Here is a 393244-nt window from a genome sequence, read left to right as displayed (position 1 = left end):
GCATTTATGCACGCGGTAGCGGAGCGTTCTGTGATATAGAACGCTGCCTCTTCTATTCTTCGGGATAGCGGAGGCAATGTTCTGACTGTGAAGCCGGGCTGTAAGGCATCCGGTGGAGTGATCAGAAGCGAGAATGTTGACATGAGTAGCGACAAACAGGGTGAGAGACCCTGTCGCCGAAAGTCCAAGGGTTCCTGCTTAAAGCTAATCTGAGCAGGGTAAGCCGGCCCCTAAGGCGAGGCCGAAAGGCGTAGTCGATGGGAACCAGGTTAATATTCCTGGGCCAGGAGATGGTGACGGATCGCAGGTGTAGTTCCTCCTTATCGGATTGGAGGGGCTGCTGAGCGGTTCCTGGAAATAGCCCTCCACAAGACCGTACCCTAAACCGACACAGGTGGACTGGTAGAGAATACCAAGGCGCTTGAGAGAACCACATTTAAGGAACTCGGCAAAATACCTCCGTAAGTTCGCGAGAAGGAGGCCCGGTTGTCGCGCAAGCGGTGGCCGGGGGCACAAACCAGGGGGTGGCGACTGTTTACTAAAAACACAGGGCTCTGCGAAGCCGTAAGGCGACGTATAGGGTCTGACGCCTGCCCGGTGCCGGAAGGTTAAAAGGAGATGTGCAAGCATTGAATTGAAGCCCCGGTAAACGGCGGCCGTAACTATAACGGTCCTAAGGTAGCGAAATTCCTTGTCGGGTAAGTTCCGACCTGCACGAATGGCGTAACGACTTCCCCGCTGTCTCAAATGTGGACTCAGCGAAATTGAATTGTCTGTGAAGATGCAGACTTCCCGCGGTTAGACGGAAAGACCCCATGCACCTTTACTATAGCTTCGCACTGGCATCAGGATTGCGATGTGCAGGATAGGTGGTAGGCATTGAAACCGGGACGCCAGTTCCGGTGGAGCCATCCTTGAGATACCACCCTTCGCACTCTTGATGTCTAACCGCGGCCCGTTATCCGGGTCCGGGACCCTGCGTGGTGGGTAGTTTGACTGGGGCGGTCGCCTCCCAAAGAGTAACGGAGGCGCGCGAAGGTTGGCTCAGAGCGGTCGGAAATCGCTCGTTGAGTGCAATGGCAGAAGCCAGCCTGACTGCAAGACTGACAAGTCGAGCAGAGACGAAAGTCGGCCATAGTGATCCGGTGGTCCCGAGTGGAAGGGCCATCGCTCAACGGATAAAAGGTACGCTGGGGATAACAGGCTGATGATGCCCAAGAGTCCATATCGACGGCATCGTTTGGCACCTCGATGTCGGCTCATCTCATCCTGGGGCTGGAGCAGGTCCCAAGGGTACGGCTGTTCGCCGTTTAAAGAGGTACGTGAGCTGGGTTTAGAACGTCGTGAGACAGTTCGGTCCCTATCTGCCGTGGGTGTAGGATACTTGAGAGGAGTTGCCCCTAGTACGAGAGGACCGGGGTGAACGTTCCACTGGTGGACCAGTTGTCGTGCCAACGGCAGTGCTGGGTAGCTATGAACGGACAGGATAAACGCTGAAGGCATCTAAGCGTGAAGCCCCCCTCAAAACAAGGTATCCCTTGAGAGCCGTGGAAGACCACCACGTCGATAGGCCGGAGATGTAAGCGCAGCAATGCGTTCAGTTGACCGGTACTAATGGCTCGATTGGCTTGATTTGATCCGGAAGAAGACAGACCTTTGTTTGCCCAGGCAAGCAAGGCGTATCGCCTTCCTCCAAAAGCATCCTTGGACAAAATCATCCTTCGGGATAACGCCGATCTCGCTCCTTTTCCGGTCTGGTGGCCAAAGCACGAGCAAAACACCCGATCCCATCCCGAACTCGGCCGTTAAGTGCCGTCGCGCCAATGGTACTGCGTCTCAAGACGTGGGAGAGTAGGTCACCGCCAGACCTGAAAAGAAGCGAGACATCTCTCAAGACGACCAAAAGCAACGCAAAAGCGATGCAATCGGCGCGGGGTAGAGCAGCCCGGTAGCTCGTCAGGCTCATAACCTGAAGGCCGCAGGTTCAAATCCTGCCCCCGCAACCAAGAAATTCCATTACATTACAATCGCTTAAGCCTCCTCCGGGAGGCTTTCTGCATTCGTGCTCCAGCCGCACCGGAATCACACCGGAAGCAATCGGGAGCGAACAACAGCGAAGAATCGGCGAGGTCACAAATGCGTGTATGCAGCGTCGGCCTCTCCAACGCGGGGGGCGAGACGCCCAAAATCTCGTCTTTCTGGCGGCAACGAGGCCGTCCGAGATGCTTGCAGCGGCGCGGGACGAGGGGGAGTTCGATCTGACCGACGCTTCCGTGGCTGCCGGGCAGTTCCTGTCCCTGCTGCGTGGCTCGATCCGCATGGAACTGCTCAGTGGGCTGCGCAACCCCTTGTCGGTTCGAGAACGGCCGGCCCATGTCCGGGCTTCGGTTGCGCTCTTCCTTGACGGATATCGCCCGCGGCGGCAGCCTCGAGATCCCGGCGGGGATCCGGTCAGCGCCCGCAATCGGAGGAGGACAGCCTACATGCAGATCCTGAAATGGCTTTTTCTGGCAGTTCTGGTCGCAGGGGCGGCGATCCTGATCCTGCGGCTGGTCTTTCCGCTGCCGGATGTTTCTGCCCGCCCGCATGAGGTCGCGCTGCCGCCGGATGCGCAGGGCGGATCGGCCGCGCTTTCGCGGAGCAGATCGCGGCCCATCCCGGCCAGACCGGCGTGGTCGCGCTTGGCAACGGCCATGATGCGCTGGCCAGCCGTCTGACCCTGGCCGATCTGGTCGAGACCTCGATCGACGCGCAATATTACATCTGGCACGACGACACCTCGGGCCTGCTGCTTCTGGACGCGTTGCACCGGGCGGCACAGCGCGGTGTGCGGGTGCGGCTGCTGCTGGACGACAACGGCATCCCGGGGCTGGACCCTCTGCTGGCCACGCTGAACGCGCAGGAGAACTTCCAGGTCCGGCTGTTCAACCCCTCGACGGTGCGCAGCCCGAAATACCTGGGCTATGCCATCGACTTCTTCCGTATGAACCGCCGGATGCACAACAAGAGCATGATCGCAGACGGCAGTGCCGCGATCATCGGCGGGCGCAATATCGGCGACGAATATTTCTAGATCGGCAATGCCTTCTATCTCGACATGGACGCGGTTGCCGTGGGCCAGGTCGTGCCGAAGTGTCAATCGGCATTCAAACGGGCCCCCTGATCGGCGTCCAAAAGTGACCCCTTTGGCGCGCGGGTGAGCAGGCCCGTGGCGGCGTAGCTTTCCAGCTGGCGCAGCCGACGCGGGCCTGCGTTTTGGAGGGTGTTCAGGCTCGGGTTTTGATGCGCCAGCTGTCGTTGCCGGTCTCGACGATGTCGCAGTGGTGGGTGAGCCGGTCGAGCAGCGCGGTGGTCATCTTTGCGTCTCCGAAGACGGTCGGCCACTCCCCGAATGCGAGGTTGGTGGTGACGATGACGGAAGTCTGCTCATAGAGCTTGCTGATCAGATGGAACAGCAGCTGGCCGCCGGACTGCGCGAATGGCAGGTATCCGAGTTCATCGAGGATGACGAAGTCGAGCCGCATCAGATGTTCTGCAAGCCGGCCTGCCCGTCCGGCACGGGCCTCGGCCTCCAGCCTGTTCACCAGATCGACGACATTGAAGAACCTGCCCCGGGCACCATTGCGGATGACCGCGCGCGCTATGGCCACAGAGATATGGGTCTTGCCGGTCCCGGTGCCGCCAACCAGCACGACATTGCGCTGTTGGCTGAGGAACTCCCCGCTGGCCAGATCTCGCACCAGGGTCTCGTTGATTGGGGTGTCATCGAAGGTGAACTCCTCGATCTCCCGGGCATAGGGCAGCTTGGCGGTGGTGATCTGGTATTTGACCGACCGCGCTTTCTTCTCGTTGATCTCGGCGGCCAGAAGATCTCCAACGATCTGGCGGGGTTCGTGCTGGCGGCGCACAGCCACCGCCATGAGTTCGTCATAAGCGGCGCGCATCCCGTAGAGCTTCAACTCGCCCATTGCAGCCATGATGTCAGCACGATCCATCAGCAGGCCCTCCGCAGCAGATCATAACGGGCGCAGTCCGCCACAGGCTCATGGGTCAACTGCAAGGCCGGAGAGGTCAGCAGAAGCGGTGGTGGTTCCGGATCTCGCCTGCGGGATAGAATATTGAGGATTACATCGGCAGAATGGACGCCTTGCGAGAGAGCTTCGGCACATGCCTTTTGAACCACAGGCATCCCTTCCGTCAGCACAGCGCCGAGGACCTTCACCATCTGGCGGTCGCCATCTGAGGAGCCCTGCAGCTTGCGGCGGATCTGTTCAAGAGCTCCGGGAAGAACCCAGTCCTTGAACGGTGCGCCGTTACGCAGCGCCCCGGGTTTGCGAAGCAGAACAGGCACATAATGCCAGGGATTGTAAACCGTTCGGTCCCGGCCGAAGTGACGCGGGTGGTCTCCGACCAGTCGGCCCTCCTGCCGGATCTCGATCCGCTCAGCATAGGCCCTGATCTCGACCTGCCGCCCGACAGCCGTTGCCGCGACGGAGTATTTGTTGTTGTCGAAGCGCACGAGACAGGTCTTTGACACCGCCGCAGGCAGTGAATGGAATCCGTCGAAGCGCCCGGCATAGGGGACAAGGTGCGGGCGCTCTTCCTGGAAGACCTGCCAGACGGTTTTGTCCGTCAGCTCCGGATGCTTGCTGGTTCTGGCCGAGGCGATGCACTTGTCCAGCAGCCAGGCATTCAGTTCCTCGTAGCTCTTGACCCTGACGCGGGGCGCGAAAAACCGCTGACGGACAGTGCCGACCTGGCTCTCCACCTGGCCTTTCTCCCAACCCGCAGCAGGGGTGCAGGCAACGGGTTCGACCAGATAATGGCTGGCCATCTGCAGGAACCGACGATTGTAGAGGCGTTCCTTGCCGGTGAAGATGGTCTCCACCGCCGTCTTCATGTTGTCGTAGATCCCGCGGGTGCAGGTGCCCTTGAAGAAGGCGAAAGCCCTGTCGTGGGCATCGAACACCATCTCCTGCGTCTCGCGCGGATAGGCCCGCACAAAGAACATCCGGCTGTGGCACAGGCGAACATGGGCCACTTTGATGGTGGTGGTCGCCCCATCGATCACCACAACCTCGTGGCTCCAGTCGAACTGATAGGCTTCACCGGGCGCAAAGCTCAGGGGCACGAAGGCGGCAGAAGCGCCTGAACTCTGAGTGCGTGCCCAGTTCGAGGCGTAGCGGCGCACCGCGTCATACCCACCTTCATAACCGAGACCGCTCAGTTCTTCGTAGATCTGTATCAGAGACTGACGTTCCCGGCTGGACCGCGCGGCGTTGACCTCCAGCAGCCGGTTGAGTTCCCCCAGCCAGGCACCCAGCTTCGGGCGCGGCTGCACCGTCCGGGTATAGGTGAACTCGGTAATCCCGGTGCGGATCACCTTCCGCACCACCTTCTTCGACAGCTTCAGGTCACGGCAGATCGTCTTGATCCCCTTGCCCTCGGTGAAATGTAGCCGCCTGATTTTTGCGATTGTCTCCACGATCAGCATCCCGTGCTCGGCCTCCGATAATCATCGAAGGCACAATGGACCCAACCCCCGGTCGGTGGGGTCCATTTTGGACGCCGATCACCCCAGAAGCGGGGTCCTTATTGCAAGCCGTTCAACAAGCAGGACATCTGTCCCCCGGCCTGGCCTTGCTGCGCGGCACCGCCGCCTCATGTCCACGGCCAAGGCACGCTGCTTCCTTTGGATGACCGGGCGGCAGGCGCCGCCCGAAGACAAGGAGGAGCCAGACATGACACAATCCGACGGAACCCTTCTCAACGACCTCGCCGCCCGCGTCCTCGGCGATCTGGGCGGCGCGGTCAGTGTGCCGTTGGTGCGGATCGGAGACGCGCTCGGCCTTTACCGAGCCCTAGCCGAGATCGGGCTGGCGAATGCCGACGCGCTGGCCGAAGCCGCCGGATGCGCACCGCGCTATGTGCGCGAGTGGCTAGCGGCGCAGGCGGCCTCGGGATATGCTCACCATGAGGGCGGACGGTTCTCGTTGACGCCCGAGCAGCCGCTGGTTTTTGTCGAGCCCGATAGTCCGGTCAACCTAATCGGCGCTTTCGATACCGCCGCCGCCATGGTCGAGAACCAGCCCAAGGTGCAGGTGGCCTTCAAGACCGGCAGCGGCGTGGCCTGGGGCGATCAGCCCGGCTGCATGTTCTGCGCCGTGGCACGGCTTTCCGGCCGGGCTATGTGAACGCCCTGGTGCAGGACTGGCTGCCGGCGGCGGACGGCGCGCTGGAGAAGCTGAAGGCGGGCGCGACGGTGGCTGACGTGGGCTGCGGCCACTGGCTCTCGACGATCCTGATGGCGCAGGCGTTTCGGCCTCGCGCTTCACCGGCTATGATTTCCACCCGGCCTCCATCACCGCCGCGACCGCACATGCCCGGGCGCACGGGGGCGCAAACGTCCGCTTCGAGGTCGGCCGGGCGCAGGACTTCGACGGAGATGGCTGCGACCTGATCACCTGTCTTTCGATTGCCTGCAAGACCTGGGCGACCCCCGGGCCGCGGCGGCCCATATCAAGCGGGCCCTGAAGGACGGCGGCACCTGGATGGTGGTCGAGCCGATGGCGGGGGATACGCTTAAGGACAATCTCAACCCGGTGGGGCGCCTTTAGTCACCGACCTGGCCGGCTGTCATGAGTTCGAGGGACAAGGCCATGATCCGAGGGATCATGTCCCCCGAGAACGCGGATCGGGTGGCCTTCGGCATCGGACACGGCATGCAACCTGGTGTTCATGCCGCCCGTCCTCGGGAAAACAGTCCCCCGGACTGTTTCTGGCCCTCGGACTGCGACCGATCAGACGGACTCTGTGGTCGCCGGGTCCCCCTTTTGCGACCGCAGGCTGGTCGCCGTGCGGTGCACCTGCGAGGAGGTTGCATCGATCATCGCCGTCTTCGGAACGGCCGCCTCGGACGCCAGACCGGCCATCATTCGGGCGAAGACACCTTTGGGCTGCGCAATAACGACATGCCAGGCAGCGGCGTGGGGCGATGCATCCGAAATTCTTTTTGCAACCATGCTCTGCCATGCCATAACCAGGGCATCCGGCTTGAAAAGAAGGTCATCTTGCAATTTTCCTTGAAAAAATACGGTGTTTTTGCCGGCGGTGCGGCCCTGGGCGCCCTGGTCGATTATGTGGTGACCTTGGGGGCGGTGCGGCTGGGCGGTCTGTCCCCCTCGCTCGCATTGGGACTGGCCATGCTCATCAGTGCCAGCGCGGTATTCCTCTGGCATGATCACGTGACCTTCGCGGCGGCCAATCAGCCTGGGCGGATTCAGCGCTATCTGGCCTTCATGGGGTGGAGCTTGGCGGTTTTCTTGCTGCGCGCAGGCTTGCTTGAGCTTTTCGGCCATTTCGGCATGGCTTTGCCCCTGGCGCTGGCGGCTGCCATCCTGATCGCCTCGGTGATCAATTACGTGATTTCGGCAGCGCTGATCTTTCCGGGCAATCGGCCATGACCGGCGCTGATCTTTCAGGACTTCCGGACGGAATCTGTCCGCTCAAGAGCCGTTGGTGCTTGTTGCCCGATACCCAATATCGGTGAGGCCGGGGAGCCGGGCGGCAGGCCATAGAGAAAGGCTGCCCGACTGTCCGGACGCCGTGCCGCGCCCTCTTGCGACCAGGTGATGCTGTCGATCAGGAACAGCGGTCGGCGCTTCGTCTCGTTGAATACCCGCCCCAGGTATTCGCCAATCACCCCCAGCGCGATCAACTGCGTCCCGCCCAACAGAAGGATAGTCAGGATCAGAGTGGGGAAGCCCTGAACCGGATCGCCGTAGAACATGGTTCTGATGAGCAGGAAGACGCCCCAGAGAAAGGCAATCACGGCGACCAGGAAGCCCAAATAGGTCGTCAACCGCAGAGGAGCCGTGGTGAAGGAGGTAATTCCCTCGATGGAGAGGTTGAGCAATTGCCTGTATTTCCATTTGCTCGAGCCAGCGAAACGAGGTTCGCGCACATAATCTACTGCAACCGAGCGGAAGCCCACCCAAGCAAACAGCCCCTTCATAAAGCGATGCGTTTCGGGCAGTTGCAGCAGGGCATCAACCGAGCGGCGGCTCATCAGGCGGAAATCGCCGACATTCTCTGGCAAGGGTACCGGACCCAATCGGCGCATCATTCGGTAAAAGCCGCGCGCGGTGGCCTTTTTCAACCAGCTGTCGCCCTGCCGTTCGGTGCGACGGCCGTAGACCACATCGTAGCCTTCCCGGTAGCGCTGGATGAAGACGGGGATCAGCTCGGGCGGGTCCTGCAGGTCTGCGTCTATGGCAATGACCGCGTCGCCGGTCGCATGGCAAAGGCCCGCCGTCAGAGCGATCTCCTTGCCGAAGTTGCGCGACAGATCGACGATGGTGATATTGCCTTCGGCCGCCGCCAGCGCCTTCATCTCCCGCAAGGTGCCGTCCCGGCTGCCATCGTTGACGAAGACGATCTCGTAGTTCTGACCGGTCGGGCGCAGCACCCGGCCAATGCGGGTGACGAACTCGCCCAACCCCCCTTCCTCATTGAAGCAGGGGCAGACGATCGAGACCAGCAACGGCGCAGGAAGGAGTTCTGACATCGGGTTCACTTCGGAAAAAAGGGGCTGCAGGTAGCGGTTTAGCAAGTTGTAAGCGATTTTGGTGCAGTGTTACATGGTGGCGTTTGGGTTTGCACAGGGATACCGGATTCTCATGGAAGAAAAACATAAGATTTTCCTCGCCCTGACGATCGTTTTCGGCGTTCTGTTGCGACTGTGGAACATTCATGCCGATCCCACCCTGTGGCTGGATGAGGTGTTTTCCGCGCAGATGGCGGAAAGCCCGCTGCGCGATCTGTTGCTGGCGGTGCCGCGCTTCGATACGCACCCGCCACTGTACTACTTGCAGCTGCATTTCTGGAGTTTGCTGGGGGACGGCGACCTTTGGATGTTGCTGAACTCGGTTCTGCTGGATCTGCTGGTCATCCTGTCGTTGTTCCATATCGCCGGACGGCACTGGGGCCGAAATGCGGGACTCTGGGTCGCGGCCGTCTATGCCGTCATGCCGTTGAACGTGTTCTTTGCGCAGAACCTGCGCATGTATGCGCAGTTCTTTCTGGAGGTGGTCTGGCTGTGGCACATGCTAGAGCTGCGGGTGCGGGCCGGGACCGCCTCAAAAGGGGCGCGGGCCGGGACGCTGCTGCTTGGCCTGGCCACGACGCTGACGCATGGAATGGGGTTCTTTGTCGTCTTTTTCGTCTACCTTCAGGCGCTGATCCGCATCTGGCGCATCCATCACGCAACGCTTGGGCTGCGTCTGGCAGCGATGCTGGTTCTGGATTACGTTCCGGTTGCCCTGGCCGCCGGATACTCGCTGGGGATAGGCGCGTTCCGCCGCACCGAAGGCATCACCAGCCTGGACCTTGCCGGGCTGGGAACGCATCTGACGATCACCCTATTCGGCATGGAATTCCCTGCCCCTGCCGTTTCGGGGTATCTCGGCGTCCTGCTGTTGCTCTTGCCCACGCTGTGGAAAGCGCGGACGCGTGAGATCATGCTGTGGATGGTGCTGTTGCCGGCAGCCACGCTGATCCTGCTCACGCTGACCGTCAAAAGTGTCTTCATGTTTCGCACTCTGGGGTTGTTCACCCCCTTCATGGCCATGGCAATGGGTGTTTTCTATGCCGGCCTGTGGCGTGACCAAGGCGGTGCGATCTGGGGCCGGGCGCTGCCTTTGCTGTCGATCGTCGTTCTGGCCATGGCTTCGCTGAACTCTTCGCTGGCCTTTCGCAAAGAGGGCTACCGGGACATGGCTGTCCTGTGGGATCGAGAAGCCTCGCCGGATGCCGTTTTGTTCGTGGACGGCTCGGTCAATTTGTGGGGGGTCGCGCGTTACCTGCCCGATGCGCCGCGTATCTCGGCACTGGAGGTGCAACCACCGGTGCGCGATGGCATGCTTGCGCTGAAGCGTAAGCTGGAGGGAGGCTATTTCGACCGAGCCGGCCTGTTTGGCCGCAGCGACCACCTGCAAGCGGGCCAACGCCAGATCTGGCCTTATATGGTCCCGGAACGGCTGGACGGCATGGTTTCCTACTGGGTCATGAGCCAGGGAAAGATTCCCTGTCCGCGCCCCGGAGATCATTTGCTACGGGAGTTCGCGACTCCTGGGAAGTGGCTGGGAGAATGCGAGGCGTCGGGAGGCTGACGGAAGTCGGCGGGGCAGAGCGATGCGCCCTTTCTTCACCTTGGTTGCTTCTTCTTCCGGAAGGACCTCCTCCTACTCACCGAGGCCGGGCGACATCCGTTTCCAGCAGCATCCGCACATAGCGGGTGTAGGGGATCCCGCTGGCCTTGGCCTTCACAGCGTCCAGCAACGAGGCGGGCAGCCGCATGTTCAGAGACGCCGCTTTCGGCTCGACCTCGAACCGCATGGGTTTGAACCCCGACAAGTCGCATTTGGCCGCCGTATCGGCACTGTTGCACAAATCCTGTCATGGATTCATCTGATAAAACCCGTACGGTAGCTGGTCTGCATGAGCCGACCCGCATCCCCGACATACAGAACCCGGAACTGGCCAGCCTACAATGAAGCGCTCAAGCGCCGGGGTTCGCTGACGATCTGGTTCGACCCCGAGATGAGCTGGGATGCCGCGCCGACAGGCAGGCGTGGCCGCCAGCAGACCTACAGCGATGCCGCCATTCAGACGTGTCTTTCGATGAAGGTGCTCTTCGGCATGGCGCTCAGGCAGACGACTGGTTTCGTCGAGAGCCTGCTGCAGTTGGTTGGTCTCGACTGGACGGTGCCTGACTTCAGCACCCTGTCCCGTCGCCAGAAGACCCTGGCTGTGAACATACCGTATCGCGGGTCCAAGGGGCCGCTGCACCTGCTGATCGACAGCACTGGCATCAAGGTCGAGGGCGAAGGCGAGTGGCACGCCCGCAAGCATGGCGGCCCGAAACGGCGCGTCTGGCGCAAGATCCATCTGGGGATTGATGAGGAAACGCTGGAGGTTCGGGCGGTGGAGATCACAGGGAGCCACATCGGCGATGCGCCGGTGTTACCCGACCTGCTCAAACAGATCCCGGCGCACGAGCAGATCGGCCGCGTCACAGCAGACGGCGCCTACGACACCCGCAAATGCCACGATGCCATCGCTGACCGCGGCGCCGACGCTGTCATTCCGCCCCGCAAGAACGCCAAACCCTGGAAGACAGTCGCCGCCGGCGCGGGCGCACGAAACGAGGCTCTGCGGGCATCGAAATACCTCGGTCGTGCCCTCTGGCGACGATGGAGTGGATACCACCCCCGAAGCCGCGTCGAGACGAAGATGCACTGTGTGAAACTGCTGGGTCAGCGCCTCATGGCACGGGACTTTGACCGACAGGTCGCCGAGCTTCAGGTCCGTATCGCTATTCTGAACCGTTACACCGCGCTTGGCACCCCCGTCACAGAGGCCGTGGGATAGATCTGTCCGGGGAAAGGGGAAATCCGGCCATCAACTCTTTGGTGCAACAGAGTCGATCTGCCGCAGGCGTGTTATTGCCGAGAGCACCTGCCTGTATTCGAATAGGACGAAGCTTCGTATGGTTGCCCAGAACGCCACTGTCCAATAACTTCGACCCAATCCAACGGATCTCTTGCGGGCCATTGTCTTTTGTGACAACAATATCTCCTGCCCTCAGAGCTTCGATTGCTACTAGGTCCTCCACCGTTTCAATCATTGTGCCGCGCGAGAAGCAAAGAAAAGCGTTTGCACCAATCATCAGGGCTGAATCGTAACCGCCGTCACCAAAGTCGGCAATAACGATCTTCAGATCATAAGTCTCGCCAGCAACCACATCGAGTGTAATCGTGCCCGTTTTGATGGCATTGAAATCGGTCGGGTAGGTCAACTCCGCGCCAGTGTTGCCATTATTCAGAAAGGCGCCGTTCTCCATGGAGTCGATATTGAAATATCCGCCGCTCTGGCCCAAAATGGGGACAAGCGTTCCGTTCAGGTAAACTGCAGCCGAATCTGAGTAGCCACCTTGATAGTATTCCGGATATTCCTCCGTGAGGAATGTTAAAGGCACGGTAATGGTGCCTGTCTGTGAGGCCGTAAAGTTGATGATGAGGCCCGCAGCATCTTGCGAACCGCTTGCGCCGACCGTCGCCTCAAGCTGGGTATCTCCGGGTCCGCCAATCGTGCCGCTCAGCTGATCATTCGTGGTGTTGTTATTGTTGAAACTACTGGTGGTGCCAGTCGAAATCAACAGCCCGGTATTTGCGGGGGCAACACCAGCGGCGTCCGACGTTCCGTTGCCGAACATGGAAATTTGTGACGAATTTCCGATCTGCGATGCCGAATTTACGGTCGCACCAGCCCCGAAAATAGACTGGGCATATTCTAGAGCGGAGCCCGAAGTGTAGGTCAACGGCATAGAAGATTCCTCCCTGTGTTGCGAGATCAGGGGCGGATTTATGCCGTATTGGCACGATTCGTTACCCGTCAACTCATAAAAGGCTATTGGCGCAGGAGCTATAACAACCTTTGGTTGAAGTCCATAATAATATTGCGCTGCTTATTTGTCTTATATGTTCAATTTAATACAGGTGGAAACAAGCAAACTGTTGACTATCCGATCGCCTCGCGCTCGTGGGGCATGCCGTCAGTTGTCAAGGATATGCAACTGACAATAAATAATAAATTACGCTGACCGAAGTGATTTTTCGTGATCTCCACGACCTGGCCAACCCATCTCGCGAGTTCGCCGATCTTGATCTTAAGCTCGTCGTTGACGATGATCGGTTCCTCGTCGGTCGATTGAAGCTCCTCGTTCGCCGCCCTGCCATGTGGATCCTCGCAGACCCCTCCTGGCACACAGATGACGGAGGGCGTCCCATCAAGCAACGCTTCTTCTTGGAGGCGCGACCGGGATGTGGATGTCGACGATTTCCTTGGGCTACTCTCGGGCAGTCCCGACGAAATGGCGTCGTCGTGGCGCCGAAGGACCTGGTCGAGGATTGAGCGTGCGCCGCAAAAACCATGGGCTTTGATTGCCCATAAAGGTGGACATAACATGATTTTCGCCCAAGGCTGGTCGTAAGCGATGGAAACGGAGGGGTGATGATCATGGCGCAACCAGAGGACATGGGTTTGCGGGCCGGCCCATCGGGGTTCAATCGAGTCTTCGTCATCTCGCTGATCCTGGTGACCGCTATCGGCACCTGGGGGCTGATCGACCCCGAAGGTATGACCAGGACCGCGCTTGGGTTCACCAACTACCTGCTGCAAAGCGTAAGCTGGTACTGGCTGCTGCTCGGCACCGGCTTCGTGGTGCTGAGCGGCTATATGGCCTTCGGCCCCTACGGCAGCATCAGGCTGGGCCGCGACGACGAGGAGCCGGAATTCTCGACCGGGTCCTGGCTGGCAATGCTGTTCATCGGCGGCATGGGGGCGGGCCTGCTGTTCTGGGGCGCCGCCGAGCCGCTCTATCACTTCAAGGACCCGCCCGTCGGTGCCGGCGGCACGCCCGATGCGGCACGCCATGCGCTCGTCATCACCAACCTGCACTGGGGTCTGCACGCCTGGTCCATCTACGGGGTATGCGGGCTGGTGATCGCTTATTTCACCTTCCGGCGCGGCGGCAGCTCGATGATCTCGACACCGATCCGCGTGCTGTTCAGCGAGCGCGCCGGCAAGCCGATCGGCGATCTGGCCGACATCCTGGGCGTGCTGGCGGTGGTCTTTGGCCTTGCCGGCTCGCTGGCCATGGGCACGCTGCAGGTACGCTCGGGCCTGGGCGAGGTATTCGGCACCGCGCAGACCCATACCGTCTCGATGCTGATCGTGGCCGCGCTTTTCGTGTGCTACATGATCTCGGCGACGACCGGCGTCGACAAGGGCATCAAGATCCTGTCCAACGTCAACGTGGCGCTGGCCTTCATGATCATGGTCGTGGTCATCGTGGCGGGGCCGACGCAGTTCATCTTCGAGACCTTCACCGATTCGCTCGGCCAGTATTTCGCCGCGCTGCCGGCGATGGCCTTCCACATGCTGCCCTTTGAAGGGCTGCAGGGCTGGACCTCTGCCTGGACGCTGACCTATCTGATCTGGTGGCTGGCCTGGGGGCCGTTCGTCGGCATCTTCATCGCCCGTATCAGCCGCGGCCGCACCATCCGCGAATATTGCATCGGCGTCATCCTGGTGCCGACCGTCTTTTCGGTGTTCTGGTTCGCGACCTTTGGCGGCGCCGGCATCTATATCGAGCTGTTCGGCGGGGCGGGCTGGCCGAGCTGGTGTTCGAGGACGTGACCAAGGCGCTCTTCGTGTTCCTGAACCACTTTCCCGGCGGCGCCTATCTGGGCAGCCTCGCCGCGCTGCTGATCTTCATCTTCCTGGTGACCTCGGCCGACAGCGGCGCCTTCGTGCTGGCCATGATGACCACGAACGGCAGCCTCAACCCGCCGGCGCTGCACAAGCTGATCTGGGGCTCGCTGGTCGCGATCGTGGCGATCGGGACGCTTGTCTCGGAATCGGTCACCGTGGCCAAGGCGCTTGCGATCACCGGGGCGCTGCCCTTCTCGGTCATCCTGCTTTTGCAGATCGTCGGCTTCCTGCGCGAGATCCGCAAGGAGCGGCGGCATCGTCCGGCCCCCCTCGAGGTGCGCGGCAAGGTCACGCGCCCGGCGTCGAACTGAGGGGAGGGGAGATCATGTCTTTGGGAAGAATCCTGTCCATCCTGCTTTTCGTCGGCATCCTCGTGGGCTGCGCACAGCGCGACACGCTCAGGATCGGCGGCAAGGACTTCGGCGAAAACCAGATCCTGTCCGAGATGATAGCGGCGCTTGCCGAAGCCGAGGGCATCCCGGTTACCCGCCGCATCGGGCTGGGCCCAACGCGCATGAATCTCGAGGCGCTCAAGCGCGGCGACATCGACCTTTACGCCGAATACAACGGCACCGGCCTGGTCATGCTCGGCCAGCCCGCGCTGACCGACGGCGACGCCGCGCAGGAAAGGGTCGAGGCGCTTTACAAGCCGCTGGGCCTTGTCTGGGGGCCTCGCTTCGGCTTCGGCAACACCTACGGGCTGCTCATGCGCGCCGATACCGCCGCCGCGCTGGGGGTGACGCGCGTCTCCGACCTGGTCGAGCGGGCCGGCGATCTGTCCATCGGCATCGAGAGCGATTTTCAGAGCCGCCCGCTTGACGGCTTCGGCCCCCTGACCAGCCGCTACGGCATGAGTTTCGCCCTGATCCGGGCGGTCGAGCTGGAACAGCGGGCGCAGCTTTACGACCTTCTGCTGGACGGTTCGCTGGAGGTGATCGAGGGCTTCACCACGGACGGCCAGATCGCCGATTACGGGCTGGTGCTGCTGGAGGACGACCTTGGTTTCTTCCGCGCCTACGAGGCCGCGCCTTTTGCGCGCGCCGATGCGCTTGAACGCTTCCCGGCCCTGAGCGGGGTCTTTGCCAGCCTTGCCGGTCGGATCGACGACGCTCTGATGCAGGAGTTGAACCGGCGCGTCGATATCGACGGCTACCCGCCGCGCGCGGTGGCGCGGGCCGCCCTGGTCGAAATGGGGCTGCTGGCGGATGCGGGCACGGTGGACGCGAACGAGCCGCTGGTGCTTGCCGCCTCGGATATCGCAGCGGGCGGCCGCGACGTGAACGCGGCATTGCGTGCCGTGCGCGCGGCCTTTCCCGGGCGCCCGGTCCAGCTTGTCGAAACCGCCAGCCCGCTGGGCCTGATCGCCGAGGGGCGCGCGCGTCTGGCCCTCGCCGGGGCCGAGGAGTTCTTTGCCCTCGATGCCTCTGGCGCCCCGGCGCCAAGCGGCGTGTTCGAGGCGGTGGGGGTCGTCGGCGACGCGGTCCTGCACATCCTTGCCCTCGATCCAGGCGTGACCGACATCCGCCAGGCGGACATGGTCGCGACCGCTGCCGAAGGCTCGGGCTCGGCCGCGGCGGCCGACACGCTGATGCGCGGCTTCGGCCTGGATGCGCCGGTCGCGCATCTGGGGGCGGAGACGCCCGAGGGTCTTGCCGCGGCGATCCTGGCTAGCGGCGCCGACGCGGCGGTGCTGATGGCGCCGCTGGGCAACCCCGTGGTCGAGCGGCTCGTGGCCGCGGGCAATGCGCGGCTGCTGCCGCTGCATGGCTGGGAAGACGGGCCCAACCTGGTGCGTTATCCCTATCTGCGCCAGATGCGGATCGCCGCCCGGACCTACCAGGGTCAGGGCCAGCCGGTCGAGACCCTTGCATCGCAGCTCGTCCTTGCCGGCACCGGCCCGGTCGAGCGCGACGCCATCGGCGATCAGGGGCCGGGCACGGTGACCCTGGCGCAGTCGCTGCCGCTGGCCGCCGACACGGTGCAGTCGATCAATGCCGCGCTGCCCAACCGCATCGACGTGGACCCGTCGCTGCCGCAGGCGCCCGTGCTGGCGCCGCAGATGCCCGATGCGCCGGCGCCGATGAACCCCGCACCGGGCGTGTCGTTGCTTTCGGTCCTCCTTTTGCTCATGCTTCTCTGGATGCTCTGGCTCTATGGCCGGCCCGAACGGCGTTGACGACAAGGAGAACACGATGTCTGGCGAGAACAAGATACTGGTTCCGATCGACCTGGCCCATGAAAGCAGCTGGCGCAAGACCCTCCCCGAAGCCTTCGACCGCGCATCGCGGCAGGGTGGGACCGTGACGGTCATGACCGTCGTTCCCGACATCATGGCCGGCCTCGACTGGCGCTATGCAATCCGCGGCGAAACGGGCGGCTCGGAGGATCTGGACAGGCGCAAGCTGGTGGCCGATGCCGACGAGCGGCTGCGTCAGGTCGTGGCCGAATATCTGCCGCCGGGAATGGAGGCGGACACGATCGCCCGGCATGGTGCCGTCTACGAAGAAATCCTGAACGTGGCCGAAGAGATCGGCACCGACTTCATCATCATGGCGGCCAATCGTCCCTCGCTGTCCGACTACCTGCTCGGTCCCAATACGGCCCGTGTCGTCCGTCATGCCCGCTGCTCGGTCAGCGTCATTCGCTGATCGTTGACGCTGGGCTTTGTCGCGCTATTGGGGATGAGATCGGATTCGTGTCTTTCCCGTGTATCGAGCGCCCGAGCAATGAGAGGCGATTCATGAGTGTGAAGCGGATCTGGAGCCGGCATCCTGCCTGCCAAAACCTCTGGCCATGATATGTTCTCCCAGCAGTGTGACGCATCTCATCTTGGCCTCGGGCCCGCTTCGGCGGCAATGTCCTGATCATTTCTGCCAGTTTGCACGGCCGAAGCGCTTGCTGATGCGAGGTGCTTCGATGCGCGCCCACAGGCCGGGATCATGTCGCGTTGGCGGAATGATGGCATCAGCACCTCGGGTTGCAATGGCAGCGTGGCAACGTTTGGCGTCATAGATGTCATCGGCGGTGACAGCGCCGATCCGCTCAGTCAAAAGAGTATCATCATCACCGGTTTGATCTGCTGCCGAAGATATTGGACGACAATGATGCGCCAGCCAGGCGGCTGTCGCTACCCGACAGCCGCCTGGCCGATGAACCAGAGGCCTTCCTCCCCTGTCCGATCCGCTGGCGAACTGCCCCCCGATTCCTGCGTACCCCGGAAGCCGCCCGCTTCCTCGGCATTTCGCTGCGCACCCGTGACAAACACTGCACCTGCGGTGCCGGCCTCCTCTACCGCAAGATCGGCGGCGGCGTCTTGTAAGCCGCCGATCCGCCGGCCGGGCTATCTCCGACGGATCGTGGCTGACCAGCGCGTGGTGGTGCCGTAGTCGGGCTGCAACCGCAGCCATTCATCCTGGAATTGCTGGCGTAAGCCGGGGTCCAGTACCGAGACGGGCTCGTGTAGCATCAGCGCCGGCGGCTTTGCGCCGGTGCCCGGATCAATGCCAGCCGCTGCTTCTGCCCACCCGAAAGCGTCGTCGGGTAGGAGCTGAAAGCCTCTCCAGGCCAACCGGCGCCAACAGTCGACCGGTCTCGTCGCGGACATGGCGATCTAGCGCTTGGTCTAGGCTGCCCCGCACCGTCATGTTTAGGAACAGCGCGTAGTCTTGCAAGACTACGCGGCCCCACCTTCCCTAATGAGAAGGCGCAGGCCTCTGCCGCCCCTTGGTCGAACTGGCGCATCCATCCGTCCGCGAACGATGGTATCGTCTTTCTGGCCCGCCTTGGCTTAAATAGTCCGCCCGATGTTGCCCTACTCATCGCCGGGGATCGTTTCGCAAGCTTGCGGTGAGCAGCTGCGAACGCGGCCACGGTAGAGGGGCCTCGGCATGAGGCCCGTCAAATTTCAACAGCAGCGAAATCCCCGCGTCGAGCCCTCGCCATAGCGCGCGGACTGTCGTTCGCGGAAGAATTCGGCATAGGTCATTACCGGCTGGCCCGGATGGGCTTCGCGCATATGGGCGACGTAGGTGTCGTAATCGGGGACGCCGATCATCAGCCGGGCGCCCTCGCGCAGGCGCTTGCGGCAGACAGTCAGCGTATCCTTTAGTCTGGTTGCCATGGTCCTTACTCCGCAGGGGTGGCCGCGGGGCCGTTCAGTTCTTCGGGCAGTTCGCGCGCGGTCCAGCCGCGGGCACGATAGGCCTGAAGGCAGGCGCGGGTGCTGAAGTAGATCATGCTGACCACCAGCGCGACGAAGATGAAGGCCATCGTCGCATCGACCATGTCGTTGAAGACGATCTGCCCCATCTGGTTCAGGTCCTTGGCCGGGGCCAGAACCTCGCCATTCGCCGCCGCCTCGCGGTAGCGCCGGGCATGGGCGAGGAAGCCGACCGAAGGGGTGCCGGAAAACACCTTCTGCAAGCCCGCCGTCAGCGTCACCACCACCAGTAGCACCGAAGGGATCAGCGTGACGAAGGCATAGCGTTCGCGCTTCATCTTGAAGAGAACGACGGTGCACAGCATCAGCGCGATGGCGGCAAGCATCTGGTTTGCGATCCCGAACAGCGGCCATAGCGTGTTGACCCCGCCAAGGGGATCGGTAACGCCTTGATAAAGGAAGAACCCCCAGGCGGCGACGCAAAGGCCCGTGGCGATGATGTTGCCGCCAAGGGACGAGGTGTTGCGCATTCGGGGCGCGAACACCCCCAGCAGATCCTGCAGCATGAATCGCCCCGCGCGGGTGCCCGCATCGACGGCGGTCAGGATGAATAGCGCCTCGAACAGAATGGCGAAGTGATACCAGAACGCCATCATCGCCTTGCCGCCGATCACGTTCGAGAAGATATGCGCCATGCCGACCGCCAGCGTGGGCGCGCCGCCCGCGCGCGAGATGATCGTCGTCTCGCCCACATCCGCCGCGGTTTCGTGAATCAGCTCGGGCGTGATCGGGAAGCCCCAGGCGGTGACCTGCGCGGCCGCGCTTTCCGCCGTGGTGCCGATCACGGCCGCCGGGCTGTTCATGGTGAAATAGACGCCGGGATCGATGATCGAGGCCGCGACCAGCGCCATCATCGCGACGAAGCTTTCCATCAGCATTCCGCCGAAACCGATGAAGCGGGCGTGCTCCTCATTGTCGATCAGCTTCGGCGTGGTCCCCGAGGAGATCAGGGCGTGAAAGCCCGACACCGCCCCGCAGGCGATGGTGATGAACAGGAACGGGAACATGTTCCCCGACCAGACCGGGCCCGTGCCGTCGATGAAGCGCGTGACCGCGGGCATCTTCAGGTCCGGCGCGACCACCACGATCCCGATGGCCAGCGCGGCGATGGCGCCGACCTTGAGGAAGGTGGACAGGTAGTCGCGCGGCGCAAGGATCAGCCAGACCGGCAGCGTCGCGGCGATGAAGCCGTAACCGATCAGCAGCCAGCACAGCTGAGTGGGGGTGAAGGTGAAGACGGCCGCCCAGGTCGGGCTGGCCGCGACATTCGCGCCGAAAATGATCGCCGCCATCAGCGCGATGAAGCCCGCGATCGAGGCCTCACCCACGGCGCCGGGGCGGATGTAGCGCATATAGACCCCCATCGCGACCGCGATCGGGATGGTCATCGAGACGGTGAACATCCCCCAGGGGCTGTCCGCCAACGCCTTGACCACGATCAGCGCCAGCACCGCCAGGATGATGATCATGATCAGGAAGGTGCCGACCAGCGCGATCATCCCCGGCACCGGTCCCAACTCGGAGCGGACCAGATCGCCCAGCGACCGCCCGTCGCGGCGCATCGAGACGAAAAGCACCATGAAATCCTGCACCGCGCCCGCAAGGACGACGCCGGCAAGGATCCACAGCATCCCGGGCAGATAGCCCATCTGCGCCGCAAGCACCGGCCCGACCAGCGGACCCGCCCCGGCGATGGCCGCGAAATGGTGGCCGAAAAGCACATACTTATTGGTCGGGACGTAATCGAGCCCGTCGTTGAAGCGATGCGCCGGGGTCGGTCTCGCCGGATCCAGCCGCATCACCCGGCGGGCGATGAACAGGCTGTAGTAGCGATAGGCGATCAGGTAGATCGAGACCGAGGCCACGACCATCCACAACGCGTTCACATGCTCGCCCCGCAGGATGGACACCTGCGCGAGCCCATATGCGGCCAGTATCGCGAGTATTGCCCAAACGAGCCAGTGGTCCCAAGGCTTGCGCCGTGGCGCCTGCATTTCCGCCATATCCGTCCCCCCTGAATATCGGCTGTCTCGAGCCGACCTTGTCCTAAATCGTCGGGCGCAGACCCGCGCTTGAAACGGGTGAGTCGAGCGTGGTCAAGGACCTGATTTACCTGGATCTTTATCTTGGTGGCTTTGCCTTGAACTGCTCTTTCTCAATTTGGGGAGTATGATCAGCGTCTTGCGCGCGCACAAGCGCGTTCCTAGGCTCCAAGCTCATTGAATTTGACCGCCAGAAACGAACGATTGCGGCAAGCATGATCGCGGAGAAGAAAGTCTCAGGGCGTCGGTCGTCTCGTGTGGCCGCACGCCGCCAGTCCTTGAGGCGCCCGAACATGATCTCGATGCGGTTGCGCCGGTTGTCGTATTTCACCGTCTTCTTGCGAGACTTCCGGCTGGGATGCAAACCTTTATCCCTCTGTCTTTCAAAGCATGCCTGAACCGGTCGGCGTCATATCCCCGATCTGCCGGCAACCAGCCCGCCTTCGGCAGGCTGCCCAGAAGGACCGCTGCGCCGGTGGTACCGCTCAGTTGACCAGCGGACAGGAAGAACCCGGTCGGCCGCCTTTTGGCGTCGGCTCCGGCGTGCGGCTTGGTGTTCATGCCTCCTTTGGTTCGCCCGATCTGGCCCGCGCCCCCGTCCGTCGGGAAAGCAGTCCACTGAACTGCTTTCTGATCCTCCGAACTCACCCGCAGGCTCGACGCCGTGCGGCGTGCCTTGAGGTACTTGGCAGGCTCACTCGGACGCATGGCGTTTGCCTGCGCATCGACCATGATCGTCTTGTGCTCGGCGCGCTCCGTGGCCAGGGGTGCCGACATGGCGCGATCGAAACCCAGCGCCGGATCATAGGTCAAAGCCAGCCCTGACATGGTGCCGTATCGTTTCTTCCTCCCAACGTAGCGGCGGCACATGGTCGAAGCCGGGATTGGCCGCCGGCATCCGGTCGGCGGCCTCTTCCAACGTGGCGACCGAGGACGCAGGCCGATAGAGGTGCCGATCCGCATCAGCCCTTCCGTTGCAGGACCGGTCCGACATCGTTGACGCAAATGCCCGCCACGCGTCCCGGCGCCATCGCCGCCATGGCCATGGCCAGCAGCCCGCCGCGCGACGAGCCGATGACCGCAGCCCGCGCGATCTGCAGGTGATCGAGCAGCGCCAGGGCGTCCCGCGCCTCTTGGCGCCGCCGAATATGTCTGGGATCGGTCCAGTCCGAGCCGCCTTGGCCGCGGCTGTCCAGCCGGAACAGCCGCACGTCATGCAGGTGCCGCGCCAGATAGCCGAAATCACGCCCGTCGCGGGTCAGGCCCGCCAGCGCCAGCAGGATCTTGGCCCGGCCTTCGTCGCGATAAGCAAGGCGCGTGCCGTCTGTGGCGGAAAAGCTTGCCTTGACCACCATGCATGCGCCCCCGTCAGGCCGGATATTCCTCGAACCCCTTGCCGGCCTTGCGGCCCAGCCAGCCTGCATGGACCATCTGCTTCAAGAGCGGGCTGGGCCGGTATTTCGGATCGCCGAAACCCTCGTACAGGGTCTCCATGATGTTGAGCACCACGTCCGTTCCGATCAGGTCGCCAAGCGCCAGCGGCTCCATCGGGTGGTTCGCGCCCCACTTCGTCATGCTGTTGATGTCCTCGGGCGTGGCCAGCCCGTCATGCACGCAGTTCACCGCCTCGTTGATCAGCGGCGCCAGCAGCCGGTTCACGATGAAGCCATAGCTGTCCTTGCCGACCCGAGGCGTCTTGCCGATGGCGCGCGTGACTTCGGTGATCGCGTCGGCCACGTCGTCGCCGGCCTGCAGGGTGCGGATGATCTCGACCAGTTGCATGACCGCGACGGGGTTGAAGAAATCCATGCCGATGACGCGCCGGGATGGGCCGAGGCCGCCGCGAGCTGGGTCAGCGAAATCGAGGAGGTGTTCGAGGCCCGTACCGCATCCTCTAGGCAGATGGCGTCCAGCTGGCGGATGACGCCGATCTTGACCTCCAGCCGCTCGACGATGACCTCGACCACCAGGTCGCGGTCGGCCATCGCGGGCAATTCGGTGGTGGTGGCGATCCGCGCCCGCGCGGCATCGGCGGCCAGTTGGTCCAGCCCGCCCTTCCTGACCTGGCGGGAAAAGCTGGTCACCGTCATGGCCTGGGTCCGGTCCAGCGCCTCGGCGGACAGATCCTTCAACATCACCGGGAACCCGGCATTGGCCAAGCATTGGGCGATTCCGTTGCTCATGGTTTCGGTGCCGATCACGCCGATCTTTTCGATCTTCATGGTCATTCCCTTCAACTCAATGCGTGGTCCAGCCGCCATCGACCGGAACCGCCGTGCCGGTGATCTCCGACGCGGCGGGGCTGCACAGGAATGCGTTCAGCGCGCCGATCTGGCCCGGCTGGACGAAGCGCCGCGTCGGCTGTGCCGCCAGCAGGACGTCTCGGATCCGCCTCGCGCAGGGTGCTGGCATCGGCCAGCTCCGACTGCCTGCCCGAGGTCGAGATCATCTGCCGCATGGCCCCGACGGCGCTGCGCAGCAGCACGCCATCGCAGGAATACATCGACGATTACAGCGCGATCCGCGATCGGATCGCCGACGTCTATCCGGCGATCTATGCGGATTTCAACAGCCGCATCAAGGCGCCGCCCGGCTTTCATCTTGAGGTGCCGCCGCGCCGGCGCATCTGGGCGACGCCGGACGGCAAGGCGGATTTCCTGCCACTGCCGGGGCTGGAGGTCAACGACCCCGTAGATGATCCGCAGATGCTGCCGCTGTCGGCGATCCGGTGCACGACCAGTTCGACACCACGATCTACAGCTAAAACGACCTCTATCGCGGCATCTACAACGACCGCATGGTGCTGTTCATGAACGCGGGCGACATCGCCGCGCGCGGCCTTGCCGATGGCCAGGCGGTGGCGCTGGACACGATCAGCCGCGGCGGGTCGCGGGGCTGACGCCGTCGCCTATCCGATGGCGCTCGGTTCTGTCGCGAGATATTATCCGGAACTGAATCCGCTTCTGCCGCTTGACTACTACGACCGGATCAGCGGCACGCCCGCCGCGAAATCCATTCCCGTTCGCATCGCCACCTGATCCCCCGGAGGGGCAGCCATGCTTGAACATCTGGATGCCGTCGTCCTGGCCCGTGTGCAATTCGCCTTCACGGTCTCGTTCCACTTCGTCTTCCCGGCCTTCTCGATCGGGCTGGCGAGCTATCTGATGGTGCTCGAGGCGCTGTGGCTGCGCACGGGCAAGGGCGTCTATGCCAACCTGTTTCGCTATTGGCTGATGATCTTTTCGGTGGTGTTCGGCATGGGCGTCGTGTCGGGCGTGGTGATGTCCTATCAGTTCGGGACCAACTGGTCGGTCTTTTCGGAAAAGGCCGGGCCGGTGATCGGCCCGCTGATGGCCTATGAGGTGATGACGGCGTTCTTCCTCGAGGCCGGGTTCCTGGGCGTGATGCTGTTCGGGATGAACAAGGTCGGCAAGGGGCTGCATTTCCTGGCCACCTGCATGGTCGCGCTGGGGACGCTGATCTCGGCCACCTGGATCCTGGCGGCGAACAGCTGGATGCAGACCCCGGCGGGGCATCTGGTCACCGAACAGGGGCAGTTCGTGCCGGGACCGTCCTGGTGGGCCATCGTCTTCACCGCGAGCTTCCCCTACCGGCTGGTGCACACGGTCATCGCCGCCTATCTGACCACGGCGCTGGCGGTGGGCGGGGTCGGCGCCTGGCACCTGCTGCGCGACCGCGCCAATCACGGCGCGCGCAAGATGTTCTCGATGGCGATGTGGATGGCGGCCATCGTCGCGCCGATCCAGATCTTCGTCGGCGACGCGCACGGACTGAACACGCTGGAGCACCAGCCCGCCAAGATCCTGGCCATCGAGGGCCATTACGAGCCCAGCCCCGAGGGCGCCTCGCTGATCCTGTTCGGCATGCCCGACAGCAAGGCCGCACGCGTCGATTACGCCGTCGAGGTGCCGAAACTCGGCTCGCTGATCCTGAAGCACGATCCGAACGCCGCCCTGCCGGGGCTGAACGATTTCCCGCGCGAGGACTGGCCGCCCGTGGCCATCGTCTTCTGGTCCTTCCGCATCATGGTCGGCCTGGGCTTCGCCATGTTGGGGCTGGGGCTCTGGAGCCTGCTCGCACGCTGGCGCGGCGGGCTCTACGACTGGCGCTGGCTGCACCGGGCGGCGCTGGGCATGGGGCCTGCGGGCTTCGTCGCCGTCATCGCGGGCTGGATCACCACCGAGGTCGGCCGCCAGCCGTTCACCGTCTATGGCCTGCTGCGCACAGCGGAATCCCATTCGCCGCTGGCCGCGCCCGCCGTCGCGACCTCGCTGATCGCCTTCGTCGTGGTCTATTTCTTCGCTTTCGGGGCGGGGATCTATTATCTGCTTCGGCTGATGGCCAAGGCGCCGCAACCGGGCGAGCCCGAGCCGCCCAGCCAGCCGCAGCGCGCTGCCGGGATCACGCCCGCGCCCGCCGCCGCCAGCATGGAGCGTTGACATGGAAAGCATCGACCTGACCGTCGTCTGGGCGCTGATCATCGGCTTTGCCGTCTTCGCCTATGTGGTCATGGACGGGTTCGACCTGGGCATCGGCATCCTGTTCCCGACGCTGAAGGTCGGCGAAGAGCGCGACCAGGCGATGAATTCCATCGCACCGGTCTGGGACGGCAACGAGACCTGGCTGGTGTTGGGCGGCGGCGGGCTGATGGCGGCCTTTCCGCTGGCCTATGCCATCATCCTGCCCGCCACCTATCCGCTGATGATTGCCATGCTGCTGGGCCTGATCTTTCGCGGCGTCGCCTTCGAGTTCCGCTGGCGCGATCCCCGCCACCGCGCCTTCTGGGACCTGGCCTTCACGGCCGGCTCGGTGGCGGCGGCACTGTCGCAGGGCATCGCGCTCGGCGCCATCCTGCAGGGCATCCGGGTCCGGGAGGGCGCCTATGCCGGGGGCTGGCTGGACTGGCTCAGCCCGTTCAGCCTGCTGACCGGGGTGGCGCTGCTGACGGGCTATGCGGCGCTCGGCGCGGCCTGGCTCAACTGGAAGACCGAGGGCGGCGCCCAAAACCATGCCCGCCGCATGGTGCATCTGCTTGTCCCGGCCATGATCGCCATGCTGATCGCGGTCAGCGCCGCGACGCCGTTCCTGAATTACGACTACTGGCGGCGCTGGTTCGACTTCCCGGGCGTGCTGCTGACGGCGCAGGTGCCGCTGCTGGTTGCGATCTGCGCCTTCGTGCTGCTGCGCAGCCTAGCCGCCGGTGCCGAGCGGCTGCCCTTTCTAATGCTCTTGGTCCTGTTCCTTCTGTGCTTCGTCGGGCTGGGCATCAGCATCTTTCCCTATGCGGTGCCGCGCTCGGTGACGATCTGGGCCGCGGCCGCGCCGCCGCGCAGCCAGTCCTTCATGCTGGCTGGCGCCATGTTCATCATCCCGATCATCCTGGCTTACACCGGATGGGCCTATTGGGTGTTCCGCGGCAAGGTCGGAACGCACGGCTACCATTGATGGCGGGCGAGGGCCCGTTGTGGAAGCGGCTGGCCTGGATGGCCGCGATCTGGACCGCCAGCGTTCTGGCCCTCGGCTTTGTGGCCCTGGCCATCCGATGGGTGCTCGCACCATGAGCCCCCGCACCTGACGAGATGAGGACCGAAAAGTGCCAGATCTCCGGGATCCGCCCCGCAACCTATCATGTGACCGTCATGCAGGACGGCGAACGCAAGAAGATGGACATCTGCGAATACGACGATGCCCGGCTGACCCGGCAGCAGCGGCGGGCCTCGCCACTGGAATCGCTGTTCGGCGGCGGCGACCCGTTCAAAGGCTTCTTCGACCGGGCGCGCGGCATGATGGGCGACGCGATGCCCCGGCCGGACCGCCATGACCGATGCGGCCAGAGAGAGGCGATATGTGGACAGCTTCAGCGAGCAGACCAAGGCCATGCTGCAGAAGGCGGCCGCGCGCACGCAGGACAGCGGCCGTCGCGACATCGACACCGAACAGCTGCTCCGTGTCCTGCCCGACAGCGAGGCGGTGCAGGCGGCCCGCCTCGTGACCCTTCGGCGACGAACCGGCAACAGGAAGATCATGGCCTGCGAATCGCCGCATCCTCAGAGGTTCTGCGCGGTGACGTGCACGGCCATGAGCCCTGCTGGGTATCCCCGCCGCTGTGCGAGGAACCGGCCTCGGGGCCATGGTCCCGCCGGGAAAATGCCAGTGCTTTCGCAACCCGCCCGAATGGGCTTTTCTGGACTCGTGCCACCAATTAGTCCGGCCTGAATAACCCTTACGGCGTTGATTTCGCATTCTGAAGCTTCGGTTTGTTCGCTTTGGATTGCAGGGTTTCCCATGCTTTGGCCAGAAACCATGCAATTTTCCGGTCATCCATGAAGCCCCATTCCCGCGCCCCGAACGGGATGACCTGCTCCGCGCACGACTGGTCGATATGATGATCGATGCGCGCCACGAGTTGGTGAAGCTTGCGGCACTGATCGACTGGACGTTTTTCGAACGGGAAGGGGCAACCTTCTTCCCTTCGCATCAAGGTCGACACGCGACATCGCCACGCCTGATCGCCGGGCTGATGTATCTCCAACATGCCTTCAAGCTGTCAGACGAGGCGGTCGTGGCCCGGTGGGTCGAGAACCCGTATTACCAGCACTTCACCGGCGAGACGTTCTTTCAGCACCACCCGCCGATCGATCCGTCATTTCGCAGCGCGGAGGCGGGCCTCAGCTGCGTGCTGGGCCTGGGGTCCGGGCTTTGGGATCGGCTGGGCATGGGCCTGGCGCCCGCCGGCCTGCACCCGTTCCGCGAAGTCGCCGGCGTCCATCGCGCCCCCGCGACCCCGGGCGACATCCTGTTCCACATCCGCGCCGAGCGCCCGGACTACTGCTTCGAGCTCGCCAGCCAGATCATGCGCCGGCTGGGCGCAATCGCCACCGTCGAGGACGAGACCCAGGGCTTCAAGTTCTTCGACAACCGCGACCTGCTGGGCTTCGTCGACGGCACCGAGAACCCGCAGGGCGTGGACCGGGCCGCGGCGGTGGCCATCGGCGACGAGGATCCGGCCTTTGCCGGCGGCAGCTACGTCATCGTGCAGAAATACCTGCACGACCTGGCGAAATGGGAGGCGATGCCGGTGGAAAGCCAGGAACGGGTGATCGGGCTGGCTGGAATGCGGCTCGGCGGTGGGCCCATCGGCATCAGACCACCGCAATCCCGAGAACACGAGACATGCGGCAGGAAGATCGCGGCGGCGTTTCGGATCATCAACCGCCGTGAATCCTGCCGGCACGACGCATGGCTTCGGCATGGAGATCGGCACGAAGACCGGCGTTGCTCCGGGATGTTTGGCCGTTTGCCTGCGCGAGCAACGATCAAAAAGCCCTCCCCCGTCGCTGCGCCGGGGGAGGGCCGGCTTCGTCAGTGAAACAGCGCGGCGGTCTTCTGCGCCGTCATCCACACGCCCCAGGCCAGCGGGATGCCGACCGCCGCCCAGGCCAGCAGCGCCGGCAGGTCGAAGCGACCGCGGTCGATGCCAAACGAGCCGCTCTTGACCTCGGCCGTCTTGTGCTCGCGCGCCTGCAGGGCCGCCAACTCGTCGGGCTTCATGAACCATTTTTCGTCCAGGGGCCGCACCAGCAGGTTGCAGATCAGCCCCAGCGCCAGGAAACCCGCGAGAATGTACATCGTATAGTCATAGACCTGCGCCCGCGGCACGCCGGCGGCGATCTGCGCCTCGCGCAGGTAGTTCACCACCACCGGCCCGACGATCCCCGCCGTGGCCCAGGCGGTCAGCAGCCGGCCGTGGATGGCGCCGACGAACTGGGTGCCGAACACGTCCGCCAGATAGGCCGGCACCGTCGAGAAGCCGCCGCCATACATCGAGATGATGACGCAGATCATGGCCACGAACAGCACCTGGTTGCCGGAATGCGCCACGCTGGGCGCCAGGGTATAAAGCGCGATGCCCAGGATGAAGAAGATGAAATAGGTGTTCTTGCGCCCGAACCTGTCCGAGGCCGAGGCCCAGCCCAGCCGCCCGCCGATGTTGAACAGCGACAGCAGCCCCGCGAAGCCGGCGGCGATGGCGGCGATGGCGGCCTTCTGCCCGGTGTCGAGCTGGGTGAAGTCCAGGTCGGGCCGCCCGATCAGATGGCCGGCAAAGATCTCCTGCAGCATGGGCGAGGCCATACCGATGACCCCGATCCCGGCCGAGACGTTCAGGCACAGCACCAGCCAGATCAGCCAGAACTGCCGGGTCTTGTGGGCGTCGCGCAGATGCACGTGATGCTGGGTGATCATCGCAGCCTTCTTGGCCGAGACCTTGGGCTGCCAGCCTTCGGGTTTCCAGCCGGCCGGCGGCACGCGATAGGAGAAGGCGCCGGCCAGCATGAAGACCAGATAGATCGCCGCCATGGCGAAGAAGGTCTGCCAGACGCCGACGCTTTCCGCAGACTGGAAATGGTTCATCAGCCGGTCGGCCAAGGGCGCTCCGATCATGGCGCCGCCGCCGAAGCCCATGATCGCCATGCCGGTCGCCAGCCCGCGCCGGTCGGGGAACCATTTGATCAGCGTCGAGACCGGCGAGATATAACCGAGACCCAGCCCGATGCCGCCGATGACGCCCGAGCCGAGCCACATCAGCCAAAGCTGGTGCGTCATCACCCCGATGCCCGAGACGACCATGCCGCCGCACCAGCACAGCGCCGCGACCACACCGGCCTTGCGCGGCCCCGCGGTCTCGAGCCAGCCGCCCCAGATCGCGGCCGAGGATCCCAGCAGCACGAAGAACAGCGTATAGATCCAGCCCAGATCGGCGATGCGCCAGTCGCAGCTGGTGGTGAACAGCGCCGAGACCAGGCTCATGCCCTCGCAGGTCACCGGGTCGCTGACGCCGATGGCGCGCGACAGCGGCAGCCAGAACACCGAGAAGCCATAGGCCATGCCGATGCACAGGTGGATCGCCAGCGCGGCGGGCGGCACCAGCCAGCGGTTGAAGCCGGGCTTCGCGATCGTGCGGTCTCGGGACAGCAGACCGGCGGAAGCGCCGATCTCTGTCCAGCTTTCCTGAAGATCCGTCATGTGTTGTTTTCCTCCCTGGGCATGCGACCTGGGGCGCGATGCCGCCGGCTCCTCTTCCGGGCGTGCGGTCGCAGTCGCGGATGCGTCCTGACAAGGGAGGAGGCCAGATCAGGATATTGATATCAATTGACAATATGTCTGCTGTGCCGGGACAGTCTGTCCCGCCTGCGGCGCCCGGGCGCGTCAGGCGGACAGCCTGTCCACCGCCTCTGGACGGCCTGTCCGTTGACCTGCGCCCCGCCCGAGGTCATCCGGCAAGCGCCGGACACTTGCCAAGCCGGGCGGGGGGATGCGACTGTGCTTTTCGGGGGAAGGGGGGTGTGATGCAGGCAGAAACCGACCCAAGGCCTGGCACGCAAGCCGCGTTCGGCGAGGCGATTGCCCAGGCCGCGATTCTGGTCGTCGAGGACGAGCCGGGCATGCGGAATTTCCTCGAACGGATCCTGGCCCCGAAATGCCGCACCATACGGCTGGCCGCCAACACCGCCGAGGCCAGCGCCCTGATCGCCGAGACCGACTTCGACCTGGTCATCCTGGACAACCTGATGGAGGGCCAGCGCGGCATCGACTGGCTTTCGGAGCAGCGGCGGCTGGGCTTCTTTCCGCCGGCGATCCTGATGACCGCCTATGCCGACATGGAAACCGCCATCCAGGCCCTTCAGGCCGGGGCCTCGGATTTCCTGCTGAAACCCTTTCGTACCAACCAGCTGCTGAACGGCATCACCCGCTGCCTGGAAGGCGAGCGGCTGCGGCGGGAAAACCTGGTGCTGCGCCAGGAGCTGCGCAACAGCGTCGACCAGGATCGGCTGCGCAGCGAGCTGGTCGGCGGTTCCCCGGCCATCGAGGCCGTACGGCAGGTGATCGCCCGCGTCGCCGCCACGCCCTCGTCGGTGCTGATCACCGGCGCTTCGGGCACCGGCAAGGAGGTGGCGGCGCGGATGATCCATGCGCTGTCGGATCGCGCCGACCATGCCTTCGTGCCGGTCAATTGCGCCGCCATCCCGCAGGACATGCTGGAGACCGAGCTTTTCGGCCATATCCGCGGCGCCTTCCCCGGCGCCCAGCAGAACCGCGAGGGGCTGTTCATGTCCGCGCGCGGCGGCACGCTGTTCCTGGACGAGATCGCCGAGCTTTCCGTCGGGCTGCAGGCGAAGCTCTTGCGCGTCATCGAGGATCGTCGCATCCGGCCGCTGGGATCCGAGCGCGAGACCCCGGTGGACGTGCGGCTGATCTTTGCCGCCAATACCGATCTTGACAAGGCGGTGGCCGAGGGGCGGTTGCGGGCCGACCTGCTCTATCGCATCAACGTGCTGCATATCGCCATGCCGACGCTGGTCGAACGCGGCCCGGACCTGTTCGACCTGGCGCATCTGTTCATGGACATCCTGTCGCGGCAGCTTGGGATGCGGCCCGTCCCGATCACCGCCGAGGTGCGGGCGAACCTCGCCACCTATGACTGGCCCGGCAACGTGCGCGAACTGCGCAATGCGGTCGAGCGCGCGCTGATCCTGGGCCGCTTCCCGCCGCTGGCCGCCCAGCTGGGCCGCCGCGACAGCCAGACCCTGGCCGAGATCGAGCGGCGGGCGATCATGGGCACGCTGGCGGCGCTGGACGGCGACCGCGAGGCGGCGGCGTCGCGGCTGGGCATCTCGCGCAAGACCATCGACCGGCGCCTGGCGGATTGGAATGGCTGAGGCGCCCCGCCGCTGGCGTCATTCGGTGCGCTACCGCCTGCTTGCCATCGCGCTTTTGCCGGTGCTGGTGATCCTGCCGGTGTTTCTGGGCATCACCATGTACCAATGGTCGAACAAGTTCGACCGGCTGCTGACCGCCAAGGTCAACAGCGACCTGACCGTCGCCCAGCAATATCTGCAGAACATCCTGCAAACCGCCGGCGAGCGGATCGAGATGCTGGCGCGTTCCGAGGAATTCGCCCATAGCGCGGACCTGCCCGGCTTGCTGGACGTCTATCGGGTGCGGCTGGGGCTCGACTATCTTTACCTCGCCAGCCCGGCCGGTGACATGGTCGCCGCCAGCCCGCGGGGTGCGCACCCGCTGCATGTGCCGGGCTCGGCCCCGGCGCGGGGCGCGCGCAATCTGATCGAGGTCCTCGACCAGGCCGAGCTTCGCGCCATCTCGCCCGGGCTTGCCGCGCGGGCCGAGATCGTCATGGTCGATGCCACCGGCCAGAAGCCGCAGCAGACCGAGACCCGCGGCATGGTCGTCCAATCGGTCGTCGCGGCCAACCGGCCGGATACCGGCGCGCCGGCGATCATGGTCGGCGGCATCCTGCTGAACCGCAACCTGTCCATCATCGACCGCATCAACGAGCTGATCTATCGCCCCGACACCCTGCCGCCCGGTGCCCATGCCACGGTCTCGCTGTTTCTGGGCGACATGCGGATTTCGACCAATGTCACGGTGGCGGGCGGGGTGCGGGCACTGGGGACCCGGGCCTCGGCCATCGTGCGCGACCGGGTGATCGGCCAGGGCCAGGTCTGGCTGGCCCGGGCGCAGGTGCTGCAGGACCGCTATATCTCGGCCTATGCCCCGGTCGAGGACAGCGCGCGCCAGCGCGTTGGCATGATCTATGTCGGCATCCTGGAGCGTCCCTTTGTCGAGGCCAAGCGCCGCACGGTGCTGCTGGTCGTCGCTGCCTTCCTGCTGGTCGCGCTGGTCACGGTGCCGGTTTTCCTGCGATGGGCGGGCAGCATCTTCCGCCCGCTCGAGAAGATCGCCGAAACCTTTGCCCGGCTGGGCAGGGGCGACCTTTCCGCCCGGACCGGCGTCACCCGCGGCGCGGACGAGATCACCGGGCTTGCCATGCTGCTGGATACCTTACTGGCGCAGTTGCAGGACCGCGACCGGCAGCTGCGTGCCTGGAACGACGCGCTGAACCAGCGGGTCGAGGAACGCACGGTCGCCCTGCGCCAGGCCGTGCACGAATTGCAGGTGGCGACCCATCAGCTGGTGCAATCCGAAAAGCTGGCCGCCCTGGGCGAGATCTCGGCCGGGATCGCGCATGAGATCAACAACCCGCTGGCGGTGATCCAGGGCAACCTGGACGTGCTGCGCGAGATCCTCGGCCCGGCGACCCGACCGGCCGAGACCGAGCTGCGGCTGATCGACGAACAGATCCACCGCATTTCGCAGATCGTGACGCGGCTCCTGGACTTCGCCCGGACGGACGAGCCCGGGGATGTCGATCCCGCGACCGATCCGGTGCAGGCGGTCGCGGAATGCGAGCCGCTGGTGCGGCACATGCTGGCGCGCGGCGCCGTCACCCTGCACCACGACCTGCGCTCGACGCAGGTGGTCCGGATCGGCCGGGTCGCGTTGCAGCAGGTGCTGGTGAACCTGATCGTCAATGCCGTCCATGCCATGCCCGAGGGCGGCGAGATCCGCATCGCCAGCCGCGACGAATCCTTCGACGGTGCGCCGGGTGTATCGCTGGCGCTTTCCGACACCGGCACCGGTATCCCGCCCGAGATCCTGGGGCAGATCTTCGAGCCCTTCGTCACCAGCCGCGGCCGCAAGGGCGGCACCGGGCTGGGCCTGTCGATCTGCCGGCGGCTGATCGAGCGCCAGGGCGGCAGCATCACGGTCGAGAGCGACGCGACCGGCAGCCGCTTCCGGATCTGGCTGCCCGCGGCGTGATCGCGCCGCGCGCCGCTCACAACCCCCAGCTCGCGCATTTCCGCTCGATGGTCTTGCGGGACACGCCCAGCCAGTCCGCGGCGCGCGAGCGGTTGCCGCCGGCCAGTTCCAGCGCCTGCAGGATGTGGCGGCGCTGCACCGCATCCAGCGGCTCGATGTCCTGGGGCGTGGCCGGCCCCAAGGTCTCCAGCGGAAAGCGGCCGAAGATCAGCGACCGTTCGATGAAGTTGCGAAGCTCGCGGATATTGCCGGGCCAGGGGTGGCGCAACAGCGCCGCGCGCACCTGGGAATCGATCGGCAAGGGCTCCAGCCCCAGTTCCGCGGCCAGCCCGGCCATGAAGAAGGCCGCCAGGTCGATGGTGTCCGTGCCGCGCAGCTTCAAGGGCGGCATCTCGATCTGCAGGACGTTGACCCGGAAGAACAGATCCTCGCGGAACCGGCCGGCCTCGACCTCGGCGGCGAGCGCCTTTCCGGTGGCAAAGACGAAGCGCAGGTCCAGCGCGATCTCGCGCTCCGAGCCGACCGGGCGGATGGTCTGCTTGTCGACCACCCGCAGCAGCGCCGCCTGCGCCGGCCTGGGCAGTTCGGCGATCTCGTCGAAGAAGACGGTGCCGCCCTCGGCGGACACGAACAGGCCCGTTCGTCCCTGGTCGGTGCCATGCGGCGCATGGCCGAACAGCTCCGCTTCCAGCATGTCGACGGGGATGGTCGCGCAATTGATCGCGACGAAGGGCCGCTCGGCGCGGCCCGAAAGCGCATGCAGGAACCGCGCCGCCTCTTCCTTGCCGGTGCCCGAGCCGCCCGAGATCAGCACCGGCGTCGGCAGCCCGGCCACGCGGCGCAGCCTTTCGCGCACCTCCTCGATGGCGGGCGAGCTGCCCAGAAGCTGGCTGCGCTGGCTCAGCCGGGCCCGGTCCAGCTCATGGCGCAGCAGCTGGTTCTCGCGCCGCAGCGACGCCAGTTCCATGCTGCGCCGCACCGCGTTCAGCACCTGGTTGGCGCGGCATGGCTTGAACAGGAAATCCGCCGCCCCCGCCCGCATCGCCTCGACGGCGGTATCCAGGTCGGGAAAGGCGGTGATCATGATGGCCTCGAACCGCCAGCCCTGCCTGCGCTGCTGCACCAGCCAGTCGATGCCGCGTAGCCCGGGCATCCGGTTGTCCAGCAGCACGATGTCGAAGCGCTGCTGTTTCAGCAGGGCGCTGGCGCTCTCGACATCCGCCGCCTCAAGCACCGCGCGGCAATGGGGCTGCAGCGTCTTGACCAGGAAATTGCGCATCCCCGGTTCGTCGTCGACGACCAGCACGCTGGCTTGGCGCATCAACGGGTCGGATCTGTCGGCGGCGGGCGCCGTCGCCTGGGCTTCCATGCAACCTCCCGTTCCGTCCGTTCCCTGCGGACGCTTGCCTTTCGTGATACAGCAAGACGACCCCGGAAACGAGCGGGACTCGCGGACACGCAATCGGGGCGGCACGGGAAGCGCCGCCCCAGGAGGGATGGAAGCCGCCGGATCAAGGCAGGCTCCGCCCTTCACTCGATCATTGGCAACAGCTGATCGAGGGACTTCTTGGCATCGCCGTAGAACATGCGGGTGTTGTCCTTGTAGAACAGCGGGTTCTCGATGCCGGAATAGCCGGTGCCCTGGCCGCGCTTCGACACGAACACCTGCTTCGCCTTCCAGACCTCCAGCACCGGCATCCCGGCGATCGGCGAGTTCGGGTCCTCCTGCGCCGCCGGGTTCACGATGTCGTTCGAGCCGATCACGATCACCACGTCGGTCGAGGGGAAGTCCTCTTTGATCTCGTCCATCTCCAGCACGATGTCATAGGGCACCTTGGCCTCGGCCAGCAGCACGTTCATGTGCCCTGGCAGCCGGCCCGCCACCGGGTGGATGGCGAAGCGCACGTTCTTGCCGCGCGCGCGCAGCTTGCGGGTCAGCTCCGACACCGATTGCTGCGCCTGCGCCACCGCCATGCCGTAGCCCGGCACGATGATGATCTCGTCGGCGTCGTTCAGCGCCGCCGCGACGCTTTCCGCGTCGATGGCGACCTGCTCGCCCACGATCTCCATCGCCGGGCCCGCCTCGCCGCCGAAGCCGCCCAGGATCACCGAAACGAAGCTGCGGTTCATCGCCTTGCACATGATGTAGCTCAGGATCGCACCGGACGAGCCGACCAGCGCGCCGACGACGATCAACAGGTCGTTCGACAGCGAGAAGCCGATCGCCGCCGCCGCCCAGCCGGAATAGCTGTTCAGCATCGACACCACCACCGGCATGTCGGCGCCGCCGATGCCCATGATCAGGTGATAGCCGATGAAGAGCGCCGCCAGCGTCATCACGATCAGCGCCAGCGTCGAGCCATTGGCGAGATAGACCAGCAGGAGCACCAGCGACAGCGCCGCGGCACCGGCGTTCAGCACATGGCCGCCGGGCAGCTTCCTGGCCTTGCCGTCGACCTTGCCCGCGAGCTTGCCGAAGGCGATGACCGAGCCGGTGAAGGTCACGGCGCCGATGAAGACCCCGAGGAAGGTCTCCACCCGAAGGATCGACTGCTCGACAGGGGATTTGTTCCCTGGCCTCGGCCAGCATGGCTGGTGCGGCCTTGCCGACGGCGATCAGGGTGCTGTGGCCCGCCACCCCGGGATCGGGGTGGCGCTCGAAATGCCGACGCACGGCCAGGGCCGGGTCGGCGGCGGTGACGGCGGCGGCGTAAAGCCGCCCCGCCAGCGCCCGCATCTCGGCAAGGCCGACGCTCACGCCGCGATCTGCCGGGCTTTGGCGACCAGCACCTCGGCCTGGCGGATCGAGGCATAGTCGATCAGCCGGCCGTCCAGCGACACCGCGCCCTTGCCCTCGGCCTCGGCCTTGGCCATGGCGTCGAGGATGCGCTGTGCGCGCTCGACCTCGGCGGCCGAGGGGCTCATCACCTCGTTCGCCAGCGCGATCTGGCTGGGGTGGATCGCCCATTTGCCCTCGCAGCCCAGCACCGCGGCGCGATAGGCGGCCGCCTTGTAGCCATCGGGATCCGAGAAGTCGCCGAAGGGGCCGTCCACCGGCCGCAGCCCGTTGGCGCGGGCCGCCACCACCATGCGCGACAGCGCGTAATGCCACATGTCGCCCCAATGGACCTGGCGCGAGCCGTCGGCCAGCTTGTCGGTCAGCACCGAGTAATGCTCGTTCACGCCGCCGATCACCGTGGTGCGGGCGCGGGTCGAGGCGGCGTAATCGGCGACGCCGAAATGCAGGCTCTCGTTGCGTTTCGAGGCCGCGGCGATCTCGTTGATGTTCTGCATCCCCAGCGCGGTCTCGATGATATGCTCGAAGCCGATGCGCTTTTTATAGCCCTTGGCGTCCTCGATCTGGGTCACCAGCATGTCGACGGCATAGACGTCGGCGGCGGTGCCGACCTTCGGGATCATGATCAGGTCCAGCCGCTCGCCGGCCTGTTCGACCACGTCGACGACGTCGCGATACATGTAATGGGTGTCGAGCCCGTTGATTCGCAGCGACATGGTCTTCTTGCCCCAGTCGAGCTCGTTCAGGGCCTTGATGATGTTCTTGCGCGCCTGCGGCTTTTCGTCCGGCGCCACCGCGTCCTCGAGGTCGAGGAACACGACGTCTGCATCGGATTGTGCAGCCTTTTCAAACATGTTCGGCTGGCTGCCGGGAACCGCCAACTCGCTGCGGTTCAGACGAGCCGGGGCGGGGTCAGTAACGTGAAAACTCATCGCGGATTCCTTCTTCCTTCGGTTCCAGTTCGCCGCCCGTCACGAGGTCAGCCCGTCCGGTTCGGCCAGGCCATGCGCCCGCGAACAGGCGGTGACGGTATTGGCCAGCAGGCAGGCGATGGTCATCGGCCCCACGCCGCCCGGCACCGGGGTGATGGCGCCCGCGACCGCCGAGGCGCTGGCGAAATCGACGTCTCCGACCAGCCGGGTCTTGCCCTCGCTCTCGATGCGGTTGATGCCGACGTCGATCACCGTGGCGCCGGGCTTGACCCAGTCGCCGGGGATCATCCGCGGCCGGCCGACCGCCGCGACCAGGATGTCGGCGTTGCGGCAGACCTCGGCCAGGTCCCGGGTCCGGCTGTGGGCGATGGTCACGGTGCAGCTGTCATTCAGCAGCAGCTGCGCCATCGGCTTGCCGACGATGTTCGAGCGGCCGACGATGACCGCGTTCAGCCCCGAGAGCGAGCCGTGATGCTCGCGCAGCATCAGCAGGCAGCCCAGCGGCGTGCAGGGCACCATGCTCTTCTGCCCCGTCCCCAGCAGCCCGACATTCGAGATATGGAACCCGTCCACATCTTTTGCCGGGTCGATGGCGTTGATGACCACGTCGGGATCCAGATGGTCGGGCAGCGGCAGCTGCACGAGGATGCCATGCACCGCGGGGTCGTTGTTCAGCCGCTCGATCAGCGCCAGCAGGTCCTGTTCTGAGGTATCGGCATCCAGCTTGTGCTCCCAGGAGTTCATCCCCGCTTCCAGCGTCGCCTTGCCCTTGGAGCGGACATAGACCTCGCTGGCGGGATCCTCGCCCACCAGCACGACCGCCAGTCCGGGGGTGATGCCGGCGTCCGCCTTCAGCCGTTCCACGGTCTTGGCCACCCGGTCCCGGACCGTCGCCGCGAAACCCTTGCCGTCGATGATCTTGGCGTTCATTGTCTTCCTTTCTTGTTGATGTGCCCGGTTCCGTAACTTGGGCAGGCGGCCGCGCTGGATCGCCTGGCACGGGAAAAGGGCCGCGGTCAGAACAAACCGACGACCTCGCGCGCGACGTTCAGCCCGATCGCTTCGGCCGCGGGCTGCCGGGGCAGTCCGGGCATGGTCATGATTTCGCCGCAGATGACGACGACGAAGCCGGCGCCGGCGGCCAGCCGCACCTCGCGGATCGGCACGGAATGGCCCTCGGGCGCGCCGCGCCGATCCGGGTCGGTGGTGAAGCTGTACTGGGTCTTGGCCATGCAGATCGGCAGATGGCCATAGCCCTGGTCCTCCCATTCCTTCAGCTGGTTGCGGATCGCGGTATCGGCCAGCACCGCGTCGGCATAGTAGATGCGCTTGGCGATGGTCTCGATCTTGGCGAACAGCGACAGGTCGTCGGGATAGAGCGGCGCGAATTCCGCGCCGCCCGACTCGGCGATCTGCACGACCTTCTGCGCCAGATCGACCGCGCCTTCCGAACCGTCGGCCCAGTGCCTGCACAGGATCGCCTCGACCCCGCGCGCCTTGGCATAGTCCTGCAGCGCCTGGATTTCGGCCTCGGTATCGCCGGCGAAATGGTTGACCGCGACGACCACCGGCACGCCGAAGGATTTCATGTTGGCGATGTGGCGGCCCAGGTTGGCGCAGCCCTTGCGCAGTGCCTCGACGTTCTCGTCCGCCAGGTCCGCCTTGGCGACGCCGCCGTTCATCTTGAGCGCGCGGACGGTTGCGACGATCACCGCCACGTCCGGCTTGAGCCCGGCCTTCCGGCATTTGATGTCGAAGAACTTCTCGGCCCCCAGGTCGGCGCCGAAGCCGGCCTCGGTCACCACGTAATCGGCCAGTTTCAGCGCCGTGGTGGTGGCGATCACCGAATTGCAGCCATGGGCGATATTGGCGAAGGGGCCGCCATGGACGAAGGCCGGGTTGTGCTCCAGCGTCTGCACCAGGTTGGGCTGCATCGCGTCCTTCAGCAGCACGGTCATCGCGCCCTCCGCCTTGATGTCGCGGCAATAGACCGGCGTCCTGTCGCGCCGATAGGCGACGATCATGTCGCCCAGCCGCCGCCCCAGATCGTCGAGATCGGTCGCCAGGCACAGGATCGCCATCACCTCCGAGGCGACGGTGATGTCGAACCCGGTCTCGCGCGGGAAGCCGTTGGTGACGCCGCCCAGCGAGCAGGTGATCTGGCGCAGGGCGCGGTCGTTCATGTCCACCACGCGGCGCCAGACCACGCGGCGCAGGTCGATCTGCTGCTCGTTCCCCCAATAGATGTGGTTGTCGACCATCGCCGCCAGCAGGTTGTGGGCGCTGGTGATGGCGTGAAAATCGCCGGTGAAATGCAGGTTCATGTCCTCCATCGGGATCACCTGCGCATAGCCGCCGCCCGCCGCGCCGCCCTTCATGCCGAAATTCGGCCCAAGTGAGGCCTCGCGGATGCAGATGCAGGCGCGCTTGCCGATGCGGTTCAGCGCATCGCCCAAGCCGACGGTGGTGGTGGTCTTGCCCTCGCCGGCCGGGGTCGGGTTGATCGCCGTGACCAGGACCAGCTTGCCCGAGGGTCGGTCCGTCAGCCCGTCGATGAACTGCCGGCTGATCTTGGCCTTGTCGTGGCCATAGGGTAGCATATCCTCGACCGCGATGCCGAGCTTTGCCGCGACGTCCCGGATCGGCAGCTTGGCCGCCTCCGAGGCGATTTCCGAGTCGCTCTTGTATGCCATGATGATGTTCTTGGTGCTGAAGGTTGTGCCTAAACGATCATCCGCAAGCCGGCTTCATGCGCCGGCCCGGTCGGTTGCGTCAGATGCCAGAGATCTTGTGCGGCGCTGTCGCAGCGGCACGAGCCGCCGTCAGGTCATCCGGCCGCGATGCGGCTCAAAGCCCTGAATGGAGGCAGTGCTGGGTATCGTTCACCAAGCCGAATCGTGTCCTGCTGGGCGCTGGTGTCCTGCCGGTTACTTGGCGCCGCCGATAGCAGCGATGCCGGCATTCTGGAATGACGCATCATTTCCTCTCCTCCCCTAGACTGCCGGTGCCCACATGCAGCATTCCCGACGAAACCCCCAATTGCAGGAACGACATATTGCGTCCGGCTGTCAATATTTTATTATTTTATATCAATATGTTGATTGGAAGTATTGTCCACTTTCCGAGACCGGATCGCCCGATATGCAGACATTCTGACCAGAGGACAGGCGAATGGGCGGCCAAACTGGTACATTCTGTCCAAATCGTCCCTTTTCGATTTGGCAGGATCGACTCGCCGTTCCAGCCTGGAAAACGGGATCCGCGCTGCTTCGAAGGACGAATCACCCGTTCCGCCCCGATTGCCTTGGCCTGGTGCTGAGAAATCGGCGAGCGGCAACCCGGAAACCCGGCCTTGCTTGGAGCGGGGTGATGATATCCCGAGGCCTCTATCATCGTTCAAGCTGCGACGACATGTAGGCAAGTCGTGTTGGGCCTCTTCCATGATGGTGGCCAACTTCGACACTTTGTGCCGGATCTGGTTGGCCACCGCCCTCCATTGGGCACCGGCCGCTTCCGCCGTATTTTGGGCGAAGGCCGTTACGATGAAGATGGAGATCCACCCCGCGACCATTCTTTCCGGCATGGACAAGGGCGTTGTGCTGGCAGTGGACGAGACCGCGCTGCCAGGTGGCGCTAAGAACCGTCGAGGCCGCGGCCTTGATGCCCTCGTGTGGGTCGCTGATGACCGGCTTGATCCTGCATCCGGCCCAGCGAGGAGCCCGCGGCCAGATGGCTGGCCGGGATCGCCCAGGTTGCCTCGAGGCGCGAGACGATGCGGGCGCCGGATCCATGCGGTCGGTAGGCCCATCCGGCCACCTGCATGACCTCGTGCACATGCTGCCGGTTGCTGGCCCGGCCGAGCGCCAGCGACGAAGGCTATGTCCAGTTGGCCGGTGCGAAGCCGGTGGATGGGTTGTGCGCCGCACCCTCGACACCTTCTATGATGATTTTTGAATGCACCGCGCGGGAACAACGTCTTTGACAAGACATACTTCGCCGCCATCGGGACACCTTCGTCCGGCAGCCGGTATTCTGAACATCAGCCTGCAAGTTCTCTTCGGACAATTTCTGCGCCCGCGCTCAAAGCAGCCAGCTTGCCGCTTGCCACGCGACGAGTCAAAGGCGCCATGCCGCAGTTGGTGCAGGGCCAGAGCTTGTCGGCGTCCACGAACTGCAGCGCCCTTCGTAGAGTATCGGCTACCTCGTCGGGAGTCTCGATGGCATTGGTCGCCACATCAATAGCGCCCACCATCACTTTCTTGCCTCGGATGAGTTCGATCAGATCCATTGGGACACGAGAATTCTGACATTCCAGAGATATTATGTCGATATCGGACTTTTGCAGTTTTGGGAAGATTTCTTCATAATGCCTCCACTCCGCACCAAGGGTCTTTTTCCAGTCTATATTGGCCTTGATACCGTAGCCATAGCAAATATGCACCGCGGTTTCGCATTGAAGACCTTCAATAGCCCTTTCCAGAGTGGCGATCCCCCAATCATTCACCTCATCGAAAAATACATTGAATGCGGGTTCATCGAACTGAATGATGTCGACGCCGGCAGCCTCCAGCTCCTTGGCTTCCTGATTCAGGATGCTGGCGAATTCCCAGGCCAGTTTCTCGCGACTTTTATAGTGAGCATCATAAAGCGTATCGATCATCGTCATGGGGCCGGGCAGGGCCCATTTGATGGGCTGCCTGGTCTGCTGGCGCAAAAATTTGGCATCCTCGACAAAGACCGGCCTTCGACGGACCACGGCATCGACAACCGTCGGGACACTCGCATCATAACGATCCCGAATCCTGATGGTCTCGCGCTTTTCGAAATCAACTCCGCTGAGATGCTCGATGAACGTGGTGACGAAATGCTGACGCGTTTGCTCGCCGTCGCTGACGATATCAATGCCTGCCTGTTGCTGATCTGCCAGGGATAAACGCAGAGCATCCTGCTTTCCCTCGATCAGTTGCTCACCTTGCAACTTCCAGGGCGACCAGAGAGTCTCGGGTTGCGCAAGCCAGGAGGGTTTGGGCAAACTGCCGGCAGTTGAGGTGGGTAGCAGTGTTTTCATTGCAAGTAACCTTTTGATCCTGATTGTTCAAAGTGCGTAGCTGGCAAACCACTGCTCAAGAGTGGCTTGGTGCGGCTTGATGAAGTGCTCATGGGCGAACTTGCCCTGCTCAATAGCCAGCCGACTCCGTTCCTCACGATCATAAACAATCTGGGTTAGGGAGTAGTCACGATTCTGCAAGCTTGGCTGATAGAACTTCCCTGCAGTGGAATTTGCGTTGTAAATCTCCGGGCGGTAGATTTTCTGAAAGGTTTCCATCGTGCTGATGGTGCCGATAAGCTCAAGATTATTGTAATCATTAGGCAAATCGCCGCTGAAATAGAAAGCCAGAGGCGCGACTCCATCTGGAGGCATGAAAAATCGAACCCGCAGCCCCATTTTCCCGAAATATTGATCGGTCAAGGAGTGCTGATCTTGCTGATACTCCACGCCCAGGACAGGATGCTGATTTTCGGTCCGACGATAAGTCCTGCTGCTTGAAGCGCTGAGACATATGACGGGAGCCTTCTTGAATTTCTCTTTGTAAGCGTTCGAGTGTACGAAGTGCTTGAAAAGCTTTCCGTGCAAACCGCCGAAGTTGTCCGGAACGCTGAAGCTCGGTCGCTTTCTGTTGTGATCGGGCAGCAATACACTGAAGTCATAATCCCGAACATAAGATGAGAAATTGTTCCCCGCAATGCCATCAATGCGCTTTTCGGCCTTTTTATCGATGATATTTGTCTTCAAGATTTCAATCAATGGGAAGGAATCATTGACGCCTTCAACGCCGACATTAAATTCGACGGAAATTATTTCAAGGTCGACAGAATAACGATCTGCTTGGGGATTATCCCAGTGGGCTAGGGCATTGAAGCGATTGTCGATCATCTTCAATGCGTTGCGCAGGTTTTCTCTGCGACTCTCTCCTCTTGCCAGATTTGCGAAGTTGGTCGTGATCCGCGTATTGTCTGAGGGGTGGTAGTCCTCATCAAAGCGAATGCTCTTGATAGTGAACGTGAATTCTTCATTCATCGTGACATGCCTTCTGGACGACCTGACGAAGCAGGCCGGAAAACGAAAAGACTCCCCGCGACGAATGTCGCGAAGCGGCGATGTCACCTTTGCGGATTGGCCGCTCCCGACGCGCCCACCGCGGCCGGAACAGGTGATCGATCCAGGCAGGTTTCCTGACTTGCGGGTCTTCGCCTGGTCCGGCCTTCCCAGCGCGCGATACGCGCCAGTGGCATTCGGACAGGCTCTCCGCCTACAGTTGCGGGGGCAGCTCCGGATTTGACGACTGTCTTACCGGATTCCCTTTTATCCGGGGGCTCCCCCGGCACCTGAATCACACGGCAAATTTGCCCGCCTTGCACAAAGTGTCAACGGCTCCGGAAGTGAAATTCCGTCATGATAAATATGAGCGAAGCGGCGGCGGCTGCGCTATTGCACCTCTGGTCCTCTACCAGAGCTGCACATCCTGCTGCGCTGGGGCTGTGACGCAGGCGCCGCCGAGCCACCAGATCCGCAGCGCGAGGGCCGCTCGGGGGTGACGCTGTTTCGCCGCGTCGCGCGCGGACCGATACCAACCGAAGAGGGTATCATGCAGGCTCCGGTCCGTTTCTCCGTTGGATCTGATCGGTAAATGAGGGGTGAAGGTTAGCCACCGACGGCCTGCAGGCCGAGCACCAGCCTATTCACGAGCAGCCACTTTTCCCGGGTGCCTCGAACGAGGATGGGACCCTTTTCAAATGGCCTGCTGAGGCTCTCTGCCGGTTCGGCGTTTCGCGATCTCGATGAGCAGCCCGAAGGCATCGTAAAGCAGCACGGCGATGCAGCCCGTCAGCATCCCGCCCTGGATGACATAGGCCGGATTGTTCGAGGTCAGCCCGGCGATGATCACCTCGCCCAGGCTGCGCGCGGCGATGGTCGAGCCGATGGTCGCCGTGGACAGCGCGATGACGATCGAGATCCGGATCCCCTCAAGGATCAGGGGCAGGGCGAGGGGCATCTCGACCTGCGTCAATATCCGGCGCGGCGTCATGCCCATCGCCTTGCCCGAAAGCAGGACCGCGCCGGGCACCGCCCGCAGTCCCGCCAGCGCGTTTTCGAAGATCGGCAGCAGGCCGTAGAGGAACAGGGCCAGCACCGTGGGCCGGGCGCCGAAGCCCAGCAAGGGAACCGACAGCGCCAGCACGGCGACCGGCGGAAAGGTCTGGCCGACATTCGCCAGCGTCCGGGCCATGGGCAGGAACTCGGCCCCGGCGGGGCGGGTGACGAGGATGGCCAGCGCCAGCGCGATCAGGGTCGAGGGGATCATCGCCAGCGCCACCAGCGCCAGATGCGAGGCGGTCAGGCCGGCCAGCGATGCGCGGTCGTAGATCACCGGCCCGCCCGCGGGCGCGAAGGGGCGCAGCAGCGGCTCGAACAGCGCGGGAAACAGGATCAGCCCGCCCGTCACACCGATCAGGATGATCCAGCGCAGCGCCGTCATTCCCGACCCCGCGCCAGGATGTCGTCGCGCGTGACGATGCCAAGCCGTTGCCCCTGCGCATCGGTCACCGGCAATCGGTCGCGTCCGGTCCAGATCATTTCGGCCAGCGCGTCCGACAGTGAAGCGGCCACATCGACCGGCTCGCCCTCGGCTTCGCCCGCGCGCGACAGCGAGCCGACCGGGTGCAGCGCCAGCAGGCGCAGGGAGCGGCCCGTTTCGCCCACCAGATCGGCCACGAAGGGCGTGGCGGGCGCGCGGATGATCCGGTCGGGGGTGTCGAACTGCTCGAACCGTCCGTCCCGCATCACGGCGATGGCATCGCCCAGATACAGCGCCTCGTTCATGTCATGGGTGACCAGGACGATGGTCGTGCCCAGCTGGCGGCGGATCCGGGTCAGATCGCGCTGAGCCTGGCGCCGGATCAGCGGGTCCAGCGCGCCGAAAGGCTCGTCCATCAGCAGCACATCGGGGCGCGCGGCCAGGGCCCGCGCGACACCGATCCGCTGCGCTTGCCCGCCCGAAAGCTGATGCGGATAGCGATCTGCGATCTCGGCCGGGTCAAGCTGCAGCATCTGCAACAACTCGGTGACGCGGGCCGCGATCCGGTCCTTGGGCCAGCCCAGAAGGGTCGGGACGACACCGATATTGCGCGCCGCTGTCCAATGCGGAAACAGCCCATATCCCTGGATGACATAGCCGATGCCCTGGCGCAGCGAAGTTTCGGGGATGCGGCTGGCATCCTGGCCGTCGATCAGCACCCGTCCCGATGTGGGTTCGACCAGCCGGTTGATCATCCGCAACAGCGTCGTCTTGCCCGAGCCGGAGCTGCCGACGATGGCGGTGAGCGTGCCCTTCGCAAAGCGGGCGCTGACCTTGTCGACCACCGTCCTGCCGTCATAGGTCTTGGTCAGGGCCTCGATCTCGATCATTGCGGCTGCCCCCCGGAAAGCCCGATCAGCAGGTCCATGACCGAGGATGTCAGGAAGGCCAGCGCCACCGTCGGGATCACGCCCAGGAGGATCAGGTCGGTCGCCGTCTGGCCGATGCCCTGGAAGATGAAGGTGCCGTACCCGCCCGAGCCGATCAGCGCCCCCACGGTGGCCAGCCCGATATTCTGCACGAGAACGATGCGTGCGGCGGCCAGGATGACCGGCAGGGTCAGCGGCAGGTCGATCCACCACAGCCGTCTAGCCTCGGTCATGCCCATGCCTCGCGCCGCCTCGGTGATCTCGCGCGGCACGGCATCGAGCCCGGCGACGGTATTGGCGACAAGGGGCAGCAGGGAATAGAGAAACAGCGCGATCAGCGCCGGGGCCGTGCCGATCCCTCTGATCCCCGCATCCGCCGCACCCGGAACATGGGCCGCGATCCAGGCCAGCGGCACGATCAGCATCCCGAACAGCGCGATCGAGGGGATGGTCTGGATCAGCGTCAGCAGGTTCAGCACCGGACCGCGCAAGCCCGGATGGCGCTGGATCGCAAGCCCCGTCGGCAGGGCGACCCCCAGCGCCGCCAGGAACGAACCGAAGGTGAGGACCAGATGGTCCGCGGTCGCCCGGTGAAACGCGTCCGCGCGCAGCCGGAATTCGGCGGCGACCGAAAGACCGGCCAGCGTGCCCGAGCCGAGCAGTATCGCGACCCCCGCCACGGCGCAGGTCAGCAGCGCCGCCCGTGCCGCCGGGCCGGGCCGCATCCGCGCGAAGGCGTCCACCACCAGCAGCAAAAGCGTCCCGGCGGCCAGCCAGAATCCCGCACCGGGCGAGACCCGTGCCGCAGGCGCCGCCTGCTCCAGCAGCAGCGCCGCCCCGCGCCCCAGCAGAATCATCAGCGCAGCCAATGCGCCGGCAAGCAGCAGCAGCCGCATTCCCGGGCGTCGCAGCAACAGCAGCGCGACCGCCAGCAGCACGATCCCCGCAAGCAGCGCGCCGGTCATGGGCCAGCCGACCGTCTCGGCCCAGGTCCGGGGCTGCGGCGGCGCGATCCGGTTGGGACGAAAGCCGAATGCCGACAGGGCAGGGGACGCTACTAGCGGCAGGGCCATGACGGCCGACAGCCGGTCGATGCGCGGCACCGGCATCCTCAGTCCAGCAGCCCGGCCTTGGTCAGATAGGCGCGGGCGACCTCGGCGGCGGGCAGGCCCTCGACCTGAACCTGTCCGTTCAACCCTTGCAGGGTTTCAAGGTCCAGCCCCGTGAAAGCCGGTTCCAGCAGTTCGGCGATCTGGGGATATTCGGCCAGCACCTCGCCCCTGACAATGGGTGCGGGCTGATAGACCGGCTGCACGTTCTTGTCGTCCTGCAGCACCGTCAGGCCGGAAAAGGCAAGCGCGCCGTCGGTGCCATAGACCATGGCCGCATTCGCCCCGCTGGTGCCGTTTGCCGCCGCCTGGATCGTGGCGGCCGTGTCCCCGCCCGACAGCACGATCAGCTGGTCCGGCGTCAGCGTAAAGCCATAGGCCTTCTGGAAGGCGGGCAGCGCCGGGGCCGAATTGACGAACTCGGCCGAGGCGACCAGCTTGACCTTGCCGCCCCCCGCCACCCATTTCCCGAATTCCGAGAACGTGCTCACGCCCGCCTCTTGGGCCAGATCCGAGCGCAGGGCGACGCCCCAGGTGTTGTTGGCGGGTGCGGGCGTCAGCCAGACGATGCCGCTGGCCTCTTGGTCCAGTTGCTTCGCGGCTTCAAAGCCCGCGCTGGCATCCTGCCAGATCGGCTCGTCGGCGCGGTTGAAGAAGAAGGCGGCGTTGCCGGTATATTCGGGATAGATGTCGATCTCATCCGCAAGGATGGCCTCGCGAACGATCGGCGTGCTGCCCAACTGGATGCGATCGCGGGTCGGGATGCCCGCATGGTCCAGCACCTGAAGGATGACCTGTCCCAGCACGCCTCCCTCGGTGTCGATCTTGGACGACACGACGACCTCGGCCTGCGCGGTGCCGAGACCGGCGGCAAAGGCGATGAGCGACAGCGAGACAGGCTTCAGCATTTCATTTCCCTTTTGGTTCGTGCCGGCCCTGCATGTGAAGTGAACACGCAGACGGGTCGCGTTTCAACCTCGGCATGGCCTTGAGATGGTCCGGTCATTCGGAACCTTGTGTCGGCAGGTATTGTTCCACACCTCATGCGCAAGAGTGTCGGCGATTTCCGGATCGAGGTCATGGACGTTGTCAAAAAACTCTCCTATATCCACTATTAATGAAATAAATCAATTCATTATCTGGGAACGACCGACATCAGGGCGCCCTCGCGCTAATGCCCCATTTGCCCGACGACGGTGCTTTCCTGAGACAAGGTCATACAGCCGGCTGTGCAGCGTCCTTAGGAACTGCTGCATCCGCTGGAAAGACGTGCAGGAAACCGACCAGGTATAGTGATCGCCTCTGCTGCGCATTCATGCGCCGAAACCATGGCAACCGTACAACGGGTAATTCCGGCGATGATGTGGCCGGTCTTTTAACATTGGGGTGCAATTGGCAAAGGATAACGCGGGAAGGGGCTGAAATAAGGATCGCAAGGCTCGGGCCTTATGACGCGAGTGCTGCTTGCGCGGCTGCCGGGTCCTGACCTTCAGGCCGCTCGCGGTTCCTTATACTTCAAAGCCGCCTTGGCAGTTTGACGAAGGGGTGCGCCTGTTCCTGGCCTCGCTGCCAGGATGCTTTGTGCACCGTTCGCATCCCGCTCCAAGGCATGAAGACACCGAACGGGCTGGGCCGCCGGTCCGTGCGAACGCAATATGGCACTCTGAAAGCGGTCGTTGCCGCTTCAGAGGCCGGTCGTCAAAAGAAATCCACCCGCGTCTGCAAGAGCTTGTCCATGTCCTGCAGCCGATCACCCAGCGCATTCGGATCGATGTCCTGGCCATTGATGTTTGGGTGATGATCAGCCGATCTTCCTCGGAGAAGTCTGCGATGATGCCGACGCCATGCGCGCTGCGGAACTGGAGCAGGTCCGCGCCGCTGCCGCCGATCAGGAAGTCGTCGCCGGCACCGCCGTTCAGCACGTCGTTGGCCGAAATGGTGGAGCACGGCGTGACCGGGCTGCCTGTTTCGTCCGGCGATCGCCCCGGCCAACTCTGCTGTGCCGACATCACCTGCCTGCCGATGCGGCGCGGCTTTCTTTGCCTGGTGGCGATCATGGACCGGTTCACCCGCAAGGTGCTGGCGTGGCGCAACTCGAACACGCTGGAAGCCGCGTCTGCGTCGGGGCGCTGAACGAGGCCAGGCGCCGCGGAAAGCCGAAGGACGACGGCGAACGCTCGGTCATCGCTGACAACATCCTGGATCGTGCCTTCCAGGCGGACCGGCCGAACCAGAAGTGGCTGGCCGACGTTACCTACATCTGGACGGCGGAAGGCTAGCGCTACGTTGCGGTCGTGCTGGACCTCTTTGCCCGGCGCGCCGTGCGTGCCCGGAAAAGATCCGGCGCAGCGCGGTTGCACTCCATGAAGATTTGTTCCTGCGCGGCGATGGCGGCAGACGAGAAGCCCAAGCCGTCGAGGTTATGGGTTGCGGCGGACCGATCCCGCCGTGATCCGGTGGTTGATGGACAGAAGGGCGCCAAGACCCGGCGTAAAGAGGAACCGCCAATCCGCGTGGTCGAGAGCCGACTCGGAGCAGAATGGCTGGCGAATCTCCGGGTTCCCCATGAACCTGAACGGCAGAGAGGATAGGCAGCGCGAGAATCGCGAGCAGATGACGGCCGCGGCGCAACAGCGATCCGAAGGCTTCGTGTCATTGTTGCAGACGACGCACAGGAGGGTTCGTTGGAGGCTGGGAGCAGGATGTTCCAGCACCCGGGCGACTGAACCGCCTCATCGGCGGCTTGCCGCCCATGGACCCACGCAGTGCTGCGGCCAGACTAAACCCTGCCGAGCCCAGGCGCTATTCTGCATCCGACCTCAAGCCATGGAGACCAGAATGAAACGCCCCCTTCGGTTCGCCCTGATGCTCGCGCTGGCCGGCAGCCTGGCCTCGCCCGCGCTGGCCGATCGGGATCGCGACCGGCACCGCCACCCTCACCATCCTCCTCACGAGCACCACAGCCGCCACGATCACAAACGGCATGAGGCGCGGCGCTATTGCCCGTCCGGGACCATCCAGCGCGGGCTGGACTGCCTGCATAGGGACAGTATCCGCCGCGATGCCCGCCGGTATCCGCGTGTGGGCGACGTGCTGCGCCCGGCGGATTACCGACGCATCTCGGATCCTCGGGCTTATGCGCTCGAACCGGGCGGGAACTGGAATTATTACCGTGACGACGACCGCATCTATCAGGTCGACAGCAGCACCCGGAAGGTGATGGCGGTGCTGCAGCTGCTGCAGGCTTTCTCGAACTGATCGAAACCTTGGACGGGGCGCCTGCTTGGCGCCCCGCAGCCTGAAGTCAGTGCATGTTCGCCATCACGAGCGGCCGCTGATGCTGGATGTGGCGCATGGCCAGTTTGCGAGCCTTGCGCCCGCTGGGCAGAGGCCGCGCCTCTTGGGGACGGAAGCCAGGGTCGCGCAGGGCCGGCGCCAGGGCAAAGATTTCCTCCATCTCGACACGGCCCAGCGAGTGCAGCGCCTCGGGACCGGCATAGAGCGACTCGGTCTCGGCCCCGTTCGAGATCACGACCTCGTGCCGGTCGAACAGCAGGTGAAAATAGTCCACCCGGTCGAGGTCGGCAGCGATGTCGATACCATCCAGCATCAGCAGTTGCTTGGCCGCAACCAGCACCTCGGGCGCGTCGAACATGCGTTGCGCGATGGTCGAGCGCACCAGCACGCGGTGCTGGGGCGAGACTAGCAGATCGGTCGCAGGCACCCCGGCGCCAAGCGCCCCGGCCCGGATGCGGATCGGCCGCAGATGCGGCGCGCGCAGCAGATGATGCGTCGAAAGCCGGGTGCCGCCGATCCAGCGCAGAGCTTGCGGGCCGTGGTCCCGGGTAACGACCAGATCGCCCGGCATCAGAGTTTCAACGGCGACCGGGCCTTCGGGCGTCTCGATCATGGTGCCGGCGCAGAAGCAGGGCGCACCCTGGATGTTGTTGCTGCGGATGCTCAGCGTCCCGACCGACTGACCGTCCGCGTTCAAGACCTCGTAGGACCAATCCTTGAAGGAAGGATTCTCGCTGTCGTCTTCGCTCAGGTTGACCACCTGCAACCGCCAGCCGTCCGGCAGGTTGACGATCGTATCGTCCTGCTCGTTGTCGCCGGGTTGCGAATCGACGGTGATGGTCCCGGAAAACCCCGAACCGATGTTCACGGTCACCGTATCGTCGGTGCCGTTGTTGCCGACATTCTCGTAAAACGACCCGAACCCATTCGCATTGATCGTGAAGTCTGCCATTCCATGACCCTTTCCTGATTATCGACTTCGTCAGACCGCGCATGAAGCACGTCCTCGCCCATCTTGGCGAAGCCATGACGACGAATGAAGCACCAGCGTCGCGGGTTCCGTCCGACCCGCAAAAAAGTGAACGGAGCGGTTTGCTGTCGCATGGCTGCGGATCCAGCCGGAGCGGAGGAGGGGCCGACATCCCCTGCATCTGGACGGCGCCGGGCCGGCTCCATTGCGCGAGCGTCTGGATCTTTTCTCCCGCCCTCGCCAAGGGCCCTGGACCGGTGGCGGCACCACGGCTCGACGCCGGCACGGCCACGAGCGATCGTGCGAAGCGTGAACCTGCGGGCAAACCTACCATCAGGCCCTGCTGGACAAACGCGGTATCCGGTGGCGTTGAAGACAGCGATGCAAGGCCGAAGGCGTCGGACGGAAAACTGGCCTAGAGTCGGTCCAGCGGCGGCAGACTATGACGTCTGAGCGTCCCCACCTTGGCTCGCGCGGCACCCTTGAACGAGGCTCCTTGGGACCGGTTGTCATGCCGCTCCCTTGACGAACTTGCCAGAGCCTCCTTCCAGGCCACTGAAAGGATCGCTTCACTACACCGCGAAAGCAAAAAACGGTGACAAGTAAAAGCGGAATCTCACCCGCCGTCGATGAAACGTGCAAGTCGTCTGTTCGAGGCTCCGGCCTTGGTTATGGGGCAACTGCACAGCAATGTCGTGCGTTCTCAACGTCAGGTCCCGCTGCGGCTGACCGGCCTCCACGCCACAACGCGCCGGCCTTTGCCAAGCGGGCGGCCTGATGCCGCAACCTGGAATGGCATATCCGAACATCGCCATCGCGCATTGGCGCGAGGTGCCGCCGCTGAAACGTGCCGAGGAGCTGGAGCTTGAGGACGAGCCGCGGAAGGCGGGCCTGATCTGGCGGGCGCATGCCCCGCAATCAGCCGGACCGGGCCGGGACTGGGCAAGACGGCGAGAACGCGAGATCGGCGGCCAGTTGCGCCAGCGCTTCCGCATCCGGCGAGATGGCGACCAGCCGGTTCGCGACCATGCCCTCGGGCGGGGCGGACGGGTTCAGCGACAGCAAACCCCCGGCAAGCTGCAGAAGGTGCGGGCCGTCCGAGCCGGGCAGCAGGACATAGCCCTTGAGCCGGTGGACCGCCCGCCGGTGCCGGTCGATGATCGCGACGAGCTGCTCGCGATCCGGGGGCGGGGCCAGGCTGATCGTGCGGCTAGCGAACAGCCGCCCATGGTCGGGATCCGGGGCCAGGGCCGCAAGGCTGCGGCCGTCATGGGGCGCCGCCAATGCCTGCATGAAGTCGCCGTCCAGCGCCACATGCTGGCTGGCCAGCGGGTTGAGCCGGGCGACCAGCCGTGCCGTGCGGCGCAGCGCCGCACGACCGGCGATGTCGGCGCGCGACAGGAAGACGGCATCGGCGCCGCGGATCTGGCTCTCGGCAACCTTGCCGATGCGGGGATCGGCCAGCCGCTCGGCCAGGCTTTGCGGATCGACCACGGCCACCACCGCCCGGCAGTCCAGCTCGGGCTCGGCCAGGGCGAAGGCGGCCAGCCGCCGCGGCTCGGCCACGCCGCTGGCCTCGATGACCAGCCGGTTCACCCGGTCGCGCAGGCTCAGCGCCCGCTCGAAGGCGTCGAACAGCCCGCCGCCCATCGAGCAGCAGATGCAGCCGTTGCTGAGCTGGATCGTATCGGCCGAGCGGCCGGCGATCAGCGCCGCATCGACCGCGATGTCGCCGAAATCGTTGACCATGACCAGGATGCGCTCGCCCTGCCGGTCCAGCAGCCGGTTCAACAGCGTGGTCTTGCCTGCGCCCAGATAGCCGCAGAGCAGGTTGACGGGCAGCGGCGGCGCCATGGTCAGAACGACCCGGCCGCGACCGGGGTGCCGCCGAAGACGGTGCCCCAGACCCGGACCTCGCGCAGCCGCTCGGGGCCAAGCGCGTGGGGGTCGTCCTCGAGCACGGCGAAATCGGCGCGCTTGCCGACCTCGACCGAGCCCAGCTCGCCGTCCAGTTTCAGCGTATGGGCCGCGCCCAGGGTGATGGCGTAAAGCGCCGCGTCCAGCGGGATGCGTTCCGAGGTCCCCAGCTGCCGGCCGCTGTCGGTCTGGCGGTTGACCGCGCACCAGGCGGTGACCAGCGGCGCCAGCGGCGTGATCGGCGCGTCGGAATGGATCGCCAGCGGAATGCCCATTTCCAGCGCGCTGGCGCAGGGGTTCAGCCGGCAGGCGCGCTCGGGGCCCATGGTGATCTCGTAATGCTTGTCGCCGAAGTAATACAGGTGGTTGGCGAACAGGTTCACGCAGCATTGCAGCGCGGCGATGCGGCGCAGCTGGGCGCGGTCGGCCATCTGGCAATGCTGCAGCACATGGCGGTGGTCGGGGCGGAAATGGCCGGCCAGCGCCGCCTCCAGCGCCTCGATGGCGGCTAGGCTGGCGCCGTCGCCGTTGACGTGGATATGCATCTGGATGCCCTGCCGGTTCAGGTCGTCCACCATGGCGTTCAGCGCCTCGGGGGCGATGTTCCAGATGCCGTTGTCGGTGCCGCGGTGATAGCCCGGCGCCAGCAGTTGCGCGGTAAAGCCCTGGATCGAGCCGTCGGTGACGATCTTGACCCCGCCCAGCCGCACCCGGTCGGTCGATTGCGCCCGCAACGCCTGAGCGCGCGGTCCCACCGCCTCGGGCGGCAGAGCCAGCGCCGACAGCATCGGCACCAGCCGCAGCGGGAAGCCGTCCTCGGCCGTGGTAGAGAGAAGATCGGCCATCGCCTCGTCGGACAGCTCGTTCAGCAGGTCGGTCGAGGTGGTGACCCCCGCCCGGCAGGCCGAGCGGGCGAAGTTCCAGATCCCCTCGGGGTCGCCGCCCATGGCGCGGAAGCTGGCGCCGACCCGGCGCATGACCGGGAACATGGCGCCCATCTCGTGCAGCTCGCCATGCAACCCGCCGTCCTCGGTGTGGATGACGCCGGGCACGTCGGTGTTCTCGTCATAGCCGGCCAGATCCATGGCCACGCTGTTGGCGGTCAGCAGGTGCATGTTGGAATGCAGCACCACCACCGGCCGCGTGGTCGAGACCCGGTCGAGGTCCAGCCGCGACAGCCGGTCGCCCGGCACGAAAAGCGGATCGAAGCCCCAGCCGACGACGGGTCCGTCGCCCAGTTCCTGGGCGCGGTCGCGCAGGCGGTCGACCAGCGCGTTTGTGCTAGTGATGCCCTGCCACAGCCGGCCGTCCGGGGCCACGCGGTCGTAATGCCCCAGATAGGTAAAGCGCCACACCGAGCCCTCCATCAGATGGGCGTGGCCCTCGACGAAGCCGGGCATCAGCACCTTGTCGGCGAATCGGTCGTCGTGGCGAACCTCGCCCCGGTCGCGCATCTCGTCCGGTCCCCCGACCGCGAGGATGCGCCCGTCATGGGACACCATCACATGCGTCGCCTCGGGGCGCGACGGGTCCATGGTGATGATGCGGCGTGCTGAAAAAACGGTCGGGATCATGCGGTTCTCCGTCGGATCGGGCTTCGCGGGCAGATTAGCCGTGACAAACATCCTGCGTGAAATGCATAATTACGCGGGATTTCCGGTATTTTCCTGAGGGATGGATGCACTACACCCTGAAGCACCTGCGCTATATCGAGGCAGCCGAACGGCACCAGTCGATCACCGCCGCCGCGGAGGCACTGGCGGTCTCGCCCTCGTCCATCGCCGCCGCCATCGACCATATCGAGGCGCAGCTGGGCCAGCCGGTCTTTGCCCGGGTGCCCTCGCGCGGGATCGGAGCTACCAGTTTCGGGCGCAAGATCATCGACGAGATCCGGCTGCTGCTGGTGGCGCAGGCGCGGTTCGACGGCAAGATCGCCGACCTGGAGCAGCGCATCGACGGCACCGCCCGCATCGCCTGCTTCACGCCGCTGGCGCCGATCCTGCTGCCCACGATCCTGTGCGAGGTGCGCGAGCGCTATCCGAACCTGATGATCGAGGTGGTCGAGGGCAACTGGGAGGAGGTGGTGCGCGCCGTCGATACCGGCGACGCCGATTTCGCCTTCTGCTACGGGCTGATCAACGAACTGGCCTATCGCTTCCTGCCGCTTTTCGTCGGCCACCCCCATGCCGCGCTGCCGGCGTCGCATCCGCTGGCCAGCGGCCGCTTCGTCACGCTGGAGCAGCTTGCGCCCGAGCCGCTGGTGGTGCTGGACCTAGACCTGTCGCGGCGCTACCTGATGGACCTGTTCGCGACGCGGGGCCTCAAGCCGAACGTGGCCTATTCGGCGCGTTCGACCGACATGATGCGGGCGCTGATCGCGGCCGGCATGTGCTACGGCATCTTCAACATCCGCCCGATGAGCAAGCAGACCTATGCCCGCGGCGATCTGGTGCGCCTGCCGCTGGCCGGCGAACACGATGCCCCGCGCGCCGGGGTGCTGACCCGGCGCGACGTCAATCTGACGGCGGTTTGCGAAGCGATTATCGCCACTTGCGAATTGCAGGCGATGCGCGGCGAATTCGACCGCGCCTTCGTGCGTCCCTACCTTCCACAGGATTTCTGAGGAATTCGGGCGCAAAAATGCATTTGCCGAAAAGCCCCCCCATGCCCGATCTGTAGGACGCAGCGTCAACGCCCAGAATTTGCCGCGCATCCAACACGGAGAACCAGATGACCCTTCCCCCCGCCTTCTCGCGTCGTTTCCTGCTGGCCGGTGCCGTCGCGCTGACCGCCCTGGCCACCGCCCCCGCGCTTTCCGCCCAAGAGGCGCAAAAGGGCGGAACGCTGGTGCTGGCGTCCGTGCACAAGCCGCGCCACCTGAACTCGGCCGTGCAGTCGGGCGTCGCGACCGCCGTGCCGGCGGCGCAGATCTTTGCCACGCTGCTGCGCTATGGCGAGGATTTCACCCCGCAGCCCTATCTGGCCGAAAGCTGGGAATTCAGCGACGACAGCAAGGTGCTGACGCTGAAACTGCGCCAGGGCGCGACCTTCCACGACGGCTCGCCCATCACCGCCGAGGACGTGATCTGGTCGCTGGGCGTGGTCAAGGAGAACCACCCGTTCTCGACCATGCTCGCGCCGGTCGAGGCTTTCGAGGCGCCCGATCCGCAGACCGTGGTCATCCGCATGAAGCAGCCGCATCCGGCGATCCTGCTGGTGCTGTCGGCCTCGCTGACGCCGATCCTGCCCAAGCACGTCTTCGACGACGGCCAGGACATCAAGTCGAACCCCAAGAACAACCTGCCGGTCGGCTCGGGCCCCTTCAAGGTGGTCGAGTTCGAGCCCGGCCAGCACATCATCCTGGAGCGCTATGACGGCTTCTTCCTGGAAGGGAAGCCCTATCTGGACCGCATCGTGATCCGGCAATACCAGGACGCCAACTCGGGCGTGCTGGCGCTGGAATCGGGCGAGGCGCAGATGTTCCCGCTGCTCGACGGCACCCGCCTGATCCGGCGGCTGGAAAAATCCGGCAACCTGACCGTGACCGACAAGGGTTATGCCGGCATCGGCCCGTTGAACTGGCTGGCCTTCAACACCAAGCATCCGGCGCTGTCGGACGTGCGGGTCCGCCAGGCCATCGCCTATGCCATCGACCGCGACTTCGTCACCAAGGCGCTGCATTCGGGCCTGTCCAAGCCCTCGATCGAGCCGGTCGTGCAGGGCAGCCCCTTCTATACCGAAGATGTCGAGCGCTACGACTTCGACCTCGACAAGTCCAAGGCGCTTCTGGCCGAGGCTGGCTTCGGCGAGGGCGGGCAAAAGCTGGCGCTGCGCATCGACTACATGCCCGACATCGAGGAACAGCAACGCGCCGTCGCCGAATATGTCAAGGCGGCGCTGGCCAAGGTCGGGATCGCGGTCACCGTGCGGTCCTCGCCGGACTTCCCGACTTGGTCGCAGCGCGTGTCCTCGTATGACTTCGACATGACCATGGACCAGGTCTTCAACTGGGGCGACCCGGTGATCGGGGTGAACCGGACCTATCTGTGCTCGAACATCCGCGAGGGCATCATCTGGTCCAACACCCAGCAATATTGCAACGAAGAGGTGGACAAGCTGATGAACGCCGCCGGGGTCGAAGCGGACCTGGCCAAGCGCCAGCAGCTTTACGCCCAGGCGTTCAAGCAGATCACCACCGACATCCCGATCCATTTCATCAACGAAGTGCCCTATCACACGGTCTATTCGCAGGCCGTGCAGAACCCGCCCGTCTCGATCTGGGGGACGATGGGGCCGATGGATGAGGTCTGGCTGAAGCAGTAACCGGCGGAGGCAATCCCGATGTTTCGACGTATCCTGCGGCAGCTGCTCTATGCGGCTGCCCTGATCCTCGCTGTCCTTGTCCTGAACTTCCTGCTGATCCAGCTTGCCCCCGGCGATCCGGCCGAGGTCATCGCCGGCGAGATGGGCGGCGCCAGCGCCGAGGTCATGGCCGCGATCCGCCAGCAATACGGGCTGGACAAGCCGCTGCTGACCCAGCTGGGGCTGTATCTGGGCCGCGCGCTGCAGGGCGACCTGGGCATGTCCTATTACTACAACCGCCCGGTGGTCGATCTGATCCTGTCGCGGCTGGGGCCGACCATGCTGCTGGTGGCGACCGCGCTGGGTTTCGCGCTGATCGTCGGCACGCGGCTGGGGATGCTGGCCTCGCGCAACCCGCGCGGCATCGCCTCGGCGGTGGTCACGGTGCTGTCGCTGGTGGGCTATTCGGCGCCGGTGTTCTGGACCGGGCTGATGCTGGTGATCCTGTTCGGCGCCACCATCCCGCTGTTCCCCATCGCCGGCATGATCGACGTGGTGAAACAGGGCGGCTTCCTGAGCCGGGTGCTGGACATCGCCCATCACCTGGTGCTGCCGGCGCTGACGCTGGGGCTGGTCTATCTGGCGCAATACAGCCGGCTGACCCGCGCCTCGATGCTGGAGGTGCTGGGCGCCGACTACATCCGCACCGCCCGCGCCAAGGGCGTCAGCGAGCGGCAGGTCTTCGGCCGCCACGCCTTCCGCAACGCGCTGTTGCCGGTCGTGACCGTCGCCGGGATGCAGTTCGGCGCCATCATCTCGGGCGCGGTGCTGGTCGAGACGGTGTTCAGCTGGCCCGGCCTCGGCACACTGGCCTTCCAGTCGATCCTGGCGCGCGACTATCCGACCGTGCTGGGCATCCTGTTCTTCTCCACCCTGATCGTCATCATCGCGAACCTGCTGACCGACTTCGTGTCGCGCCTGCTGGACCCGCGCCTTGCCGGAGGACGCTAGAGACATGACCGCGCCCGCCAGAACCTCGGTTCCAGCCGCCCGCGGTCCCATGGCCGAAGCCTGGGACATCTTTCGCCGCAGCCCCTCGGCCATGCTGGGCCTGGCGCTGCTGATCCTGGTCATGGCAATGACCTTCGCCGGACCCCATCTCTACCAGGTCGATCCGTTCGAGATCGTCTGGGCGCCGCTGACGCCGCCCGGCGAAGAGGCGACGATCCCGCTGGGCACCGACAACCTGGGCCGCGACATCCTGGCCGGGCTGATCGCGGGCGGCAGCGCCACACTGGCCGTGGGTTTTGCCGCAGCGCTGATCACCATGCTGATCGGGGTGCTGATCGGCGCCTATGCCGGTTTCTACGGCGGCTGGGTGGACGACATGCTGATGCGCGTGACCGAGTTCTTCCAGGTGTTGCCACCCTTGCTGTTCGCCATGGTCGTGGTGACGCTGTTCCAGCCGACGCTGGTGAACGTGGCGCTGGCCATCGGCATCGTCAGCTGGCCGCAGACCGCGCGCCTGACCCGGTCCGAGTTCCGCCGCATCCGCACGCTGGAATATGTCAGCGCCATGCGCGCCATCGGCGCCGGCGACGGCAACATCATCTGGCGCGTCATCCTGCCCAATGCCCTGCCGCCGCTGATCGTCTCGGCCACGCTGACCATCGGCATGGCGATCCTGTTCGAGGCCGGGCTCAGCTTCCTGGGCCTCTCGGACCCGAACCTCATGTCCTGGGGGCTGATGATCGGTTCGGGCCGGGAATACCTGCTGGACGCATGGTGGGTGGTGACACTGCCAGGGGCGATGATCTTCCTGACCGTGCTGGGCGTCAGCCTGGTCGGCGACGGGCTGAACGACGCCTTCAACCCCCGGATGAGGGAGCGCTGAGCCATGACCACCGAACCCGTTCTGGACATCCGCAACCTCAAGGTCGATTTCGCCACCCGGCGCGGCGTGGCCCATGTGCTGGACGACGTGTCCTTCAGCGTCGCCCCGGGCGAGCTGCTGGCCATCGTCGGCGAATCCGGCTGCGGCAAGAGCATGACTGCACTGTCGGTGCTGGGCCTGATCCCCTCGCCCCCCGGCAAGGTGGTCGGCGGCAGCATCCTGTTCCAGGGCCGCGATCTGACCAAGCTGCGCCAGTCCGAGATGCGCAAAATCCGCGGCGGCGACATCGCCATGATCTTCCAGGAGCCGATGACCTCGCTCAATCCGGTCTTCACCTGCGGCGAGCAGATCGCCGAGGCGGTGCGCCTGCACCAGAAGGTCAGCCCCCGGGCCGCCTTCGCCCGCGCCGTGGACATGCTGCGCGCCGTCGGCATCCCCGAGCCGGAACTGCGCGCCCGCGCCTATCCGCACCAGCTTTCCGGCGGCATGCGCCAGCGGGTGATGATCGCCATGGCGCTGTCCTGCGAGCCGAAGCTGCTGATCGCGGACGAGCCGACCACGGCGCTGGACGTGACCGTGCAGGCGCAGATCTTCGGCCTGCTGGACGAGTTGCGGCAAAAGACCGGCACCGCCATCATCCTGATCACCCATGACATGGGCGCGGTGGCGGAAATGGCCGACAAGGTCGCGGTCATGTATGCCGGCCGCGTCATCGAGCGCGGGTCGGCCGACGCCGTGCTGGACAATCCCGGCCATCCCTATACGCGCGGCTTGCTGGCCAGCATCCCGCGCGTCGACGCCGACCCGGATGCCGACCTGCCCGAGATCCCCGGCATCGTGCCGGCGCTGACCGACCTCGGCCGCGGCTGCGCCTTCGCGCCGCGCTGCCCGCTGGCCGTCGATGCCTGCCACGCCGCCCAGCCCCGCCACGTCGCCATGTCGCAAGGCCACTCGGCCGCCTGCATCCAGCTTGAACCCAGCGAGGTCCCCGCATGACCCAGCTTCTTTCCGTCAGCGACCTCAAGGTGCATTTCCCGACCGCGAACGGCGGCACGGTCCATGCGGTCGACGGCGTCAACTTCGACATCCGGCGCGGCCAGACGCTGGGCATCGTCGGCGAGTCCGGCTCGGGCAAGACCACCACGGCGCTGGCCGTGATGCGGCTTGCCCCGATCACCGGCGGCGAGATCGACCTGGACGGCACCCCCATCAGTCGCATCGAGGGCGAGGAACTGCGCCGCGCCCGGCCGCGCTTCCAGATGGTGTTCCAGGACCCGTTTTCGTCGCTGAACCCGCGCGACCGGGTCGGGCGGATCATCCGCCAGCCCATGGACCTGCTGAGCTTGGGCGAGCCCTCGGGCCGCGACGAGCGGGTCGAGGAGCTGCTGACCCAGGTGGGCCTGCGGCCCGAGCTGAAGTCGCTTTACCCGCATCAGTTTTCCGGCGGGCAGCGGCAGCGGATCGGGCTGGCGCGGGCCTTGGCCACCAAGCCCGACCTGATCGTCTTCGACGAGCCGGTCTCGGCGCTGGACGTGGCGGTGCAGGCGCAGGTGCTGAACCTGATCCGCCGCTTGCAGCGCGAGACCGGGCTGACCTATCTGTTCATCAGCCACGACCTGGGCGTCGTGCGCCACATCTGCGACGAGATCGCGGTGATGTATCTGGGCCAGATCGTGGAAAAGGCGCCGGCGGCGCAGATCTTCGCCGCGCCGCGCCATCCCTATACCCAGGCTCTGATCGCCGCGGCCCCCTCGCTCGCGCCCGAGCATCGGCGGCGGGGCGGCGGGGCGCGATTGCAGGGCGACCCGCCCAGCCCGGTCAACCTGCCGAAAGGCTGCCGCTTCGCCTCGCGCTGCCCGATCGCGGTCGAGGACTGTCGGCAGCGGATGCCGGTCCTGCGCGAAATCGCCGCCGGGCAGGCGGTCGCCTGCCATCTGGCCTGACGACCGGCCAGGGAAAGGGGCCTGCCGGCAAGGGCAGGCCCGCTTTCGTCACTTCGAGACCGCGCCGGCGAGACGCGGATCGCCGTCCAGGTCCTCGTCTCCGTCCGTCATATCGTCGCGGAACGGGCGGTCGGGGCGGATCAACAGCGCGCAGGCCGCGCCCACCAGCAGCAGGACCAGCGAGGCCGCGAAGGGCAGGTCCCAGCGCCCGGTCAGGTCGATGATCAGCCCGAAGACGATGGGCGAGATCATCCCGGCCAGCCCGAAGCCGAAGTTCATGAAGCCGCTGGCGGTGCCGGAATATTGCGGCGCGATGTCCATCGGCGTGGCCCAGATCGGCGCCACGATCAGTTCGGCGAAGAAGAAGGCCGCGCTGAGGCTGATCGCCACCGTCACCAGGTCGGTCGAGAACATCACCGGCAGCATACAGGCGAAGGCGCCGAGGAAGCCCAGGATGATGACGCTGATCCGCGCCAGGGCGACATTGCCGGTGCGGCGCAGGATGCCGTCGCTGAGCCAGCCGCCCGTCAGGTCGCCCACCACCCCGGCCAGAAAGACACCGGCCGCGAAGATGGCGGATTTCTTCAGGTCCAGCTCGTGCTGGTGCAGGAAATAGGACGGGATCCAGTTCAGGAACAGCCACAGGGTCCAGCCGTAGCAGAAATCGGTGATCGTCACCGGCAGCATGCGCTTGAGCAGCCGGCCCCAGGGCAGGGTCTTGCGCTCGCCCACGATCTTCTGGTCGGGCAGGGTCTCCAGCTCTTCGGGGGTGATGCCCTTGTGGCTGCGCGGGTCGTCGCGGAAATACCACCACCACAGCGCCACCCACAGGAAGCTGATCAGGCCGACGATGACGAAGGCATGCCGCCAGGACAGCGCGATGACCAGAAAGGCGATCAGCGGCGGGGTCAGCGCGTTGCCGAAGCGGGCGAAGGCATGGGTGATGCCCTGCGCGAAGCCGCGCTTCTCGGCCGGCATCCAGTTCGACAGCGCCCGGGTGGCGGTCGGGAAGGCCGAGCCTTCGCCCATGCCCAGGAGCACGCGCGCGATGATCAGCGAGACCGCGCCCTCGACGAAGCCGATCATCACCGTCGCGGCCGACCAGACCGTGCCGCAGATGATCAGCGTCTTGTGCGGCCCCAGCCGGTCGCCCAGGCGGCCGCCCAGGATCTGGAACAGCGCATAGGGATAGGCGAAAGCGGAAAACGCCAGCCCGAGCTCGAAATTCGACAGGCCCAGTTCGGCCTGCATGGCGGGGGCAGCGGTGCTGATGTTCACCCGGTCGATATAGGTGACCAGATACATCAGGCAGATGACGAACAGAACGCGGTCCGTCGTCCTGAAGCGGGTAAGCCTTAGCATGTCTCCTCCCTGGATTATGCTGGATGTGGTGGCACGTCCGTCTGCGGCCCGTGGCGCGGTCCTCTGTTGAAGCCCCGTCCTCCTCCGACGGGTCTTCGGGCTTTCGGCGCCGGGCCGTATTCTTGGGAAATGAGGTCTCCTTCCTGCCCCTTGGGCGCTATTGCGTCAGCTGCGCCAGCTTCAGGCGCTGGATCTTGCCCGAGGGGCCCTTGGGCAGCTCGGCCATCAGGTGGATCACCTCGGGCGACTTGAACTTTCCCAGCCGCTGCTCGCAGATCGAGATCAGCTCGGGCGGCTGCAGCGCCGAGCCGGGGCGCAGGGTGACGGCCGCCTCGACCCGCTCGCCGTAGCGGGCGCATTTGCGGGCAAAGGCCGCGGCCTCGATCACGTCGGGATGGGTATAGAGCGCCTCGTCGATCTCGCGCGGGGCGATGTTCTCGCCGCCCTTGATGATCAGCTCCTTCAGGCGGCCGGTGACGAAGACGTAGCCTTCTTCGTCCATCCGCCCCAGGTCGCCGGTGCGCAGCCAGCCGTCCGCGGTCAGCGCGGCGGCGGTCGCGTCCGGGTCGCCCAGATAGCCGCGCATGACATTGGCGCCGCGCACGGCGATCTCGCCCTCGGCTCCGGGCGGCAGCGGGCGCAGGTCGGGCGACAGGATCGCGACCTGGTTGCCCACCGCCCGGCCGGGCGAGCCGATCTTGCGCTGGCCCGGCGGCAGCGGGTTCGACAGGATCTGCGCCGCGGTCTCGGTCAGGCCCATGGTCTCGACGATGGGAATGCCGAAGCGGCGCTCGAAGCCCGACTGCACCTCGGGCGCCAGCGCCGCCGAGGCCGAGCGGCCGAAGCGCAGCCGCGTCCGGGCGTCGGGCGACGGCTCGGCCTCGCCATGCAGCAGATGCGAGATGATCGTCGGCACGACCGAGAACCAGCTGGCCCCGTGCCGTTCGCAGCTGGTCCAGAACTGGCTGGCCGAGAAGCGCTCGCAAACCACCACCGAGCCTCCCGACAGCAGCGGCGCCAGGATGGTCACGCAAAGCCCGTTGATGTGATAGATCGGCAGCACGCAGATCGCCCGGTCCTCGGGGCAGAGCTCATGCGCCAGCGCGGTGGTCCAGCCGCCGGCCAGCAGGCTGGCATGGCTGTGCAGCACGCCCTTGGGCCGGCCGGTGGTGCCCGAGGTATACATCAGCAGCGCGTCGTGCCCCGCGCCATGCGGATGCGGCGCAGCCGGTTCGCAGCCGGCGGGCCAGCGGAAGCCGTCACCGGCCTCGATCACCACAGGCTCGGCGGGATGGGCGGCCAGCGCGCTGTCCAGCAGCTCGCGCTGGCCCGGATCCAGCAGCAGCGCCCGGGCGCCGGAATGCGACAGCGCATAGCCGACCGCCTCGGCCCCAGCGACCAGGTTGATCATCGTGGCGCGAAAGCCGCCGTAGAGCACGCCGAACAGGCCCAGCACCGCATTGCGGCCATTGGGCATCATCAGCGCTACGCTGTCGCCGCAGGACAGCCCCAGCCCGGCCAGGTGTCCGGCGATGCGGGCGGCCTCGCCCTGCAGCTCGCGCCAGGTCAGCACCCCGCCGTCGCCGGGGAAGATGTGGCTGGTGGCGTCGCCCCGCTCGGCGGCGCGAATGTCGAGCCAGTCGCGGACGGTGCCTTGCGGCGGGTGGTGCGGGTCCAGCCTCATTGCCCGACCTCCTGCCAGTAGTCGCCGAAGATCTCGTCCAGCGCCGGCTCGCGCGGCGGGATCGGCCGCACGACACGGGTGCGCTGCATGAAATGCCGCCAGTTCAGGTTGGCGTCGATGGAATTGCCACCCCAGCTGCCGCAGCCCATCGACAGCGAGAAGGGCAGCCCGTTGTCGAAGGCGCCGCCGGTGGCGAAGCAATGCGCCTGGTTGACGATGACCCGGCAGACCGGCAATTCGCGGCCCAGCCAGATCGGGCGGCCGGTGTCGCGCGAATGCAGCCCGACCGAATGACCCGCGCCCTGATGCAGCAGGATGCGCCGCGCCAGCTCGGCCGCATGGCCGAAATCGCGGGCGCGGTAGAGCGCGGCGATGCGGCTGAGCTTTTCGCCCGACAGCGGATGGTCGGGGCCGATGCCCTCGGTCTCGACCGCGATCAGCCGGGTGCCGGGCGGCACCTTGCCGGCCAGTCCCAGCTTGCCGATCATCACCTCGGCATCCTGGGCGATGATCTCGCGGTTCATGTGCCCGTCCTGCCAGAGCCGGGCGACGATCCCCGGCGCCTCGGACGGCGGCAGCACCGCGCCGCCCTCGGCCGCCAGCGCGGCCAGGAAGGCGTCGTAGACCGCATCGACCACGATCAGCGCGTTTTCCGACGAACAGGAGGTGGCGTTGTCGAAGGTCTTCGAGGCGGCGATCTTGCCTGCCGCCGCCGCCAGGTCGGCGGTTTCGTCCACGATCACCGCGACATTGCCGGCGCCGACGCCGATGGCGGGGGTGCCGCTTTCATAGGCGCGCCGCACGTTGTCCTGGCTGCCGGTCACCACCACCAGGTCGGCGCTCTCCAGCAGGCGCTGGGTCTTGGCCTTGCTGCCCTGGCCCGGCAGCATCTGCACCAGGTCGCGGTCCTCGCCGATGCGGTCGAATTCGGCATGGATGAAGCCCAGCAGCGTCTCGCAGCAGGCCACGCCCTTGGGCGAGGGCGACAGCAGGATGGCATTGCCGCATTTCAGCGCGTTGATGATGTTGTTCGCCGGCGTCGCCGCCGGGTTGGTCGAGGGCACGACCGCGCCGATCACGCCGATGGGCCGGGCGATCTCGGTGATGCCGGTCTCGGGATCGTCGGACAGGATGCCATGCGTGGCCGCGCCGCGGATGTCGCGCAGCAGGCCCAGAGTCTTGCGGTGGTTCTTGACGATCTTGTCGGCGACATTGCCAAGCCCGGTGCTGCGGACCGCCAGTTCGGCCAGTTGCCGGTTGCGCTCGGGCTGCATGATGGCCCAGCCGGCGGCCAGGGCCGCGCGGTCATAGCGGCGCTGGCTGCCCCCGGCCTCGTATCCGGCCTGCGCGCGCCGCGCCCGCGCCATCGCCGCGTCGACGGAAAGAATATCGTTCGAGATGTTCATGCCTGTCACTTGCTCCCTGGCCCCGGCGGCCGCCCGCCGGGAAGGTGAATAGGTCGGCAGCCCGGAGACCCGGGTTTCGCCATGTCTGCAATGTCGGTCTGGCACGGCTGCTTCTGCGCCGTGATCTTCGACCCTAGGCGATGAAAACAGTCTTGCAATTGTTTTCATCGAACATGATAATTGATGAAAATATCATCGGAAAATCCAATGATTAAGCCAGATATTGTTTTCGTCGCCAATCTTGCAGGCGTTTCACCGGCCACGGTGTCGCGGGTGATGAACCACCCCGATATGGTGCAACCGGCGACTCGCCGGAAGGTCGAACTGGCGATCGAGAAGTCCGGCTATATCCGCAACCGCGCCGCGCAGGCCATGCATGGCAAGCGCAGCGCCACCATCGGTCTGGTGGTGCCGACCGTCGCCAACACCATTTTCGCCGAGGTGGTCCAGGCCTTCAACGACACTGTCAGCGCGCAGGGCTTTACCCTGCTGCTGGCCTCGCACGGCTATGACCTGGAAGCCGAATACCGGCTGGTCCGCAAGCTGCTGGAGCATCGCGTCGATGCGCTGGCCGTGGTCGGGCTGGACCACAGCGCCGGCACCTTCCGGCTGATGGCCGAGCAGCGCGTGCCGCTGCTGGCGCTGTGGAACTATCTGCCGGATTCGGCGCTGCCCTGCATCGGGGTGGACAACCGCGAGGCGGGGCGGATGGCGGCCGAGCATCTGATCGCGCTGGGGCATCGCCGCATCGGCATGGTCTTTCCCGCCACCTTCGACAACGACCGGGCGCGGGACCGCAAGACGGCGGCGACGGCGGCGTTCCGCGCTGCCGGGATCGAATTGCAGGACCGCTGGCAGGTCGAGGTGCCCTACAGCATCGCCCAGGCCAAGGCCGCCTGCCTGGAACTGCTGGCCGGCGAGGACCGGCCGAGCGCGCTGCTTTGCGCCAATGACGTGATCGCCCAGGGGGCGATCTATGCGGCGGCGCGGCTGGGGATCGCGGTTCCTGCCAGCCTGTCGGTGATCGGGATCGGCGATTTCGCCGGCTCGGCGCAGATGGAGCCGGCGCTGACCACGGTGCGGATCCCGGCGCGGAAACTGGGCGCCACGGCGGGGCAGGAGATCGTCGCCATGATCGGTCGATCCGACCCGGATCACATGATCCGCAGCCGCGTCGAGCTGGAGCTGATCATGCGGGCCAGCACCGGCATCGCCGCCGAGATGATCCGGCCCTGACGGCCGGGGCGGGGCCGGATCACATCAGTTCGGCCAGTTCCTCGGCCGCCGCGCGCAGGTCGGGCAGGTATTTCATCCCCTCGGCCAGGGTCAGCCGCTGCACCGGCGCGTGAAAGGACACCGTGGCGATCAGCTGCCCGGAACGGTCCAGCACCGGCACGGCCATGGCGATCATTCCCGGCACGAATTCCCCGGTATCGCTGGAATATCCTTGCTGCCGGATCTGGCGCAACTCTTCGCGCAGCCGGTCCGGGTCGGTAAGGGTCTGCGCCGTATAGGCCCGCAGCTCGGCGCGTTTCAGATAGCGTCCCAGCTTGCCGTCGTCGATCTGCGACAGGGCCATCTTGCCCGCCGACGTGGCGTGCAGCGGCACGCGCGAGCCGACGTGAAGCTGGATGCGCAGCGGCCATTGCGTCTCGACCCGGTCGATATAGAGCATCGCATCGCCGTCCGGGATCGACAGGTTGCAGGTCTCGCCCAGGCGCTGGTTCAGCCGAATCAGCACGTCGCGCTGCGGCAGGTCCTGGTGCCAGAAGCGGATGACGCCCTGCATCATCTGCCGCAGTTTCGGCCCCGGCTGATAGCTGCGCCCGTCGATATGGCGGATCAGGAAGCCCTCGGCTTCCAGATTGCCGACCAGCCGGTGGATGGTCGGCACCGGCAGGTTCAGCGAGGCATTGATCTCGGTCGCGGTCAGGGGCCGCCCCTCGCTGGCAAGAACCTCGAGAATCTGCAGATTCCGGTAGCTTGGCGGCAGGGAGGACTTGTCCTGAAGGCTCGTCATGATCGGTTCTTCCGTCGTTTCCAGGTCCGACTCTACATGGTTGCCGGGGCGGCTCCAACTGCCCGCTGCGCAGCATGAATTCTCAAAAATGAGAGATAGACTCCCAAAAATACTTTGACATGGCTTGGCTGCATGAGGCAACCTCCGCTCACCGGCAAAAGGAGGGTTTGCCGGGAACAGCTGAACAATCGAACAATGCTGCAGCATCAGGGAGGATGTCATGGCGGTAACAACCGCTGGCGCCAACACGGTTGGCGCCCGGGAAAACGACGTCAAGAAGGTCGTATTCGCAAGCCTCGTGGGATCGACCATCGAATGGTACGATTTCTTTCTTTACGGCGTCGTCGCCGGTATCGTCTTCAACAAGCTGTATTTTCCGGCGGACGATCCGACGATTTCGGTGCTGCTGGCCTATGCAACCTTCGCGGTGGGCTTCGTGGCCCGGCCGCTTGGCGGCGTCATCTTCGGCCATTTCGGCGACCGCATCGGCCGCAAGACCATGCTGGTCATCACGCTGTTGCTGATGGGCGGCGCGACCGTGCTGATCGGCCTCTTGCCGACCTACGACCAGATCGGCATCCTGGCGCCGATCCTGCTTTTGCTGCTGCGCGTGGCGCAGGGCATCGGCATCGGCGGCGAATGGGGCGGGGCGGTGCTGATGGCCTATGAATTCGCGCCCGAGAACAAGCGCGGCTTCTATGCCTCGATCCCGCAGATCGGCCTGTCGCTGGGCCTGTTCATGGCCTCGGGCGTAATGGCGCTGCTGACCATGATGCCGGACGAGGCCTTCATGGCCTGGGGCTGGCGCGCGGCCTTCGTCGCCTCGATCATCCTGGTCGTGTTGGGCACCTGGATCCGCAGCAACATCGGCGAAAGCCCCGAGTTCAAGAAGGCCAAGGCGGAATCGCGGGCCAAGGACCAGGGCCTGCCCTTCGTGGACATGCTGAAACGCTATCCGGCCAATGTCATGCTGGGCATGGGCGCGCGCTATATCGACGGCGTGTTCTTCAACGTCTTCGCGGTGTTCTCGATCCTCTACCTGACGAAATACGTCGGGCTGGAGCGGACCTTCGCGCTGTGGACGGTCTGCGGCGCCGCCATCGTCATGGTGGTCTGCATCCCGTTCTTCGGCCGGCTTTCGGACCGGATCGGGCGGCCGCGCACCTATGCCATCGGCTCGCTTCTGCTGGCGCTGAGCGTGTTTCCGGCCTTCGCGCTGATGTCCACCGGCGATCCGCTGCTGGTGATCCTGGGGATCGCGCTGCCCTTCGGCATCGTCTACCCGATGTGCTACGGCCCCGAGGCGGCGCTGTTCGCGGACCTGTTCGACCCCAGCGTGCGCTATACCGGCGTGTCCTTCGTCTATCAGTTCTCGGGCATCTTCGCCTCGGGGATCACGCCGATGATCGCGACGGCGCTGATGGCCGCGAACGACAACGACCCGTTCTGGCTGTGCGCCTATGTCGTCTTCGCCGCGCTGGTCTCGTTCGTCTGCGCCGTGCTGATCGGCCGCCGCGAGCGTCGCTGAGCCTTGCCGGGCGGCATGGTCCGCCCGGCCCACCCTTTCCGAACCATGGGCGCGAGCCCGCAAAGGATGCCAATATGAGCCAAGCATCAGACCTAGCGGATTACGTCATCGTCGGCGCCGGATCGGCCGGCTGCGTGGTCGCGAACCATCTTTCCGCCGATCCCGCGATCCGCGTCACCCTGCTGGAAGCCGGCAACCGCGACTCGAGCCCCTGGATCCATATCCCGGTCGGCTATTTCCGCACCATGCACAACCCGGACTTCGACTGGTGCTACGAGACCGAGCCCGATCCCGGTCTGAACGGCCGTTCGCTGCACTGGCCGCGCGGCAAGGTGCTGGGCGGGTCCTCGTCGCTGAACGGGCTGCTCTACGTCCGCGGCCAGCGCGAGGATTACGACCGCTGGGCGCAGATGGGCAACGATGGCTGGTCCTGGCGCGAGGTCGGCCCGCTGTTTCAGGAACTGGAAACCTTCCAGCGCGGCGAGGGCGAGGGGCGCGGCACGCAGGGTCCCCTGCAGGTCTCGGACCCGCGCCTGCGCCGCCGCATCTGCGAATTGTGGATCGAGGCCGCCAAGGCCAACGGCATTCCCTACAACCCCGATTACAACGGCCCGGTGCAGGACGGCGTCGGCCATTTCCAGCTGACCGTGAACAAGGGCCGGCGCTGCTCCTCGGCGGCCGCCTTCCTGAAGCCGATCCGCCATCGGCAGAACCTGGACGTGGTCACCAAGGCCCAGGTGCGCCGCGTGGTGATCGAGGACGGCCGCGCCACCGGGGTCGAGATCCGGCGCCCCGATGGCAGCCGTCAGGTGATCCGCGCCGCGCGCGAAGTGATCCTCTGCGCCGGCGCCATCGGTTCGCCGCAGATCCTGATGCTCTCGGGCGTGGGCGATGCGGCGCATCTGAGCGACCACGGCATCGCGGTTGCCCATGACGCGCCCGAGGTCGGCCGCAACCTGCAGGACCATCTGCAGGCCCGGCTGGTGTTCAAATGCCGTGAGGCGACGCTGAACGACGAGGTGCGCAGCCTGATGAACAAGGCCAGGATCGGGCTGGAATACGCGCTGTTCCGCACCGGCCCGATGACCATGGCGGCCAGCCTGGTCTTCGGCTTCCTGCGGACCCGGCCCGGCCTCGCCACGCCCGACATCCAGTTCCACATCCAGCCCTGGTCCGCCGACAGCCCGGGCGAGGGGGTGCATCCCTTTTCGGCCTTCACGCAGTCGGTCTGCCAGCTGCGGCCGGAAAGCCGCGGCACCATCACGCTGCGTTCGGCCGATCCGCTGGTCGCGCCGCTGATCGAGCCGAACTACCTTGCCACCCAGACTGACCGCGACACGCTGGTCGCCGGCATCGAGATCGCCCGCAAGTTCGCGCGCACCGAGCCGCTGAAATCCGCCATCTCCGAGGAGTTCCGGCCGACCGCCGACGTGCAGGGCTATGACGAGGTGCTGGACTGGGCGCGGATAAACTCGACCACGATCTACCACCCGACCGGCACCTGCCGCATGGGCACGGACGAGCGCGCCGTGGTCGACTCGCGCTTGCGGGTCCGCGGTATCCGGGGCCTGCGGGTGGCCGATTGCTCGATCATGCCCGAGATCGTCTCGGGCAACACCAATGCGCCCGCGATGATGATCGGCGCCAAGCTGGCGCGGATGGTCCTTGACGACCGTCGTGCCGAAGGCGGCGCGGGACCCCGCGCCGGTATCGACAAAGCTGCCTGAAGGAAAAGGAAACAGCCATGAGAATGACGACCGAGGAAGCCTTTATCAAGGTTCTGCAGCTGCATGGGATCGAGCATGCTTTCGGGATCATCGGCTCTGCGATGATGCCGGTATCGGATCTTTTCCCGAAGGCGGGGATCACGTTCTGGGACACGGCGCATGAGACGAACGCCGGTCTGATGGCGGACGGGTTCACGCGTTCGACGGGCAAGATGTCGATGGCGATCGCGCAGAACGGCCCCGGGGTGACCGGCTTCGTGACGCCGGTGAAGACCGCCTACTGGAACCACACGCCCTTGCTTCTGGTGACGCCGCAGGCGGCGAACAAGACCATCGGCCAGGGCGGGTTCCAGGAGATGGAGCAGATGCGCATGTTCGCCGATTGCGTGTGTTATCAAGAGGAAGTGCGCGATCCTTCGCGCATTCCCGAGGTCCTGAACCGGGTGATCATGCAGGCCTGGCGCAACTCGGCGCCGGCGCAGATGAACATCCCGCGCGACATGTGGACCCAGGTGATCGACGTCGACCTGCCGCAGGTGGTGCGCTTCGAGCGCCCGGCCGGCGGCGAGCAGGCGGTGGCCGAGGCGGCGAAGTTGCTCAGCGAGGCGCAGTTCCCGGTGATCCTGTCGGGCGCCGGCGTGGTGCTGGGGGGCGCGATCCCGGACCTGGCGAAGCTGGCCGAGCGGCTGGATGCGCCGGTGGCCTCGAACTACCAGCACAACGACAGCTTCCCGGGCAGCCACCCGCTGGCGGTGGGGCCCTTGGGCTACAATGGCAGCAAGGCGGCGATGGAGCTGATCGCCAAGGCCGACGTGGTGCTGGCGCTGGGGACGCGGCTCAACCCGTTCTCGACCCTGCCGGGCTACGGCATCGACTATTGGCCGAAGGAGGCGAAGATCATCCAGGTCGACATCAACGCCGACCGGATCGGGCTGACCAAGAAGGTGACGGTGGGCATCCAGGGCGACGCCGGCAAGGTGGCGCGCGCGATCCTGGCGCAGCTGGCCCCCGGCGCGGGCGACGCCGGCCGGCAGGAGCGCCGCGACCTGATCGCGACCACCAAGTCCCGCTGGGCGCAGGAACTGTCGAGCCTGGACCACGAGGACGACGATCCGGGCACGGTCTGGAACGAGGAGGCGCGCCAGCGCGACGCCGGTCTGATGAGCCCGCGCCAGGCCTGGCGGGCGATCATGCAGGCGGTGCCGGCGGATGCGATCGTCAGCTCGGACATCGGCAACAACTGCGCCATCGGCAACGCCTATCCCAGCTTCGAGGCGGGTCGGAAATACCTGGCGCCGGGCCTGTTCGGTCCCTGCGGCTACGGCTTCCCGGCGATCCTGGGCGCCAAGATCGGCAATCCGGACGTGCCGGTGATCGGCTTTGCCGGCGACGGCGCCTTCGGCATCTCGATGAACGAGATGGTGTCGGTGGGGCGCAAGGACTGGCCGGCGGTGACGATGGTGATCTTCCGCAACTACCAGTGGGGCGCGGAAAAGCGCAACACGACGCTGTGGTACGCCAACAACTTCGTCGGCACCGAGCTGGACCGCGGCACGACCTATGCCGGCATCGCCAAGGCCTGCGGCGTCGAGGGCGTGCAGGTGTCGAGCGCCGAGGAGCTGACGGCGGCGCTGCACGATGCGGTCGAGCGGCAGATGAAGGAGGGCAGGACCACCTTCATCGAGGTGCTGCTGAACCAGGAGCTGGGCGAGCCCTTCCGGCGCGACGCGATGAAGAAGCCGGTGCCGGTGGCGGGCGTCGACAAGGCCGACATGCGCCCGCAGCAGGGCGCCTGAGCGCCGCGGGCGGCGGCGGGGCAAGGCGTGCCCCGGATGCCGCCGCCCCGGTCCGGCCCCGGTCCGGCCCCGGTCCGGCCCCGGATCTGGCCCGGCGGCGACGCCTGGCCCGGACGGCGGGTCCCGATCCCGGGTCGCGATCCCGGACCTGGCCCCGGCCGCCCGGCGGCGACGCCCGGCCGCGGATGGCTGACGCCGGAAGCCGGGTTCTGGCCGGCGACGCCGGAACTCGGGCCTGGCCCGGACGCCGGCACCGCAGCCGGCCCGGACCCGCGACGACGGTCCCCGCCGCCTCGGGCCTGGCTTCGCGCCCGGTCCATGTCCGGTCCACGGCCGGTCCGTGTCCGGCTCCAGGCCCGGGCCCGGGCGTTGGCCGCAGGCTCGGCCCGGATCCGGACCTGAGGCAGCGCGCCCGGTCTCGACGCCGGTCCCGAAGCGGCCCCCGATGGCGGGCCGCGGACACCGGCGCCCGAGTGTCTTGGCGCCCCGCCCCGGACGCCGGGCCGCGACGGCGGGCCGCGACGCCCGGCCACGACGCCGGTCCCCGATGGCGGATACCGCCGCCGGGTCTGGCCGCCGGATCCCACCGCCGGGCCCTGGCGCCTGGCCCTGATCCCGGGTCCCGATCCCGGGTCCTGGCGCAGACCCCGCCGGCCGGTCCCGAAGCGGCCGGCCCCGAAACGACCGCCCGGCGCTGCGCCCTGCCGCGCCGGCCCGATCCCTGCATCCGGTGAGGACGATGATTTCCACCCTGATCCCTTCGCGCGCCACGCTGGGCGAGGCCTTCCCGGGCTTCGCGGTCTCGGTGCTGGTGGCGGCGACGGCGCAATTCCTGTCGGACCATTACGGCGCGCCGGCGATGCTTCTGGCGCTGCTGCTGGGCCTGGCGCTGAACTTCCTGGCCGAGGACGGCACCCGCACCGCGCCCGGCATCGCCTTCACCGCGCGCACGGTGCTGCGGCTGGGGGTGGCGCTTCTGGGCGCGCGCATCTCGGTCGACATGCTGGCGGCGCTGGGGGCGCGCTCGATCGTTCTGGTGGTGGCGGGGGTGGTGCTGACCATCCTCTTCGCGCTCTTCGCCACCCGCTTCGTCGGCCGCAGCTGGCGCTTCGCGCTGCTGACCGGGGGATCGGTGGCGATCTGCGGCGCCTCGGCGGCGATGGCGATCGCGGCGGTGCTGCCCAAGCACGAGAAGTCCGAGCGCGACCTGGTGTTCACGGTGCTGTCGGTGACGGTGCTGTCGACCGTGGCCATGGTGGTCTATCCGATGCTGTCGAACGCCTTCGGCTTCACGGCGCGCGACAGCGGCGTGTTCCTGGGCGGCACCATCCACGACGTGGCGCAGGTGGTGGGCGCGGGCTTTTCCATCGGCCCCGAGGCGGGCGAGACGGCGACGCTGGTCAAGCTGATCCGGGTGTCGATGCTGGCGCCGGTGGTCTTGTGCTTCTCGCTGGTCATCCGCTCGCGCGGGCTGGCCGACACCGAGGGCGGCAAGGCGCCGCCCCTGCTGCCGAGCTTCGTGCTGGGCTTTCTGGCGCTGGCGGCGCTCAACAGCTTCGGGCTGGTGCCGGCCTGGGCCTCGGACCTGGCCGGGCAGCTCAGCCGCTGGGCGCTGCTGATCTCGATCGCGGCGGTGGGCATCAAGACCTCGCTCGGCAAGATGCTCGAGGTCGGCACCGGCGCCATCGGCCTCATCGTCGCCGAGACCGTCTTTCTGGGCGTCTTCGTCGTCGCCGGCCTCCATTTCCTGGGATGAAACGCATGGATCCGCTGCACCGCATCTACCAGGCCGCGAAGCGCCTGGACCGCCACATCGTCCTGCCCGAGGGCCGCGACCCCCGCGTCGCCGAGGCCGCCGCCAGGCTGGCGGCCGAGGGTCTGGCGCGGATCACGCTGATGGACGGGCCCGACCTGCCCGGCGTGACCGCCCTGGCCCCGGCCGAGGCCCCGGACCTGCCCCAACTCGCCGAAAAATGGCACCAGATCCGCGCCGCCAAGGGCATGACGGCCGGCCGCGCGCTGGAGGAGATGCGTGACCCGATCCGCCAGGCGGCGATGCGGGTGCGGCTGGGGCAGGCCGACGGCACCGTCGGCGGCGCGGTCGCGACCACCGCCGACACCGTGCGCGCGGCGCTGCAGGTGATCGGCAAGGCACCGAAGGCCGGCATCGTGTCGAGCTTCTTTCTGATGCTGCCGGGGCGCGAGGATGCGCCGGTGCGGGACGGGCTGATCTTTTCCGACTGCGGGCTGGTGATCCAGCCCGACGCGGCCGAGCTCTCCGCCATCGCGCTTTCGGCGGCCGAGAGCTGCCGGCGGATCCTGGGCGAGGTGCCGCGGGTGGCGCTGCTCAGCTTCTCGACCGCCGGTTCCGCCGACCATCCGAGCCTCGGGCGGATCCGCGAGGCGGTGTCGCTGATCCGGGCGGCGGCGCCGGATCTCGAGGTGGACGGCGAGATGCAGTTCGACGCGGCGCTGGACCTGGAGATCCGGGCGAAGAAGGCGCCGGCGAGCCCGCTGACGGGCCGGGCGAACGTCTATGTCTTCCCCGACCTGGCCGCGGGCAACATCGGCTACAAGATCGCGCAGCGCCTGGGCGGCTGGAAGGCCATCGGCCCGATCCTGCAGGGCCTCGCCAAACCCGCCAACGACCTCTCACGAGGATGCTCCGTCCAGGACATCGTCGACGCCGCAGCAATAACCGCAATCCAGGCCAAATCAGAAAAAATGTAGTGTAATCTGAAGGTTTCGGTGTATTTTGCGGCTGCATTTTGACAAGGCGAGATGCTAAACCTTTTGGCAACCAGTCCGTGCCATATTGCGCCAAAGTCGTTATGGATTCACTTTGGTTGGACAGCGCAGCACAGGAACAGACGACCGGTCAGAATATCGGGGCGGCAATGGCGTGGAGCAGGATGTGTCGGCCGGTTGTCCCGGTCCTGCGCTGGTAGATCGCGCAGGCCGGCGGGTGCTCCCGGACCGTAGAGTTCCGCCTGGAACGCGCCGCGGCGACGGCGCGCGGCCACGTCGCGGAACAGCAGGCGCGGTTGCCGGTCGTCGTCGAAAAGGTCGAACTGGCGCGCATGACTCTGCCGGAACTGCTGCCCGAGCGCGCTTCTGGCAGTGGTCGAAGGTCGGCGCGGTGCCATCGGTTTGGTGGCGGTGCCCCGCCCTGCAGGCTAAGCCGCACCATCTGTGCATCGGTCAGCCAGAAAAGCTCGCCCATGATCCCTCCCCGTGGCGGGAACTTGAGTCACGGCACCCAACCCGCATCAACCGTGTTTATAGGTCCTGACGATGCTGAATTTCAGCATCCGTCTCAGCTATCTGATGTTTCGAAGCGCCAGCCGCAATCGCGATGATTTCGAGGGCTATTACATGCAGGTCTATCGCGAGCATGTCGAGATGATCGATCTGATCCGGCAGGGCGACGGCCGGCGGCTGCAAGAGATCAGCCAGCAGCATATCCGCCTGTTCTCGGACCGGGTGTTCGCCTTTCTGGTCCAGCGGGCTCAGATCGAGGCCTCGGTCCATGATTTCGGGCCGGTTGCGGACCCGGCTCCGGCAGAGAGCCGCTCGCGGTCGCGAAAGGCATAGGCCTTGCCGGAAGCCGTTCCCCTTGGGCTTGACGAATATCTGGCGGGCGGCATCCGTCCCCGGATCATCGACGCCGCCGCCGCGCTTTTTCGTCAGCGCGGTTTCAACGCCGTCTCGATGATCGAGGCCGGGCAAGCCGTCGGTTTATCGAAGCCTGGTCTTTATCATCATTGGCCGAATAAGGAAGCGCTGCTGCTCTCGATCGTGGGGATCACGGGCGCGCTGCTGCTGCGGCAACTTGAGGACGTCAAGGCGGCGACCGCGGATCCCGAGCAGCGGATGCGTCTTTTCATGCGCGGCCGGATCGCGGTCGTCGCGCGTCACCAGGACCTGTTCACCGTGACCTGGCAGGAACGCGCGATCCTGGGGTCGGGCAGTTACAGCCGCCTTGCCGCCACCGCCGAACGGTATCGAGACAGCGTCCGCAGCCTGATCGACGATGCGAAAGAGGCCGGGCTGATCCGACCCGAGGTCGATACGCATCTGCTGATGCTGGCCATCGACGGCATGACCGGCTGCGCCTATTTCTGGTATCGCGAACAAGGCGCGCTGCGCCCGGCCGAGATCGGCGATGCCTTCCGGGACATGCTGCTGGGCGGGGTTGCGGATCCGGGTCTTCCGGGCCCGGATATTGCCGCAAACTGAAACGGCGGATGGACCGCTTGGCGTCGTCGATTTCGCGAATCGTGTTTCATTTCATGATGGCGGGACCGCATCGGCATTCACGGCCGGTGCGAAGCCGATATGGAAATGACGCGGCAGCAGGGCCGAGATTGATTTCTACCCTATGCGGGGGAACGGCGTTTCTCGGATCCTTGTGCGATTTTCCTTTCTGCTTCGCATTAGAATAAATGAGAAAATGTCCAGTCTTGCCGCTTTTCCCCCAGTTTTCCTAATGCGATGTCGCTGAACATTCTCCTTTGCGGGGGTGTTCCGTCGGAGATTACCAAAGATGGCGAAGGGCCCCGGCGGGGGCCGCGCACAGGAGGGCCGCGCCATGAAACCGACATTCAAGCTCGAAGGCATCTACACGCCGCTGATCACCCCGTTCCACGCCGACGGCGGCATCGACTTCGACGGTCTGGCCGATCTGGTCGAGCATCTGGTCGCGGGGGGCGTGCACGGGTTGATCTCGGGCGGCTCGACCGGCGAGAACTATGCCGAGACCGTCGAGGAACGCCTGGAGCTGGCCCGCTTCATCGCCGAGCGCAGCGCCGGCCGGCTGCCGGTCATCGTCGGCACCGGCGCCATGCGCACCCCCGACAGCATCGCGCTGGCCGAAGGCGCGCGCGCGATGGGCGCCGATGCGATCCTGCTGGCGACGCCGCCCTATTCGGTGCCGACCGAGGCCGAGAACGCCGCCAATGCGCTGGAAATCGACCGCGCCGCCGGCCTGCCGGTCATCCTCTACAACTACCCCGGCCGCATGGGCGTCAGCATGGGGCGCGCGTTCCTGGACATCGTCGGCGCCTCGGAAAACGTCGTCGGCATCAAGGAAAGCTCGGGCGACGTGAACCGCATCCACACGCTGGCCTGCGACTATCCGAACATCCAGATGAGCTGCGGCATGGACGACCAGGCGCTGGAATTCTTTGCCTGGGGCGCGCGCAGCTGGATCTGCGCCGGCTCGAACTTCCTGCCCGAGGAGCATGTCGCGCTGTATGAAGCCTGCGCCGTGCGCGGCGATTTCGCCACCGGCCGCCGGATCATGACCGCGATGATGCCGCTGATGGGCGTGCTGGAGCAGGGCGGCAAGTTCATCCAATGCGTCAAGCACGGGGTCGAGACCGCCGGGCTGCGCGCCGGGCCGATGCGCCCGCCGCTGCAGGGGCTGAACGCCGATGAAAAGGCCGAGCTGGAAGCGGTGATCGCGACGCTGAAGACCGCCGTCGCCGCCATCGTCGAGGGGGAATGACATGACCGACCTTCTCGGCACTTCCGAATACAAGGCCATCGCGGCCGGGCTGTCCTTCCCGACGCAGGCCTTCATCGACGGCGGCTTCCGGCCGGCGCTGTCGGGCAAGACCTTCACCACCACCAACCCCGCGACCGGCGAGGCGCTGGCCGAGATCGCCGCCTGCGACGCGCGGGACGTGGACCTGGCCGTCGCGGCCGCCCGCGCCGCCTTCGAGGACGGGCGCTGGTCCAAGCTGCATCCGGGCGAGCGCAAGGAAACGCTCTTGCGCCTCGCCGCGCTGATGCAGGAACACGCCCGCGACCTGGCGGTGCTGGAAAGCCTGGACGCCGGCAAGACCATCTTCGACTGCGAGACGGTCGATGTGCCGGAAACCATCCATGTCATCCGCTGGCACGCGGAACTGATCGACAAGATCTACGACCAGGTCTCGCCGGCCTCGGCCAGCCATATCGCGATGGTGGTGCGCGAGCCGGTGGGCGTCGTCGGGCTGGTGCTGCCCTGGAACTTCCCGCTCTTGATGCTGGCCTGGAAGATCGGCCCGGCGCTGGCCGCGGGCTGTTCGGTGGTGCTGAAACCGGCGGCGGAGACCACGCTCAGCACGCTGCGCGTCGCGGAACTGGCGGCCGAGGCCGGGCTGCCGGCGGGCGTCTTGAACATCGTCACCGGCTCGGGCTCCGCGGTGGGCGAGCCGCTGGGCCGGCACCCCGACGTCGACATGGTCAGCTTCACCGGCTCGACCGCCACGGGCCGGCGGTTCCTGAACTATTCGGCCGACAGCAACCTCAAGGAGGTGGTGCTGGAGCTGGGCGGCAAGAACCCCTGCGTGGTGCTGGACGATGCCGAGGACCTGGAGGCGGTGGCGGCGCATGTCGTCAACGGCGCCTTCTGGAACATGGGGCAGAACTGCTCGGCCGGCTCGCGGCTGATCGTGCAGCGGGGCATCCGCGACCGGCTGCTGGACAAGGTCCGGGCCGAGGCCGCGACCTGGCTTGTCGGCGATCCGCTGGACCCGGCCATCCGGGTCGGCTCGCTGGTCAGCCAGGCGCATTTCGACAAGGTCGCCGGCTATCTGGAAGCCGCGCAATCCGAGAATATCCTGTTCGGCGGCAGGATCGTCGCGCCGGGCTTCATCGAGCCGACCGTCGTGGAAACCGCGCGCGATTCGAAACTGGCGGTGGAAGAGATCTTCGGCCCGATCCTGACCGTGGTGGTGGTGGACAGCGTCGACGAGGCCATCGCGGTCGCGAACGACACCGAATATGGGCTGGCGGCCTCGATCTTCTCGGCCAACGGCAGACGGGCGCTGCGCGGCGCCCGCGCCCTGCGCGCCGGCACGGTGACCGTCAACAGCTTCGGCGAGGGCGACGTGACCACCCCCTTCGGCGGCTACAAGCAATCGGGCTTCGGCGGGCGGGACAATTCGATCCACGCCCATGACCAGTATACACAGCTCAAGACCATCTGGATCGACCTCACCGACCATGCGGCGGGCGACTGATGGCCCGGCATGACGCGATCCGCACCCCGGTCTTCAACGGCCCGGCCGGGTGGAGCGCGATCCTGCCCCCGGCCGCGCCCCGCGCGCGGCTGCAGGGCGCCGCGGGCTGCGACATCGCCATCGTCGGCGCGGGCTTCGCGGGGCTGTCCGCCGCGCGGCGCCTGAAGCAGATCGACCCGGGGCTGGACGTCGCGATCCTGGACGCCGCGCGGATCTCGGAAGGCGGCACCGGGCGCAACTCGGGCTTCATGATCGACCTGCCGCACGAGCTGACCTCGTCGGACTATGCCGGCGCGGGCGACGGCCACGACCGGCAGCTGACGCGGCTGAACCGCCATGCCATCGACTTCGCCGACGCGGCGGTCGAGGAATACGACATCCCGCGCGGCTGGTTCCAGCGCGCGGGCAAGATCAACGCCGCCGCCTCGGCCGCCGGGATCGCCGGCAACGTCAGCTATGCCGCGCACCTGCGCCGGATGGGCGAGGCGCACGAGCTCTACGACGCCCGGCAGATGAAGGAGATCACCGGCTCGGACCATTACCAGGGCGGGCTCTATACCCCGGGCACGGCGATGATCCAGCCGGCGGGCTATGTGCAGGGGCTGGCGGCCGGGCTGGAGCGCGCCGGCGTGCGGATCTACGAGAACGCGCCGGTGCTGCGCCTCGAAAGCGGCGCGCAGGGCTGGCGGGTCGCGACCGCGCAGGGCGAGATCCTGGCGCAGCGGCTGATCCTGGCCAACAACGGCCATCTGGAAAGCTTCGGCTTCAAGCGCGGGCGGCTGATGCACATCATGCTGAACGCCTGCATGACCGAGGAACTGCCGCCCGAGGCGATCCGCGCGCTTGGCGGCCAGGAATGCTGGGGCGCGACGCCGGCCGATCCGATGGGCACCACCGTGCGCCGCATCGGCCCCGCGCAGGGCGGCCACCGCATCGTGATCCGGCAGGGCGGCTATTACCGGCCCGGGATGCGGACCAGCGCCCGCGACCTGTCGCGGCTGGTGGCGATCATGCGGCGAAAGTTCGACGTCCGCTTCCCGATGCTGAAGGGGATCGGCTTCGAGCATGCCTGGTCGGGGCATCTGTGCCTGTCGCGGAACGCGGTCTCGGTGATGCGCGAGCTGGAACCGGGGCTTTACGCGGCCTGCGTCCAGAACGGGCTGGGCACGGCGCGGGGCACGCTGACCGGCATCGGCGCGGCCGAGCTCGCCTGCGGGCGCAAAAGCGCGGTGACGGAATTCTTCGCCGCCGAAGCCGAACCCGCCCGACTGCCACCCCATCCCTTCGACACAATCGGCGCAAACGCCTATATGCGATGGAAAGAATGGAAGGCGAGGTTAGAATGACCCCCGATACAAGGAGAAAGTCATGCCGCCGATCAAGCGCCGCTACCTGCCGTCGCTGGGCTCTTTCGCGACCTTCGAGGTTGCGGCCAAGCATCTGAGCTTCACTCTCGCGGCCAAGGAGCTGAACGTGACGCAAGGCGCCGTCAGCCAGCAGATCCGCCTGCTGGAGCGGGCGCTGGAGGTGCCGTTGTTCGTCCGCAAGCACAATGCGCTGGAACTGACGCCGGAGGGCGCAGGCCTGTTTTCCGCCGTCACCGCCGGGCTGGACACGATCAGCGCCGCGGTCTCGCTGCTGGCGGGGGAGGAGGGGCCGCAGGTGGTGACGGTCTCGGCCACCGACGGAATGTCGCTGTTCTGGCTGCAGCCGCTGATCGACAGCTTCCGCGCCGCCAATCCCGAGGTGGGCTTCGTCGTGCTGGCCTCGGATGCGGACGACACCTTGCGCAACTATGCCGATGTGGACATCGCCTTTCTGTGCGGCAACGACCGCTGCGAGGTCGGCGAGGAACTGCATTTCCTGTTCCCCGAGATCGCGCAGCCGGTCTGCACGCCCGAGTTCCTGGCGCGGCACGGCCCCTTCGACGACCCCGGCAGCCTGAACCGCGTGAACCTGCTGCATCTGCACGACAGGCATTGGAGCGCCGACGCCATCGGCTGGCAGCCGCTGGGCTGGGCCGAATGGTTCCGCGCCCAGGGTGCGGAATGGGCCAAGGCGCCCTCGAGCCTTTCCACCAACAAGGTCAGCCTGCTGATGGCGGCGACGCTGGCGGGCGAGGGGGTGATGCTGGGCTGGCATCACATGGTCCAGGCGCCGGTGGCGCAGGGGCGCCTGGTCTTTGCCCATCCTGCCCCGATCACCGCCGGGCGAGGCAATTTCCTGAATTGCAAGCAGAAATCCATGAAGCGGCCGGGGGTTGCGGGGTTCGTGGCCCATGTGCTGGCAACCTTGCGGGCCGAGGCGGTCTAGGTTCTTTGGACTCTTGGGATTTCTTTTTGTCTGAAGGGGTGATTCAAGTTTCCCGTTGCATGGAGGTTTGCGATGGGAGTGTTGGATCGGCTTGTGCTGTCGGACGGGCAATGGGACCGGCTTTCGGCGCATATCATCGGGGATGAGCGGACGCGCGGCATCAGCGGGCGCGACAATCGCATGTTCGTCGAGGCGGTTCTGTGGATCGTGAGGACGGGTTCGCCGTGGCGCGACCTGCCCGACGTGTTCGGGTCGTGGAACAGCATGTTCCGCCGTTTCAGCCGGTGGAGCTGCAAGGGATCTGGTGGCGGATATTCGCGGCGATGTCGGATGACGCAGACTTTGAATACCTGATCGTGGACAGCACCATCATCCGCGCCCATCAACACGCCTCCGGTGCAAAAAAGGGGCTGAAGATCAGGCCCTTGGCCGATCCCGTGGCGGCCTGAGCACCAAGCTCCACATGGCCGTCCGGGGCCTTGGCTGCCCGATCCGCTTCACCCTGACCGCCGGGCAGCGAGGAGATGCGCCGCAGGCCGAAGCCCTGATCGCAGACCTGCCCGCCGAGGTTATCATGGCCGACACCGCCTATGACAGCGACCGCCTGCGCGAGACGGTTGCACAGAAAGGGGCTGTCGCCGTTATTCCAAACAACCCGTCGCGCGCCCGCAAGTATCCGCTCGACCGGCATCTCTACGCACAACGGCAGTTGATCGAATGTTGCTTCTCAAGGCTCAAGCAATTCCGAAGGGTCGCCACACGATACGAGAAAACCGCCAGAAATTACCTTGCTGTCGTCACCATCGCAGCAATCGTCCTATGGATCAGGTAAATGTCCAAAGAACCTAGGGGCGGTTCGGGCGCTCCCACAGATTTACTAATGCCGCGCCGAAGCAAATTCTCGTTTGCCCGGAATCGGTGGCCGCGGGATAAATTCCTTGTCAAGGATGACGGGGCGTCCTGACGAACTTTTCTTCCCCTTCTTGCCCGTCACGGGACGGGTTCGGGCAACCGGCCAAGGCAGTCGCCGCGGCGACGGCAGGCCGTGTCCGTCGCCCGGGCACCGGCCGGAAATCCAGACGACAGCGGAGGACTTCATGCGCAGACTTTTCAACGCACTTCTTGCCGGCGCCGTGGCGCTTGGGCTTGCCGCGCCGGCGATGGCGCAGGACAAGACGATCAAGATGGGCACCATCATCTGGGAGGACCTAACGCCGATCACCGGCATCACCAAGAAGGTGCTCGAGGACAAGGGCTTCACCGTCGAGGTGACCGAGTTCTCGGAATGGGGCATCGCCTATGCGGCACTGACCAAGGGCGACATCCAGGTCATCGCCTCGCAGACCGATTACGTCGCCCAGGACTACTGGAACAAGAACAAGAACCGGCTGGAGAAGATCTCGCCGGTCTCGCACGGGCTCTACCAGGCGATCGCGGTGCCGAAATACGTGCCGATCGACTCGATCGAGCAGCTGAACGATAACGCCGACAAGTTCGGCGGCAAGATCATCGGCATCGAGCCCGGTTCGGGCCTGATGCGCGAGGCCGCGGATGCGGTCGATGCCTATGGGCTGAAGCTGCAGCTGATCGAGGGCTCGACCGCCGGCATGACCGCGGCGCTGAAATCCGCCGTCGACCGCCAGGACTGGATCGCCGTCACCCTGTGGGAGCCGACCTGGATGGCGTTGAAGTTCGACACCAAGTTCCTGGCCGATCCCAAGGGCATCTTTGCGCCGCCGCAGGGCTATTACTGGATCGGCCAGAAGGGCTTCTCGGAAGCCAATCCCGAGGCGCGCGAGGTGATCGCCAGCGTTTATGTGCCGCTGGTCGACATCGCCCGCATCAACGCGGCGGTGAACGACGGCAAGGCCATGGACGAGGCCGTCGCCGACTGGACCGCCTTGCACGAGGACCTGCTGAAGCGCTGGGAAAACATCAAGTCCTACTGAACCTGCGCGGACGGGCGGTCCGGGATCGGATCGCCCGTTCGTCCATTCGAATGACGTTACAGGGAGGCGTGGGTAATGGCGCATGATGAAGCGACGGATGTTCTGATCGATTGCCGATCGGTATGGAAGGTGTTCGGGGACCGCTCGGGCGAGGCGATCCGCGCCATCGCCGAGCGGGGCCTGGGCAAGCAGGAGGTGCTCCGGGAATACAACTGTGTGGTCGGGGTCTCGGAAGCCAGCATCCAGGTGCGGCGGGGCGAGATCTTCTGCATCATGGGCCTGTCGGGCTCGGGCAAGTCGACGCTGATCCGGCTGCTGAACCGGCTGATCGAGCCGAGCCTGGGCCAGGTCCTGGTCAAGGGCCGCGACATCGCCGCCATGGACGCCGCCGCCCTGCGCGATACCCGCGCCCGCCATATCGGCATGGTCTTCCAGTCCGTCGCCCTGCTGCCGCAGCGCAACGTGCTGGAAAACGCCGCCTTCGGGCTGGAGGTTCAGGGCGTGCCCAAGGACGAACGCAACCGCGCCGCCGAGGTCGCGCTGGACAAGGTCGGGCTGTCGGACTGGAAGCTGCGCTACCCGTCGGAACTGTCGGGCGGCATGCAGCAGCGAGTGGGGCTGGCGCGGGCGCTGACCTCGGACCCCGAGATCATCCTGATGGACGAGCCGTTTTCCGCGCTAGACCCGCTGATCCGCCGGCAGTTGCAGGACGAGTTCCGGCAGCTGACCAAGGACCTGGGCAAGTCGGCGGTCTTCATCACCCATGATCTCGACGAGGCGATCCGCATCGGCGACCGCATCGCCATCATGAAGGACGGGGTGATCATCCAGACCGGCACCGCCGAAGAGATCGTGATGAACCCGGCCGACCAATATGTCGCCGATTTCGTCGCCGGCATCTCGCGGCTGCACCTGGTCAAGGCGCATTCGGTGATGGTGCCCGTGGCCGAATGGCCGGGCGAGGCGGGCGGCCTGCCGCGCTGCGCCGCCGATGCGGACATCGACGCGCTGATCGGCCGGATCACCGAGAACGGCAGCGACGCCGTCGCCGTGACCGAGGCGGATCGGGTCGTCGGCGTCGTCACCATCCGCAACCTGCTGCTGGGCGTGCGGGGCGAACCCGACGCCCGCGCGGCCTGAGGAGGGCGGCATGGAGGATTTCGTTACCGCTTTCGACACCGCCGTCGACAGCGCGCTGTTCTGGCTGTCCGATCACGCGGCCTTCATCTTCGACGGCGCCCGCGCCGTGCTCGAGGGGCTGTTCGACGGCGTGGAGTGGCTGCTGCTTCTGCTGCCCTTCTACCTTGTCGCGCTGCTCGTCGGGCTGGCCGCTTGGCGGGTGCTGAACCTGTGGGCGGGCATCGCCGCCGCAGTCGCGCTGGCCTGCTGCGCCGCGATGGGGCTGTGGCCCGCGACCATGGCGACACTGGCCCTGGTCATCGCCGCCACCCTGATCGCGCTGGCGATCGGCCTGCCCCTGGGGGTGATGGCCGGGCTGATGCCGCGGCTGGACCGGGCGCTGGTGCCGGTGCTGGACCTGGTCCAGACCATGCCGCCCTATATCTATCTGCTGCCCTCGATCGCGCTGCTGGGCTTCGGCCCGGCCACGGCGCTGGTCGCGACGGTGATCGTGGCCGTCCCGCCGGCGATCCGGCTGACCGCGCTCGGCATCCGCCAGACGCCGAACGAGTTCATCGAGCTGGGCCATGCCTCGGGCGTGACGCCGTCGCAGATGTTCTGGAAGATCCGGCTGCCCTTTGCGCTGCCCTCGATCATGGCGGGCGTGAACCAGAGCCTGATGATGGCCTTCGGCATGGTGGTCATCGCCGGCATCGTCGGCTCGGGCGGGCTTGGCGAGACGATCTACGGCGCCATCCGCACGCTTGACATCGCCACCTCGATCAACGCCTCGATCGCCATCGTCGTGCTGACCATGGTGCTGGACCGCATCACCCAAAGCCTTGCGAGGATGAAATGAGTTTCAATCCCGGAGCCGTCCTCGCCCCCGTCGTCGACTGGCTGAACGCCAATTTCCACGGCTTCTTCGCCCTGGTCACCAAGGTGATCGAGGCGGTGCTGGGCGGCATCGAGGCCGCGCTGCTGGTGCTGCCGCCCTATGGGCTGATCGCGCTAGTTGCGGTCGCGGCCTTCTTCGCCGCCGGGCTGCGGGTGGCGGTGCTGTCGGCCTGCTGCCTGGGCTTCTGCTGGCTGGCGGGCCTGTGGACCGGCTCGATGCAGACCATTGCGCTGGTGGTGGTCGCCGTGGCCATCGCCGTCGCCATCGCCTTTCCCCTGGGCATCCTGGCCGCGCGCCGGCCGCGGGTCGAGGCGGCGCTGCGTCCGGTGCTCGACGTGATGCAGACGGTGCCGCCCTGGGTCTATCTGATCCCGGCGGTGATGATCTTCAGCCTGGGCAAGGTGCCGGCGATCATCGCGACCATCGTCTACGGCATCCCGCCGATGCTGCGCCTGACCACGCTGGCCTTCAAGGGCGTGCCGACGGATCTGAAGGAGCTGGGCGAGTCCATCGGCGCCAAGCCCCGCACCATCCTGTGGAAGATCGAGTTCCCGGCGGCCACGCCGACGCTGCTGGTCGGACTGAACCAGTGCATCCTGCTGTCGCTGGCGATGGTGGTGCTGGCGGGTCTGGTCGGCGCCGGCGGTCTCGGCGCCGAGGTGACGCGCGGGCTGACCCGCATGGAGATGGGCCTCGGGCTGCGCGCCGGCCTTGCCATCGTCGCCGTTGCAATCCTGCTCGACAGGCTCTCCCGCGGTGCGCTGGAGCGGAAGCGGCGCTAGCCGGGGACGAGGGGACAAAGGCGACGCCGTGCCCAGAGCCGGCGTCGCCTTCATCGGCGGCTTCCCCTCGGGCGAGGTTCAGGCCGCGATCTCGCCGGTGCGGATCGCCTGCGATATTGTCACAACGCCCAGCCCCACGTGAGTGGTCCGGCGTGAAGGTTGCTGCATGACCGACCTTTGGTCCATCGAGATGATCCTTTCGGCGACCGGTGGGCGATATCTCCCGATGCGCTGTGTGGTCGTTTTGGGTTGTAGTGCCCGTCCCTTGCTCGATCAGGATCTGTGCTTCACGGAGGCTGTAGAAGACTTCCCCGTTCAGCATTTCATCGCGGAGGTGGCCGTTGAAGCTATCGCAATAGCCACTCTCCCAAGGTGAGCCGGGCTTGATATAGGCCGGCTTGGCTACGACGGCGCTGATCGAGTCCCGGACGGCCAACGCGCTGAGCGAGCCATTGAAGGCGCCATCGGTCCGAGCCCAATCTCACCAGATGACCTTGATCAGATCGCCCCGGCGCCCCCTGAACACGAACATATGCCAGGCGAACGGATCCTGCTTCAGCACCGCCTCGGCCTGCGCCGCCAAGGCCGCAAAACCCTTGCGCATGTCCGTCACCCCGGCCGCCAGCCAGACCCGCGTGCTGGCCGGCACCGGGATCACGCCGAAAGTCCCCGGATCAGTCGGGCCAGCGCCTCCGGATCATAGCTCCCGCTGATCCGCATCCGGTGGCCGCCTGCCAGGTCGATCTCGATGTGGTTCTCGGTGGCAGGTGCGGTCAAGGCCGACCTGGTCTCGGCGACAATCTCTACAGGCAGAAAGCGTGCCTCCTCTGACGAGAATGGAACCGCCACAGGATCCGGCGCATAACGGGCATCGCGCAGCCATTTGAAGATCAGATTGGCGTTCACCGCATAGCGCCGCGCCACCTGGGCCACCGAAACGCCTGGCGCCGTCGTCTGGAAGCAGATCGACCGCTTCTCCTCATTCGTCCAGACAGGCCTTGCCCCATCAGCACCTCAACCTGCCGAAACTTCGACACGATATCTTCCGGCTTCGGTCGCCTGTTGGCAATTCTCGATCATCCATTCCTAACATAATGGCGGGCCACTTCACGGCGGGAGGAGCATTAACGCGACTCAAAGCGCGCCGTAAGCTTGAGCAATCTGTGGGCTCCGAGCCCGGCGCGCTTGCCCAGAACCACCGGCCAGACTACCAATCTCAAACCCGCAGACTCTCGTTATGAACCAGAGACCCGAGGAGGCATGTCACCAAAATGGTCGACTGCGTTCGCCCGTTCTCGTTCACGGGCTCCCTCAACAAGCTGAAGAACCGTCGTCGGACGATTTCCTCGGCTTCGTCGAGGTCTCGGGCATCAGGCTATGAGCACACCATTTGTCAATATAATTAGCGAGTGATCGGTATGCCCTTCTTTGCGGCAAGAGCGTGGAGTCAAACACCAGATGCACTGAGGGATCTATACGAGCGAACGCTTCTTCAGCTCCATCACTAAGGCCGATAATATCCGTCGCGCGATCATGGCATGGATTTGATGCGGTTTGGTTACACTCGCAAGCAGCGGACCGATAATCCAGTAGATGCGGACGAAGGCGCGTCCGGCACGGTAACGTACCAAGTGCAAATCGCGAAAAGATCGCAACGCAACAACATCTGGATGCATACTGTCGCCGAAAGCTGCGGTCGCGACAAAGCATGAGCCACCCCCCGCATCTGGGGGCTCATTACCATAATCATGCGGATCTTCACTTGGATCCTCCTCAGACGGTTCTGGTTCCTCAAGCGAATCGCCGGGATGGGTGGGATCGGCGTCAGGGTTGTTTTCACCGGGAAACTCTGGGTCTGACAAAAAGCGTGCCATGGTTTCGTCGCGCCCCTCCCAGTAATAGATGGGGAAGCCCTCATTCTGGAAATTTTCCGGGGAATTTTCACCCGGAGTAGGCGCGGTTTCACTGCCGTTCGGAACACCATCCATCGCCCCTATGCGGTCATAGAACTCATCGATCTGAGCAAAGGTGAGATTTTTGAAGAATTTCTCATTATATTGCAATATTTCTTCTTGCGATCGGAAATCAAACACACTGTCGTGAAAGTCGTCCATTCTGGAAGCGGCGCCCGACAATCGCAGCTCTCCGCCATCTCGCAGCGAGATTACCAGATCGTCACCATCCACCGCCATTGCGTCTCGCAAGCTATCCGTGTCGCTGAAGCCACCATCGAAACCGATGAGGTCGTTATCGGAAAAATCCGAGATCACTGCATGATCCGAGGTGCTGATCAGGACAAGGTCCGAGCCCTCACCCGTCGTGATCGACGTCAAGTCACCTTCGCGGCCGCCGGAAATCACCACAAGGTCGTCTCCGTCGCCGCCTCTCACCACATCGCTCCCTTGACCAGAAAAGATGACGTCGTCGCCTTTGCCGCCAGAGATGACGTCATCCCCGCGCCCCCCGGAAATCACATCCCTTCCCTGACCACCCGCCAAAGTGTCGTTCCCCACATGTCCCCGGATAATGTCATTGCCAGATCCCCCGAAGATAAGATCATCCACCATGCCGGTGGAAACGTCTGTGACGTTATGCGCTCCTTCGATGACCAGGTCTCTGCCAGGATCGGAAATGACCACGACGCCAAGCTCTCCAGGTCCAAGGCCCAAGTCGCGGACTGACGTCCCAGATTCGACATGCATGTCGCCTCTGGCGTCCGCAATGGCCCCCGGCTTCAGCGGTTCCGGAATGCTTTCATCATAAAGCGGTGTATGGGGCGAATCCGCATCTGCAAGATGATAGATGGTGACATGTTGGGCGGATTTAAGTGCACTCAGATCGACCCGCGCATCCTCCAAGCCTTGATTGTAAAGAAAAACAACCTTTTGTCCCGCTTCTCTAAAGCCGGTGACCTGCAGGGTCCCATGTGTTGCGAAACCTTCCATCGCTTGATGATCGGAGATCGTCGATTTGCCGATCAACAGTGTTTCCGCTATGTCATAAACTTGACCCATGGGGGTTGCGATCGCATTGATATTTCCGCCATCCGATTCGGCAGCGGGAAATCTGGTGTCATAGAACTTATTGGAAAGCCATTCATAGCCGATACCCCAATGATAGAATTCGTTAATGCCAGCGTCGATCCTGGCAGAAAACGCCTCGATCCAGCTCGCGCCCTGAGCGACACCAGTGGCTGAGCCGGAGCCGACGTTGAATTCGGAAAGGGAAAGTTCCAAATCTTCCGAGAACCCTGGAAGATCTACAAACGCTTTCATGGGGTCGACGGCCCAGTTGACCTGCCAACCGACTTGCTTTTGCGCGTCCGGATAACTGTGCTGATATATGGTTGTGATCATTCCTCTTTCTTGGATTCCGATAGCAGATGCGATTTCGTTGGATTCACTGATTCCGGTGGGTTTCCATTTCCCGGTTTCATCCTGAACGGCTCTCCACTGCGCGCCGGCCTGAATACCGATGCCTGGTTTCGGTATATCGTACCCTGCTGCCATGGCATTGCCAATCTCATCCAGACGCGGAATTATCTCATTCGCGATCTTTCCATACTCTACGGGTGAGAGCGCCCCGTTCTCGCCATCGCCCCAGTATTCGTTTCCGATCTCGAACCCCTTGATCTTGGCACCAGGACAGTCGGCGATCGCCTTTTCCAGTTCCCGAAAATATTTTCCCAGTTCAGCTTTGAGAATCGTGTGACCAACGTGATCATAGAATTGCTTCGTCGGCACTACGATTGTCAATTTGACGTCGGTTTTGGCAGAATATTCCAGCGCTTCACGGATTGTCATGACATAGTCGGGATCTTTCGGATCCATCGGATCACCAAACATCCGCTTTAGACCACCGTTGTCCCAGGTCTGATTTTCGGTGACGGCACCGCCAGGATAACGAAACGCATGGAAGCCGATTTCGCTGTTGATCGTAATGAAGGAGGAGTTTGCGGAGAGATCATCGCGGGTCAGAATGATATTCCCACCGAAATGATCGGAAGTGATTTTCGACATTTCTATCCTAATCCATATCAAGGATTCGGTCAGATATGAAGCGTGATACCGTGGTTAGGGGCTTTTCTGCCGTGAGGCATGGCCTTTAGTATCTGACTGAATCGCATTCGCTCAGTCACGTTGTATGGAGAAAAAGTTTTTTTCCGGTGAACAGATTGGATTTCAATAAAATGTCGGATACTTTTCGGATGATACCTCGCGTTTGCAAGCTGATCTTATCGATATGAAATCCTGAAAATTTTTGATAGTCGATGCGAAGAAGCAGTCGTTCTGCCCTTTGTTGCATGATGTGTCGGGAGAGTTTTCTCGTAGCGTGAGCTGAGGAGCTTCGAATGGCAGTCCCGTTTCGCCGAGCCGCACATCATGGCCGTGCAATGACCTTTTTGCCCGAAGCCTGGCCGGGATTTCCCATTGCGGGGCCATAGTCAGGGTGGCATGTCCAAGCCTGCACCGAGCCGCTGCCGCACCCTGAACCGGTCCGCCCGCCATTCTTCGCTGCGTGAGCGTGGGCCGCCGAGCGTCTGGTTCGGCCCGTCGATGCCTTGGCGCGCGCCATCTGGCAAACGTGGCGGCCGGCCGGTCTGCAGCGGTGCCGCGATCCCGGCTTGACGATCAAGATCCTTTTTTGCCTGCCGCGACACCATCGCGAACCGGGGCGCGGATGCGGTCGTGCCGCCCCGACGCCATGCCCCACCGTGGAAGAAAGACAGCCCCCTGGGGCGGCAGGGCGGAACGAGGGCCTGCGCGCCATCAAGCGCCTCGGCCGAAGTATCCGGCGGCGCTGGAGCGGGCCTCGCCGCAGAAGCCGGGCCGAGGCCGATATGAACTGCTCGGCCAGAAGTGCATGGCCCGAGACCTCGGCCGCCCCGCCGCTGCGCTTCAAACCCGCATCGCCGTCCTGGACCGGTTCACGGCCCTCGGCATCCCCCCAGCGGCTAACCTCGGCCTGAAGGCGTGCCGTGAAACAGAGACCCATCAAATGACGCGGTTCGCCGCACCTGCAGCGCCAGCGCGGACTGTTGGAAGGGAGGCCGTCGGATCAATCATCTAAGTTTCGGTGCCGCAGAGCAGCTTCCCGCCATCGTCGTTCATTCTTGCAGACGGGTAGGCCTACCGACCACATGGGTCCGGCGTCCGCACCGTCTCACGCCTCGGCGCAACTTGGGCGATCCCGGCCAGCCGTATGGGTGCGCGCTTCTCCCTGCAGGCGAAAATGCTTGTGGAAAACGGAGAGCGGATTTTCTGAGATACGCGATCCAGTCAAGGCAGGACCATGCGCTCGAAGCAGATGCCATGCCAGCTTGACCGTCGTCCGTCGAACCAAAAGCCAACAGGGACGTTGCGATCCCACCCGCGTCCACCCACAGGAAAAGCCGCTCATGTCCATTTTCATCGGTGTCGCTGGCTGGTCCATACCCTCTACCCTGGCCGGAAGGTTTCCCTCGGCGGGCACGCATCTTGAACGCTATGGCGCACAATTTTCGGCCGTCGAGATCAACAGCAGTTTCTATCGGCCGCACCGGCGCACGACATACGAACGCTGGGCGGCGAGCGTGCCTTCCGGGTTCCGCTTCTCGGTCAAGCTGCCGAAAGCGATCCCGCATGAACGCCGCTTGAAGGGCTGCGAGGCGCTCATCGAGCGCTTCGCCGAGGAAACGAGCGGTCTGGGCGACAAGCGTGGCCCGATCCTGGTACAGCTTCCCCCGAGCTTCGCCTATCCTGGCGAAACAGCAGAACGATTCATCGACGAGTTGCAGGCCGCGATCCAAGGTCCCGTCGTGCTGGAGCCGAGGCATGCCAGCTGGTTCCGGCCGGAGGTCGACCGCGTGCTGAAAGGGCGGCGGGTAGCGCGGGTTGCAGCGGATCCGGCGAAGCCGGCGCTGGCCGCACAGCCCGGCGGCTGGAGCGGCCTCGTCTATTTCCGCCTGCACGGCTCTCCGCACATTTATGAGTCGTGCTATGGGCGGGATACTGTTGAGGATCATGCGAAACGTGTCGCTTCACTTGCCATCCGCGACGTCGATATTTGGACGATCTACGATAATACTACCTACGGTGCCGCCACGCAGAACGCTTTTGAGCTGATGGATGCTCTTCGGTGAAACCCGGCGCGGTTCATACCGCTCGACACAAGCGTTCCGCGGCGACTCACCGCGCTGAATGCGGTTCAGCGCAATACCTTGTTTCCGGCCCGGACCATCGGCGTTGAACGGATGTATTCCGGGCCATTGTCGATCCGTATTCTGATAGCATCCCGCCGGCACTGGCTGCCGCCCTCAATGGAAGTCGGCCTGCTGCGCTTTCCCAATGCTGAACCTGTAGCTTGGGGGTCGGCATGAGTCCTCGCAGGACCCGATGGATGCCGGATTCAGCCCCATGTCGCGGTGGTTTCGCGGGGCATCAGCTGCGGCTCAAGCAGGGTGACCGGCGGGACGGCTTTGCCCGCAATAACCGCCAGCACCACCTGCGCGGCCATGCGTCCCAGATCGCGCTTGGGCTGGCGGATGGTGGTCAGCGCCGGGAACAGATGCGAGGCCAGCTCGATATCGTCAAAGCCGATGACCGAGACATCGGCCGGAACCCTCATCCCCGCGCGCATGACATCGGCCACAAAGCCGCAGGCCATTTCGTCGGAAAAGGCAAAGATTGCGCTGGGACGGCTGGCGGGCGGCATGGCCAGCCAGCGGCGCGCGGCCTCTTGCCCGGATTGCAGGGAAAAGTCGCCTTCGAACTGGATCATCGGCAGATCGCCGGCCGCATCCTGCGCGCCGGCCAGCCGGGCCTGATGCAGCACATTGGCGGCAGGGCCTCCGATCAGACCGATCCGGCGATGACCGAGTTGGCGCAGATGCGTGATTGCCAGCCGCGCGCCCATGCGGTTGTCGAGCATGACCCGTGGCAGATCGGCGCCGGGAACCCATTCGCAGGCCGTCACCACCGGTGGAAGGTCGGGGGCCGGCCGCAGATCGGCCGCCGCGGCGCGTCCGTCCAGCAGGATGATGCCATCGGCGCGCGACGGGTCCTGGAACCGATGCAAGGTCGCGGCAAGGCTGCGATGATCATGGGTGTCGGCGACAAGCAGGTCGTAACCCTCGGCGGCAAGGCCGCGTCCCATGCCGTCCAGAATCTTGGCGAAGAACGGATTGCCGAGGTTCGGCACCAAGGCCACGACGCAGCCGGTGCGGCCCTTGCGCAGGTTGCGGGCGGCATGATTCATCCGATAGCCGGTTCGGCGCACGGCCTCGGCCACCGCATCGCGCGTGGCCATCGCCACCAGACCGGGATTGGACAAGACCCGGCTGACGGTCGCGGTCGACACCCCGGCCACCCGCGCCACATCCGACAGTCTGACCCGGCTCTGCGGTCCCGTTTCCTCGTTCATGCCGAAAGGCTAGGGGGTCAGCATCCCGCCTGCAAGAAAATGTTTGCAATCGATTGCAGCGCACTGCACCCTGCCTCCAGGGAAGAGGGATATCATGCAGACCATCAAAGGCCCTGCGCTGTTTCTGGCGCAGTTCATCGGCGATGCCGCGCCGTTTGACAGCTGGCAGGGCATCACCCGATGGGCGGCCGATATGGGCTATTTGGGCGTGCAGGTGCCGGTGAACGATCCGCGCATGCTGGATCTGGACCGCGCCGCCGATTCCCGGACCTATCGCGACGAATTCATTGGCATTGCCGCGCAAAACGGGGTCGTCGTGACCGAGCTTTCCGCGCATCTGGAAGGGCAGCTGGTCGCGGTGCATCCGGCCTATGACGCGGGCTTCGATGCTTTTGCGCCATCCGCGCTGCGCGGCAATTCCAAGGCGCGGCAGGAATGGGCGGTCGGTCGGGTCGGCAAGGCGATTCGCGTCAGCCGTCTGCTGGGGCTGGATCGGATCGCGACGTTTTCGGGTGCCTTGGCATGGCCCTATCTCTACCCGTGGCCGCAGCGCGCGCCGGGGCTGGTCGAGACCGCTTTCGACACGCTGGCTGCACGCTGGCGCCCGCTGCTGGACCTAGCCGAGGATCATGGCGTCGACCTGTGCTATGAAATCCACCCCGGCGAAGACCTTCACGACGGCACCACCTTCGAGATGTTTCTGGACCGCGTGGACCAGCATCCTCGCGCGAACATGCTTTACGACCCGTCGCACTATGTTCTGCAACAGCTTGATTACCTTCAGCATATCGATATCTATCACGACCGCATCCGCATGTTCCACGTCAAGGATGCCGAGTTCAACCCGACCGGGCGGCAGGGCGTTTATGGCGGCTATCAGCCCTGGGCGCAGCGCGCCGGGCGCTTCCGCAGCCCGGGCGACGGGCAGGTGGATTTCAAGGGCGTGTTCTCGAAGCTGACGCAATACGGCTTCGACGGCTGGGCGGTGGTGGAATGGGAATGCGCGCTGAAGCACCCCGAGGACGGCGCCCGCGAAGGCGCGCGCTTCGTGCGCGACCACATCATCCGGGTGACGCCGCATGCCTTCGACGATTTCGCGGCCAGCGCGGTGGACCGCGCCGCCATCGACAAGGCGCTGGGGCTATGAGGCGCGTCCGGCTGGGCATGGTCGGCGGCGGGCAGGGGGCCTTCATCGGCAGCGTCCACCGCATCGCCACGCGGATGGACGGGCAGTTCGAACTGGTCGCCGGGGCGCTGTCCTCGGACCCCGCGCGGGCGCAGGCCAGCGCGGATGAGCTGGGCATCCGCAGCTATGCCGATTTCGCCGAGATGGCGCGGGCCGAGGCGGCGCGGCCTGACGGGGCCGAGGCCGTGGCCATCGTCACCCCGAACCACATGCATGCCGCCCCCGCCGTGGTATTCCTGAACGCAGGCATCCATGTCATCTGCGACAAGCCGCTGGCGGCGACGCCCGCGCAGGCCTCAGCGATCGCCGCTGCCGCGCGGGCCAGCCGGGCGCGGTTCTTCCTGACGCATAACTACTGCGCGCTGCCGATGGTGCGCGAGGCGCGGGCGCTGGTGGCCGAGGGCGCGCTGGGGCAGCTGCGGCTGGTGCAGGCGGAATACCTGCAAGGCTGGCTTGCCGATGCGGCGCAGGGCAAGCAGGCGGAATGGCGCACCGATCCGGCCCGCGCCGGGGCGGGGGCTCTGGGCGATATCGGCACCCACGCCTGGCAGCTGGCGGCTTTCGTGACCGGCGCGGTGCCGGCGCAGGTTTCGGCGGATCTGTCCAGCATGGTGCCGGGCCGCATGGTCGACGACGACGCGCGGGTGGTACTGCGCTATGCCTCGGGGGCCAAGGGCGGGCTTTGGGCCAGCCAGGTCGCGGTCGGGCAGGAGAACGGGCTGTCGCTGCGGGTTTTCGGCTCGGAAGCGGCGTTGGAATGGCGCCTGCAAGACAGCGAACGGCTGATCCTGACGCCAAAAGGCGGGCCGGCCCGTATCTTGACCCGGGCGCAGGACCGCAGCGCATCCTCGCGCACGCCGCCGGGCCACCCCGAGGGCTATCTGGAGGGGTTCGCCAATCTTTACAGCGACATCGCGCGGATCATCCGGGGCGATGATGGCCCGGTCGACCGGGTGCCGGGGCTGGCGGACGGGCTGTCGGGCATGGCGTTCATCGCCGCCGCCCAGGCCTCGGCCGCGCAGGGTGGCGCTTGGGTCGAGGTGGCGCCATGAGCGTGCTGGCGCTGGAGAATGTCGGCAAGAGCTTCGGCCCGGTCACGGTGCTGCACGGCATCGACATCGCGCTGGAACCGGGCGAGGTGCATGCGTTGATCGGCGAGAACGGCGCCGGCAAGTCCACCATCATGAAGCTGCTGGGCGGGTTCCTGGACCCGACCTCGGGGCAGGTGCTGCTGGACGGCCGGCCGGTGCGCTTTGCCAGCGGCCCCGAGGCCGAGGCGCAGGGCATCGTGGTCATCCACCAGGAATTCAACCTGGCCCGCGACCTGACGGTGGCCGCCAATGTCTTCCTGGGGCGCGAGCCGGGCGGCTGGCGGCTGGATCACGCGGCCATGCGGCAGGCGACGGCGGCGCTGCTGAAACGCCTCGACAGCCCGATTTCGCCCGATGCGCTGGTCGGCGATCTGTCGGTGCCGGACCGGCAGATGGTCGAGATCGCCAAGGCGCTGTCCCGAAACGCCCGCGTGCTGATCATGGACGAGCCGAGCGCGGTCCTGACCCATCGCGAGGTCGGCGCGCTTTACGCGCAGATCGAGCGGCTGCGGGCCGAGGGCGTGGCAATCCTTTACTGCTCGCACCGGCTGGACGAGGTGGCGCATCTGGCCGACCGCATCACCGTCCTGCGCGACGGCCGCGTCGTGCGCCGGGCGCTGCGGGGCGAGCTGACGCAGGACGGCATGGCCACGGCCATGGTCGGGCGCGAGTTGCAGGATTTCTATCCGCCGAAAGGCCGGCCCGGCGCCGAGATCGCGCTGGAGGTCCGCGGCCTGTCGGTGCCGGGCCGGGTGCATGACGTCAGCCTGAGCCTGCGCCGCGGCGAGGTGCTGGGGCTGGCCGGGCTGGTCGGCTCGGGCCGCACCGAACTGGCCGAGGGCATCGCCGGGCTGCGCCCCGCCAGCGGCGAGATCCGCATCGACGGGCGGCCGGTCGGCATCCGCTCGGCCGGCGACGGCTTTGCCAACGGGCTGGCCTATCTGACCGAGGACCGCAAGGAGGCCGGGCTGCTTTTGGAAAAGCCGCTGCGCGAGAACCTGACGCTGGCGGCGCTGGAGCGTTTCGGCCGCTGGCGCATCGACCGCCGCGCCGAAGAGGCGGCGCTGGACCGCGCCACGCAGGATTTCGACATCCGCGCCCCGCGCCGCGACATGGTGGCGGGCAAGCTGTCGGGCGGGAACCAGCAGAAGCTGTTGCTGGCCAAGACCATGCTGACCGATCCGCGCATCCTGATCATCGACGAGCCGACGCGCGGCATCGACGTCGGCACGAAAAGCCAGATCTATGCCTTCATCCGCCAGCTGGCGGGGCAGGGGCTGAGCGTCATCGTGATTTCCAGCGAGATGCCCGAGGTGATCGGCCTGGCCGACCGGGTGCTGGTCATGCGCGAGGGCCGGCTGGCCGGCGAATTGCAGGGCGCGGCCCTGACCGAGGACAATATCGTGCGCCTGGCCATGGGCGTGAGCGAGGTGGCATGAGAAAGATCGACTTCCACACTCTGGGCCCGCTGATCGCGCTGGTTGCGCTGGTCGTGCTGGGGGCCAGCCTGAACAGCGCCTTCCTGGCGCCGGCGAACATCACAAACGTGCTGGCGCGCTCGGCCTTCATCGGCATGATCGCGGTGGGCATGACCTTCGTGATCACGGCGGGCGGGCTCGACCTGTCCGTGGGCTCGATGGCGGCCTTCCTGGCCGGGATCACCATCATCGCCATGAACGTGCTGGTGCCAAACCTGGGCACGCATTGGGGCACCATCCTGATCGGCATGGGGGTGGCGGTGCTGGGCGGGCTGGCGGCCGGATACCTGAACGGCGCGCTGGTGACCAAGGCGCGGATCGAGCCCTTCATCGTCACCCTGGGCACCATGGGCATCTTTCGCAGCCTGGTGACCTGGCTGGCCGATGGCGGCACGCTGTCCCTGGATTACGCGCTTCGGACGCTGTATCGCCCGGTCTATTACGGCGGCATCGGCTGGATCACCTGGCCCATCATCTGCTTTGCGCTGGTCGCCCTGCTGGGCGAATGGATGATGCGCCATTCCCGTTTCGGCCGCCATGTCGAGGCCATCGGCTCGAACGACCGGGTGGCGCGTTATTCCGCCATCGACGTGAACCGGGTGCGGCTCTTGACCTATGTCCTCTTGGGCCTGCTGGTCGGGCTGGCGGTGGTGCTTTACGTGCCGCGGCTGGGCTCGGCCTCGGGCTCGACCGGGGTGTTGTGGGAGCTTGAGGCCATCGCCGCCGTCATCATCGGCGGCACGGCGCTGAAAGGCGGGCGCGGCCGGGTCTGGGGCACGGTGATGGGCGTGCTGATCCTGTCGCTGATCGACAACATCCTGAATCTGGCGAATCTGGTCAGCCCCTATCTGAACGGGGCGATCCAGGGCGTCATCATCGTTCTTGCTGTCGTGTTGCAGCGGGAAAAACATGCCGCCGGCGAGCGGTGACCTCTGGGAGGAGAAAGACATGAAACGCAGAAGCCTGATGCAGGGCGCCGCCGTGGCGGGGCTGCTGGCGATGACCTGGGGCAGCGCGGCGCTGGCGCAGGAGGGCGAGAAGACGGTGATCGGCGTCGCCATCCCTTCGGCCACGCATGGCTTCATGGGCGGGCTGAACTGGCACGCGCAGGACACGATCAAGCGGCTGGGCGCGGCCTATCCGAACCTGGAATTCGTGCTGTCCACCTCGGGCGACAGCGCCAAGCAGGTCAACGACATCGAGGACATGATGGCCACGCGCGACATCGACGCGCTGGTCGTGCTGCCGTTTGAGTCCGAGCCGCTGACCGCGCCGGTCAAGGCGGTGAAGGACGCGGGCAAGTTCGTCACCGTGGTGGATCGTGGCCTGTCGCAGGAGGGGATCGAGGATCTGTATGTCGCCGGCGACAACACCGCCTTCGGCCGGGTCGCGGGCGAATATTTCAAGGCGAACCTCAAGCCCGGCGCCAAGATCGTCGTGCTGCGCGGCATCCCGACCACGCTGGACAACGAGCGGGTCGAGGCCTTCCAGAAGGCGCTGGACGGGTCCGAGATCGAGATCCTGGACATGCAGCACGGCAACTGGAACCGCGACGACGCCTTCAACGTCATGCAGGACTATCTGTCGAAATACCCGCAGATCGATGCGGTCTGGGCGGCGGACGACGACATGGCGGTCGGCGTGCTCGAGGCGATTTCGGCGGCCAACCGTCAGGACCAGATGTGGGTCGTCGGCGGTGCGGGCATGAAGGAAATCGTCAAGCGCATCATGGACGGCGACAAGCAGCTGCCGGTGAACGTGACCTATCCTCCGGCGCTGATTTCTTCGGCCATCGAGATGACGGCGCTGCATTTCGTGTCGAACGCGCCGATGACGGGGCGTTTCATTATCGGCTCGCAGCTGATCACGCCGGAAAATGCGAACAAGTTCTATTATCCCGACAGCCCATTCTAGGCTCAGGACCTATTGCTTTCAGACGAATGTCATGATTCAGGCTCGGTAAGGAGAGCTGTTTGATGAGCAACCTTAACTGGCTGTCTGAAGAACAGATGGCACTTTCTTTCCGCGCAGCCATGGTCGCCCACGCGTGGACGACAGGCGGGTTCTGAGCGGGATAATCTTCGTCAATCGCCATGGGTTACGCTGGTGTGATGCGCCGAAGGAATACGGTCCGGCGAAGACACTCTACAATCGCTGGAAGCGTTGTGGCCGGTTGGGGGTTGTCGCCAGGATGATGGAGGGGCTGGCTTCGGAGGCCCCGACCAGACAGCGATCATGATCGATGCGACCCATCTGAAAGCGCACCGCACGGCGTCCAGCCTGCGATTGAAAAAGGGGGGCGTGGACGCCTGATCGGTCGGAGGAAAGGCGGAATGAACACCAAATTGCACGCCGTGACCGACGCGCAGGGCAGACCGATCCGTTTCTTCATGACCGCCGGGCAGGTCAGCGACGACACCGGCGCGCATTGCTTAGCAGCTTGCCCAGGGCAGACTGGCTCCTGGCGGATCGGGGCTATGACGCCGCCTGGTTCAGAGAAGCACTGAAAGACAAAGCGACAAGGGTTTGCATCCCCGGCAGGAAGAACCGCAAGAAGCCCATCAAACACGACAAGCGTCGCGACAAGAAACACAATCGCATCGAGATTGTGTTCGGGCGCCTCAAGGACTGGCGGCGGGTCGCAACATGCTACGATAGATGCCGATCGTGTTCTTGTCTGCCATTGCTCTCGCCGCGACCGTCCTCTTCTGGCTTGGAGGGCTAATGAGGCTGGAGCCTAGTTGTTCAGTCCCGGCATCTGGTGGATCGGATTGACGATGACTCTGTCTGGCTCTGAAGTCCAGATCTTGCAGATGTATTCGTAGGGTGTAAGGCCATTGAGCGTCTTGAGCCGACGAGCGAGGTTATAGGCGGCGATGAAGTCGTCGAGGTGCGTTCGCAACTGATCGTGATTGTCGTAATGGAAGCGCTTGACGTTCAGCGGGAAAACGATCCCCCGGATCGTTTTCTGATCCGCTTCACCCTCCTTGATCGTGCGGCTCATCCGCTCGACCTGGCCGTTGGTCCAAGGATGCTTTACCTTCGTCAGCCTGTGCTCGATGCCATGTTCACGGCACACCCGGCCGAAGATGTGCTCGAAGGCCGTCGTGTCACAACTCCGGTTTGCGAACTGTATGCCATTGTCGGTCAGCACCTTATGGAGCCGGTAAGGAACTGCGGCAATGAGGTCGCGCAGGAACTGGGCTGCAGCCATCTTGCCGGCCTTCTAAACAAGGCGGACACAGGCGAACTTGCTGGTTCTATCAATCGCCACAAGGAGATACAGCTTGCCTTCGGCGGTCTGCACCTCCGCGATGTCGATGTGAAAGAACCCCATGGGTAACGCTTGAACTTCTGCCGCTTCGGCTTGTCACCCTCCACGTCCGGCAGGCGCGATATTCCATGCCGCTGCAGGCAGCGGTGCAAGGCCGAGCGCGTCAGGTGTCGTATCGAGGGTTGCAGGGCATAGAGACAGTCATCCAAGGGTAGCGGCGTGTGGCGCCCGAACGCCACAACCATCGCATTCGGGCGGTCATTCGAACCAGTGGCATTCCCGCCCTCATTCCTGCGCGCTCAGTGTCGTGGATCGTGGCTCCTTCGGCCCCGTCTTCATATCCTCGACGGTCGTCCGCTTGCGCCACTTCGCCACCGTCTTCGCGTTGATGCCCAACTCCCGGCTCAACTGCGCGAGCGAAGCGTGCGATCATTCGGGCCTACCCTCGGAGCAATGGCGGGCTGGCCCTCATTATTGCAGCTCGGATCGCGTGCGTGGTCGTGGCGCTTCCGTGACGAACTTGTCCCATAGGGCATCCTTCCATTCCAACGAAAGGATTACACCATCAAACCGTGGGATCAAACACCAGGTCATGTTGACGAATGGCGAAGCCACAGCCTGATGCAGGCGAGGTCGACGAAACCGAGGAAGCTGTCTGCGGCTTTGTCGTAGCGGGTTGCCAGACGCCAGGTGGTTTTCAGCTTGTTGAGTGAGCCCGTGAAACGCCACCGGTTCGAGACAACGGGCGAACGCGCTCGACCCTGTTGGCGGGGGCCATGTTCACAACCTTGCGCCCCTTCCGGTTCTTGCGCATCAGGAGTGAGGAGGATCAGGAAGCAGTCCGGGGGACTGTTTCCCTGACGAACGGCAGGGCGTTACGGCTCTCGATATCTTCCCGAAACTTTCCGGAGTCATAGCCCCTGTCGGCGACCAGAACGGCGGGCTGCGGCAGGGTGCCGCCATCACCGGATCGGAGCCGGTGTCGTCTGAAGCCTGCCCCGGCGTGATTTCGGTCCTCATCGGAGGCCAGCGCCGTTGACGCGGAGATGGATCCTGGTCGAGAACCCATCTCTCGAACGGCCGAGAGGCTCTTTCGGAGTCCCCGCTCTCGGGTCGAAACGTTCATCGGGCGTTTCCTTGGCTAAAACTGCGTCCGCAGTATGATAATGCGCCCAGCCCGCGGTGCTGTCGACCATCTGTGGCTTGTCTGCCGCAATCCCGTGTGGTTCCGCGCACTTTGCGCCTGCCTCGTGCTCGGCCAAGATGTCGATGATCTGCTCGTCCGTGAATTTCGTTCGCTTTATTGTCCGCCCCCTGATTGGGCAGGATGCTAATCGGCGGCGGAGGAAAGATCCCGTAGTAGGTCAGTTCCGCAGACCCAGCCTGGCTTACCGACGCAGCAGGCGCTTCTGGCACAAATTACCCGGCGCCGTCAATTGGTTGAGATGCCAAAGCAGGAAGTGACCAGACTTCCACGGACGATAAACCGCGAAACTCGGTCCGGCCTCAAGAGCTTGATCCTGCTCCTTGAACGGCGGATCGAAAAGTTCGAGACAAAGATTGCGGAAATCATCCAGTCCTAGCACGAACTGACTGAAGCAGATCATCAGTTGCAGTCGGTGTCCGCGTCGGCATAATCGTTCCTGCCACTCTCATGGCCGAGTTGCCTGAGATCGGCACAACAGATCGTCGAAAAGATCGCGGCTCTCGCTGGCCTCGCGACCGATTGCTCTATATAGTGGACAAGACAGCGTTACGGAAAACGGGTCATCGGTGGCGGAAGGGCAACCGTGAGGATCTCCTCTGTCTCGCCGCACCGCATGCGTCACGACAATCGCCAAAGTTTAGATCGTTCCGAAAGAAGTTGCAGGACGTGAGAAAGCCAGTCAAAGCCGCCTTGACGGCGACGGCTAGGAAGCTTCTCAGCGTGCTCAACAGCATGATCTTTAGTCGGCTCTGAACAACCGTGTCAGGCCGCCAATACTTTCCTATGAAGGGCCCTTTCGCGCCAGATGATCGCCGCAATCAGGTGGAGTAACAGGACCCAAAGAGCCCTGAGATGGGCGAGGATCTGGCGGATGTTTTGACCGCAGGCGCAGAGGATGGCAAAGACCGCGTCGCCGATGCGGCCCTTCAGCGGGCATCTGGCAAGGCGCCCGTCGGACTGCATGTGCCCGATCTCGGGCTCGATGGCACTTCGGCGCCTGAGGAGCTTTGCCAACAGCGGGCTGATGCCGCGCCTCATGCCGCTGATCAGGACCCTGGTGGTCTCCACACCATGGCCGCGATAGCCGCGGTCGACCACAACCAGAGCCGGCACCTGGTCGGCTAGGATGGCGACCTGCTCCAGTGCTGACGCCAGGGTATGGCCGTCGTAGGGGTTTCCAGGAAAGCTGCGGGCGCCGACAACGAAACCGCCGTCGAGAGTGGTGGCGAGACTGACCTTGGTGCCGAACTCGTAACGGATGCGGGCCTTGCCCTTGGAGATGCAGTCGACCTCGGGCTCGTGCAGGGAATAGATCTTGTCCTTGCTCTTCGGGGTCTGTTCGAGCAGGCAGCCGACCAGCCAGAGCGCTTCCAGCACCTTCTCACGCAGCGCACCTTCGGGAATGTCCTGCAAATGGCGGCGCAGGTCCCGGCGCACCCGGCCAACATAGCCCTTGAGCTGGCGCAGGGCCTTGCGCATGCGCTTGAACTGCCGGGCATGGGCATAGCGTCCGACCTGGACGGCCAGCCGCGGGGCAAGCCGCGCATAGCTCTGGCGCAGATCGATCCCAGCTTCTTTCGCCAGGTCCACCAGCAGCACACGCGCCCGCTCGTAAAGCCGGGCGTCCGTCGGATGGGCGATGGTCTTTTCCATCACAGTTGTATCGACAGCCACCCGCTTCAGGCTCCTTTCTGTAACGGCGCCAGAAGCCCGACCTGCCTCGATCGTCTTGGTCAGCAGCCACTCCACTCCTTCTTCGCCGATGCGCTTGCGCCAGCGGGTCAGAGATGACGGGTCGATCGGCGGGTGGTGCTGAAAGAATGTCTCGCCGGTGAAGTGCTGGTAATACGGGTTCTCGACCCACCGGGCCAAGACCGCCTCGTCCGACAGCTTGAAGGCATGCTGGAGATACATCAGCCCGGCGACCAGGCGTGGCGATGTCGCCGGACGCCCCTGATGCGAAGGGAAGAAGGTTGCCCATTCCCGTTCGAAAAACTCCCAGTCGATCAGTGCCGCAAGCTTCACCAGCTCGTGGCGCGCATCAATCATATCGACCAGTCGTGGACGGAGCAGGTCATCCTGTTCAGGGACGCGGGAATGGGGCTTCATAGGCGACCGGAAATTGCAGAGCTTCTCGCGGAAGCATACGAAACCCTGCAATTCAAAGCGAACAAAACCGCAAATTCAGAACCCAAAATCAACGTGGTAGAGGTTGTTCAGATCGGACTCTTTAATGAAACCTGCTTCCGAGAGATCCAGCCAGCCTGAATACAGTTGCCGGCGAACCCGGACCGGTTCAGGTCAACATAGCCGTGCCCCCGCATCTCGCGGAGAAGTCCCGTCACTCAGGTATCGATGGTCAGAGCATGCGGTACGTTCTGCAGGCTTGGCCTTTACGTCCTGAGTAGAGTAAGAGCGTTGACATGGGAAGAAATGTTAGACGAGTTTACGATCTGGCTACGCAGAAGATAGCGCCTCAGCATCGTTTCGAGTGAGGTTATTGATTCAAACTGACTCGCCGAATCCGATCCTAAAAACTGTGCTGTTTTGGCCTTAATCTCGGTCAGTTGCCGGTCAATAGGAAGTGCTGCAAAGCTGCTTCCTAGACCATAAGAAACTTCGAATATCTTACGAAGCGATCTCGACCCAAGAATCTGATACCATTTCGCGTTTTCGCTGATGTCTGCTGCTGCGATTTGGGGCAATTCGCGCTGCGCATTCAGTGCCAACTCAATGTCGGAATGCCGTTCGCCGATGTTCTTTTCAAATGAACGGGTATCGTAGTTTGTGAGAATGGCTTCCACATCCACCGGCTTTGGCGTTTCCGCGCCCCCAAGCTTCATTGCTTGGTTCAAATTCAGGTAGCGCTTGTCAGCGAGCCTATTTACCAAGCTGGATTCGTCATTCGGATCAGATTCCAGCACCTTCTTGATAAAGAATCGATTATTTACATCAGAATCAAGGCCGAAAGCGCGGAGAGCAACTGTTAACAGGCGATAATCACTTATGAGATCATCGGCGCTTTTCACCGCAGGCATCTTCTCAGAGAAGTATTTCTGCGCTATTTTTATGGAAGTGTCTTGCGAAAATGCCTGTCGCTGCCTTGCCATGGTGCGTTCGAGTATCTTCCATCCGATATATCCGCCGGATCCGACTTGAACATTATAGGTCATGTTCCATGCACCGCCAATAAGCGCGCTTCGCGTGAACGAAGCAATTTGATTTTTTTCATTGCTCGATAATAGTCGCCACCGAGCGCTGCTTGCGTTGCGGAGGATAGAACGAATCTACTATCTGTATCGGCGAAAACCTGCGACAACTGCTCGATCCCCAAGATCAATTGCCGGTGTCCCTCTTCGCGGTCTGCATCCCCTGTCAGAATCAACTGGCAGACGTAGCAAAGCCGCGATACCGGGGAGTTCGCTTCGTCAGGGTGGATCGCATCCTTCAGCCGAAGGATACGTGCATTCGGATTGCGGATTGAGATCTTGGCGCGTCGGTCGCTGTTCTCGATGACCGCACCATTGATCAGCACGCGCTCGTTCGGCGCAAGCTTCAGAATCAGACCGGTCATGGCTGAGCCTCGCCTCGCAACCCCTTCATTATTTTTAGATTAATGTCGATCAGTGCCTCGGCCGAAGCATTCTCGGACAGCACGCGGTGCCCCTGCTTGATCGAGAAAATCGCCAACGAAAGTAGGCCAGCCTTGATTGCTTCCGGCAGGGTATTGGCAGGATGCGTCAAATCTGCTGCGAGAATGGTCCAAAGCTGATTGTTCGCATGAGCCCCTTCTATCATTGCCCTAAGATCATTGCTAATCATGGCTTGCTGCAGCTGCCGGGTAACCCGAGAAAATGCGAGATATTCATTGTCGCGCGCAGTGCGGAGATGTTGCGAGCCAAATTCAGACTTGCGGTTCTTGAGGGGGGCGAAATTCACGTTGCAGATCCCATTCTAGGTTCGGTCAGGTCAAGGGGCGCCCGAGGGGCGCCCCTTGTAGGATCAGCGGAACAGCGACAGGATGGTCTGCGGCGCCTGGTTGGCGATCGACAGCGCCTGCACACCCAGCTGCTGCTGGGTCTGAAGAGCCTGAAGCCGAGCCGAAGCTTCCTCCATATCGGCGTCGACCAGAGCGCCCGCGCCGGCTTTCAGAGAATCCGCGAGTTTCGAAACAAAGCTCGCTTGGGAGTTGATCCGCGCCCCGGCGGTACCCAGTGCGGCGGCACCCTTTTTGGCAACGTCGATCAAGCTCTCGATCTGCAAGCGAGCAGTCAGAGCGGTAGCGCGATCGGTGATCGGCGCAATGGTAACCGCTTCAATCGAAGTTTCGAAGTTTACCGAAGTGACGGTAATCGATGCGTTTGCCGTCACAGGGTTACCCGACGTGCGATCTACCGAAGCCAGAACCGAGAAGGTAGTTTGGCCAGCGACAGGGTTGGTCTTGAGGAGGTTCACACCGTTAAGTTGGCTCGCATCGATGACAGACGTGATTTCCTCTTTCATCGAGGCGATATCAGTGTCGATGGTCGAATAGTCAAAACCGTCACTCGAGGCGCTGATCGCGAGTTGGTGCATCTTATCCAGGATTCCCTGGATCCGCTCGGCGCCGCCGCGACCAGTCGCGACCACGTTTCCCGCCATGTTAAGGTTGCTCTGGATCGTCCGGAACGCGGATTCGTCGCTTTCCATCACCTTCGAAATCGACCAGATGGCGGCGTTGTCCTGGGCGGTGGCGACCTTCTTGCCGGTCGAGATCTCGTCCTGGGTCTTGGCCAGGTTCGAGTTGATGCTCTTCAGGGTCTGAAGGGCCACCATCGCGCTGTTGTTGGTCAGAATGCTGGACATTTTTATCTCCGTTCAAAGGGCTGTTTTACCCATGTCAATATGATGCGGCCTTCTGACCTGCGGGACGGGCCCGGTGATCTGTATCACGCTGTCCGGTATATCCGTCGCCGATGAATAAATCCTGAATAGCAGATTCGTTTCAACGGAATTGCCGGAACAAATTTAATCAAAACCGACGCTCTCGGTTCTGGCCCACCTGGTTGCCGATCCTATTGCCTCGGCGGTCATAGGTGTCCAGCTTGCGGGACAGTGCCGCGATCTCTTCAATCTGGCGACGGGCCGCCGCGATTCCCTCACGCGCGGCGGCGGCCAGGTCGCGGACGGCCTGAAGCCCTTGCGCGTAGGCCTGAACCTGTCCCTTCTCCAACCTGCCCGATAGCAAAGCCTCTTCAAAATCCTGCATCTTCTTGAGGGCAAGCTCGGCTTCGGAGGCAAGCAGGTGCCGATGCGCCTGTTCGAGAAGGGCTAGTGCCTTAGCCATGATTTTGACCTCCTCGATCGAAAAGCTTCAGATCGATTCGCTCGGCGATCGCTTGAGCATAGGCGTCGTTCAGCAAGCTGGCGAATTGCGATTCGCCTATTCCACCGCCGAACTGTCCGGTGCTTTCGCGAGGGCCTGCATATTTCAGCACCTCCGAAAGAAAGGCTTGCTCAAGCCCGTCTGCCGTTCCGCTTGTTCTTCGGGTGGTCCCCGGACTCATGGTGGTTATGGGAGCGATATTCAAGAACGCCTCCTGATGGTTAAAAATTTCCTCAGGCTCCTACTTTACGCGGTGCTGGTAAATATTTGGTAATCCTGCTGTGCTAAGGTGACGGCAAATCGTGATGTTGAGGGTAGTGGATCGAATGGAAATCTCGTGCCTCCCAGCCGGGGTCGCAATGCCTGGCCAGCCTGCGATCACAGCTGGCCGGCCGGACGGTGCGGCGGCCTTTGTAATGCTGGTCGAATCGGTGCCGGCGGACATTGAAAAGCAGGACGTGACGACGCCGGTAGAAGAGGACGTCGACGAGGCCGAGGATCCCCCGGAACAGTCTTCGTTTTTTTTGTCGGAGGGCGTTGCTCTGCCCGCCAAACAGATTCCGGATACAGTTCCGGATGAGGGACCGCTGGTTTCGGTCGAGAATGTCTCGGATCTGCCTTCGACAGGGCCAAAGCAAGAGCATCGGTCGGAAAAGGCTGCGTTGCCTGAGGCAGGTACTGCGGTTTTCGCTGTCATCGACGAGATCGTCGTGGCTGACGGGATCGACCCCGATTCGCCTGATCCGACGCCTCCACTCATAGCGTCTTCCACCAATCGCGAAGATCTGAGAGGCATGGAGCAGTTGCAAACGATTCGCCCGGCATCTCTGCCTTTGCGGAAAGGGGGCGTCGCTCTGCACATCGATCGCAGCGGATCGGCAGCCGCGGCGGAGGCAGAGGCTCGACCGGAACAAGACAACGGCAGGCAGAACGAAGAGGCTGCGTCCCCGATGGCGTTAGATGGCGCCGAACAGGCTTCCTTTCCCGTTTCCGTTCATGACAGCAGGGCGTCGACGGAGCTCGACCATGCCCGAACGCTTGCCCGCCCGCAGGTGGTTGACCCGCAGCACGTGGCTCGGCAATTGCGCGAAAAGCTGGCCGACCGACGGGAAGGCGTGATCGAGATCGCCCTCGCGCCCGAGGAACTGGGCAGAATTAGGCTGGTGATCGCTGCCGGTGAAAAACCTGCGGTAACGGTTTTCGCCGATCGGCCGGAAATCGGCGATCTTTTGCGGCGCAATGCGGATGCGCTTGAGAAGGAATTGCACGATGCCGGTATATTCGGTGCCGATATTTCCTTCGCCGGCGGACAGGACGATCGCCGTCCGCGGGACCAGTCGCCTGCGGGCACTGCGCGGTTCCGGGAAGAGGATGCGGTTTTCGCCGACAGGGCGAAGCCGGCTATAGCCAGGCCGATGGCGAATCGGCGTATCGACATCAGGATTTAGGACCTATCAGGTGACTAGCGTATCGACCACAACGGGGCTGGGCTTTTCGGCCAACCAAGCGACCGGATCTGGCTCTTCGGCAACTGCTGCGACAAGCCAGTTCGAGACATTCCTGAAGATGCTGACAACGCAGATCAAGAACCAGGACCCCCTCAATCCGATGGAGGGAACCGAATTCGCGGTGCAGTTGGCGACATTCTCGGGTGTCGAACAGCAGGTTCAGACCAACCAACTGCTGGCTCAACTGCTGCAAGGCTCGAACGGGGGTGAACTTGGCCAGCTGTCGAATTGGATCGGGCGCGAGGTCCGCACCAGCGCGCCAGTGTGGTTCGACCATTCGCCTTTGACGCTGCAGATCGACAGCTTGGCCGACGCCGACAAGGTGGCATTGGTGACTCTCGACGCGCAGGGCAACGAAGTCTTGCGCGAGGACATCGGCACAGGATCGGGTGAAGTCGACTGGCAGGGCAAGCGCGCCAATGGCGACCTGCTGCCCGAGGGGCTTTACAGCTTCCGGCTTGAGGCGACCAAGGACGGCAAGGTCATCTCGACCCGGGATGTCGAGGCTTATAGCCGCGTATCCGGGGTCGAAATGACCAAGGACGGCGCACGGCTGATCCTTGCGGGCGGTGGCTGGGCGACCGTCGATGAGGTGACCGCCTTGCGCGAATGACTCCATCCAGTCGCAGCCGAGACGGGATTTCGTTTCGGATCCGCGGCAAATGCCTGGCATGCCGAAATCGGATCGACCGGAGAGAGGTCATATCTGGGGCTCATTAAAACCTTCTTGGCGCAGAGGCCGGGCCCGCCGTGGGCCTGCGCCGGTGCCGGAATAAGCGGCCGCCAAAGCCCGACGCCGGAGCTGCCAGCGCTTGGCCAAGGGGCACATCGCAGAGAGTGCGCGGACCGAATGCGCTGTCTCGGTCTGCGCAAGGCCCATGGCCGATGCGGAGTCATCGCAAGCCATGCCGGGGAAGCAGGGCTCAGACGCTGAGCCGGGGCAGGAAATCGCCCTGACGCGCCAGAATATGGTCGTGTACGCGCTGGCTGGCCGGAGACAGTGTCATGTCCTCGCGTCGGATCAGGAACCAGTTGCGTTTGATGGGCAACCCGACGGCGCGGATCGCGACCAGCCGGCCCGAGCGCAGTTCCTCGGTGACGGTATGCTGCGAGATGAGAGCGATACCCAGGCCCGCCATCACCGCCTGCTTGATGGTCTCGTTGCTGCCCATCTCGACCATGCGCCATGGCGTGCCGTCGCCGATCCGGTCAAGGTAGCGGGTCAGCAGGATGCGGGTACCGGATCCCTGCTCGCGCGCCAGGAAAGTCTCGGTCAGCAGGTCGGCGGGAAGCGCCGGGTCGGCGGCGGCCAAGGGGTGCCCGGGCGCCGCGATGATGACATGGGGATGCGGGCCCAGCAGCGCGGTCACGACGGCGGGCGCGCGCGGCGGCCGGCCGAGGATCGCCAGATCCAGCGCCCGGGACTGGAACCACTGGATAAGGGCGTCGCGGCTGCCGATGCGCAGCGTGATCTCGACCTCGGGCAGGGCGCCGCGCAGATCGGCGACCAGCCGCGGGGCGAAATATTCTCCGGTCGAGACCACCCCCAGAGAGACATTGCCGACATGCCCGCTTTGCAGGGCGGTGACCCGGCGGACGCAGCTGTCCAGCGCCATGGCGATCTGGGCTTCCGCCGCCAAGACCGCGCGCCCTTCCTCGGTCGGCCGGAAGGCGCCATGCGCCCCCCGGACCACCATGGGCGCGGCCATCAGATCCTCCAGCGCGCGCAACTGGCCATGCACCGCCGGCGGCGTCAGCCCCAGATCCGCGGCGGCGCCGGTCAGCGAGCCGCGCTCCACCACGGCCCGCAGTGCGCGCAAATGGCGCAGGGTGACGGCGTCGATCCGTTGCATTCAGATTTCCTGAAATATGCTTCTGCATTATTAAATGTTCCCGAAAGCACGCCCATGTCAACAAGGCGTCCAGGGAGCGCGGGAAAGAGGGAAGATGACGGCCGACAGGATCGAAGAGGCTGAAATTCCGGTCGCATTGCGTCCGGCGATGCGGGCGCTGGCCGATGCGGGCGCTCGGCTGGCGCAATCGATCCGTCGCGGCATCATTCCTCCGCAATCGCTGGAGAGACAGGCGCACCTGCTGTTCCAGACTGCCCTGGCCGGTACCGGACTGCGCTGGCTCGATTCGGGCGACGGCGCGCAGGAACTCGATCCCCAAGGCGCGTTGGCCATGGCGCTGACGCCCCTGGATGCGGCCGCGAATGTCGAGATCGACCTGTCTATGGGCACGCTGTTTTCGCTCTATCCCGCCCGCGACGGCGCCGAGGCCAGCTTCCTGCGCTGTCCGGGAGAGCAGATCGCCGCCGGCTATATCGTCTACGGCCCGCGCTGCACCATGGTGGCGACCTTCGGCATGGGCGTTCAGCGCTATCTGCTGGACGGCGATGGTCCCTGCTTCCGCCTGGTCGAGTCGGCGGCCCGGATCCCGGGCTGCGCCTTCGAATTCGCCATAGACGTGGCGAATTACCGGCATTGGCCGCGGCCCGTGCGTGCCTATATCGACGATTGCCTGGCCGGCGTGGACGGACCGCGGCAGAAGAATTTCAACATGCGCTGGCTGGCCTCCCTGGTCGCGGACACGCATCGCATCCTGATGCACGGCGGCGTTTTTCTGCATCCCGGCGGCGACAGCAAGGACAAGCGCAGCCGCCTGCGCCTGCTGCACGAATGCGCCCCCATCGCGCTGCTGATCGAGCAGGCCGGCGGCCAGGCCACCGACCTGTCCGAGCCGATCCTGTCGCTGGTCCCGACCGACCTGCGGCAGCGCACGCCCATGGTCTTCGGCTCGACCGAGAAGGTGGCCCGCATCGCCGCCTACCAGGACCTGCCCGAGCCGGAAGTCTCGGCGCTGTTCGGCAATCGCGGCCTGTTCCGGGCCTGAAAGGACAGCATGAGCAGGAAACATCCGATCATTTCCGTGACCGGCTCGTCGGGTTCGGGCACCACCACCATCAAGCACACTTTCGACCACATCTTCCGGCGCGAGGGCATCAATGCGGTCAGCATCGAGGGCGACGCCTTCCACCGCTACGACCGCGCCGCGATGCAGGCCGAACTGGCGCGCCGGACCGAGATGGGCGACCATACCTTCAGCCATTTCAGCCTGGACGCGAATGAACTCGCCCGGCTGGAACAGGTCTTCCGCCGTTATGGCGAAAGCGGCGCGGGCGAGACCCGGCACTATGTCCACGACGACCACGAGGCTCAGCAGCTGGGCCGCCCGGCCGGCACCTTCACCGATTGGGCCGAGTTCGCTCCGGGCTCGGATCTGCTGTTCTACGAGGGGCTGCACGGCGCGGTGAAATGCGGCGACATCGACATCGCCGGCCAGGCCGACCTGAAGATCGGCGTGGTGCCGGTGATCAACCTGGAATGGATCCAGAAGATCCACCGCGACAGGGCCAGCCGGGGCTATTCGACCGAGGCGGTGACCGACGTGATCCTGCGCCGGATGCACGCCTATGTGCATGCGATCTGCCCGCAATTCACCGAGACCGACATCAATTTCCAGCGCGTGCCGGTGGTCGATACCTCGGATCCGTTCGTGGCGCGCTGGATTCCCACCCCCGATGAAAGCCTGGTGGTGATCCGCTTCCGCAACCCGCGCGGCATCGATTTTCCCTATCTGATCTCGATGCTGCAGGGCTCGTGGATGAGCCGTGCTAATTCCATCGTCATTCCGGGGCCGAAGCTGGATCTGGCCATGCAGCTGATCCTGACGCCGATCATCCTGCGCCTGGTCGGGGAATCGAAGCGGGCCTGACGGGACAGCGGACAGAGCCGGCACTTGCGCAGATCGGGCAGGCCATGCTGCGCCGGCCGTCGCTGCCGTTGCGTAAAGACCGTGTCCGGCCCGGTTGACAGGTCGGCCAAAGAATAATAATCGAACGGTCGTATTGAAATTTTTGGTGGCGATTTTGGGACGCAAACGCTCGATCGACCGGGACGAACTGATGCAGGCCATCGAAAGGGTGGCCCGCCGTTCGGGCGTGGCCGGGCTCAGCATCGACGCCGTGGCCAAGGAAGCCGGGATCAGCAAGTCCAGCGTGGTCTACGACTGCGAAAGCAAGGCCGGGCTGCTGGCCGCCTTCACCCGCCACCAGATGGCCCAGCACCGCGCCAGCTTCGACGAGGTGCTGGTGCGGCATCAGGGCCAGCCCAACGCCCGGCTGCGCGCACTGATCGAGACCTTTCGCACCGCGCCCACCGACGAGGAAATCGCCATGGCCATGCTGATCAGCGCCGGCATGGGCGAGAATGCCGAGTGCCGCGAGATCATGCGCGAGGTCATGGCCGAAGACGCCGACGCCATCGCCGCGCAGGCCGGCGACAAGCCCAAGATGCTGCGCGCGCTGCTGACGCTGCACGGCATGGCCTTCCTGGAATATTTTGGCTTCCACCGCTTCGACGACAAGACCCGCAACGAGATCCTCGACGAGTTGATGGCGGTCGCGGAACGCGACCCCGGCGCTGACGGAGACTGACCTCTAACCTTCAAGTTTCGCAGGAAGACCTTCCCATGAAGAACAGCTTTCGCCCCGGCCTCTGCGCCGGGCTGGTGTTTTGCGGCCTGATGACGGGCGCTCCACTTGCCGCCCAGCAACTGCCGCCGCCGCAGGTCAGCGTGCAGGTGATGACCCCCGAGGCGCTGCCGGTAGTGAACGAACTGCCCGGCCGCGTCGCCGCCACCCGCACCGCCGAGGTGCGCCCCCGCGTCGGCGGCATCGTGCTGGAGCGGGTCTTTGAACAGGGCGGCGAGGTCGCGGCGGGCGACGTGCTCTATCGCATCGACCCGGCGCCCTTCGACGTGCGCGTCGCCAGCGCCAAGGGCACGCTGGCCCGCGCCGAGGCGACCGAGCTCAATGCCGCCGACCAGGAAAAGCGGGCGCGTGCCCTGCGCGAGCGCAAGGTGACGGCCGGGGTGGATCTGGACAATGCCGCGACCGCGCTGGCCCAGGCCCGGGCCGATGTCACCATCGCCCGCGCCTCGCTGCAAGAGGCCGAGCTGAACCGCAGCTATACCGAGGTCACGGCGCCGATCTCGGGCGTGGTCGGCCGCGCGTTGGTGACCGAGGGCGCGCTGGTCAACGCCCAGACCGACATCATGGCGACGATCCAGCAGCTGGACCCGGTCTATGTCGATTTCACCCAGTCGTCCTCGGAGCTGTTCGCGCTGCGCCGGGCGCTGGCCGCCGGCCAACTGGCGATGATGTCTGCGGGCGAGGCCCGCGTGCAGTTGATCTTCGACGACGGCAGCGAATACGAACACCCCGGCAAGCTGCTGTTCTCCGAGGCGAGCGTGGACAGCACCACCGGCCAGATCACCCTGCGGGCGGAATTCCCCAACCCGGACGGCAACCTGCTGCCCGGCCTCTATGTCCGCGTCCGCATCGAACAGGCGGTGCGCGACAATGCCCTGACCGTGCCGCAGATGGCGGTGCAGCGCGACCAGTCGGGTCAGGCCTATGTCTATGCGCTGAAGGGCGATGACATGGTCGAGCGCCGCGACGTCACCCTGGGCCAGACCAGCGACAACCGTTGGCTGGTCGAGAAGGGGCTGGCGCCGGGCGACCGGGTGGTCGTGGCCGGGGCGCAGAAGCTTTATCCCGACGCCAAGGTGGTGGCGCAGCCGGTCGCGGCCAAGCCCGTGCCCGCCGGTGCTGCCGCCGCGGCTGAAGCACCTGCCGCGCCGGCCAAGGAATAACCGCATGGCACAGTTCTTCATCCGCAGGCCGGTGCTGGCCTGGGTGCTGTCGATCTTCATCGTCATCGCCGGCCTTCTGGCGCTGCCGCAGATCCCGGTCGCGCAATATCCGCAGGTGGCCTGGCCGCAGATCACGGTCTCGACCAGCTACACCGGCTCGTCTCCGGCCGAGATCAACCAGGCCGTCGCCCAGCCTATCGAGGACGAGCTGAACGGCGTCGAGGGCCTGGCCTATTACGAATCCGTCTCGGACAGTTCCGGCTCGATGCAGATCACCGCGACCTTCGAGCCGGGCACCGACGTCGCCCGCGCCCAGGTGGACGTGCAGAACGCCGTCTCGCGCGTCGAGCCGCTGCTGCCGCAAAGCGTGGTCGACCAGGGCGTGCTGATCGAAGAGGCCGGCTCGGGCTTCCTGATGATGGTGGCGCTGACCTCGGACGACGGCTCGCTGGACGACATCGCGCTTGGCGACTACATCAACCGCAACGTGGTGGGCGAGATCCGCCGGATCGAGGGCGTCGGCAGCGCTACCGTCTTCGCCCCGGAACGCGCGCTGCGGATCTGGGTCGATCCGGCCAAGATGACGGGCCTGAATCTCAGCTCGGCCGAGATCGTCGCGGCGGTCCGCGCCCAGAATGCGCAGGTCGCGGCCGGCAAGGTCGGCGCCGATCCGAACCCCATCGGCCAGCAGCTGACCGCGACGGTGCTGATCAAGGGCCAGCTCGACAGCGCCGAGGAATTCGGCAAGATCGTGCTGCGCGCCAATCCCGACGGCTCGACCGTGCTTTTGCGCGACGTGGCCCGGCTGGAAGTGGGCGCCGAAAGCTACAGCTTCGCCTCCAAGCTGAACGGCAAGCCGGCGGCGGCGCTGGGGATCCAGCTTTCGACCACCGGCAACGCCATGAACACCTCGGAAGCGGTGCATGAGAAGATGCAGGAGCTGTCGCGCTTCTTCCCGCAGGGCGTCAGCTACCAGATCCCCTATGACACCACCCCCTTCGTCGAGGCCTCGATCGAGAAGGTCCTGCACACGCTGGTCGAGGCGATGGTGCTGGTCTTCGTGGTGATGTTCCTGTTCTTGCAGAACTTCCGCTACACGATCATCCCGACCATCGTGGTGCCCATCGCGCTGGCGGGCACCGTGGCGGTGATGCTGGTCGCGGGCTTTTCCATCAACGTGCTGACGATGTTCGCCATGGTGCTGGCCATCGGCATCCTGGTCGACGACGCCATCGTGGTGATCGAGAACGTCGAGCGCATCATGGCGACCGAAGGCCTGCCCCCGCGCGAGGCGACGCAAAAGGCCATGGGCCAGATTTCCGGCGCCATCGTCGGCATCACCCTGGTGCTGTCGGCGGTCTTCGTGCCGATGGCGTTCTTCCCCGGCTCCTCGGGCATCATCTACCGGCAGTTCGCGCTGACCATGGTGGTGTCGATCCTGTTCTCGGCTTTCCTCGCGCTGACGCTGACTCCGGCGCTTTGCGCGACCTTCCTGAAGCCGATCCACGGCCATCACGAGAAGAGGGGCTTCTTCGGCTGGTTCAACCGCCGCTTCGATGCCCTGACCGAACGCTATAGCCGCGGCGTCGGGCTGGTCACGCGTCGGCGGGCGGTGATGATGCTGTTCTATGTCGGGCTGGTCGCGGCCACCGCCATGGGCTTCCTGCGCCTGCCTTCCAGCTTCCTGCCGAACGAGGACCAGGGCTTCATCATCACCGACATCCAGACCCCGGCCACCGCCAGCTCGAACCGCACCGACGAGGTGCTGGCGACGGCGACCGGCATCTTCGGCGGCATGGAGCCGGTCGAGAACGTGGTCTCGATCCGCGGCTTCAGCTTTTCGGGGCGCGGGCCGAACGCGGGGCTGATGTTCGTCACCTTCAAGGACTGGGCCGAGCGCGACCAGTCGGCGCAGGACGTCGCCAATGCCGCGAACATGCAGCTGTTCGGCCAGCAGGACGCGCAGGCCTTCGCGCTGTCGCCGCCGCCGATCCCCGGCTTCGGCACCACCGGCGGCTTCAGCTTCCGGCTACAGGACCGCGGCGGGCAGGGGCAAGAGGCGCTGCTGGCCGCCGCCCAGCAGATCATGGCCAAGGCCCAAGAGGGTGGAGTCGTCACCGGGCTGCGCATCGAGGGCCTGCCCTCGGCCGCGCAGGTCTTCGTCACCATCGACCGCGAAAAGGCCAACGCCTTCGGCGTGACCTTCGCCGACATCTCGGCCACGATCTCGCAATACCTCGGCTCGGCCTATATCAACGACTTCCCCAATGCCGGGAAGATGCAGCGCGTGGTCATGCAGGCCGAGGACGACTCGCGCATGCAGGCCGAGGACATCCTGGCGCTGACCGTGCGCAACGCGGGCGGCGGAATGGTGCCGTTTTCCTCCTTCGCCAGCGTCGGCTGGGAACAGGGGCCGTCGCAGGTCGTGGGCTACAACGGCTATCCCTCGATCCGCATCGCCGGCCAGGCGACGCCTGGCTACAGCTCGGGCGCGGCCATGGACGAGATGGCGCGGTTGGCGGGCGAGCTGCCGCAGGGCTTCGGCTATGAATGGACCGGGCAATCGCTCGAGGAGATCCAGGCCGGCAGCCAGGCGACGCTGCTTTACGCGATGAGCATCCTCTTCGTGTTCCTGCTGCTGTCGGGGCTTTACGAAAGCTGGTCGATCCCATTGTCGGTGATGCTTGTGGTGCCGCTGGGCGTCCTGGGCTGCGTCGCTGCGGTGATGCTGCGCGACATGCCGAACGACATCTATTTCAAGGTCGGCCTCATCGCCATCATCGGGCTGTCGGCCAAGAACGCCATCCTGATCGTCGAATTCGCCAAGGACCTGCGCGAGCAGGGGCAAAGCCTGATCGAGGCGGCGGTGACGGCGGCGCGGCTGCGCTTCCGGCCGATCCTGATGACCTCGCTGGCGTTCACGCTGGGCGTGGTGCCGCTGGCCATCGCCACTGGCCCCTCGGCGGCCAGCCAGAACGCCATCGGCACCGGGGTGATCGGCGGCATGGTGGCGGCGACGGTGCTGGCGATCTTCTTCGTGCCGGTCTTCTTCGTCTTTGTCCTGGGCCTGTTCAGCCGCTTCGCCGGCAAGGGCCGAAGGGCCGAGGCCGAAACCCATACGACAAGCGATACGGTGGGCTAGCTCCGGTCCTGCCGCGCGCGGGCGACCCCCTGGTGGCCGCCCGCGTCCCGTTTTTCCCCTAGGCGGCGCCTCTCGGGCCGCGACAGACAGAGAGAACCGATGACCCAGACCCTTTCGCTTTCCCGCCGCGGCATCCTGGCCGGGCTGGCCTCGAACCTGGCGCTGGCCGCCTGCGCCCAGGTCAGCTACACCGCGCCCAAGGCCGAACTTGCCAATGCCTTCGCCGGCAATTCGCCCGCGCGCCGCGCCGGCGCCAACGCCTGGTGGGCCGCCTTCCGCGACAAGCAACTGGACGCGCTGATCGCGGCGGGGCTGAAACGCAACCTCGACGTGCTGACCGCCGTCGCCACCATCCGCGAGGCCCAGGCCAATGCCCGGCTGGTCGGCGCGAACGACCTGCCGCAGATCGATGCCTCGGGCTCGGCCGGACGGTCGCGCGGCCAGGCGGGCGGTATCAGCGAAAGCAGCTCGGCCACGCTGGGCGTATCCTGGCTGGTCGATCTCTTCGGCCAGAACCGTGCCGCGCGGGCCGGGGCTTCGGCCCAGCTCGATGCCGCCTATCTCTCGGCCGAGGTCTCGCGCCTGACGGTGGCCAGCGCCATCGCCCAGGCCTATGTCGATGCCCGCTATTACCAGCAGGCGATCGCCCTGACCCGGCAGAGCCTCGACAGCCGCAAGCGCTCGCTGTCGATGACCCGGACCCAGGACGAATTCGGCAGCGCCACCCGGCTGGAGGTCCTGCAGGCCGAGCAGTTGGTGACGCAGGCCGAGGCGGCGCTGCCGGGGCTGGAAGTCGGCTTCGACCAGTCGGTGAACCGGCTCGCCACCCTGACCGCCGGGCGCAGCGCCGACATCGCCGCGCAGCTGCGCCGGGGCGGCGGCCAGCCGCGCGCCGCCTACAAGGCCAGCGTCGGCGTGCCGGCCGAGGTGATCCGCGTCCGTCCCGATGTGCGCGTGGCCGAGCGCAACCTGGCCGCCGCCGTCGCCGGCGTGGGCGAGGCGCAGGCGGCCTTCTATCCCAAGCTGACGCTCTCGGGCTCGGTCACGCCGACGAACATCAGCGGCGGCGGCAGTTCCAAGACCTGGAGCTTCGGCCCGCAGATCACCCTGCCGCTGTTCAACGCCGCGAACCAGGCCAACCTGTCGGCGGCGCAGGCCCGGGCCGAGCAGTCGCGGCTGGCTTGGCAGGCCTCGGTCCTGAACGCGGTCGAAGAGGTCGAGAACGCGCTGGCCGGCTACAACCGCGACGCCCGCGCCGTTTCGTCCCAGTCGCGGCTGGTCGAGAACGCGCGCGAGACGGTGAACCTGACCCGCAGCTCTTGGGACCTGGGCGAATCCGACTTCTTCCCGGTGCTCGACGCCGAGCGCAGCCTGCTGTCGGCCCGGCAGGAATTGGCCTCGGCGCTGCGCGACCAGGCGGTGAACTATATCAAGCTCAGCGCCGCCGCGGCGGGCGGCGTCGGCATTCCGGCGGTCTAAAGCGGGCTGGCGGCGAAGGCGGGCATCGGCGCGCCTTCGGCCAGCGCGGCCAGATAGCGCCGGCCGCAATCCAGCGCCTCGCGGATGGTGACGTCCATGTCGAGATAGCGATAGGTGCCGAGCCGGCCGACGAAGGTCACCCCCGGCTCGGCCGCAGCCAGCGCGACATAGTCCGACAGCAGCGCCTTTTCCGCCACCAGCCGGATCGGGTAATAGGGGATGTCGCCGGGTTCGCAGGCGCGCGGCACTTCGCGGTAAAGCACCGATCCGGCGTGATCCTCCCACGGGGCGAAATGCTTGTGCTCGGTGATCCGGGTCTGCGGCACCGCGGCATCGGCATAGTTCATCACCGCGCAGCCCTGGTAGTCGCCGGCATAGGTGAAGCGCTGGAAGTCCAGCGTGCGATAGCCGAGCCGCCCCAGCCGATAGTCGAACCAGCCGTCGATCGGACCGGAGTAGAACACGTGGTCATAGCCCGCCGCATCCGCGCGCGCGACCGGGCTTTGCAGCCGCACCGAGATGCCGGGGTGGTCCAGGATCGCCTCGACCATGGCGGTATAGCCCTGTTCCGGCATGCCCTGGAAGCGATGGGCGAAATAGTCGTCGTCGTAGTTGAAGCGCAGCGGCAGCCGCTTCAGGATCGAGGCCGGCAGGTCGTGCGGCGAACAGCCCCATTGCTTCAGCGTATAGCCCTTGAAGAACGCCTCGTAGAGCTCGCGCCCGACGAAGCGCAGCGCCTGTTCCTCGAAGCTTTGCGGCTCGGCGATGCTGTGGTCGGCCTTGGCCGCGATGAAGGCGCGGGCCTCGTCCGGGCGCAGGGTCTTGCCGAAGAACTGGTTGATGGTGTGCAGGTTGATGGGCAGCGAATACACCCGCCCGTCCGACACCGTCTTCACGCGGTTGCGATAGGGCCGGAAGGTGGCGAAGCGGTTGACATAGTCCCAGACCTCGGCGTCGTCGGTGTGAAAGATGTGCGGCCCATAGACATGGACCATGACCCCGGTGGCGGCATCGCGGGCGGTGTGGCAATTGCCGGCGACATGATCGCGAGCGTCGGCGACGGTGACGCGATGCCCGGCCTCGGCCAGCAGCCGGCCGATCACCGCGCCCGAAAGGCCCGCCCCCACCATCAGGCAATGTTTCGTCATGGCGCTTCCTGCCGTCGGCGGCGCAAGGCGGGGCAAGGGAAAAATCCGGTGCTGGTCATGCGCCCCAAACGCGGGCAAGCGGGCGGCTTCGTCAAGGGCCAACCGGCATTTCGGCGTCAGTCGGCGGGCGCTTCCTGCCGATAGACCTCGACCGCGTCCGACAGATCCGCCGCCGACAGCCGCCGCGCCAGGCCCGAGCGGGTGGGCATCCGCCCCTCGTCCCGCAGCATGTCCAGCGCGACCCGCACCGCGGCATAGGCATGGGCCGCGGCGACGTCGCGCTTTTCGCGCAGCGCCCAGAGCATCGCCTCGGCAGAGGGGCCGACCGCCACCGCCTCGACCCCCGGGCGGGCCAGCAGCGCCGGCAGGCGCGGGCCGATCTGGTCCAGGGTGCCGGCGACGCGCAGCGGCCCCGGCGGCGGCGCGTCCGGGGTCAGCGGCCGCAATCCGGGCTCGTCGCGCAAGAGCCGGTCCAGCCGCGCCCGCTCGGCTGCGGCCAGGCGCGGCACCAGCGCGGCGGCGACCCGGTCGAGATCCAGGAAGGCGGGCTCGCCCGGCGCGGCACGGCGACCGAAGGCGCCGCCTTCGGCGTTGAAGGCCGCCATCGCGGCCAGGGCGGCATCCCGCGCATCGGGATCGCGGGGCAGGGCGACGGCCACCGCCGTCGGGCCCAGCCCCTGCCGCTCGGCCTGATCCAGGGCGCGCAGATGGTCCAGCAGCGCCGCGAAGGCCTCGGGCGTTCCGGCGAAGCGCGGCATCCGGGTGGAAATCGCGCGGCCCGAGGGCGTTATTCCCTCGCGCAGCAGCCGGATGAAGGCGGCCTCGTCATAACCGGGCCGGTCGGGGGCGGGCGCGGCCAGATGCGACCAGGCGACGGGCGGCGCGGGCAAGGTGCCGCCCTCGGCCCCGCCCTGGCCGTCGGCGCCGTGGCAGCCGGCACAGGTCAGCCGGCCCGGCGGCAGCCGCGGCCCGTCCGCGCGGCCCAGCCGCGCCTCGAGCCCGGCACCGTGCCGATAGATCACCGCGCCGTCCTGCGCCAGCGCCGGCGCCGCCAGCAGCGCCAGGACCAGCAGTGCCTTCATTCCGCGGGCGCCATCTGCCGGGCCAAGGCGACCAGTTCGGCCGGGTCCGGCACGCCCGAAATGCGGGTGAAGAGCCCGCTTTGCAGATCGCCCAGCAGATAGACGGAATCATGCGCCTCGATGGGCCCGGGGTCGAGGCCGAAGGCCGCCAGCAGTGCCGGCGTGTCGCCGGGACTGGCCACCACCCAGTCCCATTTCTCGCTGGCCCAGGCGGACCGGGCCACCTCGGCCAGCACCTCGGGCGTGTCGCGGCGCGGATCGACCGAGATCGCGACCAGCCGCAGCGGCGGCGCGTCCCGCGCCTGCAGGTCCTGGTCCACCAGCCCCAGGACCGAGATGGTCATGCCGCAATTCTCGGTGCAGTTGGTATAGAGGAACGAGATCAGCACCGGGCCCGCCCCGCCATAGCGCGAGACGAAGCCCCGGGTCCGGCCGTGGCTGTCGGTGACGGGAATGTCGGGCAGAAGCAGCCGCTCCTGGCTGCGCGCGCCCTGCATCGGCACCGCGGGATCGGCGGCGGCGGGCGGGGCAAGGGTGCCCAGCAGGGCCAGCGCGCAGGCGATGGCGAGGGGGCGAGTCATGGCGCGGTCTCCAGCACCAGCGGCTCGAAGCCGGCGCCGCCGGCGGTGACGACCAGGGGCACATGCGGGGCCAGGTCGTAGCTTTCGGCGCTGAGCCCCCCGGCATCGGTCGAGAACGGCTGACGTTGGCGCCAGTTGCCGGTCAGCGCCGCCAGCTCCACCATGCCGCTGAGACCCGCGGCCGGCCGGCCGTCGCCGGCGAGGAAGCGCAGGCGGATGCGGCCGGCGGCGTCCGCCTCGGGGCTGATGCGGCCCGGTTGCGCCTGTGCCGCGGCCGGGGTTGGCGGGGTCGGCACCGGGGCGCAGAAGGCCATCTGGCCGATGCCGGCGCTGACCACCAGTTCCCAGTCGCCGGGGCCGGGCAGGCGGGTGGTGGTGACGAAACGCCCGCTTCCCAGGGGGCGCAGGCCGCGGTTCAGCGCCCGCAGCATCTGCGGGATGCCGCCGCGCAGGCGCAACGCCTCCATCGGGGGCTTGCCGCTGATCGCGTGGCGACGATCGACGACGAAGCCGGAATAGCTGTCGGCATGGACGGCCAGCATCACCGGCTCGGGCAGGTAGGGCGCCAGCAGCGCGGCGTCGCGCGCCTCGGCGGCCGGGCGCGGCGGCCCCAGCGCGACATGGCCGACCACGGCCTCGTGCCCCGGCGCGATTCGGCGCAGGTCCATGACGCCGACGCCGGACTGGTCGGCCAGGCGCAGCACCGCGGTGCCGGGCAGGAAGCCGACCTCGGCCACCGGGCTGTCGGTCGCGGCGCCCTGCACCACCCGCCCCAGCGCCAGATCGGCCACCGCGAAGCCGGTGCGGTCGCGGGCGAACAGAAAGGCCATGCGCCCCTCGGGGCTGAGCGCCAGCCGGTCGAAGGCGCCCGGCAGTGCGATGCGCTGCGCCGCATCGGGCGCGTCGAGCCAGACCACATGCAGCGCCTCGGGGTCCAGCCACAGCGCCGCCTCGGGGCCAAGCGCGACCGCCAGCGCACCAGGGGCCGGGCTGCGCAGCTGCACCGCGCCGTCGTCGCGCAGCACCAGCAGCTCGTCCCCGGCAAGCACCGCCAGCCGGCCGGTGCCCCTGGTCCCGGCATCTCCGGCGATGGCGCGGGCGCCGGCCGCCATCGGCTGCGGCGCCCCCCGGTCCAGCCGCAGCACCGTCCCGGCGCCCGCGTCCAGCAGCCAGCCTCCGCCCGAAGCCGCCGGAACCAGCGCTGCCGGCCGCTGCAGGCCCTCGGCCAGCAGGCGCGGCTGGCCATAGGGGTCCAGCGCCAGCGCAAGGCCCTGGCCGGGGGCCGCGCCGGGCAGGGCCAGCAGGAACGCGCCCGAGCGCGGGTCGGCTGCCAGAGCCGAGGGCGGCGGGTCGAAGCGGCGCGCGGTCAGCAGGTTCGCGGTGCCGAGCGCGCGCTGCGGGTCGAGCACGGTGAAGGCGCCGTCGCGCGCCACCATCCCCAGCACGATGCCGTTCAGATCGACGCTGCCAAGCGCCGCGCGGCCGGCGGCGCGATAGGCGGCGGCGGTTTCGGCGCAGGGCAGGTCGCCGGGGCCGCGCTGCCGGATCCAGGCCAGCGGCGCCAGGTCCGTCGGCACCGAACCGACCTGGGCGCGGAACTCCAGCTGCACGTCGAAAGGTTGGCCCGGCTGCACCTGCGCCAGCGCCGCCCCGCTGGCGGGATCGGTCAGCCGCAGCCCGGCGGTCAGCGGCGCCTTCAGCGCGGGCTGGGCCAGGGCCGCGCCGGCCAGCAGCGCCCAGGCCGCGGCCAGCGCGCCCGCGCGGATCATTGGCCCGGGGCCCGGCAATGCGGCCCATCCCGGAAGCTCAGCAGCCCCCAGATTCCGCCCGCCATCAGGAAGTTCGGCCCGTCGTGCCACAGCACCGTGCCGCGCACGTCCTGCCGGCTGCCGTCCGGTCCCAGCACCTGCGGCGGATGCAGCCAGGCCGAGATCGCCTTGCCCGGCGTCACCAGCGCCGAATTCGGAAAGCCGAAGCCGGGGAACAGGTCGTCGTAGCCCAGCCCGTTCATGACGAAACTGTGCTGGCGGGCGCGGCCGCCGGGGTGGACGACGCGCATCAGCACCTGCTCGCCCGGGCAGGCCAGCAGGGTCAGGGGCTGCAGGTCGGGATCGGTCTGCGGCTGGCCCTTGTGACTGTCGCCGGGCAGGAAGCGGTCCGGGAAGACCAGGGCGTTCAGGTCGTCGCTGGCCTCGACCCGGCCGCGGCCGGCGATGTCGGCATAGCGCATCAGGCTGGCGAAAGGCCGGCTGCGATAGCTGACGCCCTGGTCGCCGAGGTCGTAGCTGTCGTCGCAGATCAGGCAGTCCGGGGCGATGCGCGGCACGCTGCCGGCGGCCCGGACCGCGGCGCGGATCTCGGCGGAGCCGTCGTCTTCGAGGCGCCACAGGATCTTGGACTTCGCGTCCAGGTGGTTCAGCCCGTCTTGGTAGAAAAGCACGAATTCCCGCACCCGCGTGCCGGGCGCGCCCGGTTGCGGATCGGGCGCCATCGGCACATCCGCGAACAGTGCCGGGGCGCCGAAGCCGCGGGGCGGCGCGGCGGCGCGCCAGGGCGTGGCCGCGCCGTCGCCAAGCCCGCCCGCCGTGCGCAGCTCGTCCAGGGCCTCGGCCTCGGAGGGCGGGGCGGGCATCGCCGGCGCCAGTGCCTGCGGAAGCGGCCAGTCGCGCGGCAGCACGTCGATCACCCCGAAAAGCCCGTGCGTCGGCTGCGAGATCACGTCGCCGGTCACCCGCACCGGCACCGGGCCGAAGGCATAGGGGATCCAGTGGACATGGTTTTGCAGCTCGACCGTGGTGCGGGCCTGCAACCGGCGCCGCAAGGCGTCGTCGGCGCCGGGCACCAGCACGAAGTCGCGGCCCAGCACGGTGAAATCGGCCTGCGGCTCGGTCTCGCGCGGCTTCAGCGCGCGGTCGGGGGCGACGGCATTGGCCACTCGCTGGGCGACGAAATGGGTCGGGTCGATGTTCGTCTGGCCGGGATCGGGCAGCGCGATCCGCATCCGCCCGGCGTAGAAGCGGAACAGGGTCGAGACCGCCACGCGGTCCTGTGCCAGCAGCCCGGCCGGCATCGGCTCGGCGTTGATGCCGTAGCCCAGCGGCAGGTTGCGGATCAGGTCGCCTCCCGGCAGGCCGATGCTGAGCCCCAGCGCGGCCGAGGGCCGCAGCCCGGTCACCGGTGCCGTGGTCGCGGTCAGCACGCCCTCGACCCGGGTGGCGCCGGGGCGGCTGATCCGGGTCACCGCTTGTGCCGGATCGGTGTTCAGCGGCACGATCCGCGGCATCTGCGCATCGCCCAGGCCGTCGGGCAGGCCGGCGCCGGGGCTGGGCTCGGCCAGGGCGTTGACATAGCGCAGGCTGACGCAATCGCCGGCATTGACCCGCATCACGAAGGGCTCGGGCCGGGCATAGGCGCGCGCGACCGCCGCCAGCACCGCGCTGCGGCCGAGGTCCTGCCAATCGGCATCGAGCCGGAAGTCGCGCGGCTTGCCGGCGCGGGGCAGATCCAGCGGCGACAGCAGCGCCAGCATCAGCCCGTCGGGATCGCTGCGATGACCGCCGTAATCGGTGCCGCGCCAGACATCGCCCGTGCGCAGCGCCACGATCACGCCCGCGGTCTGGTGGCCGCCGGCGCCCGGGCCGATGGGCAGCGGGCAGCCCGGCGCCTCGGCCATGGGCGCCGGCGGCGCCTCGGTCGCGGCGGCGCTTTCGCCGGCCCCGGGCCGGGCGTTCAACGGTACCAGCGCCCGCGGGTCGGGCGCGGCTTCGCCCGGCGGCCGCGCGGCCTGCCAGCCCGCCAGCACCGCATCCCGCGACGGCCGGTCGCCATAGACCCGCAACAGGCCCCAGGCGCCGTTCCACAGCGCGTCCTGGGTGCCGAAGTTGTAAAGGTAATCCGACACGTCCTTTCCGCCGCCGGCCGTTGCGGGCGGCGGGGCGGGGCGTCCGAATTCCATCACCCCCACGTCGGCCCGCAGCCGCGAACGCAGCTCGAAATGTTCCGAAATGCCGATCTCTTGCGCGAAGGTATAGCCTTCCAGGTTGTCGCAATTGGCCAGCGCCTTCTCGAAGGCGGCGGCGTGGTCGGCCTCGTCGGGTTCGGGCGGGGCGCTGTCCAGCGCCGCCGGGGTCATGTCCAGCCAGGCCTCGTAGAGCTCGGGCCGCGCGGCGCGCACCGCCTCGAAACAGGCGCGCCGCGCCGGCGGGACCGTGACCGCGAGATCGCGCATCCGCTGCGGATAGCGCTGGTCGATATTGCGCGGCCCGGCAAGCCCCGCGACGTTGAAGACATGCTGCACCTCCTGCGCGCCCTGGACCAGGCGGAACAGCAGGCGTTCGTTCTGATAGGCCTCGAACTGCGGCGTCTCGGGGTCGCGGGCGGGGTGGTCGCGGGCGCCGGCCGGCCACGAGCTCAGCACCCGCCCGGCATCGCCCTCGGCGCCCTTCAGCTGGTAGCGATAGCTGCAAAGCGGCATCTCGCCCGCCGCCAGCTTCGCCACCACCGGGCTGGGCCGGCCGGCGCGGGTGCCGGCGAAGGTCATGGCAAGGGGGGCGCAATCCGGGCTGGGGCTGCCGTCGGCGCGGCTGGTCGCCAGCCGCAGCGGCAGCGGGGCGTTGCGGTAGTTCACCACATAGGGGTCGTGATGATCGACCGAGATCGACTCGGGCCGGCTGGGCGGCGCCACCGGCTTGGCCAGCGCCGGCCCGGCCACCGGCTTGCCGTCGGGCGAGGCGGCGCGGCTGCGATAGCCGACCAGATGCGCGCGCAACGCCTGGGTCTCGGCCGCGGTCAAGAGCTCGCCCGGTCCGCGCGCGGCCCACCAGGCCGGCGGCACGTCGGGCTCCAGCGCATTCGGCGCGCCGCATTCCGCCTCCATGCGGTCGGCGCGGCCGCTGGTGGCCAGCTTCGCCTCGCAATGCAGCCGCGCCATGCCGGAACGCTCGGCGCCCTCGACCGGCTCGACCGCGGCGGCATCCTCGCGGTCGCGGGGGGTATAGAGCAGGGCGAAATCGGCCACCGCCAGGGCATATTCGCGATAGTCGGGATGATAGGCATCATGCGAGCCGCCGGCCAGCACCCGCTTGTGGCTGCCGACCCAGCCGGCATCGGCGTCCTGCGCGGCGAAGGGCGCGCCGGGCTGGTGGCCGGCGGTTTCGGTGCAGGCGTCGCCACGCGGATCGCAGATGCGCGCCGGGTTCGGCTCGATCAGCAGCGCGGTATAGAAACCGTGCTGCTGGATCGAGGAAGGGCCGAAATGGTCGTGGCTGAACACCGTGCGCAAGGTGCGGTCCTGGTCCGCGCCCAGCCCGTCGCGGGTCAGCACCGGATCGGCGAACCAGCGCTGCACCGTGGTCTGGAACAGCGTGCGGTTCGCGATCTCGCGCCCCTCGACCCGGCTTGTGCCGTCCAGCGGCAGCCGCCAGATCCGCGACAGCGGATCGGCCTTGTCGCGCGCCGCCTTGCACAGCGCCGCATCCGCCGCCCGCACGCCCCAGTCCGGGCGGTCGGCCAGCGGCCGGGCCGACTCGAGGCTGGCGCAGCGCCGCGCCATCAGCTCGTCGGCGGCGAAGGTGCCGTCCTCGTAGTTCCAGCCGTTGCCGGACCCGTCCGAGGAGGTCACGTCGAATTTCACCAGATGGATATGCTGGCCGATGGTGTCGGTGGGGGTCCTGACCTGGAAATCGTCCAGTTCCAGGTCCTTGGGCAATTCGTTGGTGTGACGGAACTCGATGCATTCGCCCGACAGCGCGCGAAAGAAGAAGGGCTCGGCATCGTCGCGTAGCGCGGGCGAGATGCGGGCGCGGCTGGCCGCGCTGCCGTCGTCCTTTAGCGCCGCCGCCTCGGGGGTCAGCACGTCGATGCGGGCCTGCGGATCGTGCCAGCCGGCCTGGTTCACCACCAGGTCCAGCTGCACGGCCGAGACCTCGTAGCGGCGGAACCCGGTCAGCCGCGGGTCGATGACATAGCCGGTCGCCCCGGTCAGCGGGTCGTTGGCATCGGCCGCGCCTTCGCGGCCCGGCGCACCGCCGCAGGGATCGGCGAAGGGGGCGCCGGGGGCGGGCGGGGCACCGTTCACCTCGAACCGGCCGGGCGGGGTGTCGGGGACGCCCGGCCGCGGCGCCTGCGGCGTGGCATAGGCGCCGGTCGCGATGGCGGCGGCGCTGCCATCGGGGGCGATCACCGTCAGGCCGGCGCCGTCATGGTGAAACCGCTGCGCCGCGCGTTCCAGCAGCGTGCCCTCGGGGTCCAGCGGCCGGATCACCGCCTTTTCCAGATGCCCGGTCATGTCGCCAAGCGCCAGCGCCTTGGCCACGATCCGGCTGCGCAGCGCTTCCAGCTGGCGGCGGTTGTCGCCCTGGTCCAAGGCGGCGGCAAGTGCGCTGTCGCGTGTGGCCAGTTCGGGCGGCGGCGCCGCGCCCAGGCTGCGCTCGGCCTGCAGCACCACATGCCGGCCCAGCCCGCCCGAGAGCAGATCGGCCGTCGGCCGGCCCTGGGCGTCCAGCGCCCGGGCGATGTCGCGCGGCGCCTGCGGCGGGCGATGCCCGGCCGCGCCGGCGATATAGAAGGGATAGCCGGGCATGGCATCGATTTCCGGCACCGCCGGCGCGGGTTCGGCCGGCGCGGGTTCGGCCGGCGCGGGTTTGGCGGGAACGGTGGTGGCCTGAGCGCGGATCAGCCGCTCGGGTCCCGTGCCGGCCGGCGCTTGCGCGCCAAGCGCGGCGCCGCGCCGGGGCAGGGCGGCGGCGGGGCGTCCGCCGGCCTGCTTCGGCGGGGTCGCTTGCGGTTCGTCGGCATAGGTCGGCAGCGGCGGCAGCGCCTCGCCCGGCAGCGGCAGCAGTGCCGGGACCGGCGTGCCCGCGCCCTCGATCACCCCGGGCGTGGCCGGATCGTCGGTGCCCAGCCAGCGGCCGCTTTCCGGATCGACGCTGCCCAACCGCTTGAACTGCGCTTCCTCGGGCGCGCGGATGTCGACCGACAGCCCGGGCTGGGCCTGGCCGTCCGGCAGCTTGCGGGTGCCGTCCTCGAACACGTCGTGCACCCGCCACAGCGCCCACATGCCCTGGGCGAAATGCGGGTAGAGGTGGCAGTGGAAGATGGAGTCGCCAACCGTGCGGTTGCGGTTGCCCGACCCGCCGACATACCAGTGGCCCTGTCCGTCCCGGCGGCCGCCGTGATAGATGTTGTAGGTGAAGCCCTGACCCGGCCCCACGGTCTGGCTGTCCAGATAGCTGCCGCGCCCCGGATCGTTGCCGGCGAACCATTGATGGGCATGCAGGTGAAAGACATGCGTCTCTTTCGGCCCGGCGTGGAAGTTCCGGAACACCACCGGGTCGTTCAGATAGGAGTGGTGCACGTTCGACGGGTCGTCCGCGAACCATTCCAGCAAGGCCGGGTCGCCATTGGCCCAGGAGGTCAGGAAGAACTCCTCATAAAGGCACTCGGCGCAGGCCGCCGCCGGGCCGATGCCCTTGCGGTTGGCCAGCAGCAGGGTGCCCATGCCCGAGGCGCCGTAATTGATCGCGAAGCCGTCGCGCACCCCGGCAAGCTGGCCGAAGCGGGCCAGTTCCTCGAAATTGCGGGTGTAATAGCTTTTCAGCTCGTCGTGGAAGAACACCGTGAATTCGCGGAAGGCGCCATAGCGCGGTTCGGCCGAGGGATCGTCGTCGCCCCCGTCCGGCGCGGCGCAGCCCAGCGGCTGGGCCGCCTGCGCGGCGGGCGCGGCGGCGTCGCACCAGATCACGGCGTTCAGGTCGGCATGCACCAGCTCGACCGCGCGGGCGGCGGCGAAATCGCCGCCGTCCAGCGCCCGGGCCATGTTCAGCACCGGCATGCCGTCGATCGCCGCCTCATAGTCCAGCCGGCCCTGCCGGGCGTGGCGCGGCGCGTCCTTCGGCGCCCAGGCCCGGTCCAGCGCCGCGGCCGAGACCTGGCTGCGATACCAGCGCGTGCCCGGCCGCTCGGCCAGGACGGCCCCGAACAGCCCATGGGTGATCGAGCCGCCGTCGCCCTCGCCTCCGGCCGGGGCGGCGCGGCTGGCAAAGAAATGCGTGCCCTCCTGCACCACCTCGTAGAGGCAGGAAAACTCTTGCCCCGGCGCTACGGCGTCCAGGCCGAAACAGGCGGGATGCGGGGCCGATTGGCCGGGCAGGGCCAGGGGCATCAGCCCCTCGGCCGCCAGGTTCAGCGAGCGGGTGCGCGGCCAGTCGGGCGCGTGCAGCGCCGCCTCGGCCGCGGGTTCGGGCGGCGCGGGCGGGTCGGCGCACAGCGCCTCGCCGCTTTCGACCAGCGCGGCCGCCCCGCGCGACACCGCGTCCGCCACCGCCGCGCGGCCGGCGTCGTCGGTGGGGCCGTGGGCGCAGAAATCGCGCGACAGATCGCGCGGATGCGGGTCGCCGCCCGTGGCGGGGGCCAGCAGGTTCGTCACCCGCAGGAACAGCAGATCGCCCACATTGGCCCGCAGCACCAGCGGCCGCGGCCGGTGGCAGTCGCGCAGCCGCACCTGGCCCGGCGCCAGCGGACCGACCGCACCCGCGGCGGTTGCGGTATCCAGCGCGCAATCGGGCGTCTCGGCGGCATCTTCGGCCATCGGCACTACGTCGCGGCGCAGCGCGAAGATCATGCCGAAGGGGTTGAACGAGCCGAAGCGGTTATAGACCAGCATCTGGTCCAGCGCGACCAGATCGGCACAGACCACGCGGGCCCCGCGCTGTCCGCCGGCGCCGCGGCAACTGGCCGCGAAGCTGCCGGTGTCGTCGGGACCGGACGGCGCTGCGGCAAGCGGAGCCGGCGCCAGCAGCGCGGCACAAATCACCAGGCCCGCGCCGAGGGCGCGAAACGATCTGGGCATCCGAAACATGGAACCCTCCAACTTTCACAGAAGGCCGGGGGGACGGGGCGTCCCCGGGGGTCGGGGCAGGAAGGAAAGGATCAGGGAAATGAAATGCGCAACTGCGAATATCATTGCCACGAATCGGGCTTCGTCTCAATATTTTTTGCAATTCACGCGATATGACAGGGGCCTGCGCCATGGACTACCGGCTGGCGGCGGCGCGGCGGCTGATGACGGTCGACGCCGAAAACCCCCGGGCGCGGTCGATCGTCTCCGACCAGCGTCCCGTGTTTCGCTTTCCCGATCTGACCGGCGCCGACCCGGCGCTGCAGGGTCTGGCCGCCGCCGCCGGCAACCGCATTGGCCGGCTGGAGGTCGAGGCGGCGCCGAGCCGTTTCCTGCCCCTGGCCACGGCTTGGCCCTGCGCCCCGGCCGAGGGCGCGCCCGACACCCGACGCTTCGTCACCGCCGGCCATGTGCTCGAAGTCTTCCTGGCCGAGCGCAGCCTGCTTTCGGCCGCTGATCTGTCGCACCGCCTGATGCGGAACGGCCGCGTGGTCATGCCCGACGGCCGCATCTTGGACATCGCGCGCTGGATCTGCGCGGCGCCGCTGGATGTCGCCATCTTCGACGTGATCCCGGACGGACGGCCCTGTCCCGGATTCGTGCCCGACATCCGAGGCCTGCCGTCTACAGACGTCCGGGTGGCGCCCCTGGGCTATCCGCTGCAAGCCGGCGTCCGGCTGTTCGGCCCCGACCAGCCCGGCTATGTCGGCCGGCTGTTCTGCGGCAAGGGCGGTATCCGGCCCGGATCGCGCAGGGGATATTTCCTGCACGACGCCTCGACGCTGCCGGGCTACTCCGGGGCTCCCGTCTTCGACCTTGGCACCGGGCGGGTCCTGGGCGTGCATGTCTGGGGCGTTGCCGAAGCCCAGGATTGGAACGACGCGGTGTGGCTTTCGACGCTGCTGCGTATCCCCTGGCTGGCCGCGATCCTGGCCGGGCAAAGCGACGCGGCGAAGCCGGATGCGCCGACGCTGCCCTGGATGGGCGGCGCCCCGCCCGAGGCCGCCGAAAGCCTGAACCCGTATCTGTCCAGTCCGGGACCCGAGGCCGGCATCCTGCGCGACCGGCCGGATGCGCGCGACCGGCTCTATCAGCCCGGCTTCGCCATGCCGCAGGAACGCATCCTGCCCGCCCCCGGCATGGTCGTCGGCGACCAGCTGGACGAGGGCAGCTGCGCCGGTTTCGCCGTCGCCGCCGCCGTCGAGCACCAGTTGGCCCGGCGCGAAGGCTATGTCCCGCCCACGCCCGCCGGCAGCTTCACCGCCAGCGTGCGGATGCTGGACCGCATGGCCCGGCGACACGACGAATGGCTGGACGACGACCAGGACGGCACCAGCCTGCGCGCGGTCATCAAGGGCTTTTACCACAACGGCGCCTGCTCATCGGCGCTTTGCGGCTATCGGCCACGACAGCCGGATTTCTTCCTGACCCGGCGCATCGCCCAGGACGCGCGGCAGCTGACGCTGGGCAATTATGCCCGCATCGCCCATTCGGTGAACGACATGCGCCTGGCGGTGCAAGAGGCGGGCGCGGTCCTGGTCACCGCCCGCGTCCATCCCGGCTGGCGCGCGCCGCCCGGCGGGGTGATCGCCTATGACCCGCTGTCGCCCGCCGCGGGCGATGCGCTGCATGCCTTCGTCGTCGACGGCTATACCGACCAGGGCTTCGTGATCCAGAATTCGCGCGGACCGGGTTGGGGCGGCTTCGCGGACCTGCCCGGACATGCGCTGTGGAGCTTCGAGGACTGGAACGACAATTGCCTGGACGCCTGGGTAATCCGCCTGGCGCCGCGCAGCGAACCGGCCTTCGCGGTCTCGGTCCGGTCCGAGGCGGACCTGGCCACGCCGCGCCGGATCGGCCTGCTGGGCCATATGCTGCATGCCGAGCGCGGCGGGCTGGTCGAGGACGGCACCCTGGGCCTGGGCGCCCGCGGCGTGGCCGAGACCGCCGCCTATCTGGCCGGCGACGCGGCGCGCGGCCGCTACGACCGGCTGGTGCTGCTGTTCCACGAACCGCTGCTGGACGCCGAGCAGATCGCGCGGCTGGCCCTGCCGCTGACCGCGCGGCTGAAGGCGCGCCGCGCCTATCCGTTCCATGTCGTCTACGGGCTGGACGAGATGCTGGCCTGCCGGCTGCGGCTGGCCCATGACATCGCCGAGGCCGCCAGCCGCTACCTGCGCGAGGGCGACTCGCGCGACGTGGCGCTGAAACGGCTGCTCGGCCCCTCGATCCGCGCCCAGGTCGAAGGCTATCGCCGCGGTGCCCGGCTGGCGGCGCGCGGCACGCTGCGCGACGCGCTGTCGGTGCTGCCGCTGTTCGCGGGGCCGGCGGCGGACCAGCCGGGGCTGCCTCTGGCCATGGTCTCGGTCGGGCTGGGGGCGGTGTCGGCGCTGGCGCTGGCCGAGGCCGCGCCGGAATTCCGCGGCCTGCCGCATCTGGCCATCGCCGCGCCCCTGCCGGTGCGGCGCGCCCGCGCCTGGACGCTGGCCGAGGCGGCGCGCGACGAAACCGACCTGCCGGGCTGGCGGGGCAGCTGGGGCGACCTGGTCGCCGTCGCCCATGGCCGCAGCATCCGCAGCCGCCGCGGCGCCGTCGCCGCCACGGTGCAGGAATTGCTGGCCCGGCCCGATTGCGCGTCCCGGATTCTGGCCGAACTGGGCTGAGGCCGCTTCCCGGACGAAAGCCGTGGCGGTAGCCTGCGGATTGTGGCAATGCGAATCGAGGACGCGCATCTGGAGACATCAAACGTGGAGCAATCGTCGGCCGGCGACAGCGAACGCTATATCGCCAAGGGCATCGCCCATGTGAAGCTTGCCGCGCCGGTGGACGAGCCGATCACGGTGTCGTTCGTGCTGATGCCGCGCTTCACCATGCTGGCCTTCACCTCGGCCATCGAGCCCTTGCGGGTGGCGAACCAGCTGACGGAAAAGCTGCTGTTCAAATGGCATGTGCTCAGCGAGAACGGCCGGCCCGTCGCCTGCTCGAACGGGGTGCCGGTGATGGCGGATTCGCCGCTGTCAGGCGCCCCCGCCAGCGATTACGTCCTGGTCTGCGGCGGGGTCGAGCCCGATGCCGGATGCAGCCCCGACCTCTCGGACTGGCTGCGCAAGCAATGGCGCCACGGCCGAACCGTGGGCGGGCTCTGCACCGGCGCCTATGCCCTGGCCCGGGCCGGCATCCTGAACGGCCGCCGCTTCACCCTGCATTGGGAAAACATCCCGAACTTCACCGAGAAGCACCCCGACCTGTCGCCCGAACGCCGCATCTTCTGCATCGACGAGCGCATCGTGACCTGCGCCGGCGGCGTCGCCTCGACCGAACTGGCGCTAAAGCTGATCGAGGATTACTACGGCGCCGAGCTGATGCAGGCGGTGATGGACATGTGCCTGCTGGGCCAGATCCGGCGCGGCGAGGAAGAACAGCTCAGCTCGCTTTCGGTGCGGCTCGGCACCCGCAACGACCACCTGATCCGCGCCGTCGCCTATATCGAGGCCCATGTCGAGGACGAGGTGGACCTGGCCGAATGCGCCAGCTATCTGGGCATCTCGCGCCGGCAGCTGGAACGGCTGTTCCAGCGCTACCTGGACACGACGCCGCTGCAATATCTCAACAAGGTGCGGCTGCAGCACGCGCGCTCGCTGCTGACCGAGACCAATCTCAGCGTGATGGAGGTGGCGGTGGCCTGCGGCTTCGGCTCTTCCTCCTATTTCTCGAAGGTGTTCCGCGGGCATTACGGCATCTCGCCGCACAAGTTCTCGCTGACGCGCAAGCGGCTGGCGGGCTGATTTCCGGCGCGGCCCGCCTATACTGGCCGGGAAGGACGCAAGGCGGGGGCAGGGCATGGCACGGGGACGCATTCGCATCGGCATCGGCGGCTGGACCTACGAGCCCTGGCGCGGCAGCTTCTATCCGCCCGGCCTGCCGCAGCGGCGCGAGCTGGACCATGCCAGCCGGCAGCTGAGCTCGATCGAGGTGAACGGCACCTATTACGGCAGCCAAAAGCCCGACAGCTTCCGCAAGTGGCACGACGAGACCCCCGAGGATTTCGTGTTCTCGCTGAAGGGCCCGCGTTTCGCCACCAACCGCCGGGTTCTGGCCGAGGCCGGCGACAGCGTGGCGCGGTTCCTCGACAGCGGCGTGCTGCTGCTGGGCCGGAAGCTGGGGCCGATCAACTGGCAGTTCATGGCCACCAAGAGGTTCGACCCCGAGGATTTCGCCGCTTTCCTGCGCCTGCTGCCCGCCGAGGCCGAGGGCCGCCGGCTGCGCCATGTCGTCGAGGTCCGGCACGAGAGCTTCCGCACCCCCGCCTTCACCGAACTGGCCCGCGCCCATGGCGTCGGGGTGGTGATCGCGGCCGACGGGCCGCATCCGCAGATCGCCGACCCGACCGCGGATTTCGTCTATGCCCGCATCATGGGCACGCGCGAGGACGAGGCCCTGGGCTATGCCCCCGCCGGGCTGGACCTGTGGGCCGAACGCGCGCGGATCTGGGCCGCGGGCGGGCAGCCCGAGGGGTTGGCGCATGTCGGAGACGGCAAGGGCGACGGACAGCCGCGCGACGTGTTCCTGTATGTCATCAGCGGCTTCAAGCAGCGCAATCCGCAGGCCGCCATGGCGCTGATCGAGCGGGTCGCAGCCGGCGGCTGACGGTTGCGCCGCGGCGCGGGGCGGTCTATCCCGGCCGCTTCACCGGTCGCAGCCTACCCGGTCACCAAAACAAGGGTCTCGGACCCCGGCCGCCCGCCGGGTGTGGCGGTGCGCCAGGATCGCAAGGAAAAATGCCATGACCGAGACCATTTACAGCGGCCTGACCCAGCTGGGCGGCGCCACCCGTCTGCCCGAAAGCCCCGAGCAGGCCCAGCTGGAACGGGTGCGCAACCCGCAGGCGGACCTGTCCTATGCCGTGCGCTTCACCGCCCCCGAGTTCACCTCGCTCTGTCCGATGACCGGCCAGCCCGATTTCGCGCATCTGGTCATCGACTATGTGCCGGACGAGTGGCTGGTCGAATCGAAATCGCTGAAGCTTTACCTTGGAAGCTTCCGTAATCACGGCGCTTTCCACGAGGATTGCACGATTTCCATCGCGCGCCGCCTGGTGGAGTTCCTGGCGCCGCGCTGGCTGCGCATCGGCGGCTATTGGTATCCGCGCGGCGGCATCCCCATCGACGTGTTCTGGCAGACCGGTCCGGCGCCCGACGGCGTCTGGATCCCCGACCAGGGCGTGCCGCCCTATCGCGGCCGCGGCTGACCCCACCCCATCGCCCGGACCAGGACCGCGGACCCGCCGGGACCGCGGCATTTCCGCTTGACTCGCGGCCGCGTGATGTGTGAGCATTTGCCCATCGTATTAGCAAATGCTGATCCGCAGGGAGGATTCTGGAATGAGCATGATGTTGCGTGGCCTGATGGGGGCTTGCGCCATGACGGCGCTGGCCGTCCCGGCCATGGCCGAGACGCTGACCATCGCCACCGTGAACAACGGCGACATGATCCGCATGCAGAAGATGACGAAGCCGTTCACCGACGCGAACCCGGACATCCAGCTGGAATGGGTCACGCTGGAAGAGAACGTGCTGCGCCAGCGCGTCACCACCGACATCGCCACCAAGGGCGGCCAGTACGACATCGTCACCGTCGGCAATTACGAGGTGCCCATCTGGGCCAAGCAGGGCTGGCTGACCCCGCTGGAAGACATGGGCGCCGATTACGACGCCGAGGACATCCTGCCGCCGATCCGCGAGGGGCTGTCGCTGGACGGCAAGCTCTATGCCGCGCCCTTCTACGGCGAATCGGCGATGATCATGTATCGCAAGGACCTGATGGAGAAGGCCGGGCTTGACATGCCCGAGCGCCCGACCTGGGACTTCGTCTTCGACGCCGCCCGCAAGATGACCGACAAGGATGCCGAGGTCTATGGCATCTGCCTGCGCGGCAAGGCCGGCTGGGGCGAGAACATGGCCTTCCTGACCTCGATGGGCCACAGCTACGGCGCGCCCTGGTTCGACAAGGACTGGAAGCCGCAATTCGGCTCGGAGGCTTGGAAGAAGGTGCTGACCGATTATGTGGCGGTGATGAAGGACGCGGGCCCGCCCGGCGCCTCGTCGAACGGCTTCAACGAGAACCTGGCGCTGTTCCAGACCGGCAAGTGCGGCATGTGGATCGACGCCACCGTGGCCGCCAGCTTCGTGTCGAACCCCAAGGAATCGACCGTGGCCGACCAGGTCGGCTATGCCCTGGCCCCCGAGGGCGAGAAGCCGCAGATGTGGCTCTGGGCCTGGACGCTTGCGGTTCCGTCCTCGTCCGACTCGCCGGACGCCGCCAAGAAGTTCGTCGCCTGGGCGACCTCGAAAGCCTATACCGAGGAAGTCGCCAAGGCCGAGGGCTGGGCCAACGTTCCTCCGGGCACCCGCACCTCGCTCTACGAGAACCCGGAATATCAGAAGGCCGCGCCCTTCGCCAAGCCGACGCTGGACAGCATCATGTCCGCCGACCTGAAGAACCCGACCACGGTCGAGGTCCCCTATATCGGCACGCAATGGGTGGGCATCCCCGAGTTCCAAGCGCTCGGCACCGCCGTGGGCCAGCAGTTCTCGGCCGCGCTGGCGGGCCAGGCAAGCGTCGAGCAGGCGCTGCAGATGGCCCAGCAGATCACCGAGCGCGAGATGGCCAAGGCCGGATATCCCAAGTGATCGGGTAGCAAGTCATTCCGGCCCTGGTCATGGCAAGGGGCGCGCGCGCCGCGCCCCTTACCGCCGCCAGCCGGACTTTCCCCGTAAACCCCCGCGCAGGGAGGCGCGGCCATGGCCACCAGACACCAGAAAACCCTTGCGCGCTTCATGGTCGCGCCCTCGGTCCTGCTGCTCCTGGGCTGGATGATCGTGCCGCTGGCGATGACGCTGTGGTTCAGCTTCCAAAGCTACAACCTGCTGTCGCCCGGCATGGAACAGTTCATCGGCTGGACCAACTACCGGTATTTCCTGTCCGACCCCGCCTTCTGGACCGCGATGCAGAACACGCTGCTGCTGGTCGGGGGCGTGCTGGTCGTCACCGTCGGCGGCGGCATCCTGCTGGCGCTGCTGCTGGATCAGCCGATGTTCGGCCAGGGGATCGTCCGCATCCTGGTCATCGCGCCCTTCTTCATCATGCCGACGGTTTCGGCGCTGGTGTGGAAGAACATGTTCATGAATCCGGTGAACGGACTTTTCGCATGGCTTGCCAAGGCGATAGGCGCGCAACCGATAGATTTTCTAGCCCAGTATCCGCTGATGTCGATCATCATGATCGTGTCCTGGCAATGGCTGCCCTTCGCCACGCTGATCCTGCTGACGGCGATGCAGTCGCTCGACAGCGAACAGATGGAGGCGGCCGAGATGGACGGCGCCGGCGCCTGGGCCAAGTTCACCCATCTGGTGCTGCCGCATCTGTCGCGCGCCATCACCGTGGTGATCCTGATCGAGACCATCTTCCTGCTCTCGGTCTTTGCCGAGATCCTGGTGACCACCAACGGCGGGCCGGGCTACCAGTCCACGAACCTGACCTATCTGGTCTATTCGCAGGCGCTGTTGCAGTTCGACGTGGGCGGCGCCTCTGCCGGCGGCATCGTCGCCGTGATCCTTGCCAATATCGTCGCGATCTTCCTGATGCGGATGATCGGCAAAACGCTGGAGTGACCCATGGCCCGCACAGTCACAACCACCCGCCGCTGGACCTTCACCATCCTGGCCTGGGGCGTGGCGCTGCTGATCTTCTTCCCGATCCTGTGGACGATCCTGACCAGCTTCAAGTCCGAGGCGGACGCCATCGCCAGCCCGCCGAAGTTCCTGTTCTTCGACTGGACGACCCAGAACTATGCCGAGGTGCAGTCCCGCTCGCCCTATTTCCGGCATTTCCTGAACTCGGTCATCATCTCGGTCGGCTCGACGCTTCTGGGCCTGCTTATCGCGGTTCCCGCCGCCTGGTCCATGGCCTTCCAGCCGGCGAAGCGGACCAAGGACCTGCTGATGTGGATGCTGTCGACCAAGATGATGCCGGCGGCCGGGGTGCTGATCCCGATGTATCTGCTGTTCCGGTCCTGGGGGCTGCTGGACACCCGGCTGGGCATCACCGTGGTGCTGATGCTGATCAACCTGCCGATCATAATCTGGATGCTTTACACATACTTCCGCGAGATTCCTGCGGAAATACTGGAAGCCGCGCGCATGGACGGTGCCAGCCTGTCCAAGGAGATCATCCACGTCCTGACGCCCATGGCGGTGCCCGGCATCGCCTCGACGCTGCTGCTGAACGTCATCCTGGCCTGGAACGAGGCGTTCTGGACGCTGAACCTGACCACCAGCAAGGCGGCGCCGCTGACGACCTTCATCGCCAGCTATTCCAGCCCCGAGGGGCTGTTCTACGCGAAACTCTCGGCGGCGAGCACCATGGCCATCGCCCCGATCCTGATCCTGGGCTGGTTCAGCCAGAAGCAACTCGTGCGCGGCCTGACCTTCGGCGCGGTGAAGTGAGGTAACACGATGGGAAGCATTACGCTCAAGCAGGTCCGCAAGGCTTTCGGCGACGTCGAGGTCATCCCGGGCGTCGATCTGGAGATCCGGGAAGGCGAGTTCGTGGTCTTCGTCGGTCCTTCGGGCTGCGGCAAGTCCACGCTGTTGCGGCTGATCGCCGGGCTCGAGGACGTGACCTCGGGCCAGATCATGATCGACGGACGCGACGTGACCCATGCGCCGCCCTCGCAGCGCAAGCTGGCCATGGTGTTCCAGAGCTACGCGCTCTATCCGCATATGTCGGTCAGGAAGAACATCGCCTTTCCGCTGAAGATGGCCGGCATGGCGGCGGATGAGCAGGAGCGCCGGGTGAAGCACGCCGCCGGCATCCTGAACCTGACCGATTACCTGGACCGCCGCCCCGGCCAGCTGTCGGGCGGCCAGCGCCAGCGCGTCGCCATCGGCCGTGCCATCGTGCGCGAGCCCTCAGCCTTTCTCTTCGACGAGCCGCTGTCGAACCTCGACGCCGCACTGCGTGTGAACATGCGGGTGGAAATCTCTGAACTGCATAAGAAACTTGCGACGACCATGGTCTATGTCACCCATGATCAGGTCGAGGCGATGACCATGGCCGACAAGATCGTCGTGCTGCGCGCCGGCCGGGTGGAACAGGTGGGCTCGCCGCTGGAACTTTACCGCAAGCCCGCCAACCGCTTCGTCGCCGGCTTCATCGGCAGCCCGAACATGAACTTCATCGAGGGCGAGCCGGCGGCGAAACTGGGCGCCCATGCCATCGGCGTCCGGCCCGAGCATTTCGCCATGTCCACGACCGAGGGGCTGCTGGCCGGCACCGTGGGCGTGGCCGAGCATCTGGGCTCGGACACCTTCCTGCACATCGACCTGGACAACGGCCCGCATATCGTCGCCCGTGCGGCGGGGGAGTTCCCCGTCCATCACGGCGACCGCATCTTCCTGACCCCGCAAGAGGGGCGGATCTATCGCTTCGACCAGAACGGCCTGGCGTTGTGAGGGACAAGATGGACAGGCTTTCCAACCAGACGCTCGCGCAACTCGCCCACCCCGGCCCAAGCTATGACCGCGCCGGTCTGCGCCCCGGCATCCTGCATTTCGGCGTCGGCAATTTCTTCCGCGCGCATCAGGCCTTCTACCTCGACCGGTTGATGAACATGGGGCTGGCGCAGGACTTCGCCATCATCGGCGCCGGGGTCATGCCGGGCGACGCGAAAATGCGCGACACGCTGGCGGCGCAGGATCACCTCTACACGCTGGTCGAGCAATCGGCCGAGCGCTCGGACGCCCGCGTGCTGGGGCCGATCGTCGATTACATCGCGCCGGGCGATCATGCGCGCGTCATCGCCACCCTGGCCGATCCGGCGATCCGCATCGTCGGGCTGACCATCACCGAAGGCGGCTATTTCATCGATGCCGCCACCGGCCATTTCGACCCCGCGCATCCCGCCATCGCCGCCGATGCGGCAACGCCCGAGGCGCCGCAGACCGTCTTCGGCCTGATCGTCGCGGGGCTGAAGGCCCGCCGCGCAGCCGGGCATCCGGCCTTTACCGTGATGTGCTGCGACAACATCCCGCATAACGGCGACGTCACCCGCGAGGCGGTGGTGGAGACCGCGCGCCTTTCGGACCCGGAACTGGCCGAGTGGATCCTGGCCAATGTCGCCTTTCCCAACGCCATGGTGGACCGCATCACCCCCGCCACCAGCGACCGCGAACGCCGCATGGTGCGCGAGGATTTCGGCATTCCCGACGAGGCGCCGGTCTTTTGCGAGGATTTCATCCAATGGGTGCTGGAGGACGATTTCCCCGCCGGCCGCCCGCCGCTGGAGAAAGCCGGGGTGGAATTCGTCGCCGACGTCACGCCATGGGAGCTGATGAAGATCCGCATCCTGAACGGCGGCCATGCGGTGATCGCCTATCCGGCCGGCCTTCTCGACATCCATTTCGTGCATGAGGCGATGCAGGACGCCCAGGTCCGCGCCTTCCTGGAAAAGATCGAGGCCGACGAGATCATCCCCGCCGTGCCGCCGGTCCCGGGCACCGACCTGCAGGCCTATTTCGCCAAGGTCGCGGAACGCTGCGCCAATCCCAAGATCGGCGACACCGTGCGCCGGCTCTGCCTCGACGGCTCGAACCGGCAGCCGAAATTCATCGTGCCGACCATCGCCCACCGGCTGGAACGCGGCCTGCCGGTCGAAGGGCTGGCGCTGGAATCGGCGCTGTGGTGCCGCTATTGCGCGGGTGTCACCGACAGCGGCGCGGTGATCGAGCCGAACGACCCGAACTGGGACAGCCTCGTATCCAAGGCGCAGGCAGCGCGGACCGATCCATCGGCCTGGCTCGGCATGGCCGAGATCTATGGCGCGACGGGGCAGGATCCGCGCTTTGCCCAACCCTTCGCGCGCTGGCTGGCGATGCTGTGGGACAAGGGGACACGGGCCACGCTCGACGCCTATCTCGGGGCGTGAGCGGTGGCGCGGGGGCTGATCTTCGACTGCGACGGCGTGCTCGTGGACAGCGAGCCGCTGGCCGTGGCCGAGCTCGAAGCCCTGCTGCATGGCCTGGGCGTGCCGATCGACAGCGCACGGATCTATGACGAATTCCTCGGCCGCTCGATCCTGACCATCGTCGAGGCGGCCCGGGATCACGGCGTCGACATGGCGCCGGCGCTGCCGGGCTTTTCGCAGGCGCTGTTTCGCCGCTTTCGCCGCGACCTGCGCCCGGTCGAGGGGATGCCTCAGGCGCTGGCCGGGATCGCGGGGCCGCGCGCCGTCGCCTCGTCCAGCGCGCCCGACCGGCTGGCGCTGTCGCTGGCGCTGACCGGGCTCGCGCCGGTCTTTGGCCCGCATGTCTATTCCGCCGCCCTGGTCGAGCATGGCAAGCCCGCGCCCGACCTGTTCCTGCTGGCCGCCGACCGGCTGGGCATGGCGCCCGGCGATTGCGTGGTGATCGAGGACAGCCCGGCCGGGCTGCGCGCCGCCCGCGCCGCCGGCATGCGCGCCATCGGCTTTCTGGGCGGCAGCCATGCCGGCGCCGCGCATCTGGCCCAGCGGCTGGCGGCCGAAAGCCCGGACGCGCTGATTGACCATGCCGCGGATTTGCCCAAAACTCTGGCCGGATTGCGCTAGGGAAGGGTGGGTCTTTGCTGATCGCGGCGGTGGATGTGGGCTCGGCCCGCGCACGGGCGGGGCTGTTCTCGGCCGAGGGGCGGCTTCTGGCCCGCGCCAGCTGCGGATTTGCCACCATCGCCGGCCCGGACGGGCAGGCCGGGCACGATTTCGCCGAGATCTGGCAGGCGGTTGCCGAAGCCCTGGCCGAGGCACGTCGCCTGGCCGGCGCCAGCCCGGGCCAGATCGGGGCGCTGGCCTTCGACGCCACCTGTTCGCTGGTGGTCGAGGCGCCGGGCTTTGCCCCCGACGTCATCGCCTGGCACGACCACCGCGCCGTGGCCGAGGCGCGGGAACTGGACGCACTGGACCACGAGGTGGTCGCCCGGGCCGGCGGCGCGGTCTCGCCCGAGATGCAGACGCCCAAGCTGATGTGGCTGGCCCGGCACCGGCCCGAGGTCTGGGCCACGCTGGCCGGCGTCCGCGACCTTTGCGACCACCTGGCCTTTCGCGCCACCGGCATCGAGGCGCGCTCGCTGTGCGCGGCGGCGGCGAAATGGGCCTATCTGCCCGACCGCGGCGGCTGGCAGGAGGACCTGCTGGCCTGCGCCGGCATCTCGGGTTTTCCGCGCCCCGGCCCGGTACTGGCGCCGGGGGCGGCGATCGGGCCGCTGTCGGCACAGGGTGCACCCGAACTGGGGCTTGCGCCCGGCACCCCGGTCGCGGCCGGGCTGATCGATGCCTTTGCCGGGGCGCTGGGGGCGGCGCCCGACATGCCGGCGCTGATCGCCGGCACCTCGAACTGCGTCATGGCCGCCGGGCTGGGTCCCGCGCCGGCGCTGTGGGGGCCCTATCTTGGTGCCATCCTGCCGGGCGAAGCGGTCAGCGAGGGCGGCCAGTCCGCCACCGGCGCGGCTCTGGAACAGGTGCGCCGGATGTATCCTCGGCCCGCGACCCATGACGACATCCTGGCCCGGATCGCGGCGGCCCCGGCCGAGCCGGGCGAGGGGCTGCACATCCTGCCCGATTTCAAGGGCAGCCGCACGCCCTTTGCCGACCCGCTGACGCGCGGGACGATCCACGGGCTTGCGCTCGATGGCAGCATCGCGGCGCTGGACGGGCTCTACTGGCGCGCGGCAGTGGGGATCGCGCTGGGAACGCGACAGGTCATCGCCCATATGGGCCTGGCGCCGCCGCGGCTGGCCATGGCCGGCGGGCAGGCCCGCGCGCCGCTGCTGCGCCAGCTCTATGCCGACGCGACCGGGGCCGAGATCCACTGGCAGCCCGAGGACGCGGTGCTTCGCGGCACCGCCATCGCCGCCGCGGCGCCGCTGGCGGGCGGCATCCGCGCGGCCCGCGCCCGCTTCGCCCGCCCGGTCGAGGTCACCCGCCCCGACCCTGCCGCCCGGGCGCGGCGCGAACGCGATTGGCGCATCTTCCTGCGCATGCAGCAGCAGCGAGCCGAGATCGTGGCGATGTAGGCTCAGCCCTTCAGCAGCGCCGCCGCCGTGCCGGCATCGGTGATCAGCCCGCCGATCAGCCGGCCTTGCAGCGCGCCGCGGATCGCCGGCACCTTTTCGGCGCCATGGGCCGCGCCGATCACCAGCGTCGTCTCGCGCGGCGGGATCGGGGCCGAGGCGACGCGGTCGTTGCTGAGCCCCTCGATCAGCCGGCCCTCGGCGTCATAGGCCCAGCCGGTGATCTCGCCCACCGCGCCGGCCGCGACCAGCGCGTCCAGATCGGGCTGCGACAGGAAGCCGTCCAGCATCAGCGGCGCCCCGGCGCCGACGGTGCCGATGCCGACGAAGGCCACGGCGGCATCGGCGGACATGCGGATCAGCCGCTCGATGCTGGGCTGGCCGTTCACCGCCCGGCGCTCGCGCATGGTCGGGGCGATGACCGGCAGCGGCAGCGGAAAGCTGCGCGCCGTGACCAGGTCCGACAGCGTGAACAGCACGTTGTAATAGGCGGTCGAGCCGTCCGGCGCGATATTCCCGGTCAGCGACACGATGCGGTGCTGCGGGCAGTCGAGATGCGGCAGCTGCGCGATGGCGGCGCGCAGGGTGCGGCCGGTGCCGATGGCCAGGGTCAGCGGTTCGGGCCGGCGCAGCCATTGCTCGACCGCGTCGGCCAGTATCAGCGCCACCCCGGCCTCGGGCGCGTCCGAGGGCGCCACCTGGCAGAAGGTCAGTCCCCAGCGTCGCCGCAGCCCCTCGGCCAGGTCCATGCAATGCGCGAAAGGGTGGTCGATGCGGATCTTGACCAGCCCCTCGGCCACGGCCTGGGCGACCAGCCGCTGCGCGGTCTGGCGCGAAACGCCCATGATCCCGGCGATCTCGTCCTGGGTCTTGCCGGCGACATGGGAAAGCCACGCGGCCTTGGCCGCCTGTTCCAGTTTCCGGCCCTGGTTCGACATCTACTCGCCCTGCTGGATCTCTTGGTTCTTCGTGTCTAGCGTGGGGGTTGGCGGGCTGTCCAGCAAGGCCGCGGCAGCCCCGCCCGCGCCCGTCACGCCGACGCGACACGCTTTTGTGAACAATTTACAAAACCGCAGCCTGTCCCGTCAATTTTTTTACAAAATTCTCTTTTGAAAAAAATGGTTTACTAAAAATGAAAACTCATATTAACATTCCATCCCATCGGAATGCCGAAGCCCGGCCACAGCACCAGAGGAGGGTGCGGCCGCGCGGAACCAGCCGCATCGCCAGAAGAGGAGGCCCGTCATGTCTGTTGAAAATGTTGCGAAACATCCCATTCCGCCCGGTTTCGAGGATGCTCTTCTTCTGCCCGACGGCTACGCGAAGATGTATGCCGAATCGGTTTCCGACCCCGAGGGGTTCTGGCGCCGCGAAGGTCGGCGGCTGGACTGGATCCAGCCCTACAGCAAGGTGAAGGACACCGATTTCACCCTGGGCAAGGTCTCGATCAAGTGGTTCGAGGACGGGGTGCTGAACGTATCGGTCAACTGCGTCGACCGCCATCTGGCGACCCGCGCCGACCAGACCGCGATCATCTTCGAGCCCGACGACCCCAAGACCCCGGCCCGCCACATCACCTATGCCGAGCTGTCGGAAAAGGTGAACCGCTTCGCCAACGTGCTGCTGAGCCAGGGCGTGATGCGCGGCGACCGGGTGGTGATCTATCTGCCGATGATCCCCGAGGCGGCCTATGCGATGCTGGCCTGCGCCCGGATCGGCGCCATCCATTCGATCGTCTTCGCCGGCTTCTCGCCCGATGCGCTGGCGAACCGCATCAACGATTCCGGCGCCAAGCTGGTGATCACCGCCGACACCGCCCCGCGCGGCGGCCGGCGCACGGCGCTGAAGTCGAACACCGACGCGGCGCTTCTGCATTGCTCGGACCGGGTGCGCTGCCTGGTGGTCAAGCACACCGGCGACCAGACCACCTGGATCGACGGCCGCGACGTGGACGTTCTGGCGCTGATGGAGCAGGTCAGCCCGCATTGCCCGCCGCGCCCGATGGGGGCCGAGGACCCGCTGTTCATCCTTTACACCTCGGGCTCGACCGGCAAGCCGAAAGGCGTGGTGCATACCTCCGGCGGCTATCTGGTCTATGCGGCGATGACGCATCAATACGTCTTCGACTACAAGGACGGCGACGTGTTCTGGTGCACGGCCGACGTGGGCTGGGTCACCGGCCACAGCTATATCGTCTATGGCCCGCTGGCCAACGGCGCCACCACGATCATGTTCGAGGGCGTGCCGACCTGGCCCGACGCCGGCCGCTTCTGGGAGGTCTGCGCCAAGCACAAGGTCACCCAGTTCTATACCGCGCCCACCGCCATCCGCTCGCTGATGGGGCAGGGGCCGGAATGGGTCGAGAAGCACGACCTGTCCAGCCTGCGCGTGCTGGGCTCGGTCGGCGAGCCGATCAACCCCGAGGCCTGGAACTGGTACGACAAGCACGTCGGCCAGGGCCGCTGCCCCATCGTCGACACCTGGTGGCAGACCGAGACAGGCGGCCACATGATCACCTCGATTCCCGGCGCCATCGAGACCAAGGCCGGCTCGGCCACGCTGCCCTTCTTCGGGGTGCGCCCGGCGATCCTGGACGCCTCGACCGGGGTGGTGCAGCAGGGCGACCCGGCCGAGGGGGTACTCTGCATCTCGGACAGCTGGCCGGGGCAGATGCGCACGCTCTGGGGCGACCACCAGCGCTTCGAAGAGGCCTATTTCCAGCAATATCCGGGCTATTACTTCACCGGCGACGGCTGCCGCCGGGACGAGGACGGCTATTACTGGATCACCGGCCGCGTGGACGACGTCATCAACGTCTCGGGCCACCGCATGGGCACGGCCGAGGTGGAATCGGCCCTGGTCGCGCATCAGAAGGTCGCCGAGGCCGCCGTGGTCGGCTATCCGCACCCGCTGAAGGGGCAGGGCATCTATGCCTATGTCACGCTGATGAACGGGGTCGAGCCCACCGACGCGCTGCGCAAGGAGCTGGAAACCTGGGTCCGCACCGAGATCGGACCCATCGCCAAGCCCGACCTGATCCAATGGGCGCCGGGCCTGCCCAAGACCCGCTCGGGCAAGATCATGCGCCGCATCCTGCGCAAGATCGCCGAGGACGATTTCGGCGCCCTGGGCGACACCTCGACCCTCGCCGATCCCGGCGTCGTGGACGAGCTCATCGAAAACCGGATGAACCGGGCCTGACGCGGGATCCGGCGCTTCGGCGCCGGGCCCTGCCTGTCCAAGACCGCGGGCGGCGTCGCCCGCGGGCCGGTCGCGGCTTGCCCGGAGAAGGCTGCCGGCGCCGCGACACCCATGCAAGTCAAGGAACGGCTCACCGCGCGGAGGAGGACCGCCCGGCCGACCCGATCGCAGCAGTGCAGTGGAGGAACTCACGAAAATGGAACAGAACCTGGCAGATCGGATCGCCGCGGATCCGAATTATCAGCTGCTGAAATCGACAAGATCGCGCTTCGGCTGGATCCTGACCATCGCCATGCTGGTGGTCTATTACGGCTATATCCTGCTGATCGCCTTCGACAAGGAGGCCCTGGCGGCGCGCATCGGCGACGGCGTGATGACCTGGGGCATCCCCCTGGGCTTCGGCGTCATCATCTTCACCATCGTCGTCACCGGCATCTACGTGCGCCGCGCCAACAGCCAGTTCGACGACCTGAGCGAAAAGATCAAGCGGGAGGCGCTGAAATGAGCCGCATCACCGAACGCCTTGCCGCCGCTGCCGCGATGGCGCTGGTTCCGGGCCTGGCCCTGGCCGACGCCATCCAGGGCGGAGGCGAGAAGCAGGCCACCAACTGGACCGCGATCATCATGTTCGCGGGTTTCGTGGTGCTGACGCTGTTTATTACCAAATGGGCCGCCGCGAAAACCAAGTCGGCGGCGGATTTCTATACCGCCGGCGGCGGCATCTCGGGCTTCCAGAACGGGCTCGCCATCGCGGGCGACTATATGTCCGCGGCCTCGTTTCTGGGGATTTCGGCCGCGGTGATGACCTCGGGCTATGACGGGCTGATCTATTCCATCGGCTTCCTGGTCGGCTGGCCGATCCTGACCTTCCTGATGGCGGAACGCCTGCGCAACCTCGGCAAGTTCACCTTTGCCGACGTGGCCGCCTTCCGCTTCGCCCAGACGCCGGTGCGGATCTTTGCCGCCTCGGGCACGCTGGTCGTGGTCGCTTTCTACCTGATCGCGCAGATGGTCGGCGCCGGCTCGCTGATCGAGCTGCTCTTCGGCCTCGACTACTGGATCGCCGTGGTCATCGTCGGCGCGCTGATGATGGTCTATGTGCTCTTCGGCGGCATGACCGCGACGACCTGGGTGCAGATCATCAAGGCCTGCCTGCTCTTGGGCGGCGCCTCGTTCATGTCCTTCATGGTGCTGTGGAAATACGGCTTCTCGCCCGAGGCCATGTTTGCCGACGCCGTGCGCGTCAAGACCGAGCTGGCCGCGGCCACGCCCGACACCACGCCCGAGGCGGCGGCCGCCGCCGGCCAGTCGATCATGGGCCCGGGCACCTTCATCAAGGACCCGATCTCGGCCATCAGCTTCGGCATGGCGCTGATGTTCGGCACCGCGGGCCTTCCGCATATCCTGATGCGCTTCTTCACCGTCCCCAGCGCCAAGGAAGCGCGCAAGTCGGTGATGTGGGCGACCGGCTGGATCGGCTATTTCTATCTTCTGACCTTCATCATCGGCTTCGGCGCCATCACCTTCGTGCTGACCAACCCCGACTTCCTGGGCGCGGACGGCAAGCTGATGGGCGGCAACAACATGGCGGCCGTGCATCTGGCCCATGCGGTCGGCGGCAACGTCTTCCTGGGCTTCATCTCGGCCGTGGCCTTCGCCACCATCCTGGCGGTGGTCGCCGGCCTGACGCTCTCGGGCGCCTCGGCGGTCAGCCACGACCTCTATGCGACCGTGATCAAGAAGGGCAACCCGGAACCGGGCAGCGAGCTGCGGGTGTCGCGCATGACCACCATCGCGCTTGGCATCGTCGCGGTGGTGCTGGGCATCGCCTTCAAGAACCAGAACATCGCCTTCATGGTGTCGCTGGCCTTCGCCGTCGCCGCCTCGGCCAACTTCCCGGTGCTTTTCATGTCCGTGCTGTGGAAGGATTGCACCACCCGCGGCGCCGTGATCGGCGGCTTCCTGGGGCTGGTCTCCTCGGTGGTGCTGACGGTGCTGTCGCCCTCGGTGTGGGAAGCGACGCTGGGCAATCCCGTCGGCTCGGCGCCCTTCCCCTATACCTCGCCGGCGCTGTTCTCGATGACGCTCGCCTTCCTCGGCATCTGGCTGTTCTCGATCACCGATAAGGGCCAGCGGGCACGCATCGACCGCGCGGGCTTCCCGGCCCAGCAGGTGCGCTCGGAAACCGGGATCGGCGCGTCTGAGGCCTCGTCGCACTGAGGGTCCCCGGCCGGGGCGGCAGGTCCGCCCCGACCGCTTCGCAAGACGGCGGCGTGCCTTCCCGGCGCGCCGCTTTTCCGGCCCTGATCGCGAGGACAGGATGACGGCTGACTTGCACAGGCAAACCGTCCTGGTTGTCGAGGACGAGGACAGCATCGCGCTGGCCATCGAATTCGTGCTGGCCCGGCAGGGCTATGCGCATGAGCGCGTCGCCCGGGGCCGCGAGGCCATCGCCCGCATCCGCGCGCTGCATCCCGACCTGGTGCTGCTCGACATCATGCTGCCCGACATCTCGGGCTACGAGATCATCGAGGCGATGCGCGCCGACCCCGCGCTGAAGGGCGTGCGCGTGCTGATGATGACCGCCCGCGGCTCGGTGGTCGAGCGCCGCAAGGGGCTGGAACTGGGCGCCGACGGTTTCATCGCCAAGCCCTTCGAACTGGCCGAACTGCGTGCCGAGATGGCGCGGCTGCTGGAGCTGGGCTGATGCGACGAAACGCGCCGGAACCACGGGTTGCGGCGGCGCCGGGTTTCTCTATCGTCCGGGGCCGATACGCCCCTCGGGGTGCCGAACACAGGGGGGACGCATGACCGACCAGTATCAGGCCCTGATCGACCGCTGCGCCGGCCTGCCGCCGCTGCGCACCGCCGTCGTCCACCCGGTGCAGCGAAGCGTTTTCGATGCGGTGGACGATGCCGTCGCCGCCGGGCTGATCCAGCCGGTGCTGATCGGCCCCGCCGCGCGCATCCGTGCCGCCCTGGCCGAGGCCGGCCATCCCCCCGACCGCTACGAGACCGTGGACACCGAGCACAGCCATGCCGCCGCCGCGGCCGCCGCGCAGATGGCCGCGGCCGGGCAGGTCGGCGCGATCATGAAGGGCTCGCTGCATTCGGACGAGCTGCTGGCCGCGGTGATCCATCCGCAATGCGGGCTGCGGACCGAACGCCGCATCAGCCATGCCTTCCTGATGCTCAGCAAGGACTATCCGCGCCCCTTCATCATCACAGACGCCGCGGTCAACATCGCCCCCGACCTTGCGATCAAGGCCGACATCCTGCGCAATGCCATCGGGCTGTGGCGGGTGCTTTGGGGACCTGCGCGGCCCAATGTCGCCATCCTGGCCGCGGTCGAGACGGTCAATCCGCAGATGCAGGCGACGCTGGACGCGGCGGCGCTGTGCAAGATGGCCGACCGCGGCCAGATCGCCGACGCGGTGCTGGACGGTCCCCTGGCCTTCGACAATGCGATCAGCCTGGCGGCGGCGCAGGAAAAGGGCATCGTCTCGCCGGTGGCCGGGCAGGTCGACATCCTGCTGGTGCCCGATATCGAATCCGGCAACATGCTGGCCAAGCAGCTGATCTTCCTGGGCGGCGCCGATGCGGCGGGCATCGTCCTGGGCGCGCGGGTGCCGGTCATGCTGACCAGCCGCGCCGATTCCCTGCGGGCGCGGCGGCTGTCCTGCGCCCTGGCGGTGCTGGTCGCCGATGCCCGCGCCCGGGGGGTGCTGAAATGATCCCGACCATCCTGACGCTGAACGCCGGCTCGTCCAGCCTGAAGTTCCGGGTCTTTGCCCGCGACGGGCTGGCGCTGCTGGCCCGCGGCGCCGTCAGCCGCATCGGCGGCGCGGCCGAACTGACGGCGACGCTGACCGGCGCGCCCCAGACGCGGAGGGCGCTGCCGCCGGGCGCGGACCATGCCGCCGCCCTCCAGGCGCTGCTGGATTTCATCGATGCCCATGACGACGGCTGGAGCATGCAGGCGGTGGCGCATCGCATCGTCCATGGCGGGACCGAATACGACCGCGCCACCCTGGTGACGCCGCAGGTGCTGGAGGATCTGCGGACGCTGATCCCGCTGGCGCCGCTGCACCAGCCGCATGGGCTGGCCGCCATCGCCGCCTCGCGCCGGCTGGTGGGGGACGTGCCGGACGTGGTCTGCTTCGACACCGCCTTCCATGTCGGGCGCGACCCGCTGTTCACGCATTTCGCACTGCCGCCCGAATATCACGACCGCGGCGTGCGCCGCTACGGCTTCCACGGGCTCTCCTATCAATGGCTGTCGCAGGTGCTGGCCGAGCAGCACCCCGACCTGCACCGGGGCCGCGTCGTCGCCGCGCATCTGGGCAACGGCGCCAGCCTTTGCGCCATGCGGGCCGGGCGCAGCGTCGACACCACAATGGGCATGACGGCGGTAGACGGGGTGCCGATGGGCACGCGCTCGGGCGCCGTCGATCCCGGGGCCATCCTGCTTCTGCAGCGCAGCTTCGGCATGGCCCCGGAAGAGATCGAGGACCTGATCTACAACCGCTCCGGCCTGATGGGCCTGTCGGGCCGGTCGAACGACGTGGCGGCGCTGCTTGCGGACGGCACCGAGGCATCGCGCTTCGCGCTGGACTTCTTCGCGATGAAATGCGCCCAGGCCGCGGCGGCGCTGGCGGTGTCGCTGGGCGGCATCGACGCCATGGTCTTCACCGGCGGCATCGGCGAGAACGCGACCCCCGTGCGCGCGGCGATCCTGCGCCGCATGGCGCCGCTGGGCCGGTTCCGCACCCTGGTCATCCCCGCCAACGAGGAATGCATGATGGCGCAACAGGCCATCGCCCTGATCGAGCCTGGCGGCCCGAAGCCCACCGCCGCTCAGTGCTGCGGCACATAGCAGCGGGGCAGGTCCGGAGTTCGGGTGCGCGCGACCCGTGGCTGGCGGTGTCACCCGACGAGGCGAGAGCTAGCGCGTCCGGGGCGGTCACCCGTCGCGCCATTCGGCGGACGCGAGCCAGGCTTCGGGCGGAAGGCACGGACCGCCGGTGGCTTTCGGCCCTGCCGGACCGGCTGCCGGCGCCAGAGCCCGTCGGTGCTGTGCCCGCCCCGGGTCTGCAGGCAGATCAGTTTCGCCCGATCAGGTAATAGCCCCTAAAACCGAGGCCCAAATCGCTGCCCGGTCGATTGTACCAGGACCAGCATCGGTAGTCGCAGGTTCTGCATCACCAGCCGGGAACAGAGAGTGTATCCTTTCGTTACCAATGAATGGTGTCAGATTATTCGGCTCGGCGAAATCAACCTGTGCCGCCAGAAGTGGGACGCGGGCCAGTCCGTCTCCCTGCCCGCGATGGCCGCGATGGCCAGCGGCATGCCGTTTAGGCGATAGCCGGGCATGGCTGCCGCGGCTGGGCGGGAGACGGGCGATTGTCTCGATCGTTGTCTTGGCGCCGTCGCGATGGCTATGTTCCATCCCGAGGTTGCGGTGATGCAGAAGACCGTGTGCCCAGGCGCAACCAAAGGAGGATCAACGCATTGCTAGGGGTGAAGCGGGATGAGCAGAGGTGTTGAACGGCATCATCTGGCGGTTGCGAACGGGGGCGCCCTGGGCTGACATTCCGTAAGCGTTTGGGCTGACCGCTACCCGTTCCAGCGCCAGGGCAGCAGGTCGTCGACCTTGGTGATCTTGTAGTCCGGGATGCGGGCTAGGGTGTCGGCGAGCCAGGCGTGGGGATTGACGGCGTTGAGTTTGGCGGTTTCGATCAGGGTGTAGGTGATGGCGGCGGCCTTGCCGCCTGCTTCGGAGCCGACGAAGAGGTAGTTCTTCCGGCCGAGGGCGATGGCACGCATGCCGCGTTCGGCGGTGTTGTTGTCCAGTTCCAGGATGCCGTGGTCGAGGTAGGGGCGCAGGCGCTCCATGCGGGTCAGGGCATAGCGGATGGCGACTGCCAGTGGGGATTTTCCAGAGATGGTCGTGAGTTGCATGGCCAGCCAGGCTTCGAGGCCGTCGAAGACCGGGGCGGCATGCGTGCGACGTAGATCGGCGCGACGATCAGGTGGCGATCCTCGGGCCTCCTTCTCGACGGCGTAGAGTTGGGCGATCCGGCCGATGGCCTCTTCTGCGATCGGGGAGCCTTGCGACCGATGGATGTCGACGAACTTGCGCCGGACATGGGCCATGCAGGCGACCTCGCGGATCGCGCCGGAGCGGTAGAGATCTTCGAACCCGGCATAGCCATCGGCGTGCATCCAGCCGCGGAAGCGTGCGAGATGGTCCTTCGGGTGCTGGCCCTTGCGGTCGCCGGAGAACCGATACCAGGCGGCGGGCGGGGCGGTGCCACCCCATGGTCGTTCGTCGCGGGCATAGGTCCAGAGCCGGGCGGTCTGTGTCTTGCCGGTGCCGGGAGCGAGCATGCTGACGGACGTGTCATCGGTGAAGATCGCCTCGGCCGACAGGACATGGCGGCCGATGGCATCGGCCAGCGGTTCCAGCAGGGCGGTGCTCTTGCCAACCCAGTCGGCCAGGGTCGAGCGGTCGAGGTCGAGCCCCTCACGGTCGAAGATCTGGCTCTGGCGATAGAGGGGCAGATGGTCGGCATATTTGCTGACCAGCACATGAGCGAGCAAACCCGGCCCCGGACGGCCGCGCTCGATGGGGCGCGAGGGCAGCGCGGCCTGGACGAGGCGTTCACAGCAGGCACAGGTCAGGCGAGGCCGCACGATCCGGTTCACGATGAACCGCCCCGGCACATATTCCAGCTCCTCCGTCATATCCTCGCCGATCCGGCGCAGACGCCCGCCGCACTCGGCACAGGCATCGGCGCCGGGTGTCAATTCCACTTCCATGCGCGGGATGTGATCCGGGATCGGGCGGCGCTTGGGTTTGTCCTTCTCCTCGATGTCGGGCAGCTTCATGCGCGCCGTCATCGCGGCGGCGGCGATCTCGCTGGTCTCGAGCGCCAATCGCAGCTGCTCGGCGGCCTCGGACGACGCCCCGAACCGGTGCGCCCGGTGCCCGGCCAACTGGTGCCGGAGCTTCTCGATCAGGATCGCCTGCGCCTTCACCTCGGCCAGCAGCCGCGCGGTGAAACTGCGCAGTTCTTCGCGGTCCTCCGGCAAGGTCAAGGTCTGACTGAGCATGCCGGGAGTTTATCTTATTGGATTTCTTGTGGGAATCCTATCCTCTCCGGAGCGGCGGATTATCCCGCCGCCAAGGGCCGCCAGGTCCGTTCCGGAGCGCGCCAGTCGATCCCTTCCAGGAGCATCGACAACTGCGCCGGCGTCAGCGCCACCTTGCCCTCCTTCGCCGAGGGCCAGACGAACCGACCACGCTCCAAGCGCTTCATGAACATGCAGGCCCCTTGCCCATCCCACCAGATCACCTTCACGAGATCTCCACGTCGGCCCCGGAACACGAACAGATGCCCGGCGAACTGGTCCTGCTTCAGCACCGTCTCGGCCTGCGCGGCCAAGGCTGCAAAGCCCTTGCTCATGTCGGCCACCCCGGCCGCCAGCCAGACCCGCGTGTTGGCGGGAACCGGGATCACGCCGTCAGGCTCCGGATCAGCCGCGCCAGCGCCTCGGGATCATAGCTGCCGCTGATCCGCATCCGGTGTCCGCCAGCCAGTTCGATCTCGATATGGTTCGCCGCGAAAGGCGTTGTCGCGGGCGCCTTCGCCTCAGCGACGATCTCCACAGGCAGAAAGCGCATCCCCTCGGGCTGGGACGGAACCGACGCTGGCTCCGGCGTATAGCGCGGATCGCGCAACCACTTGAACACCATGTTCGCGTTGACCGCGTAGCGCCGCGCAACCTGAGCTACCGAAACGCCCGGCGCAGCCGTCTGGAAACAGATCGACCGCTTCTCCTCGTCCGTCCAAAGCCGCTTCGTCCTGCGAACCAAAATCTGCCCCGGAGTGTTCACTATCAATAGCGGACACTATCCGTCACTCTCGTCCCGCGGCAGGGGACTCTGTTGCACCAAAGAGTTGATGGCCGGATTTCCCCCTTCCCCGGACAGATCTATCCCACGGCCTCTGTGACGGGGGTGCCAAGCGCGGTGTAACGGTTCAGAATAGCGATACGGACCTGAAGCTCGGCGACCTGTCGGTCAAAGTCCCGTGCCATGAGGCGCTGACCCAGCAGTTTCACACAGTGCATCTTCGTCTCGACGCGGCTTCGGGGGTGGTATCCACTCCATCGTCGCCAGAGGGCACGACCGAGGTATTTCGATGCCCGCAGAGCCTCGTTTCGTGCGCCCGCGCCGGCGGCGACTGTCTTCCAGGGTTTGGCGTTCTTGCGGGGCGGAATGACAGCGTCGGCGCCGCGGTCAGCGATGGCATCGTGGCATTTGCGGGTGTCGTAGGCGCCGTCTGCTGTGACGCGGCCGATCTGCTCGTGCGCCGGGATCTGTTTGAGCAGGTCGGGTAACACCGGCGCATCGCCGATGTGGCTCCCTGTGATCTCCACCGCCCGAACCTCCAGCGTTTCCTCATCAATCCCCAGATGGATCTTGCGCCAGACGCGCCGTTTCGGGCCGCCATGCTTGCGGGCGTGCCACTCGCCTTCGCCCTCGACCTTGATGCCAGTGCTGTCGATCAGCAGGTGCAGCGGCCCCGCGATACGGTATGTTCACAGCCAGGGTCTTCTGGCGACGGGACAGGGTGCTGAAGTCAGGCACCGTCCAGTCGAGACCAACCAACTGCAGCAGGCTCTCGACGAAACCAGTCGTCTGCCTGAGCGCCATGCCGAAGAGCACCTTCATCGAAAGACACGTCTGAATGGCGGCATCGCTGTAGGTCTGCTGGCGGCCACGCCTGCCTGTCGGCGCGGCATCCCAGCTCATCTCGGGGTCGAACCAGATCGTCAGCGAACCCCGGCGCTTGAGCGCTTCATTGTAGGCTGGCCAGTTCCGGGTTCTGTATGTCGGGGATGCGGGTCGGCTCATGCAGACCAGCTACCGTACGGGTTTCATCAGATGAATCCATGACAGGATTTGTGCAACAGAGCCCCTGTCCCCCGTCCTCAACCGGATATTCCCGCATTATTCAAAACAGATGTCCCCTAACACTGGGGAAACCCGTCCGTGGGTCGATCCTGAGAGCTCCTGGCGGAGCAAAGATTGCGGAAAGGCTCGCGGGAGCTTAGCCGCTCTTGCGCTGGCGGGACGCGGGCTTTTTCCGCGGCGCCGGTTTCGACTTGGCGGCCACGCCCGCGCTTTCGCGCAGCGCCGCCATCAGGTCCACGACATTCTCGCGCCGAGCCTGCTTCTTCGGTGCGATGCGGCGGCCCTCGAGCTTGGCCTTGACCAGTTCGGCCAGCGACGCGTCGTAGCGGTCGTCGAAACCGGCGATGTCGAATTCGCCCGCCTTGGTCGCGATGATGTGCTCGGCCAACTCCAGCATCTCGCCCTTGATCTTGGTAGCGGGGATGTCGCGAAAGGCCTCGGCGGCCGGGCGCACCTCATAGTCGAAGTTCAGCGTGGTGGCGATCATGCCGGACCCGTGGGCACGGATCAGCACCGTCCGCACGCGTCGGAACAGCACCGCCTGCGCCAGGGCCGCGACCTTGCTGCGCCGCATGCCCTCGCGGATCAGGGCGAAGGCCTCTTGGGCGGTCGGGTCGGCGGGGGTCAGATAGTAGGGGCGGTCGAAATAGACGTCGTCGATGTCCTTGCAGGCGACGAAACTGGCGACCGCCAGGGTCTTGTCGCTTTCTGGCACGGCGGCGGCGATCTCCTCGGGCTCCAGGATCAGGTAGTCGCCGTCGCCGACCTCGTAGCCCTTGACCTGATCCTCCTTCTCGACCGGCTTGCCGGTGGCGGCGTCCACGAATTGCCGGCGTACCCGGTGGCCGGTGGCGCGGTTCAGCGTATGGAAGGCGATCCGTTCCGAGGTCGAGGCCGCGGTGTGCAGCGCCACCGGGCAACTGACCTCGGCGATCTTCAGCAGGCCTTTCCAGATCGCCCGAGGGGCCATGGCGCGAGTCCTTCATCCCCGGAATGTGTCCCAACGCCCCGCGACGGCGCGGGTTCCGGGCCCGCCCGTCCGGTGCGGGCGCCTGGCCGCCGGTTCGGCACCGCGACGCCGAACCGCCAACCTCCGGAACAGATGTCGGCCGGGTGCCGGACCGACAATCCAGGGGTTCCGCGGCGGATCGTCCGCGCGCGGTTCCTGACGATGCGGGCGGCGGTGGCCCGCAGCAGCGTTACTGAACGGCGGGAGCGGGGCCGTCCTCGTCGAATTCGGGCAGCGCCTCGACCTGCTGCTTGGTCCAGGGCAGGTAGATGCGCAGATCGGTATCCTTGCGATAGACCACGAGATCGTCGACCGGCACCGCCACGCGGTGTTTGCCGATGCCCAGGAAGCCGCCCACGTCGATGATGGCGTGGCTGATCTCGGTCCCGGCCATGCCGCCGGCCGGCTGCGTGTCGGTCGCCGATTGCGCCGGCGGGGTGGTGGCGTCGGTGGGCGTCACCGTGGTCGCGTCCGAGCCGACATTGTCGATGCGGTCGTTCTCGCCGGTGTCGGTGCCGCTGGCGACATTGTCGGATTCGGAATCGGTGGCGGGGGCGCTGGCCTGCGGGCTGGCGGTGCTGCTGTCGACCGTGCCCATGGTATCCGGAGCCGTCGCGCTGGGGGTCGCGGTATCGCCCGCGGTCGACCCGGCGCTGGTGGCGGCGGCCGGCGCCGTCTCGGGCGCGGTGCCGCCGGGGGCCGGGGCGGCGTCCGCGTCCTGCATCGAGGTGGTGCCGTTGGCAAAGACCAGCCCATGCACCGTGCCGATATCGTCGCCGCTGGCGTCGTAGACGGTGGTGCCTTCCAGGTTCTCGGTGGTCAGCGTCACCTCGCCTTCGACATAGCCGTCGGGCGGGGCGATGGTCGGCACCGGCGCCTCCGCGGTCGCGGCGCTGTCCTGCGGGGCCGGCGTGGGGTCGGTCTGGGTCTGCTGGGCCTGGGCGGCGCCCACGCTCAGCGCGGCGGCAAGCGCGGTGGTGACGAACAGATGTTTCATCCTTTCCTCCTCTGGATGCGGTGACGGGGCTGGTGAACCGGCCGCGGCTGGAAATGTTCCCGCCCTCACGGCGGGTTCATGGAACAAATCGGCCCCATGCCTGTTGGAACCACCCCGATACCATCGAGAGGAGAGACCGGAATGGACCACACCACCCATACCCGCCTGCGCGAGGACGAGCTGACCGAGGCCGTCCTGACCGGGGCCACCGTCTTTGGCCCCGATGACGAAAGGATCGGCCATGTCGCCCATGTCCACGGCAGCGGAACCGAGGCGCAGGTCGTGATCGACGTCGGCGGCTTCCTGGGGATCGGCGCCAAGCCCGTCGCCGTCCCCGCGCGGGACCTGGATTTCATGCGCGACGCCAGCAACAGCGTGCATGCTGTCAGCAACTGGACCAAGGACGCGCTGAAAGAGATGCCCGAGCACCGGGATTAGGGCCCCGGCCGCCGGCCCGCACCCCGGACCGGCCCCACCATCAGGAGGATGTCACCATGGGCGAGAAATTCGACCCCAAGGCCGAGAACGAGAAGTTAAACGTCGAGCAGAAGGCGCAGGAGCACAAGATGGGCAATGCCGATCCGGTCCTGAACCCGCGGCAGATGCCGCGCTCGAACGAACCCAATGCCGGCCGCCAGAACCGCGAGGCGGGCGACCGCAAGGCCCGGCAGAACGACCGCGCAACCAACGGCGGCGAGTAAGCGTTCCGCCTGCAGGAGGATGACGACATGCCTGCCAAATCCAAGGCGCAGCAAAAGGCCGCCGGCGCGGCCCTGGCCGCCAAGCGCGGCGAGACCAGCAAGAGCGAGCTGCACGAGGCCTCGAAGCAGATGTACGAGTCGATGAGCGAGCGCGAGCTGGAGGAAATGGCCAGCACCAAGCGCAAGGGCAAGCCCGAGCACAAGGGCTGACGCCGCCAAAAAGGGTGGGGGCCGCGAAAGCCCCCGCCTTTTCGTTTCAGTAATTGGCCGGCGGGTCGCTGGCCGGGAAGGATTCGTCGCCCTGTTCGTCGACGATGTCCCATTGCCGCGGCGGGTCCTCCATCTGCCGGGGGCCGGCGGGGCGGATGTCCCGGCCGGGACTGCGGTCGGGGCCGTGGCCGGACCTGGCGGCCGGTCGGTTCAGCGCGTCGCAGAAGCCCTTCAGGGCAAAGCCGGCCGCGAGGCCGCAGAAAAATGCGAGGTGACGGGTCTTCATGTTTCCCTCCTTCAGATCATCGGCGCGCCGCCGGTGACGGCGATGGTGGCGCCCGAGACATAGCTCGACATCGGCTCGGCCAGCATGACATAGGCCGAGGCCAGCTCGACCGGCTGCGCCGGCCGCTTCATCGGATAGTTCTGGCCGAACTTCGCCACCTCGTCGGGCGACATGCTGGCCGGGATCAGCGGCGTCCAGACCGGCCCCGGCGCCACCGCGTTGACCCGGATGCCGCGTTCGGCCAGCATCTGCGCCAGTCCGGTGGTGAAGTTCTGGATCGCGCCCTTGGTGGTGGCATAGGCCAGCAGCTTGGGATTGGGCTTGTCGGCGTTGATCGAGGCCGTGTTGATGATCGCCGATCCTTCCGGCATATGCGGCACCGCCGCCTTGGTCAGGTGGAACATCGCGTCGATATTGACCGCGAAGGTGCGGCGCCATTCCTCGTCCGGGATCTGCTCGATGCTGTCGAACAGCGCCTGATGCGCGGCGTTGTTGACCAGGATGTCGATGCGGCCGAAGCGTTCGACCACCTCGGCGACCAGCTTGCGGCAATGGGCCGGGTCGGCGATGTCGCCGGGCAGGGACAGGCATTCGCGGCCGGCGTTTCGCACCAGTTCGGCGGTGCTGGCGGCATCGGCGGTCTCGTTCAGCCAGGACAGCGCCAAGTCGGCGCCCTCGCGGGCATAGGCGATGGCCACGGCGCGGCCGATGCCGCTGTCGCCGCCGGTGATCAGCGCGACCTTGCCTTGCAGCCGGCCGGCGCCCTTCCAGCTGTCCTCGCCGTGGTCGGGGCGCGGGTCCATCTTCTGAAAGCTGCCGGGCAGGGATTGTTCCTGTTTCGGAAAGGGCGGCTTCGGGTAATCGGTCATCGGTCGGGCCTTTCGTCGGTTTCGGGATCGCCGGGCTGCTTCATGCCGTTGCCCAGCCGGTTCGGGTCCTCGGTCACCACATCCGCCGGGTCGATGCGTTGCTGGCGCTGGTCCAGCACATGCGGCGCCGGGTGCCGCAGCTGCTCGACGGGCGAGGGCGGCGGCTCGAGCCGCGGCGCCGCCGTGCCGGTGTTCGGCGCGGTGCGAGGACGCGGTGCCGCATCGACCCGATCGCGGCCAAGGGCGGCGGCCGCCATCAGCCCCAGTGCCATGCCCACGCCCATCGCCGCCAGCCCGGCCGCCACACCCAGAGGCGGCAGCACCAGCTCCCAGCCCGGGCTCAGCCGTGCGGGCAGCAGGCCGTAATCGACCAGGCCGGCCATGGTGGCGGTGCCCAGCCCGGCGATCCAGGCCAAGCCGCTGCCGCCGCGGGGTGCGCGGCGGATCAGCAGCACCGCCACCGCCGACCAGAAGAAACAGGCGGCGACATGGATCGCCGCGCCCAGCCCGGTATGGCCGAGATCCAGCGCCGTCCGCGTCACCTCGGGACCATAAAGGGCATGGGTGGTGGCGTTCAGCGGCGCCCAGGCCGGAAGGCCGCGGGCGGCGGCCAGCGCGCCCAGCACCAGCCCCGACAGCACGGTCGCAAAGGCGCCGGCCAGCGGCCAGCCCAGGTCGAAGCGGGCCATGGCGATGGGACGGGTCATGTCGGGTCCTCCTTTTCGCTTGAAGGGCGAACCGCCGGCAGCGCGCTTTGTTCCCGGGAACATTTGCCGGCGCTTGCGGTTCACCGCTCCCGCAACCCGATCCCGGCCGCCGAAGGCCGGCTCATCCCGGAAGGAGACCCCCGATGCCCGACAAGGTCCTCGACGATCTTTTCCACGACACGCTGAAAGACATCTACTATGCCGAGCGGCAGATCCTGAAGGCGCTGCCCAAGATGGCCCGCGGCGCCCAGTCCGAACGCCTGCGCGAGGCCTTCGAGACCCATCGCGACCAGACCCAGGGCCAGATCGAAAGGCTGCAGCAGGTGTTCGAGATCCTGGGCAAGCCCGCGCGCGGCAAGACCTGCCACGCCATCGACGGCATCATCGAAGAGGGCGAAGAGGTGATGGAGGCTTTCAAGGGCGCCCCGGCGCTGGACGCCGGCCTGATCGCCGCCGCCCAGGCAGTCGAGCATTACGAGATCGCCCGCTACGGCACGCTGCGGCAATGGGCCAAGCAGTTGGGCCTGAAAGAGGCGGTGGCGCTGCTCGAACAGACGCTGGAGGAGGAATCCTCGACCGACGAACTGCTGACCGACATCGCCGAGAGCGAAGCGAACGCCGAGGCCGCCGGCTGACTGGAAAGGCCCCGCCCGGTCCGGGCGGGGCCTTTCTCCCGTTGTCGCTGCGGTTGCGACCGTCCCGAGTCAGAAGGCCGGTTCCAGCACCTTGCGCAGCATGTTGCGGGCGCGGTTCACCCGGCTCTTGATGGTGCCGATGTCGCAGTCGAGAATTCGCGCCGCGTCCTGATAGCTTTCCCCCAGCGCCCCGACCAGGATGATCGCCTCGCGGTAATGCGCGGGCATCTCGGCCAGGGCGGCCTTCAGTTCGTTGGCCTGCAGGTGCCACTCCTGATCCGCCTTGACCTGCGGCACCAGCGAGGCGCAGTCCGCCGACCCGGTGCGCTCGCGCGCGGCCTTGTGGCAGTTGGTGAAGAAACGGTTGCGCATGATGGTAAAAAGCCAGGCGCGCATATTGGTGCCTGGCTGATAGCGATGGGCGTTTTCGATGGCGCGCAGCAAGGTTTCCTGAACCAAGTCCTCGGCATCCGGATGGGATTTGCACAAGGCACGCGCATAGGCTCGGAGCGCTGGAATGTGTCCGAGTATGTCGTCCGACATGACAGTCCTGCTCCCCCATGGCCGCTGCGGACTCAATGCCGGGCAGGAAAGAAGGTTCCGCGAAAATAATTCCGGCGGCGGAAAACGGAGCCGGCTCAGCGGGTCGGGCCGCTCCGGCGCTGCCGGGCATCGTCTAGCGCCGATTCCAGACGCTTCGCCAACTCGCGCAGGCGCGGCGAGATGGGCTCTTTTTCCGTCTGCGCCAGCAGCTCGGACAGTGCCTTGTCGAGCTCTGGATCGACAACCGGGCCGCTTTCGCTGTTGGCCATCAGGGACTCCTTTTCGTGGACTTGATATATCTTAATCGAACCGCGCGGATTGGCGAGTCTTGCCAACCGGAATATTCGGTCAGTGTTGCAGTCAATCCCGCTCACATTCGGGCGATGCCGGGATTTCGCGGCATTTCCAGCGATTTGTCCGCTTCGGACCGACGCCGCGGCGGCAGGGCGACGGGGCCGCAAGCGGGGATCCGCGCCGATGCGCGATCTTCTTCGGGAACATTCCATGCCGGCGCCGGTTCATCGGCCCCACAGCATGGAGGCAAGCTCATGGCGCGTGACACCGAACCATCGAGAAACAAGGCCCAGGACCAGGATGAGCCGGCCGATGCGGGCCAGCCGGAGGACGAGACGGTCGTGACCGGCACCGCTGCCGCCGCAGGGACCGGGCAGGACAAGACCGGGACCGAAGGCGACGGCTTTGCGCAATTGCGCGAGCATCACAAGGCCCTGCGGGCGCTTCTGGGGGAATGCGCGAACATCGCCGACGGCGATGCGGCCGAGAACCTGCTGCCGCGGCTGGCCGAGGCCTGGAGCAGACATGCCGAGGCGCATGGCCTGGTCCATGACGCCTCGGTGCAGGCCGGGCTGCAGGAATTCCCGCTGCTGGCCGAGATCGCCATCGACACCGACCTGGTGTCCTTCCTGCTCGGGCGGGCGGATCGGCACCTGGACGGGCCGCTGGAACTGGCGGCGCTGCGCGTCGCGGCCCGGCTGATCGGAGACATCATCGAACGCGAGGAGAAGCCGCGCAACGGCCTTTTCGCCAAGGCCAAGGCGGCCGGGGTGGAACCCGCCGCCCTGGGCAGGCGCATCCGCGCCTGCATGACGGCGCCGTCCGACCGGGACGGCGATGCAAGGCCGCAACTGCGGCACCTCATGGCAAATCAGGAGGAAATCATGCCGAGGAACTCGAACATGCCTGAACGCGACGAACGCGGACGTTTCGTCAGCGATGACGACGACAGTGGCCGCGGCGGCCGGGGGTCGGGTCGCTACGACGACGACCGCGACCGCGACAGCCGGGGTCGCTTCACCAGCAGCCGCGACGACGACCGCGGCAGCCGCTCGCGCTATGACGACGACCGCGACCGCGACAGCCGCGGCCGCTTCACCAGCGACCGCGACGACGACCGCTATGCCTCGCGCGGGCGCTCCTCGCGCCGGGATGACGACGATGATCGCCGCTATGCCTCGTCGCGCCGCGACGACGACGACCGCCGCAGCTATTCCTCGCGCGGCCGGGACGACGACTATTCCCGCGACCGCAGTCAGGGCGGCTGGTTCGGCGATTCCGAAGGTCACGCCGAGGCGGCACGCCGCGGCTGGGACCATCGCCGCGACGATGACGACGACCGCTATTCCTCGCGCGGGCGTTCCTCGCGCCGGGATGACGACGATGATCGCCGCTATGCCTCGTCGCGCCGCGACGACGACGACCGCCGCAGCTATTCCTCGCGCGACCGGGACGACGACTATTCCCGCGACCGCGGCCAGGGCGGCTGGTTCGGCGATTCCCGCGGCCATGCCGAGGCGGCGCGCCGCGGCTGGGATCACCGCCGCGACGATGACGACGACGACCGCCGTTACTCCTCGCGCGGGCGCCGTTGACGCCAGGTGACGAAAGGGGGCCGCAAGGCCCTCTTTCCCAACGGAAGGACCCGAACATGCCCAGGCCCCGCAAGACCGCCGCGAACCCTCTGAGCCTGCGGGACGATATCGACGCCGGCCGCACCGGGGACAAGGTCTGTTTCCCGGACCCGGCGGCGGCGCCGCTTGGCACCGACGACGAGGCCGCGGGCACGCCGATCAGTCCCGAACAGCTGCATCTGGCGCGGCGGGCGGAACGGGCGCGCGGTAGAGCGTCGCCCGATGCCGAACGGCGGCCGGGCTGGGCCCGAGCCATCGTCCTGGTGCTGGTGCTTGCCGTCCTGCTGGCGGCGGCGCTGGCCTTTGCGCTGCGGCCGTAAGGCGGATCAGTTCGGGCGGGACAGTTTCTGCCGGCACCAGATGCGCTCGATCAGCAGCACCAGAAGCGCGCCGGTTTCACGCTCGCAATCCAGATGCGGCAGCAGGGCGATGGCCTGTTCCATGGCCTGGGCCACCAGATCGTCCGCCAGCGCCTTGTCCTGGACCAGGAAGCGGGCCATCGCCCGCAGCCGCGGCAGCATCTCGGTCACCGTCATGTCGGGCCTGCAGCACAGATCGGCGCGATACAGCGCGGTATGGACCAGCACGGCCGAGGCCAGCGCCTCGGGCCCATCGCTGCGGGGCACGCAGCTGCCATGCGGATAGAGCCCCAAGCCAAGATCGGTTTCGTCGGCGAACATGACGAAGGGAATCCCGGCCGCCTGAAGGCTTTGCGCCAGCGGAGTCGGCTGGCGCAGGTTCAGCACCGCCGCGTCGACCTCCAGCAGCCCCGAGGGGTTCAGGGCCGCAGCCATGACGTCGACGCCGCTGAAGCGGATGCCGGCGCGGTCGTCCTCGGGCCAGAATGCCGAGAAGGTGCAGCGCGCCATCATCGGCGGCAGCGCCGGAGATTGCACATGCGACGCCTGATTCATCAATACCTCGACCCAGGCGCCGGCGTCGCGCAGATAAGCCGCGACCGAGCCGCTTCCCGCGTCTTCCCACAACGCCAGCCGCAGGCCGTGCAGATCCGCATTGCGGTAGAAATGCCCGGTCCCCGCCGGAGAGATGCAGGAGGCGGCTTTCCTGTTCGCCATCGTCGTGGTCCTCGTCAAAGCGGCACTGGCGAACCTATTGCGTCTGGCCGGTGCCCGTCGCGGTGCCGGGGGCGGCGTCGGTTGCAGGTGCGTCGGGCGCGGGTGCGGGGGTCGCATCGGGCGGGGCGGCGATCTCGTCCGCGGGACCGGGGGTCTGGCCCGGGATCTCGGGGTCGTTGGTCTCGTCGCCGAACCACCACAGGAACCCGGCCAGCGCGATCAGCACGACGGCGATGATGCCGATGATCGGCACGAGATGGTGACGCTTCTGCTTTTCGATGTTGGTGCGGGGTGCTGACATGGGAAGCTCCTTGTTTTTGTCGGTGGTCCTCGCCTGCGGCAAGGAGGAAACCCGCCCGGGGCAGGGTTTGTTCCCCCTCTATGCCGCAATCCAGCTCTCCAAGACCTCGGCCAGCGGCGCGGCCTCGATCTGCTGCGAGAACCGCTGGCGATAGAGCGTCATCGCCGCGTCGTGGCCGCGGTCGGTCGAGGAACAGACCGCGTCGCTGACCAGTACCACCCGATAGCCCAGATCCACCGCGCCCAGCACGGTGGCCAGCACGCAGATGTCGGTCTCGCCCCCCGAGATCGCCAGCGCGCTGATCCCGGCGCTGCGCAGGAAGCGGTGCAGGCGGCCGTCGTGCCAGGGCGAATAGACCGGCTTGTCGATCACGCGCGCGGGCGGGACGTGCCGCGCCAGTTCCGGCAGCAGCTCCAGCCATTCCCGGTCCAGGCGCCCGCGCAGCATCTGGGGCCATTCGGCGTAATAGCGCGCCCAGGTGCCGGGCGCGGCGCCCTGGCCCTCCGGGGGGATGAAGCGGGTGAAGACCGTGCGCTCGGGCAGCGCGGCGACCAGGGCCGCGACGGCGGGACGGGTGTTTTCGATCCAGGGCACCGCCCAGGGCGAGCCGGGGGCGAACAGCCGCTGCATGTCGATGCACAGATGCAGCGCCTCTGGCCCCAGCGGGCCGAAATCTCAGGTGGTCTGCCATGATGCCCCTGCGGATGATGGGACGCTTCGATCAGCAACGGGGCGGGCGCGGAATTGTTCCCCCGGGGGCGTCGGCGGACCGATTGGCCCCACCTCCGCCTGCCGGGCGGCCGGCCGCGCTTTTCTTTTGTTTATTGGCGGCTTGCGCGAGAACCGAAAACCGTTTTCCACGTTGCCTTGTGCCGCGCGGTGGCGGATTATGCCGCGGCGGGCGGCAGCCGAGTGGCGAGGGAGAGACACGGGAATGGGTTCGGTTCATTTTCTGGATGGCGGCGGCGAGATGGCCGAAGCCATTCGTGCCCATGACTGGTCCAGCAGCGAAATCGGCCCGCCGGAGAATTGGCCCTCGGCCCTGAAGATCGCGCTTGGCATGGCGCTGAACTCGAAGTTTCCCAAAAGCATCGTCTGGGGGCCGGGGCTGGTCACCTTCTACAACGACGCCTTCCGGCCGATCCTGGGCGACAAGGGCGACGTGCTGGGCCGTTCCTGGGCCGACATCTGGAGCGACGTCTGGCCGCAGATCGGCCCGATCGCCGAACGCGCCTATGCCGGCGAGGCCACCTTCATCGAGGATTTTCCGCTGGTCCTCGACCGCTACGGCTATCCAGAGCCCTGCCATTTCACCTTCTGCTACAGTCCGATCCGGGACGAAAGCGGCGTGGTGCGCGGCATGATCGATACGGTGATCGAGACCACCGGCAAGGTCGAGATGGGCCGGCAGCTGCGGCTGGTGAACGGCGAGCTGGGCCACCGCATCAAGAACACGCTGACGGTGGTCTCGGCCATCGTGAACCAGACGCTGCAAAGCCATGAGGGCGACGAGGCGGGCGACATCCTGCGCCAGCGCATCGGCTCCCTGGCGCAGGCGCAATCGCTGCTGACCGATTCCGGCGTGCTGGACGCCGAGATCGGCCGGGTGGTCCAGCAGGCGCTGCTGCCGTTCCGCACGGGGCAGGGCCGGTTCCACATCGAGGGGCCGCCGATCCGGGTGTCGGCCAAGCAGGCGCTGACCCTGGCGCTGGCGATCAACGAACTGGCGACCAATGCGCTGAAATACGGCGCTCTGTCCGTGCCCGGGGGCGTGGTGGATATCAACTGGACCGGCGGCAAGCCGGGCAGCGAGGATCCGTTCCGCCTGATCTGGACGGAATCGGGGGGGCCGCCGCCCCAACCCGTCGACGGCAAGGGCTTCGGCTCGCTCATCATCGAGGACGTGCTGGCGCAGGACTTCATGGGCGAAAGCGACATGCTGCACGACCCCGCCGGCCTGCGCTGCGAATTGCGCAGCCGGATGGTGCATCTGGGTGCCGGCGAAGGCGAGGGCGGCTAGGCGCCTATTCGATCACCGCGCAGCCCAGCCGGTCGCCGGCGCCGCCGGTGGGCTGGGTCTGGTAGTCGTCGGGTCCCGCATGGATCATCAGGGCCCGGCCCTTGATCGCATTGTCGCCCTCGGCCAGCGTCACCAGCGGATTGAACACCTGCGCCCGCGCGGTGCCCTCGGCATCCACCCAGATATTCGGCATGTCGCCGGCGTGCGGACCGCCTTCGGACAGCACGCCATGCGGCGCGCCCGAGGGGTTGAAATGCCCGCCCGCGGATTCATGGCTGGTGGCGTGGTCGCAAGTGCCGGTTTCGTGGATGTGGAAGGCGACCCACCGGCCTGGCGGCAGACCGGTCACCTCGGTCCCGATCAGCACGCCGCCCGGCGTCGCGGTCAGCGTCGCGGTTCCGGCCTCCTCACCGTTCCTGTCCAGGAAGGTCGCCCGCGCGTCCTCGGCATGGGCGGCAATCGGCAGCAGGGCAAGGCCAAGGACCAGCAATTGGTTGCGCATCGTTGTTCCTCCGGTTTTATGCGTGTCGGGAGGGAACCCGGGGCGGGGCGCATTGTTCCGAGGCGAGGGAAAGCCGCCGTCCGGCACCGGCCGGCAGCCTGCCGAAGACGTCGGTCCTGAAGCCGGCTTCGGGAACACGATTCACCTTCGGCGCGACGGGGGTTGCAGATGCCCGGGCCGGTCGAGGCGAGCGGGTTTCAGCGCCGGGAACCTTGCGGCGCGCCTCCCCGCGGCATCCGCTGCAATTTCTGCGGGTGGTGAAAGAAGCGCCGGCCTGTCTCGATGCCGCGTTCGAGGCACGCTGCGCGGCTTCGTCCGTCCCCTGATTGCGGCGGAGCGGTTGATCCGGTGCAGGCTCGATCCAAAAGACGTCGCAAACGCCTCGAATAGGCCTCGGCGGGACCCAAGACCGTCGGCGGCCTGACGCAGACCGTCTATTGTGGCGTCGAACAGGTCGGCTTCCGCTTCACCGCAACCATGGTCGCCGGCAACGCCGCACGCCGCCCCAAGGCCAAGGGCGAATTGATGATCGAAACCATCATGCCAGGTGCATCAAAGGGTTTGATGCAGAATTCGCTGCAAGCGAGAGCCTTCTCGGCCTGGAGACATTCCAGAGGCCTTCTAGCAGGCTTCTGAAAAATCAGCGTGACGGCGCATTCCGCGCTGGAAACCAGAGAATTTGCCTGGAATCACCCGGAAATGCCCGGTTTCTTTCCGGTTTTCACCGGATCCAGGATAATTTCCGCAACGATGCCCTCTGAAGCGACCGTTTCAGCGGCCCGCTAGAGGCCGCGGCGGAATTCCTCGACCAGCCACATCACCACCTCGCGGAAGGCCTCTTCGGGGCCGGCGCCGCCGGTCAGGGCGGCGGCGTGGACCGCGCGCTGCCGTTCGGCGGCGCTGCCGCGTGCGATCATGTCGCGCAGGCCGGCGACGGCGGCCTGGCTGTCAAGCGCATCGGCGTCCTCGGAGATGGCGGCCAGCCAGTCCTCGGCGATCTCGTCGAAGGGCAGGATGCGATGGGCGCCGAAGTCGATCAGCCCTTCGGTCAGCCCATAGCGCGTCGCCCGCCAGCGGTTCTCGCCCAAAAGGAAATTGTCGTATTGCCGCCAGCGAAGGTTCTTGCGGGACAGCCGCCACAGCATGCGCATGGTCGCCTGCACCAGCGCGACCAGGGTGATGGCGTCGTCGAGCCGCGGGCAGGCGTCGCAGATGCGGGTTTCGAGCGTCGGGAAGCGGACCGAGGGGCGCAGGTCCCACCAGATCTTGCTGCCGTCCTCGATGATGCCGATCTCGGACAGGGCGGCGACCGCGCGCTCGAACTCGGTCCAGCTGCCAAAGCGCGGCGGCAGGCCGGTGCGCGGATAGCCGGCGAAGACCGTGGTGCGATACGAGGCCAGCAGCGTGTCCTCGCCCTGCCAGAACGGGCTGGAGGCCGACAGCGCCAGCAGATGCGGCAGGAACCAGGACAGCTGGTTCATCAGGTCGATGCGCAGGGCCGGGTCTGGCACGCCGACATGGACATGCATGCCGCAGATCAGCATGCGCCGGGACACCCCGCCCATTTCATGGGACAGCTGGTTGTAGCGGTCCTTGTCGGTATGGTCCTGGTCGCGCCAGTCCGCCAGCGGATGGCAGGCGGCCGAGATCGGCGCCAGGCCGAATTCCGCCGCATGGCGCGCGATGCTGCCGCGCAGCGCCGCCAGATGCGCGCGGGCCTGGGTCACGTCGGCGGCGGGGGGCGTGCCGACCTCGATCTGGCAGCGCAGGAATTCGGGGCTGACCTGGTCCTTCAGCTCGGCCTTGCAGGCGGCCATCAGCGCGTCGGGCGCTTCGCGCAGGGCGCCGGTCTCGGCATCGACCAGCAGGTATTCCTCTTCGATGCCCAGGGTGAAAAGCTTTTCCTCCGCCATATTTCCCCCCTCTGGCAACGACGCTGCCAGCACAACGGCAAAGGGCGGCCGATGTTCCCGCGCGCTCTGCCGTCACCTTTCGGGACCCGGCCAGGAACATTCCGGGGCGGCCCCGGTTCTCCGCCCCCAGCCGTCCGCGACGGCTGCGATCCCTGACACAGGAGGATGACATGGCAGATCGCTGGGCAGACCAAGACCGCAATGGCCGCGGCTATGGCGGCCGTGCCTACGGCGCCGACCGCTACGGGCAGGACGACCGCGACCACGACCGGGGCCGCGCCTATGGCGGCGAGCGCGGCTATGGCGATTATGGCCGCGGCGCCTATGGCACGCCCTACGGCGATTATTCCGGCAGGTCGCGCGGCTATGCCGAGGATGACCGCGACGACCGTCGAGGCTATGGCCGGGGGGACGAGGGCGGGGCCTATGGCACCCATCGCCGCCCGCACTGGGACGACCGCGACCCGCGCGATGCGCGGGATCGGGACTGGATGGACCGGGCCGGGGACGAGGTCGCCTCGTGGTTCGGCGACGACGGCGCCGAGCGCCGCCGCCGCCAGGACGCGCTGCGGGACGACGAGGAGGATCGCCGCCGCTATGGCCGCGCCGGGGATCGTCGGCCCGGCCGCTACCGCGACGATTGGTGATCGCGCCAGCGCCGCGCGGCGCCTGACCGGGCGACCCGGGGCAAGGCAGCAAGCCGGGGCCGGAAAATCGCGGCCCCGCTGCGGCGGGCTATTGGAGCCCGCCGCAGGCCGCGCTAGAAACGGGCGATGACACAGCCCTGCGCCCCTTGGACCGATACCGCCCGCCGCATGGAGGCGACGGCTGCGGCCGTCCCCATTCCCGTGGTGGTGGCCGAGCCGGAAGGGCCGCCGAAGGGCACCGTGCTTCTGGTCCATGGCCGCAACGGGGCGCCCGGCCAGCCCCAGATCGCCGAGATCGCCCGCGCCTATCTGGCCCGCGGCTGGCGGGTCGCGGCGCCGGAACTGCCGCATTCGGCGGCCCTGCCCGGGTCGGGCCCACCGGCGCTGATCTCTTTCGCCGGCCATACCGCCGCCGCCGCCGCGACCTGGGCCTGGATCGCCGCGCAATGGCCCGGGGCGCCGCGGGCGCTGGCCGGCCACAGCATCGGCGCCTTCGCCATCGCCCATCTGGCCGCCGCCAGCCCCGATGCGCATCACGTCCTGGCGGTGTCGCCGCCGATGTCGGGCCGGGTGCTGATGGCCGCGCGCGAGGCGATGGGACCGGCGGCGATCGAGGAGGTCCGCTCCGAGGCGCCGGGCTATTTCGAGGAAATGCGGACAGCCGATGCCGAGCCTGCCCTGAATCGCACCGTCGCACCCCTGGCGGTGGTGACCGGGGCGGCGGACGGGCTGGTGCCGCTGAAGGAGGCCCGCGCCTATTTCGCGGCGGCGCCGAATGCGCGCTTCTTCGCGGCGCTGCCGGACGCGCATCATTGCCCCGCCGGGGCGGCCTGCGCCGACATGCTGGCGGCCGCGCTGGCCGCGCTCGGCGCCTGAGCGTGGCGGCGCCCGATCCGGCTTGGATCGCGGCGCAGCGCCTGGCCTCGGCCCGCGCCCTGCGCAGCGCCTGCTCGGCCACGCATCTGACCCGCCGGCGCGAGGGCTTCGGCTGGACCGTGCGGCCGGCGGCGGGCTCGGTCCTGGCCTCGCCGCGGGCGGCGGACTGGAACCCCGAGCCGGACTATTTCCACCATTGGATCCGCGATTCCGCCATCGTGCTGCGCGCGGTGCCGCTGGCGATCCGGGCCGATCCGCCGGCGCGGGGGTTCTGGCGGCGCTTCGTCGGCGACTTCATCGACTTTTCCCTGGCGATTTCCGACCCGGCGCGCCGGGGGCCGGCGGAAAACCCGCTGCGCGCCACCTGCCGGCCCGGCCTCGCCCCATTCCTGCGCCCCGACGCGGAACTGGCGGCGATGGCGGGCGATGCCTGGCTGCAGGAGCCGCGCGTCGCGCCCGACGGCACGCCCGACCTGGAACAGTGGAGCCGGCCGCAGGACGACGGCCCGGCGCTGCGGGCCTCGGCGCTGATGGCGGTTCTGGCGGAACTGCCCGAGGCGGCCGGCACGCTGGCCCATGCGCTGATCGCCCGCGACATCGCCCATGTGCTGCGCGTGGCCGGCCGGCCCTGCATCGGTCCCTGGGAGGAAGAGCCGCCGCGGCGCACCACCTTCACCCTGCTGGCGCAATGGGATGCGCTGGACCGCGCCGGCCATCAGGCCGCTGCCGACCGGCTGGCGGGCCTGATCGAAACCACTGCCGACCCGGCGACCGGCGGCTGGCGCGAAAGCATCGAGGCGCCCGAGGGCGGGCTCGACAGCGCCACCTGCCTGGCCATCCTGCACGCCGGCCGCGACCACGGTCCTTTCGCCCTGACGGCGCCGCGGACCCGGGCCACGGCGGCGGGGCTGGAACGGATCTTTGCCGGGCTCTACCCGATCAACCGCGACCGCGCGGTGCCTGCCATCGGCCGTTTCGCCGGCGATGTCTATTGCGGCGGCAACCCCTGGTATCCGGTGACGCTGGGCTTTGCCGAACTGCGTTACCGCATCGCCGCCCAGACCGGCGAGCGCGACGCCTTCGCCCGCGCCGAGGCCTGGATGGCCCTGATCCAGACGGTGGCACCGGACCCCGGCCCGCTGCCCGAGCAGTTCGACCGCGCCAGCGGCGCCCCGGCCTCTTGCCTCGACCTGGCCTGGTCGGCGGCGGCCTTTCTCGCAGCCGTCGAGGCGCGGGAGGCGGCGGTTCAGGCCATGGGCAGATAGGGCGCGCTGAAACCCAGCGCCCGCAACCCGCGCCGCACCTCGGGCCGGCCCGAGACCAGCCGCCAGATCAGCCCCGAGCGGTGGTTTTCCAACCCGATGACGATGGGCGCCTGGTCGATGGCGAGCCGGCTTTCCGCCACCCAGTCCTGTGCCGGGCAGAAGGCGTCGACGAAGCCGGCCTCGCCCCAGATGCGTTCGCCCAGGACGTCGTGCATGTGGCGCAGCACCGGCATCGCCGCATCGGGCGCGAAGGGAAAGGACGACAGCGCCGCGGTGGGGGTGATGGTGCCGGTGTCCTCGGTCGGGGAATGGGCGACATAGCCCGAGGGGTCGTCGCTGGCGGTCAGCCCCCAAAGCTCGGGGCCGTAGCCCTGCCAGCCATGCGGATTCGCCAGGCAATGGTGGCGGTTGACCAGCGCATGCGCCCGGGCCTGGGCGCCGTAATCGGCATAGGCGTCGCGCAATCCCCTCGGGTCGATGCCCAGGAACGGGTATTGCGACAGGAACAGCGGCCCGCCCCAATCGGGACCCAGCGGCAGCACCGTGCCGCCATAGGCGCGCCCGTTCAGGAAGGTCGGCGTCCGCGCCCAGCTGTCGTGATAGGACGCCGCCGGGATCGGATGGGTGCGCGAGCCGGCGCCGAGGACGAAGACCGGCAGCGCCTCGTTCCAGCCCCGGATCGGCAGGGCGTGGGGCGGCCAGGGCCGGTCCGGGTGGCGGTGCCACATCACCGCACCGTCCTGGCGGAGATGCACCGCCCAGTTCACCGCGTCGAACAGCGCCTGGACGCGGGCGCCGATCGACGGCTCCTTGGCGAAAAACGCCGCCGCGCCCAAGAGGCCCAGCATCAGGAAGGCGGTCTCGACCAGGTCGCCGCCGTCGTCGCCCGCCATGAAGGGCAGCACCCGCCCGGTCGAGCCTTGCAGGAAATGCGGAAAGACGCCGTCGAACCGGTCGGCTGTTTCCAGGAATCCCAGCATGCGGTCCAGCCGGTCCAGGATCTCGCGCCGGGGCCGCCAGCCGCGTTCTGCGGCGACGAGCTGCGCCAAAAGGCCGAAGCCGCTGCCGCCGGTGCAGACGGTTTCCTCGGCGTCATAGCCGAAGGCCCCGGCGCTGCGTTCGCGGGCCATGCCGCTGACCGGGTGGCTCCAGTCGAGGAAGTAAAGCGCCGTCGCCTGCGCCACCCGGTCGCGCAGCGCCGCATCGTCGAGACCACGGATCAGTCCAGCCATGTCAGCTCCACCATCTGGGTATCGCGGCTGTTCGGCCCGACATGCAGCCGCACCAGCCCGGGGTCGCGCACCCATTCGGCGGCGCCGAGCGAGGGGGCGAGCGGATAGCGGAACTGACCGGCGGCGATGCGGAAATGGACCTCGCGGCTTTCGCCGGAGGCCAGCGCCACCTGCGCGAAATCGATCAGCTTGCGCCCCGGGCGGGTGACGCGGGCCACCGGGTCGCTGGCGTAAAGCTGGACGGTCTCGGTGGTGGCGCGGGTGCCGGTGTTGCGGATGGCGATCCGCAACGCGACCGTCTCAGCCGCGCGGGCCGCGTCTTGCGACAGGCGGGGCGGGCCGTAAGCGACCGGCGCATAGCCCAGGCCGAAGCCGAAGGGAAAGCGCGGCGCATCGTCGGGCAGGTCCAGCCAGCCGGTCAGGAACTTGGCGAAACGGCCGGGGTAGGGGCGCCCGGTGGGATCGCCGGCATGGTGCAGCGGCACCTCGCCCGGATGCGCCGGCAGCGTGACCGCCAGCCGGCCCGAGGGTTCCGCCGCGCCGAAGATCAGGTCGGCCACGCCCTCGGGGCCGGCGACGCCGCCATGCCAGGCATAGAGCAGCGCATCCGCCCGGGTGGCGATCTCGCCGATGGCCAGGGGGCGGCCGGCGAAGACCACCACCGCCAGCGGCTTGCCGGTCCCGGCCAGTGCCGCGATCAGCCGGCGCTGGGGGGCGGGCAGGTCCGGCGCCAGCACCGACGAGGATTCGCCGGCGTGCTCCTTGGCCTCGCCCACGGCCGCGATCACCACATCCGCGGCCAGGGCCATCGCGACCGCCTCGGCCAGCAGTTCGGTTTCGTCGCGGGGATCACGGGTGACGGTGACGCCGTGACAGTTCAGGCGTGCTTCCAGCCAGGGCTCGTCGACGACATTCGCGCCCCAGGCGACGGTCGGCGCCTGCCCGGTCAGCGCGGCCATGGCCTCGTGCAGCGGCACCACGTCCTCGGCCCGGCCCGAGACCGCCCAGGTGCCCAGCATGTTGGCCCGGTCGGCGGCGAAGGGGCCGACCAGCGCCACCCGCGACCCGGGCGCCAGCGGCAGCAGCCCCTCGTTCTTCAGCAGCACCGCCGACCGCGCCGCCGCCGACCGCGCCAGCTTGCGGCCCGCCGCGCGCGCGGGCGGCCGCAGGTCCATGCCGCGAAACGGATCGTCCAGCAGCCCCAGCCGGGCCTTGAAGGTCAGCACCCGGCGGCAGGCGCGGTTGACCAGCGCCCGGATGCGGCGGGCGGACAGCGAAAGCCCGGCCTCGGGCGCGTCCAGCCCGCCCTGGGCCAGCGCCGGCAGTTCGCGCAGGTAATCCTCGCCCACCATGTCCATGTCGATGCCGGCATGCAGCGCCCGCGCCACCGCCACGGCGGCCGGCCCCAACCCGTGGGCGACGAGTTCGCGCACGCCGGTATAGTCCGAGACGACCAGCCCGTCGAAGCCGCGACCGCCGCGCAGCCAGCCCTCGACCAGCGGCGCGTTGGCGTGCATCGGCAGCTTGTTTACCGCGTTGAAGGCGGCCATGACGCTGGCCGCACCGGCCTCGATCCCGGCGGCGAAGGGCGGCAGGTAGGTTTCCAGAAGATCCTCCCAGGCCAGCGAGGCATTGTCGTAGTCCCGCCCGCTTTGCGGGGCGCCGTAGGCCACGAAATGCTTGAGGCAGGCGGCGACCCGGCCCGGCGCGGCGGGGTCCGTCCCCTGGAACCCGCGCGTGGCCGCGGCGGCGATGCGCGAGGCCAGCAGCGGGTCCTCGCCCGGGCCCTCGGCCACCCGGCCCCAGCGGGGATCGCGGCTGACGTCGATCATCGGCGCATAGACCTGGTGCAGCCCCTCGGCCGCGGCCTCGGCGGCGGCGAAGGCGGCGGTGTCCTCGATCAGGGCCATGTCCCAGCTGCAGGCCAGCGCGAGGTTCAGCGGGAACACCGTGCGGTGGCCGTGGATCACGTCCTCGGCAAAGAACAGCGGGATGCGCAGTCGCGACCCGGCGAGCGCGCGGTCCTGCATCGCCCGCGCCGTCGCCAGCGACTTGGTGCCGAAGATCGCGCCCACCTGGCCCGCGTCCAGCCGCTGCGACAGCGTGGTCGGCTGCGCCGTGCCGGTGACAAGCCCTTCGCCCGCCGGCAGCAGGTTCAGCTGCCCGATCTTCTCGGCCAGCGTCATGCGCGCCATCAGGCGTTCGACCGCGACCTTTTCCATATGCCCGCCCCTGCGTCCCTATTCCGCCGCATGGCGGATGAAATCCGTTTCGGGCAGCGGAAGCAACCGCCCGACGCCGTCGCGGATATCCAGAATGGCGGAATAGAAGGGCACGCCGTCCGGGTCGTGGGGCGTGACCTCGCCATGCAGGACCGCCAGCACAGCGGTCTGGGGCAGGCATGTGCGCAGGATCATGTGGAACTCGACCGCCGCATCGACGTCCAGCGCCGCCGTCGCCTCGTCCAGCAGCAGCACGTCGGGCCGGGCCAGCAGGATGCGGGCCAGGACCAGGCGCTGCTTCTGCCCGCCCGACAGCACGTTGCGCCAGTTCTTGCCCTGGTACAGATCGTCCTCCAGGCAATGGACGAAGCCGCCCAGCCCGACCCGCGACAGCGCCGAGGCCGCGGCGATGTCGGAGTGCTGCTCGGGGTGGTCGGGATAGGTCACCAGCGCCTTCAGCGACAGCCGGTCGGGCACGTCGGGCTCTTGCCCGGCCAGGAACAGCCGCGCGCCGTCGCGCAGCGTGACGCGGCCGGCGCCATAGGGCCAGATCCCCGCCACGGCCTTCAGCAGGCTGCTCTTGCCGCAGCCGTTCGGCCCGCGGACATGGACGCGGGTGCCGGGATACAGGTGCAGCCTCGGCACCGTCAGGAAGGCCGGCGTGTCGTGGCCGCGGTGGTGCAGCCGCAGATCGTCCAGCGCCAGCACCGGCCCCCTGCCGCTGCGCTGGCGCTGGAAGCGGCTGACGCCGGTCTCGGCATAGAAGTCCTGCCGCGCCCGCACCCGCTCGATGGCGGCGGCGAGTTCGGTCAGGCGCCCGGCATTGGCCTTGAGCGTGGCGATGGCCGGCATCACGTTGATGAACCACGAGACGTCGCCGATCAGTTCGGCCGTCAGCTCGCTGCTGGCGACGAAATCGCGGAAGTTCAGGTTGCCGGCCATATAGGCGGGCAGCGCCGGCAGATAGGCCAGAAGACGCGCGGACAGGAAATTGTAGAGCCCGTTGAACAGCATCATCCCCGAGGACAGCCAGTTCTGCTTGCCCCAGGTCTGGTCCAGCCGGTCGTAGAGGTGGCGGTTGATGCGGCTTTGCGCGCGCTCGCCCCGGGCGGCGGCCATCTGGGCCACCCGGTTCAGCATGCCGCCCCATTCGGCCCGCCAGGCGCCGTCGCGGCGCTGCCGCTGCAGGCTGAGCCGTTCGATGATGCGCCCCAGCTGCCAGGCGATCAGGGTGACCACGGGAACATAAACGGCGACCATCGCCAGGCTGAGCAGGGCCGAGCCATAGGCCCCGGGCGCCAGATCGATGCGTGCGGCCAGCCCCGGACCCAGCCAGGGCGCCAGCGCCGCATTGGCCTGCGCGCCCCAAAGGTCGAGGAAGGGCACGGGCTGGCTGCGTTCGACCAGCGCGGCGAAGACGAACCAGATCGAGGTGACCGCCCCCCACAGCCCCATCGCCAGGCCGATGATGCCGCCATAGAGCGCCCCCGAGCATTCGTCCACGCGCTGGTCGATGGCATCCGGCATCCGCGTCCGGTCGCCGCGTTCCGAGCGGTCGCTCATCAGGTCCAGCGCGATGCGCTCGTCGGCCAGGATCGCGTCGTTGAAGCGGCCGACCAGCCAGCCGCGCGCCCGGCGGTGCAGCGTGGCCGAAACGAAATGCCGCGCCGCCACCCCTGTCAGACGGCCAAGGAAGATCGCCAGATAGGCGCCGGCGGCCAGAAGCACCGTCCGGCCGGGATGCGGGCCAGCGTCGGCGCCGTGGAAATTGGCCAGCGAGGCCAGGAAATCGGCGCTGGCCAGCGCCACCCAGACGCTGGCCTTGCTGAGCAGCGTGGTCATCGCCAGCACGACGGCGGTCAGCAGCCATGCCTCGCGCCAGCGCTCGGAGCGCCAATAGGCGAAGATCAGACCCCAGAAACCACTCAGACGTTCCATCCGCGATGCCTCTTGGATGCCGAGACACGGCCATACTTCCCTGCGGCGGCGCACAGCCGCCCGCAGGCCGAGTTCGGCACATTTTCGTATTTGCTCGGCCGGGCTGCTCGATTCTTTCGCTTGCGGCCGATCCGTAAGAAAAGCGTAGCAAACCTATGCATCGGCGGTAAACCGCCGAGATGGGTCGGCGGGCTGTATTAATCGCTAGGTGCGGCGCTGCCGGCGATTCGATGCGGCGTCCGACGGCGGAAAGGACCGCGGGCCTGGTCGGGGCGGCTGCGGGGCATCGGCGCCGCAGACGGGCGGGGGCAAGCGGGCCATGCGCCGCCAACCTGGCGGAAGGATTGCAGAAATCGGTGGGGAGGGCGTCGCCGGCATGGCGCGGCGCTCATCGGGTCTGCCGCGCAGGATCGCCCCGGTGATGGGGATCGCGGTGGTGCGCTGCGCTGCCGCGGCTGTTGCGCCCGCGACGCAGTCGCGCCCGAAACCGTGCGGATCGCGGCATCTTAATCACCTTTCAACTTCTCGTGCCCGCGCCCGGCCGCCAGTGCCGCCGCGGGAATGCCGAGGCCGGGCGAAGGACGCGGCTTTCCCGCTGCCGCATCCGACCCGGATCGCGCCGGCGTTCCGTCGCGCCGACCTGGACAGGACGGACGGCAGCACCGCCTCAGGCGGCGAAGATCGCGTCGAGGATGCCGGCCTCGATCGCCGCCAGTTCGGCGCTGCTGCGCCCGGCGGGTCCCGCGCGGGGGATCGAGGTCTCTTGCAGGATGCCGCCTTGGCCCAGCACGATGATGCGGTCCGACAGCGCCACCGCTTCGGCCACGTCATGGGTGACCAGGATCGCGGTGAAGCCGGCGCGGTCGTGCATGTCGCGGATCAGCCGCTGCATGGTCAGCCGGGTCAGCGCGTCCAGCGCCCCCAGCGGCTCGTCCAGCAGCAGCAGCGCCGGATGGCTGACCAGTGCCCGGGCCAGCGCGGCGCGCTGGCGCTGGCCGCCCGACAGCTGCGCCGGCCAGGCGTCCGCCTTGTCCGCCAGCTGCACCGAGCCCAGGGCCTCGGCCACCGCCTTGGGATCCGGGCCGCTGCGCAGGCCCACGGCGACATTCCGGGCCACCGAGGCCCAGGGCAGCAGGCGCGGCTCCTGGAACATGATGCGCAGCCGGCCTCCCGCCGCATGGGCCGCGATGCCGTCCACGGTGACGCGGCCCGAACTGGGCCGGTCCAGCCCGGCGATCATTCGCAGCAGCGTGGACTTGCCGCAGCCGCTCTTGCCGACGATGGACAGGAACTCGCCCGGCCGCACGGCGAGGTCCAGATTGGCCAGCACCCGGTTGCCGGCGAAGCTGCGGCCCAGGGCGCGGGCCTCGACCGCGGCGCCGCCGGCGCCGGCGCGCCGCCGGGGCGGAACCGGGATGTCCCGGGGCAGAAGGTCAGCGACCGGCATAGGCGGGGCTCCATTTCAGGGCGCGGCGTTCCAGCGCGCGGGTCAGGGCGTCGGCCAGCTTGCCGAGCGCGGCGTAAAGCAGGATCGCCAGCACCACGACGTCCAACACCATGAATTCGCGCGCCTGCATCGCCATGTAGCCCAGCCCGGACGAGGCCGAGAGCGTTTCGGCGACGATCAGCGTCAGCCACATGATGCCCAGGCCATAGCGCAGCCCGACGAAGATCGAGGGCAGCGCGCCGGGCAGCACCACGCGGCGGAACAGGGTGCGGCCGTTCATGCCATAGGCGCGGCCCATCTCGATCAGTTGCGGATCGACGTTGCGGATGCCGTGCAGCGTGTTCAGGTAGATCGGAAAGAACACGCCGAGCGCGACCAGGAACAGCTTGGCGCCCTCGCCGATGCCGAACCACAGGATCACCAGCGGGATCAGCGCCAGATGCGGGATGTTGCGGATCATCTGCAGGCTCGAGTCGGTCAGCGTCTCGCTGAGGCGCGAGACGCCGTTGGCGACGCCCAGCAGGAAGCCGATGCCGCCGCCGATGGCCAGCCCGGCCAGCGCCCGCGCCGCCGAGACGCCCAGATGGGCGAAGAGCTCGCCCGAGGAGAGCATCCGCAGCGCCGTCGCCAGGATGGCCGAGGGCCGCGGCATCACCGTGTCCCGCATCAGCCCGCTGGCGCCGGCAACCTCCCACAGCAACAGCAGCGCGGCGGGCACGGCATAGGGCAGCAGGCCGCGGGGCGACGGCAGGGCCGGGCGCCAGCTGGTGCGGCGCTGGCCTTTCAGGGTTTCGACAAGGCTCATGCGTTTCTCCTTCAGCTGGCGGTTTGCGGGGTCCAGACCACCGATGCGATGTCGAGCCGGCGCGGGATGATGCCGAGCGCGAAGAACTGGTCTGCAACGTCCTGCTCATAGGCGACGTGCCTGGGCTCGACGAAGCCGACCAGACCCAGGTCGCTGCCCTTGCGGGTCAGGAAGCGCTCCATGACCGAGGCCGGCAGTCCGGTTGCCTTGGCCAGGATGCGGATGGTGGCGGGCAGGTCGGCCTGGCCCTTGCGTCCCGTCGCCTGCACCGTCTCGACCAGCCGGGCGACCAGTTCGGGGTTGTCCTTGGCGTAGTCGCCGTTCGCGGAATAGAAGCTGAATTCCGGTTCCAGCCGCTCGGTGGTGATCAGCACGCGGGTGTTCGGCCGTTCCTGGGCGGCGGCGAAATAGGGGTCCCAGATCGTCCAGGCCCCGACGGCGCCGGCATCGAAGGCGGCGATGGCGTCGGGTGGCGCCAGATCCTGCGGGGTGATGTCGTCCAGCGTCAGCCCGGCGGTGGCCAGCAGCTTGATCGTTGCGTAATGTGCCGAGCTGCCGCGCTTGAAGGCGATGGTCTGGCCCTTGAGGTCGGCCACGCTCTGCAGCGGCGAATCCTTCGGCACCAGGATGGCATGACCTTCGCGCGAGCCCTGGCTTGCGCCGACGAAGACCAGGTTGCCCCGGGCGGCATGGGCGAAGATCGGCGGCACGTTTCCGGTATAGCCAAAGTCGAGCGCATTGGCCGACAGCGCCTCGAGCAGCGGCGGGCCCGAGGTGAATTCGGACCAGCTGATGCTGATGCCCTGGTCGGCCAGGGCCTCCTCGAAGGCGCCTGCGCCCTTGACCAGGCCGAGGAGCCCGCCCTTTTGCCAGCCGACGCGCAGCGTCCGGGCCGGGGCGGCGCGCAGGATGGAGGGCGTGGCCAGCGCGGCCAGGCCCAGACCCAGGGCGGCGCGGCGCGAGAATGCGATGGTCATGGAGAACCTCTCAGAAGGCTTGCAGCAGCGACGGGCGCCTGGCGGCCGGCTGCGGGGTGGCATGGGGGGAAAGAAAGGGCGCGAACTGGCCCACCGCTCGTTCCAGCCGGGCATGGGTGGCGTCGTCCGCCAGCGTGCCGCCGACGAATTCGCGGTCGGCGACATAGACGCCGGTGGCCAGCGCCTGCGCCTCGAAGAAGGCGAAGAGCGGGCGCAGCTGATGCTCGATCACCAGCGCGTGGCGGTCGCCGCCGCCGGTCGCGGCCAGAAGCACCGGCTTGCCGGCCAGCATGTCGGGATCGAAGAGGTCGAAGACATGTTTGAAGAGGCCGGCGTAGCTGCCCTTGTGCACCGGGCTGGCGACCACCAGCGCATCGGCGCGAATGAGCGCGGTCAGATGCACCAGCGCATCGGGGTCGAGGTCGCCCAGGTGCCGGGCATGGCCCAGCGAGGGACCCAGATCGGCAAGGTCGAAGACATGGCCGATGGCGCCGAAACGGTCGGCGGCCAGATCGACCGCGGCCTCGACCAGGGCGCGGCTGCGCGAGGGTGCGGAAAAGCTGCCGGCAAAGCCGGTGATGGTCAGGCTGGTCATGGTCGATGTCCTTTGTGTTCCGTGAGGAGGTCAGGGCCGCGAATGGGCCTCCGGCCGCGTGACATGGAGCGGGCCTCCGGTCCTGCCGGGGTGCAGGATCGGCGCCGGCATGGCGCGGCGGGCGATCTCGCGCGCGATATCGCGGGTCTGCGCGGCACATTCCGGCGCCCCTGTCAGTTCGCCCAGGTGGCCGCGGGCCAGGGGACCGGCGATCAGGATGCGCTCGCTGACGCTGCCCCGCGCGTCCAGCGCCTTGCAGCCTTGGGTGGTGGCAAGGCCCAGACCCAGCGGGCAGGGCGCGATCAGCCCCAGCCCCGCCAGCGCGCCGAGCGCCGGGTTCGCCGCGATGCATCGATCCTGCGCCGGACCGGTGGTGACGATCACGCGGTCGAAGCGCGCCTGCACCGGTTCGGACCGGCCGCGCGGGCGCCAGCGGACGTCGAGGCCGCCGTCGCGCCTGTCGGCGGCCAACAGATGGCCGGCGAGGAACTGCAGCCGGCCCTGGTCGGCCAGCCGCGCCTGCACCGCCTCGGCCTGGGGCGCCAGGCGATAGCGGTGCACGTCCCACCACACCCGCAGGTGGCGCAGGAAGCGCCGCCGCGCCGGCTGGTCCAGCGCCGCCCAGATCTGCGGCGCCTGGGCGCGAAGCCGCCAGAAGGTCGCCTGCCAGCCCTGGCCGCGCGCCTGGTCGTCGACGACGGCATGGCGCACCCGCCGCAGCAGGTCGGAAACGCCGCGCAGGGGCGGGTCGATGAAATCGGCCTCGCTGTCCTGGCCGCCGTCGCCCTGGCCGCGCGCCCGCAATCCGCGCCGGGACAGGCAGGCGATCTGGCCCCGGTGCCCCTGGCGGTCCAGGGTGGCGATGACGTCCGCCGCGCCGAGGCCGGCGCCCAGGATCAGCACCCGCGCGTCCTGCGGCACCGAGGCCAGCGCCTGGGCATCGTCGGGACCGGCGACCAGGGTCGCCGAGCCGGCCAGCCCGGCCAGCGGCCGGGGCAGGGCGGGCGCGGGATGGCCGGTCGCCAGCACCAGCAAATCGGCATGGATGCGGCTTTCGTCCGACAGCATCAACAGCAGCCCGTCGTCGGCGCCGCGGGCGATGTCGCTGACCCGCGCCCGGATGTGGCGGATCGCGCCCGAGGCCAGATGCGGTGCCAGCCGGTCGGCGACATAGCGCCCGAACACTGCCCGTTGCACGTAAAGATCGCCGTTGGCCGCAGCCGCCTGCGGGTCCGCGGCGCCCGGGTTCGCCGCCAGCCAGTCGCCGAAATCGGCGCGGTTTTCCGGGTCGATCGACATCCGATGCGCCGGCACGTTCAGCCGGTGCGCCGGGTCGGTCGCGGAATAGGCCAGGCCCCGGCCCAGTTCGGCGCGCGGCTCGACCACGGTGATGCGGGCCGGAAGCCGCAGCCGCGCCAGCTGCCAGGCCAGCGCGGCGCCGGTGAAGCCGCCGCCCAGAATCACCACGCGCAGGGGATGGTGGATCGCGTTCATCGCCCTATCCTCCGGCAACGGCGAGACGCGGCCCGGACGCGGCGGGACGATGGTCGTTGCCCACCGTCTCGCCGAAGGGGCCCATGTTGACGGCCGCGACCTGCCGGGGCAGGGCGTGGTCCAGCGGCAGCAGCGGCAGCACCCGCTCGCCGAAGCTGTAGGCCTCTTCCAGATGCGGATAGCCCGACAGGATGAAGGTATCGACACCGATGCGGCGGTATTCGTCGATGCGATCGGCCACGGTATCCGGGTCGCCGACCAGCGCCGTGCCGGCGCCGCCGCGCACCAGGCCGACGCCGGCCCAGAGGTTCGGGCTGATCTCCAACCTGTCGCGGCGCCCGCCGTGCAGCACGGCCATGCGCGCCTGGCCGACCGAATCCATCCGGGCGAAGGTTTCCTGCGCCTTGGCGATGGTGGCGTCGTCCAGGTGGCTGATCAGCCGCTCGGCCGCCTGCCAGGCCTCGGCCTGGGTGTCGCGGACGATGACATGCAGGCGGATGCCGAAGCCGACCTCGCGGCCCTCGGCCCCGGCCAGCCGGCGGATGCCCTCGATCTTGTCGCGCACCTGCGCCGGAGGCTCGCCCCAGGTCAGGTATTTGTCGACATGCCGCGCGGCGACGCCGCCTGCGGCCGAGGACGAGCCGCCGAAATACAGCGGCGGGCCGTTCGGCTGCAGGGGCGGGAACAGCAGCTTGCCGTCCTCGATCTTCAGGTGCTTGCCGGCGTGGTTCACGGTCTGACCCGCCAGAAGCGCCTTGTAGACGCCCAGGAACTCCTCGGTCACCTCGTAGCGCGCGGCATGGTCCAGGTGGATGCCGTCGCCGGCGTTCTCGACCGGATCGCCGCCGGTGACGACGTTGACCATCAGCCGCCCGTTCGACAGCCGGTCCAGCGTCGCCGTCATCCGCGCCGCCAGCGTCGGCGATTGCAGCCCCGGCCGCACGGCGACCAGGAAGCGCAGCTTCTCGGTCTGCGAGGCCAGCGCGGCCGCGGTCACCCAGCTGTCCTCGCAACTGCGTCCGGTCGGCAGCAGCACCCCGTAATAGCCCAGCGAATCGGCGGCCTGCGCCACCTGTCGCAGATAGGCCAGATTCACCGCCCGGCCGCCTTCCGCGGTGCCGAGATAGCGGCTGTCGCCATGCGTGGGCAGAAACCACAGAACCCTGATCTTGTCGGGGGCCGAGATGCTCATGTGTCGATCCTTCCTTGCCTGGGCGGCGCGGCAGCCGGCCGCGCCCTTCATCCCCGATAAGAAAACACCAAAACACGATTGAGTATATAGTGATAAAGCCGAGAGAGGAAATTCAGGCGGGATTCTGCGCAATCCGGGGCGAAATCGGAAAATTTTTCTCTCGCAAGGCCGAAGGACCGTAAGCGGGTTCCGATCTCGTCTTGCCCGGCGGCGGTCCGCGGGAGTCCCTGCGGATGGCGCCCGGCGAACACGGGAACTTGATCGCAGAGCGGCCGGCTGGAATAGTGCGCGGGATCAACCGCCAGGGAACTGCCAGCATGAAACCCTTCCTGCCGCTCCGCCCGCTTGCGCTCGCCCTGGCGCTCGGCCCGGCCCCTGGCTGGGCGCAGGGGGTCGATCTGGTCGCGCTGATGGCCCAGATCGACAAGAGCAGCGGCCAGTACGAGCAGCTGATCGGCATCCTGCAGGGCAGCGATTCCAACCGGGCGCTGGCCGCCTTCGACGCCATGCTGCGCAGCGGGGACAAGACCCTGACCGAGGTCGCGCTGGAGGCGGGGCTGTCGGCCACCGACTCGCGGCTGCGCGCCCGCGCCCTGTGGGAGGCGCTGTCGCACAAGAGCGCGCTGAGCATCGTTTTCGACGAGGGCAGCCTGGACGAAACCCGCAAGCAGGCGCTGATCGAATGGAGCGGCCAGGTCGTCACCCTGCCGCTTTATGCCGCCTTCGCGGACCGGCAATGTCTTAACCTGTCGAACAGCAGGGAATGCGTGCCCGACAAATCCGTCTCGGTCGCCGGCCTGGGCGTCGACATCCGCTTCGACGGCTATCGCACCTATGGGCTGAACGCGCAGTTCAGCCTGGACGAATCCGGCACCCTGGTCGGGCTGGTCACCAATCCGAACAGCAATGCCACCTTTCCAGCAAGGATCGTATTCCGATGAAGACAGCCCTCGCCTGCCTGTTTCTTGCCATGACCCTTGTCCCGGCCGCCGCGCAGGTCGCCCTGGACGAGGCCGACAGCGTGATGGACGGCCGCCAGAAGGAACTGGCCGCGTTCCAGGAGCGGCTGAACGACCCCGACCCCGACCGCGCGCTGGCGGTGCTGAAGCTGCTGATCACCAAGGGCGATGCCGAGCAGCGCCGGATGGCGCTGCGGCATGGGCTGCAAAGCACCGATTCCGCGGTCCGGGCGACGACCCTGCGCGCGGTGCTGGATTCCTATCCGACGCTGGTGATGAAGATCGTGCCGGTCGAGAAAGAGGTGAACGTCTATTACACGCGCGAGATTCTGGGCAACGCCGGGGTGCTGGGCGCGGACAACAGCGCCGAGGTGCTGCGCAAGCTGACCGGTTATGACGAAAAGGAAGAATGCTGGACCATCTACGCGGGTGCCAATGCCCGCTGCTTCGCCCGCATCCGGGGCGAGGTGGTCAGCCTGTTCTTCGGCGACAGCTGGGGCAACTACACCCTGAACGGCGAGGGCGCGCTGGCGGGGCAGCAGACCGTGCAGCAGCATCTGACCAACGTCACGGTGGACCTGAACGAGTGAAGCCGACGGCGGGGCTGGGTCAGTCGATCACGATGCGGTCGATGCGCAGCGGCGAGCCGCCGCCCCAGGTCGACAGAATGCGGATGCGCAGCACCCGGGCGTAGCGTTCGCCCACCTGGTTGTCGTAGATGCCGTCCGGCGACATGTCGCGGGCCGGCATCCGGTTCGGGCGCCGGCCGACGCTGTCCGAAGTGTCGGTGATGATCTCGATCCGCTTCGGGACGGCCGTGTCGGGACCCGGCGCCGACAGGATGCGCACCCGCCGCAGCCGGTCGGCATCGGTCAGCCGCAGCTCCAGCGTCAGCACCTCGCCGGGGGCCAGCGGCGCGACATAGGCGCCGGCCCCGGCCGCCATGCCCTGCGGGTCCTGGCTGCCGGGCAGGGGATGGGCCGACCAGGACAGCACCTGGAAGGCCTTGCCCTGCGCTTCGGCGCCCGGCTGCGGCGGTGCCGCGGCCTCGGCCGCCGGCATCTCGCCCATGAAGCGCGACAGCAGCGTCACCACCTCGTCCATGCGGATCGCCCAGACCGCATCGCTGCTTTCGGCCTCCAGCACCATGGCGACCGGCTGTTTCTGGTCGAAGACGACCGCGCCGCTGGTGCCGCCGAACAGGTCCGGCGCCTCGCCGGGGGCCGGGACCAGCCGCAGCTGGCGAAAGTTCATCTCGTGCAGCAGGACCCGGCGGCCTTCGGTCGCCTGTTGCCGCGCCCGCTCGACGATCAGCATCTGGCCCACTTCCAGCCGGCCGGTCAGCCGCTGCGGCAGGCGCGACCAGTCGTCGCCGCAATCGCGGGCGATGCCGCCGCGCACCAGGGCCAGCGAGACGTCCGCGCCGCCGGGCGCGACATAGACCACGTCCGCGGTGCCGATCTCGCCCCCGCCCGGCGCCGCCACGCGGACGCCCTGGCGCAGCGGGCCGTGGACATGGCTGGGCAGCACCAGGAAGCAGTTGCCGCGGTGGTGAAACAGCAGGCCCGAGCCCGCGCCGTCCTCGACCCCCACGACGCGGGCGCCCGCCGCCGACGCCAAGACTAGGCAAGCCAGGGCCGCGCTGCTAAGCTTTTTCAGAACCTTCCGCAAAGCAGCCCCTTGTTCGTCATGCGTCTTCTTCCGTTCCTGGCCGCGGTCCTGATGCCCTGCGCAACTCTGGCACAGGGGGCGGAGACCGGAAAGGACATTGTCCTGGCCGGACGCGATTTCCAGGAGCGGCTGGGCGAGACCTCGAAGGTTTCGGGCGACATCATCATGGGGGTGATGCTGACCACCGACGCGCCCGGCGCAGCGGCGCCCGCGATCACCACCGGCCGGCCGCCGGACTGGACCACGGCGACCGACTGGAGCCCGGTCTGCGTGCGTCTGGTGTCCAAGGACGGCAATTACGAGGCCGAGAACACCTATATGGTGCGCCCCGGCTACGGCGCCACCGTCGCACCCTTTCCCTATCTGGGCAAGCATGCGGCGGATCTGGCCGCGCGCAAGGCCGTGGCCCTGGTGCGGGCGGGGCGCTGCGGCAGCCGCAACCAGCCGGTGCTGCCCAGCCTGTGGCGCGGCCCGGAACAGGCGGACCCGACGCTGCATGTCTATCTGAACACCGCGGGCAATCCGGCCATGGTGGCCGTCGGCCGGCGCGGCGAGCTTTATGCCGGCGCCTGCGAGAACGTGGCCGAACTGACCGGGCTGAAATACACCGCGCATTGCGCGATCCCGCTGGATCGCCTGCCCGCGGGCGCCGAGCCGCTGCCGCTGAGCTTCTTCGTCACCCGCGCCAATACCGAGGAGGTGTTCCAGACCGACCTGCTGCGCGTCCTGCCCGATGAATGAAGCCCGCATCGCGCGGGCGACGCGCCGTCGCGCCGCGGCCTTGGCCTCTTCGCGGAACCGGCGCAGCCGCCGGGTGGCGCTGGCGCTGTTGCTGTCGCTGCTGGGCGCGGTCATTGCCAGCCTGTGGTATGAACAGCGCATCGCCCGCGCGATCCTGGTCGAGGCCGAGACCGGCACCCTGCACGTCACCCTGACCAGCGAGCTGAGCGGCAAGCTGTTCCAGGATGCCAGGCTCTGCCGCAAGCTGCCGGCCGAGCAGGTGGATTTCGCCCGCCGCGGTGCGCCGATGGGATGCCCGGCCCGCAGCTACGAACTGGCGGAGGAACCTTTCGACGGCGCGTTGCCCATCGGCACGAGGCTGGAGATTTTCTCCGGCCCGCGCCGGCTGACCCTGCGCGTCGAAGAGGTGCCCGCGGATTACGCCGGCACCGAAACGGCGCGGCTGGAAGGCGGCGGCATCGTCCTGGACGGCGAGGCCTTGGACGGTTTCGGCAGCCTGTACCTCAGCGGTCTGGCGGTGATCGGCGCCAGCCCCAGCCAGACCGACCGCATTCCCCTGACCGCCGGCCGTTACCAGATCACCGGCCAGACGCTGATGAGCGTTCTGAGGACCGGCCGGCAGGTGCTGCGCGAAGGCACGCTGGCGGCGGGCGCGCATCTGTTCTTCTGCGAAAGGCCCAGCCTGCTGGCGCGCGGCAGCGGCGCCTGCGCCGTGCCGGGCGACGGCACGCTTGCGTCGCCGCTGGGCACGGCGGCGGCCGAGGCGCAGCTGCAGATCTCGGTCCCCGACCCGCAAAAGCCGGTGATGACGGTGACGGCGATCTCGCGCTTCCGCCCGGTGGACCTGGCGCTGCACTACTTCCGCACCGAGCCGGTGATGATCGGACCGCGCCTCGTCGATCCGCTGGCGCGCGACCCGGTGCTGCTGCTTCTGGCCACGCTGGGCGGCGGGCTGACCGTCTTGCAACTGGCCCTGTCGCGGCTGTGGCGGCGGCCCGAAGTCCGCTAGCTCGCGCCCCGGTTGCGCCCGGCGCCGGGCCGGTTGTGACATGAAATCGACAATGCCGGTGCATCGCTGCCCAGGGGGCAAGGCGGCGGTGGAAATACCCGTGCAATCCAGTAAGGAATTCCTGTCCGGAAAACATGCCGGCAGGGGTGCAGTGCTTGGGGGCAGGGTGGCGATCGGCGGAAATCCGAAATGCGCGCTTCATGGGCTTTATGCCGATCATCACGGCTGGCTGCATGGCTGGCTGCGCGGCAAGCTGGACGACAGCGGCGATGCGGCCGACCTGGCGCAGGACACCTTCCTGCGGCTGATGGCCTCGCGGCGCCGGCCGATGCTGGCGGGCGACCGGCCGCGGGCGCTGCTGACCCATATCGCCAAGGGCTTGCTGATCGACCACTGGCGCCGCAAGCGGGTCGAGCGCGCCTATCTGGACACGCTGGCGCATCTGCCCGCCGCGCAGGTCCCGCCGGCCGAGGAGCAGCTGATCGTCATCGAGACGCTGGCCCGGATCGACGCCATGCTGGCGCGGCTGCCGGCGCTGACGCGCGAGGTCTTCCTGCTGGCGCAGCTGGACGGGCTGACGCTGCAGCAGATCTCGGATCGGGCGCAGGTGCCGGTCATCACCGTGCGGCGGCATATCCGCAAGGCGCTCTTGGCCTGCATGGCGCTGGACTGATGCCGCAGCCGCCCGCCGATCTGCTCGAAGAGGCCGCCGACTGGGCGCTGGCGATCCGTTATGGCGCCGAGGCCGAGATCGACCGCGCCGCCTTCGAGCGCTGGCTGGCCCGGGGACCCCAGCATGTCGAGGCCTGGGAGCGCGCCCAGGCGGTGTTCCAGACCTTCGGGCGGCTGCCGCGCGGCCTGGGCCGGCAGGTGCTGCACGGCATGGACCGGCAAGCCGACCGCCGCCGCGCGCTCGGTCTGCTGGCCGGGCTGGCGCTGGCGCCCGCGGCGGGGGCGGCGGCCTGGCAGCAGCCCTGGCGGAAATGGCGCGCCGACGTGGCGACCGCGGTGGGCGAGCGCAGGACCCTGGCGCTGCCCGACCGCTCGGAACTGGTGCTGAACACCGACAGCGCCGCCGACATCGCCTTCACCCCGGACGAGCGGCGCATCCGGCTGCTCTCGGGCGAAATCATGGTCACCACCCGGCCGGACCCGGCCCCGGTGCCGCGCCCGCTGCTGGTCGCGACCGCCGTCGGCGAGGTCCGCGCCCTGGGCACCCGCTTCAGCGTGCGCCAACTGGACGATCAGATCCGGGTCTCGGTCTTTCGCCATGCGGTCGAGATCCGGCCGCTGAACGCGCCTCCGCAGCGGCTGGCGGCGGGCGAGCAGGCGGATTTCGGTGCCGAGGGCATCCGCCACGCGGCCCCGGTCGACGACAGCGCCGCGACCTGGGAACGGGGGATGCTGCTGGCCCAGGACATGCGGCTGGGCGATGTGGTGGCAGAACTGGCCCGCCATCGCCATGGCGTGCTGCGCTGCGACCCCGAGGCGGCGGGCATCCTGGTCTCGGGCGCGATCTCGCTGACGGACACCGACGCCGGGCTGGACCTGCTGGCCCGGACGCTGCCGGTGCGCGTGCAGCGGCGCACGCCCTGGTGGGTGGTGGTCGCGCCCCGCGGCTAATTTTTTCGCGCGGGGCATGATCACTTTTCCCGTCTCGTCCGGTGAACAGGAAAAGGGAGCCAGCCAGACCCGGTATCCAGCACGCTGCCCGCAACCCCAGACAGGATGAAGCAGCATGACCTACCTGACCAGCGCCCCCGCCGCGGCCGCGCGCGCGCTTGCCCTATCGACCGGCCTTGTCGCCACCCGGGCGCTGATGCTCGGCACTGCGCTTGGCGCCGTGATCGCCCTTCCCGTCCTGGCGCAGGCCCGCGACTATGCCATCGGCCCCGGCCGGCTCAGCGACGTCCTGGCGCGCTATGCCGCCGATTCCGGGGTGCAGCTGGTCTATCAGCCCTCGGCGCTGGCCGGGCTGCGCAGCGCCGGACTGCGGGGCAGCTATACGGTCGAGCAGGGCTTTTCCGTGCTGCTGGCGGGCAGCGGCTACCGGCTGCAGCAGGCGGCGCCGGGCAGCTATGTGCTGGTGCCGCCGGCAGTGCAGGGCGCCGCGGCGCAGCCCGGCGACGGCGCGGTGGTGCTGGACACCGTCACCCTGCGCGGCGGCGGCGCCACGACCGAGGGCAGCGGTTCCTATGCCGCGGAATCGGCCAGCATCGCCCGCGGCGCCGAGTCGCTGAAAGAGGTGCCGCAATCGGTCACCGTGATCACCGACCAGGCCATCAAGGACCAGAACCTGACGATGATGTCCGACGCCATGGCCAAGGCGCCGGGCATCGTCGCCACCACCGACGGCATGGGCAACCCCGAGTTCCGCTCGCGCGGGTTCGTCATCGACAATTACCAGATCGACAACATGGTGACTCGTATACCTCGACCTTCCGGCCGGATTTCGATCTGGCGATCTATGACCGGGTCGAGGTTCTGCGCGGCGCCGAGGGGCTGTTCTCGGCCGCCGGAGAGCCGGGCGGCACCATCAACCTGGCGCGCAAGCGGCCGACGGACCAGATGCGCTCGTCGCTGTCGCTGGCCTATGGCAGCTGGAACAACCGCCGCATCGAGGCCGACATCGGCGGTCCCATCGGCTTCGACGGCCGGCTGCGGGGCCGCGTGATCGGGGTCTGGCAGGACCGCGACCAATTCTATGCGCCGGCGGATGAGGAAAAGCAGGTTCTTTACGGTATCCTGGAATACGACCTGACGCCCGACACCACGATCAGCGGCGGGGTCAGTTATCAGCGCCAGCAGGGCATCAACTGGATGTCGGGCCTGCCGACCTATATCGGCGGCGGCCAACTTGGCTTGCCGCGCGACGTGGCGCTGAACGTCGACTGGGCCGATCGCAACACCACCATCCGCGAAACCTTCCTGACCGCCGAGCACCGATTCAACGACGACTGGTCGATGAAATTCAGCGCCATGCGGCAGAGGTATGACTTCGACTACATGCAGCTTCGCCTGGGCGGGCCGGTCGATCCGGCGACGGGGTCCTTTGGCGATCCGAACGTCTTTTCCGAAGAGGACGGCAACCATTCCGACGGCTTCGACCTCAGCGTCAACGGCCGGTTCAACGCCGGGGGCGTGGAATACAAGCTGACCGCCGGCACCGACTGGCGGCGCAGCTATGGCAAGCAGATCCGCCTGCGCTATGAAACCGCCTTCCCGCCGGACTCGATCGGGCTGGACGATTTCCCGGGTCTGGAACTGCCGGAGCCCACGCGGGGCACCCGCCGGCAAGGCTGGCCGGCCTGGGGCGGCAAGCAGCAGGGCATCTATGCCCGGCTGGACATGGCCGTGAGCGACAAGGCCCATGTCATCGTCGGCGGCCGCTACGGCAATTACAAGCATTCCGAAATCAGCGAGCAATATGACGAGGATGGCAACCTGATCGCGCGCGACACCAGTTGGCGCTGGCGCGAGGACGGCATCTTCACGCCCTATGCCGCCGTCACCTATGACCTGACGCCGGACTGGACCGCCTATGCCAGCGTGACCGAGATCTACAAGCCGCAGGGCAACATCTTCGCCGGCCCGCCCGACAGCCCCACCCAGCTTGACCCGATCACCGGGCGCAACTTCGAGCTGGGCGCCAAGGGCGCGGTGCTCAACGGGTCGCTGAACGTCGCGGCGGCACTCTACCGGATCGAGCGCAAGGGAGAGGCCGTCGCGGACCCGCGCTATGAAAATGAGGACACCACCTATTACCTGCCGCTGGGCGAGATCGTCAGCCAGGGCCTGGATCTGGAGATCTCGGGAGAGGTGGCTCCGGGCTGGCAGGTGTTTGCCGGCTATACTTACAATCACAACAAGAACGAAAAGGAAAACGTGGTCTACAGCGCGCTGACGCCCAAGCATATCTTCAAGCTGTGGACCGATTACAACCTGCCGGGCGCCTATTCCAAATGGACCCTGGGCGGCGGCGTGACGGTGAAGAGCAACCAGGCCAACAGCGGCACTTACTGGGTCTGGACCGATGCCGGCTGGACGCAGCCGTCCTTCGAGATCAGGCAGGGCGGCCATGCGGTCTGGGATGCGCATGTGAACTACCGGATCGACGACTGCTGGAACCTGGCGCTGAACGTGAACAACGTCTTTGACAAGACCTATTACGCCACGCTGGGCACCCCCGCCGCCGGCAACTGGTATGGCGCGCCCAGAAACGCCACCCTGACCCTGCGCGGCCAGTTCTGACCTCGGAGCGCCCGGGCCATGCCGGGCGGCTTCGGCCGCGCATGGCCCCGGTTGCGCTTGTCTTTTCGCGGCCCTAAACAATCGTCATGCCATGCAGAGGCCGTCCGGCCCCGAAGCGTCGGTCGCAGCCGCCCTTGGGGCAGGCCGGCGGCCTCGGACCCCTCGCAGAGCCAGATCGCGGCATCGCTCTTCGAGAAGGATTTCAGGCTTGCATCTCCACGTCCCTCGCGGCCTTGCCGCGCCGCCTGCGCACCGGGCCGCGCCATGAACGCCCATGCGCAGCCGGGCGCCGGACTGCCCCCGCCCTTGGCCCTGCCCGAGCCTCCGCCCCGCCGTCGCGGTCGCCGGCTGCTGCTGGCCGGGTTGCTCTTGGTCGCCGTCGCGGGCGGGGCCGGCTGGTGGGCACGGTCGGCGCCGCCGGCGGTCGTCTATGACACCGCACCGGTCGTACGCCGCGATCTGGAAAACGCGGTGACCGCCTCGGGCCGGATCGAGCCGGCGGCATCGGTCGATGTCGGTGCGCAGGTCTCGGGGCAGCTGCGCCGGCTGCATGTCGCCGCGGGCGACCGCGTCGAGGCCGGGCAGCTGTTGGCCGAGATCGACGCCGAGGTGCAGGCGGCGCAGGTCGAGGGGTTGCAGGCGGAGCTGGCGCGGTTGGCCGCCGAGCGCCGCGAATTGCAGACGCAGCTGGGCTTTGCCGAACGCCAGGCCGGCCGGCATTCCTCGCTGGCCGGGCGCAGCAGCAGCCGCGTCACGCTGGAAGAGGCCGAGCGCGACCGCGACGTGCTGCGAGCCCGGATCGAGGCGCTGGACGCCACCATCCGCCGCAGCCGTGCCGAGCTGCGGGCCGAGGAGGCGACGCTGGCGCGCTCGCGCATCACCTCGCCCATGGCCGGAACCGTGGTCGCGGTCGAGGCGCGCGAGGGCCAGACGCTGAACGCCAATTACGACACGCCGGTGATCCTGCGCATCGCCGACCTCGCCACCATGACCGTGCGCAGCGACGTCTCCGAGGCCGACGTGGTGCATCTGCGGACCGGCATGCCGGTCTGGTTCACCACGCTGGGCTTTCCCGACCGCAAGTATCGCGCCGCGTTGCGCCAGGTGCTGCCGGCGCCGCCGGTGAAGAAGGACGAGGCGGCCAATGCCGTCGTCACCTATGTCGCGCTGTTCGACGTCGCCAACGCGGGCGGCGAATTGCTGTCGGGCATGACGGCGCAGGTGTTCTTCGTCACCGAAAGCGCCGAGGGCGTGCTGGCCGTTCCCGCCGCCGCCCTGGACGAGGACGGCGCGGTGCGGGTGCTGGGCCCGGGCGGCGCGGTCGAGACCCGCCGGCCCCAGATCGGGCTGCGCACCCGCTCTCATGTCGCGATCCTCTCGGGACTGGCCGAGGGCGAGCCGGTGGTGACCGGCACGCGCGCACCCGAGGGCGAGCCGCTGCTGAGGATCGCGCCGTGACCGCCCCGACCGAGGATGCCCCGCTGATCCGCATTCGCGGGTTGCACCGGGTCTTCGGCGAAGGCGCGGCGCGGGCCCATGTGCTGCGCGGCATCGACCTCGACATCCGCGCGGGCGAGTTCGTGGCCATCGTCGGCACCTCGGGGTCGGGCAAATCGACGCTGATGAACATCCTCGGCCTGTTGGACCGGCCGACGGCGGGCAGCTATCACCTGGCCGGGCAGGACGTGGCGCGACTGTCGCGCGATGCCCAGGCCGGGCTGCGCAACCGGCTGTTCGGCTTCGTCTTCCAGCATTACAACCTGATCCCGACGCTGACGGCGCTGGAGAATGTCGCGCTGCCCGCCAGCCATGCCGGCGCCGCGCGGGCGGCGCGGCGGACGCGGGCGGCGGCGCTGCTCGACGGCCTCGGCCTCGGGCACCGCATGGAGGCGCATCCGGCGCAGATGTCGGGCGGCCAGCAGCAGCGGGTCTCCATCGCGCGGGCGCTGATGAACGGCGGCTCTGTGATCCTGGCGGACGAGCCGACCGGGGCGCTGGACGCCGAAAGCGGCCGGCAGGTGATGCGGCTGCTGTCGGACCTGGCGGCGCGGGGTCATACCGTGATCCTGATCACCCACGATGCCGACATCGCCGCCCGCGCCGGGCGGGTGATCCGCATCGCCGAGGGGCAGGTCGCCGCCGACAGCGGCTTCGCCCCGCCGGCCGAGCCGGCGCCGGCACTGCCGCCGGCGGGCCATCGCCGCCCGGCGCTGCTGCCCACCCTGCGCGAGGCGGTGCGCTCGGCCTTCGCGGCCATTGCGGCCAGCCCGGTGCGCACGGCGCTGACGCTGTCGGGCATCGTCATCGGCGTCGCCTCGGTCGTCGCCATGCTGGCCATCGGCCGCGGCGCGCAGGAGGAGTTCATGCGCCGCGCCTCGGCCATCGGCACCAACTGGGTCGTGGTCAGTTCGGACCAGGGCACGCGCATGACGCGCCGGCCGCTGACGCTCGCGGATGCCATGGCGCTGAAGGACCTGCCCAATGTCGCCGGTGCGATGCCCGGCCGATGGGAGCAGGCGGCGGTGCAGGCGGGCGGGCTGTCGGTCGAAACCGACGTCATCGGCACCGACCGCGACTTTCGCGCGGTGCATGGCTGGGACGTGGCGCGCGGCAGTTTCTTTTCCGACGCGGACGAACGCGGCGGCAGCCCGGTGCTGCTGCTGGGCGCGACGGTGGCGCGGACGCTGTTTCCCGATGGGCGCGATCCCACGGGCGAGTTCGTCATGGTCAACATGTCGCCCTTTCTGGTCGGCGGCGTGCTGGAGCCCAAAGGCCTGACCGAGAGCGGCAACGACCGCGACAAGGTGGTGGTGATGCCGCTGGCCAGCCTGGAAAGCCGGGTCTACGGCCCGGGCGAGCTTTCGGTGATCGTCGTCGCCCTGCGGGACATGGCGCGGCTCGACGACAGCAACGCGCTGCTGCGCGAGGTGATGATCCAGCGCCACGGCGCCGAGGATTTCTGGCTGACCGACGCCGCCGGCGCCTTTGCCGCCGCCGAGGCCGAACGCGCCTCGCAGAACCTGCTTCTGGGCGCCATCGCCGCGATCTCGATCTTCGTGGGCGGCATCGGGGTGATGAACATCATGTTCATCACCGTGCGCGAACGCACGCGCGAGATCGGCATCCGCGCCGCCACCGGCGCCTCGATGCGCGACATCCTGGTGCAGTTCCTGACCGAGGCGGTGGTGCTGTCGGCGCTCGGCGGCCTGGCCGGGCTGGGGCTGGCCGCGGGCGTCGGCGCGGTCGCGGCCTCGGGCTTCGGCATGCCGGTGGTGTTTTCGGTCACGGTGGCCCTGGGCGCGCTGGCCGGCGCCACCGCCATGGGCGCCGCATTCGGCCTGGTTCCCGCCATTCGCGCCGCCAGGCTGAGCCCCGTCGAGGCGCTCGCCAGTCCCTGAACGGCCCGAGTCCCGGTCCCGCGCGGCGGTATCGGTGTCGCGATCGTGAACAAGGACGCTTTTGTTCTTCAACATGTCGGTGGAGTGCTCTTTGCCGGACGGCGAATGACACATCTTCTGGCGGGAAGGCACTCGCCTGAGCTAAGCGCTGGATACAGCGATTAACCCAATGCCAAAATCAGGAAGAGACCGCACCATGACGACTTACGCCGACCACCGCCTCATCGACGGCCGGGCCGTTCAGGCCCGCATCCTGAACGAGGTGCGCGACGAATTCGACCGCGCCCGCGAGAGCTGGCCGGTGGGCCGGCTGGTGTCGGTTTCGATCGGTCCCTCGCCCGAGATCGAGGTCTATGTGCGCAACCAGGCGCGCGGCGCGGAACGCGCGGGGCTGCCCTTCGAGCAGCAGGTCTGGCCCGCCGACATCACGCAAGAGGAATGCAAGCGCCGCATCGCCGAGTTCAACGACGACAGCGACGTGCTGGGCATCATCCTGCAACGGCCGGTGCCGGCGCATATCCACGTCCGCTCGCTGCAATCGGCGATCCATCCGCTGAAGGACGTCGAGGGCATGAACCCGGCCTCGATCGGCAACATCGTCTACAACGACATCGCCCTGGCCCCCTGCACCGCCGCCGCCGCCGTCGAGCTGGTGCGCGAGACCGGGCTGAAGCTGGAGGGGCTGGAGGTGGTGATGATCGGCCACTCCGAGATCGTCGGCAAGCCCGCCGCCTTCATGCTGATGGCCGAGGGCGCCACGGTCACCGTCTGCCACCACATGACCCGCTCGGTCGCGATGCATTCGCGCCGCGCCGACGTGGTCGTCGTGGCGGTGGGCAAGCCGCATCTGATCGGGCCGGACATGATCAAGCCCGGCGCCGCGGTCATCGATATCGGCATCAACCAGGTCAGCGACGCCGACGGCAGGCTGCATATCCTGGGGGATGTCGACACGGACAAGGTGCGCGAGGTCGCGGGTTGGATCACGCCCGTGCCCGGAGGCGTGGGGCCGGTGACGGTCGCCATGCTGATGCGCAATGCCTTGACCGCCCACAAGCGCCAGGTGGCTTCCGGCTGGCTGCGGCAAGAAACGCTGCAGACCTGCTGACATCGGCGCAAATGAAGACGGCTTCCGACGCCAGACCGCCGGAAGCTTTTTTATTTCCGAAACGAGACCGGGGAGGATCTCAGATGCAGGAAACACCCGAAAGGGGAGTAAATGGTGGGGTCTTCTGGCCCGCCATTGCGATAGCGGGGGGCTTCGTGTTGTGGGGCATCCTCGACCCACCCAGCCTGTCCAGCGTCTCTGGCGCCGTCCTGAGCTGGATCATCCGCGTGTTCGGCTGGGCCTTCGTCATCTCGACGGCCGTCTTTCTGGTCTTCGCCATCTTTCTGGCCTTCAGCCGCTTCGGCCGCATCAAGCTGGGACATGACGACGAAAAGCCCGAATTCTCGACCCGCTCCTGGGTCTGCATGATGTTCAGCGTCGGCATGGGCATCGGGCTGATGTTCTGGGGCGTGGCCGAGCCGGTCAGCCATTTCGGCAGTCCGCCGCATGGCCTGGCGCAGCCGCAGACCAAGGAGGCGGCCCTGATCGCCATGCAATACGCCTATTTCCACTGGGCGCTGCACCCTTGGGCGATCTACGCCATGGCGGGCCTGGCGATGGCCTATTTCAGCTATCGCCGCGACTTGCCGACGCTGGTCTCCAGTGCCTTCCACCCGCTGCTGGGCGACCGCATCCACGGTCCCATCGGGCGCACCATCGACGTGCTGGCGATCATCGCCACGCTCTTCGGCACCGCGACCTCGCTGGGCCTGGGCGCGCAGCAGATCAACAGCGGCATGAACTACCTGTGGCATACCGGGGAAACCCCGGTCATCTCGCTGACCATCATCGCCGTGCTGTCGGTGGCCTTCATCCTGTCGGCGGTCTCGGGCGTCGGCAAGGGCATCCAGTTCCTCAGCAACCTCAACATGGTCATCGCCGTGGTGCTGCTGCTGTTCCTGGCGGCGCTGGGTCCGACGGTCTTCATCCTCGACACGCTGATCGAATCGCTGGGCTATTACTTCAGCGACCTGGTGGCGATGTCCTTCCGGACCTCGGCCTTCAGCGACAGCAAATGGCTGGCCAGCTGGACCATCTTCTACTGGGCCTGGTGGATTTCCTGGGCGCCCTTCGTCGGCGTGTTCATCGCGCGCATCTCGCGCGGGCGGACGATCCGCGAGTTCGTCGTGGGCGTGCTGCTGATCCCCAGCGCCGTGACCTTCATCTGGTTCACCATCATGGGCGGCAGCGCGCTGCATTCCGAACTGATGGGCCCGGGCGGCCTGGTCACCGCCATCGCGGAAAAGGGTGAATCGGTTTCGCTCTTCGCCCTGCTCGAGCAGTATCCGCTGGCCTCGCTGACCTCGGCGGTGGCGATGTTCCTGGTGGCGATCTTCTTCGTCTCGGGGGCCGATGCGGCCTCGGTGGTGATGGGGATGCTGTCCTCTTACGGCACCACCTTCCCGCGTCCGCGGCTGGTCGTGCTCTGGGGGGTGCTGGCTGCGGCCTCGGCTTCGGTCCTGCTGGTCATGGGCGGCCTGGACGGGTTGCAGACCGCCGCGATCATCGGCGCCGCGCCCTTCCTGCTGGTCATGATCGGGCTCTGCATCTCGCTGTGGAAAGGGCTTCTGGACGACATCGAGGTCCATGGCCATTTCGAGGAGCTTGACCCGCATACCGGCGGCGTGAAAGAGCGCCAGCATTAAACGCGGCACGGGCCGCGCCGGTTCTTGAAACCGGCGCGGCACACCACAACCTCTATCCTGACATGTCGGACATCCAGCACGCCACGCCACCGGATCAGCCAGCCCCCGACGACCGTCCCCAACGTTACGTCTTTCTGCTGCTTGACCGCTTCACCATGGTTTCCTTTGCCGCGGCCATCGAGCCTTTGCGGCTGGCGAACCGTATCGCCGGGCGCGAGCTTTACGTCTGGCGCCTGATCGGCGAGGACGCACAGGCCGCGACCTGCTCGAACGGCGCCCGCGTCATGCTGGACGGCGGCCTGGCCGACACCGCCCGCGGCGACACCATCCTGGTCTGCGGCGGCGTGGACGTGGCCCGGGCCACCAGCCGGCCGGTCCTGGCCTGGCTGCGGCGCGAGGCCCGGCGCGGCACCCGCATCGGCGCGCTTTGCACCGGCGCCTGGGTCCTGGCCGAGGCCGGGCTGCTGAACGGCCGGCGCTGCACCATCCATTGGGAAAACCAGGACGGATTCGCCGAGGAATTCCCCGACGTGATCCTGATCCGCACCGTCTTCGTCGAGGACGGCAACCGGCTGACCGCCGCCGGCGGCACCGCGGCCATCGACCTGATGCTGCGCCAGATCGCCCGCGACCACGGCAACGAACTGGCCGGGCGCGTGGCCGACCAGATGATCCATACCGCCATCCGCTCCGAGGACGACCACCAGCGCATCTCGATGCCCAGCCGCATCGGCGCCCGGCATCCGCGGCTGGCGCAGGTGGTGGCCCGGATGGAGGCCAATATCGAGGATCCGATCAGCCCGGCGGTGCTGGCCATCGAGGCCGGGCTGTCGCCACGCCAGCTGGAACGGCTGTTCGCGCGCTACCTCGGCCGCTCGCCCAAGCGCTATTACATGGAGATCCGGCTGGAGCGCGCCCACAACCTGCTGGCCCAGACCGAGATGAGCGTGATCGAGATCGCGCTGGCCTGCGGGTTCTCCAGCACGGCGCATTTCTCGAAATGCTACCGTGCCACCTATGGCAACACCCCCTATCGGCGCAGGGGCGGCGCAGGCGGCGGCTAGCCGGACCGTCCCGCGCCGGCGCCGGGGATTCGCGTTTCGACCGTGCGCAGATCGCCGGCTGCGCCGTTTGATCGCCGGCTCCGCAACGCCGGAATCCGCCTTCTTCCCCATCCTGTACCCACGCCGCCAGCTGAACCGGCGTTCCGCGCCACATCCGCTGCCGAAAGCGGGGCGGGGTTTCTCATGCTAGTTCAAGGCCCAAACCGGCTTCAGCCGGAGCCAAGTGTTTTTGTCGGGTCAGAACCTCCGACACAAACAGTCAACTATTTGAAATTGTTGTATTTTATATTGACCCTGCCGCGGGCGCGTCCTATATCCGCCCTCAGAGACAGCCAGCCAGCGCAATGCCAGCCAGCGATCCAAAAACAGCAAGCAAGGGAAGCCACCATGGCCCATTCTTCGTGCAGCGCCTGCGCGTTCTTCGAAAACCATGCAGCCAATTCCGATAGCCAGCTCGCCGATGCCGGCCTGTGCCGCGCCAAGCCGCCGGTGACCCAGAAGGACGCCGACAGCCGCGGCTTCTGGCCGGTCGTCAAGTCGAACGACTGGTGCGGCGAATTCGCGACCCAGTTCGCCGCCGAATAAGCGGCCTCAAGGCAGCGAAAGACAAGGCAGCCCCCCGGGGCTGCCTTTTTCGCTTCGCCGCGCCGCATCGCGGCCTGCCGTGCCACGATCAAGGTTGCAGCCGGAACGCGAAGCCGCAATCATGCCCCTGTCCGCATGACGAGAGGAGAGGCCATGCCGCTATCCGTGACCGATGCCGCCGAGGTGTTCCGACAGGCCCTGCGCGACGCCGTCCGCCGCCATGCGCTCTGGTATCTGGTGCAGGGGATCGTGGTGCTGGCCGCCGGGGTGCTGGCGGTGCTCTATCCGGCGATCTCGTCCCTTGCCACGGTTAGCCTGCTGGGCTGGCTTTTGATCATCAGCGGGCTGGCGCAGGGCATCGGCCTTCTGGGCGCGCGGCAGGTGCCGCATTTCTGGCTGCAGCTGATCTCGGTGGCGCTGGGGGTCCTGATCGGCCTGCTGTTTCTGCGCGACCCGACGCAGAGCCTGCTGACGCTGACCCTGCTGCTGATCGTGTTCTTCATGATCGAGGGCATCTCGAAGGTGATCTTCGCGCTGACCATCCGGCCGCTGCCGAACTGGTTCTGGATGCTGGTCAGCGGGCTGCTGGGCATCGTGCTGTCGGTCCTGCTGTGGTCGATGCTGCCGGTCACGGCGATCTGGCTTGTCGGTCTGCTGATGGGGCTGCACCTGATCGGCATCGGCGCCGCGACGGCCTATCTGGCCTGGCAACTGCGGCGGGGCGCGGTCTGAATGCGGCCTGCGGCCGGCAGCGGCGTGTGACACAAGCGCATCTGTCGGAAGATTTTGTTTTGGGACTGGGTGTTTGCCTGCGGCCCGGCGCTATCTTTCGCCCATGGTGAGCCTGGGTCCGGCGCGCGCCGCGGCCAAGGGTCGGGTGCCGTTCCGCCGGGTTTCGCGTCGTTGCTGTCCATGCCTTTTGAGGGAAGGATTTTCTTGAATGTTCCGCATCAACACGGAGGGCCTTGTCGTCGATGCCGAGGACGATCAGCCGGTCGCCCATGTCGCCTGCGGATTCCTGGCCACCGAGGCGACGATGCAGGGGCAGCGATACCTGATCCTGCGGCTGAACTGCCAGGACGACGCGCCCTCAGGGGCGTTGCTGTCTTCGGCGCAGCTTCATCAGTTCGCACTGCCGCTGGATCAGGCCGGCGACTTGGTGCGCGCCATCCTCGAGATCGCCAACCGCAGCGAGACCTGAGCGCCGCGGAGCGGCTTCTTGGACACGGCGCCGGCGCCATGGCGCCTCACGCGTGCGTTCCGGAACCGTCGCGGCATACCCGGCGCGTCGCGGCGTTTTTTCATTCACGGCACCGACGAGCCCCTTGAACCTCTAGTTGCTAGAGCCCCTACCTTCCGATTCGATGGGAAGACAGGAGGCCAGGATGCAACAGGGCAAAAGGCGCGAATGGACGGTCAGCGGCATGGATTGCGCCGCCTGCACCGTCAAGGTGACTCGGGCGGTGGAACGCCTGCCCGGGGTCAGCGACGTCAAGGTGGCGCTGATGGCCGAGAAGCTGTCGCTGGACCTGACGCCCGGCACCACCGCGGCCGACGAGATCGAAGGCGTGGTGCGCAAGCTGGGATACGGCATCGCGCCACGGCCGGGGGACGCGGGGCTTCCGCAAGCGGCGGCGGCCCCGGCAGAGGCCGCCGCGTCGAATCCCTGCTGCGGCGGCGGCACCTGCACGGGCGGCTCGGATCATGCGGCCGGTCCCGAGGATGCCAAGGGCCACGACCATCACCGCCATTCCCACGACGATCCCGCCGACCGCGGCAAGAGCTGGTATCGGACGGCGAAGGGCCGGCTGGTGCTGCTGACCGGGGCGCTGCTGGTCGTGGCCTGGGCCTTCGAGTTCCTGGCCCCGACCGGCTTCGGCGCCTGGGCCTTCGTGGCCGCCTGCCTGATCGGCGTCGCGCCGGTGGCGCAACGCGCCTGGGCGGCGCTGCGCATGGGCCAGCCCTTCACCATCGAAAGCCTGATGACCATCGCCGCGCTGGGGGCACTGACCATCGGCGCCGCGGAAGAGGCGGCGCTGGTCGTCTTTCTTTTCGCCGTGGGCGAGGTGCTGGAGGGCGTCGCCGCCGGCAAGGCCCGCGACGGCATCCGCGGCCTGGCGGCGCTGGTGCCCAAGACTGCGCTGCTGGAAGAGGGGGGCACCCTGCGCGAGGTTCCCGCCGACAGCCTGCGCATCGGCCAGACCGTGCTGGTCCGCCCCGGCGACCGCATCCCCGCCGACGGCGAGATCGTCGAGGGCATCAGCGGCGTCGACGAAAGCCCGGTCACCGGCGAAAGCGTGCCGGTCACCCGCGGCCCCGGCGATCCGGTCTTTGCCGGCGCCATCAACACCGAGGCCGCGCTGCGGCTGCGGGTCGGCAAGGCGCCCTCGGACAACACCATCGCCCGCATCATCCGCCTGGTCGAAGAGGCCGAGGAGGCGCGCGCCCCGACCGAGCGCTTCATCGACCGCTTCAGCCGCTGGTACATGCCGGCGGTGGTCGGGGTGGCGGCGCTGGTGATCCTGGTCCCGCCGCTGCTGTTCGGCCAGGACTGGGGGACCTGGGTCTATCGCGGGCTGGCGCTGCTGCTGATCGGCTGCCCCTGCGCGCTGGTGATCTCGGTCCCGGCCTCGATCGCCTCGGCGCTGTCCTCGGGCGCGCGGCGGGGCCTGCTGATGAAAGGGGGCGCGGTGATCGAGGCCGCGGCGGCCGTGGAACGCATCGCCTTCGACAAGACCGGCACGCTGACCCATGGCCGGCCGCGGGTCACCGACGTCCTGCCGGCGCCGGGCGTGGCCGAGGCCGAGATGCTGGCGGTGGCCGCGGCGGTCGAGACCGGGTCCAGCCATCCGCTGGCGCAGGCGATCCTGCGCCGCGCCGCCGACGCGGGGATCCCGGCGCTGCCGGCCTCGCAGGCGCGGGTGATGCCCGGCCGGGGCGGCGAGGCGCGGGTGGACGGCGAGCTGGCCTGGGTCGCCTCGCCCCGCCACGCCCAGGGCGCGGGCGGGATGGCGCCGGACCATGCCGGCGCGGCCGCGGCGCTGGAATCGGAGGGCAAGACCGTGGTCGCGGTCTATCGCGACGCCCGGCCGCTGGGGCTGATCGCGCTGCGCGACGAGCCGCGCGAGGATGCGGCCGAGGCGATGCGCCAGCTGCGCGGCCTGGGCATCGCGCCGGTGATCCTGACCGGCGACAACCCGCGCACCGCCCAGGCCATCGCCTCGGGCCTGGGCATCGACTTCCGCGCCGAGATGATGCCCGAGGACAAGCTGGCCGCCATCCGCGATCTGGGCACCGGCGGCGGGGTGATGATGATCGGCGACGGCATCAACGACGCGCCGGCGCTGAAGCAGGCAGGTGTGGGCGTCGCCATGGGCTCGGGCACCGACGTGGCGCTGGAAACCGCGGATGCGGCGATCCTGCGCGACCGGCTGGCGGATGTGCCGGCGCTGATCCGGCTGGCGCGGGCGACCATGGCCAACATCCGCCAGAACGTCGGCATCGCGCTGGGGCTGAAGGCGGTGTTCCTGGTCACCTCGGTGCTGGGGATCACCGGGCTGTGGCTGGCGATCCTGGCCGATACCGGCGCCACCGTGCTGGTGACGCTGAACGCGCTGCGGCTCTTGCGCTTCGACCCCGGCCGGATCGGATGAGGCGCGTCAGCGCGGCGTGGCCGTGCTTTCCGCGACCAGCCAGTCGCGCAAAGGCCGCGTCGCCTGCTCGTCCGGGTCGCGGCGGATCATGAAATAGCCGTTGCCGGCCGCCACCCGCTCTTCGCCGAAGCGTCGCAGCAGGCCGCGCGCCAGAAGCTGGTCCACCAGCCCGCCCCAGCCAAGGGCCACGCCCTGGCCCGCCACGGCGGCGTCGATGACCAGCGAATAGGTGTTGAAGCGCAGGTTGCCCTGGTCCTTGGCCAGGTCCGCCTGGCGTCCGGTCGCGGCCAGATAGCGGCGCCAGTCGAACCAGGGCGCGGGCTCGGGACTGTCGAGATGGATCAGCCGGGTCGAATCGAAAGTCCCAGCGGTCCGCCCTTCGGCGAAATGCGGGGCGCAGACCGGCACCACGCGCTCTTCGATCAGCAGCGTCGCCTCGGGGCCGAAGCGGTCGCGGTTGCCGAAGAGCACGGCGATGTCGCCGGCCTGCAAGCGGCCCGGATCGGTTTGCTGCGAGGCGATGATCTGCAGCTCGGTTCCCGGATGGGCGTCGCGAAAGCGGTGGATGCGCGGGATCAGCCACAGGCCCGAAAAGGCGTAATCGGTATGAAGCCGCAGCGGGGCCGGCGCGGAGCGGCGACGCAGCCGCGCGGCAAGGCCGTCCACCTGCTCGACCCCCGGCGACAGGATCGCGAACAGCGCCTGCCCGGCCTCGGTCGGCTGCACTCCGCGATGCTCGCGCCGCAGCAGGGCGGTGCCGAATTCCGCCTCCGCCCGGCGGATCTGATAGCTGACGGCGGGCTGGGTCAGGTTCAGCCGCCGCGCCGCCTCGGACAGGCTGCCGGCGCGGACGACCTCGACGAAAACCCGGATCCAGCCCAGATCGATCCTTCGCATAGAAATCCTTTATGCCGAACATGAAGAGAATCCCGCTACACGGCGGGCGGGCCGTCCCTGTTTATATAACAAACAACAATGGCTGACAGGGAGATGGACCATGAAACGGAAGGCGATGCTGCGCGCGATCCTGGCGAGTTTGGCGCTGGGGACCTCGGCCCTGGCGGGACAGGCGGCCGAGGATGCCGCCTGCAAGACCCCGCGCCTGTCGGACCCCAGCTGGACCGACATCACCGCCACCAACGGCGTCGCCGCGGTGGTGCTGGAGGCCCTGGGCTATGCCCCCGACATCCGGCTGCTGTCGGTGCCGATCGGCTATGAATCGATGAAGAACCGCGAGATCGACGTGTTCCTGGGCAACTGGATGCCGGCGCAGAGCCCGTTCATCGAGGACCTGAACGCGGCCGGGGCCATCGAGGTGCTGAACCGGAACCTCACCGGCGCCAAGTTCACACTGGCCGTGCCCTCGGCCGTCGCCGAAGGCGGCATCCGCGACTTTGCCGACCTGGCCGGCCATGCCGATGAATTCGGCCGCAAGATCTATGGCATCGAGCCGGGCGCCCCGGCCAACCAGTCCATCGCCCGGATGATCGAGGACGGGCAGTTCGGGCTGGGCGATTGGGAGCTGGTGGAATCGGGCGAGCAGGCCATGCTGGCCCAGGTCGCGCGCGAGGAAAAGGCCGGCAAGCCCATCGTCTTCCTGGCCTGGGCGCCGCATCCGATGAACGAGCAGTTCGCCATCACCTACCTGTCGGGCGGCGACGCCTATTTCGGCCCGGACTATGGCGGTGCCGAGGTCTTTACGCTTGCGCGCAAGGGCTGGCCCGAGACCTGCCCCAACGCCGCCCGGCTGCTGCGGCAGATGACCTTTGACATCGGCATGGAAAACACGCTGATGGGCGACATCCTGGACGGCACCGACGCCCGGGATGCGGCGACGGCCTGGCTTCGCGCCAATCCGGCGGCGCTGACCCCTTGGCTGGACGGCGTGACCACGCTGGACGGCCAGCCTGCCGAACCCGCCGTCAAGGCGGCCCTCGGCCTTTGAAACCGAAGCGAAGAGCGAAATGACACGTCCGAATATCCTCATCCTGATGGTGGACCAATACAATGGGACATTGTTCCCGGACGGTCCGGCGGAATTCCTGCACGCCCCGCACCTGAAGGCCTTGGCCGCGCGCTCGGTGCGCTTTGCCAACACCTATACCGCCAGCCCGCTTTGCGCACCGGCCCGGGCCAGCTTCATGTCGGGCCAGCTGCCGCGCCGCACCCGGGTCTATGACAATGCGGCCGAATTCGTTTCGGACATCCCGACCTATGCCCATCACCTGCGCCGCGCCGGCTATTACACGGCGCTGTCGGGCAAGATGCATTTCGTCGGTCCCGACCAGCTGCACGGTTTCGAGGAGCGGCTGACCACCGACATCTATCCGGCCGATTTCGGCTGGACGCCCGACTACACCAAGCCGGGCGAGCGCATCGACTGGTGGTATCACAACCTCGGCTCGGTCACCGGCGCCGGCGTGGCCGAGATCACCAACCAGATGGAATATGACGACGAGGTCGCCTTCAACGCCACGCAAAAGCTCTACGACCTGTCGCGGCGGCTGGACGACCGGCCCTGGTGCCTGACCGTCAGCTTCACCCATCCGCACGATCCCTATGTCGCGCGCCGCCGGTTCTGGGACCTCTACGACGATTGCCCGGCGCTGCAGCCCGAGGTGCCGGCGATCCCCTTCGAGGACCAGGACAGTCATTCGCGGCGGCTGATGGAGGCCTGCGACTTTCGTGCCTTCGACATCACGCCCCAGGACGTGCGCCGGGCGCGGCAGGGCTATTTCGCCAATATCTCCTTTGTGGACGAAAAGATCGGCGAGATCCTGGACGTGCTCAAGCGAGGCCGGATGGAGGACGACACCATCATCCTGTTCGTCTCGGACCACGGCGACATGCTGGGCGAGCGCGGGCTGTGGTTCAAGATGAGCTTCTTCGAGGGCTCGGCCCGGGTGCCCTTGATGATCGCGGCGCCGGGCTGGCAGCCGGGACGCATCGACCAGCCTGCCTCGACCCTGGACGTGGTGCCGACGGTGGCGGCGCTGGCCGGGCTCGACATCAGCACCCTGGCGCGCTGGACCGATGGCGAGGATCTGACCGGGCTCGCCACGGGGCAGGGCACGCGCGGCCCGGTGCCGATGGAATACGCGGCCGAGGGCACGGTGACGCCGATGGTGGCGCTGCGCGAGGGCGATTGGAAGCTGTCGCTGTGCAATGCCGATGCGCCGATGCTTTACAACCTGGCCGACGATCCGCAGGAGCTGACGAACCTAGCCCGCGACCCCGCCCATGCCGAGACCCTGGCGCGGCTGTCGGCGCAGATGCTGGCGCGCTGGGACCTGGATGCCTATGACGCCGAGGTGCGCGAAAGCCAGGCCCGGCGCTGGGTGGTCTATGAGGCGCTGCGCAACGGCGCCTATTTCCCCTGGGACTACCAGCCGCTGCAAAAGGCCTCGGAGCGTTACATGCGCAACCACATGGACCTGAACGTGCTTGAAGAAAACAAGCGCTACCCCCGGGGCGAGTGATCCCCGGCCCTCGGGGCTTTTCCGCCGCATCGCCCTCGCCACCGTTTCCAATCGCCCGGTTCCATGCCCTACGCCCGCAAGATCGCCCCGCGCCGCCTGATGCTGTCCTGGCTGCACCGGATCAACGACCTCCGCCGCCGGCTGCGCGACCAGGAGGCGATGCTGGTCGTCCTGGCGGCCGGGCTGGGCGCCGTCGTCGGGCTGGCGGTCTCGGGGCTGCACATGCTGCTTCTGGCGGCGCAGGGGCTGCTGTTCCGCCTGCCCAGGGACGGCGCGCTGAGCGCGCTGGACCAGATCCCGGCCTGGCCCTATGTGCTGGTCCCGGCCGTCGGCGGGCTGGTGCTGGGCGTCTGGGCGCTGGCCGCGCAGCGCATCCGCCCGGCCGAGATCGTCGACCCGATCGAGGCCAATGCGCTTTACGGCGGCAAGATGTCGGTCTGGGATTCGCTGCGGCTGGCCTGGCTCACGCTGCTGTCGAACCTCTCGGGCGCCTCGGTCGGGATGGAGGCGGGCTATAGCCAGCTGGGCGCCAGCCTGTTTTCCGCCGTGGCCCAGCCCTTTCGGCTGCGGCGCGAGGACAAGCGTTGCCTGACCTCGGCCGGGGCGGCGGCGGCCATCGCCGCGGCCTTCAACGCGCCGCTGGCCGGTGCCTTTTACGGTTTCGAGCTGGTGCACGGCTCATACGCGCCGCGCAACATCGCCATCATCGGCGCGGCGGTGATCTCGGGCACGCTGGCGCGCCGCGCCATCGAGCCGCATGGCTCGCTGTTCCACCTGCCGCAGGTCGAGGCGCTGCCGGACAACCTGCTGCCGCTTTTCGTCGTCCTCGGCCTGCTGGCGGCGCTGACCGGCACCGCGACGATGCGCCTGGTCTCGGTCTTCGAGCGCATGTTCCAGAAGACGCGGCTGCCCGGCTGGGCGCGGCCGGCGGCCGGCGGGCTGATCCTGGGCGCGATGGCGCTGGCCAGCCCGCAGATCCTGGGCAGCGGCCACGATGCCATCCAGGGCCATATCACCGGCGACTGGACCTTGGCCGCGGTGGCGCTGCTGCTGGTCGGCAAGCTGGTCGCCTCGGCGCTGTCGCTGGGCGCGGGCTTCCGCGGCGGGCTGTTCAGCTCGTCGCTGTTCATCGGCTGCCTGCTGGGGGCGCTGGTGGTGCAGCTGCTGGTCCTGGTGCTGCCCGGAATGGCCGAGGTCCGTATCCCCGCCATGCTGGCCGGCATGGCCGCCGTCGGCGCCGCCATCACCGGGGCGCCGCTGACCATGGTCTTCCTGGTGCTGGAGATCACCGGCAATTTCGCCTTCACCCTGGGGGTGCTGACCAGCGCCTTCATCGCCTCGACCGTGGTGCGGCTGACCTTCGGCTATTCCTTCTCGACCTGGCGCTTCCACCTGCGCGGCATTCCGCTTCTGGGCGCGCATGACGTCGGTTGGGTGCGCGAGCTGACGGCGGGGCGGATGATGCGCAGCGACATCCTGCGGGTGCCGCTGCACCAGCCGGTGGCGCGGCTGCGGCAAGAGGTGCCGCTGGGCAGCCGCAAATACGCCTTCGCCGTGGACGAGCAGGGCCGCTATGCCGGGATCATCGACATGGCCACCGTGCACGACCCCGACATCTCGGACCTGGCCGAGCTGCTGCTGGCGGCGGATTGCGTCATCGGCGCCGAGGCCCAGGTGTTCCGCCAGGACAATATCCAGACGGTGCTGGACCAGTTCTCGCGCACGCAGTTGGAGATCCTGCCGGTGCTGGACGGGCCGGCGGCCATGCGCGTCGTGGGCTCGCTGACCGAGGCCTATTGCCTCAAGCGCTACGCCCAGGAGTTGGACAGCCGCCGCAGCGACGAGATCGGCGCGCCCTGACCGGTCCTCGGCTTGTCCCGGCCGGGGTGGGTGCCTAGATCTATAGTCGATAGAGATTCAGGAGGCGCCGCGATGCTGAGCATCGGAAAGCTGAGCCGGGCGACGGGGGTGAAGGTCCCGACGATCCGCTATTACGAACAGATCGGCCTTTTGCCGCAAACCGGCCGCAGCGCCGGCAACCAGCGGCTTTACGACCGGCCCGCGGTCGAGCGGCTGGCCTTCATCCGCCATGCCCGCGAACTGGGCTTCGCGCTGGAGGACATCCGCGAATTGCTGGCGCTCGCCGACGATCCCGACGGGTCCTGCGCCGCCGCGGACCTGATCGCCGGGCGCCAGCTGGCCGCCGTCAACGCCAGGCTGCGCCGGCTCGAAGCGCTGCGCGACGAACTGGAACGGATGCTGGCGCATTGCACGACCGGCCGCATCGCCGATTGCCGGGTGATCGAGGTGCTGAGCAATCATGCGCTTTGCAGCCAGGACCACGCCGCGGGGGCCGGGCAGGACGCCTAGCGGGTCGCCGGAACAATTCCCAAGCCCCGTTGCTTCGGGATGCCCATCGGACAATCTTCCCGGAAACGGTCGAAAATCTCGGTTTCGGTGCAGGCCGGCGCGAAAGCCCCGCTTCAGCCATCCGCCAGGGCGCAGGGCAGGGTGCAGATCTGTTCCAGCCCCTGCGGCCGGCGGTTGCGGACCGTTATGGTGCCGCCGTGGCGCTCGACGATCTCGCGCGAGATCGCCATGCCAAGGCCGGCGCCGGGAAAGGCTTTCCGCCGCGCCAGATCGACGCGGAAGAAGGGCTCGAAGATCCGTTCCAGCAGTTCCGGCGGCACGCCCGGCCCGTCGTCCTCGATGCGGATCACGGCGCGGTCGCCCTCGCGCGCCAGCGCCACCCGGGCGCCGCCGCCATGGGTCGCGGCATTGACCACCAGGTTGCGCAGCGCGCGTTTCAGCGCGATCGGGCCGGCATCGACCGCGACCGCGGGCAGGGCGGCGGTCTCGACCGGATGGCCGAGGCTGCGCAGCTCGGCCGCGATGTCTTCCAGCAGCCGATCCAGCCGCAGGGGCAGGGCGCCGGCCGGCCCGACCTCTTCGCGCACCAGGCGGATGGCGCTGTCGGCGATGGTATCCAGCTCTTCCAGGTCGGACAGCCATTTCGCGCGCTCGGGATCGTCCTCGATGAATTCGGCGCGCAGCCGCATCCGCGTCATCGGCGTGCGCAGGTCGTGACCCGCCGCCGCGACCAGCCGCATCCGGCTTTCCATCGCCTGCCGCAGCTGCCCCGAAAGCCGGTTCAGCGCCTTGGCCGCGGCCTGCACCTCGCCCGAGCCGGTCTCGGGGATCGGCTCCAGCGTGCCGTCGGGGCCGACGCGGTCCACGGCATCCTCGAGCAGCTGCAGAGGCCGGGTCAGGCGGCGCGCGGCGTGGATCGAGATCGCGGCGCTGCCCAGCACGATCAGCGCCAGCCACAGCGCCAGCACCTTCCAGCGCCCGGGCGGCGGCGCCAGGTCGGGGATCTGCAGGATCAGCCAGCCGCCCTCGACCGGGACCGAGGCGGTCAGCGGCCGGCGTGGGCCGCTGCGCGTCACCAGCGCATCCAGCGGCGCGCCGGTGCGGCGCAGCGCGCCGCGCAGGAAACGGGTCATGCCGGGGTCGGGGGTGCCCGCGGCCGGCGCCGCCTGCAAGGGTCCCGGCAGGTCGCTGTCGCGGCCCTGTCCCATCAAGGCGATGGTCATGTGGATCTGCCGCGCCACCGGCGCCATCGTCGCCTGCGGCGCCGGCGGCTGCATGACCCAGGTCGCGGCGAAGCTCGCCAGCAGCACCACCGAGACGATGGCGGCGATCAGCAGCGCCGCGATCCGGGTCTGAAGCGAGTTCACGGCGCGGCCACCCCCCGGCTCGCCACCGGCACCACCATCTGGTAGCCGCCGTTGCGCACGGTGCGAAAGATCGGGGCGTCGTATTTCTCGGCCAGCTTGCGGCGCAGCCGACTCATCAGCACGTCGATGGACCGGTCCAGCGGGTCGCGGTCGCGGCCCTGGGTCAGGTCCAGAAGCTGGTCGCGCGACAGCAGCCGTCCCGGCCGTTCCAGGAACACCCGCAACAGATCGAATTCGGCCCCGGTCAGGTCGATTTCGGTCCCGTCGGCGGCCAGCACCCGGCGCTGGCCGGGATCGACCTGGAAGCCGGCGAAGCCATAGGTCCGCGCCTCGGGCGGCGCAGCGGTCTCCTCGGGGCCCGAGCGGCGCAGCACCGCCTTGATGCGGGCAACCAGTTCGCGCGGGTTGAAGGGCTTGCCCAGATAATCGTCGGCGCCCAGTTCCAGCCCGATGATGCGGTCCACGTCCTCTTTCAGCGCCGTCAGCAGGATCACCCGCAGCTCGGGCCGGCGTTCGTGCAGGCCGCGGCAGATGTCGAGGCCCGAGCCGTCGGGCAGCATCACGTCCAGAACGATCAGGTCGGGGTTGCCGTCCGCCACCCGCGCCTCGCATTCGCGGCGGTCGGCGGCGGTCGAGACGCGGAAGCCCTGGCCTTCCAGATAGCGGCGCAGCAGGCTGCGGATCTCGGGGTCGTCGTCGACGATCAGGATGTGCCGGGGCGCGGACATGGGCCTGTTCCTTTCTTCCGAACCGCGGGCGCGGCGGATGTGAGGGTCCTTGCCATCAGTCCCGCGCCAGCGCCGCCACCGGGTCCAGCCGCGCGGCGCTGACGGCGGGCAGATAGCCGAAGACCAGGCCGATGCCGCAAGAGCTGACCAGCGCCGCCACCATGGACAGCACCGAATAGACCAGGGTGAAATCGCTGCTGAACCGCTCGAAGACCAGGCCGAAGCCAAGCGCGGCCAGGATGCCGGCGACGCCGCCGATGATGCAGACCAGCACCGCCTCGATCAGGAATTGCGCGCGGATGTCGGCGCGCCGCGCCCCCACCGCCATGCGCAGCCCGATCTCGCCGATGCGCTCGGTGACCGAGACCAGCATGATGTTCATCACCCCGATGCCCCCCACCAGAAGCGAGATCACCGCGATGGCCGAGATCAGCAGCGTCAGCGTCTGGGTGGTCGCGGTGATGGTCTGGCGGATCTCGTCGTTGTTGATGGTGAAGAAATCCTTGGTGCCGTGGCGGCGGGTCAGCAGCTCGGTCACGGACTGCTCGGCCAGCGCCATGTCGGTCGCGTCCTGCACCCGCAGCGTCAAGCCGCTGACGCTGGTGGTGCCCAGGTAGCGCGCCTGCACCGTGGTATAGGGGGCATAGACCGTCAGGTTGCGGCTGCCGCCCGGCCCCTGCTGGCGCACCTTGGCGACGCCGATCACCCGCAGCGGAACCTTGCCGGCCATGAAGACCTGTCCCAGCGCCGGGGCACCCTCGCCGAACAGGCTGCTGCGGGTGTTCTCGTCGATGACGACGCCCTGGCTCATCGCCGCCACGTCGCCGGCGTCGAAGGCGCGGCCCTCGGTCAGGGTGATGCCGGCCACGTCGAAATATTGCTCGCCCACGCCGCTGATCTGGGCCGAAAGCTCGGTCGCGCCGTGGCGCAGGGTCTGGGACGAACTGACCGTGGGGCTGACCGAGGCGACATAGGATTGCCGCGCCAGCGCATGGGCATCGGCCATGACCAGCGTCGTCACCCGGCCCGAGCGCATGTCGCCGAAGTCGCGGCCGGGATAGATCTGCAGCGTGTTGGTGCCCAGCCCCGAGATGTTCGACAGCACCCGCTGGCGCGAGCCCTCGCCCAGGGCCACCACCGAGACCACCGAGGCGATGCCGATGATGATGCCCAGCATGGTCAGGAAACTGCGCAGCTTGTGGGCGCGCATCGCCAGCACCGCCATGCGCAGCGCCTCGGCCAGCCGGCCCAGCACCGGCGCCGCGGCGCGGGCGGGTGCAGTCGTCGCCAGCGGCGGCGGTGCGGCGGCCGCATCGCCGCGGCGGTCGGCGACGATGCGGCCGTCGGCGATCTCGATCACCCGGCGGGCGCGCGCGGCGACCTTTGGGTCGTGGGTGACGATGACGACGGTGCGGCCCTCGGCGTTCAGCTCGTCGAGGATCGCCAGCACTTCCTCGCCGCTGCGGCTGTCGAGCGCACCTGTCGGCTCGTCGGCCAGGATGACGCGGGCGTCGTTGACCAGCGCCCGCGCGATCGAGACCCGCTGTTGCTGGCCGCCCGACAGCTGGCCGGGGCGGTGGTCCAGCCGCTCGCCCATGCCCAGCCGGTCCAGAATCCCGCGCGCCTTCCGGCGCCGCGCCTCGGCCGACAGGCCGCGATAGATCGCCGGCACCTCGACATTGCCCAGCGCCGTCATCTCGGACAGCAGGTGGTAGCGCTGGAAGATGAAGCCGAAGAATTCGCGCCGCAGCGCCGCCAGCTCGCCCGGATCCAGCCGCGCGACCTCGCGCCCGTCCAGCAGATAGCTGCCCGAGCTGGGCCGGTCCAGGCAGCCCAGGATGTTCATCAGCGTCGATTTCCCCGACCCCGAGGCGCCGATCACGGCGACATATTCGCCCTGCGCGATCTCCAGGTCGATGTCGCGCAGCACATGCAGCACCTCGTCGCCCGAGGGATAGTCGCGGCAGATGCCCTGCAGGCGGATCAGCGGCGCGGTCATGGCTCAGCCCCCCAGCGGCGGACCCATCATCCGCCTGCGCCCGGAATCGCCCGAGGCGGCGGCGCCGCCGGCCTGCTCGCCCAGGATCACCTGCTCGCCCTCGGCCAGGCCCTCGGCGACCTCGGCCACCACCTTGTCGTTCAGCCCGACGCGGATCTCGCGGGTCTCGGCGCTGCCGCCTGCGCCCAGCACCCGCACGGTATAGCCGCCGTCGCGGCCGGGCCGGCCCAGCGCGGTGGCGGGAATGGTCAGCACGTCGCGCGCCTCGCCCAGCAGGATGCTGACCTGCGCGGTCATATAGGTGCGCAGCGCGCCGTCCGGGTTCTCGACCGGGACGATGCCGATGTAATAGACGGCGCTGCTGTCGCTGTCGGCGGTGCTGTCGGGATTGACCGCGCTGTCGTTGACGATGCTCTGCGGCGCCGGGGCGATGGATTCCAGCACGCCCTCGTAGCTGCGGCCGCTGTCGTCGAGCAGGGTGAAGCGCACCTTCTGGCCGGGCCTGACCTTGCCGATGTCGGCCTCGGAGATCTCGGCATGGACGTTCATGCGGTCGAGCCCGCCCAGCACCGCGATGGTGGGCGAGGATTGCACCGCGTTCACCGTCTGCCCGGCCCGGTTGACGATGGCCAGCACCGTGCCGGCGCTGGGGGCGGTGATGCGGGTATAGCCGAGGTTCGCCTCGGCGGTCTCGATGGCGACCTCGGCCTCGGCGATCTGGGCTTCGAGCGCGGCCAACTGGGCGCGCGCTGCCGCCACCGCCTGTTCGGCACTGTCGAAATCGCTGCGCGAGGACGCGGCCGAACGCATCAGGTTCTGCTGCCGGTCCAGCGTCTTTTCCGCCAGCGCCAGCACCGATTGCTTCTCGGCCATCTGCGCCTTCAGATTGGCCAGTGCCGCCTTGGCGGTGCGCAGCTGGTTTTCCTGGGTGACCGAGTCGATCTCGGCGATCAGGTCGCCCTTTTCCACCCGGTCGCCCAGTTCGACGGCGAGCCGGGTGATCCGCCCCGAGGCCTGCGCCCCCACCGCGACCAGGTTCGAGGGTTTCAGCTTGCCCTCGGCCATGACCGCCACCTCGACGTCGCCGCGGGCGACCGGCGCGGTCAGATAGGTCTGCTGCTTGGCCTGGCCCTCGCGCATCCAGGCCGTGCCGGCCAGCGCCGCCAGCACGGCGGCCAGGATCAGGGCGGTAAGGACAGGCTTGCGCATCGCTGCTCCGTATCAGGGCCGAATCGGCGGCGGCGGGACCGGACGGAGGGCCGCGCCGGGACTTCATCTAGGCGCAGGTTGTATCGCGTGATGGTCCCGACTGTGAACAGGCGTTTCCGCGGCGGGGAATTTGTAAACGAACATTGCCGGCCCGTCTGCGGAAACACCTGCTTACAAATCTCTTCTGTGCGGCGATGCCTTGCAGAATGATCATTTCGGCGGGCCGGGACCGAATGTCCAGCCCGGCCGGTGCCGATGGGCGCGGCAGGGCCCGCGCGGGAGGAAGGCCAGGATGAACGCAGCGATGGCAGACGCCCCGCCGGGGCCGGACCGCCGCGCTCCTGCATGACGCTGGAGCGGCACAGGGAATGGCTTCTGCGTCTCGCTTGCGGGGTGGTCTGGTATCTCTTGTCGCTGGCTGTCTGCGCCGAGATCGGCGCATTGCTCGGCTGGGCCTGCGGCGCCCCGGGGCTGGGGGCGCGGGTGGCGGTGCTGCCCCACGGCGCTTTCTGGCTGTGGCTGTTGCGCGACGCCGCCCGGCCCGGCCGCGGCTGAAGGCCGGTCCGCACGACCCGGCCCAAACGACGCCGGGCGGATCGACCGATCCGCGCCCCTTACCAGCGCCGCGATGCGGTCAGCGCCACCCGCCGCGGCTGGCCCCAGAAACAGTCGGGATGGCAGGAGGCATATGCCTCGTCCAGCAGGTTGTCGATGTTCAGCATCCGCTTCCAGTCGTCCTGCTCGTAGCTGGCCATCGCATCGACCAGGGTATGGGCGGGCACGGTGAACTCTGCCCAGTTAGCCGGGACCTCGCCGACATGGCGCAGCCCGGCCGGAGCTTCAGCCCGTGCAGGCCCTGCCGGACGAAGCGATAGTCGACCCAGAGCCAGGCCATGAGGCAGAGAATGCCGCCGGTGCGCTTGCCATCCCGCCGCGGCGCCATCGGCCCGCCGTCCCGCGTGATCGCGTCGGTATAGGCATAGGCGGCGATCAGGCTGGCATCGTTGCCCAGCGCGGTGCGGGCCCGAACCCGAAGCCGCGCGAACGCATCTTGCCCCGCTAAATCGTCGTCCGCGCGGTCCGAGGTCAGCTTGTTTTCCCGCGTCGGCTGATAGACCGCCGCGAGATCAGCATGTCGCTGCCTGCTGGCTGGCAGCGCAGGCCGATCTCCTATTGCGTGCCTTGGCTGGGGACGAAACGCTCGCGCAGCCTGTTGCTTCCGGTCACCGGCTCGAAGGCCTGGCTGAACGAGGCATAGAGAGCGCCAGCCCGTTCGGCGCCAGTTAGACCAGGCCGGCGCGGCCGACGAGGGTGTCGCTTTTCTCGTCTCGGCCTGGGCCGGATGGCCGGAACCGGCGGCCAGCAGCATCAGCACAGCCGCGCGCCCCGGGCTGGACCGCGAAATGTTCTGCGGGCGGTCACAGGCCGCCAAGACCTGAGCACAACGGACGCGTGATTTTGATGAGCGCCGGTGGAAAATCTCGACCCGCCACCACCAGCAGGGCCAGGCCGGCGTCGACTACCCGCAGCGGCAGGCTGCGCACGAGACTGTCGAAGGCGCCGGGAATGTCGGTGGTGTCGCAGACCGCCGGCACCGGCGCCGCCGCGCGGATCGGCCATCACCCGGCCCGGACGATAGCGGCCCAGTTCGGCCGCCACCTCAGCCAGGGGCTTGTCGGCAAAGACCAGCCCGCGCCATGACGCGACGCCGCCCGCAGCCGAAACGGCAGGGGCGCCGGCGCCTTGCCGGGAAAATCACCTCTTCTGCCCGGGGACGAGGGCCAGCGGCGGCCGTCCGGGCAGCCGCTGGACGACCTGCGCCTCGGCTGCGGCTGGCGCCCCGGCCCGGTGCACCGCCCGTAGGGCAAAGGCCGCCCGGGCAGTTGGCAACACGCTGACCCGGCCGCCGAGCGCGCGGACGAGTAAAAGGGCGGCGCGCCCGGTGCGACCCAGAAGAAGAGATCAGCCTGCGGTTCGGCTAGATGTGCAGCGCCTGGCCCAGGGCGCGCAGGCAGGCTTCGTGCAAGGCCTCGCCCCGGGTCGGGTGGGCGTGGACGGTGCCGGCGATGTCCTCGACCCGCGCCCCCATCTCCAGCGCCAGGGCGAAGCCGCCGGCCAGTTCGGCCACGCCGGCGCCCACCGCCTGGATGCCCAGCAGCTCATGCGTGTCCTCGCGCGCGGTGACGCGGACGAAGCCCGCCTCGTCGCCCGCCGTCATCGCCCGGCCGCTGGCGGCAAAGGGGAACAGCCCGGTGACGATCCGGTGGTTCTGGGCCTGCGCCTCGTCCGGGGACAGGCCGACGCTGACGATCTCGGGGTCGGTGAAGCAGACAGCCGGGACGGCGCGTTTGTCCCAGGCGCGGCGCTGGCCCGCGACCAGTTCGGCCACCATCTCGCCCTGGGCCATGGCGCGATGGGCCAGCATCGGCTCGCCCGTCACGTCGCCGATCGCCAGCACGCCTGTCATCGAGGTGCGGCAGCGCTCGTCGATTTTCAGGAACGGGCCGGCCATCTCAAGCCGCAGCCCGTCGATGCCGGCGCCGGTGGCGCGGGGGCGGCGGCCGACGGTCACCAGCACCTTGTCGGCGGCGATGTCCTCGGCCCCGTCGGCGCCGGCGACGCGCAGGGCGCCGCTGTCCGAGAGGCCGCCGGCCCGGGCGCCGGTCAGCACGCGGACGCCAAGCGCCGCCAGCCGTTGCGCGACCGGGCGGGTCAGTTCGGCGTCGTATTGCGGCAGGATGCGCGGCGCAGCCTCGACCACCGTCACCTGCGAGCCCAGCTTGGCGAAGGCGATGCCCAGTTCCAGCCCGATATAGCCGCCGCCGACCACGGCGAGGCGGTGCGGCACCTCGGTCAGCGCCAGCGCCCCGGTCGAGGAGATCACCTTGCCGCCGAAGGGCAGCGCCGGGATCTCGATCGGTTCCGCTCCGGTGGCCAGCACCAGGACCTCGGTGCGGATCTGCACCGGACCCTCGGGGGTCTCGACCCGCAAAGTCTTGCCGTCGCGCAGCGTGGCCCGTCCCGTCACCAGCCGGACCTTGGCCTTGTGCAGCAGAGCGGCCACGCCGCCGGACAGCCGCGCGACGATGCCGTCCTTCCAAGCCATGGTCGCGGCCAGGTCCAGCGTCGCGCCCCTGGCGGCGATGCCCATCGAAGGATTCGATGAAAGCTGCACAATGCGATGATATTCCTCGGCTGCGTGGATCAGCGCCTTCGACGGGATGCAGCCGACATTCAGGCAGGTGCCGCCCGGCGGCTCGGCATCGACGACGACGGTGTCGACGCCCAGCTGGCCGGCGCGGATGGCGCAGACATAGCCGCCGGGGCCGGCGCCGAGGATCAGCAGCCTGCATTGGATCTCGCGCATCGCTCAGCCCTCCACGAAGATCAGCGCCGGGGTCTCCAGCAGTTCCTTCAGCCGCGCCACGAAGACGGCGGCGTCCCAGCCGTCGATCACCCGGTGGTCGAAGCTGCAGGACAGGTTCATAATCTTGCGCGGCTCGAAGGCGGCGCCGTTCCAGAACGGCCGCACCGCCAGCCGGTTGACGCCGACGATGGCGACCTCGGGCAGGTTCAGGATCGGCGTCGAGGCGATGGCGCCAAGGGGCCCCAGCGAGGTGATGGTGATGGTCGAGCCGGAAAGCGCGTCGCGCTTGGCGCTGCCGTCGCGGGCGGCGGCGGCCAGCCGCGCGATCTCGGCCGCGGTGGCGCGCAGGTCCAGCGCCTCGGCGTGGCGGACCACCGGCACCATCAGCCCCTGCGGGGTCTGCGTGGCGATGCCCAGGTGCACGGCGCCGAAGCGGCGGATCAGCCCGGCCTCGGCGTCGTAATGCGCGTTCAGCGCCGGCTGTTCGCGCAGGGCCCGCACCAGGGCGCGGGCGATGAAGGGCAGCGGGTTCAGCCGCCCCGCCTTGCCCTGCGCGTTCATCCGCGCCCGCAATTCCTCCAGCGCGGTGGCATCCACCTCTTCGACGATGGTGATCTGCGGGACCTGGCTCGCGGCCTGCATGCGCGCGGCGATCTTGCGGCGCAACCCGATGACGCGGATCTCCTCGACCGAGGCGTCCGGCTGCGGGCCGCAGGGCGCGGGCAGCCCGCCCGAGGCGATGAAGGCGTCGAGGTCCTGATGGCCGATGCGTCCGGCGGGACCCGAGCCGCGCACCAGCCGCAGGTCCACGCCGGCCTCGCGCGCCCGCGCCCGCACCGAAGGCGAGGCGATGGGCTTTTCGCCCTCGGGGCGCAGGGGGGCGGCGTGCGGCTGCGCGGCCGGGGCGTGGGGCTGCGGACCGGGTTCGGGCTCCGGCTTTTCGGCGTCGAGCGGGGCTGTCTCGGCCTGCCGCGACGAAACCGGGGGTTCGGGCGCAGCGCCGGCCCCGGCTTGCCGCGGCGGCTCCGGGGCGGCGGTCTCGGCCTCGGCGGCGACATTGCCGGGCCCGTCCACCTCCAGCCGAACCAGCTCGGCACCGACGGCGATCACGTCTCCGGGCACGCCGGCCTGCCAGACCACGGTGCCGGTGACGGGCGAGGGGATCTCGACCGTGGCCTTGTCGGTCATCACCGCGACCATCGGGTCGTCCTCGCGCAGGACGTCGCCGGGCTTGACCAGCCATTCGGCGATCTCGGCCTCGGCGATGCCTTCGCCGATGTCGGGCATGCGGATTGCGTGGATACCCATGTCAGGCCACCTCGACCAGTTGACGCAGCGCCTCGGCCACCCGTGCGGGACCGGGGAAATAGCTCCATTCATGCGTATGCGGATAGGGCGTGTCCCAGCCCGCCACCCGTCGGATCGGCGCTTCCAGATGCCAGAAGCATTCCGCCTGCACCAGCGCCGCCAGCTCGGCGCCAAAGCCCGAGGTCAGCGTCGCCTCGTGCAGCACCAGACAGCGGCCGGTCTTGTTGACCGAGGCCGTGATGGTCTCCATGTCCAGCGGCAGCAGGGTGCGCAGGTCGATCACCTCGGCGTCGACGCCCGACTCGGCCGCCGCCGCCAGCGCGACATGGACCATGGTGCCATAGGTCAGGATCGTCGCGGCCTGGCCCGGACGGCGCACCACGGCCTTGCCCAGCGGCACGGTGTAATGCCCCTCGGGCACTTCGCCCAGCTCATGCGTCTTCCAGGCCGTCACCGGCCGGTCGGGGTGGCCGTCGAAGGGGCCGTTGTAGAGCCGCTTCGGTTCCAGGAAGATCACCGGGTCGGGGTCCGCGATGGCCGACATGAGCAGCCCCTTGGCGTCCCGCGGGTTCGAGGGCACCACGACCTTCAGCCCGGTGACATGGGTGAACAGCGCCTCGGGCGACTGGCTGTGGGTCTGGCCGCCGAAGATGCCGCCGCCGGTCGGCATCCTGACCACCATCGGGCAGGTGAATTGCCCGGCCGAGCGATAGCGCAGCCGCGCCGCCTCGGACACGATCTGGTCATAGGCCGGATAGACGTAGTCGGCGAACTGGATCTCGACCACGGGCTTCAGCCCATAGGCGGCCATGCCGATGCCGGCGCCGACGATGCCGGATTCGTTGATCGGCGTGTCGAAGCAGCGGGTCTTGCCGTATTTCGCCTGCAGCCCGGCGGTGCAGCGGAAGACGCCGCCGAAATAGCCCACGTCCTCGCCGAAGACGACCACGGTCGGGTCGGCGCCCATCGCCACGTCCAGCGCGTCGCGGATGGCCTCGATCATCGTCATGCGCGCCATGTCAGAACCCCGCCTCGTGACGTTGCTTCAGCAGATGCGGCGGCATTTCGGCATAGACGTCCTCGAACATGTCCACCGGGCTGGGGTGCTGGCCGTGGTGCAGGGTGCCGATGGCCTCGGCGCGTTTCTGCAATTCGGTGATCTCGGCCAGGATCTGGGCCTCGGCCTGGGTGTGGCGGTAGTCGCTCCAGGCGCCCAGCCGGATCAGGTGGTTCTTCAGCCGCAGGATCGGGTCGCCCAGCGGCCAGGCCGCGCTTTCCTCGGCCGGGCGATAGGCCGAGGGGTCGTCCGAGGTCGAATGCCCGCCGGCGCGATAGGTGACATATTCGATCATCGTCGGGCCAAGGTTGCGCCGGGCGCGCTCGGCCGCCCATTGCGCCACCGCCATCACCGCCAGGTAGTCGTTGCCGTCCACCCGCAGCGAGGGGATGCCGAAGCCCAGGCCGCGCGCCGCGAAGGTGCCCGAGCCGCCGCGCGCGATGCCCTGGAAGGTCGAGATCGCCCACTGGTTGTTGACCACGTTCAGCACCACCGGCGCCTTGTAGGTCGAGGCGAAGACCAGCGCGGCGTGGAAGTCGCTTTCCGCCGTCGAGCCGTCGCCGATCCAGGCCGCCGCGATCCTGCGGTCGCCCGAGATGGCCGAGGCCATGGCCCAGCCCACCGCCTGGATGTATTGCGTGGCCAGATTGCCCGAGATGGTGAAAAAGCCGTGCTCGCGCGAGGAATAGCAGATCGGCAGCTGCCGGCCGCGCATCGGGTCCTCGGCGTTGGACAGCACCTGGTTCATCATCGAGGCCAGCGGATAGCCCGCCGCGATCAACAGCCCGGCCTGGCGATAGGTCGGAAAGTTCATGTCGCCCGGCGCGAGCGCGCGCTGGAAGCCGCAGGAGATCGCCTCTTCGCCCAGGTGCTGCATGTAGAAGCTGGTCTTCTGCTGGCGCTGCGCGTTCAGCATCCGCGCGTCATAGATGCGCAGGGTCATCATGTGGCGCAGGCCGGCGAGCAGGTCCTCGGGCGTCAGGTCCAGCGCCTCGGCCCAGGGGCCCACGGCCTCGCCCTCGCGGTTCAGCACACGGATGATGGTGAAGGCGAGGTCGCGGATTTCCTCGGGGCCGGTATCGACCGCGGGCCGGCGGACGGTGCCGGCGCGCGGGATCGCCACATGCGAAAAATCGGGCTGGCCGCCGGGGCGCACCTCGGGCTCGGGCACGGTCAGGCTGAGCGGCGGCAGGGCGTCTTCTGGTTGCCGATCCATCGCCTAGCTCCCGCCGTCCGCTGCGGGCGCGCGGCCCCGGCCGTGATGCGCTGCTGTCGGATGCATTTGCCCCTCCCTGGCCAATACAGGATAAGGATAGACCGGAGGTTGAAAAATTTCCTTTCCTATTTTTGACCCGAAGGCGATAGGTCAAAAGGAAATTCCGCATGGATGCGATATGTCGGACGAATCTTCTGTGCGCGGCCTCGACGCCATCGACCGCCGAATCCTGCGCGAGCTCAGCGGCGACGGCCGACTGTCGAACACCCAGCTGGCCGAGCGTGTCGGGCTGTCGCCCAGCCCCTGCTGGCAGCGCACCCGCCGGCTGGAGGCCGAGGGCTATATCCGCGGCTATGCCGCGCTGCTGGACCGGGAATTGCTGGGGGTGCCGGAAACCGTGCTGGTCGAGGTCATGCTGGACCGCCACGACGAGGAGGTGCTGGAAAACTTCGGCCGCCAGATCGTGGAACTGCCCGAGGTGATCGAGGTCTGGCTGGTCTCGGGCGAATACGACTATATGCTGAAGGTCGCGGTCAGCGGCACCCGCGGCTATGAGGATTTCCTGCGCAAGCGGCTGTTTCGCATCCCCGGCATTCGCAATTCCCGCTCGTGCTTCGCGCTGCGCTGCCTCAAGCAGGGTGGCGTGCCGCTGCCCGAGTGACGCGGGCGGGGACAAGGTTCCGGGCGGTTCGGCAGGCTGCCGAAAGGGGTTTTCACAGGGTCCCTGGACGGAAAACCTTTTGGAATTCGGTGAAGATGGCCTGAAAAGGACATGGCTTCCTCCGAACCGGAACGGGTTTTGCGTGACCCGCAGCGGCGGCTTTTGTCGCACGGGCTTTTGCAGCGGCCTGCCGGGCCACAAGCGCTCTGGCAATTTCCGGCGAAGCCGCGCATGAGGGGCCACCGAAACCGTCAACCCCGAGGCCCGAGATGGGTTATTTCCCCCACTGGCGCCCCGCGGCCGGCGCCACCGTCCTGCCGGACGAGAAGCTGCCGCTGGCCGCCGCCCTGCCGATGAGCCTGCAACACCTGCTGGCCATGTCCGGCTCGACCATCCTGGCGCCGCTGATCATGGGCTTCGACCCGAATGTGGCGGTGTTCTTTTCCGGCATCGGCACGCTGCTGTTCTTCGTCGTCACCGGCGGCCGGGTGCCCAGCTATCTGGGCAGTTCCTTCGCCTTCATCGCCGTGATCATGGCCGCGACCGGCTTCGCCGGCGGCGGACCGAACCCGAACATCGCCCTGGCGCTTGGCGGCATCATCGCCGCCGGCGCGCTTTACGCGCTGATCGGGCTGGTGGTCATGGCCGTCGGCGCCGGCTGGGTCGAAAAGCTGATGCCGCCCGCGGTCACCGGCGCCATCGGCATGGCGATCGGGCTGAACCTGGCCCCGGTCGCGGTCAAGCAGCTTGCCGGCAGCTTTTCGCACCTGGGCATCGCGCTGGCGACGGTGCTGTGCATGGCGCTGGTCTCGGTCTATGGCGCGCGGGCGACGCGGCGCATCGCGGTGCTGATCGCGCTGGTCTTCGGCTATGCGCTGGTGCTGGTGCTGGGCAACGGGCTGGCGCTGGTGCCGGGGATCGACTTCGCCGCCGTGGGCGCCGCGCCCTGGTTCGGGGTGCCGCGCTTTGTCGCGCCGCAGTTCGACTGGGGCGCCGTCGGGCTGATCGCCCCGGTCGCCATCGTGCTGGTGGCCGAGAACCTGGGCCATATCAAGGCGCTCGGCGCGATCACCGGGCAGAGCATGGACCGCTATATCGGCCGCGGCTTCCTGGCCGACGGGCTGGCGACCATGCTGGCGGGCAGCGGCGGCGGCACCGGCGTCACCACCTATGCCGAGAACATCGGCGTCATGGCGATGACCAAGGTCTATTCGACGCTGATCTTCCCGCTGTCGGCAGCCATCGCCATCCTGCTGGGCCTGTCGCCCAAGTTCGGCGCCATCCTGCAGACCATTCCGGCGCCGGTGCTGGCGGGGCTGGCGGTGTCGGTCTTCGGGTTGATCGCCTCGGCCATGGCGCGGATCTGGGTGGACAACAAGGTCGATTTCTCGGACCCGAGGAACCTGTTCACCGTCGGCGTGGCGCTGATCTTCGGCGGCGGCGACTTCACCGTGACCTTCGGCGGCTTCGCGCTTGGCGGCATCGGCACCTCGACCTTCGCGGCGCTGCTGCTCTACCAGGTGCTGGGGATGGGACGCAGGCGGGCGGCGTGATCCGTCCCGCCTGAGCCGGCGGTTTCAGGTCCCGGCGGTCATCGCGACGCCCGAGACCTGGGCCCGCGCCACCAGCGCCGCTACGAAGGCGCGGCTGGCGCGCACCCAGGCCGCTTTTTCCTGCGCCTCGCGCAGATGCGGCAGCACGGTCTCGAACGGCAGCACCGCGCCCCGCGCCCGGGCGTCCAGCCGGATCAGGTGGATGCCGTAACGCGTCTCGACCGGCTCGCTGATCGCGCCTTCGTCGAGCGCGGCCAGCGCCGCCTCGAATTCCGGTACGGTGTCGCCCGAGACCAGCTGGCCCAGAAGCCCGCCCTGCTCGCGCGAGGCGCAAGCGCTGTGTTCCGCCGCCAGCCGGGCAAAGCGGTCCGGACTGCGGCGCAATTCCTCTCGCAGCCGGCCGGCCTGCGCCCGTGCGGCGTCGCGCGCCGCCGGATCGTCGGGCGCGGCCGGGAACAGGATATGCGCCGCCTCATAAAGCGAGGGCGCGCGGAAGCGTTCGGGCTGGGCGTCGTAGACCCGGCGCAGCGCCGCCTCGTCGGGCCGCTCGGGGGTGATGGCGCCGTCCATCAGCTGGCGGATCAGCGCCTCGTCCTCGGTCTCGTGCCGGCCCGGCGCGATCTCGGCCGGGTCGGGCGACAGGCCGCGGGCGCGGGCCTCTTGCAGCAGGATCTCGCGCAGGGCGAGCGCCCGGGCGGCGGCTTTCCACGCCAGGCCCGGCTTGCCCTTGGGCGCGGGATGGTTCTGCGCCTCGGCGGCGATGCGCTCGGGGCTGATGGTGACGCCGTTGACGGTGACGGGGGGCAGCAGGGGCTTCATTTCCATCGCCGTCACTCCGCCGCATGGCGCAGCGGTTCCTGCTGCGCCTCCATGTCGCGGGCGGCGACCTTGCGGGCCAGCGCCTCCCGCCCCGCCACGGTGGCCGGGATCGGGTTCAGCCCGACGCCCGGACGGGCGCCGCGTTTCGAGCGCACGATCTGATAGCCCGGCCGCCACAGGTAGCGCACCGGCGCGGATAGCATGTGCACCAGCCGGGTGAAGGGAAACAGCAGGAAGATCGTCAGCCCCAGCAGGATATGCAGCTTGAAGATCAGCGCGACGCCTTGCAGATGCGCGGCCGGATCGGCGCCGAAATAGGCGATGCCCTGCGCCCATTGCATCAGCTTGACCATCTCGTGCCCGTCCAGATGCCGGGCCGAAACGAAGATGGTGCAGAGGCCCAGCGTCAATTGCAGCATCAGAAGGATCAGGATGCCGGTATCGGCCAGGGTGGAATTGGCGCGGATGCGCGGGTCCATCAGCCGGCGGTGCAGCAGGATCAGACCGCCGACCATGGCGAGGATGCCGGCAAACCCGCCCATCGCCATGGCGAAGACCTGCTTGGCGCCGTGGCTGATCCCCAGCGCGTCCCAGACCGCGATCGGCGTCAGCAGGCCGACGAAATGCCCGCCGAGGATCATCAGCACGCCGACATGGAACAGCACCGAGCCCAGCACGAACTGCTTGCGGCGCAGAAGCTGGCTCGACGAGGATTTCCAGGTGAAGGGCTCGGTCTCGTAGCGGACGACGGCGCCCAGGATCATCACCGTGATGGCGATATAGGGAAAAACTCCGAACAGGAAATGGTTCATCTGTCGCTCCTCAGCTTGCGGCCCGCGCCGCGGGGGCGGCGGGGTCCATGCGGGCAAGAAGATCGCGGCTGACAGGGCAGCCGGCATTGGGATCGGGGCCGAAGGTCACCTGCGCCTCGGACCAGACCGCGTCCAGCGCGGCCAAGTCCTCGGGGTCGTCGTCCTTGATGGCCAGCAGGGTCTGGACCTCTTCGGCGGCCGGGTCGGCCTCGGCGATGGCGACCAGTACCTCCAGAACGGCGGCATAGGCGGCGTCGCGCCGCACCAGGCGTTCCCCCAGCGCGACCAGGATATGGCCGGCGCCCTGCAGGATCTCGCGCGCCTCGGCCAGCGGCCTGGTCGAGAGGTATTCCAGCAGCACCGGCAGGTGGTCGGGCAGTTCCGTGCCGCCCAGGTCGAAGCCGCCGGCACGATACATTTCCAGCAGGTCGACCATGGCGCCGCCGCGGTCGCGGCTTTCGCCGTGGATATGCTCGAACAGGTTCAGCGACAGCGTGCGCGAGCGGTCGAACAGCAGCACATAGCGTTCCTGGAGGTCGTAGAGATCGCCCCGCGCCAGGTCGCGCAGCAAGGGCGCCAGCGTCTGCATGCGCTTGGGGCCCAGCAGCCCGTCGGCATGCAGCAGCGCGTCGATTTCGGGGATCGCCTGCTGCAATTCGGCCGAGGGATAGCTCAGCAGCAATGAGAGGGCCTTGAAGGTTTTCATGCGATGAACTCCTGCGGGCTGCGGAACTTCTTGCCCGAGAACAGCTTGGCGCCGCTGTGGCCCGACGAGCAGCCGTTGCCGTCGGTGAAGCTGCAGCCGCCCTTCAGATCATAGGCGTCCTCGACCAGTTCGCGATGCGTGGTCGGGATGACGAAGCGGTCCTCGTAATTGGCGATGGCCAGAAGGTTGTACATCTCGTCGATCTGCAAGGGCGTCAGGCCGACGCGCTTGGCGACGCCCAGGTTCACCACGCCGTCCACGGTCTTCGAGCGCATGTAGCTGCGCATCGCCAGCATCCGCTCCAGGGCCGAGGCGACCGGGGTCTCGTCGCCGGCGGTCAGCATGTTCGCCAGGTAACGCAGCGGGATGCGCAAGGACCGCACGTCCGGCATGTCGTCCTGCGCGGCGATCTTGCCGGCCTCGGCGGCGTTCTGGATCGGCGACAGCGGCGGCACATACCAGACCATCGGCAGCGTCCGATATTCGGGATGCAGCGGGAATGCGATCTTCCACTCCATCGCCATCTTCCAGATCGGCGAGTTCTGCGCGCCCTTGATCCAGTCCTCGGGGATGCCCTCGGCGCGCGCCGCGGCGATCACCTCGGGGTCGTTCGGGTCCAGGAACACGCCGAGCTGCGCGTCGTAGAGATCCATTTCCGACTCGGTCGCGGCCGCCTCGGCGATCTTGTCGGCGTCATACAGCATCACGCCCAGATAGCGGATGCGCCCGACGCAGGTTTCCGAGCAGACCGTGGGCTGGCCGCTTTCCAGGCGCGGATAGCACAGGATGCATTTTTCCGATTTGCCCGAGGACCAGTTGTAATAGATCTTCTTGTAGGGGCAGCCCGAGACGCACATGCGCCAGCCCCGGCATTTCTCCTGGTCGATCAGCACCACGCCGTCGTCCTCGCGCTTGTAGATCGCGCCCGAGGGACAGGAGGCGACGCAGGCCGGGTTGAGGCAGTGTTCGCACAGCCTCGGCAGATACATCATGAAGGTATTCTCATACTCGCCGTAGATGTCCTTCTGCACGCCCTCGAAGTTGTAGTCCTGGCTGCGTTTCTCGAATTCGCCGCCCAGGATCTCCTCCCAGTTCGGGCCCCATTCGATCTTTTCCATCCGCTCGCCGGTGATCCTGGAACGCGGCCGGGCGGTCGGGAAGGCCTGCATCTCGGGCGCCGACTTCAGGTGGTCGTAGTCGAAATCGAAGGGCTCGTAGAAATCGTCGATCTCGGGCAGGTCGGGGTTGGCGAAGATATTGGCCAGGATGCGCCACTTGCCGCCCTGTTTCGGTTGCAGGTGGCCGGCGCGGGTCCGGGTCCAGCCGCCGTTCCAGCGCTTCTGGTTCTCCCAATCCTTGGGATAGCCGATGCCGGGCTTGGTCTCGACGTTGTTGAACCAAGCGTATTCGACGCCCTCGCGCGAGGTCCAGACGTTCTTGCAGGTGACCGAGCAGGTATGGCAGCCGATACACTTGTCCAGGTTCAGCACCATGCCGATTTGCGCACGCACTTTCATTCCGCTGCCTCCACGTTTTGGGTTGCGGGGTCGGCCGGCTGGTCCAGCCAATCGACGCTTTCCAGTTTGCGGACGATGACGAACTCGTCCCGGTTGGCCCCCACGGTGCCGTAGTAGTTGAAGCCGTAAGCCAGCTGCGCATAGCCGCCGATCATATGCGTCGGCTTCGGCACGATGCGGGTGACCGAGTTGTGGATGCCGCCGCGCTTGCCGGTGACCTTCGAGCCGGGCGTGTTCACGATCTTTTCCTGGGCGTGATACATGAACATGCTGCCTTCCTTGATGCGCTGGCTGACCACCGCGCGGGCGGTGATGGCGCCGTTCGCATTGAAGACCTCGACCCAGTCGTTATCGACCACGCCGGCCTTTTTCGCATCCAGTTCGGAAATCCACACCACCGGGCCGCCGCGGTTCAGCGTCAGCATCAGCAGGTTGTCGGTATAGGTCGAGTGGATGCCCCATTTCTGGTGCGGCGTCAGGAAGTTCAGCACGACATGCTTTTCCGCCGAGCCCAGCGAGCGGGTCGCGGCATGGCCCACGGTCTTCAGGTCGACCGGCGGGCGCCAGGTCACGAAACCCTCGCCAAAGGCGCGCATCCATTCGTGGTCCTGATACAGCTGCTGGCGGCCGGTGACGGTGCGCCACGGGATCAGCTCATGCACGTTGGTCCAGCCGGCGTTGTAGCAGACCTCCTCGCTTTCGATGCCCGACCAGGTCGGCGACGAGATGATCTTCCTCGGTTGCGCCGCGATGTCGCGGAAACGGATCTTCTCGTCCTCCTTGACCTCGGCCAGGTGCTTGTGGCTGCGTCCCGTGGCCTTGGACAGCGCCTCCCAGGCCTTGACGGCGACCTCGCCGTTGGTTTCCGGGGCCAGCATCAGCACCACCTCGGCCGCGTCGATGGCGGTGTCGATGCGGGCCATGCCCTGGGTCGCGCCCTCTTCCGTCACGGTGCCGTTCAGCGCCTTCAGGTGATGCACCTCGGTCTTGGTGTCCCAGGCGATGCCCTTGCCGCCATTGCCGAGCTCGTCCATCAGCGGCCCAAGCGCGGTGAAGCGCTTGTAAAGGTTCGGGTAATCGCGCGTGACCTCGATATAGGCCGGCGCGGTCTTGCCGGGGATCAGTTCGCATTGCCCCTGTTTCCAGTCGGCGACGAAGGGCTGGGCCAGTTCGCCCACGCTGTCATGCTGCAAGGGCAGCTGCACCACGTCGGTTTCCACACCCAGCACGCCCGGCGCCAGGTCCGAGAATTTCTTCGCGATCGCCTTGAAGATTTCCCAGTCGGATTTCGATTCATACGCCGGGTCCACTGCCGCCTGCAGCGGGTGGATGAACGGATGCATGTCCGAGGTGTTCATGTCGTCCTTTTCGTACCAGCTCGCGGTCGGCAGGACGATATCGGCATAGACGGCGGTGGTGGACATGCGGAAGTCGATGGTCACCAGCAGGTCCAGCTTGCCCTGCGGCGCATCGTCGTGCCAGACGGCCTCGACCGGCTTCACGCCGCCTTCCTCGCCCAGGTCCTTGCCCTGCACGCCGTGGTCGGTGCCCAGAAGGTGCTTGAGGAAATATTCATGCCCCTTGCCCGAGGAGCCCAGCAGGTTCGAGCGCCAGACGAACAGGTTCCGCGGCCAGTTCTGCGGCGCATCGGGATCCTCGCAGGACATCTCCAGCGCACCGGATTTCAGACCGCGGGCGACATAATCCTTGACCTCGACGCCTTCGGCCTTGGCGGCGCGGCCGACCTCCAGCGGGTTCTGGCGCAGCTGCGGGGCGGACGGCAGCCAGCCCATGCGCTCGGCGCGGATGTTATAGTCGATCAGGCTGAGCCGGTCCCAGTCGCCCTTGGGCGCGGTCGGCGACAGCAGTTCGCGCGCCGTCACCGTCTCATAGCGCCACTGGTCGGTATGGGCGTAAAAGGCGCTGGTCGCGTTCATGTGCCGCGGCGGGCGCGCCCAGTCCAGCGCAAAGGCCAGCGCCGTCCAGCCGGTCTGCGGGCGCAGCTTTTCCTGGCCGACGTAATGCGCCCAGCCGCCGCCGGACTGGCCGACGCAGCCGCACATCACCAGCATGTTGATGACGGCGCGATAGTTCATGTCCATGTGGAACCAGTGGTTCATCGCCGCGCCGATGATGACCATGGACTTGCCATTGGTCTTTTCGGCATTGCCGGCGAATTCACGCGCCACCTGGATGATCTTGTCGCGGCGCACGCCGGTGACGCGTTCCGCCCAGGCCGGGGTGAAGACCACGTCCTCGTCATAGCTGGTCGCGACGTTCTCGCCGCCCAGGCCGCGGTCGAGGCTGTAGTTGGCGCAGAACAGATCGAACACCGTGGCGACGAGCGCCTCGCTGCCGTCGGCCAGCACCATGCGTTTGACCGGCACGTTGCGGGTCAGCACCTCGCCGCGGTCGTCGACGGCAAAGCCGTTGGTCGCGGCGCCGCCGAACCAGGGGAAGTCGACCGCGGCCACGCCGTCGCGGTCCTCGTCCAGGATCAGGCTCATCTTCAGCCGGACCTCGGCGTCGCCGGCCTTCTGCTGCAGGTTCCAGCGGCCCTGCTCGCCCCAGCGGAAGCCGATCGAGCCGTTCGGGACCACCAGGTAGCCGGTGTTCTCGTCGATGGCGACGGTCTTCCATTCCGGGTTGTTCTGCTGGCCCAACCCGCCATCCAGGTCCGAGGCGCGCAGCTGCCGGCCCGGCACCAGCCGGCCGTCCTGTTCGTCCAGGCGCACCAGCATCGGCATGTCGGAATAGCGCCGGCAGTAATCCTCGAAATACTCGGCCTGCCGGTCCAGGTGGAATTCGCGCAGGATGACATGGCCGAAGGCCATGCCGATGGCCGCGTCGGTGCCCTGCTTGGCGTTCAGCCAGATGTCGCCGAACTTGGCCGCCTCGGAATAGTCGGGGCAGATCACCGCCGACTTGGTGCCGCGATAGCGTGCCTCGGTATAGAAATGCGCGTCGGGCGTTCGGGTCTGCGGCACGTTCGAGCCCCAGAGGATCAGGTAGCCCGCATTATACCAGTCGGCCGATTCCGGCACGTCGGTCTGCTCGCCCCAGGTCTGGGGCGAGGCCGGCGGCAGGTCGCAATACCAGTCGTAGAAGGACATGCAGGTGCCGCCCAGAAGCGACAGGTAGCGCGTGCCGGCGGCATAGGAGATCATCGACATGGCCGGGATCGGCGAGAAGCCGAAGACCCGGTCGGGGCCGTAGGTCTTGGCGGTATAGAGGTTCGCGGCGGCGGCGATCTCCAGCGCCTCGTCCCAGGTGGCGCGCACGAAGCCGCCCTTGCCGCGGATGCGGGTATAGCTTTCGCGCGCGGCCGGGTCGTTCTGGATCGCGGTCCAGGCCTCGATGGGCGACAGGGTCTGGCGCTTTTCGCGCCAGAGCCGCATCAGCCTGCCCCGGATCAGCGGCGTCTTCACCCGGTTCGCGGAATACAGATACCAGCTGTAGGAGGCCCCCCGCGCGCAGCCGCGCGGTTCGTGGTTGGGCAGGCCGGGCCGGGTCCGGGGATAGTCGGTCTGCTGGGTTTCCCAAGTCACGATTCCCGACTTGACGTAGATCTTCCACGAGCAGGAGCCCGTGCAGTTCACCCCATGGGTCGAGCGCACGATCTTGTCGTGGCGCCAGCGGGCGCGATAGCTGTCCTCCCAGTCGCGGCTTTCGATGGTGGTCTGACCGTGCCCGTCCGCGAACGTGTCCTTGCGCAGCGGCGCCAGGAAGTTCAGGCGATCCAGAAGATGGCTCATGGCTCTCTCCGTTTCTTTTCAGGTTATTGGGCGGGGGCGGCGACGGCCGTGCGCCCGTGTTCGATGTCGTGCAGGAGCCCGCCGCGCCGGGTGTAGACGCCCCAGGTGACGGCGATGCAAAGCACGTAGAAGACCAGGAAGCCCCAGAGCGCCGGCCCGGCACCGCCGGTCAACTGGATGGAACTGCCGAAAGCCTTGGGGATGAAGAAGCCGCCATAGCCGCCGATGGCCGCGGTAAAGGCGACGATGGCCGCGGATTCACGCTCGGTCTGGCGGCGGCGCTCTTCGGCGGTGGCGTTCGGGTAGAGCCGCGCGATCTCCTTGCGCATGATGACGGGGATCATCTGGAAGGTCGAGGAATTGCCCACGCCCGAGAAGAAGAACAGCGCCATGAAGCCCGCGAAGAACAGCGCGAAGCTGCCGCCGTTCAGCCCCTGGATGATGACCACGACCGAGGCGATCATGCCCAGGAACACGCCGAAGGTGACGCGCCCGCCGCCGACCCGATCCGCCATCCAGCCGCTGCCCGCCCGGCTGAGCGCGCCGATCAGCGGGCCCAGGAAGGCGTATTGCAGCGCGTTGACGCCCGGGAAGGCCAGTTTCGTCAGCATCGGGAAGGCGGCGGAATAGCCGATGAAGCTGCCGAAGGTGCCGACGTAGAGCAGGCACATGATCCAGTTGTGCCGGCGCGAGAAGATCACCGCCTGCTCGCGGAAGCTCGACTTCGCATCGGCGATGTCGTTCATCCCCAGCCAGGCCGCGATGGTCGAGGCCAGGATGAAGGGCACCCAGACGAAGCCCGCGTTCTGCATCCAGACCTGGCCGCCGTCGGTCAGCTGCTGCGGCTGGCCGCCGAGCGCGCCGAAGACGCCCATGGTGATGACGACCGGCACCAGGAACTGCATGATCGACACGCCCAGATTGCCCAGGCCCGCGTTCAGCGCCATGGCATTGCCCTTTTCCGCGCGCGGGAAGAAGAAGCCGATATTGGCCATCGAGGACGAGAAGTTGCCGCCCCCCAGCCCGCAGAGCAGCGCCAGCACCACGAAGATCAGATAGGGCGTCTGCGGGTTCTGCACCGCATAGCCGATGCCCATGGCCGGGATCAGCAGCGAGGCGGTCGACAGCGTCGTCCACAGCCGCCCGCCAAAGATCGGCACCATGAAGCTGTAGAAGATGCGCAGCGTCGCCCCCGACAGCGCCGGCAGCGCCGCCAGCCAGAACAGCTGGTCCTGGCTGAAGCTGAAGCCGATGGCGGGCAGGCGCGCGATCACGACCGACCAGACCATCCAGACCGCGAAGGCCAGCGTCAGCGCCGGGATCGACAGCCACAGGTTGCGGCGCGCGATGCGGCGGCCCTTGTCGGCCCAGAACTGCGCGTCCTCGGGGCGCCAGTCCTGGATCGTCTTGGGCATCTCGGTCTTGCCGGGGACGTGGATCTCGGCCAGTTCGGCAAAGGCCGGAAGCTGGTCCAGCGCCTTGCCCTGGGCCTGCCGCTCCATGGCGCGGATCGAGAAATGCATCCAGGCCATCGATACGACGACCACGACCAGCAGCAGGACGAAGCACGAGGTATAGACGCCGGTCAGGTCCAAGAGCGCGCCGAAGACGATGGGCAGGATGAAGCCGCCCAGACCGCCGATCATGCCCACCAGGCCGCCGACGGCGCCGACGTGGTTCGGGTAATAGACCGGGATGTGCTTGAAGACCGCGGCCTTGCCGAGGCTCATGAAGAACCCCAGCGCGAAGAGCGTGGCGACGAAGGGCCACAGGTCCATGCGGGTCGAGAAGGCGATCAGCCCGTTCTTGCCGTGGATGACGTAATCGGTCGGCGGATAGGACAGCATGAACAGGAAGACGGCGGCGAAGCCGAAGGTCCAGTACATCACCGTGCGCGCGCCGAAGCGGTCCGACAGCGCGCCGCCATAGGCGCGGAAGACGCTCGCCGACAGGCTGAAGGCCGCGGCCGCCATGCCGGCCGTGCGCACCTCGACGCCATAGACGTCGGTCAGGTAATGCGGCAGCCATAGCGCCAGCGCGACGAAGCCGCCGAAGACGAAGAAGTAATACAGCGAGAAGCGCCAGACCTGCAGGTTCTTCAGCGGCGCGAATTGCTCGGCCAGGGTCGGTGCCTTGACGCCGCGTGCCTTGCGCGCGGCGAAATCCGGGTCGTCCTTTGCCAGCAGCCAGAAGGCGACGCCCATCAGCGCGATGGCGGCGGCCCAGATTTCGGCCACGCCCTGCCAGCCCGCGGCGACCAGCACGAAGGGCGCCAGGAACTTGGTCACGGCCGCGCCGACGTTGCCCATGCCGAAGGTGCCGAGCGCCAGCCCCTGCTTCTCGGCCGGGAACCATTTCGACACATAGGCCACGCCGATGATGAAGGACCCGCCCGCCAGGCCCACGCCGAGCGCGGCCAGCAGAAAGGTGGCATAGCTGTCCGCCCAGGTCAGCAGATAGGTCGCGAACCCGGTCAGGATCATTTGCAGCGCGAACACCAGGCGGCCGCCGAAACGCTCGGTCCAGACGCCGAGGATCAGCCGGGTCAGCGAGCCGGTCAGCACCGGCGTGGCGATCAGCAGGCCGTATTGGAATTCGGACAGACCCAGCTCGGCCTTGATGGTGATCCCGATGATCGAAAAGATCGTCCAGACCGCGAAGCACAGGGTGAATGCCGATGTGCTGAGCCACAAGGCGCGCTGCTGGTCGCTGCGAGAGGGAAGATGTTCAACCATGAACTTGCTCCTGATGCCCGCTCTCGCGTCGGAGGGCGGGTTCCGGCGACAGGACCGTCACATCCCCGCCGCCGGCGGATTGATATGGATCAATCTTCATTCGCAGCCGCAGAAAATCGCACCTGATTTGCGATTTCCCCGGAGATCGCTTGCGTCCTGTCAATCGCACCCTTGACATGCGACATGCTGTCGGTTGCGTATCAGCCCTGCATTGCCTATCAAAAGTCAATCGCAAGCTCTCGAAAGGCCGATTCGTGCGAGACGAGGACAAGCCCGCCATCCGCGACCTGCCGCTGTTCCGGGCGGTCACGACCCAGACCTTCGACGGGCTGATGGCTTCGACCTATGCCCAAAGCTTTCCGCCGCAGCTGGAGCTGTTCCGCCAGGGCGACCGCGCCGATTTCCTGCATATCCTGGTCGAGGGCGCGGTCGAGCTTCACGCCGAATGGAACGGCCGCGACGCGGTGATGGCGGTGGTGCGGCCGGTGTCCAGCTTCATCCTGGCCGCCTGCCTCCGCGACCAGCCGGCGCTGATGTCGGCGCGCACGCTGGAACGGTCGCGCATCCTGATGCTGCCTGCCGTGGACCTGCGGGCGGCGATCCGGCGCGATCCCGAACTGGCGGCGGCGGTGATGGGGGAACTGGCGCGCGGCTATCGCGGCATGGTGCGGCAGGTCAAGAACCTGAAGCTGCGCGGCACGCGCGAACGGCTGGCCGCCTGGCTGCTGACCCAGTCCCGGCGCGAGGGCGGCGCCGCCAGCTTCGTGCTGCCGGTGGAAAAGCGGCACTTGGCCTCGTATCTGGGCATGACGGCGGAAAGCCTGTCGCGGACCTTCGCCGCGCTGAAGAAAGAGGGCATCGCGCTGGACGGCGCCCGCGTCATCATCACCGACCGCGCGGCGCTGGCGCAGGCGGCGGGGCAGGACCCGCTGATCGACGAAATGGATGCCTCCGAGGACCCGGGCGAGGTGATGTTGCCCTCTCTGGGCCGGCCGCGGGGCGGGTAGACGGGGCAGGGGCCTAACCGCGGGCGTCCTCCAGCATCATCCGCGCGGCCTTTTCGGCGATCATCATCACCGGCGCATTGGTGTTGCCGCTGGTGATGACCGGCATGATCGAGGCATCGGCGATGCGCAGTCGCCCCAGCGCCCGCATCCGCAGCCGCGGATCGACCACCGATTCCGGGTCGGCGCCCATCCGGCAGGTGCCGACCGGGTGGAAGATGGTGGTGCCGATGGCGCCGGCGGCCTTGACCAGATCGTCCTCGGTCTGGAAGGCGATGCCGGGCAGATATTCCTGGGGATCGAAGCGGTTGAAGGCCGGCTGCGCGGCGATCTTGCGGGTCAGGCGGATGGCGCGGACGGCGACCTCGCGGTCGGCGGCGGCCGACAGATAGTTCGGCCGGATCGCCGGATGGGCGCGGACATCCGGGCCGGTGACATGGACCGAGCCGCGGCTTTCCGGCCGCAGGTTGCAGACGCTGGCGGTCATGGCCGGGAAGGGGTGCACCGGGTCGCCGAACTTATCCAGACTGACCGGCTGGACGTGGTATTCCAGATCCGCCGTCGCCTTGTCCGGCCCCGAGCGGGTGAAGATGCCCAACTGGCTGGGCGCCATCGACATCGGCCCCGAGCGTTTCAGCAGATATTCCAGCCCGATCGCCGCCTTGCCCATCAGGTGCGAGGCCTTTTCGTTCAGCGTCGGCACGCCCGAGACCTTGTAGACCATGCGTAGCTGCAGGTGGTCCTGCAGGTTCTCGCCCAGGGCATCGACCTCGGCCAGGGGCGCGATGCCGGCGGCTTGCAGCACCGCGCCGCGCCCCACGCCGGAATGTTCCAGGATCTGGACCGAGCCGATGGCGCCGGCCGCCAGCACGGTCTCGCGCTGCGCGGAGGCCTGGATGCGTCGGCCCTGGTGGTGGAAGGCGACACCGCGGACCTCGCCCGCCTCGATCAGCAGCCGCTCGACCAGCGCCCCGGTCAGGATGCGCAGGTTCGGACGGTTTCGCGCCGGGCGCAGGAAGGCGCGCGCCGTGCTCCAGCGCCAGCCACCTTTCTGGGTCACGTCGAAATAGCCGCCGCCCTCGTTGTCGCCGCGGTTGAAGTCCGGCGTGCGCGGGATGCCGGCCTGCTCGGCCGCGTCCATGAAGGCGTCGAGCACGGCCCAGCGGACGCGGGCGGTTTCCACCCGCAGCTCGCCCCCGGCGCCATGCATGTCGTCGGCGCCGTGATAATGGTCCTCTTGCGCGCGGAACAGCGGCAGCACGTCGTCCCAGCACCAGCCGGTGCAGCCCAGCTGGCGCCAATGATCGTAGTCCGCCGCCTGGCCGCGCATGTAGATCATGCCGTTGATCGAGGAACAGCCGCCCAGCACCCGGCCGCGCGGATAGATCAGCGAGCGGCCGTTCAGCCCCGGCTCCTCGGCGGTGCGAAAGCCCCAGTCGGTGCGCGGGTTGCCGATGCAGTAGAGATAGCCGACCGGGATGTGGATCCAGTGATAATTGTCGCGGCCCCCGGCCTCCAGCAGCAGCACCCGGTTGCGCGGGTCGGCGCTGAGACGGTTGGCCAGCACGCATCCGGCGCTGCCGGCGCCGACGACGATATAGTCATAGCTTTCCATCGGGTCCTCCATCTGCCGCAGCAGAGGCGCCGCGGGGTCAGGTTTCCGCCCTGAACCCCATTTTTCTGCCGATTCTGGATGCGAAGAATTCGCCCACCAGCCCGCGCCGGAACAGCAGCACGCAGACCATGAAGACAAGGCCGGTGATGATGGTGACGGGGAAGTCGGAGGTGGCCAGGTAGTTCTGCAGGCTGACCACCAGGCCGGCGCCGACGATGGGGCCGAAGAGCGTGCCGATGCCGCCCAGGAGCGTCATCAGGATGACCTCGCCCGACATCTGCCAGGCCACGTCGGTCAGGGTGGCGAACTGAAAGACCAGCGCCTTGAGGCCGCCGGCAAGCCCGGCCAGCGCCGCCGACATCACGAAGGCCCCCAGCTTGTAGCGCGCCACCGAATAGCCCAGCGAGATCGCGCGCTGCTCGTTTTCCCGGATCGACTTCAGGATCATGCCGAAGGGCGAGTTCACGAAGCGCCAGATGATCAAGAGCCCGATCACGAAGACCGCCAGCACGAAGTAATACATGTTCATGGTCTGGCTCAGGTCGATCACCCCGAACAGATGCCCGCGCGGCACGGACTGGATGCCGTCCTCGCCATGGGTGAAGCGGGCCTGTAGGCAGAAGAAGAAGAACATCTGCGCGAGCGCCAGCGTGATCATGGCGAAATAGATGCCCTGGCGGCGGATGGCGATGGCGCCCATCACCAGCCCCAGAAGCGCGGCGCCGGCGACGCCCAGAGCCAGCCCCGCCTCGGGCGGCCAGCCCCAGACCTTCACCGCATGGGCGGTGAAATAGGCCGCGCCCCCGAAGAAGGCGGCATGGCCGAAGGACAAAAGGCCGGTATAGCCCAGAAGCAGGTTGAAGGCCGAGGCGAAGAGCGCAAAGCACAGGAGCTTCATCAGGAAGATCGGATAAAGCACGTGCGGCACGATCAGCAGCGCGACCAGCGCAAGGGCAACCAGCGCCAGCTGGATGCGGCCGGCCTGCGGATGGACCGCGACGGTTTCGGTCGGGACGGGGTTGCCGGCCATCTCAGGCCTCCTTTCCGAAAAGGCCCGCGGGCCGCAGGATCAGGACGATGGCCATGATGACGAAGATCACGATGTTCGAGGCTTCGGGGTAGAAGACCTTGGTCAGCCCCTCGACCACGCCCAGCAGGTAGCCGGTGACGATGGCGCCCAGGATCGAGCCCATGCCGCCTACCACCACCACCGCGAAGACGATGATGATCAGGTTCGAGCCCATCAGGGGCGAGACCTGATAGACCGGCGCCGCCAGCACCCCGGCGAAACCGGCGAGCCCCGCGCCGAGCGCATAGGTCAGGGTCAAGAGCAAGGGCACGTTGACGCCGAAGGCCTGCACCAGTGTGGGGTTCTCGGTCGCGGCGCGCAGATAGGCGCCGAGCTTGGTCTTCTCGATCAGGAGCCAGACCCCGATGCAGACCGCGAGCGAGGCGACGACGACCCAGCCACGATAGATCGGCAGGAACATGAAGCCCAGGTTCACCGCCCCGGTCAGCTGCCCGGGCGCGGCATAGGGCTTGCCCGAGGCGCCGAAGAAATAGCGGAAGGTGCCCTCGATCGCCAGCGCCAGGCCGAAGGTGAACAAGAGACCGTAGAGATGGTCGAGCTTGTAGAGCCGCGACAGCATGGTCTTTTCGACCACCGCCGCGAGCAGCCCGACGATCAGCGGCGCCAGGATCAGCGCCAGCCAGTAGTTGATGCCGCCCCAGTTCAGAAGCAGCAGCGCCGCGAAGGCGCCCAGCATGTATTGCGCGCCATGGGCGAAGTTGATGACGCGCAGCAGGCCGAAGATGATGGCGAGGCCCAGGGACAGGAGCGCGTAGAAGCTGCCGTTGATGAGCCCGACCAGCAGCTGCCCCATCAGGGCTTGCAGGGGCACGCCGAAGATCATGGTCATGTCACACCCCCAGTTCGCGATGCAGCAGGTCCATCTGACCGGCCAGGTCGGCCACGGGGAATTCCGCCGTCATGCGGCCGTGGTCCATCAGGTAGAAGCGGTCGGCGACCTTGGCGGCGAAGCGAAAGTTCTGCTCGACCAGCACCACGGTCATGCCGCGGGCCTTGAGCTTGACCAGCACCTCGCCGATGGCCTGGATGATGACCGGGGCCAGGCCCTCGGTCGGCTCGTCCAGCAAAAGGCAGCGCGCCCCGGTGCGCAGGATGCGGGCCAGCGCCAGCATCTGCTGCTCGCCGCCCGACAGTTTGGTGCCGGGGCTCAGGCGCCGCTCGTGCAGGTTCGGGAACAGCGCATAGATCTCTTCGACCGACATGCCGCCCTCGGCGACCTTCGGCGGCAGCATGAGGTTTTCCTCGACCGAGAGGCTGGCGAAGATGCCGCGCTCCTCGGGGATGAAGCCCAGGCCGGCGCGGGCGGTCTTGTGCAGGGGCAGCGCCATCATGTCTCGGCCGGCGAAGGTAATGCGTCCGGTGCGCTTCCTTAGGATGCCCATGATGCTGCGCAGGGTGGTGGTCTTGCCCATGCCGTTGCGGCCCAGGATGCAGATCATCTCGCCCTGGTTCACATGCATGGTGACGCCGTGCAGGACGTGGCTTTCGCCATACCAGGCCTGCAGGTTCTCGACTTGCAGAAGCGCGCTCATGCCTCGGACCCCATGTAGGCGGTGCGCACGCGGGGATCGGCCGAGACGGTGGCGTAGTCGCCCCGCGCGATGATCTCGCCCCGTTGCAGCACGGTGACGTGGTCGCAGATGTCGGCGACGACGTTGAGGTTGTGTTCCACCATCAGCACGGCGCGGGTGCGGGCGACCTCGCGGATGATCTCGGCCACCATGCGCACGTCCTCCTGGCCCATGCCGGCCATCGGCTCATCCAGAAGCAGCACCTCGGGGTCCAAGGCCAGCGTGGTCGCGATCTCCAGGACGCGCTTCCTGCCATAGGACAGGTCGGCGGCGCGGTGGTCGCGGTATTGCGCCAGGCCCAGCTGCTCGATCAGCGCGTCCGCCCGGGCGTTCAGCCGGTCGAGCGACGACAGCGGCAGCCAGAACTGCACCGCCAGCCCGGCGGGGCGCTGCAGGGCGACCTTGACGTTCTCGCGCACCGACAGGTTCGGGAAGACGGCCGAGATCTGGAAGCTGCGCACCAACCCCATCCGCGCCACCTTGTCGGGCTTGGTCTGGGTGATGTCCTGCCCCAGCAGCGTGATCTGGCCCCGCGTCGGTTGCAGGAACTTGGTCAGCAGGTTGAAGACCGTGGTCTTGCCGGCGCCGTTCGGTCCGATCAGGGCGTGGATGCGCGCATGCTCCACGTCCAGATCGACATCGTTCACCGCCGTGAAACCCGCGAAATCCTTGCCGAGGCCGCGGGCGGAAAGCACCACCCGCGGCTCGGTCCGTTCTGCGGCGACCGCCTCCATCACTTGACCAGCGGGCAGCCGCTCTTGGCCGGGTCCAGGAAGGCCTGATCGCCGGGGATGGTGGCCAGGACGTTGTAGTAATCCCAAGGCTCCTTGATGTCGCCGGGGGCCTTGACCTCCATCAGGTAGACATCCTTGATCAGCCGACCGTTCGGGCCGACCTTGCCGCCCTGGGCAAAGACGTCGTCCACCGGCATCTCGTGCAGCTTGGCGGCGACGGCCTCGGTCTCGTCGGTGCCGGCGGCCTGGATGGCCTTGAGATATTGCGTCACCGCCGAATAGGTTCCGGCGTGGTTCATGTTCGGCATCGAGCCGGTGCGCTCCAGGAAGCGCTTGCCGAATTCGGCCGATTCCGGGTTGCGGTTCCAGTAGAAGCTTTCGGTCAGGTTCAGCCCCTGCGCGGCCTCGGCGCCCAGCCCGTTCACCTCGGCGATGGTGAAGAGCAGCGCCGCCAGCTTCTGCCCCCCGGCGGTGATGCCGAATTCCGCCGCCTGCTTGATGGCGTTCTGCGTGTCGAGGCCCGCGTTCGCCAGCCCGATCACCTTGGCGCCCGAGCTTTGCGCCTGCAAGAGGAAGGACGAGAAATCGGTGGTGGACAGCGGATGGCGGACCGAGCCGACCACGGTGCCGCCGTTCTCCTTGACGAAATTCGCGGTGTTTTCTTCCAGCGAATAGCCGAAGGCATAGTCGGCGGTCAGGAAGAACCAGCTGTCGCCGCCCTCTTTCACCAGCGCGCCGCCGGTGCCGACGGCCAGCATATGCGTGTCATAGGCCCAGTGGAACCCGTAGGGCGTGCATTGCGCGCCGGTCAGTTCGGTGGTCGCGGCGCCGGTGTTGATGGTGATCTTCTTCTTGTCGAGGCTGAGCGCCTGCACCGCCAGGCCCACCGACGAGGTGGTCAGCTCCATGATGCTGTCGACCTGCTCGGTGTCGTACCATTGCCGGGCGATGTTCGAGGCGATGTCGGGCTTGTTCTGGTGATCGGCGCTGACGATCTCGATCGGCGCGTCCAGAACCTTGCCGCCGAAATCCTCGACCGCCATCCTGGCCGCCTCGACCGAGTTCTTGCCGCCGAAATCGGCATAGACTCCGGACTGGTCGTTCAGGATGCCGATCTTGACCTTGCCGTCCGAAATCTCGGCCAGCACGGGCGTGGCGGCCAGACCGAGTGCTGCGGTCGTCAGCAGAATCTTGCGCATGTTTCCTCCCCTGGATAGTCCCTTGCGCCGGTGGCGATGCCTGCCAGTTCGGGACGTTTGTGCCGGGGCGGCGCTTGGCTGTGCCACCCCGCTGAAGGAACGATGCCGGCAAATCGGCTTTGACACAAGCGTTCAGACGAGTTTTATTTCTTACAGAACCTGTCCGTTTATGAACAGATGGCACATCTCAGCTGGGACGACCTGCAATTCTTTCTGGCCGTGGTCCGCGAGCGGCAGCTGTCGCGGGCGGGGCGGGTGCTGGGCACCTCGCATGTCACCGTCGCGCGTCGCATCGACCGGCTGGAGCAGGCGCTGAACACCCGCCTGTTCGAGCGCAACCCCCGCGGCTATGAGCCGACGCCGGCCAGCCTGCGCCTGATCGAGACCGCCGAGCGCATGGAGGAGGCCGCGCGGCAGCTGCCGCAGGACCGCGGCGCCAGCCCGGGCCAGCTGCGCTCGCTGCGCCTCGCCATGCCCGAGGGCTTCGCCAGCCTGTTCTCGACCCATCTGCTGCCCGCCTTCATGGCCCGTTTCCCGCTGCTGATGCCCGAGCTGATCACCATGCCGCAGGTGCTGTCGCTGTCCCGGCGCGAGGCCGACATCTGGATCACGCTGGACCCGGTGACGAACGGACCCTATCGCTCGCAGCGGCTGGCGGATTATTCGCTGCATCTCTACGCCATGCCGGCGTATCTGCGCGACGCCCCGCCGATCCGCATGCCCGAGGATCTGCGCCTTCACCGGATCATCGGCTATATCGAGGAGATGATCTTCGCCCCCGGCCTGGACTACCTGCGCGAGGTGCATCCGCCGCTGCGGGCGACGGTGAAAAGCTCCAGCATCTTCAACCAGCTGGCGGCGGTCAGGAACGGGCTGGGGGTCGGGGTGCTGCCCTATTACATCGCGGCGAAATACCCCGGGTTGCAGATCGTGCTGCCCGACCAGGTGCGGCTGACGCGGACTTATTGGCTGACCTGTCACCGCGACTTGCGGGCGCTGGGATGGACCGAGTCGGTGATCGCCTTCCTGGCCGCCGCCCTGCATGAGCGCGGCAAGGAACTGGAGCTGGACCCGGATATAGCGCGGCCGCCCGACGACGGCGGGTCGTCCGCATAGGGCCCGGCACGGGTGGCGTTGGGCACCGCGGCGCGGCGGAGCGGGGCAGGGCGGGCGGCTTGCCGAAGAGGCCCTGATAGGCGCAAGGGCGGCGGTTCAGAGGGTGTGTGGAAAACATCCCTCAAGAACCGCTTTCCTGCGATGGCTTCTCATGCGGCGATAACGTGAGCCTTTCGCACCATATCGCCCGTAGAAGAACATCGGCCCGATGTGCGTAGCCCACCGCGTTTTCACACAGCCTCGGTTCAGCGGGCCTTTTCCAGGTCGCTGCCGATCTCTTGCAGCAGCTGCTCGCGATCCACGGCGACCGAGAACATGACCCGGCGCGATTTCTCGCGGTCCTCGGCGCCCTCGGGGTTCAGGATCAGCCGGTTCGAGGAATAGCCGACCGCGACGAGGTGGTCGCGCGCCCAGGCCTGCGCCACGCCGTCGGCAAGGCTGTTCAGGCACATGGTCAGTGCGTTCTGCGCCCGGCGCTGCGACAGGCCGAGATTGTAGAGATAGGCCGCGTCGCGGCCGCTGCCCGAGGGGCCTTCGCTCGAAGCGTGGCCCTCGATCTTCAACTCCGAGATATCGACCCCGGATTCGCGCATGGTGCGCAGCCAGACCGGGCAGAACTGGCGCAGGAAGGCCGGGTTGCGGATGCGGTCGTCGTCGCGGTCGAACAGCACCGATTGCGGCAGGCTGATGGTGCCGTCCGGCCCGATCGAGCCGCCCGCCCGGCGGATCTGCGCGCCAAGCGCCGATTCCAGCGCCTGCTGCAGGGCACCCTCGGCCTCGGCCGCGGCGGCGATGCGGCCGGCGATGACCTCGGCCGGGTCCTCGGGCGCGGCCCGTTCCTTGCGGATGCGGTTCAGGGCCTGGACGATGGCGGCCTTGTCGCCGATCTCGACCAGGTCCGACAGCGACAGCAGCGCATCGGGCGGCAGTTCGGCCGCGCCCTTGAGCAGCCGGCGCAGCTCGGCATCCGACATGAAGCGCGAAAGGTCGCGGGCATCGGCATAGGCCTCGGGACCCAGCGGCGGCATGCCGGCATCCTTCATCGCCTGCAGCACCCGGAAGCTGCCGTCCGACAGCGAATCGACCAGCGCGCGCTTCTGCGGCTCGGTCATGCCGTCGAAGACCTCGGTGGCGGCCAGGGTCTCGCGCTCGGTCTCGGCCTGCCACCAGCTGAACAGCAAGAGCAGGCAGAAGGCCAGCAGGATGAAGGCCTCGGCCACGGTCAGGCCCATGATGGCGCCGCGCTTGTAGCTACGGTCGGTGCCGTCTCCCAGTCGCGCCACGTCAGTCGCCCCGCCCGTTCGGCTCGTCCAGCTCGGCGCGCAGCTTGCGCTCGCGCTCGGCCGCGGTCTGGCGGGCGGGCGGCGCGGTCAGGGTCGCGTCCAGCGCCGCGGTGGCAAAGGCCAAGCGGCGGGCGGCGTCCTCGTATTGCGCGACGGCGCGGTCCAGCGACCGCGCCAGGCGGTCGGATTGCTCGGCCATCTGGTCTGTGGCCCCGGCCAGCGCGGCAGAGAGCCGGCCGATCTCGTCGGCGACGGTCAGGCGAAAGCCGGTCACCACGCCCTTTTCCGCATCCAGCGCGGTAAAGGCGGTCCGGGCCGAATCCAGCATCGCCAGCGCGGCATCTTGGATCGCCGCCCGCAGCTCCAGCATGCCGACCGCGCCCTGTTCGCGGATCGCGGCCATGGCCAGCGCGGTCTGATCGCGCACCGCCGCCTGCACCGTCTCGCCCACCAGCGCGGCCGTGTGCTGCATCTGCGCCTGCACCCCGGCCAGCACGGCATCGGACTGGCGCCGCATCGCCTCGTCGCGCTCGCCGGCCAGTTGCAGCGATTCGAGGCTGAAGGACTTCACCTGCCGCAGGCTGCGCGCCATTTCCTCGCGCAGTTCGCGGGCGGCCATGTCCAGTTCCAGCCGGGTATGCTGTTCGCGGGTCACGAGGTCCACGCGGAACTGCATCATCAGCACGCGCAGGAACACCCCCATGATGGTCGAACTCAACGCCACGCCGAAACCCGAGATCACCTCGGGGATCAGTTCGGCCCGGCTTTCCGCGCCCGAGCGGACGACGAAATACAGGGTCACCGACAGGCTGGTCAGGGTAAACAGGAAGCCCAGGTAATAGCAGTTGTCGCCGATGGCCTCGGGCTCCAGCCGCAGGGGCGTGGTGTAATAGGTGGCGGCGGCATAGGCGATCAGCACCAGCGCCGCGAATCCCGCCGACAGCAGCGGGTCCACGCCCAGAAGCTTCAGCGCGACGCCGCCGCCGGCGCCAAGGGCGAAGGCGGCCAGCAGCAGCAGCCGGTCCGGCATCTGGCGCGGGGACACGGCATGGGTCTTGCGGCTCGGACGGCGATCCATCACAGGTCCCCCAGCCGGGTGACGCGCGGGGCCGAGGCGCCCTGGTGGTCGAAATAGCGCACCCAGAAATCCTCCAGCACCGCGGGATCGCCCTTCCAGTCGGCGGGTCGCGGGATCAGGAACAGCTCGACCTCGACCCCGCCCAGGCTTTCCGAAAGCCGCTGCGCGGCGCGCGAGGCGCTGAAGCTTTTCCAGTTCTCGCCCCGGTAGAAGCTCATCGCCCCGCTGTGCTGCAAGAGGTCCGAGACCACGATCAGCCGGCGCGGACCCTGAAAGGTCAGGAAGCCCGGGGTTTCGCTGACCAGCGCCTGCACGCCCTCCATGATCGGCGACTGCTTCGCCTGCGAGGCGGCGATCATCCGGTCGAACATGCTGTTGAAGGGCTTTATGAAATCATCGTCGTAACGCGCTGAAACAATGCGCAGGTTCTGGTTGATCGCCGATACGTCGTGCCCCGAGTGCGGCTTGCACAAGGCGACCTGGCTGCCCAGCCGGCCCATGTCGTCCGAGACCATGCCCAGCGAGAACTCGGTGCCGACCTCGGCGGCGTCGATGCGCTGGCGGACCAAGGCGCGCAGCTTGGCGGCCTGCACCGGGGCCAGTTCGTCGGTCACGTCGATCAGGATCGCGGTCATCGCCTTGGGCCCCGCTACGGGACACAGAGTCTGAGGATCGATCGCCATCGCCGCGGCGGTGCGCTGCTGGTACAGGAACAGGCCCGCGATCAGCGCCACCGCCGCCACCGCGCCAAGCGCCAGCGGCAGGGAAAGCCCGCGGCGCGGCGCGCGGCGGGCGACGCTGCGCCGCGCCGGCCGGACCGCCTGGCGACGCCGGGCCATCTAGGCCGCCCCTTGCGCCGGGGCGGGGGCCGGCTTGGCGCCGCCGATCTCGACATCGTCGGTGACGCTGAACACCTGCCGCGCGCGCTCGAACTCCTCGAAGATGGCGCGGATCGCGGCGTCGACGGTGGTCCTGACCTTCTCGGCCTCGGCCTCGGCCAGCTGGCGGCGGGACTGGTCCACCGGCTCGGCGCGGAACTCGGGAAAGCGAAAGGCGGTCTTGAAGCCAGCAGGCGCCGGCGCGTTGCGCGCGGCCATGTTGGCATCGCGATAGATCGCCAGCAGATGCGCCGCCTTCATGTCGCATTGCTCGGTAAAGGCCTGCAGATGCGCGCCCAGGCTGCTTTGCCCGAAAAGCGCATCGACCGCCTCGGTGATGGCGTCGCGAACCTGGTCGTTGGCGTCCTGCAGCGCGTCGATGGCCTCGTCGCGGCGGGCCTGAAGATCGCGCAGCGCCTCGTCCAGCTCGGATTCATAGCGCAGCCGGGCCTGTTCCAGGTCGCGCTCGACCGGGCCGTAGCCGGGATAGGGGTCGTCGGTGTGCCAGCCCTTGCGGAAGGCCAGGATCGAGATCAGCAGCCCCAGCCCGGCCAGCAGCCAGGATTCGATGGTCGCCAGCCGCAACGGCGCCGCCAGCAGACCGGGCACCGCCGCCTCGGCCGCCGCCTGCCATTCCAGTCCGGCCTCGAGCCCGTCGCGGAAATGCGCGACCATCAGGTTGATCGCCGCGGCAAAGCCCATCCAAAGCGGCAGCGCCAGGAAGCCCAGCAGCTTCAGCAGCAGGTTGCGCAGCCGCATGTAGCGCGCCAGATAGCCCAGCAGGACCGAGAACCCCACGTTCACCAGCGACACGATCACCGCGACAAGAAGTCCGCCCAACAGCCCGAATTCATTGCCTTTCGAGAAGAGATAGCTGTTCATCCCCGCTTCCAGGACGATCAGGATCAGCGCCGTGGCGACGACATTGCCCCAGCCGGCGAAGTCCTGCGCCGGCCGCTCCAGCCGATGGATTTCGCGGAAGCGGTTGCGCCAGCGATAGCTTTCGTTCAGCCGCTCGCGCGACGCCACGATCCGCGAGCGCCAGAGCTGCACGAGCGCCCCGAAATCGTTCCGGGCCGAGCCCGCGGCGATGTCCACGTCCTTCGAGGCCTGGCCCGAGCGTGCCAGCCGCTCATTGTAGACTCGGCGGTTGTTTTCGTAGTTTTCCAACCCCTTGCGCCGCAATTCCTCGACGCGGGCGATGATGCCGGTCTCGATATGGTCCGGCCCGGCCTGGTCCGGCGGCGGCTGGTCCTGCGCCCCGCGGTCGCGTCCCTTGGCGGCCAGGTTCAGGTCGCGCGCAATGGCATCGGCGTCGATGTCGGGAAAGACCGCCAGCGTGGGCACGAAGGAATCAGAGCGGAACAGGGACTTCAGACGTGAGATCAATGCCGGCCTCGAAAATGCTGTCCGGACGTTTCTCCGGGATGGGATCGCGAGCCTTTTTGACCACGGGGCCCAGGCCTTTGGAACATGTCATAATCGATAAGGCCGCCCGAGGCCAATCACGCTCGCCCGAGCGGCGGGGGGCTGGCCCATTGCTTCAGTGTCAAAATGATTATGGATCGATTCTTTATTGGTTTCTCTGGCGCGCGGCGCTCGCCAGAGGCGGTGAGCCGGCGCACTCTTCATCGAAAGGGCGTCTAGGTTTTGATGGTTTGATCCGTTCTGCGGACTGGAAGGCGGCTTTGCAGGGACCAGTTCGTCACGCCAGCGCTACGACCATGCAAGCCGTCAGGACAGCGGAACAGCGATCCGAACTTCACAACCAGGCAGACCCATCATCGATTCGATCCACCGGATGCCCGGACTCAACGGCAAGGCACAGGGTTCTTTCATGGCGCGCGGCTGACTGCTTCAAGCGAGCCATTGGTCTTTTCTGGCTGACCGACGAGCGGATGCAGCCGCTGCCGCCGTTCTTTCCCAGGAACCATGGCAAGCTACGGATGGATAGCCGGCGCTGTGAGATGCGCCTGACGAACTTCCAAAGACCGACGGCCAAAGAACACCGCAGGCGCGGCGGCGCTTCGCCTGGAAATCGGGCTGCGTCGGGGCGCATTGGCAGCACCGAGCGAAGGCGTCGAAGATCGTGCAATCTGGTCGAATCCGGTTCTGGTGACCGGCTGGTGACCGCGCGCGCCATCTTGCGGGCTTGGTAATCTTGCAGTCTTGGCATCACCGTTCCGGTCATGCACACTCCCCGCAGATTTTCTTGATCCATTCCCCCCGGAGGCCTTTTTCATGAACGCCCCCCTGCGCCAGTCCGAGCGTCTCGGGCGCCTCACCACGGCCCTCGGCCCGGACACGCTGGCGCTGCTGCGTTTCGACGGCAGCGATCACCTGAACGAGCTGTTCGAATACCGCGTCGAGGCGCTCGCCACCCGCCCAGACCTCGACTTCGACCAGCTCATCGGCACCCACGCCACCGTCGAGATCGAGACCCGCGACGGCCCCCAGCCCTTCGACGGCATCGTCACCCAGGCGCGATGGGCCGGCGTGGGCGAGAACGGCCACCGCTACGACCTGACCCTGCGGCCCTGGTTCTGGCTCGCCTCCCGCCGCCGCAACCAGCGGATATTCCACGACAAAACCGTCATCCAGATCCTGACCGAACTGCTTGCCGACTATGCCCAGCTCGGCGACCCGGCGGTCGAGTTCCAGCTGTCGCAGGACTACCCGAGCCTCGAATACACCGTGCAATACCGCGAATCCGACCTCGATTTCGCCCGCCGGCAGATGGAGCGGGCGGGCATCAGCTTCCATTTCCGCCACGCCATGGGCTCGCACACCTTGGTCCTGACCGACGACGTGCTGGCGCATGAGACCATCGGCGCCCGGCCCTACAAGTCCTACGACGGCCACCACCAGGCGGAGGGCGAGCATTTCTGGGACTGGTCGCCCGAGCGCAACCTGACCACCGGCGCCATCCGGCTGACCGACTACAATTTCAAGACCCCCGACGCGGCGATGGAGGCCGACCGCCTGGGCGACGCCGCCCATGCGCAAGGCGCCATCGAGAGCTTTGATTATCCTGGAGATTACCTCGCGCAGGATGTGGGCAAGATCGTGGCCGGGCTGCGGACGTCGCAGGAGCGCGGGGCGGATCGCAGGAACCGCGCGGTGGGCGACTGCGCCAGCTTGCGGGCGGGGCGTCGGGTGACGCTGTCGGGCGATCCGGTGCCGGGGACGGGCGAGACCTATCTGTGCCTCTCGGCCAGCCATCATTTCGTCAGCGAGGCTTATGGCTCGGGCGGCCAGGGCAGCGACGGCTATGCCTTCACCGGGTCCTACGCGTTGATGCCGGACACGGCGCCGATGGTGCCGCCGCGGCGGACAGCGGTGCCGGTGGTGCACGGCCCGCAGACGGCGATGGTGGTGGGCGAGGGCGAGATCGACTGCGACGCGTTCGGCCGCATCCTGGTGCGGTTCCACTGGGACCTGTCGGGGGCGCATTCGATGCGCTGCCGGGTATCGCAGAACTGGGCCGGCGCCGGCTGGGGCGGCATGGTCATCCCCAGGATCGGCATGGAGGTCGTCGTCGAGTTCCTCGAAGGCGATCCGGACAAGCCGCTGGTCACGGGGAACGTCTTCAATGGCAGGAATGGCGTGCCGTATGAGCTGCCCAAGCACAAGACCCGCTCGACCTTCCGGACCAAAACGCATGACGGCAAGGGCACCGGGCGCGGCTTCAACGAGCTGCGATTCGAGGATGAGCAGGGCGAGGAGGAGATCATGCTGCACGCCCAGAGAGATTTTCACAGCGTCGTCAAGCGGGACTGCCTGTCCTCGGTCGCGCGCAGCGCCTTCAGTGACATCCGCGCCGAGAGATTCACCCGCGTCGGCGGCAACTCGGTTCTCGAGGCGGGCGGAACCATCGAGATCGCCTCGGCCAAGGGCTCGGTCATCAGCGCCGGAAGCGCGGGGCACAGCGGCTTCGGCTTTCGCGCCATCCCCGACAACGAGGAACCGCATTTCGATTCGCTCAAGACCAGCCTCAAGGCGATGAATTCGGCCCTGGAATCCGGCGGCCTGACCCTGCGGGCCGAGACCTTCCTGGTCGAGGAAGTGGGCATGTCCCGCATGAGCATGATCGGCGTGTCGTCGCAGGAGGTCGTCGGACAGGCCAAGACGCTGCATGCGGGCAAGGTGCTTCAGATGAACTCGGGCGGCTCGATGCTGTTCGCCACCGCCGACAACATGGCCCATGAGGCCGGCGACAGGATCGACATCGTCTGCGGAGACAGCGCCATCCGGCTGAAGGCGGACGGCACCATCGAAATGACCGCCAGGACGATCCGCCTGAAGGCGGACCGGATCGAGCAGAACTGAGGTCGCCATGGCACTGAGCGTTGGTCTTGACGTGATCGCCGGCTCGCAAGCCAGCATACCGCGCCCCCCGAAGCCCGCCGACAACGGCGACACCCCGGTCAGCGACTATGTGCCCAAGGGCATGTCGGCCGACGACCGCAAGGCGCTGCGCGAGGCGGGCAAGGAATGGGTGGGGACGCTGGGCGGCTTCTTCGGCCGCAACCACCCGACCAAGGGCCAGGCCGGGCAGAACATGAGCCATTTCCTGGACGGGGGCGGCAAGGACCGGTCCTTCTCGGCCCCCGAGGTCGACGAGATGATGGGGTCGCTGAACGCGCCCGGAAAATCCGTCGCCACCACCCTGCCGGAGAAATTCGTGGAACTGGTCCATCAGGACATGCAGGGCGGCACCGCCACCATCAAGCGCTACCTGGCGCGCAATACCGGCTCCAGCGTCAATGCCGGCACCAACTGGTTCGGCGTCACCGCCGAGACCGGATCGAAATGGTTCTATGCCGTCGGATCCTTCCTGATGGCCTGCGGCGGCTATGCGGTGCGCCAGGGCAAGGTCATCACCATTTTCTATCGCATCTTCATCTACGACCGCTACAACTGGGATGTGGAAAGCAACGGGGTCACGAAACAGGGCAAGGAAACCGCGGTGCCGGAAAGCCCGCTGTCGATCCTTCTGGACGACGACAAGATGGATGCGATCCAGGGCCTGACCCTGCCGAACGGCACCCAGCCCTATTTCCGGCGCGGCAAGGGGTATGACGGCAAGACGGATTCCTACATCGTGAACGATGCGTTAATGGGCGCGCTGGTCGAATCCGGCGATGCGAAGAATTTCGACATGGTGGGGGCCGGCTCTGTGCATTGGGTGCGGATAGGCTCGAACCTGCCCGACCCGGTACCGCAACCCGGCGTCCGATCCGAGGGAACGGTGCGATGAGGTGGCTTCTGCCCTGCGCGGCCGTTCTGGTGGCGGCAGCGCTTTTTCCCGTTCTCTCGACAGCAGAAAGGGGGTCGACCATGACCCGGACCGAATGTGCCGCCGCGAACCTGGCGGTGATCGAGACCGCGCTGGCGGCCGTGCTGGGGCAGGCTCCCCGGATCGTCGGCCCGGCGTTTTGCGACAAGTCGGCCTATTCCAGCGACCTTGTGGCGCTGGTCGAGATCGACCCGGCCGCCGCCCCCGGGGATTGGCGGTTCTCTCCGGCAAGCGAGGAAGCCGAGGCGCCGTTGCATCTTCTGGCGGAACTCGATCCCGAAGTCTTTGCCGGTCTCGATCCGGCGGAGCTGGGGTTTGCCGGCGGGTTCAGCCGCGAGCTGCGCAAGAACGTCTATCTCTTGCGCCTGTCTTCGGGCCGGCTGTTCGCGCTGGTGACGGATTTTTTCTGACGCACCGGCCGAAAGGGTGCGGCGGGCCGGGCGACAGGGTTACGGCCGGATCAAGGATGGACGGAACGCCTTATGGGATCGCCGGGCTTTGCTGGCTTCGGCCGGTTCCGCTGCGGTATTGCTGCTATTGGCCGGAAGAATGGCCATGGCACAGGACAATTCGGGCACGAGCGCGTTGACGCGCAGCAAACCCGCGTTCTCGGATCGGGCGCTGGCGCTGCCGGACTTTCCCGGCCTGGAATTCCGCACAGCCCTGCCCGAGGGGCTGGAATGGTTCGCAAGCCCGCAGCCGGTCAAGGATTTCGACGCAGCGAGCATGTTCACGCGGTTCGAGCGCCTCTGGCTGGGCTATGTCCCCCAGGATCGCGACCGGCTTGCAATCGGTGTCTATTGCGCCCGGATCGTTCCCGGACGCGTGGCCATTGTCGCGGATTACGGCCGCCTGCTGGCGCGGTCATGGGGGCCCGGGAACTACGGCGTCGATGGCGACTCCCTCGATTTCGGCGAGGTGATGACCGGCGAGGACGACAGCGGCTTCGGCCGCAGGAGGCGGATCAGCGTCTGGATCGACCTGCCCTTGAGGAACGGCCGCATGGCAGACCGTGAACGTAGATCATCGTAGCGGTCGACATCGACTTGGGTTCGTAGCGAGGAAACTGTCGATGGCGAGTCCGTCCATGGTTTTGCCGTCGATCAGGCAGAGCAGAAGATGCAAGACGGGGATCTTGATCGTCAAAAGCCAATTCGGCTGCGGTCGGCACCGCCGTTGGTCGTGATGCAGACGATGGTCCTGCGACATGTCGCAAACGGCATCCGGCTCGTCTATCCGGTCAAGATTTTCGACACCCATGCCTGGGCGGCCGACATCGATTTCCCGGCAGCCTTCTCGCGCATCTCTGCGGCAGGCGTGACCTATCCAGGGTAGGGGCTTGCTTGACATCGCCGCTTGGCGAGAGCAGCGCTGACTCTCGTGTCGCGCGGGGCGGAACGCGCCCAACCATTCGTTGTGTTCAAATAAATACAACGGGTTAGTGTTGCCAAGCCTTTGTCGATGGGCAATGCTCTCTCGACACGAAGCGGCAGGGCATCCGGAGCAGGGAGGCCTTTGCGGCAGGCCAGTTGCGCGGGAAGCGCACCAAGCTACGGAGGAAACCCATGTCCGATCAGACCGATTCCACCTCGATCCAGCGTGATGCCGAAGCCCCGAGCGGATCGCGGCGCAACTTTCTGAAAACGACCGGCCTGTCCGCGCTTGGCGCGATGCTGGGCATGGCCGTGCCTTTCGAGCGCAACCTGTCCGCCGGCTTCGTACCCGTCGCGCTGGCGCAGGACACCGGCCTCGACCTGATGTCGGGCAAGAAGGGGTTGATGGTGCTGGGCGACCGTCCGCTGAACGTGGAAACCCCGGTTCACCTGCTGGATGACGACGTGACGCCCTATGAACGGCTGTTCGTCCGCATGAACGGACTCGTCCCTCAGACCGCGCTTGACCAGAACGCCGAAGGCTGGGTGCTGACCATCGACGGCGAGGTCGAAACGCCGCTGGAACTGTCCATCGACGACCTGAAATCGCGCTTCGAAAACGTCACCCGCAGGCTGGTGATCGAATGCGGCGGCAATGGGCGCGCCTTCTTCCAGCCCGGAACCTCGGGCAACCAATGGACTTTCGGCGCGGTCGGCTGTCCGGAATGGACCGGGGTGCGGCTGGCCGATGTGCTAAAAGAGGCGGGCGTCAAGGACACCGCCGTCTATACCGGCCATTACGGCAACGACGTGCATCTGAGCGGCGACGAAGAGAAGGAGGTCATCTCGCGCGGGGTGCCGATCGAGAAGGCGATGGAGGGGGATGCGATCATCGTCTGGGCGATGAACGGCGAACCCTTGTCGGCGCTGCATGGCTTCCCGCTGCGGCTGATCGTGCCGGGCTATCCGGCCTCGGCCTCGCAGAAATACCTCAACCGGATCTGGATCCGCGACAAGGAGCATGACGGCGCCAAGATGACCGGCGATTCCTATCGCATCCCCGCCTATCCGGTCGCGCCCGGCACCGAAGTCCCCGAAGAGGATATGGTGGTGCTGAAGGAAATGCCGGTGAAATCCATCGTCACCTTCCCCGAGACCGGGGCCGAGGTGAAGGCGGGCGAAGAGGTCGAGGTCCGGGGTCATGCCTGGTGCGGCAAGGGCGACGTGGCATCGGTCCAGTATTCGCTGGACTTCGGCCAGACCTGGCAGGAGGCCGAGCTGGAACCGGCGGCGAACCGCTTTGCCTGGCAGCGCTGGCGGGCCAAGGTGACCCCGCCCCAGCACGGCTATTACGAGGTCTGGGCGCGGGCGGTCGATCAGGACGGCATCGGCCAGCCGCCGCTGTCGCCGGTCTGGAACCCGCGCGGCTATGCCAACAACATCCAGCACCGCATCGCGCTGGTCGCGGTCGGGTAAGGGGGCTGCGATGCACATGATCCCCAAGACTGTGGCCACAGCCGTGGTCGCGCTGGCCCTTGGCAGCGGCCTGGCGGTTGCCGAAACGCGGCTGGACCCGATGGCCGCCCTGGCGGGGCGGCCCGCCGGTTCGGACCCGCTTGACCCGATGACCGCGCTGCGAGCGCGGGCCGACACCGCCGAGACGGCGGAAGGCAATGCGGAACTCGGCGGACTGCCCGACGGCGAGGGCGCCGAGGACACCTATTACCAATGCGTCGCCTGCCATTCGACCGAGATCATCAAGCAACAGCGCGTCACCGATCATCGCTGGGACGAATTGTGGACTTGGATGGTCGAGGCCCAGGGCATGGTCGAGCCGGAGCCGGACACCAAGGCGCTGATCCTGACCTATCTCAAGAGGAATTTCTCGTCCGAGAGATAGGGGCCGAGGCGGGCTTTCCCGGCCTCCTCCGTCCCGGGGGGAGCTTTTGCCCCTGCGCCATTCGCCCGGGTGCGCTGACTAAAGCATCGGAAGGCTTGGGGCATTGGCTCAGACGGCCTGCTGGGCGGGCTCTGGCAGGGGCGTGCCGACGAGTCGGAATGCAGGAAGGCCAATCAGCGCCTCGACGGCGGATGTCGAGGTGCGCTGAAGCTGGTCAGGCGCCGCTCCATCTGGTCGAGGCGCCGGAGCGGCGCCCCGCTTACGTTGATTTAGAACCGCCCGGACATGTTCGGCGTGAGCATCTTCGTGAGGAAGAGGGGTGCCGTATTTCACAGCTATTCCACCTATTACCGCTGCATGAACGCTGGATCGGTCCCTATGCCGCCTATGCGGTGAACATGCTGGGCGCGTTGAAGCAAGCGGCGGAAGGCGGCCAGCCCGCAAGGCTTGACGAAACCCTGCCGGAATAGCTGCCCGAGGCACCTGATCCCTTTCCAGCCGCGACGGGATGAAGAGCGCTACCCCTCGACACGATGCATCTCGCCATAGGTTCCGGGCGTAATGCCGAAGCGCCTCTGGAACAGGCGCGAGAACCTTGCGGTCGGGAACAGCCCCACCTGCGCGGAAACCTGCTTCAGGGACAAACCGCGCGACAGCAACATGCGCGCCGCATCCAGCCGCAGGGTCTCGACGAAATGCGCCGGGGTCTGGCCGGTGGCGGCGGTGAACTTGCGGTGGAAGCTGCGCTCGGTCAGCCCGGCGCGGGCGGCCAGGGCCGGGACATCCAAGGGGGCGTGCAGGTTGGCCTGGATCCAGCCGATCAGATCCGCGAAGGGGCTGTCGCCCCTGGCCTGCGCCGACAGCAGCGGGCTGAACTGCGACTGATGGCCCGGCCTGCGCGCATAAAGCACCAGCCGCTGCGCCACCTCGGCGGCGACACCTGCATTCAGGTCGCAGGCGACCATGGCCAGCGCCATGTCGATGCCGGTGGTCACCCCGGCCGAGGTCCAGAGCCGGCCGTCCCGGACATAAAGCGCCTCGGGATCGACGCTGACGCCGGGGAAATGCGCCTGGAAGGGGGCGCAGGCATCCCAATGCGTCGCGACCCGGCAGCCATCCAGCAGCCCCAGGCCGGCCAGAACCATCCCGCCCGAGCAGACCGAACCGAACCGCTCGGCCTGCGCCGTCAATCCGGGCAGCGCCCCGCGCAAGTCCGGGTCGGCCATCGCCGCCTGCAGCGGTCCGCTTTCGGCGCCGACGATCAGCAGCGTGCCGAGCCGTTGCCCGCGCAATTCATCCAGGCGCGCGGTCTGCACGGATATTCCGCTGCTGCTGGCGGTATCGCCACCCGTCGGCGAGGCCAGCAGGATCTGGTAGAGCGGCGCCCTGCCAACCTGCCCCAGAGCGCGGTTCGCGCCGTTGAAGACGGATGCGGGACCGGCCATGTCCAGCAGTTCGAACCCTGGATAGAGGATGAAGACGACCCGGTGCATTGGCGGAGATTGCGCGCTTTTTGTCATGTCTGCCAGCCCATCCGCAGACTAACCTGGACCGACAGCGTTTCCTGGCCAGTTCAACGAGGTGAGACATGGACGCGAATGGCAAAACGACCCGCGAGATCGTCGAACGCTTTCACGATGCGTTCGAGAACCACCGCCCCGACGCCCTCGACGCGCTGATCGGCGAAGGCTGCATCCTGGAAAACACCGGCCCCGCCCCCGACGGTGCGCGCTACCAGGGCCGCGAGGCCTGCCTGGAGTTCTGGAAAGGCATCGCCGCATCGGCCAACCTGGCCTTCACCGCCGAGGAAATCTGGGCCGGCGCGGACCGCGGCATCATCCGCTGGCGGCTGTCCTGGGGCAAGGGCGAGGCCGATCACATACGCGGGGTCAACATCATGCGCGTCCAGAACGGCAGGATCACCGAGGCGTTCGGATATGTGAAAGGATAGCGGTCGTCCCGGTGCGCTGGCAGAGACTGCATGTCTTTTGTCATGTCTGCCAGAGGCTCGTTTTGCTATCCTTGGCCATCGCCGAAGGATGACGGTCACTCCGCAAAAGGGAAGGAACCGGCATGAAGGATCTGCACCCCGACGGCTGGGCCGCACCCGCAGATGGCGGAGACCCTGGTATGCACAGCGCCTGCAGGGTCTCGAGGATGCGATCCGCAAGCGGTTGGGCGGCCTTTCCGCGCGGCTGGGCGATGGCGACTGGCTCGACGGCGCCTTCAGCGCCGGCGATCTGCTGATGGTGACGGTGCTGCGCAGGCTGCACGGGTCGGGATTGCTGGAGGAACACCCGAACCTGTCCCGCTACGTCGCTCGCGGCGAAGCCCGTCCCGCTTTCAGGCGCGCCTTCGACGCACAGCGGGCGGTGTTCGCGGCGTCGAAGGGCTAGGCGGTCCGCCGCATTTGCCGGCGGCAACGGATCGTGCCAGTCTGGGCCGTCCGATAGGGAGACCGCGCATCATGGCGAAATTCGTCTTCGGAATGAACCTGTCGCTGGACGGCTATGTCGATCACGACGCCTTCGCCCCCGATCCCGTGCTGTTTGGACACTGGACCGAACGGGTGCGCGGCCTGACCGGCAGCCTCTACGGCCGCCGCATCTATGAAATCATGCGCTATTGGGACGAGGACCGTCCCGAATGGTCCCCGGCGGAGCGCGATTTCGCCGAAGCCTGGCGGCGCCAGCCGAAATGGGTGGTCTCGCGCTCGCTGGCATCGGTCGGTCCCAACGCCACGCTTGTTTCCGACGACATCGCGGCGGCGATCCGCGACCTGAAGGCGCGGCAGGGCGGAGAGATCGACGTCGCCGGGCCCGATCTGGCGCGAAGCCTGACCGAATGGGGCCTGATCGACGAATACCGGCTGTATTTCCACCCGGTGGTGCTGGGCGGTGGCAAGCCGTTCTTCGCCGCGCCCCGCCCGCCGCTTCGCCTGACCGCAAGCGACCGAATCGGCAAGGACGCGATCAGGCTGACATACGTGCCTGCGTGAGCGAGGCGGGAGATCGGGCCTTTCCAGGACCCGACCGGGTGGACCGGACAGCATCGTTCACGTCTGTGCGAGCATTGCACAACCGGCGCCGTCCGAGATGCGCCCCTCAAGATCGATAGGGCTGAACAGAGATCCGGCGCCTTCTTCGATCCGCGGATCGCCGCCTCCGCCAGTTCCGCCGCAGCGATGAATCGCTTGACGAAGAGTCGTGACTTTCGGCGCCGGCAGGCGTTCTGTCCCCGCATCCGGCCGATCGGATAGGGAATGGGCCGACCTGACGCCGTTGCCCGGATCGGGGGCTGCCACGGCGGCGGTCCACGCGGCCGGGCTGCCGCGGCCGGGCGGCGGCTCTACGCTCGACCGGGCCGGGATTATCGGCAGCCGCCGGTCGGTGATTGCGCGAGATGCTGGACCTGATGGCCCGGTTCATGCCAATGACGCCGCGATACAACGGCATGAACGGGCAGGACAGTGCAGCATTCGGGCAAGACAGCAATCGTGACCGGGGGATTGACCGGGATGGGTCGGGCCATCGCCGTGCATCTGGCGCGCGAGGGGGCGCAGGTCCATATCGGGGCGCGCCGCGGGGCGCCGGCCGAACTGACCTCGGCGCTTGTCGAGGAATTCGGCGACCGCATCCGCTTTGCCCGGTTGGACGTGCGCCAGACCGAAAGCTGCCGCCGTTTCGTGGCCGAGGTGCTGGACGGCCGGGGCCGGGTCGATATTCTGGTGAATGCCGCCGGCGTCTATGAAGAGGCCGGGATCGCCGGGCATTCGGACCAGGTCTGGGACGACGCCATCGACACCAACCTGACCGGCACCTTCAAGATGATCCGCGAGGTGATGCCGGCCATGGTGCGGCAGAAATGGGGGCGGATCGTCAATATCGCTTCGGTCGCCGCCCATCAGGGCATGGCGCTGAACGGCGCCTATTGCGCCTCCAAGGCCGGGCTTCTGGGTCTGGGGCGCTGCGTCGCGCTGGAAGGGGCCGCGCATGGCGTGACCTGCAACAGCGTCAGCCCGACCTGGGTCGAGACCGAGATGCTGAAGAAATTCATCGACGCCGAGGTGGCCGAAGGCGCGCCCCTGGCCGAGGTGCGCGCGCGATACGAGGCCTCGAATCCGCAGGGCAAGCTGGTCCAGCCCGAGGAGGTGGCGGCATTGGTCGGCTATCTGGTCAGCGACTCGGCCCGTGCCCTGACCATGGCGGATTATCAGGTCAACGCCGGCTCGCTCTGGTAGGCCGGCCGCCGAGGCCGTGTCAAAACTCCGGCGCGGCAGATCCGCAGGGCATCCTTTCTGCGTCGCTTCATGCAGCGCGGAGGGCTGCGCTTTCCCGCTGCGCCGACTATGGAAGGGTGCTTTCCTTCGCTGCGTGCTGTCCGGCGTTTTGACCCAGCCGCCGCCGCGCCAGCAGCGCCGCACCATCCGAGATCCGGGCGAAATCGGCGCCGTCGGCCTGCGACCAGGCCGATCTGGCGGCGTCGTTCCGGAAACGCGCATCGGCGCGCAGGATCTGCGGATCGGCGGCGATCAGCCGCCGGACCGGCTCGGGCAGCGGCGCCGTTTCCAGCCAGGTCTCGGGCGGCAGCGGTGACAGCTCCTCGCCGGGCGCGATGGGCTGGTCGGCGATCAGGTTGTAGAACGCGACGCCCTGCGGGGCCGGCAGCCCGACCAGGAATTTCGCCGCGGCGCGCACATCCGTCATCGGAAAGGCCAGTCCCCGGGGCATCGCGCCCATGGCGCGACAGGCCTGCAGGATGATCTCGCAGATGTCCTTGGGATTGGGGGCGTCCAGATCGTAAAGCGACGGCAGCCGGACCACCGCCGCCGGGATGCCCGAACCGGCGATCTGGGCCTCGGCGGCGATCTTGGCCGCGCCATAGCCCGAACAGCCCTCGTAGAGCCGGGCCAGCGCCTCGGGGTAGGGGCCGCCGGTTTCGGGAAACACCGCCGAGGAGGACGAGAAGCGCAGATCCGCCCCGGCATCGCGGCAGAAATCCAGCACGGTCCGGATGCCGGCGCGGGACCAGGCCTCCATATGGTCGCGATCCACCGCCAGGTTCACGGTGGCGGCGCAATGCACCACGCTGCGGCTGCTGCGGCACAGCGCGGCATAAGCGGCATCGTCCAGGCCGAATTGCGGCGCGTCGATGCTGCCGCCAACCGCCACCAGGCGCTGCCGGTCCAGATCCAGCGCCCGCGCGATGCGGTCCAGCCGGGCCTGCGGATCGAGGTTGCGCGGCCGGATCAGGCAATAGACCACCTGCTCTGGCGGCAGTTGCGCCAAGGCTGCGGCCAGAACGTGCCCGCCCAGGAAGCCGGTGACGCCGGTCAGCAGGATCCCCGGCCGGTCGAAGCCGCCGGCCACGGCCGCGGCCACGCCTTGCGTCTGGGTCAGCAGGGCGTGTAGCCGCGCCAGCGGCAGGTTCAGCGCCCAGTCGAAATCGACGCGGCGGCCATAGCTGGCCTCCAGCGCCAGCACCAGGTCGACGCCCATCAGCGAATCGCCCCCCAGCTCGTGGAACGTCCGCGCCGGGTCGATCTGATCCGGCCCGCAGTGCAGCGCCCGCGCCACATGGGCGATCACCGGCAATACCGCCCGATCATCGGCTGTCCGCTCCGGTCCCGCCGGCACGGCGATCGCGGGCAGCGCCTTGTAATCGCATTTGCCTGAGACCTCGTGGATCGGGATGGTCTCCAGCTGCACCAGATACGAGGGCAGGCAATAGCTGGGCAGCACGGCGCGCAAGGCCTGGGCCAGCGCCTCGGGCAGGCGCTGCTGGCCGGGGCCGATCTGCCAGCGCGCGGCGTTGCCGGCCTGCTGTGCGGCGTCGGCGGTGTAGTAGAACACCAGCATCTGCCCCTGATCGCCGACCTGGACGACCCAGGGAATCGCCTTGCCGAAGCCCAGCACCCCTGCCAGGGTCTGGGTCAGCTCGGCGGTCTGGATGCTGTGGCCGCGCAGCTTCAGCATATGCGCGACCCGGCCCAGCACGGTGATTTCGCCGTCCTCGTCCACGAAACCCTGGTCGCCGGTGTCGTAAAGCCGCACCGCGCGGCCCTCCAGCACCAGTTCGCGAAAGCGGCGGGCGGTTTCCTCGGGGCGGTCGACATAGCCCGGACCCAGCATGCGCGGCCCCTCGAAATGCAAGAGCCCGGGGACGCCGGACGGGCAGGGGCGGTCGTGGTCGTCCAGCACCACGGCGCGCAGATGCGGCATGGCCTTGCCCACGGTCACGCCGGCCTTGCCGGCGGCGGGGCCGCGCAATTCGGACATGCAGATGTCATGCGTCTCGCAGATGCTGTAGAGGTTCCAAAGCTGCGCCTGCGGCAGCTTTTCCCGCAGCTGGGCGATCAGCGCGTCGCTGACCACCTCTCCGTTCAGGATCACCCGGCGAAGCGGCAGGGCGGCGGCGACGCCGGCCTCTACCGGGCCCAGGATCCTTTCCAGGAAGGACGGGGTGAACAGCATCTCGTCGATGCGATGGTCCGACAGAAAGGCGGTGAAGCCCTGCGGCGAGAGCAGCTCCTGCAGGGCCGGAAAGCACAGTTCGGCGCCGTGGCGCAGCGGGCGGAACATCTCCCAGATGGCGAAGATGTAGATGCCGACCCGCATCCCGGGCGCATAGGGCGCGTATTCCTCGCGCCAGTGATAGGACAGCAGGGCGGCGTCATGGGTGACGGGGATGCATTTCGGACGGCCGGTGGTGCCCGAGGTGGCGACCAGATAGATCGCATCCGAGGGCCGCACCGGCGCCGCGCGGACCGGGGCCGCCGCGGGCCGGCCCAGCAGCCCGGCCGCATCCACCACGCGGCATTCGGGCGGCAGCTGGTCGGGCTTGGGCGGTTCGGCGGTCAGGATCAAGCCGATGCCCAGCTCGCTGACGATATTGCCCAGCACCGCCTTGGGCATCGCCGGGTCCAGATGCACGAAGGGGCGCCCGTCGATGACGCAGGCGGTCGCCGCCGCCCCGAACAGCGCCCCCGGCACGCCATAGACGGCGACGGCCTGCTGCCCGGCCAGCACGGGCTGGGCGGCGGCGACGAAATCGGCAAGCTGGGCATAGCTCAGGCTCAGCCCGCGGTCCCGCAGCGCGATGCGCTTGGAAAAACGGGGCAGGGCCGCGGCCAGTTCGTCGGCAATCGAAGAAAACGTCTGGGACATGATGCGCCGGGATGTGATTGACGGATCCTGCCGTGGTCTGCGCAATTTCCGCGAAAGGTCAAGCGCTCAGCGCCGACGCGCGGTTTGGTCGGGCTCCAGCACCTTGCCGTCCCAGACCAGAGCGCGCCCTGTTCCAGGGCGGCCACGGCGCCCGTGGTCGCCCAGATCAAGGACATCGCCACCTCGTCAGAATTCAGCAGCCGAACCGGCTCGCGGCCGTTGCTCCACACATTCAGACCGGGCCGGATCGTCTCAACCTTCGCCACCGCCGCTTGGGGCGGGCCGGCCTCTCCAGCGGCGCGGCGACCTCCTCGTGCCGGACCCGTCGGTGATCGGCGCACATTTCATCGTCGTCGGGGGATCATTGCGCACCGCGGACGAGTAGGGAATTCTGTGCCTGTCGAAAAGTCGGCGATGATGGTCGACGAACAAGAGGCGCGTTTTTCCCGGTCGAAGGGTATAGGGCGTCGCCCAGGCGATGGCCGCGATACCGCAATCGTGCAGTCCGCCCTCGACGCAATCTTCCGTTGCCGGTGTGTCGTCGGCGTTCGCCGGTAAGGCGATGTCGGAGATCTTCGCCGGCAGCCCCGGTCGCGGGCCCGCAGAAGGTCCGCCTGCGTCAGCTCCACGACCTCCCAGATCACATTGGCGGATTCGACCTGGTCACGCAACGGGTGCTATCCGCCGGCGTGATGTCGACCTTGATCCGCGATCCGGTCAGCTCCTCGTAGCGCCGAGCATCTCGCACGCATGCAAGGCCCGAAGGCGAGCGGAAAGCCGGTGCGGACGACCCGGCCCGACTTTACCGCGCAAGACCTGCGCCGGCCAACATGATCGCGGTTTACGCACCGCAGCCGGGCAGGGGCTTCCCGCTTTCCACCGCCGCGGCAAGGATGGCGATCATGTCGCCCATGAAGGGTATGTCCGAGTCGGCGCAATGGATGGCGATCTCCATGTCCTCGACGGTGGGCAGAAGGCCGATCTCGCGCAGGCCCGGCAGGGACGCGCGCCGGGGCAGAAGGCCGATCCCCAGGCCCGCCGCGATCGCGCTTTGAAGCCCCGCGAGGCTGGAACTGGTATAGACAAGCTGCCAGTCGCGTCCCGCCCGGTCCAAGGCGTCGATCATCTCGGCGCGATACAGCCCGTCCGGCGGAAAGGCCACCAACGGCAGCGGGTCCGCGGCGGTCATGGCGCCATCCGCGCTTTCGAGCCAGACCAGAGGTTCGGGCCAATGCATCCGGCCTCTGTCGCCGTTGCGATTCTGCTTGACCAGCACAAGGTCGAACTCGCCCTGCCGGTAGCGGCGATAGAGATCCCGGCTGAGGCCGCTTGTCACCTCGAGCTTCAGCTGCGGCCGGGTGCGCATGAAGGCCGCAAGCGCCGGCGTGACCTGCCCCGAGGCGAAATCCTCGGGCAGGCCCAGCCGCAGGGTGACGCGGCGCGCGGCGCCCGACAGGGCCGCCGCCGCTTCGTCGTTCAGCATCAGGATGCGGCGGGCGTATCCCAGCAATCGCTCGCCGGCTTCGGTCGGCCGAATGCCCCGCGGGCCGCGATCCAGCAGCCTGACCCTGGCCAGGTCCTCAAGCCGCAGGATCTTCTGGCTGACCGTGGATTGCGTCGAGTTGAGATGGCTGGCCGCCGCCGTGAAGCTGCTTGCGTCGACCACCGCCACGAAGGCCCGCAGAAGGTCGGTGCCGAAGCTGACATTCGATTTTTCACTGATGGACATCCGTATATTTAATTTCAAAATACCGGTCCCGTCCAGTATCAGCATCCCGACCATCGCGGAGAATTTCATGCGAAAACGCGGAACATCCCTGCTTGCCCTGGCGCTGACCACGGGCCTTGCGACCATGGCCGATCCCGTCGCCTCGCGGGCCGAGCCCGTGCCGGCGCTGGTCGCCACCGCGGAAAGCGGCGATGCCGCCGCCGTGAAGCGGGCCATCGGCGCCGGTGCGCCGCTCGAGGCGCGGGACGGGCGCGGACGCACGGCGCTGCTGGCCGCGACCCATGCGAACCGGGTCGAGACCGCCCGGCTGCTGATCGAGGCGGGGGCGGATGTCAACGCCCGGGATCATATCCAGGACAGCCCCTATCTTTATGCCGGCGCGCGCGGACATCTGCAGATTCTTCGGATGACGCTGGCGCATGGGGCCGACCTTGCCAGCACCAACCGCTTCGGCGGCACCGCGCTGATTCCGGCGGCCGAGCGCGGCCATGTCGAAACCGTCCGCACCCTGATCGAGGCCGGGGTCGACGTGGATCACGTCAACGATCTGGGCTGGACGGCCCTGCTGGAGGCGATCATCTTGGGCGACGGCGGGGCCCGTCATGTCGCCATCGTCGATTTGCTGGTCAAGGCCGGCGCGGATGCCGGTCTTGCGGACCGCGATGGGGTCACGCCGCTGCAACATGCGCGGCAGCGCGGATATGCAAGGATCGCGGCCATTCTGGAACAGGCAGGTGCACGATGAACGACCGGAAATTTCTGGACGAGGCGGTGGCGCTTGCGCGCGGAAACGCGGCGGCCGGCGGCCGGCCCTTCGGGGCGGTTCTGGTGAAGGACGGCACTATCGTCGCGCGTGCGGTGAACCGCATGGTCGAGGACAGCGACCCGACCGCCCATGCCGAACTGCTGGCCCTGCGGAAGGCGGGGCAGGCCCTGGGCGGCCCCCGGCTGGACGGATGCGCCGTCTATGCCAGCGGACAGCCTTGCCCCATGTGCCTGGCGGCGATGCGGATGGCCGGGATCACCAGCATCGCCTATGCCTATTCCAACGAGGAGGCCGCGCCCTTCGGCCTGTCCACGGCCAAGGTCGCAGCCGAATTGTCGCGGCCGGCCCAGGATCAGGATTGGGCGACGATCCGGCATCTTCCCCAGACCGACAGCGCCCGCCCCGAACCCTATCTGATCTGGGCGGAACGCCCGGCCGGGCAGCTATAGGCAGAGCCATCCATGTCCGATCCTGTCGAGGCGACCGGCCCCCGGCGCGGCGCGCTGATCTTTCTGATCGTGGTGATCGCGCTCAACCTGCGGCCCTTTCTGGCCGCGCCGGGACCGATCCTGCCCCGCATCGCCCAGGACACCGGGCTGGGCTATGGCACGCTGTCGCTGCTGACCCTGCTGCCGATGTTGTTGATGGGCGTCGGCGCCTTCGTATCGCCCTTTCTGCAGGCGGTCATCGGAACCCGGCGCGGGCTGCTGTCGGCGCTCGGCCTGCTTCTGTTCGGCTCGGCGCTCAGGCTGTTCGCCGCGGACGGCGCCGTTCTCATCCTAACGGCGGTGCTGTGCGGCGCCGGCGTGGCCTTCGTCCAGTCGGCCCTGCCGGGGCTCATCAAGGAGAAGTTCGCCCAAGGCACGGCGGCGATGACCGGGCTCTATTCCGCCATGATCATGACCGGGGGCGCGGTCGGCGCGCAGCTCGTGCCGGCCTTCGTCGATCTTGGCCATTCCTGGCCGGCGGCGCTGGCGCTGCTGTCTCTGCCGGTCCTGGTCGCGCTGGCGGTCACCTGGCGGATCCTGTCCGAGACGCGGGTGACGCGTCCCGACCCGGGCCTCATCCTGCATCTTTTCCGCCGGCCCAGGACCTGGATGCTGATGGCGCTGTTCGGTCTGATCAACGGCGGGTATTCGTCGATGATCGCCTGGCTAGCGCCCTACTACCAGGAGCAGGGCTGGAGCAATGCCCAGAGCGGGGCGCTGATCTCGGTCATGGCCATCAGCCAGGGCTGCGGCGCGGTCGCCCTGCCGCTGCTGGCGCGGCGTCGCCCCGACCGACGTCGGTGGCTTTGGGCGACGATCGCGATGCAGGCGACCGGCTTTGCCGGGCTGGCTTTCGCCCCTGCGGTCGTGCCGCTGTTCTGGCCGGCGATCTGCGGCATCGGACTGGCGGGCAGTTTCGCGCTGTGCCTGATCGTGGCGCTGGACCATCTGCCGCGTCCGGAGCAGGCCGGCCCGCTGGCGGCGCTGATGCAGGGCGGCGGGTTCCTCCTCGCCTCGATGCCGCCTTTCATCCTGGCGCGTCTGCACGAGGGCACGGGCGGTTTTGCGGCCGGCTGGATCATGCATCTGGGGTGGATCGCGGTTGCCGCCGCGCTGGTCCTGAGGCTCGATCCGGCAGGCTACGGCAGCGCCATGGATCTGCCCCCGGCAGCAGCACGGTAGAGGCGCGGGCATAGCGGGCCGGCCCGGCGTTTCCGGCACCGCTCTTCCCGAAGCGTTCCTGCCAGCCGGCGACGGCCGCCTCGATGCAAAGCGCGTATGGAAGCACGCGATCGACAACCGGGACGATGCGCCCGCATTCGCCGCTGCTCTGCCGGCCTCACAGCAGGCGTCGCTACGGCTTCTCGACGACCCTTGGTCTTGACCCGGCTTCGCCCGGCACCCTTGGGATGGCTTCCGCACGATTTCGAGGCATCAGGGCCTTTTCAACCCTGGGTGCGGGCGGTTTTCGTCGTCATCCTGGATCCATGCCCGGATCCGTCCAAAGACTGCCGGGGCATCCGCTGATGGCGTCGGTTAGACTTAGTCGCACATTAAGCCTTCCCTAAAGGCTCCGGCATGCCGTTGCTCTGCGGGCCGAGGGTGTGTCAAAACTGGCTGGCATGCTATGCTTTTTCGGTAGCGGGGGATCAGCATGGCCGGTTTCATCGAGGGGGTTCAGCGCAGCCAGACGGTGCTTTTTCCCGAACGGCTGGAGGACTGGATCGGTGAGGATGATCTTGTTCGGGTCGTTGATCTGTTCGTCGACGAGCTTGATCTGTCTGGCCTCGGTTTCGTGCGGTCGATCTCCGCGCGCACCGGGCGGCCGGGGTATCATCCTGCGGTCCTGCTGAAGCTGTTCATCTATGGCTATCTGAACCGGATCCCATCGAGCCGCCGGCTCGAACGGGAGGCGGGTCGCAATGTCGAGGTGATGTGGCTGATCAGCAGGCCAGTGCCGGATCACAAGACCATCGCCGAATCCGCCGCACGAATGGCCGCGCGATCCGCAAGACCTGCGCGCAGTTCGTGGAGCTATGCCGTAGGATCGGCGTGATGAAGGGCGATTGCGTCGCCATCGACGGGAGCAAGTTCAAGGCCGTCAACAACCGTGATCGCAACTTCACCAGGAACAAGATCGCCAGTCGTCTCGTGCATCTGGAAGCCGATTTGGAACGCTACATCAACGAGATGGTGCGCATTGACCGGCAGGAAGAGGGCGAGGCCCGCGCCGGAAAAGTGTTTCACCTCGCCCGCCGCTACGGCCGTATCCGGCAGGAGATCGCTCGTCTGAAGGCAATGGACAAAGCCTTGATCGATGCCCCGGACGGGCAGATTTCCCTGACCGATCCGGACGCCCGCGCCATGGCAACCAGTGCCCGGCACAGCGGTATGGTGGGCTACAACGTCCAGACCGCTGTCGATACCGAGAGCCACATCATCGTTGCGCACGAGGTCACCAATCAGGGCTTCGACCGCGACCAGCTCAGCCCGATGGCGATCGCAGCCAGGGATGCGCTTCAGCGTGAAGATCTGCACGCCATTGCCGACAAGGGATACTTCAGCGGCCCCGAGATCCTCGCCTGCCATGAGGCGGGGATCACCACGACCGTGCCGCGCCCGGCCACCTCGGGCAATGCGGCCAAGGGGATGTATGTGAAGGCCGATTTTGCCTATGACGCTGCACGCGACGTCTATGTCTGCCCGGCGGGCGAGGAACTCATCTACCGCTACACCACCGAGGAGCGCGGTGTTCAGGTCCGGCGATACTGGATCAACGAATGCCAGACCTGCCCTCTGCAAAGCCGATGCACCACCGGCACGGAGCGCCGGATCACCCGCTGGGAGCATGAGCATCTGATCGACGCGATGCGCGAAAGGCTAAGCCGGGACACCGATCCGATGACTCTGCGCCGCTGCACCGTCGAGCACCCCTTCGGCACGATCAAGGCCTGGATGGGGCACACCCATTTCCTGATGCGGGGGCTGAAAAACGTGCGCACCGAAATGGCGCTGAATGTTCTGGCCTACAACATCAAGCGGGTGGTCTCCCTGATCGGTATCCGACGCCTTATGCAGACCATTCCGGCTTGATCAGACCGTTCTGCCCAATCTTGTTCGTGATAGTTCGCTTCACAAGGCCCATCGAACTGCCTTGGCCACCATGCACGCGGCTGGACGATTTCGCGCTGAAGTCTCCTCAGCCTCGGAAATCTGCGATCAGACGGCCCTCGACAGCCAGTTTTGACCCACCATCGGCCGAAGGCGGCCGCCGACCCGAGCAATCGGAACGGGCCCCCCGGCCCATGTGGCCGGACCCGAGACCGTCCAAGTCGGCATCAGCGCGTGAAACAACGGGCGTCCTATCGGAGACCCGGTCGGAACCGGGCAAAGCCTGGTCGAGGGAGCGACCTCGGCGTGCGGGAGCCTGGCACCCTCACGCGGGGGGATCGAACGCCCCGGCGCCCGGTTCCGGCGCGCGGGGTTTCCTTTCCCCGGCGCGTATCGCGAAGGCCATGACGTTCTGCGGCGGCGGCAGCGGGCAGACGGCAAGGTCGGTAAAGGCGCAGGGCGGGTTGAAGGCTTTGTTGAAGTCCAGCACCACCCTGTCGCCCACCACCTCGCCGATCAGGAAGCGCGAGGCGCCGTAGGTCTCGCGCCCCGAGGTCCGGTCGCGGATGACGAACATCGGCTTGCCGGATTTCCAATGCGTCGGCAGCAGCGTGACCCGCGCCTCCTCATGCGTGAAATGCGCCTGATGCGTCAGCTGCACCGAGGTCGCGGCCCCGGTCACCAGGTCGATGCCGAGCGGCTGCGCCTGATCGAGCGCCTGCCAGTCGGCCTCGATCCGCCAGGCGGGATCGACGGGAAAGCTGTCGATGCCGGAAAACGCCGTCCGCGCGGGGGAAGCGGTGTCGCGGACGCGCAAGGCATGCTGCCCCCCGACCTCCATCACCTCCAAGAGCAGGTCGCCCACCTTCAGCCGGGGCGGATTGTCGGGCACGGGGGCGAAATCGCGCGCGCCCGCGCCCGCATCGAAACGGGCCCGCCCGTCCGGTTGCAGCGTCAACACCCCCAGATGGCCCGGCCCGGCCGAGATCGCCACGTCGTTGTCGGCCGCCTTGCCCACCGTCATCCGACCCGGCGCGATGTCGATGCGGTCGGTCAGGTCCAGCCAGCCGTCCTCGGCGGTCAGGGCGGCCAGGCGGTCGGCCCGCCATTGCGCGATCTCGGTCTCATAGGGGGTCATGCGGGGCGTCCTTGTTGCGGCAGGGTCGGCAGGCTGGCCAGCAGGGTGCGGGTATAGGGATGGTGCGGCGCGCGCAGGATCTGCCGGGTCTCGCCCGCCTCGACGATGCGGCCGCCTTGCAGAACCACCATCTGCGGGCACAGCGCCGCGACGATGGCGATATCGTGCGAGACCAGCACCAGCGTCAGCTCGCGCGCCAGATCGGCCAGCAGGTCGATGATGCGGACGCGGGTGGACAGGTCCAGCGCGCTGACGGGCTCGTCCGCGATCAGCACCCGGGGGCGGGCGATCAGCGCCCGGGCGATGGCGATGCGCTGGCGCTGGCCGCCCGAGAAGGCGCGGGGATAGCGGCCGGCGCTGTCCGCGGGCAGGCCGACGGCGGCCAGGACGCGGGCGACCTCGGCCTTCGCGTCGCCGGACAGGCCGAGCGCGGCATGCGGCTCGGCGATGATCCGGCCCACCTTCATGCGCGGGTCGAGCGCGGTATAGGGGTCCTGGAACACCGGCTGCACGAAGCGCCGATGCGCCACCATCCGCGCGCGCGCGCGCAGGTCCAGCGCGCTGCCGTCCGCCTCGATCCGGCCCGAATCCGGCGCGGCCAGCCCCAGCAGCAGCCGCAGCAGCGTGGACTTGCCCGAGCCGCTTTCGCCAAGGATGCCAAGGCTTTGCCCTTGATCGAGCCGCAGCGAGATCCCGTGCAGCACCGGGACCGCGCGGTCGTAGCCATAGGAAACCTCGTCCAGCGCAAAAAGGCTCATGGCAGGGCATCCCCGGTCAGCGCGGCCTGCAATCGCCGCGCGGCGCCGACCAGCATCTTGGTATAGTCGTGCTGCGGCTGAGAAAAGACGCGCGCCGCCGGGCCTTCCTCGACCATCTCGCCCTGGCGCATGACGATCACCCGGTCGGCGATGCGGGCGACGACGGGCAGGTCGTGGCTGATGAACAGCAGCGCCAACCCCTCGGCCCGGACCAGATCGTCCAGCAGGTCCAGGACCTCGGCCTGGGTGGTCACGTCCAGCGCGGTGGTCGGTTCGTCCGCGATCAGCAGCCGGGGACCGCAGGCCAGCGCCATGGCGATGGCGATGCGCTGGCGCTGGCCGCCGGAAACCTCGTGCGGATAGGCGTTCAGGATGCGCCGGGAATCGGCGATGGCGACGCGGTCCAGCCAGCGGGCTTGTTCGTCCCTGAGCGCGCGCGCGGTCAGGCTGCGGCCTTCGCGCGCGGCGCGGCGGCGGATCGGTTCGGCCAGTTGCCGGCCCAGGCGCATCAGCGGGTCCAGCGCCGCACGCGGATCCTGGAACACCACCGAGGCAACCGCGCCGCGCAGCGGCACGATGCGGCGGTCCGGCTGACCGACCACCTGCCGCCCGTCCAGCAGGATCGAGCCGTCGGTCCGCAGCCCGGTCGCCAGCAGCCCCACCACCGCCATGGCCGTCAGCGACTTGCCCGAGCCGCTTTCGCCGACCAGCCCCAGCCGCTCGCCCGGTGCCAGGGCGAAACTGACGCCATGCACCAGTTCGCGCGAGGGGGCCGAGACGCGCAGGTTTTCGACGGCGAGCAGGGTCATGTCTCGGCCCTTTCCGGGTCCAAGAGGTCGCGCAGCCCGTCGGCGAGGAAATTGATGCCCAGGACCAGCGCCACCAGCGCGACGCCCGGCGCGATCACTCCGATGGGCGCGGCGAAGACCGTCGATTGCGCCTGTTGCAGAAGCTGCCCCCAGGAGGCGTTGGGCGGCGGCGCGCCCAGGCCCAGGTAGGAGAGCGAGGCCTCGGCGATCACGGCAAGGCCGAATTGCAGGGCGATGGCGACCAGCACGGTCGGCGCGATGTTCGGCAGCACATGGGTCAGCACGATCCGCCCCCAGCCCACGCCCGAACAGCGCGCGGCGGTGATGAAATCCTGCGCCAGCACGCGCTTGGTCAGGATGCGGACCAGCCGCGCGATGATCGCCGACATGGCCAGGCCGATGGCCAGGATGGCGGTGCCCAGGCTGGCGCCGTCGCTGGCCGCGACGACCAGCATCGCCAGCAAGAGCGTCGGAAAGGCGATCAGGATGTCCAGCGTCGCGGCCAGCGCATCGTCCGCGCCACGCCGGGCAAAGGCCGCAAGCACCCCCAGCGTGGTGCCGACCACCCCGCCCAGCGCCGCCGCGCCGATGCCCACGCTCAGCGCGATGCGGGCGCCGATCATCACTTGGGTGAAATAGTCGCGCCCCAGCCGGTCGGTGCCGGCCCAGTGTTCCCAGGAGGGCGGCTTCAGACGCCCGCCCGCCATCGCGGTCGGGTCGTAGGGCAGCCAGACCAGCGTCAGCAGCGCCACGCCCAGGTTGATCCCGACCAGGGCGATGCCGATCCACAGCGTCAGCCGCCTCATGTCCGGCCCCCCCTGGCATCGCGCAGGCGCGGGTCGATCAGCCGCTGGATCACGTCGGCGGCAAAGCCGATCAGCAGCACCAGCAGCGTCGTGACCAGCAGCACCCCCTGCACGCTGGGATAGTCCCGCTGCTGGATGCCCAAGAGCAGCATCGAGCCGAGGCCCGGCAGCGCAAAGACCCGCTCGACCACCACCGCGCCCAGCAGCGTCGAGGCCAGCTCGATGCCGAGGATCGAGATCACCGGCACGCTGGCGTTCCGCAGGCCGTGCCGGACCAGCGCCTGCGGAAAGCTGGAGCCAAGCGCGCGGGCATTGCGCAGATAGTCGGCGCCCAGAACGTCCAGCACCGAGGCCCGCACATAGCGCAGCAGCGACGCCGACATGACCAGCGCCACGGTGACCACCGGCAGGATCAGCGCGCGCGCGGCCTCGGCCGCCGTGGCCCAGCCGCCGATGGGAAAGCCGGATGCCGGCAGCAGCCGCCATTTCACCGCGACGATCCAGACCAGCATGATGCCGATCCAGAACACCGGCACCGCGATCCCGAATTGCGAAATGGCCGAGATCAGGGTGCCATACCAGCGATCCGACTTCACCGCCGCAAGAATGCCCAGCGGCACCGCGATCAGGATTGCCAGCAGGAAGGCGGCGAAGGTCAGCGGCAGGGTGACGGTCAGCCGGGCCGCGATCTCGGGCAGGACCGGGGCGTTCGAGACGAAAGAGGTGCCAAGGTCGAAGCGCGCCAGGTCCGAAAGGAACAGCGCCAGCTGCACCGGCAAGGGCCGGTCGCTGCCGACCTGCGCCCGGGCAGCGGCGATCTGGGCCTCGTCCGCGCCGACCGACAACAGCGCCGCCGCCGGATCGCCGGGCAGCAGCCGCAGCAGCACGAAGAGGATCAGCCCTGCCGCGACCAGCGACAGGGCCAGAACGAAGGTCCGGCGCAGCAGATAGCGGCCCATTCAGCCTCTCAGGTCATTCCGACTTGGTGACGCCGCGCAGGAAGAACTGCGCGTTCAGCCCGTTGACCGGATAGTTCGCGACCTTGGCCTGCGACACCACCAGCTGCGGATAGAGATAGAGCCAGTTCGAGGCCGCGTCCTCGGCGATGATCCGATTGGCTTCGCGCAGCTTCTCGGCCTGCTCTTCCTCGGTATCCGACGCCTCGGCCGAGGCGATCAGTTCCGTGACCTTGGGGTTGTCGTAGCCCCAGTAGAAATCCGGGTTGCCGTAGAAGACGATGTCGCGATGGTTCACATGCTCTTGCAGCGTGGCCTGGAAATCATGCGCCTGATAGACCTTGGTATACCATTCGTTGGCGGTGATCACATGGATGTTCACCGTGACGCCCACTTTGGCCAGTTCGGCCTTGAGAAACTCGGCGACGATGGGATGGGGGTCGTAGTTCGGCGTCTCCAGCGTGAAGGCGAAGCCGTCGCCATGCCCGGCCTCGGCCAGCAGCGCCTTGGCGCTTTCGGGATCGTAGGGATCGACGCCGGTCAGGTCCTCGTACCAGGGATCGGTCGGCGGCACGAAAGAGCCCAGCACCATGCCGCGGTCGCCCCAGATCGCCTCCAGCAGCTGCTTCTTGTCCACCGCCCGCGCCAGCGCCTTGCGCACGCGCGTATCGTCGAAAGGCGCGACGCGGTCGTTATAGGCCATGATCTCCTTGGTGGTGGAACTGCCTTCCGAGATGGTGAAGCGCGCCGGGTCCTCGAACAGCGCCAGCGCATCGGGGCTTTGCACCGAGGTGATCAGGTCGACCGCATCGGTCAGCAAAGCGTTGTTCTGGGCCGAGGCGTCGGTGAAATAGCTGAAGATCGCGCCGCCGTTCGCGGGCTTGTCGCCCCAGTAGCCGTCGAAACCCGCCAGCGACAGCGCCGAGCCGCGCTTCCATTCGGCCAGCCGGTAGGGGCCGGTACCGTCCTCCTTGCCGGTGATGTCGCCCGCCGCGTCGTTCACGATCCAGACATAGCTGAGATTGTAGGGCAGCGAGATCGACTTGGATTTCAGCCTGACCACCACGGTCTTGTCGTCCGGGGTCTCGATCCCGGCGATGGCGGCAAGGCTGCTCTTGCGCGAGGATTTCGAGGCCTCGGCCGTCACCCGCTCGATGGAATATTTCACGTCCGCCGCGGTCAGCGGGTCGCCGGAATGGAAGCTGACGCCCGGCTGCAGGGTAAAGGTATGGGTCAGCCCGTCGTCCGAGACCTTGTGATCGGCCGCCAGCACCGGCGCGACAGAGCCGTCGTCGTTCAGCCGGAACAGCGATTCATAGACGTTGTCGTTGAACGCCTCGCTGATGCCCTGACCGGCCCCGGCGGTATTGTCGAGGTTCTGCGGCTCGTAGAGCGAGCCGATGCGGATGATCGCGGCCGGATCCTCGGCGGCCATCCCGGTCCCGGCCCCCGCCGCCAGCGCGGAAAGGGCCAGACCCAGCGCATGCGGGGACATGAAAAAGCTGCTCATCCTGATACCATCCATAAGGCTGCCTGGTCCGAACTTAGCCCGAAATCGCCGGAATGACGAGTGGACTGCGACGACAGCCTTATGGATGGCATCCCCCCTGGCCGCCGGGGGTCCGGCGCCTTGGGATGGGTGCGGCGGCCGCAGCCGCCGCACCGTCCTTTGCGCCTACATCTCGCTGTAATGCCGGGGCTCTTCGGCGATGCTGGCGATCTGCGGCCGCGACCCCCAGCGCAGCCTGGCCGCATAGGCCACCATCAGCACCAGCAGGCTGACCACGCCCAGGGCCAGCGGCGTGCGCTGCTCGGGGATGAAGGCCATGGCGACGACGATGCTGATCATCCCGAAGATCGCCACATAGGTCAGATAGGGATAGCACCACATCCGCACCAGCAGCCGCTCGGGCGCCTCGCGCTCCAGGCGCGCGCGCAGCCGCAACTGCGAAATCGCGATCAGGACATAGACGAAGATCGCCACGGTCCCGTAGGAGTTCACCAGGAAGGCGAAGACCTTGTCCGGCGAGATATAGGACATCACGACCGAGGCATAGCCGAACAGCGTCCCGAACAGGATGGCGCGCACCGGCACGCCGTTCTTGCTGAGCTTGGCCAGCGCCTTGGGCGCGTCGCCGCGCTTGGTCAGCGCGAACAGCATCCGCGACGAGGCGTAGAGCCCCGAGTTCAGCGCCGACAGCACCGCCGTCAGCACGACCGCGTTCATGATCTGCGCCACGCCGGGCACGCCCATCGCCTCCAGCGCGCTGACATAGGGGGTGGCGACCCCGGCCGAGTTCCACGGCACGATGGCCACGACCAGCAGCACCGAGCCGACATAGAACACCAGCACCCGGGTGATGACCGAGTTGGTGGCCCGGGCCACGGCCTTTTCCGGCTCGGCGCATTCGGCGGCGGCGATGGTGACGATCTCGGCCCCGAAGTAGAAGCCCGTCGCCGCCACGGCTCCGGTCAGGATCGGCGCGATGCCGTTCGGGGCGAAGCCGCCATGCGCGGTCAGGTTGCTCAGCCCCGGCGTGACCGCCGGCCACAGGCCCATGACGTAAAGGACGCCCAGGAACAGGAACACGACGATCGCCGCCACCTTGATCGAGGCGAACCAGAACTCGAATTCGCCGAAGGACTTCACCGAGAACAGGTTCGTGGCGGTCAGAAGGACGATCAGCACCAGGCTGATGACCCACGAGGGCAGGTCGGGAAGCCAGAACTGGATCAGTTGCGCCCCGGCGACCGCCTCCAGCGCCACGACGATCACCCAGAAATACCAATACATCCAGCCCGTCAGGAAGCCGGCCATCTCTCCCACGGCACTGTTGTTGCCCCAAGCGAGGCGGGCGTATTCGTAGAATGATCCCACCGCGGGCATGGCGACGGCCATTTCCCCCAGCATGCGCATCACCAGGACGACGAGCACCCCCGTGATCAGAAACGAGATCACCGCCGCGGGACCCGCGGACTGGATCAGCACCCCGCTGCCGACAAAGAGCCCCGCCCCGATGACCCCGCCAAGCGCGATCATCGTCATGTGCCTTTGCTTCAGGCTGTGCTGCAGGCCGCTCGGGCCCGTCGCGCCTTGATTGTCTTGTTCCGATGGCATCGGCAAAATCTCCTCCCTCGGATTGCGGCCCCGGGAGGTTCTCCCGTGCCGCCATGCGGTTGCGAAAAACGGCCCCCCCTCCCGGGCGGCCCCGACTACATTTTTTCTGATTTGGCCTGGATTGCGGTTATTGCTGCGGCGTCGACGATGTCCTGGACGGAGCATCCTCGTGAGAGGTCGTTGGCGGGTTTGGCGAGGCCCTGCAGGATCGGGCCGATGGCCTTCCAGCCGCCCAGGCGCTGCGCGATCTTGTAGCCGATGTTGCCCGCGGCCAGGTCGGGGAAGACATAGACGTTCGCCCGGCCCGTCAGCGGGCTCGCCGGCGCCTTCTTCGCCCGGATCTCCAGGTCCAGCGCCGCGTCGAACTGCATCTCGCCGTCCACCTCGAGATCCGGCGCCGCCGCCCGGATCAGCGACACCGCCTCGCGGATCCGCCCGAGGCTCGGATGGTCGGCGGAACCGGCGGTCGAGAAGCTGAGCAGCGCCACCCGCGGCACCTCGCCCAGGATCCGCCGGCAGCTCTCGGCCGCCGAAAGCGCGATGGCGGAGAGCTCGGCCGCGTCGGGCTGGATCACCAGCCCGCAGTCGGAAAAGATCAGCCCGTCCCGCACCGGCGCATCCTCGCGCCCCGGCAGCATCAGAAAGAAGCTCGACACGATGCCGGCCTTCGGTGCCTTGCCGATCACCTGCAGCGCCGCGCGCACGGTGTCGGCGGTGGTCGCGACCGCGCCGCCGACGGTGCCGTCGGCCTGCCCCAGCCGCACCCGCATCGCCGCCTGGCGGATCGGGTCACGCATCTCCTCCAGCGCGCGGCCGGCCGTCATGCCCTTGGCGGCGCGGATCTGGTGCCATTTTTCGGCGAGTTGGGGCAGGTCCGGGGCCTCGGCCGGGGCCAGGGCGGTCACGCCGGGCAGGTCGGGCCCGTCCATCAGCGTGATCCGCGCCAGACCCTCGGCCGCCAGCCTGGCGGCGGCCTCGGCGACGCGGGGGTCGCGGCCCTCGGGCAGGACGATGTGGCGGTCCAGGCGCTTCGCGGCCTGGTAGATGCGGTGCAGCGGATCCATGCGTTTCATCCCAGGAAATGGAGGCCGGCGACGACGAAGACGCCCAGAAAGACGGTCTCGGCGACGATGAGGCCGATGGCGCCGGTGCCGACCTCGAGCATCTTGCCGAGCGAGGTCTTGATGCCCACCGCCGCGATCGAGATCAGCAGCGCCCAGCGGCTGAGCTGCCCGGCCAGGTCCGAGGCCCAGGCCGGCACCAGCCCGAAGCTGTTGAGCGCCGCCAGCGCCAGAAAGCCCAGCACGAAGCTCGGCAGCAGGGGCGGCGCCTTGCCGCCCTCGGTGTCGGCCAGCCCGCGCGAGCGGATGACCAGCGAGAAGCACAAGACCACCGGCGCCAGCATCGACACCCGGATCAGCTTGACCAGCGTCGCCGTCTCGCCCGCCTCGGGGCCGATGGAAAAGCCCGCGCCCACCACCTGCGCCACGTCGTGGATGGTGCCGCCCAGGAACACGCCGCTGTCGCGCGCCGTGAAGCCGAAGGCGTTCGACAGCATCGGATAGACCACCATGGCCACGGTCGACAGCACCGTCACCGACAGCACCGTGAACACCAGGTCGCGCTCGGACTTCTCGTGCTTGGGCAGCACCGCCGCGATCGCCATCGCCGCCGAGGCGCCGCAGATCGCCACCGATCCCCCGGTCAGCAGCGCGAAGCGCCAGCTGCGGCCGACGAAGCGGGTGGCGAAGAGCGCGAAGAGGATGGTCAGCACCACCCCCGCCACCACCAGAACGATCGAGCGCGCCCCCAGCGCCGCCAGCATGTCGACCGAGATGCGCGCGCCCAGAAGCGCCACCCCCAGCCGCAGCACCGTGCGCGCGGTGAAGGCGATGCCGGGCGCGGTGCGGGTGCCGTCCTCGGCCAGGAAGTTCAGCGCCAGGCCCAGCAGCAGCGCCAGAAGCATCGCCGGCGCGCCGTAATGGTCCGACAGGAATTGCGCCGTCGCCGCCACCAGCACCGAGACCGCGAAGCCCGGGAAGGCCTCGCCCAGCGTGGCGCGCGAAGGGATCAGGGTGGAAATCATCGTCCTCACCGGATGCAGGGATCGGGCCGGCGCGGCAGGGCGCAGCGCCGGGCGGTCGTTTCGGGGCCGGCCGCTTCGGGACCGGCCGGCGGGGTCTGCGCCAGGACCCGGGATCGGGACCCGGGATCAGGGCCAGGCGCCAGGGCCCGGCGGTGGGATCCGGCGGCCAGACCCGGCGGCGGTATCCGCCATCGGGGACCGGCGTCGTGGCCGGGCGTCGCGGCCCGCCGTCGCGGCCCGGCGTCCGGGGCGGGGCGCCAAGACACTCGGGCGCCGGTGTCCGCGGCCCGCCATCGGGGGCCGCTTCGGGACCGGCGTCGAGACCGGGCGCGCTGCCTCAGGTCCGGATCCGGGCCGAGCCTGCGGCCAACGCCCGGGCCCGGGCCTGGAGCCGGACACGGACCGGCCGTGGACCGGACATGGACCGGGCGCGAAGCCAGGCCCGAGGCGGCGGGGACCGTCGTCGCGGGTCCGGGCCGGCTGCGGTGCCGGCGTCCGGGCCAGGCCCGAGTTCCGGCGTCGCCGGCCAGAACCCGGCTTCCGGCGTCAGCCATCCGCGGCCGGGCGTCGCCGCCGGGCGGCCGGGGCCAGGTCCGGGATCGCGACCCGGGATCGGGACCCGCCGTCCGGGCCAGGCGTCGCCGCCGGGCCAGATCCGGGGCCGGACCGGGGCCGGACCGGGGCCGGACCGGGGCGGCGGCATCCGGGGCACGCCTTGCCCCGCCGCCGCCCGCGGCGCTCAGGCGCCCTGCTGCGGGCGCATGTCGGCCTTGTCGACGCCCGCCACCGGCACCGGCTTCTTCATCGCGTCGCGCCGGAAGGGCTCGCCCAGCTCCTGGTTCAGCAGCACCTCGATGAAGGTGGTCCTGCCCTCCTTCATCTGCCGCTCGACCGCATCGTGCAGCGCCGCCGTCAGCTCCTCGGCGCTCGACACCTGCACGCCCTCGACGCCGCAGGCCTTGGCGATGCCGGCATAGGTCGTGCCGCGGTCCAGCTCGGTGCCGACGAAGTTGTTGGCGTACCACAGCGTCGTGTTGCGCTTTTCCGCGCCCCACTGGTAGTTGCGGAAGATCACCATCGTCACCGCCGGCCAGTCCTTGCGCCCCACCGACACCATCTCGTTCATCGAGATGCCGAAGGCGCCGTCGCCGGCAAAGCCGATCACCGGCACGTCCGGATTGCCGATCTTGGCGCCCAGGATCGCCGGGAAGCCGTAGCCGCAGGGACCGAACAGGCCCGGCGCCAGGTATTTCCGACCCGCCTCGAAGCTGGGATAGGCGTTGCCGATGGCGCAGTTGTTGCCGATGTCCGAGCTGACGATCGCATCCGCCGGCACCGCCTGCATGATCGCCCGCCAGGCCTGGCGCGGGCTCATCAGACCGGCGTCGCGCTGGCGCGCCTCCTCGTTCCAGACCGTGCCCGGATCGTCGTCCTCGTGGTCCAGGCTCGACAGTTCCTGCGCCCAGCGGGACTTGGTGGTCGCGATCAGGTCGCGGCGCTCCTGCCGGCCGGCGTCGCCCGCGCCGGGGGCCAGCTGCGCCAGGATCGCGCGCGCCACCTTGCCGGCGTCGCCCTGGATGCCCACCGTCACCTTCTTGGTCAGCCCGATCCGGTCGGCGTTGATGTCGACCTGGATGATCTTCGCCTCCTTCGGCCAATAGTCGATGCCGTAGCCCGGCAGGGTCGAGAACGGGTTGAGCCGCGTCCCCAGCGCCAGCACCACGTCGGCCTTGGCGATCAGCTCCATCGCCGCCTTGCTGCCATTGTAGCCCAAGGGCCCCACCGCCAGCGGGTGGCTGCCCGGGAAGCTGTCGTTGTGCTGGTAGTTCGAGGCCACCGGCGCATCCAGCCGCTCGGCCAGCTTCGCCAGGTCCGGGATCGCGCCCCCCAGCACCACGCCGGCGCCCGACAGGATCACCGGGAACTGCGCCTCGCTGAGCAACTTCGCCGCCTCGGCCACCGCCTGCTCGCCGCCGGCCGGGCGCTCGAAGCGCACCACCTGCGGCAGGTCGACGTCGATCACCTGGGTCCACATGTCGCGCGGGATGTTCATCTGCGCCGGCGCCGAGTTGCGCCAGGCCTGCATGATCACCCGGTTCAGGACCTCGGGAATGCGCGAAGGATCGCGCACTTCCTCTTGATAACACACGCAATCGGCGAACATGCGCATCTGCTCCATCTCCTGGAACCCGCCCTGGCCGATGGTCTTGTTCGCCGCCTGCGGCGTCACCAGAAGCAAGGGCGTGTGGTTCCAGTAGGCGGTCTTCACCGGCGTCACGAAGCCGGTCACCCCGGGGCCGTTCTGCGCGATCGCCATCGACATCTTGCCCGTCGAACGCGTGAACCCGTCCGCCATCAGACCGGCGTTCGTCTCATGCGCCGTGTCCCAGAACGTGATCCCCGCCTTCGGGAAAAGATCCGATACCGGCATCATCGCAGAGCCGATGATCCCGAAAGCATGCTCGATCCCATGCAGCTGCAGAACCTTGATAAAGGCTTCCTCGGTCGTCATTCTCATGGCGATGGCTCCCTATTTGCGCTCGTCGCGATAGTGGTAAAGTTTGTAGAGGCCCCATTGGCCCAGCCGCCGGAACGGCGTCTTCCAGCCTTCATGCGGCAGTTCGGTGTTGAAGATCGGCAGCGCGGGCAGCGTGCCGCCCGCGACCAGTTGCGCCATGCGCCGGCCCGCCTGGGCCGAATACATGACGCCGTTGCCGCCGTAACCCAGCGCATAGAAGGCGCCGGGCAGGCCGGGCATGGCGGTGATGCGCGGCATCATGTCGTGGCTGACATCCACCCAGCCCCACCAGCTGTAGTCCAGCTCGATCCCGCGCAGCGCCGGGAACTTGCGATACATTCCCTCCTGAAGCGCCTGAAGATGCGCGGGATTCGCCGCGTCGCGCCCGGTGATCGCGGCGCGCGAACCGATCTGCAGCCGGTTGTCCGGCAGCAGGCGATAGTAATGGCGCAGCACCCGGGTGTCGGTCAGCGGCGAGCCGGTGCGGATGCCCACCGCCTCCAGCTCGTCCGGCGTCAGCACCCGCGTCACGATGCTGTTCGACATGATCGGCATCAGCCGGTCCCGCAGTTGCGGGTGCAGCCCGCGCGGCGCATAGGCCGCCGTCGCCACCGCCACGCGCCGGGCGCGCACCGTGCCGCCCGGCGTGCGCAGGTGGTGCACGCCGCCCCGGTAGTCCCAGCCCTGCACCGGGCTGTCGACATGCACCCGGGCGCCCAGCTCGCGCGCCGCGCGCAGATAGCCGAAGGCCAGCTTCGCGGCATGGATGCCGACGCCGTCCACCTCCCACATGGCGCCATGCGCCTCCTGGTCGCGGGCGACGGTCCGGTGCAGCTCGTCGCGCGAGATCATGCGGGCATCGTAGCCGAAGCTGTCGCGCAAGAGCGCCGCCTCTTTCTGCAGGCCCGCCATCACCGAGGCCTTGTGGGCGATGTAGTAATGCCCGCCGTCCTGCGGATCGCAGTCGATGGCGTGGTCGCGGATCAGGGCGCGGAACAGGTCGAACCCCTCGCAGACCTCGGCATGCAGCCGCTTGGCCACGTCGAGGCCCCAGCGCTCGATCCACTGGCTGCGCTTGAGCCGGCCGGCGCTGACCTGGGCCTGGCCGCCGTTGCGGGTCGAGCAGCCGTAGGCGACGCCGTTGGCTTCCAGCATCACGGGTTTGATGCCGTGCTCCTTGGCCAGGTGCAGCGCGCAGGACAGGCCGGTATAGCCCGAGCCGATCACCACCACGTCGGCATCCAGATCGCCCGTGACCGGGCCGTCGTCCTGCGGCGCCGGACCGGCGGTGCCGATCCAGTAGGTCGGCGCGTAATCGCTGCGCGGCCCCAGGCCCCGCGCCGTCATCGGGTCGTAGAGCGGATCGAAGGGGACCGCGCCCCGGCGCTTCTCGATTGCCAGCATGGCCGCCCTCACTTCGCCGGGATCGCGGGGCGCTGCTTGCGGATCGCCTGTTTCTCGACCAGCTTGCCGTCCCGGATGCGGAACAGGTCCGCGCCCTGGACCTCGATGCGGCTGCCGTCGGGGTTGGTGGCGCGGAAGGTCCACTGGCTGACGCCCCGGGTGCCGTCCTCGGACAGGAAATGGCTGTGATCGGCCCATTCCGCGTCCGGCATCGTGGTCCAGACCGCCTCGAAGGCCTTGGCGATCGCCGCCTTGCCCTCGATCCGGTTGCCGTATTCGTGGTCCCCGGCGACGGTGTAGAACACGCAGTCGTCCGCAAAATGCGTCATCACGCCAGAAATGTCGTGCCGGTTGAAAGACTCAAACGTCGATTCAAGGTCGGAAACAGTCAGAGGAGAGGTCATCAAGCAAGACTCCTTGACCCGGGCGGCAAGATCCGCAGTTCGGGGGTGGTGGTGGATGGAATGGCGAAGAGGGAAGAGGCGGCCCTGCCCGCCCCGGCATCGGCGCGTCTCGATCCATCGGATCGGAAGGCCGGGCCATCGGGCTTGGCAGCGGTTTCACCCGGGAAGGTTCAGGGGGCTCGCGACCGGCTCATGGTGTTCATCGTGTTTTCCTGTCTTTCGCGCGGCAACCGCAGGGGAGGACGAGGCTGCCGGCCCCGTCCCCGAAACCGGCATGCGCATCTGCCCATCGCTGGACAGGGCGGAATGTTGCAGAGCGACGGCGGTGATGATATATCCAGTGAACGCAAAACTTAGGTCCAGATGCGCGGCCATATCCCCATCGAGATGTTTTTCCAGCGCGACGGCGCCAAGGGCACGCTTCAGGTGCAACTGGCGGCGGCCATCGTGCGCGCGATCCTGGAAACGCGGACCCAGCCCGGCATGAGGCTGCCCTCGACGCGCGGATTGGCCAGTTCCCTTGGCATCTCGCGCATGACCGTCACCCTGGTTTATCAAGAGCTTATCAGCCAGGGCTATCTGGAAGCCCGGCCCCGGTCGGGGGTGGTGGTGGCCCCCACCGTGCCGCATCGGCGGCTGAAGATGCCGGAGGCGCTATCCGGCCAGACCGCGCTGGACTGGGACAGCTGGCTGCCGATCCGGCCGCCGCGCCAAAGGGTGATCCGCAAGCCCGCGAACTGGCGCGATTTCCGCTATCCCTTCATCTATGGCCAGAGCGACGCGTCGCTTTTCGACCACAACGCCTGGCGCAACTGCGCGCGCCGCGCCTGGGGCACCCGCGATTTCGGCGAACTGGCCGCGGATTTCTACGGCGCCGACGATCCGATGCTGATCGACTACATCTGTTCGCATACGCTGCCCCGGCGGGGCATCCAGGCCCGCCCGGACGAGGTGCTGGTGACCCTGGGGGCGCAGAACGCGCTTTACATGACCATCGAGCTTTTGGCGCGCGGAGACCGTCTGGCGGTGACCGAGGACCCGGGCTATCCGGATTTCGCCGAGACGCTGCGGCTGGCGCACAGCCCCACGGCCTTTCTGCAGGTGGACGAGGGCGGCCTGAACCCCGCGCTGCTGCCGCCGGAAACCCGGCTGGTCATCGTCACGCCCAGCCACAACATCCCGACCGGCGCCACCATGCCGCTGGCCCGCCGGCGCGAACTGCTGGAGCGCGCCGCGACGCATGACTTCCTGATCGTCGAGGACGACTACGATTTCGAGATGTCCTTCCTGGCACCGCCGGCGCCGGCGCTGAAGTCGCTCGACCGCGAGGGGCGGGTCATCTATACCGGCAGCTTCTCGAAATCCTTGTTCCCGGGGCTGCGCATCGGCTACATGGTCGCGGCCGCGCCGCTGATCGCGCGCGCCCGGGCCCTGCGTTCGATCATGCTGCGGCATCCGCCGAACCACCTGCAGCGCATCACCGCCTATTTCCTGGCGCTCGGCCATTACGACGCCCATATCGTGCGCCTGCGCGAATCGCTCAAGCGCCGCCGCGCGCTGATGGAGCAGGCGCTGGCGCAAACCCCGCTGCGCATCGCGGGCGCGGCCTCGGCCGGCGGGGCCAGCCTGTGGATCGAGGGTCCCGAGGGTTGCGACAGCAGCGCGCTGGCCGAGGCTCTGCGGCAAGACAGCGTGCTGATCGAGCCGGGCGAGGTGTTTTTCGAGACGCCGCCCGACCCTTGCCCCTATTTCCGGCTGGGCTATTCCACCATCGGCGAGGCCGATATCCCGCGCGGCATCGAGCTGATCGCGCGGCGCGCGACCGGCTGAACGCTGCCGGCCGGGTCTTGGGCGGGCCGATCTATCCGCCGCATGGCCGGACAAGGCGCAGCGGTCCCGAGTCAGCGTTCCAGCCGGTCGCGTGCCGTGAAGCCTCTGCCGGCCGAGGCTGTGTGGAAACTTAGTCGAACATGGTCGGACGCGGAAGGATGTTCGCCCGCAGGCACTGCGGAGAGACTTTGTTCCCAGCGGGCCGCAAGGAAACTTTTCTTCGTAAATTTTCGGAACTGGAGTTTTCACACAGGCTCGGTCCGCCGCGGCGACGATCTCTGCACCGACCTGCATCCGGCCTCCGCAGCAGACCATGGGGAACACGCTCTGTCCCGGCGGGCCGGCGGCCAGCCCGACGCAATACAGGCCTGATCCAGAAAGCGCCATCTGCGACTGGATCGCACCGCGGCCGGGGGAAGAGGGCGCGTCGGTTTCGCGCGTCGGCGGATTGCGTCACTTGCCAAACATCGACAAGATCCTGTCAAAGCCGGGTTCGAAGCCCACCCGGCGATCACCCGCCCTTCCGCGTCATGAATCGAGCAGCCCGCGCGCTTCCAGATAGCGGAACATGTCCCCCAGAATCGCGGTCCCCAGATCCGCGCGGAAGCGATAGGCATGGGTCAGATGCGGCTGATTGCGCGCCGCCGCCAGCAGCGCAGCCTGATCGGGACGGTCCTGCGGCGCGGCGATCTGCGGACGGCGCTGCAGATAGGCATCCAGGTCTTCGGGCCGGGGCGAGGACCAGAAAATCGTCAGGTAGTCCTGGATCGTCCGGTCGCCGATCTCCAGCGCCAGCCGAGAAACCGCGTCGTCCTTGCCCGCGGCCCCTGGGGTTCCGGCCGACCACGACCCGAGCATGAGACGTTGCAGCGGTTGGGACAGGTCGACATGCGCCTCTCCGCTTTCCTCCATCACGGCCGGAGCGGAGGCATGGAAGGTCAGGCGCATCATATCGCTGGGCAAAGAGCAGATCTCGGCCACCAGGCTGCCGGCGCGCGGATTGACGATCAGCAGGTTTCGCCATTTGAGGTCGACGAAATCATCCTCGCAGCCGGCCAGCACCAGGGCGCCGTGCTCTCGCCGGGTCGGAAGGATCCGCAGTTGCGCCGCGCCATCGCTACCGCGGCGAAGCGACAGATCCGCAACATGGACCTCGACCGTTCCGTCATAACGGCCCCCCAGCGGCAAGAACTCGGTCGGGTACTCTGCGGCTGCGGACGGATCGAGGCGCAACTTGAAGGTTTCGGGCCGGACCTTCGACGCGCCAAGCGGCTCGCCGAGCTTTCCCTGCCACGAGGCCGTCACCCGCCCAAGCCGGAACCGTTCGGAGCCCCCGGTCTTGACCGCGGTCACCACGGCATGCACCGGGACATCGACGCCCATCTCCATCACGCAGGCGCCGCTGCGAGCGCAGGTCAGGCTCGCATCCGCGACGTCGCCCGTGCCGTCCTCTGCCGCTTCCCCGTGGCCGGTGCCGGGCGCGGGCGCCGGAACCGCAATGCGGGGATAGGGCATGTCCATCCGGTCGAGCGCCTCGGCGCCGTCGATGGCGCCCGATGCCAGCGTGCGGGCGGTGCGCTCGACCGTGGAACGATCCGGCGCGATCATGCGATATGCGTCGCGCCAGGACGGCACGGCGGGGCGTGGCGCGAAAACCTGGCGTTCGGAAATCCAGCCTTCCCGCAGGTTGGGACGCACGACGGTGCCCGCGAACAGAAGAACCACCAGCAGCACCACCAGGTTAAGGCCGAAGACCGCGGCCGAGCGCCGGCGCAGCCATTGTCCGACCGCGCCGACCCCCACGAGGCGCGGCACCGGAAGCCTGAGCTCTTTCCACGCATCCGGCAGGACGCCCCAGACAAAAGCGACGAGGATCAGGGTGCCAAGGAACAGACGCATCCATTCCGTCCGGGCCGCCTGACCGAATGCCAGCAAGAGAACAAGAATTGCCGCAAAGGCGAAAAAAGCCGGCCGCAGGATCAGGTTCAGCAGGTCCAGCAGCCGGGCCCACCAGGGATTGGCCGGCGGCAACGCCGCTATCGGGGGGTCGAGCCCGACCCCGCGCCGCATCTCAATATAGTGCATGAGAACGTCGAGATGCGCGGGAAACAGGTTCTGGAACCGCAGGCCGTCGGTTTTCCAGCCGTAGCGATCCTCGATCAGTTCCAGCCATTCGCGGTTGCGGAACGGGGCGGCATGGATCGCGTGGGTGATCCGCGAAATTCGCGCCTCCAGCATTTCGACGAGGATCCGCTCGAAGCGACGGCTGGCCTCGGGCTGGTCCAGGACCTCCTGCCCGAACAAGGCGCGCCATTCCGCCATATTGACCCGCCCGTCCGACAGCATAGCGCGCATGCGCTTCACGGCCCGGTCGAAGTCTAGCGCAGGCTCCTCGGCCCTCGCTGCCGACCCGGGCTGGGGTGAGGGCGGCGGAACGGCGGCGCCTTCGTTCCCGGCCGCTGGCGGCGGTGGCCGAGGCGCTTGCGGCACTCGCTCCGTTTCCGCTTCCCGTTCCGGCTGGGCCGGCGGATGCGCCTGCCGCCCGAAAGGCAGCGCCCCGGCCGGCGGCGGCCCGGCCGGGGCCGGGTCCTGCTGCCGCGCGATCTGCCGGGCGCATTCGTAGGCGGCGCGCAATGCGCCGAAGTCGTCGGGCTGGCGCTCGATGTCCAGGGCCTTCAGCCGAACGGCATAGGCGCGGCGCAGTTCGGCCTGGCTGGCGTCAGGGGCGACGCCCAGAACGTCCCAGGGCCAGGAGGCGGCCTCATCGGACATAGGATCGCTCCAACTCGTCCGCCGTCCGGGCCAGTTCCTTGCGCAGATCGGCGATCCGGCGCGGATCCTGCTCGTTCAGGGCCGTCTCGAACCGCGCGATCAGCTCGGCCACATAGGCCCGGTCTGCGCCGAGGAACATCGCGTACAAGCCCTTAAGACGCTCCGAGAGCGCCAGATTGTCGCCGTCCTCGCGCGGATGGAGCATATAGGCCGCGAGCTCCTGCAGCCTGCGCCTGCGCTCGGCCGGGCTCAGGGCCGCGGCGCTGCCTTCGATCACCAGATCGGTCTGGGCGCCCGTGGACAGAACGGTGATGCGCACATGCAAAAGCCCGCTGGAGTCGTAGGAAAACCGCACCTCGATCTGCTGCGTGCCGGCCTTGCCCCTCGGCATGGCGACATGGGTCTTGCCGATCAGCACGTTCTCGACCGCGATCGGCGCTTCGCCCTGATAGACGGCGATTTCGATCATGTCCTGGTTGTCCTGAATCGTCGTGAACTGCTGCATGCGCGAGGCGGGCAGGGTGGTGTTTCGCTCGATGATCGGGGCGAACCCTCCTTCGATGATGCCGCTTTCGGTCGCGATCCGGCTTGCGATCCCCAGCGAGAAGGGCGCGACATCCGTCATCACCATGTCGGCCAGGGCGGTATTGCGCGCCGCAAGCCCGGCCTGAACCGCCGCCCCCAGCGCCACCACCTCGTCCGGGTCGAGCCCGCTTTCCGGCAGCCGGCGCAGCATGCGCGAGACGAGGCCGCGGATCATCGTCATGCGGGTGGCGCCGCCGACCAGCATCACGCGGTCGATTTCGCCCACCTCCAACCGGGCATCGTAGAGACAGCGCTCGATCGGGCGGCGCATGCGCATCAGAAGCCCGGCGCACAATTCCTCGAAACGCCGGCGGTCGATGCGATAGTCCTGCGGCCCGTCGTCCAGCGCGATGGTGGCCTCGGCCTGCTCGGCCCGCGACAGATGCCGTTTCAGCGCCTCGGCCGCGGCCTCGATCCGCGCCTGTTCGGCGGCCGAAAGCGGGCGCCCGTCCAGTTGAAGCCGTTCGACGATGTCGCGCCGCAGGCAGGCGGTGAAATCCCCGCCTCCCAGCATCGCATCGCCGGAACTCGCGCGCACCTCCATCACGCCCTCGAACATCTCGATGATCGAGACGTCGAAGGTGCCGCCGCCCAGATCCAGGACGATGAAGGTCTGCTCGCCCTCGCGTTCGTTCAGCCCATAGGCCAGTGCCGCCGCGGTCGGCTCGTTCACCAGCCGGGGCCGCGGCAGGCCTGCCAGTTCGGCCGCCAGCATCGTCGCCTCGCGCTGCGCCGATGAGAAATAGGCCGGAACCGAAATGACCAGCGCGTCGATCTCCGCGCCGGGATAGGCGGCCTCCAGATCGGTATGCAGCTTGCGCAGCACCAGCGCCGAAAGCTGGGGCGCCGAAAGGCGCTGGCGGCCAAGCGCGAATTCCTTGCCGGTGCCCATGTGGCGCTTGAACGCCGCGTGGGTCTGTGCGGGCTTTCGCAACCGCTGCGCATGGGCCGGCCCGCCCACCAGCAGGGTGCCGTCGTCGCTGAGCCCGACGACCGAAGGCGTCAGCGCCGCGCCGTCGCCGTTCCGCACCAGCGTCGCGCCATTCTCGGCATCAAAGACCGCGATCAGCGAATGGGTCGTTCCCAAATCGATCCCGACAGAAATAGACGACATCAAACCTCTCCGAAGAATGACGCCTATTCGGGCTTTTCCGGCCGGAAGGTCAAGCCGCTACCCGGCGCACCGCTACCCGGGGTCGCGGCTGCAACACCTTGCCGATGGCGCCATCCGCCGTGTCAGCGGCCAGGAAACGGCGGCGGCCATGCCCATGGGCGCCTCGCCGCCGCGGATCGGCTCGCTTGGGCATCGGGAGCCGCGACGGGTTCCATGTCGGCGGGGTCAGATCTTCTGCCGCATCACCCGCGTGGTGGCGATGGCCAGCATCGCGAACAGCCCGACCGCGGCGAAGATATAGAAGCCCCAAGGGTGACCCACTCCCAGCGAGACCAGCGTGCCTCCGATGAGCGGGCCCGAGATCGCCCCCAGCCGCCCGATGCCCGCCGCCATGCCCAGGGCGGTGGCGCGCACGGCGGGCGGGTGGTTCGCCGCCGTATAGGCATAGACCAGAACCTGCGCCGAGAAGACGAAGCAGCCGGTGACGAAGACCATCGGGTAAAGCGCCAGCACCGGCACCTTGACCGACAGCGCCGCAAGCAGCACCGCGCTGCCCAGGAACCACAGGATGGCCGCGCTCTTCAGCCCGATCCGGTCGCCGACCGCGCCCGCGACCAGCAGGCCCAGCACCGCACCGACATTCATCAGAAGCAGGAACCACAGCCCGCGGCTAAGGCCGTAGCCCGCCTCGACCATCAGGGTCGGCAGCCAGGTGTTCAGCCCATAGACCAGCAGCAGCCCCATGAATGAGGTCACCCAGATGCCCAGCGAATTGCGCAGGAAGGGCGCGCGGAACAGCGCGCCGCTGGTGGTCCGGTCCTGAAGGATCGCGGCTTCGGCGGCGGCTTCCAGCTGCAGGCCGTTGTCCCGTGCGATCCTCTCGGCCTCGGCGCGGCGGCCCTGCGCCAGCAGGAAGGCCGGCGACTCGGGCAGGTGGCGGACCATCAGCGGCAGCAGCGCCAGCCCCGGCAAGGCGCCCGCCACGAACATCGAGCGCCAGCCCAGCACCGGCAGCAGCAGCAGCCCCAGCAGCGCCGTGGCGACGGCGCCGACATGATAGCCGGTCATCAGCCGGGTCGAGGCCTTGCCGGTGCGGCCGCGCGAAAACTCGGTCACCATGGCGATGGCCGTGGGCAGGCAGCCCCCCAGGCCGAAGCCGGCCAGGAAGCGAAAGATCGAAAGCTGCCACCAGTTCTGCGTGAAGGCGCAGGCCAGCGTCGTCAGCGAAAAGGCGGCGACCGCCCAGATCATTGCGCGCCGGCGGCCGGCGCGGTCGGTCAGGGCGCCGATCATCAGCGCCCCCAGGGTCATGCCGACCAGGCTGATGGTCGAGACGAAGGTCGCCTCGGGCTTGGTCATGAACGGGGTCTCGTCCCCGGTCAGGGTGGGGATCAGCGCGCCCAGCACCACCAGGTCGAACCCGTCCAGGACCACGGCGATCCAGCACAGGACGGCGACCCAGCCGAAGCGGGACGCCTTGGTTTCCGGCGTTTGCATGGTCATGTCGGTCCTCTTCATGGGTTCGGTGCGCCGGAACGGGCTTTTCCGCCGCGCGCCGGCCTTGCGATGGGAAGCGCGGGGACAGGCCCCTGCGGCGGCAGGCTGCCGCCGGCAGCCAGAGTGCGGATCAATAGCTGATGGCCGCGCTTTCGCGCAGTTCGGCGACGCTGGGCTTGGGAAAGCCGAAATACTCCAGATAGGCCGGGATCTGCTCGAACAGCATGTCGGTGCCGATCTGGTAGCGGCAACCGCGCGCGCGGGCGGCGGCCAGAAGCGGGGTGATCTCGGATTTCAGCACCACCTCGCCGACGAAGGTCGCCGGGTCGATGCGTTCGGGGTCCATCGGCAGCGGATCGTCCGGGTTCATGCCCAGGGGCGAGGCGTTCACCACCAGGTCGAAGCCCTCCGGGTCGTTCGAGCCGGTCTGAAGCGCGATCCCCGGATAGGCGGCGGCGATGCGGGCGGCCAGCGCCTGGGCATTGCCGTCGTTCGGATCGTAAAGCGCCAGCCGCGCCACCCCCGCCCGGGCCAGCGAGGCGGCGATGGCCGAGCCGACGCCGCCGGCGCCGACGACCAGCGCCGCACGGTCCTGCAGCGCCTGGCCCTTGCCCAGGACGCCGCGGACGAAGCCCTCGCCGTCGAACATGTCGGCTTCCAGCGCGCCGTCCTCGGCCAGCCGCAGCGCATTGGCGGCGCCGGCGATCCGGGCCGTCACCGACACCCGGTCGGCCACGGCCAGGGTCGTGGTCTTGTGCGGCATGGTGATCAGCGCGCCCTGGATGTTCGACAGGCGGAAGACCAGCCGGATGAACTGGGGATAGTCCTCGGCCTTGCAGCCCATCGGCACGACCACGGCGTCGATGCCGCGCCGCTGGAACCACGGGTTGTAGATCATCGGGGATTTGAAGGTGTGGGTCGGATAGCCCACATGGGCGATCAGTCGAGTGGTGCCGCGGATCATCGTGCCTTGCCTTTCCTGGTCAGGGACAAGGGGCCCCGAAGATCCGGGGCCCGTGTTCTGGGTCAGCGTGCGGCCAGCGCCTGGGCGCGCAGGCGGGCGTATTCCGCCGGGGGCACCGGTTCGGCGGCGGGATCGCCCAGATCCTCGATGCGGATCCGGTAGGTCTCGCGGGCGGACCAGGCGGCCGCGGCGGCGATGCAGCAGATGGCGAAGGCGATCGAGCCCACGATCATCGGCACATTGTTCGACCCGGGCGGTGCGACGGTGGCGAACAGGGCCGGCAGCAGCGCGGTGATGGTGGTGCCGATGTTCTGCGAGATCGCCATCGAGGACACGCGGGTCCGGGTGCGGAACAGTTCGGGATAGAAGCTGGGGAAAACCGCGTTGTAGCCCTGATAGACCACGCCCCACATCAGCAGCGACATCAGGATCGCCAGCGGCACCGAATGGATCGAGATCGCATAGAGATAGCCGAAGGCCAGCAGGCCCGACCCCAGCGCCCCGACGATGATCGGCGGGCGGCGGCCGATGCGGTCCGACAGGTTGCCGACCATGGGGATGATGACGCATGCCAGGATGTTGCCCATCACCGGGATCCACAGATAGACGTCCTTGTGGAAGCCGATGCCATAGGCCGCCTGCACCGCATAGGCGGCACCGAAGACGGTGGCGACGACCGGGATCGTGTTCATCAGCGCCATGCAGATCACGCGGATCATGTCGGGCCAGCTGGTCTGGATCGCCTCGACCACCGGGGATTGCGGCTTGGTGTGGCTTGCCTCTTCCTTCTTGAAGGCCGGGGTCTCGTCGACCTCGCGGCGGATGATCCAGCCGGCGATGATGACCAGGAAGCTCAGAAGGAACGGAATCCGCCAGCCCCAGCTGTTGAAGGCGTCGTCGGGCATGAAATGCGCCAGCGGCAGGAAGACGGCGGCGGCCAGGATCTGGCCGGCCTGCACGCCCTGCAGCGTGAAGCTGGCGAAGAAGCCGCGGCGGCCGAAGGGGGCGTGCTCCAGCACCATCGAGCTTGCGCCCGAGATCTCGCCGGCGACGGCAAAGCCCTGCACCAGGCGCAGGATCACCAGCAGGATCGGAGCCAGGATGCCGACCTGCTGATAGGTCGGCAGAAGGCCGACGAGCAGGGTCGAGATGCCCATCAGGAACATGCACAGGATCAGCACGTTCTTGCGGCCGTGGGTGTCGCCCCAATGGCCCAGCACGAAGGCGCCGATGGGGCGGGCGACATAGCCGACGCCATAGGTCGCGAGCGAGGCGACGATGGCCACGCGCGGGTTTTCCGACGGAAAGAAGATCTGCGGGAAAACCAGCGAAGCGGCGGTCGCATAGATGAAGAAGTCGTAATATTCTAGCGCCGAGCCGATCCAGCCGCTGGCCGCGGCCTTGCTGGACTGGCTCCTGCCCGCCGCGGCGGGGGATGATGAGGTCATTGTTTCCTCCCTGGAACGTGCCGCGCCAGCTCCTCCGCGCGGCCTATGACAAAATGTCGCAAAAGCAGGAAATAACGTCAAAGACCGATTATCCTGATCTATTAACATCATGTTAATCAGCGGTGAACCGATGCTGCGCGGGCAAGGGCACGACCACCGGCAACACCTTGATTCCAGTAGCTCTCCGGCAGCCCTCTGGACAGGCAGGGGATGGCATCCATTTTTTCCCGTCAAGGGCATTCCGGCGGTGGCCAGGCGATTTCCGCGCGGCGCGATGCGTCTAGCGCTTCAGAAGCTCCCTCATGCGCCGCAAGCCATGGGCGGCGGTATGGGCGCAACCTTTTTCCCGGGCCAGCGCGGTCATCGGGATTTCCAGGGCGACCGGCACGTCAGCGGGCGCCTGCGCCAGGATCGCGGCGATGTCGATCTGGCCGTCGCCGGGCGCCAGCCGTTCCTCGCGCCCGGCGAAGAGCAGCTCTTCGGTCGTATAGGGCGGATGCACCGGCGCGTCGCAGAGATGCAGGAAAGGCAGGCGATGCGCGGGCAGGCCCGCCATCAGCGCCGGATCGCTGCCCGAGCGGTTCAGGTGCAGCGCATCGACCAGGATCCCCAGCCGGTCGTCGCCCGCCGCCTCGGTCACCGCGATGGCGGCGGCCAGATCGGGCACGTTGGTCCAGGGGAAGAATTCCAGCACCGGGCGGATGCCGTAAGGCGCGGACAGTGCGGCGAAAGCGGCCAGATTGGCGGCCAGCCGGTCCAGGTCGGGATCGTAGGGCGCGCAGATCGCGTAGCGCGCGCCCAGACGCTGCCCGGCCTCCAGGAAGGGGCGCAGGGCGGGCAGGTCGATCCCGGGGGTGAAGCGCAGGAATTCGATGTCCTGTACCCGCAGGCCGGTCTCCGCCAGGGCGGCCAGGGTTTCGGCCATCATGGCGGGATCGTCCATCAGCGGATAGCCGGGGCTGGTGTCGGTCACCCGCAGCAGGCGCAGGCCGACGGCGTCGTAGCCCAGTTCGGCGGCAAGGTGGATCATCCGCGGCGGCGGCAGGTCGATGGTGCTGAGATGGGCCAGCGAGATCGGGCGGGTCATGGCAGTTCCTTGTCGAGCGCGTCCGCGGCATGCAGCGCGGCGATATGGCCGAAGGTCAGGGCGGGGCCAAGGTTGATGCCCCCCGCCGGATAGTGCCCGCCCATGACGCTGGCCATGTCGGTCCCCGCCGCATAGAGCCCGGCGATCGGCCGGCCGGCCCGGTCCAGCACCCGCGCGGCGGCATCGGTGCGCAGCCCGGCGAAGGTGCCGAAGCTGCCGGGGCCGACCTGGACCGCGTAGAAGGGCGCGCGCAGGATGGGGGCGACGCAGGGGTTCGGCCGCTGTTCGGGGTCGCCCTGCAGGCGCATGTAGGCGGTGGTGCCGCGGCCGAAATCGGGGTCCCGTCCCTCGGCCGCATCGCGGTTCCAGCGCCGCAAGGTCTCGGCCAGCCCGTGCGGGTCTATGCCGCAGGCCGCGGCCAGCGCCTCGGGCGTGTCGCCGCGCCTGAGATAGCCCGAGGTAAGCCAGGGCCGGATCGGCACCGGCGCCGGCCGGACGATGCCCAGCCCGAAGCGGCGCAGGAAGCGGTGATCGCAGATCAGCCAGGCCTCGGGCGCCCGTCCCGGCGGGGTCGCGGCCAGCAGGGCGGAGACGAAATCGTGGTAGCCCAGCCCTTCGTTGCAGAAGCGCCGCCCGTCCGCCAGCACCGCGATCAGCCCCGGCTTCCCTCGGTCGATGATATGGGGAAAGGTGCCGTCGGTCCCGTCCGGCCATGTGACGCGCGAGACCGGGCACCAGGCGCCCGGGCTGGCGAGGTCCAGCGCCTGGACGCCGCCGGCTTCCTCGCCCATGCGCAGCCCGTCGCCGCGGGCCGAGGGCACGGCCAGCGTGCGATGATGCCCGGCCGCCGGGAAAAGCCGCCGGACCCGGTCGCGGTCATGGGAAAAGCCGCCCGTGGCCAGCACGACTCCGCGCCGGGCGTGGACCGCCATTTCGCCCCCGGGCGTCGCCAGCACCGCGCCGGCGACGCCGCCTTCGGCTTGCAGCAGGCGCAGCGCCGGGGTCTCGGCCATGATCCGCACCCCCGCCGCCTGGGCCGAGACCAGCAGCCGGGCGACCAGCGCCTGGCCGTTGCGCAGTTGCATGCCGCGTCGATGGCGCGCCAGGTCCCAGACGTGCCGGCCAAGCCGCCGCGTCACATGCAGCAGCGACCGGGCCGAGCGCGTCGCCGTCAGGAAGGCGCGCAGGTCCGGGCCGGCCTGGATGGTCATGCCCAGGAAGCTCGTCTCGCGCAGCGGCGGCCGCAGCAGGCCGATCAGCGGCCCCATCCGCCGCCCGTCGTAGGGCGCGGCGATCAGCGAGCGGCCGCCCGTGCCCGCGCCCGGCTGGTGGCCATAGGTGTCGGGAATGTGCAGGCCGGGCTGGAACTGCAACGCGGTCCGGCGGTCGAAGAAGGCGGCCATGCGGGGGGCATAGGTCAGAAAGGCCTCGACCAGTGCCGGGTCGAAGTTCGGTCCCAGCACCGCGCGCAGATAGCGGCGCGGCGCGTCCGGGTCCTCGTCGATGCCGGCGGCGCGGGCCAGATGCGTGCGCGGGGCAAAGATCCAGCCGCCGGACCAGGCGGTGGTGCCGCCCAGGACCGGCTCCTTCTCGGCCAGCACCACATCCAGGCCGTGATGCGCCGCCGTGACCGCCGCCGAAAGCCCGGCCGCGCCCGAGCCGATCACCAGCAGGTCGCAATCCATCCTCATGCCTGGCCCCTGAGCCAAGCCGAGCCCGCCGCCAGTTCGGCCAGCCGCCCGGCCGCTGCGGCAAGGGCAGGGGCCAGCGCCCGCATCCGCGCCGGCGTCAGCCGCGCCGAGGGGCCGGCGATGGACAGCGCCCCCGCCGCGCCGCTTTCCGTCACCACCGGCACCGCCACCGCGGCCATTCCGGCCAGGAAGCTGTCGCAGGCCGTCGCATGGCCCTGGGCGCGGCTGTCGCGCAGGATCCGGGCCAGATCCTCGATCCGCAGGGCGCTGCCCGGGGTCGCGCCGTCCGGCGGCGCCAATCCCTGGGCGGCGGCGCGGGCCAGGGCCACCTCTTCGGGCAGGGCCGAGAGCCAGGCCCGCCCGCTGGCGCTGTGGGCGAGGTTGACGGTCTCGCCCTGTTCGCTGGCGGGATCGTAGCGCAGGCCGTTCACCGCCCCCTGCGCGACCGCGATCCAGGTCAGCCTGTCCCCTTCGGCGACCGAAAGCCGCACCAGCTCCCCCGATTGCGCTGCAAGCGAGTCCAGCACCGGCTGCGCGATGTCGCAAAGGCCCGCGCGGCCCATCCACGCCGCCCCCATCGCCGCCAGCCGCAGCGTCAGCGCGTAATCGCCTTGCGCCCGACTTTGGCGGACATAGCCCAGCGACTGCAATTCGCCCAGCATCCGATGCGCGGCGCTGGCCGGCATGTCCAGCGCCGCCGCCACGCCACCGACCGGCAAGCCGCCGGGCGCGCGGCTGAGCAGTTCGAGGATGCGGAGCGTCCGCTCCATCACGCTGGCCATGCATCACCTTTCTGAAATATGATTCCAATTTTGAATCTTGTTCCAGATAATTCCCCCCTAGGCAAGGGGCCCCTCTCTGCTAGCATCGCGCGCATGAAGGAACTGACGCTGAGACAGGTCGAGGTGGTGCGCGCGGTGATGATCGCGGGCACGATCCAGGGCGCGGCGAATTTGCTGAACGTCTCGGCCCCGGGCATCAGCCGCCTGGTCAAGCATACCGAGGATGCCCTGGGGGTGCGCCTGTTCGAGCGCAAGGCCGGCGTCTTCGTTCCGGCCGTCGAGGCGAGCGCCATCTTCGAGATGCTGAACCAGCTGCACCGCCAGATGGCGAACCTGCACGATGCGGTGTCGTCCCTGCAGAAAGGCGAGGATTTCACGCTGGCCTTCGCCTCGGCCCCCTCGATCGCGCAATTCATCGCCGCGCGGGTGATCCGCAGCCTGCGCACCCGCTTTCCCGACATCCGCATCGATCTGAACATCCTCAAGATCGAGGAAACCCTGGACTACCTGCTACTCGAGCGCGGCGAGGTGGTGATCATGAGTTCGCCCATCGACAATCCCGCGGTCGAGAACGTGCCGCTGGTCGAGGGCCGGATCGTCGCCATCCTGCCCGAGGGGCATGAGCTGGCGGCGCAGGACAGCGTTTCCGTCCATGACCTGATGCGGTTCCCCTTCATCGGCGTCGATCCGGGCGACCCCTACGGCGCCCTGTTGGCGCAGCCCTTCGTCGAGGCGGGACTGGAGCCGCGCCACGCCATGCGCGGGCGCTTTGCGCAGACCATGGTCAGCCTGGTGCGGCACGGGCTAGGGGTGGCGATCATCGACGAATTCTCGGTGGCCGAGGTCTATATGCCCGGCCTGATCCGCCGCCCCCTGCGCGAAAAGGCCGGGCTGACCGCCTATTCCGTGCAGAAGCGCGGCCGGCAGCTGTCCAGCTTCGCCGAATTCACCGTATCGCGCTTTCGGCTGGAAATGGGCCGGGCGCGGGCCCGCGAACGATGGGATGAAGCGACAAATTAACTTCAGGTTAATAATGCGGCTGAAATTGTATTTGCTGTTACACCGCTTTTGCCCGACGATCCCTGTCAGGACCCCGAAAGGCCGGGCCGGGCGAACACGCCGCGGCCGATGCCGCGGGGCGGGGTTGGATCCACGGGCGTCGTCAAGAGTGCCCCTGGACGGGCGGCGCCGGGCGCCGATCTTGCAGCAGGGCGGGACATGACATGAAGACTTCCATCGCTACCGTTTCGCTTTCGGGCAGCCTGCCGGTCAAGCTGGCCGCCATCGCCGGTGCGGGCTTCGACGGGATCGAGATCTTCGAGCAGGATTTCCTCGCCTCGGACTTCACCCCGGCCGAGGTCGGCCGCATGGTGCGCGACCACGGTCTGACGATCACGCTTTTCCAGCCCTTCCGCGATTTCGAGGGCCTGCCCGAGCCGCATCGCAGCCGCGCCTTCGCCCGCGCCGCGCGCAAGTTCGAGCTGATGGACCAGCTCGGCACCGATCTGATGCTGGTCTGCTCGTCCCTGCATCCGGCGGCGGTCGGCGGCATCGACCGCATGGCCCAGGATTTCCGCGACCTCGGCGATCTGGCGCGCCAATACGGCGTCCGCGTCGGCTACGAGGCGCTGTGCTGGGGCCGCTACGTCAACGACCACCGCGACGCCTGGGAGGTGGTGCGCCGCGCCGATCATCCCAACGTCGGGCTGATCCTCGACAGTTTCCACACGCTGGGGCGGGGCATCGATCCGGATTCGATCCGCTCGATCCCCGGCGACCGCATCTTCTTCGTCCAGCTGGCCGATGCGCCTGCCATCGACATGGACCTGCTCTATTGGTCGCGCCATTTCCGCAACATGCCGGGCGAGGGCGACCTGGACGTGACCGGCTTCATGCGGGCGGTGGCGGCGACCGGCTACGACGGGCCGCTGTCGCTGGAGATCTTCAACGACCAGTTCCGTTCCGGCCTGCCGCGCCTGGTGGCGCAGGACGGGCATCGCAGCCTGATCGGGCTGATGGACCGTGTGCGCCGGACCGAGCCGGCGCTGCCGGTCGATCTGGCGGCCTTTCCGCCCCCGCAGCAGGTCGAGCGGGTCGAGTTCGTGGAATTTGCCACCAGCCCCACCGAGGCCCCGGCGCTGGAATCGCTTCTGGCCGCGACCGGGTTCCGGCCCGTGGGGCGGCACGTCTCCAAGCCCGTGACGCTGTGGCGGCAGGGGGCGACGAACCTGCTGGTCAATACCGACAGCCAGGGCTTCGCCAGCACCGCCTATTCCGCCCATGGCACCACCGTGTCCGAGATCGCGGTGATGGTGCCCGATGCCCGCGCGGCCTTCCAGCGCGCGGTGGCGCTGCTGGCGCAGCCGCACGAACAGGAAACCGGCGTGGGCGAACTGGCGATTCCCGCGATCCGGGGGGTGGGCGGCAGCGTGCTGCGCTTTCTCGATTCCGCCTCCGACCTGGGCAATATCTGGAGCGTGGACTTCCGCAGCGATCCCGCCCCCGCCGGGGCGGGGATCACCGGCATCGACCACATCGGCCAGACCATGGCCTATGACGAGATGCTGAGCTGGTCGCTGTTCTACACCTCGATCCTTCAGGCCGAGAAGTCGCCGGTCGTCGATGTCATCGACCCCGACGGGCTGGTGCGCAGCCAGGCGGTGCAGTCGGGCGGGTTGCGCGTGACCCTGAACGGCGCCGAGGCGCGGCAGACGATGGCCGGGCGCTTCATCGAGGACAGCTTCGGCTCGTCGGTCCAGCATATCGCCTTCGCCAGCGACGACCTTTTCGCCACGGCCGCGCATCTGCGGGCAGGGGGCTTTCCGACACTGCGGATCGGGCAGAACTATTACGACGACGTGGCCGCCCGCTTCGGGTTGGAGCCGGCGCTGGTGGACCGCATGCGCGAGGCCAACATCATGTATGACGAGGACGCCGGCGGCCAGTTCTTCCAGCTTTTCGGCCTGCCGCGCGAAGAGGGCTTCTTCTTCGAGATCGTGCAGCGGCAGGGCAATTACCGCGGCTATGGCGCCCCGAACGCCCCCTTCCGGATCGCGGCGCAGAAACGGGCCGCGCGGCCGGCCGGGATGCCGAGGCGCTAGGCCATATGGGCGGCTTCCTCTTGCGCAAGCCGCCGGATCAGGTCGAGGCCGGTTTTCTCCGGTCCCGCCTGGCCCCCGGATTGCCGCCATGTCAGCCCGACCGCGCCCGACAGGAAGGCGGCTCCGGTCGGCCATTCGATCAGCGTGCCCCGCTGCAGCTCGTCCGCCACCACGCCGCGCGAAATGAACCACAGCGCGTCCGAACCGGCCAGGATGCCGCGCCCCACCGCCAGGGCGACGGTCTCGAAGGCCGGCTGCGGGGTGGCGCGGTTCAGCACCAGCAGGTATTCGTCCACCGCCCGGCGGATGATCGCATCGCCCGGCGGCAGGATCAGCGGGCAGGCGGCCAGCGCCTGCGCGACGGGCTGCCCCGCCAGCGGATGGCCGGCCCGCGACACCAGCGCGATGGGGTCTTCGTAGAGATGCTCGAACCGCAGCCCGGCCATGTCCCGCGCCGCCGGCATCCGCCCGATCATCAGGTCGATGGCGCCGTCGCGCAGCAGGCGCACCAGATGGGAATGCGGCCCGGTCTCGACCGCCAGCGTGACCTGCGGCGCGATCTGGCGAAAGCGCAGCGCGATGACCGGGAACAGCCGCGTCGCCGCCGTCGGCAGGATGCCGACGCGGATGCGCCCGCCCGGCCCTTCGGGGTGCAGGACGGCGGCGGCGGTTTCCAGCGCCTGCACCGCGGCGGCGGCATGGTGGCGGAACAGCGCCCCCTGTTCGGTCAGGATCAGGCGGCGCTTCTCGCGTCGGAACAGCGGGGCGGCCAGCAGGTCCTCGAGCTCGGCCAGCGAGCGACTGAGCGCGGGCTGCGTCACCCCCTGCGCGCGGGCGACGGCCGAAAGGTTGCCTTCGGCCGCGATGGCCAGGAAGACGCGGATATGCCGCAGCTTGATCGCCGGATGCATAATCATGCAGGCATCAACTTTCGTGTGTTTTGCATTATCTGCCCGGTTTCGCTTTTGCTAGATTATGAGCAGGAGGAAATTCCATGCAAGTCCTGACCCGTCCCTATGGTGCGCTGCACTACCGGATCGACGGCCCCGAAGGCGCGCCGATCGTGCTTTTCGCCAATTCGCTCGGCACCGACCTGCGGCTTTGGGACGCGCTGATCCCGCTGTTGCCGTCCGGGCTGCGCTACCTGCGTTACGACAAGCAGGGCCACGGGCTGTCCGATCTGGGCGCGGGCGACCGGATCGAGGATCATGCCGCCGACGCCATCGCGCTGATCGAGACGGTGGCGGGCGGCCCGGTGATCTTCGTCGGCCTTTCCATCGGCGGGCTGATCGCGCAAGCGGTCGCCAGCCGGCGGCCCGACCTTCTGCGCGCGCTGGTCCTGTCGAACACCGCGGCCAGGCTGGGCACGGCGGAAAGCTGGCAGCAGCGCATCGACGCGATCCGGGCCGGCGGGCTGGCCTCCATCGCCGCCGGCATTATGGATCGCTGGTTCGGCCCGGCCTTCCGCGCCACGCCGGAACTGGCGCTGTGGCGCAACATGCTGGCCCGCAGTCCGGCCGAGGGCTATGTCGCGGCCTGCACCGCCCTGTCGCAAGCCGACCAGACGCAGGCGACCGCCGCGCTGCGCCTGCCCGCGCTGGTGATCGCGGGCGACAGCGACGGCGCCTCGCCCGCCGACGTGGTGCGCGCGACCGCCGCGCTGATCCCCGGCGCCGACTTCCGCATCATTCCCGGCGCCGGCCATCTGCCCTGCATCGAGCAGCCCGCCGCCTATGCGGCGATCCTGACGCCCTTCCTGGAAAGGCACAGCCAATGACCGAACTTTCCGACAAGGGCATGGCGATCCGCACCCGCGTCCTGGGCGCGGCCCATGTCACCCGCGCCGAGGCGCAGAAGACACCCTTCGACCAGCCCTTCCAGGCGCTGATCACCGATGCGGCCTGGGGCCATGTCTGGGCGCGCGACACCATCAGCCTGCGCGAACGCTCGATGATGACCATCGCGCTGCTGGCGGGCCTGGGCAACGATGCCGAGCTGATGCTGCATCTGCGCTCGATCCCCAACACCGGCGCCAGCCGCGACGACGTGATGGAGGCGCTTCTGCATGTCGCCATCTACGCGGGCGTGCCCCGCGCCAATCACGCCATCAAGATCGCGAAGGACATCTTCGCCGAACAGGACCAGAAGGAGGAGCAAGCATGAGGCAAGCGGAGTTCTATCAACGCGACCGCGAATGGCAGCCGCCGGCGCTGACGCCCGACTACAAGACCTCGGTGGCGCGTTCGCCGCGGCTGGCGATGCTGTCGCTGCAAGGCTCGATGTCGGAAATCACCGGCCCGACCTTCGGTCATCGCGACATCGACGACATCGACAACGACCTGATCCGCAACTATGCCAAGGACGGCGACCCGGTGGGGGAACGCATCATCGTCCACGGCCGCGTGCTGGACGAGAACGCGCGGCCGGTGCCGAACACGCTGGTCGAGATCTGGCAGGCCAACGCGGGCGGGCGCTACCGCCACAAGAAGGACAGCTACCTTGCCCCCATCGACCCGAATTTCGGCGGTTGCGGCCGCACGCTGACGGATGCGAACGGCTATTACCATTTCCGCACCATCAAGCCGGGCGCCTATCCCTGGCGCAACTGGGTCAACAACTGGCGGCCGGCGCATATCCACGTCTCGGTCTTCGGCACCGCCTTCACGCAGCGCCTGATCACCCAGCTGTATTTCGAGGGCGACCCGCTGATCCCGCTTTGTCCCATCGTCAAGGCCATTCCCGATCCGCGCGCCGTCCAGCAGCTGATCGCGCCCCTGGACATGAACGCCGCCGTGCCGCTGGATTGCCTGGCCTATAAGTTCGACATCGTGCTGCGCGGCCGCCGCTCAACCCTGTTCGAAAACCGCCTGGAGGGGAACTGACATGCCGCAGGAATTGCATTACCTCAAGGAAACGCCCTCGCAGACGGCAGGACCCTATGTCCATATCGGGCTGGCCCCGGGCGCCGCGGGCTTCGACATCTACCGCCAGGAGCTGGGCCACGACATCGTCGGCCCCGAGACGCCCGGCCAGCGCATCCGCGTCGAGGGCATGGTGACCGACGGCACCGGCGCGCCGGTCAAGGACGTGCTGATCGAGGTCTGGCAGGCGGACGGGCAGGGCATCTATCCCCATCCCGAGGATCCGCGTCATGCCGAGGTCGCCAGGGACTTTCGCGGCTGGGCCCGCGTGGTGCCTGATTTCGAGGCCGGCGTCTTCAGCTTCGAGACGATCAAGCCCGGCCCCGTGCAGGGCCGCAACACCCGGATGATGGCGCCGCATCTCAGCCTGTGGCTGGTGGCGCGGGGCATCAACATCGGCCTGCAGACCCGGATGTATTTCGAGGACGAGGACAATGCCGCCGATCCGGTGCTGAACCTGATCGAGCAAGCCCCCCGTCGCCAGACGCTGATCGCCCGCCACCTGGGCGAGGGCCGCTATCGTTTCGACATCCGCCTGCAAGGCGAAGGTGAAACCGTTTTTCTGGATGTATGAGCCATGACCAAACCCTGCATCATCTGCGTCGCCATCACCGGCTCGCTTCCGACCAAGGACAACAACCCGGCGGTGCCGATCACCGTGGCCGAACAGATCGAGTCGACGCATGAGGCCTTCGAGGCCGGCGCGACCATCGCCCATTGCCACGTCCGCGACGACGCGGGCAAGCCGACCTCGGACCCCGAGCGTTTCGCCGCGCTGAAACAGGGGCTTGAAAAGCACTGCCCGGGCATGATCGTCCAGCTTTCGACCGGCGGCCGTTCCGGTGCGGGCCGCGAACGCGGCGGCATGCTGCGGCTGTCGCCCGACATGGCCTCGCTGGCGGTGGGGTCGAACAACTTCCCGACGCGCGTCTATGAGAACGCCCCCGACCTGGTCGATTTCCTGGCCGCCGAGATGATCGCCCATGACGTCAAGCCGGAAATCGAGGCCTTCGACCTGTCGCACATCCTGCAAGCCGCCGCGATGCACAAGGACGGGCGCATCAAGGACACGCCCTATGTCCAGTTCGTCATGGGGGTCAAGAACGCGATGCCCGTGGATCGCGACGTCTTCGACTATTACATCCACACGGTGAAGCGGCTCTTCGGCGAGGATGCGCCCTGGTGCGCGGCCGGGATCGGCTCGAACCAGATCGTGTTGAACGAATGGGCGATTTCCTCGGGCGGGCATGCGCGCACGGGGCTCGAGGACAATGTGCGTCTGGACCGCGAGCGGCTGGCGCCCTCGAACGCGGCGCTGGTGCGGCGGGCGGTCGAACTTTGCGAGAAATACGAGCGTCCCGTCGCGTCCTGGCAGCAGGCCCGGAACATCCTGGGACTGAGGGAGGTCGCGGCATGAGTAAGGTCTACGCGAGCGCCGGGTCTGCGCTTGAGGGTGTTTTGCGGGACGGGATGCTGATCGCGGCCGGGGGTTTCGGGCTTTGCGGCATCCCGGAACTGCTGATCGAGGCGATCCTGAAGGCGGGGACCAGGGATCTGACCGTGGCCTCGAACAATTGCGGCGTCGACGGGTTCGGGCTGGGCAAGCTGCTGGATTCGCGCCAGATCCGCAAGATGATCTCCTCCTACGTCGGCGAGAACGCCGAGTTCATGCGCCAGTATCTCTCGGGCGAGCTGGAGCTGGAGTTCAACCCGCAGGGCACCCTGGCCGAGCGGATGCGCGCCGGCGGCGCCGGCATCCCGGGCTTCTACACGAAAACCGGCGTCGGCACGGTCATCGCCGAGGGCAAGGACCACAAGGACTTCGACGGCGAGACCTATATTCTGGAGCGCGGCATCGTCGCGGACCTCGCCATCGTCAAGGGCTGGAAGGCGGACGAGAGCGGCAACGTGATCTTCCGCAAGACCGCGCGCAACTTCAACGTGCCGGCGGCGAAATGCGGCCGCATCTGCGTCTGCGAGGTCGAGGAGATCGTGCCGACCGGCTCGCTCGACCCCGATGCGATCCACCTGCCGGGGATCTATGTCCATCGCCTGATCCAGGGCGCGCATGAAAAGCGCATCGAGCAGCGCACGACGCGTTCGCGCGTCTCCGACACGACCCGCAAGAAGGAGACCGTCTGATGGCCGCCGAAACCAAGGGCTGGGACCGCAACCGGATGGCGGCGCGGGCCGCGCAGGAGCTGCAGGACGGCTGGTACGTGAACCTCGGGATCGGCATCCCGACGCTGGTCGCGAACTACATCCCCGAGGGGGTGCATGTGACGCTGCAATCGGAAAACGGCATGCTGGGCATCGGGCCGTTTCCGTTCGAGGGCGAAGAGGACCCGGACCTGATCAACGCCGGCAAGCAGACGGTGACCGAGCTGCCGCAGACCGCCTATTTCGACAGTTCGGAAAGCTTCGCCATGATCCGCGGCGGCAAGATCGCGATGGCGATCCTGGGCGCGATGGAGGTGGCCGAGAACGGCGACCTGGCGAACTGGATGATCCCGGGCAAGCTGGTCAAGGGCATGGGCGGCGCGATGGACCTGGTGGCCGGGGTCGGTCGCGTGGTGGTGGTGATGGACCACAGCTCGAAGCACGGCGAGTCGAAGGTGCTGAAGGCCTGCACGCTGCCGCTGACCGGGCAGAAGGTGGTGAACCGCATCATAACCAACCTGGGCGTGCTGGACGTGGTCCCGGGAGGGCTGCGGATCGTCGAGCTGGCCGAGGGCGTCAGCGAGGATGCGATGCGCGCCGCGACCGAAGCGACCATCGTCGGGTGACGCCTGCGAAGGGAGGGGGCTTTCCGCCCCCTCTTGCGGCTGCGCCGCAATTCACCCCCGAGGATATTTGGGACACAAAAGAATGGGCCTGAAGGACAAAGGCCAGATAGAGGAGAGCCGATCATGCCCGCAGCCCCCGCCGACAGCGTGCTGTTCTCTGGCCTTCTGGGCGATGCCGAAACCGCGCGGTTCTTTACGGACGAGGCGTCGCTTGCCGCGATGATCCGCGTCGAGGCCGCCCTGGCGCAGGTGCAGGGGCGGCTTGGCACCATCCCCGCCGCCTCGGCCGAGGCCATTGCGGCGGCCTGCGCGGAGATGCGGCTTTCGCCCGCCGATCTTGCTGCGGCGACGGCGGAAAACGGCGTTCCCGTGCCGGGGCTGGTCTCCGCCATGCGCAAGGCGATGGGCCAACCGAACCATGCGCAATACCTGCATTGGGGCGCGACCAGCCAGGACGTGATGGATACTGCGCTGGCCCTGCGCCTGCGCGAGGTCCTGGATCTGTGGGAAACCCGCCTGCGCGGGCTGATCGCCTGCCTCGGCGTCATGGCCCAGGCGGAGGCCGCGCAGCCGATGGCGGCACGGACCTATGGCCAGCTGGCGACTCCGACCAGTTTCGGCGCGGTCGTCGCCGGTTGGGGCTGGCCGCTGCTGGATCACCTTCGCGATCTGGGGAGGCTGCGCCGGGCGGTGCTCTGCGTCTCGCTTTCCGGTGCGGCGGGGACGCTTTCGGCGATGGGGCCGCAGGGCGCGCAGATCCGTGCCGGGCTGGCCGAGGCGCTGGCCCTGCATGATCGCGGGCACAGCTGGCACAGCGACCGCGCCGGCACCGGGGCGCTGGCGGGCTGGATCGCGGGCCTGGCCGCGTCGCTGGGCAAGATGGGCGAGGATCTGCTGCTGCTGACCCAGTCCGGGCTGGCCCTGGTGGTGATTTCGGGGGGCGGGGCATCCTCGACCATGCCGCAGAAGCAGAACCCGGTCGCGCCCTCGGCGCTGGTGGCGCTGGCCCGTCATGCCATCGGGCTGTCGGCCGTCCTGACCGGTGCGGGGCTGCATCGCCAGCAGCGCGACGGCGCCGCCTGGTTCACCGAATGGCTGACCCTGCCGCAGATCTGCATCGACGCCGGGCGGATTCTGCAACTGGCCGCGGATGCGACGGCGCGGCTGACACCGCTGCCCGAGGCCATGCGCGCCGATCTGGAGGCCGACGGCGGCGTCATCCATGCCGAGGCGCTGACCTTCGCCCTGACCGAGGCGGCGGGCCTGCCCCGTCCCGAGGCGGCCGCACAGGTCAAGGACCTTTGCGCCCGCGCCAAGGCCGCCCGCAGGCCGCTGCTGGCCGAAGTCGCCGAGGCCTTTCCCGGCCACGACTGGACCGCGCTGGTCGCTGCGCGCACCCTGGGCGAGGCTCCGGCCGAGGCGCGCGCCTTCGCCCGCGCGGCAGGCGTCCTGAAGGAAGGTTGACCGCTGGCCTCCGGGATCGCCGCCGGGTTGGAAATCCGCGGCGGCCAAGCTGCTCGATGATGGCTTGGTGCTGACGGATGCGGCGGCGCCGTTCCAGGTCAGCTGGGCAGCGATCTCGAACATCTGGCGGTGCTGGCGGGCGCCGCGCCAATCCGGCAGGAATGAAGCGGCCGCATCATCCTGGTGCCAGCACATGCCAGACGGCTGCGCTACACGTCGGTCTGGATGCGGGACTTCGGCCCCGTTCGCGCCGGTTGACCGCGACGATTTCGAGCGCTTCCCTCGCGACGCCCCGGCGCATCTGCGGAATCGCGACGTCGCTGCGAGAGTGGGCGTGGCCTGGGTGTCCGGGCCGGGGCAGGGCTCCGCCGCTGCCGCATGCGCGACGGGCCGAACAGTTTCGGGACAGGGTGCGCGGTATCGGCTCCGAAGGCCCGCCGGCCCCGAGATGAGGCCTGCGCCAGGATGGGCGGAGCGACGGCGAACCGTCATCACCGGCTTTTCACAAGCCATGCAGAAGCGATCCCGGCATGATATTCCGAACCTTGACGGGCGCGACCGGCGCAGCATTGCTTCTGGCTCTTGCCGCCTGCGAGTCGCCGCAATCGAAATCCGGCCGCAAGGGCAGGTTCCGGTGCCCTTTGCGCTGTCCTATGATCCGCAGCGGATCGAGGACAGGCACAGCTATGCCCTGCAGGCGCGGATCTCGTCCCATGACGGGCTGCTTTTCATCACCACGACCATGAACCCCATATCGACGGGCGGGGCGGACAATGCCGATCTGGTGCTGGAACGCGTCGGCGGCCGAAGCGGCGGGCGCCGGCCCCCGGCCGAAGGCAGGACAACAGCGCACCCCGAACGAGACGGACGCGCAGCCGCTTGAAGCCATCGGGCCCGGTCCAGGGGGCGATCCCTGGCCTCTCGCATGCTGCTGCCATGACGGGCCGATCCCTCGGCAAGCGGACAGCTACGGTTTTCCTCTCGGCTGCGACGTAGCGGCACTTGGCATCGCCCGGCAACCGGGCCCATGGTCCATGTGCTTGTCCGCAACTATATTTCCGTCTTGGCTTGGCGCTGCCCAGGTGGCGTCGCCATATCCATGACAAGAAAGGATCGGCCGACATGAAACCGAACTTCATCGCCATCGCCGCACTGTCTCTGGCCGCGATCACCCTTGCCGCCTGCAAAGAAAGCACGCAAGCGGCCGATGCGAATGCCGCGCCGGGCGTCTGTCGCGCCGAGGCCGCCGAGGCCCTGACCGGCAAGGCTCGCTTGACCGACGAACAGGCGATGCAGGCCACCGGCGCCAGCATCGTGCGCCAGATCAGCCCCGGCCAGGGCGTGACGATGGACTATCGCCAAGAGCGGGTGACGGTGGAAACCGACCCGGCCTCGGGCAAGATCCTGCGCGCCTTCTGCGGCTAGCAGAGGCCGACACGGGCAGGGTGCGGTTCGCCGGCCGGCCCACGGACGCACGCCAGCCGGGGGACGCGCGACCGCACCTCCGCGATCGACATGTCTCGGCACCGGACAAGCCCCAAACCTCCCCGCAGGGGCCTTGTCCGAACTCCGCTCGGCTTCCGCTGCCGCCATGCGGCGTGTCCGCGATGCCCTGCAAGCACCATAGAGACGGCCCGCAGCAAGCGCCGCGCCCTGGCGGGAAGGCATTGCGCTGTCAATTCCATGCGTTTAAGTCAGGAATAGATAAGCCCGCCTGCCGGGCAAAGGTCGGGCAGAGAAAGGCGGCCGCGCATGATGGGGAACGGGGATGCACGGCAGGGCGCTTATCTGACCCATCGCGCCGCGCTGATCGATTATGCCACGCCGATCCTCGGCTCGCGCGAGGCGGCCGAGGATGTCGTGCAGGATGCCTTCATGCGGTTTGCGCCCGCCCGGTTTCGCGGCGCCGGACCCGAGCAGATGCGGGCCTATCTCTACAGCATCGTGCGCCATCTATCCTTCGATGTCTTGAAGCGGCGCAAGGTCGAACAGCGCCACGGCGGCCAGGCGGCCCCGTTCTGGACGCTGCCGGCGCCGTCGCCCACGCCCGAGGAAAACCTGCTGATCTGCGACCAGATCCGCATCGTGAACCAGGTGCTGGCCGAGTTCCCGCAGGAGGTCCGCATCGCGGTCGAGATGCATCGCTTCGGCGGCTTCACCCTGGAAGAGGTCGCCGCCCATCTGGATATCTCGCTGGCGACGGCGCATCGGCATGTGCGCAAGGTGATGGTCGCGCTGGCCCTGCGCCTCGACCGCCGCGATTGAAGCCATGCCCGAAATCACCCGCGGACGGTGAAAAAATTTCTTCCGCCGATCGTCTGATATAGTGAAGAGCCAGCGTAGCCAGCAAAACGTGCAGCGAGACGATATGACAGGATCCCCCATGGCCCCGCGAACGGAAGCGCGTCTCGAAGAGGCCGTGGACTGGTTCCTGCGCCTGAACGATCCCTCCGCCGACGACGCGCTGCAAGAGGCGTTCCGGGAATGGCTGGAGCAGGACCCTGAAAACCCGCGGGCATGGGAAAACGCCCGCCGGGCATGGCGCACGCTCGGCCAGGCCGCTCCGGTGCTCGAGGCGGCCTGGCCCGTTGCGGCCGCTGCGCCCGCGGCCGGGTCGGCACCCCCGCCGCCCGTCCCGAGGCGCCGGCGGGCGATGCCGGCCTTGCTGGCCGCCTTCGCCGTCGCGGCCCTCGTCTTTCTGACCGGGCCGCATGTCATGCTGTGGCTGCGGGCCGACTACCTGACGCGGACGGCCGAGACCCGCACGATTGAGCTGGAGGACGGTTCGGTCGTCAGCCTGGCTGCGCAAACCGCCGTCGACATCGACATGAGCGGGCAGAAACGCCGCGTGCGCCTGCTGGCGGGCGAGGCCTTCTTCGAGGTCGCGCCCGACCCGAGCCGCCCCTTCGTCGTCACCGCGGGCGATGTCCGGGCCAAGGTGCTGGGCACCGCCTTCAACGTCCGCATGTCGTCCGAGGCGACGCGGATCGATCTTGTCCACGGCTCGCTGCGGGTGGCGGCGGGGCGGAAGACCACGCTGTCGCCGGGGGACAGCGTGACGGTGTCGCACGACACCGGCCGCATGCGGCGCGGCCATCTGCCGCCCGACGAGATCGCAAGCTGGCGCGACGGCCGGATCTTCGTCGAGGACGCGCCCATCGCCGCGGTGGTCGAGCAGATCCAGCGCTATCACCGCGGCTGGATCCGGCTGAGCGGCGACACGCTGGGCCGGCAAAGGGTCACCGGCCTTTACGACCTGCGCGACCCCGACAGCGCGCTTCGGGCCTTGGTCCAGCCCTATGGCGGACAGGTGCGGCAGGTCTCGCCCTGGCTGGTGATCCTGTCCGGCGGGCCCGCCAGCTAGCCGCGCGGTGGACCGGCGCCGCGAAAAATTTCGTAGCGCGGTGAAAAATTGCCTCGGGCTGATCGTCCCTATGTCAGCAACCGCGTGCCGAACGCACGCCGCATACCAGGGACAGAGCCATGAAACCTTGCAGGGAAAACGACTTACCGCAAAGAGGCCGGCGCGGGACGCTGGCCGCGCGCCTGTTGCTGACCGGCGCGCTTGGCGCCGCGGCGGCCGGCATGCCGGCGATGATCCCGCCCGCGGCGGCGCAGGTCGGGTCCGCGCGGAGTTTCGACATTCCCGCGCAGCCCCTGGCCTCGGCGCTGAACGCCTTTGGCCGGCAGTCGGGATTGCAGGTGTCGATGGCGGCGACGGTGGCGCGCGGCATGTCCTCGCGGCCCGTGCAGGGGACGCTGACCGCCGACCAGGCCCTGGGCAGGATGCTGGCGGGGACCGGCATCCCCTTCCGGATCACCGCCGAGGGCACGGCGCTGGTCGGAACCGCAGCCTCGGCCGCTGCGGGCGGCGCGGCGGCCGATGGCGCGGTGGTGCTCGATACCGTCACGCTGACCGCCGCAGGCGCGGGCGGCCTGCCCGCGGCCTATGCCGGCGGGCAGGTGGCCACCGGCAGCCAACTGGGCATGCTGGGCGACAAGGACGTCATGGACACGCCCTTCAGCACCGTCGCCTATACCGAGAAATACGTCGCGGACCGGCAGGCGCAGAGCATTTCCCAGGTCATTGCCGCCACCGATCCCGCGGTCTTCACCAGCGGTTCGACCGGGATGCTGACCGACAGCTATGCCATCCGCGGCTTCGGCGTGGCGATCGCCGATGCCTCGGTCGGCGGGCTTTACGGCGTCACCCCCTATTGGCGCGCCTCGCCGGAAATGTTCGAGCGGGTCGAGGTGCTGAAGGGCCCCTCGGCATTGCTGAACGGGATGCCCCCCGGCGGTTCGGTCGGCGGCAGCGTCAACTTCGTTCCCAAGCGCGCGCCGGACGCGCCGCTGAACCGGGTGACCTTGACCTATATGAACGATGCCCAGTTCGGCACCCATGTCGACATGGCGCGCCGCTTTGGCGACGACAAGGAATTCGGCCTGCGCTTCAACGGCGTCTATCGCGGCGGCGAGGGCGCGGTGAACGATCAGGACAAGGGCACCCGCTTGCTGGCCCTGGGCGCCGACTGGCAGGGCGAGCGCGTCCGCCTGAGCGCCGACCTGTATTACAGCAAGGACCTGGTGGACGGGGCGAACCGCGGGATCAGCCTTGCCCCCGGCATCGACGTGCCCGGCCCGCCCAGCCCCGAGACGCTGCTCAGCCCGACCTGGACCTTCAGCAGGACGAAGGATTCAGCCGCCATCGTCCGGGGCGAGCTGGACGTCACCGACGACGTGACCGCTTATGCCGCCTACGGGATCAGCAGGACGGATTTCGACGCGCTGGCGGCCTCGACCTACCAGGTCTTCAACGAGGCGGGCGATTTCAGAAACAACGTCTCGCATCAGCGGTTCATCGACCACAAGCAATCCGCCGATGTCGGGGTCAGGGGACGGTTCGACACCGGCGAAATCCGCCACGAATGGGCCGTCAACGCGACCCATTACCGGATGGAGGAAAAATTCGGCTTTCTGCGCAACATGATGCCCGAGGACTGGATCACCAACATCTATCACCCGGTCTGGGGGCCGGCCGTGGATCGCGGCTTCAGCGACGCGCCCTTGAATAAGACCAGCGCCGTGAGGATGACCGGCATCGGCATCGCCGACACGCTGTCCTTCGCCGAGGACCGGGCGCAGCTGACCGTCGGACTGCGGCGCCAGTCGGTGGTCAGCGACACGTTCGACCCGGTCACCGGCGCCCGGACCGCCCGCTATGACGCCAGCGCCACCACCCCGGCCGTGGCGCTGAACTATCGCCTGAGCGACCGCATCTCGGTCTATGGCAATTATATCGAGGGCCTCAGCCAGGGCGCGACCGCGCCCGCCACCGCCGAGAATGCCGGCGAGGTGTTCCCGCCCTACAAGACCCGGCAAAAGGAGATCGGGCTGAAATGGGACATGGGCAACCTGACCCAGACCATCAGCCTCTACGACATCCGCAAGCCGGGCAGCTATACCGATCCGGTCAGCAATGTCTTTTCCTTCGGCGGCGAGCAGCGCAACCGGGGTGCGGAATGGAGCTTCTTCGGCGAACTGCGTCCCACGCTGCGGCTGATGGGCGGCGTCGGCTATGTCGAGCCCAAGCTGACCAAGACGGCGGGCGGCGTCAACGAGGGCAAGCTGGCCACCGGCGTGCCGAAGCTGCAGGCCAAGATCGGCGCGGAATGGGACGTCGCCGCGGTCGAAGGCCTGACGCTGCTGGGGAACGCGACCTATATCTCGAAGCAATACATCGATGCCGAGAACACCCAGTCGGTCCCCGGACGCACCGTCTTCGACCTGGGCGCGCGCTATGTCACCGAAGTGGCGGACCATCCGCTGACGGTGAAGGCCAGCCTGACCAACGTGACCAACAAGGCCTATTGGGCGACGACGCTCTACAGCGGGCTGGGGGCGCCCCGGACCTTCCTGCTGTCGGCCTCGATGGAGTTCTGAGATGGCGGACCTGTCCGTCCGGGCCGTCCTGGCCCGTGGCCCGCTGGCGTCGCGCATCGTCGCGGCGCTGTTCGGGGGCTATGCCCTGGCCGCGCTGGTTTCGGTCGCGGCGCTGGCATTGCCGATGCCGGGCCCGGACGCGGTCTTTACCGGGATGCTGCTGAGCTTTCTCATCTACGCCGGGGCGGTGGTCTGGGTCTTTGCCGTGCGCTCGGCCCGGCGCGCATGGGCGGGGCTGGCGGTCGCCGCCCTGCCGCTGCTGGCGGCCGGCGCCTGGGTCCGGTGGGGGGCGGGGGCATGAGCGCGAAGCCGCGCGGCATCCGCCAGACCATGTCGGACCTGCATATCTGGACCGGGCTTCTGGTCGGCTGGATCCTCTATGCCATGTTCCTGACCGGCACCGTCAGCTATTTCCGCGAAGAGATCTCAGCCTGGATGCGGCCCGAACTGCCCGCCGTCTCGGCCCGCACCGCCGCGCCCGAGGTCGCGCAGCGGATGGCCGAGGCGCTGGAGACCGACTACGCCCCGACGGCCACGCTGTGGAGCATGCACCTGCCGACGGCGCGCAACCCGGCGGTTTCCGCCTTCTGGCGCGACGGCGACGGCTTCGGAAACGGCATCTTCGACCCCGCGACCGGCGGCACGCTGACGGCCCGCGCGACCGAGGGCGGGGATTTCTTCTATGCCTTCCATTTCAACCTGCATTACATGCCGGCGATCTGGGGGCGCTGGATCGCGGGTCTCTGCGCCATGTTCATGCTGGTGGCCATCGTCAGCGGCGTCATCACCCACAAGAAGATCTTCAGCGATTTCTTCACCTTCCGCTGGGGCAAGGGTCAGCGGTCCTGGCTGGACGGCCATGCGGCGCTGTCGGTGCTGGGCCTGCCGTTCCATTTCATGGTGACCTACAGCGGGCTGATCACGCTGATGGTGCTCTACATGCCCTGGGGGTTGCAGAGCCTGTCTTCGCAGGCCGAGCGTGCGGCGGTCACCAACGAGATGCGCTTCTTCCTGCCCGCGCCGCCCCCCAGCGGCACGGCCGCGCCCCTGACCGCCATCGCGCCGCTGGTCCGACAGGCCGAGGCGCGCTGGGGCGAGGGCAGGGTGGGCACCGTCCAGATCAACAATCCCGGCGATGCGACGGCACAGGTCGCCATCGCCCAGGCGCAGGAGCGGCGTATCTCGACCACGCCGCGCTACCTGGTCTTCGACGGCGTCAGCGGGGCACTGGTCACCGCCAAGGAGCGCTCCGGCCCCGCAGCCGAGACCCAGGGCGTGTTCTACGGCCTGCACATGGGCCGCTTCGCCGATCTGGCGACGCGCTGGCTCTATTTCCTGGTCAGCCTGGCGGGGACGGCGATGGTCGGTTCGGGTCTGGCGCTGTGGGTGGTCAAGCGGCGGGCCAAGCTGCCCGATCCCCGGCGGCCCTATTTCGGCTTCCGGCTGGTCGAGCGCCTGAACATCGCCACCATCGCCGGGCTGCCGCTGGCCATGGCGGGGATGCTCTGGGCCAATCGCCTGCTGCCCCTGCACCTGCCCGGACGCGCGGCATGGGAGGTCCACCTGGTCTTCATCCTCTGGGGCCTGATGCTGGTCCATGCGGTGCTGCGCCCGCCGAAACGGGCCTGGATCGAGCAGTTCGCGGCCACCGCCGCCGCGCTGGCGCTGCTGCCGCTGCTGAACATGCTGACCACGGCGCGGGGCCTGCCGGCCAGCCTGGCCTCGGGCGATCACCTGTTCGCGGGCTTCGACCTGACGCTGCTGGTCTTTGCCCTGACCAGCGCCGAGATCGCCCGCCGCATCGCCCGCCACCAGCCGCGACAGCCGAAGAAGCGGCGCGCCGCCCCAGCCATCCGCGAGGCCGCATGACCCATGGTCTTGTCCTGACGATTCTGCTGGCCGGCTTCGCCTGCCTCGCCCTGTCGATGGACCGCCATCAGCGGGACGAATTCGGTCGGCCACTGCCCGCAGGGCCGACCCGCGCGCTGCGCTGGTTCGGCTGGCTGCTGATCCCGCTGGCGCTGCCTGTGGCGATCCATGGCCTGGGGACGGGCTTCGGCCTGGTCGCCTGGACCGGCCATCTGAGCCTGGCGTCGGCGCTGGTCTTCGCCGCGCTGCTCTGCCGCAACCGCCGGCGCGCGGCGCGGCGCTGACCGCCTCCTTCCCTTCACCGCATCCAAAGGATAGATCCATGCGTCACTCTTCTCTCCGGCTGGGCACCGCGATCCTCGCCGCCCTTCTGACCACCTCGGCAATCCATGCCGAACAGGCCGCCCCCGGCGCCGCCCCCGCCGCCGCGGTCCAGGCGGACAAGCGCATCCTGCGTGCCGAACTGGCCCCGGCGCTTTACGAACTGGTCTATTCGCCCAGCCAGAACGCGGTTTTCGTCGCCTCGGCCGGCGGGTTCGGCCCGGACGCCCCGGCGTCGAAGATCCTGCGGCTGGACCCCGAGACGCTGGCCGTGCAGGCGGAAATCCCGCTGGAGGGCAAGGGGTTCGGCCTTGGGCTGGATGACGAGGCCGGCCGGCTTTACGCGGGCGACACCACCGACGCCGCCGTGCATGTCATCGACATCGCGGCCAATCGCGTGATCGGCAAGGTCCGGCTGGCCGAGAAGGTCAAGGACGAGGAAGGCAACGAGCGCCCGCCGCACAACATCCGCGAACTGGTGCTGGACCCCGCCCATCACCGCCTCTATGCCCCTGGCCTCGCCTTCAAGGACAGCGCGCTCTATGTGGTCGACACCCAGGCGCTGAAGCCCGAGAAGGTGGTGCCGGGCCTTGGCTTCGTCGCCACCGGCGTCGCCCATGACGCGGCCGCGGAACGGCTTTACGTCACCAACCAGCAGGGCGAGCTTTACACGCTCGACACCGGGACGCTGGAGGTCCTGGGCAAGGCCGAGACCTCGGGCGACCAGCTTCTGAACCTGGCGCTGGACGCCGCCGGGGACCGCATCTTCGCGACCGATCAGGGCCTGACGAAGATGGACGAGATCCGCCGCGAAAGCCTTCCCGACTATGCCCCGCGCGGCAAGGGCGGCCAGGTGCTGGTCCTGAACCCCGCCGACGGCACCACCCTCCGCGCGCTGCCCACCGGCGAAGGTCCGATCGCGCCGCTTTTCGATGCCGCGCGCAAGTGTCTCTACGTGACCGGCCGCGGCGACGGCAGCGTCAGCGTCTTCGACACCGACAGCTACGCATTGGTGGAAAAGATCGACCTGCCGGCGCATCCGAACAGCCTGGCGCTGGATGCCAAGAGCGGCGCCCTGTTCGTCACCATCAAGAACGGCGAGGATGCGGCGCAAGGCAGCGCGGAAAGCGTCGTCCGCATCGGGCTTTGACGGCCCCGGCTTGCCGCCTGGCCTTCCCCTTCGCGCGAAGGGGAAGGCCGATGCCCCTTGCTGCCTGGGCGGGCGCGGACCCCGGGCAGGGCGGCGGGCGGCTCCGCCTGCCGGATATTTCCGACAGAAACGCTATTGCGTCAGCCGGCGCGCGCCGATAGCTGCTTGGAGAACCGCATCATCCAGGGGCTCCGTGTCATGATTCCGCTGCTTCGTCCTTCCATCGCTGCCGCCGTGGCCCTTTTCGCCGCAGGCGCCGCCGTCGCCGAGCCGACGCAATATCCGCTGGTGCTGGAAAACTGCGGCAGCGAGGTCACCTTTGCCAAGGCGCCGACCCGTGCGGTCGCGCTGGGGCAGAACAGCGCCGAGATCCTGCTACTCCTGGGCCTTGAGGATCGCGTCGCCGCCTCGGCCTTCTGGCCGACCAAGGTGCTGCCGGAGCTCGCGGCGGCCAATGAAAAGGTCAAGCTGCTGACCGTCGAGCAGCCGACGCTGGAGGCGATCCTGGCAGAAGAGCCCGATTTCGTCGCCGCGCAGCTGCCGCTGCTGATGGGGCCGGACAGCAAGGTCTCGAAGCGCGAGGATTTCGCCGCGCTGGACATCCCGGCCTATCTGTCGCCGGGCGTCTGCGCGACGAAGCAGGACACCAAGGACATCTACGGCAGCCGGGCCGCGCTGTGGAACATGGACCTGCTCTATCAGGAGATCGACGAGCTTTCGCGCATCTTCGACGTGCAGGATCGCGGCCAGGCGCTGATCGCCGATTTCAAGAAGCGCGAGGCCGATCTGCGCGCCAGGTTCAAGCCGAACCCGGAGCTGAGCTTCCTGTTCTGGTTCTCCAGCCCCTCGGCGGCGGACGACGCCTATCTGGGCGGCAAGAACAGCGCCTCGGGCTTCATCGCCGATGTCCTGGGCGGGCACAACGCCATCGACGCCGAGGCGGAATGGCCGACCGTCGGCTGGGAGGGGATCATCGGCGCCGACCCGACCGTGATCGTCGCCGCCGCGCTGGACCGCAACCGCTGGGATCTGGACAAGGCCGAAACCAAGATCGCATTCCTGAAATCCGATCCCGCCGCCAGCCAGATGGAGGCCGTGCAAAACGGCCGCATCGTGGTCATGGACGGCGCGGCGATGAACCCGACGATCCGCACCATCTATGGCGCCGAGGAAGTCGCCCGCCAGCTTGAAGGCCTCGGGCTGGACAAGTGACGCGCGAGCGCGGGTTTTCGGGACTGGACGCCAGGTTCCTGCTGCTGGTGCCGGTCTGCCTGGTGGTGCTGGCCCTGGCCATCGCGGCGGCGGTCGGGATCGGCGAGATGCCGATTCCCATCGGCACCGTCGCGCGTTCGGTCACGAACCACATGGGCTGGACCACGGCCGAGATCAGCCGCATCCAGGACAGCGTGATCTGGGACCTGCGGCTCAGCCGGGCGCTGGTCGCGGCGCTCTGCGGGGCGGGGCTCGCGATCTGCGGCGCGATCCTGCAATCGCTGCTGCGCAATACCCTGGCCGAGCCCTATGTGCTGGGCGTCTCGGCCGGGGCCTCGACCGGGGCAGTGGCGATCATCATCCTGGGTGTCGGCGCCGGTGCCGTCTCGCTGTCGGCGGGGGCCTTTGCCGGGGCGCTGGCGGCCTTCGCCTTCGTCGCGGTCCTGTCCGGCGGCGGGCGCGGCGGGGCGGACCGGACCATCCTGTCGGGGGTGGCGGCGGCGCAGCTTTTCAACGCGCTGACCGCCTATATCGTCACCACCTCGGGCAATGCCCAGCAGGCTCGGGACGTGATGTTCTGGCTGCTGGGCAGTTTCGGCGGCGTGCGCTGGCCCGAATTCCAGCTGCTGGTCGTGGTCATCCTGATCGGCCTGGCGGTCTGCATCTGGTATGCGCGGGCGCTGGATGCCTTTACCTTCGGCGACGATGCCGCGGCGTCGCTGGGTATCGCGGTCGAGCGCGTGCGCCTGGTCCTGTTCGCCGTGACCGCCCTGATCACCGCCACCATCGTCAGCATGGTCGGCTCGATCGGTTTCGTCGGCCTGGTGGTGCCGCATGCGGTGCGCTTTCTGGTCGGGCCGGGCCATATGCGGCTGCTGCCCAGCTGCGCGCTGGTCGGCGCCGTGTTCATGGTGCTGGCCGATATCGTCTCGCGCAGCGTGATGGTGCAGCAGACCCTGCCCATCGGCATCGTCACCGCGCTGGTCGGCGTGCCCTGCTTTTCGCTGATCCTTTACCGGCAGAGGCGGGCGCTATGAGCATTCTGGCCGAAAACCTGGTCTGGCGCATCGGCCAGAAGACGGTGGTGGACGACGTCTCGCTGGCGGTCGAGCCGGGCATGGTCCTGGGCCTGCTCGGCCCGAACGGATCGGGAAAATCCTCGCTGCTGCGGCTGCTGGCGGGGCTGCGCCGCCCGGTCTCGGGGCGGGTCATGCTGGACGGGCGCGACATCGCACGGACCCCGCGCCGCGACCTGGCCCGCCGCGTGGCGCTGGTCCAGCAACATGCCTCGACCGAGATCAACGTCTCGGTCGAAGAGGTGGTCCGCCTGGGGCGCACGCCGCATCGCTCGGCGCTGTCGGGCTGGACCAGGGCCGACCAGCAGGCGGTCGATATGGCGCTGGATCAGGTGGGCATGACCGGGTTCCGGCGCGAAAGCTGGCACGGCCTCTCGGGCGGCGAGCGTCAGCGCGTCCATATCGCCCGCGCCCTGGCGCAAGAGCCGCGCGAACTGTTCCTGGATGAACCGACCAACCACCTGGACATCCAGCACCAGCTGGAGTTGCTGCGGCTGATCCCCAAGCTGGGCCTGACCAGCATCGTGGCGCTGCATGATCTCAATCACGCCGCGATGTTCTGCGACAGGCTTCTGGTGCTGGACCGGGGCAGGGTGATCCGCCACGGCACCCCGGCCGAAGTCCTGACCCCCGACCTGCTGCGCGACGTGTTCCGGGTCGAATGCGATTTCCTGCAGCAGGAGCAGGGGTTCCATATCCTTTTCCGCCGCTGACTTGGGTGCCGAGATAGGCGGATATGCGCGCGCGCATGTCGCTTCGCGCTGTTCGCGCAGCGAAACGGCGACTTAGGGCTGGGGAGACGCCATCCGCCAAGGCCTTGGCCGACAACTTCCTTTGCGGCGTTCCCGGGACAGAGGCTGAGCCGTCTTTTCCGCGACACACCAGCCTCACACGTGGCCCTGATCTGCGGCTTGTGCCGGCGACTCCTCGGCTGGGCCGGTTCCGGCGATTTCCAGGCTTTCGATCAGCGCCGGCAGGTCTGCGACGGTATCGATGATGGCATCCGCACCGGCCGCCTTCGGACTTGCCGAAGTGCGCCCGCGCAGGGACCGGTTCGAGGCAATGTCCTGGTTTCCTGGCTGGTTGTAGTCCGGTGACCGAACGGGTTCTTTCTAGAGAAAAGCCGACGACGCTGCGGGCACTTGTTTTTGCGTCGACCCGCCATTGGGAAGCGGGGACATTTGGCGGTTTGCTTCCCCGATTCCTCGCACTCGTGGGAACGGCATCCGCACTGCTGCGAGCGGTGGTTGTTGCTTCGGGCAAACCGGTTCCGAGCGAAGCGAACCAATGCCTTCGGCATCTTTCCAGGGCTTCGCTCCCGGGCAAACGGCAAGGGTCCACGCCGTCATGCCAACGCCCGGACAAGGACGGCAGATCGTCCAGCCAACTGGGAGGCAGGCATCGCCCGGGTGGAAGCGGGGCGTGTCGCAGCATGCCGACAGATGCGGAGCTCAAGTGATCAGCGGCCACAGGCTGCCGGCGAACATGGCCGCCGCATTCATCAGCCAATGCGCGACGGCCAGCGGCAGCAGCCTGCGCAACCGGAGCCAGACCAGGATCATGAACAGCGCATTCGGCAGCGACCCCAGCAACCGATGCAGCATATGGGGCGGGTCCCAGATCAACGGCATGACGACGTGCTGGAACGCCCACCAATAGGCGACCACGGCCACGGCCAGGGCGGTGCTGCCGGAAAGCGCCCGGATGCGCGGCAGCGCATAGCCGTTATAGGTCATCTGCTCGGTAAAACCCCAGATCAGCGGCCAGACCAGCACGGCATAAAGCGCGGGCACCAGCGGCAAGGGCGCGCCGAGTTGCGGCAGCCCGATCTTACCATAGACCAGCAGGCTGCTCAGGGCGACGCCGCCCAGCACGCAGGCCAGCGACAGAGGCACCAGGCCCAGCCCCAGGATCACGTCGCGCGCCAGGCGGCTGCGGTCGAGGTTCAGCAGGTCGACAAGCCGGATACCCTCGCGCCGCGTGAACCGCCACAGCAGGAGCAGGCAGCCCGCGTCGATCAGGGTGCCGTAGACCGGCAGCCACAGCCCGGCATCGCGCCAGGGCGAGGCCGATCCCCGCGCCGCAAAAACCAGCACGACGATGCCCTGCGCGGCCACCGCAAGGACCGAGCGCGCGACCAGCATAACCGCCGGACCACGGGTCGGCGGGGCGGCCCCGCACCGTTGTTGTCCGGCGGCGGCCGGGCCGTTGCGGGATCCTGCGTCGAAACGGTTTTGGGCCATGATGTCTCCCCGTCGTTACGGGCTCCGGCGGGCCTGAACCCGGTTCATGCGCCGCTGTCCTTGCGGCGCTGCGTGCCGCTTCGATGGGTAAGCGCCATCAGGACGGCAGGCTCCAGGAGCCGCAGCCGATGCCAAAGCTCGGAGGGCACGACCTGGCCGGTCCGCGGCGTCAGCTCGACCGTGCGGATACCGCCGGCATCCTCGATATCCAGTTCCAGCCGGCCCGAGCAGGCGATCAGCAGCTCATCGCCGCCCGGGTGCATCTCCCAATATTCCGGGTGAAGGTCCTCGGGGCGTTCTGCCGAGAATACCGCCAGAGTCCTGCCCTCGGCCGGGCGGTCCCCGGCCTTGGAGGCCACGGAAACCGGGCGGATGCGCGGCCCGTCATCGAGGTGCAGGTGAAAGCGGTTCAGGTCGAGCGCGGAATCCGTGTCGGTCATCGGATTTCTCCTTCTTTTCCGGCCGCGGGCGCGGGTTTCCCCTGCCTGACGCGGCCCTGCTTGCGTTGATGCCCTTAATATGTGACGAATCCATCATGTTTTGTATTCGCTTTCCCTGCGCCTGATCCGAAGCTGGTCCAGATGGATGTGAATCCACGCAAAATCCCGCGCCAAAGCCGGGCGCAAGCCACGGTTCGGGCAATCGTCGAGGCGACCGCTCAGGTTTTGACGCAGGGCGGGTTCGAGGCAATGACCACCGCCCGGGTGGCGGAACGGGCGGGCGTCAGCGTCGGTTCGCTTTACCAGTATTATCCGAACAAGCAGGCGCTGGCGGCGGCGGTGGTCGACCATTACGGCGAGGTCTTTGCCGCGCGCTTCGCCGAGGCGGTCGCGGCAGGACCGGACGAAACGCTGGCCGAAGCGGTCGATGCCCTGGTCGCGACCGCCTTTGAAAATCACCCGCACGATCCTCGGCTCCACAGGGTCCTGATCGAGATTGCGCCCCGCGTCGGTCGCGCCGATCACAGGAAGACGCTCAGCGCCAGGATCGCGATGCTGATCGAGCAGAAATTGCGGCGCCATGCCGGCGACCTGGCCGCCGATCTCGATCCCGCAGAGGCGGCCGCGATGCTGGAAGCCGTGCTGGAGACCGCCGCGCATCGGGCGCTGGAACAGCATCCCGCGGGCTTGGCGGCCGAGCGGCTTGCCGCTCAGTGCCGGCGGCTGATCATGGCCTATCTGACATGCGCGGCGGACCGGCCTTGAGGCTGTCGGATGCCCGCCGCAGGGCGCGCAGGCCATGGAAGGCCCAGGAACGCGCTTCCCGTCAGGCGCCAGCCCCATCGGCTGCGGCGGCTGATCGGGCGGCGCAGCACCTGCTGGTGATGGTGCGGCATGGCCAGCGCCAGGCTGGCAAAGCCCAGCAGCGCCAGGCCCAGCGACATCCAGCCCGTCATCCCTCCGCCCCGGTCTTGGCGAGGCGTATGGCGCCGGATCCCGCCTTTCGGCACGGGTCCGAACGCAACTGCAGGGCGGCAATGGCGCAGAGCAAGCCGCAAAACAGGGCGGTCAGCTCGACCGAAGCCAGCACCCAATCGCCTTGCCAGATCGCTTGCGGCAGCGATACCGGCCCGGTTGCCGCACCCAGCAGCGGCAGGCCCAGCAGCAGGGCGGCGGTCAGGCCAAGCTGCGCGCCCCAGCTTTCCTGCGGGGGCCGCAGGAACCCCCAAAGCGTCGCCAGCAGCCAGATGGAAAAGAAGGCCGCGATCTCGGCCTGCGGGCGGTCGGGCAGCTGGGCCGGGATCAGCCGGTTCGCCCAGAGATAGCCGGCCGTCGCCAGCGCCAATCCGGCGATGCCGCCGACGTTCAACCGCTGCACCAGCCGCAGGCCGAAGGGGTAGCGGTCGGCGCGGGCATGTTTCGCGGCACGTTTCGACACCCACAGCAGCAGCCCGCTGCCGGTCATCACCGTCCCCGCCAGCCCGGCGACGAAGAACAGCCAGCGCAGCCCGGTATCGGCGAAGCGCGCCCGATGCAGGGACCCCAGCGCATTGCCGAAGCGGGTGACCGCCGAGGCCGCGGGGCGGCCGGTCGCCTCGATCAGCCGGCCGTCGCGGCCGTCGAAACGCATGCGCTCGACCCCGTTCGAGCCCGAGCCGCCATGCACCGTCACCACGCTGTTGCGCTGCGGGACCAGCACGATCTCGGGCGTGCCGAGGTCGCGCTTCTCGATCAGGATGCGGCCGACGAGCATGGACCAGGCGGCCTCGGGCCGGGCGATCAGCGGCGCGATCGAGGCCAGCGGCGGCGGCGCGGGCGGGAAGGCGACCGACGCCTCGGCCGCCGGGCGGGGCGCGCGTGGGCCAAGCCCCTGCGCGACCAGCGGCATCAGCGTGGCCGCGAACAGCACCAGCCCGGAGAAGGTGATCATGACGTGATAGGGCAGCGCCAGCACCCCGGTCATGTTGTGCATGTCCAGCCAGGACCGCTGGCCCTTGCGCGGGCGGAAGGTGAAGAACTCCTTGAAGATCTTCTTATGCGTGATCACGCCCGAGATGATGGCCACGAACATCGCCATGGTCGCGATGCCGACGATCCAGCGCGCGACCGTGCGGTGCAGGCCGTAAAGCTCGAAGTGGAAGCGATAGAGGAAATTGCCGCCGGCGGTCTCGCGCGGGTGCAGCAGCGCGCCGGTGGCGGCATCGATATGCGCGACGTTGGCCACGGCCCGGCCGCCGGCCTGGCCGGCGCCGGGATCGGTCCATGACAATGCCAGCACCGGGCTGCGTTCGTCGGGCAGGGTGACGGCCCAGCTTGCGGCTTGCGGCGCGATTTCCGCCAGCTGCGCCAGCGCCTGCCCGGCGGGGTCGGGACCCGCGCCCGAGCCGTGCAGCTCGGGCCGCATCCAATAGGTCAGTTCGCTGCGGAAATAGGCGACGGTGCCGGTCAGGAAAATCGCGAACAGCAGCCAGCCCAGCAGGAGCCCGGTCCAGGTGTGCAGCCAAGCCATGGATTGGCGGAAACCCTTTTTCATGCGCCGCCCCTCGGCAGGACGACCAGCCCGCAGAGCAGCGCGACGCCTAGGATGCCCGCCCAGGCCTGCCAGGCGCTGCGGCAGGCAAAGGCCCAGATCGCGGCCAGCGCGAACAGCACGAAGCCCAGCATCATCCCGGCCTCCAGCGCGTCGCGCGGCGCCAGGGGCGCCAGCCGGGCAAAGGCCAGGACGAACAGATTGGCGGCCAGATAGCCGCCGCCGATGGCGGCAAGGCTGCGCGAGGCGGTGGCAAGACGGGGATTGCGGGCAAGGGCTGGCATGGCTTCGGTCCGGGAACGGGTGAACGGTTCGGGCGGGACCGGCGGTCCCGCCCGGTCGGGCTCAGCCCTTGGGGGCGATGCGGCGCAGCATGTTGCCCTTGGCGTCATCCTTGCCGCGGGCCTTGTTCACCGCGAAAGCCGTGCCGTCGGGCGCCAGGCTCAGGTGGTTCGGGAACGAGCCGCCATCCAGATTGGCCAGCACCTCGCCGCTGGCCGCATCGAGCACCGTGATCGTGTCCGAGACCCGGTTCGAGACGTAAAGCCGCCCGCTGGTCGCATCGAAGCGGACGTTCAGCGTGCCGGCGCCGACCGGCGTGTCGAACAGGACCTTGCCCTCGGCATCCAGCCCGATCACATCGTCGCTGCCCTGCGAGGCGACGAAGACATGCCCGGTCGCCGGATCGACATCGACCCCCGACGCCGTCACCGCGCCCGGCACCGCAAGCACCGTCGCCTGCCGCGAGGCAAGGTCGATCCGCGCCAATTCAGGCGTGCTCAGCGAGACGGTGTATAGCTGGCCGGCCTTTTCATCCAGCGCCAGCTCATGGCCATGAACCGGCCGCCGCGAACATCCGATGCCAGGGCGAAGCCCTCCAGCTTTTCCAGCGTCCTGGCGTCGAATTCCTCGATCCGGGCGCGGTGGGTGCTGACATAGACCCGGCCGCGCGCGGCGTCGATCACCAGGTCGCGGGGCTTTTCGACGCTGCCCGCGTCGAACTGCTTGACCCGCGACAGGTCGTCCTGGGCATAGACGGCGACGCTGTTGCCGCGCGTGTTGCTGACCCAGACATGGCCGTTCGCATCATCGACGGCCACGCCGAAGGCGCCGAAATCGGCGGCGGGCGAGACCTCGGCCAGGACCTTCAGCGTCGCGGCGTCGAGCTTGGTGATGCTCGACGTACCCTCGGGCGGCCGGCCCGAGGCGGCGGCGACGAAAAGCGTGCCGTTCTTGGCGCTATGCGCGACCTGATAGACGCCCTCTGGCAGCTTCGCCTCGGTCACGTCGAAGCCCTCGGCGCCCGACAGCGGCAGCACGGGCGAGACCTTCAGCTCGGCCACGGTGGCGGAATCCGGCTTGTCCGTCTGAACAACCACCGGATGCAGCCCGACGGCGGCATCCTGGGGCAGGGTCAGTTCCAGCGCGAATGCGCCCTTGTCGTCGGCTTTCAGCCCTTCGGAAAGCAGCGCATCGCCGCGCCGCAGGACCACGGCTTGGCCGGGCTGGAAGCCCTCGCCGGTGATCTCGACCGGGCCGCCGGCCAGGATGGCGCCGCGTTGCGGGCCCGAGAAACTGACCTTGCCGGCAAAGGCCGCCGGCGTGTCGAAGGCGTTTTCCGCCATGGCCGCCGCGGCGGTCGAGGCAAACAGCATCGCCGCCAGCGCGAGGCGGGGCGAAACACGGGTAAGAACGGCCATTCAAGGCTCCTGTCGTTCGAGAAAAACGGCCGGCCGCCATGGTGGCGACCGGCGCAAGGGGGAGGATCAGAAGGTGCTGGTCAGACCCATGTAGAAGCGGCGGCCGTCGTTGTAGCCGGTGTTGCCGAAGGTCTGGTCGTCGATGTTGTAGACGGCAAGGCTGCCCATCACGTTCGGGGTGAAGTCATAGTCCAGCCCCAGGTCGACGATGGCGTGTTCGCGGATGAAGTTGTTGCCGCTGTCGGTGGTGCTCCTGCGGTATTGCACGTTCGTCCACAGCGACAGGGTGTCGGTCGCCTGCCAGTCCAGCGCCAGGTTCGCGACGTGAAGCGGGCTGTTGTTGAAGGCCGCGCCCTTGTCCTCGCCTTTGGTGATCTTGCTGTCGGCATAGGTGTAGTTGAAGGACACGTCCACGTCGCGCCAGGCGAAGTCCACGGTGGCCTCGATGCCGTTCAGCTCGGCCGCGTCGCGGTTCACATATTGGTTGATCCACTTGATCGGATCGCCGGGGCCGTTCATGCCGCAGTCCGTGGGCAAGCCCGGCTCGGGCGTGTCATGGGCGCAGATCGTCTCGGTGGTGATCTTGTTCTTGAAGCGGGTGTGATAGGCGGTCAGCCCCAGTTGCACGCCGCTCTGCGTCTCCCAGATCGCGCCGATCTCGTAGTTGGTGCTTTCCTCGGGCTTCAGGTTCGTGTTGCCCTGGTCGCGCGCGCGGCCGTCGCCGCCCGAGGGCTCGAAGATATTGCTGTCGGCCTGTTTCAGCGTCGGCGTCTTGTAGCCGCCGCTGACCCCGCCCTTGAGCGTCAGCGCCGGATTGGCGTGCCACACCGCATAGGCGCGCGGGGTGATCTGCGAGCCGTAGCGTTCGTTGTCGTCATAGCGCAGGCCGAAGGTCAGGGTCAGGTCGTCGGTCAGGTGGAAGCTGTCCTCGCCGAACAGCGCCCAGTTCCAGCGCGACATCTTGGGGTTCACGCTGACGCGCTCGGGGCTGTGGCGCGTGGTCTCGTCGCGATAGTCGATGCCCACGGTCAGGTCGTGCCGGCCCAGGCTGAGGCTGGTCTTGCTGTTGAGGTTCAGCAGCTTGTAGCCCGATACGTTCGAGCCGTTCTCGAAATCCACGTCCTCATGGGTCAGGAAGCTGTCGGTGCGGTAGTCGTTGCCCCAGGTGATGTCGTGCGACAGGCCGTAGTTCATCCGCTTGACGCGGATGCCGCCCGGTTCGCCCCCGACGGGGGTGCTGGTGGTCTGCTGGCTGCTGTAGGCGGTGTCGAACTTCAGGGTCTGGATCTCGTCGATGGCCCAGGTCAGGCGCGCCCCCAGGGCCTTGCGTTCGATGTCCTGGGACTGCACCGTGTCGCCGCCGCGGCCCGAGACGATCATCTCGTCCTTCTGGCGGTCGTGGCGCGCGCCGAACAGCGACAGGCCCAGCCGGTCCTGCAGGATCGGGCCGCTGATGTAGAACCGCCCCTCGTTCGCGTCGCCCGCGTCGCTGTGTTTGTATTTGCTGTAGCCCAGCGTCATCGAGCCGGTCCAGGCATCCGCGACCGGCTTGGTGATGATGTTGATCACCCCGCCCGAGGCCGCGGTGCCGTAAAGCGAGGACATCGGCCCGCGGATGACCTCGATCCGCTCGATGGCCGAGGGCGGCGGCAGATAGGACATCGCCAGCCCCGAACCATAGCCGTTATAGGTCGCCTCTTGCGAGTTGCCGATCGGCCGGCCGTCCACCAGCGTCAGCACATAGCTTTCGCCCAGACCCCGGATCGAGATGGTTTCCGAACCCGAGCGCCCCAACGGCGCGCTGACGATGACGCCGGGCACGCCCCGCAGCACATCCGCGACCGTCGCGCTGCGCGGCACGCCCCGCCCGGACTTCAGCGAGGTGCGTAACCGCAGCGCCAGCCTGACGCATCGCCTGCGTTGGCCGAGACGGTCTCGTTCCTGCTGCGCGAGCGCACCGATTTCCGCATCGGCAACGACAGTGGGCACGAGGCGCTGACCTTTGGCACCCGCACCGCACTGCCCTTGGGCGCGCATGCTCTGACCTTCGGCTTCGAGCATCGCCGCGAGGACACGCGCCACGACCCCGACCGGCTGCCCGATTCCGCCAGCACCCGGCCCAGCCGTTGGCACCAGGCGCTTTACGCCGAGGGGCAGTTCGCGCTTTCGCCCGAGTTGACCCTGACGCTGGGGCTGCGCCGCGACCGCGACCAGCGCTATGGCGCGACGCTGACGCCCCGGCTCTATGCCGTCTGGCATGCGACCCCGGCCCTGACGCTGCGCGGCGGCGTCGGGGCCGGCTATCGCGTGCCGGCGCTGAAACAGGCCGACGACGATGTGTGGGAGCCTTCGGGCGGCGACGGCATGTCGCGCGACCGCGGCAACAGTGCGCTGCGCCCCGAACGCAGCACGAACTACGAGCTGGGCCTGGCCTGGCAGACCGACAGCGGGCCGAGCCTTGCCGCCACGCTGTTCCACAGCCGCTTCCGCGATCACATCACCCGGCGCGACCTGTGCCGCACGCCCTTGGGCTAGGCGCCCGCCTGCGCATTGAACGGCGGCGTTTACGAGGCGGTGACGCAATATGTCAACGCCTACGCCGCCCGGTTGCGCGGGGCCGAGATCACGCTCGATGGCCGCTTGGCGACGCCGACCTTGCCATCACCTACACCTGGTCGGATTCGCTGATCACCCGCGGCCGCGATGCCGGCAGGCCGTTCCACAACCTGCCGCGCCACGAGCTGGGCCTGGCGCTGGACTGGCGCGTCGGCGAGCCCCTGACGCTTTGGACGCGGGGGCGCTATCGCAGCCGGGCCGAGGCACTGGGACGCAGTGTCGAAACCCCCGCCCATGTCCTGTTCGATCTGGGCCTGGACTACCGGCTGAGCGACCGGGCCACCGTCAGCCTGGGCCTGTTCAACCTGGGCAACGTCTCGGCAGGGGAAAACGGTCCGCTGCCAAGACGGCTTTCGCTGATGCTGAATGCGGGGTTCTGAGCCGGGAACATCCGCGACCGAACGGCGAGGAAAACCACACGCCGATTCCAGCTTCGACAGGCGGCCGGTGCCGAGGGTTGCGAAGGGCCGGCCTTGGAACTTCGCGGCCTGCGCCGATCAGGGTTTGCGGCAAGGGCCGAAAGGACCGTTCGGGCAGGGAGGGCCTTGATCGTTCCCGCCGGTCCGCATGGTTCGCAATCCGGCCACCATATTGCGGCGCGAGCCGGGGCGCTCCCTCTGGCCCGCTTGACGCTGCGACACGCGCCAACCACGACCCAAATTGGGCCGTTCCCGCCGCGACCCGACGCGCGGGGCAGGCGGAGCAGGGCAGGGCGGGAACGATGGGGTTAGGACGGCAAGGCGCAGCTGTAGATGTGATGCATGGCATCGACGCGGCCGGGAACAAGCGGGATGTCCTCTCTGGTCCAGTTCCACGCCTGTCTTGCGAGCGTGCTTTCGAACCGGCTGGACGCGGTCGCCGACCAGAACGCCGCCAACCCGCCCAAGGCCAGCGCATCCGCCACCTCGGCGATGCCGCCATCCCGATACAGGTCCTCGTTTTCCGGGCGGACCACCAGATCGGGCCCGTTGTCCGTGTCCAGCAGGATGAGGTCGTAGCATCCCCTGGACAGGGCCAGATGCTCTTGCACATCGCCGATCACCAGCCGGCTGCGCGGATCGTCCAGCGGGCTTCCGGCCAGATGGGCAAGCGGGCCGCGGTTCCAGGCGACCACCTCGGGGATGATCTCGCAGACGGTGACCTCGGTGTCGGGCGCGGCAAGGTCCAGCAGCGCGCGCAGGCTGTATCCAAGCCCGAGCCCGCCGATCAGCACGCGCCGGGCACGGAAGTCCAGCCGTCGCATCGACCGCAAGGCCAGCTGGATTTCCGACTGGTGGTTGAGATTGGACATCAGCGCGATGCCGTTATAGCGGATCTCATAGATTTCGCCGCGTTGCCGCAGCACGATTTCATCGCCCGACGCGGTGCGCGCGCGAGCCAGGGTTTCCCACGATGTCATGTCATTTCCCGTAGACGTCAGGCCGCACCACGGCGGGCGCGGCAGAGAAGCGGATCAGCGGTATGCTTGGGGTTGCCGGATCGTCAGGAGCCGGACAACCCCAGGACATTGTTGGCCCTGAGTCCGATCAGAAGGGGAAAGATGGCCGAAGGATTGAACACGCCGCGCGGCTCCTGCCATGGGGTGCCGGGAAGGTCGCAAAGCCGGCCTGCGGCACTATGGCCCCGACCGGCGCGGCTTGCAAGCCGAGGTCCCGGATACCGGCGATGCTTGCGAATCCTGCCGGCCGCGGACCGATCCGCGCCGTGCCTGCCGACCAGACCGCGATTCGGCTGCCGAACGGTCCTGGCTGGCCAGAACGGCGGCGCGGGCGCGATGGGAAGCCGGGGTGGCGACGGCGCAAGCCCTCCGGGCCGGGGAACGGGCGCTGGGACGTGCGCGTGCCGCCCATGCTGCCGAAGGCCGGCCCGGCCAAGCGCAAGGATCGGCGGATGACCGCAGCCGGCGCCTGCTGAAACGCGCCCTCTGGAGCCGAGGCGAGGTCCGACCCTCCGAGCGATTCAGCCTTGCTGCGCCCTGTCCCGACATGAACACGGGCGTTCCGCCCCGGGGCCGTGCCGACGGCCCGAGTGTCGGCGTCGGCAAGTTCATTGCAATCCGAAAAAAGCTGTGCAAGCATTTTTGCATGATCGCCCCTTATGCCGATCTGGCTCTTGTCCGACAGGGAAACAACATGAAAAAACTCATAAAATTCGCCAGCACCGTCGCTCTGGCCCTCGGCATGACCACCGCCGTCCATGCCGCCGATCTGGTGGTGGCGACCGACACCGCCTTCGTCCCGTTCGAGTTCAAGGAGGGCGACAAATACGTCGGCTTCGACATCGACATGTGGGACGCCATCGCCAAGGACCTGGGGACCGGCTACGAACTGCGGCCGATGGATTTCGCGGGGATCATCCCGGCGCTGCAGACCGGGCAGGTCGATGTTGCGCTGGCGGGCATCACCATCACGGACGAGCGCAAGCAGGCCATCGACTTCTCGGACGGCTATTACGACAGCGGCAACCTGCTGATGGTGGCGACCGACAGCCCGATCAAGGGTCTCGACGAATTGGCCGGCAAGACCATCGCGGTCAAGACCGGCACCGCCGCCGCCGGCTGGGCCGAGCAGAACCTCAAGGACACCACGCTGCGCAAGTTCCCCAATATCGACAACGCCTATCTGGAACTGCGGGCGGGCAATGTCGACGGCGCGTTCCACGATACGCCGAATGTGCTTTACTACATCAAGACCGCCGGCAACGGCCAGGTCCGCTCGGCGGGCGACCAGGTCATGGCCCAGCAATACGGCATCGCCTTCCCCAAGGGCAGCGAACTGGTGCCGAAGGTCAACGAGATCCTTGCCAAGATGAAGGAAGACGGGCGCTACGACGCCATCTATGAAAAATGGTTCGGCACCAAGCCGGTGAAGTGACCGGCGCCCGATCCGTCGGGATGCGGGCGCGGTCCGCATCCCCCCTCGTCCCGCAGAACCGGAGGCCTCGGTGGAAATCGACTGGTCCGTAATCCCCTCATTCCTGCCGCAGCTGGTCGCGGGCGCGAAAGTGACGCTGATGATCGCTTTCTGGGGCCTGGTCATCGGCACCACCCTGGGTTTCCTGGTCGGGCTGATGCGCGCCTATGGCAACCGCTTCGTGAACGCGCTGGCGCTGATCTATGTCGAGCTGATCCGGGGCACGCCCATCGTCGTGCAGGTGATGTTCCTTTACTTCGCGCTGCCGATCCTGACCGGCATCCGCATCAACCCGATGGCCGCGGCGATCCTGTCCATCGGCGTCAACGCCGGCGCCTATATCGCCGAGATCGTGCGCGGCGCGCTGCTCTCGATCCCGAAGGGCCTCAGCGAGGCCGGGCTGGCCATGGGCCTGCCGCGCTGGAAGGTGCTGGTCCATATCGTCGGGCCGCTGGCCTTTCGCCGGCTGATCCCGCCGCTGGGCAACCAGTATATCGTCTCGCTCAAGGACACCTCGCTCTTCATCGTGATCGGTGTCGCCGAACTGACCCGGACCGGGCAGGAGATCATGGCCTCGAACTTTCGCGCGGTCGAGATCTGGACCGCCGTCGGCGTCTTCTACCTCATCATGACCGGCGTGCTGTCGCTGGTCCTTCGCATCATCGAAAAGCGCATGAGGATCCTGTGAGCATCATCGAATTCCGCAAGACCTCGAAGGCCTTCGGCGAGGTGACCGTGCTGGACAAGGTCGATCTGAACATCGACAGCGGCGAGGTGGTGGTGCTGATCGGCCCATCGGGGTCTGGCAAGTCCACGCTGCTGCGTTGCATCAACGGGCTGGAACAGATCACTGGCGGCGATCTGGTCGTCGACGGCATCTCGGTCAAGTCGGGCAACGCCAACCTGCGCCAGATCCGGCAAGAGGCCGGAATGGTGTTCCAGCAGTTCAACCTGTTCCCGCAGATGACGGCCCTGCAGAATGTCGCCTTCGGTCCGCGCAAGGTGCGCGGCCTGGGCCGGGCCGAGGCCGAGGCGCAGGCGCTGGACCTGTTGGACAAGGTAGGCCTCAAGGAGCGCGCAGGGCATGTCCCCTCCGAGCTTTCGGGCGGCCAGCAGCAGCGCGTCGCCATCGCCCGCGCGCTGGCCGTCAGGCCCAAGGTCATGCTCTTCGACGAGCCGACCTCGGCCCTGGACCCCGAGTTGAAGCAGGAGGTGCTGAACGTCATGCGCCAGCTTGCCCTGGAAGGCATGACCATGGTGGTCGTCACCCATGAGATGGGTTTCGCCAAGCAGGTCGGCACGCGGCTGATCTTCATGGAACACGGCAAGATTTCCGTCGACGGCGAGCCGCGGCAGATGATCGACAATCCGCCCTCGGACCGGCTGAAGGACTTTCTGCAACATGTCTGAACCGCATGAACTGGGCTGGCACCGGATGGGCGGCCCCCCGCGCGAGATCGGCCGGGCGCTGGGTCTGGCCGGACGCGAGGCGGTGCACCGCCATCTGCCGGGTTCGGAGTATTTCCGCGCCATGACCGGCCCCGCCCATGCGGCGGCGGTGGCCCGCATGGCCGAGGCGACCCGCGCGCGCTTTCCGGCGATCTGGGACGAGATCGAGGGGCTGGCCGAGGGGCTGGACATGCCGGTCGAGGCGGTCTTCGCCTGGAACTGCCGGGGCGACCTGCTGGCGCGGGTGCCGGACGGCTGCACCACGGTCATGGTGCCGGGCGAGGCGCCGGTGCTGGCCCATAACGAGGACGGCTTGCCGTTCTTTCGCGGCGCCTGCTTCATCGCCGAGGTGGCTGGCCTCGACGCGCCAGCGTTCCGTGCCTTCTGCTATCCGGGTTCGATCCCGGGTCACACCTTCGCCTTCAACGCGGCGGGGCTAGCGCAGACGGTGAACAATCTCCGCCTGACCGGCGTGGAACCCGATATTCCCCGCATGGTGCTGGGCCGGGCGGTGATCGGGTCGCACAGCCTCGATCAGGCGCTGGCGGTGCTGGAAGCGGGCGCCGGTTCCGGCGGCTTCCATTTCGCGCTGTCCAGCACCGCGGACCGCCGCATCCTGTCGGTGGAGTTCGGCGCAGGCGAGGTTTCGGCGGTCGAGGTCAAGACCCCTTCGGCCCATGCCAATCACGCCCTGCATCACCGCGGCGGCCTGTCGGCCCAGATCGTAACCGAGTCGTCGCATGATCGTCAGGTCCGGGCCAATGCGCTGCTGGCCGAGGGGCTGGATCCCCTGGCGATCCTGCGCGACGAGGGGGGTGCCGGGCTGCCGATCCGGCGCGACGCAGCGGACGATCCCGACGACGAAAACACCCTGGGGACGGCCATCCTGCGCCTGACGACCGAGGGCATCCGCTGGAGCATCCATGACCGGCCCACCGGGCCCGCCGCCTATTCCGGTACCGGCTTCTAGGCCGGCCCCGCCGGAAAGCGTGGGAACTGCGTGCCTTGGCCTGGCTATCGTGAGGACAGGTGCAGGTCTCACCGGTGCCGAAGACGCGGGCGGCGCTGGGGCATTTGCTGGAGCTTTCCGGCCATTCGGTGCTTCTGTCGATCACGACGCCCGCCGAGCAGTTGGAGGAGCCTGGCCGCCGCAGACGGCAGCGTAGTAAGCCGGATACATGGTCGCGGCCATGGCGCTGGCAGGGCCGAGCAGCGGAGGCAGGACGGTCTTGACAACCAATTGAAAGAGTTGAGTTTTCATAGCGCCTCACAAGGTTGTCGGACCACTGAAATAATGGCCAACTCGCGCCAGTCTATTACATGTAAGCCGTTGATTTTACTTTATCCGTGAATCGTGCGTTTCGGGATTTGACCATTTTCCACACAATTCTTGGCCATCGAAACTTGCCTCGTCTCCAACAAAAAAGGCCGCCCGAAGGCGGCCTGACTGGCAAATGGGTGAATTGACGAGGGGGGCTGAACCGAATCCTGCCCGGGATGCGGATCAGGATTCAGCAATGCTGGCGAGATGCTCTCCAAAGATTCTGCGGAGCGAATTGCTTGGGAGGGGATGCCGGAGTTCGTCGAGCAACGGGCCGAAGGCCCCCCATTTCTTGATACGGCATGGGGACCGCTTCGGGTCGAACCCGGCCTGAAGGATTTGCAATGCGCGGCGGATGCCTGCTTCCCCGTTGACGATATAGGCCCAGCCGCAGGCCGAAGCGGTATCCTGATCCCGGACGGAAAGGTCGCCGAAGGCGACATATGGCCCGAACTCCAGGGCGGAACCCAGAAACTCGGTGATCCTGATCACCTGTTCCAGCGGCAGGCTGTCCGGCCAGGCCGGGCCATGACGCCCAGCAAGCCGATTGGCGATATAGGTCTGGAGCGGGGATTCCGGAGAGGGCGCAGCGCGGCCCGCAAGATCCTGTAACATGGCGGCGGCTTTTGGCACGCTTCCGGCAAAGACGCCTTTCCCAACCATATGGTCAGGCCGATCCCGGCGGATCAGGGGTAGTCTGTGTTTCAGGCAGGACCGGATCGGCTTCAGCCGCCAGATCAGCCTCTCGCGCCGGTGGATAGAGATGTCATGGCCTGCCGCCATGGCGGCCGCATCGTCCTCGGCGAGGCAGGCCGGACAAAAGCGCAGATCCTGCTGTGAACACAGGCTGTCAATCAGAGCCTCCTCACCGAGCCTCCAGCTCCGGCAGGTGTTCTGCACCACGGTGTTGCGCAGCACCGGTCCCGGATCCTGCCCGGCAATCTCGCACAGCCTGACCACCTCATCCGGATCGCCGATGGAGAGAGCGAAGGGATCAAGGCCGAGATCACGCAGGAAGATCCCGATGGGGCCACGGATATGGAAGGCGGCCATGCGGGACGCCCAAGACCAATGGGTTTCGTCCGCCCGGAACGGCAGCAGGGGGAAGAGGCTGGCCATGCTCATGCCCGTCGCCGCCGGGACCGCGCGCGGATAGGCGGAGCATCGGCCTCGTCCCGATCCGGGTCGATCTGCGGCCAGTCCGGGGCAAGGAAGACATTGCCGCCAAGCGGACAACCTTCCTGCAGGCCCCAGAACTCTGCGAAATGGCCGATGTCGAGGCGCGACACATCGCCCTCCAGCGCAAACTCGATGGCGCCGAGGATCGTCTCGACGCAACGCCCGAACCGATAACGCGCCCCATGGAACAGGCGCGGGATCAGATCGGCATCAAGCGGCGGCTCCAGCCCCGCAATCCGGCAATATCCCCGGATCACCCCAACGACGCTGGCCCCGTCCGCCGCCTCCGAGACCGGCGGCAGGATCAGCGTCGAAAGCCGACGCTGGACCTGCGGATCGGAACGGACGATTTCGTGCAGCCTCTCGGTGCCGGAAAGGATCGGGATGACGGCCTCGTCCCCCTGCATGAGGGATTTGAGGGCGCGCAGGATCAGGTGGCGATCGGCGCAGAACAGGTCATGCGCCTCGTCGATCCAGACAACAATGATGCCCTGATCCTTGAGCCGGCCCCGGAGGGTTTCCCAAAGGCTCCAGCCCTCGCGGTTGGCGGTGATCACCGGGTAACCGCTGCGCTGCAACAGTGCGCCGGTCATGCTCTTGAAGGTGGCGGGGCTGGGCACGCTGGCATCGAGATAGTGCCGCCCCGTTCCGCCGGACAGAACCGGGTGCCGTTCCAGGGCGCGGGAGATCAGGGTGGTCTTGCCGCCACCGGCGCCATCCACCACCATCACGCCACGGGTCTCGCGACCCGCGGAAAAGCGCTGCGGCTCGGGCAGCAGGTTGCCGACCTCATCCCGGCACAACAGCCGGTTGAGATGGGCGGTGAATGCGGTATCCCTTGGCGTATCGACGCGGAGCTTGCGCAGTTTCTGAAGGATCCGGGCGCTTTCAGCGGGATTGGGCATGGGCTTACTCCGTGATGGACCAGGGTTGCGTTTCAGGGGCCGTGTCGGGCAGGTCGAGATGCACGGGGGAAGGGCCAGGGACCGGGATTGCCGGCGAGACCGCCGGGCGCGGGGCCTGCACCTCCGGGTCGGGAATGGAGCGACCAATGCCATCGGCGGCTGCGGGCTTCACCGGTTTGTCACCGCCCGCATTGAAGCCGATATAGAGGCTGGCCTCCAAATTCCGGATCCGCTCGGGCGTCCATTCGTCGACGAGCAGCCCGGCCATCCGGGTCGCCGCGGTGCTGCGCCCTTCGATCGCGGTGATCGCGGCATGGATCATCTGGCGGTCATAGGATTTGCGGCCCGCATTCGCGGCTTTCAGTTCCCGGGTTGCAGCGACCCATTGGCGGGCAGACACACCGTCGAAACCGGGCAGGACCGTGCCGACCTCGAATTTCTGCTGCCCGGCATAGACGGTCACCGTGCCGATATCGTCGGGATGCCAGCGCACCTCGACATTGCGCTCTTCCCGGTTGGTCATCAGGCGGGCCAGCGCCTCGGAGTGATAGCGCAGGCCCAGGACGGTCACGCCCTCCCGGGACAGCTTGCGCGGCAGGCGCTCCCCGAAGATGGCGCGATGGGTGTCCATATCCGGCGGCGGCTGAACACCCCACTCGGCGGTCAGGCGACGCCAGCACTGAAGCGGGGTTTCCCCGCCCAGACCGGCATGCGGGGTATTGTGGTAGATGTCGACGATCCAGCGCACCAGGCAGAAAGCCAGATCATCGAAGGTCAGCGCGGCGCGCGCCTCCGGATCTGCATCCCCCTTCTCGCGAATGCTGCCGAAGGTGCGGCCCGGCAGGCGGGGGAGCAGGCCGGTGTTGAGGCTATGGAAGAAGCGCTCGTTGCGGGCGCGCATCTGGGCCAGCCCCGCCGGCGCCCGCAGCGTGGTGATGCCCAGATCCGCGCATGCCACCCGGAAGCGCTCGGACTTGAAAGCCGCGCCATTGTCGGTGACGATCAGGACAGGCGTGCCATGCATGTCCCAGGAGCCGAGGGAACCGGCCGCATCAGCCCATTTTCCCTTGTCACGCAGGATCATCTGCAGCACCTGCAGAGAGGCGTTGTCCTTGGCCGAACGCGAAAAAGCCATGCCAAGGATGCAGCGCGTCGTGGCACAGATGGCGACGGTCACGAACCAGCGCGCCTTGCCGCGATCCAGCCCAAGGATCTTCTGCTCCTCTTCGGTCAGCAGTTCACGCAGCCCCCAGGATTCGGTCAGCGAGATGATGTCGATGGTGTTTTCATCGATTTCCACCCGCTCGAGCGGACGGGTCAGGCGCAGGCCTTCACCCACCGGCATGAATTTCTTGCGCGCCTCCTCGACCCCGTCACGGGCAACCGCGACCTCGAACGGATCAAGCATATGGATCGCCCGGCGCACGGTTTCATAACTGGGAATGGGAAAGGGGTGCAGCCCCTCCGCTACCCGGGCCTCGTTGCGTGCGGCGAAGGCGACGCTGACGTTTTCGTGGATCGTCTTCATGCTCGGCCGGTCTTCGCTGAGATAGCGCCGGACCTCGCGCGTCATCAGGGCAAGCTGTTCGGGACCCATCAGGCGGTTGCGGTTCCCGCGCCGGTTCATGGCGTCGACGAGGCCGCTGACGCCCGCTTTCCGGTGCTCCGCAAGCCACCGGCGCAAGCTGCGCGGTGCCGGGCATTTGCTGAAATCCAGCGACTGCTGTGTGCCTTCCCCGCCCTGGAACTGCGTTGCATAGTCCATCGCGCGGCCACGCAATTCAAATTGGTTGGCCAGAATGGCGGTATCGGTGATGTTGATGCGCTTCTCACGCTCCATCTCAAGGAAGGCCTGGACATAGGCGTGCTTCTTGGTCATCCGGGCGGCCGGTTTCGGCGGCAATTCCGAGAGCAGAGCCCCGCCGGTGAGAAGGCGCCGTTTGGCAATATCGGGGGCGTGGAAGTTGTGCTCGACCCGGATACGCCTCATCGACCCCAGTCGGCTCAGCTCCTGATGCGTGAAGCTGCTGCACCGGCCGGAACCATCATCCAGCTCCAGCAGCCAGCCTTCTTCATTACGGCCATAAAGCGAGGTCCGGTAGGTCTGACCTTCGATGGTGATACGGTCATATTTGCCGAAGGCATAATGGTGGCGGTCGGCATCAAAGCTGAGATTGTGCATATGCATCAGAGGTTGCTCCTCTTGTAGGCCAGGGTGGCCGAGGTGATACGTTCATTGTGGAGGGGGCGAAGCTGGCCGCTGCGAACCAGCCGCAACAGGGCCCTGAAGCCTGTGGGACCGCAGCCGGTCCGGGCGGTCAGATCGGCAAAGGATGCCGTGCCGGACATGTCGGCCAGAACCCGCGCCGCAGCCTCGTCTGCCAGAGGATCAGCCACCCGGACGTCATGCAGCAGCCAGGCGTTATGCAGCTCCACCGGATCGAGATCCGCTTCCGTCAGCAGGCGGACATCATCGGCAAAACGGCTGTGCCGTGCCTGCGCAGCGATCTGCGGCATCTCCCGTCCGAAGCTGCCGCCGGTCCAGGCGACCGGGCGGATGGCACAGGCGATCCGGGTTCCATCCGTTTTGGCAACAAACAGGTCGAAGTAATGGGGGTGATATTCGCCTTGCTCATTGAGCCAGAAGAACTCGACCTGTTCGCGCAGATCGGCAACATCGGGGCGAAGGGACAGGCAGAGGCACCAGCTGAGCTCAAGATGGCTTTCAATCTGCACCACCCGGGCCGGCGCGCCGCTGGCGGCACCACGGCCGGAGCCATCGCCGATCACGACATGGCCACAGAAATGGCCTTTGGAACTGAGCGCCACATCGCGCTGCGCAGTGCTGGGGAGGGGCGGCACGAAGCCGCGGACATGGTCATTAGCAGTTGGGGGCATTTGATTGTTCCTCATGGGGAATCGATCCCGCCCGGGTCCGGGCGGGGGCGGTCTTGCTCCGGAGCGGGCAGAGAACCCGGTCTGGATGAGGCGACCTTCCTGGGAAGCGGGGATGACGAAGGCCATTCCTGGCCTGCCGCAATTACGGTCAGGATCGGATTGGCCGGTCAGTTGTTCCCGGAAAAGAGCCTGGTGAGATGAGGAAGACTGTCGTCCATGCGAATCCTTGCGGCGAGCCGCAAGGTCTGCTAGGAAACCGGTGTCAAATCGGTGGATTTCGGTCTGCCTCGATACGATCACACCGGGATGTTGGCGCATCCCGGTGTTTTCGTTTGTGCGCGGGTCAGGTCTTTTGCATCTGCATTTTCACTTTTCGCAATCTTTGTTCGAATCGCGCTATAGCCCCGGCTGCGGGGAGATGGAAGACACTAGCAAGCGCCGTTTACTAGCTGGAAAGTATGCGAAAAATTTAGCTTTCCCAGAGTGCTCCACGCTATGAAAGGAAAGGTGTTGTAGGCCGCTTTCGAAAATTCACGACAGGTTGTTCCTGTCGTGCGACTTCATGGGATTAGGCATTTATGCGAAAAATTGATTTCCAAGAGGCTGAACGGGTGAAAAATTTTGGGTCCCGATCTCCGGGGGCGTCCGCGTGCCGGAAGCCGGTGATCGGTAACTGGTGCAAAGGCCCCCGAAACGCCCCCTTTGCCGAAATTATTTTTGACGAGCGCTTGAAGCGGGCGGCGCGGATCAGGCCTGATTCGACAGGAAAAAGCAACTGCCGGACGTGTCCCGTGGCGTCCTTGGTTGGATGGCCTTCGCCATCGCCGATGAATGAGGAGGAAGCCCAGAAGATGGGCGGTCCTCCATAGGCGCGCTGCAAGACCTGCACCCCGAAATGGAACTCTACGAGACGGGATATCCAGACGAATTCGACGGGCGCCGCGCATGGTGGAGCGGAAGACACCTATCCCGATCGACCGGTAAGGCTGGCCTTGCCGACCGAAACGCTGCTGATTAGCCTTGGCTTGCAGTCACAGCAGGGGCGCGCTTATCAGGTTGCGGCTTTCAGGCTCACTCGTGCTTCCAGTCTCGCCGCGGTTTCCTTTCGCTCGCTGTATCGGTCGGTGAGGAAGTCTGAGAGGTCGCGGGTCAGCAGCGTGAGCTTCACCAACTCCTCCATGACATCGACGATGCGGTCATAATAGCTCGACGGGCGCATCCGGCCGGCCTCGTCGAACTCGTCATAGGCCTTGGCGACCGAGGACTGGTTGGGGATCGTGACCATCCGCATCCAACGGCCCAGGACGCGCATCTGGTTCACGGCATTGAACGATTGCGAACCGCCGGACACTTGCATCAGCGCCAGGGTGCGGCCCTGGGTCGGCCGGATCGCTCGCATCGAGAGCGGGATCCAGTCGATCTGGGACTTCATCACCCCGGTCATGGCCCCGTGGCGTTCCGGGCTGGTCCAGACCTGACCTTCTGACCACAGGCACAACTCGCGCAGTTCCTGGACCTTCGGATGCGCGGCCTCGGCATCGTCGGGCAGCGGCAAACCGTTTGCATGGAAAACGCGCGTTTCGCAGCCGAAGTGACGCAGCAGGCGCTCGGCCTCCAGCGTGGCGAAGCGGCTGTAGGAGCGTTCCCGCAGCGAGCCATAGAGCAGCAGGATGCGCGGCGGATGGGTTGCGCGCGGAACCGGGGGCAGGTTCGGCTGGCGCAGTGCATCAGGCGACAGGTTCGGCAGGTCGGGGATCATGCGCGGGCCTCTTGCAGCGTGGCGTCACGGGGAAACCAGCGGTCGCCAAGACGCAGGGCGACATTCACCAGCAAGATCAGAACCGGCACCTCGACCAGCGGGCCGATCACGGCGGCGAAGGCTACCGGCGAAGCCAGGCCGTAGGCGGCGATGGCGACAGCGATGGCCAGTTCGAAGTTGTTGCCGGCGGCGGTGAAGGCGATGGCCGTAGTGCGGGGGTAGTCCTTGGCAATCAGCCGGCCCATGGCAAAGCTCACCAGGAACTGGATTGCAAAATAGAGCACCAGCGGAAGGGCGATCCGCACCGCATCCAGCGGTAGGCGCAGCACATCGCCACCCTTCAGGCTGAACATCGCGACAATGGTGAAGAGCAGCGCCACCAGCGTGATCGGGCTGATCTTCGGCAGGAAGACCTCCCCATACCAGCCTGCCCCTTTCCGGGCGATCAGGATGCGCCGGGTTAGGAAGCCGGCAATGAAAGGAAGGCCCAGATAGATCAGCACAGCTTCGGTGACGGTCCAGAAGCTCACATCGATGATGCTGCCTTCCAGCCCGAACAGTGGCGGCAGGACCGTGAGGAACAGCCAAGCATAGGTCGAGAAGAACAGGATCTGGAAGATCGAGTTGAAGGCGACCAGCCCCGCCACATACTGGTTGTCGCCACGGGCAAGCTGATTCCAGACCAGCACCATGGCGATGCAGCGCGCCAGGCCGATCAGGATCAGCCCGGTCATGTATTCGGGAGGATCGCGCAGGAATATCACCGCCAAGGCAAACATCAGCACCGGGCCGATGATCCAGTTTTGCACCAGCGACAGAACCAGGACGCGCTTGTCGGCAAAGACTTGGTGCAGCTCCTCGTAGCGGACCTTGGCCAGCGGCGGATACATCATCAGGATCAGGCCGATGGCGATCGGGATGTTGGTCGACCCGACCGACATGTCGTTCAAGGCATCCGGGAGGCCGGTGAAGATTGTCCCGAGCGCGATGCCAAGCGCCATGGCCGCGAAGATCCACAGCGTCAGGTAGCGGTCGAGGAAGGAAAGCCGGCGGGCCGGGCGATTGGCGGTCATGGAAACGTCCCTTGATCAGGCATGCGGTTGCCGTGGGCATCAACGACCTGCTCGCCGTCCTCCTTGCTGAAGGCGCCTCGCTGCGGCGGCAGCAGATCGAGCACTCGCTCCGAGGGACGGCAGAGCCGCACGCCCTTGGGGCTGAGCACGATGGGTCTGTTGATCAGGATTGGCTCCGCCATCATTGCATCAAGCAGCGCTCCACCCGAAAGGGCCGGGCCTCCCAGGCCGAGCTTGCCGTAGGGTGTGCCCTTCTCGCGCATCAGTTCTCGTGGTGTGATCCCCATTCGGGTAATCAACTGTTCCAGCATGGCGCGCGAAGGAGGCGTCTTCAGATACTCGATTACATGCGGCTCGATGTCGGCATTGCGGATCATCGCCAGCGTATTGCGCGAGGTGCCGCATTCGGGATTGTGGTAGATGACAACATCCATGGTCAGGCGCTTTCGGTCGGGATGGACTCGCAGCCGCAGGCACAGGTCAGCGCCGCAACAGCAGGTGCGCAGATCTCAGGATGGCCATGGCAGCAATCCTTCAAGAGGAAGCCGATCAGACCGGCCAAGGCAGAATAGACGGCGCTGTAGATGATAAAGCGCCCGTCCCGCCGGGACTGGATCAGTCCGGCATGTTCGAGATGGGTCAGGTGGAACGAAAGCCGAGAGGTGGTCGCGCCGCCCAATGCTTCGCCGATTGCGCCTGCGGCCATGCCGTCCGGTCCGGCTTGAACCAGCAGGCGCACGACGCGCAGCCGTGTCTCCTGCGACAGCGCCGCAAAGGCGGCAAGAGCTTGAGGCTCATTCATCGAATCAATTCCTCAACATTTATTGATATATTGATCGACCAGCCTGGACGGTCAAGAGCTTTCGAAATAGGCCGCTGATGCGGCGATACAGTAGCCGGCAGCTAGATCCCGCAAACCTGCCATGCTGACTATACCCGTTTCCTTTTGCCCGGGCAGCGTCAAGCATGCGCGCCCGGATCACCCCGAGCTCGAACTCGCTGATGCTGCCCTTCATGCCGAGCAGCAGGCGCTCGTTGAGCAGGCAAAGATCGTAGACGCCATCGAGGTCGATGACACGCGCCTCGCCAAGCCCGCACAGTTCGAGGAGGTGGCGCCAGTCCCTGCCATTGCGTGCCAGCCGCGAAGCGTCAAAGCAGGGCACGGCGCCGACTTCCCCAGCCCACAAGGCGGCAACGAGCTTCTCGAAGCCGGGCCGGGCCATCATACCGCTGGCAGAGCGGCCGAGATCGTCGTCGATCACCGGTCGGAAGGTTACGCCCGTCATACAATAATGTCTGGATCACGCCGCCAAGCTGCCTGATAGTCTGGCCCCATTGAGCTTGGTCTCTGTGCAGGGGGTGGGGGCGTCATCTGCATCGGCATCGGTGCGGGTAGCTCTGCTCCCACGATGATTGCTTCTGAGTTACAGTCCTTCAGAACTTTTAGGCGATCAATCGCATAAGGCCGCTATCCAGCCCCATGTCCCCACCGTGCCATTCAATTACTTGGGACGAACTGCCACCACGCGCATCTCGATGATGCGACAAGGCTTGATCTGTCGGCGGAATAATTCGGATGTTCGGCAACTCAGGCCTCGTCATGTCCCCGCTTCGCCTGCCGAGCGGCTGCGGATGGCAATTGTAAAGAAATTGTGAAACTCTGGGTCCCCCAGGCGCATTTCGCGTCGAGTCGAAGCTTTCGGCGCCCGATCGAACCCAAATGAGAAAGGGACGCATGTCACAGACAAGCCCATCCGACCCTCTAGCCCCCGACGCCGGCATCGAGGCGCTGCCGCCGCCCGAAGGCCCGACCCAGATCATCCCGACCGACTACCAGATCGGCCAGGACAATATCGAAGGCGTGAAGCCGGTCGCCTTCGACATCCACAATCCGGTCTTCATGGTCTCCGGCATCGCGGTGGTGATCTTCACCGCCGCAACGCTGTTGTTTCCCACGGTCCTCGGGCCGTTCTTCGGCGGATTGCGCGACGTGGTCACCGGCAATTTCGATTGGTTCTTCCTGATCGCCGGCAATGTCTTCGTGCTGCTGTGCCTGTTCTTGATCCTGTCGCCGCTGGGCTCGGTCCGGCTGGGCGGCCCCGAGGCGACGCCGGATTTCACCTTGACCGGCTGGTTTTCCATGCTCTTTGCCGCCGGCATGGGCATCGGGCTGATGTTCTATGGCGTCAGCGAGCCGTTGGGCCATTACACCGCCGCCCTGGGCGGGCCGGTGCTGGAAAACGGCGCCCGGACCGACTGGGCGCCGCTGGACGGCGCGCCGGGGGATGAACTGGGCGCGCGCCGGCTGGCCATGGCCGCGACCATCTTCCACTGGGGCCTGCGTCCTTGGGCGATCTATGCGGTGGTCGCGCTGGCGCTGGCGCTGTTCGCCTATAACAAGGGGCTGCCGCTGACGCTGCGTTCGGTCTTCTATCCGATCTTCGGCGAGAAGGTCTGGGGTTGGCCCGGCCATGTCGTCGATGTGCTGGCGGTGATGGCGACGCTGTTCGGCCTCGCGACCTCGCTGGGCATCGGCGCCGAGCAGGCATCGGCGGGTTTCCATTTCCTGTTCGGCTGGAGCACCGCGCTGACCGCCAAGATCGTGCTGATCGTCATCATCACCGCCGTGGCCACCACCTCGGTCGTGCTGGGGGTGGAAAAAGGCGTCAAGCGCCTGTCCGAGATCAACATGCTGCTGGCCATCGCCCTGCTGCTGTTCGTCATCCTGGTCGGCCCGAAATGGCAGATCCTGACCGGGTTCTTCGGCAATCTGGGCGCCTATGCCGGGGATCTGATCCCGCTGTCGAACCCGTTCGGCCGCAACGACGACAATTTCCGTCAGGGGTGGACGGCGTTCTATTGGGCGTGGTGGATCAGCTGGTCGCCCTTCGTCGGCATGTTCATCGCACGGGTGTCGCGCGGACGCAGCGTGCGGCAGTTCCTGACGGCGGTGCTGATCGTGCCCTCGCTGATCTCGGTTCTGTGGATGACCGCCTTTGGCGGCACGGCGATCACGCTGACGCAGGGCGGCTTTTCCGGCGTGGCCGATGCGGCGCTGGAATTGCAGCTGTTCCAGATGCTGTCGCAGCTGCCGCTGACCGCGATCACCAGCTTCGTCGGCATCATCCTGGTCATCGTCTTTTTCGTGACCTCGTCCGATTCCGGCTCGCTGGTCATCGACACCATCGCGGCGGGCGGCAAGATTCACGCACCCGTGCCGCAGCGCATCTTCTGGTGCGGGTTCGAGGGGCTGGTCGCCATCGCCCTGCTGCTGGGCGGCGGGCTGACGGCCTTGCAGGCTATGGCGGTTTCGACCGGGCTGCCCTTCACCCTGGTGCTGCTGGGCGCCTGCTGGGCCATCGTCAAGGGCCTGCTGGCGGAAAAGCGCGAGTTGCGATGACGAGAGGCGCGGGGGCGGGCGGTCCTGCCCGGCCCCGTTTGCATTTGTCTTCTCGGCCCGGCCATGAAATGCAGAAAGGATCTCAGTCCGGCCCTCTGGCTCCGGCGCGGAGAAGCCTATCGACACAGGATACGAATGCCCATGCCCCGCCCCCGGCTTCGCATCCTCCGACGCTCGCGCGCGCTGATCACCAGCCGGGGGCAATGGCGCGGGCGGATGGTCTTCTGGTGCGGCGCCTTGCTGGTCGGGCTGGTCAGCACCGCCTTCGCCAGGCTCGCGGATCTGGCGACCGAGGCGTTTCGCCATCTCTCGGCCGGAGGGACCTCACCCTGGCTGCTTCTGGTGGTCCCGGCGGGCTTCATCTCGTCGGCCTGGCTCGCGCAGCGATATTTTTCCGGCGCGCAAGGCAGCGGCATCCCGCAGGCCATCGCCGCCCGCGCGCTGGAGGGCGAGGAGAGGAGGCTTTACCTGACGCTGCGGATCGCCGCCGGAAAGTTCCTGCTGACGCTGTGGGGCTTGCTCTGCGGCGCCTCGATCGGGCGCGAAGGCCCGACCGTCCAGATCGGCGCCGCCATCATGCTGGCCAGCGCGCGCGTCGGGCATCTGGCCCAGGCCAAGGGGCTGATCCTTGCGGGCTCGGCCGCCGGAATCGCCGCCGCCTTCAACACCCCGCTGGCCGGCATCGTCTTCGCCATCGAGGAAATGGCGCGCAACTACCAAAGCCGCACCAATGGGCTGGTGCTCTCGACGGTGGTGATCGCCGGGATCGCGGCGCTGGCGATCTCGGGCAGCTACACCTATTTCGGCGAGGCGGTTGCCTATGGCAATTTCCCGCGCGACTGGCTGCTGGTGGGGGTGGTGGGGATTGCCGGCGGTGCGCTTGGTGCCGGATTCAGCCGGTCGGTGCTGTCCCTGACCCGGCGCATCCGGCGCTGGAAGCTGGCGCCGAGCCGCAAGCTTTTCGTCGTCGCCGGGGCCGCGGGGCTGACGGTGGCGGCGCTGGGGCTGGTCAGCGGCGGAACGGCATTCGGCACCAGCTACGCCGAGGCGCGGCTGGCGGTGCAGGGCGAGCAATTCCCCGCCGGCTTTTTCCTGACCAAGCTGTTGGCGACGCTGGCCTCGACCGTATCGGGCATTCCGGGCGGCATGTTCGCGCCGTCGCTCTCGGTCGGCGCGGGGCTGGGCAATCTGATCGGCGGGCTGCTCTCGGCTTCGCTGAGCTTTGCGGCGGTGCTTGGGATGGCGGCCTATTTCGCCGGGGTCGTGCAATCGCCGATGACCGCTTTCGTCATCGTCATGGAGATGACCGCGACGCAGGAACATGCCCTGCCCATCATGGCCGCCGCGATGCTTGGCTTCGGCGTGTCGCGCCTGCTGTCGCCGGAACCGCTGTATCACGGACTGGCTCGGCTGTGGCTGGCGGACGCCATCAAGCTGCGACGGCGCGAAGACGCTGCATGAGCAGGATATTTCACGCCCTTGGTCCTCTTGCGGCTGGGGAGAGCTGAGACCGTCTGCCAGACTGCATGGGCGGTCGCGAAAAGCAAAATGCCGGACCCGCAGGCCCGGCAGTTTGGCAACTCGCTAACACAACACCAGTTGATTGCCTCGACAATTAACACATCGCCGGGATGGTCACGAGTTGCCATTTCGGACAGGCCAGCCGAGCCGTTCGGGCAACGAGCGGTGATTGAGACGGCGAGAACGAATTAAAGACACAGCTATGATTCGGATCACAAGTCCTCGGCACCTCTTAGATGCTCCTGTCAGGACAACAAAAACCGAAATTTCCCAATATATCGATAAACTTGGCCAGCGGGCAAATGAAGAACGCACTTGAGCCGTCTTATGACTTCCAGCCCTATCAGAGGGCGGGTTGACGGAACGCTTCAACGCCCGGCTTTCAGCGAGTGACGACGGGAAAGGTTACGCAGGGCCTGCGCTTTGCGCGATTTTCTCAAAGCATGGCGCCATCGCGCTGCACTCCGGCGGACCGGCCGCCGGCACGATTGAGCATGCCGAACAGGTCGCGCGGATCGTCGGGGTCGGCGATGATATCGAGGCTCTGAAAGAAGTCGGTTCCCTCCAGCCGGTCGCGCACATAGCGAAGCGCCGAGAAGTCCTCGATGGCAAAGCCCACGCCGTCGAATAGGGTGATCTGACGCTCCGAGGTGCGGCCGGGCACCGTGCCGGCGATGACCTGCCACATCTCGGTCACAGGAAAATCGTCGGGCATCTGCTGGATCTCACCCTCGATCCGGGTCTGGGGGGTGTATTCCACGAAGACGTCGGACCGGCGCAGGATGTCGCCGTGCAACTCGGTCTTGCCGGGGCAGTCTCCGCCGATGGCGTTGACGTGGACACCCGCGCCGATCATGTTATCGGTCAGGATTGTCGCGTATTGCTTGTCGGCGGTGCAGGTGGTGATGACCTGCGCGCCAAGGATAGCTTCTTGTCCGGTCTTGCAGGCGGTCAGATCAAAGCCCAACTCGGACAGGTTGCGCATCAGTTTCGCCGTCGCGGCCGGGTCGATGTCGAAAAGGCGCAGCCGTTCGATACCGCAGATGGCGCGCATGGCCAGAGCCTGGAACTCGGACTGGGCGCCGTTGCCGATCATGGCCATAGTGGTGGCGTCCTTCGGCGCCAGATGGCGGGCGACCATGGCACTTGTCGCGGCGGTGCGCAGTGCGGTCAGCAGCGTCATTTCCGTCAGCAGTTCGGGATAGCCGGTATCGACCCGCGCCAGCAGACCAAAGGCTGTAACCGTCTGCAAACCCGATTTCGTGTTCTGGGGATGGCCGTTGACGTATTTGAACCCGTAGCTGACCCCGTCCGACGTGGGCATCAGTTCGATCACGCCTTCCTTGGAGTGGGCGGCCACGCGCGGGGTCTTGTCGAACAGTTCCCAGCGACGGAAGTCGTCTTCGATATAGCGGGCAAGATCTTTCAGCACGGTCTCGACGCCGATGCTGTGGACCAGCCGCATCATGTTTTCGACGCTGACGAAGCGGATGAAGGCCAGTTCAGAGGGATTGGGGGCAGGCATGATGATCCTTCAGGAAAAGCTGCGGGTTGGACGATCAAAGACGCGGCGGCCGAACAGCGAGGCGGTCAGATCGACCATGAGCGAAGCGGTGCGCCCACGTTCGTCCAGAAACGGGTTCAACTCGACAAGGTCCAGCGAGGTGACGAGGTTGCTGTCATGCAGCATTTCCATCGCCAGATGCGCCTCGCGGAAGGTGGTTCCGCCCGGAACGGTAGTGCCCACAGCGGGAGCGATGGCTGGGTCCAGGAAATCGACGTCCAGCGACAGGTGCAGCATGCCGTTGGCGGCGCGCACCTGCTCGATGAACTCGGCCAGCGGCGCGGCGATGCCGCGTTCGTCGATCTGGCGCATGTCGATGGCGCGCATCCCCGCCGACTGGATCGCCGCGCGTTCGGGCGCGTCCACCGAACGCAGGCCGATGAAGCAGATGTTCTTCGGCGGGACCGGGTTCGCCATGGGCGGAAACTCGTCGAAACCGGGCTGTCCGGTGACATAGCCGATGGGCGTGCCATGCAGGTTGCCCGACGCGGTCGTATCCGGGCTGTGGATGTCGGGATGGGCGTCCAGCCACAAGACGAACAGTGGCCGACGCTGGGCCGCCGCATGATCGGCCAGGCCAGCGACGGTGCCCAAGGACAGCGCATGATCACCGCCCATGAAGATCGGGAAGCCATCCGGCATTGCCGCGCGCGCGGCATCGGCTAGCAAGCGCGTCCATTCGGCGGTTTCCGCGCTGGCATGAACCTGACCGTCAGGAGATGGCGGCGGCGCCTTGGGACCGGGCACGTCGCCGCGATCCTCGACCCGCCAGCCGAGTTCGGCAAGTGTCGCGGCCAGTCCCGCCACGCGATAGGCTTCGGGACCCATGGAGCAGCCGCGGCGGCGCTTGCCGCAATCCAGTCCCGCGCCGATCAGGATGCAGGTGTTGCCGCTCATGCCGACACCGCCGCCGATACCGCTGCCGTCACGATGACTTCGACCAGTAGGTCCGATCCGGCCAGCCGCGCCTCGCCGCAGGCGCGCGCGGGGGCGCAGCCTTCGGGCATCCATTCGTCCCAGACCGCATTCATCGCGTCATAGTCCGACATATGCGCCAGCCAGACGGTCGCATGCAGGATATCGCGGCGCGAGGAACCGGACTCGGCCAGCAGGGCATCGACCCGCGCCAGGCAGTCGCGGGCCTGCTCGGCGACACTCGCGCCTTCGCCGACTTGGCCGCAGAGGTAAACGGTGCCGTTGTGACGGACGATGCGGCTCATCCGGGCGTTGGTGTGGAAGCGTTCGATCATTTGACCCCCATGGGTGGTGCGATATTGCGGACGACGGCATCCCGGCGGCGTTCCAGATGGCGCAGATAGCGCCGCTCAAGCCAGCGAAAGACCCGCGTGATCGCGAAGACGATGATGAAATAAAGGACGGCCGCAGTAATCAGGCCCTCATAGGCCAGATAATAGCGCCCGTTCAGCCAGCGACCGACCCCTAGGATGTCCTGCAAGGTGATGGTGCTGGCCACGACCGAGCCGTGCAGCATGAAGATCACCTCGTTGGAATAGGCCGGAATGGCGCGTCGAAAGGCCGAGGGCAACACGATCCGGCGCAGCCGCCCACGCGGCGACATGCCGGTGGCGATGGCTGCCTCGACCTCGCCCTTGGGGGTGTCCATGACGGCCCCGCGCAACAGCTCGGTCGTGTAGGCACAGGTGTTCAGCGTGAAGGCGATCAGCGCGCACCACCAGGCCTGCGAGAGCACCGGGCCCCACAGCCAGCTGTCGCGGACGAACTGGAACTGGCCCGCGCCGTAATACAGCAGATAGGTCTGCACCAGCAGCGGCGTGCCTCGGAAGACGTAGGTATATGCCCAGATCAGAGGATTCAGCACCCGGTGGCGCGATGCGCGGGCGATTGCAAGCGGCACCGCCATCGCGCCGCCAAACGCCAGCGACAGGAAGGTCAAGCCCAGCGTGACCCAGACCCCGTGCAGGAAGCGGTCGAGGTTCTGGACGATCAGCGGCAGGTCCAGCGGGATGAAGGACAGCAGGTTTTCCATTGTCACGCCCTCGCCACGCCGCGGCTGTAATGGCGTTCCAGCGCACGTAGCCCCAGATCAGAAAGGGCCGTCAGCGCCAGATAGATGACGAAGGCAGCCGCCATGAAGGTGAACAGCGCCCCGGTCGAGCGCCCCGCCGAGAACGCATTATAAACCAGATCCTGCAACCCGATCACCGAGACCAGCGCCGTGGTTTTCAGCTGCACCAGCCAGTTGTTGCCGAAACCCGGCAAGGCATAGCGCACCATCTGCGGCCAGATGATCCGGCGAAAGACCAGCGGGCGCGACATGCCGGTGCTGATACCCGCCTCGATTTGCCCGCGCGGGATGGCCAGAATGGCGCCGCGAAAGGTTTCGGTGAAATAGGCGCCGAAGATCACCCCGATGGTCAGCGCGCCGGCGACGAACTGGCTGATCTCGACATAGTCCCACAGGCCGGTGGCCGACCCGATGGCGTTGACCGTGACCTGGCCGCCGAAGAAGACCAGCATGATCAGGACCAGATCGGGCACGCCGCGCACTACGGTGGTATAGGCGCCCGCCAGGGCATTGGCCGCACGGTTGGCCGACAGCTTGGCCCAGGCGCCCAAAAGCCCCAGGGTCACGGACAGCACCAGCGAGGCCAGAGCAAGCTGGACCGTGGTGACGAGCCCGGCCAGAAGCTGTCCGCGATATTCGACAAGTAGTTCCATCCGAGCCTCGCTGGCTGGCGGGACGCGTAAAGCGCGCCCGGTTGCGTTACATGCCCTCGGGACGACCACCGTAGATGTCGAAGGGGAAATACTTGTCGTTGATGGTCTTGTAGGTGCCGTTGTCCCGGATCGCCTTGATCGCCGCGCTGAAGGTGTCGCGCAATTCGTCATCGCTCTTGCGCACGGCGATGCCCACGCCCTCGCCATAGCAGTCGACATCGGTGTGATCACCGGGCAGGAAGGCGTAGTTCGCGCCCTCGGGCTCGGAGAGGAAGCTTTCTTGCGCGATCAGAGAATCCGACAGTTGTGCGTCGATGCGGCCAAGCGACAGGTCGCGGAACACCTCGTCCTGGGTGCCGTAAAGGACAAGCTCGGCATCGGGGAAATGCGCCTCGGCGTAGCATTGATGGGTGGAACCGCGCTGCACGCCCAACCGCTTGCCCGCCAGACCCTCGGCTGTGCCTTCAAGGCCCGAGTCCTTGGGCGCCACGACGCGGGCCGGCGTCTTGTAGTATTTTTCCGAAAAGTCGATCTGGCGCTTGCGCTCCTCGGTGATCGACATCGAGGAAATGATGGCGTCGAATTTTTTCGCCTTCAGCGCCGGGATCATACCGTCCCATTCCTGTTCGACAAGCTCGCAGTTACGCTGCATCTGCGTGCAAAGCGCCTTGGCAATGTCGATGTCAAAGCCGGCAAGGCTGCCATCGGGCTGTTTGAACGAAAAGGGCGGATAGGCGCCTTCGACCCCGATGCGCAGGCTATCCTGGGCGAATGCGCCGGTGGCGAGGGTCGCGAGGGCGGCGGCGAGAAGGGTTTTCTTGATCATTTTCATACCATTATGTTGGATTTTTCAGTTCATCCGGGACAGGAAGGCCCGGAATTGCTCGGTCTGTGGATTGCGGAACAGTTCGCCGGGCGCGCCCTCTTCGCAGACCTGCCCCTGATGCAGGAAAACGGTCCGGGTCGAGACATCGCGGGCAAAGGCCATCTCATGCGTGACGACCAGCATGGTGCGACCTTCGTTGGCCAGGGCACGCATCACGGCCAGAACCTCACCCACCAGTTCCGGGTCAAGCGCCGAGGTCGGCTCGTCGAACAGCATCACGTCCGGTTCCATCGCAAGCGCGCGGGCAATGGCCACGCGCTGCTGCTGGCCGCCGGAGAGATGCGCGGGGTAATAGTCGGCGCGGTCAGCCAGTCCGACTTTGGCCAGCAGGGCCGTCGCTTTTTCCTGTGCCTCGCGCCGAGGGGTGCCCAGAACATGCACCGGGCCTTCGGTGATGTTTTCCAGCACGGTCATGTGCGACCATAGGTTGAAGCCTTGGAACACCATCGCCAGCCTTGACCGCATCCGTTCGACCTGGCGCAGATCGGCAGGGCGGCGGGTGCCGTGGCGGGTGGTCATGCGCATCTCCTCGCCCTTCAGCCAGACGGTCCCGTCGTTCGGCGTCTCCAGCAAGTTGATGCAACGCAGGAAGGTGCTTTTGCCCGACCCCGAGGCACCGAGGATCGCCACCACGTCGCCCTTTTCGGCGGTCATGGAGATGCCTTTCAGGACTTCGTGGTCGCCAAAGCTCTTGCGGATGTTCTCTATACGCAGGGCGGGTTCGGTCATGCGGTTTCCTCGGGCTGAAGGCCAAGCGAGGCGATCTCGGCCAGGGTGACGGGCTTGACAGGAGTTCGGATGCGGCCGGGGCCGATGGTGGAGGGATGTCGGCCGGTTGCGTGAGCAATCAGGCCGGTGACGGTGGCTTCGCACATGCGTCCCTGACAAGGGCCCATGCCGGTGCGCAGCGCAGTGCGCATCAGGCGCAAGCCATGCGTGCCGTCCGCTACCGTCTCACGGACGGCGCGGGCGGTGACCTCCTCGCAGCGGCAGATGATGGTGTCATCCGGCGGGGCAAGAAAAGCGGGCGGCACCGAATAGGCGGCATCCAGGAGTGGGCGGACAGACAGGCTGCGCGACAGGGCGCGCCGGAGCGGGCGGGCACGGTCGTCGCGTTCTTCCGCGTCCAGTCGGCCGGCGCGATGCAGGATCGCCAGAGCGGCAAGCGCGCCCTGCGCCCGCGCGGCATCGGCGCCGCCGATGCCGCCACCGTCACCCGCGACAAAGACATGCTCCATCGACGACTGGCCCCAGCCATCCAGTCGCGGTCGCCATGCCTGTTGGGCATCGTCGTAGTCATGCGCAAGACCCATCGACCGCGTCAGATGGGTCTGGGGGATCACGCCTAGATGCGTCAGCAGCAGGCCGCATGCCAGATGCTGCCGGCCTTTGCGCGTGGTGAAGCTGAAGGCGACACGGCCATCTTCGACCTGCTCGGCCAGAAATCCGGTCGCACCATGATAGCGCGGGATGCCGGCTGCGCGGATGCGGCGGATCAGACCCAGACCCTTGGCCAGCGTCCTTGCTCCCGGCAAGGCCCGCAGCAGTTTCGGCGAAGCCCGCAGCAGGCCGGTTCCCGTTTCGACCAGGGCAATGGGGGGCGAGCCGGCGGCGATCATCTGCGCCGCGACCAGATACAACAGCGGCCCGGACCCGGCGAGGATGGCGTCGCGCGGCAGCATCCCCGATTGCTTCATCAGGATCTGCGCGGCGCCCGCGGGCATGGCGCCGGGCAGGGTCCAGCCGGGAAATGGGACCGGTCGCTCCTGCGCGCCCGTGGCGATCAGGACATGCGCGGCGGCGGAAATGTGGCTTTCCCCGTCGCGCGACCAGATCACGCCCCGATCCTGGTCGATGCGCCAGACCGTCGCGCGGGACTCATGCTCAATCCCCGGATGGTCGAGACTACGGACCAGATCGGCGCCCCTGGCATAGTCCGCGCCCAGCCAGTCGCGCCCGGCGGCAGCCGCGACATTGCGATAGATCTGTCCGCCCGCGCGGTCCTGTTCGTCCAGCAGCATAACCTGCAACCCGCCTTCGGCGGCGATGCGTGCTGCGGCCATGCCGGCGGGGCCGGCGCCGATGACGACCAGATCGGCGCGCATCATGGCGCGCCCCCGATCCGGCGCGCGCCATGCTGGCGCATGATGACCATTCCCTCGCGCGCCGGAGTCATGCAGGCCTGCACGTTCTGGCGACCGTCGATGGTCAGAAGGCAATCGAAGCAGACCCCCATCATGCAAAAGGGCGTGCGGCCCGAGCCGGTGACAGCCGTGTGGCGCGTGGCATCGCCACCATGCGCCAGCAGCGCAGCGGCGACGCTTTCGCCGGCATGGGCCAGGACGGTCTCGCCCTCGAAACTCATGCGGATGCTGCGCGGGACCACACCCGGCGCGTCACGAAAGCGCGAAGCGGCGTTCATCGAAAGCCTCCAGATCCGGGGCGGCGGGATCGTCGTCGATCCACGCGGCCAGCCGCGTTGCGTGCAGCGGCGCCAGCGTCACCCCGCTGTGGCAGGTGATCAGAAAGGCGCCGGGATGTTCCGGCGCGCGCTGATAAATCGGATAGCCATCCGGCGTCATCACCCGCAGCGCCGCCCAGCTGCGCAGCACGCGGATGTCGGCCAGTTGCGGCCAGACCAGCACGGCGTGCCGCGCCAGCCCGGCCATCTGGTCGATGGATTCGGTATCGCGGTCGGATTCGGCCTTGGTGCCGCCGATCTGCAGCCCGCCTTCATCCACCTGCCGGATGGTGCTGGACAGGAAGGGCAATGGGTCGGCGACGCGCTCGGTAATCAGCAACTCGCCGCGCTGCGCGCGGATCGGGGCGCGGAACCCCAGTTGCGGGCCGAGCTGTGCCGCCCCCAGTCCAGCGCAGAGCACAACGCGATCGGCGCGGATCGGCGGGCGGTCCCGGCAGATCACCTCATAGCCGCTGGCCATGGAACGCAACCTCGTCACGCTCGCGTCATCACTGACGCGGACGCCGCTGGCAAGGCAGGCCTTGCGCAGCGCGACATGCAGGCGCAGCGGGTTCACATGACCATCCAGCGGGCAGAAACTTGCCCCGACGACGCCCTTGCCGATGCCCGGCAGCCGATGCGCCAGATCGGCATGCGTCAGCAGTTCGAAGTCAAACCCTTCGCCAAGCGCATCGGCCTGCCTGCGCAGGTCTTGCCCGAATCGCTCGAACTCCTCCTGATCGGTGAAGAACTCGTAACCGCCCTGCTGACACAGCGCCAGATCGACACCCGAGAGCGACTGAAGCCTCTCGACAAAGTCGGTCCAAGCGCGCACCGCCTGAAGCGACCATCGCGCATAGGGCGCGTAACCCGCGCCCTTGCCCTGCAACCAGACCAACCCGAAATTACCTTGCGAGGCGCGCATGTCCCGGTCGCTGCCATCCAGCACCAGCACGTCATGCCCGCGCGTGACCAGACCCAGGGCCAAGCATAGGCCTACGATACCGCCGCCGATGATTGCTGTGCCTGCGTCCGCCGACATCGCTTGTTCCTCCCTGTGGTTCAAATGCCCCAAGAACGAATGATGTGTAAAATCTGAAATTTTTTGCTATTCATTCGTAAACGCTATGAGTCCGCCATGAAGCTGTCCCATCGTCAGATCGAAGCCTTTCGCGCCATCATCGAAAGCGGTTCTGTCACCGCCGCCGCCGAGCTGTTGTTTCTGACCCAGCCCTCGGTCAGCCGGTTGCTGGCCGACCTGGAGGCGGAACTGGGCTTTGCGCTGTTCGCCCGCATCGGCCGCAGCCTCACTCCCACGCCCGAGGCCGATGCGTGTTGAACGGCTTGCAATAAGGACCCCGCTTCTGGGGTGATCGGCGTCCAAAATGGACCCCACCGACCGGGGGTTGGGTCCATTGTGCCTTCGATGATTATCGGAGGCCGAGCACGGGATGCTGATCGTGGAGACAATCGCAAAAATCAGGCGGCTACATTTCACCGAGGGCAAGGGGATCAAGACGATCTGCCGTGACCTGAAGCTGTCGAAGAAGGTGGTGCGGAAGGTGATCCGCACCGGGATTACCGAGTTCACCTATACCCGGACGGTGCAGCCGCGCCCGAAGCTGGGTGCCTGGCTGGGGGAACTCAACCGGCTGCTGGAGGTCAACGCCGCGCGGTCCAGCCGGGAACGTCAGTCTCTGATACAGATCTACGAAGAACTGAGCGGTCTCGGTTATGAAGGTGGGTATGACGCGGTGCGCCGCTACGCCTCGAACTGGGCACGCACTCAGAGTTCAGGCGCTTCTGCCGCCTTCGTGCCCCTGAGCTTTGCGCCCGGTGAAGCCTATCAGTTCGACTGGAGCCACGAGGTTGTGGTGATCGATGGGGCGACCACCACCATCAAAGTGGCCCATGTTCGCCTGTGCCACAGCCGGATGTTCTTTGTGCGGGCCTATCCGCGCGAGACGCAGGAGATGGTGTTCGATGCCCACGACAGGGCTTTCGCCTTCTTCAAGGGCACCTGCACCCGCGGGATCTACGACAACATGAAGACGGCGGTGGAGACCATCTTCACCGGCAAGGAACGCCTCTACAATCGTCGGTTCCTGCAGATGGCCAGCCATTATCTGGTCGAACCCGTTGCCTGCACCCCTGCTGCGGGTTGGGAGAAAGGCCAGGTGGAGAGCCAGGTCGGCACTGTCCGTCAGCGGTTTTTCGCGCCCCGCGTCAGGGTCAAGAGCTACGAGGAACTGAATGCCTGGCTGCTGGACAAGTGCATCGCCTCGGCCAGAACCAGCAAGCATCCGGAGCTGACGGACAAAACCGTCTGGCAGGTCTTCCAGGAAGAGCGCCCGCACCTTGTCCCCTATGCCGGGCGCTTCGACGGATTCCATTCACTGCCTGCGGCGGTGTCAAAGACCTGTCTCGTGCGCTTCGACAACAACAAATACTCCGTCGCGGCAACGGCTGTCGGGCGGCAGGTCGAGATCAGGGCCTATGCTGAGCGGATCGAGATCCGGCAGGAGGGCCGACTGGTCGGAGACCACCCGCGTCACTTCGGCCGGGACCGAACGGTTTACAATCCCTGGCATTATGTGCCTGTTCTGCTTCGCAAACCCGGGGCGCTGCGTAACGGCGCACCGTTCAAGGACTGGGTTCTTCCCGGAGCTCTTGAACAGATCCGCCGCAAGCTGCAGGGCTCCTCAGATGGCGACCGCCAGATGGTGAAGGTCCTCGGCGCTGTGCTGACGGAAGGGATGCCTGTGGTTCAAAAGGCATGTGCCGAAGCTCTCTCGCAAGGCGTCCATTCTGCCGATGTAATCCTCAATATTCTATCCCGCAGGCGAGATCCGGAACCACCACCGCTTCTGCTGACCTCTCCGGCCTTGCAGTTGACCCATGAGCCTGTGGCGGACTGCGCCCGTTATGATCTGCTGCGGAGGGCCTGCTGATGGATCGTGCTGACATCATGGCTGCAATGGGCGAGTTGAAGCTCTACGGGATGCGCGCCGCTTATGACGAACTCATGGCGGTGGCTGTGCGCCGCCAGCACGAACCCCGCCAGATCGTTGGAGATCTTCTGGCCGCCGAGATCAACGAGAAGAAAGCGCGGTCGGTCAAATACCAGATCACCACCGCCAAGCTGCCCTATGCCCGGGAGATCGAGGAGTTCACCTTCGATGACACCCCAATCAACGAGACCCTGGTGCGAGATCTGGCCAGCGGGGAGTTCCTCAGCCAACAGCGCAATGTCGTGCTGGTTGGCGGCACCGGGACCGGCAAGACCCATATCTCTGTGGCCATAGCGCGCGCGGTCATCCGCAATGGTGCCCGGGGCAGGTTCTTCAATGTCGTCGATCTGGTGAACAGGCTGGAGGCCGAGGCCCGTGCCGGACGGGCAGGCCGGCTTGCAGAACATCTGATGCGGCTCGACTTCGTCATCCTCGATGAACTCGGATACCTGCCATTCGCGCAGTCCGGCGGCCAGCTGCTGTTCCATCTGATCAGCAAGCTCTATGAGCAGACTTCCGTCATCGTCACCACCAACCTCGCATTCGGGGAGTGGCCGACCGTCTTCGGAGACGCAAAGATGACCACCGCGCTGCTCGACCGGCTCACCCACCACTGCGACATCGTCGAGACCGGCAACGACAGCTGGCGCATCAAAACCCGAGCCTGAACACCCTCCAAAACGCAGGCCCGCGTCGGCTGCGCCAGCTGGAAAGCTACGCCGCCACGGGCCTGCTCACCCGCGCGCCAAAGGGGTCACTTTTGGACGCCGATCAGGGGGCCCGTTTGAATGCCGATTGACAGCCTGGCTGCTGGCGCAGAGGCCCTGGATCGTGCCGATCCCCGGCACCACCAAGCTGCATCGGCTGGAGGAGAACCTGGGTGCGGTCGATCTGGACCTGACAGCGGCCGATCTCGCCGAGATCGATGCCGAAGCCGCGAAGATCGAGGTTCAGGGCGAGCGCCTGCCGGAAGCCGTGCTGAAGATGACGGGGCTGTGAGGGGCAGCAGTTTTGGGCTCTCATGGCCACCGCCCTTCACGTCAAGCCGACAGCGCAGGGCGCGTTCGCGAAAGTGGGTGCGCCCGTGGGCTGTCAGTTGCAATCGGCAGCAGCTTGCCCTTCAAGTCGACCGTGAAGGGTAAGCGTTGTTGTAGCAATTCCGCCTTGTTGGCCCACTGCAATGCCTCGGTGTGAACTTGAGGTCCCGGTGTCACCACCAGTGAAGTCGATGCCTTCCCCGGTGAGATCGAGCGAGCGATGATATCTGATCCCAACCCTAGCGAGAAGGTCCGGGATAAGGGTCTGCGAAATCTTCATCTTTCAAGTCGCAAACCGCTCATCGCCTCGACAAGGGACCCTATTAGCTACGACGTCGGCGACAGACAAGAAGGGTTACTACCAGCCAAACTTGCGTAGGAGACCACCGAAGAGTGTGACCAACCCACTCCCCGAATGCTTTTGCTTGAGCAGAGCAGCAGCGAGCTCTGCATCAATTGCCAACCTTTTTCTCTTGGCATCCTGGATGCGAAGCCGGAGCTGCTTCCCATCTTCTTGGAACCTGGTTTCGCGGCTCGAGCGAGGACTAGTCATAACTTCATCGACACCGCCACTTGCTTGCCACTCCGCCATTTTTCGGCGCAGGGCGATTGTAGAAGCGCTAGGCTCGTGGTGCGTTTGCACGGTCATGACTTGGCACTTTCCCTGTGGTCCCGGATAACAGTAGCAAGATCTCGCCCACGCAGAGTAACTTTGCGAGCTATCTCGAATATAGCAACTTCCTGAGCAATTTCAATGCCCGCTTCATCTACTAGCCGAGACTCAAGCGCCCAGTTGCCATCAATATTCACAACGAACTCCGGCTCGCTCTTGCCATCTTCGACGATAGGCACACAGATCACCCATTTTATATTTGGTGATATCCTGCCCAAAATGTGTTCGTAACTACTCAATCTCTGGAAAATATTAATCTGATTATTCTCGAAAACCGGTTTGAGCGATAACCAGGCCTCACCGCAGGAGCTGCTATCTATGGGGAGATCAATATTCATGTCAGGTGATATCTCGAAGCCATAGCCATACCTTAGCGACAAAGTAGAAAAATTGTGTGGCTTCTTGAAAGCTAATGCGATTCTTATTCTTTCCTCGCACCGTGGAATAGCCCCCAACGGTAGCCGCATGTTCATTGAAACAAGTTCGAAAAGGATTTTGCAGAAATCTCGGGCATAATCGTCGATCTCGAACTCATTATCCACGGATATTGCATGGATCACACCCTGCCGGTATGCAAGCAGGGCTTGAGAAGGCGTGACGTCAAACTGCGTTGTCTTCAGTTTTGTCTTGATGTTGATCGGAATTGTATTGCTTCCGATATGGGCCAGCTCCTGAGTCCCTGTGAAAAAAGTTCCAAATATACTCCCCATATAGAACTGAACCTCATCAACCGGAAAAAGAAGGTTCTCCAAACCCTTTCTCATCTGTCCAGTCCGGGAGTGAGCCCAACGCACAATTTTAAACCTGCTCGGGCTGGATAACTCTTCATCACCCTCAGTTATGCCGAATCCAATTATTTTCCGTTCCGGGAAAAGTTTCCCCTGCTCGGCAAACACATACAATGGAAGATTCGAGACAATGCCTCCGTCAAAATACTCGGCGCCATCGATCACGTGAGGGGGAAAAACGATCGGGATGCAGATGGATGCAGACAGAGCATCACACAGTTTCACTCGGTCAACTCCACTTCTGAACACTCTGGCCTTCTTTCCCTTCACATCGGTCGCAATTATCATCAAAGGCATAGGGAGGCAGTCGAGATAAACCTCCTGCCCACCGGCCACCCCAATTTTTTCCGCGATTATATTGCACACCGCCTCTATTGCCCTAGAGGTTGATGCAATTCCATTCTTTGTTACTTTGGTTACCGAAAGGAAAACATGTGACATTACTAGAACGAATGTCACGGCAATCCTGAGAGCCAAGGTAATTAAGAAGAAAACTGCTTCAACCCACCAATTATCCGATATATTATCAACGGCGCCCAGGGGGACTTTCCACACAGCGAACACAAGAATGGAAACAATGAGGAGAGAAAGCTTTCGCCTTCTGGCAAGAATTTCAAAAACGACGGATGCAGTGGATTTCATGCGGCGGAGAGACGCGAAGTTCTTTTTCCCCAGAAGGTCACTGAGGACTTTTACGTCTTTATGTTTCTCCTTAATTTTCTCAAATACTGGACTAACCCCCTTTCCGTCTGGACTTTCATGAAATAGTTCGTCCGCCGTGAAGCCTGCGGCAATTAATGCTGCTACAATCGCCCCAGCTGATGTTCCAGAAACACCAACGATATCATATTTTCTTGAAACGTGGGCATAAGCCCCTGCGTGGACAATCCCTTTCGCGCCGCCCCCGGCCAATGCTAAATAAATTCTCTTCTTGGGATGATTTTGAATCGTATCTTCATGCATTATTTAGAACCCAGAATTATGCTAAATGCGCCTCAAACTCCCCAATGGGTCGCACCGCAACAATTGCAGTGCTGATGCGGGGACGGCTGGTCACATTGTGACGGAATGACGTGCTACAATGCCTGCGCACCAGCCCATGATGGTCAAGTAACAGTGCTCTCTGGGCTGACTGCAGCCGTGCATCTATGCGCCTGTTATGCGGCAAAGAAAAGTTTGCGATGCAACTTTCATTAGATCCCCATCTTGTCATCCCAGTAGATATGCGAAAAAAGTTTCCATGACCACGGGTATGTTACGTTGCCCAACTACTGGAAAGGTGGGGGTGAAGGGCGAGATCCGTATCCCCAGCCCTTCCGAAGCAGGGTAGTGAGTGGCCCTGAGGTGGGTCGCCAACAAGGCATTGTGACAATGGAGAGGTTGTGAGCACGCCGAGACCTGCGAGACCACCCTCGGGCTCAGCCACGATCCTCCACGGCTCAACACTGGCCAGCTTGGCCTGCCAGTTCGGCTCGATGTGTCGCCGGAATGCGACCAGGACCCCCACGTCATCCCGGCCGAGCCGGTCAGCAGGCGCGCCGCCGAAGTCCACATGCGCGCGCGTCATCTAATACGCCAGTCTATAGATCGGACTACCACTGTCGGAACGACCTCGCCGCCCCAAGCGCGCGTTTCGCAGGATGTTGCGCAGGCCCGGAGCTTTGATCTCCTGCATTTCCTCCGGCGTGATGCGGCCGCTTGCCATGTCCGCCTCGTCCTGCGCACGCGAAAGATTTTTCATGCGCGTCCGCGCCGCGAAGGGGCATTCGGCTTCTCGTTTGTTCATCTTCTTGTGGGAGGAACGGCGCTTCTTGTATCAGCATCCCTTTGCCGCAGGTGATCGACCGTCTTTAGCAATCGCTAATCCATATCGTTGTCGGCTTGGCGGCCGAAGGGCCAAGCGGCGAGATCTTGCGGGCGCATCGCAGACACTGGGCCACAGTGATGCTGGCTGGCCTGGGACGGTTACCCATGTCGATCAGGCTCGATATATCGCCTGAATGCGGCGACGATTGCCGCGTCATCTTTCCCGAACCGGTGCGCCGGCGCACAGCCAAAATCCATGTGGGAGCGGGTCAGCCAGTAGCAGAGCATCAGGTTGCTGATATGAACCGGCCTGAGCTTCAGGATGTCACGGACGACATCAAAGACGCGGCCGTTCGCCGCATCGAACTGAAACAGCGGCAACCTTATCTCACCATTCTGAACCAGGGTGATGATGGCATCACCGGGGGCCATGGCCTGCATGGCGCTTTCCGGATCATCCGTTTCGATGCGCAGCAGCGCGCAGGCCTGCGCCGCATCGATCAGGTCGATACTGGCCAGGAGACGCGCCTCGACGCTGGTTTTGTGGGAGGATTTTCCCGATGGCATTCTATTTCCCCTTGGGAACGGCCCGATTCCGCATCTCGTCGAAAGTAAATCCGGCTGGCAGCGTGACCTCGCTGACCGAGAGATAGCCGCCGATGCACTCCGGGCAGACCCGCCGGCCCTCCGGCAGCCATCTGCGCATGGCCGCTCCCAGGAGAACGATCGTCTCGTTCGTCGCAGCCACGACGATCCGTCCCTTGCGCACCACGGCCTGCCCGAACACAAGCGCCGGATCCAGGATCGCGCCGCAGCCCGCACACAGCTCGGTGGGCCAGGCGCGGCCCGGCTCAACTTGGTCCCAATGTGCATTGACAGGGAGTCTGGCCGCGCGGCGCTCGATTTCGGACAGTGTCACCGGCCGGAAATCCCAGACATCCACGCCAACGTTGACGCTGTTGCGCGAGCCTTGCCAGTTCTGATGCACATGGCCGAACAGCTGCAGACCTTGGTGCCGCGCGCCGGGCCACGTGATCATCGGATAGTGGCACAGAAACAGTCGCCGCTTGTCCACGACGATATCGGCGGTCTCGGCCAGGCTGTCCCATGGCAGGTCGCAGATCCAGTCTTCATCATGATTGCCCCGGATCAGATGCTTGCGGCCCGGCAGGGCATGATAAATGGTGCGCACCTCGCGCCGTTGCGCATCGGTGGATCTTCCTGCGGTGAAATCTCCTAGGATCCAGAGATCATCATCAGGCCCGACCCGTGCCCGGCACTCGGCCAGCAGGCGGGCATTCATCGCGGCCACGTCAGAGAACGGGCGGTCGCAGAAGCGGATGATCCGGTCATGGCTGTAATGCGGATCGGCGGTGAACCAGTGCATGTCACTCCTCCTCTGTGGAGGCGGAACAGTCCGCCGCGTCGATCTCGCGCACCCGCGCGATATATGTGGCCAGAAGCTTCTGAAGCAGCTCCGGGTCGTCGATGTTGGCGAATCCCGGCAGGGCGAACTGGACGGAGCCCGCGAGCTTCGCCTTTCCGTTCATGGATTCAGCCAGTTCCGCCTCAAGGGCGTCGATGGATCGGCCGAGCCGATACCAGCGTGATGCGGTCCGGGCCCAGCCGGACTCGGGATCGATCGCGATCAGCTGCGAGGTGTGGATGCTTGCATTGCCGAGGAGAGGGTGATCGGTCACCTCACCCCACAGCATCATATGCCCGCCGGGCGAGATCGCCGCTTTCCAGTCCGACAGGACCGGCGCCTGCGCGAGGTCCGCCTCGGAGGGGCCGGCCTCGGCGGCGGCGATGGCGCGCAGCACCTTGTCGAACCAGGCACGGTCGATGGGTGAAAGTTTCATGATGATATCTCCGTTTCGATGGCATGAAGAGGGCGGCTGCGGCAATGCCGCAGGCGCGTCGGATTCAGGGAAGTATGGAAAAAGGGGATGGGCCGGCTCAGTGGAGCGTCGGTCCCTGTTCCAGATCGGCAGCGCGTCGCAGCATGCGGGCGGCGACCCGCAGGCTGGGTTGATGCTGACGCAGAGAAGGATGGGCCAGAACCTCGCAGATCGCCTCGATAGAGGTCTCGGACAGGTTGCGTTTCTTGCCCTCCCGGCGGACGAATGCGACCAGTTCCGCAAGGGTGAGATGGCGCAGCCGGATCGGCGGGCAGCGGCTGAGTAAGGGCTCCGGCAGCAGCTGATAGTCATTGGATGTCAGCACCCAGATCACCCAGCTCATGTCGAACTTCACCTGGTAATAGGGACAGCTCCAGCGCTTCGCGGTCAGCGGTTCCAGCAGAGGCAGAAGCGCTTCGGCCAGACCGAAGGCGTGACCCTTCGTCGAAACAGCGGTGCCGGCCTTTTCGATCTCGTCGACCACCATGACCGGATTGGCGATACGGCTTTGCAGGATCGTTTCGATCAGGCGGCCCGGGCAGGACCCGCCCCAGCCCCGCTGGGAGCCGACAACGCCGAACGAGGCGTTTTCCCCAGTGGCCTCGATCACGGTGGTGGACGTGGACAGCAATTTGCCGAGAAGCCGCGCCAAACGGCTTTTGCCGATGCCGGGCGGGCCATCGAGCAGGAGGGGCGGGATTCTGAGACCCGGCAAGCCCTCGCGCCACGAGCGGCGCATCGCGTGCCAGACCACCTCGATGGCAGGGGCCATCCAGGGCATGTCCTCGTGCAAGGCTGCGGCCAGTTCGTCGGCGTGATGCTCGTTTCGGATGGAGATCAGCCGGGCGCCGTCCTTCAGCACCTCCAGCCGCTCGCGGTCATCGGACTTCAGATGTTCGAGGCCAGAGGCGGCCTTGCGATATTCCAGGATTCGCTTGACCCGGCGCTGGATGCGCGCCGCATCATCGGCGCTGATCCCGATGATGTCCATCAGATCGATGTCTGAATCGTCACCTCCCGCATTGACGTCTTCGGGCGGAGCCAGCAGTTCCGGGGGGATTCTCCTGCAGCGCAGCTTGCGCAGATGCTTCTTGAAGCGGGTTCCGAGTTCAATGCGGCCCTCGTTCGCGCTGAAGAAGCGGGCCTCGATGAAGGGGATGGTGCTGGACATGGGTTTACTCCGGACATGTAGGGGCCGTCGGTCGGGAGAGGCCCGGCCGGGGAAGAAGTGTTGGGGAGAATGGGAATCAGGCGCCGGGGAAGATCAGGCCGCGCAGCAGAAGCTCGGCCTCGCCACCCTCGGGCACCTCGTCGGGATAGCCGAGCGAGACGTTGACAACCGGCGCGCCGCGGATGCGGGCCGAGAGCGGTCGGTGCGTGTGACCGAAGAACCAGTAGTCGGGCCGGCGCGCCTCAATCCAGCCGTCAAGATCCGAGGCGAAGGCCGGGCTGATGCTGGAGATCGGACCGGAGACCGCCGGGCTTGGGGCGTGATGGGTGACGACGATGGTCTGTCCGTGCCAGGGCCTGGCGATCTCCCGCGTCAGCCAGTCGAGATGATCGCGGTGGATCGCGATGGTGTCTTCGGGGCGGATAAGCCCGCCCTCCGCCCGACGGATCCGGGCGTAGTCCAGCATCCCCATCCCGGCGCGGGCCATGGCCGCCTCCGGATCGCCGGTCAGTGCAAAGTCTGTCCAGAGCGTGCAGCACAGCAGGCGGCAATTGCCGAAAGTCAGCACCCGCTTCTGGGCAAGGTTCGCCCCGGCCTCCGTTACGATCCGGGCCAGAACATTGTCGTCGAGCGTGGCACCGTAATAGTCGTGATTGCCGGGAATGACCCAGATACGCGCGGGCGGCACCAGCCGCCCGAGCCGGGACAGTGCCAGGGACCAGCTCCGCCGCGGATCATTGGCGAAGTCGCCGGCGATGATCAGCGCGTCGAGGTCACACAGCACCGGCAGGATGCCGGCAAACGGATTGCGCCCGGCGCGGGCCCAGAGGTCGAGGTGCAGGTCGGCCACGATCAGGATGGTCATTGGATGCGCTCCTCTTCGGCGAGATCGAGATCAATTCGGCCATCGCTCGGATTGAAGAGGCGAGCCGCGTAAAACGGGATGCAGGACATGAGGATTCCTTTTGGCAAAGCGGGGCCGGCGGCCGGAGAACCGGCCGGGCGATTCCGACAGGATGGAAGTGGGTCAGGGCAGGGGAGGCGGGCTGACGACCGGCTCAACCTGGATGGGTTTAATGTTGCGACATTGCGTCGACCCTCGAGACATGGCTCCGCCGTTCGGAGAAGCGGCGCTTTCCGGCGGAAACTTGGTGATCAGGAAACTTCCGAGATCCGGCGACCCTCAGGCCGTTCCATCGCTCCGGATGAGATTGAGGCGACCTTGCCGAGCGGCGGCACGGCGGTCAACGGGCCGGTTTCGAGCTTGGGTGACGGGTCAAGATCGCAGGCACCGATTGCTCGGTTTGTATCAATATATTGAAATCAAAAGACTTTGCTTAGGACCGGCTACGGCAATGGCCACGAAATGGTTGTAGAAAGGACAAAAAAGAGGCCCGAATGGCCATTATTTCGGTTGTTCGACAAAGGTTACAACCGTGATGCGCCTCTCGAATGATAATCCGTATTATGTAATAAACAAGCTAAACTTGTGCCCCAACTTTTCCATCCTGTCCAAATCGCCAGCTTTCCGACAGCCTCGAATTGGCGCAAGGATAACGCGTCGGTCAGCGGTAGCTTGTTGTGGTGGTAAGCGGTTTTCGATCGCCCCGACGAAAACGGGCGAAGGTTGTGGTGGCCTTCGCCCGTTTTGTTTTCCCGCGCGCCGCTCAGCCGCGGCGAAGCTGCTCCAGCAGCGCAGCCGAAGGCTCGCCGGTCGGCGGCAGCCCGCGCGAGGTCTGATAGGCCCGGATCGCGTTAATGGTGTTCGAGCCGACATTGCCATCCACGCCCTGGGTGTCGAAGCCGCGCGCGGTCAGCAGTTGCTGCATCTCCTTGCGCTGCTCAATGCGCAGGCCCGGGTGGCTGGCCGGCCACGGGTTCGCCAGTCCCGGATAGCCTTTCAGCCGGTCGGCCAGATGCGCCACCGCCAGCGCATAGCTGTCGGCATTGTTGTAGCGCAGGATGGCATGGAAATTGCGGGTGATCAGGAAGGCCGCGCCGTCGGCGCCGCCGGGGATCAGCAACTCGGTCGAGGCACCGGCCGGCGGCAAAGGCCGCGAGGTGGCTTGGCGGACGCCCAGCGATTGCCATTCCGAGACCGAACGCCGCTTGCCCTTGCCGGCAAGGCCGGTGTTGAAACCGGCGGGCAGCGTCACCTCGACCGCGGCCGGCAGGCCGGGCTGCCAGCCGGATTTCGCCAGGTAATTCGCCGTCGAGGCCAGCGAATCCGACGGATCGTTCGACCAGATGTCGCGGCGGCCATCGCCCGTGAAATCAACGGCATAGGCTAGGTATGTGGTCGGAATGAACTGGGTATGGCCCATGGCGCCGGCCCAACTGCCGGTCATGTGGGCGGGGTCGATGTCGCCCGCTTGCAGGATCTTCAGCGAGGCCATCAGCTGGCTGCGGAAGAAGTCGCCGCGATAGCCTTCATAGGACAAGGTGGACAGCGCCTCGATCAGTGGCAGATCGCCGCGCCGCTCACCATAGGTCGATTCCATGCCCCAGACGGCAGTGACGATCTCCTTGTCGACGCCATAGGCGGCCTCGACGCGGCTCAGCACGCTGCCATATTGTCCCAGCGCGGCGCGGCCGTTGGTCTGGCGCTTTTCCGAGACCGCGTTTTCCAGGTATTCCCAGAGGGATTTCTTGAATTCGGCCTGGTTCTGGCTGCGCTTGACCACCTCGGGGTTGTAGACCACGTCGCGGAAGGCAAAATCCAGCGTGCTGTCGCTGATGCCCTGGGCGCGCGCATTGGCCTTGAAGCCGGCGATCCACTGGTTCAGCCCGGCAACCTTGGCAGCCAGCGGGTTCTGGTTGCGGCCCCATTTGATCTCCTGGCTCTGCTGCGGCACGCCGCCGCGCGGGGAATACATCCCGCCGCTGCATCCGCCCAGAACCAAGGCCAAAGCCGTCAACGTGGCCGTCAGTCGCAATGAAACCCGCATTCCCTGCCCTCGCGCATGTGTTTTCTTCAACCTAGCGTTCCCGTGATCGGGCCGAAAGGCGAAATCACGGTGGTGGCAATGCGTCGCGCATCCTGTCCTTGAATTCGTCTCGAAAGCAAATCATATATCGAGCACAATATGCTGTTATTACATGATTGGTGTCCAGACGACCTCGTCGATGCGCGGCGCGCCGGTTGCCAGCATCACCAGCCGGTCAAACCCCAGGGCGCAACCCGAGGCCGGCGGCATCTGCGCCAAGGCCGCCAGGAAATCCTCGTCCAGCGGATAACGCTCACCGTAGATTCGGGCCTTTTCCTGCATCTCCATCTCGAAGCGGCGGCGCTGTTCGGCGGGATCTGTCAACTCGCCGAAGCCGTTCGCCAGTTCGACGCCGCAGGCGTAAAGCTCGAACCGTTCGGCCTCGCGCGGCTCGTCGCCGGCCGGTCGGGCCAGCGCGGCCTCGGCGGCCGGATAGCGGTCCAGGATCAGCGGCCGGCCGTGGCCCAGATGCGGCTCGACTTTCTCGACGAGGATCCGCGACAGCATGTCGGACCAAGTGTCGTCGATGCCAAGGCGGATGCCCTGCCCCTCGGCCTGGGCGCGCAGCGCGGCGGCATCGGTCTCGGCGCCGTCGCAGGTCGCCAGCAGGTCGATGCCGGCATATTCGCGAAAGGCCTCGGCCACGCTCATTACCTGCGGAGCGGCAAAGGGATCGCATTCCGCCTGCCGGAACCGCAGCACTTTCGCCCCCGCACCTTCGGCCGCTAGCCTGAGGTATTGCGAGCAATCCTCGAAAAGAACGCGATAATCCTGTCCGGCGCGATACCATTCCAGCATGCAGAACTCGGGGCTGTGCAGCCGGCCGCGCTCGCGGTTGCGCCAGACATGGCTGAAGGCGAAAATACGCGCCTCGCCCGCCGCCAGCAGCTTCTTCATGGCGAACTCCGGGCTGGTGTGCAGATACATCGGCCGAGGCTGGCCGTCATTGCCGATCTGCCGGGTCTCGAAAGCGTGCAGATGCGCCTCGTTTCCGGGACTCACGACCAAGGCCAGCGGATCGACCTCGGTGAAACCCTGGGCGTCGAGCCAGTCGCGGAGTGCGCGCTGGATGCGGTTGCGGGCCAGCAGCAAGGGCCGGCGGCCAGCGTGGCGGTCGCGGTCCCACCAGGGCGTTTCAGGGGCGGTTTTCATCGCAGACCTCGTTTTTCGCTGCTTGCGACTGGCGCAAAGCCGCGCGAGGCGCTAAGGGAAACCATCATCGCCGGCATAGCCGGCGCGTCGGAATTTGAAAAGCAGGCAAGGGAAACCGCCTTGAAAGTCATCGCCTCCAGCCTCCGCAAAGGCAATGTCGTCGAGATCGACGGCAAGCTTCATGTCGTCCTGACGGCGACCAACTTCCACCCCGGCAAGGGTACGCCGACGACGCAAGTGGACCTGCGCCGCATCTCGGACGGCAACAAGGTGTCCGAGCGCTGGAAGACCACCGAACAGGTCGAGCGCGCCCATGTCGACGAGCGCGCTTATAATTTCCTCTATGAGGACGGCGAGGGCTTCCACTTCATGGAGCCGGAAAGCTATGAGCAGGTCGTCGTCTCGCCCGACGTGGTCGGCGACGACAAGGTGTTTCTGGAGGACGGCATCAGCGTCTTCCTGCAGGTGCATAACGGCGTCGCCATCGCCATCGAACTGCCGCAGAAGGTCACCGTCGAGGTGGTCGAGACCGAGCCGGTGGTCAAGGGCCAGACCGCCTCGTCCAGCTACAAGCCGGCGATGGCGCATAACGGCGTGCGCATCATGGTGCCGCCGCATATCGGCGTGGGCACCAAGGTCATCATCAACACCGCCGATCTGACCTATGTGGAGCGCGCCAAGGCCTGAGGTCTTGAGAGTCGCATGACGGGCGGGGCCACGGCCCTGCCCTTTTTCATGCCCTCACGGGGTCGTAGCAGCGCCGACGGTGGCCCCGGCCACGGCGCCGACGGGTCCCGCCACCACCGCGCCGCCGAGGCCGCCTGTCGCGGCGCGTTCGGTGGCATTGTTTCCGCAGGCGGCCAGCGCCAGCACCATGACGGAAGCGGCCGTCGCAAACAGGCTATGCATTCCAGTTCCTCCTCTGCGGCGACAACCCGCCGCTCTGGCAACAAGACGCGCGGAGAAGGGTCCGGGTTCCCGGGAAAGTTCCGAAGAATGCGCCGCAGGCCGCTGGCGTCAGGGGAAGATCGGCGCCAGCATCAGCCCCTCGGTCTCGGGCAGGCCCAGCATCAGGTTCGCGTTCTGCACCGCCTGCCCCGAGGAGCCCTTGCAGAGGTTGTCCAGAGTCGAGACCACCAGCGTGCGGCCCGAGATCCGATCCCCGGTCACGCCGATATGGCAGAAGTTCGAGCCCTGCACATGCGCCATCGCCGGCAGCTGGCCGAAGGGCAGCACCACGATAAAGGGCTCGTCGGCATAAGCATGGGCCAGCGCGGCATGGACCGCCTGCGGCTCGCCCTTCAGATAGCAGGATGCCAGGATGCCGCGGTTCACCGGGACCAGGTGCGGGGTGAACTGGATCTGCACCGGCCGGCCGGCCAGCAGCGAGAACTCCTGGTCGAACTCGCCCAGGTGGCGGTGCTTGCCGCCCTGGGAATAGCCGGCCACATCCTCGGAGCGTTCGGCGAACAGCATGTTTTCCTTGAGCGAGCGCCCTGCCCCGGACACGCCGTTCTTCAGGTCGCAGATGATGTCGTCGAGGTCGACCAGCCCCGATCCGATCAGCGGCCGCAGCGCGAATTGCACCGTTGCGGCATTGCAGCCGGTGCCGGCGACCAGCCGCGCGCCCTTGATCTGGTCGCGATAGAATTCGGTCAGGCCATAGACCGCCTGCGGCTGCACCTCGGGCGCGGCATGGTCGAGCCCGTACCATTTCTTGTATTCCGCCGGGTCGCGCAGCCGGAAATCGGCGCCCAGGTCGACGATCTTCACATGGCCGGGGATCTGCCCGACCAGCGGCTGGCTGAGGCCATGTGGCAAGGCGCAGAACACCAGGTCGATGGCCGAGAAGTCGATCTCTTCCATCCGGACCAGCTTTGGCAGTTTCAGGTGGCGCAGATGCGGAAAGACCTCGTCATAGCCCTGCCCCGCCTTGCGATCGGCCGACAGCGCCGCGACCTCGATCGCGGGATGCGTGGCGAGGATCCGCACGAGTTCGGCGCCCGTATAGCCCGAGGCGCCCAGGATGGCAGCTTTCAGCGTCATGTCTCGATCCCGAGGAACTTGCCGCGCCAAGGCGGCATCTGCGTGAAACGGCCCGCGCGGAGCCTGCCCGCGCAGTAGGCGCTGCGCCCCGCCGTGTCAAGGAAGGTGACCTTGGCCATCTTGTCCAGGTTAACATCATAAATACATATTAATATATTGAAATATATCAATATATTTTATTGGCATTTGTCTGGCGCAGCTCTGCTCCGTGCTGACAAGTGAACCAAAGGCAGGCCCTATATTCCCTACGGGATTGTTGGATTGCTCTGCAAACAATTTATTTCGCAAGGAAATTATAGAATTTCTCTCGAACCGCCCCTCCCGCCGGGTGGCGGCGGCCCATTTATTGCGAGACAACCGGGTGCGAATCCAATATTCCGGCACCGGCCGTGGACCAGGGAGGAAAGACATGAGTGCCACCCCCGAACGCAAGGGCCGCTTGAGCCCAGGCGACATCCGTGCCCGCAAGGGCGTCGAGCCCGTGGTCTGCCTGACCGCCTATACCACGCCGATGGCCCAGCTGGTGGACGCGCATTGCGACGTGGCGCTGGTCGGCGACAGCGTGGGGATGGTGCTGCACGGCCTGCCCTCGACCCTGGGCGTGACCATGGAGATGATGATCCTGCACGGCAAGGCGGTGGCGCGGGGCAGCAGCCGGGCCTGCATCGTCGTCGACATGCCCTTCGGCAGCTATGAGGAAGGCCCCGAACAGGCCTTCCGCAACGCGGCGCGGCTGATGGCCGAGACCGGCTGCCAGGCGGTCAAGCTGGAGGGCGGGCGGCACATGGCCGAAACCGTGGCCTTTCTGGTGGCGCGGGGCATCCCGGTCATGGGTCATGTCGGGCTGACGCCGCAATCGGTGAACACGCTGGGCGGCTACAAGGTGCAGGGCCGCAGCCATCACGAGGCCGACCGCATCCTGGTCGATGCCGGGACGCTGGCCGATGCCGGGGCTTTCGCCGTGGTGCTGGAGAAACTGCCCGCAGCCCTGGGCCGGCGCATCACGCAAGAGATCGCGGTGCCGACCATCGGCATCGGCGCCGGCGTGGATTGCGACGGGCAGGTGCTGGTCATCGACGACATGCTGGGTCTGTTCTCGGAATTCCGGCCCAAATTCGTCAAGCGCTATGCCGAGCTGGGCGCCAGCGCCGAGGCCGGCATCGCCGCCTATGCCGACGAGGTGCGCGCCCGCGCCTTCCCCGGTCCCGAACATGTCTTCGGCGAGGGCAACCCGGAATGACCGCCATCGTCCGGCCGCTGGCCGATCTGCGCGGCAGGATCCGCGCCTGGAAGGCCGCCGGCGAAAGCATCGGCATCGTTCCGACCATGGGCGCCCTGCATGACGGCCACCTGAGCCTGGTCCGCGCTGCGAAAGCCGGCTGCGACCGGGTGATCGTGACCCTGTTCGTGAACCCGCGCCAGTTCAACAATGCCGAGGATTTCGCCAAATATCCCCGCACCGAACATGCCGACGCCGCGCTGCTGGCCCCGCTGGGGGTCGATGCGCTGTTCGTGCCCGAGGGGGCCGAGGTCTATCCGCCGGACCATGCCACGGTGATTTCGGTTTCCGGCGTGACCGCGCCGCTGGAGGGCACGCATCGGCCCGGCCATTTCGACGGCGTGGCGACCGTGGTCGCGATCCTGCTGAACATGACCCAGGCCGACCGCGCCTATTTCGGCGAGAAGGACTGGCAGCAGTTGCAGCTGGTGCGCCGGCTGGTCGCGGATCTGAAACTACCGGCCGAGATCGTGCCCTGCCCCTGCGTGCGGGCCGAGGACGGGCTGGCGCTGTCCTCGCGCAATCAGCGCCTGGCGCCCGATGCCCGCGCCCGCGCCGCGGCGCTGCCGCAGGCGCTGTTCGCGGCGGCGGGGCGGATCGAGGCCGGCGAGACGCCCGGCGCCGTTCTGGAGGCGGCCCGGGCGGGGCTTGAGGCCAAGGGCATCGGCCCGGTCGAATATCTGGAGCTGCGCGACGGCGAGACGCTGGGGCCGGCGCAGCGCGGCCGGCCGGCGCGGCTGCTGGTCGCGGCCTGGCTGGACGGGGTGCGGCTGATCGACAATGTCGCGGTGGCGCTGCCCTGACCGGGTGCGCCTCGGCAGCACCGCCGCCGGGGTATCCGAAAAGCGGCGAAGGTGATCAGGGCAGCGCGTCGAAGCGCAGTTCGGCCAGGAATCCGGGATCGGCGTTCAGCAGGCGCAGCTCGCCCTGCGCGGCGTCGGCGATGTCCGAGACCACGGCAAGGCCGATGCCCTGCCCCTCGCCCGAGGGATCCAGGCTGAGGCCGCGCCGGGTCAGCGCCGCCAGATGCGGCTCGGGCACGCCGGGGCCGTCGTCGCGGATGGCGATCACCACGCGGCCGGTATCGAGGCCCACCGAGACCCGGACGCTGTCGCGGGCGTGGCGCATGGCGTTTTCCATCAGCGCGCCCATCGCCTCGGTCAGGTCGCCGGAGTCGATGCGGGCCAGGGGACCCGGCGGGGCGTCGAGCCGCCAGTCGAGTTCGGCGCCCTTGGGCGTGCGCCGCAATACGCCGATCAGCTTGGCTGCGATCGGCCCGGGGGCGGCGCCCGCGGGCGGGTGCTGGGTCTGGATGCGGGCGCGGGCCAGTTCGCGGTCGACATGGCGGCGCATCTCGGTCGCGATGGTTTCGATGCTGCGGGCGATCTCGGCCTCGCCGCGGCCACGCAACTGCGCGGCATCGCCCAGAAGCGCCTGCAGCGGCGTCTTGAAGCCATGGGCCAGATTGGCGGCGCGGGCGCGGGCGCGGCCGAGTTCCTCGTCCCGGGCGTCCAGCAGGCGGTCGATCTGTGTGGCAAGCGGGATCACCTCGGTCGGCAGATCCAGGCCGATGCGCGGCCGCGCGCCCGAAACCAGGCCGGCGACGCGGGCGCCGACCTGGGCCAGCGGCCGCAGCCCGACGGTGATCTGCACCCAGCTGGCCAGCACCAGCGCCGCCCCCAGCAGCGCCAGATAGGGCAGAAAATCGCCCAGGAAGCCCTGTTTCGCCAGCGCCAGCTGGCTGCGATCCTCGGCCACCAGGATGCGCAGCGGCACCGCCCGGGCGCCCTGCCCGACCGACAGGCTTTGCTCGACCGCCAGCAGGTCCTCGCCGCGCGGGCCGGGCAGCACCCGCACCCGGCTTTGTCCCGGAGCCGGCGCGGCCTCTGTCGTGGGCAGCGTATAATCCCAGAGCGAGCGCGAGCGGCGCATCTCGTCACCCAGCATCACCTGCCAATAATGACCCGAGAAGGGCTGGTCATAAAGCGGATCCTCGGGCGGCGGACGCAGGGCGGGACCCGCGGCGCGGCCGGGCTCGACCATGGCGACAAGGGCCAGGGCCCGGGCTTGCAGGTCGGCGGCGGCGACGCGCTCGACATGGCGCTCGAACAGCACCGACAGGCCCAGGCCCGACAGCGCCAGCGCCAGCGCGATGGCGAGTCCCGCCGCCAGCACCAGCCGCCAGCGGATGGAACGGATCACGCCGCACCCGCCGGCGCGCCGCCTTCCAGGTGGTAGCCAAAGCCGCGCCGGGTGCCGATCACACCGGGGCCCAGCTTGCGGCGCAGGCGGGTGACGATGGCCTCGACCGCATTCGTCTCGCGCGAGTCGTCGTCGCCGTAGAGATGTTCCAGCAGCTCGGTCGGCGGCACCGTGCGGTCGCGGTTCAGCGCCAGATAGGACACCAGCCGGAACTCCAGCGGCGTCACCGGCACCGGAATGCCGTCGATGGCGGCGGTCATCCGGTTCAGGTCCACGGTCAGCCGGCCGACCTGCTGCGTGGCGTTGCCACGCCCGCCTGCGCGGCGCACCAGGGCGCGGGCCCGGGCGATCAGCTCTTCCATGCGGAAGGGCTTGGGAAGGTAGTCGTCGGCGCCGGCGTCGATGCCCTCGACCCGTTCGGTCCAGGCGCCGCGCGCGGTCAGGATCAGCACCGGACTTTCGCAGCCCTCGGCCCGCCAGCGCTTCAGCACCGTCAGCCCGTCCAGGCGTGGCAGGTTCAGGTCCAGCACGATCAGGTCGTAATTCTCGGTGCCGCCGCGGAACCAGGCGCTCTCGCCGTCGGCCACGGATTCGACCAGGAAGCCGGCCGCCTTCAGCGCGCGCTCGAGGTCGGCCGAGATGCGGGGGTCGTCCTCGACGACGAGGGCGCGCATCAGCTGGGATCCTCGTCCAGGTCGATGATGCGGCCGGTGGCGGCGTCGATCTCGATCTCGATCAGCCGGCCGTCGGCAGTTACCATCTCGACCTCGTAGATCAGCATGTCATCGTCCCGCTCAAGCTCGACCTCGACCACCCGGCCCGGATGCGAATGCTGCAACCTGGCAAGCACCTCGGCAAGGGACAGGATCTGGCCCCGCGCGACGGCATCGCGGGCGAATTCGTAATCGGGAGCCGAGACATCCTGCGCCCTCGCCGCGGCAAGCGGCAGCGCCAGGACCAGGGGCAGAAGGAGAAGCTGTTTCATTTCGCCTTCATAGCCTGGAACTTCTGACAGCGGACTGACAGGTCCGTCCCGGCCTGCCGCCGCGGAATCGGCGGAATGCCGCCGATTCCGCGGCGCCTGACAGAAGGCTGACAGGCCGGGTCAGAATGCTGTCAGCCGCGCTGTGGCATCCGTCGAGTCATTCCGGTTGCGGCATTCGGGCCGCGACCCTCACCGGGCCTCCGGGCAGTCGCTGCCCGCCCCCATGCACGAAGGACAATGACCATGGCACGCAAGACCGGAACCAATTTCGCCGACGTCCTGACCGGCACCAATGCCGCCGACTGGATCGCCGGGCTGAACGGGAACGACCTGATCCGCGGCCTCGGCGGCGCCGACAGCCTGTATGGCGGCGGCGGCAACGACACCGTCCGCGGCGGCGACGGCTACGACGTGATCTTCGGGGGCGACGGCCACGACGACCTGTTCGGCGACAACGGCAACGACACCCTGTGGGGTGGCGCCGGCAATGACGAGATCGAAGGTGGCGCCGGCAACGACTGGCTGTCGGGCGGGCTCGGCGACGACGAGCTGGAGGGCGGTGCCGGCAACGACCGGCTGTTCGGCGGCCTTGGCAATGACGATCTGGAAGGCGGCCACGGCAACGACACGCTGTACGGCGGCGAGGGCAACGACGATCTGGAGGGCGATGACGGCAACGACATGATGCAGGGCGGCGCCGGTCGCGACACGCTGGACGGAGGCCGCGGCAACGACCAGCTTTGGGGCGGCGCCGGCGCCGATGTGTTCGAGTTCGAGCGTGGCCATGGCGCCGACGTGATCCGCGATTTCCAGAACGGCACCGATCGGCTGGACCTCGACGATTTCAGCCGCGCCCAGGTGCAGCAGGTGATCGACAATGCCCGGCAGATCGACGGCGACGTGGTGCTGCGGCTTTCGGCCGATACCACGGTCACGATCCGCGACATGCAGCTGAGCCAGCTGGACATGGGCGATTTCACCTTCTGATCCGGGTCTTTCCTGCCCGGTCCGTCGCCGCGTCCGCAAAGGCGCGGCGGCTTCTGGTTGCTGACCGTGCTGAGAAGGGCGCGCGGCGAACTCTGCCCATCGGATCGCAACGCAGGCCAGTCCGTCCTTGTTTCGCGAAGTGCTCGCCATGCCCGGGAGGCCGCTTTTTTGCCGCCGGGCCGGGGTTTCGACAGTGCGGATCAGATCCCGGAAATAATCCGTTGATACTTTGGAGCCCGTCCCACTTCACCCGGGAACGGGCCGCGGCACGGCTGCAAGCGGCGCAGATATGCTCCCGACCTGCGTTCAGGGCGCTCGGCGACGACCCCAGCCTCCGCTTGCCCTGAACTGGCCTTGCCAAGACACCGGCTTGGGCCGATAACCCGGTTTTAGGCAATCTGCGAGAGCCCGTGTCCGTTCCGAAGCCCCGCCCGATCACCTCGGTCTCCGGCATGGTCGATGCCGGGCTGGTCGATGCGGCCGAGGCCGGGGTGCTGGAACAGGTCGCAGCCGGTTTTCGCATCCGCATGACTGCGGCCATGCAGCGCGTCGCGGCCGCGCCCGGCGTCGCGGCGCAATTCGTGCCCGATGCGCACGAGTTGGTGACCCGCCCCGAGGAACTGGCCGATCCCATCGGCGACGCGGCCTTCAGCCCGGCGCCGGGCCTGACCCACCGCTATCCCGACCGCGTCATCCTGCATGTGACCCGCACCTGCGAGGTCTATTGCCGCTTCTGCTTCCGCCGCGAGGTGGTGGGCGAAGAGGGCAACCTGCCCGAGACCGAGCTGGCGGCCGCCCTGGATTACATTGCCCGCACCCCGGCGATCCGCGAGGTGATCCTGACCGGCGGCGACCCGATGGTGCTGTCGGCGCGGCGGATCGCGGCGCTGCTGGCGCGGCTGGAAGCGATCCCGCATGTCGACATGGCGCGTTTTCATACCCGGATTCCCGTGGTGGCGCCGCAGCGCATCGACGACGCCATGCTGGCGGCGCTACGCCCCGGGCGGCTGGCGGTCTGGGTGGTGATCCATACCAACCATGCGGCGGAACTGACCGACGAAGCGCGGGCCGCCTTGGCGCGGCTGGCCGATGCCGGGCTGCCGCTTCTGTCGCAGACGGTGCTGTTGCGCGGAGTGAACGCCGATCCCGCGGTGCTTGAGGAGCTGTTCCGGGCACTGCTGCGCAACCGGGTCAAACCCTATTACCTGCATCATTGCGACCTGGCGCGCGGGACCGGGCATTTCCGCACCACCATCGCCGAAGGGCTGGCGATCATGGCGGGCTTGCGCGGCCGGATCTCGGGTACGGCGCTGCCGCGCTATGTGCTGGACCTGCCGGGCGGACATGGCAAGGTCGGGCTGGAATCGGGCGATGCGGTGGCCGAAGGCGGCGGCCGCTGGCGCATCCGCGACTGGCGCGGAAACTGGCACGATTATTGCGATCCGCAGGGTTGAGGGCTGGGCGCGCTTCGCCCCCCGGACCCCCCGAGAGTATTTCTGGAACAAAGAAGCCCGGCGCGGAGCGTTCGGCCCCGCCTTCGGGCAGGGTCAGGCCGTGGCGGCGCGCAAGGCCTGACGGCGGGCGACGCGCTGGCGGATAGCCTCGATGTCGGTGACCGGGGTCGCGGCGAAAAGTTCGCGGGTATAGGGGTGCGAGGGCGCGGCAAAGACCGCCTCGCGCGTGCCCTGTTCGACCGCCTCGCCCTTGTGCATGACCAGAACGTCGTCGGCGATGTAGCGCACCACCGACAGGTCGTGGCTGATGAAGACATAGGCGAGGTCGTATTCCTCTTGCAGGTCGGCCAAAAGGTTCAGCACCTGCGCCTGCACCGACAGGTCCAGGGCCGAGACCGGCTCGTCCAGCACCAAGAGCGTCGGGTTCAGCATCAAGGCCCGGGCGATGGCGATGCGCTGGCGCTGCCCGCCCGAGAACATATGCGGATAGCGGTTGAAATGCTCGGCCGGCAGCCCGACCTTGACCAGCATCTCCTCGGCCCGGCGGCGGCGTTCGGCGGCGGGGGTGTCGGTGTTCAGCAGAAGCGGCTCCATTAGCACGTCGCCGATCTTCTGGCGCGGGTTCAGCGAGCCATAGGGGTTCTGGAACACCATCTGCACCTTGGAGCGCATCTCGCGCGTCAGGCCCTTGGCGATGTCGACCGGCTTGCCTTCGATCAGCAGCTCGCCCGAAGTCGCGGGGTCGATCAGCGCGATGATCCGCGCCAGCGTCGATTTGCCCGAGCCGGATTCGCCGACGATGGCCAGCGTCTTGCCGCGATCCACGGAAAAGCTGATGCCCTTGACCGCGCGGACTTCGCGCGCGCGGCGGGTCAGCGAGCCGGGGATGTGATAGTCGCGGATGATGTTCTTGCCCTGAACCACGCTCATTTCGCGGCCTCCTCGAGGAACGAGCCCACGGTGGGCAGGCGGTCGCCGGTGGCGTTTTCCGGCAGAGCCGAGAGCAGCGCCCGGGTATAGGGGTGTTTCGGCGCCTCGAACAGCGACAGCACGTCGGCTTCCTCCATCTTGCGGCCCTTGTATTGCACCTGCACCCGGTCGGCGGTTTCCGCCACCACGCCCATGTCATGGGTGATCAGGATCAGCGCCATGCCGGTCTGTTCCTGCAACTTCATCAGCAGGTCCAGGATCTGCTTCTGGATGGTCACGTCCAGCGCCGTCGTCGGCTCGTCGGCGATCAGCAGGCGCGGGCCCGTGGCGATGGCCATGGCGATCATCACCCGCTGGCATTGGCCCCCGGACATCTGATGCGGATAGGATTTCAGCTTTTCCTCGGGGTCGGGTATGCCGACCTGACGGAACAGGTCCAGCGCGCGGGCGCGCGCCGCGCGTTTCGACAAGCCGGCGTTGAAGCGCAGCACCTCCTCGATCTGGTAGCCGGTGGTGAAGCTGGGGTTCAGCGAGGCGACGGGTTCCTGGAAGATCATGGTGATCTCGCGCCCGATGACGCGGCGGCGCTGGCGCGGGGTCATCCTGAGCAGGTCCTTGCCGTCGAAGGTCATTTCATCGGCGGTCACCTGGGCGGTGTCGGGCAAAAGGCCCATCGCCGCCAGCATCGAGACCGACTTGCCCGAGCCGGATTCGCCCACGATGGCCAGCACCTCGCCCTTGTCGACGGTCACGTCGATGCCGTCCACGGCGGTGAAGCTGCCTGTCGAGGTGGCGAAGCGCACGGTCAGGTTGCGGATTGTCAGCAAGGCCATGGCTCAGCTCCGTTTCAGTTTCGGGTCGAGCGCGTCGCGCAGACCGTCGCCCATCAGGTTGATCGCCAGCACCGAGACCAGGATGGCGAGGCCGGGGAAGGTGACGACCCACCAGGCGCGCAGGATGAACTCGCGCGCCTCGGCCAGCATGGTGCCCCATTCCGAGGCCGGCGGCTGTGCGCCCATGCCGAGGAAACCCAGCGCCGCGCTGTCGAGAACCGCTGAACTGAACGAAAGCGTCGCCTGCACGATCAGCGGCGCCAGGCAGTTGGGCAGGATGGTCCTGAACATCAGCCGCAGGTTCGAGGCCCCGGCCACCTTGGCGGCGGCGACATATTCGCGCGCCTTCTCGCCCATCACCGCGGCGCGGGTCAGGCGGGCGAAATGCGGCTGGTAGACGATGGCGATGGCGATCATCGCATTGGTCAGCCCCGGCCCCAGGATGGCGACCAGCACCAGCGCCAGCAAGAGCGAGGGGAAGGCCAGCACCACGTCCATCACCCGCATGATGACGCTGTCCATCCAGCCGCCATAGAAGCCGGCGATCAGCCCGATGATGATGCCGCCGGTCAGGGCGATGGCGACGACGACGATGCCGATGAACAGCGAATATTGCGCGCCATAGATCAGCCGCGACAGCATGTCCCGGCCGACGGCGTCGGTGCCCAGCAGGAAGCCGGCCCGGCCGCCCTCCTGCCAGATCGGCGGCACCAGCAGCGCGTCGCGGTATTGCTGCGTCGGATCGTGCGGCGCCAGCAGCGGCGCGAGGAACGCGGTCAGCACCAAGAGCACGAAGACCACGAGCCCGATCACGGCGCCCCGGTTCTGGCTGAAATAGAACCAGAACTCCTTGATCTGCCGGCGCCGGATGGCCGCATCCGAGAGTTTCACGGTGGTATCGGTCATTTGTGCCGGATCCTCGGGTTGATGAGACCATAGGTCAGGTCGACGATCAGGTTCACGATCATCACGATGCCGGCGATCAGCAGCAGGCCCGACTGCACCACCGGATAGTCGCGACGGCTGATGGAATCGATCATCCACTTGCCGATGCCGGGCCAGGAAAAGATCGTTTCGGTCAGGATGGTGCCGGCCATCAGCACCCCGATCTGCAACCCGATGGTGGTGATGACCGGAATCATCGCATTGCGCAGCGCATGAACCCCGATCACGCGCCGCGGCGACAGGCCCTTGGCGCGGGCGGTGCGGACGTAATCCTCGCCCATCACTTCCAGCATGGCGGAACGGGTCTGGCGCGCGATCACTGCCAGCGGGATGGTCGCCAGCACGATCGAGGGCAGGATCAGGTGGCTGACGGCCGAGGCGAAGGCACCCTTGTCGCCCGAGATCAGGCTGTCGATCAGCATGAAGCCGGTGACCTGTGGGAAGAAATATATCAGCGAGATGCGGCCCGACACCGGCGTCCAGCCCAGCACGCCGGAAAACAGGATGATCAGCAAAAGCCCCCACCAGAAGATCGGCATGGAGAACCCGATCAGCGCTCCGGTCATCGAGATCTGGTCGAACCAACTGCCGCGCTTGATCGCCGCGATTACGCCCACCGGCACGCCCACCGCCGTGGCGATGACGATGGCGCAAAGGCCCAGTTCGACCGTGGCCGGGAAAAGGGCCAGGAACTCGGTCAGCACCGGCTTTTTCGTCACCAGCGAATTGCCCAGGTCGCCCTGAAGCAGGTTGCCGAGATACTGCAGGTACTGCTGCCAGATCGGCTTGTCATAGCCAAGCTGCGCCGCGATCTGGGCGTAACGCTCGGGCGAGACGCCGCGCTCGCCGGCCATCAGCAGCACCGGGTCGCCGGGCAGCAGCCGGATGAAGCCGAAGGCCACCAGCGTGATCCCCAGCATGGTGGGGATCAGGTAAAGCAGCTTGGAGAGAATGAATTTCAGCATCGGACCTTGATCCAAAAGGGCCGCGCGGGGGCAGGACCCCGGCACGGCCGCTGTCGAGAAAGCCGGGCGTTACTCGGCCAGATCGACGTTTTCAAACGTGTAGTCCCCCAGAGGCGACTGCACGAAACCGGTCACGTCCTTGCGCATCGGCACGTATTGCGTCGAATGCGCCAGCGTGGCCCAGGGCTCGGCCTTCTTGAAGATGACCTGCGCCTCTTCGTAAAGCTTGACCCGCTCGTCATGGTCGGAGCTGGCCTTGGCCTTGGCGAGGATGTCCGAGAATTCCTTGTCGCACCAATAGGCGCGGTTCGCCCCGCCGGGGGTGGCCGCGGCGCAGCTGAGCAGCACCGACAGGAAGTTGTCCGGGTCGCCGTTGTCGCCGGTCCAGCCCAGGATGACGGCGCCCTTGCGGCCCTCTTCCATGGATTTCTTCAGGTATTCGCCCCATTCGTAGCTGACGATGTCGACCTTGACGCCGATCTTCGAGAAATCGTTCTGGATCAGCTCGGCGGTGCGGCGGGCGTTGGGCATATAGGGGCGCTGCACCGGCATCGCCCAGACCTCCATCGACAGGTCCTTGACGCCGGCGGCCTCCAACGCGGCCTTGGCGGCCTCGGGGTCGTATTTGTCGTCCTCGATGGCGTCGTTATAGCCCCACATCGTCGGCGGGATCGGGTTCTTGGCGACCACCGCGCTGCCTTGGTAGACCGCATCGACGATGGCCTTCTTGTCGATGGCCATGTTCAGCGCCTTGCGCACCTCGGGCTTGTCGAAGGGCGCGACGGTGGTGTTATAGGCCAGATAACCCACGTTCAGCCCGGCCTGCTCGTCCATCTTGAGATTGGGGTCGGCCTTGATCTCGGCCAGGTCGGCGGGCGCGGGATAGGGCATCAGGTGGCATTCGCCGGCCTTGAGCTTTTGCAGCCGCACCGAGGCGTCGGGGGTGATGGCAAAGACCAGGTCGTCGATCTTGGGCGCCTCGCCCCAATAGTCGGCGTTCTTCTGGTAGCGGATCACGGCGTCCTTCTGATAGGCGACGAACTTGAAGGGGCCGGTGCCGATGGGCGCGTTGTTCAGGTCCTCGCGGGTGCCGGCGGCGTCCAGGGCGTCGGCGTATTCCTTGGACAGGATCGACACGAAGGGCATCGCCACATTGGCGATGAACGGCGCCTCGGGCTGGTTCAGGGTGAATTTCACCGTATGGTCGTCGATCTTCTCGATGGACTTGATCAGCTTGTCCATCTCCATCGAGGAATAATATTCGTAGGTCACGCCGGGGATGTATTCGTGCCAGGGATGGTCGGCCTTGGCCTGGCGCTCGAAGGTGAAGATCACGTCGTCGGCGTTGAAGTCGCGGCTGGGGGTGAACTTGTCGTTCGCGTGGAATTTCACGCCCTGGCGCAGGTGGAAGGTGTATTCCAGCCCGTCCTCGCTGACGTCCCAGGTCTCGGCGAGCGCCGGCTCGACCTCGGTGGTGCCGGGCTTGAACTGCACCAGGCGGTTGTAGACCGCATGGCCCGAGGCGTCGAAGGTCGTCCCCGAGGTATAGGGGGCGGGGTCGAAGCCTTCGGGCGAGCCCTCCGAGCAATAGACGAAGGTCTTCGCACTGAGCGGCGTCGCGGCGGCAAGCGCCAGTGCCGAGGCCGCAAGCAGGCGGGTGGAAAAGAACGACATCGTGCCTCCCATACTGGACGATTTGTTATCGCTGTTCCCTGATGCAAACGAATCTGCCTGACAGGTCAAGGGCCGTGCCGGGATTTATCGGCGTTCTTTCGCGGTGACGCGACGAAACGTCCGGAATGACCGCCGGTTTCCGGCATTTTGTCCGTCACGCACAAACCGGGCCGGCCGGTTCCGCCGCGCGACGGCCGCGACCGCAACCTCGGTCGGGTCGGGCAGCGGGATGATTCTGGGCATCTCCGGCGCGGCCGGGCCGCGGTGTCACCGGCGCGGGACCAGCAGTGTCACCGCCAGATAGAGCCCCGCCGCCGCGAAAAGCAGCGCCCAGAGCGGGCTGCCCGCAGCCAGTTCCACCCCGGCCCAGGCCAGTGGCAGCAGCACGCAAAGCACGCGGACCCACAGGCGGCGAAAGAACGGGTGGCGGGGATCGACCAGCATGGCGACAGGCTAGCGCAGCCCGGGGGCGGATGCCATGCCCTTGCGGCCCGGGATTGCCGGCAGGGTCAGCCCATGCCCAGCGGGTCGCGGCGGTGCTTGGCTCGGGCCTCGTCCTGGCGCAGGCTCCAGATCGCGACCGCGCCCCAGGTCAGGCAATAGGCGCCGCCGATGCCGAGCACCATCCAGCCGGGGATGGGACCGATGGCCGCGCGTTCCAGCAACTGGCCCGGCCGTTCCAGCGCGGTCGGATGCACCGCCAGCTTGCCCAGATAGGCGGCGGTCTGGATCAGCAGGATCCAGAAATAGTTGCGCCGGATGCGCCGTCCGATGGCCGTGCGCATGCTGACGTGATAGACGGGCCGGCGATAGTCCCCGGCCAGCCGGTCCTGCCATCCGGTGGTCATACGCACGTCGCCCTCGCTCAGCATGGGCGCGACGAAATTCAGCTCCATCCAGCGGCAGCGCGCGCGCCAGACGTTGAAATAGCGATAGCGCCGCGCTTCCAGCATCAGGAAGAAGATGATCAGGATGCCGACCAGCACCAGCGGCAGCGGCGAGGCCTGGGGCGAGGAATAGGTGATCGACAGCGCCACGCCCAGGGTCACCACCGACCAGTTGGTGGTGGTGTCCAGCCGCGTGCGCCAGATCGTCGAGCGATAGATCTCGGCGCGATAGAGATGGGCCATGACGCCCATCTCGGCCGAATCCAGCGGCTTGCGGCAATTGTCCGGTCCGTCCATCCGCGCGTCCCCCCGTGGCAAGCTTGGCAGCGGATGCGGCTTTGGGCAAGTGCCGGATAAAGCGGCAGTCAGCGCTTGCGGACGAACTCGCAGCGCAGCACCAGGCCCTTGACCTGGTCGTGTCGGCAGTCGATCTCTTCGGGATTCTCGGTCAGTCGGATCGAGCGGATCACCGTGCCCTGCTTCAGCACCGTGCTGGTGCCCTTGACCTTCAGGTCTTTGATCAGCGTGACCGAATCGCCGTCGGCCAGCGCATTGCCGGCGGCGTCGCGCACGACCACCGCCGCCTCGGCGGCCAGTTCCGAGGCCGGGCGCCATTCGCCGCTCGCCTCGTCATAGACGTAATCCTCATCTGCCACGGCAATGCCTTTCTGCGCTGGACCGCCCCCGCGCTAGCAATTCCGCGGGCCTGCGGCAAGCCTTGGCGCCCTTCGGGGCCGCAGGTCGGAATTCACGCCGGAATCACGCCCCGCCGCTAGGGCTGTGAAAAACCCGAGGCGTGAAAGGACATCCGCAAGACCATGGACCAACTCTGCCGCCGCAGCCAGGACCTGACCGCAAGCTGGCAGCGCCATGACTGGCGCGAAAGTTTCTTCGCCCCCGGCCTCGTCATCCTGCAGGCCCTGACCCAGGACGGCCGCACCGCCAGCGGCGCCGGCGCCACCCGCGACGAGGCCTTCGGCCGCTGCCTGGGCGAGACCGCGGAAATCCTGGCGCTGGCCCGGCATCGCCGCGGCGGCGGCGGCTTCGATCCCTGGCGCGACGGCATCGCCGCCCATCCCGACCCGGTGCTGGCCTGCGCGGCCGCCCGCAACGAGGCCTGCGAGCGCGCCGCCGTCGCCGACTGGTGGCTGGGGCACGAGCCGGCGGCGCCGGTCTCGGCGGCCTGGATCGCGCAGGCGGGCATCGCCGCCGGGCTGGATGCGATGCGGCAGGGCGCGGCGCTGCGCCGGCGCACCGACTGGTGGCAGATCCGCAGCGGCTGCGAACCCTGCGTGATGGTCTGCCGCAGCGTCAGCCTGGAAGGCCAGGACCCGATCCTGGGCTTCGGCTGCCACGAGGACCCGGTCGTCGCCGCCGAAAAGGCGCTGCGCGAGCTGCTGCTGATGGAGATGAACCTGATGGAGCTGCTGGCGGCACGGGGCACCGGCGACGAAAGCGGCTTGCAAGAGGTGCGGGCCCGCATCCGCGGTTATGCCCTGCACGCGCCGCGACTGTTTCCCGATGCCGCCGAGGAACTGCCGGCCGCGCCCTGCGCCCTGGTGCGGGATTTCCAGCCGCAGCCGGAGTGCCGCGAGATTTCGGAATGCGGCGACGAATTCAGCGTCTGGCTTTGCCGGCCCGGGACGCCAAGCCCCCTTTTCACCGAGGCCACCGGCCTGCCATATTTGTGAGGAGTCCGGACCATGCGCCAAGGCACGAGTCGGAACAGGGGGACGCAGGGGCGATGAGAGCCGAGAACGACCTGCAGGCGACACCCATGGGCTGCCCCTTCGGCTGCGTGCCGGTCCGCAGCGGGCTGCGCGGTGCCCCCAGCCGGGCCGGGACATCCCGCGCCCCGGCGCCCGGCATGGGGGCCGAGGCCTCGCCGCTGGCCGCGCGCGACGACCGCGCCGAGATCGCGCAGCGCATGCCGCAGATCCTGACCCGCAGCGATCCGCAGTGGCGGGCCGCCTGCCTGGCGCGGGTGGCGCATATCCCCTCGGGCTACACCTATCTCGCGCAGTTGATGGGTCACGACATGGGCAGCAGCGTGCAGGCCGACAGCGTGCCCTGGTCGCGTGCCGCCGAGGACGAGGATGCGCCCGTGCAGCCGGTGCGGCGCTACAACCTGATCGACAATCCGCTGACGCTGGAAACCGTCTACGGCCCCGGCCCCTCGATGCTGGCCCATGTCTACGACCCCGAGACCTGGCTGTTCCGGCTGACCCCGGGGGCGCGGCTGGCGCGGATCTATGCACGCGGTCTGAACGGGGTCTCGGACCCCGATCCCCGGCCCATCCGCGCCCTCTACGACGAACGCAACCGCGATTCGCTGATGCTGCACGAGCTGGTCGTGGCCTGGATGCAGTTCCACAACCGCAATGCCGGCGCGCTGATGGCCGCCGGGCTGGAGCCTTACCGCGCCTATGTGCTGGCCCGCGCCCATACCGTGCGCTGCTGGCACCGGATCGTGACCGAGGACCTGCTGCCCCGCTTCCTGCACCCCGAGATCGCCGCCCTGCCCGCCCTGCCCCGCGCCTGCGAGCTGGACGAGACCACGCTGCTGCACGGGCTTTGCCGCGCCTTCCACGCCCTGCCGCTGGCGGCCTATCACCTGGGCCGGTCGGGGCTGCACAACCTGGGCGCGCTGCTCAAGCGCGGCTATGCGGTCAGCGAGGCCGAGACCGACTGGCAGATCGACTGGCCGCTGTTCTTCGGCGCGAAACCCGGCGGGCCGTCCAGCGGCATCTCGGCCAGCGTGGCGCCCGAATTGCGCGCGCCGGTCACGGCAGCGGCGATCATCGCGCTGGACACCGATTCGGCGGCGCAGGCCGGATCGCTGCGCCCCGGCAACGCCTGCCTGGCCGAGGCGGTTGCCGCCCTGCCCGGCGATTGGCCGGCACGGCTGGCGCCCGCACGGCTGGCCGCCGATTTCGCCGCCGCGCATCCCGAGGCGCCGATCCGCCTGGACGCGGATGTCCTGGAATGGGGGCCGCTCTATCAGTTCCTGATGGTCGAGGCGCAACTGCACGGCTTGCAGGGCGGCTTCGGTCCGCTGGGCAGCGCGCTGCTGCGCGGCTCGGTCGCGGCGTCGATCCGCCGCGTGGTGCTGGCCGCCGAAGGGCCGCGCAGCGCCGCCCTGCCCCGCCCCGCCACCATGCTGGAGCTTATCAACCTCGTCCGGGAATGACGGAGAACACCATGACAGGGAACAACAAATACATCATCATCGGGGCCGAGGTCGATCAGGCCGAGGCCTTCCTGCACGACGACGGCAACATCACCGACAAGAAGGGCGCCGACGGCGTGCCCCTGAACGTCGAGTTCATCGGCCGGCTGATGGTCGAGCTGTCCCAGCGCGGCCGCTCCGGCGTGCCCAAGGCCGAACTCGACGCGCTTGAGGAACGGATCAGGCGCGCGCTGGTGGTGCAGGACTTCTCGACCCAGAGCGGCGGCGCGGCGCTGACAGAGGCCGAGCGCCAGCAGATCCTGGACGGCACCACCGTCCGCATCGAGTTCGAGACCCGCCGCCGCGGCCGCAAGAAGCCCGACCGCAACACCCGCATCCTGGTGGTGCCCTCGGACGAGACGCTGGCGATCACCGACGCGCTGCTTGGCGCGCAGGGCCATGCCGACGGCTTCCGCCCGCCGCTGTCCTATGAGCTGGACCGGGCGCTGATGCTGGCCAGCATGAAGACCGAGATCCTGGAGATGGTGCGCGAATTCGCCGGCGAGAACCACCCGGACTGGACCTCGGCCCTGCAATCGGCGCTGGAGGACCACATGGAAAAGGCCATCGCCAGCCGCAGCCGGTTCAAGGACGGCGCCGGCCAGCCGGCCAAGGACGTCAAGAACGAGATCATGTCGAGCCCGAGGCGCGCCTTCCACCGCTCCGTCGGGATCTATGCCACGAACATGTGCCGTTAAAAATCTGGTAAGAAAGAATTTTTATTGGATGCCGGCGCAGAGGCCACCCTGGAAATCGGTGACGGCCAGAAAGGGGTGTGTCCGCCCGTATTGCGAAGCGCGACGCGGTTCCGGTTACGGGACCGGGTCGCGCTGCACGGGTGTTTTCGGCGGCCTGCCAAAGGGGGTCGCCGGTAAAGAGCTTTTCAGGCCCACACCGGCGATGATCGCGCCGTTTGCCGCTGCGGCGGCTTGGGAAAAGCCATCTCGGCCATGCCGAAGCCGCATTGCGGGCCCACCCCTGGGTTCGCTCCGCCGCATGGGCCCGTCCGGGGCTAGACGGGAAAGCGGCTGCGGGCGGCGGCGGTCTGCTCCAGCGTCTCGCGCAGGGCTTGCCGCCATTCCTCGCGCCGCAGCGGAAAGACCGCCAGGAACCAGTCCAGCAGCTGCGCGTCGCTGGGCTGGGGCGGGCCGTGCCATTGCAGGCGCAGCTCGGCCAGATAGGCGTCGTAGCGCCGCGCGGCCGCTTCCGCCTCGCCCATCTGCCACAGCGCCGCCGCGTGCCAGCCGCCGACGGTCGGCATCAGCCCGCCGCGGCCGTCGCATTGCCGGGCCGCCAGGCCGTGGTCGCCGCGCAGATAGTCCACCGCGGCCAGGTAGATCTGGTGGAACGGCTCCATCACCTCGGCATGGCTGCGCGCCTCGGCGGCCAGTGCGCCGGCCTTGTCCAGGTCCCCCGAAAAGGCGAAGCCGAGCGCGCATGAGGCCAGCGTCAGCGGGCTGTTGCGGTTCAGCGTCAGCGCCTGGTCGAAATGGAACTCGGCCAGGTCGAAATAGCCCAGGTGGCAGAAGCACCAGGCCAGCACCCGATGCGCGCGCGTGTCCAGCGGGTCCGAGGACACCGCGACGATGGCGTGATGCATGGCGTCGCGCTTCAGCTCCTCGGTCAGGACGGTGCCGGGCAGAAGGACGTGGCGCACGTTCAGCGCCCCCGCCAGTTCGGCATGGGCGGCGCCGAAGCGGGGCGCCTCTTCGGTGATCCGGCGCAGGATCGCCAAGGCCTCGGCCTCGGTCTCGGGTGACCAGCGGTCCAGCAGTGCCTGCGCCTTCAGCCAGCTGTCGTAGATGCCCGAGCCGGAATCGGCCAGCGCCCGGTCCGAGACCACCACCGACAGCGCATTGGCGATGTTGGACAGCAGGATGCGCACCTTGCGCTCCCAGTCGGTCTGCGGCTGGTCGATCCATTCCGACCAGGCCAGCTGGCCGCCGGCGCCGCGCTTGACCTCGACGAAGAAGCGCAGCGCATCCGGCAGATAGAACGGTTGCAGCGTGACGCGCACCTGCGCCGGCGTCGGGCCGTCCTCGATGATCGACCATTCGCGGAACCGCGCCATGCGCATGCGCAGGTCGGCGAAAAGCACGTTGGTCAGGCTTTCCAGCTCATGCGCCCGGCCCTCGGCCGGAAGCAGCGCGACCGACATGCCGACCTGCGGCGCGCGATCCCGGGGCTGGGCGTGGCGGCCGCCGCCGGCCGGGTCCAGCTTGATCGCGGCCAGCAGTTCGACCGTCTCGGCCTCGGGTTCCTGGTCGAAGGCCTCGTCGAGATGGGCGTAAAGCGTGTTGTAGCGCTCGATGGCGCGGGTGGCGTGGCCGGCCTGCCAGTCCAGCCGCATCAGCAGCCGGGCGGCGTTCTCGTTCGCGGGCTCCAGCGCGACGGCGAATTCGGCCAGGGCCCGCTGCCGGTCGGGCTGATCGCCGCCCAGTTCGGCCAGCCTGCGGTCCAGCACCCGGCGCACCGCCGCCAGCAGGTTGGTCCGGGTGATCGCCAGCCAGCTGTCGAACGAGGCGCTGGTGCCCTCCAGCTGCACGGTCTGGTCGATGAGCAGCCGGACGCGTTCGGCCTCGTCGGCATCCCATTCGGGGGTCGAGAGCCGCGCCGCCAGCGCCTCTTGCAAGACGAATCCCGGCGGCAACCGCAGCGCGATCTTGCCGGCGCTGGTTTCCAGCGCCAGGCCGGGGAACTCGGCCATGGCGCGGCGGATATGCTTGACCGCCTGCCGGTACGAGGCCGAGGCCTTGTGTTCGTCCGACTGCTGCCAGAACAGGTCGCTGACCTTTTCGGTGCGATGGACCGGGGCGCGGTCGGCGAGAAGGAAATAGAGCAGTGCCCGGGCCTTGCGCAGGCGCAGGGCGTCAAGAAGCCGCAACAGGTCCGCGAGCTGCATCCTTACCCCAAGCCAGAACCCGCGGCCGCAACCGCCGGTCATCAGAACCACGAGGTTTCCTCATACCCCAGCCGCCCGCTTCGGTCCATTGCGGCGCGGCATCGGACGCGGCAGCGGCGGCGAACGGCCGAGGCGGTGTCAAAATCCGGTGCGTCGCCCTTTCTGGGCCAGACATTCGCCTGCAGCAAGACGGGCGCAAGACCTTCCTGTTCCAGGCCGCGGCAATCCAGATTGGGGGACGACGTGCTTGGCCTGATCGAGGAATGCGGGTTTGCACCCGGCCGCGGCCGGAACGCGCTGCCGCGCTGGCCCATTCCCCCGGCACGGCGGAAACACCGCCGGGCCGCCTGCTGCCGGGAAATATGAACGAGGCTGTGGGCATCGCATGGTCGCAGCGGGCGAGTGCGGCGCGACATACATTCTCTGCCGCTGCGGCTGGCCTGCGCGGATCGTTCTCGCCTGAGGGCGAGGTCTACGCGGACGTCCATCCCGCCCTTTTCGCTGCTGAATGAGGCGGCATCCCAGCTAGGAAAAAGGCCCGAGGCAAATGATCCCGGCCCAGGCCGCGATCCTGGATGTCGTCATCGCTTTCGCAGACGGCGCTGCGCCGCGCGCTCGCCCAAACGCGCTGGACCTGCGCAGGGCGCATCTGGGGCTGTGATGGCGACGGTGGCCCAAGAACCATGCTGCCGCCACGGCCATACACGGCGGGGCGCTTCGTCGGGCCGCTGATGCATATGCCGACGGGCGGCGAAAGGGAAAGATGGCCCCGCGATTCTGGTCGCACAACCCGCCGGAACGCCGCTTCCGTGCGGCCCGGTCCGGGCCCTTCACCCCGGCATCAGGTCGAGGCGCTTTTCCTTCTGCGCAGAATGTGCCACGCACGGCGCCGCGGCGCGGTAACCGCACTGCACGATGCCCTGCGGTCCTGCAGCCATCTGGCGGCGCCGAAGGGCGGCCGGTCGCGCAGAACTCGGCCGCCGAGCCGATGCGCCCCGAGGTGCGGGCCGAGATCTATGGCCTGCCGATGCAGGTGCTGCGCGAGAATGGCGAGGCCGTCGCCGTTCCCGCCTGAAAAGGGAAGCGGAAGGGATGGCCATGCTGCGCGCGTTCTTCGCCTATTACCGGCCCTGGATGGGGCTTTTCTGGCTGGATTTCGGCTGCGCCGTCGTCTCGGGCCTGCTGGAGCTGGCCTTTCCGCTGGCGATCACCGGCTTCATCGACCACCTGCTGCCGCAGGGCAACTGGACGCTGACCGTGGCCGCCGCCGTGGGCCTGCTGCTGCTCTACCTGGTGAACTCGGGGCTGATGGCGGTGGTGGTCTATTGGGGCCACAAGCTGGGCATCAATATCGAGACCGAGATGCGCGCCCGCGCCTTCGACCACCTGACGCGGCTGTCGTGGCGCTGGTACGACCGCGCCCGCACCGGCAAGCTGGTCGCCCGCGTCACCCGCGACCTGGAAGAAATCGGCGAGGTCGCCCATCACGGCCCCGAGGATGCGATCATCGCGGTGATGACCTTCATCGGCGCCTTCGCGCTGATGTTCCTGATCCATCCGCAGCTGGCCTATATCGTGGCGCTGATCGTGCCGGCGATGCTGGCGCTGATCGTGATCTATGGCGGCAAGATGACTCAGACCTGGCGCGCGATCTATGCCCGCGTCGGCGATTTCAACGTGCGGCTGGAAGAGGCCCTGGGCGGCGTCCGCGTCGTCCAGGCCTTCGGCAACGAACACCACGAGAGCGCGTTGTTCGCCAGCGACAACCGAAATTACCGCGCGACGAAGCTGGAGGCCTACAAGATCATGGCCACGGTCTCGGCGCTGCAATACATGGGGCTGCGGCTGGTGCAGGTGGTGGTCATGGTGGTCGGCGCCTGGTTCGTGCTGCAGGGCTCGCTGACGACCGGCGGCTTCGTCGGCTTCCTGGTGCTGGTCGGCGTCTTCTATCGGCCGCTGGAAAAGATCGCCGCGGTGATCGAAACCTATCCGCGCGGCATCGCCGGCTTCCGCCGCTATCAGGAGCTGCTGGCGACCGAGCCCGAGATCGCCGATGCGCCCGACGCCATCCCGGCGCCGGCGTTGCGCGGCGACATCCGTTTCCAGGGCGTGAGCTTCGCCTATGACGCGACGCGGCCGATCCTGCAGGGCATCGACCTCGACATCCGCGCCGGCGAGACGGTGGCCTTCGTCGGCCCTTCGGGTGCGGGCAAGACCACGCTGCTGGCGCTGCTGCCGCGCTTCTATGACCCGACTGCGGGACGGATCACCGTGGACGGGATCGCGCTGGACCGGATGCAGCTGAACAGCCTGCGCCGCCAGATCGGGCTGGTCAGCCAGGACGTGTTCCTGTTCGGCGGCACGCTGCGCGAGAACATCGCCTATGGCCGGCTGGGCGCCACGGATGCCGAGATCATGCAGGCCGCGCGCCAGGCCCAGCTGGGCCCGATGATCGAGACCCTGCCCGAGGGGCTGGACACCATCGTCGGCGAACGCGGGGTGATGCTGTCGGGCGGGCAGAAGCAGCGGGTGGCGATCGCGCGGGCGTTCCTGAAGAACCCGCCGATCCTGATCCTGGACGAGGCGACCTCGGCGCTGGACAGCCAGACCGAGCGCGAGATCCAGGCGGCGCTGGACGCCCTTGCCGTGGGGCGCACCACGCTGGTCATCGCGCATCGGCTGGGGACCATTCGCCACGCCGACCGCATCGTCGTCATGGCGGGCGGCCGCATCGTTGAGACCGGGCCGCATGAGGGGCTGATTGCCCAGGGCGGGGTCTATGCGGGGCTGGCGCGCTGACGGCACCCTTGCGGTTTCGAGTGGGAAACGGCGAAGCGGCAGGCGCATCGCCTGGCTAAATTGGTTATTTGGGGAGCAAAGAAGCGGTGAGGCTTCGCGCGGAGAAAAAGGAACGGCCAGCCGGGTTGGGCTGGCCGTCGGTCGTTCGGGGCTTGCGGACGCCGTAGGTTCTTTGGACTCTTGGGATTTCTTTTTGTCTGAAGGGGTGATTCAAGTTTCCCGTTGCATGGAGGTTTGCGATGGGAGTGTTGGATCGGCTTGTGCTGTCGGACGGGCAATGGGACCGGCTTTCGGCGCATATCATCGGGGATGAGCGGACGCGCGGCATCAGCGGGCGCGACAATCGCATGTTCGTCGAGGCGGTTCTGTGGATCGTGAGGACGGGTTCGCCGTGGCGCGACCTGCCCGACGTGTTCGGGTCGTGGAACAGCATGTTCCGCCGTTTCAGCCGGTGGAGCTGCAAGGGATCTGGTGGCGGATATTCGCGGCGATGTCGGATGACGCA

Annotated in this window: 335 protein-coding genes, 1 tRNA gene, 2 rRNA genes, 27 pseudogenes and 1 riboswitch (2 of these 366 cut by a window edge); of the genes and pseudogenes, 178 read left to right on the top strand and 187 right to left on the bottom strand. The window is 67.2% G+C overall.

What is annotated here, in order from left to right:
- From JCM7685_RS19410 to JCM7685_RS20860, 5 genes are all read left to right on the top strand, one after another.
- Positions 1 to 1636 (top strand): 23S ribosomal RNA (locus JCM7685_RS19410) (it extends 1195 nt beyond the left edge of the window).
- Between the two features lie 117 nt (positions 1637 to 1753).
- Positions 1754 to 1868: ribosomal RNA gene (gene rrf, locus JCM7685_RS19405) — 5S ribosomal RNA — on the top strand.
- Positions 1869 to 1929: 61 nt separating this feature from the next.
- Positions 1930 to 2006: transfer RNA gene (locus JCM7685_RS19400), tRNA-Met, on the top strand.
- 216 nt (positions 2007 to 2222) lie between these two features.
- Positions 2223 to 2717, top strand: a complete 495-nt coding sequence (locus JCM7685_RS20865) for a TetR/AcrR family transcriptional regulator C-terminal domain-containing protein (protein ID WP_244532170.1) — start codon at positions 2223 to 2225, stop codon at positions 2715 to 2717.
- Complete coding sequence (locus JCM7685_RS20860; protein ID WP_074971316.1) at positions 2672 to 3073, top strand: phospholipase D-like domain-containing protein; 402 nt, start codon at positions 2672 to 2674, stop codon at positions 3071 to 3073. Before JCM7685_RS20865 ends, JCM7685_RS20860 begins: the two co-directional genes overlap by 46 nt.
- A gap of 193 nt (positions 3074 to 3266) precedes the next feature.
- Here JCM7685_RS20860 and istB (JCM7685_RS19385) read toward each other — a convergent pair whose 3' ends face one another.
- Together istB (JCM7685_RS19385) and istA (JCM7685_RS19380) are read right to left on the bottom strand one after the other, a co-directional pair.
- Positions 3267 to 3995, bottom strand: coding sequence for an IS21-like element helper ATPase IstB (gene istB, locus JCM7685_RS19385; RefSeq protein ID WP_028030902.1), 729 nt, complete (start codon positions 3993 to 3995; stop codon positions 3267 to 3269).
- On the bottom strand, positions 3995 to 5494 hold the full coding sequence (istA, locus tag JCM7685_RS19380; RefSeq protein ID WP_090271472.1) for an IS21 family transposase: 1500 nt from the start codon (positions 5492 to 5494) through the stop codon (positions 3995 to 3997). The genes istB (JCM7685_RS19385) and istA (JCM7685_RS19380) overlap by 1 nt, the downstream gene beginning before the upstream one ends.
- A 247-nt stretch (positions 5495 to 5741) precedes the next feature.
- Between istA (JCM7685_RS19380) and JCM7685_RS19375 the strand changes: the two are divergent.
- Positions 5742 to 6614: pseudogene (locus JCM7685_RS19375) on the top strand (class I SAM-dependent methyltransferase); the annotation flags it as partial.
- Between the two features lie 75 nt (positions 6615 to 6689).
- Here JCM7685_RS19375 and JCM7685_RS19370 read toward each other — a convergent pair.
- Positions 6690 to 6950 (bottom strand): annotated as a pseudogene (locus tag JCM7685_RS19370) (hypothetical protein); the annotation flags it as partial.
- Between the two features lie 21 nt (positions 6951 to 6971).
- Here JCM7685_RS19370 and JCM7685_RS19365 point away from each other — a divergent pair.
- Complete coding sequence (locus JCM7685_RS19365; RefSeq protein WP_083412984.1) at positions 6972 to 7463, top strand: GtrA family protein; 492 nt, start codon at positions 6972 to 6974, stop codon at positions 7461 to 7463.
- A 14-nt stretch (positions 7464 to 7477) separates the two neighbouring features.
- Here JCM7685_RS19365 and JCM7685_RS19360 read toward each other — a convergent pair whose 3' ends face one another.
- Entirely contained in the window at positions 7478 to 8566 is a 1089-nt protein-coding gene (locus JCM7685_RS19360) for a glycosyltransferase family 2 protein (protein WP_083412985.1), read from the bottom strand.
- A 112-nt stretch (positions 8567 to 8678) separates the two neighbouring features.
- Here JCM7685_RS19360 and JCM7685_RS19355 point away from each other — a divergent pair, with 112 nt between their 5' ends.
- Entirely contained in the window at positions 8679 to 10169 is a 1491-nt protein-coding gene (locus tag JCM7685_RS19355; RefSeq protein WP_074971223.1) for a glycosyltransferase family 39 protein, read from the top strand.
- Positions 10170 to 10245: 76 nt separating this feature from the next.
- Here JCM7685_RS19355 and JCM7685_RS19350 read toward each other — a convergent pair whose 3' ends face one another.
- A complete protein-coding gene (locus tag JCM7685_RS19350) occupies positions 10246 to 10449 on the bottom strand; it encodes a CopG family antitoxin (protein WP_074971225.1) in 204 nt (67 codons plus the stop codon).
- Between the two features lie 48 nt (positions 10450 to 10497).
- Here JCM7685_RS19350 and JCM7685_RS19345 point away from each other — a divergent pair, with 48 nt between their 5' ends.
- Positions 10498 to 11430 carry an IS5 family transposase gene (locus tag JCM7685_RS19345; protein ID WP_100526019.1) on the top strand — a complete coding sequence of 311 codons (933 nt, stop codon included), beginning with the start codon at positions 10498 to 10500 and terminating at the stop codon, positions 11428 to 11430.
- Here JCM7685_RS19345 and JCM7685_RS20100 read toward each other — a convergent pair.
- Together JCM7685_RS20100 and JCM7685_RS19750 are read right to left on the bottom strand one after the other, a co-directional pair.
- Positions 11411 to 12385 (bottom strand): choice-of-anchor L domain-containing protein, encoded by a 975-nt coding sequence (locus JCM7685_RS20100; protein ID WP_074970860.1) that lies wholly within the window; start codon positions 12383 to 12385, stop codon positions 11411 to 11413. The genes JCM7685_RS19345 and JCM7685_RS20100 overlap by 20 nt on opposite strands.
- A gap of 194 nt (positions 12386 to 12579) precedes the next feature.
- Complete coding sequence (locus tag JCM7685_RS19750; RefSeq protein WP_139218141.1) at positions 12580 to 13086, bottom strand: hypothetical protein; 507 nt, start codon at positions 13084 to 13086, stop codon at positions 12580 to 12582.
- Between JCM7685_RS19750 and JCM7685_RS19330 the strand changes: the two are divergent.
- The 3 genes and pseudogenes from JCM7685_RS19330 to JCM7685_RS19320 all read left to right on the top strand — a co-directional run bounded on the left by JCM7685_RS19330 (position 13072) and on the right by JCM7685_RS19320 (position 16982).
- Positions 13072 to 14645 (top strand): annotated as a pseudogene (locus JCM7685_RS19330) (BCCT family transporter). The gene JCM7685_RS19750 and the pseudogene JCM7685_RS19330 sit on opposite strands and share 15 nt — an antisense overlap.
- Before the next feature lie 14 nt (positions 14646 to 14659).
- A complete protein-coding gene (locus JCM7685_RS19325; protein WP_074970856.1) occupies positions 14660 to 16510 on the top strand; it encodes a glycine betaine ABC transporter substrate-binding protein in 1851 nt (616 codons plus the stop codon).
- Entirely contained in the window at positions 16488 to 16982 is a 495-nt protein-coding gene (locus JCM7685_RS19320; RefSeq protein ID WP_083412957.1) for a universal stress protein, read from the top strand. The genes JCM7685_RS19325 and JCM7685_RS19320 overlap by 23 nt, the downstream gene beginning before the upstream one ends.
- Here JCM7685_RS19320 and JCM7685_RS19315 read toward each other — a convergent pair.
- The 8 genes and pseudogenes from JCM7685_RS19315 to JCM7685_RS19280 all read right to left on the bottom strand — a co-directional run.
- Positions 16972 to 17381: pseudogene (locus tag JCM7685_RS19315) on the bottom strand (hypothetical protein); the annotation flags it as partial. The gene JCM7685_RS19320 and the pseudogene JCM7685_RS19315 overlap by 11 nt on opposite strands.
- Positions 17382 to 18238: 857 nt before the next feature.
- On the bottom strand, positions 18239 to 18454 hold the full coding sequence (locus JCM7685_RS19305) for a YbdD/YjiX family protein (RefSeq protein WP_074970852.1): 216 nt from the start codon (positions 18452 to 18454) through the stop codon (positions 18239 to 18241).
- A 5-nt stretch (positions 18455 to 18459) separates the two neighbouring features.
- Positions 18460 to 20547, bottom strand: coding sequence for a carbon starvation CstA family protein (locus JCM7685_RS19300; RefSeq protein ID WP_074970862.1), 2088 nt, complete (start codon positions 20545 to 20547; stop codon positions 18460 to 18462).
- Positions 20548 to 20785: 238 nt separating this feature from the next.
- Positions 20786 to 21360, bottom strand: a pseudogene (locus tag JCM7685_RS19295) (IS5 family transposase); the annotation flags it as partial.
- 197 nt (positions 21361 to 21557) lie between these two features.
- Positions 21558 to 21950 (bottom strand): alpha/beta fold hydrolase, encoded by a 393-nt coding sequence (locus JCM7685_RS19290; protein ID WP_074970850.1) that lies wholly within the window; start codon positions 21948 to 21950, stop codon positions 21558 to 21560.
- Between the two features lie 13 nt (positions 21951 to 21963).
- A complete protein-coding gene (locus JCM7685_RS20485; RefSeq protein ID WP_211657863.1) occupies positions 21964 to 22332 on the bottom strand; it encodes a 3-hydroxyacyl-CoA dehydrogenase family protein in 369 nt (122 codons plus the stop codon).
- A pseudogene (locus tag JCM7685_RS20480) lies at positions 22333 to 22778 on the bottom strand (3-hydroxyacyl-CoA dehydrogenase family protein); the annotation flags it as partial.
- Positions 22779 to 22833: 55 nt separating this feature from the next.
- A pseudogene (locus JCM7685_RS19280) lies at positions 22834 to 22983 on the bottom strand (SDR family oxidoreductase); the annotation flags it as partial.
- Here JCM7685_RS19280 and JCM7685_RS20475 point away from each other — a divergent pair.
- The 6 genes and pseudogenes from JCM7685_RS20475 to JCM7685_RS19250 all read left to right on the top strand — a co-directional run.
- Positions 22983 to 23633: pseudogene (locus JCM7685_RS20475) on the top strand (molybdopterin dinucleotide binding domain-containing protein); the annotation flags it as partial. The pseudogenes JCM7685_RS19280 and JCM7685_RS20475 overlap by 1 nt on opposite strands.
- A gap of 18 nt (positions 23634 to 23651) precedes the next feature.
- Positions 23652 to 25055 carry a cytochrome ubiquinol oxidase subunit I gene (locus tag JCM7685_RS19270; RefSeq protein ID WP_074970846.1) on the top strand — a complete coding sequence of 468 codons (1404 nt, stop codon included), beginning with the start codon at positions 23652 to 23654 and terminating at the stop codon, positions 25053 to 25055.
- A 1-nt stretch (position 25056) separates the two neighbouring features.
- A complete protein-coding gene (gene cydB / locus JCM7685_RS19265; protein ID WP_074970844.1) occupies positions 25057 to 26061 on the top strand; it encodes a cytochrome d ubiquinol oxidase subunit II in 1005 nt (334 codons plus the stop codon).
- Complete coding sequence (locus JCM7685_RS19260) at positions 26010 to 26177, top strand: DUF2474 domain-containing protein (RefSeq protein WP_331716683.1); 168 nt, start codon at positions 26010 to 26012, stop codon at positions 26175 to 26177. Before cydB ends, JCM7685_RS19260 begins: the two co-directional genes overlap by 52 nt.
- Positions 26178 to 26433: 256 nt before the next feature.
- Entirely contained in the window at positions 26434 to 26832 is a 399-nt protein-coding gene (locus tag JCM7685_RS19975; RefSeq protein ID WP_074970840.1) for a hypothetical protein, read from the top strand.
- Positions 26833 to 26939: 107 nt separating this feature from the next.
- A pseudogene (locus JCM7685_RS19250) lies at positions 26940 to 27721 on the top strand (Dyp-type peroxidase); the annotation flags it as partial.
- Positions 27722 to 27978: 257 nt separating this feature from the next.
- Here JCM7685_RS19250 and JCM7685_RS19245 read toward each other — a convergent pair.
- Entirely contained in the window at positions 27979 to 29640 is a 1662-nt protein-coding gene (locus tag JCM7685_RS19245) for an OFA family MFS transporter (RefSeq protein WP_074970838.1), read from the bottom strand.
- A 323-nt stretch (positions 29641 to 29963) separates the two neighbouring features.
- On the opposite strand from JCM7685_RS19245, the gene JCM7685_RS19240 reads away from it, so the two are divergent.
- Positions 29964 to 31334 (top strand): sigma-54-dependent transcriptional regulator, encoded by a 1371-nt coding sequence (locus JCM7685_RS19240; RefSeq protein ID WP_074970836.1) that lies wholly within the window; start codon positions 29964 to 29966, stop codon positions 31332 to 31334.
- Positions 31327 to 33297, top strand: coding sequence for a sensor histidine kinase (locus JCM7685_RS19235; RefSeq protein ID WP_074970834.1), 1971 nt, complete (start codon positions 31327 to 31329; stop codon positions 33295 to 33297). The genes JCM7685_RS19240 and JCM7685_RS19235 overlap by 8 nt, the downstream gene beginning before the upstream one ends.
- A 16-nt stretch (positions 33298 to 33313) precedes the next feature.
- On the opposite strand, the gene JCM7685_RS19230 is transcribed toward JCM7685_RS19235, so the two are convergent.
- From JCM7685_RS19230 to JCM7685_RS20855, 13 genes and pseudogenes are all read right to left on the bottom strand, one after another.
- Positions 33314 to 34666 (bottom strand): sigma-54-dependent transcriptional regulator, encoded by a 1353-nt coding sequence (locus tag JCM7685_RS19230; RefSeq protein WP_074970832.1) that lies wholly within the window; start codon positions 34664 to 34666, stop codon positions 33314 to 33316.
- A gap of 161 nt (positions 34667 to 34827) precedes the next feature.
- Positions 34828 to 35868: pseudogene (locus tag JCM7685_RS19225) on the bottom strand (NAD(P)(+) transhydrogenase (Re/Si-specific) subunit beta); the annotation flags it as partial.
- A 183-nt stretch (positions 35869 to 36051) separates the two neighbouring features.
- Entirely contained in the window at positions 36052 to 37026 is a 975-nt protein-coding gene (locus JCM7685_RS19215) for an HpcH/HpaI aldolase/citrate lyase family protein (RefSeq protein WP_100526167.1), read from the bottom strand.
- Positions 37027 to 37065: 39 nt separating this feature from the next.
- Positions 37066 to 37956, bottom strand: coding sequence for a bifunctional methylenetetrahydrofolate dehydrogenase/methenyltetrahydrofolate cyclohydrolase FolD (gene folD / locus JCM7685_RS19210; RefSeq protein ID WP_074970565.1), 891 nt, complete (start codon positions 37954 to 37956; stop codon positions 37066 to 37068).
- 86 nt (positions 37957 to 38042) lie between these two features.
- A complete protein-coding gene (locus tag JCM7685_RS19205; RefSeq protein WP_074970563.1) occupies positions 38043 to 39719 on the bottom strand; it encodes a formate--tetrahydrofolate ligase in 1677 nt (558 codons plus the stop codon).
- 725 nt (positions 39720 to 40444) lie between these two features.
- Positions 40445 to 40721 (bottom strand): annotated as a pseudogene (locus JCM7685_RS20470) (transposase); the annotation flags it as partial.
- A 344-nt stretch (positions 40722 to 41065) separates the two neighbouring features.
- Positions 41066 to 42094 carry a methionine synthase gene (locus JCM7685_RS19195; RefSeq protein ID WP_074970561.1) on the bottom strand — a complete coding sequence of 343 codons (1029 nt, stop codon included), beginning with the start codon at positions 42092 to 42094 and terminating at the stop codon, positions 41066 to 41068.
- A 27-nt stretch (positions 42095 to 42121) separates the two neighbouring features.
- Positions 42122 to 43105 (bottom strand): DUF1852 domain-containing protein, encoded by a 984-nt coding sequence (locus JCM7685_RS19190; protein WP_074970559.1) that lies wholly within the window; start codon positions 43103 to 43105, stop codon positions 42122 to 42124.
- Between the two features lie 128 nt (positions 43106 to 43233).
- Positions 43234 to 43432, bottom strand: a riboswitch (cobalamin riboswitch).
- A gap of 385 nt (positions 43433 to 43817) precedes the next feature.
- Positions 43818 to 44564, bottom strand: a complete 747-nt coding sequence (locus JCM7685_RS19180; protein ID WP_074970557.1) for an ABC transporter permease — start codon at positions 44562 to 44564, stop codon at positions 43818 to 43820.
- Positions 44561 to 45493: an ABC transporter ATP-binding protein gene (locus JCM7685_RS19175; protein ID WP_074970555.1), complete on the bottom strand. Its 933-nt coding sequence runs from the start codon at positions 45491 to 45493 to the stop codon at positions 44561 to 44563. Before JCM7685_RS19175 ends, JCM7685_RS19180 begins: the two co-directional genes overlap by 4 nt.
- Positions 45490 to 46641: an ABC transporter permease gene (locus JCM7685_RS19170; RefSeq protein WP_074970553.1), complete on the bottom strand. Its 1152-nt coding sequence runs from the start codon at positions 46639 to 46641 to the stop codon at positions 45490 to 45492. The genes JCM7685_RS19175 and JCM7685_RS19170 overlap by 4 nt, the downstream gene beginning before the upstream one ends.
- Positions 46642 to 46643: 2 nt before the next feature.
- A complete protein-coding gene (osmF, locus tag JCM7685_RS19165; protein ID WP_074970551.1) occupies positions 46644 to 47549 on the bottom strand; it encodes a glycine betaine ABC transporter substrate-binding protein OsmF in 906 nt (301 codons plus the stop codon).
- Between the two features lie 600 nt (positions 47550 to 48149).
- Positions 48150 to 48650, bottom strand: coding sequence for a hypothetical protein (locus tag JCM7685_RS20855; protein ID WP_408634336.1), 501 nt, complete (start codon positions 48648 to 48650; stop codon positions 48150 to 48152).
- A gap of 132 nt (positions 48651 to 48782) precedes the next feature.
- On the opposite strand from JCM7685_RS20855, the pseudogene JCM7685_RS20850 reads away from it, so the two are divergent.
- Together JCM7685_RS20850 and JCM7685_RS19150 are read left to right on the top strand one after the other, a co-directional pair.
- Positions 48783 to 48917: pseudogene (locus JCM7685_RS20850) on the top strand (IS3 family transposase); the annotation flags it as partial.
- 562 nt (positions 48918 to 49479) lie between these two features.
- Complete coding sequence (locus tag JCM7685_RS19150) at positions 49480 to 49899, top strand: hypothetical protein (RefSeq protein ID WP_074970549.1); 420 nt, start codon at positions 49480 to 49482, stop codon at positions 49897 to 49899.
- Positions 49900 to 49945: 46 nt separating this feature from the next.
- Here JCM7685_RS19150 and JCM7685_RS19145 read toward each other — a convergent pair whose 3' ends face one another.
- The 3 genes from JCM7685_RS19145 to JCM7685_RS19135 all read right to left on the bottom strand — a co-directional run bounded on the left by JCM7685_RS19145 (position 49946) and on the right by JCM7685_RS19135 (position 54399).
- Positions 49946 to 50890: a Hint domain-containing protein gene (locus tag JCM7685_RS19145; RefSeq protein ID WP_074970547.1), complete on the bottom strand. Its 945-nt coding sequence runs from the start codon at positions 50888 to 50890 to the stop codon at positions 49946 to 49948.
- A gap of 936 nt (positions 50891 to 51826) precedes the next feature.
- Positions 51827 to 52762 carry a CobW family GTP-binding protein gene (locus JCM7685_RS19140; protein ID WP_074970545.1) on the bottom strand — a complete coding sequence of 312 codons (936 nt, stop codon included), beginning with the start codon at positions 52760 to 52762 and terminating at the stop codon, positions 51827 to 51829.
- A gap of 2 nt (positions 52763 to 52764) precedes the next feature.
- Positions 52765 to 54399 (bottom strand): amidohydrolase, encoded by a 1635-nt coding sequence (locus JCM7685_RS19135; protein WP_074970544.1) that lies wholly within the window; start codon positions 54397 to 54399, stop codon positions 52765 to 52767.
- Positions 54400 to 54503: 104 nt separating this feature from the next.
- Here JCM7685_RS19135 and JCM7685_RS19130 point away from each other — a divergent pair, with 104 nt between their 5' ends.
- The 6 genes from JCM7685_RS19130 (at position 54504) to JCM7685_RS19105 (ending at position 60964) form a co-directional block, all read left to right on the top strand.
- A complete protein-coding gene (locus tag JCM7685_RS19130) occupies positions 54504 to 55448 on the top strand; it encodes a LysR family transcriptional regulator (protein WP_074970542.1) in 945 nt (314 codons plus the stop codon).
- A gap of 107 nt (positions 55449 to 55555) precedes the next feature.
- Positions 55556 to 57148, top strand: coding sequence for an ABC transporter substrate-binding protein (locus JCM7685_RS19125; RefSeq protein WP_074970540.1), 1593 nt, complete (start codon positions 55556 to 55558; stop codon positions 57146 to 57148).
- An 18-nt stretch (positions 57149 to 57166) separates the two neighbouring features.
- Positions 57167 to 58138, top strand: a complete 972-nt coding sequence (locus tag JCM7685_RS19120; protein WP_074970539.1) for an ABC transporter permease — start codon at positions 57167 to 57169, stop codon at positions 58136 to 58138.
- Positions 58139 to 58142: 4 nt separating this feature from the next.
- Positions 58143 to 59021 carry an ABC transporter permease gene (locus tag JCM7685_RS19115; protein ID WP_408634332.1) on the top strand — a complete coding sequence of 293 codons (879 nt, stop codon included), beginning with the start codon at positions 58143 to 58145 and terminating at the stop codon, positions 59019 to 59021.
- A gap of 3 nt (positions 59022 to 59024) precedes the next feature.
- A complete protein-coding gene (locus JCM7685_RS19110; RefSeq protein WP_074970536.1) occupies positions 59025 to 60017 on the top strand; it encodes an ABC transporter ATP-binding protein in 993 nt (330 codons plus the stop codon).
- Positions 60014 to 60964 (top strand): ABC transporter ATP-binding protein, encoded by a 951-nt coding sequence (locus JCM7685_RS19105; protein WP_074970534.1) that lies wholly within the window; start codon positions 60014 to 60016, stop codon positions 60962 to 60964. The genes JCM7685_RS19110 and JCM7685_RS19105 overlap by 4 nt, the downstream gene beginning before the upstream one ends.
- A 48-nt stretch (positions 60965 to 61012) precedes the next feature.
- Here the strand turns inward: JCM7685_RS19105 and JCM7685_RS19100 are convergent, their stop codons facing one another.
- From JCM7685_RS19100 to sauS, 3 genes are all read right to left on the bottom strand, one after another.
- Entirely contained in the window at positions 61013 to 62326 is a 1314-nt protein-coding gene (locus JCM7685_RS19100) for an MFS transporter (protein ID WP_074970533.1), read from the bottom strand.
- A 157-nt stretch (positions 62327 to 62483) separates the two neighbouring features.
- Positions 62484 to 64010: an AMP-binding protein gene (locus tag JCM7685_RS19095; RefSeq protein WP_074970531.1), complete on the bottom strand. Its 1527-nt coding sequence runs from the start codon at positions 64008 to 64010 to the stop codon at positions 62484 to 62486.
- The gene (sauS, locus tag JCM7685_RS19090; RefSeq protein ID WP_074970529.1) at positions 64007 to 65416 is read right to left on the bottom strand and encodes an acylating sulfoacetaldehyde dehydrogenase; all 1410 of its coding nucleotides are present in this window, start codon (positions 65414 to 65416) and stop codon (positions 64007 to 64009) included. Before sauS ends, JCM7685_RS19095 begins: the two co-directional genes overlap by 4 nt.
- A 207-nt stretch (positions 65417 to 65623) precedes the next feature.
- Between sauS and JCM7685_RS19085 the strand changes: the two genes are divergently transcribed.
- Entirely contained in the window at positions 65624 to 66652 is a 1029-nt protein-coding gene (locus tag JCM7685_RS19085) for a LacI family DNA-binding transcriptional regulator (RefSeq protein ID WP_074970527.1), read from the top strand.
- Positions 66653 to 66671: 19 nt separating this feature from the next.
- Here the strand turns inward: JCM7685_RS19085 and JCM7685_RS19080 are convergent, their stop codons facing one another.
- Positions 66672 to 67436: an IclR family transcriptional regulator gene (locus tag JCM7685_RS19080; RefSeq protein ID WP_074970525.1), complete on the bottom strand. Its 765-nt coding sequence runs from the start codon at positions 67434 to 67436 to the stop codon at positions 66672 to 66674.
- Between the two features lie 220 nt (positions 67437 to 67656).
- Between JCM7685_RS19080 and JCM7685_RS19075 the strand changes: the two genes are divergently transcribed.
- The 5 genes from JCM7685_RS19075 (at position 67657) to pta (JCM7685_RS19055) (ending at position 75217) form a co-directional block, all read left to right on the top strand.
- Positions 67657 to 68964, top strand: coding sequence for an MFS transporter (locus tag JCM7685_RS19075; RefSeq protein WP_074970523.1), 1308 nt, complete (start codon positions 67657 to 67659; stop codon positions 68962 to 68964).
- A gap of 74 nt (positions 68965 to 69038) precedes the next feature.
- On the top strand, positions 69039 to 70691 hold the full coding sequence (locus JCM7685_RS19070) for a GMC family oxidoreductase (RefSeq protein ID WP_074970521.1): 1653 nt from the start codon (positions 69039 to 69041) through the stop codon (positions 70689 to 70691).
- A gap of 17 nt (positions 70692 to 70708) precedes the next feature.
- A complete protein-coding gene (gene xsc / locus JCM7685_RS19065) occupies positions 70709 to 72487 on the top strand; it encodes a sulfoacetaldehyde acetyltransferase (protein WP_074967959.1) in 1779 nt (592 codons plus the stop codon).
- Positions 72488 to 73226: 739 nt separating this feature from the next.
- Positions 73227 to 74243 carry a YeiH family protein gene (locus JCM7685_RS19060; protein WP_074967962.1) on the top strand — a complete coding sequence of 339 codons (1017 nt, stop codon included), beginning with the start codon at positions 73227 to 73229 and terminating at the stop codon, positions 74241 to 74243.
- 5 nt (positions 74244 to 74248) lie between these two features.
- Positions 74249 to 75217 (top strand): phosphate acetyltransferase, encoded by a 969-nt coding sequence (gene pta, locus JCM7685_RS19055; RefSeq protein ID WP_074967964.1) that lies wholly within the window; start codon positions 74249 to 74251, stop codon positions 75215 to 75217.
- Between the two features lie 148 nt (positions 75218 to 75365).
- Here the strand turns inward: pta (JCM7685_RS19055) and JCM7685_RS19740 are convergent, their stop codons facing one another.
- A complete protein-coding gene (locus JCM7685_RS19740; protein ID WP_145981088.1) occupies positions 75366 to 75710 on the bottom strand; it encodes a hypothetical protein in 345 nt (114 codons plus the stop codon).
- Between the two features lie 71 nt (positions 75711 to 75781).
- Between JCM7685_RS19740 and JCM7685_RS19050 the strand changes: the two genes are divergently transcribed.
- The 11 genes and pseudogenes from JCM7685_RS19050 to JCM7685_RS19000 all read left to right on the top strand — a co-directional run bounded on the left by JCM7685_RS19050 (position 75782) and on the right by JCM7685_RS19000 (position 86558).
- On the top strand, positions 75782 to 76081 hold the full coding sequence (locus JCM7685_RS19050) for a GntR family transcriptional regulator (protein ID WP_074971324.1): 300 nt from the start codon (positions 75782 to 75784) through the stop codon (positions 76079 to 76081).
- Positions 76082 to 76084: 3 nt separating this feature from the next.
- The gene (locus JCM7685_RS19045) at positions 76085 to 76726 is read left to right on the top strand and encodes a TetR/AcrR family transcriptional regulator (protein WP_100526165.1); all 642 of its coding nucleotides are present in this window, start codon (positions 76085 to 76087) and stop codon (positions 76724 to 76726) included.
- Positions 76727 to 77078: 352 nt separating this feature from the next.
- Complete coding sequence (locus JCM7685_RS19040) at positions 77079 to 77996, top strand: dihydrodipicolinate synthase family protein (protein ID WP_074969805.1); 918 nt, start codon at positions 77079 to 77081, stop codon at positions 77994 to 77996.
- Position 77997: 1 nt separating this feature from the next.
- A complete protein-coding gene (locus tag JCM7685_RS19035) occupies positions 77998 to 79497 on the top strand; it encodes an aldehyde dehydrogenase (protein WP_074969803.1) in 1500 nt (499 codons plus the stop codon).
- Positions 79497 to 80843: an NAD(P)/FAD-dependent oxidoreductase gene (locus JCM7685_RS19030; protein ID WP_100526164.1), complete on the top strand. Its 1347-nt coding sequence runs from the start codon at positions 79497 to 79499 to the stop codon at positions 80841 to 80843. Before JCM7685_RS19035 ends, JCM7685_RS19030 begins: the two co-directional genes overlap by 1 nt.
- Before the next feature lie 22 nt (positions 80844 to 80865).
- A complete protein-coding gene (locus JCM7685_RS19025) occupies positions 80866 to 81810 on the top strand; it encodes a LysR family transcriptional regulator (protein ID WP_074971312.1) in 945 nt (314 codons plus the stop codon).
- A 72-nt stretch (positions 81811 to 81882) separates the two neighbouring features.
- A pseudogene (locus tag JCM7685_RS19020) lies at positions 81883 to 82642 on the top strand (IS5 family transposase).
- A gap of 265 nt (positions 82643 to 82907) precedes the next feature.
- Positions 82908 to 83759: a glycine betaine ABC transporter substrate-binding protein gene (locus JCM7685_RS19015; protein WP_074971272.1), complete on the top strand. Its 852-nt coding sequence runs from the start codon at positions 82908 to 82910 to the stop codon at positions 83757 to 83759.
- 75 nt (positions 83760 to 83834) lie between these two features.
- Positions 83835 to 84899, top strand: coding sequence for a quaternary amine ABC transporter ATP-binding protein (locus tag JCM7685_RS19010; RefSeq protein ID WP_074971270.1), 1065 nt, complete (start codon positions 83835 to 83837; stop codon positions 84897 to 84899).
- A 10-nt stretch (positions 84900 to 84909) separates the two neighbouring features.
- Positions 84910 to 85737, top strand: a complete 828-nt coding sequence (locus tag JCM7685_RS19005; protein ID WP_074971268.1) for an ABC transporter permease — start codon at positions 84910 to 84912, stop codon at positions 85735 to 85737.
- On the top strand, positions 85734 to 86558 hold the full coding sequence (locus JCM7685_RS19000) for an ABC transporter permease (protein ID WP_100526163.1): 825 nt from the start codon (positions 85734 to 85736) through the stop codon (positions 86556 to 86558). Before JCM7685_RS19005 ends, JCM7685_RS19000 begins: the two co-directional genes overlap by 4 nt.
- A gap of 189 nt (positions 86559 to 86747) precedes the next feature.
- Here the strand turns inward: JCM7685_RS19000 and JCM7685_RS18995 are convergent.
- From JCM7685_RS18995 to JCM7685_RS18980, 4 genes and pseudogenes are all read right to left on the bottom strand, one after another.
- Positions 86748 to 86997, bottom strand: a pseudogene (locus JCM7685_RS18995) (integrase core domain-containing protein); the annotation flags it as partial.
- A 45-nt stretch (positions 86998 to 87042) separates the two neighbouring features.
- A pseudogene (tnpB, locus tag JCM7685_RS18990) lies at positions 87043 to 87216 on the bottom strand (IS66 family insertion sequence element accessory protein TnpB); the annotation flags it as partial.
- Positions 87213 to 87545, bottom strand: a pseudogene (tnpA, locus tag JCM7685_RS18985) (IS66-like element accessory protein TnpA); the annotation flags it as partial. The pseudogenes tnpB (JCM7685_RS18990) and tnpA (JCM7685_RS18985), both read right to left, overlap by 4 nt.
- Positions 87546 to 88030: 485 nt before the next feature.
- Positions 88031 to 90577: a calcium-binding protein gene (locus tag JCM7685_RS18980; protein ID WP_100526162.1), complete on the bottom strand. Its 2547-nt coding sequence runs from the start codon at positions 90575 to 90577 to the stop codon at positions 88031 to 88033.
- Between the two features lie 1379 nt (positions 90578 to 91956).
- Here JCM7685_RS18980 and JCM7685_RS18970 point away from each other — a divergent pair.
- On the top strand, positions 91957 to 92679 hold the full coding sequence (locus JCM7685_RS18970; RefSeq protein ID WP_074971059.1) for a DUF72 domain-containing protein: 723 nt from the start codon (positions 91957 to 91959) through the stop codon (positions 92677 to 92679).
- Between the two features lie 266 nt (positions 92680 to 92945).
- Here the strand turns inward: JCM7685_RS18970 and JCM7685_RS18965 are convergent, their stop codons facing one another.
- Positions 92946 to 93959 (bottom strand): LacI family DNA-binding transcriptional regulator, encoded by a 1014-nt coding sequence (locus tag JCM7685_RS18965; protein ID WP_074971057.1) that lies wholly within the window; start codon positions 93957 to 93959, stop codon positions 92946 to 92948.
- A gap of 94 nt (positions 93960 to 94053) precedes the next feature.
- Between JCM7685_RS18965 and JCM7685_RS18960 the strand changes: the two genes are divergently transcribed.
- From JCM7685_RS18960 to JCM7685_RS18935, 6 genes and pseudogenes are all read left to right on the top strand, one after another.
- A complete protein-coding gene (locus JCM7685_RS18960) occupies positions 94054 to 95106 on the top strand; it encodes a sugar phosphate isomerase/epimerase family protein (RefSeq protein WP_074971055.1) in 1053 nt (350 codons plus the stop codon).
- Positions 95103 to 96197: a Gfo/Idh/MocA family protein gene (locus tag JCM7685_RS18955; protein ID WP_074971053.1), complete on the top strand. Its 1095-nt coding sequence runs from the start codon at positions 95103 to 95105 to the stop codon at positions 96195 to 96197. Before JCM7685_RS18960 ends, JCM7685_RS18955 begins: the two co-directional genes overlap by 4 nt.
- A complete protein-coding gene (locus JCM7685_RS18950; protein ID WP_074971051.1) occupies positions 96194 to 97675 on the top strand; it encodes a sugar ABC transporter ATP-binding protein in 1482 nt (493 codons plus the stop codon). Before JCM7685_RS18955 ends, JCM7685_RS18950 begins: the two co-directional genes overlap by 4 nt.
- The gene (locus tag JCM7685_RS18945; RefSeq protein WP_074971049.1) at positions 97672 to 98643 is read left to right on the top strand and encodes an ABC transporter permease; all 972 of its coding nucleotides are present in this window, start codon (positions 97672 to 97674) and stop codon (positions 98641 to 98643) included. The genes JCM7685_RS18950 and JCM7685_RS18945 overlap by 4 nt, the downstream gene beginning before the upstream one ends.
- Positions 98644 to 98662: 19 nt before the next feature.
- Positions 98663 to 99628, top strand: a complete 966-nt coding sequence (locus JCM7685_RS18940; protein ID WP_074971065.1) for an ABC transporter substrate-binding protein — start codon at positions 98663 to 98665, stop codon at positions 99626 to 99628.
- A 62-nt stretch (positions 99629 to 99690) separates the two neighbouring features.
- Positions 99691 to 100489, top strand: a pseudogene (locus JCM7685_RS18935) (IS5 family transposase).
- Here JCM7685_RS18935 and JCM7685_RS18930 read toward each other — a convergent pair.
- The 10 genes and pseudogenes from JCM7685_RS18930 to JCM7685_RS18890 form a co-directional block, all read right to left on the bottom strand.
- Positions 100452 to 101517 (bottom strand): annotated as a pseudogene (locus tag JCM7685_RS18930) (IS481 family transposase). The pseudogenes JCM7685_RS18935 and JCM7685_RS18930 overlap by 38 nt on opposite strands.
- 61 nt (positions 101518 to 101578) lie before the next feature.
- Positions 101579 to 102205, bottom strand: a pseudogene (locus JCM7685_RS18925) (transposase); the annotation flags it as partial.
- Positions 102206 to 102376: 171 nt separating this feature from the next.
- On the bottom strand, positions 102377 to 102595 hold the full coding sequence (locus JCM7685_RS19735) for a hypothetical protein (protein ID WP_139218150.1): 219 nt from the start codon (positions 102593 to 102595) through the stop codon (positions 102377 to 102379).
- 362 nt (positions 102596 to 102957) lie between these two features.
- Positions 102958 to 104304, bottom strand: coding sequence for an IS5 family transposase (locus JCM7685_RS18920; RefSeq protein WP_074968338.1), 1347 nt, complete (start codon positions 104302 to 104304; stop codon positions 102958 to 102960).
- Positions 104305 to 104588: 284 nt separating this feature from the next.
- Positions 104589 to 105368 (bottom strand): DUF1217 domain-containing protein, encoded by a 780-nt coding sequence (locus JCM7685_RS18915; protein WP_074969180.1) that lies wholly within the window; start codon positions 105366 to 105368, stop codon positions 104589 to 104591.
- A complete protein-coding gene (locus tag JCM7685_RS18910) occupies positions 105365 to 105769 on the bottom strand; it encodes a flagellar biosynthesis repressor FlbT (protein WP_074969182.1) in 405 nt (134 codons plus the stop codon). The genes JCM7685_RS18915 and JCM7685_RS18910 overlap by 4 nt, the downstream gene beginning before the upstream one ends.
- Positions 105766 to 106134 (bottom strand): flagellar biosynthesis regulator FlaF, encoded by a 369-nt coding sequence (gene flaF, locus JCM7685_RS18905; protein WP_074969184.1) that lies wholly within the window; start codon positions 106132 to 106134, stop codon positions 105766 to 105768. Before flaF ends, JCM7685_RS18910 begins: the two co-directional genes overlap by 4 nt.
- A gap of 63 nt (positions 106135 to 106197) precedes the next feature.
- Positions 106198 to 107040 carry a flagellin N-terminal helical domain-containing protein gene (locus tag JCM7685_RS18900; protein ID WP_074969186.1) on the bottom strand — a complete coding sequence of 281 codons (843 nt, stop codon included), beginning with the start codon at positions 107038 to 107040 and terminating at the stop codon, positions 106198 to 106200.
- Positions 107041 to 107206: 166 nt separating this feature from the next.
- Positions 107207 to 107521, bottom strand: a complete 315-nt coding sequence (locus JCM7685_RS18895) for a hypothetical protein (RefSeq protein WP_074969188.1) — start codon at positions 107519 to 107521, stop codon at positions 107207 to 107209.
- On the bottom strand, positions 107514 to 107765 hold the full coding sequence (locus JCM7685_RS18890; protein WP_231964743.1) for a hypothetical protein: 252 nt from the start codon (positions 107763 to 107765) through the stop codon (positions 107514 to 107516). The genes JCM7685_RS18895 and JCM7685_RS18890 overlap by 8 nt, the downstream gene beginning before the upstream one ends.
- Positions 107766 to 107976: 211 nt before the next feature.
- On the opposite strand from JCM7685_RS18890, the gene fliK reads away from it, so the two are divergent.
- Together fliK and JCM7685_RS18880 are read left to right on the top strand one after the other, a co-directional pair.
- Complete coding sequence (gene fliK, locus JCM7685_RS18885) at positions 107977 to 109008, top strand: flagellar hook-length control protein FliK (RefSeq protein WP_170848949.1); 1032 nt, start codon at positions 107977 to 107979, stop codon at positions 109006 to 109008.
- A 10-nt stretch (positions 109009 to 109018) separates the two neighbouring features.
- Complete coding sequence (locus JCM7685_RS18880; protein WP_074969195.1) at positions 109019 to 109681, top strand: flagellar hook capping FlgD N-terminal domain-containing protein; 663 nt, start codon at positions 109019 to 109021, stop codon at positions 109679 to 109681.
- Positions 109682 to 109991: 310 nt separating this feature from the next.
- Here the strand turns inward: JCM7685_RS18880 and cbbR are convergent, their stop codons facing one another.
- Positions 109992 to 110921, bottom strand: coding sequence for a LysR family regulator CbbR (gene cbbR / locus JCM7685_RS18875; protein WP_074969197.1), 930 nt, complete (start codon positions 110919 to 110921; stop codon positions 109992 to 109994).
- A 94-nt stretch (positions 110922 to 111015) separates the two neighbouring features.
- On the opposite strand from cbbR, the gene JCM7685_RS18870 reads away from it, so the two are divergent.
- The 6 genes from JCM7685_RS18870 to JCM7685_RS18845 all read left to right on the top strand — a co-directional run bounded on the left by JCM7685_RS18870 (position 111016) and on the right by JCM7685_RS18845 (position 119407).
- The gene (locus tag JCM7685_RS18870; protein ID WP_074969199.1) at positions 111016 to 111963 is read left to right on the top strand and encodes a class 1 fructose-bisphosphatase; all 948 of its coding nucleotides are present in this window, start codon (positions 111016 to 111018) and stop codon (positions 111961 to 111963) included.
- A 9-nt stretch (positions 111964 to 111972) separates the two neighbouring features.
- Entirely contained in the window at positions 111973 to 112845 is an 873-nt protein-coding gene (locus JCM7685_RS18865; protein WP_074969201.1) for a phosphoribulokinase, read from the top strand.
- A gap of 145 nt (positions 112846 to 112990) precedes the next feature.
- On the top strand, positions 112991 to 113566 hold the full coding sequence (locus JCM7685_RS18860; RefSeq protein WP_100526176.1) for a TetR/AcrR family transcriptional regulator: 576 nt from the start codon (positions 112991 to 112993) through the stop codon (positions 113564 to 113566).
- Positions 113567 to 113601: 35 nt separating this feature from the next.
- Positions 113602 to 114786 carry an efflux RND transporter periplasmic adaptor subunit gene (locus JCM7685_RS18855; RefSeq protein ID WP_074969203.1) on the top strand — a complete coding sequence of 395 codons (1185 nt, stop codon included), beginning with the start codon at positions 113602 to 113604 and terminating at the stop codon, positions 114784 to 114786.
- A gap of 4 nt (positions 114787 to 114790) precedes the next feature.
- Positions 114791 to 117928 (top strand): efflux RND transporter permease subunit, encoded by a 3138-nt coding sequence (locus tag JCM7685_RS18850; protein WP_074969205.1) that lies wholly within the window; start codon positions 114791 to 114793, stop codon positions 117926 to 117928.
- Between the two features lie 99 nt (positions 117929 to 118027).
- Complete coding sequence (locus JCM7685_RS18845; protein ID WP_074969207.1) at positions 118028 to 119407, top strand: efflux transporter outer membrane subunit; 1380 nt, start codon at positions 118028 to 118030, stop codon at positions 119405 to 119407.
- Here the strand turns inward: JCM7685_RS18845 and glf are convergent.
- The 5 genes from glf to JCM7685_RS18820 form a co-directional block, all read right to left on the bottom strand.
- Positions 119404 to 120555, bottom strand: coding sequence for a UDP-galactopyranose mutase (gene glf, locus JCM7685_RS18840; protein WP_074969209.1), 1152 nt, complete (start codon positions 120553 to 120555; stop codon positions 119404 to 119406). The genes JCM7685_RS18845 and glf overlap by 4 nt on opposite strands.
- 116 nt (positions 120556 to 120671) lie before the next feature.
- Positions 120672 to 121637 carry a c-type cytochrome gene (locus JCM7685_RS18835; RefSeq protein ID WP_074969211.1) on the bottom strand — a complete coding sequence of 322 codons (966 nt, stop codon included), beginning with the start codon at positions 121635 to 121637 and terminating at the stop codon, positions 120672 to 120674.
- Positions 121634 to 122218: an SCO family protein gene (locus tag JCM7685_RS19960; protein WP_074969213.1), complete on the bottom strand. Its 585-nt coding sequence runs from the start codon at positions 122216 to 122218 to the stop codon at positions 121634 to 121636. Before JCM7685_RS19960 ends, JCM7685_RS18835 begins: the two co-directional genes overlap by 4 nt.
- A complete protein-coding gene (locus JCM7685_RS18825) occupies positions 122215 to 123987 on the bottom strand; it encodes a hypothetical protein (RefSeq protein ID WP_074969215.1) in 1773 nt (590 codons plus the stop codon). Before JCM7685_RS18825 ends, JCM7685_RS19960 begins: the two co-directional genes overlap by 4 nt.
- Positions 123984 to 131066, bottom strand: a complete 7083-nt coding sequence (locus JCM7685_RS18820; RefSeq protein ID WP_100526161.1) for a cupredoxin domain-containing protein — start codon at positions 131064 to 131066, stop codon at positions 123984 to 123986. Before JCM7685_RS18820 ends, JCM7685_RS18825 begins: the two co-directional genes overlap by 4 nt.
- 179 nt (positions 131067 to 131245) lie before the next feature.
- Here JCM7685_RS18820 and JCM7685_RS18815 point away from each other — a divergent pair, with 179 nt between their 5' ends.
- From JCM7685_RS18815 to JCM7685_RS18765, 11 genes are all read left to right on the top strand, one after another.
- Positions 131246 to 133777, top strand: a complete 2532-nt coding sequence (locus JCM7685_RS18815) for a trypsin-like peptidase domain-containing protein (protein ID WP_074969219.1) — start codon at positions 131246 to 131248, stop codon at positions 133775 to 133777.
- Positions 133778 to 133825: 48 nt separating this feature from the next.
- Positions 133826 to 134899: a GlxA family transcriptional regulator gene (locus JCM7685_RS18810; protein WP_100526159.1), complete on the top strand. Its 1074-nt coding sequence runs from the start codon at positions 133826 to 133828 to the stop codon at positions 134897 to 134899.
- 55 nt (positions 134900 to 134954) lie between these two features.
- Positions 134955 to 135761: a DUF72 domain-containing protein gene (locus JCM7685_RS18805; RefSeq protein WP_074969221.1), complete on the top strand. Its 807-nt coding sequence runs from the start codon at positions 134955 to 134957 to the stop codon at positions 135759 to 135761.
- Between the two features lie 136 nt (positions 135762 to 135897).
- Positions 135898 to 136362, top strand: coding sequence for a preQ(1) synthase (queF, locus tag JCM7685_RS18800; protein ID WP_074969223.1), 465 nt, complete (start codon positions 135898 to 135900; stop codon positions 136360 to 136362).
- A gap of 139 nt (positions 136363 to 136501) precedes the next feature.
- The gene (locus JCM7685_RS18795; RefSeq protein WP_170848950.1) at positions 136502 to 137803 is read left to right on the top strand and encodes an ABC transporter substrate-binding protein; all 1302 of its coding nucleotides are present in this window, start codon (positions 136502 to 136504) and stop codon (positions 137801 to 137803) included.
- 111 nt (positions 137804 to 137914) lie between these two features.
- Positions 137915 to 138784, top strand: a complete 870-nt coding sequence (locus JCM7685_RS18790) for a carbohydrate ABC transporter permease (protein ID WP_074969227.1) — start codon at positions 137915 to 137917, stop codon at positions 138782 to 138784.
- Positions 138785 to 138787: 3 nt separating this feature from the next.
- Entirely contained in the window at positions 138788 to 139618 is an 831-nt protein-coding gene (locus tag JCM7685_RS18785; RefSeq protein ID WP_074969229.1) for a carbohydrate ABC transporter permease, read from the top strand.
- Between the two features lie 9 nt (positions 139619 to 139627).
- The gene (locus tag JCM7685_RS18780; RefSeq protein WP_074969231.1) at positions 139628 to 140626 is read left to right on the top strand and encodes an ABC transporter ATP-binding protein; all 999 of its coding nucleotides are present in this window, start codon (positions 139628 to 139630) and stop codon (positions 140624 to 140626) included.
- Between the two features lie 8 nt (positions 140627 to 140634).
- Positions 140635 to 142098 carry a mannitol dehydrogenase family protein gene (locus tag JCM7685_RS18775; RefSeq protein ID WP_074969233.1) on the top strand — a complete coding sequence of 488 codons (1464 nt, stop codon included), beginning with the start codon at positions 140635 to 140637 and terminating at the stop codon, positions 142096 to 142098.
- 3 nt (positions 142099 to 142101) lie between these two features.
- Complete coding sequence (locus JCM7685_RS18770) at positions 142102 to 142758, top strand: HAD family hydrolase (protein WP_074969235.1); 657 nt, start codon at positions 142102 to 142104, stop codon at positions 142756 to 142758.
- 14 nt (positions 142759 to 142772) lie between these two features.
- Positions 142773 to 144218 (top strand): FGGY-family carbohydrate kinase, encoded by a 1446-nt coding sequence (locus tag JCM7685_RS18765; RefSeq protein WP_074969237.1) that lies wholly within the window; start codon positions 142773 to 142775, stop codon positions 144216 to 144218.
- A gap of 2 nt (positions 144219 to 144220) precedes the next feature.
- Here JCM7685_RS18765 and JCM7685_RS18760 read toward each other — a convergent pair whose 3' ends face one another.
- Positions 144221 to 145153: a sugar-binding transcriptional regulator gene (locus JCM7685_RS18760; protein ID WP_074969239.1), complete on the bottom strand. Its 933-nt coding sequence runs from the start codon at positions 145151 to 145153 to the stop codon at positions 144221 to 144223.
- A 307-nt stretch (positions 145154 to 145460) separates the two neighbouring features.
- On the opposite strand from JCM7685_RS18760, the gene acs reads away from it, so the two are divergent.
- The 6 genes and pseudogenes from acs to JCM7685_RS18730 all read left to right on the top strand — a co-directional run bounded on the left by acs (position 145461) and on the right by JCM7685_RS18730 (position 152292).
- Positions 145461 to 147416, top strand: coding sequence for an acetate--CoA ligase (gene acs / locus JCM7685_RS18755; RefSeq protein WP_100526158.1), 1956 nt, complete (start codon positions 145461 to 145463; stop codon positions 147414 to 147416).
- Positions 147417 to 147612: 196 nt separating this feature from the next.
- Positions 147613 to 147921 (top strand): DUF485 domain-containing protein, encoded by a 309-nt coding sequence (locus JCM7685_RS18750; protein WP_074969240.1) that lies wholly within the window; start codon positions 147613 to 147615, stop codon positions 147919 to 147921.
- Positions 147918 to 149636, top strand: a complete 1719-nt coding sequence (locus JCM7685_RS18745) for a cation acetate symporter (protein ID WP_074969242.1) — start codon at positions 147918 to 147920, stop codon at positions 149634 to 149636. Before JCM7685_RS18750 ends, JCM7685_RS18745 begins: the two co-directional genes overlap by 4 nt.
- Before the next feature lie 100 nt (positions 149637 to 149736).
- The gene (locus JCM7685_RS18740; protein ID WP_074969244.1) at positions 149737 to 150123 is read left to right on the top strand and encodes a response regulator transcription factor; all 387 of its coding nucleotides are present in this window, start codon (positions 149737 to 149739) and stop codon (positions 150121 to 150123) included.
- Between the two features lie 106 nt (positions 150124 to 150229).
- Positions 150230 to 151150 (top strand): annotated as a pseudogene (locus JCM7685_RS18735) (bifunctional enoyl-CoA hydratase/phosphate acetyltransferase); the annotation flags it as partial.
- Entirely contained in the window at positions 151147 to 152292 is a 1146-nt protein-coding gene (locus JCM7685_RS18730; protein WP_074969248.1) for an acetate/propionate family kinase, read from the top strand. The pseudogene JCM7685_RS18735 and the gene JCM7685_RS18730, both read left to right, overlap by 4 nt.
- Positions 152293 to 153032: 740 nt before the next feature.
- Here the strand turns inward: JCM7685_RS18730 and tnpC are convergent.
- From tnpC to JCM7685_RS18695, 6 genes and pseudogenes are all read right to left on the bottom strand, one after another.
- Complete coding sequence (tnpC, locus tag JCM7685_RS18720) at positions 153033 to 154532, bottom strand: IS66 family transposase (RefSeq protein WP_100526070.1); 1500 nt, start codon at positions 154530 to 154532, stop codon at positions 153033 to 153035.
- Positions 154533 to 154591: 59 nt separating this feature from the next.
- Positions 154592 to 154939, bottom strand: coding sequence for an IS66 family insertion sequence element accessory protein TnpB (gene tnpB, locus JCM7685_RS18715; protein ID WP_074969706.1), 348 nt, complete (start codon positions 154937 to 154939; stop codon positions 154592 to 154594).
- Entirely contained in the window at positions 154936 to 155316 is a 381-nt protein-coding gene (gene tnpA, locus JCM7685_RS18710) for an IS66-like element accessory protein TnpA (protein WP_231964622.1), read from the bottom strand. The genes tnpB (JCM7685_RS18715) and tnpA (JCM7685_RS18710) overlap by 4 nt, the downstream gene beginning before the upstream one ends.
- A gap of 98 nt (positions 155317 to 155414) precedes the next feature.
- Positions 155415 to 156339 (bottom strand): annotated as a pseudogene (locus tag JCM7685_RS18705) (IS5 family transposase).
- 196 nt (positions 156340 to 156535) lie between these two features.
- Positions 156536 to 157369, bottom strand: a complete 834-nt coding sequence (ku, locus tag JCM7685_RS18700; protein WP_074967234.1) for a non-homologous end joining protein Ku — start codon at positions 157367 to 157369, stop codon at positions 156536 to 156538.
- A gap of 229 nt (positions 157370 to 157598) precedes the next feature.
- The gene (locus JCM7685_RS18695; protein WP_074967232.1) at positions 157599 to 158405 is read right to left on the bottom strand and encodes a photosystem reaction center protein H; all 807 of its coding nucleotides are present in this window, start codon (positions 158403 to 158405) and stop codon (positions 157599 to 157601) included.
- 141 nt (positions 158406 to 158546) lie between these two features.
- Between JCM7685_RS18695 and JCM7685_RS18690 the strand changes: the two genes are divergently transcribed.
- The 3 genes from JCM7685_RS18690 to JCM7685_RS18680 are packed head-to-tail and all read left to right on the top strand — an operon-like array spanning position 158547 to position 159316.
- Positions 158547 to 158843 (top strand): PRC-barrel domain-containing protein, encoded by a 297-nt coding sequence (locus tag JCM7685_RS18690; protein ID WP_074967230.1) that lies wholly within the window; start codon positions 158547 to 158549, stop codon positions 158841 to 158843.
- Between the two features lie 56 nt (positions 158844 to 158899).
- Positions 158900 to 159106, top strand: coding sequence for a hypothetical protein (locus JCM7685_RS18685; RefSeq protein WP_074967228.1), 207 nt, complete (start codon positions 158900 to 158902; stop codon positions 159104 to 159106).
- Between the two features lie 27 nt (positions 159107 to 159133).
- A complete protein-coding gene (locus JCM7685_RS18680) occupies positions 159134 to 159316 on the top strand; it encodes a DUF3008 family protein (protein WP_074967226.1) in 183 nt (60 codons plus the stop codon).
- Positions 159317 to 159362: 46 nt separating this feature from the next.
- Here the strand turns inward: JCM7685_RS18680 and JCM7685_RS18675 are convergent, their stop codons facing one another.
- The 3 genes from JCM7685_RS18675 to JCM7685_RS18665 are packed head-to-tail and all read right to left on the bottom strand — an operon-like array spanning position 159363 to position 161178.
- Positions 159363 to 159602 (bottom strand): hypothetical protein, encoded by a 240-nt coding sequence (locus tag JCM7685_RS18675; protein WP_074967224.1) that lies wholly within the window; start codon positions 159600 to 159602, stop codon positions 159363 to 159365.
- Positions 159603 to 159613: 11 nt separating this feature from the next.
- Positions 159614 to 160471 (bottom strand): glucose 1-dehydrogenase, encoded by an 858-nt coding sequence (locus JCM7685_RS18670; RefSeq protein WP_074967223.1) that lies wholly within the window; start codon positions 160469 to 160471, stop codon positions 159614 to 159616.
- Positions 160468 to 161178: a hypothetical protein gene (locus tag JCM7685_RS18665; protein WP_231964742.1), complete on the bottom strand. Its 711-nt coding sequence runs from the start codon at positions 161176 to 161178 to the stop codon at positions 160468 to 160470. The genes JCM7685_RS18670 and JCM7685_RS18665 overlap by 4 nt, the downstream gene beginning before the upstream one ends.
- Before the next feature lie 143 nt (positions 161179 to 161321).
- Between JCM7685_RS18665 and JCM7685_RS18660 the strand changes: the two genes are divergently transcribed.
- Positions 161322 to 161813: a YciE/YciF ferroxidase family protein gene (locus JCM7685_RS18660; protein ID WP_074967221.1), complete on the top strand. Its 492-nt coding sequence runs from the start codon at positions 161322 to 161324 to the stop codon at positions 161811 to 161813.
- 69 nt (positions 161814 to 161882) lie between these two features.
- Here JCM7685_RS18660 and JCM7685_RS18655 read toward each other — a convergent pair whose 3' ends face one another.
- Entirely contained in the window at positions 161883 to 162356 is a 474-nt protein-coding gene (locus JCM7685_RS18655) for a sigma-70 family RNA polymerase sigma factor (protein ID WP_083412677.1), read from the bottom strand.
- Positions 162357 to 162451: 95 nt separating this feature from the next.
- A complete protein-coding gene (locus JCM7685_RS19955) occupies positions 162452 to 162625 on the bottom strand; it encodes a hypothetical protein (protein ID WP_170848916.1) in 174 nt (57 codons plus the stop codon).
- Between the two features lie 279 nt (positions 162626 to 162904).
- Between JCM7685_RS19955 and JCM7685_RS18650 the strand changes: the two genes are divergently transcribed.
- The gene (locus JCM7685_RS18650) at positions 162905 to 164245 is read left to right on the top strand and encodes a hypothetical protein (protein WP_100526157.1); all 1341 of its coding nucleotides are present in this window, start codon (positions 162905 to 162907) and stop codon (positions 164243 to 164245) included.
- 56 nt (positions 164246 to 164301) lie between these two features.
- Positions 164302 to 164604, top strand: coding sequence for a hypothetical protein (locus JCM7685_RS18645; protein ID WP_074967215.1), 303 nt, complete (start codon positions 164302 to 164304; stop codon positions 164602 to 164604).
- Between the two features lie 6 nt (positions 164605 to 164610).
- Here the strand turns inward: JCM7685_RS18645 and JCM7685_RS18640 are convergent, their stop codons facing one another.
- The 3 genes from JCM7685_RS18640 to JCM7685_RS18630 form a co-directional block, all read right to left on the bottom strand.
- On the bottom strand, positions 164611 to 165360 hold the full coding sequence (locus tag JCM7685_RS18640) for a hypothetical protein (RefSeq protein WP_074967213.1): 750 nt from the start codon (positions 165358 to 165360) through the stop codon (positions 164611 to 164613).
- 34 nt (positions 165361 to 165394) lie between these two features.
- Positions 165395 to 165661 (bottom strand): hypothetical protein, encoded by a 267-nt coding sequence (locus JCM7685_RS18635; protein ID WP_074967211.1) that lies wholly within the window; start codon positions 165659 to 165661, stop codon positions 165395 to 165397.
- A 78-nt stretch (positions 165662 to 165739) separates the two neighbouring features.
- Complete coding sequence (locus JCM7685_RS18630; RefSeq protein ID WP_074967209.1) at positions 165740 to 166324, bottom strand: cysteine hydrolase family protein; 585 nt, start codon at positions 166322 to 166324, stop codon at positions 165740 to 165742.
- A 271-nt stretch (positions 166325 to 166595) separates the two neighbouring features.
- On the opposite strand from JCM7685_RS18630, the gene JCM7685_RS18625 reads away from it, so the two are divergent.
- Positions 166596 to 167681: a sensor histidine kinase gene (locus JCM7685_RS18625; protein ID WP_074967207.1), complete on the top strand. Its 1086-nt coding sequence runs from the start codon at positions 166596 to 166598 to the stop codon at positions 167679 to 167681.
- A gap of 4 nt (positions 167682 to 167685) precedes the next feature.
- Here the strand turns inward: JCM7685_RS18625 and JCM7685_RS18620 are convergent, their stop codons facing one another.
- Together JCM7685_RS18620 and JCM7685_RS18615 are read right to left on the bottom strand one after the other, a co-directional pair.
- A complete protein-coding gene (locus JCM7685_RS18620; RefSeq protein WP_074967205.1) occupies positions 167686 to 168183 on the bottom strand; it encodes a superoxide dismutase family protein in 498 nt (165 codons plus the stop codon).
- A gap of 782 nt (positions 168184 to 168965) precedes the next feature.
- The gene (locus tag JCM7685_RS18615; RefSeq protein ID WP_074967203.1) at positions 168966 to 170096 is read right to left on the bottom strand and encodes a carboxylate-amine ligase; all 1131 of its coding nucleotides are present in this window, start codon (positions 170094 to 170096) and stop codon (positions 168966 to 168968) included.
- A gap of 170 nt (positions 170097 to 170266) precedes the next feature.
- Between JCM7685_RS18615 and JCM7685_RS18610 the strand changes: the two genes are divergently transcribed.
- From JCM7685_RS18610 to JCM7685_RS18600, 3 genes are all read left to right on the top strand, one after another.
- On the top strand, positions 170267 to 170743 hold the full coding sequence (locus tag JCM7685_RS18610) for an SWFGD domain-containing protein (RefSeq protein WP_074967201.1): 477 nt from the start codon (positions 170267 to 170269) through the stop codon (positions 170741 to 170743).
- Between the two features lie 126 nt (positions 170744 to 170869).
- Positions 170870 to 171619 carry an alpha/beta hydrolase gene (locus JCM7685_RS18605; protein ID WP_074967199.1) on the top strand — a complete coding sequence of 250 codons (750 nt, stop codon included), beginning with the start codon at positions 170870 to 170872 and terminating at the stop codon, positions 171617 to 171619.
- A 2-nt stretch (positions 171620 to 171621) separates the two neighbouring features.
- Complete coding sequence (locus JCM7685_RS18600; RefSeq protein WP_074967197.1) at positions 171622 to 172884, top strand: glycoside hydrolase family 15 protein; 1263 nt, start codon at positions 171622 to 171624, stop codon at positions 172882 to 172884.
- On the opposite strand, the gene JCM7685_RS18595 is transcribed toward JCM7685_RS18600, so the two are convergent.
- The 9 genes from JCM7685_RS18595 to ssuD form a co-directional block, all read right to left on the bottom strand.
- Positions 172866 to 174116, bottom strand: coding sequence for a glucoamylase family protein (locus tag JCM7685_RS18595; RefSeq protein WP_074967195.1), 1251 nt, complete (start codon positions 174114 to 174116; stop codon positions 172866 to 172868). The two genes, JCM7685_RS18600 and JCM7685_RS18595, sit on opposite strands and share 19 nt — an antisense overlap.
- On the bottom strand, positions 174104 to 176338 hold the full coding sequence (locus JCM7685_RS18590) for a glycoside hydrolase family 3 N-terminal domain-containing protein (protein ID WP_074967193.1): 2235 nt from the start codon (positions 176336 to 176338) through the stop codon (positions 174104 to 174106). Before JCM7685_RS18590 ends, JCM7685_RS18595 begins: the two co-directional genes overlap by 13 nt.
- 18 nt (positions 176339 to 176356) lie before the next feature.
- Positions 176357 to 178276: an ATP-binding cassette domain-containing protein gene (locus JCM7685_RS18585; protein ID WP_074967191.1), complete on the bottom strand. Its 1920-nt coding sequence runs from the start codon at positions 178274 to 178276 to the stop codon at positions 176357 to 176359.
- A gap of 667 nt (positions 178277 to 178943) precedes the next feature.
- Positions 178944 to 179723 carry an ABC transporter ATP-binding protein gene (locus tag JCM7685_RS18580; protein WP_074967189.1) on the bottom strand — a complete coding sequence of 260 codons (780 nt, stop codon included), beginning with the start codon at positions 179721 to 179723 and terminating at the stop codon, positions 178944 to 178946.
- Complete coding sequence (locus tag JCM7685_RS18575) at positions 179710 to 180528, bottom strand: ABC transporter permease subunit (RefSeq protein ID WP_074967187.1); 819 nt, start codon at positions 180526 to 180528, stop codon at positions 179710 to 179712. The genes JCM7685_RS18580 and JCM7685_RS18575 overlap by 14 nt, the downstream gene beginning before the upstream one ends.
- Before the next feature lie 11 nt (positions 180529 to 180539).
- Entirely contained in the window at positions 180540 to 181505 is a 966-nt protein-coding gene (locus JCM7685_RS18570; protein ID WP_074967185.1) for an aliphatic sulfonate ABC transporter substrate-binding protein, read from the bottom strand.
- 10 nt (positions 181506 to 181515) lie between these two features.
- Positions 181516 to 182100, bottom strand: coding sequence for an NAD(P)H-dependent oxidoreductase (locus JCM7685_RS18565; RefSeq protein ID WP_074967183.1), 585 nt, complete (start codon positions 182098 to 182100; stop codon positions 181516 to 181518).
- Between the two features lie 30 nt (positions 182101 to 182130).
- The gene (locus JCM7685_RS18560) at positions 182131 to 183594 is read right to left on the bottom strand and encodes an FAD/NAD(P)-binding protein (RefSeq protein WP_074967181.1); all 1464 of its coding nucleotides are present in this window, start codon (positions 183592 to 183594) and stop codon (positions 182131 to 182133) included.
- Positions 183595 to 183598: 4 nt separating this feature from the next.
- Positions 183599 to 184786: an FMNH2-dependent alkanesulfonate monooxygenase gene (ssuD, locus tag JCM7685_RS18555; RefSeq protein WP_074967179.1), complete on the bottom strand. Its 1188-nt coding sequence runs from the start codon at positions 184784 to 184786 to the stop codon at positions 183599 to 183601.
- A 317-nt stretch (positions 184787 to 185103) separates the two neighbouring features.
- Between ssuD and JCM7685_RS18550 the strand changes: the two genes are divergently transcribed.
- Together JCM7685_RS18550 and JCM7685_RS18545 are read left to right on the top strand one after the other, a co-directional pair.
- Positions 185104 to 185727, top strand: a complete 624-nt coding sequence (locus tag JCM7685_RS18550) for a hypothetical protein (RefSeq protein WP_074967176.1) — start codon at positions 185104 to 185106, stop codon at positions 185725 to 185727.
- Positions 185724 to 186335 carry a hypothetical protein gene (locus tag JCM7685_RS18545; RefSeq protein ID WP_074967174.1) on the top strand — a complete coding sequence of 204 codons (612 nt, stop codon included), beginning with the start codon at positions 185724 to 185726 and terminating at the stop codon, positions 186333 to 186335. The genes JCM7685_RS18550 and JCM7685_RS18545 overlap by 4 nt, the downstream gene beginning before the upstream one ends.
- 19 nt (positions 186336 to 186354) lie before the next feature.
- Here the strand turns inward: JCM7685_RS18545 and JCM7685_RS18540 are convergent, their stop codons facing one another.
- Entirely contained in the window at positions 186355 to 187365 is a 1011-nt protein-coding gene (locus tag JCM7685_RS18540) for a hypothetical protein (protein ID WP_074967172.1), read from the bottom strand.
- 69 nt (positions 187366 to 187434) lie between these two features.
- On the opposite strand from JCM7685_RS18540, the gene JCM7685_RS18535 reads away from it, so the two are divergent.
- The 15 genes and pseudogenes from JCM7685_RS18535 to JCM7685_RS18470 all read left to right on the top strand — a co-directional run bounded on the left by JCM7685_RS18535 (position 187435) and on the right by JCM7685_RS18470 (position 204871).
- The gene (locus tag JCM7685_RS18535; RefSeq protein WP_100526154.1) at positions 187435 to 188157 is read left to right on the top strand and encodes a hypothetical protein; all 723 of its coding nucleotides are present in this window, start codon (positions 187435 to 187437) and stop codon (positions 188155 to 188157) included.
- Positions 188150 to 189166: a hypothetical protein gene (locus JCM7685_RS18530; RefSeq protein ID WP_074967168.1), complete on the top strand. Its 1017-nt coding sequence runs from the start codon at positions 188150 to 188152 to the stop codon at positions 189164 to 189166. The genes JCM7685_RS18535 and JCM7685_RS18530 overlap by 8 nt, the downstream gene beginning before the upstream one ends.
- Positions 189167 to 189332: 166 nt before the next feature.
- Positions 189333 to 189839, top strand: coding sequence for a sigma-70 family RNA polymerase sigma factor (locus JCM7685_RS18525; RefSeq protein WP_074967166.1), 507 nt, complete (start codon positions 189333 to 189335; stop codon positions 189837 to 189839).
- The gene (locus tag JCM7685_RS18520) at positions 189839 to 190789 is read left to right on the top strand and encodes a FecR domain-containing protein (RefSeq protein ID WP_170848915.1); all 951 of its coding nucleotides are present in this window, start codon (positions 189839 to 189841) and stop codon (positions 190787 to 190789) included. Before JCM7685_RS18525 ends, JCM7685_RS18520 begins: the two co-directional genes overlap by 1 nt.
- Before the next feature lie 115 nt (positions 190790 to 190904).
- Positions 190905 to 191525, top strand: a pseudogene (locus tag JCM7685_RS20460) (secretin and TonB N-terminal domain-containing protein); the annotation flags it as partial.
- Positions 191420 to 193417 carry a TonB-dependent siderophore receptor gene (locus tag JCM7685_RS18515; RefSeq protein ID WP_231964753.1) on the top strand — a complete coding sequence of 666 codons (1998 nt, stop codon included), beginning with the start codon at positions 191420 to 191422 and terminating at the stop codon, positions 193415 to 193417. The pseudogene JCM7685_RS20460 and the gene JCM7685_RS18515, both read left to right, overlap by 106 nt.
- 264 nt (positions 193418 to 193681) lie before the next feature.
- Positions 193682 to 194875 (top strand): efflux RND transporter periplasmic adaptor subunit, encoded by a 1194-nt coding sequence (locus JCM7685_RS18510; RefSeq protein ID WP_074967164.1) that lies wholly within the window; start codon positions 193682 to 193684, stop codon positions 194873 to 194875.
- Positions 194872 to 196815: an ABC transporter permease gene (locus JCM7685_RS18505; RefSeq protein ID WP_074967163.1), complete on the top strand. Its 1944-nt coding sequence runs from the start codon at positions 194872 to 194874 to the stop codon at positions 196813 to 196815. The genes JCM7685_RS18510 and JCM7685_RS18505 overlap by 4 nt, the downstream gene beginning before the upstream one ends.
- Positions 196816 to 197011: 196 nt before the next feature.
- The gene (locus JCM7685_RS18500; RefSeq protein WP_074967161.1) at positions 197012 to 197923 is read left to right on the top strand and encodes a bifunctional 5,10-methylenetetrahydrofolate dehydrogenase/5,10-methenyltetrahydrofolate cyclohydrolase; all 912 of its coding nucleotides are present in this window, start codon (positions 197012 to 197014) and stop codon (positions 197921 to 197923) included.
- An 83-nt stretch (positions 197924 to 198006) separates the two neighbouring features.
- Entirely contained in the window at positions 198007 to 199569 is a 1563-nt protein-coding gene (locus JCM7685_RS18495; protein WP_074967159.1) for a BCCT family transporter, read from the top strand.
- 62 nt (positions 199570 to 199631) lie between these two features.
- A complete protein-coding gene (locus JCM7685_RS18490) occupies positions 199632 to 200633 on the top strand; it encodes a GlxA family transcriptional regulator (RefSeq protein ID WP_074967158.1) in 1002 nt (333 codons plus the stop codon).
- A gap of 387 nt (positions 200634 to 201020) precedes the next feature.
- On the top strand, positions 201021 to 201218 hold the full coding sequence (locus JCM7685_RS18485) for a hypothetical protein (RefSeq protein WP_074967156.1): 198 nt from the start codon (positions 201021 to 201023) through the stop codon (positions 201216 to 201218).
- Positions 201219 to 201371: 153 nt separating this feature from the next.
- Positions 201372 to 201950 carry an HdeD family acid-resistance protein gene (locus tag JCM7685_RS18480; protein WP_074967155.1) on the top strand — a complete coding sequence of 193 codons (579 nt, stop codon included), beginning with the start codon at positions 201372 to 201374 and terminating at the stop codon, positions 201948 to 201950.
- Between the two features lie 208 nt (positions 201951 to 202158).
- On the top strand, positions 202159 to 202419 hold the full coding sequence (locus JCM7685_RS18475) for a hypothetical protein (RefSeq protein ID WP_074967153.1): 261 nt from the start codon (positions 202159 to 202161) through the stop codon (positions 202417 to 202419).
- Positions 202420 to 202603: 184 nt separating this feature from the next.
- Positions 202604 to 204871 carry a heavy metal translocating P-type ATPase gene (locus tag JCM7685_RS18470; RefSeq protein ID WP_074967151.1) on the top strand — a complete coding sequence of 756 codons (2268 nt, stop codon included), beginning with the start codon at positions 202604 to 202606 and terminating at the stop codon, positions 204869 to 204871.
- Positions 204872 to 204877: 6 nt separating this feature from the next.
- On the opposite strand, the gene JCM7685_RS18465 is transcribed toward JCM7685_RS18470, so the two are convergent.
- Positions 204878 to 205768 (bottom strand): choline sulfate utilization transcriptional regulator, encoded by an 891-nt coding sequence (locus tag JCM7685_RS18465; RefSeq protein ID WP_074967149.1) that lies wholly within the window; start codon positions 205766 to 205768, stop codon positions 204878 to 204880.
- 100 nt (positions 205769 to 205868) lie between these two features.
- Between JCM7685_RS18465 and choX the strand changes: the two genes are divergently transcribed.
- The 4 genes from choX (at position 205869) to JCM7685_RS18445 (ending at position 210720) form a co-directional block, all read left to right on the top strand.
- Positions 205869 to 206816 carry a choline ABC transporter substrate-binding protein gene (gene choX, locus JCM7685_RS18460; protein ID WP_074967148.1) on the top strand — a complete coding sequence of 316 codons (948 nt, stop codon included), beginning with the start codon at positions 205869 to 205871 and terminating at the stop codon, positions 206814 to 206816.
- A 19-nt stretch (positions 206817 to 206835) separates the two neighbouring features.
- Positions 206836 to 208350 carry a choline-sulfatase gene (gene betC / locus JCM7685_RS18455; protein WP_074967146.1) on the top strand — a complete coding sequence of 505 codons (1515 nt, stop codon included), beginning with the start codon at positions 206836 to 206838 and terminating at the stop codon, positions 208348 to 208350.
- A 63-nt stretch (positions 208351 to 208413) separates the two neighbouring features.
- Positions 208414 to 210210 (top strand): chloride channel protein, encoded by a 1797-nt coding sequence (locus JCM7685_RS18450; protein ID WP_083412666.1) that lies wholly within the window; start codon positions 208414 to 208416, stop codon positions 210208 to 210210.
- A 72-nt stretch (positions 210211 to 210282) separates the two neighbouring features.
- Positions 210283 to 210720: a MerR family transcriptional regulator gene (locus JCM7685_RS18445; RefSeq protein ID WP_074967144.1), complete on the top strand. Its 438-nt coding sequence runs from the start codon at positions 210283 to 210285 to the stop codon at positions 210718 to 210720.
- Positions 210721 to 210833: 113 nt separating this feature from the next.
- Here JCM7685_RS18445 and JCM7685_RS18440 read toward each other — a convergent pair whose 3' ends face one another.
- The 4 genes from JCM7685_RS18440 to JCM7685_RS18425 are packed head-to-tail and all read right to left on the bottom strand — an operon-like array spanning position 210834 to position 216023.
- A complete protein-coding gene (locus JCM7685_RS18440) occupies positions 210834 to 212087 on the bottom strand; it encodes an ATP-binding protein (protein WP_074967142.1) in 1254 nt (417 codons plus the stop codon).
- The gene (locus JCM7685_RS18435; protein ID WP_074967140.1) at positions 212084 to 212815 is read right to left on the bottom strand and encodes a response regulator; all 732 of its coding nucleotides are present in this window, start codon (positions 212813 to 212815) and stop codon (positions 212084 to 212086) included. The genes JCM7685_RS18440 and JCM7685_RS18435 overlap by 4 nt, the downstream gene beginning before the upstream one ends.
- Before the next feature lie 55 nt (positions 212816 to 212870).
- Positions 212871 to 214814, bottom strand: a complete 1944-nt coding sequence (locus tag JCM7685_RS18430) for a MacB family efflux pump subunit (RefSeq protein WP_074967138.1) — start codon at positions 214812 to 214814, stop codon at positions 212871 to 212873.
- Positions 214815 to 214817: 3 nt separating this feature from the next.
- Positions 214818 to 216023 carry an efflux RND transporter periplasmic adaptor subunit gene (locus tag JCM7685_RS18425; protein ID WP_074967136.1) on the bottom strand — a complete coding sequence of 402 codons (1206 nt, stop codon included), beginning with the start codon at positions 216021 to 216023 and terminating at the stop codon, positions 214818 to 214820.
- 345 nt (positions 216024 to 216368) lie between these two features.
- Here JCM7685_RS18425 and JCM7685_RS19730 point away from each other — a divergent pair, with 345 nt between their 5' ends.
- Positions 216369 to 216578, top strand: a complete 210-nt coding sequence (locus tag JCM7685_RS19730; RefSeq protein WP_074967134.1) for a hypothetical protein — start codon at positions 216369 to 216371, stop codon at positions 216576 to 216578.
- A gap of 59 nt (positions 216579 to 216637) precedes the next feature.
- Here JCM7685_RS19730 and JCM7685_RS20455 read toward each other — a convergent pair whose 3' ends face one another.
- On the bottom strand, positions 216638 to 216805 hold the full coding sequence (locus tag JCM7685_RS20455; protein WP_231964741.1) for a TonB-dependent receptor: 168 nt from the start codon (positions 216803 to 216805) through the stop codon (positions 216638 to 216640).
- 350 nt (positions 216806 to 217155) lie between these two features.
- On the opposite strand from JCM7685_RS20455, the gene JCM7685_RS20605 reads away from it, so the two are divergent.
- Both JCM7685_RS20605 and JCM7685_RS20600 read left to right on the top strand, forming a co-directional pair.
- Entirely contained in the window at positions 217156 to 217281 is a 126-nt protein-coding gene (locus tag JCM7685_RS20605; protein ID WP_269458838.1) for a hypothetical protein, read from the top strand.
- 308 nt (positions 217282 to 217589) lie between these two features.
- Positions 217590 to 217724 (top strand): hypothetical protein, encoded by a 135-nt coding sequence (locus JCM7685_RS20600; RefSeq protein WP_269458837.1) that lies wholly within the window; start codon positions 217590 to 217592, stop codon positions 217722 to 217724.
- A gap of 277 nt (positions 217725 to 218001) precedes the next feature.
- Here the strand turns inward: JCM7685_RS20600 and lpdA are convergent, their stop codons facing one another.
- From lpdA to JCM7685_RS18405, 4 genes are read right to left on the bottom strand one after another with little or no spacing between them, the layout of a single operon-like run.
- Positions 218002 to 219390: a dihydrolipoyl dehydrogenase gene (gene lpdA, locus JCM7685_RS18420; RefSeq protein ID WP_074967132.1), complete on the bottom strand. Its 1389-nt coding sequence runs from the start codon at positions 219388 to 219390 to the stop codon at positions 218002 to 218004.
- Between the two features lie 3 nt (positions 219391 to 219393).
- Positions 219394 to 220698 carry a dihydrolipoamide acetyltransferase family protein gene (locus JCM7685_RS18415; protein ID WP_074967130.1) on the bottom strand — a complete coding sequence of 435 codons (1305 nt, stop codon included), beginning with the start codon at positions 220696 to 220698 and terminating at the stop codon, positions 219394 to 219396.
- Between the two features lies 1 nt (position 220699).
- Entirely contained in the window at positions 220700 to 221716 is a 1017-nt protein-coding gene (locus JCM7685_RS18410; RefSeq protein ID WP_074967128.1) for an alpha-ketoacid dehydrogenase subunit beta, read from the bottom strand.
- A gap of 1 nt (position 221717) precedes the next feature.
- Positions 221718 to 222971, bottom strand: a complete 1254-nt coding sequence (locus tag JCM7685_RS18405; RefSeq protein WP_074967126.1) for a 3-methyl-2-oxobutanoate dehydrogenase (2-methylpropanoyl-transferring) subunit alpha — start codon at positions 222969 to 222971, stop codon at positions 221718 to 221720.
- 178 nt (positions 222972 to 223149) lie between these two features.
- On the opposite strand from JCM7685_RS18405, the gene JCM7685_RS18400 reads away from it, so the two are divergent.
- Together JCM7685_RS18400 and JCM7685_RS18395 are read left to right on the top strand one after the other, a co-directional pair.
- Complete coding sequence (locus JCM7685_RS18400; RefSeq protein ID WP_074967124.1) at positions 223150 to 223632, top strand: Lrp/AsnC family transcriptional regulator; 483 nt, start codon at positions 223150 to 223152, stop codon at positions 223630 to 223632.
- A gap of 269 nt (positions 223633 to 223901) precedes the next feature.
- Positions 223902 to 225185 (top strand): solute carrier family 23 protein, encoded by a 1284-nt coding sequence (locus tag JCM7685_RS18395; RefSeq protein ID WP_074967122.1) that lies wholly within the window; start codon positions 223902 to 223904, stop codon positions 225183 to 225185.
- 24 nt (positions 225186 to 225209) lie between these two features.
- On the opposite strand, the gene JCM7685_RS18390 is transcribed toward JCM7685_RS18395, so the two are convergent.
- Genes JCM7685_RS18390 through JCM7685_RS18365 form a run of 6 tightly spaced genes read right to left on the bottom strand, consistent with a single transcriptional unit; the run spans position 225210 to position 235529 of the window.
- Complete coding sequence (locus tag JCM7685_RS18390; RefSeq protein WP_083412665.1) at positions 225210 to 226010, bottom strand: peptidylprolyl isomerase; 801 nt, start codon at positions 226008 to 226010, stop codon at positions 225210 to 225212.
- A 5-nt stretch (positions 226011 to 226015) separates the two neighbouring features.
- Positions 226016 to 226816, bottom strand: a complete 801-nt coding sequence (gene narI / locus JCM7685_RS18385) for a respiratory nitrate reductase subunit gamma (RefSeq protein ID WP_074967118.1) — start codon at positions 226814 to 226816, stop codon at positions 226016 to 226018.
- A gap of 10 nt (positions 226817 to 226826) precedes the next feature.
- Positions 226827 to 227522 carry a nitrate reductase molybdenum cofactor assembly chaperone gene (gene narJ / locus JCM7685_RS18380; protein WP_074967116.1) on the bottom strand — a complete coding sequence of 232 codons (696 nt, stop codon included), beginning with the start codon at positions 227520 to 227522 and terminating at the stop codon, positions 226827 to 226829.
- Complete coding sequence (narH, locus tag JCM7685_RS18375) at positions 227519 to 229039, bottom strand: nitrate reductase subunit beta (RefSeq protein WP_074967114.1); 1521 nt, start codon at positions 229037 to 229039, stop codon at positions 227519 to 227521. The genes narJ and narH overlap by 4 nt, the downstream gene beginning before the upstream one ends.
- Positions 229036 to 232794 carry a nitrate reductase subunit alpha gene (locus JCM7685_RS18370; RefSeq protein ID WP_074967112.1) on the bottom strand — a complete coding sequence of 1253 codons (3759 nt, stop codon included), beginning with the start codon at positions 232792 to 232794 and terminating at the stop codon, positions 229036 to 229038. Before JCM7685_RS18370 ends, narH begins: the two co-directional genes overlap by 4 nt.
- Positions 232795 to 232817: 23 nt before the next feature.
- Complete coding sequence (locus JCM7685_RS18365; protein ID WP_074967110.1) at positions 232818 to 235529, bottom strand: nitrate/nitrite transporter; 2712 nt, start codon at positions 235527 to 235529, stop codon at positions 232818 to 232820.
- Between the two features lie 254 nt (positions 235530 to 235783).
- Here JCM7685_RS18365 and JCM7685_RS18360 point away from each other — a divergent pair, with 254 nt between their 5' ends.
- A complete protein-coding gene (locus JCM7685_RS18360) occupies positions 235784 to 236536 on the top strand; it encodes a helix-turn-helix domain-containing protein (protein WP_083412664.1) in 753 nt (250 codons plus the stop codon).
- A gap of 13 nt (positions 236537 to 236549) precedes the next feature.
- Here the strand turns inward: JCM7685_RS18360 and JCM7685_RS18355 are convergent, their stop codons facing one another.
- From JCM7685_RS18355 to JCM7685_RS18330, 6 genes are read right to left on the bottom strand one after another with little or no spacing between them, the layout of a single operon-like run.
- Positions 236550 to 238148 carry a GMC family oxidoreductase gene (locus tag JCM7685_RS18355; RefSeq protein ID WP_074967108.1) on the bottom strand — a complete coding sequence of 533 codons (1599 nt, stop codon included), beginning with the start codon at positions 238146 to 238148 and terminating at the stop codon, positions 236550 to 236552.
- Positions 238149 to 238185: 37 nt separating this feature from the next.
- Complete coding sequence (locus JCM7685_RS18350; RefSeq protein ID WP_074967106.1) at positions 238186 to 239178, bottom strand: branched-chain amino acid ABC transporter permease; 993 nt, start codon at positions 239176 to 239178, stop codon at positions 238186 to 238188.
- A 1-nt stretch (position 239179) separates the two neighbouring features.
- Positions 239180 to 240067 (bottom strand): branched-chain amino acid ABC transporter permease, encoded by an 888-nt coding sequence (locus JCM7685_RS18345; RefSeq protein ID WP_074967104.1) that lies wholly within the window; start codon positions 240065 to 240067, stop codon positions 239180 to 239182.
- Position 240068: 1 nt separating this feature from the next.
- A complete protein-coding gene (locus tag JCM7685_RS18340; protein WP_074967102.1) occupies positions 240069 to 240770 on the bottom strand; it encodes an ABC transporter ATP-binding protein in 702 nt (233 codons plus the stop codon).
- Positions 240767 to 241543, bottom strand: a complete 777-nt coding sequence (locus tag JCM7685_RS18335) for an ABC transporter ATP-binding protein (protein WP_074967100.1) — start codon at positions 241541 to 241543, stop codon at positions 240767 to 240769. Before JCM7685_RS18335 ends, JCM7685_RS18340 begins: the two co-directional genes overlap by 4 nt.
- Complete coding sequence (locus JCM7685_RS18330) at positions 241543 to 242742, bottom strand: ABC transporter substrate-binding protein (protein ID WP_074967099.1); 1200 nt, start codon at positions 242740 to 242742, stop codon at positions 241543 to 241545. Before JCM7685_RS18330 ends, JCM7685_RS18335 begins: the two co-directional genes overlap by 1 nt.
- Before the next feature lie 177 nt (positions 242743 to 242919).
- On the opposite strand from JCM7685_RS18330, the gene JCM7685_RS18325 reads away from it, so the two are divergent.
- Complete coding sequence (locus JCM7685_RS18325) at positions 242920 to 243858, top strand: LysR family transcriptional regulator (protein ID WP_074967097.1); 939 nt, start codon at positions 242920 to 242922, stop codon at positions 243856 to 243858.
- A 245-nt stretch (positions 243859 to 244103) separates the two neighbouring features.
- On the opposite strand, the gene JCM7685_RS18320 is transcribed toward JCM7685_RS18325, so the two are convergent.
- The 5 genes from JCM7685_RS18320 to JCM7685_RS19720 all read right to left on the bottom strand — a co-directional run bounded on the left by JCM7685_RS18320 (position 244104) and on the right by JCM7685_RS19720 (position 249288).
- Positions 244104 to 245141, bottom strand: a complete 1038-nt coding sequence (locus tag JCM7685_RS18320) for an OmpA family protein (RefSeq protein ID WP_074967095.1) — start codon at positions 245139 to 245141, stop codon at positions 244104 to 244106.
- Between the two features lies 1 nt (position 245142).
- Positions 245143 to 246219: a hypothetical protein gene (locus tag JCM7685_RS18315; protein WP_139218076.1), complete on the bottom strand. Its 1077-nt coding sequence runs from the start codon at positions 246217 to 246219 to the stop codon at positions 245143 to 245145.
- On the bottom strand, positions 246219 to 247058 hold the full coding sequence (locus JCM7685_RS18310) for a hypothetical protein (protein ID WP_074967091.1): 840 nt from the start codon (positions 247056 to 247058) through the stop codon (positions 246219 to 246221). Before JCM7685_RS18310 ends, JCM7685_RS18315 begins: the two co-directional genes overlap by 1 nt.
- Positions 247059 to 248444, bottom strand: coding sequence for a hypothetical protein (locus JCM7685_RS18305; protein ID WP_170848914.1), 1386 nt, complete (start codon positions 248442 to 248444; stop codon positions 247059 to 247061). It abuts the gene before it with no gap.
- Positions 248445 to 248859: 415 nt separating this feature from the next.
- Entirely contained in the window at positions 248860 to 249288 is a 429-nt protein-coding gene (locus JCM7685_RS19720; protein WP_139218075.1) for a hypothetical protein, read from the bottom strand.
- 50 nt (positions 249289 to 249338) lie between these two features.
- Here JCM7685_RS19720 and JCM7685_RS18300 point away from each other — a divergent pair, with 50 nt between their 5' ends.
- The 8 genes from JCM7685_RS18300 to JCM7685_RS20450 all read left to right on the top strand — a co-directional run bounded on the left by JCM7685_RS18300 (position 249339) and on the right by JCM7685_RS20450 (position 256139).
- Positions 249339 to 251426, top strand: coding sequence for a type VI secretion system Vgr family protein (locus JCM7685_RS18300; RefSeq protein WP_231964740.1), 2088 nt, complete (start codon positions 249339 to 249341; stop codon positions 251424 to 251426).
- 7 nt (positions 251427 to 251433) lie between these two features.
- Positions 251434 to 252357 (top strand): hypothetical protein, encoded by a 924-nt coding sequence (locus JCM7685_RS18295; RefSeq protein WP_074970658.1) that lies wholly within the window; start codon positions 251434 to 251436, stop codon positions 252355 to 252357.
- A gap of 80 nt (positions 252358 to 252437) precedes the next feature.
- A complete protein-coding gene (locus JCM7685_RS18290) occupies positions 252438 to 252806 on the top strand; it encodes a hypothetical protein (RefSeq protein WP_074970660.1) in 369 nt (122 codons plus the stop codon).
- Positions 252807 to 252951: 145 nt separating this feature from the next.
- Positions 252952 to 253428 (top strand): hypothetical protein, encoded by a 477-nt coding sequence (locus tag JCM7685_RS18285; protein WP_074970662.1) that lies wholly within the window; start codon positions 252952 to 252954, stop codon positions 253426 to 253428.
- A gap of 87 nt (positions 253429 to 253515) precedes the next feature.
- On the top strand, positions 253516 to 253731 hold the full coding sequence (locus JCM7685_RS19715) for a hypothetical protein (protein WP_139218138.1): 216 nt from the start codon (positions 253516 to 253518) through the stop codon (positions 253729 to 253731).
- A gap of 230 nt (positions 253732 to 253961) precedes the next feature.
- The gene (locus tag JCM7685_RS18280; protein ID WP_074970664.1) at positions 253962 to 255245 is read left to right on the top strand and encodes a molybdopterin-dependent oxidoreductase; all 1284 of its coding nucleotides are present in this window, start codon (positions 253962 to 253964) and stop codon (positions 255243 to 255245) included.
- A 16-nt stretch (positions 255246 to 255261) separates the two neighbouring features.
- Positions 255262 to 255669: a hypothetical protein gene (locus JCM7685_RS18275; RefSeq protein ID WP_074970693.1), complete on the top strand. Its 408-nt coding sequence runs from the start codon at positions 255262 to 255264 to the stop codon at positions 255667 to 255669.
- Positions 255670 to 255827: 158 nt separating this feature from the next.
- Positions 255828 to 256139, top strand: a complete 312-nt coding sequence (locus tag JCM7685_RS20450) for a hypothetical protein (RefSeq protein WP_231964739.1) — start codon at positions 255828 to 255830, stop codon at positions 256137 to 256139.
- Positions 256140 to 256187: 48 nt separating this feature from the next.
- Here the strand turns inward: JCM7685_RS20450 and JCM7685_RS18260 are convergent, their stop codons facing one another.
- The gene (locus JCM7685_RS18260; RefSeq protein ID WP_074970666.1) at positions 256188 to 257162 is read right to left on the bottom strand and encodes a GlxA family transcriptional regulator; all 975 of its coding nucleotides are present in this window, start codon (positions 257160 to 257162) and stop codon (positions 256188 to 256190) included.
- Between the two features lie 95 nt (positions 257163 to 257257).
- Between JCM7685_RS18260 and JCM7685_RS18255 the strand changes: the two genes are divergently transcribed.
- The 4 genes and pseudogenes from JCM7685_RS18255 to JCM7685_RS18240 all read left to right on the top strand — a co-directional run bounded on the left by JCM7685_RS18255 (position 257258) and on the right by JCM7685_RS18240 (position 259909).
- Positions 257258 to 257620 carry a nuclear transport factor 2 family protein gene (locus tag JCM7685_RS18255; protein ID WP_074970668.1) on the top strand — a complete coding sequence of 121 codons (363 nt, stop codon included), beginning with the start codon at positions 257258 to 257260 and terminating at the stop codon, positions 257618 to 257620.
- A gap of 169 nt (positions 257621 to 257789) precedes the next feature.
- Positions 257790 to 258065: pseudogene (locus JCM7685_RS18250) on the top strand (glutathione S-transferase C-terminal domain-containing protein); the annotation flags it as partial.
- A gap of 71 nt (positions 258066 to 258136) precedes the next feature.
- The gene (locus JCM7685_RS18245) at positions 258137 to 258667 is read left to right on the top strand and encodes a dihydrofolate reductase family protein (RefSeq protein WP_074970670.1); all 531 of its coding nucleotides are present in this window, start codon (positions 258137 to 258139) and stop codon (positions 258665 to 258667) included.
- 498 nt (positions 258668 to 259165) lie between these two features.
- Positions 259166 to 259909, top strand: a complete 744-nt coding sequence (locus JCM7685_RS18240) for an SDR family NAD(P)-dependent oxidoreductase (RefSeq protein WP_244532145.1) — start codon at positions 259166 to 259168, stop codon at positions 259907 to 259909.
- Positions 259910 to 260015: 106 nt separating this feature from the next.
- On the opposite strand, the gene JCM7685_RS18235 is transcribed toward JCM7685_RS18240, so the two are convergent.
- Together JCM7685_RS18235 and JCM7685_RS18230 are read right to left on the bottom strand one after the other, a co-directional pair.
- On the bottom strand, positions 260016 to 262835 hold the full coding sequence (locus tag JCM7685_RS18235; RefSeq protein ID WP_074970674.1) for an AMP-binding protein: 2820 nt from the start codon (positions 262833 to 262835) through the stop codon (positions 260016 to 260018).
- A gap of 841 nt (positions 262836 to 263676) precedes the next feature.
- Positions 263677 to 264564 (bottom strand): LysR family transcriptional regulator, encoded by an 888-nt coding sequence (locus JCM7685_RS18230; protein WP_074970697.1) that lies wholly within the window; start codon positions 264562 to 264564, stop codon positions 263677 to 263679.
- 124 nt (positions 264565 to 264688) lie between these two features.
- On the opposite strand from JCM7685_RS18230, the gene JCM7685_RS18225 reads away from it, so the two are divergent.
- The 4 genes and pseudogenes from JCM7685_RS18225 (at position 264689) to JCM7685_RS18210 (ending at position 268911) form a co-directional block, all read left to right on the top strand.
- Positions 264689 to 265309 (top strand): ankyrin repeat domain-containing protein, encoded by a 621-nt coding sequence (locus JCM7685_RS18225; protein ID WP_074970695.1) that lies wholly within the window; start codon positions 264689 to 264691, stop codon positions 265307 to 265309.
- A complete protein-coding gene (locus JCM7685_RS18220; RefSeq protein ID WP_074970676.1) occupies positions 265306 to 265779 on the top strand; it encodes a nucleoside deaminase in 474 nt (157 codons plus the stop codon). Before JCM7685_RS18225 ends, JCM7685_RS18220 begins: the two co-directional genes overlap by 4 nt.
- Positions 265780 to 265791: 12 nt before the next feature.
- Complete coding sequence (locus JCM7685_RS18215; protein ID WP_074970678.1) at positions 265792 to 267000, top strand: MFS transporter; 1209 nt, start codon at positions 265792 to 265794, stop codon at positions 266998 to 267000.
- Between the two features lie 472 nt (positions 267001 to 267472).
- Positions 267473 to 268911 (top strand): annotated as a pseudogene (locus JCM7685_RS18210) (IS1182 family transposase).
- Between the two features lie 343 nt (positions 268912 to 269254).
- Here JCM7685_RS18210 and JCM7685_RS18205 read toward each other — a convergent pair.
- The 12 genes from JCM7685_RS18205 to JCM7685_RS18150 form a co-directional block, all read right to left on the bottom strand.
- Positions 269255 to 270067 (bottom strand): DUF1684 domain-containing protein, encoded by an 813-nt coding sequence (locus JCM7685_RS18205; RefSeq protein ID WP_074970680.1) that lies wholly within the window; start codon positions 270065 to 270067, stop codon positions 269255 to 269257.
- Positions 270064 to 270825 (bottom strand): ABC transporter ATP-binding protein, encoded by a 762-nt coding sequence (locus tag JCM7685_RS18200; RefSeq protein ID WP_074970681.1) that lies wholly within the window; start codon positions 270823 to 270825, stop codon positions 270064 to 270066. The genes JCM7685_RS18205 and JCM7685_RS18200 overlap by 4 nt, the downstream gene beginning before the upstream one ends.
- Complete coding sequence (locus JCM7685_RS18195) at positions 270822 to 271634, bottom strand: ATP-binding cassette domain-containing protein (protein ID WP_074970683.1); 813 nt, start codon at positions 271632 to 271634, stop codon at positions 270822 to 270824. Before JCM7685_RS18195 ends, JCM7685_RS18200 begins: the two co-directional genes overlap by 4 nt.
- Positions 271631 to 272440 carry an ABC transporter permease gene (locus JCM7685_RS18190; RefSeq protein WP_074970685.1) on the bottom strand — a complete coding sequence of 270 codons (810 nt, stop codon included), beginning with the start codon at positions 272438 to 272440 and terminating at the stop codon, positions 271631 to 271633. The genes JCM7685_RS18195 and JCM7685_RS18190 overlap by 4 nt, the downstream gene beginning before the upstream one ends.
- A complete protein-coding gene (locus tag JCM7685_RS18185) occupies positions 272437 to 273399 on the bottom strand; it encodes an ABC transporter permease (RefSeq protein WP_074970687.1) in 963 nt (320 codons plus the stop codon). Before JCM7685_RS18185 ends, JCM7685_RS18190 begins: the two co-directional genes overlap by 4 nt.
- Positions 273400 to 273412: 13 nt before the next feature.
- Positions 273413 to 274906, bottom strand: a complete 1494-nt coding sequence (locus JCM7685_RS18180) for an ABC transporter substrate-binding protein (RefSeq protein WP_231964738.1) — start codon at positions 274904 to 274906, stop codon at positions 273413 to 273415.
- Between the two features lie 165 nt (positions 274907 to 275071).
- Complete coding sequence (locus tag JCM7685_RS18175; RefSeq protein WP_170848982.1) at positions 275072 to 276442, bottom strand: amino acid permease; 1371 nt, start codon at positions 276440 to 276442, stop codon at positions 275072 to 275074.
- Positions 276443 to 276609: 167 nt separating this feature from the next.
- Entirely contained in the window at positions 276610 to 277578 is a 969-nt protein-coding gene (gene pta / locus JCM7685_RS18170) for a phosphate acetyltransferase (RefSeq protein WP_074967964.1), read from the bottom strand.
- 5 nt (positions 277579 to 277583) lie between these two features.
- Positions 277584 to 278600, bottom strand: coding sequence for a YeiH family protein (locus tag JCM7685_RS18165; protein WP_074967962.1), 1017 nt, complete (start codon positions 278598 to 278600; stop codon positions 277584 to 277586).
- A gap of 739 nt (positions 278601 to 279339) precedes the next feature.
- Positions 279340 to 281118, bottom strand: coding sequence for a sulfoacetaldehyde acetyltransferase (gene xsc / locus JCM7685_RS18160; RefSeq protein WP_074967959.1), 1779 nt, complete (start codon positions 281116 to 281118; stop codon positions 279340 to 279342).
- Between the two features lie 12 nt (positions 281119 to 281130).
- Positions 281131 to 282522 (bottom strand): NAD(P)/FAD-dependent oxidoreductase, encoded by a 1392-nt coding sequence (locus tag JCM7685_RS18155; RefSeq protein WP_074967957.1) that lies wholly within the window; start codon positions 282520 to 282522, stop codon positions 281131 to 281133.
- Positions 282523 to 282530: 8 nt separating this feature from the next.
- Complete coding sequence (locus tag JCM7685_RS18150) at positions 282531 to 282926, bottom strand: nuclear transport factor 2 family protein (RefSeq protein WP_074967955.1); 396 nt, start codon at positions 282924 to 282926, stop codon at positions 282531 to 282533.
- 363 nt (positions 282927 to 283289) lie between these two features.
- Between JCM7685_RS18150 and pdxR the strand changes: the two genes are divergently transcribed.
- A complete protein-coding gene (pdxR, locus tag JCM7685_RS18145) occupies positions 283290 to 284756 on the top strand; it encodes a MocR-like pyridoxine biosynthesis transcription factor PdxR (RefSeq protein WP_074967953.1) in 1467 nt (488 codons plus the stop codon).
- A gap of 528 nt (positions 284757 to 285284) precedes the next feature.
- Here pdxR and JCM7685_RS18140 read toward each other — a convergent pair.
- From JCM7685_RS18140 to JCM7685_RS18105, 8 genes are all read right to left on the bottom strand, one after another.
- On the bottom strand, positions 285285 to 287528 hold the full coding sequence (locus JCM7685_RS18140) for a J domain-containing protein (RefSeq protein WP_074967951.1): 2244 nt from the start codon (positions 287526 to 287528) through the stop codon (positions 285285 to 285287).
- Positions 287518 to 289227: an Hsp70 family protein gene (locus JCM7685_RS18135; protein ID WP_074967949.1), complete on the bottom strand. Its 1710-nt coding sequence runs from the start codon at positions 289225 to 289227 to the stop codon at positions 287518 to 287520. The genes JCM7685_RS18140 and JCM7685_RS18135 overlap by 11 nt, the downstream gene beginning before the upstream one ends.
- Positions 289228 to 289452: 225 nt before the next feature.
- Positions 289453 to 290730: an MFS transporter gene (locus JCM7685_RS18130; protein ID WP_074967947.1), complete on the bottom strand. Its 1278-nt coding sequence runs from the start codon at positions 290728 to 290730 to the stop codon at positions 289453 to 289455.
- 124 nt (positions 290731 to 290854) lie between these two features.
- Positions 290855 to 291688 (bottom strand): shikimate dehydrogenase family protein, encoded by an 834-nt coding sequence (locus JCM7685_RS18125; protein ID WP_074967946.1) that lies wholly within the window; start codon positions 291686 to 291688, stop codon positions 290855 to 290857.
- A 62-nt stretch (positions 291689 to 291750) separates the two neighbouring features.
- The gene (locus JCM7685_RS18120) at positions 291751 to 293136 is read right to left on the bottom strand and encodes an MFS transporter (RefSeq protein ID WP_074967944.1); all 1386 of its coding nucleotides are present in this window, start codon (positions 293134 to 293136) and stop codon (positions 291751 to 291753) included.
- A gap of 280 nt (positions 293137 to 293416) precedes the next feature.
- On the bottom strand, positions 293417 to 294223 hold the full coding sequence (locus JCM7685_RS18115) for a sugar phosphate isomerase/epimerase family protein (RefSeq protein WP_074967941.1): 807 nt from the start codon (positions 294221 to 294223) through the stop codon (positions 293417 to 293419).
- Entirely contained in the window at positions 294220 to 295914 is a 1695-nt protein-coding gene (locus tag JCM7685_RS18110; RefSeq protein ID WP_074967939.1) for an FAD-dependent oxidoreductase, read from the bottom strand. Before JCM7685_RS18110 ends, JCM7685_RS18115 begins: the two co-directional genes overlap by 4 nt.
- Positions 295911 to 296696 (bottom strand): IclR family transcriptional regulator, encoded by a 786-nt coding sequence (locus JCM7685_RS18105; protein WP_074967937.1) that lies wholly within the window; start codon positions 296694 to 296696, stop codon positions 295911 to 295913. The genes JCM7685_RS18110 and JCM7685_RS18105 overlap by 4 nt, the downstream gene beginning before the upstream one ends.
- A 93-nt stretch (positions 296697 to 296789) precedes the next feature.
- Between JCM7685_RS18105 and JCM7685_RS18100 the strand changes: the two genes are divergently transcribed.
- Both JCM7685_RS18100 and JCM7685_RS18095 read left to right on the top strand, forming a co-directional pair.
- Positions 296790 to 297716: a LysR family transcriptional regulator gene (locus tag JCM7685_RS18100; RefSeq protein ID WP_074967936.1), complete on the top strand. Its 927-nt coding sequence runs from the start codon at positions 296790 to 296792 to the stop codon at positions 297714 to 297716.
- Positions 297717 to 297919: 203 nt separating this feature from the next.
- Positions 297920 to 299797 carry a bifunctional sugar phosphate isomerase/epimerase/4-hydroxyphenylpyruvate dioxygenase family protein gene (locus JCM7685_RS18095; RefSeq protein WP_074967934.1) on the top strand — a complete coding sequence of 626 codons (1878 nt, stop codon included), beginning with the start codon at positions 297920 to 297922 and terminating at the stop codon, positions 299795 to 299797.
- Here JCM7685_RS18095 and JCM7685_RS18090 read toward each other — a convergent pair.
- On the bottom strand, positions 299794 to 300714 hold the full coding sequence (locus JCM7685_RS18090) for a LysR substrate-binding domain-containing protein (RefSeq protein ID WP_074967932.1): 921 nt from the start codon (positions 300712 to 300714) through the stop codon (positions 299794 to 299796). The genes JCM7685_RS18095 and JCM7685_RS18090 overlap by 4 nt on opposite strands.
- A 77-nt stretch (positions 300715 to 300791) precedes the next feature.
- On the opposite strand from JCM7685_RS18090, the gene pcaD reads away from it, so the two are divergent.
- From pcaD to JCM7685_RS17985, 20 genes are all read left to right on the top strand, one after another.
- Positions 300792 to 301574: a 3-oxoadipate enol-lactonase gene (gene pcaD, locus JCM7685_RS18085; RefSeq protein WP_074967930.1), complete on the top strand. Its 783-nt coding sequence runs from the start codon at positions 300792 to 300794 to the stop codon at positions 301572 to 301574.
- Positions 301571 to 301960, top strand: coding sequence for a 4-carboxymuconolactone decarboxylase (gene pcaC, locus JCM7685_RS18080; RefSeq protein WP_074967928.1), 390 nt, complete (start codon positions 301571 to 301573; stop codon positions 301958 to 301960). Before pcaD ends, pcaC begins: the two co-directional genes overlap by 4 nt.
- The gene (pcaH, locus tag JCM7685_RS18075) at positions 301957 to 302679 is read left to right on the top strand and encodes a protocatechuate 3,4-dioxygenase subunit beta (protein WP_074967926.1); all 723 of its coding nucleotides are present in this window, start codon (positions 301957 to 301959) and stop codon (positions 302677 to 302679) included. The genes pcaC and pcaH overlap by 4 nt, the downstream gene beginning before the upstream one ends.
- 1 nt (position 302680) lies before the next feature.
- Entirely contained in the window at positions 302681 to 303292 is a 612-nt protein-coding gene (gene pcaG, locus JCM7685_RS18070) for a protocatechuate 3,4-dioxygenase subunit alpha (protein ID WP_074967924.1), read from the top strand.
- A gap of 3 nt (positions 303293 to 303295) precedes the next feature.
- Entirely contained in the window at positions 303296 to 304135 is an 840-nt protein-coding gene (locus JCM7685_RS18065; protein WP_074967922.1) for a BKACE family enzyme, read from the top strand.
- Positions 304132 to 304860, top strand: coding sequence for a CoA transferase subunit A (locus tag JCM7685_RS18060; protein ID WP_074967920.1), 729 nt, complete (start codon positions 304132 to 304134; stop codon positions 304858 to 304860). Before JCM7685_RS18065 ends, JCM7685_RS18060 begins: the two co-directional genes overlap by 4 nt.
- Positions 304860 to 305504, top strand: a complete 645-nt coding sequence (locus JCM7685_RS18055) for a 3-oxoacid CoA-transferase subunit B (protein WP_074967918.1) — start codon at positions 304860 to 304862, stop codon at positions 305502 to 305504. The genes JCM7685_RS18060 and JCM7685_RS18055 overlap by 1 nt, the downstream gene beginning before the upstream one ends.
- Positions 305505 to 305627: 123 nt before the next feature.
- Positions 305628 to 306968, top strand: coding sequence for a lyase family protein (locus tag JCM7685_RS18050; protein ID WP_074967916.1), 1341 nt, complete (start codon positions 305628 to 305630; stop codon positions 306966 to 306968).
- A 511-nt stretch (positions 306969 to 307479) separates the two neighbouring features.
- Complete coding sequence (locus JCM7685_RS18040) at positions 307480 to 307851, top strand: YbaY family lipoprotein (protein WP_074967914.1); 372 nt, start codon at positions 307480 to 307482, stop codon at positions 307849 to 307851.
- Positions 307852 to 308090: 239 nt separating this feature from the next.
- Positions 308091 to 308393: an I78 family peptidase inhibitor gene (locus tag JCM7685_RS18035; RefSeq protein ID WP_074967912.1), complete on the top strand. Its 303-nt coding sequence runs from the start codon at positions 308091 to 308093 to the stop codon at positions 308391 to 308393.
- Positions 308394 to 308720: 327 nt separating this feature from the next.
- Positions 308721 to 309233 carry an RNA polymerase sigma factor gene (locus JCM7685_RS18030; protein ID WP_211657843.1) on the top strand — a complete coding sequence of 171 codons (513 nt, stop codon included), beginning with the start codon at positions 308721 to 308723 and terminating at the stop codon, positions 309231 to 309233.
- Positions 309234 to 309351: 118 nt separating this feature from the next.
- Positions 309352 to 310332, top strand: coding sequence for a FecR family protein (locus JCM7685_RS18025; protein WP_170848925.1), 981 nt, complete (start codon positions 309352 to 309354; stop codon positions 310330 to 310332).
- Positions 310333 to 310451: 119 nt separating this feature from the next.
- Entirely contained in the window at positions 310452 to 312911 is a 2460-nt protein-coding gene (locus tag JCM7685_RS18020; protein WP_211657842.1) for a TonB-dependent receptor, read from the top strand.
- A 1-nt stretch (position 312912) separates the two neighbouring features.
- A complete protein-coding gene (locus JCM7685_RS18015; RefSeq protein ID WP_074967908.1) occupies positions 312913 to 313212 on the top strand; it encodes a DUF3649 domain-containing protein in 300 nt (99 codons plus the stop codon).
- On the top strand, positions 313209 to 314780 hold the full coding sequence (locus JCM7685_RS18010) for a PepSY-associated TM helix domain-containing protein (RefSeq protein WP_074967906.1): 1572 nt from the start codon (positions 313209 to 313211) through the stop codon (positions 314778 to 314780). Before JCM7685_RS18015 ends, JCM7685_RS18010 begins: the two co-directional genes overlap by 4 nt.
- A complete protein-coding gene (locus JCM7685_RS18005; RefSeq protein ID WP_074967905.1) occupies positions 314777 to 315064 on the top strand; it encodes a DUF3325 domain-containing protein in 288 nt (95 codons plus the stop codon). Before JCM7685_RS18010 ends, JCM7685_RS18005 begins: the two co-directional genes overlap by 4 nt.
- A 38-nt stretch (positions 315065 to 315102) precedes the next feature.
- The gene (locus JCM7685_RS18000; RefSeq protein ID WP_074967904.1) at positions 315103 to 316251 is read left to right on the top strand and encodes a YncE family protein; all 1149 of its coding nucleotides are present in this window, start codon (positions 315103 to 315105) and stop codon (positions 316249 to 316251) included.
- A gap of 198 nt (positions 316252 to 316449) precedes the next feature.
- On the top strand, positions 316450 to 317463 hold the full coding sequence (locus JCM7685_RS17995) for an ABC transporter substrate-binding protein (RefSeq protein ID WP_074967969.1): 1014 nt from the start codon (positions 316450 to 316452) through the stop codon (positions 317461 to 317463).
- Positions 317460 to 318500: a FecCD family ABC transporter permease gene (locus tag JCM7685_RS17990; RefSeq protein ID WP_074967902.1), complete on the top strand. Its 1041-nt coding sequence runs from the start codon at positions 317460 to 317462 to the stop codon at positions 318498 to 318500. The genes JCM7685_RS17995 and JCM7685_RS17990 overlap by 4 nt, the downstream gene beginning before the upstream one ends.
- Positions 318497 to 319252 carry an ABC transporter ATP-binding protein gene (locus tag JCM7685_RS17985; RefSeq protein WP_074967901.1) on the top strand — a complete coding sequence of 252 codons (756 nt, stop codon included), beginning with the start codon at positions 318497 to 318499 and terminating at the stop codon, positions 319250 to 319252. The genes JCM7685_RS17990 and JCM7685_RS17985 overlap by 4 nt, the downstream gene beginning before the upstream one ends.
- 738 nt (positions 319253 to 319990) lie before the next feature.
- On the opposite strand, the gene JCM7685_RS17980 is transcribed toward JCM7685_RS17985, so the two are convergent.
- Complete coding sequence (locus JCM7685_RS17980) at positions 319991 to 320683, bottom strand: CPBP family glutamic-type intramembrane protease (protein ID WP_074967899.1); 693 nt, start codon at positions 320681 to 320683, stop codon at positions 319991 to 319993.
- Between the two features lie 143 nt (positions 320684 to 320826).
- Positions 320827 to 321222 (bottom strand): cupin domain-containing protein, encoded by a 396-nt coding sequence (locus tag JCM7685_RS17975; RefSeq protein WP_074967897.1) that lies wholly within the window; start codon positions 321220 to 321222, stop codon positions 320827 to 320829.
- 81 nt (positions 321223 to 321303) lie between these two features.
- Here JCM7685_RS17975 and JCM7685_RS17970 point away from each other — a divergent pair, with 81 nt between their 5' ends.
- Positions 321304 to 321987, top strand: coding sequence for a TetR/AcrR family transcriptional regulator (locus JCM7685_RS17970; protein WP_145981086.1), 684 nt, complete (start codon positions 321304 to 321306; stop codon positions 321985 to 321987).
- Here JCM7685_RS17970 and JCM7685_RS17965 read toward each other — a convergent pair.
- The 6 genes from JCM7685_RS17965 to JCM7685_RS17945 all read right to left on the bottom strand — a co-directional run bounded on the left by JCM7685_RS17965 (position 321957) and on the right by JCM7685_RS17945 (position 327312).
- A complete protein-coding gene (locus JCM7685_RS17965; RefSeq protein ID WP_074967893.1) occupies positions 321957 to 322178 on the bottom strand; it encodes a DUF3325 domain-containing protein in 222 nt (73 codons plus the stop codon). The genes JCM7685_RS17970 and JCM7685_RS17965 overlap by 31 nt on opposite strands.
- Entirely contained in the window at positions 322175 to 323755 is a 1581-nt protein-coding gene (locus JCM7685_RS17960; RefSeq protein WP_074967891.1) for a PepSY-associated TM helix domain-containing protein, read from the bottom strand. The genes JCM7685_RS17965 and JCM7685_RS17960 overlap by 4 nt, the downstream gene beginning before the upstream one ends.
- Complete coding sequence (locus tag JCM7685_RS17955; protein ID WP_074967889.1) at positions 323752 to 324036, bottom strand: DUF3649 domain-containing protein; 285 nt, start codon at positions 324034 to 324036, stop codon at positions 323752 to 323754. The genes JCM7685_RS17960 and JCM7685_RS17955 overlap by 4 nt, the downstream gene beginning before the upstream one ends.
- Positions 324037 to 324097: 61 nt before the next feature.
- Positions 324098 to 324520, bottom strand: coding sequence for a YncE family protein (locus tag JCM7685_RS20445; RefSeq protein WP_231964737.1), 423 nt, complete (start codon positions 324518 to 324520; stop codon positions 324098 to 324100).
- A gap of 11 nt (positions 324521 to 324531) precedes the next feature.
- Positions 324532 to 325452 carry a YncE family protein gene (locus tag JCM7685_RS20440; protein WP_231964736.1) on the bottom strand — a complete coding sequence of 307 codons (921 nt, stop codon included), beginning with the start codon at positions 325450 to 325452 and terminating at the stop codon, positions 324532 to 324534.
- Between the two features lie 66 nt (positions 325453 to 325518).
- Positions 325519 to 327312, bottom strand: a complete 1794-nt coding sequence (locus JCM7685_RS17945; protein ID WP_231964735.1) for a TonB-dependent receptor domain-containing protein — start codon at positions 327310 to 327312, stop codon at positions 325519 to 325521.
- 60 nt (positions 327313 to 327372) lie between these two features.
- Between JCM7685_RS17945 and JCM7685_RS20595 the strand changes: the two genes are divergently transcribed.
- Positions 327373 to 327987, top strand: coding sequence for a TonB-dependent receptor domain-containing protein (locus JCM7685_RS20595; protein ID WP_074967887.1), 615 nt, complete (start codon positions 327373 to 327375; stop codon positions 327985 to 327987).
- Positions 327966 to 328448 (top strand): TonB-dependent receptor domain-containing protein, encoded by a 483-nt coding sequence (locus JCM7685_RS20590; RefSeq protein ID WP_074967885.1) that lies wholly within the window; start codon positions 327966 to 327968, stop codon positions 328446 to 328448. The genes JCM7685_RS20595 and JCM7685_RS20590 overlap by 22 nt, the downstream gene beginning before the upstream one ends.
- A 347-nt stretch (positions 328449 to 328795) precedes the next feature.
- Here the strand turns inward: JCM7685_RS20590 and JCM7685_RS17930 are convergent, their stop codons facing one another.
- Positions 328796 to 329467, bottom strand: coding sequence for a spermidine synthase (locus tag JCM7685_RS17930; protein WP_074967883.1), 672 nt, complete (start codon positions 329465 to 329467; stop codon positions 328796 to 328798).
- Between the two features lie 733 nt (positions 329468 to 330200).
- Between JCM7685_RS17930 and glnH the strand changes: the two genes are divergently transcribed.
- The 4 genes from glnH (at position 330201) to JCM7685_RS17905 (ending at position 333399) form a co-directional block, all read left to right on the top strand.
- Complete coding sequence (glnH, locus tag JCM7685_RS17920; protein ID WP_074967967.1) at positions 330201 to 330941, top strand: glutamine ABC transporter substrate-binding protein GlnH; 741 nt, start codon at positions 330201 to 330203, stop codon at positions 330939 to 330941.
- 70 nt (positions 330942 to 331011) lie between these two features.
- Positions 331012 to 331668: a glutamine ABC transporter permease GlnP gene (gene glnP, locus JCM7685_RS17915; protein ID WP_074967879.1), complete on the top strand. Its 657-nt coding sequence runs from the start codon at positions 331012 to 331014 to the stop codon at positions 331666 to 331668.
- Entirely contained in the window at positions 331665 to 332390 is a 726-nt protein-coding gene (gene glnQ, locus JCM7685_RS17910; protein ID WP_074967877.1) for a glutamine ABC transporter ATP-binding protein GlnQ, read from the top strand. The genes glnP and glnQ overlap by 4 nt, the downstream gene beginning before the upstream one ends.
- The gene (locus JCM7685_RS17905) at positions 332383 to 333399 is read left to right on the top strand and encodes a C45 family autoproteolytic acyltransferase/hydolase (RefSeq protein WP_074967875.1); all 1017 of its coding nucleotides are present in this window, start codon (positions 332383 to 332385) and stop codon (positions 333397 to 333399) included. Before glnQ ends, JCM7685_RS17905 begins: the two co-directional genes overlap by 8 nt.
- Positions 333400 to 333933: 534 nt before the next feature.
- Here the strand turns inward: JCM7685_RS17905 and JCM7685_RS17900 are convergent.
- From JCM7685_RS17900 to JCM7685_RS17860, 9 genes and pseudogenes are all read right to left on the bottom strand, one after another.
- Positions 333934 to 334869, bottom strand: a complete 936-nt coding sequence (locus JCM7685_RS17900) for a TniQ family protein (protein ID WP_074967873.1) — start codon at positions 334867 to 334869, stop codon at positions 333934 to 333936.
- Positions 334870 to 334871: 2 nt separating this feature from the next.
- A complete protein-coding gene (locus JCM7685_RS17895; RefSeq protein ID WP_074967871.1) occupies positions 334872 to 335834 on the bottom strand; it encodes a TniB family NTP-binding protein in 963 nt (320 codons plus the stop codon).
- 4 nt (positions 335835 to 335838) lie between these two features.
- A complete protein-coding gene (locus JCM7685_RS17890; protein ID WP_074967869.1) occupies positions 335839 to 338022 on the bottom strand; it encodes a Mu transposase C-terminal domain-containing protein in 2184 nt (727 codons plus the stop codon).
- Complete coding sequence (locus JCM7685_RS17885) at positions 338022 to 338732, bottom strand: hypothetical protein (protein WP_145981085.1); 711 nt, start codon at positions 338730 to 338732, stop codon at positions 338022 to 338024. Before JCM7685_RS17885 ends, JCM7685_RS17890 begins: the two co-directional genes overlap by 1 nt.
- Before the next feature lie 1051 nt (positions 338733 to 339783).
- Positions 339784 to 340491: an arsenical resistance protein ArsH gene (gene arsH, locus JCM7685_RS17880; protein WP_074967865.1), complete on the bottom strand. Its 708-nt coding sequence runs from the start codon at positions 340489 to 340491 to the stop codon at positions 339784 to 339786.
- Positions 340488 to 341564, bottom strand: coding sequence for an ACR3 family arsenite efflux transporter (arsB, locus tag JCM7685_RS17875; RefSeq protein WP_074967863.1), 1077 nt, complete (start codon positions 341562 to 341564; stop codon positions 340488 to 340490). Before arsB ends, arsH begins: the two co-directional genes overlap by 4 nt.
- Positions 341561 to 341998, bottom strand: a complete 438-nt coding sequence (gene arsC, locus JCM7685_RS17870; protein WP_074967860.1) for an arsenate reductase (glutaredoxin) — start codon at positions 341996 to 341998, stop codon at positions 341561 to 341563. Before arsC ends, arsB begins: the two co-directional genes overlap by 4 nt.
- A gap of 2 nt (positions 341999 to 342000) precedes the next feature.
- Positions 342001 to 342366 (bottom strand): ArsR/SmtB family transcription factor, encoded by a 366-nt coding sequence (locus JCM7685_RS17865; RefSeq protein WP_074967858.1) that lies wholly within the window; start codon positions 342364 to 342366, stop codon positions 342001 to 342003.
- A gap of 142 nt (positions 342367 to 342508) precedes the next feature.
- Positions 342509 to 342826: pseudogene (locus JCM7685_RS17860) on the bottom strand (recombinase family protein); the annotation flags it as partial.
- A gap of 473 nt (positions 342827 to 343299) precedes the next feature.
- On the opposite strand from JCM7685_RS17860, the gene JCM7685_RS17855 reads away from it, so the two are divergent.
- Together JCM7685_RS17855 and JCM7685_RS17850 are read left to right on the top strand one after the other, a co-directional pair.
- The gene (locus tag JCM7685_RS17855) at positions 343300 to 344964 is read left to right on the top strand and encodes a BCCT family transporter (protein WP_074967856.1); all 1665 of its coding nucleotides are present in this window, start codon (positions 343300 to 343302) and stop codon (positions 344962 to 344964) included.
- 135 nt (positions 344965 to 345099) lie between these two features.
- On the top strand, positions 345100 to 346425 hold the full coding sequence (locus JCM7685_RS17850; protein WP_074967854.1) for a chloride channel protein: 1326 nt from the start codon (positions 345100 to 345102) through the stop codon (positions 346423 to 346425).
- Positions 346426 to 346921: 496 nt separating this feature from the next.
- On the opposite strand, the gene JCM7685_RS17845 is transcribed toward JCM7685_RS17850, so the two are convergent.
- Genes JCM7685_RS17845 through JCM7685_RS17800 form a run of 10 tightly spaced genes read right to left on the bottom strand, consistent with a single transcriptional unit; the run spans position 346922 to position 355138 of the window.
- Entirely contained in the window at positions 346922 to 348010 is a 1089-nt protein-coding gene (locus tag JCM7685_RS17845; RefSeq protein ID WP_074967852.1) for an ornithine cyclodeaminase, read from the bottom strand.
- Positions 348011 to 348019: 9 nt separating this feature from the next.
- Positions 348020 to 348946 (bottom strand): arginase, encoded by a 927-nt coding sequence (rocF, locus tag JCM7685_RS17840; protein ID WP_074967850.1) that lies wholly within the window; start codon positions 348944 to 348946, stop codon positions 348020 to 348022.
- Positions 348943 to 349299, bottom strand: a complete 357-nt coding sequence (locus JCM7685_RS17835; protein WP_074967848.1) for a RidA family protein — start codon at positions 349297 to 349299, stop codon at positions 348943 to 348945. Before JCM7685_RS17835 ends, rocF begins: the two co-directional genes overlap by 4 nt.
- A complete protein-coding gene (locus JCM7685_RS17830) occupies positions 349296 to 350030 on the bottom strand; it encodes an ABC transporter permease (protein ID WP_074967965.1) in 735 nt (244 codons plus the stop codon). Before JCM7685_RS17830 ends, JCM7685_RS17835 begins: the two co-directional genes overlap by 4 nt.
- Before the next feature lie 29 nt (positions 350031 to 350059).
- A complete protein-coding gene (locus JCM7685_RS17825; RefSeq protein WP_074967846.1) occupies positions 350060 to 350749 on the bottom strand; it encodes an ABC transporter permease in 690 nt (229 codons plus the stop codon).
- Positions 350750 to 350795: 46 nt separating this feature from the next.
- Positions 350796 to 351575 (bottom strand): ABC transporter substrate-binding protein, encoded by a 780-nt coding sequence (locus JCM7685_RS17820; protein WP_211657840.1) that lies wholly within the window; start codon positions 351573 to 351575, stop codon positions 350796 to 350798.
- Positions 351576 to 351599: 24 nt separating this feature from the next.
- Entirely contained in the window at positions 351600 to 352364 is a 765-nt protein-coding gene (locus tag JCM7685_RS17815; protein ID WP_074967842.1) for an ABC transporter ATP-binding protein, read from the bottom strand.
- Complete coding sequence (locus JCM7685_RS17810; protein ID WP_074967840.1) at positions 352361 to 353743, bottom strand: FAD/NAD(P)-dependent oxidoreductase; 1383 nt, start codon at positions 353741 to 353743, stop codon at positions 352361 to 352363. The genes JCM7685_RS17815 and JCM7685_RS17810 overlap by 4 nt, the downstream gene beginning before the upstream one ends.
- Positions 353740 to 354057 (bottom strand): (2Fe-2S)-binding protein, encoded by a 318-nt coding sequence (locus JCM7685_RS17805; RefSeq protein WP_074967838.1) that lies wholly within the window; start codon positions 354055 to 354057, stop codon positions 353740 to 353742. The genes JCM7685_RS17810 and JCM7685_RS17805 overlap by 4 nt, the downstream gene beginning before the upstream one ends.
- Complete coding sequence (locus JCM7685_RS17800; protein WP_074967836.1) at positions 354032 to 355138, bottom strand: NAD(P)/FAD-dependent oxidoreductase; 1107 nt, start codon at positions 355136 to 355138, stop codon at positions 354032 to 354034. The genes JCM7685_RS17805 and JCM7685_RS17800 overlap by 26 nt, the downstream gene beginning before the upstream one ends.
- Positions 355139 to 355234: 96 nt before the next feature.
- Between JCM7685_RS17800 and JCM7685_RS17795 the strand changes: the two genes are divergently transcribed.
- The 4 genes and pseudogenes from JCM7685_RS17795 to JCM7685_RS17780 form a co-directional block, all read left to right on the top strand.
- Complete coding sequence (locus JCM7685_RS17795; protein ID WP_074967835.1) at positions 355235 to 355435, top strand: helix-turn-helix domain-containing protein; 201 nt, start codon at positions 355235 to 355237, stop codon at positions 355433 to 355435.
- Between the two features lie 112 nt (positions 355436 to 355547).
- Positions 355548 to 357047, top strand: a complete 1500-nt coding sequence (gene istA, locus JCM7685_RS17790) for an IS21 family transposase (protein WP_090271472.1) — start codon at positions 355548 to 355550, stop codon at positions 357045 to 357047.
- Complete coding sequence (istB, locus tag JCM7685_RS17785; RefSeq protein ID WP_028030902.1) at positions 357047 to 357775, top strand: IS21-like element helper ATPase IstB; 729 nt, start codon at positions 357047 to 357049, stop codon at positions 357773 to 357775. Before istA (JCM7685_RS17790) ends, istB (JCM7685_RS17785) begins: the two co-directional genes overlap by 1 nt.
- A 133-nt stretch (positions 357776 to 357908) precedes the next feature.
- Positions 357909 to 358106: pseudogene (locus tag JCM7685_RS17780) on the top strand (aldo/keto reductase); the annotation flags it as partial.
- Positions 358107 to 358789: 683 nt separating this feature from the next.
- Here JCM7685_RS17780 and JCM7685_RS17775 read toward each other — a convergent pair.
- The 8 genes from JCM7685_RS17775 to epmA form a co-directional block, all read right to left on the bottom strand.
- The gene (locus JCM7685_RS17775) at positions 358790 to 360568 is read right to left on the bottom strand and encodes a patatin-like phospholipase family protein (RefSeq protein WP_083412936.1); all 1779 of its coding nucleotides are present in this window, start codon (positions 360566 to 360568) and stop codon (positions 358790 to 358792) included.
- 1002 nt (positions 360569 to 361570) lie between these two features.
- Positions 361571 to 361978: a hypothetical protein gene (locus tag JCM7685_RS17770; RefSeq protein WP_074970360.1), complete on the bottom strand. Its 408-nt coding sequence runs from the start codon at positions 361976 to 361978 to the stop codon at positions 361571 to 361573.
- Between the two features lies 1 nt (position 361979).
- Complete coding sequence (locus JCM7685_RS17765) at positions 361980 to 362798, bottom strand: metallophosphoesterase (RefSeq protein ID WP_074970358.1); 819 nt, start codon at positions 362796 to 362798, stop codon at positions 361980 to 361982.
- Position 362799: 1 nt separating this feature from the next.
- Positions 362800 to 363273: a DUF6634 family protein gene (locus JCM7685_RS17760; RefSeq protein ID WP_074970356.1), complete on the bottom strand. Its 474-nt coding sequence runs from the start codon at positions 363271 to 363273 to the stop codon at positions 362800 to 362802.
- A gap of 97 nt (positions 363274 to 363370) precedes the next feature.
- Entirely contained in the window at positions 363371 to 364483 is a 1113-nt protein-coding gene (locus tag JCM7685_RS17755) for an AAA family ATPase (RefSeq protein WP_074970354.1), read from the bottom strand.
- A 76-nt stretch (positions 364484 to 364559) separates the two neighbouring features.
- Positions 364560 to 365348, bottom strand: coding sequence for a metallophosphoesterase (locus JCM7685_RS17750; RefSeq protein ID WP_074970351.1), 789 nt, complete (start codon positions 365346 to 365348; stop codon positions 364560 to 364562).
- Between the two features lie 802 nt (positions 365349 to 366150).
- Positions 366151 to 367431, bottom strand: coding sequence for a lytic murein transglycosylase (locus JCM7685_RS17745; protein ID WP_074970349.1), 1281 nt, complete (start codon positions 367429 to 367431; stop codon positions 366151 to 366153).
- A 147-nt stretch (positions 367432 to 367578) separates the two neighbouring features.
- Positions 367579 to 368622, bottom strand: a complete 1044-nt coding sequence (epmA, locus tag JCM7685_RS17740) for an EF-P lysine aminoacylase EpmA (protein WP_074970346.1) — start codon at positions 368620 to 368622, stop codon at positions 367579 to 367581.
- A gap of 120 nt (positions 368623 to 368742) precedes the next feature.
- Between epmA and efp the strand changes: the two genes are divergently transcribed.
- Complete coding sequence (efp, locus tag JCM7685_RS17735) at positions 368743 to 369309, top strand: elongation factor P (protein ID WP_062562355.1); 567 nt, start codon at positions 368743 to 368745, stop codon at positions 369307 to 369309.
- A 54-nt stretch (positions 369310 to 369363) separates the two neighbouring features.
- Here efp and JCM7685_RS19950 read toward each other — a convergent pair whose 3' ends face one another.
- From JCM7685_RS19950 to JCM7685_RS20585, 3 genes are all read right to left on the bottom strand, one after another.
- A complete protein-coding gene (locus tag JCM7685_RS19950; RefSeq protein WP_170848974.1) occupies positions 369364 to 369531 on the bottom strand; it encodes a hypothetical protein in 168 nt (55 codons plus the stop codon).
- 108 nt (positions 369532 to 369639) lie between these two features.
- On the bottom strand, positions 369640 to 370668 hold the full coding sequence (gene argC / locus JCM7685_RS17730; protein WP_074970344.1) for an N-acetyl-gamma-glutamyl-phosphate reductase: 1029 nt from the start codon (positions 370666 to 370668) through the stop codon (positions 369640 to 369642).
- Positions 370665 to 370787 carry a hypothetical protein gene (locus JCM7685_RS20585; RefSeq protein WP_269458842.1) on the bottom strand — a complete coding sequence of 41 codons (123 nt, stop codon included), beginning with the start codon at positions 370785 to 370787 and terminating at the stop codon, positions 370665 to 370667. The genes argC and JCM7685_RS20585 overlap by 4 nt, the downstream gene beginning before the upstream one ends.
- A 290-nt stretch (positions 370788 to 371077) precedes the next feature.
- Between JCM7685_RS20585 and panB the strand changes: the two genes are divergently transcribed.
- Together panB and panC are read left to right on the top strand one after the other, a co-directional pair.
- Positions 371078 to 371908 (top strand): 3-methyl-2-oxobutanoate hydroxymethyltransferase, encoded by an 831-nt coding sequence (gene panB / locus JCM7685_RS17725; protein WP_074970342.1) that lies wholly within the window; start codon positions 371078 to 371080, stop codon positions 371906 to 371908.
- Complete coding sequence (gene panC, locus JCM7685_RS17720; protein WP_074970340.1) at positions 371905 to 372750, top strand: pantoate--beta-alanine ligase; 846 nt, start codon at positions 371905 to 371907, stop codon at positions 372748 to 372750. The genes panB and panC overlap by 4 nt, the downstream gene beginning before the upstream one ends.
- Positions 372751 to 372805: 55 nt before the next feature.
- Here the strand turns inward: panC and JCM7685_RS17715 are convergent, their stop codons facing one another.
- The 3 genes from JCM7685_RS17715 to JCM7685_RS17705 are packed head-to-tail and all read right to left on the bottom strand — an operon-like array spanning position 372806 to position 375134.
- Positions 372806 to 374149: a sensor histidine kinase gene (locus JCM7685_RS17715; RefSeq protein WP_074970338.1), complete on the bottom strand. Its 1344-nt coding sequence runs from the start codon at positions 374147 to 374149 to the stop codon at positions 372806 to 372808.
- The gene (locus JCM7685_RS17710) at positions 374146 to 374823 is read right to left on the bottom strand and encodes a response regulator transcription factor (RefSeq protein WP_074970336.1); all 678 of its coding nucleotides are present in this window, start codon (positions 374821 to 374823) and stop codon (positions 374146 to 374148) included. Before JCM7685_RS17710 ends, JCM7685_RS17715 begins: the two co-directional genes overlap by 4 nt.
- Positions 374823 to 375134 carry a PepSY domain-containing protein gene (locus JCM7685_RS17705; RefSeq protein ID WP_074970334.1) on the bottom strand — a complete coding sequence of 104 codons (312 nt, stop codon included), beginning with the start codon at positions 375132 to 375134 and terminating at the stop codon, positions 374823 to 374825. Before JCM7685_RS17705 ends, JCM7685_RS17710 begins: the two co-directional genes overlap by 1 nt.
- 243 nt (positions 375135 to 375377) lie before the next feature.
- Between JCM7685_RS17705 and JCM7685_RS17700 the strand changes: the two genes are divergently transcribed.
- Both JCM7685_RS17700 and JCM7685_RS17695 read left to right on the top strand, forming a co-directional pair.
- Positions 375378 to 376121 (top strand): calcium-binding protein, encoded by a 744-nt coding sequence (locus JCM7685_RS17700; RefSeq protein ID WP_231964751.1) that lies wholly within the window; start codon positions 375378 to 375380, stop codon positions 376119 to 376121.
- Positions 376122 to 376573: 452 nt separating this feature from the next.
- Positions 376574 to 377575, top strand: a complete 1002-nt coding sequence (locus JCM7685_RS17695; RefSeq protein WP_074970332.1) for a lysine-2,3-aminomutase-like protein — start codon at positions 376574 to 376576, stop codon at positions 377573 to 377575.
- A gap of 93 nt (positions 377576 to 377668) precedes the next feature.
- Here JCM7685_RS17695 and JCM7685_RS17690 read toward each other — a convergent pair whose 3' ends face one another.
- The 8 genes from JCM7685_RS17690 to JCM7685_RS17660 all read right to left on the bottom strand — a co-directional run bounded on the left by JCM7685_RS17690 (position 377669) and on the right by JCM7685_RS17660 (position 384471).
- Positions 377669 to 378505, bottom strand: a complete 837-nt coding sequence (locus tag JCM7685_RS17690; RefSeq protein ID WP_074970330.1) for an ATP-binding cassette domain-containing protein — start codon at positions 378503 to 378505, stop codon at positions 377669 to 377671.
- Positions 378502 to 379338, bottom strand: coding sequence for an ABC transporter ATP-binding protein (locus tag JCM7685_RS17685; protein ID WP_074970328.1), 837 nt, complete (start codon positions 379336 to 379338; stop codon positions 378502 to 378504). The genes JCM7685_RS17690 and JCM7685_RS17685 overlap by 4 nt, the downstream gene beginning before the upstream one ends.
- A gap of 3 nt (positions 379339 to 379341) precedes the next feature.
- Positions 379342 to 380244: an ABC transporter permease subunit gene (locus JCM7685_RS17680; protein ID WP_074970326.1), complete on the bottom strand. Its 903-nt coding sequence runs from the start codon at positions 380242 to 380244 to the stop codon at positions 379342 to 379344.
- Positions 380241 to 381248, bottom strand: a complete 1008-nt coding sequence (locus JCM7685_RS17675; RefSeq protein WP_074970324.1) for an ABC transporter permease subunit — start codon at positions 381246 to 381248, stop codon at positions 380241 to 380243. Before JCM7685_RS17675 ends, JCM7685_RS17680 begins: the two co-directional genes overlap by 4 nt.
- A 69-nt stretch (positions 381249 to 381317) precedes the next feature.
- Positions 381318 to 382922 (bottom strand): ABC transporter substrate-binding protein, encoded by a 1605-nt coding sequence (locus tag JCM7685_RS17670; protein WP_074970322.1) that lies wholly within the window; start codon positions 382920 to 382922, stop codon positions 381318 to 381320.
- Between the two features lie 267 nt (positions 382923 to 383189).
- Positions 383190 to 383366, bottom strand: a complete 177-nt coding sequence (locus JCM7685_RS19945; RefSeq protein ID WP_170848975.1) for a hypothetical protein — start codon at positions 383364 to 383366, stop codon at positions 383190 to 383192.
- Between the two features lie 65 nt (positions 383367 to 383431).
- Positions 383432 to 384106, bottom strand: a complete 675-nt coding sequence (locus JCM7685_RS17665; protein ID WP_074970320.1) for a DUF2270 domain-containing protein — start codon at positions 384104 to 384106, stop codon at positions 383432 to 383434.
- A gap of 68 nt (positions 384107 to 384174) precedes the next feature.
- A complete protein-coding gene (locus JCM7685_RS17660) occupies positions 384175 to 384471 on the bottom strand; it encodes a zinc ribbon domain-containing protein YjdM (protein WP_074970318.1) in 297 nt (98 codons plus the stop codon).
- Positions 384472 to 384627: 156 nt separating this feature from the next.
- Between JCM7685_RS17660 and JCM7685_RS17655 the strand changes: the two genes are divergently transcribed.
- Genes JCM7685_RS17655 through JCM7685_RS17645 form a run of 3 tightly spaced genes read left to right on the top strand, consistent with a single transcriptional unit; the run spans position 384628 to position 387736 of the window.
- Positions 384628 to 385500: a YcaO-like family protein gene (locus tag JCM7685_RS17655; protein ID WP_074970316.1), complete on the top strand. Its 873-nt coding sequence runs from the start codon at positions 384628 to 384630 to the stop codon at positions 385498 to 385500.
- 53 nt (positions 385501 to 385553) lie between these two features.
- Positions 385554 to 386999, top strand: coding sequence for a peroxidase family protein (locus JCM7685_RS17650; protein WP_074970314.1), 1446 nt, complete (start codon positions 385554 to 385556; stop codon positions 386997 to 386999).
- 11 nt (positions 387000 to 387010) lie between these two features.
- Positions 387011 to 387736, top strand: coding sequence for a hypothetical protein (locus tag JCM7685_RS17645; RefSeq protein ID WP_074970312.1), 726 nt, complete (start codon positions 387011 to 387013; stop codon positions 387734 to 387736).
- Between the two features lie 314 nt (positions 387737 to 388050).
- On the opposite strand, the gene JCM7685_RS17640 is transcribed toward JCM7685_RS17645, so the two are convergent.
- A complete protein-coding gene (locus tag JCM7685_RS17640; RefSeq protein ID WP_074970368.1) occupies positions 388051 to 389940 on the bottom strand; it encodes an AfsR/SARP family transcriptional regulator in 1890 nt (629 codons plus the stop codon).
- A gap of 874 nt (positions 389941 to 390814) precedes the next feature.
- Here JCM7685_RS17640 and JCM7685_RS19705 point away from each other — a divergent pair.
- From JCM7685_RS19705 to JCM7685_RS17630, 3 genes and pseudogenes are all read left to right on the top strand, one after another.
- Positions 390815 to 391015: a hypothetical protein gene (locus JCM7685_RS19705; protein ID WP_139218131.1), complete on the top strand. Its 201-nt coding sequence runs from the start codon at positions 390815 to 390817 to the stop codon at positions 391013 to 391015.
- Positions 391016 to 391038: 23 nt separating this feature from the next.
- Complete coding sequence (locus tag JCM7685_RS17635) at positions 391039 to 392739, top strand: ABC transporter ATP-binding protein (protein WP_074970365.1); 1701 nt, start codon at positions 391039 to 391041, stop codon at positions 392737 to 392739.
- 239 nt (positions 392740 to 392978) lie between these two features.
- A pseudogene (locus JCM7685_RS17630) lies at positions 392979 to 393244 on the top strand (IS5 family transposase) (it continues 494 nt past the right edge of the window).

This window comes from Paracoccus aminovorans (genome assembly GCF_900005615.1).
GTDB lineage: Bacteria > Pseudomonadota > Alphaproteobacteria > Rhodobacterales > Rhodobacteraceae > Paracoccus > Paracoccus aminovorans.
The sequence above is the reverse complement of the archived record's forward strand: the minus strand, read 5'-3'. Positions and strand labels throughout refer to the sequence as shown.

Coding starts and splice junctions, on each gene's coding strand:
- JCM7685_RS19085 (WP_074970527.1), top strand. CDS start 65,624: ATGATTAAGCCAGATATTGTTTTCGTCGCCAATCTTGCAGGCGTTTCA.
- JCM7685_RS17745 (WP_074970349.1), bottom strand. CDS start 367,431: ATGCGGGTTTCATTGCGACTGACGGCCACGTTGACGGCTTTGGCCTTG.
- JCM7685_RS19075 (WP_074970523.1), top strand. CDS start 67,657: ATGGCGGTAACAACCGCTGGCGCCAACACGGTTGGCGCCCGGGAAAAC.
- JCM7685_RS18780 (WP_074969231.1), top strand. CDS start 139,628: ATGGGAAGCATTACGCTCAAGCAGGTCCGCAAGGCTTTCGGCGACGTC.
- JCM7685_RS19720 (WP_139218075.1), bottom strand. CDS start 249,288: ATGACCGGAACGGTGATGCCAAGACTGCAAGATTACCAAGCCCGCAAG.
- JCM7685_RS18580 (WP_074967189.1), bottom strand. CDS start 179,723: ATGCCGGTCGCTGACCTTCTGCCCCGGGACATCCCGGTTCCGCCCCGG.
- JCM7685_RS18255 (WP_074970668.1), top strand. CDS start 257,258: ATGGACGCGAATGGCAAAACGACCCGCGAGATCGTCGAACGCTTTCAC.
- JCM7685_RS19010 (WP_074971270.1), top strand. CDS start 83,835: ATGGCGCATGATGAAGCGACGGATGTTCTGATCGATTGCCGATCGGTA.
- JCM7685_RS17770 (WP_074970360.1), bottom strand. CDS start 361,978: ATGCCATCGGGAAAATCCTCCCACAAAACCAGCGTCGAGGCGCGTCTC.
- JCM7685_RS17665 (WP_074970320.1), bottom strand. CDS start 384,106: ATGGACGGACCGGACAATTGCCGCAAGCCGCTGGATTCGGCCGAGATG.
- JCM7685_RS18110 (WP_074967939.1), bottom strand. CDS start 295,914: ATGAGGATGGATTGCGACCTGCTGGTGATCGGCTCGGGCGCGGCCGGG.
- acs (WP_100526158.1), top strand. CDS start 145,461: ATGTCTGTTGAAAATGTTGCGAAACATCCCATTCCGCCCGGTTTCGAG.
- JCM7685_RS17680 (WP_074970326.1), bottom strand. CDS start 380,244: ATGACCGATACCACCGTGAAACTCTCGGATGCGGCCATCCGGCGCCGG.
- JCM7685_RS18105 (WP_074967937.1), bottom strand. CDS start 296,696: ATGGCCAGCGTGATGGAGCGGACGCTCCGCATCCTCGAACTGCTCAGC.
- JCM7685_RS17650 (WP_074970314.1), top strand. CDS start 385,554: ATGAGAGCCGAGAACGACCTGCAGGCGACACCCATGGGCTGCCCCTTC.
- JCM7685_RS20855 (WP_408634336.1), bottom strand. CDS start 48,650: ATGTCGGCACAGCAGAGTTGGCCGGGGCGATCGCCGGACGAAACAGGC.
- JCM7685_RS17655 (WP_074970316.1), top strand. CDS start 384,628: ATGGACCAACTCTGCCGCCGCAGCCAGGACCTGACCGCAAGCTGGCAG.
- istA (WP_090271472.1), top strand. CDS start 355,548: ATGCTGATCGTGGAGACAATCGCAAAAATCAGGCGGCTACATTTCACC.
- JCM7685_RS17845 (WP_074967852.1), bottom strand. CDS start 348,010: ATGCCTGCCCCCAATCCCTCTGAACTGGCCTTCATCCGCTTCGTCAGC.
- JCM7685_RS18000 (WP_074967904.1), top strand. CDS start 315,103: ATGCGTCACTCTTCTCTCCGGCTGGGCACCGCGATCCTCGCCGCCCTT.
- JCM7685_RS18520 (WP_170848915.1), top strand. CDS start 189,839: ATGCCGCAGCCGCCCGCCGATCTGCTCGAAGAGGCCGCCGACTGGGCG.
- JCM7685_RS18215 (WP_074970678.1), top strand. CDS start 265,792: ATGTCCGATCCTGTCGAGGCGACCGGCCCCCGGCGCGGCGCGCTGATC.
- JCM7685_RS18680 (WP_074967226.1), top strand. CDS start 159,134: ATGCCTGCCAAATCCAAGGCGCAGCAAAAGGCCGCCGGCGCGGCCCTG.
- lpdA (WP_074967132.1), bottom strand. CDS start 219,390: ATGCGCGAGATCCAATGCAGGCTGCTGATCCTCGGCGCCGGCCCCGGC.
- JCM7685_RS18815 (WP_074969219.1), top strand. CDS start 131,246: ATGGACTACCGGCTGGCGGCGGCGCGGCGGCTGATGACGGTCGACGCC.
- JCM7685_RS18040 (WP_074967914.1), top strand. CDS start 307,480: ATGCAGAAGCGATCCCGGCATGATATTCCGAACCTTGACGGGCGCGAC.
- JCM7685_RS18750 (WP_074969240.1), top strand. CDS start 147,613: ATGGAACAGAACCTGGCAGATCGGATCGCCGCGGATCCGAATTATCAG.
- pdxR (WP_074967953.1), top strand. CDS start 283,290: ATGCGCGGCCATATCCCCATCGAGATGTTTTTCCAGCGCGACGGCGCC.
- JCM7685_RS19290 (WP_074970850.1), bottom strand. CDS start 21,950: ATGGTGGTCAAGGCAAGCTTTTCCGCCACAGACGGCACGCGCCTTGCT.
- JCM7685_RS18915 (WP_074969180.1), bottom strand. CDS start 105,368: ATGACCTATAATGTTCAAGTCGGATCCGGCGGATATATCGGATGGAAG.
- JCM7685_RS18970 (WP_074971059.1), top strand. CDS start 91,957: ATGTCCATTTTCATCGGTGTCGCTGGCTGGTCCATACCCTCTACCCTG.
- JCM7685_RS18140 (WP_074967951.1), bottom strand. CDS start 287,528: ATGTCCGATGAGGCCGCCTCCTGGCCCTGGGACGTTCTGGGCGTCGCC.
- pcaG (WP_074967924.1), top strand. CDS start 302,681: ATGCCGCAGGAATTGCATTACCTCAAGGAAACGCCCTCGCAGACGGCA.
- JCM7685_RS17975 (WP_074967897.1), bottom strand. CDS start 321,222: ATGACCGACACGGATTCCGCGCTCGACCTGAACCGCTTTCACCTGCAC.
- rocF (WP_074967850.1), bottom strand. CDS start 348,946: ATGAGCGGCAACACCTGCATCCTGATCGGCGCGGGACTGGATTGCGGC.
- JCM7685_RS19115 (WP_408634332.1), top strand. CDS start 58,143: ATGACCGCGCCCGCCAGAACCTCGGTTCCAGCCGCCCGCGGTCCCATG.
- JCM7685_RS18695 (WP_074967232.1), bottom strand. CDS start 158,405: ATGAAACATCTGTTCGTCACCACCGCGCTTGCCGCCGCGCTGAGCGTG.
- JCM7685_RS17760 (WP_074970356.1), bottom strand. CDS start 363,273: ATGAAACTTTCACCCATCGACCGTGCCTGGTTCGACAAGGTGCTGCGC.
- JCM7685_RS18545 (WP_074967174.1), top strand. CDS start 185,724: ATGAAGACAGCCCTCGCCTGCCTGTTTCTTGCCATGACCCTTGTCCCG.
- xsc (WP_074967959.1), bottom strand. CDS start 281,118: ATGAGAATGACGACCGAGGAAGCCTTTATCAAGGTTCTGCAGCTGCAT.
- JCM7685_RS18760 (WP_074969239.1), bottom strand. CDS start 145,153: ATGTCGAACCAGGGCCGGAAACTGGAACAGGCGGCCAAGGCCGCGTGG.
- argC (WP_074970344.1), bottom strand. CDS start 370,668: ATGACGCTGAAAGCTGCCATCCTGGGCGCCTCGGGCTATACGGGCGCC.
- JCM7685_RS17820 (WP_211657840.1), bottom strand. CDS start 351,575: ATGATCAAGAAAACCCTTCTCGCCGCCGCCCTCGCGACCCTCGCCACC.
- JCM7685_RS18445 (WP_074967144.1), top strand. CDS start 210,283: ATGCTGAGCATCGGAAAGCTGAGCCGGGCGACGGGGGTGAAGGTCCCG.
- JCM7685_RS18895 (WP_074969188.1), bottom strand. CDS start 107,521: ATGGCTAAGGCACTAGCCCTTCTCGAACAGGCGCATCGGCACCTGCTT.
- JCM7685_RS18370 (WP_074967112.1), bottom strand. CDS start 232,794: ATGAGCCATCTTCTGGATCGCCTGAACTTCCTGGCGCCGCTGCGCAAG.
- JCM7685_RS17710 (WP_074970336.1), bottom strand. CDS start 374,823: ATGCGCGCCCTCGTCGTCGAGGACGACCCCCGCATCTCGGCCGACCTC.
- JCM7685_RS19130 (WP_074970542.1), top strand. CDS start 54,504: ATGCACTACACCCTGAAGCACCTGCGCTATATCGAGGCAGCCGAACGG.
- JCM7685_RS19735 (WP_139218150.1), bottom strand. CDS start 102,595: ATGATCTGCTTCAGTCAGTTCGTGCTAGGACTGGATGATTTCCGCAAT.
- JCM7685_RS19950 (WP_170848974.1), bottom strand. CDS start 369,531: ATGCATAGCCTGTTTGCGACGGCCGCTTCCGTCATGGTGCTGGCGCTG.
- JCM7685_RS18135 (WP_074967949.1), bottom strand. CDS start 289,227: ATGTCGTCTATTTCTGTCGGGATCGATTTGGGAACGACCCATTCGCTG.
- JCM7685_RS19040 (WP_074969805.1), top strand. CDS start 77,079: ATGAAACCGACATTCAAGCTCGAAGGCATCTACACGCCGCTGATCACC.
- JCM7685_RS17855 (WP_074967856.1), top strand. CDS start 343,300: ATGTCACAGACAAGCCCATCCGACCCTCTAGCCCCCGACGCCGGCATC.
- JCM7685_RS18225 (WP_074970695.1), top strand. CDS start 264,689: ATGGCCGATCCCGTCGCCTCGCGGGCCGAGCCCGTGCCGGCGCTGGTC.
- JCM7685_RS19715 (WP_139218138.1), top strand. CDS start 253,516: ATGCAAGACGGGGATCTTGATCGTCAAAAGCCAATTCGGCTGCGGTCG.
- JCM7685_RS18570 (WP_074967185.1), bottom strand. CDS start 181,505: ATGACCATCGCATTCTCGCGCCGCGCCGCCCTGGGTCTGGGCCTGGCC.
- JCM7685_RS18825 (WP_074969215.1), bottom strand. CDS start 123,987: ATGATCCGCGCGGGCGCGCTGGCCGCGGCCTGGGCGCTGCTGGCCGGC.
- JCM7685_RS18390 (WP_083412665.1), bottom strand. CDS start 226,010: ATGGAAATGAAGCCCCTGCTGCCCCCCGTCACCGTCAACGGCGTCACC.
- JCM7685_RS18530 (WP_074967168.1), top strand. CDS start 188,150: ATGAATGAAGCCCGCATCGCGCGGGCGACGCGCCGTCGCGCCGCGGCC.
- JCM7685_RS17900 (WP_074967873.1), bottom strand. CDS start 334,869: ATGGCCAGCCTCTTCCCCCTGCTGCCGTTCCGGGCGGACGAAACCCAT.
- JCM7685_RS18640 (WP_074967213.1), bottom strand. CDS start 165,360: ATGGCGAACAGGAAAGCCGCCTCCTGCATCTCTCCGGCGGGGACCGGG.
- JCM7685_RS18010 (WP_074967906.1), top strand. CDS start 313,209: ATGAGCGCGAAGCCGCGCGGCATCCGCCAGACCATGTCGGACCTGCAT.
- JCM7685_RS18945 (WP_074971049.1), top strand. CDS start 97,672: ATGAGAAAGATCGACTTCCACACTCTGGGCCCGCTGATCGCGCTGGTT.
- fliK (WP_170848949.1), top strand. CDS start 107,977: ATGCTGGTCGAATCGGTGCCGGCGGACATTGAAAAGCAGGACGTGACG.
- JCM7685_RS19955 (WP_170848916.1), bottom strand. CDS start 162,625: ATGGCCAACAGCGAAAGCGGCCCGGTTGTCGATCCAGAGCTCGACAAG.
- arsC (WP_074967860.1), bottom strand. CDS start 341,998: ATGGATGTTGTCATCTACCACAATCCCGAATGCGGCACCTCGCGCAAT.
- JCM7685_RS18585 (WP_074967191.1), bottom strand. CDS start 178,276: ATGGAACGTCTGAGTGGTTTCTGGGGTCTGATCTTCGCCTATTGGCGC.
- JCM7685_RS18280 (WP_074970664.1), top strand. CDS start 253,962: ATGTCCGATCAGACCGATTCCACCTCGATCCAGCGTGATGCCGAAGCC.
- JCM7685_RS17905 (WP_074967875.1), top strand. CDS start 332,383: ATGTCTGAACCGCATGAACTGGGCTGGCACCGGATGGGCGGCCCCCCG.
- JCM7685_RS17795 (WP_074967835.1), top strand. CDS start 355,235: ATGAAGCTGTCCCATCGTCAGATCGAAGCCTTTCGCGCCATCATCGAA.
- JCM7685_RS19135 (WP_074970544.1), bottom strand. CDS start 54,399: ATGATCCCGACCGTTTTTTCAGCACGCCGCATCATCACCATGGACCCG.
- JCM7685_RS17645 (WP_074970312.1), top strand. CDS start 387,011: ATGACAGGGAACAACAAATACATCATCATCGGGGCCGAGGTCGATCAG.
- JCM7685_RS17955 (WP_074967889.1), bottom strand. CDS start 324,036: ATGCCAGCCCTTGCCCGCAATCCCCGTCTTGCCACCGCCTCGCGCAGC.
- JCM7685_RS17670 (WP_074970322.1), bottom strand. CDS start 382,922: ATGTCGTTCTTTTCCACCCGCCTGCTTGCGGCCTCGGCACTGGCGCTT.
- JCM7685_RS18820 (WP_100526161.1), bottom strand. CDS start 131,066: ATGCCCAGATCGTTTCGCGCCCTCGGCGCGGGCCTGGTGATTTGTGCC.
- JCM7685_RS19110 (WP_074970536.1), top strand. CDS start 59,025: ATGACCACCGAACCCGTTCTGGACATCCGCAACCTCAAGGTCGATTTC.
- JCM7685_RS18665 (WP_231964742.1), bottom strand. CDS start 161,178: ATGACCCGTCCCATCGCCATGGCCCGCTTCGACCTGGGCTGGCCGCTG.
- JCM7685_RS18660 (WP_074967221.1), top strand. CDS start 161,322: ATGCCCGACAAGGTCCTCGACGATCTTTTCCACGACACGCTGAAAGAC.
- JCM7685_RS18785 (WP_074969229.1), top strand. CDS start 138,788: ATGGCCCGCACAGTCACAACCACCCGCCGCTGGACCTTCACCATCCTG.
- JCM7685_RS18355 (WP_074967108.1), bottom strand. CDS start 238,148: ATGGAAAGCTATGACTATATCGTCGTCGGCGCCGGCAGCGCCGGATGC.
- JCM7685_RS18115 (WP_074967941.1), bottom strand. CDS start 294,223: ATGACCCGCCCGATCTCGCTGGCCCATCTCAGCACCATCGACCTGCCG.
- JCM7685_RS19215 (WP_100526167.1), bottom strand. CDS start 37,026: ATGAGTTTTCACGTTACTGACCCCGCCCCGGCTCGTCTGAACCGCAGC.
- epmA (WP_074970346.1), bottom strand. CDS start 368,622: ATGAAAACCGCCCCTGAAACGCCCTGGTGGGACCGCGACCGCCACGCT.
- JCM7685_RS18235 (WP_074970674.1), bottom strand. CDS start 262,835: ATGTCCCAGACGTTTTCTTCGATTGCCGACGAACTGGCCGCGGCCCTG.
- JCM7685_RS19975 (WP_074970840.1), top strand. CDS start 26,434: ATGACCGATGCGGCCAGAGAGAGGCGATATGTGGACAGCTTCAGCGAG.
- JCM7685_RS18195 (WP_074970683.1), bottom strand. CDS start 271,634: ATGACCCTGCTCGCCGTCGAAAACCTGCGCGTCTCGGCCCCCTCGCGC.
- JCM7685_RS18745 (WP_074969242.1), top strand. CDS start 147,918: ATGAGCCGCATCACCGAACGCCTTGCCGCCGCTGCCGCGATGGCGCTG.
- JCM7685_RS18645 (WP_074967215.1), top strand. CDS start 164,302: ATGCCCAGGCCCCGCAAGACCGCCGCGAACCCTCTGAGCCTGCGGGAC.
- JCM7685_RS17835 (WP_074967848.1), bottom strand. CDS start 349,299: ATGATCGAACGCTTCCACACCAACGCCCGGATGAGCCGCATCGTCCGT.
- JCM7685_RS18450 (WP_083412666.1), top strand. CDS start 208,414: ATGCCCTACGCCCGCAAGATCGCCCCGCGCCGCCTGATGCTGTCCTGG.
- JCM7685_RS18050 (WP_074967916.1), top strand. CDS start 305,628: ATGCCCGCAGCCCCCGCCGACAGCGTGCTGTTCTCTGGCCTTCTGGGC.
- JCM7685_RS19730 (WP_074967134.1), top strand. CDS start 216,369: ATGACGCTGGAGCGGCACAGGGAATGGCTTCTGCGTCTCGCTTGCGGG.
- JCM7685_RS19235 (WP_074970834.1), top strand. CDS start 31,327: ATGGCTGAGGCGCCCCGCCGCTGGCGTCATTCGGTGCGCTACCGCCTG.
- JCM7685_RS17980 (WP_074967899.1), bottom strand. CDS start 320,683: ATGCTGGTCGCGCGCTCGGTCCTTGCGGTGGCCGCGCAGGGCATCGTC.
- JCM7685_RS18035 (WP_074967912.1), top strand. CDS start 308,091: ATGAAACCGAACTTCATCGCCATCGCCGCACTGTCTCTGGCCGCGATC.
- JCM7685_RS18865 (WP_074969201.1), top strand. CDS start 111,973: ATGAGCAGGAAACATCCGATCATTTCCGTGACCGGCTCGTCGGGTTCG.
- JCM7685_RS18730 (WP_074969248.1), top strand. CDS start 151,147: ATGATCCCGACCATCCTGACGCTGAACGCCGGCTCGTCCAGCCTGAAG.
- JCM7685_RS18625 (WP_074967207.1), top strand. CDS start 166,596: ATGGGTTCGGTTCATTTTCTGGATGGCGGCGGCGAGATGGCCGAAGCC.
- JCM7685_RS17695 (WP_074970332.1), top strand. CDS start 376,574: ATGGTCGATGCCGGGCTGGTCGATGCGGCCGAGGCCGGGGTGCTGGAA.
- JCM7685_RS18535 (WP_100526154.1), top strand. CDS start 187,435: ATGCGTCTTCTTCCGTTCCTGGCCGCGGTCCTGATGCCCTGCGCAACT.
- JCM7685_RS18190 (WP_074970685.1), bottom strand. CDS start 272,440: ATGAGGCGGCTGACGCTGTGGATCGGCATCGCCCTGGTCGGGATCAAC.
- JCM7685_RS19345 (WP_100526019.1), top strand. CDS start 10,498: ATGAGCCGACCCGCATCCCCGACATACAGAACCCGGAACTGGCCAGCC.
- JCM7685_RS17705 (WP_074970334.1), bottom strand. CDS start 375,134: ATGAAACAGCTTCTCCTTCTGCCCCTGGTCCTGGCGCTGCCGCTTGCC.
- JCM7685_RS18230 (WP_074970697.1), bottom strand. CDS start 264,564: ATGTCCATCAGTGAAAAATCGAATGTCAGCTTCGGCACCGACCTTCTG.
- JCM7685_RS18575 (WP_074967187.1), bottom strand. CDS start 180,528: ATGAGCCTTGTCGAAACCCTGAAAGGCCAGCGCCGCACCAGCTGGCGC.
- JCM7685_RS17890 (WP_074967869.1), bottom strand. CDS start 338,022: ATGCATATGCACAATCTCAGCTTTGATGCCGACCGCCACCATTATGCC.
- JCM7685_RS20100 (WP_074970860.1), bottom strand. CDS start 12,385: ATGCCGTTGACCTACACTTCGGGCTCCGCTCTAGAATATGCCCAGTCT.
- JCM7685_RS19245 (WP_074970838.1), bottom strand. CDS start 29,640: ATGACGGATCTTCAGGAAAGCTGGACAGAGATCGGCGCTTCCGCCGGT.
- JCM7685_RS18510 (WP_074967164.1), top strand. CDS start 193,682: ATGAACGCCCATGCGCAGCCGGGCGCCGGACTGCCCCCGCCCTTGGCC.
- JCM7685_RS20440 (WP_231964736.1), bottom strand. CDS start 325,452: ATGGCCGTTCTTACCCGTGTTTCGCCCCGCCTCGCGCTGGCGGCGATG.
- JCM7685_RS18565 (WP_074967183.1), bottom strand. CDS start 182,100: ATGACCAGCCTGACCATCACCGGCTTTGCCGGCAGCTTTTCCGCACCC.
- JCM7685_RS19150 (WP_074970549.1), top strand. CDS start 49,480: ATGAAACGCCCCCTTCGGTTCGCCCTGATGCTCGCGCTGGCCGGCAGC.
- JCM7685_RS18340 (WP_074967102.1), bottom strand. CDS start 240,770: ATGAGCGCGCTTCTGCAAGTCGAGAACCTGCAGGCCTGGTATGGCGAA.
- JCM7685_RS19195 (WP_074970561.1), bottom strand. CDS start 42,094: ATGAAAACACTGCTACCCACCTCAACTGCCGGCAGTTTGCCCAAACCC.
- JCM7685_RS18005 (WP_074967905.1), top strand. CDS start 314,777: ATGACCCATGGTCTTGTCCTGACGATTCTGCTGGCCGGCTTCGCCTGC.
- JCM7685_RS17755 (WP_074970354.1), bottom strand. CDS start 364,483: ATGTCCAGCACCATCCCCTTCATCGAGGCCCGCTTCTTCAGCGCGAAC.
- JCM7685_RS18655 (WP_083412677.1), bottom strand. CDS start 162,356: ATGTCGGACGACATACTCGGACACATTCCAGCGCTCCGAGCCTATGCG.
- JCM7685_RS18850 (WP_074969205.1), top strand. CDS start 114,791: ATGGCACAGTTCTTCATCCGCAGGCCGGTGCTGGCCTGGGTGCTGTCG.
- JCM7685_RS19305 (WP_074970852.1), bottom strand. CDS start 18,454: ATGGCAACCAGACTAAAGGATACGCTGACTGTCTGCCGCAAGCGCCTG.
- JCM7685_RS19175 (WP_074970555.1), bottom strand. CDS start 45,493: ATGATCGAGATCGAGGCCCTGACCAAGACCTATGACGGCAGGACGGTG.
- JCM7685_RS18330 (WP_074967099.1), bottom strand. CDS start 242,742: ATGCGCAAGATTCTGCTGACGACCGCAGCACTCGGTCTGGCCGCCACG.
- JCM7685_RS18920 (WP_074968338.1), bottom strand. CDS start 104,304: ATGAAGCCCCATTCCCGCGTCCCTGAACAGGATGACCTGCTCCGTCCA.
- JCM7685_RS18465 (WP_074967149.1), bottom strand. CDS start 205,768: ATGCGAAGGATCGATCTGGGCTGGATCCGGGTTTTCGTCGAGGTCGTC.
- JCM7685_RS19270 (WP_074970846.1), top strand. CDS start 23,652: ATGCTTGAACATCTGGATGCCGTCGTCCTGGCCCGTGTGCAATTCGCC.
- sauS (WP_074970529.1), bottom strand. CDS start 65,416: ATGAACATCTCGAACGATATTCTTTCCGTCGACGCGGCGATGGCGCGG.
- JCM7685_RS17895 (WP_074967871.1), bottom strand. CDS start 335,834: ATGCCCAATCCCGCTGAAAGCGCCCGGATCCTTCAGAAACTGCGCAAG.
- panB (WP_074970342.1), top strand. CDS start 371,078: ATGAGTGCCACCCCCGAACGCAAGGGCCGCTTGAGCCCAGGCGACATC.
- JCM7685_RS18205 (WP_074970680.1), bottom strand. CDS start 270,067: ATGACCCCCTATGAGACCGAGATCGCGCAATGGCGGGCCGACCGCCTG.
- JCM7685_RS19100 (WP_074970533.1), bottom strand. CDS start 62,326: ATGCTAAGGCTTACCCGCTTCAGGACGACGGACCGCGTTCTGTTCGTC.
- pta (WP_074967964.1), top strand. CDS start 74,249: ATGGATCCGCTGCACCGCATCTACCAGGCCGCGAAGCGCCTGGACCGC.
- osmF (WP_074970551.1), bottom strand. CDS start 47,549: ATGCTGAAGCCTGTCTCGCTGTCGCTCATCGCCTTTGCCGCCGGTCTC.
- JCM7685_RS18350 (WP_074967106.1), bottom strand. CDS start 239,178: ATGGCCGGCAACCCCGTCCCGACCGAAACCGTCGCGGTCCATCCGCAG.
- JCM7685_RS19740 (WP_145981088.1), bottom strand. CDS start 75,710: ATGGGCGAGCTTTTCTGGCTGACCGATGCACAGATGGTGCGGCTTAGC.
- JCM7685_RS18285 (WP_074970662.1), top strand. CDS start 252,952: ATGGCACAGGACAATTCGGGCACGAGCGCGTTGACGCGCAGCAAACCC.
- JCM7685_RS17635 (WP_074970365.1), top strand. CDS start 391,039: ATGCTGCGCGCGTTCTTCGCCTATTACCGGCCCTGGATGGGGCTTTTC.
- JCM7685_RS17775 (WP_083412936.1), bottom strand. CDS start 360,568: ATGCATGAAGATACGATTCAAAATCATCCCAAGAAGAGAATTTATTTA.
- JCM7685_RS18910 (WP_074969182.1), bottom strand. CDS start 105,769: ATGACCGGTCTGATTCTGAAGCTTGCGCCGAACGAGCGCGTGCTGATC.
- JCM7685_RS17675 (WP_074970324.1), bottom strand. CDS start 381,248: ATGCTGAAATTCATTCTCTCCAAGCTGCTTTACCTGATCCCCACCATG.
- JCM7685_RS18020 (WP_211657842.1), top strand. CDS start 310,452: ATGAAACCTTGCAGGGAAAACGACTTACCGCAAAGAGGCCGGCGCGGG.
- JCM7685_RS18620 (WP_074967205.1), bottom strand. CDS start 168,183: ATGCGCAACCAATTGCTGGTCCTTGGCCTTGCCCTGCTGCCGATTGCC.
- JCM7685_RS19125 (WP_074970540.1), top strand. CDS start 55,556: ATGACCCTTCCCCCCGCCTTCTCGCGTCGTTTCCTGCTGGCCGGTGCC.
- JCM7685_RS18960 (WP_074971055.1), top strand. CDS start 94,054: ATGCAGACCATCAAAGGCCCTGCGCTGTTTCTGGCGCAGTTCATCGGC.
- JCM7685_RS19240 (WP_074970836.1), top strand. CDS start 29,964: ATGCAGGCAGAAACCGACCCAAGGCCTGGCACGCAAGCCGCGTTCGGC.
- JCM7685_RS18670 (WP_074967223.1), bottom strand. CDS start 160,471: ATGACCGATTACCCGAAGCCGCCCTTTCCGAAACAGGAACAATCCCTG.
- JCM7685_RS18335 (WP_074967100.1), bottom strand. CDS start 241,543: ATGGAGGCGGTCGCCGCAGAACGGACCGAGCCGCGGGTGGTGCTTTCC.
- JCM7685_RS17885 (WP_145981085.1), bottom strand. CDS start 338,732: ATGCCCCCAACTGCTAATGACCATGTCCGCGGCTTCGTGCCGCCCCTC.
- JCM7685_RS19190 (WP_074970559.1), bottom strand. CDS start 43,105: ATGAATGAAGAATTCACGTTCACTATCAAGAGCATTCGCTTTGATGAG.
- JCM7685_RS20600 (WP_269458837.1), top strand. CDS start 217,590: ATGTCGGTGGTGTCGCAGACCGCCGGCACCGGCGCCGCCGCGCGGATC.
- JCM7685_RS19035 (WP_074969803.1), top strand. CDS start 77,998: ATGACCGACCTTCTCGGCACTTCCGAATACAAGGCCATCGCGGCCGGG.
- panC (WP_074970340.1), top strand. CDS start 371,905: ATGACCGCCATCGTCCGGCCGCTGGCCGATCTGCGCGGCAGGATCCGC.
- JCM7685_RS18130 (WP_074967947.1), bottom strand. CDS start 290,730: ATGACCATGCAAACGCCGGAAACCAAGGCGTCCCGCTTCGGCTGGGTC.
- JCM7685_RS19140 (WP_074970545.1), bottom strand. CDS start 52,762: ATGGCGCCGCCGCTGCCCGTCAACCTGCTCTGCGGCTATCTGGGCGCA.
- JCM7685_RS18060 (WP_074967920.1), top strand. CDS start 304,132: ATGAGTAAGGTCTACGCGAGCGCCGGGTCTGCGCTTGAGGGTGTTTTG.
- JCM7685_RS18485 (WP_074967156.1), top strand. CDS start 201,021: ATGGCCCATTCTTCGTGCAGCGCCTGCGCGTTCTTCGAAAACCATGCA.
- JCM7685_RS20865 (WP_244532170.1), top strand. CDS start 2,223: ATGCTTGCAGCGGCGCGGGACGAGGGGGAGTTCGATCTGACCGACGCT.
- JCM7685_RS18425 (WP_074967136.1), bottom strand. CDS start 216,023: ATGCGCAAGCCTGTCCTTACCGCCCTGATCCTGGCCGCCGTGCTGGCG.
- JCM7685_RS18120 (WP_074967944.1), bottom strand. CDS start 293,136: ATGACCTCATCATCCCCCGCCGCGGCGGGCAGGAGCCAGTCCAGCAAG.
- JCM7685_RS17985 (WP_074967901.1), top strand. CDS start 318,497: ATGAGCATTCTGGCCGAAAACCTGGTCTGGCGCATCGGCCAGAAGACG.
- JCM7685_RS17825 (WP_074967846.1), bottom strand. CDS start 350,749: ATGGAACTACTTGTCGAATATCGCGGACAGCTTCTGGCCGGGCTCGTC.
- tnpC (WP_100526070.1), bottom strand. CDS start 154,532: ATGCTCAGTCAGACCTTGACCTTGCCGGAGGACCGCGAAGAACTGCGC.
- JCM7685_RS18870 (WP_074969199.1), top strand. CDS start 111,016: ATGACGGCCGACAGGATCGAAGAGGCTGAAATTCCGGTCGCATTGCGT.
- JCM7685_RS18325 (WP_074967097.1), top strand. CDS start 242,920: ATGGCACATCTCAGCTGGGACGACCTGCAATTCTTTCTGGCCGTGGTC.
- JCM7685_RS18635 (WP_074967211.1), bottom strand. CDS start 165,661: ATGTCAGCACCCCGCACCAACATCGAAAAGCAGAAGCGTCACCATCTC.
- JCM7685_RS18810 (WP_100526159.1), top strand. CDS start 133,826: ATGCGAATCGAGGACGCGCATCTGGAGACATCAAACGTGGAGCAATCG.
- JCM7685_RS18275 (WP_074970693.1), top strand. CDS start 255,262: ATGATCCCCAAGACTGTGGCCACAGCCGTGGTCGCGCTGGCCCTTGGC.
- JCM7685_RS18685 (WP_074967228.1), top strand. CDS start 158,900: ATGGGCGAGAAATTCGACCCCAAGGCCGAGAACGAGAAGTTAAACGTC.
- JCM7685_RS18430 (WP_074967138.1), bottom strand. CDS start 214,814: ATGACCGCGCCGCTGATCCGCCTGCAGGGCATCTGCCGCGACTATCCC.
- JCM7685_RS18090 (WP_074967932.1), bottom strand. CDS start 300,714: ATGATTATGCATCCGGCGATCAAGCTGCGGCATATCCGCGTCTTCCTG.
- narJ (WP_074967116.1), bottom strand. CDS start 227,522: ATGAAAACCTTCAAGGCCCTCTCATTGCTGCTGAGCTATCCCTCGGCC.
- JCM7685_RS19095 (WP_074970531.1), bottom strand. CDS start 64,010: ATGAGGCTGGACCCGCACCACCCGCCGCAAGGCACCGTCCGCGACTGG.
- JCM7685_RS17690 (WP_074970330.1), bottom strand. CDS start 378,505: ATGAGCGTGGTTCAGGGCAAGAACATCATCCGCGACTATCACATCCCC.
- JCM7685_RS19170 (WP_074970553.1), bottom strand. CDS start 46,641: ATGCCGGTGCCGCGCATCGACCGGCTGTCGGCCGTCATGGCCCTGCCG.
- JCM7685_RS19000 (WP_100526163.1), top strand. CDS start 85,734: ATGAGTTTCAATCCCGGAGCCGTCCTCGCCCCCGTCGTCGACTGGCTG.
- JCM7685_RS17815 (WP_074967842.1), bottom strand. CDS start 352,364: ATGACCGAACCCGCCCTGCGTATAGAGAACATCCGCAAGAGCTTTGGC.
- JCM7685_RS17805 (WP_074967838.1), bottom strand. CDS start 354,057: ATGAACGCCGCTTCGCGCTTTCGTGACGCGCCGGGTGTGGTCCCGCGC.
- glnH (WP_074967967.1), top strand. CDS start 330,201: ATGAAAAAACTCATAAAATTCGCCAGCACCGTCGCTCTGGCCCTCGGC.
- JCM7685_RS17810 (WP_074967840.1), bottom strand. CDS start 353,743: ATGATGCGCGCCGATCTGGTCGTCATCGGCGCCGGCCCCGCCGGCATG.
- JCM7685_RS18855 (WP_074969203.1), top strand. CDS start 113,602: ATGAAGAACAGCTTTCGCCCCGGCCTCTGCGCCGGGCTGGTGTTTTGC.
- JCM7685_RS18185 (WP_074970687.1), bottom strand. CDS start 273,399: ATGGGCCGCTATCTGCTGCGCCGGACCTTCGTTCTGGCCCTGTCGCTG.
- JCM7685_RS18690 (WP_074967230.1), top strand. CDS start 158,547: ATGGACCACACCACCCATACCCGCCTGCGCGAGGACGAGCTGACCGAG.
- JCM7685_RS19355 (WP_074971223.1), top strand. CDS start 8,679: ATGGAAGAAAAACATAAGATTTTCCTCGCCCTGACGATCGTTTTCGGC.
- JCM7685_RS17850 (WP_074967854.1), top strand. CDS start 345,100: ATGCCCATGCCCCGCCCCCGGCTTCGCATCCTCCGACGCTCGCGCGCG.
- folD (WP_074970565.1), bottom strand. CDS start 37,956: ATGAACGCCAAGATCATCGACGGCAAGGGTTTCGCGGCGACGGTCCGG.
- JCM7685_RS18605 (WP_074967199.1), top strand. CDS start 170,870: ATGACACAGCCCTGCGCCCCTTGGACCGATACCGCCCGCCGCATGGAG.
- JCM7685_RS17640 (WP_074970368.1), bottom strand. CDS start 389,940: ATGCAGCTCGCGGACCTGTTGCGGCTTCTTGACGCCCTGCGCCTGCGC.
- JCM7685_RS18220 (WP_074970676.1), top strand. CDS start 265,306: ATGAACGACCGGAAATTTCTGGACGAGGCGGTGGCGCTTGCGCGCGGA.
- JCM7685_RS18560 (WP_074967181.1), bottom strand. CDS start 183,594: ATGAACGCGATCCACCATCCCCTGCGCGTGGTGATTCTGGGCGGCGGC.
- JCM7685_RS19180 (WP_074970557.1), bottom strand. CDS start 44,564: ATGACGGCGCTGCGCTGGATCATCCTGATCGGTGTGACGGGCGGGCTG.
- JCM7685_RS18835 (WP_074969211.1), bottom strand. CDS start 121,637: ATGAAGGCACTGCTGGTCCTGGCGCTGCTGGCGGCGCCGGCGCTGGCG.
- cydB (WP_074970844.1), top strand. CDS start 25,057: ATGGAAAGCATCGACCTGACCGTCGTCTGGGCGCTGATCATCGGCTTT.
- JCM7685_RS19145 (WP_074970547.1), bottom strand. CDS start 50,890: ATGGCAGACTTCACGATCAATGCGAATGGGTTCGGGTCGTTTTACGAG.
- arsH (WP_074967865.1), bottom strand. CDS start 340,491: ATGATCCCCGACCTGCCGAACCTGTCGCCTGATGCACTGCGCCAGCCG.
- JCM7685_RS18805 (WP_074969221.1), top strand. CDS start 134,955: ATGGCACGGGGACGCATTCGCATCGGCATCGGCGGCTGGACCTACGAG.
- JCM7685_RS17700 (WP_231964751.1), top strand. CDS start 375,378: ATGGCACGCAAGACCGGAACCAATTTCGCCGACGTCCTGACCGGCACC.
- JCM7685_RS20605 (WP_269458838.1), top strand. CDS start 217,156: ATGTCGCTGCCTGCTGGCTGGCAGCGCAGGCCGATCTCCTATTGCGTG.
- JCM7685_RS18175 (WP_170848982.1), bottom strand. CDS start 276,442: ATGACGATGATCGCGCTTGGCGGGGTCATCGGGGCGGGGCTCTTTGTC.
- JCM7685_RS18610 (WP_074967201.1), top strand. CDS start 170,267: ATGGCAGATCGCTGGGCAGACCAAGACCGCAATGGCCGCGGCTATGGC.
- JCM7685_RS18950 (WP_074971051.1), top strand. CDS start 96,194: ATGAGCGTGCTGGCGCTGGAGAATGTCGGCAAGAGCTTCGGCCCGGTC.
- JCM7685_RS19025 (WP_074971312.1), top strand. CDS start 80,866: ATGCCGCCGATCAAGCGCCGCTACCTGCCGTCGCTGGGCTCTTTCGCG.
- JCM7685_RS19360 (WP_083412985.1), bottom strand. CDS start 8,566: ATGTCAGAACTCCTTCCTGCGCCGTTGCTGGTCTCGATCGTCTGCCCC.
- JCM7685_RS17965 (WP_074967893.1), bottom strand. CDS start 322,178: ATGACGGGCTGGATGTCGCTGGGCCTGGCGCTGCTGGGCTTTGCCAGC.
- JCM7685_RS18415 (WP_074967130.1), bottom strand. CDS start 220,698: ATGGGTATCCACGCAATCCGCATGCCCGACATCGGCGAAGGCATCGCC.
- JCM7685_RS18435 (WP_074967140.1), bottom strand. CDS start 212,815: ATGTCCGCGCCCCGGCACATCCTGATCGTCGACGACGACCCCGAGATC.
- JCM7685_RS18495 (WP_074967159.1), top strand. CDS start 198,007: ATGCAGGAAACACCCGAAAGGGGAGTAAATGGTGGGGTCTTCTGGCCC.
- JCM7685_RS19080 (WP_074970525.1), bottom strand. CDS start 67,436: ATGACGAGCCTTCAGGACAAGTCCTCCCTGCCGCCAAGCTACCGGAAT.
- JCM7685_RS17765 (WP_074970358.1), bottom strand. CDS start 362,798: ATGCACTGGTTCACCGCCGATCCGCATTACAGCCATGACCGGATCATC.
- JCM7685_RS19030 (WP_100526164.1), top strand. CDS start 79,497: ATGGCCCGGCATGACGCGATCCGCACCCCGGTCTTCAACGGCCCGGCC.
- JCM7685_RS18015 (WP_074967908.1), top strand. CDS start 312,913: ATGGCGGACCTGTCCGTCCGGGCCGTCCTGGCCCGTGGCCCGCTGGCG.
- JCM7685_RS18480 (WP_074967155.1), top strand. CDS start 201,372: ATGCCGCTATCCGTGACCGATGCCGCCGAGGTGTTCCGACAGGCCCTG.
- JCM7685_RS18490 (WP_074967158.1), top strand. CDS start 199,632: ATGTCGGACATCCAGCACGCCACGCCACCGGATCAGCCAGCCCCCGAC.
- JCM7685_RS18345 (WP_074967104.1), bottom strand. CDS start 240,067: ATGACCATGATCTTCGGCGTGCCCCTGCAAGCCCTGATGGGGCAGCTG.
- ssuD (WP_074967179.1), bottom strand. CDS start 184,786: ATGAGCATCTCGGCCCCCGACAAGATCAGGGTTCTGTGGTTTCTGCCC.
- JCM7685_RS19300 (WP_074970862.1), bottom strand. CDS start 20,547: ATGCAGGCGCCACGGCGCAAGCCTTGGGACCACTGGCTCGTTTGGGCA.
- JCM7685_RS18475 (WP_074967153.1), top strand. CDS start 202,159: ATGTTCCGCATCAACACGGAGGGCCTTGTCGTCGATGCCGAGGACGAT.
- JCM7685_RS18180 (WP_231964738.1), bottom strand. CDS start 274,906: ATGAGCAGCTTTTTCATGTCCCCGCATGCGCTGGGTCTGGCCCTTTCC.
- JCM7685_RS18940 (WP_074971065.1), top strand. CDS start 98,663: ATGAAACGCAGAAGCCTGATGCAGGGCGCCGCCGTGGCGGGGCTGCTG.
- JCM7685_RS18100 (WP_074967936.1), top strand. CDS start 296,790: ATGAAGGAACTGACGCTGAGACAGGTCGAGGTGGTGCGCGCGGTGATG.
- JCM7685_RS18615 (WP_074967203.1), bottom strand. CDS start 170,096: ATGGCGGAGGAAAAGCTTTTCACCCTGGGCATCGAAGAGGAATACCTG.
- JCM7685_RS17930 (WP_074967883.1), bottom strand. CDS start 329,467: ATGACATCGTGGGAAACCCTGGCTCGCGCGCGCACCGCGTCGGGCGAT.
- JCM7685_RS19260 (WP_331716683.1), top strand. CDS start 26,010: ATGGGCCTATTGGGTGTTCCGCGGCAAGGTCGGAACGCACGGCTACCA.
- JCM7685_RS18150 (WP_074967955.1), bottom strand. CDS start 282,926: ATGACCTCTCCTCTGACTGTTTCCGACCTTGAATCGACGTTTGAGTCT.
- JCM7685_RS18790 (WP_074969227.1), top strand. CDS start 137,915: ATGGCCACCAGACACCAGAAAACCCTTGCGCGCTTCATGGTCGCGCCC.
- arsB (WP_074967863.1), bottom strand. CDS start 341,564: ATGACCGCCAATCGCCCGGCCCGCCGGCTTTCCTTCCTCGACCGCTAC.
- JCM7685_RS18775 (WP_074969233.1), top strand. CDS start 140,635: ATGGACAGGCTTTCCAACCAGACGCTCGCGCAACTCGCCCACCCCGGC.
- JCM7685_RS19205 (WP_074970563.1), bottom strand. CDS start 39,719: ATGGCATACAAGAGCGACTCGGAAATCGCCTCGGAGGCGGCCAAGCTG.
- pcaH (WP_074967926.1), top strand. CDS start 301,957: ATGAGGCAAGCGGAGTTCTATCAACGCGACCGCGAATGGCAGCCGCCG.
- JCM7685_RS17960 (WP_074967891.1), bottom strand. CDS start 323,755: ATGAAAAAGGGTTTCCGCCAATCCATGGCTTGGCTGCACACCTGGACC.
- JCM7685_RS19070 (WP_074970521.1), top strand. CDS start 69,039: ATGAGCCAAGCATCAGACCTAGCGGATTACGTCATCGTCGGCGCCGGA.
- glf (WP_074969209.1), bottom strand. CDS start 120,555: ATGACGAAACATTGCCTGATGGTGGGGGCGGGCCTTTCGGGCGCGGTG.
- JCM7685_RS18650 (WP_100526157.1), top strand. CDS start 162,905: ATGGCGCGTGACACCGAACCATCGAGAAACAAGGCCCAGGACCAGGAT.
- choX (WP_074967148.1), top strand. CDS start 205,869: ATGAAACGGAAGGCGATGCTGCGCGCGATCCTGGCGAGTTTGGCGCTG.
- JCM7685_RS18125 (WP_074967946.1), bottom strand. CDS start 291,688: ATGATCCGCGGCACCACTCGACTGATCGCCCATGTGGGCTATCCGACC.
- JCM7685_RS17995 (WP_074967969.1), top strand. CDS start 316,450: ATGATTCCGCTGCTTCGTCCTTCCATCGCTGCCGCCGTGGCCCTTTTC.
- JCM7685_RS18065 (WP_074967922.1), top strand. CDS start 303,296: ATGACCAAACCCTGCATCATCTGCGTCGCCATCACCGGCTCGCTTCCG.
- JCM7685_RS19325 (WP_074970856.1), top strand. CDS start 14,660: ATGTCTTTGGGAAGAATCCTGTCCATCCTGCTTTTCGTCGGCATCCTC.
- JCM7685_RS19230 (WP_074970832.1), bottom strand. CDS start 34,666: ATGGAAGCCCAGGCGACGGCGCCCGCCGCCGACAGATCCGACCCGTTG.
- JCM7685_RS18030 (WP_211657843.1), top strand. CDS start 308,721: ATGATGGGGAACGGGGATGCACGGCAGGGCGCTTATCTGACCCATCGC.
- JCM7685_RS19015 (WP_074971272.1), top strand. CDS start 82,908: ATGCGCAGACTTTTCAACGCACTTCTTGCCGGCGCCGTGGCGCTTGGG.
- JCM7685_RS19365 (WP_083412984.1), top strand. CDS start 6,972: ATGCCAGGCAGCGGCGTGGGGCGATGCATCCGAAATTCTTTTTGCAAC.
- JCM7685_RS19120 (WP_074970539.1), top strand. CDS start 57,167: ATGTTTCGACGTATCCTGCGGCAGCTGCTCTATGCGGCTGCCCTGATC.
- JCM7685_RS18295 (WP_074970658.1), top strand. CDS start 251,434: ATGGCACTGAGCGTTGGTCTTGACGTGATCGCCGGCTCGCAAGCCAGC.
- JCM7685_RS19060 (WP_074967962.1), top strand. CDS start 73,227: ATGATTTCCACCCTGATCCCTTCGCGCGCCACGCTGGGCGAGGCCTTC.
- JCM7685_RS18845 (WP_074969207.1), top strand. CDS start 118,028: ATGACCCAGACCCTTTCGCTTTCCCGCCGCGGCATCCTGGCCGGGCTG.
- pta (WP_074967964.1), bottom strand. CDS start 277,578: ATGGATCCGCTGCACCGCATCTACCAGGCCGCGAAGCGCCTGGACCGC.
- queF (WP_074969223.1), top strand. CDS start 135,898: ATGACCGAGACCATTTACAGCGGCCTGACCCAGCTGGGCGGCGCCACC.
- ku (WP_074967234.1), bottom strand. CDS start 157,369: ATGGCCCCTCGGGCGATCTGGAAAGGCCTGCTGAAGATCGCCGAGGTC.
- JCM7685_RS18365 (WP_074967110.1), bottom strand. CDS start 235,529: ATGGTTGAACATCTTCCCTCTCGCAGCGACCAGCAGCGCGCCTTGTGG.
- JCM7685_RS18550 (WP_074967176.1), top strand. CDS start 185,104: ATGAAACCCTTCCTGCCGCTCCGCCCGCTTGCGCTCGCCCTGGCGCTC.
- JCM7685_RS18025 (WP_170848925.1), top strand. CDS start 309,352: ATGGCCCCGCGAACGGAAGCGCGTCTCGAAGAGGCCGTGGACTGGTTC.
- JCM7685_RS19005 (WP_074971268.1), top strand. CDS start 84,910: ATGGAGGATTTCGTTACCGCTTTCGACACCGCCGTCGACAGCGCGCTG.
- JCM7685_RS18955 (WP_074971053.1), top strand. CDS start 95,103: ATGAGGCGCGTCCGGCTGGGCATGGTCGGCGGCGGGCAGGGGGCCTTC.
- JCM7685_RS19320 (WP_083412957.1), top strand. CDS start 16,488: ATGGCCGGCCCGAACGGCGTTGACGACAAGGAGAACACGATGTCTGGC.
- JCM7685_RS18795 (WP_170848950.1), top strand. CDS start 136,502: ATGATGTTGCGTGGCCTGATGGGGGCTTGCGCCATGACGGCGCTGGCC.
- JCM7685_RS17750 (WP_074970351.1), bottom strand. CDS start 365,348: ATGACCATCCTGATCGTGGCCGACCTGCACCTCGACCTCTGGGCCCGC.
- JCM7685_RS18405 (WP_074967126.1), bottom strand. CDS start 222,971: ATGGATCGGCAACCAGAAGACGCCCTGCCGCCGCTCAGCCTGACCGTG.
- JCM7685_RS18055 (WP_074967918.1), top strand. CDS start 304,860: ATGGCCGCCGAAACCAAGGGCTGGGACCGCAACCGGATGGCGGCGCGG.
- JCM7685_RS18410 (WP_074967128.1), bottom strand. CDS start 221,716: ATGGCGCGCATGACGATGATCGAGGCCATCCGCGACGCGCTGGACGTG.
- JCM7685_RS18290 (WP_074970660.1), top strand. CDS start 252,438: ATGACCCGGACCGAATGTGCCGCCGCGAACCTGGCGGTGATCGAGACC.
- JCM7685_RS19050 (WP_074971324.1), top strand. CDS start 75,782: ATGCTGAATTTCAGCATCCGTCTCAGCTATCTGATGTTTCGAAGCGCC.
- JCM7685_RS17865 (WP_074967858.1), bottom strand. CDS start 342,366: ATGAATGAGCCTCAAGCTCTTGCCGCCTTTGCGGCGCTGTCGCAGGAG.
- JCM7685_RS18260 (WP_074970666.1), bottom strand. CDS start 257,162: ATGCACCGGGTCGTCTTCATCCTCTATCCAGGGTTCGAACTGCTGGAC.
- istB (WP_028030902.1), top strand. CDS start 357,047: ATGGATCGTGCTGACATCATGGCTGCAATGGGCGAGTTGAAGCTCTAC.
- JCM7685_RS18155 (WP_074967957.1), bottom strand. CDS start 282,522: ATGCTGGCAATCGAGAAGCGCCGGGGCGCGGTCCCCTTCGATCCGCTC.
- JCM7685_RS18500 (WP_074967161.1), top strand. CDS start 197,012: ATGACGACTTACGCCGACCACCGCCTCATCGACGGCCGGGCCGTTCAG.
- cbbR (WP_074969197.1), bottom strand. CDS start 110,921: ATGCAACGGATCGACGCCGTCACCCTGCGCCATTTGCGCGCACTGCGG.
- JCM7685_RS18400 (WP_074967124.1), top strand. CDS start 223,150: ATGTCGGACGAATCTTCTGTGCGCGGCCTCGACGCCATCGACCGCCGA.
- istB (WP_028030902.1), bottom strand. CDS start 3,995: ATGGATCGTGCTGACATCATGGCTGCAATGGGCGAGTTGAAGCTCTAC.
- JCM7685_RS18300 (WP_231964740.1), top strand. CDS start 249,339: ATGAACGCCCCCCTGCGCCAGTCCGAGCGTCTCGGGCGCCTCACCACG.
- JCM7685_RS18200 (WP_074970681.1), bottom strand. CDS start 270,825: ATGAGCCTTTTTGCGCTGGACGAGGTTTCCTATGGCTACGACCGCGCG.
- JCM7685_RS18095 (WP_074967934.1), top strand. CDS start 297,920: ATGAAGACTTCCATCGCTACCGTTTCGCTTTCGGGCAGCCTGCCGGTC.
- JCM7685_RS18470 (WP_074967151.1), top strand. CDS start 202,604: ATGCAACAGGGCAAAAGGCGCGAATGGACGGTCAGCGGCATGGATTGC.
- betC (WP_074967146.1), top strand. CDS start 206,836: ATGACACGTCCGAATATCCTCATCCTGATGGTGGACCAATACAATGGG.
- JCM7685_RS18245 (WP_074970670.1), top strand. CDS start 258,137: ATGGCGAAATTCGTCTTCGGAATGAACCTGTCGCTGGACGGCTATGTC.
- JCM7685_RS20585 (WP_269458842.1), bottom strand. CDS start 370,787: ATGGCCAAGGTCACCTTCCTTGACACGGCGGGGCGCAGCGCCTACTGC.
- JCM7685_RS19105 (WP_074970534.1), top strand. CDS start 60,014: ATGACCCAGCTTCTTTCCGTCAGCGACCTCAAGGTGCATTTCCCGACC.
- JCM7685_RS19960 (WP_074969213.1), bottom strand. CDS start 122,218: ATGACTCGCCCCCTCGCCATCGCCTGCGCGCTGGCCCTGCTGGGCACC.
- JCM7685_RS18395 (WP_074967122.1), top strand. CDS start 223,902: ATGGGTTATTTCCCCCACTGGCGCCCCGCGGCCGGCGCCACCGTCCTG.
- JCM7685_RS17685 (WP_074970328.1), bottom strand. CDS start 379,338: ATGGCCTTGCTGACAATCCGCAACCTGACCGTGCGCTTCGCCACCTCG.
- xsc (WP_074967959.1), top strand. CDS start 70,709: ATGAGAATGACGACCGAGGAAGCCTTTATCAAGGTTCTGCAGCTGCAT.
- JCM7685_RS18315 (WP_139218076.1), bottom strand. CDS start 246,219: ATGGATCGCCGTCCGAGCCGCAAGACCCATGCCGTGTCCCCGCGCCAG.
- JCM7685_RS18965 (WP_074971057.1), bottom strand. CDS start 93,959: ATGAACGAGGAAACGGGACCGCAGAGCCGGGTCAGACTGTCGGATGTG.
- JCM7685_RS18675 (WP_074967224.1), bottom strand. CDS start 159,602: ATGAAGACCCGTCACCTCGCATTTTTCTGCGGCCTCGCGGCCGGCTTT.
- istA (WP_090271472.1), bottom strand. CDS start 5,494: ATGCTGATCGTGGAGACAATCGCAAAAATCAGGCGGCTACATTTCACC.
- JCM7685_RS20450 (WP_231964739.1), top strand. CDS start 255,828: ATGCAGGAAGGCCAATCAGCGCCTCGACGGCGGATGTCGAGGTGCGCT.
- JCM7685_RS18980 (WP_100526162.1), bottom strand. CDS start 90,577: ATGTCGAAAATCACTTCCGATCATTTCGGTGGGAATATCATTCTGACC.
- JCM7685_RS18900 (WP_074969186.1), bottom strand. CDS start 107,040: ATGTCCAGCATTCTGACCAACAACAGCGCGATGGTGGCCCTTCAGACC.
- pcaC (WP_074967928.1), top strand. CDS start 301,571: ATGACCGAACTTTCCGACAAGGGCATGGCGATCCGCACCCGCGTCCTG.
- JCM7685_RS18165 (WP_074967962.1), bottom strand. CDS start 278,600: ATGATTTCCACCCTGATCCCTTCGCGCGCCACGCTGGGCGAGGCCTTC.
- pcaD (WP_074967930.1), top strand. CDS start 300,792: ATGCAAGTCCTGACCCGTCCCTATGGTGCGCTGCACTACCGGATCGAC.
- JCM7685_RS18595 (WP_074967195.1), bottom strand. CDS start 174,116: ATGGCTGGACTGATCCGTGGTCTCGACGATGCGGCGCTGCGCGACCGG.
- JCM7685_RS18740 (WP_074969244.1), top strand. CDS start 149,737: ATGACGGCTGACTTGCACAGGCAAACCGTCCTGGTTGTCGAGGACGAG.
- JCM7685_RS17800 (WP_074967836.1), bottom strand. CDS start 355,138: ATGTCGGCGGACGCAGGCACAGCAATCATCGGCGGCGGTATCGTAGGC.
- JCM7685_RS19945 (WP_170848975.1), bottom strand. CDS start 383,366: ATGCTGGTCGATCCCCGCCACCCGTTCTTTCGCCGCCTGTGGGTCCGC.
- narH (WP_074967114.1), bottom strand. CDS start 229,039: ATGAAAGTGCGTGCGCAAATCGGCATGGTGCTGAACCTGGACAAGTGT.
- narI (WP_074967118.1), bottom strand. CDS start 226,816: ATGAACCATTTCCTGTTCGGAGTTTTTCCCTATATCGCCATCACGGTG.
- JCM7685_RS18590 (WP_074967193.1), bottom strand. CDS start 176,338: ATGGAAAAGGTCGCGGTCGAACGCCTGATGGCGCGCATGACGCTGGCC.
- JCM7685_RS18310 (WP_074967091.1), bottom strand. CDS start 247,058: ATGGCCCGGCGTCGCCAGGCGGTCCGGCCGGCGCGGCGCAGCGTCGCC.